396 protein-coding genes, 3 tRNA genes and 3 pseudogenes (2 of these 402 cut by a window edge) are annotated in these 461,373 nt (G+C 37.7%); 189 read left to right on the top strand and 213 right to left on the bottom strand.

What is annotated here, in order from left to right:
• From JM81_RS12375 to JM81_RS12355, 5 genes are all read right to left on the bottom strand, one after another.
• Positions 1 to 728, bottom strand: partial view of an N-acyl homoserine lactonase family protein gene (locus tag JM81_RS12375; RefSeq protein ID WP_144803848.1) — the 5' portion only. The gene continues 145 nt to the left of window position 1, outside the view; only the first 728 of its 873 coding nucleotides appear in the window; it begins with the start codon at positions 726 to 728; its stop codon lies beyond the left edge, outside the window.
• Between the two features lie 13 nt (positions 729 to 741).
• Positions 742 to 2,187, bottom strand: a complete 1,446-nt coding sequence (gene sufB / locus JM81_RS12370) for a Fe-S cluster assembly protein SufB (RefSeq protein WP_089258536.1) — start codon at positions 2,185 to 2,187, stop codon at positions 742 to 744.
• A 334-nt stretch (positions 2,188 to 2,521) separates the two neighbouring features.
• A complete protein-coding gene (locus JM81_RS12365) occupies positions 2,522 to 2,851 on the bottom strand; it encodes a HesB/IscA family protein (RefSeq protein ID WP_089258534.1) in 330 nt (109 codons plus the stop codon).
• Between the two features lie 124 nt (positions 2,852 to 2,975).
• Complete coding sequence (locus tag JM81_RS12360; RefSeq protein ID WP_144803846.1) at positions 2,976 to 4,319, bottom strand: hypothetical protein; 1,344 nt, start codon at positions 4,317 to 4,319, stop codon at positions 2,976 to 2,978.
• A gap of 2 nt (positions 4,320 to 4,321) precedes the next feature.
• Positions 4,322 to 5,542, bottom strand: coding sequence for a choice-of-anchor B family protein (locus JM81_RS12355; protein WP_144803844.1), 1,221 nt, complete (start codon positions 5,540 to 5,542; stop codon positions 4,322 to 4,324).
• A gap of 140 nt (positions 5,543 to 5,682) precedes the next feature.
• On the opposite strand from JM81_RS12355, the gene JM81_RS12350 reads away from it, so the two are divergent.
• Together JM81_RS12350 and thiL are read left to right on the top strand one after the other, a co-directional pair.
• Positions 5,683 to 7,140, top strand: coding sequence for a Gfo/Idh/MocA family protein (locus JM81_RS12350; protein WP_089258528.1), 1,458 nt, complete (start codon positions 5,683 to 5,685; stop codon positions 7,138 to 7,140).
• Positions 7,141 to 7,240: 100 nt separating this feature from the next.
• Positions 7,241 to 8,284, top strand: a complete 1,044-nt coding sequence (gene thiL, locus JM81_RS12345) for a thiamine-phosphate kinase (protein WP_089258526.1) — start codon at positions 7,241 to 7,243, stop codon at positions 8,282 to 8,284.
• Between the two features lie 7 nt (positions 8,285 to 8,291).
• Here the strand turns inward: thiL and JM81_RS12340 are convergent, their stop codons facing one another.
• A complete protein-coding gene (locus JM81_RS12340; RefSeq protein WP_089258524.1) occupies positions 8,292 to 8,510 on the bottom strand; it encodes a hypothetical protein in 219 nt (72 codons plus the stop codon).
• A 251-nt stretch (positions 8,511 to 8,761) separates the two neighbouring features.
• On the opposite strand from JM81_RS12340, the gene JM81_RS12335 reads away from it, so the two are divergent.
• A complete protein-coding gene (locus JM81_RS12335) occupies positions 8,762 to 10,045 on the top strand; it encodes a branched-chain amino acid transport system II carrier protein (protein ID WP_144803842.1) in 1,284 nt (427 codons plus the stop codon).
• Here JM81_RS12335 and JM81_RS12330 read toward each other — a convergent pair whose 3' ends face one another.
• Complete coding sequence (locus tag JM81_RS12330; RefSeq protein WP_186435571.1) at positions 10,046 to 11,425, bottom strand: glycoside hydrolase family 140 protein; 1,380 nt, start codon at positions 11,423 to 11,425, stop codon at positions 10,046 to 10,048. It abuts the gene before it with no gap.
• 198 nt (positions 11,426 to 11,623) lie between these two features.
• On the opposite strand from JM81_RS12330, the gene JM81_RS12325 reads away from it, so the two are divergent.
• Positions 11,624 to 12,247: a fasciclin domain-containing protein gene (locus JM81_RS12325; protein WP_144803838.1), complete on the top strand. Its 624-nt coding sequence runs from the start codon at positions 11,624 to 11,626 to the stop codon at positions 12,245 to 12,247.
• Positions 12,248 to 12,302: 55 nt separating this feature from the next.
• On the opposite strand, the gene JM81_RS12320 is transcribed toward JM81_RS12325, so the two are convergent.
• On the bottom strand, positions 12,303 to 13,073 hold the full coding sequence (locus JM81_RS12320; RefSeq protein ID WP_144803836.1) for an exodeoxyribonuclease III: 771 nt from the start codon (positions 13,071 to 13,073) through the stop codon (positions 12,303 to 12,305).
• Between the two features lie 9 nt (positions 13,074 to 13,082).
• A complete protein-coding gene (locus JM81_RS12315) occupies positions 13,083 to 14,375 on the bottom strand; it encodes an aminopeptidase P family protein (protein ID WP_144803834.1) in 1,293 nt (430 codons plus the stop codon).
• A 147-nt stretch (positions 14,376 to 14,522) separates the two neighbouring features.
• Here JM81_RS12315 and JM81_RS12310 point away from each other — a divergent pair, with 147 nt between their 5' ends.
• The 12 genes from JM81_RS12310 to JM81_RS12255 all read left to right on the top strand — a co-directional run bounded on the left by JM81_RS12310 (position 14,523) and on the right by JM81_RS12255 (position 28,052).
• Positions 14,523 to 15,974: a M20/M25/M40 family metallo-hydrolase gene (locus JM81_RS12310; RefSeq protein WP_089258514.1), complete on the top strand. Its 1,452-nt coding sequence runs from the start codon at positions 14,523 to 14,525 to the stop codon at positions 15,972 to 15,974.
• Between the two features lie 17 nt (positions 15,975 to 15,991).
• The gene (locus JM81_RS12305; protein ID WP_144803832.1) at positions 15,992 to 17,704 is read left to right on the top strand and encodes a M28 family peptidase; all 1,713 of its coding nucleotides are present in this window, start codon (positions 15,992 to 15,994) and stop codon (positions 17,702 to 17,704) included.
• A 79-nt stretch (positions 17,705 to 17,783) separates the two neighbouring features.
• On the top strand, positions 17,784 to 20,630 hold the full coding sequence (locus JM81_RS12300) for a VPS10 domain-containing protein (RefSeq protein WP_144803831.1): 2,847 nt from the start codon (positions 17,784 to 17,786) through the stop codon (positions 20,628 to 20,630).
• A 4-nt stretch (positions 20,631 to 20,634) separates the two neighbouring features.
• On the top strand, positions 20,635 to 20,973 hold the full coding sequence (locus tag JM81_RS12295; RefSeq protein WP_144803829.1) for a cupin domain-containing protein: 339 nt from the start codon (positions 20,635 to 20,637) through the stop codon (positions 20,971 to 20,973).
• Between the two features lie 15 nt (positions 20,974 to 20,988).
• The gene (locus JM81_RS12290; RefSeq protein WP_144803827.1) at positions 20,989 to 21,378 is read left to right on the top strand and encodes a DUF2721 domain-containing protein; all 390 of its coding nucleotides are present in this window, start codon (positions 20,989 to 20,991) and stop codon (positions 21,376 to 21,378) included.
• Positions 21,379 to 21,465: 87 nt separating this feature from the next.
• Entirely contained in the window at positions 21,466 to 21,900 is a 435-nt protein-coding gene (locus JM81_RS12285) for a hypothetical protein (protein WP_144803825.1), read from the top strand.
• Between the two features lie 165 nt (positions 21,901 to 22,065).
• Positions 22,066 to 22,743 carry a succinate dehydrogenase cytochrome b subunit gene (locus JM81_RS12280; protein ID WP_144803823.1) on the top strand — a complete coding sequence of 226 codons (678 nt, stop codon included), beginning with the start codon at positions 22,066 to 22,068 and terminating at the stop codon, positions 22,741 to 22,743.
• 12 nt (positions 22,744 to 22,755) lie between these two features.
• Positions 22,756 to 24,771: a fumarate reductase/succinate dehydrogenase flavoprotein subunit gene (locus JM81_RS12275; protein ID WP_144803821.1), complete on the top strand. Its 2,016-nt coding sequence runs from the start codon at positions 22,756 to 22,758 to the stop codon at positions 24,769 to 24,771.
• Between the two features lie 65 nt (positions 24,772 to 24,836).
• On the top strand, positions 24,837 to 25,583 hold the full coding sequence (locus JM81_RS12270) for a succinate dehydrogenase/fumarate reductase iron-sulfur subunit (RefSeq protein WP_089258500.1): 747 nt from the start codon (positions 24,837 to 24,839) through the stop codon (positions 25,581 to 25,583).
• A 63-nt stretch (positions 25,584 to 25,646) separates the two neighbouring features.
• Complete coding sequence (locus tag JM81_RS12265) at positions 25,647 to 26,129, top strand: very short patch repair endonuclease (protein WP_144803819.1); 483 nt, start codon at positions 25,647 to 25,649, stop codon at positions 26,127 to 26,129.
• Between the two features lie 133 nt (positions 26,130 to 26,262).
• Positions 26,263 to 26,808 (top strand): type 1 glutamine amidotransferase domain-containing protein, encoded by a 546-nt coding sequence (locus JM81_RS12260; protein WP_144803817.1) that lies wholly within the window; start codon positions 26,263 to 26,265, stop codon positions 26,806 to 26,808.
• A gap of 83 nt (positions 26,809 to 26,891) precedes the next feature.
• Complete coding sequence (locus tag JM81_RS12255; RefSeq protein ID WP_144803816.1) at positions 26,892 to 28,052, top strand: methionine aminotransferase; 1,161 nt, start codon at positions 26,892 to 26,894, stop codon at positions 28,050 to 28,052.
• On the opposite strand, the gene JM81_RS12250 is transcribed toward JM81_RS12255, so the two are convergent.
• From JM81_RS12250 to JM81_RS12210, 9 genes are all read right to left on the bottom strand, one after another.
• Positions 28,045 to 29,193: a serine hydrolase domain-containing protein gene (locus tag JM81_RS12250; protein ID WP_144803814.1), complete on the bottom strand. Its 1,149-nt coding sequence runs from the start codon at positions 29,191 to 29,193 to the stop codon at positions 28,045 to 28,047. The two genes, JM81_RS12255 and JM81_RS12250, sit on opposite strands and share 8 nt — an antisense overlap.
• A gap of 11 nt (positions 29,194 to 29,204) precedes the next feature.
• Complete coding sequence (locus JM81_RS12245; RefSeq protein WP_144803812.1) at positions 29,205 to 29,732, bottom strand: GNAT family N-acetyltransferase; 528 nt, start codon at positions 29,730 to 29,732, stop codon at positions 29,205 to 29,207.
• A 115-nt stretch (positions 29,733 to 29,847) separates the two neighbouring features.
• A complete protein-coding gene (locus tag JM81_RS12240; protein WP_144803810.1) occupies positions 29,848 to 30,216 on the bottom strand; it encodes a hypothetical protein in 369 nt (122 codons plus the stop codon).
• Between the two features lie 498 nt (positions 30,217 to 30,714).
• Positions 30,715 to 31,371 (bottom strand): 3-oxoacid CoA-transferase subunit B, encoded by a 657-nt coding sequence (locus JM81_RS12235; protein ID WP_144803808.1) that lies wholly within the window; start codon positions 31,369 to 31,371, stop codon positions 30,715 to 30,717.
• Positions 31,372 to 31,375: 4 nt separating this feature from the next.
• A complete protein-coding gene (locus JM81_RS12230) occupies positions 31,376 to 32,074 on the bottom strand; it encodes a CoA transferase subunit A (protein ID WP_144803806.1) in 699 nt (232 codons plus the stop codon).
• Positions 32,075 to 32,181: 107 nt separating this feature from the next.
• On the bottom strand, positions 32,182 to 34,530 hold the full coding sequence (locus JM81_RS12225) for a transglycosylase domain-containing protein (RefSeq protein WP_144803804.1): 2,349 nt from the start codon (positions 34,528 to 34,530) through the stop codon (positions 32,182 to 32,184).
• Positions 34,531 to 34,532: 2 nt separating this feature from the next.
• On the bottom strand, positions 34,533 to 35,018 hold the full coding sequence (locus tag JM81_RS12220; RefSeq protein WP_144803802.1) for a gliding motility lipoprotein GldH: 486 nt from the start codon (positions 35,016 to 35,018) through the stop codon (positions 34,533 to 34,535).
• Positions 35,011 to 36,192 carry a stage 0 sporulation family protein gene (locus JM81_RS12215; protein WP_144803801.1) on the bottom strand — a complete coding sequence of 394 codons (1,182 nt, stop codon included), beginning with the start codon at positions 36,190 to 36,192 and terminating at the stop codon, positions 35,011 to 35,013. The genes JM81_RS12220 and JM81_RS12215 overlap by 8 nt, the downstream gene beginning before the upstream one ends.
• Before the next feature lie 244 nt (positions 36,193 to 36,436).
• Positions 36,437 to 37,468: a rhodanese-related sulfurtransferase gene (locus JM81_RS12210; RefSeq protein ID WP_144803799.1), complete on the bottom strand. Its 1,032-nt coding sequence runs from the start codon at positions 37,466 to 37,468 to the stop codon at positions 36,437 to 36,439.
• A gap of 352 nt (positions 37,469 to 37,820) precedes the next feature.
• Here JM81_RS12210 and recA point away from each other — a divergent pair, with 352 nt between their 5' ends.
• From recA to JM81_RS12190, 4 genes are all read left to right on the top strand, one after another.
• Positions 37,821 to 38,828, top strand: a complete 1,008-nt coding sequence (recA, locus tag JM81_RS12205) for a recombinase RecA (RefSeq protein ID WP_089258472.1) — start codon at positions 37,821 to 37,823, stop codon at positions 38,826 to 38,828.
• Between the two features lie 78 nt (positions 38,829 to 38,906).
• Positions 38,907 to 39,332: a hypothetical protein gene (locus JM81_RS12200; protein ID WP_261375029.1), complete on the top strand. Its 426-nt coding sequence runs from the start codon at positions 38,907 to 38,909 to the stop codon at positions 39,330 to 39,332.
• Between the two features lie 15 nt (positions 39,333 to 39,347).
• Positions 39,348 to 39,914, top strand: a complete 567-nt coding sequence (locus tag JM81_RS12195) for an RNA polymerase sigma factor (protein WP_144803797.1) — start codon at positions 39,348 to 39,350, stop codon at positions 39,912 to 39,914.
• A gap of 33 nt (positions 39,915 to 39,947) precedes the next feature.
• The gene (locus JM81_RS12190) at positions 39,948 to 41,471 is read left to right on the top strand and encodes a PorT family protein (protein WP_144803795.1); all 1,524 of its coding nucleotides are present in this window, start codon (positions 39,948 to 39,950) and stop codon (positions 41,469 to 41,471) included.
• Here JM81_RS12190 and JM81_RS12185 read toward each other — a convergent pair.
• Positions 41,468 to 42,208: a lysophospholipid acyltransferase family protein gene (locus tag JM81_RS12185; RefSeq protein WP_144803793.1), complete on the bottom strand. Its 741-nt coding sequence runs from the start codon at positions 42,206 to 42,208 to the stop codon at positions 41,468 to 41,470. The genes JM81_RS12190 and JM81_RS12185 overlap by 4 nt on opposite strands.
• Positions 42,209 to 42,278: 70 nt before the next feature.
• Here JM81_RS12185 and trpS point away from each other — a divergent pair, with 70 nt between their 5' ends.
• Entirely contained in the window at positions 42,279 to 43,247 is a 969-nt protein-coding gene (gene trpS / locus JM81_RS12180; RefSeq protein WP_144803791.1) for a tryptophan--tRNA ligase, read from the top strand.
• A 181-nt stretch (positions 43,248 to 43,428) separates the two neighbouring features.
• Here trpS and dprA read toward each other — a convergent pair whose 3' ends face one another.
• Complete coding sequence (gene dprA, locus JM81_RS12175) at positions 43,429 to 44,547, bottom strand: DNA-processing protein DprA (protein WP_144803789.1); 1,119 nt, start codon at positions 44,545 to 44,547, stop codon at positions 43,429 to 43,431.
• Positions 44,548 to 44,639: 92 nt separating this feature from the next.
• On the opposite strand from dprA, the gene JM81_RS12170 reads away from it, so the two are divergent.
• Both JM81_RS12170 and JM81_RS12165 read left to right on the top strand, forming a co-directional pair.
• Complete coding sequence (locus JM81_RS12170; RefSeq protein ID WP_144803787.1) at positions 44,640 to 45,602, top strand: SPOR domain-containing protein; 963 nt, start codon at positions 44,640 to 44,642, stop codon at positions 45,600 to 45,602.
• Between the two features lie 59 nt (positions 45,603 to 45,661).
• Positions 45,662 to 46,177 carry an acyl-CoA thioesterase gene (locus JM81_RS12165; protein ID WP_144803785.1) on the top strand — a complete coding sequence of 172 codons (516 nt, stop codon included), beginning with the start codon at positions 45,662 to 45,664 and terminating at the stop codon, positions 46,175 to 46,177.
• Here JM81_RS12165 and JM81_RS12160 read toward each other — a convergent pair.
• The 21 genes from JM81_RS12160 to JM81_RS12065 form a co-directional block, all read right to left on the bottom strand.
• Positions 46,174 to 47,019, bottom strand: coding sequence for an aldo/keto reductase (locus JM81_RS12160; RefSeq protein WP_144803783.1), 846 nt, complete (start codon positions 47,017 to 47,019; stop codon positions 46,174 to 46,176). The two genes, JM81_RS12165 and JM81_RS12160, sit on opposite strands and share 4 nt — an antisense overlap.
• A 10-nt stretch (positions 47,020 to 47,029) precedes the next feature.
• Positions 47,030 to 48,145, bottom strand: coding sequence for a murein hydrolase activator EnvC family protein (locus tag JM81_RS12155; RefSeq protein WP_315897752.1), 1,116 nt, complete (start codon positions 48,143 to 48,145; stop codon positions 47,030 to 47,032).
• A gap of 111 nt (positions 48,146 to 48,256) precedes the next feature.
• Complete coding sequence (locus JM81_RS12150) at positions 48,257 to 49,042, bottom strand: DUF4292 domain-containing protein (protein WP_144803781.1); 786 nt, start codon at positions 49,040 to 49,042, stop codon at positions 48,257 to 48,259.
• On the bottom strand, positions 49,042 to 49,983 hold the full coding sequence (locus JM81_RS12145; protein ID WP_144803779.1) for a tetratricopeptide repeat protein: 942 nt from the start codon (positions 49,981 to 49,983) through the stop codon (positions 49,042 to 49,044). The genes JM81_RS12150 and JM81_RS12145 overlap by 1 nt, the downstream gene beginning before the upstream one ends.
• A 15-nt stretch (positions 49,984 to 49,998) precedes the next feature.
• Positions 49,999 to 50,433, bottom strand: coding sequence for a dUTP diphosphatase (gene dut, locus JM81_RS12140; RefSeq protein WP_144803777.1), 435 nt, complete (start codon positions 50,431 to 50,433; stop codon positions 49,999 to 50,001).
• The gene (locus JM81_RS12135) at positions 50,430 to 51,890 is read right to left on the bottom strand and encodes a lipopolysaccharide biosynthesis protein (protein ID WP_144803775.1); all 1,461 of its coding nucleotides are present in this window, start codon (positions 51,888 to 51,890) and stop codon (positions 50,430 to 50,432) included. The genes dut and JM81_RS12135 overlap by 4 nt, the downstream gene beginning before the upstream one ends.
• A gap of 678 nt (positions 51,891 to 52,568) precedes the next feature.
• Positions 52,569 to 53,789, bottom strand: a complete 1,221-nt coding sequence (locus JM81_RS12130) for a TCR/Tet family MFS transporter (protein ID WP_089258440.1) — start codon at positions 53,787 to 53,789, stop codon at positions 52,569 to 52,571.
• Positions 53,790 to 53,926: 137 nt separating this feature from the next.
• Complete coding sequence (gene atpG / locus JM81_RS12125) at positions 53,927 to 54,787, bottom strand: ATP synthase F1 subunit gamma (RefSeq protein WP_144803773.1); 861 nt, start codon at positions 54,785 to 54,787, stop codon at positions 53,927 to 53,929.
• An 81-nt stretch (positions 54,788 to 54,868) separates the two neighbouring features.
• Positions 54,869 to 56,449, bottom strand: a complete 1,581-nt coding sequence (gene atpA / locus JM81_RS12120) for a F0F1 ATP synthase subunit alpha (RefSeq protein WP_144803772.1) — start codon at positions 56,447 to 56,449, stop codon at positions 54,869 to 54,871.
• A gap of 58 nt (positions 56,450 to 56,507) precedes the next feature.
• Complete coding sequence (atpH, locus tag JM81_RS12115; RefSeq protein WP_144803770.1) at positions 56,508 to 57,047, bottom strand: ATP synthase F1 subunit delta; 540 nt, start codon at positions 57,045 to 57,047, stop codon at positions 56,508 to 56,510.
• A gap of 9 nt (positions 57,048 to 57,056) precedes the next feature.
• Positions 57,057 to 57,557: a F0F1 ATP synthase subunit B gene (locus JM81_RS12110; protein ID WP_144803768.1), complete on the bottom strand. Its 501-nt coding sequence runs from the start codon at positions 57,555 to 57,557 to the stop codon at positions 57,057 to 57,059.
• A 90-nt stretch (positions 57,558 to 57,647) separates the two neighbouring features.
• A complete protein-coding gene (gene atpE / locus JM81_RS12105; RefSeq protein ID WP_013993139.1) occupies positions 57,648 to 57,836 on the bottom strand; it encodes an ATP synthase F0 subunit C in 189 nt (62 codons plus the stop codon).
• A 38-nt stretch (positions 57,837 to 57,874) separates the two neighbouring features.
• Positions 57,875 to 59,050, bottom strand: a complete 1,176-nt coding sequence (gene atpB, locus JM81_RS12100; protein ID WP_144803766.1) for a F0F1 ATP synthase subunit A — start codon at positions 59,048 to 59,050, stop codon at positions 57,875 to 57,877.
• Positions 59,051 to 59,138: 88 nt separating this feature from the next.
• The gene (locus tag JM81_RS18685) at positions 59,139 to 59,528 is read right to left on the bottom strand and encodes a DUF6168 family protein (protein ID WP_222430302.1); all 390 of its coding nucleotides are present in this window, start codon (positions 59,526 to 59,528) and stop codon (positions 59,139 to 59,141) included.
• Positions 59,529 to 59,533: 5 nt separating this feature from the next.
• Positions 59,534 to 59,758, bottom strand: a complete 225-nt coding sequence (locus tag JM81_RS12095) for an AtpZ/AtpI family protein (protein ID WP_089258414.1) — start codon at positions 59,756 to 59,758, stop codon at positions 59,534 to 59,536.
• Positions 59,736 to 60,155 carry a polymer-forming cytoskeletal protein gene (locus JM81_RS12090; protein ID WP_089258409.1) on the bottom strand — a complete coding sequence of 140 codons (420 nt, stop codon included), beginning with the start codon at positions 60,153 to 60,155 and terminating at the stop codon, positions 59,736 to 59,738. The genes JM81_RS12095 and JM81_RS12090 overlap by 23 nt, the downstream gene beginning before the upstream one ends.
• 3 nt (positions 60,156 to 60,158) lie before the next feature.
• The gene (locus JM81_RS12085; RefSeq protein WP_144803764.1) at positions 60,159 to 62,714 is read right to left on the bottom strand and encodes a tetratricopeptide repeat protein; all 2,556 of its coding nucleotides are present in this window, start codon (positions 62,712 to 62,714) and stop codon (positions 60,159 to 60,161) included.
• A 349-nt stretch (positions 62,715 to 63,063) separates the two neighbouring features.
• Positions 63,064 to 63,783 (bottom strand): ABC transporter ATP-binding protein, encoded by a 720-nt coding sequence (locus JM81_RS12080; RefSeq protein ID WP_144803762.1) that lies wholly within the window; start codon positions 63,781 to 63,783, stop codon positions 63,064 to 63,066.
• A 51-nt stretch (positions 63,784 to 63,834) separates the two neighbouring features.
• Entirely contained in the window at positions 63,835 to 65,304 is a 1,470-nt protein-coding gene (locus JM81_RS12075; RefSeq protein ID WP_144803760.1) for a DUF5687 family protein, read from the bottom strand.
• 174 nt (positions 65,305 to 65,478) lie between these two features.
• On the bottom strand, positions 65,479 to 66,717 hold the full coding sequence (locus JM81_RS12070; RefSeq protein WP_144803758.1) for an RNA polymerase sigma factor: 1,239 nt from the start codon (positions 66,715 to 66,717) through the stop codon (positions 65,479 to 65,481).
• 5 nt (positions 66,718 to 66,722) lie between these two features.
• The gene (locus tag JM81_RS12065) at positions 66,723 to 67,070 is read right to left on the bottom strand and encodes a YciI family protein (protein WP_144803756.1); all 348 of its coding nucleotides are present in this window, start codon (positions 67,068 to 67,070) and stop codon (positions 66,723 to 66,725) included.
• A gap of 242 nt (positions 67,071 to 67,312) precedes the next feature.
• Between JM81_RS12065 and JM81_RS12060 the strand changes: the two genes are divergently transcribed.
• Together JM81_RS12060 and JM81_RS12055 are read left to right on the top strand one after the other, a co-directional pair.
• Positions 67,313 to 68,362, top strand: a complete 1,050-nt coding sequence (locus tag JM81_RS12060) for a ferredoxin--NADP reductase (protein ID WP_144803754.1) — start codon at positions 67,313 to 67,315, stop codon at positions 68,360 to 68,362.
• Between the two features lie 217 nt (positions 68,363 to 68,579).
• Positions 68,580 to 70,430: an SLC13 family permease gene (locus JM81_RS12055; RefSeq protein ID WP_144803752.1), complete on the top strand. Its 1,851-nt coding sequence runs from the start codon at positions 68,580 to 68,582 to the stop codon at positions 70,428 to 70,430.
• Here JM81_RS12055 and JM81_RS12050 read toward each other — a convergent pair.
• Positions 70,427 to 71,200 (bottom strand): patatin-like phospholipase family protein, encoded by a 774-nt coding sequence (locus tag JM81_RS12050; RefSeq protein WP_144803750.1) that lies wholly within the window; start codon positions 71,198 to 71,200, stop codon positions 70,427 to 70,429. The two genes, JM81_RS12055 and JM81_RS12050, sit on opposite strands and share 4 nt — an antisense overlap.
• Before the next feature lie 78 nt (positions 71,201 to 71,278).
• Positions 71,279 to 72,793, bottom strand: a complete 1,515-nt coding sequence (locus JM81_RS12045; protein ID WP_144803748.1) for a Do family serine endopeptidase — start codon at positions 72,791 to 72,793, stop codon at positions 71,279 to 71,281.
• A 375-nt stretch (positions 72,794 to 73,168) separates the two neighbouring features.
• Between JM81_RS12045 and JM81_RS12040 the strand changes: the two genes are divergently transcribed.
• The 7 genes and pseudogenes from JM81_RS12040 (at position 73,169) to arsS (ending at position 82,363) form a co-directional block, all read left to right on the top strand.
• The gene (locus JM81_RS12040; protein WP_144803746.1) at positions 73,169 to 73,885 is read left to right on the top strand and encodes a DUF2064 domain-containing protein; all 717 of its coding nucleotides are present in this window, start codon (positions 73,169 to 73,171) and stop codon (positions 73,883 to 73,885) included.
• 27 nt (positions 73,886 to 73,912) lie between these two features.
• A complete protein-coding gene (locus JM81_RS12035) occupies positions 73,913 to 77,116 on the top strand; it encodes a SusC/RagA family TonB-linked outer membrane protein (protein WP_144803744.1) in 3,204 nt (1,067 codons plus the stop codon).
• A 6-nt stretch (positions 77,117 to 77,122) separates the two neighbouring features.
• Entirely contained in the window at positions 77,123 to 78,547 is a 1,425-nt protein-coding gene (locus JM81_RS12030) for a SusD/RagB family nutrient-binding outer membrane lipoprotein (protein ID WP_144803742.1), read from the top strand.
• A 31-nt stretch (positions 78,548 to 78,578) separates the two neighbouring features.
• Positions 78,579 to 79,919: a sodium:solute symporter gene (locus JM81_RS12025; protein ID WP_144803740.1), complete on the top strand. Its 1,341-nt coding sequence runs from the start codon at positions 78,579 to 78,581 to the stop codon at positions 79,917 to 79,919.
• Positions 79,904 to 80,539, top strand: a pseudogene (locus tag JM81_RS12020) (metallophosphoesterase family protein); the annotation flags it as partial. The gene JM81_RS12025 and the pseudogene JM81_RS12020, both read left to right, overlap by 16 nt.
• Before the next feature lie 234 nt (positions 80,540 to 80,773).
• Positions 80,774 to 81,109 carry an arsenosugar biosynthesis-associated peroxidase-like protein gene (locus tag JM81_RS12015; RefSeq protein ID WP_081819435.1) on the top strand — a complete coding sequence of 112 codons (336 nt, stop codon included), beginning with the start codon at positions 80,774 to 80,776 and terminating at the stop codon, positions 81,107 to 81,109.
• Between the two features lie 198 nt (positions 81,110 to 81,307).
• The gene (gene arsS, locus JM81_RS12010) at positions 81,308 to 82,363 is read left to right on the top strand and encodes an arsenosugar biosynthesis radical SAM (seleno)protein ArsS (RefSeq protein ID WP_089258381.1); all 1,056 of its coding nucleotides are present in this window, start codon (positions 81,308 to 81,310) and stop codon (positions 82,361 to 82,363) included.
• A gap of 116 nt (positions 82,364 to 82,479) precedes the next feature.
• On the opposite strand, the gene JM81_RS12005 is transcribed toward arsS, so the two are convergent.
• On the bottom strand, positions 82,480 to 84,585 hold the full coding sequence (locus tag JM81_RS12005; protein ID WP_144803738.1) for a M48 family metalloprotease: 2,106 nt from the start codon (positions 84,583 to 84,585) through the stop codon (positions 82,480 to 82,482).
• A 467-nt stretch (positions 84,586 to 85,052) separates the two neighbouring features.
• Here JM81_RS12005 and JM81_RS12000 point away from each other — a divergent pair, with 467 nt between their 5' ends.
• Positions 85,053 to 85,670 carry a TetR/AcrR family transcriptional regulator gene (locus JM81_RS12000; RefSeq protein ID WP_144803736.1) on the top strand — a complete coding sequence of 206 codons (618 nt, stop codon included), beginning with the start codon at positions 85,053 to 85,055 and terminating at the stop codon, positions 85,668 to 85,670.
• A 6-nt stretch (positions 85,671 to 85,676) separates the two neighbouring features.
• Here the strand turns inward: JM81_RS12000 and JM81_RS11995 are convergent, their stop codons facing one another.
• From JM81_RS11995 to JM81_RS11985, 3 genes are read right to left on the bottom strand one after another with little or no spacing between them, the layout of a single operon-like run.
• On the bottom strand, positions 85,677 to 86,732 hold the full coding sequence (locus tag JM81_RS11995) for a glycosyltransferase family 9 protein (protein ID WP_261375024.1): 1,056 nt from the start codon (positions 86,730 to 86,732) through the stop codon (positions 85,677 to 85,679).
• Positions 86,719 to 87,321, bottom strand: coding sequence for a DUF4254 domain-containing protein (locus JM81_RS11990; RefSeq protein WP_144803734.1), 603 nt, complete (start codon positions 87,319 to 87,321; stop codon positions 86,719 to 86,721). Before JM81_RS11990 ends, JM81_RS11995 begins: the two co-directional genes overlap by 14 nt.
• A 38-nt stretch (positions 87,322 to 87,359) precedes the next feature.
• Positions 87,360 to 88,289 carry a DUF6427 family protein gene (locus JM81_RS11985; RefSeq protein ID WP_144803732.1) on the bottom strand — a complete coding sequence of 310 codons (930 nt, stop codon included), beginning with the start codon at positions 88,287 to 88,289 and terminating at the stop codon, positions 87,360 to 87,362.
• Between the two features lie 40 nt (positions 88,290 to 88,329).
• On the opposite strand from JM81_RS11985, the gene JM81_RS11980 reads away from it, so the two are divergent.
• Positions 88,330 to 88,554, top strand: coding sequence for a DUF6341 family protein (locus JM81_RS11980; protein ID WP_144803730.1), 225 nt, complete (start codon positions 88,330 to 88,332; stop codon positions 88,552 to 88,554).
• 60 nt (positions 88,555 to 88,614) lie between these two features.
• Here the strand turns inward: JM81_RS11980 and purD are convergent, their stop codons facing one another.
• From purD to JM81_RS11870, 22 genes are read right to left on the bottom strand one after another with little or no spacing between them, the layout of a single operon-like run.
• On the bottom strand, positions 88,615 to 89,886 hold the full coding sequence (gene purD / locus JM81_RS11975) for a phosphoribosylamine--glycine ligase (protein WP_144803728.1): 1,272 nt from the start codon (positions 89,884 to 89,886) through the stop codon (positions 88,615 to 88,617).
• A gap of 25 nt (positions 89,887 to 89,911) precedes the next feature.
• On the bottom strand, positions 89,912 to 90,895 hold the full coding sequence (locus JM81_RS11970; RefSeq protein ID WP_144803726.1) for a UDP-glucuronic acid decarboxylase family protein: 984 nt from the start codon (positions 90,893 to 90,895) through the stop codon (positions 89,912 to 89,914).
• A 5-nt stretch (positions 90,896 to 90,900) separates the two neighbouring features.
• On the bottom strand, positions 90,901 to 92,253 hold the full coding sequence (locus JM81_RS11965; protein WP_144803724.1) for an exopolysaccharide biosynthesis polyprenyl glycosylphosphotransferase: 1,353 nt from the start codon (positions 92,251 to 92,253) through the stop codon (positions 90,901 to 90,903).
• 11 nt (positions 92,254 to 92,264) lie between these two features.
• Complete coding sequence (locus tag JM81_RS11960) at positions 92,265 to 93,083, bottom strand: glycosyltransferase (RefSeq protein WP_144803722.1); 819 nt, start codon at positions 93,081 to 93,083, stop codon at positions 92,265 to 92,267.
• Positions 93,080 to 94,825, bottom strand: coding sequence for an O-antigen ligase family protein (locus JM81_RS11955; protein WP_144803720.1), 1,746 nt, complete (start codon positions 94,823 to 94,825; stop codon positions 93,080 to 93,082). The genes JM81_RS11960 and JM81_RS11955 overlap by 4 nt, the downstream gene beginning before the upstream one ends.
• A complete protein-coding gene (locus tag JM81_RS11950; protein WP_144803718.1) occupies positions 94,822 to 95,517 on the bottom strand; it encodes a glycosyltransferase family 2 protein in 696 nt (231 codons plus the stop codon). The genes JM81_RS11955 and JM81_RS11950 overlap by 4 nt, the downstream gene beginning before the upstream one ends.
• Positions 95,514 to 96,677, bottom strand: a complete 1,164-nt coding sequence (locus tag JM81_RS11945; RefSeq protein WP_144803716.1) for an O-antigen polymerase — start codon at positions 96,675 to 96,677, stop codon at positions 95,514 to 95,516. The genes JM81_RS11950 and JM81_RS11945 overlap by 4 nt, the downstream gene beginning before the upstream one ends.
• An 11-nt stretch (positions 96,678 to 96,688) precedes the next feature.
• On the bottom strand, positions 96,689 to 98,101 hold the full coding sequence (locus JM81_RS11940; RefSeq protein WP_144803714.1) for an oligosaccharide flippase family protein: 1,413 nt from the start codon (positions 98,099 to 98,101) through the stop codon (positions 96,689 to 96,691).
• Between the two features lie 4 nt (positions 98,102 to 98,105).
• Complete coding sequence (locus JM81_RS11935; RefSeq protein ID WP_144803712.1) at positions 98,106 to 99,023, bottom strand: ComEC/Rec2 family competence protein; 918 nt, start codon at positions 99,021 to 99,023, stop codon at positions 98,106 to 98,108.
• Positions 99,023 to 100,219, bottom strand: coding sequence for a CDP-glycerol glycerophosphotransferase family protein (locus tag JM81_RS11930; protein WP_144803711.1), 1,197 nt, complete (start codon positions 100,217 to 100,219; stop codon positions 99,023 to 99,025). The genes JM81_RS11935 and JM81_RS11930 overlap by 1 nt, the downstream gene beginning before the upstream one ends.
• A gap of 3 nt (positions 100,220 to 100,222) precedes the next feature.
• Positions 100,223 to 100,939, bottom strand: coding sequence for an NTP transferase domain-containing protein (locus tag JM81_RS11925; protein WP_144803709.1), 717 nt, complete (start codon positions 100,937 to 100,939; stop codon positions 100,223 to 100,225).
• Positions 100,939 to 102,030, bottom strand: coding sequence for an iron-containing alcohol dehydrogenase family protein (locus JM81_RS11920; protein ID WP_144803707.1), 1,092 nt, complete (start codon positions 102,028 to 102,030; stop codon positions 100,939 to 100,941). The genes JM81_RS11925 and JM81_RS11920 overlap by 1 nt, the downstream gene beginning before the upstream one ends.
• Before the next feature lies 1 nt (position 102,031).
• Positions 102,032 to 103,549 (bottom strand): xylulokinase, encoded by a 1,518-nt coding sequence (locus JM81_RS11915; protein ID WP_144803705.1) that lies wholly within the window; start codon positions 103,547 to 103,549, stop codon positions 102,032 to 102,034.
• A 3-nt stretch (positions 103,550 to 103,552) separates the two neighbouring features.
• Complete coding sequence (locus JM81_RS11910) at positions 103,553 to 104,383, bottom strand: class II fructose-bisphosphate aldolase (RefSeq protein ID WP_144803703.1); 831 nt, start codon at positions 104,381 to 104,383, stop codon at positions 103,553 to 103,555.
• On the bottom strand, positions 104,380 to 105,237 hold the full coding sequence (gene rfbD, locus JM81_RS11905) for a dTDP-4-dehydrorhamnose reductase (protein WP_144803701.1): 858 nt from the start codon (positions 105,235 to 105,237) through the stop codon (positions 104,380 to 104,382). The genes JM81_RS11910 and rfbD overlap by 4 nt, the downstream gene beginning before the upstream one ends.
• Positions 105,234 to 105,779, bottom strand: a complete 546-nt coding sequence (rfbC, locus tag JM81_RS11900; RefSeq protein ID WP_144803700.1) for a dTDP-4-dehydrorhamnose 3,5-epimerase — start codon at positions 105,777 to 105,779, stop codon at positions 105,234 to 105,236. The genes rfbD and rfbC overlap by 4 nt, the downstream gene beginning before the upstream one ends.
• A complete protein-coding gene (gene rfbA, locus JM81_RS11895; protein WP_144803698.1) occupies positions 105,776 to 106,645 on the bottom strand; it encodes a glucose-1-phosphate thymidylyltransferase RfbA in 870 nt (289 codons plus the stop codon). The genes rfbC and rfbA overlap by 4 nt, the downstream gene beginning before the upstream one ends.
• Before the next feature lie 18 nt (positions 106,646 to 106,663).
• Positions 106,664 to 107,707, bottom strand: coding sequence for a dTDP-glucose 4,6-dehydratase (rfbB, locus tag JM81_RS11890; RefSeq protein ID WP_144803696.1), 1,044 nt, complete (start codon positions 107,705 to 107,707; stop codon positions 106,664 to 106,666).
• Positions 107,708 to 107,709: 2 nt separating this feature from the next.
• A complete protein-coding gene (locus JM81_RS11885; RefSeq protein WP_144803694.1) occupies positions 107,710 to 108,708 on the bottom strand; it encodes a hypothetical protein in 999 nt (332 codons plus the stop codon).
• 1 nt (position 108,709) lies between these two features.
• The gene (locus tag JM81_RS11880) at positions 108,710 to 110,392 is read right to left on the bottom strand and encodes a DUF6909 family protein (RefSeq protein WP_144803692.1); all 1,683 of its coding nucleotides are present in this window, start codon (positions 110,390 to 110,392) and stop codon (positions 108,710 to 108,712) included.
• Positions 110,393 to 110,444: 52 nt separating this feature from the next.
• Positions 110,445 to 111,944 carry a GH3 auxin-responsive promoter family protein gene (locus JM81_RS11875; protein WP_144803690.1) on the bottom strand — a complete coding sequence of 500 codons (1,500 nt, stop codon included), beginning with the start codon at positions 111,942 to 111,944 and terminating at the stop codon, positions 110,445 to 110,447.
• Between the two features lie 8 nt (positions 111,945 to 111,952).
• On the bottom strand, positions 111,953 to 112,822 hold the full coding sequence (locus JM81_RS11870; protein ID WP_089258319.1) for a M23 family metallopeptidase: 870 nt from the start codon (positions 112,820 to 112,822) through the stop codon (positions 111,953 to 111,955).
• A gap of 192 nt (positions 112,823 to 113,014) precedes the next feature.
• Between JM81_RS11870 and tatA the strand changes: the two genes are divergently transcribed.
• The 3 genes from tatA (at position 113,015) to JM81_RS18440 (ending at position 116,447) form a co-directional block, all read left to right on the top strand.
• On the top strand, positions 113,015 to 113,200 hold the full coding sequence (gene tatA / locus JM81_RS11865) for a twin-arginine translocase TatA/TatE family subunit (protein WP_079512276.1): 186 nt from the start codon (positions 113,015 to 113,017) through the stop codon (positions 113,198 to 113,200).
• Positions 113,201 to 113,546: 346 nt separating this feature from the next.
• Positions 113,547 to 116,012 carry an OmpA family protein gene (locus JM81_RS11860; RefSeq protein ID WP_144803688.1) on the top strand — a complete coding sequence of 822 codons (2,466 nt, stop codon included), beginning with the start codon at positions 113,547 to 113,549 and terminating at the stop codon, positions 116,010 to 116,012.
• A gap of 258 nt (positions 116,013 to 116,270) precedes the next feature.
• Entirely contained in the window at positions 116,271 to 116,447 is a 177-nt protein-coding gene (locus JM81_RS18440) for a DUF6747 family protein (RefSeq protein WP_179213116.1), read from the top strand.
• A 114-nt stretch (positions 116,448 to 116,561) separates the two neighbouring features.
• On the opposite strand, the gene JM81_RS11855 is transcribed toward JM81_RS18440, so the two are convergent.
• From JM81_RS11855 to JM81_RS11845, 3 genes are all read right to left on the bottom strand, one after another.
• Positions 116,562 to 117,563, bottom strand: coding sequence for a DUF4837 family protein (locus JM81_RS11855; RefSeq protein WP_144803686.1), 1,002 nt, complete (start codon positions 117,561 to 117,563; stop codon positions 116,562 to 116,564).
• 12 nt (positions 117,564 to 117,575) lie between these two features.
• Positions 117,576 to 119,219 carry a LysM peptidoglycan-binding domain-containing protein gene (locus JM81_RS11850; RefSeq protein ID WP_144803684.1) on the bottom strand — a complete coding sequence of 548 codons (1,644 nt, stop codon included), beginning with the start codon at positions 119,217 to 119,219 and terminating at the stop codon, positions 117,576 to 117,578.
• A gap of 118 nt (positions 119,220 to 119,337) precedes the next feature.
• On the bottom strand, positions 119,338 to 120,528 hold the full coding sequence (locus JM81_RS11845; RefSeq protein WP_144803682.1) for a phosphoglycerate kinase: 1,191 nt from the start codon (positions 120,526 to 120,528) through the stop codon (positions 119,338 to 119,340).
• A gap of 125 nt (positions 120,529 to 120,653) precedes the next feature.
• On the opposite strand from JM81_RS11845, the gene JM81_RS11840 reads away from it, so the two are divergent.
• Both JM81_RS11840 and JM81_RS11835 read left to right on the top strand, forming a co-directional pair.
• Positions 120,654 to 121,814, top strand: a complete 1,161-nt coding sequence (locus JM81_RS11840; protein WP_144803680.1) for an ATP-binding protein — start codon at positions 120,654 to 120,656, stop codon at positions 121,812 to 121,814.
• Positions 121,815 to 121,820: 6 nt separating this feature from the next.
• Entirely contained in the window at positions 121,821 to 122,216 is a 396-nt protein-coding gene (locus JM81_RS11835) for a DoxX family membrane protein (protein WP_144803678.1), read from the top strand.
• Between the two features lie 142 nt (positions 122,217 to 122,358).
• On the opposite strand, the gene JM81_RS11830 is transcribed toward JM81_RS11835, so the two are convergent.
• From JM81_RS11830 to JM81_RS11815, 4 genes are all read right to left on the bottom strand, one after another.
• A tRNA-Cys gene (locus tag JM81_RS11830) sits at positions 122,359 to 122,429 on the bottom strand.
• Between the two features lie 100 nt (positions 122,430 to 122,529).
• Positions 122,530 to 122,892, bottom strand: a complete 363-nt coding sequence (gene folB, locus JM81_RS11825; RefSeq protein WP_144803676.1) for a dihydroneopterin aldolase — start codon at positions 122,890 to 122,892, stop codon at positions 122,530 to 122,532.
• Between the two features lie 44 nt (positions 122,893 to 122,936).
• Complete coding sequence (locus JM81_RS11820; RefSeq protein WP_089259722.1) at positions 122,937 to 123,887, bottom strand: type IX secretion system membrane protein PorP/SprF; 951 nt, start codon at positions 123,885 to 123,887, stop codon at positions 122,937 to 122,939.
• Between the two features lie 19 nt (positions 123,888 to 123,906).
• Positions 123,907 to 142,398: a T9SS type B sorting domain-containing protein gene (locus JM81_RS11815; RefSeq protein ID WP_186435570.1), complete on the bottom strand. Its 18,492-nt coding sequence runs from the start codon at positions 142,396 to 142,398 to the stop codon at positions 123,907 to 123,909.
• A gap of 535 nt (positions 142,399 to 142,933) precedes the next feature.
• Between JM81_RS11815 and JM81_RS11810 the strand changes: the two genes are divergently transcribed.
• On the top strand, positions 142,934 to 143,926 hold the full coding sequence (locus tag JM81_RS11810; RefSeq protein ID WP_144803672.1) for a tetratricopeptide repeat protein: 993 nt from the start codon (positions 142,934 to 142,936) through the stop codon (positions 143,924 to 143,926).
• A 1,174-nt stretch (positions 143,927 to 145,100) separates the two neighbouring features.
• Here JM81_RS11810 and JM81_RS11805 read toward each other — a convergent pair.
• Together JM81_RS11805 and JM81_RS11800 are read right to left on the bottom strand one after the other, a co-directional pair.
• Positions 145,101 to 147,296 (bottom strand): type IX secretion system membrane protein PorP/SprF, encoded by a 2,196-nt coding sequence (locus JM81_RS11805; RefSeq protein ID WP_144803670.1) that lies wholly within the window; start codon positions 147,294 to 147,296, stop codon positions 145,101 to 145,103.
• Between the two features lie 7 nt (positions 147,297 to 147,303).
• Positions 147,304 to 149,550, bottom strand: coding sequence for a gliding motility-associated C-terminal domain-containing protein (locus JM81_RS11800; protein ID WP_261375023.1), 2,247 nt, complete (start codon positions 149,548 to 149,550; stop codon positions 147,304 to 147,306).
• Positions 149,551 to 149,775: 225 nt separating this feature from the next.
• Between JM81_RS11800 and JM81_RS11795 the strand changes: the two genes are divergently transcribed.
• Positions 149,776 to 151,461, top strand: coding sequence for a glutamine--tRNA ligase/YqeY domain fusion protein (locus tag JM81_RS11795; RefSeq protein WP_144803668.1), 1,686 nt, complete (start codon positions 149,776 to 149,778; stop codon positions 151,459 to 151,461).
• 144 nt (positions 151,462 to 151,605) lie between these two features.
• On the opposite strand, the gene JM81_RS11790 is transcribed toward JM81_RS11795, so the two are convergent.
• Complete coding sequence (locus JM81_RS11790) at positions 151,606 to 152,535, bottom strand: SPFH domain-containing protein (RefSeq protein WP_089261226.1); 930 nt, start codon at positions 152,533 to 152,535, stop codon at positions 151,606 to 151,608.
• 231 nt (positions 152,536 to 152,766) lie between these two features.
• On the opposite strand from JM81_RS11790, the gene JM81_RS11785 reads away from it, so the two are divergent.
• A complete protein-coding gene (locus JM81_RS11785; protein ID WP_315897751.1) occupies positions 152,767 to 153,096 on the top strand; it encodes a VOC family protein in 330 nt (109 codons plus the stop codon).
• 68 nt (positions 153,097 to 153,164) lie between these two features.
• Here the strand turns inward: JM81_RS11785 and katG are convergent, their stop codons facing one another.
• On the bottom strand, positions 153,165 to 155,408 hold the full coding sequence (katG, locus tag JM81_RS11780) for a catalase/peroxidase HPI (RefSeq protein ID WP_144803665.1): 2,244 nt from the start codon (positions 155,406 to 155,408) through the stop codon (positions 153,165 to 153,167).
• A 252-nt stretch (positions 155,409 to 155,660) separates the two neighbouring features.
• On the opposite strand from katG, the gene JM81_RS11775 reads away from it, so the two are divergent.
• The 3 genes from JM81_RS11775 (at position 155,661) to JM81_RS11765 (ending at position 157,903) form a co-directional block, all read left to right on the top strand.
• Positions 155,661 to 156,227, top strand: coding sequence for a PepSY domain-containing protein (locus JM81_RS11775; protein WP_144803663.1), 567 nt, complete (start codon positions 155,661 to 155,663; stop codon positions 156,225 to 156,227).
• A gap of 47 nt (positions 156,228 to 156,274) precedes the next feature.
• Positions 156,275 to 157,255 carry a 23S rRNA (adenine(1618)-N(6))-methyltransferase RlmF gene (gene rlmF, locus JM81_RS11770; protein WP_144803661.1) on the top strand — a complete coding sequence of 327 codons (981 nt, stop codon included), beginning with the start codon at positions 156,275 to 156,277 and terminating at the stop codon, positions 157,253 to 157,255.
• 249 nt (positions 157,256 to 157,504) lie between these two features.
• A complete protein-coding gene (locus JM81_RS11765) occupies positions 157,505 to 157,903 on the top strand; it encodes an ACT domain-containing protein (RefSeq protein ID WP_144803659.1) in 399 nt (132 codons plus the stop codon).
• 30 nt (positions 157,904 to 157,933) lie between these two features.
• Here the strand turns inward: JM81_RS11765 and gltX are convergent, their stop codons facing one another.
• Complete coding sequence (gltX, locus tag JM81_RS11760; RefSeq protein WP_144803657.1) at positions 157,934 to 159,442, bottom strand: glutamate--tRNA ligase; 1,509 nt, start codon at positions 159,440 to 159,442, stop codon at positions 157,934 to 157,936.
• A gap of 182 nt (positions 159,443 to 159,624) precedes the next feature.
• On the opposite strand from gltX, the gene JM81_RS11755 reads away from it, so the two are divergent.
• From JM81_RS11755 to JM81_RS11735, 5 genes are all read left to right on the top strand, one after another.
• Complete coding sequence (locus tag JM81_RS11755) at positions 159,625 to 163,107, top strand: DUF4175 family protein (protein WP_144803655.1); 3,483 nt, start codon at positions 159,625 to 159,627, stop codon at positions 163,105 to 163,107.
• Positions 163,082 to 163,501 carry an rRNA maturation RNase YbeY gene (gene ybeY / locus JM81_RS11750; RefSeq protein WP_144803653.1) on the top strand — a complete coding sequence of 140 codons (420 nt, stop codon included), beginning with the start codon at positions 163,082 to 163,084 and terminating at the stop codon, positions 163,499 to 163,501. The genes JM81_RS11755 and ybeY overlap by 26 nt, the downstream gene beginning before the upstream one ends.
• 4 nt (positions 163,502 to 163,505) lie before the next feature.
• The gene (gene mnmG / locus JM81_RS11745; protein WP_144803651.1) at positions 163,506 to 165,374 is read left to right on the top strand and encodes a tRNA uridine-5-carboxymethylaminomethyl(34) synthesis enzyme MnmG; all 1,869 of its coding nucleotides are present in this window, start codon (positions 163,506 to 163,508) and stop codon (positions 165,372 to 165,374) included.
• Between the two features lie 58 nt (positions 165,375 to 165,432).
• Positions 165,433 to 166,269: a class I SAM-dependent methyltransferase gene (locus JM81_RS11740; RefSeq protein WP_144803649.1), complete on the top strand. Its 837-nt coding sequence runs from the start codon at positions 165,433 to 165,435 to the stop codon at positions 166,267 to 166,269.
• Positions 166,270 to 166,509: 240 nt separating this feature from the next.
• Positions 166,510 to 167,016 carry an OmpH family outer membrane protein gene (locus JM81_RS11735; protein ID WP_089261277.1) on the top strand — a complete coding sequence of 169 codons (507 nt, stop codon included), beginning with the start codon at positions 166,510 to 166,512 and terminating at the stop codon, positions 167,014 to 167,016.
• 44 nt (positions 167,017 to 167,060) lie between these two features.
• On the opposite strand, the gene JM81_RS11730 is transcribed toward JM81_RS11735, so the two are convergent.
• The 3 genes from JM81_RS11730 to rnr form a co-directional block, all read right to left on the bottom strand.
• Entirely contained in the window at positions 167,061 to 167,741 is a 681-nt protein-coding gene (locus JM81_RS11730) for a LysE family translocator (RefSeq protein WP_144803647.1), read from the bottom strand.
• 6 nt (positions 167,742 to 167,747) lie between these two features.
• Positions 167,748 to 168,425, bottom strand: coding sequence for a head GIN domain-containing protein (locus JM81_RS11725; protein ID WP_144803645.1), 678 nt, complete (start codon positions 168,423 to 168,425; stop codon positions 167,748 to 167,750).
• An 81-nt stretch (positions 168,426 to 168,506) separates the two neighbouring features.
• Entirely contained in the window at positions 168,507 to 170,702 is a 2,196-nt protein-coding gene (gene rnr, locus JM81_RS11720; protein WP_144803643.1) for a ribonuclease R, read from the bottom strand.
• 646 nt (positions 170,703 to 171,348) lie between these two features.
• Here rnr and JM81_RS11715 point away from each other — a divergent pair.
• Together JM81_RS11715 and JM81_RS11710 are read left to right on the top strand one after the other, a co-directional pair.
• Positions 171,349 to 171,777 (top strand): RpiB/LacA/LacB family sugar-phosphate isomerase, encoded by a 429-nt coding sequence (locus tag JM81_RS11715; RefSeq protein ID WP_089261276.1) that lies wholly within the window; start codon positions 171,349 to 171,351, stop codon positions 171,775 to 171,777.
• 101 nt (positions 171,778 to 171,878) lie between these two features.
• Positions 171,879 to 172,322, top strand: a complete 444-nt coding sequence (locus JM81_RS11710) for a GNAT family N-acetyltransferase (protein ID WP_144803641.1) — start codon at positions 171,879 to 171,881, stop codon at positions 172,320 to 172,322.
• A 49-nt stretch (positions 172,323 to 172,371) separates the two neighbouring features.
• On the opposite strand, the gene JM81_RS11705 is transcribed toward JM81_RS11710, so the two are convergent.
• From JM81_RS11705 to dcm, 3 genes are all read right to left on the bottom strand, one after another.
• Positions 172,372 to 172,746 (bottom strand): hypothetical protein, encoded by a 375-nt coding sequence (locus tag JM81_RS11705; protein WP_089261212.1) that lies wholly within the window; start codon positions 172,744 to 172,746, stop codon positions 172,372 to 172,374.
• 78 nt (positions 172,747 to 172,824) lie between these two features.
• Complete coding sequence (locus JM81_RS11700) at positions 172,825 to 173,433, bottom strand: hypothetical protein (protein WP_144803639.1); 609 nt, start codon at positions 173,431 to 173,433, stop codon at positions 172,825 to 172,827.
• Positions 173,430 to 174,659, bottom strand: coding sequence for a DNA (cytosine-5-)-methyltransferase (dcm, locus tag JM81_RS11695; protein ID WP_144803637.1), 1,230 nt, complete (start codon positions 174,657 to 174,659; stop codon positions 173,430 to 173,432). Before dcm ends, JM81_RS11700 begins: the two co-directional genes overlap by 4 nt.
• A gap of 54 nt (positions 174,660 to 174,713) precedes the next feature.
• Here dcm and JM81_RS11690 point away from each other — a divergent pair, with 54 nt between their 5' ends.
• Complete coding sequence (locus tag JM81_RS11690) at positions 174,714 to 175,895, top strand: C40 family peptidase (RefSeq protein ID WP_261375022.1); 1,182 nt, start codon at positions 174,714 to 174,716, stop codon at positions 175,893 to 175,895.
• A 35-nt stretch (positions 175,896 to 175,930) separates the two neighbouring features.
• Positions 175,931 to 176,788 (top strand): DUF1080 domain-containing protein, encoded by an 858-nt coding sequence (locus JM81_RS11685; RefSeq protein WP_144803633.1) that lies wholly within the window; start codon positions 175,931 to 175,933, stop codon positions 176,786 to 176,788.
• A 14-nt stretch (positions 176,789 to 176,802) separates the two neighbouring features.
• Here JM81_RS11685 and JM81_RS11680 read toward each other — a convergent pair whose 3' ends face one another.
• From JM81_RS11680 to JM81_RS11650, 7 genes are all read right to left on the bottom strand, one after another.
• Positions 176,803 to 178,431 carry a S41 family peptidase gene (locus tag JM81_RS11680; protein ID WP_144803631.1) on the bottom strand — a complete coding sequence of 543 codons (1,629 nt, stop codon included), beginning with the start codon at positions 178,429 to 178,431 and terminating at the stop codon, positions 176,803 to 176,805.
• Entirely contained in the window at positions 178,412 to 178,795 is a 384-nt protein-coding gene (gene rnpA, locus JM81_RS11675) for a ribonuclease P protein component (RefSeq protein WP_144803629.1), read from the bottom strand. The genes JM81_RS11680 and rnpA overlap by 20 nt, the downstream gene beginning before the upstream one ends.
• A gap of 61 nt (positions 178,796 to 178,856) precedes the next feature.
• Positions 178,857 to 180,710, bottom strand: a complete 1,854-nt coding sequence (locus JM81_RS11670) for a M1 family metallopeptidase (protein WP_144803627.1) — start codon at positions 180,708 to 180,710, stop codon at positions 178,857 to 178,859.
• Between the two features lie 15 nt (positions 180,711 to 180,725).
• Positions 180,726 to 182,375, bottom strand: coding sequence for a S8 family peptidase (locus JM81_RS11665; protein ID WP_144803625.1), 1,650 nt, complete (start codon positions 182,373 to 182,375; stop codon positions 180,726 to 180,728).
• A 33-nt stretch (positions 182,376 to 182,408) separates the two neighbouring features.
• Positions 182,409 to 183,275 (bottom strand): MBL fold metallo-hydrolase, encoded by an 867-nt coding sequence (locus JM81_RS11660; RefSeq protein WP_144803623.1) that lies wholly within the window; start codon positions 183,273 to 183,275, stop codon positions 182,409 to 182,411.
• 124 nt (positions 183,276 to 183,399) lie between these two features.
• Positions 183,400 to 183,816 (bottom strand): response regulator, encoded by a 417-nt coding sequence (locus JM81_RS11655; protein WP_144803621.1) that lies wholly within the window; start codon positions 183,814 to 183,816, stop codon positions 183,400 to 183,402.
• A complete protein-coding gene (locus tag JM81_RS11650; RefSeq protein WP_144803619.1) occupies positions 183,797 to 187,990 on the bottom strand; it encodes a PAS domain S-box protein in 4,194 nt (1,397 codons plus the stop codon). Before JM81_RS11650 ends, JM81_RS11655 begins: the two co-directional genes overlap by 20 nt.
• 598 nt (positions 187,991 to 188,588) lie before the next feature.
• Here JM81_RS11650 and JM81_RS11645 point away from each other — a divergent pair.
• Complete coding sequence (locus JM81_RS11645) at positions 188,589 to 190,451, top strand: cation:proton antiporter (protein WP_089261275.1); 1,863 nt, start codon at positions 188,589 to 188,591, stop codon at positions 190,449 to 190,451.
• Here the strand turns inward: JM81_RS11645 and lepA are convergent.
• On the bottom strand, positions 190,448 to 192,244 hold the full coding sequence (gene lepA, locus JM81_RS11640; protein ID WP_144803617.1) for a translation elongation factor 4: 1,797 nt from the start codon (positions 192,242 to 192,244) through the stop codon (positions 190,448 to 190,450). The two genes, JM81_RS11645 and lepA, sit on opposite strands and share 4 nt — an antisense overlap.
• Positions 192,245 to 192,448: 204 nt before the next feature.
• Here lepA and JM81_RS11635 point away from each other — a divergent pair, with 204 nt between their 5' ends.
• Positions 192,449 to 194,854 carry an outer membrane beta-barrel family protein gene (locus JM81_RS11635; protein WP_144803616.1) on the top strand — a complete coding sequence of 802 codons (2,406 nt, stop codon included), beginning with the start codon at positions 192,449 to 192,451 and terminating at the stop codon, positions 194,852 to 194,854.
• Between the two features lie 108 nt (positions 194,855 to 194,962).
• Positions 194,963 to 197,362 (top strand): TonB-dependent receptor, encoded by a 2,400-nt coding sequence (locus JM81_RS11630; protein WP_144803613.1) that lies wholly within the window; start codon positions 194,963 to 194,965, stop codon positions 197,360 to 197,362.
• A 4-nt stretch (positions 197,363 to 197,366) separates the two neighbouring features.
• Here JM81_RS11630 and JM81_RS11625 read toward each other — a convergent pair whose 3' ends face one another.
• From JM81_RS11625 to JM81_RS11615, 3 genes are read right to left on the bottom strand one after another with little or no spacing between them, the layout of a single operon-like run.
• Positions 197,367 to 197,567 carry a hypothetical protein gene (locus JM81_RS11625; protein WP_089261198.1) on the bottom strand — a complete coding sequence of 67 codons (201 nt, stop codon included), beginning with the start codon at positions 197,565 to 197,567 and terminating at the stop codon, positions 197,367 to 197,369.
• The gene (locus JM81_RS11620) at positions 197,564 to 198,958 is read right to left on the bottom strand and encodes a radical SAM protein (RefSeq protein WP_144803610.1); all 1,395 of its coding nucleotides are present in this window, start codon (positions 198,956 to 198,958) and stop codon (positions 197,564 to 197,566) included. Before JM81_RS11620 ends, JM81_RS11625 begins: the two co-directional genes overlap by 4 nt.
• On the bottom strand, positions 198,930 to 199,712 hold the full coding sequence (locus tag JM81_RS11615; protein WP_144803607.1) for a prolipoprotein diacylglyceryl transferase: 783 nt from the start codon (positions 199,710 to 199,712) through the stop codon (positions 198,930 to 198,932). Before JM81_RS11615 ends, JM81_RS11620 begins: the two co-directional genes overlap by 29 nt.
• Positions 199,713 to 199,915: 203 nt before the next feature.
• Between JM81_RS11615 and dusB the strand changes: the two genes are divergently transcribed.
• Positions 199,916 to 200,914: a tRNA dihydrouridine synthase DusB gene (gene dusB / locus JM81_RS11610; protein ID WP_144803604.1), complete on the top strand. Its 999-nt coding sequence runs from the start codon at positions 199,916 to 199,918 to the stop codon at positions 200,912 to 200,914.
• On the opposite strand, the gene JM81_RS11605 is transcribed toward dusB, so the two are convergent.
• Positions 200,911 to 202,116, bottom strand: coding sequence for an ABC transporter permease (locus JM81_RS11605; protein WP_144803601.1), 1,206 nt, complete (start codon positions 202,114 to 202,116; stop codon positions 200,911 to 200,913). The genes dusB and JM81_RS11605 overlap by 4 nt on opposite strands.
• Positions 202,117 to 202,120: 4 nt before the next feature.
• Positions 202,121 to 202,513: a 30S ribosome-binding factor RbfA gene (gene rbfA, locus JM81_RS11600; RefSeq protein WP_089261193.1), complete on the bottom strand. Its 393-nt coding sequence runs from the start codon at positions 202,511 to 202,513 to the stop codon at positions 202,121 to 202,123.
• 65 nt (positions 202,514 to 202,578) lie between these two features.
• Here rbfA and mce point away from each other — a divergent pair, with 65 nt between their 5' ends.
• Together mce and JM81_RS11590 are read left to right on the top strand one after the other, a co-directional pair.
• Complete coding sequence (gene mce / locus JM81_RS11595) at positions 202,579 to 202,983, top strand: methylmalonyl-CoA epimerase (RefSeq protein ID WP_144803597.1); 405 nt, start codon at positions 202,579 to 202,581, stop codon at positions 202,981 to 202,983.
• Positions 202,984 to 203,041: 58 nt separating this feature from the next.
• Positions 203,042 to 203,115 (top strand) — tRNA-Ile (locus JM81_RS11590).
• A 125-nt stretch (positions 203,116 to 203,240) separates the two neighbouring features.
• Here JM81_RS11590 and JM81_RS11585 read toward each other — a convergent pair.
• Together JM81_RS11585 and JM81_RS11580 are read right to left on the bottom strand one after the other, a co-directional pair.
• On the bottom strand, positions 203,241 to 204,239 hold the full coding sequence (locus tag JM81_RS11585; RefSeq protein ID WP_186435569.1) for a DUF3500 domain-containing protein: 999 nt from the start codon (positions 204,237 to 204,239) through the stop codon (positions 203,241 to 203,243).
• Positions 204,240 to 204,273: 34 nt separating this feature from the next.
• Complete coding sequence (locus tag JM81_RS11580; RefSeq protein WP_144803592.1) at positions 204,274 to 205,542, bottom strand: PQQ-dependent sugar dehydrogenase; 1,269 nt, start codon at positions 205,540 to 205,542, stop codon at positions 204,274 to 204,276.
• Between the two features lie 348 nt (positions 205,543 to 205,890).
• Here JM81_RS11580 and JM81_RS11575 point away from each other — a divergent pair, with 348 nt between their 5' ends.
• The 5 genes from JM81_RS11575 to JM81_RS11555 all read left to right on the top strand — a co-directional run bounded on the left by JM81_RS11575 (position 205,891) and on the right by JM81_RS11555 (position 212,910).
• A complete protein-coding gene (locus JM81_RS11575) occupies positions 205,891 to 208,506 on the top strand; it encodes a M14 family metallopeptidase (protein WP_144803589.1) in 2,616 nt (871 codons plus the stop codon).
• A gap of 344 nt (positions 208,507 to 208,850) precedes the next feature.
• Positions 208,851 to 209,393: a hypothetical protein gene (locus JM81_RS11570; protein ID WP_144803586.1), complete on the top strand. Its 543-nt coding sequence runs from the start codon at positions 208,851 to 208,853 to the stop codon at positions 209,391 to 209,393.
• 241 nt (positions 209,394 to 209,634) lie between these two features.
• Positions 209,635 to 211,224: a sensor histidine kinase gene (locus JM81_RS11565; RefSeq protein ID WP_186435568.1), complete on the top strand. Its 1,590-nt coding sequence runs from the start codon at positions 209,635 to 209,637 to the stop codon at positions 211,222 to 211,224.
• Entirely contained in the window at positions 211,221 to 211,835 is a 615-nt protein-coding gene (locus JM81_RS11560; RefSeq protein ID WP_144803580.1) for a response regulator, read from the top strand. The genes JM81_RS11565 and JM81_RS11560 overlap by 4 nt, the downstream gene beginning before the upstream one ends.
• Before the next feature lie 37 nt (positions 211,836 to 211,872).
• A complete protein-coding gene (locus JM81_RS11555) occupies positions 211,873 to 212,910 on the top strand; it encodes an Ig-like domain-containing protein (protein WP_144803577.1) in 1,038 nt (345 codons plus the stop codon).
• A 181-nt stretch (positions 212,911 to 213,091) separates the two neighbouring features.
• Here JM81_RS11555 and JM81_RS11550 read toward each other — a convergent pair whose 3' ends face one another.
• The gene (locus JM81_RS11550; RefSeq protein ID WP_144805634.1) at positions 213,092 to 213,382 is read right to left on the bottom strand and encodes a DUF2188 domain-containing protein; all 291 of its coding nucleotides are present in this window, start codon (positions 213,380 to 213,382) and stop codon (positions 213,092 to 213,094) included.
• Between the two features lie 338 nt (positions 213,383 to 213,720).
• Here JM81_RS11550 and JM81_RS11545 point away from each other — a divergent pair, with 338 nt between their 5' ends.
• From JM81_RS11545 to JM81_RS11535, 3 genes are read left to right on the top strand one after another with little or no spacing between them, the layout of a single operon-like run.
• The gene (locus JM81_RS11545) at positions 213,721 to 214,743 is read left to right on the top strand and encodes a hypothetical protein (RefSeq protein WP_144803574.1); all 1,023 of its coding nucleotides are present in this window, start codon (positions 213,721 to 213,723) and stop codon (positions 214,741 to 214,743) included.
• An 11-nt stretch (positions 214,744 to 214,754) separates the two neighbouring features.
• Complete coding sequence (locus JM81_RS11540) at positions 214,755 to 215,108, top strand: hypothetical protein (protein ID WP_144803572.1); 354 nt, start codon at positions 214,755 to 214,757, stop codon at positions 215,106 to 215,108.
• 3 nt (positions 215,109 to 215,111) lie between these two features.
• Positions 215,112 to 215,621, top strand: a complete 510-nt coding sequence (locus tag JM81_RS11535) for a hypothetical protein (protein ID WP_144803568.1) — start codon at positions 215,112 to 215,114, stop codon at positions 215,619 to 215,621.
• A 129-nt stretch (positions 215,622 to 215,750) separates the two neighbouring features.
• Here JM81_RS11535 and JM81_RS11530 read toward each other — a convergent pair whose 3' ends face one another.
• The 3 genes from JM81_RS11530 to JM81_RS11520 form a co-directional block, all read right to left on the bottom strand.
• A complete protein-coding gene (locus tag JM81_RS11530; protein WP_144803565.1) occupies positions 215,751 to 218,036 on the bottom strand; it encodes a DUF2357 domain-containing protein in 2,286 nt (761 codons plus the stop codon).
• A gap of 3 nt (positions 218,037 to 218,039) precedes the next feature.
• Positions 218,040 to 219,602 (bottom strand): McrB family protein, encoded by a 1,563-nt coding sequence (locus JM81_RS11525; protein ID WP_144803562.1) that lies wholly within the window; start codon positions 219,600 to 219,602, stop codon positions 218,040 to 218,042.
• A 161-nt stretch (positions 219,603 to 219,763) separates the two neighbouring features.
• Positions 219,764 to 220,567 carry a phospholipase D family protein gene (locus tag JM81_RS11520; RefSeq protein ID WP_144803560.1) on the bottom strand — a complete coding sequence of 268 codons (804 nt, stop codon included), beginning with the start codon at positions 220,565 to 220,567 and terminating at the stop codon, positions 219,764 to 219,766.
• Positions 220,568 to 220,917: 350 nt separating this feature from the next.
• On the opposite strand from JM81_RS11520, the gene JM81_RS18435 reads away from it, so the two are divergent.
• From JM81_RS18435 to JM81_RS11505, 4 genes are all read left to right on the top strand, one after another.
• Positions 220,918 to 221,076 carry a hypothetical protein gene (locus JM81_RS18435; protein WP_186435567.1) on the top strand — a complete coding sequence of 53 codons (159 nt, stop codon included), beginning with the start codon at positions 220,918 to 220,920 and terminating at the stop codon, positions 221,074 to 221,076.
• Between the two features lie 36 nt (positions 221,077 to 221,112).
• A complete protein-coding gene (locus tag JM81_RS11515; RefSeq protein WP_144803557.1) occupies positions 221,113 to 221,382 on the top strand; it encodes a hypothetical protein in 270 nt (89 codons plus the stop codon).
• 93 nt (positions 221,383 to 221,475) lie between these two features.
• Positions 221,476 to 221,664, top strand: a complete 189-nt coding sequence (locus JM81_RS11510) for a hypothetical protein (RefSeq protein ID WP_144803555.1) — start codon at positions 221,476 to 221,478, stop codon at positions 221,662 to 221,664.
• 192 nt (positions 221,665 to 221,856) lie between these two features.
• Positions 221,857 to 222,432: a TlpA family protein disulfide reductase gene (locus tag JM81_RS11505; RefSeq protein ID WP_144803552.1), complete on the top strand. Its 576-nt coding sequence runs from the start codon at positions 221,857 to 221,859 to the stop codon at positions 222,430 to 222,432.
• Between the two features lie 93 nt (positions 222,433 to 222,525).
• On the opposite strand, the gene JM81_RS11500 is transcribed toward JM81_RS11505, so the two are convergent.
• Complete coding sequence (locus JM81_RS11500; RefSeq protein WP_186435566.1) at positions 222,526 to 222,969, bottom strand: PepSY-like domain-containing protein; 444 nt, start codon at positions 222,967 to 222,969, stop codon at positions 222,526 to 222,528.
• Between the two features lie 158 nt (positions 222,970 to 223,127).
• Between JM81_RS11500 and JM81_RS11495 the strand changes: the two genes are divergently transcribed.
• From JM81_RS11495 to JM81_RS11480, 4 genes are all read left to right on the top strand, one after another.
• The gene (locus tag JM81_RS11495; RefSeq protein WP_144803548.1) at positions 223,128 to 223,805 is read left to right on the top strand and encodes a response regulator transcription factor; all 678 of its coding nucleotides are present in this window, start codon (positions 223,128 to 223,130) and stop codon (positions 223,803 to 223,805) included.
• 58 nt (positions 223,806 to 223,863) lie between these two features.
• Positions 223,864 to 225,129 carry a sensor histidine kinase gene (locus JM81_RS11490; RefSeq protein WP_144803545.1) on the top strand — a complete coding sequence of 422 codons (1,266 nt, stop codon included), beginning with the start codon at positions 223,864 to 223,866 and terminating at the stop codon, positions 225,127 to 225,129.
• 224 nt (positions 225,130 to 225,353) lie between these two features.
• Positions 225,354 to 226,238 carry an SdiA-regulated domain-containing protein gene (locus JM81_RS11485; RefSeq protein ID WP_186435565.1) on the top strand — a complete coding sequence of 295 codons (885 nt, stop codon included), beginning with the start codon at positions 225,354 to 225,356 and terminating at the stop codon, positions 226,236 to 226,238.
• Positions 226,239 to 226,240: 2 nt separating this feature from the next.
• Positions 226,241 to 226,939: a TVP38/TMEM64 family protein gene (locus JM81_RS11480; protein WP_144803539.1), complete on the top strand. Its 699-nt coding sequence runs from the start codon at positions 226,241 to 226,243 to the stop codon at positions 226,937 to 226,939.
• 10 nt (positions 226,940 to 226,949) lie between these two features.
• Here the strand turns inward: JM81_RS11480 and JM81_RS11475 are convergent, their stop codons facing one another.
• Together JM81_RS11475 and JM81_RS11470 are read right to left on the bottom strand one after the other, a co-directional pair.
• Positions 226,950 to 227,999, bottom strand: coding sequence for a phosphotransferase enzyme family protein (locus JM81_RS11475; RefSeq protein WP_144803536.1), 1,050 nt, complete (start codon positions 227,997 to 227,999; stop codon positions 226,950 to 226,952).
• A gap of 60 nt (positions 228,000 to 228,059) precedes the next feature.
• On the bottom strand, positions 228,060 to 228,620 hold the full coding sequence (locus JM81_RS11470) for a hypothetical protein (protein WP_144803534.1): 561 nt from the start codon (positions 228,618 to 228,620) through the stop codon (positions 228,060 to 228,062).
• 147 nt (positions 228,621 to 228,767) lie between these two features.
• Here JM81_RS11470 and JM81_RS11465 point away from each other — a divergent pair, with 147 nt between their 5' ends.
• Positions 228,768 to 229,322 carry a hypothetical protein gene (locus JM81_RS11465; protein ID WP_144803531.1) on the top strand — a complete coding sequence of 185 codons (555 nt, stop codon included), beginning with the start codon at positions 228,768 to 228,770 and terminating at the stop codon, positions 229,320 to 229,322.
• 27 nt (positions 229,323 to 229,349) lie between these two features.
• On the opposite strand, the gene JM81_RS11460 is transcribed toward JM81_RS11465, so the two are convergent.
• From JM81_RS11460 to nirB, 6 genes are all read right to left on the bottom strand, one after another.
• Positions 229,350 to 230,237, bottom strand: coding sequence for a diacylglycerol/lipid kinase family protein (locus JM81_RS11460; RefSeq protein ID WP_144803529.1), 888 nt, complete (start codon positions 230,235 to 230,237; stop codon positions 229,350 to 229,352).
• A 157-nt stretch (positions 230,238 to 230,394) separates the two neighbouring features.
• Complete coding sequence (locus JM81_RS11455) at positions 230,395 to 230,976, bottom strand: bifunctional precorrin-2 dehydrogenase/sirohydrochlorin ferrochelatase (RefSeq protein ID WP_144803526.1); 582 nt, start codon at positions 230,974 to 230,976, stop codon at positions 230,395 to 230,397.
• 10 nt (positions 230,977 to 230,986) lie between these two features.
• Positions 230,987 to 232,813, bottom strand: a complete 1,827-nt coding sequence (locus tag JM81_RS11450) for an ATP-binding protein (protein ID WP_144803524.1) — start codon at positions 232,811 to 232,813, stop codon at positions 230,987 to 230,989.
• Positions 232,814 to 232,829: 16 nt separating this feature from the next.
• Positions 232,830 to 233,420: a DUF4202 domain-containing protein gene (locus JM81_RS11445; protein ID WP_089261158.1), complete on the bottom strand. Its 591-nt coding sequence runs from the start codon at positions 233,418 to 233,420 to the stop codon at positions 232,830 to 232,832.
• 21 nt (positions 233,421 to 233,441) lie between these two features.
• On the bottom strand, positions 233,442 to 233,819 hold the full coding sequence (nirD, locus tag JM81_RS11440) for a nitrite reductase small subunit NirD (RefSeq protein WP_089261157.1): 378 nt from the start codon (positions 233,817 to 233,819) through the stop codon (positions 233,442 to 233,444).
• Between the two features lie 105 nt (positions 233,820 to 233,924).
• Complete coding sequence (nirB, locus tag JM81_RS11435; protein ID WP_144803521.1) at positions 233,925 to 236,441, bottom strand: nitrite reductase large subunit NirB; 2,517 nt, start codon at positions 236,439 to 236,441, stop codon at positions 233,925 to 233,927.
• A 123-nt stretch (positions 236,442 to 236,564) separates the two neighbouring features.
• On the opposite strand from nirB, the gene cobA reads away from it, so the two are divergent.
• The 13 genes from cobA (at position 236,565) to JM81_RS11375 (ending at position 252,377) form a co-directional block, all read left to right on the top strand.
• Positions 236,565 to 237,338 carry a uroporphyrinogen-III C-methyltransferase gene (gene cobA / locus JM81_RS11430; RefSeq protein ID WP_144803518.1) on the top strand — a complete coding sequence of 258 codons (774 nt, stop codon included), beginning with the start codon at positions 236,565 to 236,567 and terminating at the stop codon, positions 237,336 to 237,338.
• A gap of 231 nt (positions 237,339 to 237,569) precedes the next feature.
• Positions 237,570 to 238,997 carry an MFS transporter gene (locus JM81_RS11425; protein WP_144803516.1) on the top strand — a complete coding sequence of 476 codons (1,428 nt, stop codon included), beginning with the start codon at positions 237,570 to 237,572 and terminating at the stop codon, positions 238,995 to 238,997.
• An 11-nt stretch (positions 238,998 to 239,008) separates the two neighbouring features.
• The gene (locus JM81_RS11420) at positions 239,009 to 239,761 is read left to right on the top strand and encodes a Crp/Fnr family transcriptional regulator (protein WP_144803515.1); all 753 of its coding nucleotides are present in this window, start codon (positions 239,009 to 239,011) and stop codon (positions 239,759 to 239,761) included.
• Positions 239,762 to 240,019: 258 nt separating this feature from the next.
• Positions 240,020 to 241,405 carry a CmpA/NrtA family ABC transporter substrate-binding protein gene (locus JM81_RS11415; protein WP_144803513.1) on the top strand — a complete coding sequence of 462 codons (1,386 nt, stop codon included), beginning with the start codon at positions 240,020 to 240,022 and terminating at the stop codon, positions 241,403 to 241,405.
• A 32-nt stretch (positions 241,406 to 241,437) separates the two neighbouring features.
• Complete coding sequence (locus tag JM81_RS11410) at positions 241,438 to 242,538, top strand: ABC transporter permease (protein ID WP_144803510.1); 1,101 nt, start codon at positions 241,438 to 241,440, stop codon at positions 242,536 to 242,538.
• Between the two features lie 19 nt (positions 242,539 to 242,557).
• Positions 242,558 to 243,397 carry an ABC transporter ATP-binding protein gene (locus JM81_RS11405; RefSeq protein ID WP_144803507.1) on the top strand — a complete coding sequence of 280 codons (840 nt, stop codon included), beginning with the start codon at positions 242,558 to 242,560 and terminating at the stop codon, positions 243,395 to 243,397.
• Positions 243,398 to 243,408: 11 nt separating this feature from the next.
• Entirely contained in the window at positions 243,409 to 244,233 is an 825-nt protein-coding gene (locus tag JM81_RS11400) for an ABC transporter ATP-binding protein (RefSeq protein WP_144803504.1), read from the top strand.
• A 35-nt stretch (positions 244,234 to 244,268) separates the two neighbouring features.
• Positions 244,269 to 245,552 carry an alginate export family protein gene (locus JM81_RS11395; protein WP_144803501.1) on the top strand — a complete coding sequence of 428 codons (1,284 nt, stop codon included), beginning with the start codon at positions 244,269 to 244,271 and terminating at the stop codon, positions 245,550 to 245,552.
• A gap of 127 nt (positions 245,553 to 245,679) precedes the next feature.
• The gene (locus JM81_RS11390) at positions 245,680 to 246,342 is read left to right on the top strand and encodes a response regulator transcription factor (RefSeq protein ID WP_089261147.1); all 663 of its coding nucleotides are present in this window, start codon (positions 245,680 to 245,682) and stop codon (positions 246,340 to 246,342) included.
• A 230-nt stretch (positions 246,343 to 246,572) separates the two neighbouring features.
• The gene (locus JM81_RS11385) at positions 246,573 to 250,103 is read left to right on the top strand and encodes a nitrate reductase (RefSeq protein ID WP_144803498.1); all 3,531 of its coding nucleotides are present in this window, start codon (positions 246,573 to 246,575) and stop codon (positions 250,101 to 250,103) included.
• A gap of 11 nt (positions 250,104 to 250,114) precedes the next feature.
• Positions 250,115 to 251,551, top strand: coding sequence for a rubredoxin (locus tag JM81_RS11380; protein ID WP_089261145.1), 1,437 nt, complete (start codon positions 250,115 to 250,117; stop codon positions 251,549 to 251,551).
• Between the two features lie 236 nt (positions 251,552 to 251,787).
• The gene (locus JM81_RS18615) at positions 251,788 to 251,913 is read left to right on the top strand and encodes a hypothetical protein (protein ID WP_261375021.1); all 126 of its coding nucleotides are present in this window, start codon (positions 251,788 to 251,790) and stop codon (positions 251,911 to 251,913) included.
• A gap of 23 nt (positions 251,914 to 251,936) precedes the next feature.
• Positions 251,937 to 252,377, top strand: coding sequence for a nucleoside deaminase (locus JM81_RS11375; protein ID WP_261375020.1), 441 nt, complete (start codon positions 251,937 to 251,939; stop codon positions 252,375 to 252,377).
• A gap of 13 nt (positions 252,378 to 252,390) precedes the next feature.
• Here JM81_RS11375 and JM81_RS11370 read toward each other — a convergent pair whose 3' ends face one another.
• From JM81_RS11370 to JM81_RS11360, 4 genes are read right to left on the bottom strand one after another with little or no spacing between them, the layout of a single operon-like run.
• Positions 252,391 to 253,602, bottom strand: coding sequence for a Pycsar system effector family protein (locus JM81_RS11370; RefSeq protein ID WP_144803494.1), 1,212 nt, complete (start codon positions 253,600 to 253,602; stop codon positions 252,391 to 252,393).
• A gap of 54 nt (positions 253,603 to 253,656) precedes the next feature.
• Positions 253,657 to 257,385, bottom strand: coding sequence for a ShlB/FhaC/HecB family hemolysin secretion/activation protein (locus JM81_RS11365; RefSeq protein ID WP_144803491.1), 3,729 nt, complete (start codon positions 257,383 to 257,385; stop codon positions 253,657 to 253,659).
• 37 nt (positions 257,386 to 257,422) lie between these two features.
• Positions 257,423 to 257,593, bottom strand: a complete 171-nt coding sequence (locus tag JM81_RS18430) for a hypothetical protein (RefSeq protein WP_179213195.1) — start codon at positions 257,591 to 257,593, stop codon at positions 257,423 to 257,425.
• A 5-nt stretch (positions 257,594 to 257,598) separates the two neighbouring features.
• Positions 257,599 to 258,960 (bottom strand): NAD-dependent succinate-semialdehyde dehydrogenase, encoded by a 1,362-nt coding sequence (locus tag JM81_RS11360; RefSeq protein WP_144803488.1) that lies wholly within the window; start codon positions 258,958 to 258,960, stop codon positions 257,599 to 257,601.
• Between the two features lie 200 nt (positions 258,961 to 259,160).
• On the opposite strand from JM81_RS11360, the gene JM81_RS11355 reads away from it, so the two are divergent.
• From JM81_RS11355 to JM81_RS11345, 3 genes are read left to right on the top strand one after another with little or no spacing between them, the layout of a single operon-like run.
• Positions 259,161 to 259,493 (top strand): YtxH domain-containing protein, encoded by a 333-nt coding sequence (locus tag JM81_RS11355; RefSeq protein ID WP_089261141.1) that lies wholly within the window; start codon positions 259,161 to 259,163, stop codon positions 259,491 to 259,493.
• A gap of 3 nt (positions 259,494 to 259,496) precedes the next feature.
• Positions 259,497 to 259,844 (top strand): hypothetical protein, encoded by a 348-nt coding sequence (locus tag JM81_RS11350; protein WP_089261140.1) that lies wholly within the window; start codon positions 259,497 to 259,499, stop codon positions 259,842 to 259,844.
• 9 nt (positions 259,845 to 259,853) lie between these two features.
• On the top strand, positions 259,854 to 260,048 hold the full coding sequence (locus JM81_RS11345) for a hypothetical protein (RefSeq protein WP_089261139.1): 195 nt from the start codon (positions 259,854 to 259,856) through the stop codon (positions 260,046 to 260,048).
• Positions 260,049 to 260,257: 209 nt separating this feature from the next.
• On the opposite strand, the gene JM81_RS11340 is transcribed toward JM81_RS11345, so the two are convergent.
• Together JM81_RS11340 and JM81_RS11335 are read right to left on the bottom strand one after the other, a co-directional pair.
• Positions 260,258 to 260,734, bottom strand: a complete 477-nt coding sequence (locus JM81_RS11340; protein WP_089261138.1) for a Dps family protein — start codon at positions 260,732 to 260,734, stop codon at positions 260,258 to 260,260.
• Between the two features lie 111 nt (positions 260,735 to 260,845).
• The gene (locus tag JM81_RS11335) at positions 260,846 to 261,451 is read right to left on the bottom strand and encodes a DUF2652 domain-containing protein (protein WP_144803485.1); all 606 of its coding nucleotides are present in this window, start codon (positions 261,449 to 261,451) and stop codon (positions 260,846 to 260,848) included.
• 262 nt (positions 261,452 to 261,713) lie between these two features.
• Here JM81_RS11335 and JM81_RS11330 point away from each other — a divergent pair, with 262 nt between their 5' ends.
• Entirely contained in the window at positions 261,714 to 262,790 is a 1,077-nt protein-coding gene (locus JM81_RS11330) for a DNA topoisomerase IB (protein ID WP_144803482.1), read from the top strand.
• A 42-nt stretch (positions 262,791 to 262,832) separates the two neighbouring features.
• Here JM81_RS11330 and JM81_RS11325 read toward each other — a convergent pair whose 3' ends face one another.
• Positions 262,833 to 263,042, bottom strand: a complete 210-nt coding sequence (locus JM81_RS11325; protein ID WP_144803479.1) for a DUF2945 domain-containing protein — start codon at positions 263,040 to 263,042, stop codon at positions 262,833 to 262,835.
• A 276-nt stretch (positions 263,043 to 263,318) separates the two neighbouring features.
• Here JM81_RS11325 and JM81_RS11320 point away from each other — a divergent pair, with 276 nt between their 5' ends.
• From JM81_RS11320 to JM81_RS11310, 3 genes are all read left to right on the top strand, one after another.
• Positions 263,319 to 263,567 (top strand): hypothetical protein, encoded by a 249-nt coding sequence (locus tag JM81_RS11320; protein ID WP_144803476.1) that lies wholly within the window; start codon positions 263,319 to 263,321, stop codon positions 263,565 to 263,567.
• A gap of 50 nt (positions 263,568 to 263,617) precedes the next feature.
• A complete protein-coding gene (locus JM81_RS11315) occupies positions 263,618 to 264,067 on the top strand; it encodes a ferritin-like domain-containing protein (RefSeq protein ID WP_089261133.1) in 450 nt (149 codons plus the stop codon).
• Positions 264,068 to 264,306: 239 nt separating this feature from the next.
• Positions 264,307 to 264,999, top strand: coding sequence for an SOS response-associated peptidase (locus tag JM81_RS11310; protein ID WP_144803473.1), 693 nt, complete (start codon positions 264,307 to 264,309; stop codon positions 264,997 to 264,999).
• Here the strand turns inward: JM81_RS11310 and JM81_RS11305 are convergent.
• A complete protein-coding gene (locus JM81_RS11305) occupies positions 264,996 to 266,024 on the bottom strand; it encodes a helix-turn-helix domain-containing protein (RefSeq protein ID WP_144803470.1) in 1,029 nt (342 codons plus the stop codon). The two genes, JM81_RS11310 and JM81_RS11305, sit on opposite strands and share 4 nt — an antisense overlap.
• A gap of 160 nt (positions 266,025 to 266,184) precedes the next feature.
• Positions 266,185 to 267,231, bottom strand: a complete 1,047-nt coding sequence (locus JM81_RS11300; RefSeq protein WP_089261130.1) for a helix-turn-helix domain-containing protein — start codon at positions 267,229 to 267,231, stop codon at positions 266,185 to 266,187.
• 266 nt (positions 267,232 to 267,497) lie between these two features.
• Here JM81_RS11300 and JM81_RS11295 point away from each other — a divergent pair, with 266 nt between their 5' ends.
• Positions 267,498 to 267,680 carry a hypothetical protein gene (locus tag JM81_RS11295; protein ID WP_089261272.1) on the top strand — a complete coding sequence of 61 codons (183 nt, stop codon included), beginning with the start codon at positions 267,498 to 267,500 and terminating at the stop codon, positions 267,678 to 267,680.
• A gap of 63 nt (positions 267,681 to 267,743) precedes the next feature.
• Here the strand turns inward: JM81_RS11295 and JM81_RS11290 are convergent, their stop codons facing one another.
• Complete coding sequence (locus JM81_RS11290; protein WP_144803467.1) at positions 267,744 to 269,300, bottom strand: hypothetical protein; 1,557 nt, start codon at positions 269,298 to 269,300, stop codon at positions 267,744 to 267,746.
• 85 nt (positions 269,301 to 269,385) lie between these two features.
• Positions 269,386 to 269,802, bottom strand: coding sequence for an arsenate reductase family protein (locus JM81_RS11285; protein WP_144803465.1), 417 nt, complete (start codon positions 269,800 to 269,802; stop codon positions 269,386 to 269,388).
• A 132-nt stretch (positions 269,803 to 269,934) separates the two neighbouring features.
• Between JM81_RS11285 and cls the strand changes: the two genes are divergently transcribed.
• Both cls and JM81_RS11275 read left to right on the top strand, forming a co-directional pair.
• A complete protein-coding gene (gene cls, locus JM81_RS11280) occupies positions 269,935 to 271,359 on the top strand; it encodes a cardiolipin synthase (RefSeq protein WP_089261127.1) in 1,425 nt (474 codons plus the stop codon).
• An 18-nt stretch (positions 271,360 to 271,377) separates the two neighbouring features.
• Positions 271,378 to 271,983, top strand: coding sequence for a hypothetical protein (locus tag JM81_RS11275; RefSeq protein WP_315897750.1), 606 nt, complete (start codon positions 271,378 to 271,380; stop codon positions 271,981 to 271,983).
• Between the two features lie 7 nt (positions 271,984 to 271,990).
• Here JM81_RS11275 and JM81_RS11270 read toward each other — a convergent pair whose 3' ends face one another.
• Together JM81_RS11270 and JM81_RS11265 are read right to left on the bottom strand one after the other, a co-directional pair.
• Positions 271,991 to 273,514, bottom strand: a complete 1,524-nt coding sequence (locus tag JM81_RS11270; protein ID WP_144803462.1) for a GH3 auxin-responsive promoter family protein — start codon at positions 273,512 to 273,514, stop codon at positions 271,991 to 271,993.
• Positions 273,515 to 273,629: 115 nt separating this feature from the next.
• Complete coding sequence (locus JM81_RS11265; RefSeq protein WP_245838925.1) at positions 273,630 to 274,385, bottom strand: sulfite exporter TauE/SafE family protein; 756 nt, start codon at positions 274,383 to 274,385, stop codon at positions 273,630 to 273,632.
• Between the two features lie 75 nt (positions 274,386 to 274,460).
• Here JM81_RS11265 and JM81_RS11260 point away from each other — a divergent pair, with 75 nt between their 5' ends.
• Together JM81_RS11260 and JM81_RS11255 are read left to right on the top strand one after the other, a co-directional pair.
• Positions 274,461 to 276,272 carry a sodium:solute symporter family protein gene (locus JM81_RS11260; RefSeq protein ID WP_089261123.1) on the top strand — a complete coding sequence of 604 codons (1,812 nt, stop codon included), beginning with the start codon at positions 274,461 to 274,463 and terminating at the stop codon, positions 276,270 to 276,272.
• Positions 276,273 to 276,282: 10 nt separating this feature from the next.
• Positions 276,283 to 277,368 (top strand): acyltransferase family protein, encoded by a 1,086-nt coding sequence (locus JM81_RS11255; RefSeq protein ID WP_144803460.1) that lies wholly within the window; start codon positions 276,283 to 276,285, stop codon positions 277,366 to 277,368.
• Here JM81_RS11255 and JM81_RS11250 read toward each other — a convergent pair whose 3' ends face one another.
• A complete protein-coding gene (locus JM81_RS11250) occupies positions 277,369 to 277,953 on the bottom strand; it encodes a riboflavin synthase (protein WP_144803457.1) in 585 nt (194 codons plus the stop codon).
• Between the two features lie 60 nt (positions 277,954 to 278,013).
• Between JM81_RS11250 and pdxA the strand changes: the two genes are divergently transcribed.
• From pdxA to JM81_RS11190, 12 genes are all read left to right on the top strand, one after another.
• Positions 278,014 to 279,066, top strand: a complete 1,053-nt coding sequence (pdxA, locus tag JM81_RS11245) for a 4-hydroxythreonine-4-phosphate dehydrogenase PdxA (protein WP_144805631.1) — start codon at positions 278,014 to 278,016, stop codon at positions 279,064 to 279,066.
• A 118-nt stretch (positions 279,067 to 279,184) separates the two neighbouring features.
• Positions 279,185 to 279,715, top strand: coding sequence for a YceD family protein (locus JM81_RS11240; RefSeq protein ID WP_144803454.1), 531 nt, complete (start codon positions 279,185 to 279,187; stop codon positions 279,713 to 279,715).
• Positions 279,716 to 279,722: 7 nt separating this feature from the next.
• Entirely contained in the window at positions 279,723 to 279,920 is a 198-nt protein-coding gene (rpmF, locus tag JM81_RS11235) for a 50S ribosomal protein L32 (RefSeq protein ID WP_089261118.1), read from the top strand.
• 235 nt (positions 279,921 to 280,155) lie between these two features.
• Complete coding sequence (locus tag JM81_RS11230) at positions 280,156 to 281,151, top strand: beta-ketoacyl-ACP synthase III (protein WP_089261117.1); 996 nt, start codon at positions 280,156 to 280,158, stop codon at positions 281,149 to 281,151.
• A 30-nt stretch (positions 281,152 to 281,181) separates the two neighbouring features.
• Positions 281,182 to 281,679 carry an acetyl-CoA carboxylase biotin carboxyl carrier protein gene (accB, locus tag JM81_RS11225; RefSeq protein ID WP_089261116.1) on the top strand — a complete coding sequence of 166 codons (498 nt, stop codon included), beginning with the start codon at positions 281,182 to 281,184 and terminating at the stop codon, positions 281,677 to 281,679.
• An 86-nt stretch (positions 281,680 to 281,765) separates the two neighbouring features.
• Complete coding sequence (gene accC / locus JM81_RS11220) at positions 281,766 to 283,118, top strand: acetyl-CoA carboxylase biotin carboxylase subunit (RefSeq protein WP_089261115.1); 1,353 nt, start codon at positions 281,766 to 281,768, stop codon at positions 283,116 to 283,118.
• A gap of 82 nt (positions 283,119 to 283,200) precedes the next feature.
• A complete protein-coding gene (locus tag JM81_RS11215; RefSeq protein ID WP_144803451.1) occupies positions 283,201 to 284,316 on the top strand; it encodes an NAD(P)/FAD-dependent oxidoreductase in 1,116 nt (371 codons plus the stop codon).
• A 159-nt stretch (positions 284,317 to 284,475) separates the two neighbouring features.
• Complete coding sequence (locus JM81_RS11210; RefSeq protein ID WP_089261113.1) at positions 284,476 to 285,087, top strand: hypothetical protein; 612 nt, start codon at positions 284,476 to 284,478, stop codon at positions 285,085 to 285,087.
• The gene (locus JM81_RS11205) at positions 285,074 to 285,544 is read left to right on the top strand and encodes a 3-oxoacyl-ACP synthase (RefSeq protein ID WP_144803448.1); all 471 of its coding nucleotides are present in this window, start codon (positions 285,074 to 285,076) and stop codon (positions 285,542 to 285,544) included. The genes JM81_RS11210 and JM81_RS11205 overlap by 14 nt, the downstream gene beginning before the upstream one ends.
• Before the next feature lie 63 nt (positions 285,545 to 285,607).
• Entirely contained in the window at positions 285,608 to 287,329 is a 1,722-nt protein-coding gene (locus JM81_RS11200) for an IlvD/Edd family dehydratase (RefSeq protein ID WP_144803445.1), read from the top strand.
• A gap of 3 nt (positions 287,330 to 287,332) precedes the next feature.
• Positions 287,333 to 288,661, top strand: a complete 1,329-nt coding sequence (locus JM81_RS11195; protein ID WP_144803442.1) for a GntP family permease — start codon at positions 287,333 to 287,335, stop codon at positions 288,659 to 288,661.
• 10 nt (positions 288,662 to 288,671) lie between these two features.
• The gene (locus JM81_RS11190) at positions 288,672 to 289,508 is read left to right on the top strand and encodes a fumarylacetoacetate hydrolase family protein (protein ID WP_144803439.1); all 837 of its coding nucleotides are present in this window, start codon (positions 288,672 to 288,674) and stop codon (positions 289,506 to 289,508) included.
• Here JM81_RS11190 and arfB read toward each other — a convergent pair.
• The 7 genes from arfB to JM81_RS11155 all read right to left on the bottom strand — a co-directional run bounded on the left by arfB (position 289,505) and on the right by JM81_RS11155 (position 296,940).
• Positions 289,505 to 289,906 carry an alternative ribosome rescue aminoacyl-tRNA hydrolase ArfB gene (arfB, locus tag JM81_RS11185; protein ID WP_144803436.1) on the bottom strand — a complete coding sequence of 134 codons (402 nt, stop codon included), beginning with the start codon at positions 289,904 to 289,906 and terminating at the stop codon, positions 289,505 to 289,507. The two genes, JM81_RS11190 and arfB, sit on opposite strands and share 4 nt — an antisense overlap.
• Before the next feature lie 253 nt (positions 289,907 to 290,159).
• Complete coding sequence (locus JM81_RS11180; RefSeq protein WP_144803433.1) at positions 290,160 to 291,149, bottom strand: ABC transporter ATP-binding protein; 990 nt, start codon at positions 291,147 to 291,149, stop codon at positions 290,160 to 290,162.
• 88 nt (positions 291,150 to 291,237) lie between these two features.
• Entirely contained in the window at positions 291,238 to 293,394 is a 2,157-nt protein-coding gene (locus JM81_RS11175; RefSeq protein WP_144803430.1) for a prolyl oligopeptidase family serine peptidase, read from the bottom strand.
• 85 nt (positions 293,395 to 293,479) lie between these two features.
• The gene (locus tag JM81_RS11170; protein WP_144803427.1) at positions 293,480 to 294,469 is read right to left on the bottom strand and encodes an aspartate-semialdehyde dehydrogenase; all 990 of its coding nucleotides are present in this window, start codon (positions 294,467 to 294,469) and stop codon (positions 293,480 to 293,482) included.
• Between the two features lie 237 nt (positions 294,470 to 294,706).
• A complete protein-coding gene (gene mscL / locus JM81_RS11165) occupies positions 294,707 to 295,114 on the bottom strand; it encodes a large conductance mechanosensitive channel protein MscL (RefSeq protein WP_144803424.1) in 408 nt (135 codons plus the stop codon).
• Between the two features lie 79 nt (positions 295,115 to 295,193).
• The gene (alr, locus tag JM81_RS11160; RefSeq protein WP_144803421.1) at positions 295,194 to 296,303 is read right to left on the bottom strand and encodes an alanine racemase; all 1,110 of its coding nucleotides are present in this window, start codon (positions 296,301 to 296,303) and stop codon (positions 295,194 to 295,196) included.
• Positions 296,296 to 296,940, bottom strand: coding sequence for a thymidine kinase (locus JM81_RS11155; protein ID WP_089261102.1), 645 nt, complete (start codon positions 296,938 to 296,940; stop codon positions 296,296 to 296,298). The genes alr and JM81_RS11155 overlap by 8 nt, the downstream gene beginning before the upstream one ends.
• Before the next feature lie 105 nt (positions 296,941 to 297,045).
• On the opposite strand from JM81_RS11155, the gene JM81_RS11150 reads away from it, so the two are divergent.
• The 8 genes from JM81_RS11150 to JM81_RS11115 all read left to right on the top strand — a co-directional run bounded on the left by JM81_RS11150 (position 297,046) and on the right by JM81_RS11115 (position 303,075).
• Positions 297,046 to 297,735: a hypothetical protein gene (locus tag JM81_RS11150; protein WP_089261101.1), complete on the top strand. Its 690-nt coding sequence runs from the start codon at positions 297,046 to 297,048 to the stop codon at positions 297,733 to 297,735.
• 61 nt (positions 297,736 to 297,796) lie between these two features.
• A complete protein-coding gene (gene rsmI, locus JM81_RS11145; RefSeq protein ID WP_144803418.1) occupies positions 297,797 to 298,468 on the top strand; it encodes a 16S rRNA (cytidine(1402)-2'-O)-methyltransferase in 672 nt (223 codons plus the stop codon).
• Between the two features lie 99 nt (positions 298,469 to 298,567).
• A complete protein-coding gene (locus JM81_RS11140; RefSeq protein ID WP_144803416.1) occupies positions 298,568 to 298,939 on the top strand; it encodes a hypothetical protein in 372 nt (123 codons plus the stop codon).
• 207 nt (positions 298,940 to 299,146) lie between these two features.
• Positions 299,147 to 299,950 carry an MbnP family protein gene (locus JM81_RS11135; RefSeq protein WP_144803413.1) on the top strand — a complete coding sequence of 268 codons (804 nt, stop codon included), beginning with the start codon at positions 299,147 to 299,149 and terminating at the stop codon, positions 299,948 to 299,950.
• A 50-nt stretch (positions 299,951 to 300,000) separates the two neighbouring features.
• Positions 300,001 to 301,038, top strand: coding sequence for a cytochrome-c peroxidase (locus JM81_RS11130; protein ID WP_144803410.1), 1,038 nt, complete (start codon positions 300,001 to 300,003; stop codon positions 301,036 to 301,038).
• A gap of 2 nt (positions 301,039 to 301,040) precedes the next feature.
• Positions 301,041 to 302,012 carry a transporter gene (locus JM81_RS11125; RefSeq protein ID WP_144803407.1) on the top strand — a complete coding sequence of 324 codons (972 nt, stop codon included), beginning with the start codon at positions 301,041 to 301,043 and terminating at the stop codon, positions 302,010 to 302,012.
• Between the two features lie 30 nt (positions 302,013 to 302,042).
• Entirely contained in the window at positions 302,043 to 302,387 is a 345-nt protein-coding gene (locus JM81_RS11120; protein ID WP_144803404.1) for a HopJ type III effector protein, read from the top strand.
• 109 nt (positions 302,388 to 302,496) lie between these two features.
• The gene (locus tag JM81_RS11115; protein WP_144803401.1) at positions 302,497 to 303,075 is read left to right on the top strand and encodes a uracil-DNA glycosylase family protein; all 579 of its coding nucleotides are present in this window, start codon (positions 302,497 to 302,499) and stop codon (positions 303,073 to 303,075) included.
• A gap of 301 nt (positions 303,076 to 303,376) precedes the next feature.
• On the opposite strand, the gene JM81_RS11105 is transcribed toward JM81_RS11115, so the two are convergent.
• Complete coding sequence (locus JM81_RS11105) at positions 303,377 to 303,979, bottom strand: carboxymuconolactone decarboxylase family protein (protein ID WP_144803396.1); 603 nt, start codon at positions 303,977 to 303,979, stop codon at positions 303,377 to 303,379.
• A 123-nt stretch (positions 303,980 to 304,102) separates the two neighbouring features.
• On the opposite strand from JM81_RS11105, the gene JM81_RS11100 reads away from it, so the two are divergent.
• From JM81_RS11100 to JM81_RS11080, 5 genes are all read left to right on the top strand, one after another.
• Positions 304,103 to 304,531, top strand: a complete 429-nt coding sequence (locus JM81_RS11100) for an OsmC family protein (protein ID WP_144803393.1) — start codon at positions 304,103 to 304,105, stop codon at positions 304,529 to 304,531.
• A gap of 42 nt (positions 304,532 to 304,573) precedes the next feature.
• Positions 304,574 to 304,921 (top strand): four helix bundle protein, encoded by a 348-nt coding sequence (locus JM81_RS11095; protein ID WP_315897749.1) that lies wholly within the window; start codon positions 304,574 to 304,576, stop codon positions 304,919 to 304,921.
• Between the two features lie 58 nt (positions 304,922 to 304,979).
• Positions 304,980 to 306,668, top strand: coding sequence for a single-stranded-DNA-specific exonuclease RecJ (gene recJ, locus JM81_RS11090; protein WP_144803387.1), 1,689 nt, complete (start codon positions 304,980 to 304,982; stop codon positions 306,666 to 306,668).
• Positions 306,669 to 306,861: 193 nt separating this feature from the next.
• Positions 306,862 to 307,227, top strand: coding sequence for a hypothetical protein (locus JM81_RS11085; protein WP_245838922.1), 366 nt, complete (start codon positions 306,862 to 306,864; stop codon positions 307,225 to 307,227).
• Between the two features lie 106 nt (positions 307,228 to 307,333).
• Positions 307,334 to 308,596 (top strand): MFS transporter, encoded by a 1,263-nt coding sequence (locus JM81_RS11080; protein WP_144803384.1) that lies wholly within the window; start codon positions 307,334 to 307,336, stop codon positions 308,594 to 308,596.
• 638 nt (positions 308,597 to 309,234) lie between these two features.
• On the opposite strand, the gene JM81_RS11075 is transcribed toward JM81_RS11080, so the two are convergent.
• The 7 genes from JM81_RS11075 to JM81_RS11045 all read right to left on the bottom strand — a co-directional run bounded on the left by JM81_RS11075 (position 309,235) and on the right by JM81_RS11045 (position 314,934).
• Positions 309,235 to 310,002, bottom strand: a complete 768-nt coding sequence (locus JM81_RS11075; protein ID WP_144803381.1) for a UDP-2,3-diacylglucosamine diphosphatase — start codon at positions 310,000 to 310,002, stop codon at positions 309,235 to 309,237.
• An 87-nt stretch (positions 310,003 to 310,089) separates the two neighbouring features.
• Positions 310,090 to 311,073: an endonuclease/exonuclease/phosphatase gene (locus tag JM81_RS11070; protein ID WP_144803377.1), complete on the bottom strand. Its 984-nt coding sequence runs from the start codon at positions 311,071 to 311,073 to the stop codon at positions 310,090 to 310,092.
• An 83-nt stretch (positions 311,074 to 311,156) separates the two neighbouring features.
• Positions 311,157 to 311,606, bottom strand: a complete 450-nt coding sequence (locus JM81_RS11065; RefSeq protein WP_089261086.1) for a 6-pyruvoyl trahydropterin synthase family protein — start codon at positions 311,604 to 311,606, stop codon at positions 311,157 to 311,159.
• 56 nt (positions 311,607 to 311,662) lie between these two features.
• Complete coding sequence (locus JM81_RS11060) at positions 311,663 to 312,091, bottom strand: hypothetical protein (RefSeq protein WP_144803374.1); 429 nt, start codon at positions 312,089 to 312,091, stop codon at positions 311,663 to 311,665.
• Between the two features lie 207 nt (positions 312,092 to 312,298).
• Entirely contained in the window at positions 312,299 to 313,066 is a 768-nt protein-coding gene (locus tag JM81_RS11055; protein WP_144803371.1) for an enoyl-CoA hydratase/isomerase family protein, read from the bottom strand.
• 21 nt (positions 313,067 to 313,087) lie between these two features.
• Positions 313,088 to 314,422, bottom strand: a complete 1,335-nt coding sequence (locus JM81_RS11050) for an MATE family efflux transporter (RefSeq protein WP_144803368.1) — start codon at positions 314,420 to 314,422, stop codon at positions 313,088 to 313,090.
• Between the two features lie 11 nt (positions 314,423 to 314,433).
• Complete coding sequence (locus tag JM81_RS11045; protein ID WP_089261082.1) at positions 314,434 to 314,934, bottom strand: GNAT family N-acetyltransferase; 501 nt, start codon at positions 314,932 to 314,934, stop codon at positions 314,434 to 314,436.
• A gap of 53 nt (positions 314,935 to 314,987) precedes the next feature.
• Between JM81_RS11045 and JM81_RS11040 the strand changes: the two genes are divergently transcribed.
• From JM81_RS11040 to JM81_RS11030, 3 genes are all read left to right on the top strand, one after another.
• Positions 314,988 to 315,785, top strand: a complete 798-nt coding sequence (locus JM81_RS11040) for a universal stress protein (protein WP_089261081.1) — start codon at positions 314,988 to 314,990, stop codon at positions 315,783 to 315,785.
• Between the two features lie 54 nt (positions 315,786 to 315,839).
• Positions 315,840 to 315,913, top strand: a tRNA-Ala gene (locus tag JM81_RS11035).
• A gap of 730 nt (positions 315,914 to 316,643) precedes the next feature.
• Positions 316,644 to 317,486, top strand: a complete 843-nt coding sequence (locus tag JM81_RS11030) for an AraC family transcriptional regulator (RefSeq protein WP_144803366.1) — start codon at positions 316,644 to 316,646, stop codon at positions 317,484 to 317,486.
• Between the two features lie 197 nt (positions 317,487 to 317,683).
• On the opposite strand, the gene JM81_RS11025 is transcribed toward JM81_RS11030, so the two are convergent.
• The 11 genes from JM81_RS11025 to JM81_RS10975 form a co-directional block, all read right to left on the bottom strand.
• Positions 317,684 to 318,643 carry a fumarylacetoacetate hydrolase family protein gene (locus JM81_RS11025; protein ID WP_144803364.1) on the bottom strand — a complete coding sequence of 320 codons (960 nt, stop codon included), beginning with the start codon at positions 318,641 to 318,643 and terminating at the stop codon, positions 317,684 to 317,686.
• A gap of 10 nt (positions 318,644 to 318,653) precedes the next feature.
• The gene (locus JM81_RS11020) at positions 318,654 to 319,793 is read right to left on the bottom strand and encodes an FAD-dependent monooxygenase (RefSeq protein WP_144803361.1); all 1,140 of its coding nucleotides are present in this window, start codon (positions 319,791 to 319,793) and stop codon (positions 318,654 to 318,656) included.
• A 34-nt stretch (positions 319,794 to 319,827) separates the two neighbouring features.
• Positions 319,828 to 320,943: an alpha/beta hydrolase family protein gene (locus JM81_RS11015; protein WP_144803358.1), complete on the bottom strand. Its 1,116-nt coding sequence runs from the start codon at positions 320,941 to 320,943 to the stop codon at positions 319,828 to 319,830.
• Between the two features lie 49 nt (positions 320,944 to 320,992).
• Positions 320,993 to 321,985: a VOC family protein gene (locus tag JM81_RS11010; protein ID WP_089261069.1), complete on the bottom strand. Its 993-nt coding sequence runs from the start codon at positions 321,983 to 321,985 to the stop codon at positions 320,993 to 320,995.
• A 193-nt stretch (positions 321,986 to 322,178) separates the two neighbouring features.
• On the bottom strand, positions 322,179 to 322,475 hold the full coding sequence (locus JM81_RS11005; RefSeq protein ID WP_144803356.1) for a DUF3861 domain-containing protein: 297 nt from the start codon (positions 322,473 to 322,475) through the stop codon (positions 322,179 to 322,181).
• Positions 322,476 to 322,534: 59 nt separating this feature from the next.
• Positions 322,535 to 323,578, bottom strand: a complete 1,044-nt coding sequence (locus tag JM81_RS11000) for an aromatic ring-hydroxylating dioxygenase subunit alpha (RefSeq protein ID WP_144803354.1) — start codon at positions 323,576 to 323,578, stop codon at positions 322,535 to 322,537.
• 23 nt (positions 323,579 to 323,601) lie between these two features.
• On the bottom strand, positions 323,602 to 324,801 hold the full coding sequence (locus JM81_RS10995; protein ID WP_144803352.1) for an MFS transporter: 1,200 nt from the start codon (positions 324,799 to 324,801) through the stop codon (positions 323,602 to 323,604).
• Positions 324,802 to 324,813: 12 nt separating this feature from the next.
• Complete coding sequence (locus JM81_RS10990; protein WP_144803349.1) at positions 324,814 to 326,439, bottom strand: arylsulfatase; 1,626 nt, start codon at positions 326,437 to 326,439, stop codon at positions 324,814 to 324,816.
• A gap of 145 nt (positions 326,440 to 326,584) precedes the next feature.
• The gene (locus JM81_RS10985) at positions 326,585 to 329,467 is read right to left on the bottom strand and encodes a TonB-dependent receptor domain-containing protein (protein ID WP_144803346.1); all 2,883 of its coding nucleotides are present in this window, start codon (positions 329,465 to 329,467) and stop codon (positions 326,585 to 326,587) included.
• 290 nt (positions 329,468 to 329,757) lie between these two features.
• Positions 329,758 to 330,663 (bottom strand): helix-turn-helix domain-containing protein, encoded by a 906-nt coding sequence (locus JM81_RS10980; protein ID WP_186435564.1) that lies wholly within the window; start codon positions 330,661 to 330,663, stop codon positions 329,758 to 329,760.
• Between the two features lie 26 nt (positions 330,664 to 330,689).
• The gene (locus JM81_RS10975) at positions 330,690 to 331,448 is read right to left on the bottom strand and encodes a cyclase family protein (protein WP_144803340.1); all 759 of its coding nucleotides are present in this window, start codon (positions 331,446 to 331,448) and stop codon (positions 330,690 to 330,692) included.
• A 218-nt stretch (positions 331,449 to 331,666) separates the two neighbouring features.
• Here JM81_RS10975 and JM81_RS10970 point away from each other — a divergent pair, with 218 nt between their 5' ends.
• The 8 genes from JM81_RS10970 to JM81_RS10935 all read left to right on the top strand — a co-directional run bounded on the left by JM81_RS10970 (position 331,667) and on the right by JM81_RS10935 (position 339,670).
• A complete protein-coding gene (locus JM81_RS10970; RefSeq protein WP_222430301.1) occupies positions 331,667 to 332,728 on the top strand; it encodes an aromatic ring-hydroxylating dioxygenase subunit alpha in 1,062 nt (353 codons plus the stop codon).
• Positions 332,728 to 333,705 (top strand): PDR/VanB family oxidoreductase, encoded by a 978-nt coding sequence (locus tag JM81_RS10965; RefSeq protein WP_144803337.1) that lies wholly within the window; start codon positions 332,728 to 332,730, stop codon positions 333,703 to 333,705. The genes JM81_RS10970 and JM81_RS10965 overlap by 1 nt, the downstream gene beginning before the upstream one ends.
• 24 nt (positions 333,706 to 333,729) lie before the next feature.
• Positions 333,730 to 335,028: an MFS transporter gene (locus JM81_RS10960; RefSeq protein ID WP_144803335.1), complete on the top strand. Its 1,299-nt coding sequence runs from the start codon at positions 333,730 to 333,732 to the stop codon at positions 335,026 to 335,028.
• 41 nt (positions 335,029 to 335,069) lie between these two features.
• Positions 335,070 to 335,663 (top strand): sulfite oxidase heme-binding subunit YedZ, encoded by a 594-nt coding sequence (locus JM81_RS10955; protein ID WP_144803332.1) that lies wholly within the window; start codon positions 335,070 to 335,072, stop codon positions 335,661 to 335,663.
• A 416-nt stretch (positions 335,664 to 336,079) separates the two neighbouring features.
• A complete protein-coding gene (locus tag JM81_RS10950) occupies positions 336,080 to 336,529 on the top strand; it encodes a YcxB family protein (RefSeq protein ID WP_144803329.1) in 450 nt (149 codons plus the stop codon).
• A gap of 224 nt (positions 336,530 to 336,753) precedes the next feature.
• Entirely contained in the window at positions 336,754 to 337,350 is a 597-nt protein-coding gene (locus JM81_RS10945) for a hypothetical protein (RefSeq protein WP_099193481.1), read from the top strand.
• Positions 337,343 to 338,356 carry a DUF262 domain-containing protein gene (locus JM81_RS10940; RefSeq protein ID WP_144803327.1) on the top strand — a complete coding sequence of 338 codons (1,014 nt, stop codon included), beginning with the start codon at positions 337,343 to 337,345 and terminating at the stop codon, positions 338,354 to 338,356. The genes JM81_RS10945 and JM81_RS10940 overlap by 8 nt, the downstream gene beginning before the upstream one ends.
• A gap of 66 nt (positions 338,357 to 338,422) precedes the next feature.
• Positions 338,423 to 339,670: a hypothetical protein gene (locus JM81_RS10935; protein ID WP_144803325.1), complete on the top strand. Its 1,248-nt coding sequence runs from the start codon at positions 338,423 to 338,425 to the stop codon at positions 339,668 to 339,670.
• A 228-nt stretch (positions 339,671 to 339,898) separates the two neighbouring features.
• Here JM81_RS10935 and JM81_RS10930 read toward each other — a convergent pair whose 3' ends face one another.
• Positions 339,899 to 340,768 (bottom strand): helix-turn-helix domain-containing protein, encoded by an 870-nt coding sequence (locus tag JM81_RS10930; RefSeq protein WP_144803322.1) that lies wholly within the window; start codon positions 340,766 to 340,768, stop codon positions 339,899 to 339,901.
• 203 nt (positions 340,769 to 340,971) lie between these two features.
• Here JM81_RS10930 and pcaH point away from each other — a divergent pair, with 203 nt between their 5' ends.
• From pcaH to pcaF, 8 genes and pseudogenes are all read left to right on the top strand, one after another.
• The gene (pcaH, locus tag JM81_RS10925) at positions 340,972 to 341,679 is read left to right on the top strand and encodes a protocatechuate 3,4-dioxygenase subunit beta (protein ID WP_144803319.1); all 708 of its coding nucleotides are present in this window, start codon (positions 340,972 to 340,974) and stop codon (positions 341,677 to 341,679) included.
• Between the two features lie 6 nt (positions 341,680 to 341,685).
• Positions 341,686 to 342,228, top strand: coding sequence for a protocatechuate 3,4-dioxygenase subunit alpha (gene pcaG / locus JM81_RS10920; protein WP_144803317.1), 543 nt, complete (start codon positions 341,686 to 341,688; stop codon positions 342,226 to 342,228).
• A 13-nt stretch (positions 342,229 to 342,241) separates the two neighbouring features.
• Positions 342,242 to 343,552 (top strand): 3-carboxy-cis,cis-muconate cycloisomerase, encoded by a 1,311-nt coding sequence (gene pcaB / locus JM81_RS10915; protein ID WP_144803314.1) that lies wholly within the window; start codon positions 342,242 to 342,244, stop codon positions 343,550 to 343,552.
• 4 nt (positions 343,553 to 343,556) lie between these two features.
• Positions 343,557 to 344,297 (top strand): annotated as a pseudogene (gene pcaD, locus JM81_RS10910) (3-oxoadipate enol-lactonase); the annotation flags it as partial.
• 3 nt (positions 344,298 to 344,300) lie between these two features.
• Entirely contained in the window at positions 344,301 to 344,687 is a 387-nt protein-coding gene (gene pcaC, locus JM81_RS18680; protein ID WP_409994648.1) for a 4-carboxymuconolactone decarboxylase, read from the top strand.
• A 4-nt stretch (positions 344,688 to 344,691) separates the two neighbouring features.
• On the top strand, positions 344,692 to 345,885 hold the full coding sequence (locus tag JM81_RS10905) for a 4-hydroxybenzoate 3-monooxygenase (protein WP_186435563.1): 1,194 nt from the start codon (positions 344,692 to 344,694) through the stop codon (positions 345,883 to 345,885).
• A gap of 6 nt (positions 345,886 to 345,891) precedes the next feature.
• Positions 345,892 to 347,238: a 3-oxoacid CoA-transferase gene (locus JM81_RS10900; RefSeq protein WP_144803308.1), complete on the top strand. Its 1,347-nt coding sequence runs from the start codon at positions 345,892 to 345,894 to the stop codon at positions 347,236 to 347,238.
• Positions 347,239 to 347,335: 97 nt separating this feature from the next.
• Positions 347,336 to 348,541, top strand: coding sequence for a 3-oxoadipyl-CoA thiolase (gene pcaF / locus JM81_RS10895; protein WP_144803306.1), 1,206 nt, complete (start codon positions 347,336 to 347,338; stop codon positions 348,539 to 348,541).
• Positions 348,542 to 348,601: 60 nt separating this feature from the next.
• Here pcaF and JM81_RS10890 read toward each other — a convergent pair whose 3' ends face one another.
• Positions 348,602 to 349,918, bottom strand: coding sequence for a sugar porter family MFS transporter (locus tag JM81_RS10890; RefSeq protein WP_089261047.1), 1,317 nt, complete (start codon positions 349,916 to 349,918; stop codon positions 348,602 to 348,604).
• Positions 349,919 to 350,036: 118 nt separating this feature from the next.
• Here JM81_RS10890 and JM81_RS10885 point away from each other — a divergent pair, with 118 nt between their 5' ends.
• Complete coding sequence (locus tag JM81_RS10885; RefSeq protein WP_144803303.1) at positions 350,037 to 350,747, top strand: SDR family oxidoreductase; 711 nt, start codon at positions 350,037 to 350,039, stop codon at positions 350,745 to 350,747.
• Between the two features lies 1 nt (position 350,748).
• Here the strand turns inward: JM81_RS10885 and JM81_RS10880 are convergent, their stop codons facing one another.
• From JM81_RS10880 to JM81_RS10865, 4 genes are all read right to left on the bottom strand, one after another.
• The gene (locus JM81_RS10880) at positions 350,749 to 353,490 is read right to left on the bottom strand and encodes a PD-(D/E)XK nuclease family protein (RefSeq protein WP_144803300.1); all 2,742 of its coding nucleotides are present in this window, start codon (positions 353,488 to 353,490) and stop codon (positions 350,749 to 350,751) included.
• A gap of 69 nt (positions 353,491 to 353,559) precedes the next feature.
• Positions 353,560 to 354,903 (bottom strand): OmpA family protein, encoded by a 1,344-nt coding sequence (locus tag JM81_RS10875; protein WP_144803297.1) that lies wholly within the window; start codon positions 354,901 to 354,903, stop codon positions 353,560 to 353,562.
• A 113-nt stretch (positions 354,904 to 355,016) separates the two neighbouring features.
• Positions 355,017 to 356,210 (bottom strand): glycine C-acetyltransferase, encoded by a 1,194-nt coding sequence (gene kbl, locus JM81_RS10870; RefSeq protein WP_144803294.1) that lies wholly within the window; start codon positions 356,208 to 356,210, stop codon positions 355,017 to 355,019.
• A gap of 4 nt (positions 356,211 to 356,214) precedes the next feature.
• A complete protein-coding gene (locus JM81_RS10865; RefSeq protein WP_144803291.1) occupies positions 356,215 to 359,310 on the bottom strand; it encodes a UvrD-helicase domain-containing protein in 3,096 nt (1,031 codons plus the stop codon).
• 119 nt (positions 359,311 to 359,429) lie between these two features.
• On the opposite strand from JM81_RS10865, the gene JM81_RS10860 reads away from it, so the two are divergent.
• Positions 359,430 to 360,038 carry a superoxide dismutase gene (locus JM81_RS10860; RefSeq protein WP_089261041.1) on the top strand — a complete coding sequence of 203 codons (609 nt, stop codon included), beginning with the start codon at positions 359,430 to 359,432 and terminating at the stop codon, positions 360,036 to 360,038.
• 859 nt (positions 360,039 to 360,897) lie between these two features.
• Here JM81_RS10860 and JM81_RS10855 read toward each other — a convergent pair.
• The 4 genes from JM81_RS10855 to JM81_RS10840 all read right to left on the bottom strand — a co-directional run bounded on the left by JM81_RS10855 (position 360,898) and on the right by JM81_RS10840 (position 365,090).
• On the bottom strand, positions 360,898 to 362,796 hold the full coding sequence (locus JM81_RS10855; protein ID WP_089261040.1) for an amidophosphoribosyltransferase: 1,899 nt from the start codon (positions 362,794 to 362,796) through the stop codon (positions 360,898 to 360,900).
• 45 nt (positions 362,797 to 362,841) lie between these two features.
• Positions 362,842 to 363,768: a PfkB family carbohydrate kinase gene (locus JM81_RS10850; RefSeq protein ID WP_144803288.1), complete on the bottom strand. Its 927-nt coding sequence runs from the start codon at positions 363,766 to 363,768 to the stop codon at positions 362,842 to 362,844.
• 114 nt (positions 363,769 to 363,882) lie between these two features.
• Positions 363,883 to 364,515, bottom strand: coding sequence for a viroplasmin family protein (locus JM81_RS10845; protein WP_144803286.1), 633 nt, complete (start codon positions 364,513 to 364,515; stop codon positions 363,883 to 363,885).
• Positions 364,515 to 365,090, bottom strand: coding sequence for a phosphoribosylglycinamide formyltransferase (locus JM81_RS10840; RefSeq protein ID WP_144803283.1), 576 nt, complete (start codon positions 365,088 to 365,090; stop codon positions 364,515 to 364,517). The genes JM81_RS10845 and JM81_RS10840 overlap by 1 nt, the downstream gene beginning before the upstream one ends.
• A 291-nt stretch (positions 365,091 to 365,381) precedes the next feature.
• Between JM81_RS10840 and JM81_RS10835 the strand changes: the two genes are divergently transcribed.
• The 5 genes and pseudogenes from JM81_RS10835 (at position 365,382) to pyk (ending at position 369,744) form a co-directional block, all read left to right on the top strand.
• Positions 365,382 to 365,615, top strand: coding sequence for an acyl carrier protein (locus JM81_RS10835; protein ID WP_008269813.1), 234 nt, complete (start codon positions 365,382 to 365,384; stop codon positions 365,613 to 365,615).
• Between the two features lie 107 nt (positions 365,616 to 365,722).
• On the top strand, positions 365,723 to 366,973 hold the full coding sequence (gene fabF, locus JM81_RS10830) for a beta-ketoacyl-ACP synthase II (RefSeq protein WP_089261036.1): 1,251 nt from the start codon (positions 365,723 to 365,725) through the stop codon (positions 366,971 to 366,973).
• Positions 366,974 to 366,983: 10 nt separating this feature from the next.
• Positions 366,984 to 367,718, top strand: coding sequence for a ribonuclease III (gene rnc, locus JM81_RS10825; RefSeq protein WP_089261035.1), 735 nt, complete (start codon positions 366,984 to 366,986; stop codon positions 367,716 to 367,718).
• 119 nt (positions 367,719 to 367,837) lie between these two features.
• A pseudogene (locus JM81_RS10820) lies at positions 367,838 to 368,299 on the top strand (IPExxxVDY family protein); the annotation flags it as partial.
• Between the two features lie 2 nt (positions 368,300 to 368,301).
• Positions 368,302 to 369,744 carry a pyruvate kinase gene (pyk, locus tag JM81_RS10815; protein WP_089261033.1) on the top strand — a complete coding sequence of 481 codons (1,443 nt, stop codon included), beginning with the start codon at positions 368,302 to 368,304 and terminating at the stop codon, positions 369,742 to 369,744.
• A 71-nt stretch (positions 369,745 to 369,815) separates the two neighbouring features.
• Here the strand turns inward: pyk and JM81_RS10810 are convergent, their stop codons facing one another.
• From JM81_RS10810 to dinB, 6 genes are all read right to left on the bottom strand, one after another.
• Entirely contained in the window at positions 369,816 to 370,340 is a 525-nt protein-coding gene (locus JM81_RS10810; protein ID WP_144803278.1) for a PAS domain-containing protein, read from the bottom strand.
• 300 nt (positions 370,341 to 370,640) lie between these two features.
• Positions 370,641 to 372,089: a TolC family protein gene (locus JM81_RS10805; protein ID WP_144803275.1), complete on the bottom strand. Its 1,449-nt coding sequence runs from the start codon at positions 372,087 to 372,089 to the stop codon at positions 370,641 to 370,643.
• On the bottom strand, positions 372,082 to 375,324 hold the full coding sequence (locus JM81_RS10800) for an efflux RND transporter permease subunit (protein ID WP_144803272.1): 3,243 nt from the start codon (positions 375,322 to 375,324) through the stop codon (positions 372,082 to 372,084). Before JM81_RS10800 ends, JM81_RS10805 begins: the two co-directional genes overlap by 8 nt.
• Before the next feature lie 16 nt (positions 375,325 to 375,340).
• Positions 375,341 to 376,426, bottom strand: coding sequence for an efflux RND transporter periplasmic adaptor subunit (locus JM81_RS10795; RefSeq protein WP_144803269.1), 1,086 nt, complete (start codon positions 376,424 to 376,426; stop codon positions 375,341 to 375,343).
• Between the two features lie 153 nt (positions 376,427 to 376,579).
• The gene (locus tag JM81_RS10790) at positions 376,580 to 376,999 is read right to left on the bottom strand and encodes a hypothetical protein (protein WP_144803267.1); all 420 of its coding nucleotides are present in this window, start codon (positions 376,997 to 376,999) and stop codon (positions 376,580 to 376,582) included.
• A 108-nt stretch (positions 377,000 to 377,107) separates the two neighbouring features.
• Entirely contained in the window at positions 377,108 to 378,211 is a 1,104-nt protein-coding gene (gene dinB / locus JM81_RS10785; protein WP_144803264.1) for a DNA polymerase IV, read from the bottom strand.
• A 52-nt stretch (positions 378,212 to 378,263) separates the two neighbouring features.
• On the opposite strand from dinB, the gene JM81_RS10780 reads away from it, so the two are divergent.
• Positions 378,264 to 378,734 (top strand): CYTH domain-containing protein, encoded by a 471-nt coding sequence (locus JM81_RS10780; protein ID WP_144803261.1) that lies wholly within the window; start codon positions 378,264 to 378,266, stop codon positions 378,732 to 378,734.
• A gap of 3 nt (positions 378,735 to 378,737) precedes the next feature.
• Here JM81_RS10780 and JM81_RS10775 read toward each other — a convergent pair whose 3' ends face one another.
• From JM81_RS10775 to JM81_RS10700, 16 genes are all read right to left on the bottom strand, one after another.
• The gene (locus JM81_RS10775) at positions 378,738 to 379,196 is read right to left on the bottom strand and encodes a hypothetical protein (RefSeq protein WP_144803259.1); all 459 of its coding nucleotides are present in this window, start codon (positions 379,194 to 379,196) and stop codon (positions 378,738 to 378,740) included.
• Positions 379,197 to 379,247: 51 nt separating this feature from the next.
• The gene (locus JM81_RS10770; protein ID WP_089261025.1) at positions 379,248 to 379,643 is read right to left on the bottom strand and encodes a hypothetical protein; all 396 of its coding nucleotides are present in this window, start codon (positions 379,641 to 379,643) and stop codon (positions 379,248 to 379,250) included.
• 9 nt (positions 379,644 to 379,652) lie between these two features.
• A complete protein-coding gene (pheS, locus tag JM81_RS10765; RefSeq protein ID WP_144803256.1) occupies positions 379,653 to 380,672 on the bottom strand; it encodes a phenylalanine--tRNA ligase subunit alpha in 1,020 nt (339 codons plus the stop codon).
• Between the two features lie 70 nt (positions 380,673 to 380,742).
• A complete protein-coding gene (locus JM81_RS10760; RefSeq protein WP_089261023.1) occupies positions 380,743 to 382,617 on the bottom strand; it encodes a SulP family inorganic anion transporter in 1,875 nt (624 codons plus the stop codon).
• A gap of 182 nt (positions 382,618 to 382,799) precedes the next feature.
• A complete protein-coding gene (locus JM81_RS10755) occupies positions 382,800 to 383,432 on the bottom strand; it encodes a carbonic anhydrase family protein (protein WP_144803252.1) in 633 nt (210 codons plus the stop codon).
• A 6-nt stretch (positions 383,433 to 383,438) separates the two neighbouring features.
• A complete protein-coding gene (locus tag JM81_RS10750; protein WP_144803249.1) occupies positions 383,439 to 384,266 on the bottom strand; it encodes a universal stress protein in 828 nt (275 codons plus the stop codon).
• Positions 384,267 to 384,305: 39 nt separating this feature from the next.
• Positions 384,306 to 385,898, bottom strand: a complete 1,593-nt coding sequence (locus JM81_RS10745; protein ID WP_089261020.1) for a SulP family inorganic anion transporter — start codon at positions 385,896 to 385,898, stop codon at positions 384,306 to 384,308.
• A 72-nt stretch (positions 385,899 to 385,970) separates the two neighbouring features.
• Positions 385,971 to 386,267, bottom strand: coding sequence for a hypothetical protein (locus tag JM81_RS10740; RefSeq protein WP_144803246.1), 297 nt, complete (start codon positions 386,265 to 386,267; stop codon positions 385,971 to 385,973).
• 57 nt (positions 386,268 to 386,324) lie between these two features.
• Positions 386,325 to 387,086, bottom strand: coding sequence for a tetratricopeptide repeat protein (locus tag JM81_RS10735; RefSeq protein ID WP_089261018.1), 762 nt, complete (start codon positions 387,084 to 387,086; stop codon positions 386,325 to 386,327).
• 2 nt (positions 387,087 to 387,088) lie between these two features.
• Complete coding sequence (locus tag JM81_RS10730) at positions 387,089 to 388,816, bottom strand: BatD family protein (RefSeq protein ID WP_089261017.1); 1,728 nt, start codon at positions 388,814 to 388,816, stop codon at positions 387,089 to 387,091.
• A gap of 56 nt (positions 388,817 to 388,872) precedes the next feature.
• Positions 388,873 to 389,727, bottom strand: a complete 855-nt coding sequence (locus tag JM81_RS10725; protein WP_144803243.1) for a tetratricopeptide repeat protein — start codon at positions 389,725 to 389,727, stop codon at positions 388,873 to 388,875.
• Positions 389,720 to 390,766 (bottom strand): VWA domain-containing protein, encoded by a 1,047-nt coding sequence (locus JM81_RS10720; protein ID WP_144803240.1) that lies wholly within the window; start codon positions 390,764 to 390,766, stop codon positions 389,720 to 389,722. Before JM81_RS10720 ends, JM81_RS10725 begins: the two co-directional genes overlap by 8 nt.
• A 1-nt stretch (position 390,767) precedes the next feature.
• Positions 390,768 to 391,766: a vWA domain-containing protein gene (locus JM81_RS10715; RefSeq protein ID WP_144803236.1), complete on the bottom strand. Its 999-nt coding sequence runs from the start codon at positions 391,764 to 391,766 to the stop codon at positions 390,768 to 390,770.
• Positions 391,767 to 393,428, bottom strand: a complete 1,662-nt coding sequence (locus tag JM81_RS10710; protein ID WP_144803233.1) for a hypothetical protein — start codon at positions 393,426 to 393,428, stop codon at positions 391,767 to 391,769.
• 5 nt (positions 393,429 to 393,433) lie between these two features.
• Positions 393,434 to 394,300, bottom strand: a complete 867-nt coding sequence (locus tag JM81_RS10705) for a DUF58 domain-containing protein (RefSeq protein WP_144803230.1) — start codon at positions 394,298 to 394,300, stop codon at positions 393,434 to 393,436.
• Positions 394,301 to 394,400: 100 nt separating this feature from the next.
• Complete coding sequence (locus tag JM81_RS10700; RefSeq protein WP_089261011.1) at positions 394,401 to 395,402, bottom strand: AAA family ATPase; 1,002 nt, start codon at positions 395,400 to 395,402, stop codon at positions 394,401 to 394,403.
• A gap of 159 nt (positions 395,403 to 395,561) precedes the next feature.
• Here JM81_RS10700 and JM81_RS10695 point away from each other — a divergent pair, with 159 nt between their 5' ends.
• From JM81_RS10695 to JM81_RS10685, 3 genes are read left to right on the top strand one after another with little or no spacing between them, the layout of a single operon-like run.
• Positions 395,562 to 396,437, top strand: coding sequence for an aldo/keto reductase family oxidoreductase (locus JM81_RS10695; protein ID WP_144803227.1), 876 nt, complete (start codon positions 395,562 to 395,564; stop codon positions 396,435 to 396,437).
• A gap of 11 nt (positions 396,438 to 396,448) precedes the next feature.
• On the top strand, positions 396,449 to 397,201 hold the full coding sequence (locus JM81_RS10690; protein ID WP_144803224.1) for an SDR family NAD(P)-dependent oxidoreductase: 753 nt from the start codon (positions 396,449 to 396,451) through the stop codon (positions 397,199 to 397,201).
• A 21-nt stretch (positions 397,202 to 397,222) separates the two neighbouring features.
• Positions 397,223 to 398,359 carry an ATP-binding protein gene (locus JM81_RS10685; protein WP_144803222.1) on the top strand — a complete coding sequence of 379 codons (1,137 nt, stop codon included), beginning with the start codon at positions 397,223 to 397,225 and terminating at the stop codon, positions 398,357 to 398,359.
• A gap of 173 nt (positions 398,360 to 398,532) precedes the next feature.
• On the opposite strand, the gene JM81_RS10680 is transcribed toward JM81_RS10685, so the two are convergent.
• Positions 398,533 to 400,473, bottom strand: a complete 1,941-nt coding sequence (locus JM81_RS10680; protein ID WP_144803219.1) for an alpha-amylase family protein — start codon at positions 400,471 to 400,473, stop codon at positions 398,533 to 398,535.
• Between the two features lies 1 nt (position 400,474).
• Entirely contained in the window at positions 400,475 to 401,419 is a 945-nt protein-coding gene (locus JM81_RS10675) for a carbohydrate kinase family protein (RefSeq protein ID WP_144803216.1), read from the bottom strand.
• A gap of 181 nt (positions 401,420 to 401,600) precedes the next feature.
• Between JM81_RS10675 and JM81_RS10670 the strand changes: the two genes are divergently transcribed.
• From JM81_RS10670 to JM81_RS10655, 4 genes are all read left to right on the top strand, one after another.
• A complete protein-coding gene (locus tag JM81_RS10670) occupies positions 401,601 to 402,734 on the top strand; it encodes an SPFH domain-containing protein (RefSeq protein ID WP_144803213.1) in 1,134 nt (377 codons plus the stop codon).
• Between the two features lie 48 nt (positions 402,735 to 402,782).
• Positions 402,783 to 403,865: a DNA helicase PriA gene (locus tag JM81_RS10665; RefSeq protein ID WP_144803210.1), complete on the top strand. Its 1,083-nt coding sequence runs from the start codon at positions 402,783 to 402,785 to the stop codon at positions 403,863 to 403,865.
• Positions 403,862 to 404,596, top strand: a complete 735-nt coding sequence (locus JM81_RS10660; RefSeq protein WP_144803207.1) for a metallophosphoesterase family protein — start codon at positions 403,862 to 403,864, stop codon at positions 404,594 to 404,596. Before JM81_RS10665 ends, JM81_RS10660 begins: the two co-directional genes overlap by 4 nt.
• Positions 404,597 to 404,660: 64 nt before the next feature.
• Complete coding sequence (locus JM81_RS10655; RefSeq protein ID WP_089261266.1) at positions 404,661 to 405,659, top strand: acyl-ACP desaturase; 999 nt, start codon at positions 404,661 to 404,663, stop codon at positions 405,657 to 405,659.
• 60 nt (positions 405,660 to 405,719) lie between these two features.
• On the opposite strand, the gene JM81_RS10650 is transcribed toward JM81_RS10655, so the two are convergent.
• The 9 genes from JM81_RS10650 to JM81_RS10610 all read right to left on the bottom strand — a co-directional run bounded on the left by JM81_RS10650 (position 405,720) and on the right by JM81_RS10610 (position 412,480).
• Positions 405,720 to 406,319, bottom strand: a complete 600-nt coding sequence (locus JM81_RS10650; protein WP_089261002.1) for a hypothetical protein — start codon at positions 406,317 to 406,319, stop codon at positions 405,720 to 405,722.
• Positions 406,320 to 406,350: 31 nt separating this feature from the next.
• Entirely contained in the window at positions 406,351 to 407,265 is a 915-nt protein-coding gene (locus JM81_RS10645) for an OmpA family protein (RefSeq protein WP_144803204.1), read from the bottom strand.
• A gap of 577 nt (positions 407,266 to 407,842) precedes the next feature.
• On the bottom strand, positions 407,843 to 409,396 hold the full coding sequence (locus JM81_RS10640) for an aldehyde dehydrogenase family protein (RefSeq protein WP_144803202.1): 1,554 nt from the start codon (positions 409,394 to 409,396) through the stop codon (positions 407,843 to 407,845).
• Positions 409,397 to 409,474: 78 nt separating this feature from the next.
• Positions 409,475 to 409,849, bottom strand: a complete 375-nt coding sequence (locus JM81_RS10635) for a DUF1304 domain-containing protein (RefSeq protein WP_144803199.1) — start codon at positions 409,847 to 409,849, stop codon at positions 409,475 to 409,477.
• Positions 409,846 to 410,388 (bottom strand): 3-hydroxyanthranilate 3,4-dioxygenase, encoded by a 543-nt coding sequence (locus JM81_RS10630; RefSeq protein WP_089260998.1) that lies wholly within the window; start codon positions 410,386 to 410,388, stop codon positions 409,846 to 409,848. The genes JM81_RS10635 and JM81_RS10630 overlap by 4 nt, the downstream gene beginning before the upstream one ends.
• A gap of 108 nt (positions 410,389 to 410,496) precedes the next feature.
• The gene (locus JM81_RS10625; protein WP_144803196.1) at positions 410,497 to 411,003 is read right to left on the bottom strand and encodes a CAP domain-containing protein; all 507 of its coding nucleotides are present in this window, start codon (positions 411,001 to 411,003) and stop codon (positions 410,497 to 410,499) included.
• Between the two features lie 22 nt (positions 411,004 to 411,025).
• Positions 411,026 to 411,283, bottom strand: a complete 258-nt coding sequence (locus tag JM81_RS10620; RefSeq protein WP_144803193.1) for a hypothetical protein — start codon at positions 411,281 to 411,283, stop codon at positions 411,026 to 411,028.
• A 5-nt stretch (positions 411,284 to 411,288) separates the two neighbouring features.
• A complete protein-coding gene (locus JM81_RS10615) occupies positions 411,289 to 411,768 on the bottom strand; it encodes a CAP domain-containing protein (RefSeq protein WP_144803190.1) in 480 nt (159 codons plus the stop codon).
• 187 nt (positions 411,769 to 411,955) lie between these two features.
• The gene (locus JM81_RS10610) at positions 411,956 to 412,480 is read right to left on the bottom strand and encodes a CvpA family protein (RefSeq protein WP_144803187.1); all 525 of its coding nucleotides are present in this window, start codon (positions 412,478 to 412,480) and stop codon (positions 411,956 to 411,958) included.
• Positions 412,481 to 412,559: 79 nt separating this feature from the next.
• Here JM81_RS10610 and JM81_RS10605 point away from each other — a divergent pair, with 79 nt between their 5' ends.
• From JM81_RS10605 to JM81_RS10595, 3 genes are all read left to right on the top strand, one after another.
• Positions 412,560 to 412,916 carry a hypothetical protein gene (locus JM81_RS10605; protein WP_089260994.1) on the top strand — a complete coding sequence of 119 codons (357 nt, stop codon included), beginning with the start codon at positions 412,560 to 412,562 and terminating at the stop codon, positions 412,914 to 412,916.
• A gap of 164 nt (positions 412,917 to 413,080) precedes the next feature.
• A complete protein-coding gene (glpK, locus tag JM81_RS10600; RefSeq protein WP_144803183.1) occupies positions 413,081 to 414,571 on the top strand; it encodes a glycerol kinase GlpK in 1,491 nt (496 codons plus the stop codon).
• A gap of 137 nt (positions 414,572 to 414,708) precedes the next feature.
• On the top strand, positions 414,709 to 416,376 hold the full coding sequence (locus JM81_RS10595) for a glycerol-3-phosphate dehydrogenase/oxidase (protein ID WP_144803180.1): 1,668 nt from the start codon (positions 414,709 to 414,711) through the stop codon (positions 416,374 to 416,376).
• Here JM81_RS10595 and JM81_RS10590 read toward each other — a convergent pair.
• On the bottom strand, positions 416,373 to 417,374 hold the full coding sequence (locus tag JM81_RS10590) for an NAD(P)H-dependent glycerol-3-phosphate dehydrogenase (RefSeq protein ID WP_144803177.1): 1,002 nt from the start codon (positions 417,372 to 417,374) through the stop codon (positions 416,373 to 416,375). The two genes, JM81_RS10595 and JM81_RS10590, sit on opposite strands and share 4 nt — an antisense overlap.
• Positions 417,375 to 417,495: 121 nt before the next feature.
• On the opposite strand from JM81_RS10590, the gene JM81_RS10585 reads away from it, so the two are divergent.
• A complete protein-coding gene (locus JM81_RS10585; protein WP_144803174.1) occupies positions 417,496 to 418,410 on the top strand; it encodes a nicotinic acid mononucleotide adenyltransferase in 915 nt (304 codons plus the stop codon).
• A 52-nt stretch (positions 418,411 to 418,462) separates the two neighbouring features.
• On the opposite strand, the gene JM81_RS10580 is transcribed toward JM81_RS10585, so the two are convergent.
• The gene (locus tag JM81_RS10580; RefSeq protein ID WP_144803171.1) at positions 418,463 to 418,990 is read right to left on the bottom strand and encodes a DUF421 domain-containing protein; all 528 of its coding nucleotides are present in this window, start codon (positions 418,988 to 418,990) and stop codon (positions 418,463 to 418,465) included.
• A 107-nt stretch (positions 418,991 to 419,097) separates the two neighbouring features.
• Positions 419,098 to 419,946: a helix-turn-helix domain-containing protein gene (locus JM81_RS10575; protein ID WP_089260988.1), complete on the bottom strand. Its 849-nt coding sequence runs from the start codon at positions 419,944 to 419,946 to the stop codon at positions 419,098 to 419,100.
• Positions 419,947 to 420,093: 147 nt separating this feature from the next.
• Between JM81_RS10575 and JM81_RS10570 the strand changes: the two genes are divergently transcribed.
• Both JM81_RS10570 and JM81_RS10565 read left to right on the top strand, forming a co-directional pair.
• Positions 420,094 to 421,065 (top strand): phytanoyl-CoA dioxygenase family protein, encoded by a 972-nt coding sequence (locus tag JM81_RS10570; RefSeq protein ID WP_144803168.1) that lies wholly within the window; start codon positions 420,094 to 420,096, stop codon positions 421,063 to 421,065.
• Positions 421,066 to 421,148: 83 nt separating this feature from the next.
• Positions 421,149 to 422,774, top strand: coding sequence for a SulP family inorganic anion transporter (locus JM81_RS10565; RefSeq protein WP_089260986.1), 1,626 nt, complete (start codon positions 421,149 to 421,151; stop codon positions 422,772 to 422,774).
• 10 nt (positions 422,775 to 422,784) lie between these two features.
• Here JM81_RS10565 and JM81_RS10560 read toward each other — a convergent pair whose 3' ends face one another.
• The gene (locus JM81_RS10560; protein ID WP_144803165.1) at positions 422,785 to 423,066 is read right to left on the bottom strand and encodes a hypothetical protein; all 282 of its coding nucleotides are present in this window, start codon (positions 423,064 to 423,066) and stop codon (positions 422,785 to 422,787) included.
• Between the two features lie 219 nt (positions 423,067 to 423,285).
• Between JM81_RS10560 and JM81_RS10555 the strand changes: the two genes are divergently transcribed.
• Positions 423,286 to 424,326 (top strand): lactonase family protein, encoded by a 1,041-nt coding sequence (locus JM81_RS10555; protein WP_186435562.1) that lies wholly within the window; start codon positions 423,286 to 423,288, stop codon positions 424,324 to 424,326.
• On the opposite strand, the gene trxA is transcribed toward JM81_RS10555, so the two are convergent.
• The 5 genes from trxA to JM81_RS10530 all read right to left on the bottom strand — a co-directional run bounded on the left by trxA (position 424,323) and on the right by JM81_RS10530 (position 428,114).
• A complete protein-coding gene (gene trxA / locus JM81_RS10550) occupies positions 424,323 to 424,619 on the bottom strand; it encodes a thioredoxin (RefSeq protein WP_089260983.1) in 297 nt (98 codons plus the stop codon). The genes JM81_RS10555 and trxA overlap by 4 nt on opposite strands.
• A gap of 28 nt (positions 424,620 to 424,647) precedes the next feature.
• Positions 424,648 to 425,349 (bottom strand): DsbA family protein, encoded by a 702-nt coding sequence (locus JM81_RS10545; protein WP_144803159.1) that lies wholly within the window; start codon positions 425,347 to 425,349, stop codon positions 424,648 to 424,650.
• Positions 425,350 to 425,500: 151 nt separating this feature from the next.
• Positions 425,501 to 425,980: a c-type cytochrome gene (locus JM81_RS10540; RefSeq protein WP_089260981.1), complete on the bottom strand. Its 480-nt coding sequence runs from the start codon at positions 425,978 to 425,980 to the stop codon at positions 425,501 to 425,503.
• Between the two features lie 169 nt (positions 425,981 to 426,149).
• On the bottom strand, positions 426,150 to 427,112 hold the full coding sequence (locus tag JM81_RS10535) for a YheT family hydrolase (RefSeq protein ID WP_144803156.1): 963 nt from the start codon (positions 427,110 to 427,112) through the stop codon (positions 426,150 to 426,152).
• Positions 427,113 to 427,139: 27 nt separating this feature from the next.
• Complete coding sequence (locus tag JM81_RS10530) at positions 427,140 to 428,114, bottom strand: NAD(P)H-dependent flavin oxidoreductase (protein ID WP_144803153.1); 975 nt, start codon at positions 428,112 to 428,114, stop codon at positions 427,140 to 427,142.
• Positions 428,115 to 428,236: 122 nt separating this feature from the next.
• Here JM81_RS10530 and JM81_RS10525 point away from each other — a divergent pair, with 122 nt between their 5' ends.
• Positions 428,237 to 428,713, top strand: coding sequence for an acyl-CoA thioesterase (locus JM81_RS10525; protein WP_144803150.1), 477 nt, complete (start codon positions 428,237 to 428,239; stop codon positions 428,711 to 428,713).
• Positions 428,714 to 428,811: 98 nt separating this feature from the next.
• Positions 428,812 to 429,432 (top strand): GntR family transcriptional regulator, encoded by a 621-nt coding sequence (locus JM81_RS10520; protein WP_144803147.1) that lies wholly within the window; start codon positions 428,812 to 428,814, stop codon positions 429,430 to 429,432.
• Between the two features lie 12 nt (positions 429,433 to 429,444).
• On the opposite strand, the gene JM81_RS10515 is transcribed toward JM81_RS10520, so the two are convergent.
• On the bottom strand, positions 429,445 to 430,362 hold the full coding sequence (locus JM81_RS10515) for a DMT family transporter (RefSeq protein WP_089260976.1): 918 nt from the start codon (positions 430,360 to 430,362) through the stop codon (positions 429,445 to 429,447).
• Positions 430,359 to 430,712 (bottom strand): arsenate reductase family protein, encoded by a 354-nt coding sequence (locus tag JM81_RS10510; protein WP_144803144.1) that lies wholly within the window; start codon positions 430,710 to 430,712, stop codon positions 430,359 to 430,361. The genes JM81_RS10515 and JM81_RS10510 overlap by 4 nt, the downstream gene beginning before the upstream one ends.
• A gap of 102 nt (positions 430,713 to 430,814) precedes the next feature.
• Between JM81_RS10510 and JM81_RS10505 the strand changes: the two genes are divergently transcribed.
• Positions 430,815 to 431,276, top strand: a complete 462-nt coding sequence (locus tag JM81_RS10505) for a DinB family protein (RefSeq protein WP_144803142.1) — start codon at positions 430,815 to 430,817, stop codon at positions 431,274 to 431,276.
• Here the strand turns inward: JM81_RS10505 and JM81_RS10500 are convergent.
• Positions 431,273 to 432,016, bottom strand: a complete 744-nt coding sequence (locus JM81_RS10500; RefSeq protein ID WP_144803140.1) for a DUF3298 and DUF4163 domain-containing protein — start codon at positions 432,014 to 432,016, stop codon at positions 431,273 to 431,275. The two genes, JM81_RS10505 and JM81_RS10500, sit on opposite strands and share 4 nt — an antisense overlap.
• An 84-nt stretch (positions 432,017 to 432,100) precedes the next feature.
• Here JM81_RS10500 and JM81_RS10495 point away from each other — a divergent pair, with 84 nt between their 5' ends.
• The 4 genes from JM81_RS10495 to JM81_RS10480 all read left to right on the top strand — a co-directional run bounded on the left by JM81_RS10495 (position 432,101) and on the right by JM81_RS10480 (position 438,016).
• Positions 432,101 to 433,255, top strand: a complete 1,155-nt coding sequence (locus tag JM81_RS10495) for a cystathionine gamma-synthase (protein ID WP_144803137.1) — start codon at positions 432,101 to 432,103, stop codon at positions 433,253 to 433,255.
• 161 nt (positions 433,256 to 433,416) lie between these two features.
• Positions 433,417 to 434,760, top strand: coding sequence for an NADP-specific glutamate dehydrogenase (gene gdhA / locus JM81_RS10490; RefSeq protein ID WP_089260972.1), 1,344 nt, complete (start codon positions 433,417 to 433,419; stop codon positions 434,758 to 434,760).
• Positions 434,761 to 434,883: 123 nt separating this feature from the next.
• Complete coding sequence (gene recO / locus JM81_RS10485) at positions 434,884 to 435,612, top strand: DNA repair protein RecO (protein WP_144805628.1); 729 nt, start codon at positions 434,884 to 434,886, stop codon at positions 435,610 to 435,612.
• Positions 435,605 to 438,016 (top strand): TonB-dependent receptor domain-containing protein, encoded by a 2,412-nt coding sequence (locus tag JM81_RS10480; RefSeq protein WP_144803134.1) that lies wholly within the window; start codon positions 435,605 to 435,607, stop codon positions 438,014 to 438,016. The genes recO and JM81_RS10480 overlap by 8 nt, the downstream gene beginning before the upstream one ends.
• Before the next feature lie 54 nt (positions 438,017 to 438,070).
• Here JM81_RS10480 and JM81_RS10475 read toward each other — a convergent pair whose 3' ends face one another.
• The gene (locus tag JM81_RS10475; RefSeq protein WP_089260969.1) at positions 438,071 to 438,442 is read right to left on the bottom strand and encodes a hypothetical protein; all 372 of its coding nucleotides are present in this window, start codon (positions 438,440 to 438,442) and stop codon (positions 438,071 to 438,073) included.
• A gap of 186 nt (positions 438,443 to 438,628) precedes the next feature.
• Between JM81_RS10475 and ileS the strand changes: the two genes are divergently transcribed.
• Genes ileS through JM81_RS10455 form a run of 4 tightly spaced genes read left to right on the top strand, consistent with a single transcriptional unit; the run spans position 438,629 to position 443,766 of the window.
• Positions 438,629 to 442,027: an isoleucine--tRNA ligase gene (gene ileS / locus JM81_RS10470; RefSeq protein WP_144803131.1), complete on the top strand. Its 3,399-nt coding sequence runs from the start codon at positions 438,629 to 438,631 to the stop codon at positions 442,025 to 442,027.
• A gap of 3 nt (positions 442,028 to 442,030) precedes the next feature.
• Positions 442,031 to 442,414, top strand: coding sequence for a TraR/DksA family transcriptional regulator (locus tag JM81_RS10465; protein WP_089260967.1), 384 nt, complete (start codon positions 442,031 to 442,033; stop codon positions 442,412 to 442,414).
• Between the two features lie 38 nt (positions 442,415 to 442,452).
• A complete protein-coding gene (locus JM81_RS10460; protein WP_144803129.1) occupies positions 442,453 to 443,070 on the top strand; it encodes a DUF4097 family beta strand repeat-containing protein in 618 nt (205 codons plus the stop codon).
• Positions 443,071 to 443,103: 33 nt separating this feature from the next.
• Entirely contained in the window at positions 443,104 to 443,766 is a 663-nt protein-coding gene (locus JM81_RS10455) for a lipoprotein signal peptidase (RefSeq protein ID WP_144803126.1), read from the top strand.
• Here the strand turns inward: JM81_RS10455 and JM81_RS10450 are convergent.
• On the bottom strand, positions 443,745 to 444,317 hold the full coding sequence (locus JM81_RS10450) for a 5-formyltetrahydrofolate cyclo-ligase (RefSeq protein WP_144803123.1): 573 nt from the start codon (positions 444,315 to 444,317) through the stop codon (positions 443,745 to 443,747). The genes JM81_RS10455 and JM81_RS10450 overlap by 22 nt on opposite strands.
• A gap of 502 nt (positions 444,318 to 444,819) precedes the next feature.
• Here JM81_RS10450 and uvrC point away from each other — a divergent pair.
• The 9 genes from uvrC to JM81_RS10405 all read left to right on the top strand — a co-directional run bounded on the left by uvrC (position 444,820) and on the right by JM81_RS10405 (position 457,946).
• A complete protein-coding gene (uvrC, locus tag JM81_RS10445) occupies positions 444,820 to 446,613 on the top strand; it encodes an excinuclease ABC subunit UvrC (protein ID WP_144803120.1) in 1,794 nt (597 codons plus the stop codon).
• Entirely contained in the window at positions 446,591 to 448,885 is a 2,295-nt protein-coding gene (locus JM81_RS10440; RefSeq protein WP_144803119.1) for a patatin-like phospholipase family protein, read from the top strand. The genes uvrC and JM81_RS10440 overlap by 23 nt, the downstream gene beginning before the upstream one ends.
• 354 nt (positions 448,886 to 449,239) lie before the next feature.
• The gene (locus tag JM81_RS10435) at positions 449,240 to 450,019 is read left to right on the top strand and encodes a DUF3108 domain-containing protein (RefSeq protein ID WP_089260962.1); all 780 of its coding nucleotides are present in this window, start codon (positions 449,240 to 449,242) and stop codon (positions 450,017 to 450,019) included.
• Between the two features lie 7 nt (positions 450,020 to 450,026).
• The gene (locus JM81_RS10430; protein WP_089260961.1) at positions 450,027 to 450,995 is read left to right on the top strand and encodes a tryptophan 2,3-dioxygenase family protein; all 969 of its coding nucleotides are present in this window, start codon (positions 450,027 to 450,029) and stop codon (positions 450,993 to 450,995) included.
• A 1-nt stretch (position 450,996) separates the two neighbouring features.
• Positions 450,997 to 452,280: a M23 family metallopeptidase gene (locus JM81_RS10425; RefSeq protein WP_144803116.1), complete on the top strand. Its 1,284-nt coding sequence runs from the start codon at positions 450,997 to 450,999 to the stop codon at positions 452,278 to 452,280.
• 1 nt (position 452,281) lies between these two features.
• Positions 452,282 to 453,919: a glucose-6-phosphate isomerase gene (gene pgi, locus JM81_RS10420; protein WP_144803113.1), complete on the top strand. Its 1,638-nt coding sequence runs from the start codon at positions 452,282 to 452,284 to the stop codon at positions 453,917 to 453,919.
• A 171-nt stretch (positions 453,920 to 454,090) separates the two neighbouring features.
• A complete protein-coding gene (locus JM81_RS10415) occupies positions 454,091 to 456,799 on the top strand; it encodes a TonB-dependent receptor (RefSeq protein ID WP_144803110.1) in 2,709 nt (902 codons plus the stop codon).
• Between the two features lie 94 nt (positions 456,800 to 456,893).
• Positions 456,894 to 457,334 carry a hypothetical protein gene (locus JM81_RS10410; RefSeq protein ID WP_144803107.1) on the top strand — a complete coding sequence of 147 codons (441 nt, stop codon included), beginning with the start codon at positions 456,894 to 456,896 and terminating at the stop codon, positions 457,332 to 457,334.
• A gap of 15 nt (positions 457,335 to 457,349) precedes the next feature.
• Positions 457,350 to 457,946 carry a DUF1080 domain-containing protein gene (locus JM81_RS10405; RefSeq protein WP_144803104.1) on the top strand — a complete coding sequence of 199 codons (597 nt, stop codon included), beginning with the start codon at positions 457,350 to 457,352 and terminating at the stop codon, positions 457,944 to 457,946.
• Positions 457,947 to 457,958: 12 nt separating this feature from the next.
• Here the strand turns inward: JM81_RS10405 and JM81_RS10400 are convergent, their stop codons facing one another.
• Positions 457,959 to 458,936 carry an endonuclease/exonuclease/phosphatase family protein gene (locus JM81_RS10400; RefSeq protein WP_222430300.1) on the bottom strand — a complete coding sequence of 326 codons (978 nt, stop codon included), beginning with the start codon at positions 458,934 to 458,936 and terminating at the stop codon, positions 457,959 to 457,961.
• 170 nt (positions 458,937 to 459,106) lie between these two features.
• On the opposite strand from JM81_RS10400, the gene JM81_RS10395 reads away from it, so the two are divergent.
• Positions 459,107 to 461,373, top strand: the 5' portion of a protein-coding gene (locus JM81_RS10395) for a carboxypeptidase-like regulatory domain-containing protein (protein ID WP_144803098.1). It continues 478 nt past the right edge of the window; the window shows 2,267 of its 2,745 coding nt (coding positions 1–2,267); it begins with the start codon at positions 459,107 to 459,109; its stop codon lies beyond the right edge, outside the window.

Here is a 461,373-nt window from a genome sequence, read left to right as displayed (position 1 = left end):
GGTACTCTTCTATGTGTTCTGTTTTCATATAAATGATACAGATCGCCGGTTAATAGTAAAGGGCCGCTTTCAGGAAGGTCCAAATACAAAACCTGATGTCCCGGGGTATGTCCTGGCATAGATTTAATGACAACGGTACCGTCACCAAAAACGTCATAGTCACCAGTAAGCGGTTTTGTCTTGGTCAAATCCTTGATCGCGTTATAAATATCCGCATTGTTCTTTTGGGTTTCCTCACTTGTGATAAAATCATATTCACTTTGTTGCACCAACCATGTAGCCTCTTTAAGAACATTGGCATGCCCACTATGGTCAAAATGGGTATGGGACAAGGCTATAAAATCAATATCCGTTGGCACCATGCCAATACGTTTTAGTTGATTTACTACAGAGTCTTTTCTACTTACCGTAAATGCGCCGCTTGGATCCGTGTACGGTTCATCCATAGCGATTAAACTTTCAGGAAGTCCTGCATCCCACATGAGATTACCTTTAGGATGGCTAATAACATAGAACGGGTCTGCAAATTCCTTGGTCTGACCTTGATAGGTGGTGTCCTGAGAAAATAATTCCAGGTTATTGACCATAACAGTACCGCCATTAAAAGTGTATAATTTGACCTCTGGCTTTACTACTTCTTGTGAAGTGATTTCAGCTTTAGTTTCGTTCTTATTTTCTTTGCAGCTAAATGCAAAAATCAGAACTATGATGATTAAAAAATTTCTCATTAGTGTATTTACTTTATCCAACAGAACCTTCTAAACTAATTTCCAAAAGTTTTTGAGCCTCCACGGCAAATTCCATTGGTAACTTATTCAACACTTCTTTACTGAACCCATTTACGATCAACGCTATTGCTTTTTCCGTATCAATACCTCTTTGATTGCAATAAAATATTTGGTCCTCACCAATCTTACTGGTTGTGGCCTCGTGCTCTATCATTGCCGATTTATTTTTGGCCTCAATGTAAGGGAATGTGTGTGCTCCACATTCATTGCCCATTAAAAGGGAATCGCACTGCGAAAAATTACGCGCACCTTCCGCACGGCTATTCACCTGTACCAACCCACGATAACTGTTTTGAGATTTTCCGGCAGAAATACCTTTAGAGATAATGGTACTTTTGGTGTTCTTTCCAATATGGACCATTTTGGTACCTGTATCTGCCTGTTGGTAATTATTCGTGACCGCAATAGAATAAAATTCGCCTATGGAATTATCTCCTTTTAAGATACAGGAAGGATATTTCCAGGTAACGGCAGATCCTGTTTCTACCTGTGTCCATGAAACTTTGGCGTTTTTCTCACACAATGCTCTTTTGGTCACAAAATTATAGACCCCGCCTTTACCGTCCTTGCCTCCTGGGAACCAGTTTTGAACCGTAGAATATTTTATTTCCGCACCGTCCAAGGCAATTAATTCTACCACGGCAGCATGCAGTTGGTTTTCATCCCTAGATGGTGCAGTACACCCTTCTAGGTAACTTACATAACTATCTTCATCTGCAATGACCAATGTACGTTCAAATTGGCCGGTACCTGCTTGGTTGATTCTAAAATAGGTAGAAAGTTCCATTGGACAGCGAACACCTTTAGGAATGTAACAGAAACTACCATCAGAAAAAACAGCGGAGTTCAAAGCCGCATAAAAGTTATCTCTTTTTGGCACTACAGAACCAATGTATTTTTTTACCAGTTCAGGGTGTTCCTTAATGGCTTCCGATATGGAGCAGAATATAATTCCTTTTTCCGCCAAGGTCTTTTTGAACGTGGTGGCAACCGAAACCGAATCCATAACAATGTCTACCGCAACATTCTGTAGTTTCTTTTGTTCGTCTACAGAAATCCCAAGTTTCTTGTACATCTCCAACAATTCCGGATCAACATCATCCAAAGTTTTGTTGGGGTCTGCCTTTTTAGGGGCGGAATAATATGAAATTGCCTGAAAATCGGGTTTTGTATAATGTACATTTGCCCATTCTGGCTCAACCATTTCCTTCCAATACTTAAAAGCCTCTAAACGCCAAAGCGTCATCCATTCCGGCTCCTCCTTTTTCTTGGATATGGCAATAACGATTTCTTCGCTCAAACCATTTGGAAACGTTTCAGATTCTATATCAGTGTAGAAACCATATTCATACTCTTTGGTTTCCAATTCTTTCTTTAATTCTTCTTCTGTATATGCCATATATTCATAGTTAATAAGTTAAAAGTTGACGAGTTAAAACTAACCACATCTCTTCTTAACATATTTAATATAGTTTGCTAGCTGCTTTGAAATTATCGCAATTTGCTCTCTATATTCTATTAATTCTCTTTTTTCAAAATATCCTGTTTAATCCATTATATAAAAAGGATTCCGCAACCCTTTGGAAAATCCTTAAGCAACATATAAGGCTGACTGTCAAGCAATTTAGAGATATCCCCTGTAAACGCTTTTGATAATTTGTATACTTCTAAATTTTCAAAAGAACAATACATAACAACCTTTGCCTATTTCCTTTTTCTCGTTTTACTTTATGCTATAATGAAAAACTTTCACCACAACCACATGTTCTTTGTGCATTGGGATTGTTAAAGACGAAACCCTTACCGTTAAGTCCACCAGAATATTCCAATACTGTACCTACTAAGTATAAAAAACTTTTTTTATCTACAATGATACGTACATCGTTATCTTCAAAGACCTTATCGGCTTCATCTTTTTTATTATCAAAATTCAATTCATAAGACAATCCACTACATCCGCCGCTCTTAACACCCACACGCACATAATCCTTGGTCGCGTCAAAACCTTCCTCTGTCATAAGGTTGATGACTTTCCTTTTAGCCGTTTCTGATACCTGAATCATAATTAACTGGATTTAATCTAAATAGTTTACAAATATACGTCATAAGTAGGTTTTTTCCATAGAACCTAACATTATTATAACGTATATCAACATAGGAGAATCCTATAAGAATATCTGGTGTGTTTTATTTGATTTTTAAAAGGATCAGGTCTGATTTACCTTTAAGGGTAAGGGGGTTAAAATCGGCACTTGATGATTCCCCAACAACGAAAACGCTCCCATCTGGGTTTTCCATTAGGTCAAAACCAAAATCAAGTCCGGAACCGCCATAAGATTGCTGCCAAACAAGATTACCGGTTTGGTTGGTCTTTACCAACCAAATATCATTTTCCCCCATATTGTTAGAGGCATCATAATCATTGCTTTTAGTGTTTCCGGCAATTAAAAATCCGCCATCCATACTTTCTACGACCGCCTGTGCCAGATCAAACTTGCTGCCACCATAGGTCTGCTCCCATTCCAAATTGCCATTTTCGTCCAATTTGATCATCCACATATCAGATTCACCGTGGTTATTTAAAATATCGCCATTAGTACTAAACGTATTGCCTACGACCACAAAACCACCATCCATAGTTTTGGCAATATCATAGGAAACCTCAATACCTTCCCCCCCAAAAGATTGTTCCCAGACCAGGTTACCAAACGCATCTACCTTTACGACCCAAAAATCATAGCTGCCATTGGTGCTACTAATATCATAATCGTCACTTTCGGTAAAACCGGCCATGACAAAACCACCGTCATTTGCCTGTACCACACTATGCGCACGATCATTGTTGGTTCCTCCAAAATAACCGCGCCATTGCACACTGCCCTCTTCATCTATCTTAGTGCCCCAAAATTCACCTACGCCATGACTCGTTAAAGTATTGCCTTTTTCAGTATTACCATCTGCACGTGCCGATGTAATATCCAAAAATCCTGTGAAAAAATACCCTCCCTGAGATGCCTCAAGAATATCGTAGGAATGGTCATGTCCAGAAAAGCCGTAACTACTTTCCCACTCCAAATTGCCCTGAGCATTTAACTTCACGATCCAATTGTCATGAAATCCTTCATTATTAGAGGCGTCGCCGTCACTGCTCATTGCATAACCGGTTAAAATAAACCCGCCATCACTGGTCTGTGCCAAACTTTGCCCAATATCATCTTTGCTGCCCCCATAGGTTTTGTTCCATTGTAAATTTGCATCGCGGTCAAACTTTAAGAGCCAATAATCATTTTCTTCAACGGTTTTGGTATCAATATCACCATTTATACTGCCTGTATATCCAATAATTGCAAAGCCGCCATCATTTGTCTTTATAATGGCCTGAGCACTTTCAACACTACTACCGCCAAAATTTCTAACCCATTCCAATTCTCCCTTGAACGAAGATTCCAAAGTATTGAACGTTACTTCCGCTTCTTCCTTTGCACAAGAAAAATAGAGCATAATAGAGATTATAAGTGCTGTTTTACGCATATTCACTCAGATTTTTTAATGATAAAAAGTCCGCCATCAATATCACTGACAATAACATTTCCACTTTCAAAATAGGGATAAACACTCCACACACCAGAGAACTGGGTGTTATCATTTGCCGGGTAGGTATCAAAAAAAGCCTCTTCAGTAATTACCTTGTCCCCTATATTGGTTATGTTCAACACACGGACTCCGGCAGTGTAATTAGCTAGAAAAAATTCGTTCCCCAAAACATATCCATTATGGTCTATAGCACTTGTAGGACCTAAATAGGTGTGGTGCAAAACAGGATTTTCCAAGTCCGCCATATCAAAAATCAAAGTTCTGGTGTTAAAACCTTGACGGATTTCATCCAATTCATCTCCTAAAATAAAATACCGCTGGTCATCTGTAAACCACCCTTGGTGGGTATAACCAATATTTGGGTAAGGCAAAGTAGCCAATGTCAAAGGGGAATTTTTATTGCTAATATCTACTATAACAACTTGATCTTCATTAGCCCCAACAAATAGTTCCGCACCTTGATAGTCAGTATCTGGACCACTATACGTAATGACCTGTGCATCATGAGTATACCCGTTAACACCCCACCCACCGGCCGTCAGAGGGGCAATTGGATTTTGAAGATCAAGAAAATGTACGCCACCATTGTAGTCATCGTCCCTATCTGTACCCACAGGAAAGGCAAATCCAGAGGAGGGATTGATTACGATATTATGAGCATTACCAATACCGGTATAATTACCATCTGCAATAAACGTTAAGGGAAGATTATTTACTCCCCTAAGTTTTTTAAGGTCGAACACTTGAACACCATGATTATCGGCCTCGGCAACGATGTAGGCATAATCTCCATAAACCTTTACATCTCTCCAAGAACTTGCACTGGTAGCAGTGGGCAATTTTCCCAGATAAGTTGGGTTTTCGGCATCCGTAATATCTATAAAAGCTGTACCATTATCCAAACCCATAATTGCGTATTCCTTTCCTGTCTCAACATCTGTCCACCCCCAAATATCATTGCCCGAAGCCGCCTGCATCGTTTCCAAACTAATATTGGCCAAAAAATCATACCCATTACAAGGGTATATTCCCGCCATACCGTTTTCACAAGGTATGGATGTAGGTGTAACAACATCGGGTACATTATTCTCAATAGGCTCATTATCAGAAGAGCACCCAAAAAACCCAAAAAATGTTAAAAGATAAAGAACCTTTTTCATGCAATTAATTTAAAATCAATACTTAAAGATACTAATTGCATTTTATGAAAAATCATAAAACTGAATTGAGCTCCATATAATTGCTATAATTAAATTATCTTGATGATCAAATCAACTAACAACAAAAACAAGTTTACCTTATGTCAAACAAAAAGACACACATTAAAAAAAGTTCGCGCAGAAAATTCATGAAAAATACCGGTATGGCCGCAGCCGGATTCATGATCGTACCTAGACATGTATTGGGCGGAACAGGGTTTATTGCGCCAAGCGATAAACTGAATATTGCCGGTATTGGCGCAGGTGGCAAAGGACAAAGTGATATTGCTTCGTTTGCAGAAAGTCCAAATGTCAATATTGTATCATTATGCGATGTAGATGATAGACAGGCCGTTAAATCTAGAGAAGCTTTTCCCAAGGCCAGTTACTATAATGATTTTAGGGAAATGTTAGAGAAGGAAGGCAGTAATATTGATGCCGTTTCCGTTTCTACACCAGACCATAACCATGCGGTGGCAGCATACCAAGCAATGGCAATGGGCAAGCATGTATATGTTCAAAAACCGTTGACCCATGATATTTGGGAAGCCAGAATGCTTACCGAAGCTGCAAAAAAATTCAAGGTGGTAACCCAAATGGGAAACCAGGGCGGTTCCGGAGATGGGGTCCGTAAAATGAAGGAGATTTATGATACAGGTATTATAGGTGATGTCCATACCGTAAAATGTTGGACCAATAGGGCAATTTGGCCCCAAGCGTTGCAGACACCTACCAAAAAAGATAGAATACCTAAAGGTCTAAATTGGGACCTTTGGCTAGGCACTGCAGCAATGCGCGATTATAATGATGCGTATTTACCGTTTGATTGGAGAGGGTGGTCGGATTTTGGTACGGGTGCCTTAGGTGATATGGCATGCCATATCATGGACCCCGTTTATAGAATTTTACCTATTCTTTATCCGGATACCGTAGAGTGTAGTGTATCGGATTCGTTCAAAGGGAATTTTGAATATAAGGATTATCCAAAAAGTTTTCCAAATTCCAGCAAAATCCATCTTAGCTATCCAAGAACCGATGGCAAAGGCAAAATAAAGGTTACTTGGATGGATGGCGGACTTCTTCCTGAGCGCCCAGAGGAACTAGGGGATGATGAAGCCTTAGGTAATTGGGATGGCGGCGTGCTATTTATAGGTACTAAAGGAAAACTAATGGCAGATTGTTATGGTGCCAACCCAAGGTTATTGCCATTAAGTCTCAACGAACAGTTTGAAGTAGAGCAAACCATTGCCCGTGTACCGGAAGGCCATTATTTACAATGGGTAAATGCATGTATGGCAGGGTATGGCAATGCAGAAACCAGCTCCTCCTTTGACTATGCCGGTCCGTTTACGGAAAGTATTTTAATTGGTAATTTAGCATTGAAATCATACTTTGAAGTAGACCCTACCGTGGAAAACCAAAGCTTTTGGGGCGGAGGCAAGCAATATTATGGAAGAAAACGCTTACAGTGGGATGCAGCAAATATGAAGATCACCAATTTTGAACCGGCCAATAAATATGTAAAAAGAACCTATAGGGAAGGGTACTCCTTAGGCTAGACCGTTAATTTGCATCTAATTGATTTTAATAATGAACCGGGGCACAAATGCCCCGGTTTTTTTTGGTTTTTATCTTGTATTTACTTCTTAAATTTGCAGCATGCTAGAAAACAAAGACCAAGAAAGAACATCACTGGAAAAATTAGGGGAATTTGGCTTAATTGAACATCTTACCAAGGATTTCAAGATTTCCCGGAAGTCAACCATTAAGGGTATAGGCGATGATGCTACCGTGTTAGATTTCAAGGACAAAAAAACTGTGATCAGTACCGATCTATTAATTGAAGGTGTGCATTTTGACCTCAGCTATATGCCGTTAAAACATTTAGGGTATAAAGCGGTCATGGTAAATTTATCCGATATCTATGCAATGAACGCAACGGCTACACAAATAACCGTATCCATTGCGGTGTCCAATAGATTTCCTTTAGAAGCCCTGGAAGAATTATATGCCGGTATTGCCACGGCCTGTAAAATGTACAATGTAGATCTAGTGGGCGGGGATACCACGTCTTCAAAGACAGGGTTGCTCATTAGTGTAACGGCCATAGGAGAAGCGGAAGAATCTAGCCTTGCCTACCGCTCCGGTGCCAAACCTAATGACCTTTTGGTCGTAACGGGAGATTTAGGTGCAGCCTATATGGGACTACAGGTCTTAGAACGGGAAAAAGAAGTATTTAAGGTAAACCCCAATAGCCAACCCGATCTAGAGCCCTATTCTTATATTGTTGAACGGCAGTTAAAGCCTGAAGCACGAAAAGACATTCCAGATCTCCTTAAAAAATTAAAGGTTCATCCTACCAGCATGATCGATATTAGCGACGGACTATCATCTGAAATATTGCATTTAAGCAAAAGTAGTGGCCTAGGTATAGATTTATATGAAGATAAGATTCCACTTGACCCAACTGTAATATCTGCCTGTGAGGAATTTAAAATGGATAGTACCTTGGTAGCCTTAAGTGGAGGCGAAGATTATGAATTGCTGTTTACCATAGACCAAAAAGAATTCCCAAAAATAAAGGGCAATCCTAATTTTACCGTTGTGGGGCATACGACGGGAGAAAATGAAGGTGCTTTCTTAATTTCCAGGAATAATACAAAAATTCCATTGACCGCTCAGGGCTGGAACTCTTTTGCGTAAAATAGTGCTATGCTACTTGTTGTGTAGCGGTATGCCTTCTCTGGTAAATACGCTCTAATGTCCTATTGATATCCTGTAATTCTGGAGTTAAACTAGAAAGGTTGCCACTTACATCTGTAGTAACTTGTTTTTGGCAATGAATACACTTGTACTCTTTAATGTGGGAGGTCACTTTTTTAGAAATGGAGTAATGATGGCCGAAAATGTTGCAGAATAATTTTTTCATGCTGTAGGTTTTTTGGTGCAAAGGTTACAATCTGGGTAATCTAAAATATGCGGTTTATAATTAGGTTTACTAGTAAGAAATTGACATAAGTTTAATTTCTTAATGTTAATGTACTGTATATTAAAGAACTGCACCACTATTTGTTGTGAGTCTGACCTATCCTGTTGTCAACCTTCTTTTTTTTGGTGTCTTGAATCATCAAAATCCTTGGCAGGTCTGTTATTTAATAAACTTTCACTTAAATTGCATCTATGTTTAAAAAGAAGGAAACCCTTGTAACCGCCTTTGCCCTATTCTCCCTTTTTTTTGGGGCGGGCAACCTAATTTTACCCCCATTATTGGGCTTTAATTCTGGAAATCAATGGCTCATAGTAACTATAGGTTTTGGATTATCTGCCGTAGTGATACCCGTATTAGGTATTTTGGCACATGCAAAATTACAGGGAACACTTATAGATTTTGGCAATAAGGTGTCACCTTTGTTCAGCTTGATCTATGCATTTTTCATTTATTCAATTGCGATAGCCCTCCCTAGCCCTAGAACAGCTTCCGTTACACACGAAATGGCTATACAGCCCTATTGGGAAATTTCTTCTTGGTATACCAGTAGTATTTATTTTGGCCTGGTCTTACTATTTGCTTTAAACCGTTCCAAAATTTTGAACATACTGGGCAAGATTTTAACCCCTGCAATAATCATTATCTTGCTATTGGTCATTGGAATAACGATTTTTTCATTTCCGTTTGAATTTGGGAGTACAACAATTGAAAGCCCCTTTACCAACGGTATTTTGGAAGGCTACCAAACCTTTGATGCCATTGGCGCCGTAGTCGTGGGTGGGGTCATTATCATATCTATCAATCTAAAATATGTTCATGCAAGGTATGATGAAAAGAAAACATTGATTAGGAACGCTGCCTGGTTTGCCGGTTTATCGCTGTTCTTGATTTATATGGGATTAATTCTTTCCGGGGCATTGTCACATACGGTTTTTAACGCGGAGACCACTAGGACAGAAATCTTATCTGGCCTTGCAAAACAGAGTTTGGGGAATATTGGTAATTTGTTCTTGAGTATATTGGTTGGTTTGGCGTGCTTTACCACAGCGGTCGGTATAGTGACCGGCACGGCAGATTATGTAGCATCAAGGTTTAAGGAATCTAAAACGGCTTATACCCTTATGGCAATTATTGGTAGTGTGTTGGGGGTGCTCATGGGTCAGTTTAACGTTGGGTATATCATTGCGGTTGCCGTACCCTCATTAATGTTCATTTATCCATTAACAATAATCCTGATTCTTTTAAATGTACTCCCTGATAAATATGCTGCACCTTTTGTCTTCAAAATGGTGACGGTTACCACCATACTATTTAGTATACCTGATTTCTTGGGTAGTATAAGTGCATTAGCACCAGCAGCAGATACATTTTCATGGATTCCCCTGCAGCAATATAGTTTGGGCTGGGTGCTACCTGCTTTGGCTGTGTTCGTAGGTTCCAATATTATACTTTCAACAAAAAATAAATCAATCTAGTTATTTCAGTTGTTCCAACACTAATATCCAATCGTTTCCATCTTTACTACTTCCTGGCGGGTCAAAGGTTTTAGTTCCTATATAAGTGAAAGTGCCTATAAAATTATATTCCCCATTTCTAGGATTATACCAAGATGCATTTATCTTTTCCCCAACAATTACCCCCATACGCACCTTGATATCCTTTCCGTTGTAAGTATAGATAAAAGCATAGTCCTTTCCTCTTGTAGCAATTTGATAGTCATATTTTCTACCTTCATTGCCAACCAATAACTGTTGATCAGGGACTCTATCCAGAATAGGTTTTGAAAGCATTAGTTTTTTTAAATATTGCATCTGGTTTGCCCCATCCGCATTAAGTGCTTCTGTCCAAAATTCCCTTGCACCATAAGCAGGGGATTTATCACCTGGTTTATGCATTTGCATTACGGCATTATGGCCATAAGTAAACCCAAATCCACCTGCAAAAACGGACCAGTAGGCATATCTTCTTACATCATCCGCAGTCCAAAAAGGTTCTGAAGGATCGTGTAAACCTTGGGGTATACTTTCGTATGCAGGTTCACCATCTATGGTTGGTTTTAATGGCTTTAATTTAAAATCGTCATTTACATACTTGTAATTATCTTGTCCATATCCAAATTCCGGGTCTTCCTGATCATAACGTCTATGCCCAGATTGAAACATATTGAAATCTAACCAATCTTCATTATGAAACCATGTTGAAGATTTCATTCTGCCAAAAGGGTGAAAAGTAACTAACTTGTCCGGATTGTTCTCTTTATAAATAGTGCCCATTGCATTCCACTTTTCCAAGTTTTCATTACCCTTGGTATCCCCACCATTAAGCCATATTATGTTGGACTTTTCTTTATATCTATCAGAAACCCATTTTGCGTAGAATTTTGCATCTTCTAAACTAATAGCACCATTATTAAAATTAGTCCCCCAAACAGGTACTAAAGCCATATAAAGTCCTTTTTGTTCCGCTAAATCTATTATATAGTCAACATGATCCCAAAAATCATATTCAGCTTCATTTTCAAATTCGGAACCTGCTACGGTTAATGGGAGTGATATATTACTATCAACCAATGCTGCATCTCCATAATAGTTCTTTACATCAAGACTATGTAAAACCATAACCTGTATTACATTATATCCTTTTGCAAGCCTGTCATCTAAATATAGATTTGCCTCTTCCCTACTTAATTTAGAGAAAAGCAACCATGCAGTATCCCCTAACCAAAAGAATGGCTCATTATCTGCACTAACAAGGAATCTATGATTTTCGGATATTGACAATTGGGGCAATTCTGTCGTTTTAGTCTGTGGGAATAACAGAAAAGGCAGGAATAGAAAAAAGTATATACTCTTCATTAGTATAATATTTAAAGATGCAATAGCTGGTTTTTTTGTCATTGAGCTCATAGAAAGCTATAGATATTATGTTCTAAAGTACAACGCTAAATTTCCTTGTCCTAGGCATTAATGATTCAACTATTAAAATTAATAGAAGATAAAACCAAACCTCATGTATAATGGTTGCGTAAGTAGTGTGTACTAAAAAATAAAACTATGAAAATTTCAAAAACTATTACCCTTGCTACTTTAGCTTTAACAGTTGGCCTAAGTGCATCATCCTTTGCTCAAGACGGAACAATGAAAATGAGGAAGGATAAAAAAATGACAAAGATGGAAAATAAAATGATGATGGAAACCAAAATAGTAGGCGGGGCAGAAATGTATCCGGATAAAAACATTATTGAAAATGCAGTGAATTCAAAAGACCATACAACGCTAGTTGCAGCCGTAAAAGCAGCTGGTTTAGTGGAAACATTACAAAGTGAAGGTCCATTTACCGTATTTGCACCTACTAATGCCGCTTTTGATAAGTTACCAAAAGGTACTGTTGAAACATTATTAATGGCTGAAAACAAGACTAAATTACAATCTGTATTGACTTACCATGTTGTTGCTGGAAAAATGAGTGCTATGGATTTAGTTATGATGATTAAAAAAGGTAAAGGAAAAACTGAGTTAACAACCGTAAATGGTGGCACATTAACTGCTATGTTAAAAGGGAAAAATGTAGTATTAAAAGATGAAGCCGGTAACATGTCTATGGTGACTATTGCAGATGTAAATCAATCAAATGGAGTAATTCATGTCGTTGATAGCGTGGTTTTACCGGGAATGTAAGAATAAAAATTCCCCATATGATAAACGGCCCTTAAATATGGGCCGTTTTTTAATTTTAAAACTCTATTTCCAAACTAATAGGGCAATGGTCACTCCCCAAAATATGATCATGTATCTCTGCAGATTTCACTTTGTCCCAAATAGATTCGCTGATTAAAAAATAGTCTAAGCGCCAACCAACATTTCTACCTCGTGCACCACCGCGCATACTCCAAAATGTATACTTATTAAACGTGGTAGGATGCAATTTCCTAAAACTATCCACTAAATTGAGTTCTTTCAACATATGGTCAAATCCGTCTATTTCCACTTGGGTAAACCCAGATGTTTTATTGTAATTGCTTTTTGGGTTTGCCAAATCGTTTGCGGTATGTGCCACATTAAAATCTCCTGTAATGATTAAAGGTTTGGTCGTTGAAAGTCCTTTAAGGTAGTTGGTAAAATCTTTATCCCACTCTGCCCTGTAATTCAATCTTTTTAGGCCGTTTCCACTATTAGGAATATAAACGTTGACCAAATGAAATTCATCAAACTCTGTATGTGAAATTCTTCCTTCCAAATCATGGACCTCAACTCCCATTTTACCAGAAAATGAAACAGGTGTGCTTTTGGTCAAAATACCGGTACCGGAATATCCTTTTCTTTCTGCACTGTTTGTATAAAGTTTGTAGTCCTGAATATTCTTTAAAGCTTCTACTACTTGATCATCTTGAGCCTTAGTTTCTTGGATACAGAAAACATCTGCATCAAATTCTGCTATAACATTCTCAAAGTCTTTTTTAACGGCAGCTCTAATTCCGTTTACATTCCATGATACTAATTTCATTGTATAGTTTTAAGCGTTCATCAACTCCTCAATTTCATCGGCCTTAATTGGAATATTCGCCATTAGATTAAAAGGCTCCCCTTTTTCCTGAATAACCACATCATCCTCCAAACGTATACCCATATTTTCCGCAGGTATGTAAATACCCGGCTCTACCGTAAATACCATATTTGCCTTCATAGGTGTTTTTAAAGCACCATAATCATGTGTATTCAACCCTATATGGTGACTGGTACCGTGCATAAAGTATTTTTTATATGCAGGCCATTCCGGATTTTCGTTTTGTACATCGGCCTTGTCCAAAAGACCTAGACCTAATAACTCAGAAGTCATGATCTTTCCACATTCCTTATGATATTCTGCCCATAACGTACCGGGAACCAGCATTTTTGTCGCCTCATTTTTAACTCGTAATACAGCGTTATAAACCTCCTTTTGGCGTTTCGTGAATTTACCGTTTACCGGTATGGTTCTAGTTAAGTCACTTGAATAATTTGCATATTCCGCGGCTACGTCCATTAAAATTAAATCACCGTCCTTACAGGGCTTATTGTTCTCCAAATAGTGCAGCACATTAGCATTGTTTCCAGAGGCAATAATAGGTGGATAGGCAAAACCTTTAGAGCGGTTACTTATAAATTCATGCACCAATTCCGCTTCAATTTCATATTCCATAACCCCTGGTTTTACAAAGCCAAGTAATCTACGGAAACCCTTTTCTGTTATGTTACAGGCGGTTTGCATAAGTTCTAATTCTTCAGGTTCTTTTATTCCTCTTATTTCCTGAAGGATAGGATTACTCTTTGCAACTTTGTGCGCAGGGTATTCTTGCTTACATTTTTCTATAAAGCGGTCCTCACGCGTTTGTGTTTCTACCGCTTGTCTGTAATGTTCGTTCGTATTAAAATATACTGTTTCCGCCTCGGTCATTAGGTCAAAGAATATCTTGTCAAACTCTTGTAACCAACATATGGTTTCTATGCCTGATACCTCGGTCGCCTTTTCCTTGGTCAATTTTGCACCTTCCCAAATAGCAATATGTTCATTGGTTTCACGAACAAAAAGTATTTCCCGATGCTTTTCGTTGATGGCATCCGGGAACAAAACAAGAATGGTTTCTTCTTGATCGGCACCGGACAGATAAAATATATCCCTATGCTGTTCAAAAGGTAAAACGCTATCCGCTCCTATAGGATAAATATCATTGGAATTAAAAACGGCTAAGCTTTTAGGCTGCATACGGTCCATAAACTTTTTGCGGTTCTTTATAAAAAGGGAATTGGGAATTTGATCGTATTTCATGTATTTAAATTTTGACATAAAATTACACAATATGTGGTGTTTCCTTAGAAAATAGGGCGTATAATTATAAAATTAACAAGATCCTAACCCCACTTTCTTAGCAACAAATTGGCTAACTTGTACACTTCAACCAAATACAAACAACTCATGAAAAAAATTGCTTACCTATTAATTGGTGCGCTATGTCTACAAGCGTGTTCAGAAACCAAAAAAGAAGAATCCCAAGCAGAATTATTTGCACGGATAGATGCTGAAATTAAGTCAAACTCAAAAGGTTACAGCACCTTAAAGGAAGCCTCTGAAACTATAGGACATCGCCTAACAGGTTCTACAAATGGTGCCAAGGCAGAAGAATATACATATAACAAGTTCAAGGAATACGGTTTTGAGGACGTGGTTTATCAAACTTTTGAAGTAGAGGCATGGGCAAGAGGAGAGGTTTCTTTACAAATCAATGATGAGGATGTTAAGGTAGTTACTTTGGGCCATGCACCTATAGAATCCCATGTAACAGGCGATATTGTTGATATGGGCAATGGTTTGGAAGCAGACTACGCCGCAAATCCAGATGCGGTAAAAGGTAAAATTTCCTTGGTCTATATTTCTATTTTACCGGATAGTGAAGAGGGTTTGACCAATTTACACCGAAGTGAAAAAACCGCTTTGGCCATAAAATACGGAGCTATTGGCATAATTATCATTAATCAGGTTGATAATGGTGTTCTTTTGACCGGTACCGCATCGGTTACTGGAGAATTGATACCAATTCCTGCAGTGTGTATTGGCAAGGAGGACGGCATGGCTTTAAAGGAAACCTTGAAATCCAAAAAAGCGACCGCTAAAATAGATATGACCAATACCAGTGATGTCATTAAAGCAAGAAATGTTGTAGCTACCTTACCGGGTACAGAAATTCCGCAGGAAGAAATTGTAATTGGTGGTCATTTGGATTCATGGGATCTGGCTACTGGCGCCATCGATAATGGTATAGGTTCATTTGCAGTATTGGATATTGCAAGGGCATTCAAGGCTAATGATCTCCATCCTAAAAGAACCGTGAAATTTGTAATGTTCATGGGAGAAGAGCAGGGTCTACTTGGATCTAAATATTTAGTGGAACAGGCTATTGAAAACAACACCATTGAGAACATTAAATATATGATGAACTTGGATATGTCCGGTAACCCAATTGGTATGAATGCTGGCGGAAAATTGGATAATGAACAATTTTTTAAAGATCTGGGAACAGCCATTCAACAGCAGGATACCATTTATCAGAACACATTCTCTAACCGTTCCGGTCTTCATAGTGACCACCAACCTTTTATGTTAGAAGGGGTACCCATTTTATCCGTACATAGTAATTTAGACCGTTCCATATATGGTTGTTACCATTCTGATTGTGACGATTTTAATTTGGTCAATGAGGACCATATGCAAAATACCGCCCGTTTTGGAACCATGATGCTTTACGCACTTGCCGATGCAGAACAATTACCCGCTACAAAAATGGATAGTGAAACGACCAAGGAGTTTATGATCAAAAATAATCTTAAGGAGAAATTGATCATTGGCAATGAATGGAAATGGGAAGAATAACATTGCGTAAAATTAGCATGAAACAAGGTTTGCTGTTGCTGGTGCTCTATGGTACCCTTTTAAGCGGATGCGCCCAAGATATTCAAGAAAAATCTATTGATTATTATGGTCTGGTAAGACAACATTTTACCGGAAAGACCGCATTTGCCACAACGGATTATGTAGAAGATTACTGGCGCGTGGTAGGAAACACCGGCTTCAACAATACTATTTATTTGTTAGCGGACAGCTTACAGGCCGCAGGATATGTCTTAGAGGAAAATGCTGAAGAAGGTGACCGATTAACGTACAGAATTGAAAGACGGCCAATGGACCACCAGACTTGGGAACCCATAAGCGCTTCATTACACATTGTAGGAGAGGATACGCCCTTGTTACATGCGGATACAAACCGAAATATGACCTATTTATATTCTGCCTCTACGCCCAAGGAAGGTATAAGTGCAGAAGTGGTCTGGATAAAATCCATGCACGACCTAACATCGGTTTCCCTAAAAAACAAAGTGGTTTTTGCGGAAATGAACGGACGGCAATTGTATAAAGCTGCCATAAAAAAAGGTGCCTTGGGTATGCTAACGTATGACAATCCAAGCTATTTACAACCAGAGAAAAACACTACTTCCATTCAGTTTAGAAGTCTACCTTCTCAAAGTGATCCTGATTTTTGGGGCATTGCTTTATCCTATGAAGCAAAAGAGAAACTGGTTGCCAAACTTACAAAAGGAACTACTAAAGTTGTAGCACATATACAGACCAAAAAATACCCTTCCGAAGAACTAACCATTGTAGCGGATATTAAAGGTGGTACTTTGCCCAACGAACGTTTGGTATATAGTGCACATATTCAAGAACCCGGCGCAAATGATAACGCAACAGGAGTTGGCGCCCAATTAGAAATGGCCATGATAGCCGCAAAATTGGTTTCCGAAGGCAAAATAGAGTTACAAAGAACCATGACCTTTCTATGGGGAGATGAAATTATTTCTACCCGAAGGTATATTGAAGAAAATCCCGATCGTGCAGAAGGCATAAAATGGGGAATAAGCTTGGATATGGTTGGTGAAAACACGACCGTTACGGGAGGCACCTTCTTAATTGAAAAAATGCCCGATCCTAGTGCAATATGGACCCGCGGAAACGATAAACATAGTGAATGGGGCGGCGAAGTATTGAGCATGGAGGAAATGCGGCCCCATTACCTTAATGACTTTATCATAACCACTTTTAAGGAACAGGGGAAATTTGCAAATTGGGTAGTAGAAACCAATCCTTTTGAAGGAGGAAGTGACCATACACCATTTTTAAATGCCAACATTCCTGGGCTATTGCTATGGCACTTTACGGATCAATTTTATCATACGGACAATGATCGTATTGACAAGGTATCCCAAAAAACCTTAAAAAATGTAGGTACGGCAGCCTTGGTCAGTGGTTTAAAATTGGTGAATGCTGAATCTGGTTTTGCTTTGGAGCAAATTGCTACTTTAGAAAAAAAAGCCCTTCTACGTTTACAGGATGAATATGATTTGAGTGTATCCGCAATTGAAAAAGGGGGAAACCCTGCCGAACAACTATCAATTTTAACCGCGTGGAAAGATTGGTATATAGGGGCCCTGCTTTCTACCCAAGATGTTTTAAGCAATACTTCCTTAACTAAAAAACAACTTAACGGTGCTAAAGCAAAAATTGAGAAAAAATATGAAGAGAAGAAAAAACAATTAGTAAAGTAATCAGAATAACCATATTGCACACCAATTGTCAAGCTATAAACAAATTCTTACCTTACCATCACAATAGAACATCTATAACATGAAAAAAGTTTGTTTTCTACTCCTAGCAGGGGTTTCCTTTGCCACAGCCCAAATACAGCCTACAACATCCAGTAACGTTGTAGAGGCACTTTCACAAAAAAAAATAATGGATGAAAATTCCTTGGTGAAACACATTTCCCTAAAAAACATAGGTCCTACAATAATGAGCGGCCGTGTTGTAGATTTAGCCGTGAACGAAGACAACCCAACAGAGTATTATGTAGCCTATGCATCTGGTGGTTTATGGTATACCTACAATAACGGTACTTCGTTTACCCCGGTTATGGACGGCACACAAACCCAAAATTTAGGGGATATTGCCGTGCATTGGGCCAGTGGTACCATTTATGCGGGAACAGGAGAAAACAATGCTTCCCGTTCTTCTTATGCCGGTATTGGTATTCTGAAATCTACGGACCATGGTAAAACCTGGCAGCATATGGGTCTGGAAGATTCCCATCATATTGGTAGAATTTTGGTGAATCCTAATAATGAAAATGAGGTTATTGTTGGCGTTGCCGGGCATCTTTATTCCCCAAACGAAGAACGTGGAATATATAAAACAAGTGACGGAGGCAAAACATGGCAAAAAACCTTATTCATTAATAATGATACAGGTGTCATTGATGTCGCCTACGCGCCAAACAACTTTAATATTCAATATGCAGCTGCTTGGCAGAAAGATAGAAAAGCATGGGATTTCATAGGAAATGGGGATGGTTCCGGTATTTACAAAAGTACGGATGCCGGTGCTACCTGGAAAAAGGTTTCAATACCTGATAGTGGTTTTCCAACAGGTAATGGAGTAGGAAGAATAGGACTGGCCGTATATGATGAAAATACGGTTTATGCCGTCCACGACAATCAATTTAGAAGAAATAGTACCAAAGAGAAAAAAGCAAAGCAGGAAGGATTAACAAAAGAAGATTTCAAAACGCTTTCCAAAGATCAATTCTTGAACTTGAACGATAAAGACTTGAACGAATTTTTAAAAACGAACAACTTTCATGAAAAATATAGGGCGGCCAACGTAAAGCAGATGGTACGCAGTAACGCCGTTAAACCAGCTGACTTGGCATTGTATCTGGAAGATGCGAATGCAATGCTTTTTGATACACCGGTTATAGGTGCAGAAGTTTATAAAAGTAATGATGCCGGAAAAACGTGGAAAAAACAGAACGAGGATTATATAGATGACCTTTTCTATAGTTATGGTTATTATTTTGCCCAAATATCAGTAGACCCAAATAACGTAGATGCTATTTACTTATCCGGAGTTCCTATCATTGCATCTAAGGATGGCGGAAAAACCTACACCTCTATAAATGGGGACAATGTTCATTCTGACCATCATGCACTATGGATAAATCCTAAATTAAAAGGACATTTGATTAATGGAAATGACGGTGGGGTCAATACCACTTATGATGATGGCGCACATTGGATCAAAAATAATACGCCCTCCGTTGGTCAATTTTATGCCATAGCGGTAGACCAAGAAGAACCTTATAACGTGTATGGTGGCTTACAGGATAATGGAGTATGGATGGGCCCTCATAATGCCGAGGAAAACACTTCATGGCACCAAGAAGGTCAGTACCCTTGGAAATCAATTATGGGCGGTGACGGCATGCAGGTAGAAATAGACAATAGAAATGCCAATATTGTTTATACGGGATATCAATTTGGGAATTATTTTAGAATAAACCTAGAAACAAACAAGAACACATATATACAGCCCAAACATGAATTGGGGGAAAGTCCTTACAGGTTCAACTGGCAGTCCCCTATCCTACTTTCTGCACACAACCAGGATATAGTATATCTGGGCGGTAATAAATTACATAGGTCATTAAACCAAGGTGATGATTGGGAAACCATTTCGGGAGATTTGACCAAGGGCGGCAAAAAAGGTAATGTTGCCTTTGGCACTTTAACGACCATTAGTGAATCTCCTTTTAAATTTGGACTTTTATATACCGGTAGTGATGATGGATTAATTCAAAGAAGTGACAATGGTGGTGGTAGTTGGACGGTCGTTTCCAAGTCTTTGCCTCAAAATTTATGGGTTAGTAGAGTTGTAGCATCAAAACATAATCAAAATAGGGTTTACGCTACGTTGAACGGATATCGGTCAGATGATTTTACGGCCTATATCTACGTTAGTGAAGACAAGGGAGCCACTTGGAAAAGCATTGCCAATGGCGTTCCCAATGCCCCCGTAAATGTATTGGTTGAAGATCCCGAGAACGAAAACCTATTGTTTATAGGCACAGATAATGGCCTATATCTTTCATTGGACCAAGGCGCAACGTGGAATTCGTTTCAAAATGGTATGCCCTATGTTGCCGTACATGACCTTGTCATTCAACCCAAGGAGAAACATTTATTGGTGGGCACCCATGGCAGAAGTATCTACAAAGCAGATATTGCGTCCATAGAAAAAATGACCCCGGATGTATTAAACAAAAAATTACACCTTTTTAATGTCGAAAATATTAAACATTCTAGAAGATGGGGTAATTCTTGGAGCACTTGGTCAAAACCGAATACACCTGGTCTGGACATTACCTTCTATTCTGGAACAGAGGATGTTTATCGCGCAACAATTAAATCATCTGATGGGGTAACCGTTAGCGAAACGGAAATTGCCGCGGACAAAGGTTTAAATGTATTGTCCTATGATCTGGCCTTTTCCAAGATCGGAAAATTGAATTATTTGAAAAAACACAAAACCGAACTAAAGCAAGCAGATGATGGCAAAACTTATTTGCCCAAAGGCACTTATACCATTATACTTAAAGGTGACGCAAGCACAGGTGAGGTTAATTTTGATATAGAATAATAACATGAAATTAGTTGATTGGAATACCCTTCCTGATTTGGGTGTTAGCCATAACCCGGACATTAAAAAACGCACCTTGATAGGAAAGGATGAAATTCCACGATTAATGATGTACGGAACGGCAACATTCAAGTCTGGCCAACGTGTAGAACTTCATAAACACGACACTATGTATGAGGTATTCCACATACAATCCGGCAAGGCAATATTTACTGTTTCGGGAAAAGAATATGAATTGGGACCGGGCATGTGCATAACCATAGAACCTGGTGAAATGCATGGGCAAAACAATCCCTTCAATGAAGATGTAAGTTGGGTATATTTTGGAATAGCAACGGATTAATTTGAATATTTACACATGGAACTTACATTAGGAATACCCGCTTTGCTCTTTCCTGCCATCTCATTGACCATGTTGGCCTATAATGCAAGGTATTTGGCTATAGCGGCACTTATAAGACAATTACATAAGAAATACCAAGAAACCGCATCTGCATCCATTGGGCTACAGGTCAAAAAATTACGAAAAAGATTGACCATCATTAAAAATATGCAGGCCACGGCAATATTTAGCTTTCTCCTGGCCGTTATTACCATGGCCCTTATTTTTTTCAATATAGAAATCGCGGCTAATGTGGTCTTTGGAATTAGTCTGCTCTCATTGATCGCATCTTTAGTACTAAGTTTTGTTGAGGTACAATTGTCTACAAAGGCATTGTCCATTCAACTGAAGGATATGGAAAAATAACAAAATTAACTGCGTTCATGTATTTGTAGGCTCTACTATGTACCAATCATAAAATATCAATATATTTAACCCTTTTGCCCTCTGTTTATGAAGCGTGTAAAAGAGCATAATATATATAATTCCATACGGGAAATTAGGGAATTTGATTTTGGTGTTTTCTATTTTTTTACGGGAGGAATCATTATTTCCGAAATGAACGAAGGAGTACTTTTTAAATGGAAAGATGCCTTAAAAATAGTACTTGCGGCAGAAGAAATTTATGGTTTGGAAATTCCTATTATATATGTGGCCAACCGTATCAATAGTTATTATGTTGTACCTTCTAATTGGGTCATGTTCTATAAGAACAGGACCAAGATGGCCCATTATGGGGTAGTGGGCCAAACAAGGGGCAGTTTTGCCAGTATTTTACTTGAAAAGCTGTTTTTTAAAAATTCAATAGCTAAATTTAAAAATTTGGACCAAGCCATAACTTGGGCAAAAAATATTTCTGAAAAGGCATTATGGCCAGATAAGGGATGACCTTTTTTGTTCAACATTTTTTGGTTTGAACGACCCTTAGCACATTCAAATCTTAAACATCGATAAAATTGATTTTAAAATCAATCTAAATAGATATACTAAACCCTTTGAAAACTTGTTAATAACTTGCTTGTGATGTAAATTCGCATATAAAATTAACAACTAATGGGCAGATTTTTTAAATCTTCGATTGGTAGAAAGTACGCAATGGCACTTTCTGCTTTCTTTTTAATGTTTTTTCTACTTCAGCATTTTGCAATTAATATTTTATCGGTTTTCAGTCCAGATGCTTTTAACGAAGCATCACATTTCATGGGTACGTTTTGGGCCGTTCAATATATATTGCAACCAATTCTGATTTTTGGTGTTGTGTATCACTTCGTCATGGGTTTTATACTGGAAGCCAAAAACAGGGGTGCTCGGGTAAAAAAATATGCAAAAAACAACGGTGCGGCCAATTCATCTTGGATGAGCCGAAATATGATCTATAGCGGTTTGGCTATATTGGCGTTTTTGGTATTGCATTTTATTGATTTCTGGATACCTGAGATCAATACTAAGTATATTCAAGGCGATATGTCTGGATTGCTTGGGGATGGTGATGGATTTCGCTATTATGAAGAGCTGGTGCATAAATTTGTCAATCCACTAAGGGTAGGCGCCTATGTAGTGGCATTTATTTTCCTTTCGCTTCATCTTATGCACGGTTTTAGTTCTGCATTTCAATCTGCGGGCGCTACTAGTATGAGAAAAGAAAAACTACAATTGTTTGGGAAAGCTTACGCAATCTTAATTCCGTTAGGATTTATTTTCATTGCACTTTTTCATCATTTTAATCATTAATACCTATTACTTATGTCTGTATTAGACTCAAAAGTACCTAAAGGTCCGTTGAAAACGAAATGGACCGATTATAAGAACAAGATAAATTTGGTGAACCCTGCCAACAAAAGAAACATTGATGTTATTGTTGTAGGTACAGGATTAGCCGGGGGTTCAGCTTCAGCTACTTTAGCGGAATTAGGGTATAACGTAAAAACATTCTGTTACCAAGATTCTCCTAGAAGAGCACATTCCATTGCTGCTCAGGGTGGAATCAACGCGGCTAAAAATTATCAAGGTGATGGTGATTCTACGTACCGCTTATTTTATGACACGGTTAAAGGTGGAGATTACCGATCAAGAGAGGCCAATGTTTATAGATTGGCCGAGGTTTCCGCAAATATTATTGACCAATGTGTTGCACAAGGGGTTCCCTTTGCACGTGATTATGGCGGCCTTTTAGATAACCGCTCATTTGGTGGTGTATTGGTTTCAAGAACTTTTTACGCCAAAGGACAAACCGGACAACAATTGCTATTGGGTGCCTATTCTGCGATGAACAGACAGATTGCCCGAGGTAAAATTACCCCGTTCAACCGTCATGAAATGCTGGATGTTGTAAAGGTAGACGGCAAGGCTCGTGGTATTATTGCCCGTAACCTGGTTACCGGTGAAATTGAGCGCCATTCCGCACATGCGGTCGTTATAGCATCCGGTGGATATGGAAATGTCTATTTCTTATCGACCAATGCCATGGGGTCTAACGCTACGGCTGCTTGGAAAATTCATAAAAAAGGAGCGTTTTTCGCCAACCCTTGCTATACTCAAATTCACCCTACCTGTATTCCACGTTCAGGAGATTATCAGTCCAAACTAACTTTAATGTCTGAATCTTTACGTAACGATGGTCGTATTTGGGTTCCAAAAAGTTTGGACGATGTGAAGGCCATACGCGAGGGCAAGAAAAAACCAACGGATTTATCCGAAGACGAAAGGGATTATTACTTGGAACGTCGTTATCCTGCATTTGGTAACCTAGTTCCCCGTGATGTAGCCTCAAGAGCTGCCAAAGAACGTTGTGATGCCGGTTATGGTGTAAATGCTACAGGAGAGGCGGTATATTTGGATTTTGCTTCAGCGATCGAGCGTTATGGTAAAGAGCAGGCAAAAATCCATAACATTACAAATGCATCCGCAGATAAAATCTATGAATTGGGTGCTGCTATAGTGAAGGCCAAATATGGCAACCTTTTTCAAATGTATGAGAAAATCGTAGATCAAGATCCATACAAGACACCAATGATGATTTATCCTGCGGTACATTATACCATGGGCGGTGTATGGGTAGACTATAATTTAATGACTACAGTAGAAGGCTTATATTGTATAGGAGAGGCAAACTTCTCCGATCATGGAGCAAATAGACTGGGCGCCTCTGCATTAATGCAAGGTTTGGCCGATGGTTATTTTGTATTGCCCTACACAATAGGCGATTATTTATCGCATGAGATAAGAACTGGTAAAATTTCGACGGACAGCCCAGAATTTGATGCTGCGGAAAAAGAAGTAAAGGAAAAAATAAACTTCTTTATCAATAACAAAGGATCGCACTCAGTAGATTACTACCATAAGAAATTAGGTAAGATCATGTGGGATAAATGTGGTATGTCTAGAAATGCGGAAGGATTAAAAGAAGCCATGGCTGAAATTAAGGCACTTCGCGAGGATTTTTATAAAAACGTGAGTGTTCCCGGAAATGCAAATGAATTGAACGCAGAACTTGAAAAGGCCGGCCGTGTTGCAGATTTCCTAGAACTTGGTGAGCTATTTGCCAAGGATGCATTGGTAAGGGAAGAATCATGTGGAGGTCACTTCAGGGAAGAGTCCGTAGAAATTGGTGGCGAACAAGCAGGTGAGGCTAAACGTAACGATGTGGATTTCGCATTCGTTTCCGCTTGGGAATATAAAGGGGAACCTGCTGATGCAGTCCTGCATAAGGAGCAACTGGAATTCAATGAAATTGAATTAAAACAAAGAAGTTATAAATAAATAGTATTGAGCTATTAGATCTGATGTTCATCAGAGATTAATACTCATTACTCAATACTTAAAATATGAATCTGACATTAAAAATTTGGAGACAACCTAATGCCCAAACCAAGGGTAAAATGGTCGATTATAAAGTGACAGAGATTTCAGAACATATGTCGTTTCTAGAAATGATGGATGTTTTAAATGAACAACTTATCAATAAAGGTGAAGAGCCTGTTGCTTTTGACCATGATTGTAGGGAAGGTATCTGTGGAATGTGTTCCATGTTCATAAACGGTGAGGCACATGGCCCGGATAGAGGCGTAACTACTTGCCAGTTACATATGCGTATGTTCAAGGACGGTGATACGATTACAATAGAACCATTTAGGGCAAAGGCATTCCCGGTAATTAAGGATTTGGTGGTAGATAGAAGCTCTTTTGACCGTATACAACATGCAGGCGGTTATATTTCAGTAAATACCTCTGGAAACACCCAAGATGCAAATGCCATACCAATATCCAAACATGCAGCGGATGAAGCAATGGATGCAGCAACCTGTATTGGTTGTGGGGCTTGTGTAGCAAGTTGTAAAAATGCATCGGCAATGTTGTTCGTTGGTGCTAAGGTTTCCCAATATGCATTATTGCCCCAAGGGCGTATAGAGGCAGTTGATCGTGTTAAAAACATGGTGGCACAAATGGATTTGGAAGGCTTTGGAAACTGTAGCAATACGGGAGCTTGCGAAATAGAATGCCCAAAAGGAATTTCATTGGAGAATATTGCCAGGATGAACCGTGAGTACTTAATGGCCAATGTAAAGGACTAATCTTGTAATCATAAAGTTTTATAAATCCCGGCCATTTTGGTTCGGGATTTTTTAATTTTAAAAATGTCCAAAAAGTATCCCGAAAAACGTATTATCGTACCAAGGTTCAATGAAGCATCTGGGTTTTATACTACTCCACAGCGCTCTAAGATTATGAGCAAAATACGTGGAAAGAACACCTTACCTGAACTTGCTTTTAGAAAAGCGCTTTACGCAGCCGGGTACAGATACCGTATTGACTATAAAAGATTAATTGGCAAACCAGATATTGCCATGCCTAAATATAAAACGGTCATTTTCATTGATGGCGAATATTGGCATGGAAAGAATTGGGAGAAACGTAAGCCTAACATTAAAACCAATCGTGAATTTTGGATTGCCAAAATAGAACGAAATATGCAGCGAGATCAAGAAGTAAACCAAGAATTAAAACAATTGGGGTTTACGGTATTCAGGTTTTGGGAAACCGAGATAAAGAAAAATCTCAATTCGTGTCTTACCATTGTCATAGAGCATCTAAATGAGATGCAACGGAGCACAAAATGAATTTTTTAAAGTTCATTTAATATATGTTTAACCCTTCCCAACCCTTATTTAATAAGGCCTTAACGGACCATGGCATTCATAATTTGTAATTTGGTATCAAACAAATTATTAATCTATTAAAACAATATATATTATGAAGAAGATAGCAATTTTAGCTACAAATGGTTTTGAGGAAAGTGAATTAAAATCTCCAAAAGAAGCAATGGAAAAAGAAGGTTTTAAAGTAGACATTGTAAGTTTGGAAAAAGGGGAGATAAAAGGATGGGCAGACGGAAATTGGTCCAATAGCTATACCGTAGACAAAACTTTAAATGAAGTACGGGCCGAAGATTATAAAGCCCTGGTTTTACCGGGTGGAGTAATCAATCCAGATTTGCTAAGAAGGGAAGAAACAGCTTTAAGTTTTGTACGTGACTTCTTTAAATTGAAAAAACCTGTAGCAGCAATCTGTCATGCTCCATGGACTTTAATCAGTGCTGGTGTAGTTGAAGGGCGCAAAATGACCTCTTTTAACTCCATTAAAGATGACTTGGTAAATGCAGGGGCCAATTGGGTAGACCAAGAGGTTGTTGTTGATGAAGGTTTTGTAACAAGTAGAAATCCAGATGATTTGCCGGCTTTTAATTCTAAATTGATAGAGGAGATAAAAGAAGGAAAACATGAAATGCAACATGCATAATTCATGGTATTGGAATAAAAAAGGCCCAACCTTGAGGTTGGGCCTTTTTTATGTGCATTTTTGAATTTCTTACATTTACTACCATGGAATATAGTTCACATATAGGCAACTCTAAATTACCTAAGGTAGAAACCACAATTTTTACGACCGTAGGAAATCTAGCCAGAAAATATAATGCAATCGACCTGTCCCAAGGATTTCCCAATTTTGAAGCGGACCGGACATTGATGTCTTTGGTAAATGATGCCATGCAACATGGTCATAACCAATATGCCCCTATGCAAGGGTATTATGGACTCAGGGAAGTGATCTCAGAAAAAATAGAACAGTTGCACGTTCATTGCTATAGTCCGGAACGTGAGATAACTATTACTGTGGGGGCCACTCAAGCTATCTTTACGGCCATTACGGCATTTATTCATAAAGGTGATGAGGTAATTGTCATAAAGCCGGCTTACGATTGTTACGAGCCTGCTATTAGGTTAAATGGTGGAATACCCGTATATCTTCAATTAAATGCTCCCGATTATAAAATAGATTGGCATCTTTTCCGGCAAAAATTAACCGATAAGACCAAAATGGTCATCATCAACACTCCACATAATCCCAGTGGTACAATTTTGTCAAAAAGGGATATGGAACAATTAGAAGCAATTTTAAAGCCGACCAATGTTATTTTATTAAGTGATGAAGTTTATGAACATATTATTTTTGATGGGGCAGATCATGAAAGTGCTTCCAGATTTCCAGGTTTAGCAAATAGAACCTTTGTATGCGCTTCCTTTGGAAAGACTTTTCATGTTACCGGATGGAAAATGGGGTATTGTGCTGCGCCGGAAAGCCTTATGGCTGAATTTAGAAAAGTACATCAATTTGCTGTTTTTTGTGTTGACCATCCAGTGCAATGCGCAATGGCAACCTATTTAAAAAATGCGTCGCACTATTTAGGATTGAATGATTTTTACCAGAAAAAACGTGATTTCTTTCTAGATGGGATAAAATCGTCTAAATTTAAATATAAACCTTCCCAAGGCACCTATTTTCAACTATTGCAATACACTCCCTTAACTAAGGAAAGAGATGAAGTATTGGCAGAACGCCTTATAATAGAAAACGGATTGGCTTCTATTCCTATATCTTCCTTCAATGTAGCTAATAGAAATGATTATATGCTTAGGTTTTGTTTTGCCAAAAAGAAAGAGACATTGGAAAAAGCGGCAGAAATATTATGCAACCTTAATTAAATGCCGAGTTGATTTTAGTCATGAAATCCCCAATTTTGTTCGGTTCTAACCAACGTGTAACAACGACCATATTATGGGTTTTATCAATCACGATAAAATTTCCTCCAAAACCTGCGGCGTAATAAATATCTTCAGATAGACCTTGCCAATGCCTATCACCTTTTTTGTTAAGCCACCACATAAACCCATAATTTACATTAGGAATAGACGGTGTGGTTGCTTTTTTAATCCAATTGGATGAAACTAATTGTTCATTTTGCCATTTTCCATTATTTAAGAATAGAAGACCGAAACGTGCCATGTCCTCTGCACTTATAAATATACCTGCACCGGAATGCCCACCGCCAGTAACTGATTTCATTTGCAAACCATCAATTTCTGTCCAAGCATTATCATAACCAAACCACCGCCATGTAGAAGAAGCCCCAATTTTATCCATGATATGTTCTTTTAATACAAGTGGCATAGGTTTACGCCAAACATGGGTCAAAGCATAGGCAAGTACGTTAACCCTAACATCGTTATACTCCATGACGGTACCAGGCTCTTTTGGGGTATCCAGTTTCCAATCATCAATACCCCCGTTCCGTGGTGGCCTATCTGCCCAGTCCTTACCTCCCCAAAGTTCACCAGACCAAGCTGAATTTTGCTGCAATAAATGTTTCCAGGTAATCTTAGCATTGTGTGCCCCATCAAAGGTGCCGTCCCAAATATAATCGCCAACCAAATCTTTAGTGTCCCGTATCAACCCTTTATCCTCGGCCAGACCAGCCATTGTACTTAAAAAGCTTTTAGTGACGCTAAAGGTCATATCCACTCTTTTGATATCTCCCCATTGCGCAACTATGTAACCATCTTTAATGATCAATCCGGCCGGGCCTCCCCGTTTTTTGGTAGGTCCCATAATCTGATGGAAGGGCTCGCGCTCAAAACCCTTTAATATAGCAATCCTTAAATCTCTGGATCCAGAATATTCATTGGCTTCTGCGAAAGCAACTGCTGAATTTAACTTTGACTCATCTATATGAAAATCATTTGGTGACCGTTGTTCCCAACTTGAATGGGCATTTGGAAAATAAGGTTGTTGTGCATTGCCTATAAAACTGAACAGTAGGCATATCGTAAAATAACTGATTTTCATTACCGTAAATTTTATAACAAGGTACTTAATTTAAAACCCATTAACCAATCTGTCTGTTGGTCAGATCCAATTAAGTATGGATGTGTCCCAAACTTTACGAAACCGTTATTTTGATAAAAATTTATGGCCTTGGTATTGTATTCCCACACCCCTAACCATAATCGCTCTTTATGTTTAACTAGGGGTAGACGTTTTATAAAGTTCAATATTTCCTTGCCCAGACCCTTACCTTGATATTGTGGTAAAACATATATGCGTTCAAGTTCAATATGATCGGCCTTTTTAATATCTGTTTGCGCACTATTGATATTAAGTTTAAAATAACCGACAATGTTGTCCTTTATTCGTGCGAAATAAAAGAAACTATTTTCATCAAGAAGCTCTTCTTTAATTTTTTCAAGGGCAAAGGCAGAAGAAATATAGTTCTTAAAATCTTGGGGATTGTTATCCTTTTCAAAGGCAGCAATAAATGTTTGCTCTGATATTTCCTTTAATGATTTCAGGTCAGTTAACGTACATAGGGTATAGTTAAGTTCCATAGTACGAATATAAAAAAAGGAGCAAATTTCTTTGCTCCTGGTCGGGGGAAATATAAACTATAGTTTAGATGGGCATTCAACGGTTAATTCATTGTAAATAATTGTAAAACTATTTCTAATTGGTCTTAAGGGCAAAAATATTGCCTTGTGAACGTATGAGCATGGTGCCTTCCTCTGTCTCTTTCATTTCCAGAACATCGTTAGGAAAATCCGTACCGGGATAGCTAACTATATAATGACCGTTTTCATAAGTCCATTTAAAATCGGTCAGAAATACTATTTGACCATCTTTATACCCGTGAAATCTGCCTAGATATACATCATTAAAGATATACTCCTCATTATCTATGACCATTTTGTTGGTATTTGTAGCGGTTTTGACCGTGTGTTTCCAAATACCTATAATTGGATCATTGTTTTCCTCAATTTTGGAACAGGACGTAAAAAATATTGTCAGTAACAGGCAATTCAACAAGAGCTTCATATTAGGTTAAGTTTATAGCGCGATTTGGGATTCACTCTAAATTACATTTCAAATATATGTAGTCTTTTTCTTACATTTCAATTTATGTGGTCAATCGCTTAAAACTTGTTGTGAAATCTAAATATTTAGAATGGCAACGTTCAACAACCTAATATGAGGGCTAGGTACAATTTTGAAAAATCAAAAAAAGAGCAAAAAAAAAGAGCGACTCAAAAAGTCGCTCTTTACATTTTGTTAAAAGTAATTTATATCATAAATAACTTTTTTGTTAGTCTCAAGAAACCGCTGATAAAATCGTTACGGTAAACTTGTACTTTTTCCTCAGAAGCAATGTGGTTAATTTGGGAGTTCATGTGGTTTTACTGTATTAAAAGGTTATCTGGTTATTTTACATCTTAAAGATACAATATAACTCCGTTATTTTTAAAATTATTGTTGTGTAGTCTTTATCTAATGTGGTAAAAAATATAAAAATCAAATTTCATCGACCAATGAACCTTATTGAATACTCATTTCGGGAACATTACCTTTAACGATCAATACACCTTCCGTTGCTTCCCTAATATCATCTACAGAAACTCCTGGAGCACGCTCCAACAATAAAAAACCATCTTCAGTAACTTCTAGCACAGCCAAATTGGTCACTATTTTCTTTACACAACCTACACCGGTTAAAGGTAAGGTACACTGCTTCAATAATTTAGATTCTCCAGCCCTGTTCGTATGCATCATTGCTACGATAATATTTTCTGCAGATGCGACCAAGTCCATAGCGCCGCCCATGCCTTTGACCATTTTACCCGGAATTTTCCAATTGGCGATATCTCCGTTTTGCGCCACCTCCATGGCTCCTAATATCGTAAGTTCTACATGTTTGCCCCTAATCATACCAAAACTAGTTGCAGAATCAAAAAATGATGCTCCTGGTAGGGCGGTAATGGTCTGTTTTCCTGCATTAATCAAATCCGCATCCTCTTCTCCATCAATGGGAAAAGGTCCCATACCCAAAATACCGTTTTCACTTTGAAATTCCACACTTATATTATCACGCACATAATTGGCCACCAATGTTGGGATACCAATGCCAAGGTTAACATAAAAGCCATCCTCTACTTCTTGTGCAATTCTTTTAGCAATGCCGTTTTTATCTAACATGGTTTTATTTTTGACGTACTGTTCGTTGTTCTATTCTTTTTTCGTAATCGGTACCTTGAAAAATGCGTTGTACAAAAATACCGGGAATATGTATTTGATTTGGGTCTAATTCCCCCGCTGGGACCAATTCTTCCACTTCCGCTACGGTAATAGTGGCAGCACCGCACATACAAGGGTTGAAATTTCTTGAAGTTCCCTTAAAAATTAAATTTCCCGCCACATCTCCCTTCCATGCTTTTACAAATGCAAAGTCAGCTTTAAACGCCTTTTCAAGAATATACATTTTACCATTGAACTCCCTGACCTCTTTTCCTTCTGCGACCTCTGTTCCGTAACCCGCGGGTGTATAAAAAGCCGGTATACCCGCTTGTGCGGCCCTGCATTTTTCCGCTAGAGTTCCTTGTGGTGTCAATTCAACTTCTAATTCGCCGCTAAGCATTTGTCGTTCAAACTCATCGTTCTCCCCAACATAGGATGACACCATTTTTTTAATTTGATGTTGATGCAACAATAACCCTAGGCCAAAATCATCAACTCCCGCATTATTGGAAATACAGGTAAGATCTTTTACACCCAATCGTACCAATTCACTAATAGCGTTCTCAGGTATACCACATAAGCCAAAACCACCTAACATAAAGGTCATTCCGTCATGTACACCTGCCAATGCATCACTTACATCTTTTACAGTCTTACGTATCATTTTCTTATTAATTATCTTGTCACTAATTTACCGATTAAAAATGGGATTAAATAAAAAAAGTCTTAGCGAATGCTAAGACTTTCTTCATATTTTATAGTAGAAATTTTTTAAAAATCAAGGTCTTCAAGGTCATCTTCAATATCATCTTCCTCCTTATTGGTAGCCGAAAACTTTTCACAGTCTATCTCAATTGACATATTCTCGGGCTTCTCAAAATCATCCTTGGAAATCCCTAGTTCTTCATCCGCATAATTCTTGGTCATATATAACCCCCAAATAGGTAGAGCCATTGAGGCGCCCTGCCCATAGGTAATACTTTTAAAATGCACAGATCTCTCTTCGCCACCTACCCAAACACCGGTTACCAAGTTGGGTACCATGCCCATAAACCAACCATCACTATTATTTTGTGTAGTACCCGTTTTACCCGCAATAGGGTTCGTTAATTTATAAGGATACCCGGTAATGATCTCATCATACTCTCCTCTCCATTTATTAACTCCCGTTGTTCTCAATCGTGTACCGGAACCCCCTTGGGTTACCCCTTTCATCAAATCTAAAATTGCGTAAGAAACATCCTTGCTCAAAACATCTTTGGTTTCGGGTACATATTCATATAGAACAGTACCATCCTTGTTTTCTATACGTGTAACCATTACCGGTTTTACATAAACACCTTGGTTTGCAAATGCTCCATACGCACCTACCATTTCATATACATTGGCGTCCAATGTACCCAAGGCTATAGCAGGTACTTCCAGAATATCACCGGTAAGCCCTAGATTACGCACCATGCTTACTACAGATTTAGGTCCTACCTCATCAATTAATTGCGCGGTTACGGTATTTACGGAATTTGCCAAGGCCGTTTTTAATGTAAAACTCTTACCTGAATATTTTAAGTCCGAGTTTCTGGGGCACCAAGGTTCAATATTACCATGCTTGCCTGCTTCTATACAATATTGTGTATCTGGTCTAGTTTCGCAGGGAGATAATCTTAATTGATCTATAGCGGCAGCATACACAAAAGGTTTAAAGGTAGAACCGGCCTGCCTAGCTCCTTGGATAACATTATCATATTGAAAATGTTTGTAATTTATGCCCCCTACCCAAGCCTTTACATGGCCTGTCTGAGGTTCCATGGACATCATGGCCGTTCTTAAAAAAGTTTTGTAATAACGAATGGAATCCATTGGGGTAAGTACGGTATCCTTTTCCTTTGTATCACTGTTCCAATCAAAAACAGTCATTTCCGTTTTTTTGTTAAAAGACTCGCGAATCTCCTTTTCAGATTTTCCGGCCTCTTTCATAATACGCCACCTCTCCGATGTTTTCATGGCCCGTTCCATAATCATGGTGGTTTCCTCTGGTGTAATATCCGAAAAAGGTGTGGTCTTATTTCTAGCAGGGGTATTTTGGTTAAAAAATTCTGCTTGAAGTTTGGTCATATGTTCCTCAACGGCCTCTTCCGCATTGGCTTGCATCTTTGAATCTATGGTCGTGTAAATCTTTAGGCCGTCCAAATAAAGATTGTAACGGTCACGCCCCCCATCTATGGCAGGCTTAGGATTCTTTTCTATCCACTCCTTCATAAAACGTTGCAGGTACATTCTAAAATAGGTGGCCAAACCTTCCCTATGGTTTTCAGGATTAAAATTAATATCCATTTTTAGGGCTTGTAGGGAATCTTTCTCTAATGAGGTAATGTAATCGTATTTGGCCATTTGGGCAAGTACTACATCTCTCCTATTCTTGACCATTTCTTCCCTTCGTAGTGGGTTGAACAACGATGAATTCTTGAACATACCCACCAACATGGCAGATTCCTCTGTTTTAAGATCTTTTGGTTCTTTGCCAAAATAGATACGTGCCGCTGATCTAATTCCGTCTGCATTATTACCAAAATCATAAATATTAAAATACATACTTATAATCTCTTCCTTGGTATAACTACGCTCTAACCGGATTGCCAAGACCCATTCCTTTATTTTCTGCTTTATGGCATCGAACTTACTTCTGGAACGCACACCTACAAAAAGTTGTCTTGCCAACTGTTGAGATATGGTACTTGCCCCACCTTTGCTACCTAAATATGCAAAAGCCCTAACCGTACCCCTAGCATCTATTCCAGAATGGTCTCTAAAACGGGCATCTTCGGTTGCGATCAATGCATTGACCAAATTATCTGGCAGATCTTCAAATTTTACATCCGTGCGGTTATCGTCCAAATAAAATTTTCCTAATAGCGTACCATCGGAAGAAATAATCTGCGAAGCCAAATTGGTCTGCGGGTTTTCTAGATATTCATATGGTGGCAATTCTCCGAACAAGCCCCATGAAGCCGATAGAAATATTAGGGCTACCAAGGCAAAGCCTGAAATGAATAAAATCCAAAACCATAAAATGAATTTGGTAAAACTATTGTTCGTTACTTTCTTTTTAACCGCTTTTGCCATAATTACGGATTGTTTTTTGTTACTTCTATTCCTACGTCTGTTATACCTTCAAGGCCAATAATACCAGTAACACTGCCATTTTTACGCATTGCGTGCGAAACCTCTATAGTATATACGCCAGAAGACCCAAAAACGATGTCTTCCTTATACCATAATTTATTTTCCTTGACACTACCGCTTCCTTTTCCTAACCACGTGCCGTCCGGTAAGGCCATAGCATATTCCAACGTATCTTTCGTTACCTCACCTTCCGGAGTTGTCATTGCAGCGATGATAAATAGATTGCTATATGGATATTTAGTATCATTGCGCACATTTATAAATATATTATGCGGTTGTACGGTATCATTGGTCTTAACAGAAAATTCAAGAACATTGTCCTTGTCCCAAACACCGTCCTTTAAAGATTGGTATTCTGACTGTACGATATTGGAATTACAGGAGGAAATAAACATTACCGCCAAAATGCAAAAAGATAGATTACGCATTTTTTTGATTTCTTTTACGATTTCTGTTCTTGTTCTTATTTCGGTTTCTATTCTTGTTCTTATTTCTATTGTTCTTGCCCTTGGGCTTATCAAAACGGGTTAAGCTATCTTGACCAACAACATTTTCAAAAACCACTTTTTCTTCTACATTGACATCAATTGCATACATTTCCAAACTAGCAACTTTTTCCTTCTTTTTATTCTTGGCCAAAATTGTATTCACTTGGTCCTTGGTAAGAACATGCCAGTTGCCCGGGTCTTCTTTATAGGAAAACCACAACATTTCCTTAAAAATGTCTGTCTTCTGACAAAATGCCAATCCCTTATCGGTAAATAATTTGGTGTCTTGGGAAGGAAAATCTTTTAGGGCGTCCAAATATACGTCCAACTCATAGTTAAGGCAACATTTGAGTTTACCACATTGTCCTGCCAATTTCTGTGGATTTAGGGATAATTGTTGGTAACGTGCCGCAGAAGTACTCACCGATCTAAAGTCCGTAAGCCAAGTAGAACAACATAGTTCCCTACCACAAGAACCAATGCCTCCTAAACGTTGTGCTTCTTGACGGTAACCTATTTGGCGCATTTCAATACGTATACCAAAAGCTTTTGCCATATCCTTAATGAGCTGGCGAAAATCTACGCGTTCGTCTGCGGTGTAATAAAATGTGGCCTTGGAACCATCTCCCTGAAATTCCACATCTGAAATTTTCATCTGAAGTTTAAGGATAATGGCAATTTCGCGCGCTCTCTTTTTAATCTCCTCTTCCCTATTACGGCATTTTTGCCAAATATCGATATCTTTTTGGGTGGCCTTACGGTAGATTTTAGAAGCGCTTGTTTCGTCAAAAGATTCCTTCTTTCGCTTCATCTGTACCCTTACCAGTTCTCCCGTTAGGGTAACCATACCGATATCATGCCCGGATTGGGCCTGTGTGGCAACGATATCGCCAATAGAAAGTGAAAGATTTTCCGTATTCCTGAAAAATTCCTTCCTGCTATTCTTAAATCTTACCTCAACAAAATCGAATGGCCGTTCCCCGTTGGGGAGCGACATATTTGAAAGCCAGTCAAAAACTGTCAGTTTATTGCAACCATCTGTACCGCAAGTACCGTTATTCTTGCATCCCTTTGGTTGTCCATCCTTACCGGTAGAACAACTACTACAACCCATATTATATATATTGATTTGGCCGAATTTTTAAAAATTCACCAAAAAAGGTTCATAAAAAACTTATAGGTAAAGATACAGTTTTTTTAATGTGAAATGAAAGCATAGTTTATGACCATCATTTAATAAAGTTACCAGATGCGGGCCTTTAACAACGCAATTACTATTTACTTACTCCACATTTCTTTCCTAATAAAATAAGGCTGATTTAAGCGCAAATCCTGTATTTTACTATATAGTACGCACATTACTTTTTAAACTTAAGCACTTCTGACCTACCTTTTTTAAAAATTTTATTACTGACCACTTTACCTTTTCTTAGAGCCTTTTGTTCTTCATATGGTAATTCATGAATTTCCTTACAAGCGTCTGAACAACAGTTGTTCATCTTTTCTGCACAACTTTTACATTGTATGAACAGTAAATGGCAAGCTTCATTGGCACAATTGACATGATCATCGCAAGGTGCACCACATTGGTGGCAATTGGCAATAATGTCATCACTTATACGCTCGCCCCTTCTATGGTCGAACACAAAATTTTTGCCCCTAAATTTATTTTCAAGTTTCTTTTTTTCAATTTGGCGCGTATACTCTATGATACCTCCTTCCAATTGGTAAACCTTCTCAAATCCTTTATGTTTATAATAAGCACTGGCTTTTTCACAGCGGATTCCGCCTGTACAATACATGACCAGTTTTTTATCCTTTTTATGGTCTGCCAAATCCTGCTCAATAATATCCAATGAATCCCTAAATGTATCTACGTCAGGTGTTATTGCATTTTTAAAGTGGCCTATTTCACTTTCATAATGATTGCGCATATCTACCAATACGGTGTCAGGGTCTTCAATAAGTTCGTTGAACTTTTCTGCATCTACATGAATGCCTTTATTGGTAACATCAAAAGTATGGTCGTTTAGTCCATCTGCTACAATTTTATGCCGCACTTTCACCTTTAATTTTAAAAAAGAAAGATTGTCCTGCTCAATGGCAATGTTCAGGCGAACATTTTCCAAAAAGGAAATGCTATCCAGATGTTGCTTGAATTTATCAAAATTCTCTGCCGGCACGGATAATTGTGCGTTAATTCCTTCATGAGCGACATAGATTCTTCCAAGGACCTCCAGTTCGTTCCAATGAATGAACAGATGATTTCTAAATATTTCCGGATTGCCAATATGTGCATAGGTGTAGAAAGAAATGGTTAGGCGCTCCTTACCCGCTTCTTCAATTAAAGCGGCTCTTTCTTTTGCACTTAATGTATTGTACAGTTGCATGCTATACCAATAGTTTTAAGTTAAAAAAATAAAGTAAGGTGCAAAAGTAAGCATTATTAAGAAATCAAAAGATATAGTGACCGTCCAGCGGTAGGTCATAAAAAGAGCCTAGGTGCATCTAGGCTCTTTTTGACTATTCCATTTTCTTTCTTCTTCATAGCATTCTTTCAGAATATAAAAAAAGGAAATAGCCACCAGTAGTCCGTTGACACTAAAACAACGGATAATATTTTTATTGAACTACGTTCAATTTTAAATAAGATGCCTAAAGATTAAAATGGTTGCGTTATCAGATTCATAATTATACAATTCAAAAAAGAAATGGTAAATTAGCCTTCCAAAAAAACAAAAAATGAGTTCGGAAAAAGAAGCAAAATTAAAAGCATTAAAGTTGACCCTTGACAAAATGGATAAGACCTATGGCAAGGGCGCTGTAATGAAAATGGGCGATAGTGTTGTTGCAGACGTTGAAGTAATACCTTCCGGCTCATTAGGATTGGATATTGCGTTAGGTGTAGGCGGATATCCTAGAGGTCGTGTAATTGAAATTTACGGACCGGAATCTTCGGGTAAGACCACATTAACCTTACACGCCATTGCCGAAGCCCAAAAAAATGGAGGAATCGCGGCATTTATAGATGCTGAACACGCATTTGATCGTTTCTATGCTCAAAAATTGGGTGTAGACATAGATAATTTAATTATTTCACAACCGGATAATGGTGAACAAGGTCTGGAAATAGCGGACAATTTAATTCGCTCGGGGGCTATTGATATTGTCGTTATTGATTCCGTAGCTGCCTTGACCCCAAAAAGTGAGATCGAAGGAGAAATGGGTGATTCTAAAATGGGACTTCATGCCCGTTTAATGTCACAGGCATTGAGAAAACTTACAGGATCGATCAGCAAGACCCATTGTACCGTAATTTTCATTAACCAATTGCGAGAAAAAATTGGGGTTATGTTCGGAAATCCGGAAACCACCACCGGTGGTAACGCCCTTAAGTTCTATGCTTCCGTTCGTCTGGATATAAGAAGGTCTACCCAGATCAAGGATACGGACGGTAATGTACAAGGTAACAAGACCAGGGTCAAAGTTGTGAAGAACAAGGTTGCACCCCCATTTCGTACAACAGAATTCGATATCATGTATGGGGAAGGCATTTCTAAGGTCGGTGAAGTAATTGACCTAGGTGTTGAATATGAAATTATTAAGAAAAGTGGATCGTGGTTTAGCTATGGTGATACCAAGCTAGGTCAAGGTCGTGATGCCGTAAAAGGAATTTTACTGGATAATCCAGAACTATTTGAAGAACTGGACGGTAAAATTAGGGAGGCCATTAAAGCATTGAACGCTTAAAAGCCCATATATTAGAAAATCACAATAGCATCTACGCAACCATTGCCAGCTATTTTCATCTTATGAAAAAATATTTATATGATGAGAACAAAATTTATACTGTTGGCCGCATTGGTAGCTTTTTTAAGCAATGGTTGTTCACTAGATGACGATGCGCCAAACTTCCATTTTACCGCATTGGAGATTGTTGATGCAGAATTACCGGAATCCTTTGATTTTAACAGGACGTATGAAATCAAGGTCAATTATATAAAACCGGACAGTTGCACAAATTATGAGGGTTTTGATGTAATCAAGGATTCATTGACCGTTAGAAGTGTCGTTGCCATTGGTTCTGTAAGATTGGATGTTGATGACTGTACGGAGGAAGCTGTGGAGCAAACCGCTTCGTTCAACTTTACCGTTATATATAATGAACCCTATAAATTCAAATTTTATACAGGTGACAACAGCGAAGGCGAAGCTGAATATTTTGAAGTAATAGTGCCGGTAAACGAACCTTAATCTAATAATCCCTTTGTGAGTCTAGAAGAGCTCATACAAAATTGTAAAAAAAACGATCGTAAAGCACAGGAACTATTGTATAGGGCCTATGCAACGACCTTATATGGCATTTGCCTAAAATATTCCAATTCCAAGTCAGAAGCGGAAGATAGCCTTCATGATAGCTTTATGACCATCTATGATAAAATTGGCCAATATAAGGGAAAAGGCTCTTTTGAAGGGTGGATCAAAAGAATAACCATAAATACGGTACTACAGAAATATAGAAGAGAAGAATATTTAAAAGTAGTTACCGATAATATTGAAGAAGAGGTCACTATAGATGATGCGTATAGTGACATCTGTCTTCAGACCTTGTTAAGGTATATTCAAGAATTACCAAATAAATATCGTACAACGTTCAATTTATATGTTCTGGACGGTTATACCCATAAAGAAATTAGCGAGCTACTTGGGACCTCTATAGGAACCAGCAAGTCCAATCTTGCAAGGGCCCGTACATTATTAAAAGAAAAAATAGAAGCAAAAGCTTCCCAATCAATTATTGGAATATTAATGCTGATAACAACACATGTATTCTAACGACAATTGGTTGAAAACCTGAAATCTTAAAAGATGCAGAAAAAGAAATTAGACGAATTTTTCCAAGAAAAATTCTTGGACTTCAAGGAAACACCGGACAATAAGGTATGGCGTTCCATTGATGCGTCACTTGACAAAAAAAGAAAAAAGCGCGGTATACCCCTTTGGTGGCAAATAGGAGGTATAGCGGCCGCAATTACATTAGGGGTGTTTTTACTTAATCCGTTTACGGAAAAGGAACATTTACAGGAAATAATTGTGGATACCAATAAAAGTATTGACGATAAGGATTCCTTAAAAACTTTGGAAAATGTGTTGGATACTAATATTAAAACCGATGAAATTTTAGTTCAAGAGAACACTGCTGCCCAAGCACATTCACAAGTTGAAAGTAATGGAAGCGAAAGCCATACCAATGGCCAAAAAGCTTTGGTGCGGCAAAATGACGACCCTAATGACCTAGGTAACGAATCTAATGAAAAGTCTCAACTGGCAACCCATGACCAACAAATAAATAACAATACAGAAAAAACCCCTTCCGCATCAAAATTATTTGGTCAAAGAGTATATAGTGAACAAAGTTTGGCTAACACTACCATGAAGGAGAATCAGCAAGAACATTTACACGATCAAAAATTATCATCAGGGGATGTCCTTTTGACAAATAAGGCTCAAGACACCCAAAAAGAAATCGAGAAACAAGTGAAAGGCACTACAGTTCTAAATCCTGATGAAAATGCGGTAGCCGAGAATGAAGGGAAAAAATCCATTTTTGAGGAAATTCAAGAGCAGGATACAGAAGATAAAATTGCCGTAAACAAAGATAAATGGTCTGCCGGACCAAGTGTTGCCCCTGTATACTTTAATGCCGTTGGTAAAGGGTCACCAGTGAATTCAATTTTTGTTCCTAATTCTAAATCTGGTAATATCAATTTAAGTTATGGGGTTTCCGTAGCATATGCCGTTTCCAAAAAATTGACCATACGTTCGGGTATTAATAAGGTAGATTATGGATATAATACAGAGGATGTGGCATTTTCTTCTTCACAAAACGCCTTATCCGCAAACGGACAGCTATCAACAATTGATTATGCCGAAACCTCAAGTTCATTGACCATTTCAAGTAAAAAGGTCACTTCAGATAAATTCAACACTGCCACTACTTCTTTTGACGTAAGTGCAAAAACTGCTGCCAGGGAGGGTTTTATGTCGCAACAACTAGGCTACCTGGAATTGCCTTTGGAAATGAATTATGCACTAATGGACAAAAAATTTGGCATTGACCTTATTGGTGGTGTCAGCTCCTTATTTTTGATTGATAATGCGGTTTCATTGACCGCTGGTGAACTGACTACGGAAATAGGCAAGGCCAACAATATAAACAGTGTCAATTTTAGCGCCAACATGGGTTTTGGCCTTAATTACAAGTTCACCCCCAAGATCAGGTTTAATATTGAGCCTATTTTTAAATACCAACTAAATACTTTTTCTGAAATCAATGGTACGTTTAGACCATATTCCATAGGGGTATATAGCGGGGTTAATTTTAAGTTTTAAACCATCGATGTCAAATCCTTTAAAATTAACGTTCTTACCGTATTGCGTAAATTTACGGTATCGGTTACATTCAAATTTTTTGTAGTGATAAATGAATGGACTTTGGCCCTACATTTTCCAGGACCACCGCTAAAAAATGTAAAAGGGAAACGTTCTTTATTATCATAAAATGTCATAGGTACCACAGGAATTTGGTGCGCAATGGCCATTTTAAAGGCACCGTCCTTAAATTTATCCAAAATGATATGCTCATCCGGAACCCCGCCTTCCGGGAAAATACAAATGCTTAAACCTTGTTGGAGCCTTTTTTGCGCCCTTCTGTAAACACCCGTTCTACTGCGCGAGTCCTCACGGTCTACCATAATGCAAACCCTCTTATAAAAAAACCCAAACAAAGGAATTTCAACCAATTCTTTCTTACCTACAAATACAAACGGATTTTTACTGGTTACAAGCATCAACATAATATCCAACATACTGGTATGATTGGCTACGAGCATATAACTTTTTCCTTTCTTCAATTTTTCTTCATAGGTTATCTTAGGCCAACAAAACATACCGTACAAAATAGGTTTGGCCCAAAAATTACGGGCAAGCCAAAAAAATTGGGGGTACCAACGTTCTTTTGATGCGAATATGAGCAATATGGGAAAAAACAGGATAATAGGTACGGCAACCAAAATATAAAACCAGATCCGGTAGATACTTTGACCGATTTTAGATAACGTTTCAAGCATAAATCAAAAGTAGTTATTTAGGTTAGTTTTTTTGTATTTGTTTTACCTTTGCTTCTTAGAGAAAAAGCACATGGCAAGAATTTTAACAGGTATACAAAGTACGGGAACCCCCCATTTAGGGAATATTTTAGGTGCTATAATACCAGCGATACAAATGGCTCAAAATCCAAAAAATGAATCTTTTTTATTCATTGCGGATATGCATTCCCTAACACAGATTAAAGACGGGGCAACATTAAGGCAAAATACCTATGCTACGGCCGCTACTTGGTTGGCTTTTGGCTTGGATATTGAAAAAACCGTTTTTTATAGACAAAGTGATGTACCTCAGGTAACGGAACTCTCCTGGTATTTAAGTTGTTTTTTCCCTTACCAGCGTTTAACCTTGGCACACTCCTTTAAGGACAAGGCAGATAGGTTGGAAGATGTAAATGCAGGACTATTTACCTACCCGATGTTAATGGCCGCGGATATTTTACTTTATGATGCCAATATAGTTCCTGTTGGAAAAGACCAAATGCAGCATATAGAAATAACTCGCGATGTAGCCTCACGTTTTCATGCACAACTAGGGGAAACATTTGTACTGCCCGAAGGAAAAGTTCAAGAGGAAACCATGTATATACCGGGTACAGATGGCTCAAAAATGAGCAAAAGCAAGGGCAATTTGATAAGTCTTTTTCAGACCGATAAGCAATTGAGAAAGCAGATCATGGGCATACAAACGGACAGCACACCAATGGAAGATCCAAAGGACCCAACCAATGATAACGTTTTTGCACTTTATAAAATATTGGCAACACAGCCCCAAATAGAAGAAATGAGTGCCAATTATCTAGCCGGTAATTATGGATACGGACATGCCAAACAAGCTTTGTATGAAGTAATCTTGAACAAATTTGAAGAACCACGCGAAAAGTTCAACTATTACATGAACCATCTAAACGAAATTGATGATGCTTTGGCACTTGGTGCCGAAAAGGCAGGTAAAATTGCAGATGGGGTGTTAGCTCGAGTGCGTGAAAAATTAGGATATTAAAAACTAACATCACCATATTGTAGAAACCACAAAACCGACTAAAAAGTCGGTTTTGTGGTTTCTTGGTCTGAGTAAGCCATTGAATTTAACGACATAATGCTCATTTTCAATGTTATTACAACAATTTTCAAAATAGGTTTAAGAAAACTGGGATAGTACAGACCAATTGGTTTGTGTACTCTTAAATGGCCTCAAATAATTTCCCGGGCAAAGGCCTAATCACCCCTTTCATTTCCATACCCAACAATGTAGATGAAGCTTTAAAAATAGGTAAGCTACAATCCAAGGCTATACTGTCCAACATCTGTTTACCGTTATTTTGCAAATAAGTATAAATACCTTGTTCGGTTTCATCTAGCTCTATAAAAAGTTGTTTTTGAATCGTCTTTTGTTTTTTTTCTTCAACTTCCCAATTCAATAAATAGACAAGGTCGGCCGCGGAGGTCATAACATGTGCCTTTTGTTGCTTTATTAAATTATTACATCCCAGGCTATATTTATCCGTAGTCCTACCTGGTACCGCAAAAACATCGCGGTTATATCCATTGGCAATATCGGCAGTTACCAAACTACCTCCTTTTTCTGCGGATTCAACTACCACGGTAGCCTCACTTATACCTGCAATAATACGGTTGCGTTTTAAAAAATTTTCCCGTTCAGGGTTGCTTGTACTCCAAAACTCAGTAAAAAAGCCTCCATTCTTAAGTACATCAGATTGGTATTTTGCATGTACTTTAGGATAGATTTGATTTAGTCCATGTGCAAGACATCCTATGGTCTGCAGGCCTTGATTTATGGCTTCCCGTTGAATACAAATATCTACACCATATGCAAAACCACTAACTATTATAGGGTTAAGCGGGGCAATATCAGCTATGAACTGTTCACAGAATGCTGTGCCATAACTGGTAATATTACGGGTTCCAACCACACTAATAATTTTTTGACGTTCTAAATCAATATTTCCTTTTTGAAATAATAGGATAGGGCCATCTATACAATGCTTTAGGTATGCAGGATACGTATCGTCCTTAAAATAGGTACATGAAATTTGTTGCGCTATAATGTATTTGTATTCATCCTCGGCAGCCTCTTGGTGAATGGCATCGAATAAATGCTTGGTGGTATGGGTACCTATACCATCTATTTTTAATAAATTTTGTCGTTTCTCCTCAAATACTGCTGACGGGCTACCACAATGTGCAATTAATTTTTTGGAAAGGGTATCGCCTATATGTGGTACATGTTGCAATCTAAGAATTGCAATGAGTTCATCCGCAGTATGTTGTGTGGTATTCATTAATTGTTCACAAATTAGAGAAAAAAATATGTTAATAAAAACTTACCAAAGGTGTTTTTAAGCCCCTTATTTTTTTTCATATTTGCGCAAGTATGGTACTTGAACACTATATAAGCGATTTACTTTATAGGTACAACTGTGTGGTTGTCCCTGGATTTGGTGCGTTTTTGACACAGAGAACATCTGCAAAGATCAACCAAGATACCAATACATTTTACGCACCCACCAAATTATTGGCATTCAATGGCCAATTGACCTCTAATGATGGATTATTGGCCTCTTATATTTCAGAAACCGACAGGATATCTTTTGAGGTTGCCCACAATTTTATTGAGGAGCAAGTAAAAAAATGGGAAAGGACCTTAGCTAATGAGAGTTCTTTGTTGGTAAAGAATATAGGTGTACTTAGCAGGAACAATGAAGGCTCTTTATTGTTTCAACCCGCTTCGGAAATAAATTACCTTACCTCTTCATTTGGGTTATCCAATTTTAGTTCCTTACCTATAACAAGAGAGGTATTAAAAGAGGAAATAGTAGAGCTTGAAGAAAATATACCACTTGTTATAACTTCGGAAAGAAGGCAAAGTACAGGTTTTAGACCTTATCTTAAATATGCGGCTGTATTATTATTGGCGTTTTCTACCGGTTTAACGGCATATAAAGTATTTGAAAAACAACGGACCAACGAGGAAGTTGCAAGGACAAACGCCAGGGAATATGTTACTAAACAAATACAGGAAGCTACTTTTTTTGACTTAACACCATTGGAACTGCCCACTGTTACGGTAGACGCAACAAATTCAAAGTTGCCTTCCGAAAAAGAAGGTGAAATGCATCATATCATTGCCGGTGCATTTAGAATAAAGGCAAATGCCGAAAGAAAAATAGAAGAATTAAAGGCCAAAGGATACAATTCTACTTATTATGGCACCAATGACTATGGGTTACATGTGGTAACATACGAAAGCTTTTCAGATGCCACGGATGCATTGAACGCATTAAAGGAAATAAAGCGCGTACAGTCCAAGGATGCTTGGTTGCTATCCAAAAAATAACCTTTACAACATTTTCTTACCATCTTACATGACCGTATCTTTGCGGAAAAATTCAGTTGATGGAATCAAAGACACCTGCACAGTCAAGAACTACGATGACCGATATGGTACTACCCAGTGAGACCAATGCACTTGAAAATCTCTTTGGAGGCGAACTATTGGCACGTATGGACCGTGCCGCAAGTATTGCTGCAGGAAGACATAGCCGTAGAATAACCGTAACGGCATCCGTAAATCACGTAGCCTTTAATTTGGCCATACCTTTGGGCAGTGTAGTTACGGTAGAAGCAGCCGTTTCAAGAGCTTATAACACCTCTATGGAGGTTTATATAGATGTGTGGATAGAAGACCGTTACAACGGAAAAAAAACCAAGGCTAATGAGGCTATTTATACCTTTGTTGCCGTTGACGAGACGGGTAAACCAACAGAAGTGCCAGAATTACGTCCAGAAACGGATTTGGAACATATACGTTATGAAGGCGCCCTAAGAAGAAAACAATTGAGTTTGGTCCTTGCGGGTAAGATGAAGCCAGATGATGCTACTGAATTAAAGGCACTGTTCACCAAAAATTAAAAATCAAAATTATCCGGGTCAGGGCCTGTGCGCTTACCATTTTCCAAGCTATCCAAATAGGCAATATCCTCCTTGCTCAGTTCAAAATCGAAAATATCGGCATTAGACCTTATGCGTTCTGCATGAACAGATTTGGGTATGGCCACAATCCCCTTTTGTAAATTATAGCGCAGGATAACCTGTGCTACAGATTTAGCATATTTCTTTGCTAATTCATTACAAATCTCCAGTTTAAAAACTTCACCCTGCATAAATGGCGACCAAGATTCATATTGAATAGCATGGGCACTACAAAAATCAATAAGGTCTTGTTGTACCACATGTGGATGAAATTCCATTTGATTCACCATAGGAACTACGGTACAATCCTCAAGGATATCCTCTAAATGATGTTGTAAAAAGTTACTGACCCCAATGGCCCTTATTCTTTTTTGGTTGTACAAGTATTCCAATGCTTTCCAAGTTTCGGTATACTTGCCCCGTACTGGCCAGTGTATTAGATAGAGGTCTAGGTAGTCCAAGCCTAATCGCTCTAAACTCTGCTCAAACGCTTTAATAGTACTTTCATAACCTTGATCATTGTTCCACACCTTGCTTACTACAAACAACTCGCTACGATCAACCTTACTTTCACGCAGGCCTTTTCCAACACCTTCTTCATTTTGGTAAATGGCTGCTGTATCTATATGGCGATACCCAATCTCTATTGCCTTTTTAACCGCCTCAACTACTTCTTGTTCATTATCGGCCTGGTAGGTACCTAAGCCCAAATAGGGCATTCTTACACCGTTGTGTAAGGTAAACGACCCATTTAAATCCGTAATTGAAAATCTTTTTTCCATAAGCCAACTATTAAAGACGGTATACCCACTCCTCTGGGTTTAACCGTGATGTATCTTGATATAAATAAAATTTTAACCGCGTTTGTCCATTGGACCGATTGGTATAAACAGTGCCCAATTCATCTTTAATGGAAACCCTATCCCCTTTTTTGACCGTTAATTTAGAAAGATTATAGTACGTACTGATAAAATTACCGTGTTTTATTTGAACTCCTTTATTACCCCCCGGAACGGCCAATATTGCAATGACCTCACCTTCAAAAATAGCCCGTGCTTTGGACCCCTCGTCCGTTGCTATGATTACCCCGTTACTTTGGTGTTTTATGCCCGGATATACAGGATCGCTATAAATACCAAAACCCTGACTTTTAATTCCTTTTTCCACCGGCCAAATGAGTTTACCTTTGTTGGCCGAAAAATTATTGGCTACGATAGCTGCTTCTGGTGTCAGCACAAACTTGCTTGTACTCTTGGAAGTACTACCAGATTTTTTGTTGCTGGCGGCTATAGCGTTCCGTATCAAAAGCTCTATTTGCCTATCTATCTTCCTGGCTTCTTTCTTTTTGGCATCTATGGCGCTTGCGTATTTACTTTCATTTTTACGGATCGTTCCCAATAATGCCTTTTGTGCCTGTATTTCTGCAAATAATTGGTTTTTGGCCTTTTTGTTCTGTGCCAGTAATACCTCCTTGACCTTGCGCTCCTCGTTTAAATCCGCATTAAGTCGCGCCAATTCCTCTGTCTTTGCCAATATTTGTGTCCCTTGCTCCTTTCTATAGTCCGTATATTGCTTCATGTACTGTAGACGCTTAAAGGCTTGAAAAAAACTTTCAGAGGACAATAAGAACATAAGTCTATTTTGTTTGGATTTGTTCTGATATGATTTTTGAATCATGGCAGCATACTCGTCCTTAACTTTTTGGAGCTCGGTTTTAAGCTTTCCTATACTCCTGATGTTTGTATTGATCTGCCTATTCAATAAATTGGACTGTTGATTGGTAACACGTATGAGTTGTTGTCTTACGGTAATCTTTTTGTCCAAGGCCTCCATTTGATCCAATACATTGCCTTTTTCCTTTTTTTCCGCAAATAGTAACCGGTTAATATCCCGAATCTCTGATTGCAACCGTTAACGTTTCTCCTCTAAAGCCTTTTGTTCAGTAGTCTGTGCATTACTGGCCATTGACGCTAACAGTACAAAAAAAATGACGTGATGTCTAAGAAGGCTACACATTATTTATAGTTCTATTTCTTTAAAACCTTTTGGTATTGAATAAGGAAAATTTACCGCTCCGTTCAATTCTATATTTCTAAATTCCATCTTAATGGTGTTCTCACTATCCTTGGTCAACGCTTTAATATGGATTTCATTTGGTAAAATTTCATTATCGATTTTCTGATAATTTTGATAAGCAATCTGCAACAACCGTTTTTCTGATGGTTGTGATAGCTGTTGCAAGTTCATTTTAAAATTCTTAGGCTCTATCCTAAAGAGAATTTTATAAAGTGATCCCGGTAATTTAAGGGTAAGCCTATAGGTGTCCTCATCAATATCAATAATATATTTTTCATCTCGCAAATCTAAAATTGCCTGTCCCAATAATAAGTTTTGAAGTATTGGAAAATCTACCTCTGTTCCCAATAAACTACTCAAATAAGAGAAGTCTCCATCAAAATATTCATTTTCAAGTTTGTTATAGAAAGATACGCGGTCTGGTGTAATATATGCTTTTACGATACCCAAAGGTGCGCTTAACCAGATTGCCTCATCCTTCTTCATGCGTAAACTAACCGATACACTTTGAGAGGATTCACCATCCGAATAATTAATCTTTACCCTACCGTTCAATGAGGCAAATTTACTGCCGTTAAGGTAATGCGATTTGATAACCGATTTAGCGGTCAATTTATCGTTTACCCTTCCCTCAGTTACCACTTTAGTGCTTTTGCATGATGTAACAAAGATTAAAAAAGCCATTAGCAATAATGCTTTTGAGCCAAATGTTTTCAATATTTCCATCATTAAGAACCAGATTTAATTTTACTAAGGTACATATTTGCTTTCGTCATATTGTCAAGTGCTTTATAGGCCGCTGCTAACTCCGTATATATTAATCTTTGTAGAGAAACATCCTCAATAATATAATCCAAAGCTGTTTCTAAAGGTTCAAGGGCTTCTTCAAATTTTTGCATACGATTAAGTGCGGTACCATTGGCATAATAAAAATAAGGCTGCGTTGGGTAACTGTCCATAGCCTCTTTGGAAATACGGAGCAAATCAACGGTGCTTGATTCAGCATTGAGTAATTTTTTAAGGTTTTCCCTATAACCCTCAACGGAACGTAATTCTTCATTGGATGTAATGGTTTCCGTACCTTTTACCACCGTACTGGTATTCTCATACTTAGCAATAGAATCCAAAATTCTACTTTGCAGATATGCATACTGACCAGGTTCCTTTAACTTATGCAGTACTTCCAATGCAGTTTTATAGCGGGCTTTTTTAAAATAAATCTCCGCAATATTCTTTCTCAACAAAAGATCGTTCCAAGGGATATCTTGCTTGACATTATCTAATGGGGATTTGCCTGTTTCCAAGACATCAATCAGTGTTTTGGCATACCAATAATTTTCAGGTTCCCCGTTTATAGCTTCAATAGCATATTCTTGGGCAAGCATATATTGACTTTCATAAAGGTGAAATTTTGCCAATTCAAACGAAACCACAGTATTATTGGGCTGCATACGCTTACATTCTAAAAAATAGGCAATTGCCCGGTCATAATTACGAATGCCTTTTTGTTTTAATCCCTCAAAAAAGTTTTCTTGAAACGTATCTGAATATTCTTCCAAAAAAACTTCTGCACTTTCTTCTACCATAATTTGCTGTTCTTCTTGCGCATAGCCTTGCATGGTAGTAAAACCACCTGTAGCTACTATTATCAAAAAGAACCATATTTTCATTAGTAGAAATTGTTATTATTTGATCCCTGTACTACCAAAACCGCCAGTACCCCTCTCGGTTTCTGACAAAGTATCCACTTCATGCCACTGTGCACGTTCATGCTTTGCAATGACCATTTGGGCAATACGTTCCCCATTTTCTACGGTAAACACCTCATTGGATAGATTTACCAAAATCACTCCTATTTCTCCCCTATAATCGGCATCAATAGTACCAGGAGCATTGAGTACCGTAATTCCTTTTTTGGCCGCCAACCCACTTCTTGGTCTAACTTGAGCTTCAATTCCCACAGGCAATTCCATAAATAGACCAGTAGGTATAATTGCTCTTTCCAACGGTTGCAAGGTAACGGGATCCTGTAAGTTGGCCCTTAGGTCCATACCTGCAGAAGCATTGGTTTCGTAATGCGGTAATTCGTGACCGGAAGTATTGATTATATTAATCTTCATCTGTTTAAAAATAATTTTTTAAGGTTTTCAAACTCGAGTTTATATACCAAACCAAGAAACAAAATCAATAATGGAATGCCTACATATAGATTTCTATCAAAAATGTAAAATGATAGGGTAGAAAACAAGACGGACACTCCTAAATAAAAGATAATTTTTCTAAAGTTATATGGAATAGGGTAATACATACGTCCAAAATAAAACGATAACATCATCATACTACCATATGCCAATAGTGTGGCAACTGCAGAGGCCATATATCCAAAATAAGGAATAAACACAATATTGATAATAATGGTCAACACGGCACCGATCATAGATATATAAGCTCCAAATTTTGTCCGATCCGTAACCTTATACCAAACGGAAAGGTTATGATAAATACCTAAAAAGAAACTGGCCAAAAGTATTAAAGGTACAACGGGCATTGCCTCCCAATATGCAGAATCCCTAACGAACATTATTTTAAGCACATCTGAAAAAACAACAACCGCCAATAGGATAATACTCCCCAAGACCACAAAATAATTGGTTATTTGGGCATATGCCTTTTGTGGGTTTTTAGTATCGGAATGACTAAAAAAGAACGGCTCTATACCCATTCTAAATGCCGTAGCAAATAGCGTCATAAACACAGCAAGTTTTATACAAGCACCATATTTACCTACCTCGTCACTTGCTATTTCAACAGGTAGTATCTTTTCCAATAATATTTTGTCAAGAACCTCATTAACGGTAAATGCAATACCAGCTACCATGACCGGCATTGCATATGCAATCATTCTTTTCCAAATATCAGTATCAAATATGTAGGGTCTCCTTAAGTAAACCCGTAACATTAACAGGAGGGTCACTGCGCTTGAAACTAGATTGGATATCAATATATATGAAATTTCAAAATTTTCCCTATACATGGAAGCCAAGATTCCCGTACTTTCCTCGGATACCAAATTTGGCAGCAAGATCAAAAAGAAGGAATTTAAGCCTAAATTCAAAATAACGTTGATCAATTTAATGATGGCATAGCGCATGGGTCTTTCATTGGCCCTTAACCAGGCAAAGGGTATTATGACCAAAGCATCTAGCGCCAATATCCAAAAAACGTACCCAATATATTCAATGGATATCTCTAGAATATGTGATAATGAATTTTTAAAAATAAACCCGATCAATAAAAAAAGTGCAGTAGAACCTAGTATGGATAACAGTGAGGTAGAGACCACCTTTTTCCTATTATCGAGCTCTTTATAGAATCTAAAGAACGCTGTTTCCATACCATATGCCAAAAAAACATTGAATATGGCAAAATAGGCGAATATTACGACCACCTGTCCATAGGAACCGGGCTGCATTACCCCAGTATAGATAGGCACCAATATTACATTGAGCATCCTTGGCAAGACAGTCGCCAAGCCATAGATAGCTGTTTGTTTAAAAAGTTTTTTGAGTGGATTCAATCACTATACAATTCAGACAATAAAAGTACCTATTAAAAGCCTAGATACAAAGCTAGTTTTAACTCTTACCACCATAAATTAGAATACCACTTTAATTTATATCCAAATTTGGATATTTAGATGGCTTATTCCTATAACAATTGTTCCCCCTCAACAATGTTTAAAGAAAAAAGGGTTGAACCAAGCTTATTCCTTCATCTGTAACTGCCTTAGTTTGGATAGCTCTTGTCATATCTGTTTAAATATAAAAAGCCCCAAAACAAATAAAAGTACTACAGAAGAAATCAAAATGTACGCATAAAATCCAGCGGACATAGTTGCCTTGAACAAGGGTAATAATGTCAAGAACCCGATAATATATACTGCTATGGAAAATGGTGTTACCAAGAAATGGATTATTTTCCTGAATATATAATACTTGGTGAGGTCATGTTTGAAAGTGGCTGAATTTTTATAAAACTAAGCTTTCTAGACTGCCGTAAACTATAAAGTTCAAACCCAATCCTTAGTAATAAGCTTAAGATCATTAATCCGATTGCTTTGTGAGTTTCCCAAAAAGGTAATGGCAAATAAGAGTATGAACATTAAATTTTTAATTGTAGTCATCATAAGAGTTTTAAATTATTTACCCTTTAGATTCAAGAATTAAAAAATGTTACGTCAATTATATAAAAAAGTTTATTCTGGCTCTACATCCATACGTTTTATAGCAGTAGAAGCCAAAATAAATGCACCCAATAAAAATAAAGCGGCAAGGGCATATGGAGCGCCCGGAAAATAAATAGCGGTCTGTGGGCGGATAAAATAGTAAAAAACCGGGGCAAAGATAAATTGACCCAAAATTGCAGTAATACTGACCAGACCAGTTATGGAACCTTGCAGAATTCCCTGTTCCTTTTCCGAGACCTGGTTGGAAATTACCCCTTGTACCGTTGGACCTGCAATTCCACCCAAAGCATAGGGAATTAAAAAAGCATAGAGCATCCAAGGCTCCGTGGCAAAGGAAAAGAGAAACATACCAACGGTCCATAACAAAAACCCGAAAATAATAACTTTTCGTTTTCCAAATTTTTTCACCAGTACTCCCACTAAAAAACCTTGTACCACTGCAACCAACAAACCTACGACCATAAGGGAAAGTCCTATTTGTCTTGGGTTCCAATCATACCGTTCTATACCGTAATAAGACCATGTAGACGGTAATGCCTGACCGGCTAGGTTTGCTAGAAAAAAAGCAGATATCAATAATAAGATTCCTTTATAATTTCTAAGTGCTACCAATGAAACACCAGGAATCATTTTCAATAGATTGATCTGCCTTCTATTGGCAGGAGTCAAAGATTCCGGAACAAAGAAATATCCAAATAAAAAATTAGCGAACGTAAGACCTGCAGCAATATAAAACGGTAATCTAATATCTATTTCGCCAAAAAAACCTCCTATACCTGGTCCAATGATAAAACCTATGCCAAAAGCGGCCCCAATCAACCCAAAGTTTTTGGCTTTGTTGTCTTTTGTACTGATATCAGCTATATATGCGGAAGCAACAGTAAAACTTGCACCCGTAATCCCTGCCAAGAATCTTCCTAAGAATAACCAAGTTATTGTAGGTGCCCAAGCGTGAATCATGTAATCTACACTTAGCCCTAATAAAGCCAATAAAAGAATGGGTCGCCTACCATACTTATCTGAAATTTCTCCAAGGACTGGGGAAAATAAAAACTGCATTCCCGCAAAAGCCGTGGTAAGCCACATGCCATAAATTATAGCCATATGATTACCCTCTCCGGTCAATTCCATGATTAAATCGGGAATTATGGGTAGAATTATACCGATACCAATGACATCAACAAGAATGGTTATGAATATAAAAAGTAAGGCGGTTTTATTGGATTTCATTATGAAGACAAAAGTCGGGTAAAAAAAGGAAATTTAAAGCAATAAAAACAAAAACCCCACTGGTGAGTGGGGCTTTTATTTATAGTTTAAAGCGTTAACGATTTAGACAACATGAAGTCATCTGAATTTGAACATTCTTAATTGTTCAAAGCTTCTGCACCACCAACAATTTCTAAAATTTCATTGGTAATTGCTGCTTGTCTTGCTTTGTTATATGTCAATTTCAATTGGTCACGTAGCTCGGTTGCATTATCTGTAGCCTTGTGCATTGCGGTCATACGTGCACCGTGTTCACTAGCAAATGAATCCCTTATGCCCTTATACAATTGTGTTTTTAAAGATTTAGGAATCAATTGCTCTATAATTTCAACTTTAGAAGGCTCAAAAGTGTAATCTGCACTTACATTACCTTCAATCTCCAATGGTACGATCGGCAAGAACTGTTCGGTCATAATAATCTGGGTAGCCGCATTCTTGAATTTATTGTATACAATTTCAATTCGATCGTAGGCCCCTTTTGTAAAAAGGTCCATTAAGTGTTCAGCAATATCGGCAACATTGTCAAAATTCAGGTCGTCATATACCCCGCTATAATTAGCGATTACATTATAACGTTTTCCCAAATAGTCATTTGCTTTTTTACCAACGGCAACAAAATCTACGTCTTTCCCTTGATGAACGTTCTCGGCAAGATGTACGGATTGCTTTAAAATATTGGTGTTGAACGCACCACAAAGCCCTCTGTTGGATGTGATGGAAACAACCAATACCTTCTTGACCAAACGGTTATCTGCATATACGCTACCGGTATCCCCTTCTAAACTGGCACTTAAATTCTGAAGCAGTTCAGTTAGTTTATCGGCATAAGGTCTCATGGCCGTTATAGCATCTTGAGCTTTCTTCAATTTTGCGGCAGATACCATTTTCATGGCACTGGTAATTTGCATTGTTGATGAAACCGATGAAATCCTATTTCGTATTTCCTTTAAATTTGCCATTTTTTTCAGTATTTAGTAAAAAGTACAACGTATTAAGTTGTTTCAACACTTTGTACTTTTTACTCAGTACTCAGTACTTTTTTAGTTCTTATATTTCGCAGAAAGCTCTTTACAAACGGAAGTCAATGTATCTGTTACTTCATCTGTAAGTTTACCAGACTTCAAAGTATCTAGTACATCTCTGTGCTTAGCGTTCAAAAACTCCAAATAATCACGCTCGAATTCCTTTACTTTCTCAACAGGTACATCTCTTAACAGGTTTTTGGAACCTGCATAGATTATAGCTACCTGATCTTCTACAGTAAATGGATCGTTCTGAGCCTGCTTTAAAATTTCAACGTTTCTACGCCCTTTTTCAATTACGTTCAATGTTGCAGCATCTAAATCTGAACCGAACTTAGCAAAGGCTTCCAATTCACGGAACTGCGCTTGATCTAGTTTCAACGTACCTGCAACTTTTTTCATTGATTTAATCTGAGCGTTACCACCAACACGAGATACAGAAATACCTACGTTAATTGCCGGTCTAACACCTTGGTTGAATAAATCTTGTTCTAGGAATATCTGTCCGTCAGTAATAGAAATTACGTTCGTTGGGATATAGGCAGAAACGTCACCTGCCTGAGTTTCAATAATTGGTAAAGCCGTTAAAGAACCACCACCTTTTACCATTGGTTTTAACACCTCTGGCAAATCATTCATTTCTTTTGCGATATCATCATCATTAATAACTTTTGCAGCACGCTCCAATAATCTAGAGTGTAGGTAGAAAACGTCACCTGGGTAAGCCTCACGTCCTGGTGGTCTTCTTAACAAAAGGGACACCTCACGGTAAGCAACCGCTTGTTTGGATAAATCATCATATATAATCAATGCAGGACGACCAGTATCACGGAAATACTCACCAATAGACGCTCCAGTAAACGGTGCATATACTTGCATTGGTGCGGGGTCAGATGCGTTAGCAGCTACAATGGTAGTATATGCCATAGCACCTTTATCTTCCAATACCTGAGCAATACCGGCAACAGTAGATGCTTTCTGACCTATGGCAACATAGATACAATAAACAGGCTCACCGGCATCATAAAATTCTTTTTGGTTCAAAATGGTATCGATACAAACTGTAGTCTTACCAGTTTGACGGTCACCAATAACAAGCTCCCTTTGTCCTCTACCAACTGGGATCATAGCATCAATAGCCTTAATACCCGATTGCATTGGCTCGGTTACAGGCTCTCTATAAATAACCCCTGGAGCTTTACGCTCTAATGGCATTTCATAAGTTTCGCCAGCAATAGTTCCTTTACCGTCAATTGGGTTACCTAAGGTATCCACAACACGACCAACAATACCTTCACCAACTTTAACAGAAGCGATACGTTGGGTACGTTTAACGGTATCCCCTTCACCAACTGACTTTGAAGGTCCTAAAAGAACCACACCAACATTATCTTCTTCCAGGTTAAGAACGATACCTTCAAGACCACCTTCGAACTCAACCAATTCCCCATACTGGGCATTAGCTAGTCCGTAGATTCTTGCGATACCATCACCCACCTGTAATACAGTACCTACTTCATCCAAAGTAGCGGTAGCATCAAATCCTGATAATTGTTTCTTTAAAATTGCTGATACTTCAGCGGCTTTTACTCCTGCCATTTTTAATTAGATATAAGATATTAGGTCATGGATTAAGATCCTGGACCTTATATAGTTATTATAGACTATTTGAAAATTCTCTTGTAATATTACTTAGCTTATTGGAAATGCTAGCATCATACTGCAAATCACCCACCCTTAAAATGAAACCGCCAATAATGCTCTCATCAATTTTATTCTCAATGGTTACCTCGTTACCGGTAATATTGGCCACTTGTTTCAGTACCTTCTTTTCCATTTCGGCACTTAAGGGAACCGCAGTTGTCACGTAAGCTACATCTTTTCCTTTCAATTGCTCGTTAAGAATGATATATTTCAATGCAACTTCATTCAACATTGCCACACGTTTGTTGTCTACCAACATACCTATGGTACCTTCCGTAATTGCATGACTACCTTTAAAAATTTCCGCTAAAGCACTTTTTTTGGATGAACCGGAAACCACTGGGCTTGCAAGTACATCTCTTAACTCCTTACTATCAGAAATGGTAGATGCAATTGATCGCATGTCTTTTTCAACGGCACTCAAGGCTTTTTTTTCCTTGGCCATATCCAATATTGCCTTTGCGTAACGTAATGCAGCTCTAGATTCGCTCATACTATTATCTTAGTTAAGTTTGATGTCGCTCAACATTGAATCTACCAATTTCAATTGTTTATCATTGCTAGACAATTCTTCCTTTAAGACTTTTTCGGCAATGGCAACGGAAAGTTGTGCCACTTGGTTTTTGATATCCGCAACTGCCGCTTTCTTCTCACTTTCAATAGCCACTTGTGCCTGCTTCAACATTTTATCACCTTCTGCCTTTGCTTGTTCCTTGGAATCAGCGATCATTTTCTCCTTGATCTCACGAGCCTCCTTCAACATAGCCTCACGCTCAGCACGTGCCTCTTGTAACATTTTCTCATTGTCAGCCTGTAAATTCTGCATGTCTGTACGCGCTTTGTCTGCAGCAGCCAGAGCTTCGTTAATACCTGCTTCTCTTTCGTTCAAGGAGTTTAAGATAGGCTTCCAGGCAAACTTCACCAATAAAAAAATCAAACCTAATAGTAGAATAGTCTGTACTATAAATAATCCTGGTGAAAAATCGTTCAATAAAGTTTCCATACTTTTTGTTTTATATAATACTAAATCAATAATTAAAAACATTTCCTGCAACCAACCGTTGCAGGAAAATGCTTTTTGGTCTTAACGTTCTTATTTTCCTAAGAACAAGGCACCGAATGCCAAACCTTCCAAAAGTGCAGCGATAATAATCATCGCAGTTTGAATTTTTCCTGTCGCTTCTGGCTGACGAGCAATACCTTCCATTGCCTTACCACCGATTTGACCAAGTCCAATACCTGCTCCGATTACGATTAAACCTGCTCCAATTAAATTGTACATAGTAAACTGATTTATATATTAAATTAAATAAACTCTCGTTAAATGAAATCTCCCCTTACATCTTCTGCATCCGGTAAATCGTGACCATGCGCATCATGTTCGTGCTCATGATCATGCTCTGCAACTGCCATTCCTATAAATAATGCTGACAACATTGTAAATATGTATGCCTGTAAGAACGCAACCAATACTTCGATCAACGTAATAAAAAAGGAAAGCACTAAAGATAATCCGGTAGCACCCACAACGCCTAAACTCTTCTTTAGGGTAAACATAATAGCAATTAAACTCATCACTACAATATGCCCTGCCGATATGTTTGCAAACAAACGCACCAACAATGAGAACGGCTTTATAATAAATGCACCGGCCAATTCTATGATTGCCAATACCGGTCTAATTAAAACAGGTACACCTGGCATCCAAAGCATGTGCATCCAATAATCTTTATTACCGCTAACCGTATATATTATTAAAGTAAAGATGGCCAATGCAGCCGTTACCGCCAATTGCCCAGTAACATTGAATCCAAATGGGGTAAGGCCCAACAAGTTCAATATCCAGATAAAAAAGAATACGGTTAATAAATATCCGGTAAATTTTCTATATTTTTTTTCGCCAATGTTAGGTCTAGCGATTTCATCCCTTACGTATAATACTAATGGCTCTAGCGCCCTTCCAAAACCTGTTGGCACTTTCTTTTTGGCATATTGCCTGGCGAGAGAGCTAAAGACGATCAACATAAATAGCCCTACCAATAAAATCCCCATAACACTTTTGGTAATGGAAAGGTCTAACACTTTATGTGCATTGGTTGCATGGTGTGTTTCATCAAATTCTACTTGAGAGGCACCATCATTTAGTTCATATATCTTACCGTGAAGCTTAACAAATTTTGACCCGTTGCGCTCAACAACTACCTTACCGTCATCATCATGATGAAAAGCTGATGACATAAATGTGGTAAGACCATTACTGGACCAAAGAATTACAGGCAAGGGAAAGCCAACATGTTTACGCTCACCATTAGAGGTATACGAAAACAAATGAAAATCGTGCGCATCTTTAATATGGTGCATAATGTACGCATCTACCTCATCTTTAGTATCTACGGACAGGTCTTGATCCTTATCTGAAGATGCAAATCCTTGTAAGGAAAAACATAGTGTCAAAAGTAATACTGCGGTTTTCAATGTTTCTGAAACTTTCTTCATTATCTCTTTTTCAAAAATTAAGCTCTTGAAATTTTGCGCAAAAGTAGTTATTATTAACCTAATCTACGCAAATTTAGAGCTTTAAAATTTAAGCTTTTTTGCTTCTCATCAATTTTGAAATGAAAATCACTTCCAGCGGCAAAAATACAATAACCGGAATTAATAGGGAAGCCCTGTAAAAACGGGGTAACAAATTGTCCCCTAAAAGTTGTGGATAAAAAAGACTGGTAAAAATTACGATCTTAAAAACTAGCAAACCCATATAAATGAACCCAAGTTGGTCAAAAAATTTTTTAAATTGAGCTAAAATTGTAAAGAGGATAAGCATCCCTAGTGAAAAAAACCCATGAAAAAGATAGGCCTTTTCTAACAGAGGCTTAAAAGACCCTTCATTTACCAATGTATATAAATGAATAAAATAAGAAGTCGTGCCCACAAAAATGAACACGACCAGTAGTATGAGAATATTTTTTAACAATTGACCTATTTATTTAGGGCCATTACTTTTTTAATGACCAAATATATGGACAAAAATACGGCAAGTAATGTAATGGTATCCTCTAAATATGTTTTTTTGAACTTGACATCTAACCACTCTCCCAACAGGTTGCCTAAATAAATGGTAGCCCCCATTTGTATGGCAATACCTGATAAACTTGCTGCCGTTCTTAACAATCCGGATTTATCATGAGGCTTTTGCGGCTTCATGACTGCTATTTTTAAAGTTAGATGATCCTTGGCCTTTTTTTCCGCCCATAGTACATGAAGCATTAAACGTTGCGCCTGGTTCTACAGCCAATTTATTTACGGAAACGGTGCCTTCAATTACCGCAGATGCTTTTAAGGAAAGTAAATCAGAAACCATAAGTTCGCCGTTAAAACTGCCTTCAATATCCGCATTGACACATTCCACTTTACCGTGAATATAGCCATCCTTACCAATAACGACTTTTCCGGATGTTTTAACATTACCATCTAATTTACCATCAATTCTAAAGTCTGCCTCTGAAATGATATCTCCTTTTATCTTAGTGTTCTTCTCAATTCTATTAGGTTGCCCACCTATCTCATTCATACTCTTAGGTTTTTGTCTGTCTGAAAACATTGTTCACGGTTTTGGGGTTAAAAGCGTATTTCTATAATCAACTATATTCTTATGTACTTGTATGATTTTATAGTTCTCTGATAAAACTACGAAATTCTCATCAGCAACGCGGTAATCCTTATTGTTTTTTAAAAGCTCCGCATACCCCAAGGCAAAATCCTTTGACTTAAACCCGTGTACTACTACGAACTGGTCTTCTAGGTTATATATATCCTTTGATACGGTATTTTTGTATCTAAGATCCTTGATGGATTTCTCTAGTAGTTCCATTAATTTTAAAGCCTTTTCGTTATTGCTTCTCTTGAACGGAAAAACCACTTTCCAGTTAGAAGTACCTTTAGAGTCCGTTTCCGGGGAAAATTCCTTAGGTTCTAATTTAGGTAATTGTTCTGCCACCATTTGTTCTGCCTTTTTGCCCTCCGGATTATTGGGGTAGGTCAAGGCCACGTAGTTCAAGGCTTCCTTAAAATACTCGAACCCCTGCAACCTACCAACTGCATTAGCCTTAAGCATTTCAAATTTGGGAACAATAGGATCACCGGTAAATCTATTGATATTTTCCTCAGCACCTGTAATGACCTCTAAAAATCGCTGTTCGTTAAATTTCTTGAACAATGTTTCATATCGTTTTTCAGGACTGTCGGAGTTATCTGTAAGGATTGCCTGTGGGTTCAATAAAATTTCGGCATATCTAGAATCCCTATGGTTTGCGATGATATCCGCTTTCATTTTTTCCTTTAACGGACTATTGACTTCTTCGTATATCTTATACAAATTGTACTTGGACGGTAGTATAAGACGTTCCTCTGCATTGGAGGCCAAAACATCTTCCAGCTTGCCGGCTGCCAAAAGATTTTCATTGAATTTTTCTTTATATATCAAGCCTAATTGATAATTTGCAAAATTGCGTTCTGCCTTTAAACTATCTATTACGACAACATCTGTAGGTAAACGGTCCATGTAATAGTCCAAGGAGAATTTTTCATCTTCACTAACCACACTAGTACTATCAGTGGCGCCTAAAGTAGTCTGCTGAACCACATTTTCCCTAGTACTTATAGTTTTATCTGACCAACGCCAATCATCGGATAACTCCCTATTGCCCCAACGGTTCTTAAAATCATTCTGGCCATACCCTAAACTGGTAATATTATAAAAGTAAAATTTTCCCTTGTTTTCCTTTCCGCCCTTACTTTTGTTAAAAGCGGCAAAACCTTCTGTTATCCTGTCCTTCTCTTTTTTCTGGGCTGCTTCTTCTGCTTTTTGTAACCCCTCTATATGCTTGCCAAAATAGGCCAACTGCTCTTCTTTGGACATATTATACAATGTTAGAACACTGTCCGAATATTGAACAATATCCTCATACTTGATGACATCTTCCAAATTGTCCAACTTTCTTTTTATGGAACGATATTTTTTGGTGTTTTCTGCCAAATTTGTGAGCATACTGTCATAATATGCACCCGCAGCTTTGTAGCTGCTTCTGTCAAAATTGTATTCCGCAAGGTTTTCATAGTTCAGCGCATTGAGCTTAGGTTTGTTTTGCGAAGCCCTGAGCGACTTATTGAAATAAGAAATTGCCAAACTATCTGAAACTTCGGCCAAGTGAAATTCAGCAATCTGCCTATATATTTTGTCTAAAAATGGCCTATTCTCCCTGTTTTCTTCCATATAGGTCAGGAATTCCAACACTTCCTCCCTATTCTCTGGAGTTATCTGGGTATTTTTTAATTTTTCTATCTCTGCATTTATCATATATACCCGGGGAGACTTCCTGTTCAGTTCAATGACCTTATCAAAAGCATAGTTGGCGCTGTCCTTATATCCCAGCTGATTATATAATTGCCCAATAATATAAAAGTATCTACCCTTTTCCGGATTCTTTTTAGTGTAATGTGATGCAATCTTAAGATTTTGCACTGCGGTATCCGGCGCATTTAGATTAATATATGCCTGGGCCATCATTGCACGGGCATCTGCATATTCCTGATCCTTTAATTGCTCATATTTCATTAACCGTTTAAGGTTTTTAATGGCAAGGTCATCGTTTTCCAAACGTATATTGACTTTTTCTCTCCAGATACTGGCCTCGTTCAGTTTGTCACTTTCAGTGTATTTGTTAAGAATGTAATTAAAGGATTCTAGAGCAGGTATGTAACGTTCGTCAAAATAACGTGCCTTTCCCAATAAAAGAAAAGCTTCATCCGTTTGTGGATTTCTTTCCTCGTCCTTAATATCCATACTATGCCGCTGTATGGCTTTTGTGGCTTTTTCTTCTGCCTTTATAAAATTGGGATTATTATCTTCTGAGTCCAATTTAACCTCTCCACTTACCTCTAGGCGTTCAATGGGGAGCAATTCATAATAATCATCTTGGTATGAATCGTTTAGGGTATTACGCCCTTCCTCAAAGGCGATATTACCATTGTACAGCGTGTTGTATTTGGTATTTAAGGCATGCCAATTACGATTGATAAAAGCATCCTTTTTTGTGGAACATGCAGTAAAGAGCACAATTCCCAAAACACCGGATAAAATAAGTTTTTTTCTAAGGTTCAAAATACTAGGTATACGTATGTATGTTTAACTTAAAAACCGTCATATTATTATACAGTTCATCGGTAAAACACATATTTGTCCCAGACCGATCTTAATGATGCAACTATTTTACAATAGAATTTATAGACTGGCGGGTTTGTAAATGGCCCAAAAAGTAAAAATTGAGTTTAAAATCAACGTTTTAACGATCTATTCAAACAAATACCCGATCGTAAATTATTTTTAAGGAGGGCACAAAATCACTAAACAGACCAATTAGTCTTTTAGTATTGGGTACAAATGCTGTTAACAGTAAAAAGAAGCTTTAATAGGTAAAAAGATAATGTCCCTAAAAAAGTATGGTTTCAGCTTATACAATGGCTGTTTTTGAACTCTCCGCTCCAAAAAAGACTTCAAGCTCTTTTAAGGTTTCCGCAGAAGTAACAATATCCTTTACGACTTCTCCTTTATTCAAAACCACTATACGCTCACATACTTCGGTTACATGAATAAGATCATGACTAGATACCAATACGGTTACGTCTTTTTGGGCCGCCAATTCTTTAATAATCTGCTTTAATCGTATTTGGGTGGTTGGGTCCAAATTTGCAAAGGGTTCGTCCAAAATGACCACCTTGGGGTTTCCAATAAAAGAGGCAACGATGCCCGCTTTTTTCTGATTTCCTTTAGACAGGTCCCTTAAGTATTTTTTCTGGCCTAAAATCTCTCCATGAAAAAAATCCTGATATTGTTCCAACAACGTATCCACATCTGCCTTATTCTGCCCTCTGAGGTCTCCAATAAAATAGAAATATTCTTCTGGTGTTAGATACCCTATCAAAAAAGTTTCATCTATAAAGGAAGATGTAAAGGGTTTCCATGCTTCACTAGCATTCACCTGGACTTCATTATTAATAATATGTCCCGTTGTAGGTTGTATTAAATCAAGCAACAAACTAAAAAGGGTTGTTTTACCTGCGCCGTTATTGCCCACCAAACCAAAACTTTGACCAGAAGGAATCTGCAACGATTCAATGTTCAATACTTGCTGTGTTCCGTATTGTTTGGATAAGTTTTCTATTGTTATCATAAGCTTATATTCTATTTTTTATTTGTTTAATCTGCATGATTTTAAAAACCGCTAACTGGCCTTTTCCTTAAAACCGGCAATCATTCCATATTTCTTTTTCTTGTATTCTTCCGTAATGATATTCAACAGATAATTTTTCATTGAAAATCCAATAATACCCAATACAGATAATACAATTACCGCAACTTGCAAATTAAAAATGTAATAAAAGATGGAAAAGATAATGATGGGAGCTACCAATACCGGGAGCATAATTAGAAATTGCGTGGCGCTGGTTCCTTGCATGTTTCCGAACGGACTTTGATCTAATTCTATTCTTTTCTTATTAAAGGAGCCAAAGTATAAAATGACCGGTATATTAACTCCTAAATTATATAGTGCACAACCAAAATTAATGGCCAAGGCATCCCATCCAAAATATACATAAGGAATAGTCAAAAAGAACATGGCTACCACACTAACCGTTATAAGGGAAGCTTTTGAATCCAAATATTTTCGCATAGGTATGTTCTGCGACATCATCATACTATAATAACTGCTATCCCAAGCTGGAATAAACTGTCCAAAATTGCTTAGGAAAATACCTGTCATAAATATGCCAACAAAAGCTTTCATAGGCATCATACTACTATAAATATCCTGGGTGTAGAATACGAGGCCATAGAATACAAAGAGTATGGAAATAAAAACTTGCGACTTGGTACGTTTATTTCGCCAAATCATTTTAAGATCTAATTGGAGAAAGGACCCCATTTCGCCAAATCTTCTAGTCCAGGACATATCTGATGTATTTGCCTGAACGGATTTTGGTTTTAAGGTTGCATCCAAATAAATCTTGTTACGTAAATATCCATAATTGATATAGTATACCAATACGGCCAAGGCAATGGGCACAAATACTGTAATGGGATAAGCATAAAGGGCATGAAAAATAGGGGCAAAAAATGTTTTTACTGAAAATATCCCGAAATAATCCAACCCATAGCCAAGGGCAAGTACACTACCAATACCAATGAGTACTTTTTCGTTTTTATTGACCAGTAAATTGACATAATTAATGCAAAATACAATGGCCATAACGCCTATTGTCCATAATACAACATTAAGCACAGGGTAGTTGTTGAACAATAGCACAATTGCAAAAGGTACAATAAAGAACAAAGTCAATAAATTATAGATAGATGCCGCAGACCTTCCCAAGATATAATGTGCTATGGTACTTTTCTTTACCGGGGTGGTTAAAAAAGGCTTTATATCCATCACCGGAAGTTTTTGCATAAAATACCGCAAGAACAATTCAATCAATATCCAATACACAAAATATTGGCTAATGCTCCACATTGGGCTTTGATCGGGAAATACTTTCTTTAAAATGAAATACATACCCGTACCCATACCAGCAAGGGATAAAAGCATATAGACTCCAAAAAAACCCATTAAGATTTTAATGCCAAGACTTTTGCCAAGGTTGGATGACCTAAAAAAAGATTTCCATTGTAAGGAAGAAAAGCGTTTGAACATTGAGTTGGTTTTTAGCGTACATGCTATAAGTAATAAAAGACTTTGAATTGTTACAAGTTGGATAAATTAAAATTCCCGAAGAACGGAAACAAACACATTAACCAATTTCATTTTACATTTAAATAGTTCCTGGTATAACTATAGAAAGCACTGGACTAAACGAATAGTCCAACATTAATTCAGCAATGTTTGCCTCTTCCAAGCCAAATAGTCCCTTTCTAACCTATTCGTAGTCCCAGCCAATGCTTTGTCCAAAAAAGAGATTGCCAAATCTTTCTCTCCTATTTTCATATAATATTCCGCATAACAGCCGTAATATAAATAGATCCTTTGACCAAGTTCTGCAACATTAATGCTTTTTAATAATTGATGTGTTTTTTCAAATTCAGATAACTGAAGACATACTATTGCATGATTTAATAACGTAAACATATTGGGTTCAAACATATACAATTGTTCGTACCAATAAGAGATGTTTTTCCAATTGGTATCTTTAAAAGTTTTGGCATTTAAATGCTCAGAGGCTATGGCAGCTTCATAATGATACACAGAGGTATCGTCGTATTCCGTAGCTTTAAGCATGGCGCTGTTTCCCATCTTTACCAATGGAAAATACCATTTGGTACGGTCTTGGTGTTGCAAATTAACTATTTGATTGTCAGAGGAAACTTTGCTTTCCAGTCGTGACATATGAAAACAAAGCAATGCAAAAAGTGCATACAAACTGCCACTTCTAAATTGTTCCTTTTTTAAAAGTAATTGACAAAGGCGAATAGCTTCGCCACATAAATCTTCTTTAATTAATTTTTCCTTGTTTGTAGAATGGAAGCCTTCATTGAACGTTAAGTAAATGACTTCCATAACCCGTGCCATTCGTTCTTGAACAGTTTCAGGACTTGGGTATTGAAACTGAATATTCTTATCGCTGATCGTTTTTCTTGCCCGGAATAATCGCTTAGCAATAGTTTCTTCTTTGGTCAACAAGGCAGCGGCAATTTCTTTGATACTAAAGCCGGAAATGGTTTTAAGTGCAAAGGCTATTTGATCGCTGGGGTGTAAACTTGGGTGGCAGGCAACAAAAATCATTCGTAACTGGCTGTCTGCAACCTCATGATCTAAAAACAGTTCGTCTATTTGTAAAGATGATGCTCCAGTTGTAATGCTAAGGTTTCTATTCTTTTCGGCTTGTATACTACGAAGAATATCAATGGTTCTGTTTTTGGCGACTCGGTTCAACCACCCCTCTGGATTGTTGGGTATTTTAGTCCGCCATTGCGAAGTTGCTTTTATAAAGGTATCCTGTACCGCATCTTCAATGGTCTCTATATATGACAACCCGAAAAAACGGGTTAAAATAGCGACCATCTTCCCGTAATGATGTCTAAAAAGATGGTCAACTACTTTTTGTTCCATTTAATTTACTGCTCAAAAACCATTACTTCCCTAATCTCAACAGTACCGTCTAAATCATAATCTGGATAATCTTTAGCGATTTCAACTACAGCATCGGCATTTTCAGCCTGTACAATATAGTAACCACCGATCAATTCTTTACCTTCGATCAAAGGAGCATCTGTAACGGTACGGTTTGGTCCGGATACTCTTTTTACTTGGGGCATTAATGCATCGCCAGATTTAACAATGCCTTGTTTTTGCATTTTTTCGTTCCAAGCAAACCATTTCCCCATACGTTCCTGTAATTGTTCTGGTGATAAACCTAATTCTTGGTAATCTGCACCAATGAAAATCATCATAAAATCTTTCATAATTTAATTGTTTTAGTTGTTCATAGAACTAACCCTAAGTTCTTATTGTTTACTCCATGACGTTACCGAAATCAAATTAGGGACAATTTTTATAGGTTTTTTTCAAAAAAAGATAAGTTAAGAATTATTTAATATGATAAAAACCCTTCAAATACCATTGAACGTTAGACTTTTTTGACAAATGTCATATGATATCGCAAAAGCATGCTTAATTTTGTAAATCGATTTAAAGAAATAAACATATGTCGCAATTTCACCCATTAACGGTAAAACATATTAAGAAATTAACGCCAACATCTGTTGCCGTTACATTTTCAATTCCTAAAGAATTGGCACAGACTTTCACCTTTACGGCGGGTCAGTATATCACCATAAAAAAAGAAATAAAGGGCAAAGAACTTAGAAGAGCATACTCTATTAGTTCATCTACGGACAAGGATGGTATCACCATTGGAATCAAAAAGGTAGACAATGGCGGATTCTCCAATTACGCCAATTCACAATTAAAGGTAGGCGATACTTTAGAGGTTATGGAACCAGAAGGTCGTTTTGTTTTTAAGAGAACAAAAGAGGTACAGAACATTGCCGCATTTGCAGCAGGTAGTGGAATAACCCCTATTATGAGCATTGTAAAGTCCGTTTTAGATAGTAACCCAAAGAATATATTTGTGTTGGTGTACGGTAACAAATCGTACGAGGAGACTATGTTCTATACAGATTTGGTGAAATTGGAGTTAGAATATGCCAATCGGTTTTTTGTATACTTTACCAATAGCCAAACCAGAGAAGACAAGGCTTTATTTGGTAGAATAGATACATCAACGGTAAATTATGCATTATTGAACAAACATAAGGACGTTGATTTTGATGGATACTATTTATGTGGACCAGAGGAGATGATCCGTTTGGTACAGGATACTTTAATTGAGAATGAAGTTGACAAGGATAAAATCCATTTTGAACTTTTTACACCTACTGAAATAAAAGAGGAACTACCTATACAGGCCGATGGTCAAACAGCAGTTACGGTCCTTGTTGATGATGAGGAATTTCAGTTTACGATGGACAAGAAAACCTTAATTCTTGATGCCGTTCTTAAAGAAAACATTGATGCACCATATTCTTGCCAAGGAGGGGTATGCAGCAGTTGTATAGCCAAAGTAACCGAAGGCCATGCAGAAATGGTCATGAACCAGATTCTAACGGACAAGGAAATAGCGGACGGCTTTATTTTAACTTGCCAGGCACACGCCACTACACCTACTATAAAGGTAGATTATGATGATGTATAGATAAGCGCAAAACAAACTTTATTGTAACGCCTTTGTAAGCGTACTGAAGCAATCTGTTGAATAGATGTTCCTATCCATCAAATTGTTTAGCACCATGCAAAGGCGTTTTTTGTTTTTTATTTAATCCTTCCTTATCAAAGCCAAAATTTAAATGGATTGAGTTATTCTTATTGAGCAGTTGAAATACCTTTGATAGAATTTTCAATAATTTAAAGGTATGACCATAGAGATCATTGGTGTTTTTATCATCATTGCGGCAGTTATTTTTTTGTTTGCGTTTGAGATATTTCCAATGGATAAGATTTCCTTTTGTATCATAGCCGCACTTTTACTGACAGGTTTGGTGTCTCCAGAAGAAGCTGTAAGCGGTTTTTCAAACAAAGCGGTCATCACCATTCTTTGTTTGATGATTTTAGCGATCGGACTAGAAGAAAACGGTGCAATATCATATTTGGCCAAAGGACTAAAAATTTTGAAAAACTGGCCCATTGTTTTGGCCATGCTTGCCATTATGCTCATTGCAGGAAGCATTTCCGCTTTTGTAAGTTCTACAGCGGTAGTCATTGTATTCATTAAGATCGTAGCGGAATTACGGGAAAAATACCAACTGCCCCCGGGCAAATTATTGTTGCCTATTTCCTTTGCCAGTATATTGGGCGGTAGTTGCACCTTAATGGGCACCTCTACCAATTTATTGGTCAACAATATTGCAGCAAGGTACACAGGGGAAAAACTTGGTTTCTTTGAATTTTCGTTAATGGGCGTCATTTTTTTAGGCATCTCCATGGGTATCATTGCAGTATTCTATCGCTTTTTGCCAAAGGACACAGGTGAACTATCCGATAACTATGACCTTAATCGCTATTTATTGACCCTTACGGTTGAAGCAGATTCCCCTCTGGTAGGAAAGCCAATTGGCGAAAGTTTTATGTTCAAGGAAACGGATATTACCGTTTTACGACTCACCAGAAATGGCTATGACCAGAATTTATTGAATCATGAACTATTGATTCAACCTAACGATATTATCCTTTTGCATTGCAGTCTGGAAAATCTTCAAAAAATGCGTGGCGAAGGTTATTTTGAGATTGATGTTGAAAAAAATGACAGGTTTCAATCTACAAAAAACACCCAGATCAAAAAGGTTAGTGATTCTGACAAAAAGAGCAAAGAAGTTAAGCAGTCTAAGGATGAAAACTTATTGTTGGAATTATTGCTGTTACCGGGATCTAAATTTTTAGGTAGAAATTTAACCGAGCTTAAAACCATGTTGATTCCAAGGGCAATACCACTAGCGGTCAACAAAAGAAAGAAATTAAGAATATTAAAAAACCGACTTCACCAGAGCAATCACGAATTTACCCAACTTCATGTGGGCGACCGGTTATTGATACAAACCAAACCGGAATATGTTTCAAATTTTGAGAACAGTAACAATTTGGCGGTACTTAACCAATTTGAAGGCCGTACACCTGCCACACCTTTTAAAAGAAACCTATCTATTATAATTCTTGTCGCCACAATTGCAATGGCCGCAACGGGTGTATTTGAGGTTATGACCAGTGTTATTACCGGAACATTGGCCATGCTATTGTTTAAATGTGTTGAATTAAACCGTATCTATGAAAAGATAAATTGGCAGATTATATTTTTATTGGCAGGTATGATTCCATTAGGAATTGCAATGAGCAATGCCAAAGCAGACACTTGGATCACAGAGGAGCTATTATCCTTAATGGCAGGTCAACAACCAACATTTATTATTGGGTTATTGTTTTTGACCACCATGCTGTTTAGTAGTGTCGTTTCCAATAATGCTACGGCAATTATAATGGCACCGATAGGTATTTCATTGGCCAGTGGTTTAAGTTTGGACCCAAGACCTTTTATTTTATGCGTTATGTTCGCGTCTAACTTTAGTTTTTTCACCCCATTAGGCTATCAAACCAACGCATTGATCTATAGTATGGGAATATATAAGTTCAAACATTTTTTGGTAATTGGTGGAGCAATTTCCTTAGTCCTGTGGGGTGTAGGTACCTTATTATTGAGTGCCATGCTTAACTAGTTGGGTAAAATTGCGCTTAATTTACGAACGGCGGTCTCATACCCAATGGCATAGGCCTTTTCAATACCTCTACGGTCCAAAATACCTATATGTTCCAGTTCCTGTGGTTCAATGATCAAGTCGCAATTATTTATTTTTTCTCTATTTATGGCATAAATCATAAGGCCAGTAACTCTTCCGGTCAATTGAAATGAATTGTTTAAATGCTTTTTCTCCAATTTGGCAACCAATGACACATTACTGCCAATGACATAATCTACACGTTTTACCACCGGTTCCGCCGGAAAGTTATTCATAATGCCACCATCTGCATGTAGTGCACCATTATATTCAATGGGACTAAAAACGGGTGGTAAAGCTGCAGACGCCAAGAGAGCACGAATTAATGCCCCTTCATTGATAAACACTTCTTCGCCTTGCTCCAAATTAGTGGCCACAACAAAAAGTTCTCTTTTAAGGGCCTCGAAACTATCTTCAGGAAAATAATGCAGAAACGCATCTATAAACCGTTCGGTATTTAAAAGACCGGGTTTGGCAACAGCAAAATAATTATATTTAAAAAGTGGTGTGTCCTTAAAAAAATAAAGCATATCTACTACGGATTTGTCTGCTGCGTACAAGGCACCTACCAATGCCCCTACACTACTTCCGGCTACGACCTTTGCTTCCAGGCCAAATTCCTGCATGGCCTTGATAACACCTATATGTGCCATACCGCGTACACCACCACCTGAAAGTACCAATCCTATGGATTTTGAACGTATTTGCATCTATCTAGAATTAATTTCAAAAAAAATGCCAAGTGGACAACATTATCCACTTGGCATAAAATTAATCATTAAAGCGGACTATGAATCCAATCCGAAGGCATAATAATATTTAGAACCATCTTCATATACACCTTCTAACATTACCCCGCCTTTTTTATTTTCCAATAATGAGGCTATATCATTAATGTCCTTAATACGCTTACCATCAATATGGGTTATAATGAACCCTTCTCTCATTTGTGTTTCCTTCTTTATTTTTCCGGGATAAAGTTTTGTAACCTGAACTCCACCATCTATATCCAACTTCTTACCAAGGTCTTTGCTTAAGTTTTCAAAATCGGCTCCAAGAAGGTTAAATACCTCTTTCTTTTCTTTTTTAATAATATCTGTACCTCCTTGAGAATTATGAAGCTCTACTTCTAATTCTTTCTCCCTGCCATTTCTATTAATGGTAACCATTACTTTGTCACCAGGTCTTTTGCCAGCAATAATTTCCTGTAATCTAGGGGATGTGGCGGTTTCCTTACCATTGACACTTACAATAATATCACCAGCTTCAATACCGGCCAAATCTGCACCACTGTCCTCACCAACTTGCTCTACCCAAACACCTTTTGTAAAGTCCACATCCTTTTCCTTAGCCAAGTTACTGTCCATGGTACGTATGGTCACCCCTAACATACCACGCTGAACATTGCCATATTTTAAAAGGTCTTCTACCACTTTGGTAACAATATTACTTGGAACGGCAAAACCATAGCCGGTGTAGGTTCCTGTTCTACTTGCTATAGCCGTATTGATACCGACCAGATTGCCATCAAGGTTTACCAAAGCACCTCCACTATTGCCCGGATTAATGGCCGCATCTGTTTGGATAAAACTCTCCACGGCAAATTTGTCCGTATTAATATGTATACTTCTTGCCTTTGCACTAACAATACCAGCGGTAACCGTAGAATTTAATCCTAAAGGATTACCAACGGCCAAGACCCATTCACCCACCTCAACATCATCAGAATTCACTAAGGCCATTGTTTTAAGGTTATCTGCCTTAATCTGTAATAATGCTAAATCTGTAGTTGGGTCTGTCCCTATTACCGTAGCTTTATATGATTCGTTGTTGTACAAAGTAACTTCTACCTCATCTGCATTGTCAATTACATGGTTATTGGTTACGATATACCCTTTATCATTGATGATGACACCAGACCCGGTACCAACACGTGGTCTGGACTGCATACCTTCAGGAGATTGTCCTTTGAACATATCACCAAAAAATTCCTTGAACGGATCGGGCAATTCACGTGCACCTTGATTTCCATAGCTGGTTCCATTTTGGGTAGATTTTATATGCACTACCGCATCCAGCACTTTTTCTGAAGTGTCCGTAAAATCCAATGGTTTAATATTTCCTTCATTGTCCGCGGTATACAGGACACGGCTACCCGGTACTGATTCTACAACGGTGACACCTGAAGTTGATTTGGTCTGTTCCTTGGTCAACTCAATTACCCCATAACTGACCGCAAATGCAATCAACGCTGAAAATAAATATATTTTCCAAGCACTTTTAGTATTTGTATCTGATTTCATATGACATAAATTTAATTAAATTCTTTTATCCTTAAGTTGTCAATAGGTGTGCCATAAGGTCGATTATAAATGCTAAAATATTTTTAAAAATAAATGAAATTTTAAGGGATTTTTTAGACTAACCAGTCTGTAAGTTTAAAAATGACCCTTAATTAATGATCACGATTGACTTTTTATCCGATTTTTTCAAGCCAATTTCGATGATGTACCATATGTAGTCTTATTTTTTGATAGATAAAACCGACTGAATGGTTTACACTGACATTTTGACTTATTCAATCTATTTGATTCATTTATTAAATTCAGAAATTCCAAAAAAAATAAACCATTGCAATATTTTTACGTAAGTTTAATAACAAGAAAGAAGTCTGCCCATTGAATGCATTGAACAGTACGGCTATATTATTATTTGCCAATTCTTCCAGACAGGAATTGGTTTGTAAATCTATTGTACGCAGTGAAAAACTGTTCGATATACTTACGCAAGTAACCCTTGGCAAGGCTAGAAGAACGGGGTTGCCGGTATTCCATTTCACGGAAAAAGAGCAAATTGGCTCAAATTTTGGCGAAAGGTTTACCAATGCAATGACGGCCATATATGATATAGGTTTTCATAATATTATCGTAATAGGAAATGACACTCCGCAGTTAACAACACAACATTTAACATATACCGCAAAACAGTTAGCTATAGGAAAACCCGTAATTGGCGGTTCTATTGACGGAGGTTTCTATTTATTGGGACTGCAAAGAGTAAATTTTGACAGCAACGATCTAAAAAACCTTCCTTGGCAAAGGTTTGGCCTGTTCAACCAAATATCATTGTCCCTAAAGAAAAAGTCTCTAGAGGTAGTTCTATTACCCGTATTACAAGACCTTGATACGGAAAAGGATCTAAAATCCATATTGTCATTTTCTTATAGTTTGTCAACTACACTGTTGTTGCTCATCCTAAGTATATTAAGAAATATTGAACACCTATACTACACCCTCCATAACTATATAGATAGCTATGCTACCCGCTGCTACTTTAATAAAGGCTCTCCAGCAAATTCATTTATCCCAATCCCCCTTTATCCAACAGTTGGATAAATGATAATGTAGTACAAAAAGCCTTTTATGAAACACATTTTATTTGTGTTGACCTTGCTGTTACTATGCAAGGCCAACGCTCAAGATACCATTACTGGTACTGTTAGCGATGTTAATGGTAACCCAATACCTTTTGTCAATATCTTGTCGGTAGGTACGTCTACCGGTACCATTACCAATGACGACGGTTATTTTTCCATCTCCGTACCTTCACGCACCGGAGAATTGGAGTTTTCAGCATTGGGATATACCACCCAAATATTAAAGATTAATAATCAAAAAAACATTTCCATTGCCCTAACCGAAGCGACCGAAATTCTTGAAGAAGTAGTATTGACCGCTTTAGGATTGAAAAGGGAAACCAAAGAGTTGGGTTATGTAGTCCAAAGTTTGGATACCGAAGGAATTACAGAAGTTAAGTCGGTTAACTTTTTAGATAATCTATCGGGTAAACTTGCAGGTGTCACCATTAATCAAGGCGCTACAGGCGTAGGTTCCTCTTCAAAGATTACCATAAGGGGCGAGGCCTCGTTTTCCAATAACAATCCGTTATTTGTGGTGGATGGTGTACCCATCAACAACGCTTCCATTTTCAATTTTACCAATGAGGCAGCTGCAGGTTTTCAGGAGATTGATTTTGGAAATGGTGCAATGGAGGTAAATCCAGATGATATTGCAGAAGTTTCGGTTTTAAAAGGTCCCAGTGCCGCTGCTCTTTACGGTACTAGAGCCTCTAACGGTGTTATAATTATAGAAACTAAAACAGGTAAAAACATAAAGGGTTTGGGAATTAGTTACAATACCAGCTTTTTTATGGATACCGCTTTTCAATTACCGGATTTTCAAAATGAGTACGGACAAGGAAATTCCGGTGCTTTTGCATTTGTGGACGGATTGGGCAGAGGAACCAATGATTTGATAACCTACAGCTGGGGGCCCCGTTTGGATGTGGGCAACCTTGTGCCCCAATTTGATGGTCCGGTTACTTTGGCAGATGGTTCAACAGTACGTGGCGGAGATACTTCTCTATATAATGGCAATACCATTACACCAACTGAATTTAGGTCCCACCCGGATAACCTAAAGGATTTTTATAGAACGGGCACTACTTTTATTAATAACATTTCCATAGCATCAGGGTTTGATAAGGGCAATTACCGACTGTCGTTTACCGACATGCGCAGTGAATCGATAATTCCCGGTGTTAATTTGGACAGACAGACCATTGGCACTCGACTAAATTTTCAACCAATTGACAAATTAGCGATTAATTCATCCATTAGTTATATCAACTCAAAGAGTGATAACCGCCCATCTAACGGTTACGGTTCCGAAAATGTCAATTATTCCCTTGTTGCCTGGGGACCACGTTCGCTTAACATCAATAATCTTAGGGACTACTGGCAACCTGGCCTAGAAGGCGTTCAACAGTATTCCTTTAATTATACTTACTTTGACAATCCCTATTTCATCCTTTATGAAAATAGAAACTCCTTTAATAGGGATCGTATATTTGGTAATATTTCTGCCAGTTATGACATAACGGATCATATAACGGCTTCCATAAGAACGGGTATGGACTATTCTAGTGAATTGCGTCAACTACGAAGGGCATATAGTTCCAATCGTTTTAAAAACGGTGGTTATGCAGAGCATAATGTGTTCTTTAGAGAGATAAACAGTGATTTTCTATTAAATTACACCAATCGGTTCAATGATGTTAGTGTAGATGTATCCATAGGTGGGAACAGGCTGGACCAACAAGCGTTTACCTCACAATCACAGACCACAAGTCTGGCACAACCGGGTATTTTTAGGTTATCCAACGCGGCATCACCAATAGAGGTTTTTGAATATGAATCCAACAAGCGCATTAATAGTTTGTATGGTTTGGCCAAATTTGGTTATAAAAATTACCTTTATTTGGATATAACCGGTCGTAATGATTGGTCCAGTGCATTAGCCACACCGTTTTCCGTGGAAAACACCTCTTTCTTTTATCCTTCGGTTTCCAGCAGTTTTATTTTGTCGGAGGTAATTGATTTGCCTAAAAGTATATCGTTTGCCAAACTAAGGGCAAGTTGGGCGCAAGTAGGTAATGACACCAATCCGTACCAGACCAGTAGTACTTTTATTGCACAGACCCCATTTAATGGCCAACCCACTTTTAGTAACACAGATATCATTGCCAATCCTAATTTACAGCCAGAACGTACCTCTTCTTTTGAAGTTGGAGCTGATATAAGATTGTTCCGTGACCAACTTCATTTTGATATTTCCTATTATAATGCATTGACCAAAGATCAAATCATTGCATTGCCCATAGGTATCTCGTCTGGTTATACCCAACAGGTTGTCAATGGCGGCGAAGTCCGCTCTAAAGGCTTGGAAGTCATATTGGGCATATCGCCCATAGTGAGTGAAAATTTTAACTGGAACAGTACCGTGAACATTAGCACCAACCGTTCAACAGTAGAAAGCCTGCCACAAGAAGATGGCCGTTTAACACTGGCCTATTCACGAATATATGACAGTCAGAACCAAACGGTATTTTTTCAGGTAGAAGAAGGAGGTAGAATTGGTGATATTTATGGAACAGGGTATTTAAGAAATGAAAATGGTGATTTTATCTTGACGGATGAAGGACGATACATCCCCAATAACGATCTACAAAAATTGGGTAATTATAATCCTGATTTTATGGTAGGGTTTAATAATCGGTTCAACTACAAAAATTGGAATTTAGGCTTTCTTTTAGATTGGAGGCAAGGAGGTATTTTGGTTTCAAGGACAAAAGCATTGGGTAACGTGGGTGGTCAGTTGGCAGAAACCGCGTTTAGACCAGAATTCGGTATTGTACCCGAAGGTGTGGTCAATACGGGTACGGAAGAGAGCCCTGTGTATGTTCCTAACACCATAGCAGTTTCCGCAGAGAGCTATTACCGTCAATTTTATGATAGAAACCATGAAGAGAACAATACGTATGACGCCTCATTTTTAAAATTACGGCAATTGGCTATTGGCTACACATTCAATAATCTGAACCTTTTTAATACAGATGCAACATTGAACCTGTCCATAATTGGAAAAAACCTGTTCGCAATAACGGAAAACCCACATTTTGACCCAGAACAATTGGCCGTACAGGGTAATGGTTTTATAAGTGGCGTAGAGGACATGTCCTACGCTACCACTAGAAGTATAGGATGTAAGGCCTCATTTAATTTTTAAAAAAACATGAGAAAATTTTATAACATATTTATTTTGTTGGTTTTTATTGGATGTACTAGAGATTTCGAAGAAATAAATACCAATACCAATGCCCCCGTTACGGTACAACCTAGCCTCTTGTTGAGACAGGTCATTTATGATTATGGTGAGCAAATGTCCTATGAAGGATTTACTGCCGGTAATTTATTGGGTCAATACAGTACCGCTTTGGATTTTAACCTTTTTGATCGTCATGATCTAAAATCACCTCAGTTGGGCGGAAATCCTTGGCCAATATTGTACCAAAATTTAAGGGACAACGAAATACTATTGAACCTATCCCAGGAAAATACTGCATTTGCGGTATATGAAGGCCCTGCAAGAATCCTAAAGGCATATATGGCCGCCGCATTGACGGATTTATATGGGGATGTCCCTTATTCGGAAGCTTTTAAAGGCAATGCTGAAACGGTAACGCCTGCTTATGATAGTCAAGAAGCTATTTATTTGGATAACGGGGGCATATTGAACAACCTTGAATTGGGAATAACTGCATTGGAAAACTATACGGGCACAATTGGTTTAGAAGGTGATATCTTATACGAGGGCGATTTATCAGGATGGATTCGTTTTGCAAATTCGTTGAAGATAAAATACCTAATGCGTATTTCTGCTAAAGTAGATGTAGCTCCCCAATTACAATCCATTTTTAATGAGGATAACTATATAGTCACTAACATGCAAAATGCCATTTTTAATTTTACGGATGGTGAGCCCAATAATTTTAGGTTGGCAAGGCTAAGGATCGGGGATTTCAATAATTATGTGCTATCGGAAACCATGGAAGATATTTTGAAGGCATTGAACGATCCACGAATTGAAAGGTTGTATAGACCTATAGGTAATGCTGGCGACAACAACTTTAAAGGCCTGCTGAACGGTATTGATGCCTCTACCGGGGTTTCTGTTGCGGATTATTCGTTATTGGGAACAATTTTTAGGGAAAATACAGGATTGTTGGATGCCAACTTCATGACCAGTATGGAAACACATTTTTTATTGGCAGAGGCCGCACTAAAAGGATATATATCCGGTAATACTGAAAGTCTATACCAAATGGGTATTTCCCAGGCCTTTGAGTATTGGCAAGTACCCCTTCCCGAAAATTATATAATGAATAATGCAGCCCTTGAAAATGGGGTGGAACTAGAAAATATCATCACTCAAAAATGGATTGCCAATGCGATCAACGGTTATGATGGTTGGATAGAATATAGAAGAACTGGATTTCCCCAATTACGTACAATATCGGCAAGTTTGAACAATAATATTATTCCAGTAAGAATGCCATATCCTGCAGAAGAAGAAGCATTGAACAGTAACAACTATGCAGAGGCTGCAAATAAAACCGATGGCAATAGTATAAATGTTCCGGTGTGGTGGGATGAATAATCAAGTTAGGACTTAGTAGAAAAAACAAAAAATGACTGAAGTAAATATTTGGCAATGGGGTTTAATTATAGCATCAAGTTTGATGCTGTTTTTACTTTCCCCTTTGGCAAAAAATACCAATCAGTTTTTTAAAGCGGTTCAAAATAAGAAAGCCCCAAATACCCTAATGCTTACAGGCAGTCTGATCATTTCATGGATTTTTGCAAAAAGCATAACGAATGCGGCCAATTTAGGGTTGGACTATGGTATTGTGGGAGGTGTGGCCTATGCCGGTTATTATCTGTCATTTGCCATAGCCGGGTGGATAATTTATAAGATGCGGTTGCAAGGAAGGTATACCAGTATTCACCATTTTCTTTCTTCCAAATTTGGGCAATCTGCTATATCGGTATTTTCTATCCTTATTGCCATTCGTTTGTTCAATGAGGTATGGAGCAATACTATGGTCATAGGTTCCTATTTTGGCCCTATGGGTTCTCCCGTATATTATTGGTCGATCTTAATATTCACGGCATTGACATTGGCTTATGTCATTAAAGGAGGAATGAGCAGTTCTATTTTTACCGATGTTGTTCAAATGGGTCTGTTTACCATTCTTTTGGCGGTAATATTGTTCACAATTTTTGGAAATTCGAATGCCGTTACCGTAAAAGAGGTAGTTACATCTGGAACTTGGTCCTTTGGCACGGGCTTAAATTTATTGTTTGCAGCAGTGCTGCAATCATTTAGCTATCCGTTCCATGACCCTGTATTAACGGACCGCGGTTTTATTAGTAGTCCTAAAGTAACCCTTAAAAGTTTTGTTTGGGCCAGTATATTAGGTGGGCTATGTATTATATTGTTCAGTATTATTGGTGTGTATGCCCAATCTCAAGGAATGGAAGGACAGGCTGCCGTAGAGGTCGGCAAGGCCTTTGGTATTGTAATCTTGTTGGTTATTAATTTTATTATGATAACCTCAGCGGCATCTACTCTTGATTCTACATTTTCCTCATTTTCAAAATTATTGGCCGTAGATTTAAAATTAGGGAATACGCTTACCATAGGTAGATGGTCTATGATAATCATTGCTATAGTAGGTACCATACCTGTATTTCTAAATGCAGAAATTTTATCTGCCACCACAATTAGCGGTACTATGGTAATAGGCTTAACACCTATTTTTATTTTTTGGAAGGACAAGGCTACCAGACTGAGCTTTCATTTAAGTGTATTTGGAGGAATATTTTTTGGATGTTTACTCCTTTTAAACTGGTTTCCGGCAGGATTGATATTTACGACCGGCAAGTATGCCGATTTACTTTGGGTTAATTTTTGGGGCATAATTTGTTGCCTTTTTGCTTATCATATACCAACATGGATAAAGAAATAAAACATATAGGCACAAAAAACGGAAAGCTGTTGCTTTTTGGGGGTGTATATAGTAACCTTCAGGCATTGGAGCGTTTGATAACCATTGCCCAGGAAGAAGGTATTGCACCGGAAAATTGTATATGTACCGGTGATATTACAGGTTATTGCGCACAACCAGAAGAAACCGTTCAGCTATTTAGAAAATGGGGTGCTATAAGCATAGCTGGTAATGTTGAGCTACAATTGGCCAATGATAGTGAGGATTGCGGATGCGATTTTAAGGAAGGTAGTAGATGTGATGATTTTTCAAAAATGTGGTTCCCTTATACCAAAGGGCATCTTTCACAAACTTCTTTGGATTGGATGAAGGAAATACCGGAATACATAACTTTTGATTACGGAAACAAAAAAGTAACCGTAGTACATGGTAATTTTGGTAATACCTCTGAATTCATATTTGCTTCCAACGCGGACCAAAGCAAACAACAAGCTTTTAAGGAGACCCAAAGCGATATCATCGTTGCAGGACACTGTGGACTACCCTTTCATCAGTCCATAAAAGAAAAATTGTGGCTAAATCCAGGGCTCATAGGTATGCCAGCAAATGACGGTACGGCCAGGGTTTGGTATATGATTATGGATACGCATGATGATAAAGTTCTCTATTCCCATAAATCATTTGACTATGATGCAGAAACCGCTCAAAAATTAATGTATGCCAACCATTTGCCAGAAGCTTATGGAGATACCCTTACATCCGGTATATGGGATAACATGGAAATTCTGCCCGAAGTGGAAAAAATGGGACAGGGAATTCCAATATACTTTAATCAAGATCAAAAAAATTCAAAACAAATTAAAACACAGAAAAAAATGGCAAATACGTATTATGACCCGGCAGATTTAAGGAAATTTGGAAAGATTACCGAATGGAGCGAAGAACTTGGCACCAAATTTTTTGATTATTATGGCAAGGTTTTCGAAGAAGGTGCACTAAGTGCTAGGGAAAAATCATTAATAGCCTTGGCCGTTTCCCATGTGGTTAAATGCCCATATTGCATAGATGCTTATACCAAAGACGGATTACAAAAGGGGATTACGAAGGAAGAAATGATGGAGGCCGTTCACGTTGGCGCTGCCATTGAAAGTGGGGCAACTCTAGTACATGGCGTGCAAATGATGAACAAGTACAATAAATTATCCATGTAAATTTTGTTTTGGTTGTTGGTTGTTCCAAGCATCCACCTCTAAATGCCAATTCACTTAAATTTAAATAAGATATTGCAAATAGGGTGTTTACCATAAACATCTATTAAAAAGAAAAAGAAATTATATGTTGTAATGTTAGAATTTGAAGCATTTTAAATAATGCCGACCATGAACAACGAACAACGAACAACTAAAAAAATGGCTACAAAATCATTAAAGGCAAAAGGAAACGATTTAGCGGTTTCCAATAAACAACTTGAAATACTTAATGGCGGAATATTTGCTGATGGGGAACTACCTTATTTTAAGGATCAAATTGCAAAAATTGGACATTTTCCACTTCGCCCTAAAAAACTGGAAATCCTGCAAATTAATGTAGGTTATATGTGCAATCAAGTTTGCGAGCACTGCCATGTGGATGCAGGACCGGACCGTAAGGAGATTATGACCAGGGAAACAATGCAATTATGCCTGGAGGTCATTAAAAACACAGGGGCCCACACGTTGGATTTAACGGGTGGAGCACCGGAAATGAATCCGGATTTTAGATGGTTCGTTGAAGAGGCCGCCAAAGCAGGAATCAAGGATTTTATCGTGCGATCAAACTTGACCATCATACGTGCCAATAAAAAATATCATGATCTGCCGGATTTCTTTAAAAAACACAATGTGCACGTCATATCATCCATGCCCCATTACACCAGAGGAAAGACAGATAAGCAACGTGGAGACGGTGTTTTTGACAAATCGATAAAAGCATTGCAAGAACTTAATGAAAGAGGATACGGGCTACCGGGCAGCGATTTAAGGTTAGATTTGGTGTATAATCCATCTGGCGCATATCTACCCGGTGATCAGGCAGCCATGGAAAAAGATTTTAAAAAAGCGCTGAAAGAGGATTTTGGCATTCAGTTTCATAATCTATTTGCGATAACCAATTTACCTATTGCCCGCTTTTTGGATTATTTGATCGCATCTGAAAATTATGAGGACTACATGTATGCACTAGTAGAGGCATATAACCCCAGTGCAGTTGCCAATGTAATGTGTACCAATACCATTTCCATTAGTTGGGACGGTTGGCTTTATGATTGCGATTTTAACCAAATGTTGGATTTAAAAGTGGCCAGTAAAGTAAAACATATAAAAGACTACAATGAGGATATATTAAATGATAGGAATATCATTATTTCCCAACATTGCTATGGCTGTACCGCAGGGGCCGGTAGTAGTTGCCAAGGTACGGTAGCCTAATTTTAAAAATTCAAGGATGATTTATTGTTTGTAAATCATCCTTGAATTTTCCGCATTGACATAAATATATATACAGCACTTAAACTATTTCCCGACTTCATTATTAAGCTACTATATCAATCCGCCAATAATAATTCCAGGTTTTTGTGAAACAATAAAATGCAGCTTATGCTTTTTTGTTCAATTCTCTGACAATTATAGATTGTGGATTCTAACTGGTTCATCATTTTTTGAAAACCTCCATTTTCAAAAATCAGACCGTTTTCAATTTTAAACTCGCTGTTATCAACCAAAGCTTCTTTTAACTCCTCTATGGATTCTACATTGGGCATTTCCACAAAATGTAATTTATCCAAAGCATTAACCTCTTGGTTAAGAGTGCGGAAAAAATCTTTTACACGAGCGGTTAAGCCCTGCAACTGTTCGTTAGTTATTTCCCCCGCATTTTGAAGATCCGTTACCTTGTTTAATATACTGTTCTTAGTAGTGGTTACACTCCTATATAAAAAAGTTATGGCTTGGTGTTGCGCATAGAGTTTTGCCAATTCATTATCTCTTGCTTCCTCTTTTGCAAGTAACGTAAAGAAAGCGCAAAATTTTGTATCCCAATTTTCAAAGCTTAAATTAAAGTGTTCCTCTCGTTTGTTCAATAAAAAATTATAGCCATTTTCAAGGTTCTTTTTTGAATATTCAATGCCATTGAAAGAGAAAGTTTTAACCTTGGTGGTTCCTTGCGCTATTTCCTGGGCTTTAATCATTAAAGCTTCTATTTCATGAATTGGTTGCATTAAATCCTTAACCTCTAATTTTAATTGTTTCAACACTTTCTTAGACGGTTTTAAGCTAGCCATTTGTGCATTGAGTTTTTGCGGATTAGGAATTTGCAAAAATCTATTGGAAAAAGTATTATCGTATTCCTTTGCCAAATGTGCGCCCTGTGTTTCAGATTTAATAAACTCTTCCAACACTTGAGCCTGGACAAAATCTGTTGGTTTTTTTTGTAAGTATATTTCATATAAACGCAAGGTCATTGCTGTTTGTAACCTGCTTTTTTCTCCGAATAATATCCATGGGCTTCGGGTGTCCTGATCACATACAACATAGGGGGTTTTGGCGTTATGTTCACGCTTATCATTAGGTGGGTGGCTAGCATACATTCCCACTTTGGAATGTTCAGAATCCGTAAAATACATTCTACCTCCTCTTTTATCTTCCTGTAAGCTTTCCAACAATTGTGCTTGATGGGGCGCTTCCCTTTCTAATGCCAAAGCGTTATTGATATAAATATTTTCCACATATAGATTTTTTTTGGATGCTAAGATTGCGTGGTTTAATGTATTGTGCCACACAGTAGAACCCCCATTTAGTTTCCATAGAGCAGATATAATGGCCTCACTACCGGAAGTTTTGACCGCAACTTTATCAGCGTTGAACTCCATTTCGCGAGATAAGGACGAATACATGACATTTAAGAATTGATAAAATAAGTTTAGCATTTGTCGAATTAACCAAATGATTGGTGTAATCAACCATGCTGCGGCAGATAGTCTAATATCTGATGCTCTCCATTGATCTAAAGTATCATCCCATTTATCCCGCTCAAAAATCATATTGTGAATAATGGTATTGGCCGATATAATATAACTCCCTATTTTCATACTTCTTTGGGAAAAATGTCCAAATTCATGGCTTATAACTGCCTTGAACTCAGAAAGGTTTAAGCAATCTGTAAGCCCCATACCAATTGTTAGCTCCTTTCTTACGGGTAAAAATAGACTTAGCCACATATTACTATAAGCCACATAAGCATTTACATCTGGGTCTAAATAAATATTTTTGGGTCTTGGCGCCCCTGTCTCCTCACATATTTTCTCAATAAAGTTCCATAAATCAGTATGTTCCTCCTTTTTTAATAGAATTCGATTATTGGGCTTGTGATTTTTTAATTTGAAAATAAATTTAAGGGAGAAAACAAATAGCATAGCAGCACCCGCTATAGCACCAACCTTCATGATAATGGTAAGTTTATTGATATATCCCATATCATAGATAATGGCATAATAGAACAGGTAACCTAGCCCAATTACCATAGAAACATATAGTACAAAGAAAAGTACGATAGCCAAGATAGAGAGTATGGATTTTAATAAATAGGAAAATGGCAGTTTGGTAAGGGACTTGGGTACTGAATTAGGACTAGTTGGATAATAGTGGTTGGTCATTTGACAAAAGATTATATTAAAAAAATATGGATATCAATAAACCCTAAACTTTTTTAATGCATTTTTATTTTAATATATCTAAAAATTAAAGGCCTTAATTGTAGCATACAAATATTAGTTTATAGCATCTTCATCATCATATAATAACGGTGTTTAAAAACGAGAACCATATTCCCCCCTTTAAATATTACACCATTAAATAAACTAACTATTATCCATATAATTTTTTCTGGGTTATCATTGCATAACTTATTATTGAATCTATATCTACTTTGTAACATTCTATAAAACAACACATTATAACAGACTAATGAGTTTGTTTTTGGTAAAAATTTCCTTGTATTTCATCGGTAAAATCAACTTTTACCGAGTTTACTGTGCCATTCAACTAGAAATATACTTCCACAGTACATAAAATCTGTTCTTTGAATAGACCATATGGTCGGTTAGACCCAAATCTACATATTATGAACAAGAGCCTTAAGCGCATGGCCACCATGCACAGAATTCAAGTTACCGGACTACAGTTATTTTATTCCAAGGGATATTATAATACAAGTGTAGATGATATTTTAAAGGAGTTGAACCTTTCTAAAGGGGCTTTCTATTATCATTTTGAATCCAAAGAGGATTTTTTTGTACAGATCATTCAGAATTTAATGGCCCGTAAAGTGTACAGTACATTAATTGAACCATTAGAAGGTCATGAAAATCCTTTAAATTTGATTACTGCCTGTTTTGATAATGCTATGGAAACGGCCGTTCACAATGATATGGATTATGGTTGTATACTTCATAATTTCATTGCCGAGTTTAATGGAAAGAATGATGTTATAATGCAGCATTTAAACGAAATCGTTACGGTTTGGGAAGTCAATTTAATTACCGCGTTACAGAAAGGAAAGTTCAACGGTTTTTTGGATAGACATGTAGATTGCGAAGCTGTAGCCACTTTTTTAATGAGTTCTTATTTTGGCGTGCGGACCTTAATGGTAGGCAGTTCACCCAGTGCCAAAAAATATAGGTTTATGGCACAATTGCGACAATATTTTAAAAGTTTGGAACCCAAAGCCGTTACCACTTAATCCAATTTAGGAAGACTGTTCACTTAAAATTTCATTGATTTTTTGAACAACTGATTCCGGGGTAATGGTTCTCATTACATCTTCGTAACCCTCTGGCACCTTATTTCCATAAATAGAAGTAGGTATTTTTGGATATTGTTCTCGATCGGCCAATAAAGCGTTTGAAATTGGTTGTTGAAAAGGATAAAAACCGGCATAGGGATGTGTAACGCCCCATAATGTTAGTGTAGGTACCGAATACATAGCCGCCAAATGGGCATTACCGCTATCCATGGCAATCATTAAATCTAAATTGGATATCACGGCCAATTCATCTTTAAAATCATACATACCTGCAATATTCTTTACTAGTGTAAATGACTTTTCCCATGCGGTCAATTGCTTTTTTTCCTGTTCCGATCCACCAAAAAGAACAATAGAATACTTTTTGGTATTATCTAATAAAGCAATAACCTTTTCCATTAACTCCGTTGGATATGTTTTACCTGCAAACGCTGCAAAAGGCGCTATACCTATATGAATTTTGGTTTGTGTTACAACAAATTCCTTCTTCTTTAAAGGAATTTGTTTCTTAGGCAAGGAATGCATTTCATTGATACCTATGGGATAACCAAGTTTGTCAAAAACAGCAGCATAGCGCTCAAATGTAGTTTTTAATGGCTTAAAAAACTTCCTGTTTGGATCGGTCAACTGTTTCTTGCCCTTTCTACCCTTATCCATTTGTATAAAGGGAACAGATTGCAACCTAAAGAATTGTTTTAAAATTGAGCTACGCAATACATTGTGCAAATCTGCAACACCATCAATATTCAACACCTTTAGCTCGCTATACAGTTTCCAGAGCCCAAAAAATCCTTTATGTTTTTGCTTGACATTGGCAGGAACAACCTTGACTCTAGGTATTTGTGCTATAATTGGGTTAAAAAAAGATTTGGTAACAACCGTTATATGTAAATCTGGATATTTTTTTATAAGTCCGTACAGTATGGGTACGGTCATGGCAACATCTCCCATGGCAGATAAACGGATAACCAAAATATGGGGTGTTCTATTTTTTTCCACGAAGGATGGGGTTTAGTTCCTCATCGTTATACATTTTCATTTGTTTGTACACTTTCATGTATTTGTTGCCGTTCTCAATATCCACTATCAATTGGTCTATTGCCTGGGAAAGATCTTTCTTTTGCTCCAAAAGAATACCCAATTTGGATTGACATTTGGCCTTATGTTCCTCAGAAGCATCTATACGGCTTGCTTCCTCCTTCATATGATAAATCTTTAAAGCTAAAATAGAAAGACGGTCAATGGCCCAAGCAGGACTTTCCGTATTGATAGTAGCTTCATTTTTTACTTGTACCGAATGGTATTTGTTTAGGAAATAACTATCGATATATTCAACCAAATCCGTTCTATCTTGGTTACTGGCATCAATTTTACGTTTTAAGACCAATGCGTCCTTAGGGTCAATTTCAGGGTTACGTATAATATCTTCATAATGCCATTGGACGGTATCTATCCAGTTTTTTCTATAAAGTAAATGTTCAATACTATCTGCCGGATACGGATTGGTAAAATCCTGATAAACATCATCTTTAAGATGATAATTATCTATACTCTCGTTAAAAATGGTAAAAGCAAAGTTGCTGAACATATTTTATTTTTTACAAAGATAAAGTTTAAAGAACAAACCTAAAGTTTGGTGAAGAATACTATTAAAGGGGCAACAATACTAGTTATAAGTATTAATTCTAGAAATTTTGGTTTTTTTATAGATTCAAGATAATTCACCATAAATATTACTGAAGGAAAAAATGTGATCATGACCGCATTTGTATTTTCAGAAGCTACCAGTAAATTGACCACTAAACCAATAATAAACGAAAGGGCAATGAGCCTCATAACCGTGACCTTACCGGTGCCTGTACTGCCCAACCTAATAAAAATCCAAAACCCAAGACCAATATTCATTAATGCATACAAGGTCAATTTTATACTTGACCACCATTTAATGGGAAACAATGAATTAAAATCAACGGCAAAATCATAGTGATCGGTTAAGAAGGATGTTTTGCCCATAATCACTAGAACACCATATAAAATCATAAAAAAACAAAAACCAACGGATAGGAAGATGAGCCAATTTCTAATATTTTTAGGTTCATAGATGTAAATTGCCGCAAAGACCAATATTAAATATAGCAAGGCCCATTCATAAAAAATGCTAGCAATACATATCCAAAGAGCGGCATCAAATATTTTTAGTTTAATATTCTTAAGAGATTTTATACTCAATAAACGACGCATGGCCAGTAAAAGAAAAAAGGTGGTAAAAATTGCGTTACTATCTCCCAGTGTTTCCGGAAAAACCACGAAAAGAATCGTAAAATATAGGATTGCGAAAGAATTATTCGCCGTTAATTTATTTCTTTTAACAATAAAATCTACCACGAAAACGCTAAACAGCACAGTGCCCAAAATGCCTATGGTTGCCCCTATTTTTAAATCTAAAATAGTGTTGTTCAGCAAGTAAAATTGAACTCCCCAATAAAAAAGAAACAAAAAAACAAGGAGAATTATAAAATTGACTGGTTTTGTTTTCTCAAAAATGCTTGAAATCATCTAAGCTTTTTATATTTTTGCTGGTAAATATAGTAATAAGATGAAATCATTTTTTGAAGGTATTGCCGATTTGTTTGTAAATGTGATATTCAAATACACGATGGACCCTTTTAGATTTGCTGAAAGCTGGACCCTGTCAAACATCGTAAACTGGTTGTTTATGTTAATCGGGACCGCTGCATTTATTTATTGGATGCTCGAGTTAAAAAAGTATAATGATAAAGGGGATGAGGATACCACTAGTACTTCTCACTCTTACCTATAGTTTACAAGAATTCCAGAATGGCCTTATAGAAGTACACGAAACTTTTATAAGGCCATTCTTTTATAGGTCAAAACCTAAATCTTTTCTATAATTCATTCCTTCAAAAGAAAGTTTTTCCACATTTTTATACGAAGTGTTCAAGGCCGACTTAAAGTCATCGCCAAACGATGTAATTGCCATTACCCTACCACCGTTGGTAACTACCTTACCATCAAGTAATGTGGTTCCTGCATGAAAAACCAAAGAATCATCGATTGACGCTATACCGGTAATTTCCTTACCCTTTTCATATGATCCAGGATAACCTCCGGATACGGTCATTACTGTAGTTGCCGTACGACCATCTAATTGAAGATTAATGTTGGACAAGGTCTGGTTGGCAACCGCTTCAAAAACCTCAACCAAATCATTTTTTAATCTTGGCAAGACTACTTCCGTTTCCGGATCGCCCATGCGTACATTATACTCAATCACCTTTGGATCGGCACCAACTTTGATAAGTCCAATAAAAATAAATCCCTTATAGGGCATATTATCCTTTTTAAGTCCTTCTACCGTCGGTTTAACTATTTGGTGCTCTATCTTGTCCATGAACTCCTTACTTGCAAAAGGAACGGGTGAAATTGCCCCCATACCTCCTGTATTAAGTCCGGTGTCACCTTCACCAATTCGTTTATAATCCTTTGCCGTAGGAAGAACTTTATATGAAATACCATCTGTAAGTACAAAAACACTTAATTCTATTCCATCCAAAAATTCTTCTATTACCACAGTGGTACTGGCAGACCCAAACTTTTCATGGACCAACATGGCCTTTAATTCCTTTTTGGCATCATTAAGGTCATTGAGAATTACGACACCCTTACCAGCTGCAAGACCATCGGCCTTTAAAACAAAAGGAGGATTTAATTCCTCTAAAAATTTAAATCCATCTTCAACAGTATTTGCCGTAAAACTTTTATACTGTGCCGTGGGTATATTATGGCGCATCATGAATTCCTTTGCGAATTCCTTACTGCCCTCTAAGGTTGCGGCAAGTTTTTCAGGTCCAATGACCGCAATGTTCTTTAATTCATCATCCTGCAAAAAATAATCATGTACCCCGTTGACCAAAGGGTCCTCCGGACCCACAACTACCATTGCTATCTGTTCTTTGATTACAAAATCCTTAATTGCCTCAAAATCATTTACACCAATTGGTACATTAGTTGCAATTGTGGCTGTACCAGCATTTCCTGGAGCTACAAAAAGTTTTGAAAGTCGTGGACTTTGAGCCAATTTCCATGCAAAAGTATGTTCCCGTCCACCCGATCCAAGTATTAAAATATTCATGTGTAATTTTTTGATGAAATAAGGTTTATTTAGTTTTATCCGTAAAATTTCTATGTTCTTTCTTCTGAAGTTCCTCTGGAGACAACGATTTGAAATAATCGTATACGATTTTAAGTCCTTCTGCCCTGTTTACTTTTGGCTCCCAACCCAATAGTTTTTTTGCTTTGGAAATGTCTGGTTGACGTTGAGTGGGATCATCTTGTGGCAATGGCACGTAAATTACTTTTTGTTTTGTGCCTGTAAGTGCAATAATTTCCTCCGCAAATTCCTTTATGGTAGTTTCGTGTGGATTTCCAATATTTACCGGTTCTACACAATCACTAAATAACAAACGGTATATTCCTTCAACCTGGTCATCAATATAACAGAAAGACCTAGTTTGTGAACCATCACCAAAAACGGTCAAATCCTCGCCTCTTAAAGCCTGCCCCATAAACGCGGGTACCACCCTTCCATCATTTAAGCGCATTCTAGGCCCATAGGTATTAAATATACGTACAATACGGGTATCTAGTCCATGATGTCTATGATACGCCATCGTAATGGACTCCATAAACCTTTTTGCCTCATCATAGACCCCACGTGGACCTATGGGGCTAACATTACCGTAATATTCTTCATTTTGGGGATGCACCAAAGGGTCGCCATAAACTTCTGATGTAGAGGCTACCAAAATTCTTGAATTTTTTTGTTTGGCCAATCCTAAAAGGTTAAGGGTTCCTAATGAACCAACCTTTAATGTTTCAATAGGAATCTTTAAATAGTCTATAGGGCTGGCCGGTGATGCAAAATGCAGAATATAATCCAGTTTACCTTCTAAATGAACAAAGGTAGAAACATCATGGTGGTGAAATTCAAAATGTTCCAGTGGAAAAAGATGGGCAATATTCTTTAAATCTCCCGTAATAAGATTATCCATGCCAATTACATGAAAGCCCTCCGCAATAAACCGATCACATAGATGGGAACCCAAAAATCCCGCAGCTCCCGTTATTAAAATTCTCTTCATATTGTTTAATATGCTTTTTCCTCTCCCCTAATTGCATTGAGAACAGTTTGTACTATAATTTTAAGATCAAGAAAGAAAGACCAGTTTTCCACATAAAATATATCGAATTTAATTCTATTCTGAATGTCACTTTCTTTTTCAATTTCACCCCTATATCCACGTATTTGTGCTAGTCCTGTTATTCCCGGCTTCACAAAATGACGTAACATATACTTATCTACCCTACTTGCGTATTCGTCTGTATGCTTTAACATGTGGGGGCGCGGCCCTACTACGGACATATTTCCAAAAAGTACATTATAGAATTGTGGCAATTCGTCTATACTGGTCTTTCTGATGAACTTACCTATTTTGGTTACCCTCATATCATTTTTACCAGCCTGCATAAGATCAGAAGATTCGTTGACCGCCATAGATCTAAACTTAAAGCATTGAAACTCCCGATTATCAAAACCTGTGCGTTTCTGAATGAAGAATACTGGCCCCCTGGACTCCAATGTTATCAAAAGTGCTAGCAAAGGCCCTAACCAAATTAAAATTCCAAAAATGACAAATAATGAGAAGGCGATGTCAAAAGCTCTTTTAAGAACGGCATTTACCGAATTATGTAAAGGAATATCCCTTAAGGACAAGATTGGCAAATAATCGTAATATTCAAACTTGAGTTTCTTGGAAAAGATATTTTTATTGTCCGGTAAAAACTTAAGGGTTTTTAGATTGTTATCCGCAAAGTTTATAAAGGCATTCAGCTTTTTATTCGACATCTCAGAAACTGAACAGTATATTTCATCAATATTATTATTGACAATAAACATAAAACATGACATGATATCAAAATTTTTGCCTTTCGCATCAAATTGTTTTACAAACTCGTAACCAAACTCTTCGCGTTCATTAAAAACCTGTATCAATTGATCAGTTTTACTGTTTTTACCTATGATTACCACTCTGCGAATATTTCCTTTCCACAATCCCCTATATTGCATTAGCAAAACATAGCTTAAAAACTTAAAAAAAGCGACGCCTACAAATACTAGAACAAAATATTGACCCAAAGCTAAACGACTCATTAATGGCTGTTTAAAAAAACCGATATAAGCATACAGTATGAGAAAGAAAAAAATAAATTGTGTAAAGAGTTTTCTTAATAAAGCAACCACTTTAGAATATCTGTGCACTTCATAGAATTCATTTTTAAATGACAATACAACCCAGGCAATGGTTATATAACTATGGAAGAGTAATGGATTTTGAAAATTTATGGGCAGAAAATTGGTAAAAAGGTTAACCACCAATAAATCCATAATATAGGATAATGGTGTTATAAACCCAGAATATCTACCTTGTTTAAATATCATAAAAACCGCAACTATTTTAGTTGATCTAAAGTTTTATCATTTATCCGCTTTCTTTCACGATCAAATATCCAGCCCCATTTGTTGAAATATTGCACCGATGATTTTAAATGGTATTTTAATAATTTTCTATTCACATATGAACCCTTACCATGTTTATGTATTATAGAGCATAATGGATAATAAACAGTTTTATAATCCCTATATATCCTTCTTACAAGATCAATATCTTCCATATACATAAAATAACGCGGATCGTAACCTCCAGTTTTCTTTAAGACTGATGAGCGTACAAGTAAAAAACAACCTATAAAAAATGGAATTTCAATAGGCCTATCTATTAAGTATGCTTTTAATTCATATTTCTGGTTCAACCTTTCCTTTATAGAATTTAAAGGTATAAATCTTCTGAAAATAAGATAAAATGGGGTTGGTAACAATCTTGCAGTATGCTGCAAGCTTCCATCAGGGTTTAAAACTTTAGGTGCCATTAACCCTACAGATTGGTTAAGTTCCATATAACGCAACATATCTTCCAAAACTGATGAATCAAAATCAACATCTGCATTTAGAATTAAATGGAACTCGGAATTGTCCTTTGCAAAATCAATTGCAATATTGTGTCCTTTTCCAAAACCTAAATTTTCACCTGTATGTATATATTCCACCCCTTCCTTTGAACCTACAATCTTAGAAGCGTTATTATTAGGAGAATTATCAATAAAAAATAATTTGGTGCTAAATTTACATCCAGATATTATTTCAATAATATTTAAAATCTCATCTTCGTCGGTATTGAACAATACCACAGAGATAGTTAATTTATAACTCATGCTTGTTTATCTAATTCGTTAAATGTAATAGAACTGGGCATTTTTGATATAAGGTAGAATAAAAAGCATAAAACAAAGAGAGGTTTTGATGTTTGCAATATTGACTCAGTTAAAAACACATAACATAGACCAAAGATAAATAAAACCATTGTGATGTTTAAGTATTGTGCTTTATGTTTTAAGTAGAGCATAACACAAGATATTATTGCACATGAGCCTATAAAGCCCAGTTCCAATAAAAAAGTTAAATACTGGTTATGAGAATGGTTTAATATTGTTGGAATATTAACCTTGGCTTGGGACATAAGCGTTGTACTATGTAAAACCTTATCTGAACTTCCCAAACCATAGCCAAAGTATGGTTTATTTATAATTGCCTCCCAACTTACTTTCCATAACCCATCTCTATAAACATCTATTTTACCTATCATTAGAAATAATAGTACAGCAGATGAACTAAATACTATCGTATTAATAATTAACCGCTTTTTAGGCTTAAAGTCAAAATACATATTGACTATAAAAACAAGATATATAAGTAAAGAAATACGCGCGCCAATTAAAAAAATTAATCCAATTAATAATAAATGGTATAACAGCAATATTTTTTTGCTTTGTAAAATTTCAGAATGTTTATGTAGAGATAATAGTCCTATCAATCCAAAAAAAGTTAGAAATACGGCATGGTCATAATAAAGCCATTCTCTTACATTGCCGCTAAAAAATTTGATTTCAGAAAAGTAGTTCCATATATCTAAGCCAAAAACAGTAGGAAAGTTTATTAGAAATGCAACACCGGATGTTACCAAAGCTGCATTTAAAAACAATATAAACTGTATATAGAATTTAGTGACTACAGCCCAATTAAATGAGAACGTACTAGAAATAATAAAAAAAAGAATCAAGGCTAAATGATGGTCAATTATCTTAAGGGAAGTAGGCCGACCAATAATTAAGAAAACAATAAAAACACCTATTAATAAAAGACCTTCTTTATTCTTAAAATTATACTCCTTTTTCCGAATTGCGTTCATAATTCCAAAAAGACCAATCAATAAAGCGGCCAAGGTAGTCCAAGCTATTTTTAAAGGAATGCAAACAATGAAAATTATACACAGTACATCCGGTAATTGCAATGTTTTTATAGATACATTTTTAAGATGCCACCCCAATAAAAGTAAAAAAGGTAGTAACAATATTAATCTATTTACAAATGCATCTTCATCTAATACTATTTTTAATAAAGGATCAAAAATGATATAAGGATCAAAAGGATCGCTATTGACATTTAGTTTTAATGCCTTATCATTTTTATTTAAATATATAGAAGCACTATTTCCAATTATATGTTGGAACAAGTCTTCTTTTTGAATCATTTTACTATTCCCCTTATAATTTATGCTTAAACTATCAAGATTAGGCAGAGCACATAAAGGCTCATTTCCAAAATCTAACCTTAGACTTGTAGGTAATTGGTTGGATTTAGGGAAGTTAAATCGTAATTCCTTGTTTGAAACACTCTCGGCCAATAAAACCTGATTATTTTGAAATTTATCCGAAAAGGAATAATACAGCGAAAAATTACAATCTGTTGGCTGTGAAATATAAAATGAAACGCCTTCAAATTTGGTCAATACTTTATTTTTTGAAAACTGAACTAAACAAACTTTTAGTACAATTCCAATCAAGATAGCACCAACTATACCATATTGTAAAGAAAAAGGTGTCCTTGATTGTTTCATAGAAACCTTCTTAAAAGACTTAAGCCCAAATCGTAGCGCATTTTTATTTTTGTAAATAAGGAATTAGAACTTTTCTCCCCTGTTTCTGAAGCATTGTTACCATGTCTTCTGTAATATACCAAAGGTTCTTCTATAAAATGTGTTTTACCTTCAATCTCGGACACCAGACCAATCCAAACATCGTGCATATATATTTTTTTAGGAAAAGGTAATGCTCGCTCTAAAACTTTGCGTTGGAATGCCATAGTAGCACCAATAAAATTGTTTTTTATGAAGTTTTTTAAAAATCCCGTTCGTTGAACATTCTGATCATACAATAAATAGGTGTCTAACATAGACTCCTTAAAAACCGAAGCGTTGGAAAAAACCATTAAGTAATCGTTCAAAAAGGACACCATGATGGAAATTTTATTTGGATACCATATATCATCTTGATCAGATAAAAATATGACATCACCTGTAGCTGTTTTTAAACTGTTTTCAAAATTTTTAATTATGCTCTTTTGACCAGAATAAACAATTTTGATCCTATTGTCAGAAATTGACTTAATTATGGGCAAGGTTTGATCATTAGAACCGTCATCAGATATAATAACCTCATCTTCTGGACCTATTTGTAGTAATATGGAATCTAGTTGATCCTTAATATATTTTTCACCATTAAAAACGGCCATACAAACAGATATTCTCATGTCCTTAAAACAATTTTTTTTCGCTCAAAAAAGGCGAATATTACACAATAGGCCAATTGAAAAGAGATACCTGTCACGACCAACATGTTGGCAAAAATATTTAATAGAATAATTACCGAAAGAATAGATAATGTAGTTATATGATAATTACTTCGTGTAGGTACCATAAACATTAAAATGGCTAAGTAGACCAGTAAATTAAACAGAAATAAAAGATATGGCCCTAACCAACCTAAATAGGAAATAGATTTGGCATAAGTTGTACCAACAGTCAACCATGGTATTAGACGAACCAAATCTTTTTGCGGAATATTTAAAGGACCGCCAAGATTTTTCGAAATTATTTGAGGTAGATTTTCGTAAAATATAAATCCGACAAAATCTTTTTCTACATTTTGTTTATGATTGACCGTGTTTTGAAAATTAGCCAATGGAGAAGCAACATATAAATACGTCCAATAAAACTCTTTTGGTATGGAAGATTCCATAAATTCTTGAGTAGCTTTACTTTGATCATAAATATAATCTCCACCAGACCGTAAATTACCTAAAACACCAAAAAGGTAAAGTGCAATTACTCCTAAGGCAACCAGTTTTATCTGATTTTTTAGTTTTAGCTTTTTTGAATAATGAATGTATATAAAAACCGAAGTTAATAATCCAAGCATTAAAATACTTCTACTGAAAAATAGCAATGCCGGTATATAAAGCACAAAATAAACCTTTAACAATTGCTTATTTTTTGTAGACAAATACGTGGAAAATGTATGGGCAATTAGAAAAGAATTGAACGAAATTAGTATTCCATGTAATAAAGGAACTCCAAACTCCATATAATGAACACCATCTCTTCCTAAAAGTTTAGAAATCAAAGGGATATCGCCTTCAATGATAAATTCAATTAAATAAAAGAATAAAAGAGCGGTAGCGAATACAACGATTTGCTTGGATTTAGTATTTGAATAGGTCTTCTGAATTAATTTCAAATGACTAATAACAAAACCAAAAGCTCCAAAGCAAAAAAAGGTTATACTAAAAAAAACAATCATTGAAGTGCTTATTTCAGGATATAGCTCACTCCAATCTAAAAAGTATACCAGAAAAGACAAAGAAAAGCCTAATAGATAAATATATAATGGATTACGTAAAAGTCTATACATCCTTTCTAATATTATACAACGCCTTTATCTTTTAAAATTTGACTAAGAATACGAACTTTTTCATATTTTTTCATAAAATATACTATAATCATGCCCCAAATAATATATAGAGCAATGCGTATCAGAATAAGTTCTGAATATATCAGTTGCTCAACTACCACAAAAAATGCTGTTGTTAAAAGTATGGCCATATTTGAGCTTGTTAGGATTTTTATATCTGGAAAATCCTTTTTTGAAAACCACAAATAACCCGAAAACAATAGTAAATGAACAAATACACTTATCCAAGCCGAACCTCTGATTCCAAAAAATGGAATAAGAAGAGAATTTAGTAAAATACTTGAAACCATGGTTAAAAATACAACTTTGACCCTATTGATTTGATTATCCGATATTGTAAGTAAGGTTCCATAAATTGAAGAACTAGTGCGAAGCAATATCACAAGACTTAGTGGAAATACAAGAGGATAAGCCTCTTTATATTCTGGCGTGTATAACACATCTATAATTTCCTTATAAAAGAACGTAAAGAACAAAAACAGGGAAGAGCCTAAAATAAACAATAAATATAAAATATTGCTTGAAAGTAAATCAATGGATTGATTTTTGGCGAATTTTGATGAAAGGTATGGTAGTAATACATTGGATGCCACATCCGAAACAATTAAGAAAATATATATAATCCTAAATATTGACTGGTAAAGAGCAACGTCTTTAGCATTTAACAATAGGGCTATAATCTGCGTATCTACCGTGAAATAAAATGTGCCAAAGATAAAATGTGCTCCATAAGACCAGCTATGTTTTATTAAATGCTTCTGAATTTTTGGACTGAACCACTTTTTCTGAAAAATATTTTTGCAGAAAACTACGGTAACAAGCAATTGAATAACGCGCGCTAATATTAAATAACCTATAAACTGTAACATAGAAAGCATCTCGTTATAGATTAAATAAACTAAAATGGTAATAATAACAGAATAGGCTATAATAGATAATGCGGCGTCTTTAAACCTATTTTTAACCCGTAAAACGGCTTGTAAATAAAGAACATATGCACTAACAATTGCAAATAGAATAAACATTTGACCCGTAACCAGCCATTTTCCGGAATAAAATATAATGAGATAGGTAAAAAACAAGCCACAAAAAATTAGAATGAAAATAACTTTTTGGGCCATGGAATTTAATATATAAGGTCCTGGTTGAAACTTCTTTTGAGGGTAATCTTTCATAATCATCAAAGATTGACCAAAATCTAAGCAAGTTGACAATAATGTTGAAAAAGAAAAGCCAAAACTCAAAATCCCAAAATCCTCTATGGACATTATCTTAGCCAAAAGGATAAAAACTATACCGCCTGTATATATTTGCAAAAACGCAGCTATTGACTGCCAAAAAATATTCTTGGATACAGTGGCCATTATATTAATCTATTTGTGATGTGCCTTCGATACCCGCAACAATATGCTGTGAAATACCTATTTCATCCATCCAACTTTTAACAATAATTGTTTTCCATGTGCCCGTATTATATCCCTTTGCATCCAAATTGTTTTCCCATAACCATATAGGTGTAGGCCATAAAGCAATTTTAGCGTTCACCGCACTATAAAACTCCTTGGAAACGCCACCTTGTCCGTGGTGCGACATTTGTACATGTGTTGACCTTAAATTGGATAGCGTGCCGTTTTGAAGTATCTTATTTCCAGCTTCTACTCCAAGGTCTCCAAGAAATAATACTCTTTTTGATTTACTGTTCAACTGAAAGACAAGTGAAGAATTATTGACAAGATTAATTTTAATATCTTCATTGGCCGTACTAAGGACCCTTAAATTTACACCATCGCCAATTTCTATAACATCATTAGTCTTTGGTTCGTGTAATGATATTCCGGAATGTTCTAATTTTTGATAAAAATTTTTAATATAAGAATAACTTTTAGGTTCATGATCGGCAATTAATTCCAAGTCTATTTTGGAATGAACAATTTTTTCAATTACAATATTGTTTCTTTTGGATAAAAACCCATTTAGTACACCTACATGGTCATCATGCGGATGGGTAATGATCCAATAATTGACCGTTCCTCCAAGTTGTTGAATAAAATCATTTAAAAGTTCTGCCGTATCGTTTGATCCTCCATCAATAGCGATTATCTTGTTATCATCTGTTCGTATTAAATATCCCATTTGGGAAATATCCCTAAACTGTTCTATCTGCCATACAGTAAAATCATTGTTCCTATCAGGAAATGAAGTAATGTTCAAAATATTAGGCTCCTCTTTAGTGCAACTAAAAAAGAGAACACATATTAATATTAATGGCATTAATACTTTTTTCATTACTTATTAGACAATCGTAATAAGGCATCGGTTACCCTCTTACTATTAAATGCATCATGATATTTATTATAAATTTTATTTTTTTGAAGAACTACTTTTTTATTCTCTTCATCATTCCAAATAGTGCTCAGCTGAAATAGTATTTCTTCCCAATTATGAACTATTGGACCAGCAACCGCATCTTCATAATTAAAATATAGCTCCCTTGAATGTGACATATATTCCTGAAGATCAAAAGCCGCAAATAATATTGGACGTTCCGTCAATAAAAAATCAAAAAAAGCACTAGAATAATCAGTAATTAATGCATCTGCATCTTTTAGCATATTATTGATATCAGATGTAATATCACTATCTTTTAAATGAACTATTCTAGAATTTTGGCTCGTTCCGGACAATCCGGTTTTAGATTCAACAAAATGTCCTTTATTAACCAAAACAATATTTTCTTTCTGTAAAAAGGCTTCTACTTTCTCCTCAACATAGTCATCTTGGGTAAAAATATTTTTAGGCGTTTCACTATTTCTAAATGTAGGCAAATAATAGACAATTTTTGAGTCCTTGAATCTTTTTGAAAGTTCTATATTAAAAACATCTTTGGATGTAGAATAAAAAATATCATTTCTGGGACAACCCGTCTCTAAAATTTGATCTGTATTTAGTCTATAGGAAGACTGCATAAACGGTGTAAAAATTTGACTATTGGATACCATATAATCATAATTGAATTCATACACCATAGGATAAAACCATCGTACAATCTTACTATAAAAAAAACCGTTTGCTGATGAATAATTGTCATCTAAACCAATTTTTTTTAAAGGATTTCCGTGCCAAAGATGAACTAGCTTTGCCCCATTTACAAAAAGTTTGCTAATATCGTTCTTTCCTGAACTTACGATAACAAATTTTGCCCTTAAGCTTAAATAAATGCCTTTTAGGCTATTGGACATGTAACATTTTTTTCCCTGTTCCCTTATTCTGGACTGGACTTTTTTGTCCTTGGTAATCCAAATTGCCATAATGTCTTTATGGTTTTCAGAAACATAATCAAACAAGTACTTGCTGTTATCAGAGTAACGTTGTCCATTCCATGCCCCAAATATCCAAATATTATCTTTCCTTGGAAAAAGTAATTGTATATACCATAAGGGCAAGAATAACGTCAAGGTAAGATATTTGAATAATCTTGCCATAAATTATGCTCCAAACAATTTTTTTGCTTTTTGATAATCTTCCTCAAAATCAACTTCTACGAATTTGTTGTCCAATATATCCAAAACACTGATTTTAATATCTTTATTGGCTATAGCACTTTGTACTGCGGACTCCATATAAAGATTAAGATTTCCTTCCTTAAAAAAATTTTCGGCCTTTTCTTTAAAATAAGGTACGGTATTTTTACTGAACTTTGCAATACCTAAAAACTCCCCTTGAGATTTTTCTGGGTTTACTTCTTTGGTAATATCCAAAAGCATGTTGTTTTCATCAAGTACTACCTTCATTTCTTCATCACCACATTTTTTACGTTCAAATGGCAATACCATATCTTCTTTGGCCTGCATCAACATTTGCCAAATATCAATTTCTGCCAAGGTATCTGCATGCAAGAACAAGAAATCATCATCAATTTTGTCCAATGCCATATATAGTGAACCTAGTACATTACAATGATTCCAAAAAGGATTGTAAACGATCTTCACTTTTGGGTTTTTGGCCGTGTGATTTTCAATAAGTTTACTGTTAAAACCGGTAACGATTAAAATTTTATCAACATTTAATTGATCAAGAATATCAAGATTATAATCTAAAAGAGTTCTACCCTTGTTATTTAAAGGTAAAAGGCTTTTAGGCAAGTTAGTGGTATAATCACCCAATCTACTTCCTTTGCCTGCTGCCATTATTACTGCTATCATTATATTGCTAATTTTAAAATATTTATTATACTTTCAACATTCTCATATGAAGGATCTGCTTGGACGTTTCCTGAAACCGAGGATGCTATTTCATCAATGTCTTTTAGGTCGATTCCTAATTTTGAAATTCCATAATCTAGATTTAATTCTTTCTTTAGATTATTGACCCTGTTTAAAAATTCTTCCGTAGACATATTTAAATCGGACGCTAGTTGATTTAGCTCATCAACTTGTTCATTATATAAATATTGCAACCATCCTTTATAAATAGCAATTAAGCCCTGAGCATGGCTTGTTCCTGTCATTGGACCTATAACATACTGTATTCTATGTGGCAGACAAGTAGAGCTAAAGGCAAGATTAATCCCCATAAGAGATGAAGCAATAGCCACTTTTTCCATGTCCTCAATAGAATTTTCCTTACATGACTTTGTTAGATGTTGAAATATAACCTGTATACAATTAACAGACTGGTTCCTTACAATAGGATTACTTTTTTTAGAAATATAGGTCTCAATTGCATGCGTTAAACAATCAAAGCCCACCTCTGCCTTTAAATGAATTGGACAGCCATTGTGAAGGTTTGCATCTATAAATACATAGTTAGGCTGTATTATTTCTCCCCGTATACCTCCTTTTTTTCCATTATCCTTATCATAAATTATTGCACCAAATGAAAGTTCGGCGCCTGTACCTGCAGTTGTAGGTATGGCAATAAGTGGAATCTTAGTTGTCGGAACCGGGGTTTTACCGTAAAAAACATCTTTATAGGAGACATCACCAAATGCTATTGATAGCGCTTTTGCAGCATCTATTGTAGACCCCCCACCTATAGCTATAATAGTATCTATGGAAACCTGTTTTAACTCATCCAAAACAAGGTCAAGGTCTTCAAAGGGTGCATCTGGTCTAATATGATTGAATATATGTACTGAACTCTTTTTCCTTAGTTCATCAAAAATATCCGGTAAGCCATAATTTTGACTTACTGTTTTTGATGTTATGATCAATACTTCCTTACCAATTGGAAACTGTTCAAAAGATTTAATATCAACTTTTCCAATTGAAATAACAGGTTTTATATAATACATACTATAGATTACTAATAGTTTCGGAAGAAAAAGATTGTACTTTATCCCTTATTTTTAAATGAGAATTATAAAGGGGTAACAATTGATCGTTCAAGCTTTTATAAAAAGAGAAAAAATCTTTATATATCCTATGGTTCGCTTCAGAGGGGTTGATGACTTTTCGTACACGAATGATCTTAGCTGCGGCCTCTTCTACAGAACTAAACTTTTTTAAACTTAACAGCAATAAAATAAATGCACCAACGGATGTACTTTCAAAATTCTCAATAACCTTTATTCTCTTATTGGTCACATCTGCCTTTATTTGATTTATAAGGTCAAATCTAGCTAGTCCGCCACTAACGGACAATGAGTCTACCTCAACTCCATTTTCAAGGATTAATTGCAGTAAATCGTTTGATACATAGGCTGTAGATTCAAATACTGCCCTGGAAAATTCTTTAATTGTACTTGCCCTATCTATTCCGAAAAAAGTTCCCCGTGCGTTTGGACTTTTAAAAGGAGCCCTTTCACCTAGCATGTACGGCAAAAAGACTATTCCATGGGCTCCCATGGATACTTGATGCGCATTATTCTCCATGATATAATAAACATTCCTGTCATTTTCATCATAAAAAGCTTGCTTTAACCATTCAATGATTCCACCCCCTAAATTATTGGAAGCCCCTATTAAATAATTTTCATGATTCCCTAATTTTTGGGACAAGATGGGACCTTTTTTGGTGATTAAACCTTTTTTGGTTAATACTCGAACAGAAGTTACCGTCCCTGATACATCACACGCTGTTTTTGAATCTCCATCAAAAGAACCAATAACTGCACAAATTGCATCATAGGTCGTAAGCACATACTTACATGTCTTTTTGAACCCATATTTATTGATTAATTTATCGTGCAGCGGCAAAGAAAACCCAATATCTTTTACCTCGGGCAACGTAGATTTATCCAAACTAACAGCCCTAAGGATTTCATCTAGGTATTTACCATTGTGATATAAACCTTTACTTGCATTTAAAGAATCTGTAAATACTTCATGAGTGAAAAAATAGTTTAAAAATTCACCGGCGCCCATCCAAAATTTAACCTTTTCAAATACTTCTGGCTTATTTCGTTTAAACCAAATTGCTTTGGGTATAATTGAGGAAGATGGACATTTTAAATCCGTTAAATCTGTTTTCTCCTTAATAACCTGTTCTACCAACTCCGCTTCCTCATGTGCCCGCTTATCCGATACCATCATAACCTTTGTGGCTGGTGCTCCTTTAGCGTCCATACCATATACGCAAGATGAACTGGTAGTGGAGGTTATGTATTCAATTTTATCTTTTAGATAATCAATAGATGAGATTTCTTCCAAAATCTCCTCTAGTTTTGAACGCCATTCTTTTGCGTCTTGTTCAACTCTATTATGGAATAGTTTTGAGAATACCGGTTTTGAAGTTACAAAAACCTGCATACCATCATCGTTGAAAACAATGCCTCTAATTGATTTTAATCCTAAATTGATTATTAAGTACATATCTTATACAGTGTATTCTAATAAATATTGCTCAAAAAAGTTTGATAGACCTTCAACCATTTTGGTATGGTATGAAATTTCATTATAAAGACTGTTATTGGTGGCAAACTCTTTTAAGATATCTATAGTTTCTTTCTTTAATTGAGTGGATATATTAATCTTAACTACTCCATAGGATATCGCCTCTTTAATGACTTCCTTTGGTAGACCGGTACCGCCATGTAATACAAAAAGTTGTTCTGGATGTAACTTTTTACTTGCTTCTTCTAAAATAGATAAGTCTATCCCTTCTAAATTTTCATAAAATCCATGGGCATTGCCTATGCCTAATGCCATAAGATCAATCTTAGTTTCTTCAACATAACGAATAATTTCTTGAATTTCCGCATAAGAAGAACCCTCTTCTCCAAAACCGTCTTCAACGCCGGATACTTTTCCTAATTCTCCTTCAACCAAACAATTAAATTTTTCAGCATGTTCTTTGACGATTAATGAATTCTTAATGTTTTCGTCTATCAAGAATGCAGATCCATCGTACATTACAGAATCAAAACCTGCTTCTATACAAAATTTAATAAAGTCTATGTCAATGCAATGGTCAAGGTGAAAATAAGTATAATCAGATTTATAGTTTTCCATAATGAACTTTACAGAATACTTATCTTCTAAAAATCTTAAAAATCTTTCTGAAAACTGAATTATGACAGGAAGCTTTAATTTTTCCGCTGTTATTTTACAAGCCTCTAACTGATAAAAATTCTGAACATTAAAGGCAAATGTTGACTTTTGTTTTTGCCTTAGTTCATTTAATGCCGTATGTAGTGGTTTTCTCAAAGTTTATTAGTTTTTATACAATTCTCTAGACTTTTCCTCCAATAAGGAATCGTTAGATTAAAAGTTTCTTTAATTTTAGTTTTATCCATTATACTGTTGGAAGGTCTTTTTGCGGGAGTTGGATATGCTTCTGTTTTAATTGGGGCTACCTTGATTTTTATGTTGGCAATTTCAAAAATAGCAACAGCAAAATCATACCAACTAGCTACTCCTTCATTACTATAATGGTAAAGGCCGTAAGATGTAGCATTTTTTTGAATTAAGTCTAAAATAACATTCGCTAGGTCCCCAGCGTAGGTCGGAGTACCAATTTGGTCCACAACAACACTTAATTCATCCCTTTCAGAACCTAATCTTAACATGGTTTTTAAAAAATTGTTCCCATGTTCAGAATACAGCCAAGATGTTCTAATTATAAAATGTTCATTTAAAATATTTGCTATGGCCCTTTCTCCTTCCAGCTTAGTATTACCATAAACACTTAGGGGTTGTGCCAAGTCCTCCTCTGTATAAAATTTCGTTTGCTTACCATCAAAGACGAAATCTGTTGAAATATGAATTAAGGTTACATTGTAATCCTTACATGTGTATGCAAGATTTTGTGCACCAACATAATTTACCTGTTCGGCCAATTCATGATTAGATTCCGCATTATCTACGGCTGTATATGCAGCACAATTAATACAATAATTAAAATTATTTTGTTTAAAATAACTAGTGACCGCATTTTTATCAGTAATATCCAGTGTATCTATATCTACATAAACAACATGCAATTCATTATTGTTTTTGGTAATGTCGTTTATACAGTTTGCCAATTGTCCTTGGCCACCTGTAACCAATATTTTTTTCATAATCTTGCCGACTTTAATGTAGGTAAAACCAAATCTTTCTCAGATACCTTTATTTTTGAGCTTCCAATTTTCCAATCAATTTGAAGATTCTCATCATTATAAACAATACCCCCTTCAGATTCCTTGTTGTAAAAATTATCACATTTATAAAAGAATTCTGCAGTTTCCGACAAAACGGAAAAACCATGACCAAAACCTCTTGGTATAAACAGTTGTTTTTTATTTTCTGCACTTAATTCTACGGCAATATGTTGACCAAATGTTGCCGAATTCTCTCTAAGATCTACTGCAACATCAAGAACACTACCACTTAAAACTCTTACTAATTTAGCTTGTGCGTTATGCCCCACTTGATAATGTATACCTCTAACGATACCATAAGTTGAAAAGGATTGATTGTCTTGAACAAATTTTACACTTTCACCAACACCCTCAGAAAAAGTTTTTTCGTTAAACGATTCAAAAAAATATCCCCTATTATCTGAAAACACCCTTGGTTGTAAAATAAAGCAGCCTTTTAGCTTTGTTTCGGTAAATGTCATTGATTCTTGTTTAAGATACCTAATAAGTTTTTTCCATAACCACTTTTCATTAAAGGTTCCGCAAGGGCTATAAATTGTTTTTTATCTATATAGCCCATCTCATATGCAGCTCCTTCTATTGCCCCAATCTTTAACCCTTGGCGCTCTTCTATTACCTCTACAAATTGAGACGCTTGCATTAAAGATTGAAAAGTGCCGGTATCTAACCAAGCAGTTCCTCTATCAAGAATACTTACACTTAAATTACCCCTTTTTAAATATTCTTTGTTTACGTCGGTAATTTCAAGTTCTCCCCGTGGGCTAGGAGGAATACTTGAAGCTATTTCTACTACATCGTTATCATAAAAATAAATTCCGGGAACCGCATAATTTGATTTTGGTTCCAAAGGTTTTTCCTCTATACTTATGGCGACACCATCATCATCGAACTCCACAACGCCGTAACGTTCTGGATCATGTACCCTATAAGCATAAATAATACCACCTTCCGGATCATTGTTGGATTGGAGTAATTTAGCAAGACCGGAACCATAGAAAATATTGTCTCCTAGTATAAGTGCTACCTTGTCTTTTCCAATAAAATCAGCTCCAATGATAAAGGCTTCTGCAAGACCGTTTGGAGCTTCTTGAACCGCATATGAAAATGAACATCCATATTTTTTTCCATCTCCCAATAATTCTTCAAACAATGGTAAATCCTTAGGTGTAGAAATAATTAATATTTCTCTAATACCTGCATACATTAACGTTGAAAGCGGATAGTAAATCATTGGTTTATCATAAATAGGCATTAACTGCTTACTTACGGAAAGTGTTAGAGGATGTAATCTTGTTCCTGAACCCCCTGCTAGGATAATTCCTTTCATATTTGGATGTTATAATAGTTACGAATACATTTTAGAATAATATTCCTTGTAGTCACCTGAAGTAACATTTTTTAACCACTCGGAATTATTTAAATACCAATCTACAGTTATTTCCAACCCTTCTTCAAATGTAACCGATGGTTTCCAACCTAGCTCTTTATTTATTTTACTGGCATCAATGGCGTATCTTAAATCATGTCCAGGTCTATCTTTTACATAGGTAATCAATTGTTCTGATTCCCCTTGAGACCTGTTTAACTTCTTATCCATTACACTACATAATAATTTGACCAAATCTATATTTTGCCATTCATTGAAACCTCCAATATTATAGGTTTCACCATTATTTCCTTTATGAAATACCAGGTCGATCGCTTTAGCATGGTCTTCTACAAACAACCAGTCCCTTGTATATTTACCATCCCCATATACCGGAAGGTTTTTTTTCTCGATAATATTATTTATAAATAATGGAATTAATTTTTCAGGAAAATGATACGGGCCATAATTATTGGAGCAATTTGTTACTACATAGGGCAGACCATATGTTTCGCCATATGAACGTACAAAGTGATCTGAACTTGCCTTGGATGCGGAATAGGGAGAATTTGGGTCATAACTGGTTTCTTCGGTAAACAAACCTTCGCTACCAAGAGAACCATAAACCTCATCTGTACTTACATGATAAAAACGTTTGCCTTCAAAATTATCTTTCCAACTATCTTTTGCGGCGTTTAATAGGTTAACTGTTCCTATTATATTGGTTCTTACGAAGGCTAATGGATCTTCAATAGATCGATCTACATGAGATTCTGCAGCCAAATGTATTACACCATCAAAATTTGTGCTTTGAAACAATTCATTGATGTATTGACTATCTACAATATCCCCTTTTAAAAATTTATAATTAGGATATGTATCTATATCGGTCAAATTTTCAAGATTGCCAGCATATGTCAGAGCATCTAGATTGTATATAGTATAATTAGGGTAATTTTTTACAAGTCTTCTTACTACATGGGAACCTATAAAACCAGCTCCACCTGTTACTAATATGTTCATATTTAAAATTTTAACTCTTTAGATTTTAGGTCCAAATATTTTAATATTGAGATTAAAAAGAATAATCCAAGTAAGATTAACGGTATCATTACTATTTTCTTGCCTAAAAAAGATTTGCGCACTTGCTGGGGCTTTCCAAAATTAATAACCCTAACAACTTCTGCACTTTGAATTAACTCTATTTTTTTGGTTTCAATATCTTTTATCAATTCATTCTTTAAATTGAAAAGACCTGTTATATTGAGTGTTTCCTGATTATCTACCACTATTCTATCAGTAGCACTATCCCCTTGTTGTTCCAACATTTTTTTGGAATAATTACTTATAATTTCATCAACCTGTTCCAATAAGACTTTATTTTTCTCTATCCGCTCAGCAGCATTGGATGTATAGGTTTGTCTTAAATCATCAAAATATTTACTTGAATTTATATAAGCTATTACCTTATTGGCAAATTCTTGGCCAATATCAGGGTTTTTATAATAAATAGTGATTCTATGATTAAAAGAGCTTTTGTTTTGAAGTTCTGCCCTAACAATATCCGCAATGGCATCTGTATTTTCAAAACTTTGCAATAATTCTAAATATTGCAGATCGGCTTCTGAAGTTGCTTCCTCGGCTACACGACTTATGGCAACTTCCAAACCTTGAAAATCTATTTCCTCTATGCCAATAGATTTAAAAAACAAGGTGTCCTTAGATTCTACGTTTGCCTGAATTTCATTGACAACATCATAGAGATAATTTTTACTGTCGATTTGGGGCCTAACGATTACTTCTATTTTTAAACGTTTAGAAATAACTTTAGATAGTGCAAATCCAATTACAAAGCCTATGACTACTAAGCCAATCAATAAAAATATATTCTTTTTGAGGTACAGAAATATCCTTAATACAAACCTGAAAATGGAATTAAATCCTTTTTTTACTAATTGTAACAATTGTCCCAAGTCGATTTCGTCAGAACTATGGTTGTTTTCTGGTTTTAGATTCTCGGCCATTTTATGAATTAAATATTTGCTTTAAAATTTTATCCGTAATTAAATAGGTTGGTTTTACACCCGTAGTGCCCAAGCCACCCGATGCTAATGTACTTCCTGTTTCTAATGGGTTATCAGATGCATAATAGGCATACCTTACCTTTACGTCTTCACCTATACTTTTTCTGATTTTTGATGCAGACTGTATAGCTTTTTGATAGTGCACCCCTTCCATTTCCAAGCCAATTACGTTCCAAGTAGATTTATGGAAAAACTTAAGTATATCCTTGTTTTGTAATGAAGTACCTAAAACCGTAACCATGGTTCCTTCAAAAACTTTTAATCCATGGCCTTCAAAATCCTTTGCACAAAGTTCGTTCTTAAACGGGTAATTATCTGCGGTACCTTCAAAAATATGAGCTGAAGGAATCATTAGATCTCCTTTTCCTCCTTCTAAAATACCAGCTTTACCCATAATTGAAACCGAATCTACATTTATTAAGGATTCATCGTTTTTCTTGATATTATAGGGTTTTAAAAGCTCATCTATAGTCTCATATGCTTGTTCCCCAAATGCGTAATCCATTACAAATATAACAGGTTTTTTATGATTGTCTGCCGTTGGTAATTCATATGAACTAGCGCCTTTTCTAATTTTAGCCGTATCAAAAATTTGAACGTCAATATTGGTTCCCGAGGTGTCATCTATGGAAATCATACCATTTTTTTCGGCCAAGGAGGTTACTTTTTTACGTAAATGTCCGTTCTCCTCACTGCTTAAAGCCTCATAAATCTCCAAATCCGTAGCCTTGGGGAATTCCTTGGACAGAGCACTTTTAGCGAACATTGAATTCATTACACTATGCATGTTTGCAGAAATGATATGAATCGGCCTTTGCAACAAATCTTGCTTGGACAGTACACTTTTTATATTATTGGCCCAAATTTCCCCATGAATATGGTGGCCTAAACGCTCACGCAACAATGTACTGAATGTAATGGCTCTTTTTTCACCAGTTATTTCCTCTTCCAGTGCCAATTTTCCAAGCCAATAAATCACCTTTAAAAAACGCTCAGGATTGGCCTTTGTGCTAAATTTTTTATAAACCTCAAGAATCTCCTCAAAGGACCTGCCTAATATATTTGCGGTATGTATTAAGGCTATTTCACGTTCTTCTTGAGTCAGTTCTTTTTTATGTACTGCGGCTTCAAGTTTTGTCCAATCCCTTATCGTTTTTTCCGTATCCGGAATTAGAACACGTTTACAGATTTTTTCGGATTCAATAAACAAAAAGGTTAAATGGGTAAGAATGTCATAAATATCGGAACGACCCCTAGTAATTTCAATATTCATCTGTTCATTGTCGATACGATAGCAGTTACGCCTTCTTTTAGGAGGTATGATAGGATGAATATGAGATATTCCATATCCTTCATCAGACGTAAGGCTTATGAACCTACATTGTTCAATACCTTCTGGCAAACGTTCCAAGACATAGATAAGTCCGCTTAATTCTGCCTTATCCTCCCCAACAGATCCGTAAATTTCAGGCCGTAGTTGTAATAAAGCATTTTTAAGCGCTTCTCCAGAAACACCGTTTGGTTTATAAAATCCGCGATTGAACAAGTGGCGCATAGTAATGTACATGCGCTCGATCGCATTTGTCGATTCTTGTGCTCTTGTGGTTGTGATTGTTTTTCCCATTGATGATTTCAAACAAAACTACAATTTATAATTTGTTAATTATAGACCGGGTTTATGAGATTTTATATTTTGATAGGGCATCGGCAACTTTACGGTCGTTGGATAATCGCTGTACTTTATTCTGTCCACCTAGCTTTCCAATGGATTTCATATACTCCATAAAACCGCCATGTTGTATCGAAGTTATTTTTAATGGTTGTAAAACTTTGCCCACTATTAAGTCATAATAATAACTATTTTGTTGTTGTAGGGCCTCATCTAAATGCGTAATGAATTTACCCATATCATCTGGTGTCTTTTCAAACTCAATGAACCATTCATGATAAGGTAATTGCATATCTTCAGGGGAAATTTGTGGGGCTACGGTAAATTCACTTACGCTGGCATTCGTTTTATTGGTCGCAATTTGCATGGCTTCTTCCACCTCTTTGGCAATGACATGTTCCCCAAATGCGGAAATAAAATGTTTTATACGTCCAGAAACGACAATTTTAAAAGGATTAAGAGAAACAAACCGAATGGTATCTCCTAAATTATAGGCCCATAAACCGGCGTTCGTAGAAATAATCATTACATAATCTACATCTATTTCTACATCCTTTAATGTATGTCTTTTAGGATGTTCCGTAAAAAACGCATCCGTCCTTACAAATTCATAGAATATACCTGCATCTAATAAAAGAAGCATTCCTTTTTCCTTTTGTGAATTTTGATAGGCAAAAAACCCTTCGCTTGCCGGAAAAAGTTCAATGCTGGCAACTTTTCTTCCTATAAGGGTTTCAAACTTCTTTCTATAAGGCTCATAATTTACCCCTCCATAGATAAACAGTTCAAAATTCTTGAACAAATCTCCAATATGCTGATTGGTATTTTCCTTTAACTTTTCAAAATACATTTGAACCCAAGAAGGTATACCGGCAATTACGGTCATATCCTCATTTTTCGTTTCTTCCACTATGGCATTGACCTTTGTTTCCCAATCCTCTATACAATTGGTTTCCCATGATGGCATGCGGTTTTTTTGAAGATAATTAGGTACATAATGGGCGGAAATACCAGATAACCTACCCAATTTTATCCCGTTTTTTTCTTCAAGAACGGGACTACCTTGTAAAAAAATCATTTTACCTGTTACAAAATCTGCCTTTCCAGTTTCGTGTATGTAGTTCAAAATTGCGTTTCTAGAAGCTTTAACTTGTTCCTTTATGGATGCTTCTGTAATAGGAATATATTTTGCGCCAGAGGTTGTTCCGGAGGTTTTTGCAAAATATAAGGGTAAGCCTGGCCAAAGCACATCTTCTTCTCCGTTAACCACTAAGTTTACATACGTTTTCAGTTCCTCATAGTCCCTTATTGGAACATGTTTTACAAAATCTTTGTGATGATGAACAAAACCGAACCCATGATCTTTACCAAACTTGGTGGATTTTGCTTTTTGAATCAATTCCTTGAACACCTTTTCCTGTGTTGCAATAGGATTCTGCACCCATTTTTGGGTTCTTTTATCTATACGGTGAGCAAATATCTTAGCAGCAAAGGTCTTTATAGACATGTAGAATGTTAATTAAAATCTATATAATTCAATGGATCTATGGGAGTACCATTATCCCACAACTCAAAATGTAAATGCGGCCCCGTTGTGAATTCCCCTGTGTTTCCCACTGATGCAATTACCTCACCGCCTCTAACAATGTCCCCTTGAAATTTGGATAAGGAACCATTGTGTTTATATACGCTTAAGAGTCCACCTTCATGTTCTAGGATAATTACATAACCTGTATCCGCTGTCCATTCGGAAAATATTACGGTTCCGTTGGCTATTGCTTTGACGGGGCTGTCCCGGGTAGCGGTAACATCTACGGCGTAATGTTTTTCCTTTGGTTCATATTTCATGGAAATTGCACCTGTTACAGGCGCGAACAACACTAAATTTTTCTTATCGATAACACGTTCAAACAGATTGTATTTGTCTTCCAAGGCAACCTCTGCCCTTAACAAGGAATCCTCCTTTATCGGGTTTAGATCAACGGTGGATGGGTCTAACTTATATTGTTGAAACAAGGAGTCGCGGTTAACCACGGTATTCTCAATATCCCCTTTGAGTACCATTCTAATATTATCCAAATACTTATTGGTATAATTCAAGGTTCGTACCAAAGAATCCGTTTTGTAGGTCAGTTCGGTAGCTTGTTTTTTTAATCTAGTAGAAGAATATCCTGGTATATACTCTCTTAATGGGGTAAATGCAATTAGCAAGGTGGTTAAGCCAATAAGGGCAATCATAAATAATGAGCCTGTTACAAATACGTTCAACCTACTTAGCTTAAAAGAAATTTTTTCTTCAAAAGTATTTTCGTTCAAAATAACCAAACGGTACTTGTGCAGCAGCTTGCGTTTAATTTCCTTACGTTTTTTAACTTTTTTGGCCATCTTAACAAAGATATACTTACAAATATATTATAAAGCGTTTTAGTCAACAATATAGTGGCTATACCCTAATTTTAGACCCCTATAATGCACAATAATAAGTTAAATTCTATAATATTGTCAACCTATCCAATATTACTCAGTTTTCTTTGGTAGATTTTAGTATCTTTGATATCCATTTAAAACAAAAGTCTTATGACAATCTTATCTACTTTTTTGGCCATAGGTGCTCCACAGATTATTCTGGTGGTAGTAGTTGTACTACTATTATTCGGAGGAAAGAAAATTCCTGAACTTATGAGGGGTTTGGGTAGTGGAATCAAAGAATTTAAAGACGCCTCTAAAGAGGATGAACAACTAGAAGAAAAGAAAAAGGATTAGTACTATAATAATCTTATCTCTTATATAGAAGCCCCATTCATTGGGGCTTTTTTATGTTTGTATTCACATCATATTCAAAATCCACTTTTAAAATTTTTACCTAAAAGCTGTTATTCAACTAATTAGGTGTTTCTACTACAATTAATGAATTATTGTTGCTAACCAAAATTAAAAGCAACTGTTACGCCTATGTTCACGACAAAAAACATCTGTTTCACAACAAATAATCGATGAAATACTACTTTACGTCTAATTTCGTAAAGCTTGTAATGGCAACAGCTATTAATTAAACTGTCCTTATTTGCACTTTTACCAATACAACTATGTTGGTCAAGCAATCATACATATGAGAATATTACTGTACATATATTTTTTAAGTTTCGCCATTTTTGGCCAAAGTCAAGATTTTCAGGCAGATACTACATCTGAAGGATATCAAGAACCTATAGTTCATTCACAACCCTCCAAATCACATACGGACAGTAAAGAGTTTGAACTTGCGGCAGAGGCCTATGATATTCCACAAAAGACCTTTAGAAATATTGATGGTGCAAAAAATGGCTATTATGTAGTTGCAGGTATATTCAGAAAAAGTGAAAATCTAGATGCCCAAGTAAAAAAATTCAATAAAAAAGGATTTGAATCCGGATACTTTCAAAACCCTGAAAACAAATTATACTATCTATACCTTAACCATTACAACTCTTGGAAAACAGCTTTTGCGGATTGTAATACCAAATTTGACAACCGTTATAAGAAAGATATCTGGGTATTGAAAATGCAAAACGGTGTTCCTGTTGCTAAATTGGAACCATTGGAAGATGCCACAAATGACATGGTGAAGGAGACCAAACAGAATAACGCATTAAAGAATAACAGAAAAGAAGAAAGATTAAATACATCCCCTTTAAAGGAAACCAAGGACAAACTTATACAAAAGGCAGATGAGTACTTTGACAAAATGTGGTATGCTGAAGCTGCGGCATTATATGAAAAAGCCTTAACAAATTCCAAATCTGCCTATTCAGAAGATGTTTTGAAAAAAGCGGGTGATGCCCATTACTTTAATACAGATATGGAAAAAGCGTACAAATGGTACCATTTACTATATGAAAAGTATGAAAAGGAATTGTCAACGGATTATTTATTTAAATATGCTCACTCCTTAAAGGGTACTGGTAATTATAAAAGATCCAAACGCCTGATGAAACTTTATAACCGAAAATTAGATGGTGATAAGCGGGAACTACAAAATGAACGCAATGAAATTGTGTTGGACGGACTTTTACGAATGAAAGATAGGTTTGACATTAAAAACCTCAATATCAATTCCAGCAATTCTGATTTTTCCCCTATGTATTATGATGAGGACGAAATGGTCTACGCTTCATCCAAAGATTCTACCATTTATAATACCAGACGGTATAAATGGAATAATCAACCGTATCTAGATCTATATGTTGCCAAAGTCAACAAAGAATCCAAGGATCTAAAAGATGCCATAAAATTTTCTAAGGAAATCAATACTAAATATCATGAAGCGTCGGTCACATTTTCCGCGGACAATGAAACCATGTATTTCACCAGGAACAATTATGGAAAAAAGTTAAAAAGGGATAAAAATGGTATTAATCACCTTAAAATATATCGCTCAAAAAAGGTGAACGGAGAATGGACAGAAGCAGAGGAAGTATCTTTTAACAGTGACGATTATTCTACCGGCCACCCTGCACTAAGTACAGATGGCAAACAACTATACTTTGTATCTGATATGCCGGGCAGTATAGGTGAAACGGATATTTTTGTAGTAGATGTACTTGAAGATGGATCGTTTTCCACACCTAGGAACCTAGGTCCTGAAATCAACACGGAGCAAAAAGAAATGTTTCCGTTTATTAATGATAAAAAATTATATTTCTCATCTAACGGACATGTTGGCCTTGGGGGCTTGGATATTTTTGAAGTAGCCTATAACGAAGATGATGGCTTCTTGGAAGCTAGAAATTTGGGGAAACCCGTAAATAGTAAAAAAGACGATTTTTCGTTTATAGTAGATGAAGATTCCCAAGAAGGTTACTTTGCTTCTAACAGAGATGGCGGTAAGGGTGATGATGATATCTATTCCTTTAAAAAATTGGAACTAGAAGAAACACCGTCCAATATAAATGCTATTGCGGGCGTAGTTACAGAATTAATATCTGGAGATGTTATGCCAAATGCAATGGTGGAGTTGTTGGATGAAAACAATATCAAACTCAAAGAAATGGAAACCGATGAAAACGGAAGTTTTGTTTTCGAGGATTTGGATAGTGATACCCGGTATGTCCTTAAGACTACAAAGGATACGTATTATGAAGATATAAGGGAATCTGCCACTGCAGAAAACGATACGGTAAATGTAGCCGTTACCATGCGTAAACTTCATGACGCCATTGCTGTTGAAAATGGTATTAAAAAGCTAAAGACAGAAATGATCCATTTCAATTTCGACAAATCCTTCATACGTAAGGATGCCGCCCTGGAATTGGAAAAACTTGTTGCCGTTATGAAGGATTCACCTACCATGGTCATTAAAATTGAGTCGCACACGGATTCACGTGGTGATGCATCGTATAACAAATATCTTTCTGACAAACGTGCAAAATCAACTAGGGATTATATGATTTCTCAAGGTATTGCACCGGAACGTATAGAAAGCGCAATAGGTTATGGTGAGGAAAGATTACTTAACGAGTGTAATGGTAGAATACCATGTACAGAAGAGCAACACTATCTAAACCGTAGGTCTGAGTTTATCGTTGTAGAAATGTAATCTTGATATTGTTAACGATAAATTTGTAAAAACAGGTATTAACAATTTGCGTCAGGTTCAAAACATCCTATTTATAAGCACTTTACCGAATGCAGGTATATAATCATACACGTTGTTCAACGAGTATTTCTGCCATACAAAGTAACATGTATAATCTGTTTGTTTTTTAAAGGGGAATTCATCCCTTTACCTAATCTTTTCCATAAGGGTTAAATTAATTTGGAACTTTAGATGACAGGAACATCTAAATTATACATTATGGAAAAGATTATACTTGTTAAGGAAATATATACAGAGGCTTTTAGAAACTGGAGAAGCTACTTACTTGAAAACTATTTTAAACTGTTTTCATGGCTATGTTTTATATTGATAGGGCTTGCAATGTATGCATTGATATACAGGGTGTCTACAGGGTTTTCCTTTAGTAACCTATAGTATTGGAATTTAATATTGGTAGTTTACTAAATTCCCAATTGAAGTAAATACAGAGCGGCCCATGTTTAACATGGGCCGCTCTGTATTTTCTTATCTTATTTTTTTACATAAAAACTATTCTTTTGTGCTAACGTCATATGAAACGGATTTTAGAATTGCTTCAAGTTCAAACATATAATCCCTTTTTTTCGTGGCAGGGGCAAATACAAACCCTTCTATGACCAATTTTCTGTTGTTCTCCTTATCGTTGATGATATAGGTTAAAAACGGCCCTGCCATAGGATATGCGGACATTTCCCAAATTCCCCTGACCTCTGCCGCTTTTTTGCCGGAAACTTCGGCAGGAAAGACATATGGCGAAAATGCCTTTTCCGTAATCATATGGTTTTTTTTGCCCGGAATATCTTCTCCGGGTATATAAAGGCTTCCAATAGAATCACGCATTTTAATAATATCCTTCGTAAAAGTAGAGTCTCGTTCAAAACTGTCCCAAGGCATAGTATAGGCAATAATGTTCATGTTCCCTTTTTGAATTTCACGGGATATCCAAACAAAATTGTCCTCTTCCCTTCCTACCCTATACACAGAAGGTATATTCATGGAAATATTGAATTTGTCTTCCAAAGCCCTTTCCTTGTTCAAAGATTTTGTAAACCTTTTCTGTGCCTTGCTGATTTCCAGGGTCCTGAAATCCTCTATAAATTCTTTTGAGGTCTTGTGTATGTTATCAATTAATTCTTCTTTGTTTCTACCTTTTAAAACTCCCACCTTTTGTGGCTTTGCATACATGTTGGACTTCATATGGGCCACATTCAAGGAATCTTCCATAACATATAGAATTGAACTTGAATTTTGAACGGAACCAGAAAACACTTGTGGTGGAATTTGGGTTACACTAAATTGTGCTTCGTCCCAGGTAAGTCCGGGAACAGCTGCCGTATAATTTTCACGTATGGCATCCCCCACGCTACTTTTCCATAATTCATTGTCAATTACTACCGTTAAGGTATTCATTGCGCCAACGGATTCCGGCAGGTAATCTGCCTTACCGTTTTCCTTACAGGCATTTAAAAGTCCTAAAACTGCAAAAAAACAAAGTACTAATCTTTTTTTCATTTGGTATTTTATTTACGATGAACAATCACACAATTTAAGTTTTGTGCCCAACTTTAAATTGTTACCGCTAATACCGTTCCATTTTCGTAAATTTTCTATAGTAACTCCAGGATATTTTCTGGAAATGGTCCACAAAGAATCGCCGCTCTTCACTTCATGAACTTTAGAAGTGCTGGTAACCGCAGTTCTGGTTGGGGTTTCCCTTGGCTTTACAGAGGTCCCGGAATTTTTTCTGGGATAGATAGTTAATCGTTGCCCAATTCTTAAATTATTGCTTCGCAAACCGTTCCACTGTTTAAGCTGGCTTACACGAACACCATACCTCTCGGCAATTTTTCCGAGGAAATCACCGTCCTTAACCCTATACCGAATACTATTCTGTTCAGCTTGTTTTTGTATTTCTGCAACTATTTCCTCTTTTTCTTTAAGTTCATTCTGTACATGGGCATAAATTGCTTCTTCATTAGCTACGAATTTTCCCATTTTTCGTACAGGTAACCTCAATGCGTTCGGTTTTCCTTCTACATAAGGGATAACTTCTAATTTGTAATGTGGGTTAAGAATTTTTAATTCATCCTTATCTATGGCCGCCAATTCAGAGATTTGATCGAATGTGATCAGACTTTTAACATGTACTGTATCTGTTTCAAAATATGCACGGTCTACTTTCTTGGATTTTAAACCATGTTCCTCAGCATATTCAAATATATACATGGTAGCCTGAAAAGCAGGAACGTACCCTGCCGTCTCTCGTGGTAGATTTCTTCTAATGTTCCAGTAATTTTTTTGACCACCACTTCTGCGAATAGCTTTGTTTACATTGCCCGGTCCAGAATTATAGGCAGCCAGTGCCAAATCCCAATCATCATATATTCTATACAATCTGTTAAGGTAATTAGCGGCAGCTGCGGTAGACTTGATAGGATCGCTACGCTCATCTACATAACTATTGATGGTAAGTTTCATTTCTTTACCGGTACCGTACATAAATTGCCATAATCCTGTTGCACCTACCCTTGAGCGCGCTTTAGGGTTCAATGCAGATTCCACAATTGACAAATATTTCATTTCTAAAGGAATATTTTTATTGTCAAATTCCTGTTCAAATAAGGGGAAGTAAAATTGGCTTAGCGTCAACATGCGCTCCATTAGACCTCTTTTTCTGGTCAAAAATGATTTAATGACATTTTCCAAAGATGCATTATATTCAATATTAAATGGTGTTCGTTCGTTCAGACGAGCCAACCTAAGTTTCAAAGTGTCCGTGTGTAAGTCATAGACAACTGTAGAGGTAGTGTCAAGTTCCAACACCTCTTGATACATTTCATTAAATAAAGGGGCTGCATCTACGAGCTCTTTCATCCAAAGGCTATCAAATTTTGCAGCTAAGGCATGATCTTTTAAATCATAAGTAGAAGATTCCGTTGGCTTAAAAAGGCTGAGCTCCTTACCCAATGGGTTGTTCGTAATATTAATAGTGTTCTGTGCGCGGATGGTATCTTTAACAGGTAAAGCCTCGTTTACCCTATTAATCACCGCTTCAGAATTGATTGAATCCACAACTACTTGTGTACTCTCATTGTCCTGGGCCAAGACAAAAAAAGGACAGAACAAGAGTCCTAATAAATAACCAGAAGAAAAAGTAAGTTGTTTCATTTGAGGTGAAATTAATTAACGGAACAAACGAAAATCGTACATTTTTTAAAGAGAATAAAATTAATTCTCTTAAAATGCACAAATTTTCGCTATAAACCGTTTATCGATAACACCTTGGCTACGCTAATATTGCGGCGATACCAGGTAATGTTTTACCTTCTAAGCTTTCTAACATGGCTCCTCCACCTGTTGATACATAGCTAACCTTGTCTTCAAAACCAAATTGTTTTACAGCGGCTACAGAATCTCCGCCTCCTACTAAGGAAAATGCACCATTCTTTGTTGCCTCATCAATGAAGTTACCTACAGCAATAGTTCCTTTGGCAAATTTTTCCATTTCAAATACTCCAATAGGGCCGTTCCATAAAATGGTTTTAGAGGCCAAGATTACGCTCTTAAAGTTTTCAAGGGTTCGTGGACCTGCATCCAACCCTTGCCAGCCTTCCGGTATTTTATCAACATCTACAATTTGGGTATTGGCATCGACATTAAAATCGTCAGCAGCCAAAACATCTACCGGAATATGTACTTTGACACCTTTTTCCTTAGCCATGGCCAAAATTTCCATTGCCAAATCCATTTTATCATCCTCACAAATAGAGTCTCCTACCTTACCGCCTTGGGCTTTAATAAATGTATAGGTCATTCCCCCTCCAATGATAAGGTCGTCTACCTTATCCAATATATTTTCAATAATGGTAATCTTGGATGAAACCTTTGCGCCTCCAAGGATGGCCAAAACAGGTTTTTCTCCAGTTGCCATAACTTTTTCAATAGCATCAATTTCCTTGGCCAATAGATATCCAAAACATTTTGCGTTTGGAAAGAATTTGGCAACGATTGTAGTAGAAGCGTGAGCCCTATGTGCAGTACCAAAAGCATCGTTTACATAAATATCACCCAGTTTTGATAATTTTTCGGCAAATTCCTCGTCCCCTTTTTCCTCTTCATTATAATAACGAAGGTTCTCCAACAACAAAACCTCTCCATTTTTTAATTCTGCAACGGCCTTTTCTGCCTTTTCTCCAACACAATCATCTACAAATTTCACGGACACCCCAATAATGTCAGAAACAGTATCACAAATATGGCTTAACGATAGGTCGGCATTTCGCTGGCCTTTTGGTCTGCCTAAATGGCTCATTAATACGGCGCTACCCCCATCTTCCAATACTTTTATAATAGTGGGTTTCGCTGCTTCGATCCTATTTGTATCCGTTACTTCAAATTTATCATTTAAGGGAACATTAAAGTCCACTCTTATTAACGCTTTCTTATCTTCAAAATTAAAGTCATTCAATACTTTCATTGGTTTTTCCTTTTGTTAGGTCACAAATGTAAAGATTAATAGGCTTGTGTTAAAGTGCATACAGGGTTAATTTATGCGCTATCGCAATAATTTTGTTATGCTTTAAAACAACTATATTTGAATCTATGTTATTTAAAGATATTTTAGGCCTCTCGCATATAAAAAAGCATTTGTCCTCAAGTGCAGATGCCGGTCGTATACCTCATGCACAACTTTTTGTTGGTCCGGAAGGATGTGGTCTTTTACCAATGGCTCTGGCCTATGCCCAATATATAATTTGCGGAAATACTGGTGGCGAGAACAGTGGTCCCAATGAAGCTTGTAATTTAAAGTTCAATTCAATTTCTCACCCTGATGTGCATTTCGCTTTTCCCGTTGCAACCTCGGATAAAGTAAGTTCAAAAGCGGTCAGTGACCATTATATGAAAGAATGGCGGCAATTTATTGTGGAACAGCCCTACGGCAACCTTTTTGACTGGTACAGGTTTATTGAAATTGAAAAAAAACAAGGTCAAATAGGAGTTCACGAAGCTCAGGAAATCGTTAAGAAACTTTCTTTAAAATCTTATGAAGGAGGGTATAAGGTCATGATTATTTGGATGGCCGAAAAATTACACAATGCGGCTTCTAACAAACTACTGAAGTTAATTGAGGAACCGCCCGATAAAACCGTTTTTTTATTGCTGTGCCAAGATGAGGAACAAATTATTCAGACAATACAATCACGTTGTCAAATTGTACATTTTCCTCCTTTGGCAGAAGAAGCGGTCGCAAATGCATTGATTGAAAAGGGAGCGGCCAAACCAGAAGCTATGAGAATTGCGCATGAAGCAAATGGGAATTTCAACAAGGCATTGGACTTGCTGAACAATGATTCTGAAGACTTAGTCTTTGAGAACTGGTTTATACAATGGGTTAGAAGCGCGTTCAAGGCAAAAGGCAATAAGGCGGCCATTCATGAACTATTGTTATGGGGAGAAGAAGTTGCAAAAACGGGAAGGGAAACACAAAAGAATTTTCTTCATTATTGTATAGTGGTAATGAGACAGGCATTAATGATCAATTATGGTGCAGAAGAACTTGCATACCTTAAAATACATAATGATGGATTTCAATTGAAGAAATTTGCGCCTTTTGTACATGAGAACAACATACTGGATATTACCAAAGAATTGGAAGATGCTATTTACCATATAGAAAGGAATGGTAATGCAAAGATTATTTTTACGGACCTATCCATAAAACTTACACGCCTTTTACATAGAAAAAAAGCGGAACTTAATTAATATATCATGAAGACCATCCTTGAACATGCTACCGAAATCTTATTGTTACTTTTTATGTCCATCACCTTTTTACAAAGCGGATTGGACAAAATAACGGATTGGTCTGGAAATATTTCATGGCTTAAAGATCATTTTGCCAAAACACCCCTTAAAAACATAGTGCCATTTATGGTAGGTACTGTGCTGATTACAGAGGTAGTGGCCGGTTTTTTATGCTTGGCCGGAATCTATCTGTTAGTTAGTAAAAACGATGCCACTATTGGTTTTTATGGGGCCGTTTTATCATGTGTAACGCTGTTGATGCTCTTGTTTGGACAACGCGTGGCAAAGGATTATGAAGGGGCCAAAACCATAGCTGTTTATTTTATACCTGCAATTTTCTTGGTTTTCCTACTGCAGTAACCAAGCAATATATTTTAGCCTATTTATTGGCAAATAAAGTATGTGATTAAAGATGCTTTAGGTGGGTAAAGGATATATTATTTTATTAACTGCCGGTAATTCATCATAAACAAAAAACCCTTCCAAGGAAGGGTTTTTTTAGAGGCATCGAGCGGATTCGAACCGCTGTACAAGCTTTTGCAGAGCTGTGCCTAGCCACTCGGCCACGATGCCATTATTTTTAAGAGAGAGCAAAAATAAACAATTATCCTGTTCTAGGACAAATCAAAGTAAAAAATTAAAAATCTTACCATCTTCAAGGCTTCCCCTAAGTTTATAATTTTCTCTTTAATTTCAAGGCTACGGTAACTTTTTCAACATCTCCGTTAATTGGAGGATTGATCTTAGAAACCGAAATTTTAGCTTTCTCAACAGTGGGCAGTTCCAAAAATATTCTATCTGTAATTCTTTTGGCCACATGCTCCAATAATTTGGATGGTATGGCCATTTCCTGTTTTACTATCTTATTGATATGGACATAATCTACCGTGTCAGATAATTGGTCGGAGATAGATGCTTTGGTCAAATTTGTTGTAACAGAAACATTGACCAAATAATCACTGCCAATATTGGTTTCCTCCTTTAAGCAGCCATGGTGGGCATATGCTTTAATATTTTCTAACTGAACTTTACCCATTATCTACAATCTAAATAGCAAACATAATCAATCTGCCCGAAGATTTAATAGGTACATCTACAATTACTGATTCCTTGGAAAAGGTCAACACCTACGGTAATAACATGGGTACCCGTGCTATATCCTAAAATTTCGTTCAAAATAATTTGGTAGGAATATCCAAAATAAAAGTTACTCTTTTTAAGGCCAAAAAACGGAGCAATATATAAAGGATCCCCTATTTGGTCATTTAAGAAACGATAGTTCACCCCAGCATAGTAATAATCCTCAAATTCGTACCATCTAAATTTAACGTTAAGATCTGTTTCTGACCTGCCGTCACTTTCAAAAATCTTGAACAGTACTGAAGGTTCAATTTCTAACTGGCTATTTCTGTTTTTGGTATATCTATATCCGGAATATAAATAATAGTTTCTCAAGGCCGTAGGCTCGTTTAAACTTGAAAATGTAGATAGATCTATTTCCTTGTCCAATAAGTTGGATACGTTTGCACTCAAGAAAAATTTATTGAGTCTATAGAGCATACCAACATCAAAATTATGGTTGTTCGTCAACCTATTATTGATGTTTGGGTCACCGCTGTTCTGTGCATCTTCGTTATCTATTCTAAATCCGTTATAGTTATATGAAATTCCAAAGGACAAAAATTCATCATCATATTTATCCAAGGTCAAATGGTGTGCAAATGACACCCTGGCCCCTTGTTGTTTGGTGTCTCCATTGGCGTCATTATATAAAAAGACCCCAACTCCAGATTTTTCACCTACCCTCATATCTGCCGCTAATGATTGGGTCCTGGGCGCATCTTTGATACCTACCCACTGGGCCAACCCATTTAACCTGATTTTTACATGGTCACCAATACCCGCATAGGTAGGCGACAAGACAAATGGATTGTCTGCCAAGTACTGCGATAATTGAGGCGAATTAAGCTCCTGACCTCTTAAAGCATAGGCACTCAGTAAAAAAACCAACATCAATAGACTGTTCCGCATCATCATTTTAGGTTAAGTTTTAACGATATAGAGTAAAGTGCCCTACAAATTCCCTTTCATCTCTTTCTCCATTCAGTTTGATCACATACCAGTAATCACCAGTAGGTAAAAATTTGCCCGAATATGTACCATCCCAGCCTTCTGAGTCTGCAAATTGTTGGGAAACTACCCTACCATAACGATCAAAAATCTTTATTAGTATTTCTGGAAACTGTTCCATGTTTCTAGGTATCCAAAAATCATTTTGACCGTCCCCGTCAGGAGTAAAGAAATTAGGTAATTCAATGTCTATAAATTCCATATAAATATTGGCAATGGACTCACAGCCGTTTTGATCAACGACGCGCACCTCAAACGTATCGGTTCTATCAATGAAGAACGTATTGCTGTTACCATTATCGATGCCGTCAAAATAATAGGTGTAAGCTTCTCTACCTCCTTCTGCCACAGCAGTAATCTCATTGAGGTTATGTTGTTCCAACGTCAATGACAATGGATCAAAAGCTTCAATTACAAAGTCTATAGTCTGTAAACATCCATTGGCATGCGCTATGGTAATATAATGGTTGCCCGGTGCAGAATCCCTGAAATCTGGATTTAACTGTAAATCTTCCGGATCTACGGAGTCAATGGCATAAAGGACATCTCCTATGACACTATCGTCCTCCAAGGTAATGTTCACATAATTATTAGGCATATCGCTAGAGCATTCGTAAACCGGCTCTACCGTCGCGTTCAAGTTGACTCCTCTTTCTATGTCAACTATCACATTGGTTTCACAACCATTGGCATCCCTAACAAAGATCAAATAATTATCCGCTGCCATATTTATAAACTCAGTCCTTCCAAGAACAAAATCCGCATCGCCATTTGCATTGATGGCCGTACTGTAAGGTGCCGTTCCTCCTAATATCTCAAGGACTATAGAACCATCTTGGCTATCCACGCAGATTTCCGGAGTAACCGTTGGGTTAACGACTAACATATCAGGTTCTGAAATGGTATAGGTCAAATATTCAAAACAGCCGTTCCTGTCCTGGGCAAGTATGGTGTATTCTCCCGGTGCAAGGTCTGTAAATGTATTTGTCGTAAATGCTTGGTTCAAGTTTGGAGAAATAGCATATTGATATCCTCCAGCCCCGCCAGAAAGGGTAACCGTTATTTGTCCGTTGTTCTCTCCAGCACAACTTACGTCAATTATACTCTCTGTATAGGATAAAGGAATAGGGTCTTCTATTATTACCTCTTCTGCTTGGGTGGTACAATCCTCACTTGTTACAGATACATAATAAGTACCCGCGGACAAGTTTCTGAAAACACCCTGAATTTGAGGTCCGGCAATCCTTGATGCTGGGGACAAGGAACTATCGGTGAATAATTCATATTGATAATTTCCTAATCCTCCTTCCGCAGTTGCGTAAATAATGGCGGTGTTTTCACCTGAACAATTTAATACTGCTGCAGTATCATCTACTGTGAGGGTCAACGGCAGAATCTCATTTTCAGTAATGGCATTTGACAATGCGGCCTCACAACCATTTATAGCATCACGTACATAGAATTGATACCTTCCATGTTGGTAAATACCTGCTTCCGGTAATCCTAATGGATTTGTAGTCATTGGTAAATAGGTAATATTGTCAACACTATATTCATACGTACCGCTGCCACCTGTCGCCGTTAATTCAAATTCAGCTCCAGTAGCACAAGTTAATGGGTTGGTTCTCAATAAAGATGCCTGTATTTCAGTTGGTTGTGTAATTTCTACCGTGTTGGTGGTCATATCACAATCCCAACCATCAACAACTGTTATACTATAAATACCAGCACCTAAATCATTGAAATTAGGATTGTTCTGTATACCCGTAGTATTTAAAATGGTTGTACCCGAAGCATCATAATAATTTAATTGATATCCATATGAACCACTTCCTCCTCCGGTGACAATAGCACTTATTACAGCGCCAGTATCCCCATAACAGGCCAAATCCGTAACTAAAGGTGTGGCATTGGCAATAATAGGAGTAGCAGGTATAAGTGTTTCTGTCCTGGTGATAAAACATCCTACGTTATCCGCTATTTGAATGGTATAATCTCCAGCAGCAAGGTTGCCAAATGTCATTTCCTGAACATTTTCAACTGTTATGTTTTCTCCGGTTAAGGTATTCGTCAACGTAATATCATAAGGCTTATAACCTCCACTAGGAGTTACACTGATTTCACCTTTATCATTGGTACACGTAACTTCCGCAATAGGGTTCACTACCGCATCCAAAGGTCTGTCCGGAGATGCTATGGTTACTACATTGGTGTTTTCCGAGCACAATGGCACAGAGGTTTCCGTAATCTGAACATAGTAATTGCCTCCAGAAATATTTCCTACCTGTCTTGGGTTTACACTTGTATCCGTAGAGACCGTACTTCCAATGGCATTACCTGCAGTATCAAAAATTTGATAGTCATACGTTCCGGAATAGCCATCGATATTAATTGACAATCCACCGTTAGTATCCCCATAACAAGTAACTACAGAGGTTGCCGTAGCGGTTGCTGTTATAAAATCAAAAGGTGCAATAGAATATGTGTCCGTTACTACATAACAACCGGTATCCAAATCTGTGACACGGAAATTATAGGATCCTACGGCACTTAAACTAAATTCCGCCGTTGTTGCCGTACTTGTCGTAAGTGTTCCGTTACTATTTCCAATTGGTAAAAGTTCAAAGCTATAAGAGTGCGCCAAACCATTGTCCGTAACTGAAATTGTCACTATCTCATCATTCGTACAAGTGATGGCTAAATCTCTGGTCACTGTAGCGGTAAACGTATTTATAGGTTGCACCGTTACCGAAGTAGTTTCTGTACATCCATTATCGTCTTTTACAAATACATCTATAATTTGTTCACTACCGTTATCCGCAATATTGAATGTATTGGACCTTTGGAAAATTACATTGTCCAAACTATATAGGTATGGTGAAGTACCTGAAGAAACACCAGAAGTGGTTGCTCCATCCAATACATTCACAGTAATCGTGGCAGTGTTCACTGAGTTGTTTGTTGAACAAGTAAACTCCGTTACCGTGGCATCGATCAATAACTGTGTAGGCTCTGAAACCGTCTCGTTCTTAATGCCTTCACATCCTCTGCTCGATACAACGCGCACCTGATAATCACCCGCAGCTAATCCAGTAAATAACGGATTATCCTGTAAGGGGGCAATTGGAGTTACCAAATCACTAGTACTATAAAGTTCATATTGATATGCTGGATTCGAATTAGTCGATGGGTCCATATTAGCTCTAATACTACCGTCACTTCCACCAAAACAGCTTACGTCTACAATTGTAGCATCCAATAGTACTGGAACTACCGGAGCGTCCAGCACCTGTGTGGCCATGGTCTGGCACACCGGGTTGGTGGTGTCAAGGTCCCTGACCGTGAAAGTGTACGTGCCCGCATCGACCAGGCCGGTAAAGACAGGGTCGTTCATCTGGACAACGTTAGGTCCGCTCGGCGGCGTCATCTCGAACTCAAGGTTCGCGGAACCGCCCGTAACGTCAACCGTTATCGTGCCCCCTGGCACCGTTGTGCTACAGTCGATCGGCTTGGTCACGGCCGTGGTGGCGCCCAACTGCTCGTAAAGCTCTACGGGCGGCGTGGTGAAGCTACAGCCCCATTGGTCCGTGATCGTCACCTCGTAGACTCCTGCGCCCAGGCCGGAGAACACCCTGATGTTCTGCGGTGAGCGGAAGTCCGTCCCGCCAAGCACCAGTTGGTACGTATAGCCGCTTCCCTGTCCGCCTGTAGGTGCGCTCACCTCGATCTCGCCCTGTAAATTCGTACAGTTCTCCTGCACCACCTGAAGCGTTGCCGCTATTGGGGCGGGGACGTCGAGTACGATATTGTCCTGGATCAGCCTTTCACAGCCCGCGCCGTCCCTTGCCCATGCCTGGTAGGTGCCAGCCGTAAGTCCGCCGAACGTGGCGTTGGGAACAAAGTCCGTCGGTGCGCTAGGCGCAGCCGTACCCACATAGTAGGTATAGCCTCCCCATCCACCGGCCACGTTGGTGATCGTGATCGAACCGTCGTTGTCCCCAGTGGCACAGGTAATGTCCGTCACTACGGTAGTTCCCGTAATATCGGCACTTGGGCCGCTTATCGTGAACGACTCCCTGTTCGTACAGAACGGGTTGCTGTCCTGGGTCACCGAAACATAATAGTTCCCCGCTCCAAGGTTCACCGTTGGGGCGGCCTCGTCGCCTGTAGCTACGCTAACATCGTCCAGGATATCGTTGGGCGTGCCGTTGGTATCAAACACTTCCCAGTCGAACCCGGCGGCATATGTCGCATCCACAAGTGAGAAGGTCACCTCGCCCGTATCCGTTCCGTAACAGATCACGTCGCTGCTCTTCGCCACATCGATCGTGAACGTATTGGGTTCCTCGATACGTGCAGATGTTGTTACTATACAGCCCGTATCCACATGTCTTACCAAGAAGTTGTACGTACCGGCGGCAAGTCCGCCGAAAACATTGGATACCTGGTAGCTCGCCCCGTTGTCGATACTGTACTCGTACTTCGTAGCATCGCTCGCCGTCGAAGTTGCCGTAACGGTGATCTCGCCGTCCAAGCCGGGCGCACAGGTAACCGTAGTGGTCACCGCAGCGGTTGCTCCGGTCATCTCGTCGAAAGCTAGTACCGTAGCCGTAGTGCTCCCGGAACATCCGTTGTCGTCGTATACGTTTATCGTATAGCTCTCGCCGGTTCTGTCCGTTACCGTCAAAACGTTGGAGGCGCCAGACTGTACCACGTTGGAAGCGCTATCGATGAACTCATAGATCTCATAGTTGCCGCTTCCGCCCGTAATGCCGCCGTTGACCGTTACCGTGGCATTGTTATCGTTGTTGCCGACACTACAGCCGAATTCAACAACACTAGCGCTTACGTTCAATATCTCGTCCGGCTCGGAAATTTCAATATCTATAATTGTACTTGTACAACTATTGGTTCCCGTAGCCGTAATACTATATGTATTAGGTGGTAAGTTTTCAAATGTATTACTGCTCGTATTGAAAGTACCTGCAACAGGAGAAATCGTAAAGGTTAAAGGATTTACGCCATTCTGGGTCTGTGCCAAGGTTATAGAGCCGTTATCTGCTCCAAAACAGGTAATATCAATATGTGTTTCTGTAAATACTGGAACTACCGGAGCGTCCAATATTTGTGTTGCCGTAGTCTCACACCTTGTAGGATTGTTCGTATCCAGGTCCCTTACAATGAACGTATAGGTACCCGCATCGACCAGGCCGGTAAAGACAGGGTCGTTCGTCTGGACAACGTTAGGTCCGCTCGGCGGCGTCATCTCGAACTCAAGGTTCGCGGAACCGCCCGTTACGTTCACCGTTATCGTTCCGCCAGGTGTACCTGTACAATCAATAGCTTTATCCACTGTGGTAGTTGCGCCCAATTGCTCGTAAAGTTCTACCGGTAAAGTGGTGAAATCACAGTTCCATTGGTCCGTGATACGTACCTCGTAGACACCAGCCCCAAGACCCGAGAACACCCTCGTGTTCTGCGGCGCACGGAAATCGCTGCCGTCCAATATCAATTGGTACGTATAGCCGCTTCCCTGTCCGCCGGTGGGTGCGCTCACCTCGATCTCGCCCTGTAAATTCGTACAGTTCTCCTGCACCACCTGAAGCGTTGCCGCTATTGGGGCGGGGACGTCAAGTACGATATTGTCCTGGATCAGCCTTTCACAGCCCGCGCCGTCCCTTGCCCATGCCTGGTAGGTGCCAGCCGTAAGTCCGCCGAACGTGGCGTTGGGAACAAAGTCCGTCGGTGCGCTAGGCGCAGCCGTACCCACATAGTAGGTATAGCCTCCCCATCCACCGGCCACGTTGGTGATCGTGATCGAACCGTCGTTGTCCCCAGTGGCACAGGTAATGTCCGTCACTACGGTAGTTCCCGTAATATCGGCACTTGGGCCGCTTATCGTGAACGACTCCCTGTTCGTACAGAACGGGTTGCTGTCCTGGGTCACCGAAACATAATAGTTCCCCGCTCCAAGGTTCACCGTTGGGGCGGCCTCGTCGCCTGTAGCTACGCTAACATCGTCCAGGATATCGTTGGGCGTGCCGTTGGTATCAAACACTTCCCAGTCGAACCCGGCGGCATATGTCGCATCCACAAGTGAGAAGGTCACCTCGCCCGTATCCGTTCCGTAACAGATCACGTCGCTGCTCTTCGCCACATCGATCGTGAACGTATTGGGTTCCTCGATACGTGCAGATGTTGTTACTATACAGCCCGTATCCACATGTCTTACCAAGAAATTGTACGTACCGGCGGCAAGTCCGCCGAAAACATTGGATACCTGGTAGCTCGCCCCGTTGTCGATACTGTACTCGTACTTCGTAGCATCGCTCGCCGTCGAAGTTGCCGTAACGGTGATCTCGCCGTCCAAGCCGGGCGCACAGGTAACCGTAGTGGTCACCGCAGCGGTTGCTCCGGTCATCTCGTCGAAAGCTAGTACCGTAGCCGTAGTGCTCCCGGAACATCCGTTGTCGTCGTATACGTTTATCGTATAGCTCTCGCCGGTTCTGTCCGTTACCGTCAAAACGTTGGAGGCGCCAGACTGTACCACGTTGGAAGCGCTATCGATGAACTCATAGATCTCATAGTTGCCGCTTCCGCCCGTAATGCCGCCGTTGACCGTTACCGTGGCATTATCGGCATTGTTGCCGACACTACAGCCGAATTCCACAACACTAGCGCTTACGTTTAAAATCTCGTCTGGTTCCGCAATTGGAACAGGTCTGTCCAAGAAACATCCTCTATCTGAGGTTACCCTTACATAATAGTCATCGTTAGCTGAAAGGTTATTGAAAATGTTCGATGACTGAGCCGGCCCTTGAGGTAACATTCGTAAAGCGTCATAAGGCAATACAGGAGTTGGGTCAACCATCAACTGATACGAATATGGTGGGTTGTCCATAGTTGGATCAAGGGAAACAACAATACTGCCGTCATTTCCTCCAAAACAGGTAACATCCGTTATGGAAGTAGTAAAGTCTACAGCCGTTGGGACTTCTAACTCAATATCTACCAATGCGGTACACCCTGTATATCTAGGGTCTAAATCATAAATTGCCGCAGTGTACATTCCTGGATCTAAATTAGAGAATAGCGGGGTTAGTTTACGCCCTTCAACAGATGCTCCGCCAAAGAAGAAAAGCTCATACTCATAGGCTCCTGAACCTCCATATGCCGTTATCAAGATAGCACCATCACGTCCTAAACAAGTAGGCTGTGCCTGAACTTCTGCCGTAATATTAGAAGGTTTGAATATTTCTAAGGAAACTTGGTTTCCACAACCATTAAAATCACGTAAATCAATTGTATAGTTGCCTGAGCTTAAATTTGTAAATTGATGTGTTGTACCTAATGTGGTTAATGTAGAAGACTGATAAGATCCACTATTAACACTTAATGTATAGGGTTGAATTCCTTCGCCGTCCAAAGTAACCTCTACGATAAACTCACCTTCATTTGCCGCACACTGGTTTACAACTACAGCAGATATAAGCGGTGAAGGATCTTCTGCTATTGTAATGTCTAAATGAGAGCTTGCAGCACATCCGTTTCCATCAATGACATAAACATCCCATTCTGTATTTACTGCAGGATCTAATTCTTTATAATTGCTTGTTTCATAATCTGAGGCTGCAGGTGTTACCCCATTTTCCATATAAGCGTAAGTATACGAACCATTACCACCACCTGCAATAACAGTGATATTGGCATTTTCTGAACAATACCCATTATTTTGATCAACTAGGTTGAGGGTAACCGGATTAGGTTCTATAATCCTGAACTCAAATGTATTGGTACAGTCTGGAGCGCTATCTTCTCTAAAAAACAATACATAATCTCCCGGAGGGATACCGGATACGGTTTCCACTGGAGTTGCACTAGGTCCGCTAGACCCTGTAATTGTACCGGAATATGCACCACCCAAAGGAGTATTGGAGATAGATTCCCTTATCTCATAATAAATTGAACTAACACCAGCATCATGACCTTCAATCTGAAAAGCAATGGATCCATTAGTGTCACCAAAACAAGCAACATCATTGACCACCGGATCTGAAACTACATCTATCGAAGAAAGTGTTGGTATATCTACCTCTACATAACTGGAGCAATTGGTATCCGTATCTATAACTTGGAATACATAGGACTGTCCCGGATTTAAACCTAAGTAACTGGCACTTTCTTCTCCCGTTCCAGGTCCTGCTACTTCTGTATTAGGAGCAGTTCCTGAACCGTAAATGGTAAAATCATAATTTCCAGATCCGCCACTTGCCAATAAATCTACCGACCCACCGGTAGCACAGCTAACTGCTGGAACAAGGGCATCAACTGTTAAATATGGATTAGAAAGAACACGAACAGGGTTTTGATAAAATTCACAGCCATTTGCATCCAATACCCTCACATAGTAATCTCCAAATGTAAGTCCCTCAAACGAAGCGGTAGTTGAAGATGTATTTACTATTGGATTAGGACCTGTAGTTACTACAATATTATTCTGATTATCATATAACGTATAGGTAAAATTAGGTACCCCACCACTGGTTATATTAATATCAATTCTTCCGGGAATATCACCAGATCCACCACAACTAACATCCGTAGCTACAACATTGGCATCAAACAATACTGGGTCATTAACAGTAACGGTTTGGGTGTATGTACAACTCTTACTATCCCTAAGGGTATATGTATAAGTACCAGCGGCCAATCCTGGATAAACCCTTTGACTGGTGAAGGGACTGCCGTTAAAACTAATCTCATAAGGAGAAGATCCGTAAGCAGGGTCAATATTAATTTCTACAATACCATTAGAGTCGCCGTTACATGTGGGGTCAGTAACCGTCTCCGTAGCCAAAGGATTAACGACTGCCGTTACAGTTACTTCATTTGATTCTGCAACACATCCTTGGCTATCCGTTACCCTAAATCTATATAAACCGGGAGTATTTGTGGTAAATGGAAAAGTACCTGTATATGAAGTGTAACCGCCGTTATCTATATTTAACTCATATGTAAATGGCGAATAACCTCCGTTTACCTGTAAATCCAAGATAGCATCAGGCGATACGGTACAATCAATATCCTTTGATAAAACAATGTTTGCTGTCAACTGAGGTTCTATGGTAAACATTAAATCATCCGTACATCCATTGGCATCCCTAATTTCAAATGTATAATTGCCAGGTGTTAAGTTCGCAAATGTATTGGAGGTTCTATAAGGGCCCGAATTCATTCTAAATACATAGGGGGCCAATCCTCCAGATCCACCGATAACCACGGTAGCCGAACCTGGGTTGGAAGAATCATAACATAAATCTGAACTAGGGTCAATACTGATAACAGGGTTCACCGGTGTGTTCAAGGTAAAGGTATCCGTAGCAGTACATCCATTAGTATCCGTAACGGTAATGGTATGTATTCCTATTTCATTAAGGCCAGTGAAGATATTTTCACTTTGTGGCCCTACAATATTTCCATTTGGTTCTTCAATTTGATACGTATAACCTGCCGTTCCGCCAGAAGTTGTTATGGTAACCGAACCACCATCTACACAAGTTGGCTGTACAACGGTTTCCGAAAAAGTAACGATGGCCGGCTCCGATATGGTTTGGGATATGGAAACCCTACATCCAGGATTTGTACTTCCGGCTTCCCTTACATATATAGTATAGTTGCCAGCAGCCAAACCTGTTATTGTGTATGGCGAAACGGTATCACTACCATCTATCGTGGCAAAACCGCTATCAAAACTATATTCAAATCCACCTATACCAAAGTTCTCTACCTCAAAAGTAATCGCACCAGAACCGTCCGCGTTACAGTCAAGGTCCTCATAGCCTATTATAGATGCCTCGAAAGCATTTCCGTCCTCTACGATTACGTCAATACTTGTTGTTCCCGGACACCTTGCCGGTGGCTGGGTTGCCAAAAGATCATCTATAGCAATATCATTTCCGTCAAGAACTGCAGAGTTCGTTCTGAAGATTATATCCAAGTTTGTATTTGCGCCAGGGTTTAGTGAGACAGAATAATTATGCCAATCATCCGGGCCATTATTTTTAGGAACACTGCCCGCCGTAGATGAGCTGGCAATAATATTTCCACTACCATCCACTAATTCTATTTGCATGCTAGGATCTCCTCCAGAGGTGCCAGTACGCAATAAGTTCAATGCCCAAAAGGAAATAGTAATATCCTGGTTAGGTAATACCTCAACGTTCCTTTTAGAATATACAATACCACCAACACCAACAACACCACCAACATTGATCGCCAAATATCGCCCATTGGCATTACCGGTATGGTCGTTAGGACTGATCCATGTGGCATGTAAAGGTGCTAACGCACTTGTAACCGTATATTCTCCATCAAATAAACGAGCATCACCAATACTACAGGCGCTAGTACTTCCATCGCCAGGCTCGTAACAATAAGCAGGGTCTATCTGTGGTATACTGGTATTGGGTCCGGAACCAAAATCTTCAGTCAATAAGGTGCTTTCTGCAGGTGCTACCGTACTCAAATAAGTAACGTCTATGGTGTGCGGACCTGCAGGTACGTTGTTGAATATATTGGAGGTAGCCGGACTGTTGGGGTTACCGTCGATACTATAGGTGTAGTCGAAATCGCTGCTGCTCGGGGTCACCGTAACCGTGCCGTCGCCGTCACAAAGGTAATCCACCGTTGCAGACAATGTGGGAGGTGCAGGGGCCGGGTCTACCGTAATGTCCATTGGGAACGTACAGTTGTTGGCGTCACGGACGTATACCGTATGGTTGCCCGCCAACAGGTATCCTATGGGACTGGAAGTATACGTGCCGCCACCGTCAAAGCTATAGCTGTACGGTGCGGTACCTCCCTGCGCGTTCGTGATACGGACCTCAGCGCCCTGTGTAGGGTTGCACTCCACCAATGCGGCTACAGCGGCAGAGGCGGACAGGTTGAAGGGCTCCGTGATCGTATGGATTTCCCCTATCTCGCAAAGGTTGGCGTCCCTGACACGGATGTTGTACGAACCGGCGCCAAGGTTGTTGAACGTGTTCTGCGAAACATAGCTTGCACCGTTGTCTATACTATAGGTATACGGACCTTCCCCGCCACTTGCCATAATCGTCAAGGTGGACTGGCTGTCCCCGCTACAGAGTACCGCGGTGTTCGAGATCGTCAGTGCCAACGGCAGGTCCTGGTCGATCGTGATGGCGTATACGCTCTCGCAGAAACCGGCGCTGCCGCCGTTGTCCCTTACATAGACGTCATAGTCGCCCGTTCCCATAACCGAGATCGTACTGTTGGGCACAAAGTCGCCCGATGTGGGCGTAGTGCCGTTGTCCACTACCGCGTAGACATAGTTGCCGTCACCGCCCGCTCCGGCGATCGCCACATCAGTGGCAGAACCACAGGCGGTAATGTTGCCCGCACTGGCGGTAACCGTTAATTGAGGTTCTATGGTAATGGATTGAGATGCACTATCACAACCATAAGCATCTGTGACCTCTATCGTGTATGTTCCTTGTGATAATCCGTTAAATGTGTATGTAGTTGAATTGACTGGAGATGGTACCACCCATGTTCCTCCATTGATCCTAAATTGATAATCCCCATTACCATCCGTAACATTAACTTGAATAGTTGCATCATTACCACCACTATAGCAAGCTGTTTCATTTAAGGTAAAAACGGGAATAATTGGTGCCGTAATCGTGATAGGGCTATCTATTAGATCCGTACATCCGTTTGCGTCCATAACACGGACCCTATAGGTGCCTGCCGTTAATCCGCCAAAAGTTGTACCGGTTTGGTAAGCGGTCAATATGCTTCCAGCATTATTTTCTAATTGATATGTATAACCAGGTATACCGCCCAATGCGCTAGCGGTTATAATTGCCCCTCCATTATTACAGGTATAGGGTTGTGTCTGAGATGCGTCCGCAACCACCACCGAAGGTTCGTTGATAACTTGACTTATACTTGTACTACAACCAGGGTTTGTACTGCCTGCCTCCCTAACGTAAATGGTATAATTACCGGCAGAAAGTGATGATATCGTCTGTGGAGATACCGTAGTACTTCCAAGAATAGAACTAAAATCACTTGTAAAACTATACTCGAACCCTCCAGGACCAAAGTTGTCCACTTCAAACGTAATAGAACCAGAGCCATCGTTATTACAGCTAAGATCATTATACCCAATTATCGATGCTTCAAAAGCATGACCATCCTCTACGATTACATCTATACTAACTGTTCTTGGACATTGTGCTGGATTTTGAAATGCCTGTAAATCATCAATTGCAATATCATTTCCGTTTAGCACTGCCGAATTGGTTCTAATTACAATATCCAGATTTGTATTAGCACCAGGGTTTAATGTTAACGCGTATGTTTGCCAATCATTAGGACCATTATTCTTAGGTACATTGCCCGTTGCGGTACTTTCAATAACATTACCTGATCCGTCAACTAGTTCAATGACAATAGTTGGGTCACCGCCTCCACTACCAGTCGCCAATAGGTTAAATGCTTCTAAAGAGATTGTAATAGGAATATTTGGAATTACCTCAAGATTTCTTCTTGCATACATTATACCGCCAACACCGGCAACACCCCCAACGTTAATAGCTAAGAATCTGCCATTTGGCAAACCAGTATGGTCAACAGGACTAACCCAACCAGGATGTGTAACAAAATTGGTTACTGAATATTCACCATCATCAATTATAGATGAAGTTTGAGGCTCGTATACATAAAGTGGGTCAATTTCTGGTATACTGGTATTTACCCCGCTTCTAAAATCTTCCGTAAACAAGTAACTAGGAGCAGGAGGAGTTGAGCTAATATAAGATACTTCAAACGTGTGCGTACCCACCGACACATTATTAAACACGTTGTTGGTAGCCGGAGTATTAACAGATCCGTCAATACTATAAGAGTTGTAATTATAAGCCCCTCCGCTCGGTGTAATGGTAACTGTACCTTCTCCGTCACATTCGTAATCAATAGTACTTGACAATGTAGGAGGTGTTGGCTCTGGTTGAACTGTAACATCCATAGGATATATACAATTATTGGCATCTCTGATGTAAACAGTTTGGTTGCCTGCAAATAAATATCCAATAGGATTATTGTCATAACTGCTACCACCCGTAAAACTATACATATAAGGAGAAGTACCGCCCATTGCATTTGTTATTCTAACCTCTGCACCTAATGTTGGGTTACATTCAATTAATGCAGTAATTGCAGCTGATGCAGATAATGGGTATGGTTCCGTAAAACTATATTGTTCTGTAATATCACAATTGTTAACATCCCTTACAATAATAGTATAGTCTCCGGCTGGTTGGTTAGGGAAGATGCTTTCCGTTTGAAAATTAGCACCATTATTAATACTATAGGTGTACGGAGCTTCACCCCCAGTAACATTAATTGATATGGTTGAAGAATCTCCACTACACAATATAGGAGTATTGGAAACGGAAAGTGCCAACGGCAGGTCCTGGTCGATCGTGATGGCGTATACGCTCTCGCAGAAACCGGCGCTGCCGCCGTTGTCCCTTACATAGACGTCGTAGTCGCCCGTACCCGTAACCGAGATCGTACTGTTGGGCACAAAGTCGCCCGATGTGGGCGTAGTGCCGTTGTCCACTACCGCGTAGACATAGTTGCCGTCACCGCCCGCTCCGGCGATCGCCACATCAGTGGCAGAACCACAGGCGGTAATGTTGCCCGCACTGGCGGTAACCGTTAGCTCCGGATTGACAACGATTGTTTCTGTATCCGTACAGTTTTTACCATCCCTTACATCTATTGTATATGTTCCTGAAGATAAATTGGAGAATACATTATTTGTTGTAAAAGGTGCTCCGTTAATGCTATATTCAAAATTTCCGTCACCTCCTGAAGTTACATTTGCCGTCAAGGTCAAAAGTGTAGAGCTATCAAAACAATCTTGGTTTGGAGTAACAACTAGGACAGGTGCTGTTGCGGGATCTAATGTAAATGAGAAAGGTATTGCGCAATTATTGGAATCCGTTAATGTTCCGTTATATGTTCCCGGTTGGGTCAATCCGTTGAAATTACCTGTACTATTTGTACCAAACGATGAACCATCTGGGTTGTTCAATGAAAAGGAGTAACCACCCCATCCACCTGTAGCAGTAATACTAACACTACCATCTGTTAGACAAGTAGGTTGTGTTTCATTAATTGATGTTATAGCCAATGCAGATGCAGGACCTTCCAGTTCATGGGTGGTAGTATACGTACAATTTGTAGCGGTATCCGTAATATTTATTACATAGTCTCCAGCCTCCAAATTATTTAAATTGTTGATTACCGCTTGTGTCCCTCCATTGCTGGTAAAACCGGATGGGCCTGTAATGGAATATGTGAAATTTTGTCCGCTTTGAAATGTTACATTAAAACGAATGCTGCCATCTGTTGCTCCAAAACAAGAAACAGGTTGAACGGTAGTTCCAGAAGCCGATATGGGGTTTATACCGTTTATCGTATAATTTTCTTCATAGAAACAGCCATCAGTATCTGTAACCCTTACCGTATAGGTGTCTGGTGCCAGTCCGTCAAAATTAGCTTCATTGCCTACAGTACTTGTGGGGTTTATTACTGTTGGGGCAACAATGGCATACGTAAAAGGAGCTGAACCATTTGTAGTGGACACCCTAAGATCTACAGTTTGATCAGGACATGTTATCTGCGTTGCCGTGATATTTAAGTCTGTAGGAGGGTTTGGCGCATCAATCATTATCACGTTAGTTATAAAAATACACCCGTTGGCATCCCTGATAGTGATATAATAACTACCATCTACCAAATTCTCAAAACGATTTGCGTTGGCCACCGTATCTGGAATAAAATTGACACCATCAATACTATACTCATAAGGGGCAACACCACCGGTTACGTTCTGTGCTTCAATAATCCCGTCTTGAACACAAGTATAATCTTGAATCAATACAGCATCTCCCTGCACTGCCGAAGCAGGCGAACCAATGGTATAATTTTCCTCATAATCACAAGAAGCACTACCTCTTCTTTGGTTTATCAATACACGATAATCCCCTGCCGGTAAATTTGAAAAATTACCTGTGCCGTTTTCGCCAAGAGGTTGGTCGTCGGCATCAAATAAGGAAAAGGTTAATTGATAACCGTTATTATCAATTAAATTATATTGTAATCTACCGCTAGCATCCCCAAAACAGTTAACATCTACTACTGTAGTGGCGTTAAATTCCGCCGCAGGTTGAAATTCTATTTCAACAGTGTTGGAAACTTGGTAACACCCATTTCTATCTAACACTACAAATGTATAGGCCCCCGGGTCTAAAATGTCAAAAATTTGACTTGTCTGAAAATTGGTTGCAGGTATATCTGCATACGAAGGATATGAAGTTACCGTATTTCCTGATTCATCTACATATGACCAGATTGCATAGGTATGTGGCGTTGTGCCCCCATCAGAATCCATTTGGATATTACCTTCCCTACAGGTAATATGTTGAGAAACCCTTGCACTTAATGTTAGGTCATTGTTATCCACAATAGTAACATTCTCACTATATGAACAACCATCTGCGGTTGAAATTAAAGCAATATAGCCCCCTGCACTTAAATCCGTAAAGGTAAAATTGTTGTCCGTTTGTCCATTTTCACTGTCCAAAAGAGTGCCTAATCCTCCATTACTTCCATCATCTATTCTAATTTCGTAGTTATATACCGCATCCGCATTATTGATCTGTAAATTGATAGACCCTAGTTCATAACAGAATTCTGGAGTTACATTAACATTATAGGTAACGTCTCTATCTAAAATACCTATTACTTCCGTAGTAAAAACACAGGCGTTTGGTATTACATCTCCATTGATGTCCGTAGGTGTAACCTCTACCCTATAAGAACCGTTCTCGCCAGAAGAAAAGTCAAAACTTGGACCATTGTTTGCGCTAAACGGAACAAGAATGTTATTGGTTTCATTATCTATCAACTGGTAACCATATCCACTGCCCAAGTTGGTTATGGTAATATTACCGTCTGTATTACAAACAATATCCCTATTGGTGTAATCTATATCCAAATTGTTCTGGAACCCTTTAAAATAATAGCGGCTGATACATCCATTTCTATTGATAACGGATAATCTATATTCTCCAGGAGCATTTAATAGAAAGTTACTTCCAGTGCCAACTTCCGTCCAATTACAAGTAAGTGCTTTATTGGCACAATCCTCGCCAACCGGAGCACAACTGCCTTCGTCCAACAATTCCCAGCTAACACTTTGGGCATCTACAATATTTACCGCTAATGGTTGAGAATCATTAATGCCGCACAAGAAAATCTTTGGGATGAAAGAATTGTCTATAGTACAATTAACTATTTCTCCAGGTATGTCATTTGAAGGATCACTATCGTTATTAACTTCATTAAAATATTCGGTAACAGGATTGGGTATATTACCAGAACCAAAGGGTTCAACCGTAATGACTTCTTGGTAACCAATACAAGGTGCGGCAACAATTTTATCTACGATATAAACACCAGGAGTAGTAACTACTTGCGTACTTGGGTCATTATCTGGGTCACCATCATTAATTTCAACATCCAAACTGTCCAGTTCCCCATTGCCATTGGTGTCCTGATACCATACGTAAGAGTCGAAACCTTGTCCCGCTGTCAAAATTGTATTTGCACCACATAAGGTAACCGTTCTGTCAAAGCTACAAGCACTAAGGTCGTCCAAAAGGAAATTAGTAGCACCTGGAACCGTAAAACCACATGAGTTAAATTCACTTACACTGGGGTCGTCCGTTACCATTGCAGAATTATTTTCTCCACGATAGGTGCCATAGGCCACATTTTCAATTAAATCAGAACATGCGTTTACGAAGTCAAAACAGTTTTCCGCTACTTGTACACGAAAACGAATGGAATATTCAGAATCCTCATCTTCTACGTATCTGTCCGGGACAGAAAAAATAATCTCGCGAGTTAAGGGGTCATACGTATAGGTAACTCCATCTGGGTATGAAAAATCAGAAGCATTGAAAAAACTACGTCCGTTTGGCGGAGAGACATTAACAGGAAGTACATCTCTTATAGTATAGCCTACCCCATCATCGTTACCAATATTCTCAAAAGTCAGCACATAATCCAAGGTTTGGCCTAAATTAACACCTTCACCCGTTATATCTACACCGCCGGGCGTCTGAACCCTTTTTTCCAACACAATGTTAGGTGCAATGATATCCACATCAAACGAAGCAAAAAAGATATCATATTTGTCTTGAGAGGAAGTGGCTCTAAGCGTAGCACTGGTTGATCCATTAGGAATAATGGTATTGTTGACTCCACCGTTAGGAATTTCAAAATAATCTACATCCCAACCCAAGGTGTTTATACTATTTGGATTTCTGTTGGTGTAAGGAACATCGTCAATAGTGATACTTGAATTGAAGAAGTTGTTGGCAGGGTTCTCACCGTTTGATAAGGTGGTAAAAGACCCATTGGCGTTAATCTGCAATGCATCTCCATCAATTACATTATCTCCTTCCAAAGCGGCCACACCCATATTGGCATACACAGGAAAAGGAGCGGGTAATGTTGTATATCCGCTGATAGGAATATCTACACTTTCGCCAGATTTTATTCCCGCATATCCGTCAAAGGTGGTTATGAATTTATCCCCTGGTAAATTTGGGTTTTCATATACTACAACCATTTTCCAACCACCGGAAATACCACCACTGACCGTACGGCTATTATCTGCCCGTACATTGGCTACAAAATACTCACCATTAGGGTTTGGTAAAGCTGAAACAATGGACGTTATGTCCTTATAATATGCGTAAGGCGCATAATATCCAAAATCTATATCGTTAAAACCATCAAAAAGCTCGTCATCCGCAACGATATCCTGATAGGCACCACCTGGAACCCTAAATTTTATTTCATCAATATTACTACGGTCGGCGTTGGTATAAACCGCTGACCAATAAAGACCGGCATAACGTATCATTGAACATTCATAGTCCGGAATATTAAGTGTAGCGCTACTTGAGCTAAATGTAGAAGAGTCCCCATCTACATCAATATAACGCATATCAAATGAGTCGTTTGCACTAGATGCACCACGAGTATCGTTATATGGTTCGTTAGGTGATACCTCTGGAATAGTAAAGTTTTCCCTTCTCCAACGGCCATTTCTCCATACCCATCTTCTACCTGAGGATTCTGGTATATAGCGGTTGACGATGTTGTTCGCAATAAAAGTTATCTCTCCGCGAATATCAGCTTCATAACGCACCGCAAAATCTCTTTTTACTTGAGAATACGCTGTGTTGAAACCCAACAACAAGAATAAAATGAAAAACAAACCTTTGGAGAAAATTTTTCCCATAAGTGAAGAACGCTTAATAAAATCAAAAAAAACAGTCAGTTTGGTCATGTGCTATTTAATAGTGGGGAAGTTCACGCGCTGGTTTAACCCAAAATCTGTGGAATTCTCCAATAACAAATATTCACTATAGTAATTAGCTAGGAAATTTAATGTTGTGGTATGTTCTGTTTCTGTTGTGAAACCGCAATAAAAATGGGTTTGATTTTTAGTAAATACCCATTTTATGCCCTATTTAGTGCATTTGACCGATCATTAAGATTCTTCTTTTGAGGTAATTTATTTAAACCAACAATGTTCCAATAGCCATGGTAAAAGTTAAATTTAGCGACCTAAATGGATGAAAATTGCTGTGCAAACACCAACTGTACATAAAACGCAATACAGGTAAAATGTACCTTTAAATCAGCAAAAAAAGGGGTTGATTTGATTAAAAAACGCATGAATTATCAATTGTTTATTTTGGGGATTAAACACGAAAGTTTAAAGATTTGATACCTTTATGACCAAATATTCCATAGCATTAAACTCAACTAATTTGAACCAAAAACTTTTTATTGTAATTTTTCTGGTTTCCATTTCAAATCTTTACTGCAAAAATTCTCTTGAAGGCAAGTGGTTTTGTCATAAAGTGATATACCAAGATGGAAAGGATTTAGAGGTTAATCATCCTTTGTTCGCATCTTTTCTATCTTATGAATTTACTTCGGGAAAAGCGTATATATCCATTAATTATGAAGAAAAGGGAGTTTCCAGTAAGTATACTGTTTTGAATTCTGAACTTCATATAGGAATTAGAAAGTTTAGCTTTTCATTTGATAATAAATTTTTAGTGTTAAAGGAGCATGGTGATGAATTAAGTTATTATTTTTTAAGAAAAAGTGATTTTTTGATTGAAAACAATTTGTATCAAGAAACCTATTTTATCAAAGAAAATGATACTATCTTTCATAGGTCGTTTAGCTTAAATCCTGAATTTTATTACGAAACCTCTTTTTCAAACTATCTGCGGAAATCTATATATAGTTACTCAAAGACTAGTGCACAAAGACATCAATTAAAGGGTTCGTTCGTTTTAACCAGAAATAATGAAATTCTGGATATTATGGTAGAGCAGGGGATAAACAAAAGCTTCGACAAATCCTTTAGGAAAGTCGTTCAGGATTCAGAAAAATATTGGAAAAACAGTACGGGAAAAAATATTTTAATTGTACAAAAGTTTAATTTTTTTGAACAAGGCAAATACTTTATAAAAAAAGAAAACTGGGACTTTTATCATCATGTAAAAAAAGCAGATGATTATTATAAAACCCTTGATTTCATTTCGGCAATTGATTTTTATGAACAAGCGTTGGATACAGCGATTTCGGAAAACGAATTTACCCATATAATGCTTAGGGACATGTCAAGAAATTTAGGGATTTCCTATTTGGCAACTGGAAAAATTGAAAAAGCTTGCGAAAGTTTTAGAATTGTTGGTGATGAACATGATTTTAACTTTAGAAATTTCCTGTTAAAGTTCTGCAAGTAACCTACCTAAACTACATCATGTTTTTTTGATTGATTAAAAGAACGATCATATTATACAGGTAGGCGTTTTCCTTTGGAAAAGTATGCAGCTCATTATGCTTTAACCGATAGCTTTCATAAAAAATGGAATTAATTAATGGAACGGAATATTCCATAATTGGTTCAATTGTTATTATAGCCTTAAAAAACTCTTTTCAAAATATTGAAACTTGCTTCAAATTCGGCAATTAAATCAAAGACCATGTGCAAATAGTTAGTTAAACGTATTACTACCAAATGTCCTTTTTATTAGCATCTATTTAAATGTGCAATAATTGAACATTTCTTATCTCTCTGATAAGAATTATGAACCACCAAATGGAGCTCTATGAAGTACTTAAATAGTAAAACTATTGGTGTTGGGGTTGTTGTTATTGGTGTCATTTTATTGAATGAGCGCATTGTCCAATCTCCAAACAGATTTTAAGAACCTATTTCAAAACGTTATAGGAGTAGACCTGCAGGTTTATAAAAATCTTAAATGATTTTAATTCTAAGTTGTGTAACGTTTTGTTGCCCGTTACAATAATTTGGCGGGTTTAAAAGAGCCCTTTTAAGCAACGCAATATACTATGCTCCAACACTATCTTTCTGCTATGATAGAAAAGGTGATACGCTGCCTTTTAGATCGTTAAATCAAAAAGCATGTTAGAGTTATAATTACACCCTTACATTGCCTTTAAAAAAGCTTTTGAGCATCATAGGTCTTTGCACTAAAGTTATATAATTAAAATGCGCAATTAAAGGTTAAATGACACGCTGCTATATAGTGGTGATATGGTAGTATCGTTTGGGATGTAAATCAACCAGCTTAATTATTTATTAAACGGAACAGTACCAATCAAAAAGGTTTAAAAATATAAATATCCTTCTGATCACAACCTTTAACTATCAATAGACAATGATGTATAGGGTTAATCTATAATACTAAAATGCGGTAGGAAATGGACCGTGATACTATACTGAGCATTCGCAATCTTAGTTCCCTGTAACTGAATTTTAGTATAAGGTCCTAAAGGTTGTGAACAGCTTTGAAAAAGAGTGCTGTTTATAATTGGAAAAGAGTTAATTGTTTAGTGATAATGAACATTATGCTTTGGAAGGTGTTGAACGTTCGGTTTAGGTCTTTGTCAGAATCATGCCATTTGTTCCTCGTTTACACGCATAATCCACATCTTTTCATTATACGCATCATTGAGTTTAGAATAGTATGAGATTAACGCATTGGTCCATGAATCATGCTTTTTTAGATAGACATATCTATAATTATTCTCAGGATTGATGAAATAGCTAGCACTAAGACCAAAGGAATTTAAAAGTTGTACAAAACGTTTTGCATTGTTAGGGTTTGCAAAGACATTTGCAATTAGATAATAGCCAGACCCTGCACCTTCAATAACATAAGATTTGGATTTGATATCATTTGCCGCAACGTTATCTTTCACAACTACATTCTTTGAAAGAATAGTATCATCATACTTTGAGGATTTTTGCTGAATCTTTTTAACGTTACTAACATAAGCATCGTTTGTATATCTATTATCTACATTCATTATCCACATTTTACCGTCATACCTTCCGTTTAAATTGGAATCATGGGCCGCCATGGCCTCCTCAAAAGTTTCAAATCGTTGTAGGTAAACATATTTAAGGCCGTTGTTGGGATTATCGATAACATCCGCATCTATACCCTGTTCGTTTAAAGAACCTAAAAACTTATCCATATACTTGCCCCCTTTATATACATTGGCAACTACATAATAGCCATCCTTAACATTGGGCAGGTCCTTGAACCTTCTGCTCTTTACCTTGTCCTGAGCGGTTTCTTGGCGAGAGCCGGTTGTCGTAGTACGATTGTTGATCGCTACGGCATCCTTAGGTTGTGTATGTTGCAACTTGTTTACCTCGTTGGTCTGGGAACTAATTTCCTTTACAGGTTTAAGTACTTTTGGTGATGCTTCATTTTGAGAAAGGGCAGATTCCATACCAGTGCTAGTAGCCTCTTTTTCTTGCTTAGAAGCCGGTTCCTGAACATTATCCTTAGGACTTTCCGCAAAAGCAACTCTATCCTCTTGAGGGGAAATAGGTTTATCAACAGAGGCTATATTGGTATTGTCCGTTTTATTCATAAATAGGTCCTTTGCCTTTTTCTCCAAGTCTGGTCTATTGCCATTGGTTTCGTTTCTTACCATACGCATGACCATTTCAAAACGACGCTCTAGGTCGCTTTGTCTTGCATTTTCAATTGAATCTTGACGAAACATCAATTCCTCTATAATGGCATCATTTTCTGCCAATTTTTGTTTTAGTATAGCTACCTCTTCATTGGTGGCCAGATTCTCGGGCTCCAGGTCATTATTTACCAGTTCATCTTCAAAATCGTCCTCTAACATAACCCTGTCCTCGGTAAGGTTTGGGGTAAAGGAATAGGCAAAGGAAATCTCATGGGTCAATCCAAAATTATCAAAATTATTGGACAGCCCTTTTTCCATGGTATATCCTAAAGATACCCTTCGGTTTAAATTAAAACCTACACCTGCCGCTGCGCCATAGAAGCTATCATAGCCACCTTGAATCCACCCTAATTTTGGTAAATCCAATATTAAACTACCGCCTAATGTAACATCTTCTTCCCCTATCTTTCTAACACGTGCCAAAGGCAACAACCTACCTTCTTGCAAAATACCTGATTGATTTTGAAACTGATGGGTATATTGTAAATGGCCCGAAAAGGTTTTGTCTTTAAACGCTGTTAAGGACTCACTGGTCTTAATATTATAATCAAACAGATTTTCAGCAAACATTCCTACATCAAATTTACCATAGGACAAGTTGAAACCAGGTTGAAAAGAAATGAGATTTTGATCTTGTAAACCGGCCAAGAATGGATCTTCTTCTACCGTGGAAGCCCTACCTTGGTCAAAACCACTATTATAGTAAGAAACATTGGCTCCAAAAGTAAAGTTGCTTTTATCGTTAAGTTTAATACCATAAGCATAGTTGGCCAAGACACCAAAATTACTTAAGGTTCCCATTCTTTGGGAATATAGGCTCAATCCTAAACCAGTTCGATCACTAATACGACCACTATAGCTTAAAAAGTAGTTTTGGTTATTGTCATCAAACTGAACGGATTGATTTCTGTGCAACAGATTAATATAGGATTTATCTTCCCTAACCGTAGAAAACGTAGGGTTGATCAAAAACCTGTTATACTTCAATAAGTTCTGTGCAGGTACATCATAGGCCACAAAAGGACTATCTTCCTGAGCAACCATTTTTACAATGGCGAACAAAAATAACAATAGGTATAAAACACTTTTCTTTAGCATGGTGGGCTTAACGTATTACTGTGATTGTTCCTTGTTTAAGGACATCACTGGCGTTTCTTATTTTATAATAAAACACCATATTTTGTTTGGTGAACGCAGTGGCTGACTGCGGCCAATTATTTTTATAGCCAAATTCATTAATTACTTCTTGGCCTTGTTCGTTATATATGATAACATTGATATCCGGTTTGTTAGAGTAAGAATTAGGAATTATCCATTGATCGTTGATACCATCTCCATTTACGGTAATTACGTTAGGAACCTTAAATGTATCCAATAAGGACACCTCCACCTGTTTTACAACGTCGCAATTATCTATGCTAGCAATTAAGGTATAACTGCCCGGCTCCGTAAGTGACAAGCTGTTGGATGCACTTAGTTCTTCATTGTTGGTGTTCAACCATCTATAACTTGTACCTCCGCTAGCGGTTATTGTTTTTGTTGATCCTTCCGTTAGCACAATATCAGAACCTTCATCAATGGTAATCAAGTTCTCGTCCATTGGTGAGATTGTTATTTCATTGGAGACCAAAGAACATCCATCATGATCTAACACCAGTTGATATATGCCAGTTTCAGTCACGCTCAATGAAGTGTCGCTCGTATTTATGGAAGCGCCGTTCAATTGCCAGTTGAAATTCCCTTCACTCAAATCAGTGTCCGTAGATAACGTAATGGCTTCACCCATAGCACAAAATACTGTTCCCGAACTAGCTATGGACAAGGTTTCGTTGGTCAGTAGTTGTACTGTCAAGGAATTGGATGTAGCATTGAACGTTTCAATACTTGCCGAAAGTCCATAGACTCCGTTCTCACTATTAGAGCCAATACTAACCGTCTGCCCATTAGCTCCGTTAATCGCTACATTATCTTTTTCCCATTGGTAAGTAAATGCATCTATTAATGCTGAGGTTACATCTGTAGTAGAGCCATCCTCCGCAATTGCGTTGATACGCTCAACACCTAAATTAATGGAAGTAGATTCACATGCATTATAGGAATCGTTATAAGTAATTGTTATGCTAAATGATTCTGGACTTACCACGTTTATCATCTCAGAATTCTTGCTAGTGACCGCACAAGAACCACCTGTTTGGGTAACTTCAGCATAATATGAACCTGCTTGTGTTATCGTTAAGTTATCAGAAGTTTGGCCATTAAGTTCAACGCCGTCCTTAAACCATTTAAAGTTTGGAGTATTTGCCGTTGTAGCAACCGTTAAAGTATGTGTTTGTGAAGGTAATAGTACCAGATCCGTATCGTTTTGTATGGTTACGGTGAATGCATCTGCATTGGAAATGGTAATAGGTGCCGATTGTTCGTTACAAATACCGGTTCCGGAAATTTCAACGACATAATCACCCTCAAACCCATTATTGGAAGCGTTTACGGAATAGGTAGATGCAATTGCACCGGTAATGGCCGTACCATCTTTATACCATTGATAATTCCAAGAGGGGTCGGTAGTATTAATACTTAGGGTTTCTATATCTGTACTACATAATGAAGTTTTTGTTGGTGCATTTATAGCAATTCCGTTACCAGATGCCCCAATACTAACATCAACAATGTTAGAATCTGTATTACCAGAACCTGTACAAGAAGGGCCATAATCAACATAGGCATTGTACATACCGGATTGCGTAACGAATAAGGTATGTCCTTTTTCACCACTAATTTCGGTACCACTACGATACCAAATATACTGATAGGTTTCTGGATTGGGAATATTATCAACTTGTAATGTTATGGGTCCCGTACTGCAAACACTTCCGGGAGGAATACCATCGCCTATCTCACTAATGTTAAGACTACTGGTTACATCCATATAGTACATATTGAATGCTTCTGATTCTGCACCAACCTTAACCGGATCAGTACTTCTTACACGTAATTTGTATCCTTGTCCCCTAGTATCGGTAGGGATTGCAAAATTGACGTCAAAGTTTTTAACTGAATTTTTGTCGGTTATGACAAGCAATTCGGTTGCAGACCCAAAATTACCCGAAGCATCTGAAAGCTCCAATATAAATTGGTTGGCGGCATTTGCGGTACCGGCCCATGTGATATTCACATAATAATCATTAAATCCTCCATTTCCCGCACAAACGGATGTCCATGGGGAATTACCGGATAAATTTGGGTTATCCGCAGGTTCCGGTGCATTGATGACTATTGCCTGTGCTGATAGTTGGAGAGCTCCAAACAGCATTAGCAATGCGCTAAACATGTAATTTCTGGTCAAGTTTTTCATAAGTATTTGTAGTTTTGGGGGCCACTACGGTTGAAAAGTCGGTTAATAAATTATTTACTTCACCTACAATTCATAGTCAAATATGTCAATATTACCGACGAAATGGAATTTTATGTTGTCGGAAGGAACATTTCTGTTGTGAAAGTCATTTAAAATAAGGTCAGTTATATTTAAACCTTTAAGTTAAGTCAATTTTGCTACTTTTGTAGACTGAAATTAAACGACATGAACGAGACATCAAAGTCTTTGAATTTTATTGAACAAATAGTAGAGGAAGACCTTGCAAATGGCTATGGAAGAGAGGATCTACGTTTTAGATTTCCCCCAGAACCAAATGGATATTTGCACATTGGTCATGCAAGTTCCATTTGCTTAAATTTTGGTTTAGGCTTACGGTATAATGCACCTGTAAATCTGAGGTTTGACGATACCAATCCGGCAAAAGAAGAACAAGAGTATGTTGATGCCATTAAAAAAGATGTGGAATGGCTGGGCTTCTCGTGGGATACCGAACGGTATGCGTCAGATTATTTCCAACAATTATATGATTGGGCCATTATTTTAATCAAGGAAGGAAAAGCTTATGTAGATGATCAATCATCTGAAGAAATGGCCGCCCAAAAAGGTACACCAACAGAGCCTGGCACCAATAGTCCAAATAGAAATCGGTCCATTGAAGAAAATTTAGACCTTTTTGATCAAATGAAACGCGGTGAATTTGGTGAGGGCACTCATGTACTTAGAGCTAAAATAGATATGTCCTCATCAAATATGTTAATGAGGGACCCTATCATGTACCGGGTCTTACATAAGGCGCACCATAGAACAAATACCGATTGGTGTATTTACCCTATGTATGATTGGACACATGGCGAAAGCGATTATATTGAGCAAGTATCCCATTCATTTTGTACGCTAGAGTTTGCAATGCACCGTGAATTATACAATTGGTTTTTGGACCAGGTTTATGAGCCTGGTAAGATACGGCCTAAACAGCGTGAATTTGCGCGTAGAAACCTTAGTCATACGGTTGTTAGCAAACGAAAGTTGTTACAATTGGTAGAGCAAGGTTTTGTAAACGGATGGGACGATCCAAGAATGCCAACGATTTCTGGATTGCGCAGAAGAGGTTATACTCCTGAATCCATTCGCAACTTTGTGGACACTATCGGAATCGCCAAAAGAGACAATCTTATTGACGTTTCCTTGTTGGAATTTACAATAAGGGAACATTTAAATAAGACCACCCATAGGGTAATGGGAGTTTTAAATCCATTAAAATTGGTTATTACCAATTATCCTGAAGGACAAACGGAATGGTTAGAGGCCGAAAACTCACCAGAAGACGAGCATGCCGGATCAAGGCAAGTACCTTTTTCAAGGGAATTATATATTGAGCAGGAAGATTTTAAAGAAGAAGCTAATAAAAAATTCTTCCGTTTAAAGTTGGGAGGAGAAGTTCGACTAAAAAACGGATATATTATTAAGGCGGAGAGCTGTACTAAAGATACCGACGGGAATATTGTAGAGGTACAATGTACTTACGACCCTAAAAGTAAAAGTGGAAGTGGTACCGAAGAAAGTTTAAGAAGGGTAAAGGGTACTTTGCACTGGGTGTCAATAGCACATGCAATTAAGACCGAAGTAAGGTTATATGACCGTTTATTTACCGATGAAAGTCCGGATACCCACAAGGATAAGGATTTTTTGGAATTTATTAATCCAGATTCCTTGAGCATTATTACAGGTTATGTAGAACCCGCTCTAAAAAGTGCTGCTATAGGCGACCGTTTTCAGTTTCAACGTTTAGGTTATTTCTGTGTTGACCCAGATAGTAACGACAACCTATTGGTTTTTAATAGAACAGTAGGGCTTAGGGATTCATGGGCTAAAATACAGGATAAAAAATAGGTAGATTTCAAAACGTTTGCACTATAATAAAATGAAATGCAAGAGGCCATTAAACATTATGCTTAATGGCCTCTTTCTATATACGTACTTGTACGATTAATAAACTCTTTGAGTCTTTCTATTGTACAGGTATAATACTAATCCTTATTCCTTAGGCTTTGGCTTGTTCGTTTTTTTCATGCTTTCCCCTATCATATTACTTGCGGTAAAACTTGCCACCATATTGTTCAGCATATCACTTCCCGCTTGTGGGGAATTGGGCAATAAAATCAGGTTGGTATTTGTTTCTTCCCCAATACTCTGTAGCGTGTCATAATGTTGTGTTACCACGATCAGGGCAGAGGCTTCCTGTGAGTTTATACCCACTTTGTTCAATACTTCTACGGATTCTTCAAGTCCCCTTGCTATTTCCCTTCTTTGATCGGCTATACCTTGCCCTTGTAACCGCTTACTTTCCGCTTCTGCCTTTGCTTTTTCTACAATTAAGATACGTGCGGCATCCCCTTCAAATTGCGCTGCTGTTTTTTGACGTTCAGAAGCATTTATGCGGTTCATTGCTTCTTTAACCTGCGCATCCGGGTCAATATCCGTCACCAAGGTCTTTATAATGTCATAACCATAATCTAGCATGGCATCCTGTAATTCTGATTTTACCGCTATGGCGATATCATCTTTGCGTACAAAAACATCATCCAACTTCATTTTAGGAACCTCGGCCCTTACTACATCAAATACATAGGAAGTAATTTGTTCATGAGGATATTCAAGCTTATAAAATGCATCGTAAACCTTTTCCCTGATAACCACATACTGCACGGAAACCTTAAGTTTCACAAAAACATCGTCCAAGGTTTTTGTTTCTATAATCACATCAAGCTGCTGAATTTTTAGACCTATTCTTGCCGCTATCCTTTGTACGAATGGAATCTTAAACTGGATTCCGGAATGACGAACACTGGTAAACCTACCAAATGTCTCAATTAATACCGCTGTCTGCTGTTTTACAATAAATACACCGGATAGCACGGTGAAAATGACAAGAAACGCTATCGGAATCCAAATAAATGAGCCCATAATTATTAATTTTATTGTTAATACTGGAAGATACAGAAACCCTTCTTAATATAAGTAGCTAAATGTCCGTATTTGTTACATCCCTGTATTTCTTTAAGTTATATACATGACATCTTAATTTACCGGTTATATTAAAACATCAAGCTTAACCACATTAAACTATATTTAAAGTATCTTCTATCACTCACAATACCTGTACTTATGTTAATAACGGTTCATCCAAAGTTGCCCATGCGAAATAAGACAATGACCAAATCATACTATATAAAATCTCTTGGTTTTGAAGAAATAGGCACCCAAGAATATCATGATTATCTCATGCTTAAGAAAGATGCGGTCGAATTACATTTTTTTCTATTTAAAGATTTAAATCCTAAAGATAATTATGGCCAAATCTATATCAGAACCAATGCAATAGACGAAATATACCGTTTGCTATTAGAGCGGCGAGTATCAATACATCCTAATGGAAAACTAGGGATAAGACCTTGGGGACAAAAGGAGTTTTCCCTTTTAGATCCGGATAATAATTTGTTGACATTTGGTCAAAGCAATATTTAACACCACTTAGTATAATTAAAAAGGCAGCTGTTACAGCTGCCTTTTCCTACGGGGTTAAGTTTATTGTATTAAATATCAAAACGATCCAAGTTCATAATCTTGGTCCAAGTTCTTGTGAAATCTCGTACAAATTTTTGTTTTGCATCTTCTGTTCCATAAACCTCTGCCAGAGCACGTAATTCGGAATTTGAACCGAAAATAAGATCTGCCCTTGTGGCGGTCCATTTTACGTTACCGGTCTTGCGGTCACTTCCTTCAAATACCGTGTCATCCTCTGTAGTGGCTTTCCATGTAGTGCCCATATCCAATAAATTAACAAAGAAATCATTGGTCAATACACCTGGATTATTAGTAAACACACCATGGTTAGAACCGTCATAATTAGTTCCCAACACACGCAGTCCACCAACAAGAACGGTCATCTCTGGAGCGGTCAATGTTAGTAAGTTGGCTCTATCTACCAAAAGTTCTTCGGCATTAACAGAATATTTTTGTTTCGTAAAGTTTCTGAATCCGTCGGCAATTGGCTCTAGCGCTTCAAAAGCTTCTACGTCGGTCATTTCCTGTGTCGCATCGGTACGGCCCGGAGCGAATTCCACTTCTGTTTCAAAACCTGCCAAACGGGCGGCATTTTCAACTGCTGCAGTACCTGCCAAAACAACTAAATCAGCAAATGATACTTTTTTGTTGCCAGACTGCTTATCGTTGAATTCTTTTTGTATTCTCTCCAAAGTTTGAACAACTTTTGTCAATTGCGCGGGATTGTTAACTTTCCAATCCTTTTGCGGTGCCAAACGGATTCTACCTCCATTGGCCCCTCCACGTTTATCAGAATCCCTGTAAGTAGAAGCGGACGCCCAAGCAGTAGCTACCAATTCTGAAGTTGAAAGTCCAGAAGATAAAATACTTTTTTTCAATTCTGCGATATCGCTATCATTTATCAATTCAAAATCAACAGATGGCACTGGGTCTTGCCATAATAGTTCCTCTTGTGGCACTTCAGGTCCTAAATACCTTTCCTTAGGTCCCATATCACGGTGGGTCAACTTAAACCAAGCACGAGCATAAGCATCTTCAAATTCTTTTGGATTTTCCAAAAAGTGTCTGGATATTTTTTCATATTCCGGATCCATTCTTAGAGACATATCCGTCACCAACATAAACGGCTGGTGTGTTTTCCCTTCAATATGGGCATCTGGCACCGTTCCTGCGCCTGCATCACCAACAGGCTTAAACTGCCAAGCCCCTGCAGGACTTTTAGTAAGTTCCCATTCAAATCCAAATAAGTTTTCAAAATACTTATGGCTCCATTTAGTGGGTGTTTGTGTCCATGCCCCTTCTAATCCACTTGTAATTGTATCTGCACCTACACCAGAATTATAGTTGTTTTTCCATCCTAAGCCTTGGGCGGTTATATCTGCAGCTGCTGGTTCAACCTCAATATAGTCGTCCGGACTGGCAGCACCATGTGTTTTACCAAAAGAGTGCCCTCCTGCAATCAAGGCAACGGTCTCATAATCGTTCATTGCCATTCTTTTGAACGTTTGTCTTATATAGTGCGCTGCCTCCAAAGGATCAGGGTTTGCATTGTGCCCTTCTGGATTAACATAAATTAAACCCATATGTGCAGCACCAAGCGGATTTTCCAATTCGTTTCCGCCCTCGTCGTATCGAGATTTATTTCCTAACCATTCCGTTTCAGAGCCCCAGTAAATATCTTCTTCCGGCTGCCAGATATCCTCACGTCCTCCTGCAAAACCGAACATTGGTAGTCCCATACTTTCATGAGCCACATTTCCGGTCAATATCATAAGATCTGCCCAAGATAATTTTCTGCCATATTTCTGTTTAATAGGCCATAACAAAAGTCTTGCCTTATCTAAATTAGCGTTGTCCGGCCAGCTGTTCAATGGTGCAAATCGTTGATTTCCAGAACTAGCGCCGCCCCTACCATCTGCAATACGGTAAGTACCAGCACTGTGCCAGGCCATACGGATAAAGAATGGTCCATAATGGCCATAATCCGCAGGCCACCAATCTTGGGTCTTGGTCATTAAATCAGCAATGTCCTTTTTAACCTCTGCAAGATCTAATGTCTTAAACTCTTCAGCATAATTAAAGTCATCATCCATTGGATCTGCCTTTTTAGAATGCAGTCTTAGGATGTTTAAATTCAGCATATTTGGCCACCAGTCTCTATTGCTGGTGCCGCCACCTGCAGCTTGGTTCAATTGGCCGTTCAAAAACGGGCAATCGGCAGCAGATGATTCATTCGTGTCCCAGGCTTCGCCTTTTCCATTAGTACTACTCATGATATAATTGATTTTTAAAGTTGTCCATATCTATCGAAAGTAAATTTATCAATATTTTATTTATGAAGTTTAGTATTTCAATAGATAAAAACTATGCAATATTTTTTATCTCAATACAATCCTTACTTTAATTCCAATATCATTCATTTTATCTGGCATCCATCTTTTAACAATATCTTATATAGTGTCCTTTTACAAAACTAGCTAACTTGCGCAACAAGGCGTAGACACCTAGTTAAGTTGAAAAATTGAATGGCAGTAAAAAAGAGGCAAAAGCAGGCCAAATGGTTACGTAGGTTTAGAAAGATACATAGGGCTACAGGGGCGGCACTTTTTATTTTTTTCTTTTTTATATCGGTTACCGGTCTTTTATTGGGTTGGAAAAAACATAGCGGTGGGCTAATACTTTCAAAGTCTTACCAAGGAACATCCACAGATTTAGCAGATTGGTTGCCACTTGATAGTCTTCAGCTTTTAGCAAACACCTATTTAATGGACAATGTATCGCCTAATTTATCTACTGAAATTGATAGAATAGATATTAGAAAAGACAAGGGAATGGTCAAATTCACGTATACCGATCATATTTGGGGCCTTCAACTAGATGGCACTACAGGTAAGCTCTTACATACGGAAAAACGTTATTCTGATCTTATTGAAAGAATCCATGATGGATCTATAATGGACCAATATCTAGGAACTAGTAACAACCCCTTGAAAGTACTGTATACATCTATTATGGGCGTTGCTTTATTGATTTTTACAATTACCGGATTTTGGTTATGGTACGGCCCCAAACGAATGCGCCGAAACAATTAATTATCTTAAAACATTGGCTTTGTATGTAATTACCCAGCCTAATACCTATGCAAAAATCCACTAAAAAGAACGAGGAGAAACCACCTGTATTACACCCGCGCAATAAACACAAGGGTAGGTATGACCTAAAGGCACTTTGTGGTTCGTCCCCAAACCTCAAAGAATTTATAATAAAAAACAAATACGGAAAGCAGTCTATAGACTTTTTTAATTCTACGGCAGTAAAAGCCCTGAACACGGCATTGGTCAAAGTTCATTATGGAATAGAATATTGGGATATACCAAATGGTTTTCTTTGTCCGCCCATTCCCGGTAGGGCCGATTATATACATCATTTAGCCGATTTATTGGCTTCCACAAACAAAGGGGTCATTCCTGTAGGTAAACACATAAAAGGCCTAGACATAGGAGTTGGGGCCAATTGTATATATCCAATAATTGGAAATGCCGTTTACGGATGGTCCTTTGCTGGAACGGATATTGACCAAAAGAAGATAGATTCGGCGGTGCTTATCGTCACGAAAAACCCAACTTTACAAGATAAAGTAGAACTTAGGCTCCAAACTCATCCTGGGCAAATTTTTAAAGAAGTAGTGGATGCAAATGAGAAAATTGATTTTTCCATCTGTAATCCCCCTTTTCATGCGAACCAAAAAGAGGCAGAAGCCGGCACATTGCGAAAATTGAGCAATCTTAAAAAGAAGCGAATAAAAAAACCGGAACTAAATTTTGGAGGTCAAGGTGGTGAGTTGTGGACGGACGGCGGAGAAAGGAAATTTATTCTTAATATGATCAATGAAAGTAAATACTTTGCAAAACAATGTGCTTGGTTCACTACATTGGTGTCAAAGCAATCCAATCTTAGAACATTTTATAACCGTTTAGAGGAAATTGGGGCTGTTGAACACCGTACAATACCAATGGGACAAGGAAACAAACAAAGTAGAATAGTGGCTTGGACCTTTTTAACTGCACAAGAACAGCAATCTTGGGTAGCGAACCGATGGATAAATAAGACGGATAATTAATTTAGCATTCTTGTTATTAATTTTTATAGATTGCCGAAAGACTTTGAATACCCGAAAGTTTAAAAAATAATTTTATCATATAAGGCCATGCTACTTATTCTAAAAAAGGGAAATGATGTGCAAACCCATATGATTTATCTATAGACTTTTTAAGGCTTATTTGACCCGTACATATTGTTTTGGGCGATTTTATTTTCCTTAAGGGTTAGGGCGGGCAAATTCTTTAAACACCCTCTTAAAAGCGTTCGTATGGCCGGAGAAAAAGATTTAAATTCCTTATTAAAAGGTTTACATCCAAAATTAAATCCTGGAACCTATGTTTTCATCACTACTAAAGCACCTCTTGATGTAGACCGATCACATATTATATTTGAATTTAAGGAGTATGAAGGGGTAACCCATATCATTTCTAAAGAAAAAGCTGAAGAACTCGAATTGGAATATGCCTTTGTATCTTCTTGGATAACTTTAAACGTACATTCCTCATTAGAGGCTATTGGCTTAACCGCCGCGATAGCTGGGGCTTTGACCAAAAATAATATTAGCTGTAACGTTGTTGCGGCCTTCTATCATGATCATCTTTTTGTTCCGGAAAACAAAACACGTTTGGCGATGGATGTTTTGGAAAAAATTACCAAACATTTATAACCACTATACCAGATGGTTCTTAAGAACGGATTAACCCAATTGACTTAACGCCATTTGAATTCTAGAAATACTTTCTTGTTTTCCTAGTAGTTCCATAATGTCAAAAATATGGGGGCCCTTCATGTCACCCACTAAAAAAAGGCGTAAGGGGGGCATAACCTTACCAAAAGAAAGCTCGGTTTCCGTAATCCAATCCTTGACCAACTGTTCCGTATTTTCCGAATTAAAATTGGAAATGGGTTCGAGAACCGTAATCAATTGATTCATGATGTCGGCGGTATCTTCTTTCCATTGTTTCTTTACGGCCTTTTCATTGTAGGTCGATGGTGCAATAAAGAAGTAATCGCTCAGCTCCCAAAAATCCGATACAAATACGGCCCTTTCCTTGATTAAGGAAATTACTTTGTTGATATAGCCCAATTCTTTTCTGTTGGCGTCATCCGCATATTTATCTACCGTAGGAAAATACAGTTTAGCCAAATCCTCATTATTGCTCTTTTGTAAATAATGTTGATTATACCACTTGGTTTTTTCTGGATCAAAACGAGCACCACTTTTGTTAACGCGTTCTAAACTAAATGTTTCCACCAGGTCCGATAAAGTAAAAATCTCTTGTTCCGTTCCTGGATTCCAACCTAATAAAGCCAAGAAATTAATTACGGCTTCTGGAAAATACCCGGCTTCCTTATACCCTTCTGACTCTAGCCATGATAATGGAAAGATAGGGAAACCCATTTTTTCACCATCCCTTTTACTCAATTTACCTTTGCCAACCGGTTTCATAATTAAAGGCAGGTGCGCAAAATTAGGAGCTTGCCACCCAAATGCATCATATAGTTGTTGGTGCAAGGCCAAGGATGGCAACCATTCCTCACCACGTATAACATGGCTTATTTCCATTAAATGGTCATCAACTATGTTGGCCAGATGATAGGTTGGCATTCCATCACTTTTAAACAAAACTTTATCATCAAGAATATTCGTATCAATTTCAATATCACCACGAATAATGTCCTTTAAGTGTAATTTTTCATCGGGTGGCGTTAAAAATCTTATAACATAATCCTCTCCATTATCCAAACGCTGCTGAACCTCCTCTGGCATTAATGAAAGGGAGTTGTCCAGTTTTAAACGGTTATGCCAATTATAGATAAAAGTTTTTCCTTTTTGTTCATGGTCCTTTCTGTGGAAATCCAATTTTTCGGCCGTATCAAAAGCATAATATGCCTTACCGTTATCTATCAGTTTTTGTGCGTATTCCTTATAAAGTGATTTACGTTCACTTTGTCTATAAGGTCCAAAACCTCCATCTTTTCCTATTCCTTCATCAAAAGGAATACCACACCAATTAAGGGCGTCAATAATATATTGTTCCGCACCTTCTACGTATCTATTCTGGTCCGTATCCTCTATTCGTAAAATAAATGTGCCACCATGTTTTTTGGCAAAAAGGTAATTGAACAAGGCCGTACGAACACCACCTATATGCAAGGGGCCAGTAGGGCTGGGAGCAAAACGAACGCGAACTTTAGAAGACATAATTTGATATTAAGGGTGCAAAGATACATAACCCCTTGTATTTTATTTGCTAAACAAAATCATATTCCCAATTTTGGACAAAACCTAAAATAAATATTCAAAACTGTTTGTCTCATGGGTTTTAACAATTTATTCCAAACAAACATAGGGTATAACCGTTATCTTGGTATAAAAAAGAACCATTGCAAGATTATAAATACATATTAGATAAGCTAAACCAGTTTATAAAAAAACATTATTCAAAGATTCTACTCAAAGGTTTGTTGCTGTTCATTGCCTTTGGATTACTGTTTTTTATACTCATTATAAGTATAGAATATTTCTTTTGGCTCAATACCACAGGAAGGTTTATTCTGTTCGGTATTTTTTTGTTGGTAGAATCATTTTTACTGTTCAAATATATCTTAACCCCCATATTTTACCTTTTTCGAATTAAAAAAGGAATAGGACCAAAAGATGCTGCGGTTCTTATTGGAAAGCACTTTCCTGAAGTTGGCGACAAACTAACCAATTTGATAGAACTTGCAGATGACAAACAACAATCAGAATTATTATTAGCCAGCATTGCCCAACGCTCCAAACAATTGAACCCGGTTCCCTTTACAAATGCTATAGACTATAAAGAAGCTTTTGGTTATAGTAAATATGCCATTATACCGCTTTGTATTTTGGCAGTAGTCTACATATCCGGAAATTGGAATTCATTTTTTGGTACTTATGATAGGGTAGTGAATTATCAGTTAGCGTTTGAAAAGCCTGCTCCATTTCATTTTGAATTAATGAACAAAAATCTAAATGTATTGGAGGACCGCTCATTAACTGTTCATGTAACGACCAAAGGATCTATTAAACCAGAAAATGTATTTATAAATATTGAAGGGAAAGAGGTTTTGTTACCATATGAAAACGGATTTTACACGCATACCTTTAAACCTCCCTTAAAAAACACATCGTTTCATTTTACGGCGAACAATGTTACATCAGCTACCTACAACTTAACTTCTTTGGACACACCGTATATATTGGATTTTAGTTTACAGTTGAATTACCCTACATACTTAGGTAAAAAAAATGAAACAATAAAAGGAACGGGAAACGCTGTAATTCCAGAAGGTACCGAGGTTTCATGGAAAATTAACACAAAAAATACCGAGAAGATTAATTTGATTACTAGTGATACATCATTAGTCTTACAAAATAATGAAGAACTATTTAATATCAATAAAAGAATTTATAACAATCTAAAATATCAATTAACTACCAGTAATGAAAATGTAAGTGATTATGAAGAGTTGTCCTATGCACTAACCGTTATAAAAGATGGTTATCCTACAATAGAGGTAACCCAAATCCTTGACTCCTTAAACCTGAACGTGTCCTATTTTACAGGAAATGCATCAGATGATTATGGATTGGACAATATTACTTTGGTCTACTACGAAACTGCAAATGAAAAAGAATTACAAACACTGGAATTGAGTAGACCCAAAAACAATTTTGAACAATTTTATTATACGTTTCCCTCCGGTTTAAACCTTGATGCGGGTAAAGATTATAGTTACTATTTTCAAGTTACGGACAATGATGCCATACATGCAGGTAAATCTGCTAAAACACAGGTTTTTCAACAAACTTTATTAGATGATGATGAATTAAGAAATAAGGATTTGGAATCACAACAAACACTGATCAAGGACTTGGATAAAACCTTACAACGCGCAAAAGAGCAAAAAGAATCTTTGGAAGAACTCAACCAAAACCAAAAAGAAAAAAACAGTCTCAATTTTGGTGATCAAAACGAAATAAAGGATTTTCTGAAAAAGCAAGAAAGACAAGAACAACAAATGCAAAAGTTCAGCAAAGAGTTGAAGGAAAATCTTAAAAAAAGTAACCAAGATGACAAATTAAACCAATTGTTACAAGAACGTTTGGAACGGCAAGAACTAGAAGCAAAAAAGAACGAAAAATTATTGGAGGAACTAAATAAGATAGCTGATAAAATCAACAAGGAGGAGTTAAAAAAGAAGTTGGAGGAACTAGCTAAAAATCAACAAAACAGTGAGCGCAGTCTGGAACAATTATTAGAACTGACAAAGAGGTATTATGTAACCGAAAAAGCAGCGCAATTAGCTAAAGACCTTGAGGAATTGGCCAAAGAACAAGAAAAACTATCCACGGAAGGAAACGACAAAAACAAGGCTGAATCACAAGATAAATTGAACAAAAAATTTGATGCCATCGAAGCAGAGTTAGATGATTTGGAAAAGGACAATGAGGCATTAAAAAAACCAATAGATTTAAAAATTGAAAAAAGCAAAAAAGATGGTATTCAAAAAGATCAAGATGATGCTTTAAAAGAACTACAAAAAGAACAAGATATAAACCAATCTGAGAAAAATCCAGCAGCGGAAAAACAAAAATCCGCATCAGATAAAATGAAAGAAATGAGTGAAGATTTGTCGTCTTCATCTGCAGGTGGTGGGGGTGGTTCTTCCTTATCCGAAGATGCAGAAATGTTACGTCAGATATTGGATAATTTAATTGTTTTTTCTTTTAAGCAAGAAAACCTTTATGATCGGTTAAGTGCCCAAAAAGATTATGATGCCAATCAATACTCTAAAACCGTAAAGGACCAAAATGAATTAAAAGGACTATTTGAACATGTAGACGATAGTCTTTTTGCGCTTTCCTTAAGACAGGCAGAATTATCTGAATTTGTAAATGAACAGATTACAGAAGTATATTATAATATTGACAAATCTCTACAAACATTGGCAGATGGTCAGGTTTACCAAGGTATTTCACATCAAAAATATGTTCTTACAGCCGCAAACAGTCTAGCAGATTTTCTTGCAGAAGTAATGGACAATATGCAGCAAAACATGCAAATGGGAAAAGGGACCGGAAATAGTGAAAATGAATTTCAACTACCCGATATTATAGAAGGTCAAGAAAATATTGGTCAGAAAATGAATGGTCAAAAAGGAGCTGAAGGAGAGGGTAAAAATGGAAAGAGCGGTGAAGGGAACAAAGGAAAATCCGGAGAAAAAGGTAAAGATGGACAAGGAGGGGAACAGGGTGATAAAGGTGAAGAAGGATCCGGAAAAAATGGTAAACAAGGAAAAGGCAAAGATGGACAAGGGGGACAAAATGGCCAGGGGGGACAAAATGGTCAAAATGGTAATGGAAATTCCACTTCTGGAAACGGTCAAGATCAAATGAGCGAGGAAGAGATGAAAGAACTTTTTGAAATCTATCAAAGTCAGCAAAAAATAAGGCAAGCTTTAGAAGATCAACTTAAAAACATGATTAACGGTGGTGACCAGAAATTAGGAGAAAAATTAGTACGCCAAATGGAAGATTTTGAGAATGATTTATTAGAAAACGGAATTACACAACGCACTATCAACAAAGCAAATAACATTCAATATGAGTTACTTAAGTTAGAAAATGCTGCGTTAAAACAAGGAAAAAAATCTGAACGGGAAAGTAATACAAACCTAAAAAACTTCACGAATCCTATTACTACTAAACCCTCATTATTAGATAATTATCGCAATGAAGTAGAAATTTTAAATAGGCAAAGCTTACCTTTGCGCCAAAATTTTAGAACAAAGGTAAAAGAGTACTTCAAAGCCCATGATAAACTTCAATTATCTAACTGATTTTCATTTAAACACAGAAGAATTATTTTCTAATTGGTTGTCTAACGTTTGTATTAGCGAAGGATTTTCAATAGGAGAGCTGAACTATATTTTTTGTGATGATGATTATCTTTTAAAAATTAATCAAGACTACCTTCAGCACGATTACCTTACGGATATAATTACGTTTGATTATGTGGAAGGAAAAACCTTATTTGGCGACCTATATATTTCCATAGATCGTATAAAGGATAATGCGAACGAGTTTAATTTTACTTTTGATAATGAATTAAAGCGTGTAATGGTACATGGTGTTTTACACTTAATGGGTTATTCAGATAAAACGCATTCGGCAATAACAGAGATGCGTTTTAAAGAAGATGAAAAAATAAAGCTGTTCCACGTGGAACAATAAAGATATGTTTGGAGAAAAATATGATGTAATCGTAGTAGGAGGTGGTCATGCCGGCGCAGAAGCTGCGGCCGCAGCCGCCAACATGGGGTCAAAAACTCTTTTGGTCACCATGAATTTGCAAAATATTGGACAAATGTCCTGTAACCCCGCTATGGGTGGTATTGCAAAAGGTCAAATTGTTAGGGAAATTGACGCATTAGGTGGATATAGCGGAATTGTTTCCGATAAATCTGCCATACAATTTAAAATGCTTAACAAATCCAAGGGTCCGGCAATGTGGAGTCCAAGAACCCAAAATGATAGAATGTTATTTGCAGAAGAGTGGAGACTAATGCTAGAAGGGACACCAAATGTTGATTTTTATCAAGAAATGGTATCCGGACTATTAGTTGAAAACGGTAAGATAGCCGGAGTCAAAACTTCTTTAGGTATTGAAATAAAATCTAAATCTGTTATTTTAACGAACGGTACTTTTTTAAACGGATTAATACATATTGGTGAAAAGCAATTTGGTGGAGGTAGGGCTGGAGAAAAAGCCGCTACAGGTATAACAGAGCAATTGGTAGAATTAGGATTTGAAAGTGGTAGGATGAAAACTGGTACACCACCACGAGTAGATGGCAGGTCGTTAGATTATTCAAAAATGTCTGTTCAACCAGGTGATGCGCAACCAGAAAAATTTTCGTACACAAATACACAAGTACTACAACACCAAAGAGATTGCCACATGACACATACAAGTGCTTTGGTACATGATTTGTTACGGGAAGGATTTGACCGCTCCCCAATGTTCAATGGTAGAATAAAAAGTTTAGGACCTAGATATTGTCCTTCCATAGAAGATAAAATAAATCGATTTGCAGATAAGGATAGCCATCAAATGTTTGTTGAACCCGAAGGATGGAAAACGGTAGAAGTTTATGTAAATGGATTTTCAACTTCACTGCCGGAAGACGTACAATTTAAAGCATTGCGTTCTGTGGTAGGGTTTGAAAATGTGAAATTTTTTAGACCTGGTTATGCTATTGAATATGATTATTTTCCACCAACTCAACTAAGACATACGTTAGAAACTAAATTGGTAGAAAATCTTTATTTCGCAGGACAGATAAACGGAACAACAGGATATGAGGAAGCTGCATCCCAAGGATTAATGGCCGGTATAAATGCACATCTAAAAAATAATGAACAATCCCCATTAATATTAAAAAGAGATGAGGCCTACATTGGAGTTTTGATCGATGACCTAATTACAAAAGGGACTGAAGAGCCATATAGAATGTTTACATCTAGAGCAGAATATAGAACATTATTAAGACAGGACAATGCAGACTTACGTCTTACCCCATTAAGTTATGCAATTGGATTAGCTGATGAAGATAGGATGAAACGAATGGAAGAAAAACTTAATAAATCCGAAGCTTTAGTAAATTTCTTTAAGGAAACCAGTGTATTGCCAAAGGATATTAATCCCATTTTAAAAGAAGTAGATTCAGCTCCTGTAAAACAATCCGATAAAATGTACAAACCTTTTTCCAGACCAAATGTTACTATGAATCACATGAAAACATTACCCATAGTATCTGACTACATTACCACTCATAATTTAGATAACGAGGTGCTAGAACAAGCAGAAATACAAATAAAATACTCTGGATATATAGCAAAGGAAAAAGTTAATGCTGATAAATTGCATAGACTGGAAGCAGTTAAAATTCCAGATAATTTTGACTACACCAAATTAAAATCATTATCCTTTGAAGCGCGCGAAAAATTATCCAAAATTAAACCGGTAACAATATCACAAGCATCAAGAATTAGTGGAGTTACTCCAAGTGACATCAGCGTACTTTTGGTTTTCTTAGGCCGGTAGGGGAAATTGTTCCACGTGGAACATTGATTAAAATTTCAAAATAAACAACAGCAATTTTATGTCCAAAAAAAAGGTATATATTAAAACGAAGGACTATTCTATAAGTAAAGAATCGTTTATATTAGAATACGAACCCTCTCTAGATATGCTTATAACAACGCCTCAACCTAAAGATATTTCAAAATATTATAAAGAAGAATCTTACATTTCACATAAAGATGAATCAAAACAATTTTTAGATAAAATCTATTTTATTGTAAAAAAATACACACTAAATAATAAAGTTAAATTCATCTCACAATACCAACATGAATCACAAACGTTATTGGATATTGGTACAGGAACAGGAGATTTTCTAAATGAAGCCAAAAGAAAAAACTGGACAACGACCGGAATTGAAATTAACCCTATTGCTAGAGAAAAAGCTCAAAGTAAAGAACTAGAAATTTTAAAATCCATAGAACATTTAGGTGATAAAAAATACAACGTTATTACCTTATGGCATGTACTAGAACATCTTCCTAATTTAGAGGAACAGATAGAAAAGCTAGATAATTTGCTTGAAGTAGGAGGTACCTTAATCATAGCTGTACCAAATTATAAATCCTATGATGCAAAGTATTACAAACATCATTGGGCCGCTTTTGATGTTCCCAGACATCTATGGCATTTTTCCAAAAACTCCATAAAAATACTTTTTAAGAAAAAAGGGTTGAACATTAAAAAAATTACCCCTATGTATTTTGACTCCTATTACGTATCCATTTTATCCGAAAAATATAAAAATGGAAAAATTAATTATTTTAATGCTATATACAGAGGATGGCAATCAAATTTAGAAGCTAGACGCACTGGAGAGTATTCTTCGTTAATTTATACCCTACAAAGAGGATAAAATCCATTTTAAAGCTATTTAAACGAATATTTATTAATAAAGTAGGTGTTTATATAGCAAATTATAAAAAACCCATTAGAATATATTATATAACGTAAAATATTATCAGTAATACTTATATTAAAATTATTTATAATAACTAATATCAATAATTACCAAATTTCTAGTAGATATCTATTTAATATACAATTAACAATCTAAAAAGCTTTACTACTTTTGCAACATCTAAAAATGAAAAAAATGAAAAACGTAATTGTATTATTGGCAATTGTATTATTGGCATCTTGCCAGCAAGAAAAAATAGGATATGTCGATAATGTTAAATTGATGGACGAGTATCAACAAAAAATCGATGTAGAAGCTAAATTTAAAGAAAGGGCAGATGTACTTGCTAAAAGAAGAGATAGTATTTCACAGGCTTTCCAAATGGAAGCACAAGCCTTTCAAACTAAGGCTCAATCTATGTCTCAAAGCAAAGCCCAAGAAGAATATGCAGCAATGCAGCAAAAAGGCCAAATGATAGGTCAACAATTACAGCAACAAGATCAACAACTTCAAATAGAAGGACAAACTGAAATGGACAGTATTGTATCTTCCGTAAAAAAAGAAATAAAGGCTTATGGTAAAGCCAATGGTTATTCCTATATATTAGGTGGCGGAGATGGTGGAAGTGTTCTTTATGGTACGGAAGCTAATGATTTAACAGATGAAATTGTCAAAATATTAAACGACAAATACAAGAAGTAATCTTTCAAAATAGTTAAGAAAGCCGGTAGAATTACCGGCTTTTTTTATTCTACTATACTATATTCCAGATTTTCCAACCTCTTTTCTATATCAAACTGGTTTTTAGGTAAAAATCCTTTAACAATCAAAACTATACCACATATTATCAATATTATCCCAATTATCTTCTTTATCCATTTAATACGATTTACCGTAAGTTTTCTCTTTAACTGCTTGGCAAGTAATATTTTAAAAATATCCGTTACAAAATAAGACAATAATACGGTAGCAAAAAAAGTTATGAACCTATTAGGTTGGTTATCCAAACTAGGCCCAACTATTATGATGATACCTAGCCAAAATACCAGAACACCTATATTGATAAAATTTAAAAGAAAACCTTTAATAAACAATCCGAGAAAATCAGATTTTCTAATACGTTTAGATTCATCCGGTAAGGTAATATTACCCACTTTAAAAAAAGTAAATACACCATATATCAATAAAATAACACCGCCAAAAACGTATAGACCCGGTTGGTTACTTAAATTTTCAAGAAGCTGAAAACTACTAAAGTAAGCAAGTATTATAAATAAAACATCGGCCAAAAGAACACCTAAATCAAAGGTTATTGCAGCCCTAAATCCTTTTACCGCACTAGTCTGTAATAAAACAAAGAAAACAGGGCCTACCATAAAGCTTAGAAAAAAGCCTAAAGGAATTGCAGCCTGGATATCTTCTAACATGTAAGTTTACATTCTTTTTATAGTTCCACCAAAAACTGTTTTTTCCTCCAATTTCTTAGGATTGCCAAATACAAGTACCTCACCACCGGCCTTAACGGTAGCCTTTACATAGTCCCTTGCATTAATTTCTGCCCTAGAACCTGCATTTACATTAATGGTAGAAAAATTGGTTTCAAAATTTTTTCCTTCATAAACACCACCTGTATTTATTTGCACATCTTGTAGATTGGCATTTCCTGATGTTTTTATAATACCACCAGAAACGGACTTTATCAACATTTGTTCTACCTCTGCCTGAACAATAAGTTCACCGCCCTCTTGGGCCTTGAGTTCAAGAACATCTTGCTGTATGATATCTTCAGTAATAATTCTAGCATCCTCATTAACATCAATTACTACCAAAGGGTTGGAATAATAAACATCTATGAACGTTTTATAACCACTAAAAATTTTACCTATTTGCATTCTAATCTTTAGAATACCATTATTATTAACAATAGCCACACTGGATGTATTCTCACCAGTAATAACCGCTTTGTTTTCATTTGATTTTATCAGATTGATAGATAACCCATCAAAACCCTTAATTTCCTTAAAAGCATCAAGATTCTGGGTTATTTTATTATCCTGGCCATTTACCAAAATACAACCAAAGAGAAACACTATAATTGCTATTTGTTTCATTCTTTACGTATAAACTTGTTTAATAGGGATTTGTAAAAAAATTCCCTTATTCAGCGACCTTATACCAAAATTCGTTCCAAATTATTTCTGTTCATCGGGAATCAAAGCAAAATCAAGGTGCCTTTTAATTAAATCGGTACTTTTTACCATTACAGTAACTTCATCACCTAATTGATATTTTCTTTTAGTTCTTTCTCCAATAATGGCATATTGCTTTTCATCAAAGATAAAATAATCTCCTTTTATGTCCCTGATTCTTATCATGCCTTCACATTTATTTGCAATGATTTCCACATAGATACCCCATTCGGTAACACCACTGATGACGCCCCTAAATTCTTCATCCTTATGATCTTGCATAAATTTGATCTGCATGTACTTTATAGAATCTCGCTCTGCACTAGAAGCTAAGTATTCCATATCTGAAGAATGTTTACATTTCTTTTGATATTCCTCATCCTTAACAGATTTACCACCATCTAGATAATGTTGTAACAATCTATGCACCATAACATCTGGATACCTACGTATTGGTGAAGTAAAATGGGTATAATAATCAAAAGCCAAACCATAATGACCAATATTATCTATGGTATATATAGCTTTGCTCATACTACGTATAGTCAAGGTATCTACCATATTTTGTTCCTTTTTACCCTTTACATCCTGTAAAAGTTGATTTAATGAAGAACTAATGGATTTTTTATCCTTAAAATCCAGTTTATGGCCAAATTTAGATACAATACCGTTTAGAGCCATTAATTTATCCGGATCCGGATCATCATGAACCCTATATACAAAAGTCTTTTTAGGTTTTTGTTTACCTATAAATTCTGCCACTTTTCTATTGGCCAACAGCATAAACTCTTCTATTAGTTTGTTGGCATCTTTAGATTCCTTGAAATATACCCCAACCGGATTGCTATTTTCGTCTAGGTTAAAACGAACTTCTACCTTATCAAAGGACAGAGCCCCTTTATCCATACGCTTTTCACGCATTATTTTAGCTAAACGGTCCATGGTCAATGTAGCCTCTACAACCTCATCAGACACTTTGTAGGCACCATTATCCCTTATAGAAACCTCTTTTGGAATGGCACCATTTCCATTTTCTATGATATACTGTGCCTCTTCATAAGCAAAACGTTCATTGGAATTGATTACCGTTCTACCAAACCACTGATTACTTAAAACAGCCTTATCATCCAATTCAAAAATTGCCGAAAAAGTATACTTTTCTTCATTTGGCCGCAGCGAGCACGCATTATTGGATAATACTTCAGGTAACATAGGAACAACACGGTCTACTAAATATACAGAGGTAGCCCTATTATATGCTTCTTCATCCAGTATGGTATCTTTTTCAAGATAATGGGACACATCTGCTATATGTATTCCTATTTCAAAATTACCATTTTCCAATTTTTTAAAGGAAAGCGCATCATCAAAATCCTTGGCATCCTTGGGATCAATCGTAAATGTCAAAACATCCCTTAAATCCTTACGTTTTAAAATTTCCTCTCTTTTAATGGAAGTATCCAGTTGATCTGCAAAATGCTGAACTTCTGGAGGAAAAGAATAGGGAAGACCATATTCTGCAAGTATGGAATGAATTTCAGTATCATGTTCTCCAGGTACACCTAAAACTTCCGTTACCTTGCCAAAAGGTGAATCTACATCATCTGGCCAATCCGTAATTTCAACTAATACTTTCTCACCATCACTGGCACCACCCAATTTATCTTTGGATACAAATATATCCGTATACATTCTAAAATCAGAAGGTCTTACAAAAGCAAAGGTCTTTTGCATATCCACTATACCAACAAAGGTTGTTTTAAAACGTTCTAAAATCTTAACAACCTCTCCTTCAAGTTTTTTACTTTTCTTTTTAGGATAGATATATACTTCAACCTTATCCTTATGAAAGGCTTTGTTTAATTTATGAGCAGGTATGAAAATATCATCGTCCATACCTTCTACAATAATATATGCATTACCCTTTCCGGTAACATCTACGGTACCTTCATGTACACTTTTTGAATTTTCCAATACTTTATATTGCCCACGATCAACCTCTTGTATACGCTTTTTTTCCTTTAATTGGGTTAATCTTTTTATAAGGGTATTTCTATCTTGGGCATCGGTTACATTTATCTTTGCAGCTATTTGCTTGTAATTAAAGCTTTTGTTCGGTTCATTTTCAAGAACAGTAAAAATACCTTTGGTAATTTCATTGGTTCTATGGTTCTTCGCCTTCTTATTTCTTTTCGACATTCATCTTTTTATTTGTTGGAAAATTACGAATTATAATCCACTACCAATAAACCAACTCTTATTGAAAGGATAAAGAACTTTACTGTTATCAACAATTATAATATAATAGACAGTTTTTCCTTTAAATTAAATTAAATATTAATGGTTATTATAGCTTGTTCATAACTGGTATAACTTATCTATAATTTTCTTGATTTTATGACATACCAAAAGTTGTTGACATGCTATCCATTTTAAATATAATTGGAAATCAGAATTTTGGGAAGTTATGAGTAAACGTTTATAACTACTATTAACATGAATTTTTTAATAACTAAATGTAAATTTTATGTTAACGTGAAGCTTATTTTTGGTGAAAATCCACTAACACTTTCTAAAAATTTATTTCGTCTTATTTATAATTAAAGTGTAAGCAGCTATCAAATCTTAAATGCAAGTTTTTGAGCATTTTTTTTTAAACAATTTATGCATGTACTAATCTTGCTTATAACGAAGTAATTAACAACGATTAAATTTAAGTTAGCAATAAATGTTGTGTAGTACTTAAATTTTGTTGTCAATAGCTGATTATCGTACCTTTAGCAAGGTTTTATCTTTCCCCCGAGGATATTATCTATGAACTTATTAACCTATAATGAATACGCTTATGAAAGTAGCTATTGGTAATGACCACGCGGGAACGGAATACAAATTAGCTATAATTGGTTTATTGAAATCAATGCAGATTGAAGTTATTAACCACGGTACGGACGGTACGGACAGTGTGGATTACCCTGATCATGCACATCCTGTAGCCTATGATGTGGAAAAAGGTAATGTAGATATGGGAATCATTATTTGTGGAAGCGGCAATGGGGCCTGTATGACAGCAAATAAACAGCAAAATGTAAGAGCTGCCCTATGTTGGAACAAAGAGATTACCCAATTGGCCAGGGAACATAACGATGCCAATATATTAAGTTTACCGGCCCGCTATATTTCCTTGCCCCAAGCTCTGGAAATGGTGAGGACTTTTTTAGCTACTTCTTTTAGTGGGGGTAGACATGAACGTAGGGTTGAAAAGATACCGGTATAGAAATTATTATGTTCATAACCTTGTTTGTTATTATATAAATAACTGAAATATAAACAGTTAATCTCTAAAGATATAAACACAACCCGTTAGTAGTCCTATATATGCTTCATATCCACATTAAAAAGTTCAATGAACTGAACACAACTGAACTTTATGAATTTTTGAAATTAAGGAGTGAGATATTTGTAGTGGAACAAAACTGTGTATATCAAGATTTGGATGATAAAGATAAAAAAGCACTACATGTTATTGGTATTCGCGACAACATTATAGTGGCCTATACTAGAATATTTGGACCTGGAGATTATTTTAAGGAAGCTAGTATTGGCAGGGTAGCTGTAGATAAAAGATATAGACGTTTTGGTTATGGAAAGGAAATAATGGAAAGTTCTATAAAGGGGGTACAGGAACATTTTAATATAGATACCATTCAATTATCTGCGCAGACCTATCTGATAAAGTTCTATTCTTCTTTAGGATTTAAAAAGGTAGGCGAGGAATATTTAGAAGATGATATACCTCATATTAAAATGATTATGAATTAAAAAAAAATGCCGCAACATTGCGGCATTTTAGTTGATATAAATTTTATTATTAAATTTTAATGGGTGTTTTATTGCTTAGGTTAATATCTTCAAGCATTGTATCCGTAAACTTGTAATGCCCCCTGGTAGTTATTATTCTGAATCTATTGGAATTCATTCTACTTAATGTATCCAAAAAAAGCCATTTAGATTTTAATAATCTTGTACTGTGCGATTTTAGACTAATATCAAAATAATATTTTCTACCATTTTTAACAGCTACGATATCAGGTGTAATATTATCATCTTTTCCTTTTCTCGAATATGATTTAGGAGTTTCATAACCCTCTATATCTGCCTTGATATTTTCAAAACCTGTGGCTTCTAAATGTTGTATAGATTTTTCTAAAAATTCCGTGTTTTCTGACTTTTCTACTTTTACCATACCTTATAAGATATCATAATTTAGGAGAATTACAAATTTTAAATACTGATTAACAATATGTTAAGATATATTTATGGCTTACACCAATCGTTTTGCCAAACCATTTTCAATAAGAAAGTCTAATCTTAGAATAAGGTTTATTGGTTTTTCAACTTTGGTGTTCGTAGAAAAATAAAGGTAACCTTCCGTACGGTGGTCAAGTTCATTAATTATTAGTTTACCCTGAGTAACGTTGCTATTATTAAAATAGGATGCTAAAGAAGTCTTGGTAATTTTCCGTGCTTCTAAAAAGGAGCAAAGTTTTTTACGATTTACCAATGTTATTTTACATGTTGTGTAAATAGAAGGTTCATCCTCATATATTGCAGTGACCAAGGCATAAAAATCCGTCTTTTTTCTTGTATCAAAAAGCCATCCTTCTTTATGGTAATTATTTTTGAAATAAGATAATTCAAAAGCAAATGTAGGCAGGTCATCATTAACGTAATCTAACTGGGCTTTCTCATCTATATAATAGACAGCCTTGGTTTTTTTATGGGTAAAGATAACATCTATACCGGCCAATTGTTGTTTATAATCAACTATACGTTTAGTGTTGTATTGGGTCAAATATTTAGTATAGTACACATCCAATAGAACTGAAAGTTTTCTTTCTTTGTTCAAATCAGATGTAAAAGTACTTTTCACGACAAATGAATTTTTTCTATAAGTGATTCTCCAATTTTTTCGACCACACCAACTACCAAGGCATTTCCCATGAAAAACACACGTTTGGTATTGGATATACCATCTAGTGCAGTATGGTTTTCAGGAAACATGTTTAAACGTTCAATTTCTTTTGGAGTTAATCTACGCAAACCGTTATTGGTCTGTATGACATGTTTAAATCTAGACGGACTTTTACCTCCTTCACCCGTAATTATTGTGCGTGATGCATTGTCCAATGCATCGGGAAAAACCATACTACCTTCGCTATAGTTATAGATAAAACCAGATTTGGCGGTACGCACTTCTTTTTTTGCACCTTTCAGGTATTCCCATTTTGCATAATCATTTTTAGGTATATAGAATTCTTCCGCTACGGGTTCTTCATCTAGAACATCGCCTAATACTGTTCGTTTACCTTCATAAGTAGGAGTTGTCTTTGTCGTATAAACTGTTCCGTTTACAAAGTAACCAGTATTTTTAAAGGGCGATAATTTTTCTCCTGTATTAAAATTTTCTGAAAGTGAAACAAGGTCATCCGTAATTTCAAAGGAATTTATTTTAGAGGTAGTACTTGTAATAGGAAAAGCATTTACTATGGTACTAGATTTAAATATCCAATCCCATGCGCTTGCTTTTGTGAGCGTTTTATAACGCAATGTAGATTTATGATATCCTAAAAAGAAAATACGCCTGCGCCTTTGGGGCATTCCATAATCTGCAGCGTTGATAACTCTCCATTCCACGGCGTAACCTAGATCATCCAGACTTTTGAGCATTATGGCAAAATCTCTTCCACGTTGTGTAGATGGCGATTTTAATAAACGATCTACATTTTCAAGAAAAAGATATTTTGGGGGATTCTTTTTCTCCGATAATATTTTATGGATGCTCCACCATAACACACCTTTTTTACCTATTAGACCTTTGGAATTCTGTAATGTGGTCGCAACGGAATAATCCTGACAAGGAAAACCGCCTACCAAAATATCCGCATCTGGAATTTTATGTGTTGGTACCTCTGATATATCTGTATTACTATGATTTTTTTTACCGAATCTAGCTTCATAGACCAAGGACGCATGCTGTGTCTTGGTACTCGGTTCCCATTGATTGCTCCACACCACCTCAAATTTACCGGTCGCTTCCAGTCCTAATCTAAAACCGCCTACACCGGCAAAAAGTTCTATAACCTTAAGTTTCTTCATTTGCGATAAAATTACATAAATTCACGAGGGAAATACTACCAAAATATAATGGGTATGAAGAAAATACAATTCCTTAAAGCATTTATACTGATTTTGATTACGGTACAAATGTCCTGTAATACAGGTAATGAAAAGGAAATGATTGAACAGGAGATTGCTGTTCTTAAAAAATATGTGGCACCTGATAAAAGAACCGCTCTTTTTGATATTGATGTCTTGGAGGGTTCACAAACGATAGTTTTAAAAGGGGAGAGCAACCAACCACAGGCAATAGATTCTTTAAGATCTATCCTCCAATCCAAAGGAATAGATTTTAAGGATGAGATAATACATTTACCTTCTATAGATTTAGAGGGTTACAACCATGCCGTGGTCAATATTTCTGCAGCTAATTTAAGGAGTAGTCCCAAACATTCAGCAGAGCTTGCTACCCAAGCAATTATGGGTACAACGGTAAAGGTTTTGAAAAAAGAAGGAAGTTGGTATTTGGTACAGACACCAGACCAGTATTTGGCCTGGGTAGATGCCGGTGGTATCGTTCTAATGAATGAAGCTGATTTAAACCAATGGACCAATAGTAATAAGATTATAGTTACCAACACTTATGCACATGCTATTGATACGGCAAACGGAACAAACCGGATATCTGATTTAGTTGCCGGTAGTTTACTTAAATTATTGGAAATGGATTCAGGGAATTACAAAGTTCAATTTCCTGATGGCAGAACGGCTTTTGTACCTATGACCGAAGCCCAGGAATATAATGTTTGGTTACGAAATTTAAATGTAGGGGAAGAAGCTCTGGTAGAAACTTCCAAAACACTAATGGGGGTCCCTTATTTATGGGGAGGTACATCTACTAAAGGATTAGATTGCAGCGGTTTTACAAAAACAATTTATTTTTTGAACGGGATGGTTATTCCAAGAGATGCTTCTCAACAAGTGCATACAGGTAGTTCTGTAGATTCTTTGGCAAATTTTAATACATTAAGGAAAGGTGATTTATTGTTCTTTGGAAAAAAGGCAACGGATTCCACTGCAGAAAAAGTGGTTCACGTGGGAATGTGGATAGGAGACCAACAATTCATACATTCATCGGATATGGTACGGGTAAGCAGTGTAGATGAAAATGCCCAAAATTATGATGCCTATAATGTTGGTAGATACCTAAGATCAAAAAGATTGCTTAAGGAAAAAGACCCCTTAATAATGAATTTAAAAGAGTTTAAAGATTAGTAGAGTATAAAGCAAATGCACAAATGAAAATATAAATGGCAAAGAAAGATTTTTTATGTTCCGTATTGATGTTGGCTATAGGATGTGCCACCTTACAATCTCAAATCCAAGATGATTGGGAAAACATGTTTAATGGAGAAAATTTAAAAGGATGGACCACAAAAATTCACCACTACGAGGTAGGGGATAATTATGGGGATACTTTTCGTGCAGAAGATGGAATGATAAAAGTGCGTTACGATCAATATGAAGGAGAATTCAACGACCGGTTTTCTCACCTGTATTACGATAAGCCTTTTTCAGATTTTCATTTGACCTTGCAGTATAGATTTGTAGGCGATTTGTACCCAGGCGCTCCGGATTACACGTTGCTTAACAGTGGTATTATGTTTCATTCCCAGGACCCAAGAACAATGCTTAAAGAGCAAGATTGGCCAATATCCGTAGAAATGCAGTTTTTAGCGGGTATAGAAAAAGGAAAAGACCGCCCTACCGGTAACATGTGCTCTCCGGGCACAGATGTGGTCTTTGAAGGTAAAATAGACCCTAGGCACTGTATTAATTCCACTTCTGATACGTATTATGGGAATCAATGGGTTACAGCTGAACTGATCGTACTACATGATTCTTTGATTACCCATATCATTAATGGCAAGACGGTATTACAATATACCAAACCACAAATAGGTGGCGGGGTGGTCAATGGGTTTGATGCCAATTTAAAACAAGATGGGAAACCTTTAAAAGAAGGATTGATTGCTTTGCAGAGCGAAGGTCAACCAATAGATTTTAGGTCGATCAAGATCAAGAATCTAAAGGGGTGTACAGACCCTAAAGCAAAAAACTATAGGGACTATTATGTAATTGACGATGCGGCATCTTGCGCCTATTAGAATTAAATAGGCATTTATTTTAATATACTGGTATACTTGGAGGTATTTTGCAATAATTCCGTAGCGGCCAATATGGCATCATCGTTTTTAAGGTAATATTGATATAATCCATCCCTATAAAAATAGCGCTTAACGATTTCGTCTTCCAGGTTTTTTTGAATTTCGCTTTGGTATTTATCCAATGCGTTGATTTTCCCCTTTTCAATATTGGCCAGTAGTGTCTTGTAACTATCCTTGACATCAGCACCTAAAAAATCGTTTTCATCACCTGAGAGTGCTTTTTTGATGGCTATTTCCGCTTTTGTTTCAAAAGAAAAGTTACTTTGTTGTACATAGTTCTTGAACGCGTTAAAATCAGCATCGGTAAATTTAAAGTCGGTTACCTTATCAAACGTGTTCTGATAATGAAAATTAGTGGCATAATCAAAAATTACATTGTTTTGAAGCAAGGCCATGGTAAGGTCATTGGTTTTGACCGTAGCTATTTCAATATCAGGTAAGATACCTCCACCATCCTGTACTTTTCTACCGTTTCTGGTAAAGAAATCATTAAACTGTGTATTTCTAACTGCATTTCCGCCCTCGTCCCTGTTCCAATAGTCAAGTGCCTGTATACAACGGCCGGATGCGGTATAGTATCTAGAGATGGTAACCTTAAGTTGCGTACCGTATGTTAATTTTAATGGGCGCTGAACCAAGCCTTTTCCAAAACTACGTGCTCCCATGACCACGGCCCTATCCAAATCTTGGAGACTTCCAGATACAATTTCGCTTGCAGATGCACTACTGCCGTTTACCAAAACCACCAATGGTATATTTTCGTCAACAGGTTGGTTTTTGGTATGGTACTCCCTGTTGAATTTTTTGACCTTGGATTTTGTGGTCACGACCAGTTCCCCTTTAGGAACAAATAAATTGGTTACGTTTATAGCTTCGGAAAGTAAACCGCCTGGATTGTCCCTTAGGTCCAAAATAATTTTTTTTGCCCCTTTTTCCTTTAAGTCCAACAAAGCGGCCTTGGTCTGTTCACTTGCTTTTGCATTAAATTTTGATAGAACAATATAACCGGTCTCGTCATTGATAAGTTTAAAGAAGGGAACGGCATCTACTTCTATTCCCTCTCGTGTAATGGTGGTCGTTTTTATAGCTCCTTGTCTTTTATATGTAACGTCAATAGAAGACCCGTTAGCCCCTTTTAAAAGCTCACTTGCATTATCTTCAAAATCCGCCACTTTGATATCTCCGATCTGTATTATCTCGTCACCGGCCTTTAAACCGGCTTTATCCGCAGGATAACCTTCATGTGGCTCTATGATCAACAATTTATCTTTGTAGGTACGTACCAAGGCACCAATACCGGAATATTCCCCCGCATTGTTTATTCTATAAGTTTCAACATCCTGTTCATTTAGGAATTTGGTATAGGGGTCCAACTCTTCCAGCATATTTTTAATGGCGGTATCCATTAATTCTGCAGGGTTGGTCTCATCTACATAGTTCATGTTCAATTCTTTGAACAGTGTGGTAAAAATTTCTATTTGCTTGGCTATTTCAAAAAAATCACTTTTATAACTACTACCTATAAAAAGAAAGGCAACAGCAATAATGGGAACAAGTATTTTTTTACTGAGTATTTTTTTCATTGATCTGTAGCTTAAACTTATTTAAAACGAGCTTCATTTTATGATCTAATTGCTCAAAGGATGGCATTTCCTTACCAAGGTATAAAAATAGAAACGCATAGTTACCCTCCGTATTGTTAAAAACCAGCGCTTTATTACGCCTATAGGCCTCTCTAAGCAAACGCTTAATCCTATTTCTATCTACCGCACTTTTAAAGTTTCGTTTAGAAACGGTAACGCCAGTTTTAAAGGAAACGGTGTGGTTGGTAACGGGCAAATAAATCAACTTTAACGGAAAACTGGAAATACCCTTGCCCTTATCAAACAGTTTGGTGATAAGCACTTTACTTTTAAGTTTTTCCTTTTTACCGAAAGTTTGGTCCATTTATATAAATTAAAATCAAAGAATCGCCCCTAAATTCAGGGGCGTTCTTTATCTATGCTTATTATTCTGCTTGCCAAACGTTGTTTTCAAGGTCAACATCTGCCATGAGCTGAGAAGGATCTATAACAATGGCTTTAATGGACGACATTGGTTTCTCAATAACAAAGGTATAAGTAGGATATGCCCAAGGCCAATCTTCCAGCACTGTTCGTTCAATACCGGAATAAGGATTGTCTTTTTCCCCACGCATCATTCTTAAAGGAGCATAGAATGTTTCTTTCGTATTATCCTCATATACCACTAGAATATCTAAAGGCATTGGCATAAGTCCTATTCTCTCTAAAGTAATTTGGGTACTCTTTTCCTTGTCCGCTACATTTTTGATACTATAATCTATAGTATTCGTTGTCTGGGTCCAATCTGTTAAATACCAGTCCAGTTCCATGTTGGATATTTTTTCTGCAACTCTTTTAAAATCATTTGGGACCGGATGTTTAAATTTAAAAGTGGTATAATATTTACGAATGGTTTCCATTAATTTATCCTGACCAATGATATAACCCAATTGGGACAGAAATATGGAACCTTTACTATAGGCAGAAATACCATAGGCAAAATTAAGTGCATAGCGATCAGCATAGGTACTTTGGGGTTGTTCCTTACCTGAAAGCGCTAAGTTCCTGTATCCTTTGTACGTGCCCTCAAAAGGATTTTCCTTGTCAAGGTCCATTATCTCACCCATACAAAGTTTAGAGATAAAAGAGGTAAAGCCTTCATCCATCCATTCATGTTTGGCCTCATTAGTGGCAAGAATGTGCTGAAACCAGGAATGGGCCAATTCATGGGCCATAACGCCTACAAGACTACCAAATTTACGGTCACCGGTAATTAATGTGGACATGGCATATTCCATACCACCGTCACCACCTTGAATCACGGAATATTGGTCATACGGGTACTCACCTATGTTTTTACTAAAAAACTCCATAGCCTCAACCGTTTTGGGTTGAAGTTTTTTCCAGTTTTCCAATAATTTTGGATCGTCCTTATATAAAAAATGTAATGTTGGCCCATTAGGTACTTGTTGCACATCATGTATATATTCTGGATCGGCAGCCCACATAAAATCATGTACCATTGGGGCTTTAAAATGCCAAGTAAGTGTTTTCCCTTTTTGCTTTTTTATTTTTGTGCCCGGAGATTCATAACCATGACCGATCTCATCTGCATTTTGAAGATAACCGGTACCGCCAACAGTGTAATTTTTATCTAAAGTCAATTTTACGTCATAATCTCCCCAGACACCATGAAATTCCCTTGCAATATATGGGTCAGCGTGCCACCCCTCAAAATCGTATTCCGCAAGTTTTGGATACCATTGGCTCATGGATAGGGCAATGTTTTCTTCACTATTTCTACCTGACCTTCTGATCTGTAAAGGCACCTGGCCTTTAAATTCCATATTAAAGGTAGTTTGTTTCCCCGGCGCAATAGGAGTAGCAAGGTTAACGACCAATACGGTACCTTCTTCTGAATAGTTTAATTGTTTGCCATCTTGGGTCAAAGACGTGGCATGAAGATATCCCATTTCGGAATCTGTAAGTGTGGATATTCTACTAACCTTTTCCTCGGTGATCATTCTACTATCTGGATCTGGAATGGTCTGTAACCTAATATCCATTTCACTACCGGGTTGAAAGGCATTGAAATACAAATGAAAATATACCCGGTTCAATTCATCTGGAGAATTATTGGTGTAGACCAATTTTTGGGTTCCGTTATATTGAAAGGTGTCTACGTCCATATTGACATCCATAGTATAATCTACATGTTGTTGCCAATAGTCGGTCTTGTTTTGAGCTGTTGCAAAAGCGAAACCAAAAACGGTCAATAAGGTAAAAAGTGATTTTATCATAACGTTGTATTCGTATTATAATTTAAGCTTTCCAGAAGCAACTTGTCCTGCCATTACCAATGCATTATAGGCATTGGCAATTTTTCCAGAAGTTGATATTTCCTTTAGAGAAGCATTTTTACTATTGTCTCCACCTAAAATTACTTTTGATTTTATAGGCAGGCCAGACTCTAATATAATTTGTTTTACCTGTGCCGCTGTCAATGACGGATATTGAGACATAACAAGAGCTGCGATACCTGCCACTGCCGGAGCTGCCATAGAGGTACCTGGTGAAAACTCGTATGAATTGTTGGGATAGGTTGAATAGATATCAGTGCCCGGAGCAAAAACATCTACATTGATAGCGCCATAATTAGAGTATGAGGCTACCAGCTCGGAACCGTATTTTGGATTTAGGGCACCAACTGTCAATACATTATCCGCAATTTCTGGACCGTTGTTTATTTGGTCATTAGGATAATTTCCATTGTTTGGATCATCTAAATTAGCGCCATCATTACCTGCCGCATGTACGAAAAGCACATTGTTTTTCGCCGCATATTTGATAGCCTCATATACCCATTCTGCCTTGGGCGAAAATGATTTACCAAAACTACCGTTAATGATTCTGGCACCGTTGTCTACCGCATAGCGTATTCCACGTGCAATATCCTTATCATATTCATCCCCATTGGGAACCGCCCTAATACTCATAATAGCCACATTGTTGGCCACACCGTTGACACCAATGCCGTTGTTTCGTTCTGCAGCGATTATACCAGCAACATGCGTTCCATGGCTCTCGTCATCTACCCTATTTTGTGGGTTGCCGTTGCCATAATCTGTATCTGTAATATCATAAGCATCATCACCAACGACGGCTCTACCGTCAAAATCTTTGTTTAAATTATAATTAAGTTGTTCCGTATAATGCTTTATACCATTTTGCAATTCCTTTAATACCTCTGGTATGGAATCCTTAATACTGAACATTTGGTTTAGGATAGCCAAATTTCTTTGCATTGATTCGCTGTTTGCTTCAATACCCGCAAGGTCTTCCTTGGTATAGACATCTTTTTTTAAATATGCCCTGACCTCAGCATCCGCATTTTTTACGGCCTGATAGATTTGCTCATATTGTTGCTTGCCCTGTAGGGCTTCGTTATATTTTTTATCCAATTCTGCTTTTGCCTTGGACAAGGTTGCGGCGTCTCCAATATTTAAGCGGAGCATACGTACATACTCCAATTGTTCATTGTAAGATTCGCCCAGAAAATTATATCCATGAATATCATCTATATAACCATTACCGTCATCATCAATGTTATTTCCTGCCTTTTCTTTGGTATTGGTCCATAAAACACCATCCAAATCCTCATGGTTTAAATCAATTCCAGAATCAAGCACCGCAACAATTGTCTTGGTCCCTTTTCTATTTTTAATGATTTCATCGTAAGCCTTGTTGACGCTCATACCCGGTATGGTATCGGTTACAAGGTCTAAGTGTCCCCAATTTTTCTTTTCATCATCGGTTAGATCAGAAATTTTTAGAGGTGTAGCATCAATGTTTTCAACAGGGGTAAGAATTAATCCGCCACTGGAAGCAGGGCTGGTACTGCCACAACTTGTTAATAGGGCAACCAAGGAAGTAATTATCAAGGGTTTTAAATATGTATTTGTCATATATGGGTATTGAATTAGTTTTAAGATTTACAGTTAATTTTGACCAAATACTTCATTAAAAGTAAAAAGCTGGTCTAGGCGTATACCTCTTTCGGTATGTTTTAAAGTACATAATTGGTTGTGGGCATCGTGTTCAAAGAAAAGGTAATAATGATTTTCCGCAGCTTCGTTTAAAAAACGTTCTTTTTCTTGCATGGTTAACAGCGGCCTGGTGTCATAACCCATTACATAAGGCAATGGAATATGTCCTACGGTGGGTATAAGATCAGCCATGAAGACCATGGTCTTTTCCTTATACGTAAATTGTGGCAACATTTGTTTTTCCGTATGCCCATTTACAAAGCGAATATCAAAATCCAACGAGTTGTTAGATGAAAAAGCGGTTTCCGTTTCTTTTATAAAATGTAATTGACCACTTTCTTGCAAAGGCATAAGATTTTCCGTTAAAAAAGAAGCTTTTTCCCTAGGGTTTGGCTGTGTTGCCCACTTCCAATGCTTTTCATTGGACCAAAACCTTGCATTTTTAAAGGCGGGCTCATAACCTGTTCTATCTTTGTTCCATTGTATGGCTCCTCCACAATGATCAAAATGCAAGTGGGTCAAAAAGACATCCGTAATATCATCTCTGTGAAAACCAAGGTTGTTAAGTGACTTGTCCAGGGTAAAATCTCCCCAACGGTTATAATAGCTAAAAAATTTATCGGACTGCTTGTTTCCCATACCTGTATCTACCAAAATCAGTTGGCCGCCATTTTCTATCAAAAGGCTTCGGGCGGCAATATCGATAAGGTTATTGGCATCGGCAGGATTTGTTTTCTGCCAAATAGTCTTGGGAACAACTCCGAACATGGCCCCTCCGTCCAATTTAAAGTTGCCGGTTTCTACAGGATAAATTTTCATAAAGGGCAAAATAATAAAAGCACATGAAATGATAGGATTATTAAGAATATATTATCATTTATGTATTTGGGCCAAAATTAAATTTGACATTGAAATGGCCGGGTTTATAAGTCCAAAATGTTTGCTATGCCTCCTTTAGTAAAAGTTCGGTAAGGTTATGATGTGCCAATGGTTTGGATAGATGGCCTTTTATAAAATCATATTTTTCCGCGTTTTCACTATCTACGGGATCCAATGAAGAACTTAAAATAAATATTTGTGGATGTTTTTTTAATTCTTCGGGCAGTTTTATATACTCGTCCAAGAATTCAAAGCCGTTCATTCTAGGCATTCTAATATCTAAAAATATAACATCCGGATGCGTATCTGGATTATCGGCAACACTGTTCAAATAAGCTAGGGCATCCATTCCAGAAGATTTGATTATTATAGAGTCCACACATTTTTCTTTTGAAATGATCGCCTTATTGATGAAGTTGTCGACATCAGAGTCATCAATTAACAATACCGAAAGTGCTTTGTTAGATTGTTCTTGATTCATTTGGTAATTTTAAAGTAAAAGTTGATCCTTCTCCCAAGGATGATGTAACATTGATCGTACCGTTTAGTTTCGTCATAATTTCCTTTACGATAAATAAGCCTATACCCGTACCCATGATTTGGGATGATATTCTATAGAACATATCAAAAATACGTTCTATTTGTGCTTCTTCCATTCCAAGGCCATTATCCTTGATCACGATCACCGCTTCTTTTTTAGAGGTGGTGATATCTATCCATATCATTGGATGCTTTTTGGATAGGTCATGGTATTTAATGGCATTAGAAATAAAATTGTTCAATAAGATTGAAATTCTCTTTGTATCCGACACAAATGGGATTTCATCTTTAACACTAACGTTTATTTTTATGTTTTTCGTGTTTTCAAGGTACCAAAAAGTATCTATGGCACTTTCAATTAGTTGCTGGAAAGATATAGGTTCCTTGCTGATCTGTAAGTGTTTGTTTCTTGAGTATTCAATGATATCCCTTATGAAATCGTCCAATCTTTTAATTGATTTTTCCATCATTTGAAGATTGATCATCAAATCTTGATCAATATTTTCGGACATGCTAAGGTCAATTAGCCCTAAAACGGAAGTTAATGGAGCCCTTAGTTCATGAGAGGCACTGTACACGAAACTATCCAGTTCAGAATTCGTTTTTTTTAGTTGTACGTTTTGCAGGGCCAAAGCGTCTTCTGCATCTTTTCGTTTGGTATCGTCTATTAGTGTAACCAGATAATTTTCCTTGTGGTTATAAAATAGTGGTTCTATGGAAACAAGCAAGGTTATTCGTTGACCGTTGGCCAAGCTTACTTTAAACTCATAGTTCTTTAATCTACCCTCTTCTGTAAACTTTGACCATAATTTTGCTCTTTTATTATCGTCATAATCGTTCATAACAACAGCGCCGCTCTCCAATATAGTATTACCTAAAAGATCATTTTTATTAAGGTTTAAGAGTGTAAGCACTGTTGAGTTTACCTCTAGAACCCTTCTGTTGGAATCTATGATGAGCATACCCATTAGGTTTGTCTGAAAGGCCTTTTCAAACTTCTCTTGGCTTTCCTTTAATGCTCTTTCGGCCAAGACACTATTTGTTATATCCATAGCAGTACCATGGTACCGTATTGGTTTACCGTTTTTATCATAAATTAATTCAGAAAATGCCAGAATGTACTTAAACGTTTTATCCTCTAGTAAAATTCTATAAACACTTGGTGAATCTGTTTTTTCACCCATTTTTACATTTAACCTATTTTCTAGAATAGACCTATCATCTTCATATATGACGTTTTTGACCATATCAACAGTCATAGGGGTGTTGGGTTCAATATGATGAATGCTGTACATTTCTTGTGACCATTCTACAATATCACAGTCCATATTCCAATTCCAGTACCCAAATTTTCCTATTCTAATGGCGGCGTTCATTTTTGCCTGTAGGTCAATTATCTTATTATCTGATTCTTTCTGTTTTGTGATATCTATTACAGTTCCCCTATATCGTATGGGGTTGTTGTTTTCATCCTCTTCCACTTCCATCTCTACCAGCACATATTTAATTTTTCCGGCAGCATTTATGGTTTTGTAGGTAAAAGAACTACCTTCATTTTTTGGGCTTAACTGCTCCAAGATATTTTTATGGAGGTCAAGGTCATCTGGGTGAACTAATTTTTCAACCATGTCTGCCGTAATTAAGGTTCCGGGGGTAACGTCATAAATTTCATACATCCTTGGCGACCAATCAATGATCCCGGTATCAAGGTTCCAATCCCAATAACCTATTTTGGCAATACGTATTGCCGTGTCCATTTTACTTTTAAGGTCAAGTATTTCATTTTGTGCTTTTTTATGCTCTGTAAGATCAAATGCAATACAGCCTATTGCTATAGGATTATTGGCGCTATCATGGATTAAAAAACTGGATAGTTCTAAGGGTATAGGTTCATTGGTTTTAAAATTTCTAAAATCAATCTCACCGGTCCAAATACCGTTTTCAAGAACAGAGGGTAAATGACTGGAAGCAACAATATCCCTATATTCTATAGGAAAATAATCTAAAATATTTATTTGGGAAAGATCATCATCGGGGGAAATACTCACTAATTGTTTGCCGGCCTTGTTCACATAGATAGATTTCCCTTCTAAGGTTGCCAATCCAATAAAACCGGGACTGTTCTCAACCAAGGCTATTAATTGCTGTTTTTCAAGTTCTGCCTGTTTCTTTTTGGTGATATCCCTAAAATATATGGATAGCCCATCTTCTGATGGATACAAATGGTTTTCGATCCAACTATCATGTGTGGCATGATATTGTATAAAATGGGTGTACTCTTGAGTTTCCATTGCGCCTGTAAAAACGGCATAGGCTTCTGAGTTCTTAAAAGTAGGATAGACCTCCCATAAATTTTTACCAACCATTTTTTCGACATTCATACCTACAATTTTTGCCGCCTTGGCATTGATGCTCTTAAACTTCCATTCCCTATCAAAAGAAACAAAGGCATCGGATATTCGCTCGGTCAACTGTCTATACTCCTTTTCCCGTTGACGCAGGTTTATATGTGCTTTTTTGGTCTCTGTCCGATCTATAAAGGTAGAAAGACATAAGTTTCTGCCTTCAAACTCAAAAGGTTCCACAGAAGCCAGCACATGCAAAGTTTTGCCTGATTTATCTATAATATCGACCTCCATTTTGTCGATTTTATCTGCACTGGTCAAGGAATGGGCAGCAGAATTTTCCCTGTTCAAGTCTCTAGTGTTGACCAGTCCCAGTTCAGATATGGATTTCCCTTTGATTTCATCTAGGCTATACCCTGTTAGTGTTAAAAAGCACGTATTGGCGTCCACTAAAAGATTGTTTTCGTCCCTTATGGTCATACCAATGGTACTATTGTTAAACGCCTTGCTGAAAATTTTTAGGTTGTTCTGCGCAATCTTTTCCAAGTTTTTTCTTTCCGTAACGTCCCTTACTATGCCTTGTACGGTGTTGTCCGGTAAAACCTTGGAACTTATTTCGCCAGAAAATGTACTGCCATCTTTACGGATCATGTTCCGCTCGGACACAAAGGGCTTTTCCTTTATAATTTTATGATAGCGTAGCGGTAGTTTCGCCAAATCTTCAGGGGACACCAGTTCATTAAAGTTTTTTTCTAATATTTCTTTTTTGGTATACCCGAACATTGCGGTACCAGTTTCATTGATATCCAAAATTTCTCCCGCTTTGTTAGAAACAATAATACCGTCTGAAGCTTGTTCCACCAAGGTTTCATATTTGTGTTGGTTTTCTTTTAACAAGAGCACCTTTTCTTGGACCATTTGGTTCAATTTTATAGGTTGGCGGGTAATAAACAAGATAAAAGCGCCACAGATAAAAGAAAAAACAAAACCAAGCATTGATATGGGCCAAAAAGCAGCAAAGGAATGGGGGTCGGTAGATATTACATATAACTTCCATTCTCCCTGTTGGGTAGTTATGGGAACATTAACTGCATTGTCCAGAGCAATATTTTTTGAAGAATAGAAGACCTCTTCTGTTTGATCTTCGTTTATTTTTGCTAGTTGGTACGAAAAAGCGGTTAGGTCTTCTGAAGCGGACTCCACTAGTTCCACTATAGTGGATAACCGTATAATAGCTGCGGCAAAACCTGCAAATTGGTTTTCTTTATATAACGGTTTTCTAGATAAAAAACCTACTCCGCCTTGTTTTAATTTAATTGGTCCAATGGTAAAGTGGTCATTTTTTTCCTTACTGTACAGGGCCCCTTTTTTGGCAACGGAATCCTTAAAGATATTGAACCCTAAAATTTCATTTCCCGCTAAAGGATAAATATGGGTTATGGTCCCCTCGCCATTAACCAATTCCAGTGCATCTACATAGGCATTGTTGTTGAGCAATAGTTTGGAAATACTATCAAAGTTTTGGGGTATTCCATAATTTTCTACGATATAGGACAACGTTTGGGTGGTCAAATAACTTTGTCCCATGGCAAAATAAAGGTCGTCCTTTAATTTCAATGCCCTATTATGAACCCTTTGCTGCTCTTCTTTTAGTTGTAACTGAACCCTTTGATATATAAATGCTTGAATAATAATGAAGGAAAGCAGAAATACCAAGAACCCAATTAAGAGGGGTTTTTTAAATATGGAAAAAATTTTTTTTTCAAACATTTAAGAATGTTTTGAAATATAATTTGGGTTCTGCCAACATATTAGTTCATAAATATTAATTTTTATTATGTTGGGGAGAACATAAGTAAAGTTAAAAAATGATTTTTAACTACAGGTAATTTCTGCGATAATTGTAAGACAAAGCGTATTATAAAATTAAAAACGAGTTGGGTGTTTTATCGGTGGTCTATAGGGGTTTAAATATTATTGTTAAGGAATAATTGTATTAAAATCTACGGGTAATTAGCTGAATATCCCTTTTAATTAACGCTATTTTGAAAATCAAGTATTACGGTTGTAAGCTCGGGTATTGCCTCTAACAAATACGGTTTCTGGCTTCGTTATCTTCAATAGCCAATATTCTAATCGCAGTTTCCAAAAAAGTTGACCTTATGTGAAGGTGAAGAGAAAAACCCGAATGGAAATGAATTATAAAGTTTTGTAAGTAAGGAGAGAAATGATTTAGCGTCCTGTGATTCTTTTAAATTAGCAGACAAAATTGCTCCATTTTTTCAAAGCGTCAAAAATGCTAGGTTTAGGATAAGACTTTATGGTGTTTAATACCGTTAAATTGTTATTTTTAACCAAAATACAGAATATGCTAGAACTGGCAGGAATCATTATTTTGGGAATACTTGCACAATGGGTGGCATGGCGTTTAAAGCTTCCTGCAATTTTACCGCTCATTCTTATAGGTCTTCTGGTAGGGCCTTTATCTACACTATATACGGAAGATGGTTCAAAAATCATAGCACCTATTTGGAATGGGGAAAAAGGATTGTTTCCCGGAGAAAGTCTGTATTATTTTGTCTCTTTGGCCATAAGTATAATATTATTTGAGGGTGGACTCACCTTAAAGCGCTCAGAAATTAGAAGCATAGGTCCTGTAATTACGAAACTGATAACACTGGGTAGTGTAACAACCTTTTTTGGTGCAGCTTTGGCCGCCTATTTTCTTTTTGGCCTTTCATGGCAATTATGTTTTTTGTTCTCCGCCTTGATTATCGTGACCGGCCCAACGGTAATTACTCCCATATTAAGGAATATACCCCTTAAAAAGGATGTTTCCGCTATATTAAAATGGGAAGGTATTCTTATAGACCCAATAGGCGCTTTGGCCGCGGTACTGGTGTATGAATTCATAAGTGTTGGCGAAGGGCAGGCCTATACTATGACGGCGTTAATAGAATTTGGTAAAATACTGTTGTTCGGTTTTACGTTTGGTTTCACTTTTGCACATGCGTTGACTTTTTTAATCAAGAAGAATGCTATTCCTCATTACCTGTTAAACGTTGCCACCCTATCCGTTGTTCTTGGGGTATTTGTCATGTCAGATTTATTTGCCCATGAATCCGGTTTATTGGCCGTTGTGGTCATGGGTATGGTTATGGGCAATACGGAACTGCCCAATATAAAGGAATTGCTTTACTTTAAGGAATCGTTGAGCATCCTGTTGATTTCCATACTTTTTATATTACTATCAGCCAATATAAATATTACGGACCTTCAATTAATATTTACATGGAAGACCATTGCCCTGTTCCTAAGTATTGTGTTGATTATTAGGCCGCTAGGGGTATTTTTAAGTTCCATAGGCTCTAACTTAAAGTTCAATGAAAAAATGTTCATTAGTTGGGTAGGACCGCGTGGTATCGTTGCAGCAGGTATTGCTTCTTTGTTCGGCTCCAAACTTTTGTCCAGAGGAGAGCCCGGTGCCGAGTACATTACCCCTCTGGTATTTATGATTGTTTTGGGAACGGTGCTTTTAAATGCAACCACTGCCCGTATTTTTGCCAAAATGGTTGGAGTGTTCTTAAACAAATCAGAAGGGATTTTGATATTAGGAGCTTCTAAGGCATCAAGGTTAATTGGGGAATATTTACACAAGAACGATAGGCACGTAGTGTTGATCGACAATAACCAGACAAACATTGACAAGGCCAGCAAGCTCGGTCTAGAAGCCTTTTCTGCAAACGTATATTCCGATAATTTGACGGACAATATTGAACTGAACGATATTGGATATTTAATGGCATTGACTGGAAATTCAGACATTAACAAATATGCCATCAATAAATTTCAGGATGCTTTTGGGGAAAATGGTTCTTTTAGACTGGTAGATGCAGATGAAATGAACGATCCCGAGAAAAACCCTAAGGAAGGATTGTTCTCCCATACAGATGATTTTATAAAACTTGCCGAGGCGGCCAGGAAATTTCCTGCCATTCATGAGATAGAGCTTCATGATACGGAACACTATGAAGGCTTGATCGAGATTACCAAGGCGGATAACGACATTATTCCATTGTTCCTAAAGGATTTAGAGGGAGATATACAAATCATTACGGCTTTCAGCAAGGATTTTACCGATATTCAAAAAGGGTACAAATTGGCCTATTTAGGCAAAATGTTCCCTACAGATGATTCGGAAAAAAAGGACGATAACAAAGAAAAGCCTTAATCGTTAAGTTTTAAAACGGCCATAAAAGCTTCTTGTGGAATTTCCACATTACCCACTTGGCGCATACGTTTTTTACCTTTTTTCTGTTTTTCCAAAAGCTTTCTCTTACGTGAAATATCACCACCATAACATTTGGCGGTAACATCTTTACGAAGGGCCTTAATGGTTTCCCTGGAAATGATTTTAGATCCTATAGCCGCCTGTATAGGAATATCAAACTGCTGTCTTGGTATCAATTCTTTCAACTTTTCACACATCTTTTTACCAATAGTGGTAGCACTATCAAAATGAATCAGCGCAGAGAGGGCATCCACGGTCTGGGCATTTAACAGGATATCCACACGTACCAATTTAGATTGGCGCATACCTATAGGGGTATAATCAAATGAGGCGTAACCTTTGGAAACCGTTTTTAGACGATCATAGAAATCAAAAACAATTTCGGCCAAGGGCATATCAAAATTAAGTTCCACCCGTTCTGTGGTCAAATAGGTCTGATTGGTAATTTGCCCACGCTTTTCAATACAAAGGGACATGACGTTGCCCACAAAATCAGACTTTGTTATTATGGTTGCCTTTATATAAGGCTCCTCTACACGATCAATGGTTGAAGGGTCTGGCAGGTCGCTGGGGTTGTTTACGATCAAAGGCACCGTAGGGTCTTTGCGGGTAAACGCATGATAACTTACGTTGGGTACCGTTGTAATAACGGTCATATCAAATTCACGCTCCAAGCGCTCCTGTATAATTTCCATGTGCAGCATTCCCAAGAATCCGCAACGAAATCCAAAACCTAGGGCAGCACTACTTTCTGCAGTAAATACCAAAGAGGCATCGTTCAGCTGTAGTTTTTCCATGGAGGACCTCAATTCTTCAAAATCTTCGGTATCCACTGGGTATATACCTGCAAATACCATAGGTTTTACATCTTCAAAACCACCAATGGGATTTTTTGTAGGATTGGCGGAATCCGTAATCGTATCACCCACCTTTACCTCCCTGGCATCCTTGATACCGGTAATCAAATAACCTACGTCACCAGCTTTAATTTCTTTTTTAGGGTGTTGTGTTAATTTTAGGGTACCTACCTCATCGGCAAAGTAGCTTTTATCCGTAGCTACGAATTTTATCTTTTGCCCTTTTTTAATAGAACCGTTTACTACCCTAAAGTAAGTTTCCACTCCCCTGAACGGATTGTAAACACTATCGAACACCAACGCTTGTAGTGCTTCGTCAGGATTGCCTTTTGGAGCGGGAATACGTTCAATAATAGCGCTCAAAATTTCCTCTATACCTATACCGGTCTTGGCGCTGGCAGGTATGACCTCCTCTGCCTTACAACCTAACAGGTCAACGATATCGTCCGTAACTTCTTCTGGGTTGGCACTGGGTAAATCAACCTTGTTCAAAACCGGTATGATCTCCAGGTCGTTCTCCAACGCCAGATATAGGTTAGAAATGGTCTGTGCTTGTATACTCTGTGCCGCATCTACCACCAACAAAGCCCCTTCACAGGCAGCAATGGAGCGCGAAACTTCATAGGAAAAATCCACATGGCCCGGGGTATCTATCAGGTTCAATACGTATTGTTCACCTTTAAAGATATAGTCCATTTGTATGGCATGGCTCTTAATGGTAATACCACGTTCCCTTTCAAGATCCATACTATCCAATAATTGCTCTTTCTTTTCACGGTCCGTAACAGAACCGGTAAACTCCAAAAGACGATCGGCCAAGGTGCTTTTACCATGGTCAATATGGGCAATTATGCAGAAATTTCTAATGTTTTTCATAGCGATTACGATAATAAAAAGGCCAAAACAACAACGGTACGATCGCTGTTGATATTGAGCGACTGCAAATATAATCTAAATTAAAGCGCTAAACTTTGCCGTATTGGTCTATTTAATGTATTTAAGTTTCTTTTTGGATTACAGTATTTGTAATTGAAAACATCAATTTTTTAATTAGATTTGATATATAACCCCAAGTTAGCATTGAAAATACTATTGACCACCTTGTTGTTTGTATTGGGTATAACCCAAAGTATTCTTGCACAAACCTATGAATTAAAGGGTAGTATCAAGGATCAAAACCAAGAACCCATTCCTTTTGCTTCAGTATTTCTATTACAAGTTTCTGACTCTACTATGGTCAAGGGAACTTCTGCAGATGAAGATGGAGCTTTTATAATGGACCATATCAATGAAGGCCTTTACTTTTTACAGGCCTCTTATATTGGTCAAACTTCAGAATATTTGGCATTGGAGATTTTTATGGACACCAGAATAGGTGCCATCCTTATACACCAGCGTGCAGAAGAGTTAAATGAAGTTACGGTGGTAGGCAATAGACCAGCCGTTGAACGTAAGGTAGACCGTATAGTTTTTAACGTGGAAAACACGGCGTTGTCCCAAAACAGTTCTTGGGATATATTGCGCCAGACTCCAGGTGTAATCGTGAACAATGATGAATTAAAGGTTCGTAACCAAGCCACTACTGTATATATTAACAATAGAAAAGTACAACTATCGGCAGAAGAAGTACGTAGTCTCTTGGAAAACTATCAAGGGGAGCATATAAAATCGGTAGAGGTCATTCATAATCCGCCCGCAAGTTATGATGCGGAAGGGGGCTCAGTGCTGAACATCATTACCAGTAAAAATGTTTCCTTGGGGTATAAAGGCAATGTTAGTGCAGGGTATACCCAAGGAGTATTTCCAAAGTATAATTTTGGCACATCGCACTTTTATAAGACCAATAAACTGAATGTTAATGCCAATTATAATTATGTACCAAAAAAGGAATATAAGGGTTTGTTGAATACCATTAATTTTAAGGATGAGAGGGGTGTTTTTTCCATTTGGGACACTGATTTTGACCAAATAATACGTACCCAGGCACATATTGCCGCACTGAACATTGATTATGAGATAGATGACAGAAATGTCTTAAGCCTTACGACCAATACCCAATTAGAGCCCAAGCGGGATGCCGAGTATTTTCAAGAAACCATAATAAGGAACGGTGCCGGTATTATAGATTCCACATTTACCACAAACAGTTATTTGGACGAGAAAAAAACTAACCTTTCCGGTGATTTAACCTTTAAGCACACCTTTAAAGACCAGGGCAGTTTAAACGCAAATGCCCATTACACGTATTTTGATTTTAACCGTGGCCAGGATGTGGGTTCGGACTATTTTTTACCTGACGGGTCGTTTGTACGCGAGTATAATTTTTTTACGATTGCGGACCAGCAAATAGATATAAAAACCGCACAATTGGATTATAGCAATTATTTTGGCAGTATTTCATTTGAAACCGGGGTCAAGGGATCGTTTATAGATTCAAAAAGTACCCTTGATTATTTTTTACAGAATAATGGCTCCCAGTTCATAGCCAATCTGTCAGATGATTACACGTATGATGAAAATGTGTATTCCGCTTATGTTAGTCTGTCCAAGGATTGGGAGAAATGGAGTATTAAATCTGGGTTTCGTGCAGAGCAAACTAAAAGTACTGGGGTATCTGCAAGTGTTACCACAATTAATGATCTGGAATACCTGGAGTTTTTCCCTTCCGTGTTCGTATTACATACCATAAATGATGACCATAGTATTTCATTGGACTATTCCAGGAAGTTGAAACGGCCAAGATATGATGATTTAAACCCGTTCAGAACATATATTAACGAACGTACTTTTGAGGAGGGCAATCCTAACCTGACTCCAAATTTTAGCCATAATTTTAATCTTAACTATACCTTACAACAAGAATACTTTTTTGATTTTTATTACCGGGATAATGGTAGGTACATTTCAACATTGACCTTTCAGGACAATACCAATTTGGTGGTACGGGACGTAACCCAGAATGTGTTGAAAAGCACCTCTTACGGCATTGACTTCACCTATGGAAAGTCTATCAGCAACAATTGGTACTTGTACAGTTACATATCTCTCTTTCATGAGGACGAAACATTCTTGGCCGTACAGAGCAATGAAAATTCGTTCGCTCTTGATTATCAAGGAGCTTATGTAGACCTGACCAATTACCTAACGCTGTCCAAGGACGGCACCTTTAAGGGAGAATTGGGCTTTGTGTACTTATCGGGCTATTTGCAAGGGTCCTATATTCAAGATGAATTAATGAATTTGACCTTGGGACTTAGAAAATCCTTTAACAAAAATAGAATGGTTTTAAGTCTAAGCGCCAATGATCTTTTAAACAAGTACAATACCTACTTTACTTCCACTTACCTCAACCAGGACAATAGGTTTCTGTCTACCCCGGAAACCCAGTACGTTAAATTTGGGTTCACTTATAATTTTGGTAATTTCCGTTTAGAGGATAATCAAAGGGATATCGATAAAATAGAGCGTGATCGCCTGGATAATTGAGTACAGATTCAATTTTAAGAATTTAGTAATTTTTCCTGTTAATTTTTTAACATTTCTGTCAGACATTTCCGATTTACTTTCCTATTTTAGTGGTAAGAACCAACATAAATGAGGAGGGATTTAATTACCACACTATTACTACTTTTTACAACATCCCTAGCCTTTTCGCAAGATTTTACGATTACCGGTTTGGTCATGGATTCCGAGGAGCAACCGGTTGTCTTGGCCAATATTATTCTATTGACCAATGATGGTGATTTCATTAAGGGTACCGTAACCGATGATAAGGGGTTTTACATGTTTAAATCTGTAACCGAAGGCGAGTATAGCATAGCGGCCAGTTACATAGAAAATACGGTTGAAAGCCCTGTGTTTAAATTGACCAAAGACATGAAAATGCTTACGCTGAGGTTGAACAATGCCCAATTGTTGGATGAGGTAGTGGTAACCCATCAAAAACCTAAGATTGAACATTTGGCTGACCGGCATATTTTTAATATTGAAAACACCGCTTTGGCAGAGGGAGATATTTGGGACGTTTTAAAACGTACTCCCGGTGTAATGGTCATGAACAACAAACTGTATATTAACGGTAGTTCCAAAGTAAACATCATGATCAATGGCAAAAGGATCAATTTGCCGGAAGAGGATATTATTAATCTACTGACGGGCAATTCTGCAAGTAACGTAGAATCCATAGAGGTAATTACGAGTCCACCCGCCAAGTACAGTGCAGAAGGCGGATTGGTGCTTGATATTAAAATGAAAAAGAATTTGGTCTCGGGATATAACGGTGCCGTTTTTAATAGGTACACCCAAGGAGTCCTGCCAAAACATACAATAGGTATGGACCATTTCTTTAAGGGCAGAAAAATAGATTTTTCTACGAATTATAGTTTTAGTCATAACCGCAATTGGGCACGATATACGGATATCACCAATTTTTTTGAAGATGGGCAGGAAAGTGAACAATGGACCGCCGAGCAAAAATCGGTCACTAAAGAAAAGAAACATAACCTTAATGTATTTTTAGATATTCAGCTAGATGAAAAAAACACCCTCAGCGTTACTTCAAATGGCAGCTTTACCCCCAATAGGGCAAGGCGTTTTTTTTCCCAGACCGCTATTGAGAACCTTGATGGGGAGTTGACCGCGCAATTGCAAGGATTGAATACATTGGACAATGATATGTTCAATAGTGCTAATTATATAGATTGGGTTCATAAAATAAACGATAAAGGAGCCACACTATCCACCAATGCACACTTTACGTACTATGATAATAAAAGGGAGCAGGTTATAACGAATGACATTGTTCAGGGCGCATCAGTCTATACTTCAGAAAACACCTTAGAAGTGTCATCTGACCAGATCATTAATCTATACAGTTTGCAGACAGATTTAACGTACCCTTTTAACGACCACACAACCTTAGAGACAGGTTTAAGGCTGGCCACCATAAATTCTGAAGCAGGTATTGAACAAATAGGGTTTGATACTGCAGTAGAGGGTGTACAGCCAACGGAGTTTGGGGTTTTCAATTACGACGAACAGATTTATGCCGGTTATATAAGCCTAAATAACAACTGGGAAAATTGGAAAATGAACGTAGGTCTTAGAGGGGAATATACAGATTCTAAAGGTGAGTTGAATACTGGGGTCAATACAACTACAAGGTCATACTTTAACGTTTTCCCTTCATTGTCCGTGTCATACACAATAGATAAAAATGCCTTTTACCTAAAATCTTTTAGGCGCATTACCAGACCAAGATATGGGGATATAAACCCCTTTCAATTTTATTATTCGGCCAATTCCATTGAAGAGGGCAACCCAGAACTTAAACCGGCATATAGTGATTATCTCCAGTTAGATTATGTGTATGACAAAACCTATAAGCTAGTGTTGTTTGCCAGTAAAAAATCAAATGAGCAATCCCAACAAGTGTTTCAGGATAATACCGCCAATATATTACGTACCCAATACATTAATCTGGAAACCAATTATTATTATGGCCTGGATGCCAGTATTTCCAAAAACCTGACTTCTTATTGGAACTTGTTCTTCCTCATTAGTCATTATTATGACAAGGATAGTTTCAAAGATCCGGAAACGGGTCTCATCGTTGAAAATGATATATGGACCACCCATACCCGTGCAACGAACAGTTTTACCTTGTTGAGTGATAAATCATTGTATGCAGATTTAACGTTTACCCATTTTACGCCTCGTATTAGTGGTAACGCCAAATTTGAGTCCTTTAGTAAATTGGGGCTTGCCTTTAGAAAGACATTATGGAACAAGGCGGCCAGTTTATCTCTGGCCGTGGAGGATATATTTAACAACGGTAATTATAATTCAACCAGAAATTATCTCGACCAACGAAACAGTATCAGTACCAGGTGGGAAAACAGGCTATTTGTATTTGGTTTTAGATATAAATTTGGCAATACCAAGATTCGTGATAATTACAAGCGCAAGAATACTGATGAGGGAAAACGATTATAAAGATCTAGGAGGACATCAATATACCACAGTATCCAATACTGATCAACAGATAGACCCCTGCTAAGATCATAAAAACCTTGCCGGCCTTTTTCTTTTTTTTGGCAAATAATATACTTCCAATGAGTATGAATAATAGGGCAGGACCAAACATGATCAAGAAGATCAGTATAAAGATGCCATCAAGGTTACCAACTTCCAATATCATAACACTTCTGTTTGTAGTTCTTTTAAACGCGCCACCTTTTCATCCCTGTAAAAAAGGTTCATGGTTTCAAAAGGAATGATTTTGTAATCTTTGTTTACAATGTGCACGCATGACTTTTTAATGGCCCTAACGTCAAAGTTATGGGCATCTATAAATTGCATAATGATAATTCTGAACAGGTTGTCATATCCCAGTTCTGGGGCATCGATTTCCGGCAGGCAGCACATAATGCTTTTTAGGTTTTCAGATGCTGTTTCTACGGAATTGCCGGTACTGAACAGTTCGATCATTTTTCCGTGCAATTGTTCGTCCTGTTCATATATAATGGTGTTTTTTCCTTCGTTCAACAAATCATCTGGATTAATATAACGTGTTAGCGGACTAATTTCATTTCCCAGCTTTAAAGCATAGGCCATGACCAAGGCATCTGGATTACAGGGTACCGGGATAAGATCGTCTGCACTAAATAAAGGGGACTGTTCTAAAATTTTTCTTCGAACCTCGGTTAGGGTTATCCTATTTTCATCCACTTCAAAATTTTCCAACCTACCTGCAATCTGTGTGGGTTGAAAAGTGACCCCCCGAACACATTGTTGTTTTAAGGCGAAGTCTATGGTGCTGCCCATTTCATGGTCGTTAAGGCCTTTCTGCAGGGTAACCACCAAAGTAGTGGAAAGGTTTAACCGGTTTAAATGTTCCAGGGCCTGTAACCTTATATTCGCCAAATCTGCACCCCTTAAGGTTTGTAAAATAGTATCGTTCAAGGAATCGAACTGAAGGTAAACCTCAAAGTCAGGGGCATAGGTTGCCAATTTTTTGGCAAATTCAAAATCCTTGGAAATCTTTATTCCGTTGGTGTTCAACATTAAATGACGAATGGGCAATGTTTTTGCATAGTCCATGATTTCAAAGAAATGGGGATGCATTGTAGGTTCGCCACCACTTAATTGAACCACATCCGGTTCGCCTTCATTTTTCACGATAACGTCAAGCATTTGTTTTACCTCCTCCACGGTCCTGTGACGGCCATAGGTGGGAGACGAACCTGCATAACACGTAGGGCAGGTTAAATTACAACGATCTGTAAGTTCAACGACCGTTAGGCATGAATGCTGTTCATGGTCAGGGCAGAGCCCGCAGTCATACGGACAACCAAAGTGGGTTTGGGTATTAAACGTTTTTGGGTATTCAGAAGCTTTGTTATAGTTTCTTATGTTCTTATAATATTCAATATCATCAGCAATTAAAACTTTGGACCTGCCGTGTTCTTTGCAGTGTTTAAACATATATACCTTCTCGTTTTCAAAAACGATTTTGGCATCTACCCTTCTAAGACATTCTGGGCATAGGCTTATAGTAAAATCATAATACGTGTAACTTTTTTCGGGCATAGACAATTCCTTGAACAATGAACTTGTGGTAGTACAGGAAACAAATTAAACATAATATTTGAATGCTGCTTAGGCCAAGGATATAAAACTGGTTGGGTTTTAAGAATTCCACGGCAAAACGAAATACAAAATAGCTAACCATAAATAGTTTAAAATAGTCGCCGTTAGTAGGTAATGCGTTGTTTTTTTGTAGTTTTTTGATGACTATCAGAAGGACGGACAAAAAAAGAATTTCGTACAATGCTATAGGGTGCCTTGTAACCCCGTCACCCAAATCCATCCCCATAAAAAAAGACGTTTCTTTACCATAGGTAAACTCTTTTACACCGGCCAGAAAACATCCTAACCGACCTATGATAATTCCAAGAAGTATAGGCAAGGTAAAAAGGTCCCCAGAAGAACGTTGTTCTCCAATTATCTTTTTAGCCAGTTCTACCCCCAACAATCCACCAAAAAGGCCGCCCATAATGGTTTTGTTGTTCAGGTTAAAAAGTAGACCTTGCTCAAAATGTAAGGTAGGGTTTTCTAAAAAGGCTACCAGTCTTGATAGGAGCAAGGCCCCAAACACAGCACCGATTATTATGGAAAGCCTGTTTTCCGAAGAAATGGCATCACCCTTTTTTTTGCGTAAGATGATATAATACCTAAAGGCGATAAAAAAGGCCAAATATTCCAAAATCAAATGCATGTTCAACGTAACGCCAAAAACGGTAGGCTCAAAAGGGATAGGGACAACAAGCAAGGAATTATTCATAGGGGAATTGTCCAATAAAAGTGGATTCTAATAGTTGTACGCCCGGTTATGAGCAATTTGGAGTACTAATTTACACGCTTTCTTTTAAATTGAGCGTGCATGCTGCTCAAGTAGGGTTCTAGCAATTAGGGTAGTGTACAAATCCTTTCTAAGGTGCATCTCGTAATTTTATATAACTTTGCATCCTTAAAATATAAGGTACCGTGCCAAAGATTGGAGACATACAATTACCAGAGTTCCCGTTGCTTTTAGCTCCTATGGAAGATGTAAGCGACCCCCCGTTTCGTGCCCTTTGCAAGGAGCAGGGAGCAGATGTCGTATATACGGAGTTCATATCGTCAGAAGGGTTGATACGTGATGCGGCAAAGAGCGTTATGAAGCTTGATATTTATGAAAAGGAACGTCCGGTAGGTATTCAAATTTTTGGCGCCAATTTGGATAGTATGCTACAGTCCGTGGAAATTGTTGAAAAATCCAACCCGGACATTATAGACATTAATTTTGGTTGTCCTGTAAAGAAAGTAGTAAGTAGGGGCGCAGGAGCAGGTATTCTAAAGGATATTGATTTAATGGTATCCTTGACAAAGGCCATGGTAGAGCATAGCAATTTACCCATTACCGTGAAGACACGTTTGGGCTGGGACGATGATTCTATAAAAATCGTTGAGGTTGCAGAACGATTACAAGATGTAGGTTGTGCGGCAATTTCAATACATGGTAGAACCCGTGCGCAGATGTATAAGGGTAATGCGGATTGGAACCCCATTAGAGAGGTGAAGAACAACCCAAGAATGCATATTCCCGTTTTTGGCAATGGTGATGTAGATTCTCCGGAAGCGGCAATGAAAATGCGTGATGAATTTGGTCTGGACGGCGCTATGATTGGTCGCGCTAGTATTGGATATCCTTGGATATTTAGGGAAATTAAGCACTTTTTTGAAACGGGCACACATTTGGCCCCGCCAACCATGGAAGAACGTGTAGATGCCGCGCGCCGTCATTTACAGATGTCCATTGATTGGAAAGGAGAGACATTGGGTGTGTTCGAGACCAGAAGGCATTATACCAATTATTTCAAAGGAATTCCCAATTTTAAGGAGTATCGTATGAAAATGGTCACTAGTGATGATTCTGCTTCGGTATTTGAGGCCTTTGATGAGGTATTGGAAAAATTTGGAGACCACGAATTTACCCTTTCCTAGCTTTCAATTAGTTTTTTGTTGATGCGACTACTTGCCACCTTGGATGCAATGATGCCTAATACCACTATTGTAGTCAGTACAATGACGATGTTAATAAACTCAAATTTAACCGGGTAGGCAAGAGAAGGTGTAATCATAAGCCAGCTAAAGGTTAGTTGGGACCATATTAGGAGCACTCCAATTAAAACTCCTATCAACCCTCCAAAACAGGTTACCAATATTCCCTGGACAAAATAAATGTGTCGCAATTCCTTTATCGTTGTTCCTAGACTGTATAATGTTTTAGAATTCTGTTGTTTGTCCAAGATCATCATGATAATGGCACCCACCACATTGAACAGGGCAATGATCAGCACAAGGGTGAAAATAAGGTAGGTGGCAACATTTTCGGTATTCAGCATTTTATACAGCGTACTATTAAGTTCCTGTCTATCCTTCAATACCACATTTGGGCCTAAAACGGCACGTAACGCAGGGCGCACGGTATTGGGGTCAATACCCTCGTCCATTTTAAAATTTACCCCAGATACCTGTAGCGAATCTTTCTCCAATAAGGCCTGTGTAAGGCGTAAATCGGCAAAAACATATTTATTGTCCAGATCTGCCTCCACCGCATATACCCCACCAATTACCATTGGTAGTTGATTATAGAGCGATGAAATGCGTTGTTGAGAAATAGAGCCCTTACCCGGTTTAAAGGCATAAATCTGTAATGGGCTTCTAAACTGGTTTATGGTTACCCCCAGGATATTGGCGATACCCAACCCAGATACCACTTGGGTGTCGTTAATTGTCCAGTCACCAATGTACAAGGTACTATCTACGCCCGTTACTTTGGTATAATTGCTGTCTATTCCTTTTATGTACGCAATATGGTTCTTCCCTTTATGTTCCAAGGAAACTTTTTCCTCCAGTTCTTTGGAATAGTGTGCCAGGCCATCTATTGCCAGCAATTTTTGTTCCTGTTCCGGGGTCAATGAAAATGTCTTTCCCGTTATTGGTAAGGCTTTTAGTTGTGGGTCAAAGGATTCCGTAAATGAAAGGCTAAAAGTTTTTAATCCGGCAAATGCGGACAGTACAATGAACAGTGCGGCAGAACCGATAACGATTACCAAAAAAGTAATAAAATTAATAATGTTGACCGCGTTCTGTGAGCTTTTGGAACGCACATATCGTTTGGCGATATATAAGGGAAAATTCAAACGATCAGGACTTTTTTCGCTTGGGCAATAAATCCCTGTTTTCAATAGGGTTTTCCTCGCGTTTCAACGATTTTTCAATATTTTCTATATAGTCCAAAGAATCATCAAGGTAGAACAATAGTTCTGGAACCCTGCGTAATTGATTTCGGGTACGCTGTGATAGTTCGTGCTTAATTAAAGGCTGGTTAGATTTTATGCCCTCCATAAGTTCACCGGCCTTATCATTGGGAAAAATGCTCAGGTAAATTTTTGCGATGGACAAATCTGTCGTAACGGAAACCTTGGAAACCGAAATAAGCGTATTTCGTAGTCCCCCATCTATGGCGGCCTTCTGTAGAATATCGACAATATCCTTTTGAATGACCCCAGCTATTTTACGTTGTCTTTGCGTCTCCATACTGCAAAAGTACATAGAAAAATGTATCTTAAGCCCTATAGAATGTACTCTGAAGCAATTTAGGCATGAAAAAGATTGAACATTTGGGAATTGCAGTGAACAATATGGACGATTCCAATGCACTTTTTGAGAAATTGTTGGGTGTAGCCCCTTATAAACAAGAAGAAGTAGCATCAGAAGGTGTATTGACCTCTTTTTTTAAAACCGGACCCAATAAAATAGAATTATTAGCCGCCACTGCACCAGACGGGCCAATTGCTAAATTCTTAGAAAAGAAAGGAGAAGGCATACACCACGTAGCGTTTGAGGTAGAGGATATCGTTGCGGAAATGGAACGCTTAAAAAAAGAAGGTTTTACATTACTTAGTGAAAAACCGAAAAAAGGAGCAGATAACAAACTCGTTGCCTTTGTTCATCCTAAGAGTGCCAATGGGGTGCTGGTAGAGTTGTGCCAAGAAATTAAAGAGTAACCCTTATTTTGTTTGTGACAGTTAAAAATAAGTAGTAATATTGCATCCGCATTTCGCGGGTCCTATAGCTCAGCTGGTTAGAGCACCTGACTCATAATCAGGGGGTCCCTGGTTCGAGCCCAGGTGGGACCACTTCCTTCGAGGACAGCCCTTCAAGCAATTGAAGGGTTTTTTTGTTTTACATCCAGGCTTTTATATATCATCAACCCTATAAATTTAATGTGTTATTTAAGGGGTTTTTAAAATGTAGTAGTGGTTTAGTGGGTATGGCTCTTATAATGTTCCTTTAGCATATCCCTCCCAAAATCACCATCAAAATCGCGCCATACGGTATGTATGTGGTTGGCATTGTTTTGACTATTATCAAACTCGATCATAAAGGTATTTCCCTGAATACGGTAATAATGTGCCTTACCAAGTTCGGTGGCACCAGCCCATGCAAACCGTAGGTTTTCAAGCTCCTCTTTGCGGATACTGCCCATTCGTTGCATGGCCTGATCTGCAGGTATGGTAGAGGCATATTCGTAAATAATATCCATCAATAATTTTTTCTGTTTCTCTGTCATGTCTTGGACCAACATACCTTCTAAATCCGGTTTTTTGGCCACAGGGGCGTTAAAGCTAATAATGTCATTATAGGTCTTGTCGCTCACAATAGCTACCTTTTGCTGTTCATCGGTAAGCATATGTATCAGTTGCAGGCCCATATCCTCTTCATTGATCAACGGACTAAAACCTTTGCGATCACCTTCCATGATCCTACCGGGGTTTGAACCAAAAAACCTTGGGGTATAGGAAACGGTATCACCAACGGTAGTGAATTGTAGCGCTACATGGTGGCCTTCAAAACTCCACATCCAAACATCTTCTTGGGCTGGATCTCCATAAATGGCAATATAGTACTGCTCGGGGTCCCTATAAACAGGGTCACCGGAACTTGCGGCCAATACATGCTCCAACGCAATAATTTCCGTTGTCTGTTGATAGCCGGTATCGCTAAGCGAAGATTGTAAAAGCTGATGCACCAAATCCTTCTGCGCCGTATTCAGTTCTTTTAGGGGGATGCCCTGGCGTTTATAGGAACTCCACGGTAAAAAATGCCAATCATCCCGATCTTCGGCCTTGAAATGATATACGGTTTGTTCTTTTTGAGAATGGGTCAAGGTGGATATAAACCTACTGGCGATGGATGCATCTTGGCCAACCACCAAACTGGGGACCATGGCCAATACGATCCATACTAGGGTTTTGTTCATTAATTGATTCATGTTTTTGTTTTTTAGTTGGTGCTTAATAAGTGATTTTAAATATGCTACCGCCAAAATCGTCACAGACATAAAGGGCGCCGTCGGGACCTTGAGCCAGTCCACAAGGTCTATGTAGCAAAGTTCCTCCCTCAGGGTTTTTTAGGTCATATCCTGCAAAATTATCCAGGAATATTTCCCATTTTCCGCTGGGTTTACCGTCTTTAAAGGGCACAAAAGCAACCAAAAAACCAATTTTAAGCTCTGGAGATTGGTTGTGGAAGGCTATAAAGGCGCCGTTCCTGTATTTTTCCGGAAACATGTTCCCGGTGTAGAACAGCAAATCATTGGGACCTAGGTGAGCTGGAAAGGCCATTAAGGGTTCAATTGCGTCAATTTCTCCCTCTTTATCACCGTCCCCGCCATATTCCGGTGCCAGTACGCGTTTATTTTTTATTGGATCAAAGTAGGTAGAAGGCCATCCGGCATTATCACCTTCCTTTATTTCGTACAAAGTTTCCGCCGGTAGTTCCCCATCTTGTTTTTTGGAATAGAGGTCCGGATAAAAATTGTGCAGGCCACCACGGCCGTGATCAGTGGCGAACAAAGAATTTGTGCTTTGGTTCCATGTAATACCCACCGCATTTTTTAGTCCCGTTGCATACCGTTCCCCATCTGTAAAGGTTTGGTCAGGAACATTGGCCTGAAATTTCCAAATACCTCCGGCGGTTTCTAAAATGGGGCAAGGGATCATTCCCTCCTGTGTTTCGTTATCCCTACAGGCATCGTTCCAAGAACCAATGGTCACATAAAGGGTATTGTCCTTGTCTATGGTAAAAGGCTTAGCATTGTCCGCGCCCATATCAATAAGGCCGTCCACTATCTTTTCAGGATTATCGGTATCCATTAATTCTTGATCATCATTGAACGCATATCGGAATATGGCAGCATTTGAAGAAGCGTAGAGATATTGATCCGTAGCCAGTATTCCGGTACCGGGCAGGTCTGCGAATTCATGCTGTGTGTCCACGGTACCATCATCATCGGTATCCTTAAGAACAATAATGGCCTTGCCCTCGTTGAGCACGGATCTATTGGCATAGATATCCCCGTTGCTGGCCACGGTCAAGTGGCGTACCGCTCCCAAATCTTTCCCTATCTCTTCTACTGAAAATCCGCTCGGAGCTTTAAGAATTGTGTTATTGGTTGCCTTTTTTTCAGGGGTTTTGGTTTCGTCCTTGCATCCTGTAAAGAATACCAGTATTGCAAAAGCACCAACATGAAGCAGGCTTTTGGTTTTGGTCTTTGTTGTCATTGGTTGGTTTTATGGTTGATGGTACCGTTAAAAGTAAGATTTTATTTTAGGGTTGGTATAGGTTTTAACAATCTAGGACATATTAAAAGCTCAGGTATATGCAGTGGCAAGTCCTCTATTACCAGTTTTATTAGGCCTTTAAAAAGATAAAATTACGTCTAAAGGGTGTATGGGCTTTGGTTGACAAAATGTTAATGAGGGGGGTTGACCTTTCAAATCGGCAATTAAACGCCCTTCAAATTACGCAGATGGAAATTAACAGTTCTTTTAACATTTTCTTGCTGAGTAATATTTAATTTCCTCTGTGGTAATGCTTAATTTACTAGTCCAAACAAACTACTCAAAGAAATGATTTCAAAAATTACAAGTTGCAAAGTCGAACTGTTGGCTGTTGTAATGGCCTTGTTTTGTGTATCCTTAGCGGTGGCGCAAAATGTCCCTGCTCCAAAAGATGTGTATGGTTTTAACGTAGGCGATGATTATAAGCTTGCGGATTATTCACAGATCGAAGATTATTTGACCCAGCTCGATGCGGCATCCAATAGGGTGCAAAAGATAGAGATCGGCACAACCGTTTTGGGCAGAAAAATGTACGTTCTTTTTATATCTAGCGAAGAGAATCTCCAACAGTTGGATAAATGGAAGGATATCAGCACCAAACTGGCACGGGTACAGGTAGATGAACAGGAAGCCTTACGTTTGTCCGAAGAGGGCAAGGCCATTGTCTGGATAGATGGTGGTATGCATTCTACCGAGTTGGCACACGGGCAAATGACCTCGGAACTGGCCTATACTTTGGCCACTTCGGAGTCTACCGAAATGAAAAAAATCAGGGAAAATGTCATTACTTTGCTAATGCCGGTCATGAACCCAGATGGGTTGGATATTGTGGTGGACTGGTACAAAAAGAATCTGGGTACCGCCTATGAAACCTCTCGTCCACCCATTTTGTACCATTATTATATGGGCCATGACAATAATAGGGATTGGTTCATGAACACCATGCCGGAAACCTATAATGTAACCAAGATATTGTACAATGAATGGTATCCACAAATAGTATACAACCACCACCAGTCCTCGCCATCGTGGACCAAGATTTCCTTACCGCCCTATGCAGATCCCGTAAACCCAAAGATCCACCCGGCCATAACCGCTGCGGTAAGTGAGGTGGGTTCTGCCATGACCAAGCGTTTTTCATTGGTAAACATGCCGGGTGCCATAGCGGATAATTTCTATACCATGTTCTGGAACGGCGGTGGGCGTACCGTGCCTTACTACCATAATATGATCGGTATTTTGACCGAAACCGGACACACTACCCCAACCCCACGGTTCTACGACCCAAAGAAATTGCCTAAGACCGTAGCGGGGGGTACACCTACGGACGGTACGGATATCATGTATCCCGACCCATGGAAAGGTGGCGAATCTCATTTTAGGGATGCGGTAGATTATATGTTGACCGCCACCTGGGCCACATTGGACCTGGCTGCGGACCGCAAGAGCAATTATCTACATAATATTTACAAAATGGGAGCTTCGGCCATTGAAAAGGCAAAGACGGAAGGTCCCTATGCCTATGTCATCGGTAAGGACCAATGGGATGCTTTTGAGTCCGTTAATTTGGTGAACGTATTGTTGCGGGGCGGTATAGAGATTGAAAAAGCTACCAAACCTTTTGAAGTGGACGGCACCAAATATGAGGCAGAGTCCTATGTAATCTATGGCGGACAGGCATTTAGACCCTATTTAATGGATCTGTTGGAAAAACAGAATTACCCTACCCGTTTTCAATATCCCGGTGGCCCACCGGATACCCCTTATGATTTGGCAGGGTGGACATTGCCCTTACAAATGGGCGTGTCTGTAGATAGAATTGCTACGGCCATGGATATTGCTACGGAGAAAGTGGACGGGTTGGTACCGTATTATGCACCTGACGGTCCTAAAAAGGCTGATTTTGGATATCTATTGAGCGCCAATTCCAATGCATCGGTCATTGCTACCAACAAAATTTTAAAAGGAGGAGGAACGGCATATAGGACCAAGGCAGCATTAAAGCTGGGCAAGACCACTCATCCGGCAGGTTCCTATGTAGTTTCTGGAGGTACGGCCTCTGTAGATGAATTGGCAAATACATACGGATTGGAGTTTACGGCCCTGTCATCGAAACCTAAGGTAGATATGGTCAAGATACACACCCCTAAAGTGGGACTGTATAAATCTTGGGTGTCCAATATGGATGAAGGGTGGACCCGCTTTGTAATGGATGAATATGCCTTTGAGACGGATACCCTACATGACCGGGATATACAAACGGCGGACCTATCCAAATATGATGTGCTGATATTACCGTCACAACGTGTAAAATCATTGCTACATGGGCATACGACCCTTTCCATGCCAGAAAAGTTTACCGGAGGCTTGGGTCTTGAAGGTTCCTTGGCACTGAGCAATTATGTAAAAAATGGCGGTACCCTTATGGCGTTCGATGAGGCCAGTAATTTTGTGATTGAGCAATTTGGACTGCCTTTAAAGGATGCTACGGAAGGCGCCGGCAGTAAGCAATTCTTTATACCGGGATCGTTGATCAAGACAGGTTTTGATACTTCGCACCCCTTGGCATTTGGTATGCAGGATACCGTTGCGGTATCGTTCAATAAAAGCCGTGCCTTTGAGATTATCAAGCAAAGGAAAAAGGGAGAAGGCGGCACCGAAGAAATAGCCGATGCTCCTGCTCCGGAAATTGAAGTAATTGCCAATTATGCGGAAAAAGACCTGCTTATGAGCGGTTGGGCCATGGGCGAAAAGAAATATATTGCCAAGAAACCGGCTATGGTAAAGGCAAAATATGGCAAGGGCTCTGTAGTATTGTTTGCCTTCAGGCCCCAGTTTAGGGCACAACCACGCGGTACGTATAAATTGATCTTCAACACCATTTACGAAGGAGCAGCGGAATAAATGTTGATACGAATAATACAAAGCCCTATCAGTTAATGATAGGGCTTTTTTTGTGTTTATAGTCGGCTCTTTTGGGGGTAATACCCTTTGCAAACACAAATGGTTGCAAATCAATGGAATACTTTATGTGCTGTTGTGATATTTCCCCAGAAAACATTAAATTGTTAAAGCGTATTAGAGCATTGGTCGTTCATCCTTCCCCCTGCTTGATAGCCACCTTGTAGTGATGCCGTCTTTTTCATATTGATGAATAATAAGTACCGCGGTTTTAAAATACCCACTTATAGGGATGCTATACCATCCTAATTTATTTCAATTTTAACCAAACCAAAAAACTAAAAATTATGAGTTCAAACGAAATTAATACTGAAGGTTTAATAAACATTACTTGTAACATTAACAAACAGGATATTGAGAATAATCAATTAATATATTGTAGTCAATTGTACGGTACTTTTTTTGCAGTTTCTGCAAAACTAAATGTAAAAAAGGGCTTACTAAAAAGTATGACATTGACTTTATTGAACTACAAAGGACTATTTAATATAGGAATGCTTAAGGAAACTAAAAATACTTTTAAATTAACAGGAGACAAAGCCGAATTGACATTGTATTTAAAAGCAAACGCGGGAAGTCATGGTAACAATAAACAGTTAGTTGTAAAATGCTCTAATGTCCCAATAATTAATTTAAAAGGTTTAATAGTAACTAGAGAGCTACAAAAGATGTCGAATAAAATCAAATCTGATCATTTAAATGAAGGCGTTTTTGATTCAGAATTTTATCAGCGAGATGGGGCTTTAGTTGTAGACTTGGAGAGACTTGATGAAATGCCACCATTGACAAGGCAAGATAGATGTAAAACCACATATTCAAATTTTGTATAAGCTTGCGCCATTTATTTTATTAATTGTAATGAATGTTTCATATACAATGGAAATTTCTTTTTCAAAATCAATTAATTCAATTTTGAATTTAAAATTTGAAGAGGCTAAGATTCACGCAATAAATATTAATAATCCTAAACTACAAGAGTATTCGCTTGCATTAATTAAAATAATGATTAATAAAAATACTAATTCCGATATATTATTTAAATCTGAATCAGATACAAAAGAATTGGAAATAATGAAATCAATTATTAATGGTTATTTATATCAATATCAAAAAAGTCCAAAAATTCTTCAGGCATATAATAGTTTTTCAAAAGCGAAAAGTATTGCTGACGAAACAGGTAATAAATTGTTGGTAAAGTTGGCCTTAACTTCTATTTTAAATTTAATAAAAGCTGAAATATTTATAGGAAGTAAGCAATATGAGCCATATTTAAATCATTTAAAAGAGATTAATGATGATAATGTCGATGCTTTTAGAATTCTATTATTAGAAACAATTTTTAAGTCTAAAGCTAATGATCAATTAGAAATTGATTTTAACTATGGAAAAACTGTTAAGAAAATGGATTCTATGGTTTCATTATTGCCAATTAAACATCCATTTTTGAATTACTACCATTTTGAGAAAGGAATTCAATTTAAACTTTCAGGAGAATTTACTAAAGCTGAGCTTTATTTTAAAAAAGTCGATTCGGCAACAAAGGGTAAACTATTTTGGCAGGATTATAATAGTACAAATCTTTGGCAATTGGCCAGTTTAAAGTTGGATCAAAAAAATTTTGTTCAAGCAAAAAATTATTTACAACGTTATAATAAGACAGCAAAAACATTAAAGGATAAATTTTTTTATAATCGATTGAATTCTTGGATCTTAGAAGAAGAAGGCAGATATGATTCCGCATACTATTATTTAAATCTTTCAATTGAAAATGAGTATAAAATTGGTGCTAAAAATAATTCCTTGGAAACGGCATTACTTTCAATTGAAAATCAAACAGATAAATTAAAACTTGATAAGGTTGTTAGTGAAAATAAGCAAAAAACCACACAGAACTGGCTTATAGCGGCTAGTTTTACTTTGCTATTTGGTTTAGGATTTGCCATATTACTTCAGAAGAACACCACCAAAAAACGGTTATTGGCAGAACAGGAAACCCAACTAAAACAAGAACGCGTAGACAACCTATTAAAGCAGCAGGAACTCGTTAGTATAGATGCCATGATAGAGGGGCAGGAAAAGGAACGGCAACGTGTGGCCAATGAACTACATGATGATTTGGGTAGTCTAATGGCAACGATAAAACTGCATTTCAATACGGTAAACAATAAATACGAAGACCCGGCCTTGCACAAGGCGGAAACCTTACTGGAAGAGGCCTACCAAAAAGTAAGGGGTATGGCCCATAGTAAAAACTCCGGCGTAATGAGTGATCAAGGGCTTTTGCCCGCCATAAGGAAAATGGCACAGGTAATTTCGGAAACCAATGCGTTACAGGTTAGCGTAGAGGATTTTGGCATGGGTGACCGACTTGAAAATTCATTGGAGCTAAGTCTTTTTAGAACGGTACAGGAATTGGTGGCCAATGCCATTAAACATGCCGAAGCCACAACGTTAAATATACAATTGACCCAACATGAGGACACCTTGAACATCATTGTGGAAGACAATGGCAAAGGTTTTGACCGTACCAACGCCGTAAAGGGCAAAAACGGTATGGGATTGACCAATATTGAAAAACGAATAGAACATTTAGAGGGCCATTTTACCATAGATAGTGTATTGGGCAAAGGCACATCCATTTTAATAGACATACCCATATGATTACCGTAGCCATAGCCGAAGATCACCAAGCCCTTATAGACGGCATTACATCCTTTGTAAAATATGAGGATGATATAACCATCATTGGCCATGCCAATAACGGGGAGGCATTATTAAAACTGGTACGGGCAAGACGCCCAAAGCTGGTGCTGTGCGATATTCGTATGCCCAAACTAGACGGTATTGAAGCCACCAAGATTATCTTGGAGGAGCACCCCAATACCAAGGTAGTGGCCTTTACCATGTTTGACCAAGATGATGCTGTTAAACAAATGCTGGCGGCAGGGGCGCAAGGCTATATTTTAAAGAACAGTAGTTTAGAGGTGGTATTGGAAGCCATACGGACCGTTGCCGATGGCAGAACCTATTACGACAAAAAGATTCACTTGCCGGATGCGGAAAGGAACAGCTCTAAAAGTGTGCTTTCCTCCCGTGAGCGCGAAATTTTACAATTGGTTGCCAAAGGCCATACCAGCCATCAAATTGCGGACGAACTCTTTATTGGCAAAAGTACCGTAGACACCCACCGTAAGAACATGATCCGTAAATTGGGTTTGAGTGGCGCAGGGGAATTGTTGAGGTATGCAGTAGAGAAGAAGTATGAGTTTTAAAAAGTTAGCGTAAATAGTAATCGTAATTAAACAGTTTATGAGAATCAATAAGCAAGTGTATAACGTTCTTAGTGTAGTGGGTCTTTTGTTCATGTTCTCTTGTGCCAAAGATGAAGTAGCGGATATTGAAGAGCCTGTTCCGGTTAATGCTAGTCCTATAATGGCGGATCAACAGTTTACTATTTATGAAAACCCTTTTGAGTTAACTTCCATTGGAAGCATTACTGCGCAGGATCCTGAAGGGGATAAAATTACATATGCATTGGAATCGGATATTGAACTGACCGTCAGTGCAAACACAGGTGAGATTTGGACAAAAAGAACGCCCATTTTTGATTATGAAACCACACAATCCATATCGTTTGATGTAAGCGCTAAGGACATAAAAGGCAATAAGACTATTGCGACTGTTACCATAGACATATTGGACAAAGATGACGGACCATTGACCAACTTTCAAAAAAGTTTTGTAAACGAATATATTTATTTAACGTATAAATTATCACCCACGGCAAGTGGTGGCAATCTCAGTGAAAAATGGCAAGGAGCGGTACAATTATATATTGAAGGAGATTTGCCAAGTGATTATGCCGCTACTGTTGAGAACTATTTGGATGAATTTAGAGCATTGATGACAGATGGCACTACAATTGAACTGGTGGCTACACCAGAAGAATCCAATGTACATCTAATTATGGGTCCAACTAGCGCTGTTGTGACCATTTGGCCCGATATGTACGACTTGATCAGTGATGGAAATTTTGGAGGCTACGCACTTTATAACACGGATAGTGATTACCAAATTTATAAAGGTAGAATATGGATGCGTGGTCCAGATGAAGGCCTCTTTAAACATGAGTTTGGCCATATAATTGGTTTGGGACATACCTCGGACCAATACTGCGACACTGAGGCAACCAGTGTCATGTGTTCCGGGCCGGCGGATCAATTTAGCACCTTTGACCAAGAGATCATTAAGACCCTCTATCGGTCCGAAACTCCGGTAGGCTTGGACCAGAACGCCATGCGCTCCTTGCTGACCGACTACCTGATACAAGGGGACATTGTTTTTTAATAAGCGGACAACCTAAAATAAGGACAGAACGTCATTTTATTAAACACATCCGTTTTTTACCCAGAGGGAGTTTCAGCGGCCTCTTTACAAAGACATTGTCCTTTGGTTGTGCTCAGCAGGACTAAGTATAAAATTTGGAATTGTAAAATACTTCCCACCTTCCTTTTAATTCTATGATCAATTACTCAAAATTGATACGGTCGCGTATAGTACCATCCTCTCTATGGATAATGACATCTGCCTTGTATTTACGGGCCAATCGCTTGGCTTTGTTGATAGCTGTAAGCTGTAGCCTGTGCTTGGAGGTAATACGTTTGTTCCCTTCGCGCCGTACGGCCCAAGCATTTTTATAAGGCACTACATGTTGGTGCCACGTTCTACCGCTTTTACTTTGGCGAAAACTGGTAAAAAAGACTTCCACCAGTTCAATTAACGTAGCAACCCAAGATTGCTGTGTAGGGTTTTTGGGCATAATGTATTTGGTCTTGCTCCCGAAGATAGCATTTTCAAGGGAAAGGGGTGGTGGTGGCATTTGGGTAGGTACGCAAGTGGATGTGACTTAGGAAAATTGTGTTAGTGCTTTCAACACTGTGCTAGAGGTCTTTATTAAGAAGAAATTTAAAATAGAAAAACAGCTTGTTGATTTGGTGTTCAAAGTATAGAATATATTGTAATCATCTTGTTTACAGTGTTTTATTCTGAAAATACCCATTTGTAGGGATGGTAATTAAATAGAACCTAGAGTACATTGGAGGAACTATAAAAACAAAAATCATGAATAAAGGACGTACACAAATTATAACATTTGTATTGTTGATTTTTATACCCGGAATAATCAATGCACAGGAAGCTTATTTAATTGATTTAGGAAAGAATCAAAATGATATTATTAAGAACACCATAAACTATTCGGAAGATATCGAAATTATTATTTCCAATAAATTAATTTCTGCTGGTATAAGTTATAATATTACGATTACAAGGGAGTTTCAAATGAATGAAATTTTAGAAATACCGGCCCATAAAGAGGGTGAAATTGTTAATATCAAAACTATTGGTTGTAGTGTTTTAAATAATAATATTGAAAACATAAAGGAAGCCACGCGAGAGGAAAAAGTAGCAGAGTATGTTAAAGAACTTGAAACCGATTTACAAAAAGCTCAGCAGACTGATCCAAACGAAGAATTTAAAAGTTGCCAGTATGAACAAATTCAATTAGCAAAAAAGATTATTGGTGATACCAGAGAAAGTAGAAAAATAAATCAACTTAAGCCTAATGAACAAATTATCATTACCATAAGCCGAGTTGAGGATGGTAAAAAGAAAGAATGGAAACATATTTTACAGACACAGAAAAAAGGAAAATGGTTAACCACTTACGGCTTCACATATGTAGCTAATGTGCTTAAAAAAGGTGAGCCATATTTTGCCAAACAAAGTGATACCGCTTTTTCAATTACTCCTCTAGAACAACGTTCAAGGTTAAGTTTTATTCCTTCCGTATTTTTTACTTGGTTTCCTTATAAGGATATCAACAGATCTTGGTCACCAAGTGTTACTGCAGGGGTAGGCTATGACTTGGAAGCTCCAACGGCTTTTTTGGGCGGTTCTTTTTTGTACCATCAAAATATAGCAATATCTATAGGCTTTGCTGCCCATCAGCAAGATTTTTTAAATGGACGCTATAACTCTGGGGATATTATAAATGACAATTTAACAGAAGCCCAATTGAATGAACAACGTTATGTAATAAATCCATATATCTCGATTAATTTTAGATTAGGGACGTCGCCTTTCAAAGGCCCAAAACAAGAAACGGATACAGAAGAATAAAATATATAAATATGACAAATTCAGCTAAATTCATGTTCACATTTGGAGTTATTACTTTTTTTATAGTTTCCATTTTTGCTTATAAATTAAACCTAGGTATGAATACCGGGGAAGCGACCGATACCTTTATGTCATGGTTGTTTCGATTAATAGCAGCCATAGCAGCTTCTGCAATTAGCATTTCCTTGCCGGGCCTTTTAGAAATACGGTTTAATAAAAAGAAGGATGGTACCATGGAAATTATTCAAAACAATGCCACGAAAAAAGAAGATCCATCAACATTAGCAGATAAGGAACCAACGATTACCGCATCTGGTGCAATTGCGGTTTTTATTCTTGTATATCTTTTTAATCCAATAGTATAAATAATGAAACAGCAGTATATAGAGGAAGCGGCAAAAAACAAGAGGATAAGGGTTAAATATAGTTGGGTAATGCAATTTTTGTTGGTTTTAGACCAGTTTGGCAATGTTTTAGCCGGAGGTAACTCAGATGTAACTATTTCGGGGCGTGTTGGTTATAATGTTCATATTGAAAAGACCCGCGGATTATTCTGGAAAAAAATGGAAAGTGTTATCAACTTCACATTTTATCCGTTAGATGGTCCAAATCATTGTCTTTTGGCTTATTGTAGCGATAGACATGAAGAATATAGAGGAGCTAAAATGTTTTTTAAAATCATTTTGGCGGTTTTGATAGTCTTATTTTGTATTTTATTAATAATTCCAATTCGTCTAATTGCATTGATTAAAGCGGCTAGAACACATTACATCATGCCGTCAGGTGAAAATATTCCGTATAAAGATTTAATGATAACTACTGAATATGCTGCTAGTCAGGGAGACCCTTGTGAAATATTATCAGGGTTAACAAAATAATTACTATCTAGTTGGGATGAAATTTTTACCCCAACAATGGCCATTCGCCATATTGGCCGTATTAATTGATGCTATTTGCTAAAAAGTTTGATAAGTAAGAATATTTAATCACATCATTTAAGAGATAAATTACCTCAAGATATTTCTCATAAGTTCTGAAAGACTTGCTGTGAAAGGAATTGCAGACTGTCTACCAGATTTGTAATTTTTCAAATCTTTAAAAAACCATTTTACATCTTTAAATTCTGTGGAATTTACCTTTTCAATTTCTAAAATAAGATAGTTTTCTTGAGATGGTGAGGGATAACCTTTTCTAATTAAATCTTCTTTAGAAAACACTTTTGGACCATCACTAGTGATTTTCCATAAATCTCCCGAATACAAATCACCTGTAGTATGTAGAAGCAAATATTTAGCACTAACTGTGCCGGTATTTAAAACAATTGAACCTCTGCCGGAGCCTATTCTAAAATTATATAGTTGGTTTTTTGAAATCCAATTATATTGCTCTTTAGAACTATAAAACCCAACCAAAACGAAGGTTTCATCTGGAATTAAACCTCTGTTTAGGTTATATGTTTCAGGCAAAGCCTCTTTTAATTCATCACTAGAATTAGGTGGCTTTTTATAAATGTCAAATGTTCTAAAAGCTAGCTTTTCTCTTTGTGAAGCTCTATTGATAAAATGCTCAACGGTATCTAAAATAAAAGATTTTAATTCACCTATACCGCTATCCATTTTGGATGGACGCACTGGGAACGCTCCAAGACCCGGAATTATTTCGTGAAAACCTCTTCGTTCAATTGACATATCTCCAGGATATAAAACGTAGGCACCGCCAGTTCTTCTAATGGCATCTTTATAAGCATGCATTTTTAGAAGATCGGCATTTTTATAAACCCCTTTTCGGTTTTCGGTTTTTTCTAGTTTTAAATCTTTGTCTGAATCTTTTTCAAGAAAATCCGTAAAATTTGCAACCTTGTATTTAGCATCAAAATGGATATGAACAATTAGTTCTTGAATTTCTGCTTCTTCCTCCTTAATACCAAAAGGCCAAAAAGACAGCGTATAATCTGGACGCAAAGTTGTTGTCCAACTACCCGATTCTGGATAATTCTTTTTACCACTAAATGAACGATTATAGTTGAAACGGACATTCAATTTTCTCGTCCCTGAATTATATACCCCACTAAGCGCAGTAACTTTTCCCTGTTTTAAGGAAAGGTTCAGACCATCAGGGGTTTTTTTTATCAGGTTTGAAATATCCTTTGGTTCAATATCAAAAATAGACTGTATTAAATCTAATAATTTAAAAAAGAGCCAGTATTCATAGAGTGTTGCAATATCTTTTTTTCCTCCACTATATACATCGTCACCTCCCTTCCAGATAAGTTTAGCAGCTAAGTCAAACATTAGCCAAACTCGAAGAACTTCTCGGTATCCTTCTTTCCTTTGTAAAACAGGGCTATTCAATTTTAAGGTAGTTGGTCTAGAAATATCTTTGAATAAAGAATGATGAAGCTGTGATTCTAGTTCTCGAATGAGAACCAACGATTCTTTATCTAGTTTACTTTTCTTAGTAGCAAAACCATTGATAACGGTGCAAAATTTTAAAAATGTTTCTAACGCATGTTTTATAAAGCGATTTTCAGGCGTGTCAACAGAATCAATTTTACGAATCGATGTCATTCTTTCCGGAAGAGAACTTAGCCCATATTCTCGTAGGTAATGATGTTTTGGAAAATTAGCACGGTTTCCACTTTTTTGAAACTCTTTTATATTGGCATTAGTGAACCTTCTTGTTTTACGTATATCTTTACTTTCTGTGATTTCCGACCATTTTGTAACTGGTGCCAAAACTATGCGATGCACTGATTCAGCAAATTCATCTGTACCGATTACCGATTTAATAAATGCAAATTTTTGATATAGTGTTGTCTCACTATTTTTTGAGTAATCAATATCAAAAAAATGTGAAACAGGCGAATTGGCCTGAAGCAATAGTGCAGTACATTTTTCAGTTATAAGGGCCAACATATCCCGATAGTCGTCTCGATAGCCTGACTTAATAGATTGAACTTCAAGCTCTATAGTTGTTAAATGTTCCTCTTTATCTTTATGAACTATAGGTAGTGATAACGTTCCTACGAAAATATTTGGACACAATGTCCCAATATGTTTGTGCCTAGTATGAGGTTGTATAATGTTTTCAAAATTTGCATCGAACAAAAAATCACTATCGCTAAAAGTGTAGTCATAATAACAACCCTCTACTAGCTGAAACCGTGCCTCGTTATTTTCAATAGCACTTTCTTTTTTATCAAAAAGAGTGTCCGCCCTACGCGCATCAATAATGAGTTGGAGTTTTTCTTGAACAAAATCAAGATTAATTGTTATGCTATTTTTAGAACTCATGGATTAGGCTTCGGCAAAACTTGTAAACCCATTATCAATTGCACCCTTATACATTCGCTTTATTTTTTCTAATGATAAGGGATATAAAACCTTGTCATCCTCTAAATTGAAGTCTTCTTTTTCAAAAACATCTTTTTCGATTTTCACATTACCCTCGATACAGAATGAGCCAAGGGTTATTAAAACGGGGCAAAGTTTTCTGCGGGAACCGTGCAGTTTTGGCAATAGTTTTTGCATAATAGCAATATCTATTTTTTCATTAGTTGAAAAGGTATCGTCTATTATAGAAAGTTGACCAATTAACCTAAGAATTTCTGTGGCACTTCGGTAACCGAATTCTGCTCCAGTTTTTTTCAATTCACTAAAAAATTGGAGCAAAGTCTTATTGATGTTATCAATGTCTTTGGTTACAAAGGATTTATTAGCTGCCAAGTTTAGAAAGCTTTTAGCCATACCAGCACCTTTGGTGTCTAAAGCTTTCATATCAACTTTTTTGATGTTGTTAAGGAAGCCTTTCATTTCTTTAGCCGTAACCCTAAATTCAATGGTATTGGCCCTATCCAAAACCTTTGGGCTGAACATATTGGTAGTCTCATCAATATTTACGGTTCCTATAATAAATAAATTCGAAGGAATTTCAAGTACTGCTGGGGCACCAATTCTTTCAGAACCTTCGTCGTATAATAAAATTCCTTCTTTTGACTCCATTACACTTAAGAAGTCGGCAAAATAGCGCTCAACATGACTCAAGTTCATTTCATCCAGAATCAAAAAATAGGGTAATTCAGGATGATTCTTAGCCTGTACTATTAAATCTAAGGCGTTATTATCTGGCAAAACATATTCTTCAGGATTAAGCGCATTCGGATAACCTAGTAAAGGCTCTCTATTGGTCCAATCTGCTCCTACGGGTATAATACTATATTGGCTTTCATCTTGACAAACCCATTGCGCAAAGGCTTGGGATAATTTAGTTTTTCCGGAGCCAGAAAGACCAGTAAGTATTACAAATGGTTTTGTTACTAGAGAAGCAATAAATCTTGTAATTAATTTATCACTATATGTTAAACCTGCGCCTTTACAGCCCTCTTTAAATTCTGATTTTATTGAAGACATAGGTTTCGAAGTTTGAAACTTTTTATTTTTTCTAATGGAGCTTTCTTTAAATTTATTTGAAAGGAAGTTTATAAAGTTTTTCTCTCCTAAAAATGATTTATAAAGACCATTTCCGTTATCAGGAAATCCAACCAAATCATTTAGCTCATCATGTCGTTTTAGTAAATCTTCATTATTTTTTTTTAGATGAGATCTGGATGCACTCCATATGTTAAAATCATTATATTTTCCAGATTTTATTTTATGAATTGAATTTATTGTTGAAATTACATCTTGATAATTATCAGGCCCAATCATTTGAAGTTTGTTCTTAAAGAACATTTTATCAAGAACTTTAAGATTGTTCTCAAAATTATCTTTTTCAATTAATTTGTTAATGGAATTGGCCGCTTTTATATCACCTAATCTTAATTTTGAAATATATTCTGTAATCACTTTATAATTATCCATCAAACTCACTTTGCTTATTTATATTCTTTACCGTTCATCAAATTTTGATATTTCTTGGTACTCTTATAATTCAAACGTTATTTTAATTTATATGCTCATTATAAAAAACCGATGAATCCAATTTTCACTTTTTTAATAAAAATCAGAAAAAAGATATTAGCTTAAGGGAGAATAGGGTTTTTCATACTTGTTTTCCCTTCTGAAGATTTCCCTGTTTTATGGCAAAATTTCTCAGGGAAAGTATCATTTGCATATTCCTTCCAAATTTTCCATGCTTTTTTTGACATTGGTTGTTTTGGGTTAAAAGGTATTTTCTCACCCGTTCTTATACAATAGCCATATTTAGAAGGATTGTCAACCAACTTTTTTGAAGAATTTTTAGTTTTAAATATATCTGTCAGCGAATCTATTTCTGTTTCTGAACCAATAAATTTTTTTGTTAATCCTAAATTTTTGTTTTCAAACATTGGTGTTCGAAGAAACTTTAAGGGACTTTGTTCTAAAACATTGTTAAAATATTGAAAAGCGTCTTCATCTATTGAATTCCCGATTCCTAGAAGTGATTGAGCAAAATCACCAATCAATGTAGATGTTTCTGTAAGTATGCCAAATTCTATATTGTTATTTTGAGAATAATCATATAGATTCATGGAGCTAAGTAAGGCATGCTCTTGGTTTGCATAATACTTAGCATGCAATCTTTCATTATATCTAATTTCAATATTAGGAAATGTTTTTAGATAATTGAATTCTTCTTCCCCTAAGCTTTTGTATTCTTTACCCTCATTTTTGCCAAAAACAATCTGAATTTTTAAGTTGTAATCTTCTTTCCTTAAATTAAGTATATCTTTAAATCTTGGGTGTAGTTTTATAAACGGGGAGATTAGAATTAAATTTTTTTCTGCATTTTCAAAAATATCTTCTAAAACACTATTTAATTTAGTTCCCTGAAAGAATTCTGCCATTGGTATTATAAGTTTTGTTAGGAAGGTTATTAATCTAACCACCAAATTAATCAATCCATCTGTAAAAAGCAGGGAAACCAGCCATGCACCCCCCTTTTTTAACCTTTGAAAAATACCATTATTTTTAAACAATACGTTACGGAAAGCCGTAACGTTTTCCAGGAAAAGATGCTTAAAGACTAATTAATGTTTTCTTAGGGGATAAATTTCACCTTACGGCCGTATTATTAGGCTAGGGTAGTGCAAAAAAACCAGTAACTTTGGCGATCAAAAAAAAGAGGCCTTAGCGCCCTATGAAAGACTATTGAGAGAAAATTACATTTTTAGCGTAAAAACACGAGTACGTACCCATGGCAAAAATTGAAATTAAAGGTTCCCCCGAAGAGTTGGAAAGAGTAGCTACGTTCTTGGCCAACAACAATGTAAAATTTAACGTGGTCAAGGATTATGGCAACCACTCCCTGGAAGATATTGACAAGTATGCCCTGCTTATGAGCAAATATGCATAGATTATTTTGTAACTTTCTTGTTTACACATTTAACGTATGAAAGGGCTACAGGAAATAAAAACAGCTATTGACCACTATGTGGAAACGAACAACAAGACGGCATTGGAGGTGGTTGCCGCACTTGAAAAACACTATTTTAACAAGGCGGTAACGGCAGAGATAAAACTGTACAAGAAGAAAAAGAAAAAGGTAGCACAGATCACCAAGGACCTTAAAATAAGTCACCGTCGTTTTTACAGGATTCTAGAAGAAAAAAAGGTGGAGTTTACCAAGTATAACAAGTCCAAGGAAGACGCTGGTGAATAGTAAAGGCGTACTGTATCACTATGCATTGCAACCCCAGAAAAGAAGGTTTAGAACCAAATGCTACGTATTCCGTGGTAGTGTAATTAAAATAATATGAGGAAGATAACATCTATAATAGGTATGGGTATTGCATTGGTTGAAATTGGCTACAGTTTTTATACCATGAACGATACAGGGAGGTTTTTTGGTTTTGAACTGAATATTTGGGTCTTCCGCTTAATTTGGGCGGCCCTCTTTGGCATCATGTTAAACAGCTACCTTAAAGCACGAAAAACAGTTTAAATAGCTCATTATTTGAACAATATTGATGGTAGTGTAATTATTTTAGGTACAAAAAGGGGAATAAGGTACTATGTTGAGTTTTGTGGTTTTTAAACCTCCAGTGCGAATTACCTTCCATAATGTACAGAAACTGTAAAGGCTGAAATATATTTTCCCAGTAATTTTCCCCGAACTTTCCGACCAAGACCGTATATGAAAAAGCGAAAATTCAAGATCAGTGATATCATATTTGCGGTGTTCATTGTTCTACTGCTAATACCCCAGACCAGAACACCTATTCAAGTGGCCGTAAACAAGCTAAAGGTCGTCATTTGGTCGCCCAGTATTGAGGACCAAGAGGATCAGCAACAGATTGCGGCGTTTGACTATGCCGTTACGGATCTGCAAGGAGCATCCCAACACATTCCGGTTGCTCGGGACAAAGTGGTTTTTTTGAGTTATTGGGCCACTTGGTGTCCGCCCTGTATTGCAGAACTGCCCGGCATTCAAGAATTGTACAAGGACTATGGGGACAAGATAACGTTTGTATTGCTGACCCAGGAGGAACCAGCTAAGGTGTTAAACTTTGTAGCCAGAAAGGAATACCAACTTCCCATTTATTTTCCGCAAATGCAGGCCCCGGAAATACTTAACGAAAACAGTTTGCCCACTAATTATGTCATAGATGCCCAAGGAAGGATCATGGTTAAGGAAACAGGTGCGGCTGATTGGAACAGTACAAAAATACGTTCCCTGTTAGATGAATTGATCGCAGAACCTATGAAATAGTTTGTATAGCATCGGGCATTGAAAATAGGTACAAAAAAAGCCGGAAACATAGTTCCCGGCCTCTTCCACATTTCCCAATCAAAGAAACATCAATCATTCTTTTTCACGAAGTACGGTTCCATCGGCATTAAAAATCACATCCTTTTCATTCATCCACCCTTTTTGTAATTCAACTTCATAGGTGGTACTACCGTTTTCCGTGGTCTTTTCGACCTCATCGACCTTAAAACCGGAATAGGAATCCGTAATGGTGTTGCGTATGGCCTGTGGTAAATCTGCTTCGCTAAGTTCTTGTTCCGTTTTTGTGGTGTTACCATCTGGGGCATACCAAATTTCATGCTCTTGGGCATTCATTTCAAATTCAACCTTATAGGTATTATCTTCCATTTCCCACTCCACATCACTGGCGGCAGGGTAACGTTGTTCAAAATTGTTCTTTAAGTTTACCGGCACCGTATTGGGATCCATATCTTGGGCAGTACCAATTAAGATTCCCAAAGTGGCCAAGGCTCCTGTAAGTATATATTTATTTTTCATCGTGTTATGTTTTTTTAAGTTCACTACAAATAAAAGGGACAATTCTAGAAGGAATTGGGAATGGGATCTTATTGATGTTAACGGCGGTAACTTCCCTCCCCTTTTTATTCCCATTTCTTTCTAGAATGTTGCTATATTGTTGTAAGAAACCATAGCTCATGAAGATTCTGATTATAGAGGATGAACCGCAAATGTTGGAGAATATGCGCCAAACCTTAGAGCGCCAAGAGTATATTGTAGAAACGGCAACGGACTATTTGGCGGCAAACGATAAGATCGGGGCCTATGATTATGATTGTATTTTGTTGGATATTACCCTGCCCGGGGGTAACGGCCTGGAGCTGTTAAAAGAGATCAAGGCCATGGGTAAGGAAGATGGCGTAATCATTGTATCTGCCAAGGATTCATTGGATGACCGTATAAAGGGGTTAAACCTAGGTGCGGACGATTATTTGCCCAAACCTTTTCATATGGCAGAACTGCATGCACGGGTAAAGGCCATTGTGCGTAGGCGTAATTTTGAGGGCAACAACCAAATAGACATTGGCAATGTAAGCATAGACCCTGAAAGCAGAAGCGTAATCATTGATGGTAAGGAAGTGGTTTTCAACAGAAAGGAGTTTGATGTGCTAACCTATATGATTTCCAATAAGACCCGTTTGGTCACCAAGACCGCCTTGGCAGAACATGTATGGGGCGATCATATTGATCAGGCCGATAGTTTTGATTTTATTTATTCCCAAATTAAGAATGTGCGCAAAAAATTGGCAGATGCCAAAGCAAGCATAGAAATAGAGGCGGTTTATGGGGTAGGCTATAAATTGCAGACCATTTAAGGAAACACAAGGTGCCAAGTCCTCTCCGTTATATGTATTTTTAGTTTTAAATCGATGTATGAAACTACTTAACCATACCACAAAATATTTTGCCATATTACTGATCGTACTCATATCGGTCTGGGCGGTGATATTCTATGTGGCCATGATCGATGAGGTCTATGACAGTTTGGACGACGGATTGGAAAACCAAAAAGAAATTATCATACAAGCCGTTAATGATAACCCTGAGTTATTGAACGATACTGAATTTGGGGTCAATAATTATACCATTAAAAAGACGCAAGTCCATAAGGAAACCAAGTTCAAGGACAGCTATAGAGATACCTTGATGTACATGCAAAACGAGGAAGATTATGAACCCGTGCGTATTCTTGAAAGCGTTTTTGAACAGGATGGTTCCCATTATAAACTAAAGTTGATTACCTCCATGGTAGAGGAAGATGACCAAATACAAAATCTCTTCATCTATTTGGTGGGCCTTTACCTGGCATTGATCTTAAGCATTTTGGTCTTGAACAATTTTGTGATGAAAAGGATATGGAAACCTTTTTATAAATTGATCGGCAGGCTAAAAACGTTCCGTATTGAAAAAGACGACCCCATTACCTCTGAACCCACCAACATAGACGAGTTTAACTTGCTTAATTTAAGCGTAGAGCGATTGACAGAAAAATCTAGGGACAGTTATCTTGCCCAAAAAGAGTTTATAGAAAATGCGGCCCATGAACTACAGACCCCTTTGGCCATAGCCATTAACAAATTGGAGCTGTTATTGGAAAAGAACGGGTTGACCATAGCACAATCTCAAGAAGTGGGGAGCGTTTTGGATAACCTTACGCGACTTACCCGTTTAAACAAATCCTTACTGCTGCTCTCCAAAATTGATAACAAGCAGTATATAGAAGAAGAACGGATAGATTTCAGTGCCTTGATGCAAACCCTGGTACAGGATTTTACTGATTTTGCCACCCATAAGGACATTGATCTTAAGGTAGATGCCCATCAAAAACTGACCTATGCCATGAACCCGGACCTGGCCGTGGTGCTCATGACCAATCTAATTAAAAATGCCATTGTACATGGGCAAGGTGGAAAACCCATACATATTGAGATTGTGGAGAACCAAATCCGTATTCAGAACTATGGGGAGAATTCCGCATTGCAGTCCGGCGGACTCTTTGAACGCTTTCGTAAAGCTTCTGCAGATAGTCGCTCTACAGGATTGGGTCTTTCCATTGCCAAGGCCATTGCAGATAAGTATGATGTTGCGTTGACCTATTCCTTTACGGACAGGCATGAGTTTACGCTTACCTTTCCTTAAGCGTTAAGGTTCTCCTAAAGTTGTTAAACACAAGCAAATTCCTGTTTCTTTCCAGTTTTGGAGCTTATTTTTATAAGTGCTTTCAAAAAGGAATTGAGGATATGATATTATTTTGAGCGAAAAAACAAAGGTTTGGGCAAATTTGTTCAACTAATATAAGATTAGCATCCGGTTCATATTCCTTTTGGATTGCCGGTTAATAACCCTTTAAAAGTATGGGAACAATGAAAACAAATACGAACACTTTCAGCATGGCAAGAATAAAATTCTGGACCGTGGCGGCATTGATCATCAGTATAGGGTTTCTATTTATGAACTTTAGGGACTGGTTACCGTATGATAGTGCCAAAAAAGTAACATATGAAATTGCAGGGCGTTGGGAGCTGCCAATTGAATTGCGTGAAGTTTCTGGAATTGCGTGGTTAAGGGATAATACCATAGCCGCTGTTCAAGATGAGGACGGAATTATTTTTCTATACGATCTTCAACGGCAAAAGGTAACCCAAGAAATTAAATTTGGCCATGCCGGTGATTATGAAGGATTGGCCGTACATGATAAGGATGCCTATGTGTTGGAAAGTAACGGAACCATAACGATCGTTAAGAATTTTCAAGACCATGATAGAACCGTTACTTCTTTTGATACCGGTTTTGATATTGAAAATAATATGGAAAGTTTGGAGTATGATGCCCAAAACAACCGCTTGCTTATTATTCCAAAGGATAAGGATGCAGCTACGGATAAGGTAAAAAGTATATATGCCTTTTCTTTAAGGACGAATACCCTTGACCCAAAGCCTATTTATACGATTGATATGGGCGATGAGGTGTTAAAGAATTTTAGGGAAAAAAAACTGTACAAAACCTTTAGGCCTTCTGATATGGCCATACATCCACAAACCGGGGAAATGTATGTGTTGGAAGGCTCCAAGCCTAAATTATTGATTTTGGACAAGCAGGGTACCGCACAACACGCCTATAAATTTGATAAACAAATATTTCCACAACCAGAAGGAATTACCTTTGATCCCGATGGAACACTTTATATTGCGAGTGAAGGTAAAAAGGACGGAATAGGTACCATCACCGAATTAAAATTATTACCCTAACGATGTCAGACGATTCCCCTAGCAAAAAGAGCAGGTTGCCCCTCTATAGTTCCATTGCTCTGTTGGTGGCAATTATAGCCGCCTATTTTTTGGTTCCTTCCGTACAGGAGTTTTTAGATGAAGCTTGGCGGGTACTTACCAGTGACGATGAGGAACAGATCAAGAATTGGGTTGCCGGCTTTGGTTGGTTTGGGCCCATTGTATTGGTCTTGGCCATGATCGTGCAAATGTTCCTTTTGGTAATCCCATCCATTCTGCTCATGGTGGTATCCATATTGGCCTATGGTCCTATTTGGGGGAGTGTCATTATTTTTGCTTCGGTATTTGCGGCGTCATCCGTAGGATATTTTATAGGGAATTATTTTGGGGACAGTATCGTAACCAAGATTATTGGCAAAAAATCTGAGGATAAGGTGGAATCTTTTTTAGAGGACTACGGATTTTGGGCCGTTATCATTACCCGTTTTAATCCGTTTTTGTCCAATGACGCCATTAGCTTTGTGGGCGGACTGTTGCATATGGGCTATTGGAAATTTATAGGTGCAACCATGGTGGGGATAGCTCCCTTAACCCTGTTCATTGCCATATTCGGCAAAAGTACAGATGACCTTAAAATGGGTTTGCTATGGGGGTCTCTGATCAGTTTATTAGCCTTTGGCGGATATGTTTGGTATGATAAGCGACATAAAAACAAAACGTAATCTGCGTGTATTATAGTTTATTAAGAATATAGTCGGTCATTTTGTTTTTGTGCTCTAATGCTTTTTCCGCAAAGCTGAACAAGCTTAGGCAGCGGTCCAGATTTTGGTTTTCATAGGTTACTTTATAATATATATTGTTGTTCAGATAATCGGTCAATGCGCGTAAGCCATGTAAAAAGGGCATAAAAACCGCTCCAAGCGCTAAACTTTCCTTTTCCGCCTTGGTCAACAAATGTGGTTGGGTTGCCAGTCCGTCTATAAATGCGGTGAACAAATTTTCATTGAAAACGATGTTGTCATGTTCTTTCTCATCTTCTGGAGCGGTATTGACCACCGTTCTTATAGCATCACCAAAGTCATAATAAAAATAGCCTTTCATTATGGTATCCAGGTCAATGAGGCACAGCGCCTTGTCCGAAGTTTTTGAAAATAGAATGTTGTTCAATTTGGTGTCGTTATGACAGATACGCACAGGTAACTCCTGGTCGTTGAGATGATTTAGCTCCTTTAATAAAATAGTTGCTTGCTGAATGGCATATTTGGCTATAGCCACTTTGCCGGGTTCAGCGGCATCAAGGGCTTGTTTAAACGCTTTGGTCCTATGGTCAAGGTTGTGGAATTTAGGTAAGGTGTCCTTGAACAAATTTTTGGGGACAGGGGCCAATAGGCTGTGAAATTTTCCTATGATGCGCCCCGCTTCAAAAGCAATGGTGGTATGGGTGGTAGTGTTATAGGTGGTACTATTGGGGATAAAGGTCATCATCCGCCAAAAAGCACCATTATGTTTAATATAATTTTCCCCGTTATTATTGTTTATAAAAGTAATCGTTGCATAGTCCGGAGCAGATAAATGGGGCAGGGCAAGACCAATATTGCGCATGAGGACATCAACGTTCTTAAATACCTTTTCATTTATTTTCTGAAGGATGAATTGACGGTTTTCCACATCCGTTACTAAAAAGGTATCATTGATTAGTCCCGCGGTTAAAGGAGTGTACTGAAACTCGTCACCGGTAAGGTCAAAGGCTTTAAGAATAGAGGTAATTTGATGTTGGGTCATAGGTTGTGTGGTGCGTACATGATCAATAAAGAATCTATGATGTTAACCTGTAAATGGTGGTTATAGATACTGTTCTAGGTGGCTAGTCACTAAGTTTTGGGTAATTTTTTCCTTAAAGTTAAATCGTTTCGCTTCTTCTATCAACGCTTTTATCTCGCCCCTATACTTCGCATTTCCTACTATTACGGTGTTGTTTTCCTGGGCCTTATAGATTAAGATCATCACTTTGGAAAAGTAATAAAAAGCAGCATATTGGTCATCCATGGACATTAACGGCTTAACATGGTCGCCTATCTCACCGAACAACCTATATATCGTGGAGAATTTTTTTTCGTTTGCATGAATTCCAGCCTCTGCAGCCACAACGGAATAGTAAACAGAGAAATCATCGATATTTTCATAACTGCCTTTATCATAAAAATGTTGTTTTAACCCTCTTAACAGACTAAGGCCTCTTCTGGGATTCTCCGGGCCAACTTTGGAGGCTTCTGTAATAATGGTATAGGAATCATCGGGCATATTGTTTTGCGCCCAAAGAAAAGAGGTCGTAAAGAACATAAGGCTTAGAGAAAGCAACAGGACCAATTTTACTGTTCCGGGATTCTTGCGGTACAAAGTCATATACGTGGTGTTTGGTTGTGAAACACTAAAATAAGCAATTAGCATTACTGGGCAGTATTGAATCTTTTTAGTGCAGTACATCCAAAAAATATACTTTTTGCGAATTTTAACAGTTAGTAGCATAGTTAAAATAAAGTTTCCCCAAATATGAAGCATAACAAAACCTACTTGGCTACAGCCCTGTTCATGGGTATGGCCTTTTTTTCCCAAGCACAATGTGAAGTTTTTAAAAGTGAGATTTCCGATGTACAGAAGTATATGGTACAGTTTGGTAAATTGTCGGACTCCCTAAAGACTTCCGCGGAAATAGCAGCATTTGATGCGCGTTATGGCACCGCAAAAAACCATAGTAAAACGGTCATGTTGTTATTGGGTCAGGCGGTAACCGCTGCCGATGAAGCTGTAATATTGGCTTCTGACGCACAGTACGACTCGGAAAGTTGCGGTCTGGACGAGGCAATGAGCTACACGATCGATGCGGAAAGCCATGCAATAGATGCACGGGACTATGCCGCAGAGGCTTTTGAAAATGCCAAGAGTGCCGCAAAGGCCAATAATTTGGGCAACTTACAATTTCATATAAGAAAGGCACAGCGTTTAATGCGTGATGCACAAGAGGCTGCGGATGCTTCTGCGTATGCTGCGGAAATTGCGCATTATAGTTGTAGTCATGATAAAGACCATGCTAGTAAAGACAGGTAACGGCAACCGTTTCCTATTTTAGGAATGCTATTTTGCGGTGAGCACGCACAGCGATTTTTCCAAAATGGCGATGTCCAGGATATTGGTTGCCAATTCGTGGTGTTCCCCGTCTATTTGGGTATCAAAATAGGACTCGTGATTACGGGTAAGTTGTAGTTTGGTGGTCTGGAAACTGGTAGACTCCTTGAGCCAGTGCACTTTTCTGATAATAATCAAAAAACCTAGCCAAAGCATTTTTAAACGGTTGATTTTTTTAATGACCAAAACATCCAACTTACCATCCTGTAATGATGCTTTTGGGGTTAAACTTAGTTTGTAGCCCATTTCATTGGAGTTGGAAATAAGAATGATAAACGGATTGATCATGGGGTGTTCCCCATTTACCGTAATGGACAATGGTTGGTTCTTTTTAATATCCCTGAAAGTAGTTACACATGCACTAATATAACCAAGGATGGTCCTTTTTTCGGAAGACTCATAATTCTTGATCAAACTGGCATCAAAGCCAACTCCCGTATTGCTGAAAAAATAACGACCGTTTATGGTGCCTACATCCATGCATTCCTCATGCCTTTCGCGTATGATCGTGAGTGCCTTTCTACGATTTTTCGGAATCTTTAAATTAGAGGCCAATCCGTTGCCGGACCCCATGGGTAAAATACCTAAGGCAACGTTGGTGCCTATAAGGCAAGCGGCAACTTCATTGATCGTACCATCTCCTCCGCAGGCCACAATAATATCTGCCTGTTCCGCAATAGACTCCTGTGCCAATTGGGTAGCATGGGCCTTATATTCCGATATTTTGACCGTAAGGTCATGGACATTGGTAATGAAATAAGGCTGTAATTCCTCTTTCGTCAATGGAGCGTTACCATGACCGGCAATAGGGTTTACTATAAAATGAATACGGATCACCTAATACATTGTGTTTATTATTAAGCCCGACCGATAGACGGCTTGGCTTTCGCATAAAGCTATACAGTTAAACGATGTAAAAAAACAATACGTATACTTAAAACAGGTTTACATCAAAAATTTAACGCATTTTGACATTTGATTTCGTGGAAGATCATTACTCCTTTTTGTTGACCAATCCTTTGGTAAACTCGTTCAAGGTCTCCACTTTTTCTTCAAAATCACCTTTGATCGTTTTTCTGAATTCGTTGAGGTTCTTAACAAGGTCGTCTATATTTTCCGGGATAACATCTTCAAAAAATTGGCGCAATCTTTTGGCCGTTGTCGGAGATTTGCCATTGGTGGAAATAGCCACTTTTACATTGCCCTTGGTTACGATGCCACCCATATAAAAATCGCAAAACGGCGGATTGTCCGCTACGTTAACCAGTATTTGCCGTTCTCTACAATCATGATAAACCTGTTCGTTTACAGGCACATTGTCCGTTGTGGCAATGGCAATATGCTTCCCCTTCAAATAGGAAGGGTCGTAGGGCGCAACATGCATTTTAATATTAAACTCATTGGCCAAGGCAATGGTTTCTTCCCTGAACATGGGCGACACCATTTCCACTTGTGCATTAGGGCTGGATTTTAACAAAAAAGTCAATTTCTCCAAGGCCACATTACCACCGCCTACGATAAGGATGTGTAGGTTGGATACCTTTAAGAAAACCGGGTAAAGTTCATTGCGTTCCATGTGTAATATATTATTCCGTTTTGTAGTTTATGGTGACCCTTGTACCTTTTCCCGGCTCGGAATTGATAAAGAGTCGGCCATTGATATAGTCAATACGTTCTTTCATAAAGAAAAGGCCCATACCCCCTTCACTGTTATTTTTGGGCAATTGGCCAAGAATACTATCATCAAAGCCGTTACCATCATCATCGATAACAACGCTTAGAACGGGGTGGGTATAGTTCAAGGTAACCAAAATGTAATTGGCATCGGCATATTTTATGGCATTGTTGACCGCTTCTTGGGTTACCCTGTAAATATTGGTCTCTGCCAATGAATCAAACCGGATATTACTATCGGTCTTGTTCTTAAAGAGGATATTCTTACCCGTAAGCTTGGATAATTCGGCAGTCATTTTATGAAGGGCCGGAAATATGCCATGATCACTTAGCTCAGGGGGTGTAAGGTTAAATGTAGCCGTTCTTACCCCTTTAATAAGGTCTGATGCTAGTGCCTTTAAATATGCGATTTTCTCCCCTGTTTTTTCCTTGTTTTCCAAGTCTATGGATTCAATATTGAACTTTAGGGCAGTCAACATTTGTCCTATACCATCATGAATATCCTTGGCAATACGCTTGCGTTCCTCTTCTTGCCCTTCTACAATTTGGCTGGCCTGCGCTTTTTTCTGTTTTATGCGCTCCTCAAAGTTTTGCTTGGTCAGTTCGGCTACCTTTAACTGGTTTTCCTTACGTTCCGTAATATCCGAACATAAGATCAAAATGTCCTGCTCTAACGATGAGTGGTGCATGGGTACAATGGACATGTCTAACCATACCGTAGATCCGTTAACGGTACGCACCTGTAGCTCTTCTTTACGGATTATATTTTTTCGGTTTACCTTCAGCACCTCTTTAAGATAGGCTTGTTGGCCCTCATCTATGGTAAGAATCTCTGAAAATGGCTTGTTGAGGGTAGAGCGGGTATGGCCAAGCAATGCCAGGAATTTTTTACTGATGAACACTACGCTGCCATCTTTGCGTATACTTGCAAACAAGGCCGCATTGTCTATAACAAAATTAAGTTCTTGCAATTCCTTTAGCGAACGCTCCTTTTCATCATATAGGCTTTGAATTTTAGCAAGTTGATTTTTGGATTCTTCTTGGCTGCCAACAAGGTGCCCAATGGTCTTTTTAATCTGGATGGACAGCGGTCTAAAAATAAAATAGATTTCCAACAGCAGAATCAAGAGCGAAAAAGCAAGCAACCAATATTCCTTTTGTTTTAATTTCTGTAATTGCTCATTGCTTCTATAGTCGTATTCATTGACAATTTGATCCATTAAATTCAAAAAAGTCCGCTCATTGTGCAGTAAAATTTCCACATTGGATTTAAACAATTGGGTATTGTCCCCATGTAAATCGTATCGGTCTAGGATTTCTTGCAGGGCCTTTACCATTTTAGTATGGTGTGGATCTAGCTTGGAAAAAAGTTCCTGTACCTTTTCATCGTCCTCATAGGGTAGATTAAAGGATTTGTCACCTAAATGAAGTCCGGAATGTGAAGTTTTCCAAACGGTTAGGGTCTTGTCAATTTCGGCCAACAGCATTTGTTTGTCATCAATATCTGTAGCCCTGTTCAAAAGCAAGACCTCCTTGACCAGTTTTTGGCTAAAAGCACGTTGTCTACCGGCAACATTGATAACTTCAGAATCCCCGGATTGTGCCTTTAGGTGCAACTGAATTAATATTTGGGCGATTATAATTGTCAATGCAATTGCGGCAAAAGCCAAGAGGTACCATTTTCTTATGCGTAAAAATGTAGCAGTGTCTAATGGTATCTCGTGTCCTGCATTGGCCATAAAATTAAATTTAGTATTAGGCGCTCAAGGCCTTGGTAATCAAATTGGTGGAATATGATGATAAAGGCAGGGCCAATGCCGCCTCATGTCCCTTTGCGGACATTTTACGCCATGTTTTCTGAAGAATATCGATAGTTTTGTCCTCAGGATGTTTTAAGGCGAACGGTTCAAAATAATATTCCAGGAATACCAGGCATATTACATCTTCCAAACATTGGGTTTCCTCATTTTTCTTTAGTTGCTTTTTTTCCAGAAGAAACCGTACCTTATCTATGGTTTCTTGGTCATATCCCACTTCATGTAATAGGGTTGCCGCTTTATTGGCATGGAATTTTTTTAACTCTTGCCTCCATCTTAAATAACCTTCACGGTTCATTTCATAGGATTCTCTTGGAATTTCCCACCTGCAAATATGTTGGCAGCGGGCCGTTAGGCGCAACGCTTCAGATGCGTTAGGATTAAATTCATTTAAGCGTTTGGTCATCCTTTGGCCATAAAGTACTTCTTTTGGGTAAGTAGTGCCTTCAAAAACTTCTGTATTGGGATCTTGTTCATTGGCGGTGTCAAAAAGCTGAAAGGCAAGTTCTAATTTATTGGTGGTCGCCATACGTTTTGTGTTTCCTCAAAGCTATTCAGAAAAGCCAACATACACAAAGCCATTTTCGGTTTTTACCGGGTAGGTGGCAATAGCGTCCAAACTGCCGTTTAAATTCTCTCCGGTTTTCAAGGAGAACGTATTCTTGTGCAATGGACAAGCAACCTTTGGTTCCATATGCTCTTCTCCTATCATCCCTCTGGACAGGACCATTTCCATCTTATGGGGGCATAGGTTTTGACACGCATACCAAGAACCTTCACGGGTAAAATTAAAGACCGCTATCTGTTTGTCCTTGTATTTGATGCATGCGCCTCCATTTTTGGGAAATTTGGAAATAGGAGCAGCTTTGAACCAAACCTTTACTTCATTTGGGGAAACTGTTTCGTAAACATTAAGGTGAGCTATCATAATTTTATATGTTATTTAGGTCATTTTACCTTAGACCTATATTATACGTTAACCAAATACCAGCATTTTATACTTAGTACTTCATATTTTTAGCCTTGCATTATTTTATACCCATTCCTTAGGCATCTTCTGGTCTCTAAGTGCTACAAACTCTATAGTATTGTCCGTATCATCAGAATTGACAAAATGGGTGTATCGTTCCCTAATCTCAGGAGTTTCTACGGCTTCTTTCCATTCACACACGTAAGAATCTACCAGTGCTTGCATGGCCTCGTCCAACTCTTTGACAATACCTAATGAATCATTAATGACTACATTTTGCAAGTAGGTAATGCCACCTTCCAATTTTTCCAACCATGGAGCGGTCCTCTGTAGGGGTTGTGCCGTTTTTATATAGAACATGATAAAGCGATCTACGTATTTAATGGCAGTTTCCTTGTCTACTTTTTCAGCCAGTAGTAGGGCATGTTTTGGATTTGCACCACCATTACCGCCAACATACACGTTCCACCCCCCTTCAACGGCTATAAAGCCAAAATCTTTCCCCCGTGCCTCTGCACATTCGCGAATACATCCAGATACGCCACCTTTAAATTTATGTGGGGAGCGTATGCCCTTATATCTATTTTCTATCTCAATGGCAAAGCTTACACTTTCATCCATACCGTACCGGCACCATGTAGAGCCCACACAGCTTTTTACGGTACGTAACGATTTGCCGTATGCTTGTCCGGTTTCAAAACCTTCCTTTATAAGTTCTTCCCAGATCAAGGGCAGTTCGTACAATTGTGCCCCGAACATATCTATACGTTGCCCACCGGTAATTTTGGTATACAGGTCATATTTTTGGGCAATACGGCCTATAGCCATAAGTTGTTTAGGGGTTATTTCACCACCGGCGACCCTTGGTACTACGGAGTACGTACCATTTCTTTGAATATTGGCAAGAAACCGGTCATTGCTATCCTGAATGGACTCTTGCCTGTTGGCCGTTTCATTATATAGACTTGCAAAAATAGAGGCTACAGCAGGTTTACAGACCTCACAACCGTTACCGTTACCTACTTCGTCCAATAAGCGGTCATAATCCGTAATGCCTTTTAATTTGATAAGGTCATACAGTTCCTGTCTAGAATAATTGAAATGTTCACAGATGCGCTCTTTAACTGTTTTGCCCAAGGTTTTGAGGCTTTCCTTAATAAGGTCGGTTACCATAGGTTTGCATCCTCCGCAACCTGTAGTCGCTTTTGTGGCCTTGGCCACATCCTTTACGGATTCAAGTCCGTCTTCAAGTACCGATCTACATACCGCACCTTTCGTCACTGCCTCACAGGAACAGATTACGGCGGTATCGGGCAAATCCATTGCGCTTCCAAATGCAGAACCGCCCTCTCCCCTAGAGCCTACGATAAGTTCTTCCGCATTATCGGGAAGGGGCATGTTATTGAGGTACATTTGATGAAGTATACTGTAATCTTCGGCATCGCCCACCATAATACCGCCAAGTAGGGTTTTACCATCATGGCTAACGTTAATCCTTTTGTAAATACCTTTTGTTTTGTTTTCATAGATGATGGACAAGCCTTTATCTGCAGGCATGTAAGGAGTTCCAAAACTGGCTACATCCACACCAATAAGCTTTAATTTGGTAGACATATCTATTTCCTGTTTCATGACGACATCAGATGCCCGTAATATTTGATTTACCGCTACTTCTGCCATTTCATACCCAGGAGCTACCAATCCATATATCATTTGGTTGTACAGGGCCACTTCCCCAATAGCATAGATGTAGGGGTCAGAGGTCTGCATTTTATCATTAACGACGATACCGCCCCTAATCCCCAACTCTAGGTTACATGTTTTGGCCAACTCATCCCTTGGACGTATACCGGCCGAAATAACCAACATATCTACTTCCAGTGTGTCATCTTCACCAAAGTCCATACCTGTAATGGCGCCATTTCCAAGAATGCTATTGGTGGCTTTGCCCGTATGAATGGAAATACCCATAGATTCCAAGGTAAGTTGTAGCACATTACTACTTCTTGCATCTAACTGCCTAGGCATTAATTTTGGCGCAAATTCTACTACATGGGGTTCCAAGCCCATGTCCATGACCGCTTTACCGGCTTCCAGGCCTAATAACCCACCTCCTAGCACGGCCGCTTTGCCATTGGGTTTTCTTTGTTTTATTTCTTCTGCATAATCCAGCATGGCTTCCAAGTCCTCAATGGTCCTATATACAAAAACCCCTTTTTTTTCGACCCCTTTAATGGGCGGTACAAAGGGAGCGGAACCTGTAGCCAACACCAAGTAATCATAAGCAAATTCCTTATCGTTGGCGGTAGTTATGGTTTTTTTTGTTTTATGAATATCCGTAACCCTTTCGTTAATAATAAGCTCAATGCCATTTTGTGCATACCATTCCATAGGAGCCATTTCCAATGCTTTGGCATCCCTATTGCCAAAAAAAGCACTTAAATGAACGCGATCATAGGCGGCACGGGGTTCTTCCCCAAAAACAAGGACCTTAAACGCTTTGCCTTTAATACGGTCCGCGATTTTTTCACAGAATTTATATCCGACCATTCCATTACCCACAACAATTATAGTTTTCATAGGATTATAATTTAGCTACGTAACAATATTACGTATAAATACGTATAAATATATTAATTTTATCGAAATAATTACGTACTATTGTTAGTAAATTGATAATTATTAATACTTAAAACTAAGGGAATGGAGGTTGAAAAAGAAGCAAAAATAAGTTTGGTAGGTGCCGGACCGGGAGCAAAAGACTTGATAACATTAAGGGGAATGAAGGTTTTGAAATCAGCCGATGTAATTTTATACGATGCATTGGTAAGTAATGACCTGTTGCAAGAACTACGTAGTGATATCCCTAAAATATACATAGGTAAACGTTGTGGAAAACATTCCCACACCCAAGAAGAGATCAATGAACTTTTGGTGGCATATGCATTACAATATGGTCATGTTGTGCGTTTAAAAGGGGGAGATCCCTTTGTTTTTGGACGGGCAAATGAAGAAATAGCCTATGCGGAAGCATTTGGTATTTCTATTCATGTGGTACCCGGTATTTCAAGTTCGCTTGCGGTGCCTACCGGGCAAGGTATACCTATGACCAAAAGAGGTGTAAGTAGTAGCTTTTGGGTGATGACGGCTACAATGAAAGATGGTTCGTTTTCCCAAGATCTTGAATATGCTTCCCGGTCATCTACCACAATGGTCGTCTTAATGGGCATTAGGAAATTAGTTCAAATAGTAGATGAGGTCAATCAATACAGGGGGTCGTTAACGCCAATAGCAGTTATTCAAAATGGCACCCTGGGCAACGAGCAATGTATAGTGGCAACCTTGGGTACCATTAAGGATTATGTAGGCCGTATATCGATAGACAAGCCGGGTATTATTGTAATTGGGGATGTGGTAGCGGAACATCCAGCTTTTTTTGAGGAAGAGGTGCAACGGGTATTATATTCTGGGTATTAGGTTATTTTCCCTGAATTATCTTTTGTGTTTACAAGGATTTTTATGAAAAACATTGGCATGTATTAACAGAGCACAGGAAAATTGATATCACTATTGATAAAACCATAATATGTGCCTACGTGAATTTTGAAATACACAAAAGTACGTAGTATTTAGTAAAATTAACAAAAAACTACGTATAATTACGTATAAATAATTGTAGGTTTGCGTATAACGTAAAATTAGCATCTTATGGACAACAATTCTAACAAATCAACAACCATGGATTTATCCAATATAAAAAGTATGCCAATACGTACGTTTTGGATAACATCAATTGCATTTTTTATATGTTTTTTTGCTTGGTTTGGCATTGTACCTTTTATGCCAGACGTGGTCAGGGATTTGGGATTGACTCCAAATCAGAAATGGAATTCCATAATTCTGGCCGTATCGGGAACGGTATTTGCCAGATTGCTAATCGGAAAATTATGTGATAAGTATGGTCCAAGAATATGCTATACCTATTTATTGATTTTAGGGGCCATACCTGTAATACTTATTGGCTTTGTACAAACGCCAGCACAGTTTTTGATCTGTAGATTGTTTATAGGTTTTATAGGAGCATCCTTTGTAATCACTCAATTTCATACATCAATTATGTTTGCCTCTAATATTGTAGGCACGGCAAATGCTACTTCTGCAGGCTGGGGAAATCTTGGCGGAGGTGCCAACCGGTTGGGAATGCCTTTGATTGCTGCGGCCGTAGTTAGCTTTGGGGTTGCAGATGAGGTCGCTTGGCGTTATGCCATGGTCATCGCAGGAATCATTGCCATGGCTATGGGGGTCATATATTATTATTTTACCCAAGATACTCCCGAAGGGAATTTTAGTGAATTGAAAAAATTGGGCAAAATGCCTACCCTAAAGAAAGATGAGGAATCCTTTAAAAATGTGTTGAAGGATTACAGGGTCTGGATTCTTTTTATTGTATATGCAGCATCTTTTGGTATGGAACTGACCGTCTACGGTACTATGGACGATTATTTGCAGAATACATTTGGCCTCACTAGAAGTATGGCAGGTAATTTGGTTTTATCATTTGCCTTGATGAATATTTTTGCTCGTACTCTAGGAGGCTTTTTTGGCGACCGATTTGGCCGACTAAAAGGGTTACGGGGCAGGGTTGTTTTTTTGACCATAATACTAGCATTGGAAGGACTTATGTTATCCATTTTTTCATTGACCACCAGTTTTACTATGGGTATCATCTTTCTTATAGCCTTTAGCCTCTCCGTTCAAATGGCAGAAGGGGCAACGTTTTCAGTAGTACCGTTTATCAACAAAAAGGCCATTGGCTCTATATCCGGAATTGTTGGTGCGGGTGGAAATGTAGGAGCCTTTCTTGCAGCGTTATTGTTAAAATCAAAATCTGCCATGGCAGAAACAAAAGCATTGGCCTCAAGCACAGGTCTTGGAGAAGAAGCCATGCGCGCAGCCCAAGCCGCTGCGGCATCCAATGCGGTTTCCAGCGGATATTTCATGATCGGGGGCTTTGTTGTTGTAGCCGCATTGGCTAGCCTGGCCATAAAATTTTCAACCATAGATGAAAAAAGCGTACAGACAGAGACGGCCACTTCAGCATCTGCCCCCTACAAATTTTTGGGCACTAAGGTTTAAAAGGATACGTCATGCATTTACCTGTTCACCACATACATAATAAAAGAAGTAGCCCTATAGCGGGTAACTTGTGTACAAGATGCACAAATACTAATTGTCTTGTACAGAAACATGTATCTAATCCGGCAATAAGTGAGCTGATAAAATCGCGAAAAGAGATAAAATGTAAAAAAGGTCAACAGTTTATAATGGAAGGCGCTTCAGTAACCGGTCTGTTTTTTCTTTTGAACGGCAAGGTAAAAGTAGTAAGAACGGGTTTGTTGGGCAGGGAACAGATTGTTCGTTTTGCCACACCGGGAGAAATTATAGGGCACCGCGGTTTTGGTACTGAAGAGACATATCCAATAAGCGCCATGGCATTGGTAGATAGTTCTTTGTGTTATTTTTCTAAAGACTTATTGCAAGAGATATTGAAGATTAGTCCGGAGCTTACCTATGATCTTATGTTGTTTTATGCCAATGAGCTTAATAGAAGTGAGATAAGGGTAAAATCGCTCTCACAGATGACCGTAAGGGAGCGGGTCATAGATACCTTATTATATATCAACAGAAAGTTTGGTCAAAACAATGGGTATACCGCTATAGTATTAAGTAGGAGGGAATATGCCAATTATGCCGGAACTACGGAAGAGCAGGTTATTAGAACCTTGTCCGCCCTTAAGAAAGAAGGGTTGGTGGCCACTAAAGGAAAAAGAATCGGCTTATTCGACATTCCTATGCTACAAAATGAAATTTCTGAGCACAACTTCTATTTGGATAGTTAGTACTACGTATTAATTTTTAGTCCATCACATTTCCTAAGTAATTATTCTTAATTCCAAATCAAGACACATAAATCGTTATAAATTAATGATTTGTAATAATAACCTGTGAATTATCAGTTTTGTTCATGGTTATTTGCCATGCAAAAGTATGGTGTAAAAAGAGGTTCAAACCTAAGTAATCCCATAGGCTACAATTAGCGATACGTATATATTTGTCATGTATAAGTATAAATACGTAGAATTAAATTTTTGTACACTATGAGGAACATTGTAAAAAGAGCATCATTACTGGCAAGTGCGGCATTAGTGCTAATGGCTTGCGGAGGGAAGGAAGCAAAGAAGAATGCTGTAGAAGCCAAGGAAGTTTCACCAGTATCAAAGACCAAAATGCTGGATATTGAAAAACCACAATTGACCTTTGGATTTATAAAATTGACAGACATGGCACCTTTGGCCATTGCCAAGGAAAAAGGGTTTTTTGAGGATGAAGGATTATTTGTATCGGTAGAGGCGCAGTCCAACTGGAAAAATGTATTGGACCGTGTCATAGATGGTCAGTTAGATGGTTCCCATATGTTGGCAGGGCAACCTATTGCTGCCGGTGCTGGTTTTGGGAGACAGGCGGAGTTGGTAACACCATTTTCAATGGACCTGAACGGAAACGGCATTACGGTATCCAATGATGTCTGGTCCAAAATGAAACCAAATGTTCCTGCGGATAATGAAGGAAAGCCTATTCATCCTATTAAGGCAGATGCACTCAAACCCGTTATTGCCGAATATAAAAATAGTGGTAAACCCTTTAAAATGGGTATGGTATTCCCGGTTTCTACCCATAACTATGAAATCCGTTATTGGTTGGCTGCAGCAGGCATTCACCCAGGTATGTATACCGCGGACAATGTCCAGGGACAAATAGATGCAGAGGTATTGCTATCCGTTACACCACCGCCACAAATGCCCGCAACCTTAGAGTCTGGAACCATTTATGGATACTGTGTAGGCGAACCTTGGAACCAGCAAGCGGTCTTTAAAGGTATAGGGGTGCCGGTTACTACCAATTATGATATCTGGAAGAACAATCCTGAAAAGGTATTTGTAATGACCAAGCAATTTGTTGAGCAAAACCCCAATACCGCCATTGCGGTTACCAAAGCATTGATCAGGGCGGGAAAATGGTTAGATGAACCTTCTAATAGGGCAGAAGCGGTAAAAATCCTTGCTATGTCGCAATATGTGGGTGCACCGGAAGAGGTTCTTGCGAATTCAATGACCGGTACATTTGAATTTGAAAAAGGAGATAAAAGGGAAATGCCGGATTTCAATGTATTCTATAAATACAATGCCACATATCCTTTCTATTCAGATGGTATTTGGTTCTTGACACAAATGCGTAGATGGGGTCAAATTCCGGAAACCAAACCAGCAGATTGGTACGGTGAAACCATCAAGGACATCTATCGTCCGGATATATGGAAAAAAGCGGCGGATTTATTGGTTGCGGAAGGGCAAATACCGGCTAGCGATATCCCTAACACCGATGGGTATAAGCCTGCTACAACAGATTTTATAGATGGCACATCTTACGATGCAAAAGACCCAATAGGGTATATCAATAGTTTTTCCATTGGTAACAAAGATTAAAAGCACACAAATAGAATTAAAATTATAGTAATATGGAGCAGGAAATCGTATTAAAAAAAGAAGGACAGGGAGTTGCGTTTTTACGATCCTTCATTGCAAAAATAACCCCGAGTTTTAATAAGACCAAGGTGCTTTCATCATTGAAACAAACGGGGATTACCATAGTTTCCATACTATTGTTCTTGGCGCTTTGGCAATTAGGGTCAAAAGCGCTCTACAATAAAGAGGCCAATTATAAAATTGAAAAGGCCCTGAAGGAAAGAGGTGAGGAAGCGGCCGCTGCAGAACGTGCCTGTATAGAATCTGGGGACAGTAGTTGCCAGCCCAATACGCTGCCTTCGCCATTACAGGTATGGGGCTCCTTGCAATCGTTGATCGCCGATCACAAAGTAATTACGGCAGATAAGGCAGCTTTTGTGGAGAAAATGGCAGATACCAATGCAAAGTTGATTGCCCAAGGCAAAGATGCTATAGTATATACAGGTAGGGCATCATTTATTGATATTGTCCTTACAAGTATAAAAACGGTTTTTGCAGGATTTTTATTAGCACTACTTATTGCCGTACCTATTGGCATTATCATTGGTTTAAGTCCATCGTTGCGTAGTGCGTTCAATTGGTTTATTCAAGTGTTCAAACCGGTATCACCCGTAGTATGGTACCTATTGGTTTTCATGATCGTTAAGACACTATATATTGGGGATAGTTCTGACAATGCCTTTGTCATTTCCTTTATCAGTGTAGGGTTATGTGCCATGTGGGCCACATTGGTCAATACGGCCATGGGGGTATCGTCAGTGGACAAGGATTATATCAATGTGGCCAAAGTACTGAAATTGGGTACGTTTCAAAAAGTCTTTAAAGTAATCTTGCCGTCTTCCCTCCCATTAATATTTACCGGTTTGCGTATTACCCTATCGGTAGCTTGGATGGTATTGATAGCTATTGAGCTTTTGGCACAGAGTCAAGGATTGGGTCTTTTTGTATGGGAGGAGTTTCAAAATGGCGCCAATGATTCCAATGCTAAGATTATCGTGGCCATGTTCGTCATAGGTATCATTGGTTTTCTGTTGGATAGAATAATGTTATCGGTACAAAATATAGTGTCGTTCAACAAGAATGAAATGGCCTAACCAAAAAAATTCAAAGCAAATGGCATATTTAGAATTAAATAATATCTATAAGAGTTACGGTTATGGCGACAATGTTACGAACGTACTTTCTAACATTAACCTTACTATAGAAGAGGGTGAGTTCGTTGCTATAGTAGGTTTTACCGGTAGTGGCAAAACAACATTGGTAAATCTTATCAATGGGCTTTTAAAGCCAACTAGCGGTGAGGTACTTTTTAAGGGGGCCCCTGTTGTAGGCACCAGCCATGAGCGAGGTGTAATTTTTCAGAACTACTCGCTTTTGCCTTGGCTGACCGTGGGCCAAAATATTTATATGGCCGTGAAGGAAGCATTTCCTCAGGAGAATAAGATGGCTTTGAGGCAACGGGTAAAAGATTATGTCGCCATGGTAAGTCTAAGTCCGGCGATCAATAAAAGGCCCAAAGAGTTATCAGGGGGTATGAGGCAACGTGTTGCCGTGGCCAGGGCCTTGGCCATGAAACCGGAGATGATTATCATGGACGAACCATTAGGGGCGCTGGATGCTTTGACCCGTGGAAACCTACAGGATGAAATCCTGAACATTTGGAGTCAGGACAAACGTACCGCACTATTGATTACCAATGATGTGGATGAGGGTATTTATATGGCAGATCGTATAATTCCGCTTAAGCCGGGTCCAAATGCAACACTTGGTCCGGAATTTAAGATAGACATTGAGCGGCCACGCGATAAAACAGCGATGAACGACAATCCCAATTACAAGAAAACCAGGAATGAAATCATAGCATATCTTATGGATATTGGAAATCAAAGGAAAACGGTTTCACAAGAGGAATATGTATTACCGGATATACTTCCCAAAAGCTTTGTAGCCTAAAAATCAAAAAAATGAATACACTAATAGAACAAAATAAAACCTATACTGAAAACGGTATTGTGTATCCGTCCAAGGTTATGTTGGACCTATCTGAGCTTAAAAAGGTATATCCTACGCCAAAAGGCGATTATGTGGTTTTAGAGGATTTGAACCTTCAGATATTAAAGGAGGAATTTGTCACTATAATTGGGCATTCCGGCTGCGGAAAAACTACAATGTTGTCCATGATAGCTGGGTTGAACCCTATTTCCGGAGGAAATATATCCGTGCTGGGAAAACCTGTTACCGGACCGGGGCCTGACCGTGGGGTAATATTTCAGGCACCAAGTTTAATGCCATGGATGACCGCATTGCAAAATGTGCTTTTGGGCGTTGATCAGGTATTTCCACACGCCACAAAAAATCAACGACATGATATTGCAAAATACTATTTGCAAAAGGTAGGCCTTGAAAAGGATTTTCACAAAAAGGCATCTGAACTCTCTCAAGGTATGCAGCAAAGGGTAGGTATTGCCCGCGCATTTGCCATAAAACCAAAAGTATTGTTATTGGACGAACCCTTTGGAATGCTAGATTCCTTGACCCGCGGAGAACTTCAGGATATCCTCATTGAAATCTGGAATAAAGAAAAAATTACTGCCGTTATGATCACACATGATGTTGACGAAGCCATATTTCTTGCGGACCGTGTCGTTATGATGACCAGTGGGCCAAGGGCCAAAATTGGCGACATACTCGCTATAGATTTTGATAGGCCACGAACAAGGAAATCTGTTTTGGATCATGAGGATTACTACACCTATCGTAAACATTTAATAGACTTTTTAGAACACTAACCAGCAACACTTTTTATTATTTAAAGAATTAGAATATGAAAAAACAATACGTAATTATTGCCTTTTTGGTTATAGCCATCAATACAATTAATGCACAATTTACATTAGATGGGCAGTTTAGGCCAAGAACGGAATACAGACATGGTTTCGGCACATTAATAGCAGATGAGGCAGATGCCGGGTTTGCCATTTCTACACGCGCTAGGTTAAACGCCGCTTATGCACTTGATGCCTACCAGTTTTATTTGAGTATACAAGATGTAATGGTATGGGGGGAGAACAGGCAAATTTTACCAGATGACCAAAATGATTCCTTTGCGGTTTTTGAAGCTTGGGCCAATATTAACTTGGGAAAAGGCTGGTCCACTAAACTGGGAAGGCAAATCATTTCATATGATGACCAACGCATATTTGGCGGGTTAGATTGGGCACAGCAAGGTAGAAACCATGATGCCGCATTGTTGAAATATAAGAAAGATAAATTTTTACTTGATGTAGGTTTGGCATTTAGTCAGGATTTTGATAACCCTACAGGCTTTCAATCGGTTGGTACGGCATATAATACAGCAGGGTTCTTTACGTATAAAACCATGCAATATCTTTATGCCAAACAACAATGGACAGGTTTTTCGGCTAGTTTTCTGGCGCTCAATAACGGGTTTCAAAATTTTGATGGCCAAGGTGTGGCAGACGGGATAAGTAGCCTACAGACCTTAGGCACTCATTTGGCCTTTAAGGAAGGGAAGTTCAATGCCAGTGCCAATTTGTTTTTACAGACCGGGGAAAGGCAGAACAGTGTAAAAGTAGGCGGAGCTTATTTACTGGGGCTGGAACTGGGCTACAAAGCCAGTGACAAGATTATGTTAGGATTGGGAACTGAAATAATCAGTGGTAACAAAACCGATACTACTGATAAGACCGAAGCTTTTTTCCCCCTTTATGGCACGAATCATAAATTTAATGGATTTATGGATTACTTCTATGTGGGCAACCATGCAAATAGTGTAGGTTTAACCGATATCCACGCCAGTGCCAAGTTTAATTTAGGGAACAAATCTAGTTTATTGGTAAAGGCATTGAATTTTAGTGGGCAACAGGATTTGCCCAGCGGCGAAAAATCTTTGGGAACGGAAATAGATGTGGTATTCTCAAAAGGATTCAACGGCTATGGTTTGGCCATAGGATATTCACAGCTTTTTGCAGCGGACGGTATGTATGAACTTAAGGGCATTTCTGAAGACCTTGCGGCAAGTAGTCAAAATTGGGCATGGGTACAATTGACGATAAAGCCACAATTTTTGAACACCTCTAAGGAATAGTATTTTCAATACAGAATGAATAAAAAGCAAATGGTCCATGCAACAAAGAGTGTATGGACCATATTTTCATATGTAAAAATATATGTAATTTAGCGTATTACGTATAATTACCTATATTTTAAGTGAAATGACGAGAATTGTTTTGGTTGATGATCATGCTTTGGTGAGAGATGGTATACGCTCTTTATTGGAGTCTGAAAGTGATTTAAAGGTTATAGGAGAGGCATCAAACGGTAAGGAAGCCATAGAAATGGTTGGTCAACTAACCCCAGATTTATTGATTATAGATATACGAATGCCTGTTATGAACGGTATAGATGCGGTAGAGGAACTCACAAAAACCAATACCGATGTAAAATGCATTATATTGAGCATGCATGATTCTGAAGAATATATTTTAAAGTCCATCAGTGCCGGGGCCAATGGCTATTTGCTTAAGGATACGGACAAAACGGAATTTATAAAAGCCATACATACGGTAAGGGATGGCGGAAAGTATTTTAGTGGAGATATAAGTAATGTACTGGTCAATAATTTATTGGGAGCCAACAAGCCGTTGGTCAAAGAGGAATCGCCAAAGTCCAAAGGGGAAAATGTGTTTGATCTTACCAATAAAGAGCTTAAAGTTCTAGAACTTGTTCTCTCAGGTCTGACCAATCAACAGATTTCGGAAAAACTTCAAAATAGCAAGCGAACCATTGAAACCCACCGTTTTAATTTAATGCGTAAAATGGATGTGAAAAACCTGATAGACCTTTCTAAAAAATCACAGAAATATAATTTGATCTAATAAAGCTGTTACCAACATATTGTCTTACTATACCATTTGCATAGTAGTGCAACAATAAAAGTTCAACGAGCCATTTTATGGACAGCGAATTGTTTAAATCTCAACAATTGATCATTTTAATTGCGAAATAAACGATTTAATGCCGAACAATTATGATAAAAAAGTACGTATTTATACGTACTTTTTTTAATTTGCATAAGAATTATCTACTGCATCTCATTTCATGTACCATGAGTATAAAAAAGACACATAAGACAATTTGTTCCTATTGCGGGGTTGGCTGCGGTATGTTGGTCAATGTGGACAATAAGGGTACAATTTCCGTAGACGGAAATCCGGACTATCCTTCAAATAAGGGTATGCTTTGTACAAAAGGGCGTAACCTTAATTATGTAGCTCAGGATACGACAGATCGTATTATGTATCCAGAAATGAAATGGAGTCGCAATCATCCTTTACAACGAATAAATTGGGACACGGCTTTTGAGCGTGCTGCTGCGGTATTTAAAAGTATCATTGCCAAACATGGTCCGGATAGTGTTGGGTTTTATGTCTCCGGGCAATGCCTTACAGAGGAATATTATCTAGTGAATAAGTTAACGAAAGGGTTTATAGGTACCAATAATATCGACACCAATTCCAGGCTGTGCATGAGTTCGGCCGTGGTGGGCTATAAAAAGACCTTAGGGGAGGATTCTGTACCTATTTCATATGAGGATATAGAATTGGCGGACTGTTTTTTAATTGCCGGTGCAAATCCTGCCTGGTGCCATCCCATCTTGTATCGAAGGCTTGAAAAGCATAAGGAAGAAAATCCAAATGTAAAGATCATTGTAGTGGATCCCAGAAAAACGCAAACTTGCGCGGGCGCCGATCTTCATTTACAAATTTTACCCGGTACGGATGTAATATTATTCAATGCCATTGCACGGAGGCTAATAGAAAAGCGTAAAATAGATACGGCATTTATTAAAAAGCATACCGTTAACTATAACGCGGTGAAGGAGATGGCATTTGCGCTTAGTATTAAAGAGGCCGCAAAAAAGTGTGGCATTGGCGCATCAGATATCCGTAAGGCTGCCGAATATATAGGCAATGCCAAAAAGTTCATTAGTATGTGGACCATGGGACTAAACCAAAGTGTGATCGGTGTGGCAAAAAATGTATCGTTATTGAACCTATCGCTATTGACCGGACAAATTGGAAAACCCGGTTGTGGTCCTTTTTCCCTAACGGGACAGCCAAATGCAATGGGTGGCAGGGAAGTGGGCGGTATGGCCAGTTTATTGGCCGCACACAAGGATTTGGCGAATGCGGCACACAGAAAGGAAGTTGCGGAGTTTTGGGGTGGTGGAGAGATACAACCAGAGCCAGGCTATACCGCTACGGAAATGTTCGATGCCCTTGAGAGTGGAAAAATGAAGGCCGTATGGATTATTTGTACCAATCCTGTTGTTAGTATGCCCAACGTAAAAAAGGTAGAAAAGGCTCTTAAAAAAGCAAAATTTGTAGTGGTACAGGATATTTCGCATAATTCCGAGACCACTAAATATGCAGATCTATTGCTACCGGCCGCTGGATGGTTGGAAAAAGAAGGTACCATGACCAATTCGGAAAGAAGAATCAGTTATTTGCCTAAAGTAATAGATGCCCCGGGCGAAGCCCTTCCGGACGCGGAAATTTTATGGCGATTTGCACAGGCAATGGGTTACCATGGTTTTGATTATAAAAACAGTAGTGAAGTCTATGATGAACATTGCCTGTTGACAAAAGGAACGGAAATAGATATTTCTGGATTATCATATGAACGCCTGATCAACGAAGGAAGCTTTCAATGGCCTGTTCCGCACAAAACACACAAGGGTACACCAAGACTATTTACGGACCTTAAGTTTTTTACAAACGATAAAAAGGCCCATTTCAACGCGCCTTCAACACTATATAATAAATCTGAAGAGACCAATGGGGACTACCCATTGATATTAAATTCCGGCAGGGTAAGGGATCAATGGCATACCAGGACAAAAACGGGCAAGGTAAAACGTCTGTTGACCCATATTCCCCACCCTTATTTGGAAATGAACGCGGTAGATGCTTACCTAAGAAAGATCAAGGAAGGAGACATTGCAGTGGTTAGGAGCAGAAGGGGCAGTGTACAGGTAAAGGTTCAATTAAACTATGATATAAAGGAATCGGTGGTATTCTTGCCCATGCACTGGGGCAAAGTATTGAACAATGATTTTGGCAGGGCCAACAACCTTACCAATGATTTGGTAGATCCGGTTTCCAAGGAGCCAGATTTTAAGTATTGTGCAGTAGAGGTCACCAAATTTGAAAAAGTAAGACAGAACATCATCGTCATTGGTGCAGGAGCCGCTGCGTATAGATTTATACAATCCTATAGGGAAAAGAACTCAATTGATTCCCTTCATGTCTTTTCCAAGGAAAAAGACCCATTCTATAACCGGGTACTATTGCCGGAATATGTAAGTGATGAACTGTCTTGGGAGGCTTTGGAAAAATTAAAGGAAGGAGAATTGCAAAAACTTGATGTGGAACTGCACCCGGGTATAGGTATAGATAGTATCGATAGTACCAATAAGAAGGTTACGGATAGTATGGGAGTTCAGCATTCCTATGACCTATTGATCATGGCAACGGGTAGTAGGGCGTTTATACCAAGTGATGTGCAGATACAGCTACCAGGTCGTTTTACGATGCGCGAACGGGGAGATGCGGATAAATTGAGAAAATACCTTTTAGAAACTGGCTTGCCTGCAAAAGAACAAAATGTGGTGATCGTGGGCGGTGGACTATTGGGCCTGGAACTTGCCGCGGCACTCAAAAAAATAGACATCAACATCAGTATCATTCAGCGTGCACCAAGATTAATGGAACGGCAATTGGATAGTGTGGCAAGTCGGTTATTGGCAGAAGATGTTTCTGAAAGGGGCATCAATCTATATTTTGATAATGAGGTTAGTACCGTTTTTGAGGATAAAGGGCTAAAGCATACCCTTTTGGTAAACTTAAAGACAGGGCGTACCATTCAATGCAATGCCATTGTTTATGCCATTGGTACCCGGCCAAATATAGAATTGGCCAAACAGACCGGTATAAAAACACGTAGAGGTGTGGTGGTAAATTCGTATTTACAGAGCACAGACCCATCTATCTTTGCCTTGGGGGAAATTGCGGAATACAACAATTCTCTTTTTGGGATAACATCCGCTGCAGAGCAACAGGCAGATATAGCCGCCAATTTTATCCTAGGGGATTTTAGCAGTATATACAATGGGTCGGTATTAATGAATATTTTAAAATTTGAAAACCTTGATCTCTGTAGTATAGGTATGGTAAATGCTCCCATAGGAGATACCACTTATGAGGAAATTATATTGATGGATGTAAGCAAACGTTTTTATAAAAAATGCATCGTTAAGGACGATACCTTGAAAGGGGCTATTTTAATGGGGGACAAAAATGAATTTGCGGAGTTCAAGAGACTTATAGAAGAAGAAATTGAACTATCCGAAAAAAGGGGCGAATTATTAAGGGGAGCCTCTACGTCCACTCCTTTAAAAGGTAAACTGGTCTGCTCTTGTAGTCAGGTAGGAGAAGGTAATATTAACGACGCCATTCACGGCGGCTGTACCGATTTCAACAAATTATGTTCAGAAACGGGCGCCGGTCTTGGGTGCGGTAGTTGTAAACCTGAAATAAAGGAATTATTAAAGGGTCAACTTGTACTGGCAAATTAAGCAATAATGTTATGAACGATGATCTTCATAGAATATTGATCAAAGGTGGCGTAACCTCACCGGGAGAATTAAAGGACATTATTACCATGCTGGAGTCCGCTGGGCTGACCCATGTTAATTTTGGTTCAAGACAGGATATTTTATTTCCGTTAAAGGACGCCAAGGAAGAGCAACTGGAAAGCATTTCAAAATTCAATACGGATATTATTGGGGAGCGGTCATTTCAAAACATTGTAAGTTCTTATGTTTCTGCAGATATTTTTGATATGACCCACTGGTTAAAAGGCTCTACCTACCTGTATATTTTGGAAGGTTTTGATTTTCAGCCCAAACTCAAGATCAACATCACGGATCCCAAACAGCGCTTGGTTCCCATATTCAATGGCAATCTTAATTTTATTGCTTCGGAAAGTGAAGATTATTGGTATTTAAATATAAAGCTTCCCCATTGGAAGTCCGCCGCCTTTTATCCTGTATTGATCTATAGTTGGGATATTAATTCGGTTTCAAGGCAAATAGAGGAGTTTCAGGAAGATATAGCAGATGTGGACGAGTTGTTTTATATCATGAACAAAAATCTTGAAACCAATAACAAAACCATGGAGAAAGAGCTTAAGGTGCCTTTTCAAACTTTTCCATATTACGAGGGAATGAACAGAATGGGGCTGGACTCTTATTGGCTAGGGCTTTATTGGCGAAACAACAAATATGACCTCTCCTTTCTAAAAGAGTTCTGTGGGTTTTGCTTGGACAACAGCATTGGTAAAATATGCATTACCCCTTGGAAGTCCTTTGTTGTAAAAGGAATCAAAAAATCCAGTAGACCGGAACTGGAACGGTTTTTAGGTAAAAGGGGAATCAATGTAAGGCATTCACAGCTAGAGATGAACTGGCATGTTCCTATAGATGATGGGGAGGCGCTGGAGCTGAAGAAATATTTGGTACGTAGTTTTGACCAAAATGACATTAGTACTTATGGTCTTACCTTTGGTATTAGTAATGAAGTTGGTAAACGATCTCATTTTGCATCGGTAATTATAGAAAAGAATAATTTGCCGACATTGGTACAGGAATTTGAGGTAAGACCAACCTACAATGTGCTACATTTTGAGCATTTTGATCCCAATAGCCAGCATTATCTTACCTACGCCCAGGATATTGATAAAATTGAGCTCCCCGGTCTTTTAATGGAGTTGAGTAAAATGTATTTTGAACAATTGGGTACGGTGGTCAATGAAGAAGAAACTGCCCAAGTTGAAGTACAGGATAAGGAACGGAGCATTTTTCAATGTACGGACTGTTTTACCGTATATGATGAAACATTGGGTGATGAAATTAATGGAATACCGGCAGGAACACAATTTTTGGATATTAAGGAAACTTATTCTTGCCCGGTGTGCGATGCTCCTAAAAGTAGATTCAAGGAATCCATGATACAGTTTATATAAGCGAAAAAGGCTTTAATAGTGTTTTATATAGCCTAACTATATACCATTGATAGGAGGTATCCAAAGAATCTAGAAGTACAATATTCACAACCATTCTTACAATAAATAGGATTTATCTTACATTATGTCAATAAGTTAACGTATATTTAATACAGGCAACAATTTACTTTGTACAGTCAAAAAGTCTAAATGGTTGACTATAATTTTGTTACATATCAACCGTAAAATAACCACCTATGACCAGAGTAAATATAGACGAATCCAAGAAAGTTACCGCTCTTGAAAAAGCCATAAAATTCACCATAGTTATTGCTGCTATAGGCATTATCTTATGTTTTGTGTTTTTGGCACTTGATAAATAGATTTGCATACTACAGTATAAAAAATGAACGATAACGCGAACCGTTTTATGCAAAGGGCCATTGAACTGGCCAAACTTGGCAAGGAAAACGGAGGTAGTTCTTTTGGTGCGGTCATTGTAAGGAATGGTACCGTTGTGGCCGAAGGGTTCAATAAGGTCAAAGCATTATCCGACTGTACTCAGCATGCGGAGCTTTTAGTGATTCAAGAAGCATGTAGAAAATTGAATTCAACAACACTTAAGGATTGTAGGTTGTATACCAGCTGTGAACCTTGCATGATGTGCCTTGGAGCAATCTATTGGGCCAAATTCAAAAAAGTATATTATGGCAGTTCTGCACAAGATGCCAAAGAACATGGATTCATATACTCCAATATGTTTTATGACTCCAATACAGAAGCACGGCACAAAGAATTTAATCTGGAACAATTGATGGCGGAAGAGGCTGTTAAAGTATGGCAATAACCATAATGGATGGTTACGGTTGCATGACCGGTAGCTCCAATACCCTTTCTGGACCGTAGAATTTTAGTGCAATTCCAAAAACGATTACTGACAGTACCATGCCGATCATGAATACGGTATATGTCCACCGTAAAATTCTATACTTACGTTCTAAGACAATACCTAGAAAATAGAGGTCCTTGGTCAGGGAACTATAAATATAATCCTTGTCCTTTATCAGTTGGGACATTGCCCAATCATACTGTTCCAACTTCATTTTATGAAAATTCCCAAAGAATAAAAGGTTGACCTTTTTTAGGTTAACCTCTTCTTCTGTAAACTGACCTGAAGTAACATTTGGTTTAGTGGCCAAGATGGACATGACCATAGATACGATACTGAACGTTATGAATACGCATGTTGGATAAATGAGATAATCATTGGACGGGTTATCCAGTTTAGGTATTAGGTTGGATAATGCCATAGAAATGATAATTGCGTTGACGGATAATAGGATATTGGCCTTGGTATCTGCAATATCACTTAATTTTAAATGATTTCTTAAGGTTACCCTATACAATGTTTGTATGCCCCTATCGGGTAATTCTCCTTTATATTTAGCTTTTAATCGCTCTTTCTTGGCTAGTTTACTGTTCTTTTTTTTGTCCTTTATCAGTTTCTTGATATTCTTATCCTTGCCCTGTTGCCAGTTTTCCAAGGCATAATCTGTATAAAACCTATGCTTGGTACGTAATAGCCTAATATTCTCCTCTCGCCAATCTACCAAGGAATATTGGGCAATACCTAAAGACTCAAGCTCTTCGCGCAAAAGTTCTGAGGTAGCCAAAAAATCTTTCTCGGCAAAATGGGAAGAATCTGCGTCGCGCATTATCTGCTCAAGTATTGTTTTAGGCTCGTATTCCTTTTCCGTGGCCATGATCAGGCTACAAACCTGGGATAGTATTTCTTTTCTACACCCATGTTCGGTTAAGAAATCCCTGGCCATATCACAACTGTTTTCCTCATGGTTACTGTATGAAATAGTATACCCCAAATCGTGAAACCACGCTGCCAATAATAGAACTTCCTCTTCCACTTCGCCAATATGCTCCCCTTCAATTAGCTCTTTGGTACTATTGACTACACGTTGGGTATGGCGTAAATTATGGTACAGGTAATTAGGATTGGTGTCCGACGCCAATTTATCGCTAACAAAACGTGCTGCCTTTGAAACTATTGAGGACATGGATAGGTTTTTATCATAATGAGGTTTTTAAGGTATGAATTTAAAATCTATTTGTTAGAATGATAGACCAAATCCTACTTGAATCAAATTACTTTCCTTTGAATTAAAGTAACCCAAATTGAATGTCAATGCCTTTAAGCTACTGACCCAAAGCCCACCACCTTGAGAGGTATGCCAAACATTGGAATCTTCATCCGGTTGCCATACCCTACCATAATCAAAACCTCCATAAACACCGATTGTTACCGGGGAAACAGCCGTAACATATCGTTTAACCTTTAGCTTAAGGTCAGAGGATTGATAAAAATAGGATTTGCCGGTAAACCGTTCGTCCCTAAATCCTCGTAAGCCGTTACGGCCTCCTAGGGAAGGGGTGTGGTAGAAAAATACCGTATCATAATCAAACAATCCTTTATATTCTGCCATGGTACTGTAAACCAAATGACCGGAGGGTTCCAATTTCTGGTCAAAACCTACTTTTAAAGAAGCATATCCAAATTTATTGGCACTAAGATCAAGGTTCATTTTATAACCTGCGGCAAAGCCAAAATAAATGGCCTTGGTAGGAAAATCTCCAGCATCATCACGATCATACTCACCTGTAAGTTCCACACCACCATATTTTTGGCTATCAAAGAGCGCATTGTTCAAATTGGCGGGATTAAACAATCTGTTTTCATTGTCCGCTACTTTAAACGATTCATATAATGCCTTAAACCGTAAACTGTAATAGGCCAAACCTGCACTGGCCTTAAACTGTTGTATCCTGGCCCTGTAGAAGTCCCTACCTAGATTGTCCTCGTCGTTTAAGGTTTCATTACCATAACCAAAAAAGTTGCTTACGTAGCGATCATTGGTAAAATAGGCATCCACTTCCAAGTTCCAACCAGGAAAGATACTGCCATATGTACCGGAATATGCAACTTCCGCTGCTTGGAAATTAAAGAAATAATTGGCGCTTACCCTATGTTTTTGTCTAAAGGAATTTCCATTGATGCCATTCTTGGTATACGTGTTCGCAATACCTACAAAAGCACCATCATCCGTTCTAAATCCTGCATTGGGTACTAAAATATTGGAATTAGGTTCAAAGAATCTAAAATGAAAGGTATTGGTCTTGTAATTATCCGAAAGTAAATTTTTTGGAGTTTCTTCTTCAAAGGATATTTTTTCATGTTCCCAATCGTACACATGAACTTGCTTTTTGTTTTTTATATTATATATATCCTCACCATAACCACCAATTATTTTTAACTTGATACGGGTTTTTTCCGTACCCTCAACAACAAAGATATCATCGTCCCCAAGGCCGTATATCCATAATTCCTTGGTAATGTCCGGGTCAAAGGTCCTAGAATACATTAATTCATTCTTTTCATCGGATAGAAGTCGTTTTACCACAACTTTGGTTTCTCCGTTCTGCATTCTGGTTATGGTAAAAATATCATCTTTCTCGGTACCCCTAACCGCAACGATTTTGTTGAGGTAGGTGGCATATTCCCTTGCAACTTCCGGCAAGGTTTGTAAACGTTTTAGCAAACTCTTTTTGATATATTCAGAAGTCTCGTCCCGTACCTCTACAGGAAGACGTTTAAATGCATTTTCAACGACCTCTGCCGTCATACCTTTTTGAATGGCCTTGGCCTCCTCTACCCATGCCTCTGGACCATAAGAAGTAAGTAAGGTTCTATCTAGCCTATTTCCAGATAGGTTTAGCCATTTTACGTTGTCCACATCCTCATCATAGGTTTCCCAGTTTCTTGAATTGGGCAAGAACCAATTTATAAATGGTATGACCTTGCCATCAAATCTTGGAAATACATTGTCTCGATCACGGGGTACGGGCATAAATTCCTTTTCTCCGTCCGGACTTTCATATTCGATCCAACGCCATTGATCTTGGTGCCTGTCCCAATCACCAATGAGCATATCAAAAATTCGTGCACGGATCAAGTTTTTTTCATCGACCGTATAGGATTCGTCACTTTTTATTTTTTCGAGCATATCCGTAGTACTTTCATAATCGGTCACCTTGCCCGATTCATCAATAGTCCTTCTATACCCTTTATAATTGGCCTGTTCTTCTGATGGACGCCTTTCTATATAATAAAGTTCATCTCCAAAATCCTCATTGTACTCTTTGAGCGCCTCTTGTTTGGGCACATAGAACAGATCGGTGTCCGAGTGGTTGATGGCTATGGAATTGGCCAAAGGATCTACCACTAATTGCATATATGGATGTGCAGTGGTAAAAAAATCCGAGATCGCTTTTTCTGCCCAAGTATCTTGATAATCTGCGGTATTGTATGAAATACCGGGTAGCTTAAATTTTAAAAATTTGAGCGCACTTTTACGTAGGGAGCGCATAGCGTATTGTTTGCCGTTGGAGTCTTCCAAGCGTAAGGAGAAAGACTGGTGGCCGCCACCTTCCTTAACTACTTTTAACCCTCCGTACAATGTGTCTAGTTCAACTACCGGGGCATTGACCGGTTGACCGTAATAGGAACGATAACGCTTGCCCCATAAAAATTCATAAAATCCACTTTTGGAATAATCCGCTGGGTCCTCCAGTATGTTGGTAGAAACATTGGTATCCGATGGTTCTGCAAAATCCGTAAACTGTTTTTTGGTTTTAAATTGTGGTAGAACGGCAAATGTTTTTTTCTCCTTTAGGTTATTTTCGGATATAAAAGTAACCTTGGAACTGCCATCCTCAAAATAATCCAAACGGGCAAAACCACGGTCTCCATACGCATATTTGCCATTGAAATCTATGGACCCGCCTATTGCGGTAATTTTACCAGGACCTAATTTTGTAGCACTTTTGGAACCTAGGGAACCACTAATAATTTGATGTAAACCACCTCCTTCAAGCAATTGAAGGCTTTCCTCATGGCCTGAAACCAAGGTTATACGATTATTGGCCTGTGCCAAAGCACTTACTGCAATCCTTAGATAATTATACCTTCTGGAATTCACATGTTCAGGATTAAAAGCCCCAAGGTCCATAACCGCATTTTTAACCGTACCTACCAGAGGTAGTGGTTTCATATGGTCCTTAATGGTAGTTTTGCCGGCATAGATACCATTGGTAAAAACCGGATGGTGCATGGCAATTACGATATTTTTGCCCTGTCCGTCACCAATATACCCTTCAAGCTCTTCCATAAAGCGTCTACGGGTAATAATGTCCGTACATTTACTATTAATATCCTCTATCCTGGACCAATTGGAAACAAACCATTTGGAATCTATGAGGATAAGGTCTAAATCATCATTAATGACCTTGTGTTCTATAGGACAACCATTGTTGGGGTCTACCTTTGTGCCTTCCCTATTGACTTCTTTCAGTAAGTTTTCAACTTTTTCAATTTTATCCAACTCATAACTCTTCCATTCATTATTTCCCGGCAAGAAAACCGTTTCTCCCTTAAAGCTGGCGGACAATAGCAATTGTTGTTGAATAAGAAGACTATCAGTATTCCAATTCTCAATTTCTGGACTAATATTATCCCCCGTAAAAATTAGCGTACTGTTTTTTGGGGCATTAGTTAGCTCCTCATTAAATTGCTTTAAAAGATTGTCATTTGGGGTAGCGGAAAAATTGCCCAACCCACCAGCAATATAGAACGAATGCGTAATCTTTTTATCCGCTCGGATATCGTCCAAATCAGCGACCTGATGCTCTTTAAAAGTTGCACATGATGCAAGCAATAGCAAGGAGCCAAGAACAAAAGAGAATTTATAATTTTGCCACTGAATTGAATATGGTCGTTTGGTCATAAAATGATTTTAGTGAATACTTTGGTCGTAGGTATATTTAATTCGTAAAAAATACATTGGATACAATAATCCCGATTATAAGAAGAACAAGGAATGCAATGACAATAGTTGCCCCTAGTTTAGTTTTTTTATTTTTCTGTAAGATGAATTCCCTTGTTTCCTCTTCCGGTTCTTTTACAAATTTTGTTTCTTCAGTTTCTTTTTTCATAGCTTTTATTTGTTAATGTATACTGTTTTTTTATTGACGAACTCCAATATTCCTTCTCTTGATAACTCCCTACCATAACCCGATGCCTTTGTGCCCCCAAAAGGTAATCTAGGGTCAGATTTTACCATATCGTTTACAAAGAATGCACCGTCCGGAATATTGGAAATAACGGAATATGCAGCATCTATATCTTGTGTAAACAACATGCTGCCCAAACCAAATCTTGAATCTGTAGCCAACGCCAATGTTTCTGCTCTATCCTTGGCTTTTATAATGGCGGCAACGGGTCCAAAGGTCTCTTCTTTGAAAACGGGCATGTCTGGCGTAACTTCGGTAATGATGGTAGGTGAAAAATATGCCCCGCTCCTTTCGTTGCCAAGTACGATCTTTGCTCCCATGGCAATGGAGTCATTTATTTGTTGTTGTAATGTTTCTGCGAGATCCTCACGGGCCATGACCCCTATATAGGTATCGTCCTTCATGGGGTCACCAGATTTTAAATCCTTTACTTTTGCGATAAATTGCTCCATGAATGTATCGTAGATGTCTTCACATACGATGAATCGTTTTGCGGCGATGCAACTTTGACCCGTATTTTGCATACGTGCCATTACCATGGTGTCTAAATGAGTTTCTAAGTCGGCATCTTCCCATATAATACAGGCATTGTTGCCACCCAATTCCAAAACTGATTTTTTAAGGTGCTCACCTGCCAGTTTAGCTATGGATTTACCCGCTTTTTCGCTCCCGGTCAAGGTAACCGCCTTAACGTGATCATTGGTGATTAATCGTTCAATTTCCTCATGACCTGCGATAATACTTTGAAAGCATCCTTCAGGATAACCTGCATCAAGAAACAATTGTTCAATAGCCTTGGAACAGCCGGAAACATTGGCCGCATGTTTTAAGAGTGCGGTGTTGCCTGCCGTAAGTGTAGGTGCCGCAAAACGTATTACTTGCCAAAAAGGATAATTCCATGGCATAACGGCCAAAATACATCCTAAAGGGTCATAGCTTATGAAGCTTTCACTTGCATCGGTTTCAATAAGTTCATCTGCCAATAGATCCTCTGCATTGGTAGCATAGAAATCACAGGCCCAAGCACATTTTTCTATCTCTGATATACTTTGGGCAATAGGCTTTCCCATTTCTTGTGTAATAAGTTTGCCATAGACCTCCTTGCGTTCAACCAATAACGAAGAAACTTTGGAAAGTAATTTAGACCTTGATTTAATGGAAGTTTCTTGCCATTGGTTTTCAACGGATAAGGAACTTTGCAGCTTTATGTCCAAACTCTCCTGGGTATCCCTATTATAGGAATTAATTGATTCACCGTTATATGGGTTTGTTGAAGTATTCTTTTTCATGGTTACAAAATTAGATGTTCCAGTAAAAAGGGTTTAATGCGTTTCATTTAAATGTTAACCCTTTTAACCCTTTTAATCATTTGGTTACCGTTAATATTTAAAGGTTTTGAGTCAAGGTTATCTCCCTGATTTAATGACCTTTGTAAGGAACGATGTCGATTGTTCAAAATCAAAAAAATAGATAAATAAAAAACAATATCATGAATAACAGCGGAAATACATTATTGGCCATTATTGCAGGATCTGCCATAGGGGCCGCATTAGGAATTCTTTATGCGCCGGACAAAGGTGAGAACACCAGAAAAATGATTGCGGACCAAGCTGCCGCAACCAAAAATAATTTGACCGAAAGTGCAGTGGAACTTAAAAATAGGGTAGCCTCCAAAGTTTTGGATGAGAAACAATCCTTGGACACACGAGTAGAATCTCTGGTAACGGATTTAAGTTATAAGACGGAAGACGTTATATCTACGCTAGAAAAGAAATTGGCAGAGCTAAAGTCAAAGAATAAGAAACTGCAGAAAACATCATAACTAATGGGAATTATTGAATCACTTAACGATACATCTAATAAAGCAATTGATGTAGGCGAAATTTACTATAAGAAAACTCAAGAGTATTATAGACTTAAAGTGTTTCAACAATTGACCATGACCACTGGTATGCTGCTTAAAATGGCTGTGATCGGTGGTCTTGGCTTTTTGGCTCTTATTTTTTTGAGCGTAGCCGGCATTATCTATTTAGGAAATGTATTGGGCAGCATGGTAATTTCATGTTTGATCGCTACCGCGATATTTATAATCTTGGTAATTCTTGCATATATGTTGCGAAGAAAATTGGATAACCTGCTCGTAAGAAAACTTTCGGTCAAATTTTTTAATTAGAATAGACTTATGTACAAAAATTTTGATGAGATAGAATATAACCTTAAACGACTTAAACTGGAGCGACAAATTGCTTTGGAGGAAATAAAAGGCTTAAAACATGACGTTCAGGAAGATTTAAGTCCCTACAACTGGATTTCTACGATTTTGTCCGGGGTAAAAAAGTTTGGGTTTTTATATTTAATGAAGAAGATCGTAAAGTAGGTTGTTTAAAGCGTTGGTGTTTTTGTCTTAAGTAACTTGCAACTGACGCTCATTTATACATTATATTGTTGTAATGTTCAAAATGCAAGTTTGTAGAGTGTAATACATATTTAAAACATTTTGTAGCTAGAAAACAAATAGGATAACACTATAATAAAACATAAAAAAACACCCCATTTAGGGGTGTTTTTAATTTGGTATATATTGTTTTAGTCTCTAGAATCTTTGGTCCAGGCATCTAGCATCCAACTTACTTTTTCTATTTCACCAATATACCCGCCGATCATATCAATGGTCCCTTCATCACCGGCAGCTTCCGCTTTTTTGACCACTTTGCTCATTTGTTTTAAAATGGCTTCATGTTGTACAAGTATATTTTGGACCATTTCATGATCAGGGATCAATGAGGAGGTCTCTTTAATGGAAGACATTTTAAAGTATTTTGAAAATTCACTGGTAGGATGATGCCTTAAGGTTAGAATACGTTCCGCAATCTCATCAATTTTAATTCTGGCATCAGTGTATAATTCCTCAAATTTTATATGAAGATCAAAGAAGTTTTTGCCCAAAACGTTCCAATGATATCCTCTTAAATTTTGATAATATATGTTGTAATCTGCAAGTAAGGTGTTCAATTCCTCTACTATAGGTTCTATATCCTTAGATTTTATGTCTAAATAGCTCATGATTTTTGTTTAAAGTTTAACGGTACAAAGTTAACTATAGGCGGTGTTGCAACTTAACTCATTACCACTATTGATCAACGCAATTAAAACCTTATAAACTATCAATGGCGCCTATGGGTTTACCAAAGGTTTTAAATCAATATAGTAGTAATTTACTTCTCCAACATGATCGTAAAATGTTGACTTTTGTTTTAATGAAGCCCAATCAAAATGATCATCTAAGTTGTTTTCTTTATAGTGGTTCGCCAAGCCTTCCGTCAGTAGTAAATAATCGTTTATCTTAACCTTGTTCTTTAAAAGTTTATGGGCAACTATAAGGTCTTCGCCAAAAAGTTTAATACTGTTGCCAACTTTGGTAAGGGCAATTTCCTTACCATAATGTAAAATGATCTTAAGTCCTAAAATATCTGGAATAGAGGCCGCATCCGCGTTATCGTTGTGCTTCTTTCTTAAGGCGTCCAATTCCTTGTAAAACTCCGTATAGAATACCCTACATTGATGAATTAGCTTTTCTAGGGAAGGCATTTTGCCGGTTTTAAAAAAGAGAACGGCATCGCCCTCAATTTCTGAAACCTTTAAGCCAATTTCGTTGGTATAAATTATCTGATTTAAAAGTGCGGGAATAATTTTGGAACTAAGTTCAAAATCCGTCTCGCTCATAAATTCGGTAAAACCGCTTATATCCGGTATACAAATCAACATTGGGGACCCTTTCATAAATAGGTTTGTTTTAGGAGGTTAAGGTATGATAATGAAATTTTTAAAATAGGTCCGTTCCACTAAAATTGTACTCCTATAAAAATAAATGGGTATTGCTTAATTATTAAGGAGTCAATGGGGTTAGTTTTCCATTGGATTGAAGTATTCTTGAAAAGACGATGTTGTTATTTTTGTTTATATTTTATTCTTAAATATTAAACATAAATTGATTTTTTAAATCAATTTTTTTAGAACAATGGTGTAACTAAGGATTGAGCAAATGGACTATACACAACTTATAGAAGGTGACCCCCAAGAAATTGCGGAACACATGCAACTAAAATATATAGAGCGTAATAAATTGTCCATTTTAAGAATTAAGGAAAAAGAAAAATTTCAGTACATATACAAGAATAAGCCTCTAAAGAAAAAGAAGGAAATTAACCGAATAGAAAAACTGGTAATACCGCCAGCGTGGCAGGAGGTCAGAATAGCATCAATTTCCAACGCACATTTGCAGGCGGTGGGCTATGACCTTAAAAAAAGATTACAATACAGGTATCATGATTTATGGTTAAAGGTCAGAAACAGGACAAAATTCTCCAGGATGGCCCAATTTGGTGAAGCGCTACCCGCCATAAGAAAGAAAGTGGACGAAGATTTACAATTAACTGGCTGGCCCAAGGATAAGGTATTGGCGTTGATCATACGATTAATGGAAGAAACCCATATACGCATTGGAAATGAGCAATATGCCAAAAGAAACAAGACGTATGGCCTTTCTACGCTAAGGACACGACATTTAAAGACGACCAAGAACAAGCTTAAATTTGAGTTTACGGGCAAAAAAGGTAAAAAACACAGCATAACCTTAAATAACAAAAGGTTACGAAGGTTGGTGTTACAATGTGAAGAGATACCTGGCTGGGAGCTATTTCAATTTTATGATGAAGATGGAATAAAAACCGGTGTGGAAAGTGGAATGGTCAATGAATATCTACAGCGAATAAGTGGGCAAATGTTCACAGCAAAAGATTTTAGGACTTGGGCCGGTACCATTATTTTCTTTGAATCCTTGGCAGAAAACGAACCTACAGATGATGAGGCTATTCTCAAAAAAAATATAATTAGTGCGTTTGACAGAACTGCGGATGCATTGGGCAATACCAGAAACGTTTGTAGAAAATATTACGTACATCCTTTTATTGTTAAGGAGTATGAGGAAAAACGGCTGTTTAAGACCTTGAGGACAATTGATTCTGAAGTACAAAAAGAATACCAAACAGCAGCGGAGCAGGTATTATTGGGTTGTATTCAACGTTATGATCCGTTCACGGATTTAAAGAAGACGTTCTAATTACAGAACTATATTTAGGAAGACATTTTAAAAAAGGTGGTTTTACGAACGTTCAACCTCATCTTCCAACTTCAATACGTGGTCCCCATCGTTTTGTTTAATATATAAGGCCTTGTTGCCGTCTTCTCCGTTTCGGGTGACTTTATTACCTTTTATGGTCTTCGTAATTTTAGATGTATAGGTTTCCTGGACCTTGCCTTCTGCAGTACCATTTCCCCATGACCATTTAACTGTTGTACCTTTTCGTATCATTGGTTTATATTATAAGGTTTGCGCATTCCATCACCGCTATAGTTTGGAGAACCGGTGATGGAATTTTATCCTGTTTAAGGAGCACAAACTAGAGAACTATTCTGTGGTATAAAGATCTTTAATTTGTTAAAAAACATCACGCTAAACCACGTTGTTTTTTTGATCCATTTACAAGAAAACTTAACCCAATTGAAAGGAGTTAAGCCTTGAATGAATCAAGGCAATAATTCATTTAAAAGAGAGGTAGTTTAGCTATGAAAATATGACATATATACCATGGTAGAATTAATTTCAGGTGTTTCTATATTATTAGCTTCAGGATGTATAGCCGTAGTAGTCAAGGATTATTACATGGCGGACAAACAAGAAGTTACACGAGTGCAAGAAAGGGATGATGAGGGTTTTTGCGATATTGATATGGAATATATAATGATGCAATCCAATAAAGGAGATGCAAAAAATATCAATGAATTAAAGAAGAAGTTACAGGATTTTAAGGACAGGAATAGATTTTACAGGATGTAATTGTGATTGACATCTTTAAACAAATAATCACGTCATTTAAAAATAAAACAATGAGTACATATACAGAAGAAGTAGGAGAAAAATTAAATGCATTATTAGAAAAAACATATGATGCGGAAAAAGGATTTAAAAAAGCGGCCGAGAATACTGAGCACATGCAATTGAAGTCATTCTTTCAAAGCAAGGCCCAACAACGCTATGATTTTGGACATGAGCTAAAATCTGAAATTAAATCTTTTGGTCAGGAAATTGACAAAGGAGATAGTTTTACCGGAAAGGCCCATAGGGCTTGGATGGACGTAAAGGCATTGTTTTCATTAGATGATGAGGAGTCTATGCTTGAAGAGGCCATTAGAGGAGAAAAGGCTGCATTGGAGGAATATGAGGAAGTTTTGAAGGATACTTCATTACCTTCTACCACTTCCACAGTGCTTAGAAGTCAAAAGCAGGCCATTGAAAATGGTTTGGCCAATATAAGGATGTTGGAAGATTTGAAATAAGAGGATGGTTAGGAGTTGAAAAGGAGGCACTTTGCCTCCTTTTTTTTTGCTCATTTTCAAGAAGACCCGCTAATTGTCAATAGGAATATCATTCTATAATAGGGGGTGGTCAAACACACGGATTTTATTGTAAAAAGTTAAATTAACCAACTTATTTTTAATGGATTAGCTTTTAGTTCTTATGAACAAAGAGTCAAGTATTTTCTTATCTACCTTGCCCATAAAAAAAAGCTATTTCCATGTATTATAAACTTTCCAATACAGCTAAAATAGAGCAATTGGAACACGAGGCCGGTGCGCTGTTCAAATATCCAATTCTTTATGAACCACAAGTCGTTGTCAGCGGTTTGTCCGAAGTTTCCATACCTATAATTACAATGGAGCAACGAACTACCATTTCCCTGGCCATTTGGGGAATGTTACCCGGTGATTTTCAAGAAGATTGGGAGCTGTTTCAAAAATTGACCAATACCCTTAATGTTCATATAAATACACTACAATCAAATTTGTGGTTTAAGGATTCATTACTAGAGAAAAGATGTTTAATACCGGTAACAGGTTATTTTACATCATTATTAAGAGACGGAGAAATATATCCTTATTTTATCAAGACAGAGGATGATAGTATTTTATTTCTTGCTGGGATTTATACGGTATTGGAAGATGGGTTTAAAACCTGTGCAATCATTACAGGCCCCAGTAATGATTATGTAAAGAAATATCAAAATCTGGTAGATTTTATGCCGTTGACCATAGATAAAATGGAGAAAGATAGTTGGTTGGATCCAGAAATATCAAAGGAACAGGTTTTGGACTTATTAAAAACAGATGATGTTAAGAAATTAACTGCAAACCCTATTGCAAAAGGGTTGTTTGATCAAGATATATCCTATGACAGTATGCTTATGCCCAACGAACATCCGGATATCTAATTGAGTGAGGTATTTTTATTTTTTAATTGTTTTCTATACTCGGTAGGAAGAATTTCATAAGCTTCAAAGAAAATTTTTGAAAAATAGCTTCTACTCTTAATACCAATGGCGTAAACAATTTCGGAAACGGACAAATCCGTGTTTTTAAGATAGTCCCTAGATATTTCCAATTTAAGCTGCCTTATGTATTCATTTACGGTCTTGGAATAAAGTATCTTAAAACCTAACTGTAATTTTTTAGGGCTTAGGCCAGACACTGAACTTAAGGTTGTAATTGTAGTATTGTCCGCTAAGTGTTCTATGATATAATCTGTTAAGCGATGTATTTTAATGATCTCATTTTTAGAGATGGCTTCGGGCATATTCATGTTTTCTATAAAATTATGATGTTCAACTAATTGCATGGACAATATCATGTACAGCCTACCCTCCAATGCCAAGGTTCTAAGAATGCCGTAATCCGGTATGTTGGACAACTGTTTTATTTCGTCCGCCAATTGCAAACTAAAGTTCCCAAGGTGTAGATAGGGCTGTGTTTCTTTGCAGCAAGTAAACAATGGCATTAAGGATTCATTGAGATAGGTGAGGTTGTTGTGTTTCTTCTTTTGATATTCTGCAGGCAAAACCTTTATTAAATTGATTTTTAATTTTTGGTCCTTAGGGTAGATAAATGCGGGTTGAGAGCTGCCAATAGGCGAAAAGATGATATTTTGAAACTGTTCTAATGAGATAAGCTCCCCAGAATTGTCCTTGCTATATTTTAAACAACCTTGGGAAATAAAGATAAAATCAATAAAAGGGGTATGGCATTGATTAAAAACAATTTTAATGTCTTTATGCAATGTTATATCAAGGTCCAATAGGGTAATTCCCCAATCAAACCCTATGGTTCTAACAGCTCCATGGCCCAAATCATTGCTAAAATCAAATTGACGTTCTCCCCAAGCTTCGGTCAGGTCACCATTAAAAAAATAAAGCAGTTGGGAGAAAAAATCATTTGAACTACATATGGTTAACTCGTTCATGATGAAAATTTATAACACGGTACGGGGGTGTTACAAATGAACGGGAATCTCTATAATTACCTTAACAATTATGAAATGTTAATTAACAATATAGGGCGCATTTGGATAAATGATAAGTTGTTATTAGGGTAGTATTACAACAAGATATTGGCAGAACGTTTTAAATGGTCTTCTTGTTCTCCAGGTTCATTGTACGAAGTTTTTGCATATACTGTTTGGGTGTCATGGCATAGCGCTGTTTAAATAATTTAGAAAAGTAACTTCTAGAGTTTATGCCGATCCTATATGTTATTTCAGTGCAATTTAATGTTGTGGTTTCCATTAAATGTTGAGCCATTTCCAAACGTTTGTTTTGGGCGTACTCTTTTACGGAAAGTTTAAAAAGACTTTGAAATCCATTTTGCAAGGTATTCTGATTAAGACCTACCTTTTTGGCCAGTGCTATAATACTTATGGTATGTTCCAAGTTCTGGCTTATAATATTGGCAGCTTCTTCAATCTTCACCACTGTAGATTGCCTTAAAATGGTACGTTTTTGATCTGGGGAGGTATCATCTACATATTGTCTTAAATGGTGGGCAAGTATTTCGTAGCATTTACCTTCTATGAACACACTTTTTGTAAAACCAGTATCTTCCGTTTCGTTGATTTCCTCTATGCATTTTGCTATATCCAAAGAAAAATGGCCTTTGTGAAAAAATAGATTAATTCCATTTACATCCCTAAAAAGTCCTTCTAGGTCCTCGTTCATTTCCGGTAAGAATGATTCAATTTTCTCCTCGAACAATTTTCTGTTGATTTCCAGATTAATAAAGCATACCGGTTCGTTTGCCTTTATGGTCAATACATTTCCATATTTGCTATTGCAGGAAAAAATAGCGCTTTCCAACCGCATGATTTCCGTCTGTTTATCCTGGCCGTTAAATTCATGAAAAATTGAACTTTCCCTGTTAAAAATAATCTCTAAGGGTTGTACCAAGGATTTGTTGAGGTCAAACCTTACCTCTTTTTTTAACCGTATATCAACTTCCATTAAACCTACACCGTGAGAAAAGCTAATGGCCCTTATGTGTCCTGTGCCGGCTTCATCTGGTATATCCAGGCAAATTTCATTGTTCTCTTCTTGATACTCTATGCGCAACCTAGCGGCAATATCCTTAACGACATCAACAATATTCAGTTCCTTAAGTTCTTTTTTACTGCTCATGAATTGTCCCCTGATTTTATGCGCACAATATAAGATTAAAAAACATAGCTTTTAAGGCATAGTGTTTCGTTCGGCCAATTGGAATAAAGTATAGTTTATTGTAAATCAATCTAATAACCTTAAAATTCAGATGAGTCAATATTTGTTTTTTTACCATTAAGCTATGCTTGTCAATTGTTGCAACTTTGCTGGGAGCGATAGCTATATTGATAATTGTTTTTATTGATGTATCGTTTAAGAGTATTAACCTAATTAAAATCACTATTATGAGAAAATCGATATTAATGTTTGTCTTTGCACTTATGACTATTAGCGTTGCAATGAGTTGTAGGGAAGAAAAAACAGCAGGAGAAAAAATGGAAGAAGGAATAGAGGATGTTGGTGATGGCATTGAAGAAGGTGCGGAAGAAGTTGAAGATGCTGTTGAGGATGCAACTGATGACAACTAATACGTAGTATAGCGCATATAAGAGCCAGGCAAGTTAATTGTCTGGCTTTTTTAATTATGATAGTTACTCTTTTTTACCACTTCCGGTAAGAACGTCCAACAATCCGTCCTGTAGGCTTATCCACAAATAATTGAAGAATGATTTATGTTGTATGCGTTCTGTAGAAATTGTGCCATAACGAAAACCATCTTCATCTGCTTTGGAGCCATCGTTGATAAATAGGTTGCCAATAAAGGAAAGAATTTTTTTGACCCCTTTACGCTCCTTGTCCAATACCTGGAACTTAAAATCCTCATAGTTCATTTTAATATCTCCATTGGCCGTATAATCATCACCGGATATTGTAAAATACATTTGATCTATGGTTCCTGTTGTTTGGGTTCTAAGGTTTGGGGTAAGAAATTCATTTAATCTTTCGGTCTTAAAATTGGACAAGCCTCCACTAATTACAAATCTGTTGTGTTCGTCATGTACATTGAATTTCCAATTTAAGTTAAACTTGCCTGCGCCCATTAGGTCAGATTCAATTTTTATATCCACGTTATCTCCAGAATTCTTTATGTTGGATAGGTGGTCTATAGATGCATTTAATTGTTCAAAGCTCAAGGCACCGGCTTTTACTTCGTTGGGAATGTTTTCTTCATAAATAATGGTAGCCTCGGTAATGGTCGTTGCATCTATATTAATATGAAAGGGTAAATTGCGCAGCATTTCCGCGTATAAAGGTTTTCTGGTAAAATCCTCTAATTTGGATTTATCACGGTATACTTCTAAAATGGGGGTATTTAAGGACATGGTGGCAAAATTTACCTGTAGGGTATCATTTTGCCGTTTATAGGTATGATCGGTAATTTTAATACCAGGAATCTGTAAATCAATATGGTCCCGTTGAACTCTTATTTTTTGGCTCAAGGCTTTTTTTGACAAGGTGGTATTCAATACAATATCAGCAACCTCTATGGTTGAACTGTTCAGAGTTATTGAGCCCATATGCAACTGTTCAAAGTTACCCAAAGGTGCATTTAGCTCATTTACGGTTATATGGTAATCCGAAAATCTAAAAGGTATATATTCCGTAATTATTTCTGGATTCGTAGTAATTTCATTTAGCTGAACGTCTATGGCCGCTACGGATAACAGTTCTTTGTCCTCTTTGGCATTTAGAATGGATACCTTGCCAGATTTAAGAACTACCTCGTCAATATATATTTCCTTCAACAGTTTTATAGGATTGGCTTGGTTAGTATTACCATCGCCATTATCCTTGGAACATGTTTTGAACTTCAGGTCGGGTTGTAATAGATGTAAGGATTTTACGTGTATTGATTTATTTATAAATAGGTTCCAATAGCTAAACCCGCTAATGGATAATTGTTGGGCGCTAACCATTATTTCACAAGATGAAGTCTGTTTACCAAGGCTTACCACTTCAATTTCATTGAAATGTAGATTTCCTTTGAGTAGGTTGACCGTTAGGTTGTCATAAGCAAAATCTATATGGTTTGGAATTTTTTTATTGAGAAAGTCAATGACCTGCACTTTCATTTGCCATTGAGCGATCAAGTATCCCCCAATAATCAAAAAGCCTAACGCTATGGACCATTTTAAAAATTTGTTCATGCAAATTGCCAGTTATTTTAACGTTAGGAATTTTTGGGCACTATAGGTTAAAATTAGCAATGCAATTTACGCCTAGGTAAGATGTCTACTCTTTTTTATATGGTTTCTCTAACCCGGCACTATCAGGTTTCATGTATTGCTTAAAGTCCGATGCACTTTCTAATTCAATAAACTTTTTGCCTTGTATCACTATAGGATATTTTAAAAGACTTGGATTCTTGTCCAGTACTTTTAACCATCCGTCATTGTCGAGATTGACCTCTTTCTCACCGTATATTTTTTTAAAGTCGGCATGATCTTGGTCTATCAATTCGGAAATATTCTTGTTCAGTCCATCGGCCAGTTCGGCCCATTGGGTGCCGGTAACGTTGGTTTTGGCAATATCTATGGTCAAATGTTCCATTTCAGAAGATTCAACATATGCATTTACCTGTTTCCCTAAAGAATTCAATGAGCTATAATATAGCGTTATCTGTTTTTTGTCCATAGCAATTGTTCCCATCACTTTTTTATAAAATTAGTCACAACTAAGTTTTATAATTAACTCGTATCAAATGAAAAGTATCTTAAACGATTATAGAGGTTTAGCTACACCTTAAAATACACTATCTTGTTGTAGAACAAAATTGTACTGATGACGACTCTTTTTTGGCTTGCATATATTACGGTTACTTTATGGAGTATTATCAATATCATTTTTAATGGTTCTAGGGCCACCAAGATGATCAGTTGGTCATTATCGGTCATAATATTACCATTCTTGGGACCTCTTTTCTATTATCTTTTTGGTATCAATCGCCGAAAATTTAAACTGTTCAAATTAAAACAGACTGAAAAACGAAGGCTATATTCAGAAACTTACAAAGAATTAAAAGGGGGAAAGCAAAGTGTTCATGAATTTAAGGATTACAAGCAGAATAAACTTGCCTCGCTTATTAGGAAGAACAGCTATTTTGCACCTTATGAGGGCAATAAAATTACCTTGTTGAACAGTGGGGAAGAAACTTTTGGCGCCATATTTAAGGCCATAGAAGAAGCCAAGGAGTTTATACATATGCAGTATTATATTTTAGAGGACGGCATGCTCCTTGACCGGTTTTATGAACTTTTTCAACAAAAGGTAAAGGAAGGCGTGGAAATAAGAATGTTGTACGATTCATTAGGCAGTAATTCCATGCGGGGCAAGGTCGTTAAACGGTTTAGGAAGATAGGTGTTAAGGCGCATTCTACCCTGCCCATAAGATTTGGGAACCTGTTGTTTACCCTAAATTATAGAAACCACAGAAAGATTGTCATTGTGGACGGCAAAATTGGGTTCACCGGAGGGTTCAATGTATCCGATAAATATATGAAGCCGGTTTCTGAACTAGGTATATGGCAGGATTTGCATATACAGATTAACGGTCCGGCAGTAAACAGTTTACAACGCATATTTGTAAAGGATTATCATTTTGCAGGTAAGGAAGAACTGTTGCTACAGGATAAATATTTTCCAAAGATAGCACCCCAAGGAGAGACAGTTGCACAGGTAATCTCAAGCGGTCCTGATTCAAGATACCCCGCAATAATGCAACAATATTTGGCCATGATCAATATTGCCAAGGAAAGTATTTGTATAGCCAACCCTTATTTTATACCAGGTGAACCTGTCTTGGAGGCGTTAAGGATTGCAGCACTTAGTGGGGTTAAGGTAACATTGCTTACCCCAAGAAAATCTGATTCGCTTTTGGCACAATACAGCATGTTTTCAACCTTTGAAAATTTATTGGAAGTAGGAACGCATATTTATTTAAGACCTGATTTCTCTCATAGTAAAGTTATTATTATAGATAGTGAAATCGTATCCGTGGGGTCAGGAAATTTTGACTATAGAAGTTTTGAGCATAATTTTGAGACCAACGCCATTTTATATGATGATAAAAAGGCAGGGGAGATAGAAAAATTTTTTATGTCTCATTGCAAGGCAGAGGTAAAATTGGAATTGGATTCCTTTAAAAAAAGATCTGCATTCAGTAAATTTTTGGAAGGTCTTGCCAAATTCTTCAGTCCCTTATTATAACAAAGCAAATTATACAACTTGAAAATTTTATTCCTTTTAATATTAAGCATACCTATGGCGGCAAACGCACAGCACAAAATACCCAATGAAATACTAGAAGAAGCAAAAATTGCCTTGGCACATTATCCGGAATTGGAAGATACAGCAATAGAATTCAAGTTCAAGAAGAACATTAAAAAATCTACCATGCAGGCGCAACCTAAATTCTCCAGCATTTTCAAATCAAAAAAAAATAGGTCCTATAAAATATTGATCAGCGAAAAAATAAACATTGCCGATTCTGTGTATTATACCAAAGACATGCCGGCCAAGATAATGATCGGTTGGCTAGGCCATGAATTAGGACATATCATGGATTTTCAAAAGCGTAGTGGATTTAATTTAATAGGTTTTGGATTTAGTTACCTCACCTCAAAAAAGTACATTAGGGAAGCGGAACGTAGGGCAGATTCGTTTGCGGTAAACCACGGTATGGAAACCTATATATTGGCCACTAAGGAGTTTATTCTTGAAAAAGCAGGGTTAGCACCAAAATATGTAGAGCGTATTAAAAACTTTTATCTTTCGCCAGAAGAGATAATGCTCTTGGTGGAAGAGCGCGATAAGGATGAAATAGATGAATAAGGTTTAATTAGCTTTGCTTGTCCACAAAATCTTCCCATGCGGCAAATTTCTCCTCATTCATTACTCGCTCCATTTTTACCTGTCCGCCCTTCTTTTTATTAGCATCGTTCCATTCATAGAAAATTTCTGGTTCTACCATAAATACTTTCACTCCTTTCAATGCCTTTGATCGGGCTACTGTATAGTTTTTATTCGCTTCTTTTAAGGAGTCATCCAGTTTTTTGGCCACTTTCTTGGGGTCTATGGTTGCGGTTGTCCCCAGATACCATGTATGATAAAAACCATCCTTATATTTTTTTGCGCATAACGTATATTCTGGTATTTCAATATCAAAGGTATGCATAACCTCCTGTAGGGCGTCATCCAATTTATTGACGGATAGTTGGGAACCTACGGTATTAAGAAAAAACTTGGTACGGCCGGTAATTTTGATTTCTGCACGTTCCACATCTGTAAATTCAATGGTATCACCAATTAAGTAGCGCCATGCGCCGCTTACGGTACTAATGATCAGTACATAGTTTTGTCCAGTGCGTACTTCTGAAAGGGATAATGACGGGGCATCTTGTGCCAACGAACCATCTTCCAAAATATAATCGGGATCAAAAGGAACAAATTCAAAATAAATTCCATTGTCCGTCACCAATTTCATGGCATCAGTTTCGGGTCTGGCTTGAAAAGCAATAAAACCTTCAGAAGCCAAATAGGTATCAATTACGGTAACAGGTTTGCCCATTAAAGCATTAAAACTCTTTTCGTAAGGTCCAAATGCAACTCCGCCAGAGGTGTATACCTTTAGGTTGGGCCATATTTCATGAATGTTATTAAGCTTGTGTTTTTTTATGACTTCTTTCAACATCAATTCTATCCAGGAAGGAATTCCGCTTAACGCTCCTATATCCCAATCGGCAGCCTTTTCCGCAATCTTTGCAACACGTTCGTCCCAATCGTCTATTTGTGCAATTTCCTTTCCCGGCTTATAATATCCGCTGAACCAAGAGGGAATATTGCTTGCGCTGATACCGCTAATTTCACCTTCTAAATGGTCATTGTGCTCAACCAGATCAGTGGAACTGCCCAACATTAAGATACCTGTTTCAAAAAAATCTGCCGGAAGGTCAAAGTTGGATAATGCCAACACCTGTTTTATTCCTGCCTGTCTAATAGCATCGATCATTTCATTGGTTACCGGTATTCGTTTGCTGCTTTTGCCAGTGGTGCCTGAACTTAGCGCAAAATAATCTGGGCTACCGGGCCATGTAACATCGGTCTGGCCTTCGTGTAGTTTTTGCCACCATTGGTCATTAATTTGGTTGTAATCAAAATAAGGAACGCGATTTTTAAAGGTTTGCTGCATGTGCTCATCGTTCAGCATTTCATCGAACTTATATGCTTTGCCAAATGCGGTATCCTTAGCCGTTTCCAGTAATGTTTTCAGGATTTCCTGTTGATCTTGTACCGGGTTATCCTCACCGGTAATCTTGTCGGTTACGTTAATGACCCCCTTAATAAAATTACCTATAATATTCATAGCATATATATGGCTGGATTATGCTATAAAATTAAGGGTTCTATAGGGTAGGGAATGACTCGTTTCTCAAATAAACAGACGTTATTCAATTTTGTTTGTAATAAAAAAGGAAAGTTTAGCTCAACATTATTAAAATAGCCCCAACAGCGGTCAGGACCAAGATCATTTTTCTAAAGAATGCTTCTTTAATAACCTTAATAAATCGCACTCCCGCAAAAAAACCAAAAAGTATTCCGGGCAAGAGCATGAGGTTCAAGGAAAGGGATTGGAACGAAATTGTTTCCCACACGAAAAAATGAAAGGGCAATTTCATAATATTAATAATAAGGAACAACCAGGCCGCTGTGCCTATAAAATGGTTTTTGGGTAAGCGCATGGCCAAAAAATAAATGTTGGAGAATGCCCCGGCCAGATTGCCAACCATGGTGGTTATACCAGCAACGGTACCTATAGAGCTGGCAAATGCCCAGTGTGTAGGTACGGATTTTGTTTTTTTACGGTCCCACCAATACATCATGAAAACGGTAATGATAATAATAATGGACATGCCTATCTTAAAGAATTTCTCGGGAAGGTCCTTGCCGATGAACACACCGATCAAAAGGCCCAGTACCATCCAAGGAAGCACTTTAAAAACATAGTTCCATTGGGTATATCTATTATAATAAATGACTGCGAAAATATCTGCCAATATCAATAGCGGAACTACCATACCGGTAGATTCCTTGGCTCCAAAAGCCAAAGCCATAAAAGTTACGTTCAATACTGCAATTCCCTTTATGCCAGCTTTGGATAATCCTATGATAAATGTAGCCCCATAAGCAAGAATCCATGCGGTTGGGGTAATTTCAGAAGTCATTGATAGTAGCACGTAGTACGTTTAGCGTATTAGCGACAAAAATATCCTAAAAAAACATATCTTTAACAATCAACCAAAAACCATTTTATGGAACTCAGTACCTTGGACTATGCCTTTATCATAGTTTTTTTCTCACTTGTCTTGGGCATAGGCGTTTACGTATCTAAAAAATCAGGCAAAAATTCCTCTGAATTTTTTCTTTCCGGACGTACAATGCCATGGTGGTTATTGGGGCTATCCATGGTAGCAACGACATTTTCTACGGATACACCCAATTTGGTAACGGATATTGTCCGTACCAATGGTGTTTCTGGAAATTGGGTATGGTGGTGTTTTTTGATTACCGGAATGTTAACCGTATTCGTATATGCCAAACTTTGGCGTAAGTCCAATGTAAATACTGATTTAGAATTTTATGAAATGCGATATGGTGGTAAACCTGCAAGTTTCTTAAGAAAATTCAGGGCGGTATACCTTGGAGTAATCTTTAATGTCATTACCATGTCTGCAGTTACCTTGGCAGCAATTAAGATCGGGAGTATTATGTTAGGGCTTGAGCCGTGGCAGACGGTCGTAAGTGCAGGGTTGATTACGGTAACTTTTAGTGCCCTTGGGGGGTTTAAAGGAGTGGTATATACGGATTTTCTGTTGTTCTTTGTGGCTATGGCAGGAGCAATAGGAGCTGCTTATTATTTGGTTAATATTCCGGAAGTAGGCGGTATAGAAGCTTTGATGGCAAATGAAAATGTTACCGAGAAATTGAACATACTCCCCGATTTTAGTAACAAAAAAGCATTGATTACCTTATTTATCATCCCATTGGCGGTGCAGTGGTGGAGTTCCTGGTATCCTGGGGCAGAACCAGGTGGCGGGGGTTACATAGCCCAGCGTATGTTAGCTGCAAAAGATGAGAACCATGCTATTGGGGCAACATTCTTTTTTAATATTATGCATTATGCGTTAAGGCCATGGCCTTGGATTTTAGTTGCATTGGCCTCCATAGTCGTGTATCCGGATTTGGCGAGTATACAGGAAGCTTTTCCAAATGTAACTGCAGATAAATTAGGTCATGATTTAGCCTATTCGGCTATGTTGACAAAACTACCAAGCGGATTATTGGGAGTAGTTTTGGCTTCTTTGGTGGCAGCGTACATGAGTACCATTAGTACCCAGTTGAACTGGGGCTCTTCATACATTGTATATGATTTTTATAAACAACAGATCAATCCCAACGCTTCGGAAAAAAGGTTGGTAGCCGTAGGTAGAATTTCTACTGTGGTCTTAATGATATTTAGTGCGGTATTGGCCTTGTTGTTGCAAAATGCACTTCAATTATTTGATGTATTGTTGGCTTTTGGTGCGGGAACCGGATTAATTTTCATCCTTAGATGGTTTTGGTGGCGTATAAACGCTTGGAGTGAAATTACAGCGATGTTTGCATCAGGTATAATTTCCATTATATTGAAACTTACACCGGTAGGGGCTTTTCTATTTGCTGCGGACACCGGGGTATTGCCAGATTGGTCAGAATATATCTTTATTGTAGTAGTGACCACTATTATTTGGCTAATAGCCACGTTTATGACACAACCGGAATCAAATGAAACCTTACGTGGATTTTATAAAAAGATTCAGCCGGGCGGACCAGGTTGGGCCAAAGTGGTAACCGAAGCCAATGATGCATCTGTAGAAATCGTAAGAACAAAGGAAAAATGGAGTGTGCCAGCAGGCATCTCTGCTATGCTTCTGGGAGTGGTCCTTATTTATGCCATAATGTTTGCTACGGGGTATTGGATTTACGGTAGAACAACACAGGCAATGGTATTGACCGTAATATCAATTGTTGCCGGTCTGTTATTGGTCAAGGCATGGAACAAACTAAAAGGAAACATACTATAATGGAGGTATAATGCGCAATAGAATTTTATCGGTAGATATATTTAGGGGCGCAACCATTTTGCTCATGGTGTTGGTAAATACCCCGGGTACATGGTCAAATGTATATGCCCCCCTCCTTCATGCAGATTGGCATGGGTATACCCCTACAGATTTGGTATTTCCTTTCTTTCTCTTCATTGTAGGAACATCTACTGCCTTTTCTTATAAAAACAGAACCGTTGATGCCAAAGCTTACAGAAAAATTGCGATAAGGGCCTTTAAGTTAATAGCGTTGGGGCTTTTCTTGGGAGCATTTTTAATTCACTATCCATTTTTTAAAAATTTTAGTGACATTAGGTTTCCCGGCGTGTTGCAGCGTATAGGTGTGGTATTCTTCTTTACCGCGATTTTGTTCATTAACTTAAATTGGAAAAAGTTAATTTGGGTTACCGGAATATTGCTGATCGGGTATTGGTTATTAATGACCTTTGTTCCCGTAGAAGGTATTGCTTCAACTTTAGATAGAGCACCCAATAATTTGGCAAATTGGATAGATGTAAAAGTATTTGGTTCCCATAACTATAAGGCGGATTATGACCCGGAAGGTTTTCTAAGTACCATACCTGCTATGGCCAGTGCATTATTAGGAGTATTTACGGGATTGATCCTTACCTCCGATCAAGAAAAGAAGGCTACAATATTAATGGGTCTAGGGGGCAGTTTTTTGATATTAGGTCATTTGTGGGATATTGTATTTCCAATAAACAAGGCTTTATGGACCAGTAGCTTTGTATTGGTCACCGCAGGTTGGGCTAACCTTATTCTTGCTCTTATTTACTATTTGACCGATGTAAAAAAATTAGAATTTGGGTCTATTTTTAGATATGGAGGTGCCAATGCCATCGTAATTTATTTTCTTTCTAGCTTTATCAGTAAGGTAATGGGCCAAATAAAAATAGGAGAGACCTCATTGCATGGTTGGTTGTTCCAGAATATTTTTGTCCATGATTTCCTTGCCCTAAAAACCTCCTCGTTATTATATGGGTTAAGTGTGGTCCTATTCTATAGTTTAATAGGGTATATTCTATATCAAAGAAAAATTTTCATCAAGGTGTAATTACTTGAGCATCAATTTTACCACATATTTTCCAATTACGTCAAACTCCAAATTAACGATAGTTCCTTCTTTATAGGTATTGAATCGGGTATGTTCATAGGTATACGGTATTATAGCAACATCAAAAGTATTTGTTCCTGAATTAACGACCGTTAAACTTGTTCCGTCTATAGTGATGGATCCTTTTTCTATGGTAGGGTTGCCGGTTGCGGCATCATAGCTAAAGGAAAATATCCAACTACCGTTTTCTTCCTTAACACCGGTACATTTACCGGTTTGGTCCACATGGCCTTGTACTATATGGCCATCTAATCTTGACCCCAGGATCATAGCGCGTTCCAGATTAACGAGGTCGTTTACCTTAAGAAATTCTAAATTTGTTTTTTTAAGGGTCTCCGCAATTGCGGTAACCGTATAGGTAGTATCCGTTAGGCTTACCACCGTAAGGCATACGCCGTTATGAGCAACACTTTGGTCAATTTTTAAGTCTTGGGCAAGGGTAGATTCTATGGTGATATCTAAATTGCCGCCTTTGGGATCAAGAGCGGTAACCTTACCTAATGTTTCAATAATACCAGTAAACATGTGTCGTTTAATTTAAGTAATTTTGGATATTCAAAATTCAGTACAAAGGTACAGATTATCATGGAGGAAAATAGTAAAATCAAGTTAGGGATTTCAATAGGAGACTTAAATGGAATAGGCTGTGAAGTGGCTTTGAAAACCTTTGAGGATAATAGAATGTTAGACTTCTGCACCCCGGTTATTTTTGCATCGAACAAAACCGTTTCCCATCAGATGAAGGTGTTGGGGCTTAACATTGTATTTAATGGGGTGCCCTCCGCATCCAAGGCAATTGATAATAAGTTGAATATTGTAAATGTATGGAAAGAAGTACCGAGAATTAATTTTGGACAAGCCACCGAAGACGGGGGCAAATATGCCTTAAAATCGTTGTTCGCTGCCGTAGATGCGCTGAAAAAAGGTGAAATAGATGTGCTGGTCACTGCCCCCATCAACAAGAACAATATACAATCAGATGATTTCAAATTTCCCGGTCATACAGATTATCTGGCTCAGGAGCTTGAAGGGGAAAGTTTAATGTTCATGGTTACCGATACTTTAAAAATTGGGCTACTTACAGACCACGTAGCGGTCAAGGATGTCTCCTCCGCGATTATACCAAGATTGATAAGGGATAAGGTGAACACCATTGAAAAATCGCTCATGGTAGATTTTGGTGTTCGCAAACCTAAAATTGCATTGCTGGGCATAAATCCGCATAGTGGGGATAATGGGGTAATTGGCAAGGAAGATGATGAGGTGTTGAAACCGGTAATTAAGGAAATGGCCAATATGGGGCATCTGGTTTACGGGCCTTATTCTGCAGATAGCTTTTTTGGTTCTGACGGATATAAAAAATTTGATGCTATATTAGCTGCTTACCATGATCAAGGATTAATACCTTTTAAGACCATATCTTTTGGACAGGGGGTTAATTTTACGGCAGGACTAAATAAGGTTAGGACGTCTCCGGATCATGGTACCGCTTATGAAATTGCCGGTAAAGGCGTGGCAGATGCCAGTTCCTTCAAAGAAGCGGTATTTATGGCGTTAAAGATTTTCAAGAACAGGACGGAATATCAAGAGCTTACCAAGGATGTATTAAAAAAACAACGATTAAAGAGAGAGCGGTAATTTTGAGGGTAAAAAGTTATAAAGATAAATAGTTGATAACTATTGCCTTTTATTAAAATAATAGTATCTTTGCACCCGCCTTTTATGGGCCAATATTGTTAAATTAAGTGTGTACGTGATGAAGCAAAAGGAGTTTAATATTCCTTTCTCAGGATTGAAGCAGGGAAAACACCACTTTAATTACCAGATTGATAATACGTTCTTTGATTCTTTTGGATACGATGAGTTCAATGCTGCAAATGTCAATTTAGACGTTGTACTTTATAAATCTAGTACAATGTTAGAGCTTGATTTAGAGGCATCTGGAACGGTAAATGTAAATTGTGATATTACTAGTGAGCCTTATGAGCAACCTATAGATGGAGAGTTACATCTGGTTGTAAAATTTGGGGAGGAGTTCAATGATGAGGATGATGAAATTTTGATACTTCCCCATGGGGAACACCAATTGAACATTGCGCAGTATGTGTATGAAATGCTAGTATTGGCAGTTCCGCAGAAAAGAATTCATCCTGGTATAGAAGATGGCACGTTACAGTCAGGGGTTTTAGACAGGTTAAATGAGCTTCGGCCAAAAGAGAAAAGAACAGATAAAGAAGAGAACGATCCCCGGTGGGATGAATTAAAAAAACTATTAACGGATAAATAAGGTTTAAATGGCACATCCTAAAAGAAAAATTTCCAAAACAAGGAGAGACAAGAGAAGAACACATTATAAGGCGGTAGCCCCAACATTGGCGCAAGACTCCACAACAGGAGAAATGCACTTGTATCATAGAGCTCACTGGCATGAAGGTAAACTTCACTACAGAGGTCAGGTTTTGGTAGATAAAACTGAAGAAGCAGAGGCTTAAGACCTTTTATAAAAATATAAAGCTCCCATTTCGTATGAAGTAGGGAGCTTTTTTTATCCTTTATTTGTTCTTTTGTGCTTTGTATTTCAAATGTTTAAGGTTTTAAGGCCAATTTCAATTAAGGGTGTAAATTTTCAAAAACAAGACAACTTTGGGCAAAAAGTCGTTGAAAATCATTAATTTTCATGACTTTTGTTTCGTTTTTTAAGTTTTTTTATAAGAAAGAAAATTAAGTATGACCAAAATAACAGCAGCTATTACCGCTGTAGGAGGCTATGTTCCCCAATTTGTAATGACAAACCAAAAACTCGAAGAGTTGGTAGATACCAATGACGAGTGGATTACCACGCGTACAGGTATTAAGGAGAGACGGGTTTTAAAGAAGGAAGAAGGAGAAGGCACATCATATTTAGCGATCAAGGCGGCAGAGGACCTAATAAGAAAAAAGAATATTGACCCTGCAGAGATAGATTTGGTAATCGTAGGAACGGCAACTCCAGATAGTTTGGTATCGTCAACAGCGGCGTTCGTTGCCTCTGAAATAGGTGCCGTAAATGCATTTGCCTATGATCTATTAGCGGCTTGTTCCAGTTTTTTGTTCGGGATGTCAACCGCTGCGGGCCACATTGAAACGGGGCGATATAAAAAGGTATTGTTGATCGGTGCGGATAAAATGTCCTCGATCATAGATTATACGGACCGTACCACATGTATTATTTTTGGGGATGGGGCCGGTGCGGCACTTTTTGAACCCAACATGGAAGGTTTGGGCCTACAGGACGAGTATTTGCGTGCAGACGGAAAAGGAAGAAAGTTCTTGGGAATGGAAGGCGGAGGTTCACTAATGCCTGCTACCATAGAAAGTGTAAAGAATAGAAAGCATTATATTTTTCAGGACGGAAAAACCGTATTCAAGTTTGCAGTATCCAATATGGCAGATGTTGCCGCCAAGATAATGGAGCGAAATAATTTGACCGAAACAGATGTAAAATGGTTGGTACCGCACCAAGCTAATAAACGAATTATTGATGCAACGGCCAAAAGAATGGGCTTGGACGACTCTAAGGTCATGATGAACATTCAACATTACGGCAACACTACATCGGCTACGTTGCCTTTATTGCTAAACGATTACGAAAGTCAGATTAAAAAAGGAGATAATTTAGTGTTCGCCGCCTTTGGAGGAGGCTTCACTTGGGGATCTATTTATTTAAAATGGGCTTACAACTAACATATAACTACCAATATAACTTAATTTACTATGGATATTAAAGAAATTCAAAGCCTTATCAAGTTCGTGGCCAAATCTGGTGCAAGCGAGGTAAAATTGGAAACGGACGATATTAAGATTACCATACGTACCGGTAGCCTTGGCAATGGCAGCTCAGAGCCTACTTACGTTCATACTATGCCTATGGCCCAGCCTGCCATGCAGGCAGCACCTGTACAGGCAGAACAGCCAAAACCGGTTGCAGATAGTACTGCGGAAGCCGATAAGAAGAAGGCAGAAGATGATAAATATATTACAATAAAATCGCCAATTATTGGAACCTTCTATAGGAAACCATCTCCGGACAAACCAGTTTTTGTTGAAGTTGGTGATACTATTGGGGCCGGTGATGTGCTTTGTGTTATAGAGGCTATGAAATTGTTCAACGATATCGAATCAGAGGTATCGGGAACCATTGTCAAGATTTTGGTTGATGATTCATCACCAGTTGAGTTTGATCAGCCATTGTTTTTGGTAGACCCTTCTTAACTAAATTTTGAGTAATAATTGTTAGATATCATTGTATTTAATGGTATGTAAGAATCATGTGGAACCTAGAACTTAAAATTTAAAAGATGTTTAAAAAAATACTGATTGCAAATAGGGGAGAAATTGCATTACGTGTTATACGTACCTGTAAGGAAATGGGTATAAAGACGGTAGCGGTGTATAGTAAGGCAGATGAAGAAAGCTTACACGTGCGTTTTGCTGATGAAGCCGTTTGTATAGGACCTGCCGCAAGTAGCGAATCTTATTTGAAAATACCCAATATAATTGCTGCAGCGGAAATTACCAATGCAGATGCCATACACCCTGGATATGGTTTTCTTTCTGAAAACTCAAAATTTTCCCGTATTTGTGCCGAGCATGATATAAAATTTATTGGAGCTTCCGGCGATCAAATCGATAAAATGGGAGACAAGGCTACGGCCAAGGAAACCATGAAACAAGCCGGTGTACCATGTGTTCCCGGATCGGACGGACTATTAAAGGATGTTGCGCACGCAAAGAAGGTAGCCAAAAAAATGGGTTACCCGGTAATGATAAAAGCTACTGCCGGTGGTGGTGGTAAAGGAATGCGTGCCGTCTTGTCAGAGGACAAAATGGAAGAGCTGTTCAACAGTGCCGTAACAGAGGCTACAGCGGCCTTTGGTAACGGGGGTATGTATATGGAAAAGCTTATTGAGGAGCCAAGACATATTGAAATTCAAATCGTAGGTGACCAATTCGGCAAGGCATGTCATTTATCTGAAAGGGATTGTTCCATACAACGTCGTCATCAGAAATTAACGGAAGAAACTCCATCACCCTTCATGACCGATAAGCTACGGGAAGCAATGGGCGAAGCTGCGGTTAGAGCTGCTGAATATATTAAATACGAAGGTGCAGGTACTATAGAATTTTTGGTGGACAAACACCGTAAGTTTTATTTTATGGAGATGAACACACGTATTCAAGTAGAGCACCCTATTACAGAACAGGTCATAGATTATGATTTAATTCGTGAGCAAATTTTGGTTGCGGCAGGAGTGCCAATTTCCGGAAAAAACTATCTTCCAAAATTACATTCTATTGAATGTAGGATCAATGCGGAAGATCCATATAATAACTTTAGGCCATCGCCAGGTAAGATTACCACATTGCATACACCGGGAGGTCATGGGGTGCGTATGGATACCCATGTCTATAGTGGGTATAGCATTCCGCCAAACTATGATTCTATGATCGCAAAACTAATTACAACGGCCCAGACAAGGGAAGAAGCGATCAATAAAATGAAACGTGCCTTGGATGAATTTGTAATTGAGGGTATTAAGACCACTATTCCTTTTCATAGGCAGTTGATGGATCACCCGGATTATTTGGCCGGGAATTATACAACGGCATTTATGAACGACTGGAAAATGAATCCGCCAAAAGAAGATTAACAAAAAACTCCAACAGCAATGTTGGAGTTTTTTTATGGTTTATTTTACTGATCTTTGGTTGCATCAATAAAATACAGAGAATATGAACCTTAGTTACTGGGAGCGTAAATCTTGGTTTTCAAATATAGATTTTACCATTATTGGAAGTGGTATTGTAGGGTTAAATTGTGCCTTGGCCTTAAAAAATCGCTATCCCAAGGCTCGGATTCTGGTTTTGGAGAAAGGAAGTCTGCCACAAGGTGCCAGTACAAAAAATGCTGGTTTCGCCTGCTTTGGCAGTATTTCGGAAATTCTATCGGATTTAAAAAACCATACAGAACAAGAGGTGCAGGAATTGGTGTTCAATAGATGGCAAGGAATACAACTTTTACGCAGCCTTTTGGGAGATACCGCATTAGGATTCCAGAATTATGGCGGTCATGAACTTTTCTTGGAAGATAGGGATGACTTGTTCCAAACTTGTAAGGAGCAGATAAAACGGGTCAATGAGTTGTTACATCCTGTATTTCAAGATAGTGCATTCAAAATTACTTCCAATCTTTTTAATTTTGGGGGAGTAAAGGACCATTATATCACTCATGCGCATGAAGGGCAAATAGATACGGGGGGCATGATGAAATCCTTGGTGCATTTGGTATTAAAAAAGAATATAACGATAATCAATTCGGTTACTGTGCGCTCTTTTGAGGATCTAGGCACTAACGTGTTGGTACGTACAAGTGATATAGAATTCAACACTAAAAAACTTATTATAGCTACCAACGGATTCGCAAAACAATTGATACAAGAAGAGGTGCAACCTGCCCGTGCCCAAATAGTATTAACAAAACCTATACCCGGACTAACAATAAAAGGTACTTTTCATTTAGACGAAGGGTTTTACTATTTTAGAAATATTGAAAATAGAATTCTTTTGGGCGGCGGTAGAAATTTAGATTTTAAAGCTGAGGAAACTACCAATTTTGGAATGACTAATTTGGTTGAACGTAAATTAATTCACTTATTGAAAACGGTCATATTGCCCAATACTTCTGTTGAAATTGATATGAAATGGAGCGGTATTATGGGCGTTGGTGCGCAAAAGAAACCAATTGTTAAAAAAATGACCGATAATGTAGCCTGTGGAGTACGTTTGGGAGGTATGGGAATTGCCATTGGAACAAGTATTGGGCATCAATTGGCAGACTTGTTTAAATAGGCGTTTATCCGTTCATCCCGTTTTTTTTGATCTTGTCCAAAAGAGCGTTGTACTCTATAAATTATATCTAAATTGTAGCGCTCCACAGCTTATCCAAGCGGATTATGATAGTTTATATGGAACAATAGGCTATGTATTGTGGAAAGCACAGGAAACTATATGAAAAAATTACTTGTAAGGTTTAATCTTGGTGTATTGTTGGCTGCCATTTTAAGTAGTGGTCTTTGGGGCTGTGGAGCGTCCAAGACACACTATCAAAGAGAATATGCCAAAGTCTGGAAAGAATTGATAAAATCACAGGCATGGAAAGAATCATTGATGACCAACGCTAGCAATGGTGCTACTGATTTTTATACTAGCGCGGAGGAAACTATTTCTTTGGCAGAAGATAATAGAGCTGCCCTTGATTTTGATAATAGATATCAAGAACTGGTTTCAAAAGCCTATTTTAAGATTATAACAGAGGCGGAAAAAGCTGATGCAATTATTACTGCCGAATATAAATTAATACAGTCAGAAGATTTGGCCAATGGCCATGATAAAAAAAGGGCACAGGAAATTACCAAGAAATATAATGCCCATAAAGCCATGTTGAGCGGATTAAAATCTTGGAATATCTTTAGTGAAGATCGCTCTGGAGATTTGAAGTATTTTAAGGCGGAGAACGAAAGGGCAATTCTTAAAATGATGCGTTCAGGTGAGCAGGACCACCAAATGGTCAATTATCTGATTTATAAATTGGCAGATTTATACCACGTTGAAGAAAACTAACGATTTCCAGGAACTAAAAGACAATGCATATCAATTTTGTGGTCAATTTGTGGCTGATAAATTTGATAAAATTCATTTGCAGATAACAGAATTAGAAACGGCTTTAACTACAGAGACCAAGAGTAGTGCGGGAGATAAACATGAAACGGGTAGGGCCATGATTCAATTGGAACGCGAAAAATTGGGCCAACGCTTGGCAGAATTGGAAAAAACAAAACAGGTACTTTCTAAAATTCCAAGAGACTCGGGGATCACAAATATTGGTCTAGGTAATTTGGTGGTTACCGATGCGGCCCTGTATTATATAGGAATTTCTGCCGGAGTGTATAAGCAAGGTACATCGTTGGTCTATTGTATCTCTGCCGGAACACCTATTGGACAATTACTTTTTGGGAAATCTGTTGGTGAACACTTCAGTTTTAACGGTAAAACCATTACGATACTAACAATTCACTAATTTTTCGTATAAATTATTTCGCTATCTTAATCCCGGCATTCGTTTCATTGCCTAAATGATAATATGGATAAGAAGCAGAAATTACGTAGTAGCGAGTGGTTTGGTGGTAATGATAAAATGGGTTTTGTGCATAGATCTTGGTTAAGAAACCAAGGCTACCCAGATGATTATTTTGAAGGAAAACCCGTAATAGGTATCTGTAATACCTGGTCAGAATTGACACCGTGCAATGGTCATCTACGTGATTTTGCTGAAGTTGTAAAAAGGGGGGTGTTAGAAGCAGGGGGCTTTCCTTTGGAGTTTCCGGTGATGTCTTTGGGCGAAACCATAATGAAACCCACCACCATGTTATTTCGCAATTTGGCAAGTATGGATACGGAAGAGTCCATACGTGCCAATCCTTTGGATGGTATCGTCTTATTGACGGGATGTGACAAAACAACTCCTTCTACAATCATGGGTGCCTGTAGCGTTGACCTGCCTACCATTGTGGTTCCAGGAGGGCCAATGTTGAGCGGTAGGTTTAGAGGGGAAAAAATAGGTTCCGGTTCCATGAACTGGATGATAAAGGAACGCCAGGAAATTGGGGGTTATACCACCAAGGATATACGCGAAGCCGAGGTTTGTGTTGCCAGAAGTATTGGGCATTGCAATACTATGGGCACTGCCTCTACCATGGCTACAATGTGTGAAGCCCTTGGACTGACCTTGCCAGGGTTTTCATCGATACCCGCTGTAGATTCCAGAAAAAAGCTACACGCACAATTATCCGGAAGAAGAATTGTGGAAATGGTTAAGGAAGACCTCACACTTTCTAAAATATTGACAAGAGAGGCATTTGAAAATGCTATTATTACCAATGCAGCGGTAGGGGGTTCTACCAACCTTATCATTCATCTTATAGCCATAGCGGGTAGAATTGGGGTACAATTAAACTTAGAAGATTTTGATCAAGTGGGCAGTAAGGTTCCTTTGTTGGTGAACTTAAAACCTTCGGGAACATATTTAATGGAAGATTTTTTCTACGCGGGAGGATTGCCGGTTGTTATGAAAGAATTACGTCCCTTATTACATCAAAGGGCCATTACGGTGAACGGAAAGAAAATTTCTGATAATTACGATGATGTAACTTGTTATGAGAGAGATGTAATTGCCACCTTGGACAAACCTTTTCAAGAAAAGGCCGGTATAGCTGTATTAAAAGGAAATCTTTGTGAAAACGGGGCCGTTATAAAACCATCTGCGGCTACGCCAAGGTTAATGCAACATCGTGGAGAAGCGGTAGTTTTTGAAAGCATGGAAGATTACCATGAGCGAATAGACGACCCTAATCTAGAAATAGATGAGAACAGTGTTATTGTTCTAAAAGGAGTTGGACCAAAAGGATATCCGGGAATGCCGGAAGTAGGTAATGTGGACCTTCCCAAAAAATTATTGGCAAAGGGAATAACGGATCTTGTTCGTATATCAGATGGCAGAATGAGCGGAACTGCTGCAGGCACGGTCATTTTACATGTTTCACCGGAATCTACCATAGGGGGTACCTTGGCATTGGTTAAAAATGGCGATATGATAGAGCTGAACGTTGCCAACCGTACCTTACATCTAGATGTAGAATTGGAAGAGCTGATCAAACGTAAAAAGGACTGGGTGGCTACGGAACCTTTGGCAAAAAGAGGATACGTTAAAATGTATATAGACCACGTGGAACAAGCGGATAAAGGAGCAGATTTGGATTTTCTTGTGGGTGGTTCTGGGTCTAAAGTAGAACGAGATTTACACTAGACTATGGAAATATTTTATCTCATTATTGCTGTCGTTGCCATTATTATACTAACGACCAAATTAAAGATTCATGCTTTTTTGGCCTTGTTCGTCATTTCTATATTATACGGGGTTTTTGCCGGTATGCCGTATGCAGATATCATAGTTTCCATAAATGACGGATTTGGGGGAACGTTAGGTAAAATAGGCTTGATCATAGTCCTTGGCGTTATTATAGGTGCATTTTTGGAAAATACGGGTGGAGCATATGCCATTGCAGAAAAAGTACTAAAGGTTATTGGTAGTAAAAGAGTACCAACCGCCATGGGCATAATTGGGTATATCGTTTCTATACCGGTATTTGCTGATAGTGGTTTTATGTTGTTACATCCATTGAACAAAAGCCTTTCTAAAAAAGCAAAAATTTCAATAGCCGGACCGGCAATTGCCTTGGGCTTAGGTCTTATGGCCTCACATACTATGGTGCCCCCAACTCCAGGTCCTATTGCAGCAGCTGGTATTTTGGAAGCAGATTTAGGATTGGTAATTGCCTTTGGTTTTCCAACAAGTATAATTGCATTGGTCGTAGGAATTATTTTTGCCAGGAAGTATGCCTCCAAAACCTATATAGAACCAGGAGTAGAAATCGCAGAGGAAACCATAGCGGCATCAAAGGACACCCCAAGCGCATTTAAGGCCTCTATTCCTATTTTGGTCCCCATTGCACTAATTGTATTGAAGTCTGTCCTAAATCCTGTAAAAACTGGATTAAACAACGGTTTTGTTGAACTAATAAATTTTGTGGGAGAACCGGTAATTTCCCTATTGATCGGAATCCTGTTATGCCTGCTATTGCCTAAAAAATTAAATCAGGATATGTTGTCTTCTTCGGGTTGGGTAGGTAAGGCCATCAAAGATGCTGCATCTATTATTCTCATTACGGGCGCGGGAGGAATTTTTGGTAAAATTTTACAGAATTCCGGCATAGCGGATATTTTGGGACAGACCTTGACAGATTATAATATGGGTATTTTTCTGCCATTTGTTTTGGCAGCGGCCATAAAAACCGCCCAGGGTTCCTCAACGGTTGCTTTGGTAACAACAGCATCTATTATTATGCCTATGATGGGTTCGCTTGGTTTTGATTCTGAAATACAAAAGGCCCTAGTGGTTATTGTAATTGGTGCGGGATCGGCGGTCGTGTCCCACGCCAATGATAGTTTTTTTTGGGTAGTGACCCAAATGAGCGGCATGAATGTAAACACCGGGTATAGGCTATTTAGTTTAGGTAGTGGTCTACTTGGACTTACAGGAGCGATTGCCGTATTTATTTTCTATACAATTTTTGCATAATCTTAGTTAAATGAAGGTATATCATACACAAAAAGGAATATTGGTCGAGGAAAATGCCATATTTCATTTACTTGAACAAGAAAATTGGGATTCGTTTATAAACGATGATCATATAGTTGCCAATACCCGTTCAAAACTGAACGAAGGCAATAAGATTAACGAGGTGGATGCTATCCTGCTCAACCAATTGAAAGCACCGGTTAAAAGTCAAGAAATATGGGCAAGTGGAGTAACCTATTATAACAGTAAACTAGGTAGGGAAGAAGAATCCAAGGAGTCTGGTGGAAGTAGTTTTTATGCCCGGGTATATGAAGCGGACCGGCCAGAATTGTTCTTTAAGGCAACGGCCCACCGTACCGTAGGTAATGGGGGTACTGTGAGAATAAGGAAAGATTCAACTTGGAATGTGCCAGAACCGGAATTGAGTTTGGTCATTACATCCACAGGCAAAGTAATTGGATATACTATAGGTAATGATATGAGCTCTAGAAGTATTGAGGGCGAAAATCCTTTGTACCTGCCCCAAGCAAAAACGTATGATGGGTGTGCTGCATTAGGTCCTTGTGTATTGTTAAGCTATGACCCGCTACCTAAAAACACCCAAATTGGATTAATAATCAAAAGGGCAGGTACAATCGTATTCAAAAAGGAAATTGGAATAGATCAGATAAAGCGAGAATTAGGTGATATCGTAGCATATCTATATAGGGAATGTTCATTTCCAAACGGAAGTATATTGATGACCGGTACGGGTATTATTCCCCCAAACGAATTTACGCTGGCTATCGGTGATGAGGTAATTATTTCAATTGATGGTATAGGAAGTTTGGTAAATACGGTAGGTTAATATGTGGGCTTGCTCCTTTGTTCTTTTTTGAGCGAAGCTATTTTTTTGCTTTTTAGTCTTTTTTCAATTGAAGATCTTGTGGGTTTACTTTTTTTCCGGGGTTTTGGAATGGTTAAAGTACTGTTCATCAATTTAAAAAAACGCTTTAAAACCAATTCCTTGTTCTTATGCTGACTTCTAGTTTCATCGCATTGTAAAATTAACAAGCCATCATTGGTTAATCTACTCTTTAGTTTAAGTAAAATTCTTTTTTTCTCCTTATCCGTTAATCCGGCGGAAGCGTTTAAATTAAATGTAAGTTCAATTTTTGAAGAAACTTTGTTGGCATGTTGTCCACCCGGACCACCACTTCTTATAGCCTTGTATTGTATTTCGGTAAGAATTTGATTTTGGTCCACAATTTAATTTTCACAAAAGTACATAAAAACAAATGTTCCTAAATTCATTGAAAAATAGGAACAGTAGTATATCTCAAAGACTTTTTATGGTCTATAACAGTGGTAAAAGCAGCATTGCAAAAACAACCAAGGCCAATACAAAGTGTAATTTTTTCATGGGATAAATTTAATATTCAGGACACTAACGCATTGCATTGAAAAATAGTGCATTACAACAACAAAAAGTATTAAATAGTAGATGTGGTCTTAAATATTATATCGTTGTGGCTTCTTGAATTCGCTGGTTTATGGTTTCAATGGCAACATTTAAATAGACCACTTTGCCTTTGGGTAGTAATTGTTCTGCATTGAAGAAAACGGTTTCTCCATCTTCGTTCTTGCTTTCGGTTAAATAATGGCTTCCCATGGGGTATGCTTTTTCTACGGTAACCTGTAACCCTGAAGATGGTGATACCCTAAATTCATGGGCATATACAATAATTTTTCTTTTTGTGTTTGCATAGGTTTTCAGCACGTCTATAGCGATCATACTGGCCTCACCAAATAAAGAAGCTACATAGAGAGACTTTGGATTGCGGTAAAGTTCCATAGGTCTGGACCTAGCTATAATTTCTTTATTACGAAGTACAACGGCGCGGTCTGCAAACGGCAAAACGTCGTGTACATCATGGGTAGCAACGATAGTTGTAATCCTATTTTCCTTTAAGTAATTGAAAATATTCCGTCGTAAGCTGTTTTTTAGAAAATTGTCAATATGTCCAAAAGGTTCATCCAATAACAAAACTTCTGGCTTTTGTGCCAATACCCTTGCCAAGGCTACACGTTGTTGTTGCCCACCGCTTAAGGTCTTTACTTTTTTATTCGCAAAATCCGTAAGCTCTATCAATTCCAAAAGTTCCTGTGTTCTTTGTTTAAGCTCATAAGGATAAAAAACGGATAAATATTGACTAATATTTTCTGCCACAGTAATGAAGGGCATCAGATCAAAGTCCTGGGAAAGATATTTCATAAAAGGTGCGCCTGGCACCAAATTATAGGCAGGTCCAAGAATCTGCTCATCTTCCCAAAATATTTCACCATGTTCCAGATCCATTAGACCATATATAAGTTTGAGCAATGTGCTCTTACCACAACCACTCTCCCCAATAATGGCAACATGTTCTCCACGTTGTATACGGATATCTATGGATGAAAGGACCTCTAATTCATCATAGGAAAAGGAAAGATTTTCTACTCGTAGCATGTATTTGATCTTTGATGTGCAAAATTGAAAAATCCGCTTCTATTTGAAACGGATTTTTCAATATTTTATTGATTCCTAGAAAAAAAACTTACTCTTTAAAATCTTTAAGTACACTTTTGTTCGGCAGTTCGGTGTATCCCATATTGAACAAGGTAAAGCCATAAATATCGGCATATTGTTCAATGGTTTTGCTAACCGGAGTGCCTGCTCCGTGACCAGCATTGGTTTCAATACGGATCAAGGTAGGGTTTGTGCCTGTTTGTTTTTCCTGTAATTCTGCCGCAAATTTAAAACTATGGGCGGGTACTACCCTATCATCATGATCACCTGTGGTTACCAATGTAGCAGGATATTCAGTACCGGCGTTTACATTGTGTACGGGTGAATATCCCTTTAGATATTCAAACATTTCTTTATTGTCTTCTGCCGTACCATAGTCATAGGCCCAGCCTGCCCCAGCGGTAAATGTGTGGTAGCGTAACATATCCATAACACCAACAGCAGGCAATGCCACTTGCATTAAATCCGGTCTTTGTGTCATGGTTGCACCGACCAACAAACCACCATTGGATCCGCCCCTTATGGCCAAGTAATCCTTTGATGTATACTTGTTGGCAATAAGGTATTCCGCTGCGGCAATGAAGTCGTTGAATACATTCTGTTTTTTAGTCTTGATACCCGCATTATGCCATTTTTTACCGTATTCTCCACCGCCTCGTAAATTAGGAACCGCATAAACACCTCCTTGCTCCATCCAGACGGCATTTGTAATGCTGAAAGAGGGGGTTAAACTTACATTGAATCCGCCATAACCATATAATATCGTTGGGTTTTTACCATTAAGTTCCAGACCTTTTTTATAGGTGATCATCATAGGAATCTTGGTGCCGTCCTTAGAATCATAGAACACTTGTTTAGACTCATAGTCCTCTGGATTAAAATCTATTTCAGGTTTCCAATAAAGTTCATAGGAACCGCTTTCAACATCATACTTATAGGTTGATCCGGGCGTATTGTAGTTCGTAAACGAAAAATAGAACTCCTTATCTTCTTTTTCTCCGCCAAAACCACTTGCGGAACCTAATCCCGGCAACTTTACCTCCCGTATAAGTTTACCGTCATAATCATATTGAAAAACTTTAGAAATTGCATCTACCATATATTCTGCAAAGAAGTAGCCACCTCCCGTACTGGGACTAAGTACGTTTTCTGTTTCAGGGATAAAATCTTCCCAATGCTCCTCCTGTGGATTATTGGCATCTACGGTGACAATTTTTTTATTGGGTGCATTTCTATCGGTTACGATATAAAGCTTTGAGCCCACATTGTCAATAACATAGTTGTCAGAAGAGGTATCCTCTACAATAGGAATCAATAGTGCATTAGGGTCTTCCAAGTCTTGGATGAACAGCTTGTTGCCAGAAGTGGATACAGATGCGCTAATAATCAAATATTTATTGTCATCTGTAACGCTTGCCCCTATATATCTGTGTTTTTCCAAAGGTGTTCCACCAAATATTAATTTATCCGTCTGTTGTGAAGTGCCTAGTTTATGGTAATAAACCTTGTGCTGGTCAGTTTTTGCGGAAAGTTCACTTCCTTTGGGCTTATCATAGCTGGAATAATAGAAACCGTCGTTACCACTCCAGGAAATACCGCTGAATTTGATATCTACAAGAGTATCCTCAATAATTTCCTTAGTTATGGCATTCATAACGATTGCCTTGCGCCAATCGCTTCCTCCTTCTGAAATTAAATAGGTTGCCAAAGTGCCATCCTTTGTAAAGGTCAACCCTGCCAGTGAAGTGGTCCCATCTTCTGAAAATGTATTGGGATCAAGAAAAACTTCTGGCTCCTCGTCATCTTTTTCCCTGTAGACTACATATTGGTTCTGCAATCCGTCATTTTTATAAAAATAGGTATAATCTCCCCTTTTTCTAGGAGAACCTAACTTCTCATAGTTCCATAATTTTTCCAGTCTTTTTTTTAAATCTTCCCTAAATGGAATTTGTTCCAAATAACCAAAAGTTGTTTTGTTCTGGTCTTTTACCCAAGACTCTGTCTCTGGGCTTCTATCATCTTCTAACCAACGATAAGGGTCTTTTACTTCAGTTCCAAAATAGGTGTCCGTAGTATCTACTTTTGCAGTGGTGGGATAATTCACGATAATAGGTTGTGGTTTGGCTTCATTTTTACATGAAGAAATTAAAATAAGGGTCAAAAGACCGGGTAGTATTATTTTCATTAGTAGTTGAGTTTCTACTAAATTAAGATAAAAAAACCTCCAAAACATATATGTTTTGAAGGTTTTAACGTTCTGTTAATAAGGTTTAGACCAAATCTTTTTCTACTAAATATTCTGAAATTTGTACGGCATTTGTTGCGGCACCTTTTCTTAGGTTGTCTGCAACTATCCACATATTCAATGTATTACGTTGTGTCTCATCTCTACGTATGCGTCCTACGAACACCTCGTCCTTATCATGCGCATAGATAGGCATTGGGTAGGTGTTTGTGTCTGGATTATCCTGTACCGTTACACCGGGCATATCATTTAAAAGTTGACGTACTTCATTTAGGTCAAAATCATTTTCAAACTCTACGTTGACAGACTCTGAATGTCCTCCTGCGGTAGGAATACGTACTGCAGTTGCACTTACTGAAAACGTGCGGTCATCTAATATCTTTTGCGGTTCCCTGGCCAATTTCATTTCTTCTTTTGTATAACCGTTCTCTAAAAAGACATCGCAATGAGGGAGGGCATTTCTTCCAATAGGATAAGGATAGGCCATTTCCCCTTGTACACCGGCAACCTCATTTTCTAACTGTTTTACGGCTTTGACACCCGTACCGGAAACGGATTGGTATGTGGAAACGATTACACGCTTCATATGGTATTTTTGGTGTAATGGATGAAGGCACATAACCAATTGAATGGTAGAGCAATTAGGATTGGCTATAATCTTATCTTGTGCCGTTAATTCATGAGCATTGATTTCTGGTACGATCAACTTTTTTGTAGGGTCCATTCTCCAGGCAGAAGAATTGTCTACCACTGTTGTACCTACTTCCGCAAATTTTGGAGCCCATTCTAAAGAGGTGTCTCCACCTGCTGAAAATATGGCGATATTTGGTTTTTCAGCTACTGCATCCGCTAGCCCGATAACGGTATATTCCTTACCTTGAAAGTTCATTTTTTTACCTACGGAACGTTCAGACGCTACCAACAACAATTCGGTCAACGGAAAATTACGTTCTGCCAAGACTTTAAGCATTACTTCGCCAACCATACCTGTGGCACCGATTACAGCTACTTTCATTTTTTATACATTATAAATTATGCGGCAAAAATAACTAATACTTCTACCTCTACAAGCAAAAACACAAAGATTAATCAAAATATAACAAAATGTTTATTTTATAACATTTTCATTATATTGTAAATATGGTATTGATTTAAAAAAAGAACCGTCAACGTTATTAGCGAAACAGCGTTGACGGTTTAAGTTAAAATTTGTTGCAGTGCAACGGTTCCCTTAGAAAGGGTATGTTTTAAATTACTTTTTTAAAGCATCTCTAATCTCTGCCAATAATTCTTCGGCAGTAGGACCAGCTGGAGCCTCTTCTACTGGAGCAGGAGGAGTTTTAGTCTTGTTGTAAGCTTTTACAATTATGAACAATACAAAACCAACGATAACCAAGTTGATGATCGCATTGATCCATTTTCCGTAAAGAATGGCATTTTCTGGTTTAGTAACCGTACCATCGGCAGCAACAACTGCTTCGTCCAATACAACTTTCATATCGGCAAAATCAAGACCACCGCTAAAATGACCAACAATTGGCATCATAACGTCGCTAACGAACCCGCTAACAACTAATCCCATAGCGCCGGCAAGTAATACGGCTACGGCTAAATCTATGACGTTACCCGTCATAATAAACTCCTTAAATTCTTTTAACATGTTTCTAGTGTTTTATTAATGGTTAATATTAAACTACGGCAAGGTACTAAAAATTTTCAATCCTTAAAATAATGTTAAATTAATTCTTGTATATAACGCGTGGTATACGTTGGGATATACCGGTCAATAGTTCATAGGAAATAGTATCCGCGGTACCAGAAAATTCCGTGGCCGGCAGTTGCTTCCCAAAAATTATAACTTCATCGCCTTCCTCACATTCAATTTCCGTAACATCTACCATAATCATGTCCATACAAACATTTCCCACTATTGGCGCTAATTGGCCATTAATACGAACAAAAGTATTGCCTTGGCCGTATTGCCTACCTATACCATCCGCATGGCCTAGGGGCAAGGTGGCGGTGACAGTTGGTTTTTTGGATACATACTTTCGATTATAACCTACGGACTCTCCTGCCGGAATAGTATGTTTCTGGGCTATTATGGTCTTTAATGTTACCACGGGTATTAAATCCGCATCTATAGTTGCATCGTTTCCGTATCCGTAAAGGCCAATACCGCTACGTACCATATCCAATTGCGCGTTTGGGTAATTGATAATGCCAGAGGTATTTAGTACATGTTTGATAAGTTTATAGCCGAATAATGTTTCGGCCTTATTGCAAATGGCTTCAAATCGATTTAATTGTAATTGGGTAAACTCGGTTTCATTACGGTCTTCCGTTGCGGCCAAATGAGATAAAATAGCCTTGACCTTTATAGCATGTTGTGCCTCTGTAGCGGTATAAATTTTTGGTAAATCCGCATAAGTAAAACCTAACCTGTTTAAACCGGTATTAAATTTCAAATGAATTGGATAAGCTAATTTGCCCAGTTCTTGTGCCGTTCTAATAAATTGTTCTAAAATGGCGTGGGAGTAAATGCTGGGTTCCATATTATGTTCGATCAGCGTTTTAAAGTGTACTTTTTGGGGGTGAAGCACCAAAATAGGAATGGTTATACCTGCTTTTCTAAGTGCTATACCTTCATTTACATAAGCTACTGCAAAATAGTCCACTTGAGCCTGTTGTAGGCACATGGCTATTTCTTGGGCATCGCTCCCATAACCGTAGGCCTTGACGACAGCCATGAATTTGGTTTCTGGCCTTATGCGTGAGCTTAGATAACGGTAATTGTGCACTAATGCGTTCAAATCGATCTCTAAAACCGTTTCTGTTGCTTTAGCCATTTTTATGCTGTTTTGGGACTTTGATTTCTTGCGATTTGACCTCTAACGACTTTACACTTTCCTTAAGTTTTGCCTTATAGAATGCCCCACGGCTTAAAGGTTCATATTCATCTACTTCACCCAGCATAACCAAGTTGTCATTGCTGGATTTTCTAAAACTATAATTGGCCAAATTACCGGTACGCGTGCATATGGCATGTACTTTGGTAACATATTCTGCAGTTGCCATTAAAGCGGGCATTGGACCAAAAGGTTTTCCTTTAAAGTCCATATCCAGTCCGGCCACGATAACTCTGACCCCTTTATTGGCCAGGTCATTGCAAACCGTAACGATTTCGTCATCGAAGAACTGAGCCTCATCTATTCCGATAACATCACAGGTATCTGCAAGAATCCTAATATTTGCGGCAGCTGGTACCGGTGTAGAACGAATTTCGTTTGCATCATGGGAGACAACCATTTCGTCATCATAACGTGTATCTACCATAGGCTTAAAGATTTCAACCTTTAACTTGGCAAATTGGGCACGCTTTAGCCTTCTGATCAATTCTTCTGTCTTTCCAGAAAACATGGACCCGGCAATGACTTCTATCCATCCGAATTGTTCTTTCGGATTCACTGTGTTTTCAAGAAACATTTTGTAATTTTAGACGAAAATAAGGGGTTTTTCGTTTATTAGTTAAACGAGGATAAAGTTATTAAAAAAAGCCGCCTTCTTGGTCTTGACATAAAAAATTGTGAGATGAAAAATAAGTTGAAAAAGGAGTTAAGGAAATTATCTACCGATATTCTTACGGCAGATGATCTCGATGATATTGCAGGGCTTTATGAAAAGTCCCGATCACTTTATGAAAAATTGGCCGTCCTTAAGTTTATAGAAGTGGAACTTAATGACATGGAAGTAAATGTCTCCAAAAACGCCATTGCCGCCAAGTTTGAAGAATTGGCCAATGCCGTATTGGATTCCAACAAATCGGTTCCTGAAAACAATCCACATGAGGAAGATATCATGATTCCCGGCATGGATACCATAAAGGATATGGTGTCAGAAATGCCCAGTAATGGGGAGTTAGAGGATGTTTTGGCAGATTTTATGTCAAAGCCCAATTATATGAAAAACGATAAGGAGCTTTTTATGCCTTCAAATGAAGACTTGCAGAAAAAAGAGTTAGCACCTAAGTCACTGAACGATCGTTTGGGAAAAAGCAATGTCAAGGTAGATCTTAATGACCGTTTGGCATTTGTAAAACATTTGTTCAATAATAATATGGAAGACTACAACCGTGTACTATCCCAATTAAATACCATAGATACTGAAGAGCGATCTATTGCTTTTATACAAAATATGGTAAAACCCGATTATAACAATTGGGAGGGCAAGGAACCTTTTGAAGAGCGATTTTTAGAATTGGTATCACGTAGATTTGCTTAAAAATATTTTTGAATCACTGTACACACCCGGCACTTGTGTTGGGTGTTTTACTTTAAAGTAGATGGGAAAACTGTATTTAGTGCCTACACCAATAGGCAATTTGGAAGATATGACCCTAAGGGCCATACGTGTTCTTAAGGAGGTGGATCTTATTCTTGCAGAAGATACCCGTACCAGTGGAAAGCTCTTGCAACATTTTGAAATTGCTACACCAATGAAAAGTCACCATATGCACAATGAGCATAAAATGGTCGATTATTTAGTGGGAAAATTGAAAGGTGGTGAGCATATTGCATTGATTTCCGATGCTGGCACGCCGGCAATTTCAGACCCCGGATTCTTATTGACCCGTGCCTGTGTTGAAGCAGGTGTTGAGGTAGAATGCTTGCCAGGAGCCACGGCTTTTGTACCCGCATTGGTCAACAGTGGTTTGCCAAATGATAAATTTGTTTTTGAAGGATTTCTTCCGGTAAAGAAGGGAAGGCAAACACGTTTAAAGTTATTGGCAGATGAACCGCGCACTATTATCTTTTATGAATCTCCACATAAACTTTTAAAGACATTAGGAAATTTTGTTGAATTTTTTGGGGCGGAAAGACCGGTTTCCGTATCAAGGGAATTAACTAAGTTGTACGAAGAAACCGTTCGCGGTACTGCGGAAGAAGTTTTAAAACATTTTACGGAAAAACCGCCAAAAGGTGAAATTGTTATTATTGTTGGGGGGAATAAATAGGAATGATTCAGATCATTCAAAATCAATAGCCCTAAGTGTTAATTTGGAGAAATAAATAAGAAATTTTCAAAATGAGAATTACCTTTACTCCAGTTTAGCATGAAAAAAATTCTCACATATACCTTTATCCTTCTTTACCTCACTGCAATGGTAAAGCCGGTATTGCCTGTGTTAGAGTATGTGTTAAATCAAGATTATATTGCTGAAGTACTGTGTATCAATAAAGACAAGCCCATGCTTAATTGTGATGGTAAATGTTACTTGGCACAAATGATCAAAGAACAACAAGAAAAAGATCAACAAGATATACCATCTGCCGATCTTCGCGAATATCCTATTGGCTTTGTAAATATTCTTGATGTTGATTTTGAAAGTGTATTGATCAAAACAGCTTTGGTTTCAATGCATCCTAACTTGAACGAACAACAGTTTATATCACCTGTTTTTCGTCCACCCAATTTCATCTCCTAAATAGCATTGTAGATTAGGCAAGCTTATTTGAAGTGATGCCCAGCTATGTGCTTTTACCACGGCTCAAATTCGGAAGTCGGGGGTAACTGATCAATTATTTTATTTAAAAACAACTTATGCCTGTGCATAAGGTGAAACCATTACAATGACAAGAATGTAACAAGCCAATTTTATATGGCTTCTGCATTCATAATAATATATCAACAGATGAAATCTATATATAAAATTTTAGCACTAACCTTAGTATTAACCGTATTTGTTAGTTGTAGCAGCGATGATGATACTGCTACGGAGTTAATTGGCGAGAACAGTGTAACACTTGAGTTTGATAACAGTGTGGGATCGGACGATCTTTTACTGGCGACATCTAGCTATACCAATTCCCAAAATGAAACATTGACAATTACAAGGCTCAATTATATTGTCAGTAATTTTCGTTTAACCAATGATCAAGGTGAAACCTTTACTTATGAAAAAGATGACAGCTACTTTGTTACCAGTGAAGAAACCGGTAATACAGAGGTAGTGTTAGAGAATATACCTGCGGGAACCTATGTATCTATCACTTTTGGTGTGGGTGTAGATCAAGAAAAGTACCTTCAAGGTGCTGAAGGCCAGGGCGATTTTTTAACCGAAGCCGAAGAGACCAATATGATGTGGTCATGGCAGGCAGGCTATAAGTTTTTGAATTTCGAAGGAACGTTTACTTCGGAAACCGTGACCGAAACAACAGATTTTAAGGTGCATATGGGTAGTCATGGTTCAAGCTTGGATAATTATAAGGAAGTTACCCTAAGCCTGGGTACAGATGCTTTGGTAAGTGATGAAATGTCTCCCATTGTTCACCTAGTGGCAGATGCCAATGCTATTTTAGACGGAGCGCATAAATTATCACTTTCTGAACAGTCGGTAATTATGGTTAGCGAAGAAAAGTCGCCATTGGTGGCCTTAAATACGGCAAGTATGTTTACGGTAGACCACGTTCATAACGGTACAGGACATTCACATTAAACACATAGGGGTCGCTTAATTTTAGCGGCCCTGTTTAAAAATTAAAAAAGATGAAATATCTATTTTGGGTATTACTGTCGGTGTGTTTGGTGTCCTGTAATAATGAGGAATATCTACCATTGGAGAATACCTTGTTGACCGTAGAAGTTCCTGAGAATTTTCCTGATTTGGTATATGATATAGAAGCCAACCCGCCAACACAATTAGGTTTTGAGTTGGGCAAGAAATTATTCTATGATGGTAATCTATCTTCTAACGGGTTTATCTCGTGCGGGTTCTGCCATGAGCAAAATTTTGCATTTACCCACCACGGTCATCAATTCAGTCACGGTGTAGATGATTTGGAAGGCACAAGAAATACGCCTACCATTTCTAACATGGCATTTTTTAATGAATTTGCTTGGGATGGCGCTACATCGCATTTAGACCTTTTTCCAATCATACCTATAACCAATGAGGTAGAAATGGGGGAGACCATGACGGGAGTCATCAATAAACTCATAGCGGACAGTGAATATCAGCAACAGTTTGAAAATGCTTTTGAAGAAGGTGGTGTAAACGCCGAGAATTTTTTAAAGGCCTTATCCCAGTTTATGGTCATGATGATTTCCTCAAATTCTAAGTATGACAAATTTGTACGGAATGAAGAGGGCGGCGAATTAACCGAAGTTGAAGCATATGGTTTATCGGTTTTTCAACAAAAGTGTGCCACTTGCCATGCCACTGATCTATTTACCGATGGTAGTTTTAGAAACAATGGCTTGCCACCCAATCCTCAATTGAATGATGTTGGTAGGGCTGAGGTTAGCGGTAGTGTTAATGATAATTACCAGTTTAAAGTGCCCAGTTTACGTAATGTAGCGCTAACGGCTCCTTACATGCACGATGGTAGGTTCGGTAGCCTAGAATCCGTACTGAATTTTTATGCCAATGGCGTGGTAGATTCAGAAACATTGGATGATTCTTTAAGAACTGATAACGGACTTGGAATAGCATTAAGCGATGCGGAAAAAGAAGGGCTATTGGCTTTCTTTGAACTATTGACAGATGAGACTTTTATAAATGACGAACGATTTTCAGAATATTAAAAATGAACAAGATTATAATATATATGTGTTTGCTTGGCGGACTATTTAGTGCCAAAGCAAATGATTTGCTAGAAGTAGAATCTGATTGTATTTGGAAAAATACCGAATTTGAATATTTCTGCGACACTTGTGGCTGCGGGGGTAACGGTGGTAGCATGGGTTTTGGCACAGGGTTGAACAATAATTTCGTAGGGTTGAGATATATAGGTCAGAAGTATCGTTCAAGAGATGGTATTTTTGATAATTCGCCTTGGGTCAACGAAAACTTCAATACGGTACAGGCCTGGGGTAAATTCCCGGTGAGTAAACGGGTATTGTTAAATGCTCTTTTACCTTATCATTTTCATAATAGGACCTTTGCGGATAATACCGAACAACGTATTGAAGGTGTTGGTGATGCTACGGTATTGGCGTATTATCTATTACTTAGCCAAACTCCGGATAGTTTGGTCTCCATAGGAGCGGAACACACTTTACAGATTGGTGGCGGAGTTAAGGTGCCCACGGGAAGTTTTGATGCTGCAAATATTGAAGGCACCGTAAACCCAAGTTTTCAATTAGGCACGGGTAGTTGGGATTATCTTTTTGCCACAAATTATGGGGTGGTACATAGAAATTGGGGTCTGTCCGCATCAGTAAATTATACGCTCAAGACAGAAAATAGTACAAATTATCAATTTGGAAATCAATGGAATTTAACACTAAACACCTATAAGACCTACTATGTGTCCAATACAATTTCACTTACACCGCAAGTAGGACTGGGAAGCGAAATTTTTTCCGAGAACAAGGAATTTGGTTTAAAGGTATCAGATACAGGTGGCGAAGTTTATTTTGCCCGATTGGGTTTTGAAACGAATTACAAGAGGTATTCATTTGGTATCTCAAGCATGTTGCCAATATCCCAAAACTTAAATAACGGAAAGGTGGAAGTAAAAAATAGGGTTTCCTTATATTTAAACATTAATATATGAAAAAGCATAATTAGATTAAATATAGAATTAATGACAATAGAAGAGTACAAGATAAAATTGGCAATACGGCCCAAGGAGATATCTTTTTCGGAAACCATGGATGTAATTGATGCCAATTATCAATTTACTTCAACATCATTTACCAATGGGGAATTAGATAACGAGGCCGGCCAAAATTCCGGTTCGTGCAAGGTTTTTGCTTTTGCCAAGAAAGCGGGGTTGTCCAAAGACGAAACTTTAGCCTGTTTCGGCTCTTATTATTTCGATAAAGTTTTAAAGGAACCTAATGGTGAGGGGCATCAAAATATTAGAAATTTCATGAAAACAGGATTTGAAGGATTGCATTTTAATGGTGAGCCTTTAAGGCCACTTTAGAAGTCAAGCGTAATTGTGACCCAATTAGTATCAAGGTTTTAAATCCGTATGACTTCAGTAATTAAAAGTCAGGTTCTTGGGGTTTTGGTACGAATTACAAGAGAACGATATGCAAGATTTATTAACTGAAATAAGAGGATGTCAAGTGTGTAAGGCCCATTTGCCTTTAGAACCACGACCAATTGTTGCAGGATCTATAAATTCTAAGATTATATTGGTAAGTCAGGCACCAGGTAGAAAAGCCCATGTCGAAAATAAAGCTTGGGATGACCCTAGTGGTAGAAAGTTACGGGAATGGCTAGGTGTTACGGACGATGAGTTCTATAATCCAGGTAATTTCGGAATATTACCAATGGGATTTTGTTATCCTGGAAAAGGAAAAACAGGCGATTTACCACCAAGAAAAGAATGTGCACCCTTGTGGCATTCTAAAGTGTGGGAACAATTTGAGAATGTAAAATTGATTTTGTTGATAGGTAAATATGCTCAAGACCAGTATTTAGGTAAACAATCAAAAAAGAACCTGACAGATAATGTACTTCATTATGAAGAATATTTACCCAAGTTTTTTCTTTTACCGCATCCTTCGCCCGTAAATCGTTTTTGGCGCAGTAAAAATCCTTGGTTTGAAGATGAGGTGGTTGGAGAATTGCAGAAATTGGTTGCTGGTATTTTGCAGAAAAGGTGACGTAACTGCTTTTCTATAAAAAATATCAAGAACCTTACATATTCCAAAAGGTTCTAGATACATTTTTTCTTTTTGTTCTACTGTAAGCAAAACCACTCGAACTAACCTTAGTAAAAGTTAAGGGTTTTTACTCAGAATTAAACACATTGCGTCGTGCCTTGCAATGACGAATTTTTTAATTTCCATCAACCATCAACCATCAACCATCAACCATCAACCATCAACCATCAACCATCAACCATCAACCATCAACCATCAACCATCAACCATCAACCATCAACCATCAACCATCAACCATCAACTAATAAACCGACCCATCATGCTTTCCTTTTTCCCAGCCATGTTTACCTAGGTATTGGTCGGCACTTTCAACAGCTCCTGTTTCAATAGATGTCCCCATAGAGTCGTTCCAGCGGTTAAGATATCCAAAGAGGGAGATTACGCCTAGCATTTCAACAATTTCACCTTCGTTCCAGTGTTGGTATAAACGTTCTTTTATTTCCGCATCAACACCGTTGGGTACTTGTGAGGCCTGTAAGGAGAAATCTAAAGCGGCACGTTCCGCTTCGGAAAACGAAGGGTGTGTTCTGTATTCCCAAATATTATTTAGCTGTTCTTGTTCCGCACCATAGCGTTCTGCAGCACGTATAGCATGAGCTTGGCAATATCTACAACCCGTAGCGTTGCTACTTACCCACGCAATCATTCTTTTTAGAGCAGAGGTAACCCTACCTTCATTGGCCATAACGGCTTTGTTAAGATTAATGAAAGCTTTGGATATTGCGGGTCTGTGCTGCATGGTCAAGACTGAATTAGGGCAAAACCCAAGTGTTTCGTTGAAAAATGCAGCCAGTTCTTTGGTCTCGGGATCATGATTTGGGTCAAGTGGTGTTACTAATGCCATAGTTGAATTTTAAGGAATTGTTTTTTAGTGATATCTCTAAATTGATGGGGCAACCCATATTTTGGTGCTCAGAATAACCGCTTAGATTATCGTATTTTTGTATTCTACAAGAAACAAAAAATTATGAGCACAACAAATCATATTACCACGAAATGGTTAGGCAATATGGCCTTTGAAAGTAATAATCCGTCCGGACATTCTTTAAAAATTGATATCGCCAAAAAAGATGGTGGTGACAGTAGTGGGTTAAGACCAAAAGCACTCATGCTTTCTTCATTGGCCGGTTGTTCAGGACTGGATGTTGCGGCTATGTTTAAAAAGATGAAGTTAGAGGTAGATGAGTTTCATATTGAAACCATTGCAAATTTAACAGATGAGCATCCAAAGTTTTATGATAAGGTCGTGATAGAATATCATTTTCATGGAAGTAATTTAAATGAGAAAAAACTTCAAAGAGCGGTAGATTTATCCATTGAGAAGTATTGCGGAGTAATGGAAATGTTCAGACAATTTGCTGAACTGGAGATTAAGACTGTATTTCATAAGAAGTAAAGTTCAAATACAAGTTTCAAGCTCAAGCTCAAAGATTAACTGATGGATAAAAAATTTGATTTAGAAGATAGATTAGTCGAATTTGCTGCCACTGTTGTTATTTTCTGTAAAGACTTACCTTCAGATTTAACGGGTCAATATTACGGAAATCAATTATTACGTTCTGCCGGTAGCTCAGCTCTAAATTTTGGCGAAGCACAAGGAACAAATACAGATAGGGATTATATCAATAAGGCTTCCATCTCTTTAAAAGAGTTGAAGGAGTCGAGAGTCAATCTTAAGATACTATCCAAAGTTAATTATGGTAATGCTGTAAGAAGGGGTGAACTCCTAGATGAATTGGAACAATTAATTAGAATTATAGCAACAATTATTAAAAACAAAAAGTAAAGGTTTAAGTTGATATTTTTTGAACTTGAACTTGATTTTTGAATTTGAACTTTAAAGAATGCGCTGGACAATTAAACCGAAACCAAAACAAGAAGATATCGACGCTTTAGCCGATGCGTTAAAGGTCGATGATTTGGTGGCGCAATTGTTGTTGCAAAGAGGTATATCTACCTATGATGAGGCAAAGCATTTTTTTCGACCACAGTTAAGTGATCTTCATGATCCTTTTTTAATGAAGGATATGGATATTGCCGTTCATAGAATTGAAGAAGCCATTGCCAATGGTGAGAATATTTTAGTGTATGGAGATTATGATGTTGATGGTACCACGGCCGTGGCTTTAATGTCATCCTATCTGTTAAGTTATTACCCAAATGTGGCAACCTATATTCCCGATCGCTATGATGAAGGGTATGGGGTTTCCTTTAAAGGTATCGACTTTGCCGAGGACAACGGTTTTTCACTGATCATTGCATTGGATTGTGGGGTAAAGGCAATAGATAAAGTAGCCTATGCTCAAAAAAAAGGAATTGATTTTATTATTTGTGACCATCATAGACCTGGTACGATATTACCAAGTGCTGTAGCTGTCTTAGACCCTAAAAGAGAAGATTGTTCATATCCGTATGATGAATTATGTGGTTGTGGTGTTGGTTTTAAGCTGATTCAGGCATTGGGTACCCGTAGAGGTGAAACTATAGATGATGTTATCTATTACCTTGATTTAGTGGCAACTGCAATTGGAGCGGACATTGTACCGATAACCGGGGAGAATCGAATATTGGCTTTTTATGGTCTACAGGTTATCAACCAGCAGCCTAGAATTGGTTTTAAAGCTATAATTGACCAAATTAATAAAAAGGAACTTACTATTACAGATGTTGTGTTCATTATTGCTCCTAGAATAAATGCTGCCGGCAGAATGAAACATGGGCAACATGCCGTAAATCTGTTGACAGAAACCGATATGGGACAGGCCTTAAAATTTGCTGCGGAAATAGAGAAATTCAATGCGGATAGAAAAGGTCTGGATAAATCCATAACTGAAGAAGCATTGGTCCAGATCAAGGAAAACGGAGAAATAGAGGGTTTTACATCTGTGGTATATCATGATTCGTGGCATAAGGGCGTAATTGGCATTGTTGCTTCGCGCTTAATAGAAACCTATTACAGGCCTACATTGGTATTTACAAAAAGCGGGGACAAATTGGCGGCTTCCGCAAGATCTGTAAAAGGGTTTGATGTGTACAACGCGTTGGAGGGGTGTGCAGATTATATAGAACAATTTGGAGGACATAAATACGCAGCGGGTCTCACTTTATTGGAAGAGCAGTACCATAATTTTAAACATCAGTTTGAGAAGGTGGTCAAGGAAACTATAGAGCCGCATTTACTTACCCCGGAAATAACTATTGATTCCAAAATTACCCTTAAGCAGATAACACCAAAATTAATGCGCATATTAAAGCAATTTGCTCCTTTTGGCCCGGGGAATATGTCACCTGTATTTATGGCGGAAAATGTGGCCGATACGGGTTATGCAAAAGGAGTGGGGGCCAATGGTGCACATTTAAAGGTAGCGGTAGTACAGCAGGACAGTTATAAAATTGACGGTATTGGTTTTAATTTAGGAGATAAATTACCGCTGGTTACGGGCAGAAAACCTTTTGATGTTGTTTTCTCCATTGATGAAAATGAGTGGCAAGGTACGGTAAGTCTACAATTAAAAATAAGGGATATTAAATAAGTCTGGCGCATTATAATTTTAAGAATACGCATAGTTTTACCATTAGCTATGGGTTATTTGCTGTTATTAATTCAAAAATTCATCAATAAATTGCTGTTTATAGTCTATTAAGTAGGTCGATTATGGGAAATAAATCCCACTATTTATATTGAGTCTAAATAAATTTAATATATTTATATGAAATATGTAGAAAATGATGAACGATATAACGCCCATTTACCAAAATGAATACGGTATTGCTTTTAAATGGAAACCGGAAAAACCCAGCAAAACCAATAAGGTCCAAATAATCTTTAGGGATACGGGTTTATTGCTAACCAAAAAGGAAATACACTATTTTTCAAAATGTATACATGATACGTTGCAGAGCGGTAACGGTAATTTGTGTAATGACTGCCAAATTAAAGGCGAATGCAGGTCGTTATTGCTGAACTCGCCGGCACATCAAGTGTCGTTTGCCGTAAGTTATACCGAAGCATTAAAAATAAAGGATTTAATAGACGGCACATTGTTCAAAATACAACTAGATGCCTACTTCAACGATATAGGAATAAGCTAATTTCATTTGTATTTTTAGAAAGCAAAATTGCATTAAATAAGTTTTAACTTCCTTAAACTGCACATTATTTATTAAATATCTTTGATGTTTAATTAGCGCTTACTTTATGAATGTAAATGACCCGTATGCTGCCTTAAGGTTTAGGGAATTCAATATTTTTCTTCTGGTTCGTTTTGCAATGGTTTTTGCATGGTCTATGCAATTCATTGTTATAGAATGGCAGGTCTATACCATTACCAAAGACCCCTTGTCCTTGGGGATTATAGGTTTAATGGAGGTAATACCTGCGGTGGGTATGGCACTTTTTGCAGGTCATATAGTAGATCAAAAAGAAAAGCGAAATCTACTGATGAAATGTATATTTGGTTTCTCCGTAATTAGTTTTGGGTTATTTATATTAAGCCTGCCTTCCGTCTTGGAAACTTATGAAACCAAGACCATTTTATATGGCATTTATACTTTAGTTTTTTTTGGTGGTTTGGTACGTGCTTTTTTAGGTCCCACCATATTTTCATTGATTGCCTTAATTGTTCCCAAAAAGATATATCCCAATGCCGCTACCTGGAGTAGTACCACATGGCAAATGGCTGCGGTATTAGGCCCGGCCTTGGCAGGTTTTTCAATAAGTTTAATAGGTGTACATTGGTCTATGTGTGTCATATTCGGGTTTTCACTTTTGGCATTGACCGCATTGTTCAATATATCCAGGAAACCAATTTTAAATCCTAAAATTGGTGAGCCCGTCCTTGAAAGTTTAAAGGAAGGGTTGAGCTTTGTTTTTAAGACCAGGGCGGTATTGGGAGCTTTGACCTTGGATATGATCGCGGTTTTATTTGGTGGCGCGGTAGCCTTGTTACCAATTTTCGCCCAAGATATATTGCATGTAGGTTCAGAAGGTTTTGGGGTATTGAGGGCGGCACCTGCCGTAGGGGCGGCCATTACTATGCTTGGTTCCACACGTTTTCCTTTACACAAAAATGCGGGTAAAAAATTGCTATTGGCCGTATTTGGTTTTGGGGTATGTATGATCGTTTTTGGCTTATCTACCTATTTTTGGTTATCCGTTATTGCCTTGTTCATTAGTGGAGCGGTAGATGGGGTTTCCATGATTATTAGGCAAACGATCTTACAATTAAAAACACCTGACAATATGCGCGGTCGTGTAGCATCTGTAAATTCAATGTTTGTGGGTTCGTCCAATGAATTAGGTGCGTTTGAAAGTGGTGTTACAGCTAAATTAATGGGTACGGTTACCGCAGTTGTATTTGGAGGAACCATGACACTTTTGACCGTTGGTCTTACGGCAATTGTATCTCCAGGTTTTCGTAAACTGGACCTTCAAAAAGATATAGATGAGCATGAAAAATAAAAACTGAATTGTTAGTTATAAAAAAAGCCCTTTTTTACAGGGCTTTTTTTATTGTAGGTAGTGCTCAAGATTTGGGTACTTAAGCGGGGGAACTTGTAGGTAATTGAAGATTTGGGAATCAACCATTAAACTAACAACAAAGTAAAGATATAGGGTTGTGCCAATTTTATAAAACTATTGTTGTGAACACCTTAAATTATGTTGTAAGAAAAGGATTACACATTGTTTAGTGCTTTTGAAATGGACAGTAGGTTATTTTTTGTAAGAATACATATTTAAATAACTGTTGTATTTTATATAGTTTTCATATCGCTAGTTTGGGGTAAATATTTATAGGCATACCCGCAGGTTAACAATTCTGTGCCTCCTTTTTTTTGTAGTATTTGTCAAATTATTGAACAAAGAAAAGCCCCTATTTTAGGGACTTTTCTTTACTGTAGGTAATTTTTAAGATTTGGAATCTTAAACGGGGGAATTTGTAGGTAATAATTAGATTTGGAACATAAATATTTAAATAACAACACTGTAAATTTATGGAATGGATGTTTTTTTATAAAACTATTGTTGTAAACACGTAAGAATAAGTTATAAGAAAAGTATTACATGTTGTATGAACAAATTTTCTGTGGGCAATATACTTATTCCGTAAACTTTTTTAAAGACAGGTGTATACCGTCAAACTCGGCATACGTATAAAAATTGACCCAATCACCAAGGTTGGTGTATGTAGCATTTTCATTTAAAGGTATCTCTAAAGGAAGGTGCCTGTGACCAAATATAAAATGATCAAAATGTTGGTTCTCCAGTTTTCTGTGGGCGTATTGTACCAGCCATTCTTTATCATCGCCCAAATACGTGGCATCATCATCACCGGAAATCAATTTATTCTTTACGGAAAAATATTGGGCCAATCGCACACCAATATCAGGATGTAGCCATTTAAAGAACCATTTTGCCAAGGGGTTGGTAAAAAGTTTTTTCATTCTTTTATAGCCTTTATCGTGTGGTCCCAGACCATCTCCATGCCCTATAAAAAATGAAGTATTATTGATTAGATATTGTTGGGGTGAATGATAGACCGGTATATTTAGTTCCTCCTCAAAATACCCGTTCATCCATAAATCATGGTTGCCAACAAAATAATGAATGGCTATGCCTGCATCGGATAATTCTGCCAATTTGCCCAAGGTTCTCGTAAAGCCTTTAGGGATAACGGTATTGTACTCAAACCAAAAATCGAATAAATCTCCCATTAGGAAAATTACTCCGGCATCAGCTTTAATGGTCTCCAGCCAATGAACAAATTTCAACTCCCTAACCTTGCTCTGCTCCATAGTAGGGGCACCAAGGTGGTTGTCACTGGCAAAATATACTTTTTTCCCTTTTGGAAGTTCAATGTTCGTCATGCGGATGTAAATATATAAAAACTGTTTTGCGTATAAATCAGGTATTTGTTTTTATATGCTACCAAGTTGACCAAAGCTGTCTTGCTACTAGGTTAAAGCTTTTTCACTGAGAACGATTTTTATGGGCAAGTGATCGCTATATCCATTTAGATTAAATTTTGAGGCATTGGGTCTGCCAAACTTAACGGGTTTATTGTAAGAGCCGGATGTAAGTTCCGGAAAATCTACTATAGCTGCGGAACTTAATTTAAATGGTAACGTCGGTTTTTCGGAAAGGATACTTTTTGAAACCATAAATTGGTCCAAAAGGTTATATTCATTACCAAAAACAAAAGTGCCTATTTGGTCATCCATAAACCTATGCATTACGTTATAAAAGTATTTAAGTCGCACACGGTTACTTTTGACCAAGGCCTTATTGTTAATTGCCATTAAGTAATTGGTAATAGATTTGTTAAAAGGATTATCGTTAAAGTCTCCCATTAAGAGAATTGCGGCATCATCTCCTTGTTCCTCATAGATGCGCTCTATCCAATAGGATAAATTTTCTGCAACCATGATCCTAAAGGGCTCACTGGTAAGTTCACCACCGGACCGTGATGGCCAATGGTTCAAAATACAGATTAACTTATTTCCGTTAGCAGTATTTATATGCACCTGAAATAAATCCCTGGTACTATTTCTTTTAATAATGCGTAGGCTGAAAGTAAGTTGTTCAGGACCGTATTTTTCGGTATCATAGATCAGGGCCGTATCTATTCCACGCTTGTCCTCACTTTCCGAAATAACAAAAGCGTATTGCCTGTTAAGGGCAACGTTCATTGCGGTGATCAACAATTCAATTACAAATTCGTTCTCTACCTCGCAGACACCCAAAATATCAGGGCCTTGGTTATCATTAAACTGGGAAATAATAGAGGTGAGATTAGTAATTTTTTTGTTTAGGATATTGGTATTCCACCCATGGAGCTCAGACCCTAAATGATCGTTTAAAAATTGGCTTCTACGGGGTGAATTTTCAATGTCGAACAAATTTTCAAGATTCCACCAGTAAATATGATGTTTGACCATGTTATTGTAAATTAAGGGATTACCCTTAAAATAACACATTATTGAAAGATGAAAACAGTGTTTTGGATTAAATTTTGATAAATTTAATTATCACTGGCAAACCATTCTGCGAATGAAGAATCGGTTTCCTGTAATTTCAATGAGAACAATGTGATGTTTTCTGGAAGTCTTGATTTAATTTTTGCGGCAAAATCAATGACCATATTCTCACTGGTAGGTTGATAGTCTGCCAAGATAACGTTGTGCCCGCGATCCGTTAATTCCTTGGCCAACTCTACATGGGGTGTATTCTTATTGAAAACGGTTGCATGGTCAAATTTATCCACAATTTCCTCCTTTACGATTTTTTTCAGGTCGCCAAAATCAATGACCATTCCTAATTTAACGTGCGAAGTATCCGTAATTGGCGTACCTATAACGGTTACGGATAGTTTATAACTATGGCCATGTACATTTCTGCATTTACCATCATAACCAAAAAGCGCATGACCTGTTTCAAAATTAAACTGTTTGGTAATACGTATGTTGCTCATAGCCTATAATTAAATGGCAAAGGTAGGGAATCTTTAAAAGCAATTATAGTTTGGGATCAGTCAATGATAATATCCGTATTGCCCGAAATTAGAAGTACATGGCAGCAGTCCGCGCCTACTGTAAATTCTTCGTTTACAATTTCTTTATCAGCGTTATACCCTATAAAGGCAATGGTAGTGGTCTGGTTTTGGTAATCAAGTCTGTAGGCATCATTGAAAATAGGGTAATACCCGTCTTTGGCATAATTCTCAAATTCTTCTTGGTTTTGCACCAGGGTAATATCTTCATCTGTCTTTGTATCCACAACCTTAAAACGATTAAGCGGTACGTTTACGCCAGACGCACCTTTTACGGTAACCCCTATCGTAACAAAATTTTGGGTACAAACTGTATTTTCACTACAATCCTCTTTTACAGTATCATCGGTATTGGAGCATGATGCAATGAAAATGAAAAAAGCAAAACTTAAGAATTTATAAACCATTGTCAAATTTTTATAAAAGATGCAATTTCTTATAAACGTTGCGTGTCGTTATCTTTTAAATTTTCTATTGGCACGTATTTTATTCACAAAATAGATAACCACTACTAGAAGTGCCAAAATTGGAAAAACTAGATTTCCGTTTAATAATTGAAAAATTTCCATAAGAACTATTTTAGGGAAAGAACGAATGCGCGTGGCGCTTATTGTTTATTTTTTAAATTTTGATAATGCGTTTCTGGTAAATTCCGAAAGTGCCAACTTACCGGTTATAGCAGCTCTCTCCTTCAATAGAACGTCCCAATGGTCCGTTCCTTCCCATAACACGGTCTTCCACTCCGTTAATGCATCAGGATGATAGCTGGCCAATTTATGGATGTAAAATTCTAGTTCCTTATCCATTTCCTGTGCCGTTTCATATACTTTGGAAAACAATCCTTTTTCTTGGGCCCAATAAGCATTTTTCCAATCTGTAGGAGCCAAGGACAATTCTGCCAAGGCTGCTTTGCCTATTTTTCGTTCTACTGCTGGGGCAATTACCAAGGGCGCAATACCAATACTTAATTCCGATAGTTTTATGGATGAATCTACATTGGCAAAAACATAATCGCACGCTGCGGCCAGACCTACACCGCCGCCTACGGTCTTACCGTGAACACGGCCTATAATAATCTTTTTGCACTTGCGCATGGCGTTTATAACATGGGCAAAACCGCTAAAAAAAGCCTTTCCTTCCTCTAGGGTGGTCACTTCCAATAATTCATCAAAAGACGCACCTGCACAGAACGCTTTCTCACCTTCGGACTTTAAAAGAATTACGGAAATACCATCATTTTCAGATAGTTCGTCGATAGTATTCGTAAGTCGTTCCAACAACTCGGATACAAATGAATTACTAGCCGGATGACCAAATTCCACTTCGGCGACCTTACCGTTTATACGCGTATATAAGCTTCCATTCTTTCGTGTAGTGACCATAGCATTTTCTTTGTGATAAAATTACGGATTTTGCAATAAAGGTTTAAACTTGTTTCTAAACTTCCATACCAAGGCGCCGCCCCTTATCAGCATCCAAACGGTGAATGCAAGCCATATTCCGGTAAGTCCCCAATTAAGATACTTTCCTAAGAAGAGCATAGGTAAAAAACCTAAAAAGGTTGCCACCAATAGGGTATTTCGTAAATATTTCATTTCACCCAATCCTTTAAAAACGCCATCCAATACAAAGGCAACGGTATTAATGGGCAATCCTAAAATAATGATATAAAATATACTATAGAACGTAGTGAGCACTAAGGTTTCATTTGTAAACAAACTTCCCAAGGGCCTATAAAACATACTGGCAAGCCCCATAATCAATACACTGACCCAAAGTCCGTACTTAATGATTTTTTTTGCCAAGGTCCAAAGTCCATCATAGTTTCGTTCCCCTAGAAGCCTACCGCCCATAATATTTCCTGCAGCACCATAACCATCTATAAAGAATGCCGAAAACAGCCATAGGTTTATGGCAATGGTGTGCGCACCTATAAACTGACCTCCAAGTGCCGTAGCCTCACGTGCTGCAAGAACAATGGCCGTGTTCAAAGCAATTGCACGTACAAATAAATTTAGGCTCATGACCACCAACCTCCCCAGTTCAGGATGTATGGGCAACCTTAATTTTAGGCTGATATCTGTCTTTGTCCATAGTAGGTAAAATGCCAATATGGCCATAACGGCCTGTGCCAATAAACTAGCCCAAGCGGCACCTTCCAGAAACATAGGATCAATGAAACCCTCTATGCCGTACACAAAGGCAAAATCAAAAATTACGTTCAACACGGCACCTGTAATGGCAATTACCATGGGCCAATATGTATTTTGAAGACCCCTAAAGATTCCCATAACGGCAAATACAAAAAGAGTCAACGGAAAACCCCATACACGTATGGCGTAATAGCTAATACAGTATTCCAATATTTTGCCCGATGCATTTAATAGTTCAAAAATATCCCTGATAACAAAAACGGTGGATAACAATATGAGGACACTTAAACCAATGTTCAAGAAAATGGCCTGTGCCGGTAAGGTTTTGACTTCCGCTAATTTTCCAGCTCCCAAATATTGAGAAATTATGGCCGATATGGCGCTACGGGTCTGTCCCAAAATCCAGATAAGTGCAGAAAGAAAGGATCCCACAATTCCTGCCGCTGCCAAGGATTCAAGTCCATCTACGGGAATATTGCCTACAATTGCGGTATCCGTAATAGACAAAAGGGGCTCTGCTATACCTGCAATGGTAGCGGGTATGGCCAATTTATTGATTGCTTTGAAATTAACTGAAGTTTTCAAAAAAAGGGATTCTATAAGACGAGTTCATAGCAATGAAAAGGGTATGGGCTTTGTTGGGGAAAAAAGATATCTTCTAACCTTTTATAGCCACGCTGTTCGTAAAATTTCTGGTTACGTTTATTTTGGCTAAAGGTATCCAACCTAATGGAAAGGGCCTTGTTTTTTTTGGCAAAATCCTCTCCAAAATCCATAAGGCGCTGGGCAAAACCCTTACCTTGAAAGTTAGGATGTACCGCTAATCTGTGGATGTAGTAATTTAATCCATTAGGGGTCAACCATGACACGGGTGAATATTCGGTATCCATGTAGGTTGATATTACAATGCATCCTATAATGGTTTGTTGGTTTTTTAGAGTAAAAAGTTCATTACGGTCTAGATCGTTCAAAAAAGCTTTTCGTGAGGGGTAATCAGTGGTCCATTGATAAATGCCTTTGTTTTCCATTGCAATTCTACAGGCATCCGTTAAATGTAAAATTTCATTTAATTCCGATATCTTTGCCAGCTCAATCATAAAACCGATTTATATAAATCGTAAATTTAGGGTAATAAACAACAATTCTTAATATGATGAACATTCTTGTGCCAATTGGAACCTCTACGGACGCCCACGAAACATTGCAATATGCAGTAGATTTTGCAGCTGATTTTAACGCCCAGATTTATGTAATGGAGGTTTTTAACGTTACTGGAAAGACAGGCACCTTAACCAACATAACCCAAAAAATTGCGGAAAATAGCAGGGAGCGACTTAAGGATATTGTGGGGCAAGTCAAAGTTGACGGTAATGAAATCAAGATCGTTAATTTCAATGGCGAATTGGCGGACGGGTTAAGGGAATTGGACAAAGAATTGGGAATAGACCTTATTATCTTGGCCCCAAGAAGTAATGACGTACAGGAAGAATTTTATTTGGGCCAGACCTCAGGAGCTATTATTAAAAGAACCAATATACCTACCCTTATCGTGCCAAAGGGAACAACCTATAAAAAATTCAAGACCATTCTTGTGGCATTTAAATCTGGCATACTAAAAAGAAAACGTATTCTTGATCCTTTGATCGACATCAAGAAAAAACATAGTTCTGAGGTAAATCTATTATTGGTAAAAACCCCCGGTTATTCTGATGATGACCTCAAGGTCAATACCGCATTAATGGACATTAGTTCTCAAATGACGTTTACCCAGAACCAAACCACTTATTTAGGTGTGTTGGAACATTTTCAAGCTCAACATCCAGATTTGTTATGCGTTTTTAGAAGAAAAAGGGGATTCTTTAAAAAGTTATGGGAGAAAAGTACGATTTCCAAGGCCGAGTTTTATGCTCCGGTACCGGTATTGGTCCTTAGCGTAAAGAAAGATTAGATAGTATTTTGATACTTTGCCAAAAAGTATTTCCTTTGAGCCGTTCTAAAAATTGGGGGATTAGCTCAGTTGGCTAGAGCGCTTGCCTGGCAGGCAAGAGGTCACCGGTTCGAATCCGGTATTCTCCACAAAAAAGGCTTCCAAATTTGGAAGCCTTTTTTTATGCGTAGAGGTTTGGACTTTAACCTTATGGTATAATAATAGATGATTTTATCTTGGACAAAAGTGCACAATTGCTTCTTACAACGAAATTTCTTTTACAGTATCATTTTGGTTGCTGTCCAGTGTTGAAGATAAAAAGAGATCAATAAGAGGCTATACTTAAAAAATGGGTATATATCATTTTGTCAATTTCAATTTTCATGATAGCCTTGCCTTAAGGTTTTATAATATCTAATAGCTTGTAAAATTGACCTGAACGAGATTCATACAAGCGGTAAATTTGGTTTTATATACAGCTAGATTATTTCTTTGGCGTAGCCATAACAAGTACAGGTTGTATGAAGCATAATAAATAAATGTATAAAATGCACTTATTTGTTTTTTATAAAGCCACCAAGAATAATCTAGAATAAAACTATTGATATTCTTGCGCCTTTTAATAATCCATATTAACAGATACTGATACTATATTATCCTTAAACTGGAAATGTCAAATAAAAAAGTGAATTTTGAATAGAATTCAATTTTATGGATCCATATTTGATCTGTGTAGGGGAGTATTATGGATTATGAGGGTATTGGTATGATAACATATCTAAAATATACCTGTAGCGTATACCATTGGTAGTGTTTACATGATGATGTTGACGATAAGATTGGAATCTATCTAGAGTTGATTAACTTAAAATTTAAATCTTGAAAGTTTTACCGTTTAAAATTCCTAAACCTAGAAATGAAGCCCTTGTTTACCAAGTGGATAGGGAGGAGGCATTTTATGACCAACTGCATCAACATGGAGAAATACAGATAAGTTATATTCCCCAAGGCGAAGGTACGTTGATAGTCGGAGATTCAATAAATGAATACAAAGCACACGATATTCTAGTCATTGGGGGCTTTGTACCCCACGTTTTTAAGAGCGATACGGTTGCTTCTCCCAGATCGGAAATGCATACGCTCTTTTTTGACTTACATTCCTTTGGGAAGGATTTTTTTGAAATTGCGGACCTTTCGCTGACCAAAGAATTTTTTAAAAAATCTGAGTTGGGCATGAGGGTGCTTAGCAATACACAACAGATTATAGGAGAATTCCATAAACTAGCTTCCCAGAACAAAGTGGAACAGATAGCTACGTTGCTAACGATTATCAGTCTTGTAACAAAATCGAAAACGGCCCCCTTATCATCTTTTGTCTATAAAAAATCTTTTTCCGATGATGAGGGAAAACGAATGAACAATGTGTACAAATATGCAATGGAACAGTATAGCGAGCCTATTAGTCTGGAAGAAATTTCAAGTGTGGCCAACATGAGTCGCAATGCATTTTGTCGCTATTTTAAGAAGCGAACCAATAAAACATTTTTTCAATTTTTAATTGAAATACGGATAGAGAATGCTTGTAAGCTAATTGTAAACAAACCAGAACTATCCATCTCATTGGTTTCCGAAGAATGCGGTTTCAATAATATTACCAATTTCAACAGAAAGTTCAAGGAACTAAAGGGGTGTTCCCCAACACAGTACCGGTCACGGTTTTAAGAGCACAACCTTGGTATGAATCATATCTTTTATCTTAAGGGTGCAAAGTTCTTTTTTTAGGATGAATTAGGTAATAGTATATAATCTTTGCGTTATTGCTAGGGTATTATTATATAAAGCAAAAGCCTGTTAACTTATGTTTACAGGCTTTTTATAAAATAATGTGTAATGGAAAAGACAAAACTGGTCCTTGCAGTTTAAACTACGGAATTTTTTAATACTCCAATACCTTCAATTTCTAATTCAACGACATCTCCGGGTTGTAGAGGTCTGTGAACTGAAAAGTTATTTTCTATTAAACTTCCCCAACCTACAGTACCACTGCCTAATATATCACCAGGCATAAGATTTACATTGTTTTCAGAAGCACGCTCTATCATTTGTGGAAAAGTCCAATGCACGGTTTTATAATTACCCTCACACATAGTTTCTCCATTAATGCGCGCAGTCATTTTTAAGTCAAATCGCCCATTTGTGGTTAAAGGCATTGTTAAATGTTCCGGATGGGTATCCCTGGAAATGGTGCAACGATATTTTTCGAACTCGTCTTTGGTTACTATACAGGGGCCAATTGCATTGGCAAAATCCTTTCCTTTATGCGGTCCTAGTGGCACGGTCATCTCTTGTCTTTGTATTGCCCTCGCGGTCCAATCATTAAATACGGTATAACCAAAAATATGGTCATCGGCATTTTCGGCTTTAATATCCGCGCCTTTTTTACCCATGACGACGGCCATTTCTAGTTCAATGTCAAATTTGGTTTCTTTTTCAGGTCTCTTTATCTCATCTTCTGGGCCGTAAATGGCTTGGTGATTGGTGAAATAGAAAATGGGAATGTTATACCATTCTGGACTAACGGTATGTCCGAAAGAATTGGATGCATTCAACATATGCTGTTCAAAGGCAACATAGTCTCTAAAGCTCCTCGGGTTGGGTAGTGGCGCTAATAATTTTATTTCGTCTAAATTATAGTGTGGGTCAACTTCCTCTAGATTATTATCCTTTATTATTTTGAAACAGTTTTCATGGTCATCTATAAAACTAAGCATATCATTAGGAAGGCGGTCATCTGCCTTTTGCATACCGACAACGCCATCTGCTTTTAACCATCCGGTCTGTATAGACCCTTCTTTATTTTGGAATGTTACTAATTTCATTTGTGATTTATTAAAATGGAGCCATTAAAGTACCTACTGCTTGGCCTATTACTTTACCTAAATTAGCTCCTTCTGGTAACGGTTTTCCTTCAAATTCCATTAACTCCCATTCGGCCAATGTCTCAGAAGCATTTACAATGGCCATACAACGGTCGTAGCGTCTTTTCATAAAGGCTCTAAAAGCTTCGTCAACTGTAGAAGCTTGTTCTAATTCTTCTGCTAAAACAACCCCATCTTCAAGAGCCAAAGCGGCACCTGAACCTAGTTGTGGAACAGTTGCATGTGCACCATCGCCTATAACAATCGCCCTATTTTTAAACCAAGGGTCTGGTAAGTGGCTTGCTTCGATTGGGCGATAATTTACCAGGTTTGGATCTGTAATCTGTTCTCTTGCATCTTGGGCAATTTTAACCGGGAACTCAGCTAAATAATCTTTCAACATAGGTATATAGGCCGATTTTTCTATCCAAGGATTGTCGGCACCTTCTGCTGAAACCAAGAACATATACATAGTTTTTTCGCACATAGGGACAAACCCAATTTTACTGCGCTTTCCGTAATACATGTAAGAGGTGTCCAAGTCCGCATGTTTAATAAAAGGATATCTCCACACCGATACACCCATATAACGAGGTTTAAATTCACCAAAAATTAAAGCACGCATATCAGAGTTTATTCCATCCGATGCTACTAAAATATCATAGGAACCTTGTGTATTGTCTGTAAAGGTTACCGTTACATCATTTTCATTGTTATCTATTTTTGTAACTGTAGTTCCCATTTTGTAAGTCACTCCGATTTTTATGGCCTCTTCATACATGATTTCATGAAGTGTTCTACGAGAAATACCATTATGGCTAGGATATTTTTCTACAGGAGGTGCACCGGCAAGTCCTAAAAAATGTCCACCTGCAGTGAACATTTTCAACTGTCCGTATGGGTAGCCTTCTTCCATGGTCTTATCAGCAAGACCAATTCTATCTAATGCCCTAAGGGCATTAGATTGTTGGATAATACCAACACCATACACATTAAATGCATCCAAGCGTTCTGCAATTTCAACCTCTACACCTTTTTTTGCCAATGCTATCGCTACAGATTGACCTCCTATTCCTCCACCGACTACAAGTACCTTTTTAACTGCTGACATATTGAGAATTTTATGAATTAAACAAAAATGAACGTTAGGCGTGAATTTTCTCTGCAATCCAATCGTACATGTCCAATGTAGGCATCATATTATCTACCTGACAGTGCTGTGAACCACTCTCACCTTCTGGTACGATTTTCATTTTGTGTTCGCATGTTAAATGTTTTTCCAAAGTAATAGCGTGCTCTACAAAGTTCTGTTTATCACCACCGCCATGCATTATAAATGTGGGCATTGAAATTTTCTCGGCAACACCATTTTCTAAAGTAAAACCTTCTAATTTTTTAAGTACACCTTCATAGGTGTCCTCATCCATAATATGTTGTACAATTTCTGCTAAAGGATGTTTTTCGTTTCTACCGGCCCAAACCGAATAGTAAGACCAAACCGCACCATAAATCATACAAACTTTAAAACGTGGCTCAAACGCCGCACAACGAGCGGCCATGTAACCTCCCATGGATACCCCTGCAATACCAACGCTAGTGGTATCAACTTCGTCTTTCAGGTTTTCTAAGACCCAATCCAAAACTGCGGTACCAGCAACATTATAATCATGTCTAGAGTGAATATGGTTTAACCGTAAAGCGGCTCCTTGGCCTGGACCGTCCATAGCTAACAAGGCAACACCCCTTTCCATTAAGTGGTCACCAATTCCAAAATAAAGTTCTTCAGCCAAACTATCCAATCCGCCAAACATCACCATTACTGGTGGATTTTTCACACCTTTTGGCTTAAATAGATATCCCGGTAAAAAGGAACCTTCAAAAGGAACTTCTACCTGAATTGGCTTTTCTTCAAAATATTTGGTCGCCTTTATAAAAGCCTCTCTTGCTTTAAGGTAAGTTGGTATTTTTCGATCATCTTGTAGATTCATGAAAAATTCCGCCGTGCGTAAATAATTGAATGCTCTTAAATAGGTTCGTCTAGCAGATACAAAAGCATTTTTGTTTTCATAATCTTCTGCCCAACCATAAACCTCATTTCCTTTATTTAGCCAAGCTATATTAAAGGTTTCTCGATTGTCTGGGTCAATATTACCCGCTGCTTCTAATATTTCTGCAAATTCGCCACCACCGTAATGGGCTTGACTTAATGCTCGATTAACTTGATAAGAAGGCATGTATTTGCCTGGAAAAAAATGCCACATAATATGTGTGTGTTTTAAAAATTTGTTATCTCTACTTAAATAAAGTAGCTTAAATATCTACAGGTTTCACTGTACCATCATCAGATAGTCCAAGTTTTTTACCTTTTGCCATTTCTGCAAACGGATTTACAGAACCCCATGCATCATTTGGATTATCTTTTAAATAATGAACGTCTAAATGATCTGGTGCAAAAACTAATCTTGCACAAGCATAGTATTCAAATAAGATTCCACTTCCTGGGTCAACAATGTAGATAAAGAAACCTTCATCTGCTTTGTGTCTTGTTGGTGCCCCCATAACACTTTTATACCCCTTTTCAATGAAATAGTCCAAAGCTAAAAGTACTTCTTCACGGCTGTCAACGTTCCAGCAAATATGGTTTAAAACTGCTTGGTTAGGTTCTATATTCGGGTCTGTAAAGATGGCTATGTCATGAGATAGGTTCGCAAGGGTATGTAAACCTCCAATTGGGGGTATTTCATCTGAAATACGAATCTCATCTGGATTTTTAAACCCTAAAGCTTTCCAAAATGCTTTTTCAGCAGGGTAAGCGCCTTTTGATACCATATATGTTACGTGGTCAAATCTTCTTGGATTTGCCCCTTGTAGTCGGTTGCTGGAATAGCGGTCTGCATACACGCTACCACGTTCCCCTTCTTCTCGAAGCCATTGCACATCCCAAAAAACTTCATGCATATGCCCTTCAGGAGATTGAAATTTAAAAGCTTTACCATGGCCTTGGTCACCATCATACCAACCCCTACCGGCACCAATACTTTCCAAATATTCAACGGCTTCTTCTAAAGCCTCTGGACTATCCGCTCTCCACCCAATATGTCCAAGTCCAGACTTGTCGCTTTGTGTCAATTTTAAGGTATGATGAAAATAATCTCCCCAAGCTCTTAAATAAACAGAACCTTCTTCTCTTCCTGTAATATCCATTCCAACAATATCACCAAAAAAATGTACCGATTTTTCAAGGTCTTTAGTTAAGACCTCAACATGGGCCATTTGTGAAAAATAATGTGGGTTTTTTGCCATTTCTATAAATATTTATATTCTTTATTACGAATCTATAATTACAAATTTAATTTTATTCTTTCTGTGCAATGAATCATATGGAAGACATTGATATTCAAAATCAATACTTTTAAAAATATCAATGAATTAAAATCCTTATTTACTATTCATTATTATTAAACATTTTAATTTTTATAGGTTAGAATAGTTACTTTTATTCCTTTGATTTTAATTTTTTCATCATAGCACCAAAAGCTGGTCTAAAGTCTTCAAATAGTGGATTGTCTTTATTCCTTAACATTACCTCGCTAAACAGTTTTAAGCCGATAGCAAATTCAATCGAATCTTGTTCCGTTTTAAATCGGTCTCGTTGTTTCATGCGTTCGATAATTGCGAATATGTTGTCGTGATTGACAAACTCAAATTCAATAGGCTCATAAACTTTGTCATCTGGTCTCAGTAATTCCAAAAGCTCTAGTTTTAATTTATATTTATTGGCTTTTTTATCCATATTCTTGAGCATTAAAAATTATTTTGATCGAAGTCAAAATTGATGAATCTTTAATTGTATTATTTATTACTTGCTCTTACCAATTTTTTTAGTAGTCTGCGCGCTCTATTTGGTCCTACATCAACATGTATATCAACAGTAGGTTGTTCACCAAATTTTTTCATGTTTCTGAACTGTTCCTCAACAACTACCTTATCTTCATCAAAAGTAAACCTTGTTTGTTCTACTACCTTTTTCTTGACTTCTTCAACATTATTTTCTGGATTTGTAGCAATTGTCCAAAAATAATGAGCGGTTTCTGTAGTTTCTGGAGTTAAACCATGCAAACCGCGCATATGAAATCCTTTTCTATTTGGGTCATCTAAAGAATCTGTATTTACATCAACAGCACCCGTCCAAATACGTATATGTGAAGGATAAAATTCTAGCTCTTGCCATCTGTCTACTTTTCCTTCAAAAGGGTATGCGGCAATATAGGTTGGGGGTGGAGTAGAATTTGGTAAATAACGTTTTATAAAAACACTTTCACCTCTGGTTTCCGAAACCAATTTTGCATTCATATGGGTATGCGCATCGCCACCAATCGTATGTACATGTACATAGCCTAAATGACTTAGATCTAATAAATTATCGTGAATTAATTGATATGGAGCTTGGTATTGGTATACATCACCATCAAAAACATAATTGGGGTCTGTATGAAATTTATATTTCGGAGGCTCTACCGTGGGTGTCTCATTATCCTTCGTGCCAAACCATATCCATACTATTGCATCTTGTTCTACTACATGATACTTTTTAACACATGCATTTGGAGGAAGATGGTCTTGCCCTGGTACATCAATAACCTTTCCTTCCTCATCAAATAAAAGACCATGATAACCACACCGTAATCCTTTATCTTCTATCAGCCCCATTGACAAGGGTAAGTGTCTATGGCAACAACGGTCTTCTAATGCATTTACTTTACCATCTTTTGTTCTATAAAGTACTATAGGGTTATTTAATAATGTTCTTGCTAAAGGTTTGTCTGTTAGTTCTTTTCCTAAAGCAGCTATATACCATATATTTAGTGGGAACTCAACTTTATTTTCTTCTTCCATTTTATTTATAATCTAATTGCTAGTTATTCAATAATTTCTTTTCCTTTCGTTTCTTCCAATTTGGATAAGAAAAATAAGGATAGGACAGCCAATACTGTGGCTACCCATAAAAACGCAGATTCGTTTATAACGTCTGATAATCCACCCGCAATTGCAGGTATTAAAACGCCTCCGACAATTTCCGCTACTGCAGTAACAAAACCAACGGCCTTGGCCTTTAAACGATTTGGCACTGCTTCTGAAGGTACTATGGCTGCAACGAGGGGAATAGTCCCCACCATAGCATAGGTAATAAACATGGCTGGTAAATGAATACCTGTGCCGTTTAAGAAGTAGACTGCAAAGGGATAAACAATTCCTAAGCATAAAGCGATTAATAAAGCTTTTTTTCTGCCTATTTTATCTGAGATCCCTGGAAAAAACAAAGATGATAAGAGCATAGAAAGTCCTAGTAATCCCATGGTTTTCTGCATAGTACCAGCATCCATTCCCTGAACATCGGTAAAGTATTTGGTGATAAAAGGTATTGTAGCAAACCACCAACCAAAAACACAGCAAGCAAGTGGAGTACCCCATTTAATATTATTATATTGCCATAATTCCTTTATGTTAAACCCATTTTTTTCTTTGATGCCTCTACTTTCTGTTGTAGAATTTTTAAGATAAATAGCAGCTAACACCCCCATGAAAAGTCCTGGTACACCGGCAATATAAAATGCCGTTCGCCAACCCATATTTTCGGCTATCTGTATCAGTATGACCGGAGCCAGTATAGAACCGAACAGAGCACCGCCCACAGCCTGTACAATACCAACATTAATACCTAGCCTGCTTGGAGAAGATTCCCGTTCTACAAATATCTGAGCCAAAGGAATAACCGGGCCTTCCGCCAAACCCATCACTAAGCGGGCCACCAATAAGGTGCCAAAACCAATCGCCATACCTGAACCAAAGGAGCATACCGAAAAAATTACGATAGATAAAATAAAGGTAATCTTGTTCTTGTTTTTAGCCTCTGACCAAGCTGTAGTAAAATAACTGGAAAAGGCCCAGGCCAATGACAAACCTGCAGCTAACAAGCCAATTTGGGTGTTGTTTAAGTTGAGGTCTTTTGCGACGTAGGGCACCAAATAGTTAAGTGCTAACCGGTCAAAAAACAGGACGCCAAACGTCAAGGCCATAAGGCCAACGATACCATTCTCGTAGGAGAAGAATTTTTTCATAGCTCTAATTATTTAATGTGGAGATTTTCTAAACTGTGTTTTTTTACCCATCTCATCTGACCATTCGACAACTCCATTTGTATTTGCCCAAACGTTATAAATCGAATCCATTTCAGCAATGACTTCTGGTTTGGAAGCAGCAATATCATTAGATTCTGTTCTATCGGTAGAAAGGTCATACAGTTCCCACTCTTTTTGGTACTGATGAACACCCTTTAAATCGCCCAACCAAACTGCACGGTCTCCAAACCATTCAAAACAAATGGGTTGTTCCCTGTTCCAATCTTCACCTTGTAATAAAGGCAGAAAACTTTCACCGGCTAGGGCGTTAGCTTTAATGCCATTGTAGGTTTCAGGATATTCAATACCGGCGATATCTAATAAAGTGGGCATGATATCTACCACGTGGCTACCACCTTTCATTACCTTTCCCGTTTCTTTTTGATTTGGATAACGTATAATAAAGGGTGTTGCTAGGCCCCCTTCATAAGGAGATGATTTATAACTTCTTAATGGACTGTTAGATACCTGAGCCCATTTTTTGGAATACGATTCCATTGAACCCGCAGTACCCACAGGGCCTTCATTTCGTTTAACCGTAAAAGGCATTTTACCAACATCCATATTTTCAGCGCCATTGTCAGAAAGAAAAACAACTACCGTATTATCCAATTGACCAGTTGTACCTAAATAATTCAGTAGTTTTCCTATATTTTGGTCCAAATTGTCTACCATAGCGGCATAAACTTCCATTTTCAAAGTCCATTCGCTTTTTTCTTTTTCAGTTAAACTGTCCCAAGGTGGTAACAATTTATCTTTAAAGAGATTCCAGTCTTCATTAGCAAGTCCTAGTTTTTTGATGTTCTCAAAACGGAGTTTACGTAGTTCATCCCAACCTGCATCATATTTTCCTTTATACTTGGCAATATCTTCCGGTTTTGCATGTAAAGGCCAATGCGGAGAATTATAGGCCATATAAAGTAGAAATGGTTTTTCTGCTGGATTGTTCTTTACAAAATCAATGGCTCTTGTAGTGAGTTCATCGGTTAAGTAAAAATCGTCCTTTTCTATAGTATAAACCTCATTGCCTTCATACAAGAATGCTGTTGATGGTGGGCCTTTTAGCAAAGGCTTAGTATCAAAATAACTGGCGCCACCATCCAAAAACCCAAAGAAATTATCAAAACCACGCTGTAATGGCCAATGTGGTCTCTCATTACCTACGTGCCATTTACCGGCCATATAGGTGGAATAGCCACCTTCTTTAAATACCTCGCCCAGGGTCAATGATTCTTTATTAATATAACCTTCATAACCTTTTACCCCAAAATCTTCATTAAAGAAACCCATACCTGCTTTGTGTGGATATTGTCCAGTAAGTAAACTAGTACGTGAAGGCGCGCAAATGGTATTGGTGTAAAAGCGCGTTAACCGTGTTCCTTCAGAGGCAAGACGGTCAAGACTTGGCGTATTTATTTCTGATCCATAGTTTCCCAAATCAGAAAAGCCCATATCATCTGCCAAGATTAAAACAATGTTCGGTTTTTTTTCTGGCTGGTGATCCTCTTTTTTGTTTATAGCGGCGTCTTTGCAACTAAGACAGAAAAGGGTAAAAACTCCTAAAATCAGTATTCTCATAAAACAATTTTTAAAATTATAAAGCACTCATTTTTAGTTAGTAAAATATAAAATGGGGTTTGTCTTTTGAAAGAAACTAAGGATATAGAATTTGAAATTCAATATCCTTAGCGTTAAACACTTATTCAATAAACAAAAACAAAAATTAGAATCTATAAGTGGCCGTTAAGAAATAAGCTCTTGGCATGCTACCCTGTGTTGAGAATGTGGCATTGGGATTGTTGGCAATAAAGTCTTGCGAAAAACCATCACGATTTAAGGCTTGCGGAAAACCACCTGGTCCTTGCCATCCTAAAATTCCGTATTTATCTAACACATTATTAATGTTCAGCTGTAGACCGAAGCTTTTTGAAAAATCATAACCGAAGGCTAAATCTACAGTGCCAAAAGCAGGTAATACAAAGGCATTGGGCACATTTGCCTGTCTTTCGCCCATATAGCTGTAATTTAATGATCCGTAAAATTTTTCGGCATTGTAAATGGGGTTAATATTAAATATGAGGTTAGCACTATTATCTGCCTCATTTCCTGAAAAATCAATAATAGTGTCATCACCAGCTCCATCCTCACCCTCTGCCCAAGCGGTATACTTGTCCGCTTTAGCATTTTGTATTACGGCATTACTTCTGATCATCCATTTATCTGTAAGATTAATGGTGGTTTCCAATTCAAAACCTATTGTAGAATACTCGTTAAACTGATATGGCGGAGAGTAATTGGTTCTTGTTTCCGTAGAAAATGTTTGAATGTTAGGCACATTTTTCATGTTGCTATAAAAGGGTGTAGCCACTAATTTCAATTTTTCCGTATTTACTTTATAACCGATTTCAAATTGGGTGATTTCTTCCAAAAGGGTTTCACTTTCATTTAGTGTGTTTACCAAATCATTATTGTTCAAGTCTAAGTAGAATGAGGTTGCCGGTGCCTTATTACCACGTGCAAAACGTGTGTATATAGCTTGTTGATCACTGAATTTGTAGTTAAGTCCAGCCGTGTATGAAAAGCTACTTAAGTCATAATCATAGTTAATTGGAGGACCTTCGGTTCCACCACCATTATCCCAAATCGTTAAAGGGTTGCCATCTCGTCCACCAAAAGATGGGTCGTTATATCGTGGATTTGCAACCCCAATGGTATTAAACCCTTCAGAGCTAATATTTTCGTAACGCATACCATAGTCCAAGGTAAGCTCTGGCGTTATTTTCCAATTGTGACCAAAGAAAAGTGCAAACACCCCTTGAGTGGTTTCACTATCGTTAGAACCAGTCCATCCTACATTCATAAATCCTTCAGGGCTTGTTATTTCATAGGTATTGCCATCATTGGCATCTAAAGTAATCTGTGCTGGCACAGGACGATCTTGGATTAATCCACCACTTAGACCCATACCTTTATTGTAATTGGTAATATCTAGCGTGGAACGACTATAAAAGCTACCTAAGTTGAACGTACTTTTTTCAGTTTTCTTAGTAAGTGTGAATTGATTTGCAATTTCATTTCTATCAATGTCTGTATAGAAAAATGGCATGAACAATAGTGAATTTGGTTGTATATTGGATCCAGGGAAATTATTATTTTCGCCTGGCACAAGAAATACCGGCGGTCCAGGTACGGATCCAGGTCCTACATTAGGTATCATTTCTACGGTACCAAACTCTTGACCTGTTCTTGGGTCTGCAAAACGATATGTTCCAGTTCTATGTGGTGCACCTGGGGCAAAGTGGCCGGGGATGGCATAAAACAAAATTTCAGTGGTGCTAATAGGCGTAACTACAGCAGTTGCATTTCGTTCATCATCTTTTCTGGAATATTTAAAATCATTTTTGAAAGAAAAACCATTACCTAAATCTTGAACCCAGTTAAAACCAATAGAGGCGTCTCTATTATGTAATAAATCTGTTGAATTAAGGGTTCTTGTACCTTCTTCATTGAATGGAATGTCCATAGAGAAGTCATAAAGCCCATAGGAATCATATTTAGAAAACCCATTTGCTATTTGTGGATCTTCCCAATTTGTAGAAGGTATAAATGCCATTCTATCATTTTTATCATTTAGATATTTAAGGTTTAATTTAAAAGAGCCTGTATTATATTTTTTTACAAGATTTGCTCTAATCTGGCCACCTTTATTAATAGGGTAACCACGGTCTCTAGCTCCGTCCGACTGGCGGAAGAAACCACCCACATTATACGTCCACCCATTACTCATGGGTCCGCCAATATTAAAATCCGCTCTGTAATATGGGTTTTTTCCATTGCCTTCAAGACCATATTTGGCACGTACTTCACCAGCAAATTCATTACCTCCTGTTTTAGATACGTAATTAAAAATGCCACCTGGAGCATTAGCGCCCAAAATAGATGCGGTACCACCTCTAACAGCCTCTACACGTGCCGTCATTGCATCAGCCCTTAAAAATAAATCAGGGTATAATTCAACATTTGTTACGGGTAAACCATCTTCTTGTAAGGACACATATCTATACCCATTAATATTATCTATAGAATTTGCAGAAAGACCTCTGGAGTATACCGAGTTCCAAATTTCTCCCCTTGCTTGGTTTACAAATACCCCCGGTATATTTTTCAATAAATCCGCTGAACTTGTAGGTGCAACTCTTGCCAATTGTTTGGCACCGATAGTTGTAATCGCCACAGAGGCTTCCATCTTGCTTCGGGCATCAAAAACCCCAGTAACGACCACATCATCCAATTGCGTGGCATCTTCACTTAACGTAACGGACAATGGTTGGGATTGAGGTACGGATACCGTAATTTTTTGTCTTGAAAATCCAACGTAGGAAACAATTAATTGATATTCTCCAGAATCCAAACCACTAAGGGTGAATTTTCCGTCAAAATCTGTCATTGTGCCATTTTTTGTGCCTTCAATCAAAACAGAGGCGCCGGGTAAAACGGCACCAGCTTCGTCCTGTACTTGACCAGAAATTTCACCCGTTTGTGCTTGGGTAAAACCAATCAATAAGAATCCTAAACAAGTTAAAAATAGTCTAGCGTGATTTTTCATTTAAGTTAGTTTAAGTTGGATAAAAAATGATATTTATCATTTTAATATTTATATTTTATTAATATATCAAAAATGATGTCTCCAAATTTCCAATATAATAATGGTAATTGTGAATCAAAAAAAGAACTATACTATTCAAAATCAATTCTTTTTGATGTTTTTTTAATTTAGGGCTTAATTAAACACAATCCAAATAGATATAATTTTTCTACAAAATCATTTAGCAGAATCGATACCGGAAAGTGGCAAAAATTAAAATGGGAATAAAGGGCAATTTAAAATGGAATACACTAGTTGGTTTGTGCGTATTCTTTTGGTGAAAGGCCGGTTTGTTTTTTAAAAAAACGGGCGAAGTTACTTGGGGTTTGATTACAAAGTTTTACAGCAATTTCCGAAACATTAAGCTCCGAATGCTTGATTAATGTTTTTGCTTCTAGAATAAGCATTTCTTTTAGTAGGTCTTGTGCCGTTTTGTCAATTGCGGTTTTAACACACTTATTAAGGTAGTTTGGTGTAACATTCAATAAATCTGCATAGTCGGTTATATTTTGATAATCATAAATATGTTTTGCAAGTGCATGTTTGTACCGTTTTGTAATTTCAAAATTAGATTTTCTATTTTTGGTTCTTACCTCTGGCATTTCAGATTTAAGTTCCTCAAAAATTGTCATTAAGTATAAGGAAATCAAGTTTTTACTAGAACTCTCTCCTCTATAAATAGTGAATAACCGCTCTAAAATAGTGGCAATAATTTCCTGTGTTCTTGTATTTAATTGGACTATAGGATTAGACTGGTATTGAAAAAACACAAAGCGTTCGGTCAAAATTCCTTTTGGGAATATATCAAGGATACGTTCATGAAAATGGCAGTAAAAACCTTGGGCATCTTCACTGATCATATCATGCTCCGTAATTTGGTATGCGGGTAAAAAGAAAATAGCAGGAGCCTTAATTTCATAACTATTTAAACCCTTACTTCTTCTAGAGGTTCCTTTGGTTAAAAAAAAGAAATCGTGAAAAGTTTTACGATGCGGTAGTACATGAAAACGTTTCTTGTCACTTATATCATCAATCCTATTAATATGGAAATCATCATGTCTTGTGTTGGAAATTATGGGCAACCAATCAATAGAATGCATATGAAAATTAGATATTTCATATGAACTTAACGTTGGTATGTTCTTTTCGTTTCCCATGAATACTAACAAATAAATACTACAGATTACTCTTCTAAAATAGCAACAGCTCTGGTCCATCCTGCGCTGGCTTTTTCAATTTTTGCCGGAAAACAGGCCACTTTAAATCCAAAAGGGGGAAGTTTATCCAAGTTAGCCAATTTTTCTATTTGGCAGTATTCTTTTTCAATACCTACGTAATGTGCTTGCCAAATGATTCCTGGTCTAGGATTTGATCTGTAATCCTTAGCTTGTAGGTGTAGAGGAATGTCCCAACTCCATCCGTCTGTACCCATTACCTTAATACCTTGGTCTATTAGCCAATGGGTTGCTTTTGCAGAAGCACCAACATGCCTGCTGGTAAAATCTTCTTCATGTAAATGTTTAGAAGCATCACAACGTATTAAAACAATATCGTAAGGTTTTAAGGTGTATTTAATGGCGGCTAATTTCTCTTTTAAATCGTTTGGTTCAAACATATAACCGGCGGGCTTATCCGTAAAGTCCAACACAACTCCATCTCTAAAAAACCAATCCAGGGGCATTTCATCAATTGTTCTTGATGGTTCGCCATTACAGGTTGGGTAATAATGGTAGGGAGCATCAACATGAGTCCCCGCATGACTATTTACCGTTAAAAATTCTCCGGCAGGGCCATTTCCATCTGGGAATACATTACCTAAACCGTCGAATAAAATTTTACCCATGGTTTTGGCCCCTTCTTTGTGGTCTTCATAATTAATGGCGGTAGGGAAAGGCTCTTTTACTTTGTCTGAAATGGTTACGGATAAGTCAATTATCTTCATATTCTATTGGTAATAATACATTTTTAGTATGAGCTTTATAAATAAATCCTATTTTTTGTAGGATACTTTTGTAAAGTTGATAAAAAGAATTAATAAAATTGAATCATTTGTACGCTAAATATATTCAATATCAATCCTTTATTGTGAAATTTATTTAAAATGTGTCAAATTGTATTCTAAATCATAAGGTTTAGCTGATAATCCTATAAAATAACATCATGTCTACACATACTTTTACCATGAACGAATCTTTCCCCATGAACGCTTGGTATGCCGTTGCTTGGGATGTAGAACTAAAGTATAAATTACTACCACGTACAATTTGTAATAAGCCTTTGGTATTATATCGAAAAAAAGATGGAACGCCAATAGCTTTGGAGGATGCTTGCTGGCATAGACTATTGCCCTTGTCCAAAGGTAGTTTAAGGGATGATACGGTTGTTTGTGGCTATCACGGTTTGGAATATAACAGTGATGGGCGTTGTTCGTATATGCCATCGCAAGAAACCATAAACCCATCTGCCTGTGTACGCTCATATCCTGTAATTCAGAAATATCGTTTTATTTGGGTATGGATGGGCAACCCGGCATTGGCCGATGAATCAAAAATTCCGGATATGCACTGGAACGATGATCCGGACTGGGCAGGTGACGGACAAATGATCAAAGTGTACTGTAATTACAGGTTGGTGGTAGATAATTTGATGGATCTAACCCATGAAACCTTTGTACATTCAGAAACTATTGGCGATCGTAATGTAGCCGAAGCACCGTTTGATGTGCACTATGATGAGAAAACAGCGACCGTTACCCGTTGGATGAAAGATATACAGCCACCACCATTTTGGAAAGGGCAATTGAATAAAGTATTTGACCATGATGGTACCGTAGATCGCTGGCAGATCATAAAATTTGAAGCTCCCTGTACCGTAAATATAGATGTTGGCGTAGCTATAGCCAATACAGGTGCTCAAGAAGGTGATAGGTCTAAAGGGGTCAATGGCTACGTATTAAATACCATAACACCATCTACGAACCAGACCTGTCTTTATTTCTGGGCCTTTAGCAGAAATTATAACTTAAAGGATCAAAGTAATACCACAGAACTTAAAAATGGGGTCGCCCATATTTTTTCTCAGGATGAGGATATTTTAGAGGCACAACAAAAGGCAATCAACGAAAACCCGGATCGTGAATTTTATAATTTGAATATTGATGCAGGTGCTATGTGGGCAAGAAGAATTACGGATAATATGGTAGCAAAAGAAAAGAAGGACTAATGAGATATAGGAATACTTGGGAAGATGCCGTGGTGGGTAAAGTGGAAAAAGTTGCGGAAAATGTAATGCAAATTCAAATTATCCCTGCAGGTGATACAGCGGCCTTTACAGTGGGCTCACATTTAGATATTGCTGTTTTGATCAATGACTTGCCAGAAATCAGGAGCTACTCTTTGGTTGGGCGGTACGTTCCAAATAAACCCTATACCATAGCGGTAAAACGTTTGACCGCAAGCCGTGGCGGGTCCAAATATATGTGGGGATTAAAAGAAGGTAGCAAGTTGCGCATTTCACAACCCACCAATCATTTTGAACTTGGTTTTAATACGTCAAATTATCTACTTATTGCAGGAGGTATTGGAATTACGCCCATTCTAGGGATGGCAGAAGAGTTGATAGCAAAAACTGACAAGAATGTACGCATGTTGTATTTGGGCAGGTCTGCCCAAGAAATGCCTTATATAGAAGTATTACAAAAGGTATTGGGACAACGGTTAACGGTGCATTATAGTGATATTGATGGTTTTTTTGATACGTCAAAAATTTTAAATCTTTGCGATATTGAAACGCAAGTATACTTATGTGGACCCATTGGCTTAATGAATGCAGTTCGAAAGACGTGGGAAAATGGACCGTTCAACTATCAAAATTTACGGTTCGAGACTTTTGGGGCTTCGGGTTTGTTTGCTCCCCAGGCATACACCGTAAAGATACCGAGGTTTAATAGAGAAGTACAGGTAAATGAAAATCAAACCTTATTGTCTGCTTTGCTTGATGCAAAAATTGATGTTATGTATGATTGTAAAAAAGGGGAGTGCGGACTTTGTCAATTAGATATTCTCGATTATTCTGGCGATATTGATCATCGCGATTTCTTTTTCAGCGACGAAGAAAAAGGTGAAAATAAAAAAATGTGTGCCTGTGTAAGCAGGGTTGCCAATGGTAATATTACCATAGACACTGCTTATAGGGGATAGTTACAACGTCTAATACCTAATAAAATGTCTAAACCAATTTCCCTGCAGTTAGATGAGCGTGCCATTTCTAAGTTACAATACGCTACTATTTTCATATGTTTTTTAATGAACATTTTAGATGGTATGGATGTGCTGGTCATTTCATATTGTGCCCCTGCAATTGCTAAATCTTGGGCCATTGGTCCAGAAGCCTTAGGTATGGTATTTAGTGCGGGTCTTGCAGGAATGGCATTGGGGGCATTGCTATTGGCGCCATATGCGGATAAAATAGGCCGCAAGAAAATGATTTTAATCAGTGCTTTTTTAATAAGCATAAGTATCTATTTAACTAGCTTTACGAATACGGTTCCACAATTAATTTTTCTTCGTTTTGTTAGTGGTTTAGGTATTGGAAGTATGCTTGCCAGTACTGCAGCATTAACGGCAGAGTATACGCCTAACAGGTCAAAGGACTTTTGGGTGAGTTTCGTATTGGCCGGTTATCCTATTGGAGCGGTAATAGCTGGATATGTTGCTGCATCCGTTGTGCCATCAAGTGGGTGGCAAATGATGTTTAAACTTGCCGGTTTTGCTTCGTTCATAACCATTCCCTTAATATTTTTATTTCTGTCGGAATCCATTGAATATTATCTTAAAAAACAACCTAAGCGGGCACTTGAAAAAGTAAATCGTATTTTAAGGAAATTAGCTATCCAAGAAATTTCAACTCTTCCGGAAAAACGTATAAAATCTTTAGGTATTCCGGTAAATCAATTATTATCAAAACACTATAAACTATCTACGATTCAACTATGGATAGCCTTGTTTTTTGCATTTGGTTGTCTCTATTTTCTCATCAGTTGGATTCCCAAATTGGCCTCTAACGCGGGTCTTTCAATGGAATTAGCCATCTATTCTGGCACGGTATTTAATGTAGGTGCGTTTTTTGGTTGTGTTATTCAAGGGTACATTTCATCTAAAATTGGACTAAAAAAAACCATTGCCATATTCTTGGTCGTTACTGCTGTCTTGATGGCTATATTCAGTGTGTTTATAGGGTCAGATTTTGTGCTTATAGTTTTTGGTTTGCTAGGTTTTGCCCTTCAAGGTGGTTTTGTTGGGCTGTATGCCGTAGCTGCCCGTATGTATCCCACAGAATTTAGAACTACAGGAGTGGGTTGGGCCATTGGTGCCGGTAGGTTAGGTGGTGTATTAGGTCCTGCACTAGGTGGTGTACTCGTAGGTATGGGGCTTTCTATGTCCGCCAATTTTATGATTTTTGCCGTTCCTGCGCTTTTGGCAGGGGTAGTTACTTATTTTATTTCATCAAAGGAAATTTCTTAGAAAAACAGAGCATAAACAAGTATTACTCAAAACGATCAACAATGAACAATTTGAAATCACTTCTCACAGGAAAATATATGCTTTGGCTTCTATTGGCCATACCGGGTGTTATGATGACCTTGAATTACGCAAAAGGACAATTTAAGTATGAAGACATCATGCATATTACCGGAGAATTTGCTGCGCGTATGTTGATTATAAGTCTTATTGCAACGCCAATACGTTTAATGTTCCCTAAAACGAAAGTAGCGCAATGGTTATTAAGAAATAGACGCTTTTTTGGTGTTGCGGCATTTGCCTATACCTTACTCCATACCATTCTTTATGTACTTGAATTTCCAATTTCTAAAATAGTAAATGAATCAATAGAGCTATCAATACTTACGGGGTGGATTGCTTTTTTCGTGTTTATTCCTTTAGCTATGACGAGTACCAATGCAGCAGTCAAACGAATGGGGCACAATTGGAAAAAATTACAACAATGGGTGTATTTGGCTGCTGTTATGGCTTTCGCTCATTGGGCACTTCTTGGGCTACAAGGAGAAGAAGGTAGTATGGCCGGAGCTTTGGCTCATTTTGTACCTGTAATGCTTTTACAGTTGTACAGGGTTTATAAGCAGAAGTTTTCAAAGTAATCAGCAAACTTTTTAGGTTTCTGTCTCTGTTGAATTATGCTTTAATTTTCATTTTAAAATCTGTAAAATTGAACTTCCAAATTTTGCTAGTCAAGGGGAATACTCTTATCCTTGAATTAAAACTCCAGTGAATGGTAAACCTGATGACTGAATACTCTCTTTGGTGTATTGTATTTACACTGCCCTAAATACCAATTCCGGAACAATAATTTTAGCTGTAGTAAACCCACCACGACAGCAATCATTTCTTTACATAATTTCAATAGCCTTTTCTATGCGCTGGGTTTTAATGCAGAAAACAACATTATATAAATCGTATCGTTACTTTTTAGTAGCGGTATGTAACCAAAAGTGCTACATAGGGTTATAACATTATGTGGCGTATATAGAAAAAACTAAAAAAGGACAGGTGTAATATGGTAACGAAGAGTGTAGTATCCAATTTTAAGCATATCATGAGTGGAAAAATGTATTTCTTCTTTAAAAAAAGTGTGTGGAGCTACCTTTTGGCAACCCTAATGATTGCTGTTGTGGTACCCATAAAACAGTATAATTTCATCACCTCATTTCTGATCTATTTTTTTGGTTTGATGCTGATCGTATTTCCAATAATGATTATGGCCGCTAAAGTTCAAGGGGAAAAAATGGAATTTGATGCAGAGGTAACATTTTCTGAAGAAAAGATAGCAATTAGGCATAGGAATAAAGACTTGGTAGAAACCAAGGATTGGAATTGGATCAAGAAAATAAGTGCTACAAAAGATAGGTTTGTTTTGGTGGTAAACCAACGACAGCAATTTGTAATTGCTTTAGCAAAAGATGAGCTAACACAAGAGGAAATAGCGTTTTTTGAAACCAAAATATAAAAGACTCCCAATTACCCCATAGAATCTAACAACAAACAACAAACAACAAACAACCAACAACCAACTTTTACGGAAAACCGTACTACTCTTCTTGTAAGAATTTTTATCTTTCGAGGGAATACTAATGCGTAACCACTGCTACTGCTTTAAAATTGGAATTGCCTGTAACGTGGTTTATGTATTATTACATATATCCGTACGTTAGCAACAACCAAAAAATTGAAATGAAAGAAATTATTGAAAATAGAAAATCTGCATTTAAAGCAGAACTCAATAATGACCTCATATCAGATACTGTTATAATAAGAAAGAACCTTCTTCACGGAAATCCAATAATTTATCATGAAGACGAAGAGAAGTATTTTTTTCTGAAGCAAAAGGTCGCGAATTTCTTTAATGTCAGTACCACAAAAGTGGTTATGGTTGGTTCTGCAAAACTTGGATTTAGCATTGCACCAAAAAAAATATGGAATGACTTTAACGAAGAGTCCGACATTGATATCGTAGTTATCAGTGAAACCGTATTTGATGAATACTGGCAAGAGCTACTCAACTTCAATATTAATGTTAAAGCAAGAAGTCAGCAGGAAGATAAGAACTATAGGGAATTCTTAGAATACTTTTTAAAAGGTTGGATTAGACCAGATTTATTTCCTTTCAACTATACTAAGAAAAATGAATGGTTCGAATTCTTCAAAAGCATTTCATACGGCAAGTATGGTAATTATAAAATTGCAGGTGCTATTTTTCGAAATGAGTACTTTTTCGAACAATATCATTCACGTAATATCAGCAGACTAAGACTAGAAAATTATGAATAATATAGGAACAGCAGACAACGAGAAATTACTCGACTTATACAACGATTTAAAGAATGGAACTCTCGTTTTACGTCCATCTTTTCAGCGTAATTTAGTTTGGAATAACTCTCATAAACAAAAGTTTATTGACACGATACTAAGAGGGTTTCCTTTTCCTGAAATTTACCTTGCAGACGGGGATATAGACTTAGAATCGCAAACTTCCACTCGGCTTGTAGTTGATGGTCAACAAAGGTTGGACACCATTTTTTCCTATATCAACGGAGAAATTCCAACACGAGAAATTCCACTTTTCAAAGACTTATCGGCCAAGCAGCAAACAGATTTTTATGATTATAAAATAGTTGTGCGTGATTTAGGAAGGTTAGATGAAAATCAAATAATTGAGATTTTCCAAAGAATCAATTCTGTGAGTTACGCATTGAATGCAATGGAAATAAATAACGCTTTGTATGAGGGAGTTTTTATATCTACAGCCCAAGCTATTCAAGATTCAGATGAATTCGAAGCATTAGATATTTTTAGCCAAAATCAATATGCAAGGATGAAAGACACTGAATATATTCTCTTAATAATGGCAACAATAGAAGAAAGCGGATATTTTACCGGTAATTCAGAAATCGAAAGGTATATTAAACTCTATAATGATGAGTACCCTGCCTCAGAAAAGATTAAATCAGATATCACTGAGACCTGTAAGATGATTATGGATTTACATTTAGAACCTGATTCACTTTGGTTTAGAAAAACTAGCTTGTTCACGTTGCTCGTTGAATTAGTTAAATTAAAAAGAGTTGGGACTGACTTCGATAAGATTAATTTAAAGACTGTATTGACCGATTTAGAAAATCAGATCTTAGAAAACAAATCGACTGACCCAGAAACTAATGGGTACGCAAAATTCTATAAGTATGTATTCCAAGGTACTAGTGGTCGTGCAGGACGAATTGCTAGAGGGACATTAGTCGAAAATGAAATAAAAAAGGCAGTTGCTAACAATGGCTAAAAAATCATAGCTGCCCTGCGGGACAGCAAAGCTTTTTAGCCGGAACGTCAGGAATAATTATGAAGAATGGTAACAAGCAATAAATATTTATTGAGATTTTTAGTCCTATTCGTGGGACTGATAACAATACCATTTCCTTTCAATGTTATCCCGAAACTAGAATTCATTGAAAAAGCTATATTCGGAATTTACCAGAAACTGGTTCCGTGGGTTGGGCAAAAGATTTTAAACCTTGAGAAACCTATCACAATTTTTCAAAACGGTAGCGGGGATAAAACATACGACTACGTATTACTATTTTTATTTTTAGTAATTGCAGTTTTTGGAACTATTATTTGGTCTATTCTAGACAAAAAAAATAGAAACTATGAAAAATTAAATTATTGGTTTTTAGCTATTTCAAGATACTATTTGGGCTACTTTATGATTTATTATGGCCTTTTTAAAATAATGCCACTACAGTTCGGAGAAATTGCTTTTTGGAGAATGTTGCAACCATATGGAGAATCTTCACCAATGGGTTTGGCTTGGACTTTTCTTGGATACTCCAAGGGTTACAATTTGTTTATTGGGTTATCAGAATTTCTTGGTGGAATTTTCCTTTTTCATAAAAGAACAAGATTATTAGGTGGTCTACTATTAATTCCTGTTACGGCAAACATAGTTGCTATAAATTTCTTTTACGACGTACCTGTAAAACTGTTTTCCTCCCAATTACTATTAATCGCAATTATAATCATTGCGCCTGATTTAAAAAGACTTCTAAACCTTATAATTCATAACAAACCGACGAATAAATTAGACTCTATTGCCCCATTTTCATCAAAGAAATGGAAAGTAGGAGCCAATATTTTAAAATGGGCTTTTGTAGCTTTAGTTTTATACAATTCCATAGCTTATACAACTAATCTTTACAAGACTAGACAAAATAAACCCGCATTGTATGGTCTTTATGAAGTCATAAATTTTGTAATCAATCAAGATACTGTTCCAGCACTTTTATCAGACAAAACAAGGTGGAGAAATATTTTCATTGAACGCCCTAATGACATTCAAATCTCAAGAATGGACAGATCAAGGTATGGTTTATATTCTAAAATAGATACCGTAAATAATAAGATTAGATTAACAGAATTTAATGATTCGACATTGGTGTACACTTTAGACTTTAAGAAAACGTATTCAACGCTAATTTTCAGCGGTATTTTCCGAAAGGACACGATAATTTGTGAAACAAAGCGACTGGACAAAAAGGACTTTAGACTTACCTCCAGAGGGTTTCATTGGATAAACGAATACCCCTATAACCGATAGAATAACTATGACTATCATAGCCTAAACGTAATGCGGACTTTAGGGCTAAAATGAATGGTCTGTATATATTTATGAAGTCGCTAAATCTTATGGATTTAGCTTTGGACAAAAAATAAAAAAGCAAAACCAAAAGCTTTAGCTTCGTACGCAGACGGAAACGAAAAGTTTCCTTACAACCGCACTACGTTTAGCCGAGACCGTCATCCAAAACCAAACACCAACCAAAATTCACCCCTTCCTAAACTCCCCAGGTGCTACGCCCACTCGCTTTTTAAACAAGCGACTAAAATAGGCAGGGTCGTTAAAATTTAAGAAGTAGGCTACTTCTGCAATGGAGTATGAGGTATTAAGCAGGTACTTTTTAGCCTCGTTCATGGTAAAATCTTGTACCACTTTAAGGGCAGATTTTCCGGTTACGGTATGGCAAACACGGTTAAGGTGAGTTTGGGTTATCCCCAAGGCATCGGCAAATTTCTTTATGCTCATCAGGTTCTGTGCATGTAGTCGTATCAATTCTTGAAATTGCTGATAATACGCCAAGTTTTTATTGTTGGAAAGTAAGGCATCTGCCGTATTTCTGAATTTTTCACGAAAAAGCGCTAGGTACACCAATTCAAAATACCTTCTTAAAGCTAAAAGTTTTTCTGGAGCATCATCAAAAATTTCGGTTTGTATTTTGTCTTTAAGGTACCGCACATCAGAAAAGGTAGTGGTGTTCTCTAAAAAGGAAAAACAGTTCAATTGGTTGCTCTGCTTTTTAATACTGGCTTTATCCTGTAAAAGTGTGTCATAAAAAGATATGGAGAGGGTAATGACCTCCCCGATAATAGAAGGCTCAAAATGAAACCCATGTAATACGTTGGCAGGTACCGTAACCACGCAGGGAGCAGCAAGTTCAATACGGTTACCTTCAGAAAGTAAAACACCGCTACCTACCTCTATGACAAACAACTGCACCAAATCTGTATGAATATGCTCGGCAATCTCCCACTCATAAATTTTACTACGATCCTCTAAGGGTTCAATATGTATAAAGTCGGTCACCAAAGGCTGTTGATGCTCGCCATACAATCCCTTATAACGTAATAAATCGTTCATTATGTTTATTTATAACTAATGTTATTATGTTTTAAATATAGTATAAAGTAATGTATTACAGTATTTTAATTAAAAAAATTGCCTTATTTGAACATTTTAAGGTATTGATTATGTTTATTTTGTCCTACTATTATTCAAAATTGTCCTAAGGATTAAAAATTGCTTGTACTAGCTTTGGAAGACAGTAGTTTAATACATTGAACATGAGCATTACAACGGACTCCAAATTTGATATCGAAGTACAACCGCCCTATTTAGACGAAGCCTATAAATCGACTATTTTAAGAGCGCCATTGCAACCTTTGGTCGTCCCTAAAAAGAAGGACATTACCTTATCAGGTCCGCTTTTTAAAGATTTTAAATTAGGGGCTTTAGACCATGATCTTACCAAGAATTCTGTAAAAGATGGAGAACCTATTGGCGAGCGTATTGTAGTGCATGGCAAAGTCACCAATGAATATGGGCACCCTTTGCCACATACGTTAATTGAGTTGTGGCAGGCAAATGCTGCTGGGCGCTATGTACATAAGGTAGATCAACATGACGCTCCCTTGGACCCTAATTTTTTAGGTACGGGACGTTGTATGACAGATGCACATGGCTATTATAAATTCTACACCATAAAACCGGGTGCTTACCCTTGGGGAAACCACCCCAATGCATGGCGGCCAAATCATATACATTTTTCGTTGTTTGGCGGTGATATTGCCAGTAGGTTGATTACCCAAATGTACTTTCCTGGCGATCCACTCTTTGAGCATGACCCTATTTTTAAGGCTGTTCCCCCAAAAGGCAGGGAGCTGTTAGTATCAGCTTTTGACCTATCGGTTACCGAGGCCAATTTTGCATTGGGCTATCGGTTCGATATTGTTTTACGTGGCAAAAATGCAACCCCATTTGAAAATTTGTAAATAAGTATGAAGACATCAGCAGTTAAAAAACAAACTCCTTCACAAACTATAGGGCCTTATTTTGCCTACGGGTTAACGCCACAACAATATGGCTATGATTTTGATAGTTGGGTAGACCATGATATGGTAAAAGGGTTGAATGATGTGGAAACCATTACCATAACGGGTACCGTTTACGATGGCAATGCACAGCCCGTAGATGATGCCATGATAGAACTTTGGCAAGATGATGGAGTACACAAATTGTTTGGACGCTACGGCTCGGGTACGGATGAAGGAAATACATTTACCTTTAAGACAATAAAACCAAAATCGGTTAATGGTGAGGCACCATTTATTCATGTAATACTGTTTATGCGTGGTCAATTATTGCATTCATATACACGTATTTATTTTGCCGATGAACAGCAACTTAATGAAACTGATGCTAATTTAAATGCTGTTGACGCCGATAGAAAGTACACGTTGATCGCGGAGAAGAAAGGCGATTCTTATGTATTCAATATTCACATGCAGGGCCCCAATGAAACCGTTTTTTTTGAAATTTAATACATAGCAGTACATGTCGCTCTACACTGAGACTTTTTACGCCAATGAACTCACTGAACTTTTTTCCGATCGCGAGTCCGTCACCAAACTTTTAAACGTAGAAGCTGCCTTGGCACAGGCACAAGCTGAGGTAGGGTTGATCCCAACAACCGCATCAAAAATAATTTCAGAATGTTGTGTGGTAGATGCTATTGATATTAATGCTTTAAAATCTGATATTGTTTTAGGGGGTAATGTTGCCATTCCTTTAGTAAAGCAATTAACAAAGGCCATTAAAAATCGTGATTTTGAAGCTTCTAAATATGTGCATTTAGGAGCTACCAGTCAAGATATTATAGACACTGCAACGATACTAACGATTAAGGAATACGTTGTTTGGTTAGAGGGTAAATTAGAAGTTTTACAGCATGCATTGGTACAACTTACCAAAGACCATGTGCACACGATAATGATGGGTCGAACCTTGTTACAGCAAGCAAAACCCATGACGTTCGGTATGAAATCTGCCGGATGGCTAGAAGGTATTTCGCGCACTAGAACAAGATTGAACGAACTAAAAAGTCGTTTGTTTTGCATTCAGTTAGGTGGCGCCGTAGGTACTGGTAATGCCAATATCACAACCGAGGTTCAAATGGCCTTCGCTAAAAACCTAGACTTGAATGCATCTTTTCCATGGCAGTCACAGCGAGATTCCTTAGTAGAATTTGCTTCTGTTTTAGGAGTTCTGTCAGGGTCTTTGGGTAAAATAGCAAAGGATATTTCCTTACTCATGCAAACAGAAGTTGGGGAGGTTTTTGAAGGTGCTGAAGAAGGCAAAGGTGGTTCCAGTACCATGCCACATAAACGCAATCCTGTTGGATGCACGCTTATTTTGAGCAACGCCACCCGCACACCCGGTTTAGTGGCTACAATGCTTACCGCTATGCCCCAAGAACATGAACGTTCTGCTGGATTATGGCATGCGGAATGGGAAACATTAACGCAACTCATGAATTTAACTGGTGGTTCTTTAGAAAAGTCCGTCGATTTAATAACGCATCTAGAGGTAGATAAAGACCGGATGCTCCAGAATATAGAGCTTACGAACGGACTCATTTATGCCGAAAAGGTGTCATTGTATTTATCCAAATCCTTAGGAAAGATGCAAGCGCACGAATCGGTAAAAAAGGCGTGTACCTTGGCATTGCAACAACAAAAGCATTTAAAAGAGGTAGTGCAAGAAATGCACCCTCAAATAGAGTCTATAGAAGATTTGTTCAAACCTGATAATGCCATAGGCAATAGTGTGGTCTGGACAGAAAACATATTAAAAAAGTATTCATAAGGTTATGAAAACAAACTATAAATTACAGGGAACACCCAACAGTCCCGTACTGATGTTCTCCAATTCCTTAGGGGCAGATTTAACCATGTGGGATGAATTGGTGCCGTATTTACTACCTTATTTTAGGGTTTTACAATATGATACAAGGGGGCATGGGCAAAGCGAACTTACGGACGGACCCTACACTATAGAACTATTGGGCCAAGATGTAATTGACCTATTGGATACATTAAAAATAGATAAAGTGTATTTCTGCGGCTTGTCCATGGGTGGGTTGATCGGCCAGTACTTGGGCATCAACCATCCAGACCGTTTGTACAAACTCATTATCAGTAATACAGATGCTAAGATTGGTACTGTGGAACGATGGAACGACCGTATTGAAACCATCAATGAACAAGGCATGCAAGCTATCGTAGATGCCACAATGGAAAAATGGTTTACCGAAAGCTATCACCAAACGCATCCATCCCGCGTAGCGGAAATGAAAAAAATATTCTTGGCGAACAGACCAGAAGGATATACCGCCTGTTGTGCTGCAATAGGTAATGCCGATTTTAGGGCGGATATTAAACAAATTCAGCTAGAGACTTTAATCATTACAGGTGATGAAGATGCCGTTACCAATGTGGCGCAAGCCGAAAACATGCAAAAAGAAATAGCAGGTGCTGAGCTAAAGGTGTTTCATGCCAGACATTTACCAAGCACCGAATTACCGGCATATTACGCTGAAACACTTATCAATTTTATAGTCGGCGAAGATACTTTTGACAGGGGCATGCATGTGCGTAGAACCGTTTTAGGTGATGTCCATGTAGATAGAGCCAACGGAAACAAGAATGAATTCAACACCGATTTTCAAGAATTTATTTCGCACTATGCATGGGGAGAAATTTGGACCCGACCGGGTTTGCCCAAACACAGCAGAAGCTTAATTACACTGGCTATGTTGATACCGCTCAATAAAAAAGCGGAGTTTAAAATGCATGTAAAAGCGGCATTCAACAATGGTGTAACCATAGATGAAATAAAAGAAGTGATTCTACAATCAGGAATTTATTGTGGTTTACCAGCCGCAAACGATGCCATGCATTCGGCAGAAGAAGTATTTACAGATTTAGGAATAGAATACTAGCCGGATGATACATATTAAAACACAAGTAGGAATTATAGGTGCCGGACCTTCGGGGATGGTCTTGGCAAATTGGTTAAAAAAACACGATATAGATGCCGTAGTCATAGAACTGCGTTCACGGGAATATGTTGAAGGTAGGGTTCGTGCCGGTTTGGTAGAACAGAACACCAAAGATATCTTGAAGCAATTGGGGCTTGATGCCCGAATGAAAAAAGAAGGAATTGTTCATGATGGCGTATACCTTAGCTTTGATGAGGAACGTGTTCATATCCCTTTTGGCGAATTGACCGGCGGCAGAACCATAACTATTTACGGTCAGCAGGAAATTACCAAAGACCTTACGGATGCTTGGTTGCAAGAGGGCGGAGAACTGCATTTTGAAACCAAGGCGACCAAAATAGTAGATTTTGATACGAAGCGTCCTAAAATACATTTTGAAAAAGACGGCGAAGAAGGAATTCTGGAATGCGATTTTGTGGCGGCCTGTGATGGTTTTCATGGCATTGGAAGAAAGACCTTGCCAAAGAAAAGTTTCCAGTCCTATGATATTACCTATCCGTTCAGCTGGTTGGGAATATTGGCAAATGTAGCACCTTCAACAGATGAATTAATATATGCATATCACCAGAATGGTTTTGCATTACACAGTTTACGTTCAGAGACCGTAAGTAGATTATATGTTCAGGTAGACAATGATGAATCTGTTGATAATTGGTCAGACGACCATATTTGGAGCGAACTTTCCCAACGTCTTGCGGCCCCTGGTTTTGACTTGGAAGAAGGTCCTATTTTTGAAAAAGGAATAACGCCAATGCGCAGCCATATGATTGATAGTTTACGAAGTGGCAGATTATTATTGGCTGGCGATGCTGCACATATAGTTCCACCAACAGGGGGTAAAGGCATGAACTTGGCCATTGCCGATGTTAAGCATATGGTTGACGCCTTTGTGACCTATTATAAAACGAATTCTGAAACGTTACTGGACACTTATACCAATGATGCCCTTCGTAGAATATGGAGAGCGCAGGACTTCTCTAATTTTATGACCAAATTATTTCACAAACAAGACGCTCATGGGTCATTTACCTATCGCTTACAAAAAGCAAAATTTGATTATCTAAAAGTATCTAGAGCATATAAAACCACCATAGCAGAGAACTATGTAGGGCTACCGTTTGAATCGTTTAAAAATTAAATTCCAATGAAAACAGTTCCAATAATAAGTGCTGAAAAAGCAGCAAGTTTAGTAAAAGATGGCGACATCATTTTAGGGGGTGGCTTTGGTATGACGGGTAACCCCGTGAATATCATTCATGAATTGGCAAAGACCAAGACCAAAGACCTCACCTTTATTGCAAACAATGTAGGCGAACCTAATATGGGCGGTGGTCGCTTGTTGAACAATGGTCAATTAAAGAAAATGATCGGCTCTTTTTTCACTTCGAATAGAGAAGCCGTTTTAGCGGCACAAGAAGGTCGTGTGGAATATGAATTATTGCCTCAAGGAACTTTGGCAGAAGCCATACGGGCAGGTGGTGCAGGTATTGGCGGATTTTATACGCCCACATCAGCAGGAACCTTAATCGCTGAAGGACGAGAAACAAAAATGCTTAATGGAAAAGAGCAAGTTTTTATAGAAGGTATTAGAGGAAATGTAGCCATCATAAGAGCTTGGAAAGCAGATACGGCAGGAAATCTGCAATACCGAATGACCGAACAAAATTTCAATAGAGCAATGGCAACAGCTGCTGATATTGTAATTGCCGAAGTGCAAGAAATTGTTCCTAATGGGGATATTGACCCCAATGAAATTCATACTCCAGGTTGTTTTGTGGACTATTTGGTGGAGCGTAAACTAACAGAAGAAGATTTGGGTTCATCAGCATCGGTAGGTTCGTCAAAAGTAATTGATGAAAAACGGATGAATATGGCCAAACGAGCGTTTGCGGAATTAGAAAAAGGCGATGTGGTGAATCTTGGAATTGGCATCCCAACTTTAGTAGCCGATTTGATAAAACCAGAAGACGGCATCATTCTACATACCGAAAACGGAATGCTAGGTGTAGGCCCCGAACCAAAAGATGGTGGCGGCGCTATGAATTATCCTGTAAATGCAGGTAAAGTACCCGTTACGGCGTTGCCTGGAAGCAGTTATTTTGATAGTGCCGATAGTTTTGCCATGATTCGTGGCGGGCATATTGATGTGGCCATTATGGGCGGATTGGAAGTAGATGCGCAAGGAAATCTGGCCAACTGGTCCGTACCCGGAAAACCTTTATTAGGTGTAGGCGGTGCGATGGATTTAGCATCAGGCGCTAAGAAATTAATTATTACATTACGTCATACGGATAGAGACGGCGGTTCAAAAGTAGTTGAAAATTGCACGTTGCCCATTACCGATTTTAACTGTGTAGATATGTTAATTACGGAATTGGCCGTGTTCAAATTTATTGAAGGACAGTTGACCCTTATAGAGATTTTACCAGGTAGCACCTTGGAAGAAGTCCGTGAAAAAACCGAAGCCAAATTTGTAGAACAGTTACTGTAGAAAAATCAAGTTCAAGTTCTCTGGGCTTACGGTAAGGAACTAAAAGAAAAAATTAATCTAAAAAATCCAACAACGAACAACTAACAACGACTTAAGAATGAAAGAAGCATATATAGTTGACGCGATAAGAACCCCAATAGGAAGTTTTAGAGGTGCTTTGGCACAAGTGAGAGCAGATGATTTGGCGGCAATTCCCATCAAGGCCTTACTCGAAAAATATTCGAATCTACCCAAAGATGCGATTGATGATGTTATACTAGGATGCCATAATCAAGCCGGGGAAGACAATAGAAATGTGGCTCGTATGGCGCTACTCTTGGCAGGATTACCCTATACCGTTCCCGGTGAAACGATCAATAGATTATGCTCATCAGGTATGTCTGCCGTGGTGCAAGCAAATCGTGCTATTAAAGCTGGAGATGGCGATGTATTTATTGCCGGAGGAATGGAACACATGTCTAGAGGGCCTTTGGTGATTTCAAAACCATCAACGGCGTTTGGTAACGATTCCAAAATGGAAGACTCTAGCTTTGGATGGCGTTTTGTGAATAAAAAGTTACACGAAATGTATGGTACGGATGCCATGGGAATTACCGCAGAGAATCTAGCTGAGATGTTTAGCATAAGTAGGGAAGACCAAGATTTATTCGCGTATAATTCTCAAATGAAAGCTGCAAAAGCACAGCAAAACGGAATTTTAGGGGAAGAGATTTGTCCGGTTGAAATTCCGCAACGAAAAGGAGACCCCATTATCGTGAGTCAAGATGAATTCATAAGACCGAGTACAACGGTAGAAAAATTAGCCACTTTAAGAACCGTCTTCAAAAAAGATGGAACGGTAACCGCAGGTAATGCATCAGGATTAAATGACGGTGCGGCAGCCATGTTAGTTGTTTCAGAAGATGCCTTGAAAAAATACAATCTCACGCCAAAAGCTAGAATAGTAGCTTCAGCTGTAGTGGGTGTAGAACCAAAAATAATGGGTATTGGTCCTGTCTACGCCACTAGAAAAGTCTTGGCAAAAGCAGGCTTGGAATTAAAGGACATGGATGTACTGGAATTCAACGAAGCCTTTTCCGCTCAAGCGTTAGCCTGTACACGCGAGTTAGGATTAAAAGATGATGACCCAAGAATAAACCCTAACGGCGGAGCGATTGCTATTGGTCATCCTTTAGGAATGTCCGGTACACGAATACTTCAAGCGGCAACGAACGAATTAGTTCGGTCCGGAGGAAAATATGGTTTGGCTACCATGTGTGTTGGTGTAGGCATGGGGTATGCTACTATTATTGAACGTATATAATACAGCATATAAAAGCGCATATTCATTACTTTTTTTAACTGAATATGCGCTTTTTTTGAATTACTTTTCGGTAAGTTTTTTACTCAGTTCTTCTAAAGATACCCCTTTTGTCTCCGGCATCATAAAATGTACCCAAAGCAATTGTAAAACCATCATAAAGGCAAAGAAAAGGAATACGGTACCTGCGCCAATGGTTGAGAACAGGAACGGTACTGCCGCCGGAATGGCCGCAGCCAATATCCAGTGTACGGAACTACCGAACGCTTGTCCGCTACCCCGTAAGTGGTTAGGGAATATTTCGGAAATAAAGACCCAAATAACACTTCCCTGGCCAATAGCGTGCGAGGCTATGAACACGAACAAAAATATAGGAACGGCCATACCCTGCCATTCAAAGAAAAATGCACAGGCTACAAGGGATAACGAAACAATATAGCCAAGAGAACCAATATACATTAACTGTTTACGTCCTAACCTATCTATTAAATTGATGCCCAATAAGGTAAAAAGCATGTTGGTTACCCCAATACCCACACTGCTTAATAAAGCTGTACTTGCACCAAGACCGGCCTCCTCAAATATTCTTGGGGCGTAGTATAAAAACGCGTTTATACCGGACACCTGGTTGAAAAATGCAATAAGAAAAGCCAATATCAACGGAAAACGATATTTCTTCATAAAAATGGATTCCCCAACTTCCGTATCATTGTCATCTTGCTGTATTAGGTTGATTGCTTCATCAACATCTTGATCTGGATTGATCATTTTCAATACCTTACGTGCCTCATCAATTCGTCCTTGGGTAATCAACCAACGGGGACTCTTGGGTACGGTCAAAACAAACAAGGTATAGATTATGGCCGGAATGCCTTCTACACCAACCATCCATCTCCAAGAATTTTCGCCCAAGCCGCTAAGCATATAATTGGAAAGAAAGGCAATAAGAATACCGAATACCAAACTGAATTGATAAAACCCTACTAGTTTACCACGGCTATTGGCAGGAGAAATTTCAGAAATATAAGCAGGTGCTGCAATGGTTGAAACCCCAACACCAATACCTCCAATAAACCTAAAAATGGCAAATGTTATGGGGTCATTGGCCAAGGCAGAGCCAATGGCGGAAACACTGAATAAGACACCTATCCAAATCAATGTATTTTTTCTTCCAAATTTGTTGGTAGGTATTCCTGCAAACAATGCACCAAGAACAGTACCCCATAATGCACCAGAAATGACTACCCAACCATGAAATGAATCAGAACTGTCCCATAACGCTTGTAATTGTTTATCTGCACCTGAAATAACAACGGTATCAAATCCAAATAAAAAACCTGCTAAAGCTACGGTAATAGACCAAACGAGTATCCTGTTCATTTTAATGTTTTTTTAAGATTTGCTAAATATAATAAATCAAAATCGTTAATTCTTGTTCTTTATCAGCTACATTAATTTCATATAAGCAGTAACTTGTTATAATTTTTAAAATGATATAATGAAAGATTTGAAAAATAAGGTAGTGTATATTACCGGTGGAACAAAAGGAATAGGGTTGGGTGTAGCCAAGTCGCTTTTGGCAGAAGGCATGAAGGTGGCAATTAGTGGCAGAACGCAACAAAGTGTGGACCAAGCGTTAAAAGAGTTTAATAACGATGCGGTATTGGGTGTGGTATCTAATGTTGCAAAAATGGAAGATGAAAAAAATGCCGTTTCCAAGATTTTGGATAAATGGGGACAATTAGATGCAGTTTTGGCCAATGCAGGTGTAGGTAATTTTGCACCCATAGATGAAATTACGGACGAAGCGTGGCACCAAATGATAGATACCAATTTAAATGGGGTTTTTCATACCCTTAAGTCTTCTGTAGAGGCATTGAAAAAATCCAAGGGTTATTATATTACATTGGCAAGTTTGGCGGGAACCAATTTCTTTGCTCAAGGTGCGGGTTACAATGCGTCTAAATTTGGGGTAGTTGGTTTTACCCAGGCCGCAATGCTTGATCTACGTAAATATGATATAAAGGTATCTACAATAATGCCGGGATCGGTAGCTTCACAGTTTAACAATAACGAACCAAGTGAAAAAGATGCATGGAAAATTCAACCAGAGGATATTGGGGAACTGGTGTTGGATCTATTAAAAATGAATCCAAGGACCCTACCAAGTAAAATAGAGGTTAGACCAACCAGACCTGATAAAAAATAGGTTATACTTCTTTTTCTGTGAACGGAATTTCAGGATTACATATTTCTGTAATTAATTGACCAAGAATCTGCTCGAAATCTGAAATTACATCATTGGTAATGATGTGGTTTTTTGCTCCTCTAGCAGATTCTTTTTGTGCAAAAAGCAAGGTGCCATCGGTAAAGTTTTTTAATGAAATGATTCCTGCTTGTACCGCTAAATTTGGTGTAGGGTTGGTCTTAAAATACATAAGGCCATAACAAAGTAACTGAAATGCTTTGCTGTACTGATAATCTTGTGTCAGTACATCCCAATCCATTAGTTCAACATTTCTGCGGTCCACCCGGCCTGTTTTGTAATCTATAATTCTTGTTACCCCATCAAATTCATCAATACGATCTAATTTTCCCTTTAAGATAATAGGGAAGTCCAAACCATCTATATGAAGGGGAACCTGTAAATCTTGCTCCAAACCTATAATCTTAATGGTATGATGGGCTAGTTGGTCAATTTCAACATCAATAAATGTTTGAATATATTTAAGGATGACGTGAAAGGTAATGTAGTTTTTCCCTGATTCTATATTACCTTCCTTAAAGGTCTTTTTAAAATTAAAGAGCACCGTTTTATGGATATCTTTTTTTATAGCGGTTAATCCCTCCTTGGTAAGGTTGGTGTTGATCAAAGGGGTGTATAGCGCTTCTAAGGAATCATGTACAATAGTTCCAAAAGTATTAGGGGCCAAAGTCTCTTCTACCTCTAGAACATCGTTAATGTTCAATAGGTTTTGTTTATAAAAATCTATGGGGTTCCTAATATAATTACTAAGTGAACTTGGCGAAAATCCTTTTGCTGCTTTAGAATGTATAAGCGTCAGTAGACTTTCGGTTTTAGGAATGGTCTCTTTGGTATTAGGATACGACTGTATCTGGGGAGTAGCAATATATTCGGTAATACCGGTTCTTTGTTCATCCGTTAATAACTGGGTTATCAACCTACTTTTTTCTCCCCCTTTCAAAGCGTCCGGTTCCGTATTATATAGGATATACACATTTTTGGCTCGTTGCAACAATCTATAAAAGTGATAGGTATATACCGCATCTTTTTCTTTATAGGTTGGTAGATCGTTTTTGGTTTTAAGGTCAAAGGGGATAAAGGAATTATTTGATTTACCTGAAGGTAAAATTCCTTCGTTCACTGAAGTAAGTATAACGGTCTCAAAATCTAACAACCTACTTTCCAGCATTCCCATAATTTGAATACCTTCTGTAGGATTACCTTGAAAATCCAACGTTTCCGTGCTTAATAATTGTCTAAATAGTTGTTTTAAACTCTTAAGGCTATTTATATAGGTAAACGTATTGCATAGGTCCTTAAGTTGGTTAAAGAGCGTATAAAACTTATATAATTGCTCAAGTATTAGAACATCATTGCTCAAGGAATCTATAGCTCTTAAGGCTTGCACCAGGGATAAAAAATGATCAATTAAAATTTTTGGGTCGTTCTGTACATCCTTAAAAAGTAAATCTATGGTATTATGTTGGCCAATAAGGGATGCAATTTGGGCCATGGTAATATAGGACCAGTTATTGGTCTTAATTTTGGTGATAAGCTCCTGTGCGGAGATGTTTTCTGCATTTAATAGTGTAACGGTATAGGAATGGGTTAGTAGGTTTAAGAGGTGTTTGTAAAACCATCCTTTTTCTGTTCGTTGCTCATGAAATTCAATTACATGTAAAAAGAAACTAGCCAATGTGGTCAATTCCAATTTTTGACCCATGGTAATATTGGTAGCCGTTATTTCTTTGGGTATAAAATGTAATAACGGATTCAATAATTCTTCATTGCCCAGAACTATAGCTGCATTTTTAAGTTGTTCCGGATTTTTAGTCTTGATGCTTTTCAGTAAATGACCCACATAATTTACCTGTGATATATTTTTGGGAACACCTATAATTTCAATGTTCTTTTGGGATAGATAATTATTGGAAACGCCCTGCAAATCCTTGTTTTTTAATACGGGCCATGTGTTTTGATAAGTTCTAATAAAGTATCCTGCATCGTGAATGGGATCCTTTAAAAAATAGGTATCAATATCCCAATATGCAGATGCATTGGTTTGCTGCAGAATGGACTGTATTAGCAGGCTTTCTGCTTTATTTAAGGCGTTGAATCCTAAAAAGACATGTTTTTTGGTATTGTTTTCTAAATACTGTGGTAGTTTTTCAACAGATGTCTTGTAGATTAGTCCTTGGTGGCCTAAACCTTGTTGAATTAAATTTTTATTAAAGTGTTGGTATATATCCTCTAAATGTCTCCAGAAATGTAGGTAATTTTCTATCATTTCAGACTTATCCGCATTTAATGACCAATGATTTACTTCTTGAATGGCGGCTACATTTTGGTATAATGTTTTGGCATTGACAAGGTAACGGTCAATTTCATTAAAATCCTGTAGTAGTATCTGACCCCATTTTAAAAAAGAATCAAAGGATTCCTTTTCATATTCCCCAACTTGTAGATAGGCTTTATAAAGTTCAAAAAGTTGTGTCGTGGCATTTGCGGTTACCAGACCAGAAATATGCGCTATGAAATCTTCTATGCTATAAATTTCCGGAGCTAAAACGGTTTGGTTAATGTTCTTGCTTAATTCCCTTTTTAGAAAAACTCCAGCACGTTTACTGGGTAAAACAAATATGATTTCCTGAATACGTTGTTCCGTATTCAATACCTCTTTGACCACATCCTTTATGAAACTTTGCATAGGGTAAAAATAAAAAAGCTCCGCATTATATGCGGAGCTTTTATTAAAACACTTAAGGTTTGTGTAAACTTATTTTACTAAGTTAATTTCTACCCTTCTGTTTTGAGTTCTACCAGCTCTTGTGTTGTTAGTAGCGATAGGCTTAGACTCACCGTAACCAACTGCAGATAATCTGAACTCTTCAATTCCTTTGTCAACTAAGAATTCTTTTACAGAAAGAGCTCTTGACTCAGAAAGACTCTGATTTAATTTTTCACTACCTACGCTATCAGTATGACCTTCAACGGTAAACTTAGCGTTAGGATATTCTTTAAGGATTGTAATAATATCAACCATTACAGAAGTAGACTCAGCTTTGATAGAAGATTTACCAGTATCGAACAAGATAGTTCTAGCGTAATCGTTCAATTGCTTTTGTACTTCAGCAGTTACTTCAGGACAACCAGCGTTAGCTACTGTACCGGCAACATCTGGACATTGATCATCTTTGTCAAGAACACCGTCACCATCAGTATCTGGCCATGGGCAACCTTTGTTTTCAGCAGGACCAGCTTCAGAAGGACAAGAATCATCCTTATCTGCAACACCATCGCTATCAGCATCAGGACAACCAGCTAAAGCAGGAAGACCAGCTTCGTTAGGACAAGCATCATCTTTATCTGCAACACCGTCACCGTCAGCATCTGGACATCCGTTCATTTCTTTAGAACCAGCTTCGTTAGGACAGCTATCTTTGCTATCTTCTATACCGTCACCGTCAGCATCTGGACAACCGTTGAAAGCTTCAAGACCAGCAACTTCTGGACAAGCATCATCTTTGTCATAGATACCATCACCATCAGTATCAGTACCACCAAATTTAACTGAAATACCAGCTAAGTGTTGGAAATGCTTAACACCGTAATCTTCAAAAGCATGCTTGTAATTAGATTGTAATGTAAGACCTAAGTTGTCAGAGAACCAAATGTTCAAACCAAGACCACCATTTACAGTACCAGCACCAATTTCATCAACCCAGGTATAACCACCACCTATCTCTACGAAAGGATCAATTACGGTTTCTCTTTTGATGAAATCATATTTTATTGTACCATCTATAGCATAGTGAGAAAGATCGTCAACACTAACGTCACCTAATTTGCTAATTTTATTAAGAGAACCTCTTGCTCCAATAGAGAAGCCGTCACCAACGTGCTTAGATACGCCTACGTAAGAAATAGAAGGTAAAATGTTCCAGTGGTCGTTCACATTAAAGAATTCGTTACCAAAAGAACTTACATCCCCTGTAGGATATACGTCAATGGCATTAACCCCGAACTGTACTTGCCAAGGATTATTCTCGTCTTGCGCTTGTATGCTGTTAATACCTACAACAAGTAGGGCAGCAACCAATAATTTGCTAAGATGTTTCATGTATTAATTTTTAAGTTTAAGTGTTTATTAGCTGCAAATGTAACTTGTTAAATATTATTAACAAAATCAATTTCCTATTTTTTTTAACGCATTTAATAGATTAAAAGGCGCATTTAAACGATTTTTAGCTCTTTTCCGACTTCGGTAAATGCGTTAATGGCAGCATCTAGATGTTCCTTTGAATGTGCTGCCGATAGTTGAACCCGTATACGTGCTTTTCCTTTTGGTACTACCGGATAGAAAAAACCAATGACGTAAATACCTTTTTCCAAAAGTTTGTTCGCCATATCTTGGGAGAGCTTTGCATCATATAGCATAACGGGTACAATGGCGGAATCTCCATCTACGATATCAAAACCAGCCTGTTTGATGCCTTTTTTAAAGTATGCCGTATTTTCCTGCAATTTATCCCTTAGGGAGGTATCGTTCTTCAACATATCGAACACCTTAATGGAAGCCCCCACAATGGCCGGTGCCAACGAGTTAGAAAAAAGGTAAGGTCTGGACCGTTGTCTAAGCAAGGTGATAATTTCTTTTTTTCCTGTAGTATAACCACCCATTGCACCGCCCAAGGCTTTACCCAATGTTCCTGTTATGATGTCTATTCTGCCCATAACACCTTTTTCCTCTAACGTACCCTTTCCTTTTTCACCTATAAATCCGGTGGCATGGCATTCATCTATCATCACTAGGGCATCATATTTATCGGCCAGGTCACATATTTTATCCAGGGGAGCAACCAGTCCATCCATGGAGAACACACCGTCCGTAACAATTATTTTAAACCGGGCCTTGTCTTCATTGGCCTTGATCAACTGAGCCTCTAAGTCTGCCATATCGCTGTTGGCATACCGATAGCGCTTTGCTTTGCACAACCGTACGCCATCGATGATAGAGGCATGGTTCAATGAATCTGATATAATGGCATCTTCGGCAGTGAACAAAGGCTCAAACACACCACCATTGGCATCAAATGCCGCGGCATACAGTATGGTGTCTTCGGTTTCATAGAAATCGGCTATTTTTTTTTCCAGCTCTTTATGGATGTCCTGCGTACCACAGATAAACCTTACCGATGACATTCCAAAGCCATGGGTGTCCATTGCATCTTTGGCAGCTTGTATGACATCTGGGTGGGAAGAAAGACCTAAATAATTATTGGCACAAAAATTTATTACCTCTTGACCTGTATCTATCTTGATAACGGCATCTTGCGGAGAAACGATTATCCGTTCTTCTTTAAAAAGTCCGTCATTCTTAATGGATTGAATTTCCTGTTCTAAATATTCCTTTATTTTTCCGTACATATGATTAGATATATTCTAGTTCTATTTTGGTATTAATATACACAATGATTTTTTGTTCAATGGTATAGCCCATGCTTGCAAATCCTTGTCCGTAGCTAGTTATTTGGTTGTGGTATGCAGTACTGCGCTCACCGGTTTTGTAATCTATTATAACAGCACCTTTATTTTTGATGACAACACGATCGGGCCTTAGTGCCGTACCATCAGGTAATAGGAGGTCTCTTTCGTTAAGTACTTCCCAGTCCTCCTCATAAAAATGTTTGAGGTCCTTATGAAAAATTACTTGTTGTACCTTTTTTTTATAATCGTCCCGCTCTATTTCTTTGATCAATCCTTTTTGTACGGCCAGTTGCATGGCACGGTCAAGATCAGAGGCTTTGTGAATCATGCTTAAAATAAAATGAACAACATTTCCTTGGTCAATAGCCGTATTCATACCCTCGTTCCAAAGAATTCCGGATGTGGCTAAAATTTTAAATTCTGGTCGGTCTTTAAACGTATATATATAAGGTATGGTTTTTTGCCCAGGATTTACGGTGTCAATTTTAGTACAATCTTGCAATGAGCCAAAGGCATAGGTAAATTGATTTGGTTGCCAAATTCCGGCATTCTTAAGAAAATGCATGAATAATCCTGAATAATAATTGACGTTATGGTCCCCTTTCCTGTCGATCATATGGGCACTTATAACAAATAAGGCATTAACCGCTCTGGTCAATACCACATATAAAAGATTGTACGCATCTAATTGTAGTTTTTGGTGGTCGGTATCATATAGCATGGATTCTAACAGACCATAATGCCTTACTTCCTGTTTTTTATTGATCAATAGTTCATTGAAACCTAAAAATTCATTGCTATCTACCGGAAGCCATAATTTAGGGTCAATTTCCTCATAAATGTTGGAATTGGCATAGGGAAAAATGACTACGGGAAACTCCAAACCTTTTGATTTGTGAATGGTCATGATCTGAACTGATTCCAGATTTTCCGGAGTACTAATGCTCGTAGAGTTTCCTTTCTTGTCCCAATAATCTAAAAAGGATTGCATATCTGACCCATATTTTTGTTCAATATCAAAAACCAGGTCCATGAATGCGGAAAGATGCGCATCTGAATCAGCATTTAAATTAAACACCTTAATGGCATAGGCCAGCCCGTCAAAAACCGAAACTTGGCGTAGTTTTCCACTATCAAAACCGTAGGCCTCCAATAAGTGGGCATCTAAATGGTTAAGGTTTTGATAGATGTAGGTATGTTTGTCCTGTTTGCCTTGTGACAGAAAATCTAAGAGTCCATATTGGATATCCAATTCTGCAGGTTGAACCATATAGCGTACCAGTTGGACCAAAAATATGGTTTTGGGGCTACCGCTCAATAATAGGGAGTCTGATGAAACAACGGGAATGTTATGTTCCATGAGGTAATTGGCAAGTATTAACCCATGTTTCTTTTTTCTGATAATGATACAAATATCACTATAGGTATAGCCCTTAGATAGAGACGTGGCAATGGTTTGCAAGGTTTGCTCTGCATACGCCTCGTCCTCTTCTTCTTCTAGAAAGGAAATGTTTACATATCCGCCATCTTTGCCTGAAGTTTCCTGTTGGTTTCCTAGCTTAAAAAAATCTTGATAAAGTGTATTTTCCAAGAACGGGCTAATACTTTGAAAGAATGTATTGTTGAAATTGATGATTTCTGCGCAACTTCTATAATTTTTAGGAAGGGTGACCAAGGTTGATGCTATGGTAAAGGGGTGTGTTTGCTGTGTTGCCAAATCTAAAAATTGCTCCGCCTTTCCACCTCTCCACCTATATATGGCCTGTTTTGGGTCACCGACCAAAAATAGGGAACCGGTACCTCCCAGTTCATCTTGGCCTTCCATGGCATTTCCTATTAAAGGGATTAGGTTTTCCCATTGCATTTGGGAAGTGTCCTGAAATTCATCTATAAAATAATGACGGTATTTTTCACCAAGACGCTCATATATAAATGGTGCCGGCTGATCTTTTACCTCATTGGCAATTAAAGTATTGAATTCAGAAATTGATAATTGATCCTTTTCTTCCTGTATTATTTTTAGTTCTTTTTGTATGGCATTCAATAGGGCAAAAGGTATAATGTTTCTGTTGACATTACTATATAGGCCCATTTTATAAATACTGTCCTTTATTTGAAGATAGTCTTGAAGTATTTGGGCGGACAGCTCTTGCGGAACATTTTTAATGGATGCTTTTAAAATCTTACCCTCCACTAAGTTCTCTTCAAGCTTATTGTTATATAATTGGCTTGGCTTAAAATTACCATCTATAATTTTTTTGAAATGATTGGGCAATGTCTCTCTTGGAAAATCCTTATGATCCAAACCTTGGTTTATGATATAATCCAAAACTTTGGCCGCAATCTCTTTTACTTGTTTTTCAAGTGTATTGACTTTGGTTTTTAATAAGTCTTGTAGCTTAAGAAAATCACCAATGTCATGGTCTTTCAGGTTTTTAAGATGTTCGGCATTATTTTCGTCAAAAAGAAGTTTGCCAATTTTTAATAGGTCAAACGCAATATCCCAGCTGCGGTCATCGTCTATTTTTTCCAGGGCAAAGTCCAACAACACTTTGGTAAACTCGGCATTTTCACCAGCTTTGTCTATTACGCGTTCAACCGCTTCTTGTAAGAGCAGGTCCACATCCAGCACAACTTCAAAGTTTTGGGGAATTTTCAAATCCTTGGCAAATGTTCTAATAAGCCTGTGCGTAAATTTATCTATGGTAGAGATGTCGAAAAAAGCATAATTGTGCAATATTTGCTTTAGACGCAGAGAACTTAATTTTGTAAGTTCTTCAAAGGTATAGTCCGTTTCATTCAGAATATCCTTTAATAACGGATTGGCCTGATCAATAGAGGACGTTCTGGAAAATTCATAAAGGCTGTTTAATATACGATGCTTCATTTCATTTACCGCTTTGTTGGTAAATGTTATGGCCAATATTTTTCTGAAGTTTTGAGGAGATGCCAGAATAATTTTCAAATATACTTTAGCAAGGGCATAGGTTTTGCCGGAACCTGCTGAAGCATTATATATGGTAAAAGAATTACTGGGCACGGATTTTTACCGCAAATTAAGGATTCCTGTACAGTTCTTAACAAATTATTTAGTGAATATAAATGTTAAAATTCGTAGCTTTGATAGACAATTAATATTAACATAAAAATAAATAAATTATGGCTTTTCAATTACCGAAATTGCCTTACGCCTATGATGCTTTAGAGCCTCATATAGATGCTAGGACAATGGAAATACATCATACAAAACATCATAATGGATATACTTCTAAATTAAACGCTGCCATAGAAGGTACTGATTTGGAAAAAAAATCTATTGAGGATATTTTAACTGGGTTGGACATGGATAACGGTGCTGTTAGAAATAACGGTGGTGGTTTTTACAACCATTCTTTGTTCTGGACCATTTTATCTCCTAACGGAGGAGGTAAACCAAGTGGGGAACTTGCAGGGGCCATAGATAGTGCTTTTGGCTCTTTTGATGCGTTTAAGGATAAATTTTCAAGTGCCGCTGGTACCAGATTTGGTTCAGGTTGGGCGTGGCTATGTGTTCATAAAGGGGGTAAATTAGAAATTTGCTCAACTCCTAATCAAGACAATCCAATTATGCCAGGCGTAGGTTGTGGCGGTTTTCCAATCTTGGGCTTAGATGTTTGGGAACACGCTTATTACCTAAATTATCAAAATAAAAGACCGGAATATATTGAGGCCTTTTTTAACCTGATCAACTGGGAAGAAGTTTCTAACTTATATGCGGCAAATAAATAAATGCTGTAAAAGTTTATTGTAATACTTTAAAGACCACCTAAAAATTACTTAGGTGGTTTTTTTGTGGATGTAAAATAGAAAAGGGCGGAGAAATCTCCACCCTTTTCGTCCCAAATCTTACCATAAACTTAACCTACTTATGCTATGGCAATACTAAATTACTGGTATTGAGTAAATAAAAAAAGAAAATTTAAGAAAAATAATTGCATTTATTGCTTTGCACTTTTTCAATAAATGCCGTTCATCTAAGGTAATATAAGGGTTTAGCGCAAAAATAGGTGCAAAATAAAAAGACGGAGCATAGCCCCGCCTTTTCCCCAAATCTTACCATGAACTTAACCTACTTATGCTATGGTCCTCCAAATATATTGTTGGTTTGGTTTGTTATAAAAGTTTTGCGTTGAACTCCCCAAACATTGGTCAAACGGTAAGTTTACTTTATAATTCGTGCTATAATCGTCCAGTGGAAATACAAAAGGGTGTAAAATAAAAAGACGGAGCATAGCCCCGTCTTTTCCCCAAATCTTACCATGAACTTAACCTACTTATGCTATGGTCCTTCAAAGATATAATCCTTGACCAAACTGGTAAAAGGTATTTGTTAAACGCCCCTTAAAGACGTTAAAAGGTCATCTTTAATAAAAATAGTAGTTGAACGTTATTTTAAAATAGAGCAGAAAATAAAAAAGGCGGAGAGTTCTCCACCTTTTTTGCCCCAAATCTTACCATGAACTTAACCTACTTATGCTATGGTAAGTTTAAATGTAAAGCCATGGAGTTCATTCTGACTATTCAGTCGATGAAATACACTTTTTGTCGATGAAATACACAATTAGAGTGCATTTCATCGAAAATTTTATTAATACGCCCTTTCGTTATTTCCTTCGTAAAAATTAATAAAGGCTCTATTTACAACTCTATTTCCACCAGGGGTAGGATAATTGCCGGTAAAATACCAATCCCCAAGATTTTTAGGGCAGGCTTGGTGTAAACTAGAAATGGTTTGGTATATAATAGAGACTTCTGCATTAATACCTTCCGGACTTAATAACTCTCCAATTTTAGCGGATATTTGATTAGCGCTAAAGGGTTTGTAAAAATCTTTTACATAATTGATGACATCCTTATCCTTGCTTTTAACCTGAGTTAAACATTTTTGATAAATTTCCTCTACAATATGTAGGGTATTGTGTTCTTCATGGAGGGCCAAAGCAGCTTTAAATGCGATAAAATCTTCCAATTTGGCCATATCTATACCATAACAATCAGGATATCTAATCTGGGGTGCAGATGAAACAACAATTATTTTTTTGGGTGAAAGACGATCTAAAATCCTTAAAATACTCTTCTTTAAAGTGGTACCCCTAACAATACTATCATCTATGATCACAAGATTATCTCCTTTTTTAACTGAACCGTAGGAAATATCGTAGACGTGCGCCACTAAATCGTCCCTACTACTATCTTGGGTTATAAACGTACGCAGTTTGGCATCTTTAATGGCCACTTTTTCAATCCTTGGCCTTACTTCCAGTATTTCGTGTAATTGTTCACCTGTAATTTTAGGTCCTAAGGCTAAGATCTGTTCTTCTTTTTTCTTGTTCAGATAGTTTTGGGCCTCTTTGACCATGCCGTAGAAAGAGGTTTCTGCCGTGTTTGGTATATAAGAAAAAACAGTGTTCTTGATATCTTCTTGAATGGCATCCAGAATTTGGGGAAACACAAGCTTGCCCAATGCTTTACGTTCTTGATAAATTTCCTTATCGCTTCCTCTTGAAAAATAGATACGTTCAAAAGAACAAGCTTTACGCTCTTTGGGTTCCTGTATTTGTTTTATGGCACTTGTACCGTTCTTTTTAATGATTATAGCGGCACCGGGATCTAATTCTTTTACCTCATCATAAGGTACGTTGAATACAGTCTGTATTGCCGGTCGTTCAGACGCGACCACCACGACCTCATCATCTTTGTAATAATAAGCAGGTCTTATTCCGCTTGGATCCCTAAGAACAAAAGCATCTCCATGGCCCAGTAAACCGGCCATAGCATAACCGCCATCAAAATTTTTAGCGGCCCTTTTAAGTATTTTGGAAATTTTTAAGCGTTCTGCAATTATAGGTGAAGCCTGCTGTTTGGTATAGCCTTCTTTTTTGATTTGTTTATAGAGTTTGGCAACGGCATCATCAAGAAAATGGCCTATTTTCTCCATAACGGTAACGGTATCTGCCATTTCCTTGGGGTGTTGGCCTAACTGCACCAAATTGTCAAAAAGTTCATGGACATTGGTCATGTTGAAGTTACCTGCAACAATAAGGTTACGGTGCATCCAGTTATTCTGTCTTAAAAATGGATGAACACTTTCTATACTGTTCTTGCCAAAAGTACCATAGCGAACATGGCCCAATAACAATTCACCTATATAGGGAATATTCTTTTTCTGCAATGCAACATCATGTTCATACTCAGGATGTTCTTTCAGCTCAGAATTGATACGATCGTTTATTTGGGCAAAAATATCCTGTATTGGCTGTTGCTGGCATGACCTTACACGGCTCATATAACGTTCCCCGGCTTTTACATCTAATTTAATACTGGCAAAACCTGCACCATCTTGTCCACGATTGTGCTGCTTTTCCATCATCAGGTACATTTTGTTTACACCGTAGAAAGCCGTTCCGTATTTTTCCTTGTAATATTCCAAGGGTTTTAACAACCGTATTACGGAAATACCACATTCATGCTTAATTGCGTCACTCATTGCGTATTGGTATTAAAAAAACCCCAAAAAATTGGGGCTAGGGGTTTATTGTAATTCTATATCAAACTGCGTTAATTTTTTAAATTGATGCAGTCTTTCTCTTATTTCCTTTCGATCAAGTTTCAGCATTCTTTCTGCGCCAAACTTTTCAACACTAAATGATGCTAGATTAGACCCATGGATAACAGCCTTCTTCATATTTTCAAAAGAACTATCGTTGCTAGCTGCCAAGTATCCTGCAAAACCACCGGCAAAAGTATCACCTGCACCAGTTGGATCAAAAACTTCCTCTAGGGGCAAAGCAGGGGCAAAAAATATTTGACTTTCATTGAACAGCAAGGCACCATGTTCGCCTTTTTTGATTACCACAAATTTAGGGCCCATAGTAAATATTTTCTGTGCTGCCCTTACCAATGAATATTCTCCTGTAAGCTGTCTTGCCTCTTCATCATTAATGGTAAGTACATCAATGTGTTTGATCACTTCCATTAAATCCTCCAAAGCATTGTCCATCCAAAAGTTCATGGTATCCAATATGATCAACTTTGGTCGTTTTTTCATTTGGTTAATTACACCTAATTGAACTATAGGGTGAAGATTTCCTAGCATAACAACATCTGCATCATTATAATCTTGGTGCACTACCGGGTTAAAATCCTCTAATGTATTTAATTCGGTCACCAGTGTATCCCTTGTATTCAGGTCATTATGATATTTTCCTTTCCAATAAAAGGTCTTGCCACCTTTTACGATCTCTAGGGCAGAGATATCAATATCCCTATCGGTCAAAAGATCTAAATATTCTTGGGGCAAATCATCACCTACAATAGAAACAATGGCAGAATCTACTTCAAATTGAGATGCAGCAAGTGCAATATAGGTAGCTGCGCCGCCCAAAATTTTATCCGTTTTGCCGAACGGAGTTTCTATAGCATCAAAAGCGACAGTACCAACAATTAAAAGTTTGCCCATAAAGTTTAAAAAATTTAAGCTGCAAATATACGGTTTTGGTAAGCTAATTAAAATGGTTTTACGATTACTCCTTACATTAATTATCAAACAAAGGTTGATAAAATTTTTTGCAAATTATTTCCTACCAAAATCAGCAGGAATTTCACCCCACGCCTTTGTTTCCCATTTTACGATTACGGTAGTGTACTGATTGTTCTTCAACCACTCCTCAGCTCTTTTGATCAGATTAAATAGCGATGCGTTTTTAGCGGATGCGGCCAGTTTTGTATTGCATTTTTTTTTGCGGACCCAGCTCATGGCCGTTCTGGAATCGGTATAAATCATCCGGTCACTTTTGCGTTCTTTTAAGAATGCTAGTCCGTGGACAATGGCCAAAAACTCCCCAATATTGTTAGTGCCTTGGGGAAAAGGGCCTTGTTTGAACAATTTTTTGCCGGTTTTGGTATCTACGCCTTGGTATTCCATAACCCCGGGATTTCCACTAGATGCGGCATCTACGGAAATAGAATTGTAATTTGGCTGTCCTATTCTAAGCAATTCTTCTTTAGACAAGGTAGTTGTTGCCTTCTTTTTTCCTTTAAAATCTGCATAAGTGCTATTATACGCTTTTTTGGCGACCTCAAAAGATTCAAATGATTTGTATTCGGCACCTGCATAACCATCAATAGATTTTTTACAATCTTTCCATGACTCGTATATACCTGGCTTTTTTCCTTTCCAGACCACATAAAACTTTTTCTTTGCCATTATAACGATGATAGTAAATTATCGATGACTTTTGGAAAATATTCGTATTCCAATTGGTGAACTTTAGCGGCAATGTCTTCTGGGCTATCATTGGGCAAAAGTTCAACGTTTACCTGCTTTATGATTGCACCTTCATCATAGTTGGCATTGACATAATGTATGGTAATACCGGTTTCCTGTTCGTTGTGTTCCTTTACGGCATTATGAACGTTCATGCCATACATTCCCTTACCGCCGTATTTGGGTAATAGGGCAGGGTGAATATTAATGATCTTATTGGGAAATGATTGGGTAATAGCTTCCGGTATTTTCCATAGAAATCCGGCCAATACAATTAAATCAGGTTCTAACGAACGTAACATATTAAGAATGAAATCGCTTTTAGAAAAGGCTTGTCGGTTAAAATAAAGGGCGTTTAATCCTAATCTATTGCAACGGTCAATGACTTTGGCATCGCTTTTGTTAGTAAGTACACAGCATATAGTAACATCATTGCGGAGTTTAAAATAATTGGCAATGTTCTCTACATTAGATCCGGAACCGGAGGCAAAAAGAATAATTTTTTTGGTTTTCAATAGTTGTGGTCTTTATAAGGGGGCTAACGGTTAAATTAAATTCGGCAAAAAAAAGCAAATAAAAAGCTTGTCAGCGATTAGAAAAAAACGATTATCAATTTATAGTTCTATTACCTCACTACTTTTCACTACCTTTTTTAATGGTTACCGAAACAAAATATTAATATGGTAAAATTACAGCACATGTCCTTAATTTTATTAAATTACAATACATTTTAACGACAATTAGTGGTTTTAATCCAAAGTTTTTTATTTTTGCCTTCAATTTAAATTTTTAAAACAAATATTATTATGTCAGACATTGCATCAAGAGTTAAAGCTATCATCGTTGATAAATTAGGAGTTGATGAGAACGAAGTGGTAACCGAAGCTAGCTTTACTAACGATTTAGGCGCAGATTCATTGGACACGGTAGAGTTGATAATGGAGTTCGAAAAAGAATTTGATATTCAGATTCCAGACGACCAAGCCGAAAATATCGCAACTGTTGGTCAAGCCATCAGCTATATAGAAGAAGCGAAGTAAAACATGTTTTCTTAAATAGAATCCAAATTATCCATGTGGTAAATGCTCCGCATGGATAATTTTTTTTAATTTACGCTTGGTTTAGATTTAAACAAATAAGAAGTTAAATGCAGTTAAAGCGAGTTGTAGTTACAGGTTTGGGGGCACTTACCCCAATTGGTAATAATATAGAGGAGTATTGGGATGCATTGGTTAGCGGTAAAAGCGGCTCTGCACCAATAACTTATTACGATACGGAAAAATTTAAGGTAAAGTTCGCTTGCGAGCTCAAGAATTATAACACAGAAGATCATTTCGATAGAAAGGAAGGGCGTAAGCTGGATAGATTTGCACAATATGCATTGGTATCTTCAGATGAGGCTATTCGCGATTCTAAATTAGATTTGGACAAACTGGATAAGTTTCGAGTAGGTGTTATTTGGGGAGCAGGTATTGGCGGGTTGGAAACTTTCCAGAACGAAGTGATGAATTTTGCCAATGGTGATGGTACTCCCAGGTTCAATCCATTCTTTATTCCAAAGATGATCGCTGATATTGCACCGGGCAATATTTCCATAAAGCATGGTTTTATGGGTCCAAATTATACTACGGTTTCCGCTTGTGCATCATCTGCCAATGCAATGATAGATGCCCTGAACTATATTAGGTTGGGACATTGTGATGTCATTGTCACAGGAGGTAGCGAGGCAGCCGTAACCATAGCAGGTATGGGCGGTTTTGGAGCAATGCATGCATTATCTACAAGAAATGAAAGTCCGGAAACGGCATCTAGACCATTTGATGCGACCAGGGACGGTTTTGTGCTTGGAGAAGGAGCAGGTGCCTTGGTTCTAGAGGAATATGAACATGCAGTTGCAAGAGGAGCAAAGATTTATGCAGAAGTTGCTGGTGGCGGTATGTCAAGTGATGCATACCATATGACCGCACCACATCCAGACGGAATTGGGGTGGTAAGGGTAATGGAGAATTGTCTTAGGGATGCCCAAATGTCCATAGAGGATGTAGATACCATAAATACACATGGTACATCTACACCTTTAGGAGATGTGGCAGAGCTAAAGGCAATTACCAAGGTATTTGGAGAACATGCCAAAACAATAAACATCAATTCTACAAAATCCATGACCGGTCATTTACTGGGTGCTGCCGGGGCTATTGAGGCCATTGCATCCATTTTATCAATGGAGCATGGTATAGTACCCCCTACGATTAATCATACCACTGTAGATGAAAATATAGACCCAAGCCTCAACCTTACGTTGAACAAGGCTCAAAAACGGGATGTAAAGGTTGCCATGAGCAATACGTTCGGTTTTGGAGGTCACAATGCTTGTGTGGTTTTTAAAAAATTAGATTAATTTAATTTTTATGACCTTTCCAAAAAATTTATTTAATTCCCATTCTAAAGAGGATGGGGATTTTTTTTTGGGAATAACCAAAATACTGGGGTTTAAGCCTAAAACATTGTCCGTATATAAAAAGGCATTCTTACATAGGTCCATGAACAAGAAGGACGCTAATGGTAATGCAATGAATTATGAGCGGTTAGAGTTTTTGGGAGATTCTATGCTGGGAACCATTATATCCAAACATCTTTACAGTGAAGTCCCGGATGGGGATGAAGGGTATCTTACTAAAATGCGATCAAAGATCGTAAGCAGGGAACATCTTAATGAATTGGGGAAAGACCTTGGACTTATTAATTTTGTGGAAAGCAGAATTCCTAAATCGCATTTTGGACAAAATATTCATGGTAATGTCTTTGAGGCATTGGTAGGTGCCATTTATTTGGACAGGGGGTATAAGTATTGCGAAAAGTTCATTCAACATAGGGTTATTGGACCTTATGTGGATATTGAACAATTGGAAGGTAGGGTTATCAGCTATAAAAGTTTGGTCATTGAATGGTGTCAAAAAAAGAAAAAATCGTTTGATTTTGATGTTTACGAGGACACGGGCAATGACCCATTGAAACATTTTGCGGTAAAACTTTCAATAGGGGACAGCGTGGTGGCCAAAGCAAGGGCAACATCAAAAAAAAAGGCAGAGGAAAGAGCCGCAAAAAGAGCATTTTTTGCGCTACAGGATAAGATGGAAAATTAAAATGGTTACAGCGGTAACAAATGCTAACATTTTAATAACTTTTATACTATTTATATCAAAAAGGTACGCTAGGCTTTAAAGCTTTTAAGTTCTATATTTACCCCTTTTCCAAAAGTATGGCAGCTATTTATAAAATAAACGATGATTTCTATGATGAATCCTTTATTTTAATAGCTTTGCATACTACATTAGATGATTATGCCTTGGTATACGATTTAAATCAAAGTATAAAATCAAAATTTAAAAGAGCTAAAAAAAATTTTAACCTTGCTGAAAACAAATCGTTTCCAATTTTTGAATGGGAAGATGAATTTCATGACATGTATTGGGTGCTTGTTGCAAACCACAGTAGTGAACAAGAGGTAATTAGCAACAACGATTTATTTCAGAACGAATCAACATTTACAAAGCCAAGGCTAATACCGGAATATAAGGATGTGGATTATCTATTAAAGATAGAGACAGAGAAAGATTTCGATACCAATTCGTTGATTAAGAATATACTTATGCTGCCTAGGGTTATGGCCGCATATGAAATAAGTACAGAAAAACTAAAGTCAAAGAACAATTTAATATTTTAAAAATGCCAACTGTAAAAAAGACGAAAATTGTAGCCACATTAGGGCCTGCAACTAGCAAGAAAGAGGTACTCAGGAGCATGATCAATGCAGGAGTAGATGTCTTTAGAATAAATTTTTCCCATGCGGATTATGAAGATGTAAAGGAACGTGTAAAGATGATTCGTGAACTGAATGCGGAATTGGATACAAATACATCGATTTTGGCCGATTTACAAGGTCCAAAATTGCGTGTAGGAGTAATGGCCGGTGATGTAGTGGTAAGCCCAGGTGATGAAATTACCTTTGTTACGGGAACACCTTTTGAAGGTACTGCCAAACGTGTTTACATGAACTATAAGGAATTTCCTAGGGATGTTAAGGCTGGGGAGCGTATTCTTTTGGATGATGGTAAATTAATGTTTGAAGTGGTAAACACCAATGGTGAGGACGAAGTTTTGGCCAAAGTTATCCAAGGTGGCCCCCTAAAATCCAAAAAAGGTGTAAATCTACCTAACACCAATATTTCCTTACCGGCACTTACCAAAAAGGATATTAAGGATGCAGAATTTGCTATTGGTCTTGAAGTAGATTGGTTGGCTTTATCATTTGTACGTTTTAGTCAGGATTTAATTGATCTTCAGAATATCATTAACAAACATTCCGATCATAAAATTCCTATTATTGCCAAAATAGAAAAGCCAGAAGCCGTAGAAAATATAGACAAGATTGTTGCCTATTGTGACGGCTTAATGGTGGCCCGTGGAGATTTAGGTGTTGAGGTACCTGCACATGAAGTACCGCTAATTCAAAAGCAGTTGGTATTACGTGCCAAAAAAGCTAGAATACCGGTTATCATTGCCACGCAAATGATGGAAACCATGATTACCAGTCTAACACCTACTAGGGCAGAGGTCAATGATGTTGCCAATTCCGTTATGGATGGTGCAGATGCCGTTATGCTATCCGGGGAAACTTCCGTAGGTAATTATCCGGTACAGGTAATTGAGAAAATGTCAAGTATTTTACAGAGTGTAGAGGGATCGGAACTTATACATGTACCGCATGACCCACCGCACATTCGCACCAAAAGATTTATTACAAAATCCATTTGTTACCATGCGGCCTTAATGGCCAATGAAATTAAGGCAAAGGCTATTTCTACCTTGACCAATAGTGGGTATACCGCATTTCAAATTTCGGCATGGAGGCCAAGTGCGCACATTTTGGTGTTTACATCAAATAAAAGAATACTTTCCCAATTAAACTTACTTTGGGGGGTTAAAGCGTTTTACTATGATCGCTTTGTTTCTACGGATGATACTATTGATGACGTAAACAGAATTGCATTCAATAAAGGATTTTTGGAAGTAGGAGATATGTTGGTTAGTTTAGCTGCAATGCCAATAAAGGATAAGGGCATGGTAAATACCTTAAGGGTTACGGAAATAGAATCTGAAGATATTTAGTATTTAGAATATTGTATAAAAAAAAAGGGACCGTTGAAGAACGGTCCCTTTTTTATGTAGCTTACCCCTTGTTAAGCTACTTCTTTTTCAAAAGCAATAAAATTAACGACCTTTCCTTTGATGTTGAATATAGGAGCACCCTTAATACAACAATTATAGATAGAACCGTCTTTTCTGTAATTGACCACCGTAACCTCAAATGGTTGTTGCTCCTTAACAGCCTTTGATATTACCTTAAGAGGTGCCGTAGTGGTCAGTTTACCTTGAAACATTTTAGGAGATTTTCCAATAATTTCATCAGGATGATATTGGCTCATATCCCACATATTCCTAGTGGCAAAAACGATATTTAAATTAGTATCGGTAATAACAATTATATTCTTGTCCGTTTTTAGCTTTTTGTCAAGTACCTTGGTGTCAATAGACCAGGAATTTATTGAACTTAAGGACAATAGGGAATTCATGTCATCTTCAGCATTATTAATGGCTTCATAGTTTTTGCCATAAAAATCCCAAGAGATTACCGGCAAAATAGATTGTCTTAAACTTTTTCTGAATTTGACAATGGCATCATCATAATCTTTCAACTCGTTCATAAATGATATTTATGGTGATACATTAAATTTCTTTTCATAGCAATTTTTGTTAAAACTATAAAAACCGAAGGGCGATTAAAAATTTTGCCAATGGATTAACAAAAGTGTTTAACAATTGGAGTGTATTTTAGTTGCTTAACTGTTAAAAGTATCAACATAAAATTGTGTAAAGTGCTGAAAAATAGGTGTGTTTGCCGGTCTTAAATATACTTATCACCAAAGTTTTTTCTTTTTAGTATATATAAATAACGAAACAACTCCTTTAAAAAAAGGAGTTGTAATGTTCTTTTAATGTATGGACTAAAACCAACCACCTCCCAAAGCTTGGTACATTTGAACCCTTGCCATAAGTTGTTCTTTCTTGGTCTCAACAAGCTCCATTCTAGATTCCAATGCCTCACGTTGAGTAAACAATACTTCCGTATATTCAATTCTAGCAGATTGAAACAGCCGTGTAGACAAATCGATTGAAGCGGTTAAAGCTTCTACTTGGTTCTCTTTCAACATATAACGCTGCTTAAGATTTTCAATTTTTGAAAGCATATTTACAACTTCAATATATCCGCCTAAAACAGCTTTTTCATATTCATAGACTGCTTGTATTTGTTTAGAATTTGCGGTATTGTAATTTGCTTTAATGGCATTTCTATTGATCAATGGTCCTACAATATCTCCAACGGCGCTATAAATCAAAGATTCTGGGGTATGTGTCAGATATTTTGGTTTAAATGCCTGTAGCCCAACGCCGGCCTTTAATGTTATTGAAGGATAAAAATTTGCTCTAGCAACCTTTATATTCAATTTTGCCGCTTCCAGTTCAAATTCCGCTTGCCTAATATCCGGCCTATTTAAAAGCAACTGTGATGGTATACCGGCATCAATAGTATTTATTACTGTTGCTGTAAAATCATCGGAATTACGGGTAATATGCTGTGGTTGTCTACCTACCAAAAAATTCAGCTTATTTTCCATTTCAACAATTTCTTGTTGAACTTCAAATTTGTGACTTTTATTCTTGGCTACCTCGGCCTCAAATCTTTTTACCGCTAATTCGGTAGCTCTAGCTGCTTGCTTTTGTAGCCGGACCATAGTTAGGGCATTACCTTGTAATTCTAGATTTTGCTCAATGATTGCCAATTGATTATCCAATGCGATCAATTCGTAATAGGATTGGGCTATTTCCGCAATTAACCTGGTAACCATAAAGTTTTTGCCTTCAATAGTAGATAGGTATTCTAAGGTGGCGGCCTTTTTGGAATTGCGTAGTTTTTTCCAAACATCCAATTCCCAGGTAGCAAATAGACCGGCGGAGTAATCTGTTAAAGGCTCAGGAAATTCTTCGCCTTCCCTGATATCCAGGTTTTTTTCAACAGCACCGTTACGGGTATATTCGCCAACTTTTTCTACTTCAGCTCCGGCACCATAATTTATAAAAGGCAAATATTCTCCTTTTCTTGCTTTCACTTCGTTCTGGGCAACATCAATTTGTTGCATCATAATGCGCAACTCTTGGTTATTTGCCAAGGCGGTATCTATCAATGCAATAAGATGCTCATCTTCAAAGAAATGGCTCCATTTTAATTGAGCACTATTTAATGTATCTACGGGCAAACCATCAAAACTTGCAGGTAAATTTGTATTTGCCGATTTTAATTGCTTTGTGGGCGCACAAGAATAGAAGAGACCCATTAGTATTAAAAATAGCAATAGGATCTTACCATGCTTCATGGTATTGTTTATCTTAATCATTATCTTCTTTTTTGGTTAGTTTTTTAATCATTTGCTTTAGTTCGCGAAGCTTTTGGCGTGTTTTACTTTCACCTTCGCTTAGTCTCATAAACTCTTCCGATACGGGTTCGTCCGACTCCCCTTTAATAAGTCCACGACCATCTGCCATTTTTGCGAAAATGTAATACAGGCCAGGGATAATAAGTACACCTATTAATGTACCCATAAGCATACCGCCCATTGCCGACCCACCAATGGTTCTATTACCTATTGCCCCTGCGCCATGTGCAATAACCAAGGGAATTAGTCCAGCTATAAAAGCAAAGGAAGTCATTAGAATAGGTCTAAAACGCACCTTTGCACCTTCAATGGCGGCTTCTAGAATAGTGCTCCCCTGTCTTCTTTTTTGAACTGCGAATTCAACGATAAGCACGGCATTTTTGCCCAATAGGCCAACAAGCATAATGAGTCCGATTTGTGCATAAACATCATTTGCGAGTCCCATTGCCTTTAGCATAAAGAAAGACCCAAGAACACCTACCGGTAGTGATAGAATGATGGCGAACGGAAGTAGGAAGCTTTCATACTGGGCCGCCAAAACAAAGTATACGAAGATCAATACCACCATAAAAATGTAGAGCGATTCATTTCCTCTTTGCGCCTCATCATATGACAGACCTTCCCAAGCCACATCAAAGCCTCTAGGTAAGGTTTGCTCTGCAACTTCGTTAATAGCTTGTATAGCATCACCACTGGTATAACCGCTAGCAGGAAGCCCTCTTATAGAAGCGGAATTGTATAAATTATATCTGGTGATCTCATTTGGTCCCAGTCTCTTTTCCATGGACATAAAGGCGGAATATGGAACCATTTCTCCCTCTTCGTTCTTTACGAACAGTTTTTCTAGGTCAGATGGTAACGCCCTGTATTCAGGAGCAGCTTGGGTATACACCTTAAAAAATCTACCAAAACGAATAAAACCTTGTTCATAGGTACTACCAATTAATATATTCAGGTTTTCCATAGCTTTATCAATGGAAACCCCTTTTTGCATGGCAATCTTATTGTTGATTTTTAATTCATATTGGGGGTAATTGGCAGAGTAAAACGTAAAGAGTCCGGTAAGCTCATCCCGTTTAGACAACGCTTCCATAAAATCATTATTGATTTTTTCAAATTCGTGATAATCGGTTCCGTCCGTTTTATCTAAAAGACGCATGGAGAATCCGCCAGAAGATCCAAAACCGGGTACCGCAGGTGGTTCAAAGTATTCAATAACTGCACCTAGATCTTTGGTTTCTTCCTCTAGCTCTTCCATGATTTCATGAACGGAATGATGACGCTGGCTCCAGGGTTTAAGGTTGATCAATACCGTACCGGCATTTGATCCACGCCCTTCGGTCATGATTTCATAACCAGCCAATGAAGAGGCGGACTCCACACCTTCGGTCTCTTCGCAGATTTGCTGTAATTTATGGGCTACATCATTGGTACGTTCTAAGGTAGAACCCGGTGGTGTTTGTATAATGGCATAGATCATACCTTGATCCTCGTTTGGTATAAAACCAGCAGGTAAACTTTTGTTGGTGAAAAATATGGCGACACAAAAAGCACCCAGAATACCAAAGGTCAATACTCTTCTTGCAACAATTTTACTTAGGATGTTACCATACCTACCCGTAAGTTTTTCAAAACCTCTATTAAACCAATCAATGAATTTATCTACAATTGTTTTTTTACGTTGTTTGCCATGGTTGTTTTTAAGAATCATGGCACAGAGCACAGGTGTTAAGGTTAGGGCTACAATAGCCGATAGAATTATTGAGCCGGCCATGGTTATAGAAAACTGACGGTAGAAAACCCCAACAGGTCCCGTCATAAAAGCAATAGGAATGAACACCGAAACCATTACCAAAGTAATGGCTATTATGGCACCCCCTATTTCGTTAACTACTAATTTTACGGCTTCATAAGGTCCCACATGGGTTTCTTCCATTTTAGCATGTACGGCTTCAACCACTACTATAGCATCATCAACCACAATACCAATGGCCAGTACCAATGCAAAAAGGGTAATTAGGTTAATGGAGAGTCCAAATAACTGCATAATAAAAAATGCCCCGATCAAGGAAACGGGTACGGCAATAATGGGAATTAAGGTAGAGCGCCAATCGCCCAAAAAGAGAAATACAACTATGGCCACCAGAATAAAGGCATCTCGTAGTGTGTGTATTACTTGTTCTACGGATGCATTTAAAAAGTTGGAAACGTCATAACTAATTTTGTAATCCAGACCTGTGGGAAGGTCTTTTTTAAGCTCGTTCAACTTGGATTTTACTTCATCGATAACATCACTGGCATTACTACCAAAAGTTTGTTTCAATACTATAGATGCTGATGGTTTTCCATCTAGGTTAGAGTAGATATCAAAAAATTCGCTACCAAGCTCCACGTCTGCTACATCACCAAGCGTTAAGATTTCGCCTTCGGCATTTGCCTTAAGAATAATGTCTTTGTATTGTTGAGGTTCATCATACCTATCTTGGTACATGAGAACATATTCCAGGGACTGTGAGGTTTTGCCGGAACTTTGCCCAATTCTACCGGGGCGTGCCAAAATACTTTGCTCTTCCATAGCCTCAAGAATTTCTTCGGCAGAAATATTATAGGCACGCATACGATCAGGCTTTAACCATACGCGCATGGCAAACTTACGGCTACCTAAGATCTGTGCACTTGCAATACCATCTATTCGTTGAATTTCAGGAATCATTTTGGTGTATGCATAGTTGTATAGAAACAGCTCATGATCATCTGCATTGTCACTATACAGGTTTACGTACATAAGCATACTTGGCTGTACAGGAGTAATGATAACACCTTCACGTTGTACCAGTTCTGGTAATAATGGCATTACTTGATCCACCCTTGTTTTGACCCTCACAACTGCTTGGTCAGGGTCTGTGCCAGGCTCAAAGATGATACGGATGGTGCCTTCACCGGCACTTGTAGCATCAGAAGCAATATAGCGCATATCTTGTACACCATTAATTGCGGTTTCTAATGGAATAAGCGTTGATTTTACCAGTACGTCTGCACTAGAGCCCGGGTAGGCTATAAAGATATTGACCGTGGTGGGCGCAATATCCGGGAACTGTGAAATAGGTAATTGCTTTATGGAGAGCAACCCTACGAATACTATGATTACCGATATGACAATAGCCAATACCGGTCTTTTTATAAACTTACTGAACATGTTCTTTGTTTTTTGGTTATTCGGCGTAAACGGCCAATTTTGACATTACCTCGGTAGGTTCGGCAAATAGGGTTTCAATCTTTTCATTGTTTTTAACCATTCTGATACCGTCTACCAAAATTCTGTCTTTAAGTTGAAGACCTTTGTTGACTACAAATAGGTGAGGCAATTCAGCGGCAACCGAAATTTCGGTTTGGTGAACAACATTATCATTATCAAGAACAAAAACATAGCGTTTGTCCAATATCTCAAAAGTTGCTTTTTGTGGTATGATCAAAGCGTCATTGAAAGGAATGGTCATGAGTACGCTACCGGTTTCACCGTGTCTTAGAATCTGATCTGGGTTAGGGAAGGTGGCCCTAAAGGCAATGTTACCGGTTTCATTATTGAATTCACCTTCAATAGTTTCAACAATTCCCTTTTGGTTGAACCTTTTATTGTTGGCCATTAACAGTTGAACCTCTTTTTTAGAGTCTTTGTCCGTACTCATGATATAGTCTAGATACTCCGCCTCGGGTACATTGAAATAGACCCACATTTTAGAATTATCGGATAAGGTGGTAAGTAGTTCGCCCTCGTCTAAAAGGCTACCTTCCCTAACATGTAAATGGTCCATGATACCATCAAAAGGAGCTCGAATATTGGTAAAGCCTAAATGGGTCTGTGCAAGCGAAACTTCTGCGTTGGCCTTATCAAAATTAGCTTTTGCCATGGATAATTCGTTTTCAGAAACCACATTTCCATCAGCTAAAAGTTGGGTATTTTGTAGTTCTATTTCGGCAACTTTAGCCTCTGCCTTTGCTTTTTGTAAATCTGCTTCATAAATGTTGGGCATTATATTGAACATTTTTTGCCCTTTTTTCACTAACTGTCCTTCGTCTACATGAATTTCGTTCAAATATCCTTTTTCAAGGGCCCTAAGTTCAATGTGTTTAAATGAATGTATTTGACATACATAATCTTTGGTAATAGAAGTGTCTTTTTTAATTGGACTGGTTATTAAGAATTTGGTGTGCTCTTCTTTTTTTTCTTTTTTAGAATTACAGCTTGCCACAATGAACAAAGTGCATGCGGTAGCGATCAGGAGTACGCTCTTGGTCATAAGTATAATATTTAATTGATTGGAAAATAAAATGTGAATATGTGGAGACACGCACAATTCTTAAAGCAGAAGATGATTACATCTTAAAATTGGCTGCTGCTAAAAAAATGTAGACGTGTTTTGTGTCAAATAGAGATTTGACCTGGAGAAATTTTAAATACGAAATACCTGATATAGGACAAAGCGCCTATTTGCTATGGGTAGAAAAGTAAATAGCTTTTTTTGTGTGCTGCTATTTGTAAAATAGCTGAATAAGAATAAAACAGCTAATAAATAAAATGACGCAGAAGCTTGTTGGTGCGCTACATCTTTTTGATAGTGAGATTGTTTGCTCTCTTCTTCTTCAATTTCTATAGCCTCAATAGCCATTGCCTTATCTAGGTCGCCAAATGAGTTTTTAAGAACATTTTTGTGTAAAGCAACCGTTTCTTGGGTATTGGCTATCGCATTTTGAAATTGCTGAATGTGATGAAAAGAGGTATGCTCTATATTGTAGTTACCGTATAGAGGGCTGTATATACCGGTTAGTAGTATACAGATGGAAAGAAGGAATTTTAATAAACTCTTTTTCATTTAAGGAGCCAAAATTATTCTAGCCATAATTGCTGCACAACTAAAAGCCGTTAATTTTTGTTAACATTTACAATTATTGATCAAAAGGCTAAAAACGGGTGTAAATAATTAAAAATCAAACTTTAATTGCACTAAAATTGATTTATCGTCAGTTTTTTTCACCTTTTTATCATCTGTATTTAAGTTAGATAAAGAAATACCCAACAGTCTAACCGAATTCTGAAGCTCTTCTTGATAAAGTAACTCTTTGGCAGTCTCCAGGATCAAGGCTTTATCAGAAATAAAATAAGGTATGGTCTTGCTTCTGGTATTCAGGGTAAAATCACTGTATTTTATTTTGAGTGTTATGGTTTTTCCGGCAATGGTAGATTTTTTTAATCTTCGCTCCAATTCTTGCGCAATATGCTCTAACCTTTCCAGCATAAAAATTTCACTGCTGAGGTTTTCGTTGAATGTACGTTCCGCTCCAACAGATTTTGGTATGCGGTGCGGTTTAACTTCACTATTATGAATACCACGAACTACATGATAATAGTATGGTCCGCTTTTGCCAAAATTTTCGGCAAGAAATTCAATGGATTTTGATTTTAAGTCCTTGCCAATAAAAATGCCCAGCTTATACATTTTTTCTGCAGTAACCTTACCAACGCCATAAAACTTACGGATATCTAAATTTTCTAAAAACGGAATTACCTCTTCTGGATTAACCGTTTTTTGTCCGTTAGGTTTATTGATATCACTTGCTACTTTGGCTATAAATTTATTGATCGAAATTCCTGCGGATGCATTTAAACCTGTTTTTTCTAGAATACGTTGCCGAATTTCTGTGGCAAGCATAGTGGCAGAAGGGTTTCCTTTTTTATTTACGGTTACATCTAGGTATGCTTCATCAAGCGACAATGGTTCTACCAAATCTGTGTATTCAAAGAAAATGGCCCGTATTTGTTTTGAGATTTCCTTATAACGGTCAAACCGTGGTTTTACAAAAGTAAGGTGAGGGCAGTTTTTTCTAGCTTGAAATCCGCTCATCGCACTACGCACACCAAACTTACGGGCTTCATAATTAGCTGCCGATACCACGCCTCTTTTCTCACTGCCACCAACGGCCAAGGGTTTGCCCTTTAATTCTGGGTTGTCCAACTCTTCTACGGACGCATAAAATGCATCCATATCCACATGGATAATTTTTCGAAGAGGCATTTCATTGGGCATAAGCAAATTTAAGACTTATCTTAGTTTATGAATAGAAGAATTACCCATTCATATGATAGAAATAGAACGTAAGTTTTTGGTCAGTTCAGAAGATTATAAATCTGAAGCAAGATCTAAAACTAGAATAGTACAAGGCTTTTTAAATACAGACCCCAGCAGAACGGTTAGAATTAGAATAAAGGGAGATTTAGGCTTTATTACCGTAAAGGGGAAATCCAATGCTTCGGGCACATCCAGATTTGAATGGGAAAAGGAAATTTCTGTAGTAGATGCTGAAGAGTTATTGAAATTGTGTGAAAAAGGAGTACTTGAAAAATGCCGATATGACGTTCCTTTAGGTAATCATATATTTGAAGTGGATGAGTTTTTTGGGGATAATGAGGGTTTAACCATTGCAGAGGTAGAACTGGAATCGGAAAACGAATCATTTAAAAAACCCAGTTGGTTGGGTGAAGAGGTAACGGGCATGATTAAATATTATAATTCCCAATTGAGTAAAAACCCTTTTAAGAAATGGGATTAAAGGTTATTTAACAACACTTATCTTTTCAAAACCATTGTCCATTTGTATTATGTTTTTCTGTTTTTGATTATAACTAACCTTCTCTATAATAGGAAGGGCGGTACAACATTGATTTATGTTTGTTGTAGGTTCAACCGTTGTCAAGACCAAGGTATCGGTTTCGTTTGGGTGTAGCTTTATGGAATAGCTGGTTTCCCCAATAGCACCAACGATTATGAAAGTTACTAGTTTGGTAGAATCCAGCGGAATTAACTCTAAACGAGTTCCATCAGTTGTAATTTCAATTGTATCTAGTTTATAGGTTTCGTTGGTAATTAAATTAGTTCCTTCTTCATCCAGAAATTCAATGGAAAATAATTGTTCGGTAGCACAATCAATTACGGTACAATCTAATCCGTCATCAATTTTACAGTTATATAGGAAAGCTAAAAGAAATAGGGAAACGAATAATTTAAAGCTCATATTCTTTTTCTCTAAGACGTGTAAACAAAAAATGGTTGCTTTGGAAAAGTACTATTTTGCAAGAACTCCCTCTTTTTCAATAAGGGGTATGGTTACCAAATTTTGAATGTTTACGGTATTCTTCTCAAAAATGAACTTTCTTTCAAATAATTTTTGGTCAGCAAAATAGGTTACATAAAACTCGTTGTGCAAGCCTAGTACGTCTTCCTGCACTACTTCTATTTTTTTATAGGATTTGGCATGGACCACATCTACGGCATGTCTCATGATAGAAGTTTTACGATCACCATCATATCCTTTAGAAACGACCATTGTCATTTCTATGGCATTGGGGCGGTCATTAATAATGTAGGCATTCCAATCCTTATCCAAAAATTCATCGTTCCATTCATGGACAATGGCTATATATACATCTTTGGAAATAGGTATTTCAATATCTTTTTTCACCAAGGAATTTTATAGGGTACTTTTAAACTGCTCTAGAAAACGAAGGTCGTTCTCGCTCAATAAACGTATATCTGAAATTTGATGCAGTAAAAGTGCAATACGGTCAATACCCATCCCAAAGGCAAATCCGGAATATATATCTGGGTCTATACCACAGTTCTTAAGCACGTTGGGGTCTACCATACCACAGCCCATAATCTCTAACCAACCGGTACCTTTTGTCATTTTATAATCCGTTTCAGTTTCCAGTCCCCAATAAACATCTACTTCTGCACTTGGTTCGGTAAAAGGAAAATAAGAAGGTCTAAGTCTAATTTTGGATTTCCCAAAAAGTTCTGTCGTAAAATATTGTAGTGTTTGTTTTAAATCTGCAAAAGAAACATCCTTGTCAATATAAAGCCCTTCTACTTGATGAAAGAAACAGTGAGATCTAGCGGAAATAGCCTCGTTCCTATAAACTCTACCAGGTGATATGGTTCTTATGGGAGGTTGGTTGTTTTCCATGTAGCGTACTTGTACCGATGAGGTATGGGTACGCAACAATATATCTGGATCTGTTTGAACAAAGAAAGTATCCTGCATATCTCTTGCCGGATGGTATTCTGGTAGGTTTAATGCGGTAAAATTATGCCAGTCGTCCTCTATTTCCGGACCTTCTGATACATTGAAACCTATTCTGGAAAAAACATCTATGATTTTATTTTTTACAATAGAAATAGGGTGGCGAGAACCAAGTTCAATAGGATTACCCGGTCTGGTTAAATCCCCATACACTTGCTCGTTAATAGTTACACTTTCTAAAACCTCTTTTAAAGATTCAAATTTTTCTGTAGCAGCTTGCTTTAATTCGTTTATCGTTTGGCCAAATTCTTTTTTTTGTTCGTTCGGCACATTTTTGAACTCAGCAAAGAAGTCATTTAAAATTCCTTTTTTACCTAAATATTTAATTCTAAACGTTTCTACAGCTTCTAAATTATCGGCTGTAAACGAGTTAACTTCAGCAATCTGTTCCTTTATCTTATCAATCATACATGTTGATTAAAGACGCAAATTTAAAACTTTTAAAAAAGGTAGAATATGTTTTTCTGCCTTTTGATGGTTACATTGACGGTATTTTGTCCTTAACGTTCTCTTTGACCCAAACCAGACATTCCTTAAAATTATCAAATATATGTTCCTCTGGAATTAAATCAGGAATGACGCCAACACGTTCCATCATATACCTTGGTTGTTTTAGGACATCAACAAATAATATGGTAATCCCAGACTTTTTAAGGCTGATAAGTACATCTTCCAAAGTATAAAGCCCGGATTGATCCATATATTGCATTCTTCCCATCCTAATGATTACTGTAGATGCCGTTCGTGGAATTTGATCTGCCATTTGCTGGAAATCACTGGTAGACCCAAAGAATAGTGGTCCTTTTAAATGTTTAATAAAAACCTCTTCCTGTAAATTTTTGGGAAACCCTGCTTCGTCTGGCCAATTCACTTCCTTTTCCAACGTTTTGACATCTGACCGTTCCGCGGTCAAATCTCCCATTTTTTTCATGAACATTAAAGATGCGATCACTAAACCAATACCGACTGCATAAACCAAGTTCCATACTGATGAAAGTACCAATACCACTAACATGATCACCACTTCTGAACTAAATTTAAAAGGACCCAAACTCATATCTTTGGGAAGGCTGGGTATGGCCTTTAAGCCTTTATAATCCATTACACCTATACCAACTGTTACCAATATTCCCGCTAGTACGGCCGCAGGAATCTGTGAAGCAACCGGACCTAAAGCTAGAAGAATTATCAACAGTAGAACTCCGGCTACCATTCCGGATAATTTGGTTTTTCCGCCTGCATTGATATTGACTACGGTTCTAATGGTTGCACCGGCACCTGGTATACCACCAAAAACTGCGGCAATACTGTTCCCTATACCTTGACCCACAAGTTCTTTGTTTGGTTGGTGCTTTGTCTTTGTCATATTATCCGCAACTACAGAAGTTAAAAGGGAATCTATGGCACCTAAAAGTGCTAGGGTCAATGCCGTAAATATGTATGGTGTAACAGATGAAAGTTCAAATTGGGTAAATATACCAAGGTTTGGAATCGGGAAACCACTGGGTATCTGCTCTATGGGCCTATAGTCCAGGCCCAAACCATAGGCCACCCCAGAAACTACCACCAAAGCCACTAGTGCACTTGGTATAGTTGTCGTAATGCGTTTAAATCCATAAATGATGATAATGGTAGAAAGTGCCAAGATCAATTCTAACCAATTTATATTTTTCAAGGCCCTTGGCATTACTTTAATTGCACCGATTACTCCAGAAGCTTCGGATTTTGCCAAAGTTTGGGCTTCTTTGAGCATGTCCTCATCGGTAATATGCTCGGCACGTGCTATGGTTTCCTTAAAATTTTCAAGAACCAAAATACCTTCGCCCGCTTCTTCCTTTAAAATATTGTCAAGGATGATTTCTTCGGCAATGGGTTTGTATTGTGCTACAAATTCGGAATCTTCCTTAGGGTAGTACCCTATGGCAGGTAAAATTTGGGTAACCAAGATTATGACACCAATTGCCGTCATAAAGCCGGATACTACAGGATAGGGTATGTAACGTATATATTTACCAATTCCCAATAGTCCCAGACCTATTTGCATAAGTCCGGCAAGTAGAAAGACAATTAATATGGCGGGCAGGGCTTTTTCTAAGCTACCATCGTTAATGGCAACGATACCGGCAATGACGACCATACTAACTGCTGTCATGGGAGCGGTAGGTCCTGAAATTTGGGTATTGGTACCTCCAAATAGTGCAGCAAAAAAGCTAATGAAAATTGCTCCGTACAGACCGGCACTGGGACCCATTCCGGAACTTACACCAAATGCCAATGCCAATGGCAATGCTACGATTCCAGCGGTGATACCGCCAAATAAATCTCCCTTAAAATTTGAAAACAGATTCTTCATATATTTTAATTACATTTTAATGAAATAGCATCAAATTTGTTAGAAGTGATTCTTGCTTCTTAGTGAAAGTTAAATTACAAAATTCCAGTAGTAAACAGTGGTGTATTGGTTCTTTAACATACTGGTTTAAAAAAACCGATGAAGTATTCATCGGTTTTCACAATCGATTAAACCAAGGATTATTACTGTTCGAAAAATTCCACGGCACCTGTAGAAATATCATACATGGCGCCCACGATCAAAACTTCTCCGTTTTTCTCCATTTCTGCCAATACCGGACTGTACTTTTTTATATTGGCAATGGTCATTTCTACATTTTTAGCGGCAACTTTATCAACGAAATCAAGATTCTTAGAATTTCTAAGGCTTTCGTCCTTTGGTTCTGTAACGGCATCTACTGCAGGTTCTATCTTGTTGATCAATGCAGTTAGGTTACCCAACCTTGCGTGATCACACGCCCCTTTTATTGCGCCACAACTTGTATGTCCCAAAACTACTACAAGTTTGGTGCCTGCAAGTTTACAGCCAAATTCCATACTGCCCAAGATATCCTCGTTCACAAAGTTACCTGCAATCCTTACACTGAAAATATCTCCCAAGCCTTGGTCAAACACCAACTCAGCAGAGACCCTAGAGTCTATACAGCTCAATATCGTAGCAAAAGGAAATTGTCCTTCACTAGTATCATTTACTTGTTCTAAAAGATTTCTATTGGCCTTAAGGTTATTTTGAAACCTTAAATTTCCTTCCTTAAGAAAGTCCAATGACTTTTGCGGGGTCATTGTGGCTTGTGTTTCCTTAGTATGTGCTTTCATATGTTTTTAATTTTTAGTTATTTGTCCTGTTAATAATAAAGGAATATTAAGGTTATCTAAAATATCGGTAATATTGGTGGTCGTTGAAAAAGATTTTCCCTTTTTATCGGTGTTTAATTCACCTCTATCCACACATAGTAGATTTACCTTGTTGAAGGTTATATAGTTGGAAATGGTTTTTGAGGTATTGTCGTTTTTATCAAATACAAATTCAATATTTTTAGTGCCAATTTCCTCTTTTTCACTACTTTTTGGTTTACTGTTTTTGGAAATTTTAAACGATTTCAATGGTTTTTGAGTATGTGTTACCAACCGTGTTACCAATTCTGTCAATGAATTTTCCTCAGAATCGCTTAACATACCCAAAGAAAGGTCTCCATTTAATTCCAGAACATTTTTTTGATCGGTGAAAAATACCGGTCCATGATGTTTTTTCAGGACAAAAGGTATGATGTGGTCACCTAATAGATTAAATAGTTTAGGCTTTCTTTTGCCCAGGACTATAAAATCCGGTTTCTCATTATCTATATAATGTTCAATTTCATGTTTTACGTTACCTATGGCACAGGAATAGGATAATGGAACACCAAATTTTTTAGAATAGGTGTTTACTATGGCATTTATTTGCTTTTCCATTTCCATATACCCTGCATTTAGATTGCGCATGGCAGATAACTGACTTTCTTTTTTTACAACATCGGTTGCTTTTTTTACATGAAACAAGGCAATTTCACCTTTAAATACCTTTGCCAAGCTTAATGTGCTTTTAAGGGTATTTTCCAAGGAATCCTTTAATTCTGTAAAAATGACAATTTTATATTTTTTAGTTTTCATAATTACAAGTTTATAGACCGTAAGAAACGGTCATTTTAATTAACTGAGGCTCAATTTTGACTTGGGCCTTTCTTCAAAGAATCCTATGTAGCTTGGAGGGTTTTCTACCACCCCACGTTTAGAAACCAATTTTATATCTATGTTTCTTTCCTTAGCCTTTAGGCTAAAGTCTTCTAGAATTTCAACGATATCATGATCTAAATATCTCGTTTTCATAATATCTATTTCTAAATAGGTATCTCGTGGTAAACTATCCAATTCGTTCAAAATAGCACCTTTGTTAAAAAAGGTCACTTCTTCTGCCAAGGTCATCTTAATCTTGTGTTTACCATTACTATTGTCCTCAATATGTAAGAAATGCGAGTTTTGGTAACTCTTTAAAAGAATAACTACAATACCAACCGCTAATCCTAAACTTATACCTATTAGAAGATCGGTAAATACAATACCAAGTACAGTTACGAAAAATGGCACGGATTGTTTCCACCCTAGTTTGTACATCTTTTTGAAAAGGGCAGGTTTTGCCAATTTGTACCCTACTATGAACAGAATTGCTGCCAAGACCGATAATGGAATCATGTTCAACAATCTTGGAATAAGAATTACCGAAATCAATAAAAGGAAACCATGTATTATGGCAGATAATTTAGTTCTACCCCCAGACTGTATATTGGCAGAACTCCTAACGATTACCTGTGTAATTGGTAAACCACCGATCAAACCAGATATAATGTTACCTGTACCTTGCGCCAAAAGTTCCCTATTGGTTGGGGTGACATTTTTGTGGGGATCCAATTTATCCGTAGCCTCAACACAAAGCAAGGTTTCAAGACTGGCCACCAAAGCTATAGTAAACGCAGTAACCCATACTTGTGGGTTAGTTATGGCGCTGAAATTAGGAAAGCTAAATTGTCCCAAAAACGATGCGGCATCTTCTGGCACAGGTACACTTACTAAATGGTCAGAGGATATTGCCAGTACATCACTGTCCTTGGTCAGCAAATAAAACAAAATACCTACGGCCACGGCCACCAATGGTCCTTGGATCAGTTGAAATATTTTGCCTTTTTTAGATAAAACCTTGTCCCATAATAGCAAAATTGAGAACCCTATAATTGCAATTAGTGTAGCTCCTGGACTTATATTGTTAACGGTATTAATTATTTCTGAAAAAGTGTTTTCACCATCAACCTGGAAAAAGGCCCAATCTCCTTCCGGATCAGGGTCATAACCAAAAAAATGAGGTATTTGTTTCAAAATAATGATAATACCAATACCGGTAAGCATTCCTTTAATAACGGAAGAAGGAAAATAATATCCAATGACACCGGCCTTTAAAACACCAAAAATAATTTGGATTATACCACCTAAAACAACGGCAACCAAAAAATTCTGGTAACCGCCCAAGGCTCCAATTGCTGTTAAAACAATTGCCGCCAAACCTGCTGCTGGTCCACTGACCCCAATTTTAGAGCCACTTAAACCTCCTACTACTATACCGCCAATAATACCGGCGATTAATCCTGAAAACAATGGGGCCCCACTGGCCAATGCAATACCTAAACATAAAGGTAGTGCTACGAAAAATACTACGATACTCGATGGAATATCGCTCTTAATATGCTTAAACATACAATAATGAAATTATATCCTAGCGCTCTGCTTAGGATTGATTAGTTACTTAAAAAAAATTAAAATGGTAAACTAACCTAGGTATTCCGGTGGGGGAGAGATAACTTCTAAAGCAAAATCAAAACAGCCTAGTAAATAATGCTTACGGCTGTTGGTGTTTTGGGTAAGCGCAATTAAGGAAAAATCAATAGCATTTTCCTTTACATATTTTTCTTCGCCCATTGACTTTTTACCGGTCTCTTGTTGTTCCTCTTCATTAAGATTGGTAACCACAATAGGGTTTTCAGTATCGCACAAGGTTATTATGCTAGGTGCAGTAATTGCAAAAAGCCATAATAATAACAAAGTAATGCGCGCTATATGTTTCATTTTTTTGAATCGATGACAAAGATAAGCCCGAGTCTTTAAATATCTGTTAAATTATATCTAAAAATCTTTCAACAGCCTTAAATCTTCCTTATTGGCCCACCCTGTCTTACCATCGGTCAATTGTATTTTGTTCCATTGCTCCAATTCATCCAACACATTCACTTTGGTTCCCGAATGGAGAATAAATAATTGTTGGCCGGCAGTATTGGGTTCGGACTTTATGACGCTTTCTTCAGCAAAAATGATGGCAGGTTGCCAAGCATTGAAATCGCTTTGTTGAATATAGGCGAATACAATGGCCACCAAACTAACGAACAATGCTAAAAGGCTACCAATAAAGGTCCACCTTTTTCGTGTGGAATAATTTGAAAAATAAAATAGGATGTACAGAATTACAAATGCCAACATAGCGGCAATTGCTAGGTATGCCCATTGATCAAAGGTTAGCTTGCCGGTTATATTCTTATATAATTTGGATAGTCCGGTTTCTGGCAGGGTATCTATAGCGTCCAAGGTCATATTTTGGGCATAACTGAGATTGGTCTTTATTTCTTGGTCATTTGGCGCCAGCAACAAAGCTTTTTCGTAGTAATATATGCTTTCGGCAATTTTATTAAGTTTATAATAGGCGTTGCCCATATTAAAATAAACCGCGGCAGAATGCTTGCCGTTATCCAATATTTGGGTATAATACTCTATGGCACTATCATATTCACCGGCATTATAGGCTGTGGTAGCTTGATCGAACAATTTATTGTTCTGGGCGCTACAGCAAATAACCGTAAAAAGACCAATGATGAATGCTATCTTTTTAAACATGATTATAATTGTTTATCCATTAATGAAATTACCTCACTGGCCTTTTCATAATCGGCCTGCATTTGAACATCGGAAAATGGACTATATCTTGCGGCTTCGCAACTTTGCAATAAGGATATGAAATTGGTAATGGTGCTTTCTTCAATGCCTTTTTTGTCCAATAACACGGCAATTTTATCTTTACTGAATTCTGAGGTCTCAATTTTAAGCTTGGCCTTTAAATAATTATGCAATGCCCTTTCCAATGCCACATAAAAGGAATCTTTGTTACCCAATTCCTTTTTAGCCGCCGACAAATATTTACGAGCCAATTTATTGGCCTTTCTGACCTTGTTTCCGGCAACGTCTCCTGCTATGGCGTCTCTCTTTTTCCTAAAAATGATTGCCAAGGGTATTAATAACAAAGGTAGTAGCAACCAAAGATAAAATTTGGTGGACCTAAAAAAGTATGAAACTGTTTTGTCGGATAGGTTTGGGGTCAGTTTTATAAAATTGAACTTTGTACCACTGGCGATCACGGCCTGTTTGCTATTCGCTACATTTGGAGATGGGGTATTCAATCCATTTAAAGGACCTTCTATGACATTGATGATAATTTCATCAGAGGTTAAGGTAGTGTACTTTTCTGTTGAAGGGTTGAAATAGCTAAAACTCATTGGGGCAATTGGGTATTTTCCCCTAAAGGCCGGTACAATGGTATATTGGTTACTGATTTTTCCCTGCATGCCGCTCAACGTAGTTCTTACCCCTTCCGTAAATTCAGGTTCGTATACTTCTAAAGCACTAGGTAATTCAGGTTCTGGAAGTTTAAAAAGTTTAAGGTTTCCCTTACCGCTGACCTCTACGGTAGCCTGTAATGATTCCGTAGCGTTTAAACTTGTTTTACTGGTAGACACGTTAAAATTGAATTCCCCTACGGCACCGTTAAAATTTGCCGGTTGGTTTTCAACCGGTAACGGCTTTACATTTATGGTCCTACTGCCTGCGGAAACCGTTTTATTAGTTTGGGCATACATACGGCTACCAAAAAAATCGCGTCTTCCTGTGGGAACGTCCACGGTTACATCCAAGGATAAGGGTTCAATGTCTAGCTTACCGGATTTTTGGGGATACAGCACTACACGTTTTAAAGTTACGTATCTGTAAGGTTTGCCCTTATAAGTTCCATTTTGGGCACTTAACGCGGATACCTTAATATCTTGGCTCCAGAAATTATTATAGGTAGGATTGTCCAAGGGTTGATAATTGGATACACTAATATTTGGACTTACATATAATTTGTAGACCACTGTAATGGCCTCGTTCAAATAGGGGTTAGTTTTGGAAATCTCAGCAACTAAATGTAAGTTTTCATCGGCAATGTCATCTGCCGTCATTTGATCACTTGGTTTATCCACCGCAGCGGTCACTTCAACTTCTTTTGCCAAGGATTTGTAGGTTTCTCCCCCAATTGATATGGATGCCTGCTTAATGGTAAATTTTCCCTTTGCTGTAGGGGCCAATGTGTAGGAATAGGATTTGGAGTAACTCCTTACCCCATTGATCCATGAAGAACTTATGGATTGTGACGGACCCATGATGACCCTAAATCCTTCAAAATCAGGGGGATTAAAATTATCGCCGTCACGGTTCATGACAAAATCTACCCGCAAACGTTCATTTAAGCCTAATTTGGGTTTGCTTAATTTCATTTCAAACGTTACTCCACTATTGTCCTGTGCCATCACCATAGAGGACGATAGCAAAAACAATAGTGCCAATGAGTATTTTAAAATGCCCTTAATCTTTACCAATCTTTTTCGTTTTTAATCTTAACACCTTTAACTTTTTTGGCGTCAATTTTATCTTGAACTTTTTTCTCAGCGTTTTGCATTGCCCTTAATAAATTTTCAACTTGCTGTTTGGAAAGTTGATTTGGCCTAGGTTGCTGTTGTTGCTCCTTATCCCCTTGTTCAGGTTGTTTCTTTTGATTTTTTTTATCGCGTTCACCATCTTTGTTCTCGTCTTTTTGCTCTTCATTTTTATCGCCTTCCTCACCTTTGTCCCCTTCATCTCCTTGGTCTTTCTTGTCCTCGTTTTCCCCTTCGTCTTTTTTGTCCTGGTCCTTGTTTTCGTCCTTGTCCTTTTTGTCCTCGTCCTTATCGTCTTGGTTCTGTTGTTTGTTTTCCTCGTCTTTTTTAAGTAGTTCTTTTGCTAGAGCAAGGTTGTACCTTGTCTCTTCGTCCGTAGGATCATTTCTTAAAGCTTCCTTATAAGCTTCAACAGCTTTTTCATATTCTTTACGTTTCATAAAAACGTTGCCCATATTATGGTAAGCGCTGTGCTTGTCTTTTTTGGAGGTCGATGTTTCTCCTGCTTCCTTAAATCTACTGAAAGCTTCGTTATAGGTCTCGTTCAAATAATAGGCATTGCCCAAATTATAAGGAGCGGCACTATTTTCCGGGCTTTCTGATATGGCTTTTCTATAATTGACCTCTGCGGCAATAAAATCATCTTCGGATAAGGATTTATTGCCTTCCCATGTAAGATTGGTAGAGGTTTTCAATGCCTTTTCCTTTTCTTGCTCGTTCATTTCCTGAGCAATACAATTAGCAGACAAAGAAACAAAAACCGATAGGGTGATAATTCTGATTTTATTCATGTCTTTTTTCGTTGAACAGGTTTAATTTCTTTAACCAGCTTGTTTTACGGTCCAATATAAAAATATCTAAAAAGAGAAGCAAAAGGGCCGCCCCAATGAACCATTGAAACTGATCTTTGTATTCTGCAAATTGTTTGGCCTCAAACTCTTTTTTGTCCATTTTCAACAATTCCTCCTTAATGAATTCCACAGCTGCATCTGTGTTGGAACCATCTATATATTGTCCTTTACCTTCATTGGCAATATCAACCAATACAGCTTCATTTAACCTGGTTATTACGGTTTCCCCTTGATTATCTTTCTTTAAGCTCTCTAAAATTCCGTTTCTTTTGATAGGAATTGGTGCACCTTTTGCTTTTCCGACACCAATGGTATAAATGGTTATGCCCTCATCTACGGCGTCCTCTACGGCATCTATAGTAGAACCCTCGGAATGGTCTTCTCCATCAGAAATAATGAACAGTACCCTGTTTGTTTGCTCCGCATCATCGTAATACGTGCTGGCAAGTTCAATGGCTTGGTCTATAGCAGTACCTTGTGAGGTCAACATATCTGTGTTCATACCTTGCAAGAACATTTTTGCCGCTCCGTAATCCGTAGTTATGGGCAGTTGTGGATATGCTTGTCCGGCATATGCAATAATCCCTATACGATCACTGGCCAATTGATTGATTATTTCCGAAACCAGTCTTTTTGCTTTTTCCAATCGGTTAGGGGCAATATCTTCGGCCAACATACTTTTAGAAACATCAACAGCAAATACAATATCTACCCCTTCACGTTTAACGGTCTCTAATTTTGTACCAATTTTGGGATTGACCAAACCTACGACCAATAATCCTAAGCTTAAGATGAAGAGTATTAGCTTTAAAGCACTTTTATTTGTGGAGTAGCTTGGGGTAAGTCTTTTAAGCAGTGCGGTATCCGCAAATTTTCTTTGGGTTCTTTTTTTCCAAATCAAGACCATTAGGTACAGTACCACAATTACCGGAATGATAATGAGCAAGTAGAAATATATTTTTTCGTCTAACTGTACCATATTATACAAAACTTCTAAAAAGAGTGTTCCTTAAAATCCATTCAAATAATAGAAGCGCCCCCGCAATTAAGATCCAAGGTCTAAATTTCTCTTCATAACGGTAATATTTGAATTCTTCAACTTCTGTTTTTTCCAATTTGTTGATCTCATCATAGATTTCTTCTAGAGACTCATTATCCGTAGCCCTAAAATATCTTCCGCCTGTGGCCTGTGCAATTTCCTTTAAAAGAGCTTCATCTATTTCTACTTGTCTCATACCGTATCTAAACGAACCGTCTGCGTTATAGGATACCGGGGACAATGCATTGCCATTGGTGCCAAGGCCAATTGTATACGTCTTAATTCCGAATTCAATGGCCAAATCCGCTGCGGTCTGTGGTTCTATGAACCCAGAGTTGTTTACACCGTCCGTAAGTAAAATGATTATTTTACTCTTTGCCTTGCTTTCCTTTAGTCTATTGACAGAAGTTGCCAGTCCCATACCAATAGCCGTACCATCTTCCAATTGACCATAACTAATTTCTGAAAGTGCATTGATGACAATAGCTTTATCCGTAGTAATTGGCGTCTTGGTATATCCTTCACCAGCATAGGCTACCAGTCCTATACGGTCATTTGGTCTTTTCTTTATAAAATCTGCGGCTACTTCTTTTAAAGCTGATAATCTGTTTGGCTTAAGATCACGGGCCAACATACTTGAAGACACATCTATTGCCATAACGATATCTATACCCTTGGTCGTTTTGGTACGTGTTGATATGTCTTCTGTCTGGGGTCTTGCCATTGCTACGATAATAGCACTCAAAGCCATAAGACGCAAGAAGAACAACAAGGGTTTAAGTTTTGGCAATAAGCTAATTTGATCGAACCCTTTTAAACTTGATATACGAAGAGACGCAGTCTGTTCTTTTTGCTTAAAGATATACCATGCAATGGCTAATGGCAGTAGTAGAAACAGCCAAAAGAATCCTGGATTTGCAAAAGATATATTTTCTAACATTTATACTTCTGTTTTAACTTCTACCGATGCTAAAATTCGGTCAACTATTTCTTGTGCGTAATCATCATCTTCTAACCAAGTTAAGATTACATACTGTTGAAAACCCTTGCCGCCAAATAATAAAACAGTGTATTTGCCGTCTAGCGATTCGGTTACTTTTGGCGTAGAAAATTTGCCGCTACCAAAAACCTTAACACCCGTGACACCACTTATCGTAGAGAATTCTTCTTGTTTGGTAATAATGTTTTTTGCCCCTTGGGCCTCAAAATTGGATAAAATCTGCTCAATGGTCTTATCAAAATCGGGCTCTGCATTGGGATCGTTCAATGTAATGGAAGTAGCGGCAACACTAAACAGACCAATTTGGCTTGAGTAGGTAAAAGCTTGTATGTCCGCTATGGCAGCTTTGGCTTCTGGCGGTAATTTTACCTCTTGCCTGACCATTACTTCAGGCGTTTCCAGTTCAATAGGTGGAAAACCATATGAACTACGTACCCAATCCCCTTCAAGCAATTCCATGGTAGGATGTCCAAGAACGGTATCCTTTACATATCCAAATCCAAACTTTATACCGGCAATTGTAGTAGCAACGAGTAATAATGCCACTAGCGATGCAATACCAAGGATGATTTTTTTCTTTTTCTGTTTTCTTTCCAGCTCTTCTTGGTATTCCGCTTGCTCCAGTAATTCCTCTTCAGTAGGTTCAGGTAGGGCTTCATGTGTTTTCTCCACAATTTGCTCTACTAATTTGCGATCTTGTTCCGCTACTTGGGTAGATGGTTTGTTTCTTGCAAATTTCACCAAATCTGCCGTTTGCAATATCTGTTGAAACTGTTTTATGGTATCGTCATCCAAATTTAGCTCACCGGCATCCTTTAAAAGTTCCAGTTTTTCAATCAGTTGGCCAGTTGTACTTTCCAGTGCCGTAACATGGACATCTTCTTCTAAATAAGAACGTACTATAGTCGTTAGTTCAGAGTAATATTCCTTGTATTCATCCTGTATTAAGTATTTGGAATTCTCCAATCGCTTAAGTTCCAAAATAGCTCTATCATATGGGGGCAAAAGCGCTACTTTTTCTTCCTCTGTCAATGGTTTTTTTCTAAGAACGAACCAATAAAACATACCGCCCAAAAGAAGTAAAATCAGTATACCGTAAAGTATAAATTTTAAAATTTCCGTATTGCTCTTTTCGACATTAATAATGGGTTTAATGTCGTACATTTTTTGATTTAAGGTGTCTACGGGCACAGTTGCAACATTGATCAACATTGAATCCGTCATATAGCCGGTACCATTAATTTCAATTCGTTGTGAAGGCAATTTATATGCACCGGAATCAAACTGGGTAAGGGCATAAATTTTTTGCAAGGTCAGGCGGTCTTTTTTTCTAGTAGTATCGGTAGCAAATGCCTCAACGGTCTCTAGTGGTGAAAATGTTTGTCCTTCAGGAAAAATGACTTGTGCAGTGGTATCCACCTCAACGGTAACGGTCCATTGAACCTGCTCGCCAATTTTTATGGAAGTCGTATCTACTGAAGTTTGTAAAATTGGTTTTTCCTGTGCGGACAGCTGAAGTAAACAGCTTAAAAAAACTAATACCGGCACATATCGTTTATAGAACGAAAAGCTTATTTTAAGTAAGTACTTATCATTAATCATTCGAATCAACCTCTTCTTTTAAAATAGCCCAATAATTTCTTTACATAACTTTCATCTACCCTACAGTCCAATGTGCCACAACCGGCCTTTGTAAAAGCCTCTTTGAAGTAGGCAACACGTTCCTTGTTGAATTGGGCGTACGCATTACGTACTTTTTTAGACTGTGTATTAACCAATTGTAATTTACCTGTTTCTACATCTTCTAGTTGAACCATTCCCAAATTAGGAATAGTCTGCTCCCTTTCATCATAAATCCTTATTCCGGTAACGTCGTGCTTGTTTCCGGTAATTTTTAATGTTTTTTCGTAATCATCGCCAATAAAATCAGAAAGGACGAAGACAATGGCCTTTTTTTTCATGACACTGCTCAAAAATTTTAGTGCCTGGCCAATATCCGTTTTGTTACTTTTTGGTTTAAATTCCAACAGTTCCCTAATTATGCGTAGTGCATGGGTCTTTCCTTTTTTTGGAGGTATGAACAGTTCAACTTGGTCAGAGAACAGGATCAAACCTACCTTATCGTTGTTTTGTAATGCACTGAATGCCAATGTTGCCGTAATTTCAGTTATGATCTCATTTTTGAACTGGTTGGTGGTACCGAACAGTTCAGAACCGCTTATATCTACAAGAAGCATCATGGTCAGTTCCCGTTCTTCCTCAAACACCTTTATGAACGGTTCATTGTACCGGGCCGTTACGTTCCAATCTATATTTCTGACATCATCCCCAAATTGGTACTGGCGTACTTCACTAAACGTCATGCCCCTACCTTTAAAGGTAGAGTGGTATTCCCCACCAAATATATGGTCGGAAAGACGCCTGGTCTTTATCTCTATCTTTCGTACTTTTTTGAGTAGTTCTTTGGTATCCATTTTGTTATTGAAACAGCCGTTATTTCTAAAATTGTCAGCATAAAATAAATGCAATTGGGTTTACATACGCCAATTGTACGCTGAACGCCAACGAATAACGTTATGGTACTTCTATCTCGTTTACGATTTTATTGATAATATCTACAGAAGTGATATTTTCTGCTTCCGCTTCATAGGTAATACCAATTCTATGCCTTAATACATCGTGTACAACGGCCCTTACATCCTCGGGTACCACATAGCCTCTTCTTTTAATGAACGCATAACACTTGGCGGCAACACCTAAGTTTATACTACCCCTTGGAGAAGCACCAAAACTTATCAACGGTTTTAAACTTTCAAGGTTGTATTTTTCTGGATACCTGGTAGCAAATACGATATCTAGAATATACTTTTCTATTTTTTCGTCCATATATACTTCTCTAACTGCTTTTTGGGCACTAAGAATCTGATCTATGGATACTACGGCGTTGACCGCTTCATAATTACCAAGTAAATTTTGGCGCATTATGAGTTGCTCCTCATTGATTTTTGGATAATCAATAACCGTTTTCAACATAAAACGATCTACCTGTGCTTCAGGTAAAGGGTAAGTACCTTCCTGTTCTACCGGGTTTTGGGTAGCCATTACCAAAAAAGGCTTGTCCAAGGTAAACGTTTCATCACCAATGGTTACCTGTTTTTCCTGCATGGCCTCCAAAAGGGCGGACTGTACTTTTGCCGGGGCACGGTTAATTTCATCTGCCAAAACAAAATTGGCGAAAATGGGACCTTTCTTAATAGAAAAATCGTTCACTTTCATATTGTATATCATAGTACCTACAACATCCGCTGGAAGCAGGTCTGGGGTAAACTGTATTCTGCTAAAACTTCCTTTAACGGCTTTGGAGAGGGTGTTTATTGCTAATGTTTTTGCCAGCCCGGGTACACCTTCCAATAAAATATGTCCCTGGCCCAGAAGACCTATCAATAACCGTTCTACCATATATTTTTGGCCCACGATTACCTTGTTCATTTCAAGCATCAATAAATCGATAAAAGCACTTTCACGAGTAATTTTCTCATTTACGGCACTAATGTCAACTGAAGTATTTTCTTCCATTTAAATCGTTATATAATTGGTTATTAGCCTTCTGAATTTTAACAGTCATGCAAATTGAAAATTAAATCACTCAGTAGCTGTTAATGATAGGTTAAAAATAACGAAAACCCTATATTTTTATGAAGCCTTTAAGGGATTTCTTTTTAAATTCATCGACCTATGAACAACACGACCACGTATTCTAGAATTATAGCAGGTACCATGACATGGGGTAATTGGGGCAAACAACTTTCTATTACGGAAATGGTTTCTTTAATGAACCAATGTATGGAGAATAAAATTACCTCTTTTGACCATGCCGATATTTATGGGGATTATACGAACGAGGACCAATTTGGTAAAGCCTTTGCACAAAGCGGTATTGCCAGGGAGAATGTACAATTGATCAGCAAGTGTGGTATACAGTTTAATGTAAAGGATAGAACCAATAGGGTAAAACACTATGAGTATGGAAAGGATTATATCATAGCATCTGTGGAAAGGTCCTTAAAACTCTTACGAACAGATTTTTTGGACCTATTGTTATTGCACAGGCCAAGTCCGCTCATGGATCCGTTTGAGATTGCAGAGGCTATTGGTCATTTAAAGCAGCAAGGAAAGATCAAACAATTTGGGGTCTCAAATTTTACACCGTCCCAAATAAAGCTTATTGAAAAGAAGGTTCCGGTAGAGGCCAATCAGATAGAGTATTCATTGACTTCCAATGAAGCAATGAACAATGGTGTTTTAGATGATTGTATCGTTCATGATAGGCTTGCCATGTCATGGAGTCCCTTAGGTTCTTATTTTAGAAATGATACCCCTGTAAACCAAAGAATTGGTAAATTGTTAAAAGAATTTACCAAGAAATATAATGCTACTGAAGATCAGTTGTTATTGGCATGGATACTTAAACACCCTTCTAAAATACATCCTGTGGTAGGTACGGCAACTCCGGAGCGATTAAAATTAGCTATGGAAGCAGTACGCATAGAGATGGATTTACAAGATTGGTTTATCTTACTTGAAGCCAACGAAGGTCATGAAGTCGCATAAAAAAGTTGAAGATGAAAAAAACAGCATTTATAACGGGAGCTACCAGTGGTATAGGTAAAGCAACCGCCGTACTTTTTGCCAAAAATGGAATAAACTTGGTAATCTGCGGTAGGCGTCAAGAGCGGTTGGACCAACTTAAAAATGAATTGGAAAAAGAAGTTGATATCCATACCTTAAATTTTGATATAAGGGATAAAACCATGGTTAACAAGGCAATAGATGGCTTGCCGGAAGAATTTTCCCAAATAGATATTCTTATCAATAATGCGGGAAATGCGCATGGGTTAGACCCCGTTCATGAAGGGAATCTAGAAGATTGGGACGCCATGTTGGATATAAACGTAAAAGGCTTATTGTATGTTTCCAAGGCACTTATACCACAGATGGTACAGAGAAAATCCGGGCACATTATCAACATAGGGTCCACCGCCGGAAAGGAAGTATACCCTAAAGGAAATGTTTATTGTGCAAGCAAACATGCCGTAGACGCCATAAACCAAGGCATGAGAATAGACCTTAACCCATTTGGAATTAGGGTTGGGGCCATAAACCCTGGTTTGGTGCAAACGGAGTTCAGTAATGTGCGCTTTAAGGGAGATGATGATCGTGCGGATAATGTATATAAAGGTTTTCAGCCACTAAATCCTGAAGATATTGCGGACATTATCCATTTTGTGGTAACAAGACCCTATCATGTAAATATTGCAGATTTAATTGTCATGCCCACGGCACAGGCATCCAGTACCATTGTAAATAAATCTTAGGTATTGAAAACATTATAACAAATGATTAATAAACGCCTACTGGTTAAAAACTTGCTCGCCCATAACGACGAGAATAGTTTTTACGATAAAAAGCGTTTTATATCCATTGGGGAAAAAGAGGGAAAGGCAAAATTTTTAAAGCATGTCTGTGCTTTGGCCAATAGCAATCCTTCCAATAATTCCTTTATAGTAATAGGTGTAGAGGATGAGGACAATAAAATTGTTGGGGTAGATTTTTTTGATGATAGTAAAATCCAAAATCTGGTCAATGCATATTTAAACAACCCTCCCTTGATCTCATATGAGAATATACCGTTTCCGCATTTGCCTGACGGCAAGGTTGTAGGGTTGGTCACCATAAAATCCATAGGTAAGGTATGTTCCCTAAGAAAGACCATCTGGAAATATTACGCAGGTTCTGTATTTTTTAGGGAAGGGAGCATAAGTTTGCCAAAAGCGTATGATATAGAACTTAAGGAAATAAATAATGAGGCTGTCGCTACCATAGAGCAGCATGCAAAGAACAATATAAAATTAACCTTAGACGGAGTAATTGATTTTTTAAACAATAGGCATAAAGATTTAGAAAGTGATTATAAGGTTTTTAAAGAGCAATTTGTAGTTTGTTGGGCCGGCAATAAAAAAGTAGTGAACGGGGAAACCTTTTATTATAGGGTAGATATTGAATTGATTAACGAACAGGTGAAATTGTTCTACTCTAATTTAGATGAGGTAAAAATCAGTATTGATGAAAATTCATTTACAACAATAGAATTTGTGCAATTGGGACTAGGGGCCAAACAAAAATATTATCCATTAGAAAAAGTGGTAATTAATTTTAATGAAAATGGCATTTATCAAATTAACAGTGATTTGCTTTTTAATCCGCCTAAATACAACCAAAAGAAACTGGGGGAAATTTATAAAAACAATAATTTAATTATAGAGAAGGCCAAAGCTAACATTGCATTTAGTCCTATGGAGGTCAAAAGTTTAAAATATTTGGCAGATACTTATCTTATTTGTTATTTAAATGGATTTGAACAGGCCAAGGAACAGATGGAAATAGCAAGGGGGCTTTTAAAACATGCCTACCCCAAGGTAAATACCTCAATAAAAGAGGCACTGAGAATACTTAGGAAGGTTAGGTACAATTAAAGTTCCATGATATAAAAACCACGTTTTGGTCTATAGGTTAGAATTTTATTTGTGGTATACTGATGTTTTAATATGGCTTCATCAAAACCATAGTTACCAAACAATTTACAAATAGTAAGGTTACCCAAATGCATTTTTTTAATGAATAGGTATTCGTTATTATTTAACGACCATTAACTATTTTTAATCCACAGTTGTTGAAAAGGTTTTAAGGGCAGCTCGTTATTTATAAGCTCAAGAGGATGATCGGTTAGAAGATCAATAGTCGTCTTACCGGTTTGAATGCCAATGGAATGCAGCCAGCCAATATCTAATTTTTCCGTTACCTCGTTAAAATTTGAAAGGATATAGATGTTGCGTTCACCCTCTGTACGTTTGTAAACGAATATATGCGGATTGGGACATCCATATATTTTAAGGTTATTGGTGTCTTTGAAGACAGTATGATCTTTTCTTATACGGATCATATTTTTTAATCCTTTAAATATAATTGTTGGGGGGCTATCTGGTGTTTTGTTCAATTTGGAAATAGTATTCCAATCTTGAAGTGGCCTATTCACCCAACGGTTATCGTTTACATGATCGGCATCTTGCTCAAAAGTATAGTCGTTCAAGGTACCTATTTCATCTCCGGCGTAGATCATAGGTATGCCGCCAATCGTTAAGATGATACCGTGCATCATTAATATTTTGGCAATGGCGTATTCGATTATGTTTTTGTTATTTTGTGCCAATGCGGTTTCTAGGCCCAAAAGGGATGCGGCACTACCGGTAATTCTTCCGTCTCCATTTTTAGGATTGTACATAAACATTAATCCTTTGGCCGGTGACCATGCCAATTTACCACAATAGTAATTTAATAAAAACTCTTTGTGTGCCCTTGGGTCCCAACCCATAGAGGCTATAAAATTATCGTCATATCCAAGACCGATATCATCATGGCACCTAATATAATTTATCCAAGTAGCGTCTTTGGGTTTGGTTGGTATCTCGGTTAAGCTCTTTAGCATGAGAGATGCCTGTTTGGTTGCAATGGAGTTCCACAGTAACGCCATCAAAGAAGCATTATAGGCAATTTCACATTCATTGCCCTCTAACATTCCTTCGCCAAAATACTTGAGAATGTTTCTTGGGGCTACAATGGCCTCGGCCAAAAGTATTACTCCTGGCGCAATAACCTGAAGGCACATTCTAAAAAGGGAGATTAAGGCGTGGGCCTCCGGTAAGTTCTGTGATTGGGTGCCGAGCTTTTTCCATAGAAAGGCCAAGGCATCAAAACGGATTACGTCAACGCCCAAATTGGCCAAGGACATTAAGTTGGCCAACATTTCTATAAAAACTTCGGGGTTTCTATAGTTTAGATCCCATTGGTAATGATTAAAACAGGTCATCACCCATTTTTCCATTTCTTTGTTATAGGTAAAATTGCCCGGTGCGGACTGTGGAAAGATTTCGGGGAGCGTTTTTTCAAATTCATCTGGTATATGGCGTGTTGGGTATGTGTAATAATACCCTTGATACTTAGCATTGCCCGCTTTTGCTTTTTTGGCCCATTCAAACTCATCGCTCGTATGGTTGACCACAAAATCCAGCATTAGGAAAATTCCTTTTTTACGGGCATTTTTGGTCAAGGCAACAAACTCGTCCTTAGTGCCATATCTGGGGTCTATTTCATGATAGCTGTTTACTGCATACCCACCGTCATTTTCCCCGGCTGGCCTGTTGGTTACAGGCATTAGGTGTAAAAAATTGATTCCTAAATCTTTGAAATAGGGCAATTTTTCATTTAGACCGCTAATGTTTTTGTTAAAACGGTCCACATAAAGTTGCATACCGACCATTTGTTCGCTCTGATACCAGTTACCCGCCCTTAAGCGTTCAATATCTTGTTGTTGTAACGCCAAGGAACGTTGACCGTAAAGAGTTTCAATCTGATCAATGAGTACATAGAACTGATCTACATATTCCTTTTCATTATAAAGTGAAAAAAACAAAGATTTTATTAATGAGAGATTGGTTGCCAGCCTCAGGTCAAAATAGGTTTTGAGCTGTTGTGCATCATCTATCTTTGGTTCTTTGGATACCAAATAACGATGTAGTTCCGCTTGGTTCATATTAAGCGTCTAGTTGTTGCATAGTTGGCAAAGATTCTATGGCTCCAAAATTGGTCGTGGTAATAGCACCCGCTTTATTGGCTTTGGTTACCATATTGGTAAGTACCTCTTCATTATCCAATAATGCTTCAATAGTAGGATATTTGGCTATTTGATACAATAGGCAGCCAATGAAGGCATCACCTGCGCCCGTAGTATCTTTAGGGGTTACAGGAATACTCGCTATATTTTTTTGAAATTTTTTAGTACTTAACCAGGTCCCTTCACTTCCTAAGGTCACTACTATGATTTCCGTTCCCATTTCATGTAAAACTTCACAGGCTTCCTCTACGTTCTCTTTACCGGAAAGCAATAGTGCTTCTTCCAAACTAAATTTACATAATTGTGATTTTTCTATGAAAGTTTTGCACTTACGTTTGAATACATCCACCTTGTTTTTCCATAGGTCAACCCTATAATTGGGGTCAAAACTTATAAATGCGTTTTTGGTAAGGCCGTCAAATAAATATCTGCTATATGCTTCTTCTAAAGGGCCGCCCAATAATGCGGTAGCGGCTCCAAAATGTACAATGTTGTGTTCAAAATAAGTTTTATGGGAGGAGTCATAAACCAATTCCCTGTCTGCCCCTCTACTGAATACAAAATCCCTTTCACCATCCTCGTCCAATGAAACAAAGGCCAAGGTCGTAAAGATGTCAGATTCTTGGGCCATGGATATATCTACCTTTTCATCCTCTAATATCCTTAACAGAAATTTTCCAAAAGGGTCGTTTCCTACACAGCCTATAAAGAAGCTGTCCCCTCCTAATTTACTGATGGCACAAGCCACATTTGCCGGTGCTCCCCCTGCTTTTTTGGAGAATTCATTTGCTTTAGATAAATCGTTCCCCTGATTTTCGGCAACAAAATCAATCAATAATTCCCCAATACAAAATATCTTTTTCATAAATCTAAACCGTAATTAGAAATTCTAAGTTAATTAGAAAATATACCTATTTCCTAAAAATTCTTAATGAAATATTAAAATACCACTATGGGCCGCATTATTAACGATTATTATTCCGTGATATTTTGGCTCTGCTCTTGAAATGCATATCTTGAATTGCACAAAACAAAATTAGCTGACCATGAGCATATTCGATGAAATTAAAAAGAAACTTAGCCACGAATTTATAGATATAATAGAGTGGCTAGATGTTAACAATGAAACAATAGTCCATCGTTTTGAGCGCTATCAGAACGAAATTAAAAATAACGCACAATTAATTGTTCGTGAAGGGCAAGTGGCGGTATTTATTAATGAGGGGCAATTGGCAGATGTGTTTAAACCTGGCACCTATACATTGAACACTAAAAACCTGCCTATTCTTACCACACTAAAAGGTTGGAAATATGGTTTTGATAGTCCGTTCAAGGCTGAGGTATACTTTGTAAATACAAGACTTTTTACTGATGAGAAGTGGGGAACCAAAAACCCTTTCATGCTAAGCGATGACAGGTTTGGGTTGGTAGAGATCCGGGCTTTTGGTACCTATAGCTTTAGAATAAATGACCCAGGAAAATTTGTGATCGATGTGGTAGGTACAGATGGTAATTTTACCAACTATGAAGTCAATGAGCACTTAAAAAGTTTGATCGTAACCCGTTTTACCGATACCGTAGGCGAGGCAAACCTTCCTATAGAACTATATGCTGCAAATACTAGTGAATTGTCTGAAACTTGCCAAGAGGTCATGCAACCGGAATTTAATAGGGTAGGTATAGAATTGGAAAAATTCTATATTGAAAATGTTTCCATGCCGGAAGAACTTAAAAAGGAAATATTTGAATATAGTAGGTTAGATAAGTTGGATATGGGCAAGTTGGCTCAGTTCAAGGCGGCCAAAGCAATGGAGCTCGCTGCAAAGAATGAAGGTGGTACCGCCGGTGCGGGTATGGGCATGGGTATGGGTTTTGTGTTGGCGCAACAGATGGGCGGTATGATGGGGCAACCTAGTGGACAACCTTTTGGTGGGCAACAGGTCCAACCGCCAAGTCCACCACCAATACCGGTTGCCGTAGGATATTTTTATGCCGTTGGTGGGCAGCAATCCGGTCCGGTACCTATAGATAAATTAAAGGAATTGTTTGCTAGCAGGAGTATCAATAGAGATTCTCTTATTTGGAAACAGGGAATGGAACAATGGGCACCATTAAAGGAAATAGAGGAGCTTAAATCATTTTTAGGAGGAAATACCCCGCCACCTTTACCCTCCGCCTAAACAAGATTATAAGTAGGTCACTACCCTTTAACCACAAGGGAATTTACTATGGACGAAATTCAAAAGTCAGAATACAAAAAGGCATGTGCCAATTGTGGGGCAGAGTTAAAGTTTAAACCTGGTTCGCATCAGTTAACTTGTGATTATTGTGGGTACGAGGAGTTTATAGAACAATCCAAAAGCAGTTTTGAGGAGCTTGAACTGGAACACTATTTACGGATAGTTGGGGAAAATGCATATACCCAGACGATTGAACTGCTACATTGTAAAAATTGTGGTGCAAATCAACATGTAGAAGAAAATTACAAATCGTTACAATGTGTGTATTGTAGTGAACCTTTAATACGTGAAGATGTAGAAAAAGAAGGATGGATATTGCCCGGAGCACTGGTACCTTTTCAATTAGATGCAAGAAAAGCCCAGGCAGTGTTCAGGAATTGGGTAGCAAAACTTTGGTTTGCCCCCAATAAATTAAAAAGGGCCGCTCTGGATCCAGAAGGGTTACATGGCCTTTATGTGCCCTATTGGACTTTTGATGCCAATTTAAAAGCATCCTATCAAGGGCAGCGTGGAGATTATTATTATGAAACGCAAACCTATAACAGTAATAAAGGTAAAAGGACAAGGCAGGTAAGAAAAACCAAATGGACATATGTTTCCGGAAATATCAGTGGCTTTGTAGATGATATTCTTATAAACGCATCAGAAAAAAAACAAAGGGAAATTCCACCAAAAATAGGCCATTGGAATTTAAAGGAATTAGTTGCATTCAATTCAAAATATTTATCTGGATTTATAACTGAAAAATATTCCGTTTCATTAAAGGAAGGTCATCATCGTTCTTTTCAAGAAGCCAAAAACAGGGCTTATAACTGGATTAGAAGGGATATAGGTGGAGATACCCAAAGAATTTCCAATGCGGACATTAAATTGTTCAACGAAACCTTTAAACATATTTTGGTACCGGTGTATATAAGCTCTTATAGATATGACGGTAAGGAGTATAGTTTTTATATAAACGGGCAAACCGGTGTGTTAAGTGGTAGAAGGCCATATTCTTTCTGGAAAATTTTCTTTTTAGTGGTTTTTATCATTGTTGTAATTGCGGTATTTGCGATTTTTGCTAAATGAGTACAAAACGAACATTGGTTGTAGGGGATATCCACTCAGGATTAAAAGGTTTAGAGCAGGTATTAGATAGGGCCGCTGTAACAACAAACGATACCCTTGTATTTTTAGGGGATTATATTGACGGATGGAGCCAGGCGGTAGAAACCATTAATTTCCTTTTGTCGTTAAGGGAACAGTACCACTGCATATTTTTACGGGGAAATCATGACGAGCTTTGTTACGAATGGCTAAGGGGTGCCGCAGACAATCCTACTTGGTTTATGCACGGTGGTGAAGCAACCGTTAATTCATATAACAAGATAACGGAGACCGCTAAGGAAATTCATATGAATTTCTATGAAGGGCTAAACAATTATCATTTGGATAATAACAACAGGTTGTTCCTGCATGCAGGTTTTACCAATTTAAAAGGTATTGAGCATGAGTATTTCCAAAAAACATTTTATTGGGACCGTACCCTATGGGAACTTGCCCTGTCCTTGGACCGTAAATTGGATGAGGAACATATTCATTATCCAAAAAGGCTTAAGAACTATAATGAGATTTATATAGGCCATACCCCAGTTACAAGAATTGGTAAGACTACACCACAAAATGCGGCCAATGTTTGGAACATAGATACTGGGGCCGCCTTTAAGGGGCCGTTGACCATTATGGATATAGATACCAAGGAATATTGGCAAAGTGAGCCGGTTTATACGTTTTATCCCAATGAAATGGGTAGGAATTGATAAAACCTGTAACTTTACCTTAAAAGAGAGGGTTTTATTGACGAACTTTGAAAAAAAAGATACTATGCCGATTAAAAATATAAGATTGGAAGTGATGCAGGCATTGGAGCCTAAGGTTGAGGGATTTATGGATTCTTTCCTTATAAAACCTGAAGATATATGGCAGCCAACGGATTTTCTTCCAAATTCAGAAAAAGATACGTTTTTGCAAGAAGTAAAGGAATTGCGTGAGGAGTCCAAGGATTTGGGATATGACTTTTGGGTGACCATGGTTGCAGATACAATTACTGAAGAAGCTTTACCAACCTATGAATCTTGGTTAATGGATGTTGTAGGTATTGACCAACATGGTGATTATAAGACCAATGGTTGGGCCAAGTGGGTACGTGCATGGACTGCAGAGGAAAACAGGCATGGTGATGTATTGAACAAATATTTATACCTGTCCGGTAGGGTAAATATGAGAGAGGTTGAACTTACGACCCAACACTTAATTTCAGATGGTTTTGATATTGGAACCGATCGCGATCCCTATAAGAACTTTGTATATACTTCTTTTCAGGAATTGGCTACCAATATTTCGCACAAACGTGTTGGTCAATTGGCCAAGAAAAAAGGAAATGCACTATTAGGAAAAATGTGTACTATTATTGCAGGTGATGAAATGAGGCATCATTTGGCCTATAGGGAATTTGTGAAAACTATTTTTGGTGAAGACCCATCAGGTATGATGATCGCATTTGCCGATATGATGAAGAAAAAAATTGTAATGCCCGCCCATTTCTTAAGGGAGTCTGGCGGTACCATTGGTTCTGCATTTGAGAATTTTTCAAATTGTGCCCAACGTTTAGGAGTATATACGGCACAGGATTATGTAGATATTTTGGCTAAGCTAAATGCATTTTGGGAGCTGGAAAGCATGCGTTCCTTGAACGAGGAAGCAGAAAAGGCCAGGGATTATCTATTGAAGTTGCCAGCAAGGTTGGAACGAATTGCGGAACGCATGAAGTTTCCGGAAGACCAATACCATTTTAAATGGGTAGAGGCCAATGGTGCACTATAGGATATAAAAAATCCCGATTCAATGAATCGGGATTTTTTTATTATCGCTATTGAACATTGGTTACAGTTTGCCATGTTTATGTTCTTCTTGCCATTTGGCAAGTTCTTTCCATTTACCTTCATAACACATTTTTGCCTGCATAGGCCAAGAGGCAGGGTCATGAATTTTATATCTTTTACCGCCGGTGTCCAATACTTTCTGGCAGTCCGCTACGGTAGATTCAGATAGTGCTTTCCATGTTTTAATACCATGGTCCTTGAACATGCCTTCAATTTTAGGACCAATACCCTCAACAATTTTTAAATCGTCCTGTTTAATGGTTTTTCCATATACAGCCTTGGCCGCAGCAGCATCAAAAGCAATGGAACTTGTTGCTGCCCCAGCTGCAAAAGAAGCTGCAGTGGCACCTAAATTGGTGCTTGGAGCACTTTTGGCCACCGGTGACGGTTCTACTGTTTTACTGGCGGCAATGACTTTTTTGTTGCACGCATCCAAGTCTGCTTGTAATTTGCTGTTACTTGCTTTTAGCGTTGAGATTTCTGCAGAATTATCAATTTCGTTGTTTGAACCTTTGCCGATCAAATAGCCCAGGATACCACAGATGATTCCAACTAAAGCTGGAATGATCCAGCACCAAATATTCATAGTTTCAAAATTCATTTTTAATTTAATTTAGGAGATTAGTGTATGTTTATTTTAAAGTAATAACGGTTCTTCTGTTTTTGTCCCTGCCCTCTTCAGTGGCATTATCGGCAATTGGATCAGTTTGACCTTTTGAGGATGTTATGATCTTATCTTCAGATATACCATTTTTTAATAGGTAGTCTTTGGCAAAATTTGCGCGGTCCAAACCTAATCTCATATTGGTGCTGGCTTTTCCGGTGTTATCGGTATGGCCTACAATGTCAACTTGTGCTCCCTTTACTCTATCAAGATATTTAGAGATATCGGCAATTTTTTGACGCTGTGCCGCATCTAGCGTAATTGATGCTTGAGCGGTGTTGAAATATAGGATAAGGGGATCGGCCTGGATAGCATCATAAAGAGCTTTAAGTTCATCATCCGCCGTTTCTGATTTAGTGTCAAGACCAAATGAAACCGGACCATAATATATACCGTCTTTAGCGACCATATCATCCATAAGTTTGCCCAAAGTATTGATTTGGCTTGTTGAGACGCCTTTAGAAGCCAAGTCATTTTTAACGGAATTGGCCCTTGCAAGTCCTAAATTTGGAAAAGCTGTATTGTTTTCTTCATCACTGGTATAATACCCGGTGATATTAAGAATTTGATTTTCGTTACCGTCCAAATATGATTTTAGTTCTGAAATTCCCGTGTTAACTTCAGCACTTAAAGGTTGAACAAAATCATTGGATGAAAGGTTGAAGTTATAATTATCGTTCGAGGAAAAATTGAGACCTTCTCCCTGAATGGCAAAGGGAAAAGAAGTGGCTTTAGGAGTTACCACAGTTGCCGGTGTTTCCGTAACGGTTTTGGCTGGCTCTTTGGTAAATGAACCACATTCGCTGCAAAAATAAATATACAGGAACGTACCGGCTACAATGGTAATCAACATCAATAATAAATTGGTGGTTGTTTTAGACATTATATATAGTGTTTAGTGTTTGATGTACAATGTATTAAAAAAAACTTAACAATGTTAAAATTTTAAAAGCTAATTGCCTTATAGTCAATCTGTAGGTTATTTTCCAGATATACTTAAAAGATGACTATTTGTACAATCTTGGGGTTTATACATGAAAAGTTGAAATGTATACACCTTTAATTATTGCATTTTTGCAATATAGTTTTCAGGTATATATCTCCCCACAAAGATTGGGCATTGATATGACCTTTAAAGTTTTGAGTTAGTTGGTTAAAAAATCTTGTCTTCTATCATGTCGACAAGATTTTTTTATGCTAAATATTCAGGTAGCAAAAATCCAATTATACAATTTTTACGGTGAGTTGTACAGATTTTATAACACTATAAAATATAAAATGCTAGCTTTCTAAAGCACTATAAATGAAGGAGTGGAATGAAAAAAAGGATAAGAAATATATTTAATTTCCTCTGCATGTTCTTCCTACTTGGGCTTCAAACCCTGCTACAAGGAAGCTGGTCCAATGAGCCAGCAAACGGTAAGACCGCTTAAAACATTCAAAGGAATTAATCTACTATTTTAAAGGTCGAACTTTATACCTTGGGCCAATGGCAGTTCCGTGGTATAATTAATGGTATTGGTTTGTCTTCTCATATACACTTTCCATGCATCTGAGCCACTTTCCCTACCGCCACCTGTTTCTTTTTCTCCACCAAAAGCACCACCAATTTCAGCACCTGAAGTACCTATATTTACATTGGCAATTCCACAATCACTTCCCCAAGCGGAAAGAAATTGTTCCGCTTCACGAAGGTTATTGGTCATTATTGCTGAAGATAGTCCCTGTACCACACCATTTTGTATGGCAATGGCATTTTCCACATCACCGGAATATTTTATTAGATATAGAACTGGAGCAAATGTTTCATGCTGCACAATTTTAAAATGGTTTTCTGCCTCTGCTATGGCCGGACGTACATAGCAACCGCTTTCATACCCTTGTCCTTCCAATACTCCACCTTCTACAATGAGGTTGCCGCCCTCGTTGACCACTTGTTGCAATGCTTTATTATATTGTAATACGGCATCCGTATCAATCAATGGCCCCACATGATTATTTTCATCTAAGGGATTTCCTATTCTTAATTGGTTATAGGCAGCGACTATGGCATTCTTTACTTTATCATACATAGATTCATGTATAATCAATCTTCTGGTAGATGTACAACGTTGCCCCGCTGTTCCTACTGCACCAAAAACTGCTCCGATTACCGTCATTTTAATATCGGCATCTGGAGTTACTATAATGGCATTGTTGCCACCTAACTCCAATAACGATTTGCCTAACCGCGCCGCGACGGCCTGGGCAACAATTTTGCCCATTCGTATAGATCCCGTTGCTGATACCAATGGAATACGGGCATCACCGGTCATTAATTCACCTACGGTATAATCCCCGTTGATCAAACATGAAATTCCTTCCGGTAAATTATTCTCTTTGAAGACAGTCGCCGCTATATGTTGACAAGCAATGCCGCACAGGGGTGTTTTTTCTGAAGGTTTCCAAATACAAACATCTCCACAGATCCATGCCAAAGCAGTATTCCAGGCCCAAACGGCTACTGGAAAATTAAATGCGGATATTATGCCCACCACACCTAGGGGGTGATATTGTTCATACATTCTATGTCCCGGTCTTTCCGAATGCATGGTCAAACCATGCAATTGCCTGGATAGACCAACCGCAAAATCGCAGATGTCTATCATTTCCTGTACTTCTCCCAAACCTTCTTGGTAGCTTTTACCCATTTCATAAGAGACCAATTTCCCTAGCGGTTCCTTGAGTTCACGAAGTTTATCGCCAAATTGCCTAACAATTTCACCTCTTTGTGGTGCAGGTTTGGTCCTCCATTCCTTAAAAGCGGCAGTTGCGGTGCCCATTACTTGTTCATAATCTTCTTTAGTAGTGGTTTTAACCTTGGCGATCAAGGAACCGTCTACGGGTGAAAATGACGCTATAGTTTCACCGGATGAAAAATTGTTGGTACCTGTAGAGGAACCTTCGTTGATCTCCTTTATTCCTAAAACTTTTAGGGCATCGTAAATACCGAAATCTGAGGCTGTTTTTGACATTTTATAACTTTTAAAGCAATTAATGTTAGATATATTACAAAAATACAAAGAATATCATGTAATATAGGCGGGCAGAATTTATAAAAAATATTTTATGACTGCCCATAGAACAAAACCTATCAATGCGGGCATACCTTGAACAATAAATATTTTTTTAGCAACGGAATATGCCCCATATACCCCTGCAACAACTACACAGCCCAAAAAGAACAACGCTATATTTGCCGACCATTTTGGGTCGTTAATTATTAAGGACCATAGTAGGCCGGCCGCCAAAAATCCATTATAGAGGCCTTGATTTGCGGCCATTTGTTTAGTGGGTTCAAAAAGGTCACTAGGAAAATTTCTAAAAACCTTTTTGCCTTTTGTTGTCCAAGCAAACATTTCCAGATATAAAAAATAGATATGCATAGTGGCTACCACAAGCGTTATGACCTTAGCTAGGAAAATCATTCTTCTTTTGCAATAAAACGTTCATCTACAGGCATTACCGTACCACAATTATCACATGTTCGCAATGCTTTAGAGCTATAGAAGTGTTTAAAATGGGATAAAAAATCCTTTTCAATATCGGTCAGGGTAAAGTACGCTTCATATAATTTGTGGTTGCAATTATCACAGAACCAGAGCAAGCCGTCATCAACATTCATATCTGCTCTTTTTCGTTCTATCACTAAGCCAATGGATCCTTCCTTACGCACCGGGGAATGAGGTATTTTTGCAGGATGTAGATACATATCTCCCGGCCCTAGGTGCATGGTTCTTTTTTTACCATCTTCTTGAATATGCACTTCAATATTTCCTTCTAATTGATAAAAAAGCTCTTCCGTTTCGTTATAGTGGTAATCTTTTCTTGCGTTGGGTCCCGCTACGATCATGACAATATAATCTCCGGCATCTTTGTAAAGGTTTTTATTGCCTACGGGAGGTTTTAAGGAAGCTCTATTTTCTTCAATCCATTTATTAAGATTAAAGGGTGCTCTGATACTCATAGTTATAATTTTAATTGAAAGTTATAAAAACGGATGGCGCTTACCTAAAACTTGGACATAAAAAAAGCCTTTGTTCAACAAAGGCTTTTTAAAAACTATATTATTTGACTATCTAAAGAACAATTGGGTAAAATATAGGTCTCCATTGTTGTTTTCCTTAATACTTATGGCAGAGTAATCATAATCTCCTTCTATATTGACTCTATGTCCCGGGCTATCGATCCAAGCTTCAAAAGCTTCTTGTACCGTATCATAATTTCTTGCTACATTCTCCGCAACGTATACGGCTCCTGTTCTTTTTGAGATTTTTTCTGCACGTTCCCCAAATTTAGCATGGCTTGTGTTTCCTTTTTGTATCATATAGTCTGTATGAAGGCCCGCATAATAATAGGTAGTACCTTCAAAAGTCATCTCGTTTAGGCCAATACTTACTCTATAGGTATTGATTATATCAAACAGTTCAGCTTCCAAAGCATTGTGTTTATCAGAACTGACTAAGGTAACCTTTGTTGCCGGCTCTTCGTTTACTTCTTCATAACCTGCAAAATTTTCATATTTGGAACATGAGGACATTAAGATGATGAACAATGCTAAAGTAGATAAGGATAATTTCATTTTTGGGAAACTTTAATTTTAATTACAATTCAAAAGTACTCCCAAGAATCATGTTAGGAAGAAATATATCCATAGAGGTGCCAAAAAACTCGATAAGCTGTAAATTTAGCATTAATGGGCGCTTATCGACCAAGTGCATGGGTGTTTCATCGTAAAAAAGTGTATTTTGTATGGTTTTTCGCACTTCATCCGCTAAATAAAACGGATGAACGGAAATATCTATATGTAAGAAATCTCTTAAGGTACATTTTATCCCAAAAAGTGTATAAATTATCTGCAATTAGGTTATTGCTTATAAAAAAGCTGCGTAAAATAATAATTCCCTAAATCATCCTTTTTGACGCTAACACCGGTATGGGTAAAATCTCCTTCCATTGTTTTTTTGTGATTACTGCTTAAATACCACCCTTCAAAGGCCTCTATGGCAGACTTATAATCCTTGGCCACGTTCTCTGCCACCATTTTCACTTCTATCTCAGAATTGATCTTAGCGGCCCTGGAACTAAAATTATCATGGCTTATGCTGCCTTTTGCAATCATATAGTCAGTGTGAACATTGGCGTATTTATAGGCCACTTCACTAAATTCAAGCGCATTGATGTTTAAACCAATTCTGTGCTTGTTTACAATTTCCAATAGGTCGAGTTCTATATCAAGTACATTCTCTGTTTCTACATAGGGCAAACCTTCTACAGGGTCACTGGTGCAAGAACCAAGAATTACTACAAATAGGACAGCGACCGCATAATGCAATCTCATTTTCATATAGTGTCATTTTGTAATAAAGCCTTTTTGGCGTAGCGAAGTAGGTTTGTAAGATGAGAATGTTCTAAGTTCTCTATCGATAGGGGATATCGATAAGTAATATTAAAGAAATCTTGGCATTGTAGGGTATACTTGGTTCTTTATTCGTTAAAAGGTCAGAATTAAGGGAATAAGTGCTTTAATTACACTAAATGACAACAGGCTCGTTAGTAGATTCTTTGGGATGTTCGTTATTGTTGAGGACTTGATCGAACAATAAGGCGCCAATTTCCTTTATGGGCTGGTACAGTATGGAATTTTTTTTTGTTTGTTCATCAAGTAGGTTAAGGGTGTTGTCCACACGGTCAAAAAAAATGAATGCAGCACCTAATATGATGGCTATTTTTAAGGAGCCAAAAATAGCTCCTGCTATTTTATTCAAAAGGCCCAACATGGCCAAGTTGGCCACTTTGGTCAGTAATTTACCCGCTAGGTTTACTAAAATGATGATTAGGATAAATGTAATGATGAACGCCAAAATACTCATGTTGCGTTCATTCCATTCTAAATGGGTAGATAAATAGTTTCCGGTAATATATGAAAAGTGTATGGCCCCAAATATGCCTGCTACTAGTGCTACTATGGAAGCCAATTCCATAAAAAGTCCATTTTTAAAGCCTTTGTAAAGACCCCAGACCAATGGTAATAGTAGTAAAATATCTAAAAGGCCCATTTGCAATGTGTTTTCACAAATATAGAACTTTGAGTTGTACCTTTGAAATGTCCAAAAAGTACGATAGAAATTAAATATTATGGCCAGGGATATACAATTAAAGGAACGTTGGGAGAATTTGGTAGAAAAGCTTTCCGTAAAATTTTCTGATGGGGACCCATTGGAACTGGATGCCATTATTTATTTAGTTGGTGTCCAAGAGTTGGGCCAATACCATAGAAAGTATAAGAAAGATGATAAATTAGATTTAATGCATATTGCCATCTGTAGGCTGTTGGAACCTTATGGATTTTATGAATTTAGTTTTTTTGATGAGGATGGTTGGCCCCATTATACCATTAATGAAGAGTTGCCCCCTCTAAAAGCAGGTGAACAAACCGTATTGATGAAGGAGGCGATTGTAAATTATTTTTTGGAAAAAGAGTTTATTAAGTAAGGGACTTCAAAAACTTTTTAAAGTTAAAAGTATAGAAAATTGTACGCTAATTTGGTATTATATAGGTGTAGAATATTTACTGTAGCATAGAATAGCATAAGTTACTTTTTATCTTCTTTGAAATCGATATTAAATCTGCTATATTTAAAAAAATATCGTAAAAAATGTCAAGGAAATTTATTATATCATTAGATCAAGGTACCACAAGCTCTAGAGCTTTATTGGTTGACCATGCAGGTACCATTAAGGGAATGGTCCAAAAAGAGTTCAAGCAAATATTTCCACATTCTGGTTGGGTAGAACATGATGCAGAGGAAATTTTGACCACGCAAATGGGTGTGTTAAAGGAACTTTTGGACAATGAAAATGTATTGCCATCTGAAATAGTGGGTATAGGTATTACCAATCAGCGTGAAACTACGGTGGTTTGGGACAAAAATACCGGCAAACCTGTATATAATGCCATTGTTTGGCAAGACAAGCGTACAGCGGATATCTGTGAACATTTAAAGAAGACAGGCTTAACGGAACATGTAAGGAAAACTACCGGTCTGGTAATAGATTCTTATTTTTCAGGTACTAAGGTAAAATGGATATTGGACAATGTTGAGGGAGCCAAGAAAAAAGCAGAAGCAGGGGACCTGTTAATGGGGACCATAGATACGTGGCTGGTGTGGAATATGACCAAGGACCATAAGCATTGTACCGATTATACAAATGCATCACGTACCATGATATATGATATCGTAAATTTAAAATGGGACGATAAAATGTTGAAAGCTCTGGGTATTCCAAAAAGTATGTTGCCAGAAGTAAAGCCTTCTTCTGCCCATTTTGGAGACTATGAAATGGATGGTGTTAAGATACCTATAGCCGGTATAGCCGGTGATCAGCAGGCGGCTTTGTTCGGTCAGGCTTGTTTTAAGAAAGGTTCGGCAAAAAACACCTATGGGACAGGGTGCTTTATGCTAATGAACACAGGCGAAGAACCGCAATTCTCAAAAAATGGATTATTGACTACAATTGCCTATGGTTTAAACGGTAAGGTAAATTATGCCTTGGAAGGTAGTATTTTCATTGCCGGGGCAGCGGTACAATGGTTAAGAGATGGCTTAGAGCTTATAGCGCATGCTAAGGAGACAGAGGAATTGGCCAATTCAATTGAAGGTGAAAATTCTGTGTATGTAGTACCGGCTTTTGCAGGTTTAGGTGCCCCTTATTGGGATATGTATGCCAGAGGTGCCATATTTGGATTAACACGTGATACCGGTAAGGCACATATAGCCAAGGCCACTTTAGAGGCCCTTGCCTATCAGACCAAGGATATTCTAAAGGCCATGGAAGATGATTCCGGTATTCAACTTAAAAATCTTAGGGTAGACGGCGGCGCATGTGCCAATAACCATTTAATGCAATTTCAGGCCGATATTTTGGATTCGGAGGTGCATAGGCCGGAAATTATTGAATCTACCGCAATGGGAGCCGCTTTTTTGGCGGGCATACAAGTTGGCTTTTGGGAGCAATCTGATATTGATGAGAACAGACCCATGGACCGTATTTTTAAACCCACATTTGATCGCGTAAAGAGAAAGCGTCTCTATAAGAAATGGCAGAAGGCGGTTGAACGTACAAAAGGTTGGGAAGACGAAGAATAGTTTTAAAACATCAATTTTACAATTAAATAATTTTATCGAGCATATTTAAAAGTGGTCCTAACCATATCTTTGGGCTGCTTAGGGTTGTAACAGTACAAAATTGGAAATCAACTTTTTAATAGCAAAAAACATCTTTGATGAAAAATATAAAATTTACCAATTTAGAACGTCAAAAAACAATAGCATCACTGCAGGGAGAAGAATTTGATCTTGTGGTCATAGGTGGCGGTATAACAGGCGGTGGTATTGCATTGGATGCGGCATCACGTGGACTAAAGGTTGCCCTTTTGGAAAAAGGTGATTTTGCCTCGGGCACCAGCAGTAAATCGACCAAATTGATACATGGCGGATTACGATACTTGAAACAATTTGATTTTTGGTTGGTAAAGGAAGTAGGCTCGGAAAGGGCCATTGTGCATAAATTGGCTCCACATTTGGTCCTACCGGAAAAGATGTTGCTTCCGTTAATAGAAAATGGATCGTATGGTAAGTGGCTAACTTCTATTGGACTTAAAGTCTATGATATACTTGCACAGGTAACGGGTGATGATAAACGAAAAATGCTTGAAAAGAAGGAAGCCCTTAAATTGGAACCTTTATTACCTAAAAAGATATTGAACGGGGCGGGCTACTATGCGGAATATAGAACGGATGATGCAAGGCTTACCATTGAAAATATAAAGACCAGTCTCCTTTTTGGTGCTCAAGCCTTGAACTATGCCAAGGTGAACGACTTTCTATATGAAAATGATAAAGTTGCGGGGGTAAAGGCTGTAGATATGATTTCAGGCAGTGAATTTACCATTAATTCTAAATATGTAATCAGTGCTGCGGGACCTTGGGTAGATGAGTTAAGGAGCCTGAACAATTCCAAGAAGGGAAAACAATTACATTTGACCAAAGGTGTCCATTTAGTTTTTCCATATGAGAAACTTCCCGTAAAGCAATCAGTATATTTTGATATACCCGATGGGCGAATGATGTTCGCTATTCCAAGAGGTAAAATTACTTATGTAGGCACTACGGATACCAATTATAATGATAGTAAAGATGAGGTAAGGACAGATATTGCCGATGCGATCTATTTAATATCGGCCGTAAATAATATGTTTCCTGATATTAATTTGGAACTGGAGGATATAGTTTCTTCTTGGGCAGGTCTACGCCCACTGATACATGAGGAAGGTAAGTCCGCTTCTGAACTTTCCAGGAAAGATGAAATCTTTGTTTCCGCAACGGGGTTGATCAGTATCGCCGGCGGTAAGTTGACGGGTTATCGCAAAATGGCCGAAAGGGTAGTTGATCGTATTGCAAAAAAAATGGATGAGGAATATAATATTGAACTCAAGGAATGTTATACGGAAAAAATATATCTGTGCGGAAATGATGATTTTAAAAAATTCAAGCATGTAAAAAAATATATTGCCCAAGTGTATGATAAGATAAAAGACGACGGTTTTACACAGCATGACGCTTGGTTTTTGGTAACCAACTATGGCAAACAGACAGAAGTTATTTTAGATACCTACACAAAATTGGTAGAAGAAGATAAATATATTAGGTTGGCCAAAGCGGAACTTACCTTTGGTATTGATTATGAAATGGTACAAAACCCAATGGATTTCTTTATAAGAAGAACCGGTAGGTTATATTTTGATATTGACAGCATCAGAACGCTTATGGAGCCCATCTTAAAGGAATTCCAGAACAAATTTGGGGTGTCAGATGAGGTCGTTCAAGAATGGAGAACAACCTTAGAGGCAGAATTAAAGGAACATTCAGATTTTTCCCTTACCAGAAACTAGTCCAGCTTATCCGTTAGGGCAAGAAACACCTTTTTAGGGTTTTTATTTTCGTAAAGAACTTGGTAAACGGCGTCTATGATCGGCGTCTTTACTTTTTTCTTGAATTTTTCTTTTATGACATATGCACTTTTGGCGGCATAATATCCTTCTGCCACCATGTTCATTTCCATTTGGGCACTCTTTACCGTATAACCTTTACCGATCATATTGCCGAACATGCGGTTACGGCTAAAAATGGAATATCCTGTGACCAACAGGTCACCTAAATAAGCAGATTTGTTAATGTTGCGGTCAATGTTGTGTATTCTTTTGGTATAGCGTTTCATTTCCCTTATGGCATTGCTCATCAAAACACTTTGAAAATTATCCCCATAGCCCAGTCCGTGAGCAATACCCGCTGCAATGGCATAAATATTTTTTAACATTGCCGCATATTCCGTACCTATAATATCCTTGCTGATATTCGTTTTTATATAATTGCCGGACAGGTTTTTGGCTACGTACTCCGCTTTTTGCTTATCGGCACAGGCAATGGTCAAATAGGATAAACGTTCCATGGCAACTTCCTCTGCATGGCATGGTCCGGTAATTACACCAATATGGTCAAAAGGTATGTTGTATACCTCATGAAAATGCTCACCTACGATTAATCCGGATTCTGGTACAATCCCTTTTATGGCAGAAAAAATAATTTTATCCTTAATGGATTCATTTAATTTTTCCAACTCGGATACCAAAAAGGCAGAGGGTATGGCAAAAATTAATATATCGGCATTATTTACCGCATCGTTAATATCGTTAGTTAACAGTAATTCTTCTGTTTTAAATTCAACTGAAGTGAGGTAATTGGGATTATGCTTTTGTATTTTAATATAACCAATAGCATCGGAATTTCGCATATACCATCCTACTCGTTCTTGGTTTTCGGTCAACATCTTCACTATGGCGGTAGCCCAGCTACCACCTCCCAATACTGCAAATTTAGCGTCCTTTTTCATGCCTTTGTTTATGGTACAAATTTACTATTTATTTAGATGGTTGTAATACGTTGGTTTATAGGGTTATGATGATTTTGGCATAGAGATTGTTTATCAGTACATAACCTTTAAATAAAATTGTATGAAAACATTAAAACTACTTACAGGATATGTTCTTTTGGCCACGCTTATGGTTTCTTGTTATGCAGATGTAATCATAGAAGATAATTTTATTGAGGAATCTGCCTATAATACCGATCAAGTATTGCAAGACTATGATTTGTGGTATGTAGATATCAATGAAACGCGTGGATATGGGGAAGTGCCATTTTTGCAACGTGCCTTTACCATTTCCTTTGACCGTGGCATCGTTTATGCCAACAATAACATTGTAGGCATTGGTAAAACCGGTGGCGGCTACGGTATTGATGTAGGTACGTATAGTACGTTAAGGGGCATAGTAGAAATTGATCATGATATCGATGGGCGTTGGGCCTTGGAAGTCTATGCGGTTAATAGAAATACTATTGAGCTTTATGATGCAAGTACGGATACATCCTATTTTTTAAAAGGATACCAGACCAATTCATTTGATTATGATATGGTATTCTATGACAACATCAATTATTTTATACAGGAATATGATGCTTGGGAGAAAATTTATACAAGTCAGGCAGGTGCTATAAATGATTTTGACAATGAAAATTATATACAGTTTCTACCCGATTTTTTCAGGTCTTCCTTAGATGCTCCTAATACAAGAGTTTCAAATCTGCAATGGGATTATGAAGGAAATTATGTGGTATATGATGTACAGGGAGATAATACCTTAAAGGCCTTGACGCTGGATTATGATTTTTTTGGTGATGATTATTTTGAGTTATATGTCATTAACGATAGCACTATTGAGCTTTATCACCCTAGTAGTGGAACTACTTATGAATTTAGTGGCAGAGGATATCAGCAATATTTAAAAACCGGTAAGGATATCCAAACCAAGAAAAGAATAAAGACTTCTAACCCTATCATGAAAGTGGAGAGAAAGAAGGTAAAATAGTTTTTAGGTTGATTGTCTTAAGAATGCCCTGGTCTTTTAGAACGGGGTATTTTTATATAGTGGCAGCTACATCGGTCATTATAATATCATCAATTTCTATAGGAGAATCTGTATGTAATACGGAAATATCTCCAGTGGTTTCAAAAACTACCGCTTTTACTTGGGAAAGCTGCAATACGTTCGCCTCTCTTAATTTACCCATAAGGTCGGCTTGGCTTACCAGAGCCTTATTTAGGTTCTCCTTGAAAATTTCTCCGTCTTTCATCAATAAAATAGGTGTGTTCGTGACTATTTTTTGAGTTTTGTCAGAAGAAGATAGTATTTTGGCGAACAGCGCTTGTAACCCTGCAAGCAAGGCCAGGGAAACAATTGCGGGCATAAGGCTTGACACTGGTTTGTTTACCGCATCCGCTAAAATGGAGCCCATTGCAATAGTTACGGCAAAATCAAAGCTGGTCATTTTTGCAAAGGTTCGTTTGCCTGTAACCCGGGTAATGAGCATGATATAAAGATAAATACAAATTGCGGCAATGCACATTTGCAATACGGTCTGTAGTGTTAATGGTTCAAAAATTTCCATGTGTTCTAGGTTATGAGGTATGTTTTACAATGCCTGTATCTTGGCATAATAAAGGTAATCCGTTAGTACACAATTACTTTCCTCTATTACCTATAATACTACTTCATTTAAACGGTAAGCAATCTTTTTTTAAATGCCGAAGGATTTTCTCCCGTAACTTTTTTAAACGTTCTATTAAAGTATGATAGGCTTTCAAAGCCACATTCAAAACAGGTTTCACTAACGTTCTTACCGCTTAAGAGCAAACGTTTAGACTGGCTTATGCGGTACTGGTTCAGGAATTCTATAAAAGTACTACCTGTAGCTTTTTTGAAGTATCGGCAAAATGCAGGTTTGGTCAAATTACAAAATTGTGCCACTTCATCTACAGAAATCTTACCTTGGTAGCGTTCATCGATCAAGGCATAAATTTCACGAATTCTACTTTGTTCTTTTTTACTGTACCTGTTTTTGTACGGCTTTTTATGCAGTAATTGAAATTCATTACTTTGAGAAAGTCTTTTTAGAATATTCATTATAGCCATAAAATATTCAAAAGGTTTTAAGGTATGAAGTTCCTTAAGCAATTTACCTACCGTTTTTTTTGTCTCGCCATGAAATGCTATGCCATAACGGGACAAATCAAGTAACCTGTTAAGGCTCTGTAATTCTGGCATTGGTTCAACAAAGGTATTTTTGAACGAAGGTTTAATATGTAATACTTCTTCCCTATAGGTCGTCTTTACGCCATAGTCAAAATTTAAGTGGGGTATATTAGAGCCAATTAGCACCAAATCTGTCTCTTCATATTCAGAAATATGATCACCAACATGTCTTGTTCCATTGGCACCTTCAATGTAGACCAATTCATATTCTGGATGAAAGTGCCAATAAAAAAGATGACTTAATTTTGGGTCATGTAGCAATCTAAAAAGACTTTTAGATTCAGGTTCTATAGTTTCCAGTTCAATTTTCATAGGGATAAATGTAACAAAATTGCACATATATTTAAATGTAGCAGGCTTAAAAATCAATATTGTTCAAATTGTGGTTAATATCAAGGTGGTGTAAGGGCTTAAAGGTCAGTAGATTTATATCATAGATTCAACTTAAATTTTAAGAACATGAAACATCTAAACAAGGTAGAGCTTGGAAATAAAGGCCATAAGGATATACCGGGAAATCCGTCTACGGCAACTAGTAGCAAACAGCAATTAAATGATCGATCTAACGGTGTTCCACTTCGTGTACTCAGCGAAGATGATTGGCAATTTTGGATAGAGAACGGGTATATTGTAATTAAGAATGCCGTGCCTTTGGAGCAGGCAAAAGCAACCGCTGATTTTCTTTGGGAGTTCGATGAAAAAGACCCAAATGATAAATCATCTTGGTATGCTGCACCGAGAGCGGAAATGAAAATGAAAGAACTTACAGGAACTGGAATGGTTGAGGTATATAATCATCAGCACTTATGGAATAACAGACAAACACAAAAAGTCTATGATGCCTTTGTAGATGTGTGGGGAACTGAAAAATTATGGGTAACCATTGACCGTGCCAATTTAAATTTTCCATTGCCGGAAGGAGTGGATAAGAAAGGATTTATTCATTGGGATTATGATCCGGAAACTAAGCCACAGAATGTTCAAGGTGTACTGGCCCTTGCAGATCAAGATGATGAGCAAATGGGCGGTTTTCAATGTATTCCATGGTTATATAGAAATTATGATTCTTGGAAATTGACCCAACCTAATGACCGTGACCGTTTTCAACCAAGCTTAAAAGGTTTAGAAGATAAAATTGTTAAGGTAAAAATGAAAGCGGGTGATCTTTTAATTTTTAATAGTACAGAACCCCATGGTATAAGACCTAATAAATCTAAGGACAAAGTAAGAATTGCACAATATATTTCCATGATGCCTGCAGAGCCTGAGAATACTCCGTTAAAAAAATGGAGAATCAATTCTTGGAAAAATAGGATTGCACCGGAAGGCTATGCTTTTCCTGGTGATCCCCGTAATTGGGAACAAACCAAATACGATACTGCCAAATTATCTCCATTGGGAGAGAAGTTATTGGGATTAAAGGACTGGTAAACAGATAATTTGGTAATAATCTACATGTTTGTGGCAGGGCCGGTAAATATTACTATTTTTGCGCCCTTTAAAGGTTTTGATACATGGCGAAGATTTTCAATTTATTTGATTTTAAGCAAAAGGTAGATTATAAGACAGAAATTTTATCTGGACTTACCGTAGCGTTGGCCTTGGTGCCAGAAGCAATAGCATTTGCATTAATACCAGGGTTTTCTCCCTTAACCGGTTTATATGCCGCTTTTGTTCTGGCATTGATTACCTCAATTTTTGGTGGTAGGCCGGGTATGATTTCGGGTGCAACGGGAGCAGTTGCTGTCGTATTCATTGGTTTAATACTTGAATTAAAGAGAAACTTTCCGGGTATAGCGCCAGAAACTATTTTAAACTATGTGTTCGCAACCGTAATTATTGCGGGGATATTACAAATACTGGCCGGAGTTTTAAAATTAGGAAAGTTTATCAGATTGGTGCCTCACCCGGTTATGTTCGGCTTTGTCAATGGTTTGGCAATCATCATTTTTATGGCGCAGTTCCCAAATTTTTATCAGAAAGGGACCGATCAGTTGTTGACGGGAACAAATATGGCAATGATGTTGGGACTTACCTTATTGACCATGTTGATCATATGGGGCTTACCCAAATTGACCAAAGCGGTGCCTTCATCATTGGTGGCCATTGTAGTGGTTTCTGCAATTGTATTGGGTTTTGGAATAGATACTCTTACCGTTGCGGATACAATGCGTGAAGGTGAATCTATTAAAGGAGGTTTTCCACCATTGTCCATACCACAGATACCCCTAACTTTTGAATCTTTTAAAATAATTTTTCCATATGCAGCCATTGTTGCCGGTGTAGGACTTATAGAAAGTTTGCTTACCCTAAATATTATTGATGAAATAACTGAAACCAGGGGTAACAGTAATAGGGAATGTGTTGCGCAAGGTTCGGCGAACATACTTTCTGGATTTTTATCGGGCATGGGGGGTTGTGCAATGATCGGTCAGAGTTTAATTAATACCTCTTCTGGTGCAAGGGCTAGGTTATCCGGTATTACTGCGGCCGTAATGTTATTGGTATTTATTATGTTTGGATCTAGTGTTATAGAGCGTTTGCCTATGGCGGCTTTGGTAGGACTTATGTTCATGGTTGCAATTGGGACTTTTGAATGGGCAAGTTTTAAGACCTTTCGGAAAATGCCAAATTCAGATGTTGTGGTTATGATTTTGGTGACATTGATTACCGCTATTACCCATAATTTGGCCATTGCTGTGCTTTTAGGAGTTGTCATTTCTGCATTGGCCTATTCATGGGAAAATGCCAAAAGAATCCGTGCAAGAAAGCATATAGATGAAAACGGAGTTAAGCATTATGAAATCTATGGTCCGTTATTTTTTGGTTCTACTACGTTATTTAGTGAAAAATTTGATGTACCTGGAGATCCAGAACAAGTTATTATAGACTTTAAAGAGAGTAGGGTAGCAGATATGAGTGGTATTGAAGCTTTGAACAAAATTACGGAACGGTATGCCAAGCTTGGTAAAAAAGTTCATTTGCGCCATTTAAGTAAAGACTGTATTCGCTTATTGGAAAATGCCGAGGAAATAATAGATGTGAACGTAATGGAAGATCCCACATACAAGGTTATGATAGACAAGCCCATAAAAAATAACGATTCAGCAAACAACCCTTTTAAACTCTGGGGCTTATAAGGCTAGATAGTTAGGACCGGGCAAAATAGTAAATGGCATATAGTAAACAGATGGTCCCTATCAGTGCCATGATATAATAAATTATTTCTTGAGTACGGTTTTTTCTTGCCTGTGAAATAATAGCTGCCCTTATTTTTTTACGTTCACCCTCAGTAAGCTCCTTGAATTGAAGTTTTGTTTTATGGGTATGGTCCATATAGTCTTTGCGTAGATCCCTAAAGCTTCTACTTTTTTTAAGTAACGCCCTATTGGCCTTGATTACCTTCATTGGTTGTCCACCATAACCGCCCATATCATCACTTTATATATTAGTACCATAAAAGTGTAAATGTTACATTCCTGTGCAAATTCATACGAATAGACGAATACTTTCCTATTTTTAATAGAAGTAATTATATAGGTATATGAACCATGTTTAATTATAGTATTCTGATAAATTTATTTCAACATGAAAAGTAAAATATTTTTGTTACCAATGTTTTTTGGTTTCATTTTTTTGATTGGCTGTGATATGGATAAAAATACAAATGATGCAATACTTTTTGTAGGCACGTACACAAAGAATGGAAGTGAGGGAATTTATAGGTTTAACTTTAATGTGGATACGGGAAGGCTTAGTGACCAAACTTTGGCTGCCCAAATAGAAAATCCTTCCTTTATAACGTTTTCACCGGATAAAAAAACGTTGTATGCAGTTGGTGAGGTAGATAATTATAAGGATGGTAGTGGAGTAATTACCACTTTTGATGTCAAGGATACGGTACTTACCAAATTGGATATGATGTCCACATTTGGGGCAAATCCTTGCTATGTTGGTGTTAGTAGCAATGGTCGTCATGTTGCAGTGGCAAATTATACAGGAGGTAATTTTACAATTTATAATGCCCAAGAAAATGGAGCTTTGCTTCTATCTCCACAAGTAATTGACCATAAAGTATTAGATACAAGTAAGACGGCCCATGCCCATATGGCCAAGTTTTTGGACGATGAACTGTTCGTTGCCGATCTAGGTTTGGACCGTATTAAAAAATATTGTAAACAGGAGAATGTTTTTGTTCCCAGCGAACAGAAAGAACTTGTATTGGCAAGCGGTGCAGGCCCAAGGCATTTTGTGGCTTCTGCCAATGGAATTTTTTTATATGTCATTAATGAGCTGAACTCTACGATTACCTTGTTTAAAAAAATAGGGGGGAGTTATGAAACCGTAGCGGTTTATAATACCCTGTCTGATAATTTTAAAGGCGAGAGTTTCTGTGCCGATATTCATTTGTCCCCAGACGGTAAATATCTTTATGGGACTAATCGTGGAGAAAATACCATAGTAATTTTCAAGGTAAATGAAACTAGTGGAAAATTAGCTTTGGTGGGAAGAGAACCTGTAAAGGGTGATTGGCCTAGGAATTTTACTATTGATCCCAGTGGGTCATACGTACTTGTGGCAAATCAACGCAGTAATAATATTGTGGTTTTCAAAAGGGATATTGAAAAAGGCACCTTAAGTTTTATCAACGAGGTTGATTTGCCAAGTCCTGTATGTTTAAAATTTTATTAATGGGATTTTATGATTTCAACCAAATCCCGTTTCTGTATTACACCAGATTGTCTCCAAACTTGTTTTCCGTTCTTGTACAATATCATGGTAGGCACCCCTCTTACCTGATAGGTAGTGGCAAGGGATTGATTTTTATCGACATCGATTTTTACTATTTTTATTGCATCGCCCAGTTCATCCTTGACATCTTTAAGGATAGGGGCCAATGTTTTACAAGGGCCGCACCAGTCGGCAAAAAAGTCTACCAGTACCGGAGTATCACCGGCTATAATGTTTGAAAATGATGTTTTCATAATAGCTTACTTTTTATAGGTTTATAGCTTAACAAATACCTGTTGTGGAATCACAATGGTCACCTTCGCTCAAAATGGTTAATGGTGCCACTTGCTCAAATGCCTCTAAAAAAGCAGTGGCAGGTTGTGCTCCGCTAATTCCATATTTATCATTTATAATAAAAAATGGTACACTGTTTACGCCACGTTGCTGATAATGTGCAATTTCTTGTTTTACACTATAGGCAATGTCTTCGTTATTTAAAATTTCTTTTGTTTTTTCCTCTGGCCAGCCGTATTCTTCCATAATGGTAGTGAGTACTTCCGGTTTGTTCAAATGGAGATTTTCATCAAAATATGCCTTCATCAATCGCTCTTTCAATACATCCTTGAATCCATCTTCACCGGCAACATGCAGTAATTGGTGAAGCGGTAGCGTATTTACTGCGCGCCATTCTGGTCCAAAGTTAAAGGTAATTCCTTCCTCTTTGCCGTTTTCTACCAAACGCTTGGTCATTTCCAAAGGGCCTTCCAAATTGCCGAACTTATTTATAAGATAGGTGTCTCTGTCCAAGCCTTCCTTAGGCATATTGGCATCTAATTGAAAAGGGTGCCATTCTATATCTATTGGAGCTCCTTTCCATTGTGCAATGGCTTTTTCCAATCTTTTTTTTCCGACATAGCACCAAGGGCAGGCGACATCAGAAACTATATCTATTTTTATTTTATCATTTTGCATAGTAATGTTCATTATCTTAGGTTACATTGGTCGTAGGGCAATACCCTTTCATTACATTTTTCTCTTATACTTGACCCAATTGGGGGAGTACTAGATTACAAAAAAAGCATAAAAAAACCCTTTCAAGACTGTTGAAAGGGTTTGCGTATAATTTCAATGGAAGTTATAGAGTACGTAAATACTCCGCTAGGTTGCGAGCTTCTTCCTCATTTAGGTTTTGATTCAGCATAATGGCATTGTTGTATTCTTTCAACAAAGCTTTGGCAATTGGGTCTTCTTTCAACATTTTGTCTGGATTAATGATCATGTTCATTACCCATTCTGGACTTCTTCTTTCATAAACACCTTTTAACGCAGGTCCTATCATACGTTGTTCTGCCATATGGCAAGCGGTACAAATAGCTTGGAATTTTTCTTTTCCTGCAGCGGCCATTTCCTCGTTTATAGTATCATCGAACTTTACACTGGTTATTGGACCAACACCTTTATTGTCCAAATCAACCGGAACACCTTCAGTTGCAGTTTCTGTTTTAGCTTCCTTCTTGGTTCTGTTCATTTCAAAACCTTCCTTCTTCTCTTCCTTTTTCTCACCACAACCTATAATCATTGTGCCAAGAGCTAATAAGGTTAATAATTTGCGCATACGTTTACGATATTTTAAAAGTTGTCTCTCAATTTAGGGTCTAAGATATGAATTTTTAATGGTGACCCTAGCTTTTAAACGCAATGTACGTATAGATTTAGGGAATATATTTAGACGGTTAACATTTTTGTAAAAATTTATGAAAAATTGCACTTATAAATGTTCATGTTCAGGAAAGATTCTCGAAAAATTCTAATGTGCGTCTTTCGGCATACGTTTGGTTTTTTGCACCATGAAAACCAACATGACCACCATATTTTGGAGTCTCCAAAAACAAGTGTGTATGGTTTTTTGCAATTTCTATAGGGTAACATTCAGGACCTAAAAAGGAATCGTTCAAGGCATTGATGATTAAAGTAGGAACATTAATATGTTTTAAAAATTGTAGACTGCTGCTCTTTGCATAATAGTCCATAGCATCTTTGAAACCATGGGCCCTACTGGTATAGATATCATCAAAATCCTTAAGATTTTTTATGTTTTTAATGTCATCATTAGAGATCAGGTCAGGAAATACTTGTTGCTTTTGTTTTAATTTTTCTAAAAGGTTTCCTTTAAACCTTCTTGCATAAAGTACGTTCTTATATTGCAATAGTTGATAAAGGGAGTCTGCTAGTTGACAGGGTACAGAAATGGCGGATGCTCCTTTTATTTGGGCCGGAACGCTTCTTTTTTCTCCTAAATATTTTAGTAAAAGATTGCCTCCAAGGCTAAAACCATGGAGGAATATTTGCTGGTATACTTTTAAGTTCAGGATATGGTCCATTACATATTGTAAGTCCTCCGTAGCACCAGAATGGTAGGATCTAAAAAGATTGTTGGCCGTTCCGCTACAGCCTCTTAGATTTATGGCGCAGACATCAAAACCTTTTTGTGAGAGTAATTTGGCACTGCCTTTTACATAGGCCCTTTGGGAGCTTCCTTCCAGTCCATGGATGATAATGACCAATTTTTTGGAGGTTTCAGCGGCATAGCTCCAATCCGTATCCAAAAAATCTTCATCGGGCAGGTTAATTCTAATACGTTTCTGTTCTAAATCATCAACCTTTCTAAATAGACCGTTATATATGGTAGAGAAATGTCCGTTCCTAAATATTGGGGAAGGATGGTATGATGAATCTATTATGGGCATTTATGAGGTAAACTTTTAAATACAAATTTATTTAGGATAGGTTTCCAAAACTTTTATTTGTTCCTGGATAGCCTCCTTAAATTCCGTTTTTAAATTTGATACTAAGGTGGTAACAGGTACGGTATCATTTATAAGAGCGGAACCTTGTCCTGCAGACCAAATGGTTTTCCATGCCTTTGCTTCGGTATCCAATTCTTTTCCAAAATCTATCTTTACATCTTTTTTTAAATCCTCCTCGGTAATACCTGCGGCTTTAAGGCTTGCTCCTAGAAAGTTGGCGTGAACTCCAGAGATTGCTGCGGTATATACAACATCGCTAGCTCCAGCTTCAATAATCATTTTTCTATACTCCGGTGTAGCCTTACTTTCGTCCGTATTTATAAATCGGGTTCCCATGTAGGCAAGGTCGGCTCCCATTTGAAGTGCAGATGCAACATCTCTACCGGTACTGATACAGCCGGAAAGTAAGATGGTCTTGTGAAAGAACTTTTTTATTTCTGCTACCAATGGCATGGGATTAATAGTACCCGCATGACCCCCTGCACCCGCAGCAACAAGAATTAATCCGTCAACCCCGGCCTCTGCCGCTTTTTCCGCATGTCTTTTCTTAATGATATCATGGAATACGAGTCCGCCATAACTATGAATGGCATCTACTACTTGCGACACTGCCCCTAAAGAAGTAATTATCAATGGTACTTGATGTTTTACGCACAGTTTAATATCCGCCTCTAATCTAGGATTGGTAGGATGTACTATTAAATTTACGCCGAAGGGTGCTGCTTTTTTGCCGGTTTCCGCTTCATATTTCTTCAATGCGGTCTTTATTTCTATCAGCCATTCTTCAAAACCTTCGCTAGTTCGTTGGTTTAGCGCAGGAAAAGTACCTACGATACCATTTTTACAACATTCTATGACCAATTTAGGCCCCGATATTAAAAACATGGGTGCAGCAACGATCGGTAATGCCAATTCATTAATGAAAGCAGGTTTGTTAGACATAATATGTAATTTTTTAACTAGAATTAAAATTAAGGATAAAAAACCGTGTTCTTTATTCCATACGAATCAAAACTATGTTATTTTTAGGGAGTATTATGCATGCATAGCAAAAAAATAATTTTATGCACTTAAAAGAATTTGAAGTTAGGTGGAGTGATGTTGATGCAAACCGGCATTTGGCTAATTCGGCCTATGTGAATTTTATGAGTCATACCAGAATGGCATTTTTAATGGAATTGGGGTTTGACCATAGGGCAATGGCAATTCATGAAATAGGGCCAGTGGTATTCTATGAGCATATTTATTATTTCAAGGAAGTGTTTCCTGGAAAGCCAGTGAAGGTTTCGTTGGAAATTGTTGGGATGAGCGAAGATGCCAAGTTTTTTGAATTTGAACATAATTTTTATAATCATAAAGGAGAAAATGTAGCCCGTTGTGAAATGATGGGCGCTTGGATGGATTTGAAAACTAGAAAATTGACCGGCTTGACCAATGATTTGTTGAAAACATTCAGCGAAGTAGAAAAAGGGGCCAATTTTAAAGTGCTTACCAAAGAGGATTCAAGAAAGTTTGCACGTGTACCCAATAAAGGGTTATAAAATTACAGAAAGGATATTTTTTTAAACAAATTATGCAACCCATTGATTTGTATTGTGTTCTATTATATTTGATAACCCTATTTTAGTATATTTACTTTATGGCCAACCTCCCAGAAGATATTTTTCAAGACACATATGGAAAGGTGAAAAAATTGATCGTAACCAAGAAATTATCTCCTGGACAGTTAATAACCGATCAACGTTTGACCCATACCTTGAATATTAACGATGGCTCCATTGCTATTGTGTTGCAACAATTAAGGGAAGAGTCCTTATTGGTTGGTGAACCGGATAGTGGTCTTACCGTGAGGGAGTTGAGTGAAATAGAAATTTCTGATTTGTTTGATTGTAGAATGGCCATTGAAACCATGACGGTACAACTTTTTACCAAAAATGCGCCGCAATCTAAAATAGATGATTTAAGGCAATTGCTGGTACCTTTTGAAAAAGGTCCTCAAAGCCTCTATGTATTTCATAAGATAGATTGTTATTTCCATGAATTTATTGCTAAAAATTGTGGAAATAGTATGTTATACAACCTTTTTAAAACTGCTAAGATTACATCACTTATGGATCTTGTTGGTATTTCAAGGCCTTTGAATATGGTCATGCAGGAACATTTGAATATAATATCTGCCATGCACCATAGAGATGAGGACGTGGCCGTGAATGCCATAAAGGTGCACCTGGAAAACACCAGGAAATCTCATTTAAGTTAATACATCATTTCCTTAGTTGTCTCCATTGCTGACCCTGGTACCGGATAATTTGGGTTTTCTGCTAGCCAAATAAACCCCAATTAGAACAAGACATGCTGCTATAATTTTAATAAAAGTAAGATGGTCTTGTCCGCTGATAATGGCGTAGGCAATACCAACTAGAGGTTGTACATATACAAATGCACTTAAGGTAGATGCCTTTAGTTGGGAAAGGGCAAATATGTTAAATAGATAGGTACAAAAAGTTGTGCCCAATATTACAAAAGCAATAGCTCCATATGCATTTATTGGAAGAGTGGACCATGATATGTCCATAAATTCTTCATATCCAAAGGGTAGACATATAAGTACCCCTAAACTAAAAAGCCATTTCATAAAGGTAAAGGGGTGATATTTTGTAATAAGTACTTTTACTACAACTAGGTATGAGCCGTAGAACATGGAATTCATAAAGATTAAAAAATTTCCCAACGGTATATTTGGAGCATCCATACGTATCTCGGTTCCAAAGAGTATAAGGCCCAGTGCACCAATTAAACCAATACTTATACCAAGAATTTTTCTACCGGAAATCTTTTCCTTGAGAATAACTGCGGATAAAATCAATACAATGATCGGCGTGGTTGTAATCAATACCGCACTGTTGATCGGAGTAGATAAGGATAAGCCTTTAAAAAAGACCAACATATTAAGGGCCATGCCCAAAAGGGCACAAACAAGCATTCTAAGGTAATCTCTTGGGTCTATACGTTCTTTGGGTCCAAGGAAGGAAATGGCCCAAAACAAAATGGCCGCACCCAACACCCTTAAGATAATAAAACCAAAGGGCTGCACATAATGGGGCATAACGCCTTTGGCTATAGTGTGGTTAATACCATAGATAGTAGTTGCCCCTACGGCCGCAAGTATTGCAAGTAGTCTTTTGCTCAATGGTGTATAGCCTTTTTTGCGGCTTCTACCACTTTTTTGCTATTGCCAATAAAAATATCATTCTCATTAATGATTACAGGTCTTTTTAAGAAGGTATATTGTTCCAAGATGAAATTTTTAAAATCTTCCTCTGTAAGGTTCTGTTCCTTTAAATTGCGTTCCCTATATAGTATGGCCCTTTTGCTGAACAATGTTTCATAACTATTGGATAAGGTATGCATGTGTTCTAATTGCTTTTTGGTAATAGGAGTTGCTTTAATATCCTGTAGTTCAAAATTGGCAAGTGGTTGCAGTTCTTTGATAATTCGCTGGCACGTAGAGCAAGAACTTAGATGGTATATTTTTTTCATGATAGGTTAAACGTTTGTTTTGCTTTTCTTTGCTTAATCGTTTGCAAAGAAACCCATTTCCCTTTAATTGTACTATTTTTACACCCTATTAAACAGGAAATAATGGTCGAGAATTTATTGGAAATCACACTTCAAAATCGAAAAAATCTACATAAAGTTTTAACGAATACCCCCAAAGAAAAACTATTGGCAATACCAGAAGGGTTCAACAATAATATTTTTTGGAATATTGCGCATACGGTAGTGACCCAACAGCTTTTATGTTATAAATTCAGTGGGCTTCAAATGAGAGTGCCAAAAGAATTAGTGGATAAATTTATGAAGGGCACCGTTCCTGATGGAACTGCTTCGGATGAGGAAATAATAATGGTTGCGGATTTTTTGATTTCTACCGTAGAATGGATCAAAGAGGATTATGATACCCAACTTTTTAAAGAGTACAAAGAGTATACTACCAGCGCAAAATTTACCTTAAGAAAAGTAGAGGACGCCATAGGGTTTAATTTATTTCATGAAGGCTTGCATGCTAATACCATAACCTTGCTTTTAAAACATTTAGGTTAAGGAGTTACGGCAAGTTTTAAATAGCTGTTTACTTCTTTATAGGGTAGTAACAAGGTAATGGGCCCATCAGCATAGGATGCAATTTCATATGGTTCATAATAAAGTAGGAGCCCGTCATCAGTGTATCCAATATTTTCAGGTAAATAAAAAGTTTCTGTTTCAAACATAAAACCAGTACTATTAATATTCGCTTCTGCAGGTATATGTTCCTGTGTTCTAAAAACTTCTTCGGCATGGGAGGTAATAGTTTCTATGGATGTAAATAATTCTTCTCTATAGAGTTCCGTTGCGTTTAACTTGTCAAAATTCAAAAATCGTACAGAATTAATGCCGTGTGCCCCTCCTGTAAAAAGGTAAGATTCTAATTGTATGGTCAATATCTGCCCATTGTCAAATACAATATCTCCATTTATAGTAGCCTCCCATGGCATGGATTCCTCTGGATATTTATTTTTAAGTTCGTTATAGTCCGTTATAAATGCATCTATACCTTCTTTGATATTATTGGCTTTCCCGGTCTCGTTAAAGCTTAACCATGAAATAATTTCCTCACTAATGGCAATGTTAATTGCGTTTGCCAATTTAGAATTTCCTATGGCCTTAGGAACGTTAATGGTTACAAAGGAACAATCTTGGCACTCTTTTCTTGAAATGGATAAAGGTTCAAAGGTCAGTTCTTCTTTGGTTTCACAACTAAAGATAAAGAATAGTGTAAGTAGGCAAAAGAATCTATTGTTCATGTAAGGTCAAGTTTTATGTAAAAATACACCTTCATTGTATTCGTCAGAAGATAACGATACATTTGTGTAAAATATTTGTTAGCTATGGGTGGTAAGGATTTAAAGTTCAACACAAAGGCAATTCATGGAGGTCAAATACCGGAAAAGGCATATGGTGCTGTAATGCCTCCTATCTATCAAACCTCTACCTATGCGCAAACTACACCTGGAGGGCATAAGGGATATGAATATTCTAGAAGTGCAAATCCTACTAGGACAGCTTTGGAAAATGCTTTGGCCAGTATTGAGAACGGCACCCATGGTTTGGCTTTTGGAAGTGGTTTGGCAGCCATAGATGCCGTAATAAAATTATTGGAACCGGGAGACGAGGTAATTTCTACGCATGATCTTTATGGGGGTACCTATAGAATTTTCAAGAAAATTTTTGAAAAGTATGGTATTGTTTTTCATTTTGTGGGGATGAGAAGTACAGCTGCCATACAGTCCAAAATCAATAAAAATACCAAACTTATCTGGGTAGAAACACCTACCAATCCTATGATGGGTATCATTGATATTAAGGCTGTAGCAACTTTGGCACAAGGAAAAAATATACTTTTGGGCGTTGATAATACCTTTGCAACCCCCTATTTACAAACTCCATTAGATTTGGGTGCTGATATCGTAATGCATTCCGCTACCAAATATTTAGGGGGACATAGTGATACGGTCGTGGGGGCATTGGTTGTTAAGGATAAGGTTTTGGCAGATAGGTTGTATTTTATCCAGAATGCCAGCGGCGCCGTATGTGGTCCAATGGATAGTTTTTTGGTATTGCGGGGTATCAAGACCCTTCATGTAAGAATGCAGCGCCATTGTGAAAACGGTAAGGCCATAGCCCATTTTTTACGGAACAGTCCAAACGTTGAAAAAGTATATTGGCCAGGTTTTGATGATCATCCCAACCACGACATTGCCAAGACACAAATGAAGGATTTTGGAGGTATGATATCATTTATACCAAAAGGCGGCAGTTATGAAGATGCCATAAAAATTGTAGAAAGCTTGCGAGTATTTACGTTGGCGGAATCATTGGGAGGGGTAGAAAGTCTTGCTGGGCACCCTGCAAGTATGACCCATGCCAGTATTCCTAAAGAAGAGCGGGAAAAAAGTGGTGTAGTAGATGCACTGATTCGCTTAAGTGTTGGTATTGAGGATTCTGAGGATTTAATTGCGGATTTAAAGCAAGCGTTAACTTAAATTGTAATTTTATTGAACTTTAGAATCTAAAATCGATTATTTGTTGTTAAAACAACAAAAATTATCAACTTTTAAAAAAAGTACGCAATAAATTACATGAATAACATAATTTTGCCGTTATATTTTGAAATCAATAAATTAATACAATTGTAAATAGCTTTATGGAAGATAAAATAAAAGCATTTATGGATGAGGTTATTGCCAGGAATGGGCACGAACCAGAATTCATACAGGCGGTGCAAGAAGTTGCAGAAACTGTTATACCATATATTGCAAAGCATGAAATATATAATGGCAAGAACATTCTTTTGAGAATGGTTGAGCCAGAGCGTTTAGTGTCGTTTAGGGTAGCATGGGTAGATGATGATGGGGAAATTCATGTAAACCGCGGATATAGAATTCAGATGAACTCAGCCATTGGGCCTTATAAGGGAGGGTTGCGTTTTCACCCAACCGTAAATGCAAGTATCTTAAAGTTTTTGGCTTTTGAGCAAGTATTTAAGAACAGTCTAACTACCCTACCTATGGGTGGTGGTAAAGGGGGGTCTGATTTTGACCCAAAAGGTAAGTCAGATGATGAGGTCATGCGTTTTTGCCATGCCTTTATGTTGGAGCTTAATAGACACATAGGGCCCAATACAGATGTCCCTGCCGGAGATATTGGAGTGGGTGCGCGTGAAATAGGATTCCTTTTTGGCATGTACAAAAAAATTAGAAATGAGTTTACGGGTGTATTGACCGGTAAGGGACTTTCTTGGGGAGGGTCTAAGATTAGACCAGAGGCTACTGGCTATGGTACCGTATATTTTGCTGAGAGTATGTTAAAGACCAGAAACGAAAGTTTTAATGGTAAAACCGTGGTGATTTCCGGTTCTGGAAATGTTGCCCAGTATGCAGCAGAAAAGGCCATTGTCCTAGGTGCCAAAGTGGTAACTCTTTCGGATTCTAGTGGATTTATTTATGACAAAGACGGATTAAATGATGAAAAACTTGCCTTTGTGATGGATTTGAAAAATAACAAACGCGGTAGAATATCAGAATACGTCAACAAATATCCAACGGCAGAATTCCATGGAGGCCAGACGCCTTGGAACGTAAAGTGTGATATTGCCTTGCCCTGTGCCACCCAAAACGAACTAGACCAGAATGATGCCAAAAATTTATTAAGTAATGGCTGTATGTGTGTTGCGGAAGGAGCTAATATGCCTTGTAATGCGGATGCCGTTCATGAGTTCAATAACGCAAAAATTTTGTTTGCTCCCGGGAAGGCATCAAATGCCGGTGGTGTGGCCACATCAGGACTTGAAATGTCCCAAAATTCCCTTCGTATTAGTTGGACTAGGGAAGAAGTAGATGAAAGATTAAGGGATATCATGGAAGATATACATGATTCTTGTATTCAATATGGTAAGGAAGAAGATGGGTTCTGTAACTACGTAAAAGGTGCTAATATTGCAGGTTTTGTGAAAGTTGCCGATGCTATGTTGGCCCAAGGGGTGATTTAAAATTCTGGTCCATAACCAAAAGGTTAAAGTGTTTATTTGCGAGGTCTTTCTAAAGACCTCGCTTTTTTTTGTACAAAGGCCAATATACAAACCGCTATCTTTGTGGTCTTACAGCACGTTCCAATGCAAGTTACGACCAAGGCAATAGTTTTTACGGCACTTAAATATGGCGATACCAGTCTCATCGTTAAGGCATTTACAGCTACGGACGGAGTTAAGTCCTATTTATTGCGCGGGGTACTAGCTTCTAAAAAAGGAAAATTAAAGTCGGCCTATTTTCAACCCCTTACCCAATTGGAAATTGTGGCCAACCATAAGAACAAGGGTTCATTGGAATCTATAAGGGAGGCCAAGGTATATTACCACTACCAAACGTTATACGCCAATATGGCCAAGAATGCCATGGCCCTATTTCTGGCGGAATTATTGGGTAACAGTATTCGTGAAGAAGAAAGAAACGAAGAGTTGTTTCAGTTTTTAGAGGCTTCGCTACAATGGTTGGACGTACATGATGATATTGCAAATTTTCATCTGTATTTTATGCTGTCCCTTACAAAGTTCCTTGGTTTCTATCCAGATGTCTATCAACAAGATAGACCGTATTTTGACCTTTTGGAAGGTGAATTTGTGGGCAAGGAAACCTTGAATCCAATGTTGAGGGGAGAAAATTTTTATTATTTCAAGACGTTCTTAGGCACAAATTTTGATGCAATTCACACCATAAAGATGAAAAAAACTAATAGACAAGAGTTGCTTAAATCTTTGGTGTTATATTTTGAATTGCATTTACAGGGATTTAGAAAACCAAAATCTCTTGCCGTATTAAACGAAGTCTTTAACACTTATGTATAAATTTTTTTTAGGCATATGGTTTTTCATGGCCTTTATTGGCAATGCGCAGTATATATCTGTTCTAGATGAGGACAGTGGCGAGGCCATATCCAATGTGGCCATATTTAACAAGGATAAATCCAAGATAGCCCTTTCAGATTTTGATGGCAGGTTCAATGCATCCCTATTTTTGGATAGGGAACGCATTACCTTGCGGCATATTGGTTATGAAGAATATAAGACCACCAAACAGCAATTGCTACGACAAGGAAATAAGGTGTACTTATTTATGAAGGCCCAACAATTGGATGAAGTGGTAATGTCGGTTTCCAAATGGGAGCAACAGAAAAAGGATATACCCAATAAAATTATATCCATAGATGCCAAGTCTATTTCATTTACTGCCCCCCAGACTTCCGCAGATTTACTTGAAAGCAGTGGAAAGGTCTTTGTGCAAAAAAGTCAATTAGGTGGTGGTAGTCCTATGATAAGGGGCTTTGCCACTAATAGGTTGCTATTGTCCGTAGACGGTGTACGTATGAATAATGCTATTTTTAGGGGCGGTAATATTCAAAACATAATTTCAATAGATCCGTATACAATTAAGAATACTGAAATAATATTTGGTCCGGGTTCGGTAATTTATGGGAGTGATGCCATTGGGGGCGTTATGAACTTTTACACGAAAAAACCAGTACTCGCAGAAAATGATAGCCTGTTGGTAGCGGGAAATACCAATTATAGGTTTTCATCGGCCAACAATGAAAATACGGTGCATGCAAATATAAATATCGGTAAAAAAAAGTGGGCATCGCTAACAAGTGTGACCTACAACGATTTTCAAGATCTAAAAATGGGTTCCCATGGACCGGATTCTTATTTAAGGAATTCATACGTAACGCGTAATAACGGTGAGGATGTATTAATGGAAAATGGGTCACCTAGAACACAGGTTACAACAGGGTATGATCAAATAAATCTAATGCAAAAAGTATTGTTCAGGCCCAATGCAAAATGGAATTTAAATCTGGGAGCATATTTTTCAGAAACATCGGATTATTCTAGATATGATAGATTAATACGTCCTTCAAGTGATGGGCAAGGGTTGAGATCGGCAGAATGGTATTATGGTCCTCAAAAATGGTTTATGGCCAATGCCCAGGTTTTAAAAAAAGGTGATGGTAAAGTATATGATGGGTTAAAGCTTGGTTTGGCATATCAACATTTTGAAGAAAGTAGGCATAATAGGGATTTTCAGGATGATGTGTTGAATTCCACCAAGGAACAGATCAATGCATTGAATGTAAATATAGATTTGGAGAATAAGAAAATAGGTAATTTTAAAACTTATTACGGTGGGGAGTATATTTTTAATACGGTTGGTTCTTTAGGTATAGATAGAAATATCGTGACCAATGAGGAATATCCGTCGGCATCACGTTATCCAGATGGATCTACTTGGCAGAGTTTGGCGGGTTATATCAATGGTGAGTATAGGGCCAAACCTAATTTAACATTAATGTCCGGCCTTCGTTATAGTCATGTATGGGTAAATGCGGATTTTGATGATACGTTTTACGACTTTCCATTTCAAAAGGCAGATTTAAGTACAGGGGCGTTGACGGGTAGTTTAGGTTTAAGTTGGTTTCCCAAGGCTAATTTACAAATAACCTTGAACGGTTCAACAGGATTTAGGGCGCCCAATATTGATGATGTAGGTAAAATATTCGATTCTGAACCAGGATCCGTAGTAGTTCCCAACCCAGACCTGGAGCCTGAATATGCGTATAATGTAGAATTTGGTATACATCGTAATATTAAGGACAAGGTAATTATAAAGGGTACGGCCTATTATACGTATTTGGTTGATGCATTGGTGCGCAGGGATTTTAGTTATAATGGGGTTTCTGAAATAGAATATGGCGGTGAGCTAAGTAACGTACAAGCAATACAAAATGCGGCCAAGGCTTTCGTTTACGGATTTGAATTTGGTTTGGAAGCCTATTTGACCGAGCAATGGTCCATGAGATCCAACCTTACTTTTACCCAAGGTGTGGAAGAGGAAGAAGATGGTACGGAGACTCCTGCAAGACATGCCGCACCTACATTTGGGGATTTCCATATTATGTGGAAAAACCAAAGGTTTAAGACAGATCTTTATGTCAACTATAATGGAGAGATAGTTTATGATGATCTTTCAATGTCTGAGCGATCAAAGGAGTATATCTATGCTGTTGATGAAAATGGAAATCCGTTTGCACCGTCATGGTATACGTTGAATTTTCGTTCGCAGTTTGATATTTCGCAGAGTTTAAAGGCATCCGCTAGTATGGAAAATATAACGGACCAACGTTACAAGACTTATTCCTCAGGTATTGTTGCACCAGGGCGTAATGTCATCTTAGGACTTGGCTACTATTTTTAAACAAAAAAAAGACCCGCAATAACGGGTCTTTAAGAATTTAAAAGAGAGGTTAATTTAGTTTTTAACCGCTTTTTCTATTTCATTGGCTTTTTTTGCAGCCTTGTCAGCAGCTTCATTGGCCGCATCCTTAACGTCGTTACCTGCTTCTTTTGCGGCATCCATGGTTTTTTCACCGGCTTCCTTTACGGTTTCGGCCGCATCTTCAGCAGCTTTCATAGCATCCTCACTGGCTTCCTTGGCGGCATCCATAGCACCTTCACCAGCTTCTTCAAGCTCTTCACCAGCTTCTTTCAAGCTTTCTCCAGCTTCCTCTAAAGCGGCACCAGCTTCTTCTGTAGCGGATTTTGCCTTGTCTGCAGTTTCTCTACAGGAAATAGACATACTTAATGCTAAAATTGCTAATGATCCTAAAATTACTTTTTTCATTGTGTTATGTTAAATGGTTATTGTTTAGAGTTATATACGGGTCATTTTACATTTTGGACGTAAAACATGTTAATATTTTTCACATTAGCATATAACCTACTATTTCAGTGAGGACAAAACCCATAATTTAAATCTAAATTTTATAATTTTGCAGCCTTTAAATTCCAGTGCCATAAGCATTTTCGTATGAAGTTCGCAGAATACCAAGGATTAGATTTACCAAAGGTTGCAGAAGAAATTTTGGACTATTGGGCCACCCATGCCATTTTTGAGAAAAGTATCTCTACCCGTGAGGGAAAGGAGAGCTATGTGTTTTACGAAGGTCCTCCATCGGCCAATGGTATGCCCGGTATCCATCACGTAATGGCACGTACCATTAAGGATATTTTTCCTAGGTATAAGACCATGAAAGGATTTCAGGTAAAAAGAAAAGCGGGTTGGGATACCCATGGACTACCAATAGAATTGGGAGTGGAAAAAGAGCTGGGCATTACCAAAGAGGATATTGGGGTAAAGATATCCGTTGAGGAATACAATGCGGCTTGTAAGAAAGCGGTAATGCGCTATACGGATGTATGGAACGCCATGACCCAACAGGTTGGTTATTGGGTTGATATGGATGACCCGTATATTACCTACAAGTCCAAATACATGGAGACCGTATGGTGGTTGTTAAAACAAATATATTCCAAGGACCTTATTTACAAGGGGTACACCATTCAACCATACTCGCCAAAAGCCGGTACGGGATTAAGCTCACATGAACTAAATCAGCCGGGTACCTATCAAGATGTGACGGATACTACGGTTACCGCACAATTTAAAGCGGTAGAAGAAACCTTACCGGATTTTTTACAAAACGAAGGTACTGTCTACTTTTTAGCTTGGACGACGACACCTTGGACATTGCCGTCTAACACTGCGTTAACTGTAGGGCCAAAAATTGATTACGTGTTAGTAGAAACGTATAACCAATATACGTTTGAACCCATGAACGTTATACTTGCCAAGAATTTGGTAGGAAAACAATTCTCGGGTAAATACAATCAGGTGTCGGAGAAATCGGATTTGTTGTCTTATGCGTCTGGTGATAAAAAAATTCCTTTTTATGTCGTAAAAGAATTTAAGGGTAAAGACTTGTTGAACATTAAATATGAGCAACTGTTAGATTATGTATTGCCTTATGAAAATGCAGAAAATGCATTTAGGATAATTGCTGGTGATTTTGTTACAACAGAAGATGGTACAGGTATAGTGCATACAGCTCCAACTTTTGGGGCAGATGATGCTATGGTGGCCAAACAGGCCGTACCGGAAATTCCGCCAATGTTGGTATTGGACGAGAATGGAAACTTGGTGCCTTTGGTAGATCTACAGGGTAAATTTAGACCGGAATTAAAGGAGCTAGGCGGTAAATATGTGAAAAACGAGTATTACGAAGATGGTAAGGCTCCGGAACGATCGGTAGATGTAGAGATTGCCATAAAGCTCAAGGAAGAGAACAAAGCCTTTAAGGTTGAAAAATACGTACATAGTTATCCTAATTGTTGGCGTACGGATAAGCCTATTTTGTATTATCCATTGGATTCATGGTTCATAAAAGTGGCAGATGTCAAGGAACGAATGTTTGAATTGAACCAGACCATAAATTGGAAACCAAAAGCCACAGGTGAAGGCAGGTTTGGAAACTGGTTGGCAAATGCCAATGATTGGAATTTATCAAGATCACGTTACTGGGGTATTCCTTTACCTATTTGGAGAACCGAGGATGGTAAGGAAGAATTAATTGTTGGTTCCGTTGCCGAACTGAAATCTGAAATGGCAAAAGCCATTGAGGCCGGTGTATTGCAAGAAGATATCTATGCAGATTTCGTTGTGGGAGACATGTCAGAGGAAAATTATGATAAAATAGATTTACATAAGAATATCGTAGATCAAATTACATTGGTATCGGCTTCTGGAAAGCCTATGAAGCGTGAGAGCGATCTTATAGATGTTTGGTTTGATAGTGGGTCTATGCCTTACGCACAATGGCATTATCCATTTGAGAATAAGGATTTGATAGATGAAGGAAAAACGTTTCCTGCAGATTTTATCGCCGAAGGTGTTGACCAAACACGTGGTTGGTTCTACACCCTACATGCAATAGCTACTATGGTTTTTGATTCCGTTGCCTATAAGAATGTGGTATCCAACGGTTTAGTGTTGGATAAGGAAGGCAAAAAAATGTCAAAACGTTTGGGCAATGCCGTTGATCCCTTTGAAACCATGAACGAACATGGTGCAGATGCAACCAGGTGGTATATGATCAGTAATGCAAATCCATGGGATAATTTAAAGTTTGACACGGAAGGCATCATTGAAGTCAAAAGAAAGTTCTTTGGTACCATTTATAATACGTATTCTTTCTTTGGGTTATATGCCAATCTAGATGCGTTCTCTTATAAAGAGCCAGATGTACCGGTGCAAGAACGTCCAGAGATAGACCGTTGGATTTTGTCAGAATTAAATTCCCTGATCAAGCTAGTAGATACGTCGTATGGCGAATATGAACCCACAAGGGCGGCAAGGTCAATTTCTGACTTTGTTCAAGAAAATTTAAGCAACTGGTATGTACGATTGTGCAGGAGACGTTTTTGGAAAGGTGAATACGCACAGGATAAAATTGCGGCCTATCAGACATTATATACATGTTTGGATGTAGTGGCAAGATTATCTGCTCCTATAGCACCATTTTTTATGGATCGTTTGTATTTGGACCTGAACAAGGCAACCATAAAGGGCGGTTTTGAAAGTGTACATTTATCGGATTTTCCGGTAGCCGATGAATCTTTGATAGATAAAGGTTTGGAAGTTAGAATGCAAAAAGCGCAGACCATATCCTCTTTGGTACTCTCCATACGTCAAAAAGAAAAGATCAAGGTACGCCAGCCATTGCAGAAAATTATGATTCCCGTACTGGATGAGCAGGACAAGAAAGATATCAAGGCGGTTTCAGAATTAATTAAGTCAGAAGTTAACGTTAAGGATATTCAGTTGCTAGATGATGCCTCGGGTATATTGGTAAAGCGTATAAAGCCTAATTTCAAGACGTTAGGGCCAAAATTCGGAAAGGATATGAAAGCCATTGCACAAGTGGTCAATGCATTTTCGCAGACTGATATCCAGAAAATTGAACAGAATGGCGAATTAACAATTAAATTAGAGAATAAAAGTATTAATTTACAGTTACAAGATGTAGAAATTAGTTCTCAGGATATAGAAGGTTGGATGGTGGCCACTTCAGGAAAATTAACTGTTGCCTTAGATGTTACCATAAATGAGGATTTGCGCAATGAGGGCATAGCTAGGGAATTGGTTAACAGGATTCAGAATATTAGAAAAGATTCCGGTTATGAAGTAACTGATAAAATTGCAATTAAAATCTTGAAAGATGGTTTTGTCGAGAAGGCGGTTGAGAAAAATATTGACTATATTAAAACCGAGACATTAACGGCAGTATTTAATTTTGAGGATAAATTGGAAAAAGGTACGGATATTGCATTTGATGAAGTAAACACAAAATTATTTATTGAAAAATATTAAAAGATGGCAGAAGATTTAAAAGTAAGGTATTCTGACAAGGACTTGGCAGAATTCAAAGATTTAATAGAAGACAAGATAGAAAAGGCTAAAAGTCATTTAGAGCTATTAAAAAGTGCCTACATGAACGATGGTAATAATGGTACGGATGATACTTCTCCAACTTTTAAGGCCTTTGAGGAAGGATCGGAAACAATGAGTAAGGAAGCCAACACCCAATTGGCCATTAGGCAAGAGAAATTTATTCGAGACCTTAAGAACGCTTTGTTGCGTATAGAGAACAAGACTTACGGTATTTGCCGTGTAACCGGTAAACTTATTAATAAGGAGCGTTTAAAACTTGTACCGCACGCCACTCTTAGTATAGAGGCTAAAAATATGCAGTCTTAAATAAAACGCCTTAAGGGGCGTTTTTTAATACCATTATTTTGGGTAGATTTTTATTTTTACTGGTCCTATGTCCTTTGGGTCTTTTTGCCCAAAAACATGTTCAGAGAATTCTGCTTACGGAAGATATAGATTTGATTCTAGTCAATACGGCAAACTGTTTTGAGGTTCAAGTTAATACTGTAGATGAGCAGGTGGTCAATGCCGAGGCAAATATTGAAGGTGAATATGTTGATAATTTAAATCTACAAGTAGTTTCCAGAGGTTCAACTATATTCATTGACGCCGGTTTTTCACCTAATTTCAGTAACCCTAATGATAAATTAAGCGCCCATAAAGTGGTTTCCATCGTATTGAATTTATCACTACCAAAAAACAGAAATGTTGAAGTTTACGGTACCAGTTCAAGAGTAGTTGTAAATGGCGCCTATAAGAAATTGAACATTATCTTGTCCGATGGGGTATGCGAGGTAAACAATGCAGTTGGAGTTATAAAGGTCAAAACACAAAGTGGTGCAATTAAGGTATTGTCCAATGCCGCAAATATATCTGCAACGACCAAATATGGTGAGGTCAGTCCAAATATAATCCCAAATGGTTTCTCCACATATGACCTGCAAACCGTTACAGGTAATATTGAACTCATTAAAACCGAATAATATTTATATTTTTGCCCACATTGATTTGAACCCATGAATATTAAAAAATCCATTTTATTTATTGTATTGATCCTAGTAATAGATCAATGGAGTAAAATATATATTAAGACCCACTTTGTACTGGGTGAATCCGTTGAGGTGTTTAGTTGGTTTAAGATTCTCTTTATAGAAAATGAAGGTGCGGCATGGGGAGCTAAATTAAGCGACATTTTACCCATTTCAGATGAAATAGGTAAATTGGTATTGACCATTTTTAGGTTATTTGCCATTTTTGGAATTGGGTATTGGCTTTTTGACGTAATTAGAAAGAAAGCGTCTAATACACTTATTTGGGCGGTATCCTTAATTTTTGCCGGTGCATTGGGTAACATTTTAGATTCTGTTTTTTATGGAATAATTTTTAATGATAGCTATAATGAAGTAGCTACTCTCTTTTCAAATGAGCCCTATGGAAAGTTATTTTATGGCAAGGTGGTAGACATGTTGTATTTTCCAATGGTAGACACTACCTGGCCTAATTGGGTGCCTGGTTTTGGTGGAAAGAATTTTAGGTTTTTTGAGCCTGTATTCAATATAGCGGATACCGCAATTAGCACCGGAGTGGGTATTTTATTAGTATTCAACAAAAAAGCATTTGGTAAGGATCTGGATAGAAAAAATCTGGACAATGAAGATTATAGCACATTGAACGAGTAGGTTTTGTTGGGTGTAATACAATAATCCAATGGTATATCGGTAGGTAGAACATCATCAAATGGTTCTTTTTCAGCTTCAAAAAAGGAAAGGCCTATTTTTACGACATCTCTTCTGCATTCCTTTAAAAAGCGATCATAATAACCTTTACCATAGCCAATTCTATTTCCTTTAATGTCAAAAGCAAGGAGAGGTATAAATACTACTTCTAATTTTAATGGATCTATGGTTATACCATCTACGGGTTCAGGTATATGTAAGGAATTATATGAAAATTTGGTACTGTCTGTAAGAAGGTAATGTTCTAACTGGTTGTTGGAAACTATTTTGGGCACCACTACATGTTTATCGTAACCTAATAATATGGAAATTAGGCCTTCTGTATCTATTTCTAATTTATTTTTAATGGATAAAAAAATATGGAAATAATGGTAGTTCCATATAGGTAGACTTAATGCGGAATTCGCAATAGCAATACTATTATCGGTAATCTGTGATTGAGATAGGGAACTTCTAAGTTTGGAATATTTATAGCGTATATCTTTCTTCAGCATCGTGAAGTGATTAGTATGCTGAAAATTCTTAGGTTATTCTTTACCTGCAACAGCAAAAAATACCTTAAAAAATAACATTAATATAAGATATGTTCCAAGAGTGATGATATAGCTTTCCATAATTATAATGTTCTTATAGTGGTAAAATGATTCGTAATTACGTTAAAAATAGGTAAAATAATTAATAAGATATCTATGAACTGCACTTTTTTATCGTTAAACAGCGCTTTTTTATTAAAAAATTAACGTTGTGGTAAATACTTAAAAGAAGTTGATATTGTAAATAATTGAAAATCAAAAGATTACAAAAGTACAAAATTTTTATATTACGCACTATGTAATTTAGCTATTGTTTTTTTAAACACTTGATAATTAAATTCATTCTAATTATCAAATACGCAATTAGAAGCGTTAGCGAGTTAAACTACTTTTTTGTATCATTATATATAAGGTATAGTGTTATTTAAATTAGTATTATAGACTAAATTCGTAGTGTAGAACTATGTCAGGGATTCCATTAAATATACAATTAAGCGCATTGCCCTCCAGTCCTGGGGTATATCAATTTTATGATGCAAATGGAGGTATTCTATATGTAGGTAAGGCAAAAAATCTAAAAAAAAGGGTTTCCTCATATTTTAATAAAAACCATGAATATGGTAAAACCCGTGTTCTGGTCAAAAAGATAAAGGAGATAAGACATATAGTAGTACCTACAGAATCAGATGCCCTATTATTGGAAAATAACCTGATCAAGGAACTTAGACCGCGGTATAACGTATTGCTAAAAGATGACAAATCCTACCCATGGTTATGCTTAAAAAATGAACGTTTTCCAAGGTTGTTTCCTACAAGAAGGGTTATTAAGGATGGTTCAGAATATTACGGTCCTTATACCAGTATGAAAACGGTACGTACATTGTTGGACTTGATTAAGAGTGTTTATCCGTTGAGGACATGCAATTATGACCTTTCTGCGGAGAAGATCAACGCGGGTAAATATAAGGTTTGTTTAGAATATCATTTGGGCAATTGTAAAGGACCATGTGAAGGGTATCAATCTATAGTGGAATATGACCGTCAAATAGATGATATAAGGGAAATAGTAAAGGGGAATTTTAAATCGTCTATTACTTACTTTAAAGGTCAGATGAAGGCGCTGGCCGCTGAAATGAAGTTTGAAGAAGCGCAGGTTATTAAGGACAAGATAGATGTATTGGAAAATTATCAGGTAAAATCTACCATTGTAAATCCTAAAATCAGTAATGTTGATGTATTTAGTATAATTTCTGACAATGCTTTTGCATATGTTAATTTTTTACAATTATCCCATGGGTCTATTATTAGGTCGCACACTATGGAAATCAAGAAAAAGCTTGAGGAGAAGGACGAAGAATTACTGGAATTGGCAATAGTGGAAATAAGGGAAAGGTTCCAGTCAAATTCCAAGGAACTGTATGTGCCATTTAAGGTTGCCCTTACTCCCGATTTAAAGATTACCGTACCCAAATTAGGAGATAAAAAACGCATACTTGACCTTTCTGAACGTAATGCTAAATTTTTTAGACAGGAACGTTTTAACCAAATTAAGATAATTGACCCGGACCGCCATACCAATAGGATCATGGCGCAAATGAAAAAAGATTTGCATTTGTCCGTAGAACCTAGGCATATAGAGTGTTTTGATAATAGTAACATACAGGGGAGCAATCCGGTAGCTGCGTGTGTAGTATTCAAGGACGGCAAACCATCCAAAAAAGATTACCGGCATTACAATATTAAAACAGTCGTTGGTCCAGATGATTTTGCCTCTATGGAAGAAGTTGTCTTTAGACGGTATAAACGATTATTGGAGGAAATGGAACCTTTGCCCCAACTTATTGTAATAGATGGTGGTAAGGGTCAGTTGTCTTCAGCGCTTAAAAGTATAGATGCATTAGGATTAAGGGGTAAAATTGCCATAGTAGGTATAGCCAAACGGCTAGAGGAAATTTATTTTCCCGAGGACCCTGTACCGTTATATTTGGATAAAAAGAGCGAAAGTTTAAAAATCATTCAAAATGCAAGAAATGAAGCGCACAGGTTTGGCATTACCCTACATAGAAATAAAAGGAGTAAGGGTGCTATAAATTCGGAATTAATAGGTATTGAAGGTGTGGGTGAAAAAACCGCGCAACAATTGTTAAAGCAATTTAAATCCGTTAAACGTATTAAAGAGGCGTCTAAAGAAAGTTTGGCAGAAATAGTTGGTGCATCAAAAGCAAATAAAATTTATGAATCATTTCATACCACATAGCGCCGGTCTTAAAAGCATTTTATTTGGCCTAGCATTTAGTTTGCTCAACGTATCATTGTTGATCGGACAAGAAGGTCAAGAGAATGAAAGGCCTAAGATAGGTCTGGTACTCAGTGGTGGAGGGGCAAAGGGCATGGCACATATTGGGGCCTTAAAGGTGATTGAGCAGGCAGGTATCAAGATAGATTATATTGGCGGTTCTAGTATGGGTGCTATCGTTGGTGCGTTATATGCCTCTGGATATACGGCCATGGAACTTGACTCAATGTTCAATGCAACAAATTTTGGATCGTTGATTCAAGATAATCTTCCAAGAAGTGCAAAAACGTTTTATGAGAAGGAAGATTCTGAAAGGTATGCTTTGTCATTACCGTTTGATAATTTTAAGGTGTCCGTTCCACCTGCATATTCTGGAGGTCAGAATATCTATAATGAACTGGTAAAATTATTATATCATGTAAAAGATGTCAAGGATTTCAATAAGCTACCTACGCCGTTTGTTTGTGTGGCCACTGATATTGAAACCGGCAAACAGGTAATCTTGAACAAAGGATATCTGCCAGAGGCCGTTTTGGCAAGTGGAACCTTGCCATCGTTATTTGAGCCAACGATTATAGATGATAAGGTTTTAATAGATGGTGGTGTGGTGAACAATTATCCCATAGATGAAGTTTTGGCAATGGGCGCTGATATTATTATTGGCGTTGATGTGCAGCATGACCTGTCAGACAGGGAATCGCTCTTGTCCGCAACAGAAATTTTACTACAGATCAATAATTATAGAACGGTAGCGGATATGAAACAAAAATCCGCAAAGACGGACATTTATATTAAACCTCAAATAGAACAGTATTCGGTTATAGAATTCAATAAGCTAAAGGCTATAATCAAGACCGGGGAAGATGCCGCATTTTTAAAATTCGAAGAATTAAAAGCGCTGTCCAACGGCTCTGGAAAGGAAAAGACGGTTAATTATAAAACCGATGAAAATATTGTTTTGAATAGATTGATGATCGAGGGCAATACAAGTCATACCCGCGGATATGTAAAAGGTAAATTAAGATTTAATCTAAACGAACCTATAACCTTTCATAAACTACAACAAGGTATAGGCAACCTTGCTGCAACCGGAAATTTTAAGACAATTAGATACAAATTATTGACCAATGTTGATGATGGTGAGGATTTGGTTTTACCGCTAGATGAAACACCTACCACTTCTTTTTTGAGACTTGGGGCCCATTATGATGACTTGTACAAAAGTGGGGCAATTATCAACTTGACCAAGCGTAAAGTTTTGTCAAGGGACGATGTGGCTTCTTTTGATCTTATTCTAGGGGATAATATTCGGTATAACTTTGAATATTATATGGATAAAGGCACCTATTGGAGTTTTGGTATTAACTCTAGGTTCAATGATTTTGAACAGGAAATAGATTTTGACCTTATTGGCGATAATTTTGATGTTACACAAAATACCAGGATTAATTCCATTAATCTATCGGTATCGGATTTTACCAATCAAATATATGTGCAAACCGTGGTCAAAGAGGAATTTGCTTTTACTTTAGGTGCAGAATATAAGGATCTAAAGTACAGTACCAGGACCTTTGGGGAAATAACCGATCCCAATGTGCCAATAAATACCCAAACTGAAAATGGTAGGACCTATTTTGAAAAGAGTAATTATATAAGTGTCTTTGGTGCATTAAAACTAGATACCTATGATGATAAATATTTTCCTAAACGCGGACTATTTTTTAATGGGGACATGCATTATTACCTTTTGTCATCTGATTTCAATGATAATTTCAAGGATTTCTCGGTTTCAAAGGCAAGAATGGGTATGGCATTTCCCTTGTTTAAAAACCTGTCCTTAAATTTGGAAACAGAAGGTGGGTTTAAGTTGGGTACCTCCAAGGTTACCAGTTTTGATTTTTTATTAGGGGGGTTCGGTACGGACTATATTAACAATTTTGCCCCATTTATAGGATATGATTTTATTAGTTTGTTCGGAAATAGTTATGTGAAGGCCTATGGAAGGTTAGATTATGAATTCGCACAAAAGCACCATGCACTTTTCTCGGCCAATTTTGCCAATGTAGATGATGATTTATTTAGGACAGGAGATTGGTTCAAGGCCCCTATGTATTCCGGTTTTGGTGTAGGCTATGGCTGGCAATCTTTTTTAGGTCCGATCAATCTGTTGTATTCTTGGTCACCAGAAACGGATAATTCCCAATTTTTTGTCAGCTTAGGGTATTGGTTTTAGGCTTTATCGAGTAAGAATTTAACGCAATAAATTTACCTCTTGCGCCTTTGTTCTTAATACTTTCATAAATATTAACCTTAAGTGTGAATAACTGTTAAGTTTATCGTTAAAGTAAGTTAAACCGTATTACAGGAAGAAAATAGTGCTGTAAATTTACACCAGCTAAGGGGTGGTTCCCTTACAACTTTAAGTAGTGGTTTTTCATAATTTAAAGTTTGGTTGGTTATTTAGGAAAAGCCCAGTTTTAAGACTGGGCTTTTTTTGTGCAATACTTTGGAACAAATTTTGTTTAAGTTATTGTAACGATAGCAATCGAGAAACTTCAATTGCTACTTTTGCCTTAAAGTAAGGACTATGAGAAAATTAATATTGCTTTCCCTTCTAAGTATAAGTTTAGGTGTTTTTGGTCAAAATGAGCAAACTGCATTTAGTACGGGCGAGTGGTTAAAATTTAGGTTGCACTATGGGTTTTTAAACGCCAGTTATGCAACGTTACAAGTCAAAAATGCCACTATTGATGATAAATCCGTATACCATGTTGTAGGTCATGGTGAGACCACGGGTGTTGCCAGTTGGTTTTTTAAGGTAGATGACACATATGAAAGTTACTTTGATAAGGAGGATGGTAAGCCCTATAGGTTTATTAGAAAAATCAACGAGGGCGGATATACTAAAGATGTTGAAATAAACTTTGATTATGAGGAAGCGAAAGCTGAGTTAAATGATAAGAAAAACAAGAAAAAGCTTAATTTTACACTACAAGAGAATATCCAAGATCTTATTTCTGCTTTTTATTATTTAAGAAACAATTATAAGACAGATGATCTTGAGGAAGGTAAGGCCATTACCTTAAAAATGCTTTATGATGATGATGGGGTTTTCAATTTTAAGCTTAAATATTTAGGTTTGGAAGTAGTTAATACCAAATACGGTAAGGTAGAATGTTTAAAGTTTAGGCCCTTGGTACAATCTGGACGTGTTTTTAAAGAGCAGGAAAGTTTGTCCTTATGGGTTTCAAATGATCAAAATAGAATACCTATACGTATAAAGGCAGATTTGGCGGTAGGTGCCATTAAAGCAGATTTGGATGGATACAATGGTCTTAAACATCAGTTTAAAATTATAATGGATTAACATTTAAATGAAAGATAGAGAGCAGATCAATTCCCAAATTTCTAAACTTGAAGAAAAATATAAGGATTCAGGCCAAGATCTCAGCTCATATTTGGACGGTTTGCTTCATCAGCGTTACCTAACGTATTGGGATTATATTCATTTAGACACCTTATTAAGTTTACAGGTTCCAAGAACCCATTTCCCAGATGAAGAGATTTTCATCATGTACCACCAGATTACGGAATTATATTTTAAGCTTATTCTCCACGAGCAAAAACAGTTGGTAGATGACAAAAGTGACGATGTTAATTTTTTTGTAGAAAAATTAAGACGAATCAATAGTTATTATACGGTGCTCATTTCTTCTTTTGGCATTATGATTAAAGGAATGGAAAGGGAGCAATTTCTTCAATACCGTATGGCTTTACTGCCTGCCAGTGGATTTCAGTCCGCACAGTTTAGAATGATCGAGATTTACGCCACCGGTCTGGAGAATTTGGTACATGTAAGTGAAAGAAACCAATTTTCCCAAGCAGATTCCATTGAACAGCTGTATGAGCATATCTATTGGAAAAAAGGGGCCACTGATTTAAGTACCGGGGAAAAAACATTGACCTTGAAACAGTTTGAATATAGGTATACGCCAAGGTTGATCAGGATTGCTAAGCAAGTAAAGGAGGCTACCATTTATCATAAATATTTAGGATTGTCCAAATCTCAAAAGAAGGACACGGATCTTATAGAGGCGCTAAAGGCACTTGATGTAAATGCAAATGTAAACTGGCAATTGATGCATATGGGCTCAGCTCATAGATATTTGCGCAGGGAAACGGGAGATATAGATGCTACCGGTGGAACCAATTGGAAAGAATACCTTCCGCCCAGTTTTCAGAAAATAGTTTTTTTTCCAGAGATTTACACAGAAGATGAATTAAATAATTGGGGGAAACAATGGGTAGACCATATGTTTAATCCAGATAAATCAAAACATTAGAATGCATAGATATTGGGGCATAATATTGGCATTGACGATTGCGGTCTCCTGTAAGGACGATAATGGGCAAGCAAAAGAATTGGCACAACAGGTGCAACAGGTAAATGAACTGCCAAAGATAAATGAGCAGTACGGTTTTAATCTAGATGAATTTGCGGTACATCTAGATACGGTCAGAAATGGCGACAGTTTTGGTGAGTTAATGCAAAAGAATAAGGTTGCATACCCAAAGGTTGCAGCTATTTCAGAACGATATAGAGATACCTTCGATGTGAGAAAAATTAGGGTCGGCAAACCTTATGTAATCCTAAAATCCAAAGATACGGTTGGGCAGGCGCAGGTGTTTATTTATCAAAATGACCCTATAAATTATACGGTGGTAGATTTGCGGGATAGCGCACACGCATATAGAAGTAAAAGAAAGGTTAAATACGTGCAGCGAGAAGTATCCGGGGTTATTGAAACCAGTTTATCAGAAGCAATTTTGGACCAGGGCATAGATTATAATGTTACCCATAATCTGGCAAATGTGTATGCTTGGACCATAGATTTTTCAAGGCTTCAGAAAAAAGATAAATTTAAGGTCATCTATAAGGAAAAATACATCAATGATACTATTTACGCTGGAGCAGAACCGGTAGAAGCTGCATATTTTGAACATAATGGCAAACCGATCTATGCTTTTGCCTATGAAAATGATTCCTTGAAAAATATTGTAGATTATTTTGATCAAGATGCCAATAATCTTCGCAGGACATTTTTAAGAATGCCGGTTGAATTTGGCAGGTTATCATCAAGGTATAATCTAAATAGACGAATAAAATATTACGGGTATAAAGTACGGCCACATAAAGGTACGGACTATGCAGCGCCAATAGGCACACCAATTATGGCAACGGCAGATGGTACAGTTATAGAATCTACCAGAAGGGGCGGTAATGGTAAATACGTAAAAATCAGGCACAATGGTACTTTTGCAACCCAATACTTACATATGAAAGCCCAAAAAGTGAAAAAAGGCCAATTTGTTCGCCAAGGTGATGTTATCGGTTGGGTAGGTATGACAGGTAATACAGGTGGCCCACATGTGTGTTATCGTTTTTGGAAGAATGGTAAACAGGTAGATCCTCTAAAGGAGGAACTGCCCCAGGCAGAACCTTTGAACGATTCGTTAAAACCGGACTATTTCGCTTATATAACACCAATTAAGGAACAATTGGATTGTATTATTTATCCAAAGGTTTTATTGGAAGATGAAGATGATTTAATAACGCTTAATCAATAATATGTCATTAAATAGAATTAACCCAACGCAAACTCCTGCTTGGATCAAGCTTAATAACCATTACAATAATATTAAAAATGAGCATTTAAGAAGTATGTTCGCTTCAGATGCCAAAAGAGCGGAAAAGTTTACGCTGCAATGGAACGATTTCTTATTTGATTATTCCAAAAATAGAATAGATGAATCTACTATGGAATTGTTAATGCAATTGGCCAATGAAGTAAGTTTGGAAGATTCAATCAAGAAATACTTTAACGGTGATGCAATAAATGAGACTGAAGGTAGAGCGGTATTGCACACTGCGTTGAGGTCAAAAGAAACCGATAATGTACGCGTAGATGGTGTTAATGTAATGCCAGAGGTCTATGAGGTCAAAGCGCATATAAAAGAATTTACGAACGCGGTAATAAATGGGGAATTAAAAGGGTATACCGGCAAACCTTTTACCGATGTTGTCAATATAGGAATTGGAGGTTCTGATTTGGGTCCGGCTATGGTTACGGAAGCCCTTAAATATTATAAAAATCATCTTTCCGTTCATTTTGTAAGTAATGTGGATGGGGATCATGTGAACGAAGTATTAAAGACATTGGATCCTGAAACTACATTGTTTGTGGTAGTGTCCAAAACGTTTACGACCCAAGAGACCTTAAGTAATGCCACGACGATAAAGAAGTGGTTCTTACGTCATGCCACCCAACAGGATATTGCAAAACATTTTGCTGCGGTATCTACAAATTCGGAAAAAATAGCGGAATTTGGTATTGATGCTGCCAATGTTTTTCCAATGTGGGATTGGGTAGGAGGCCGGTTTTCATTATGGAGTGCAGTTGGGCTAACCATTGCACTGGCGGTTGGTTATGACAATTTCAATGATATGTTGAAAGGAGCCAATGAAGCCGATATTCATTTCAAGGAAACGGATTTTTCAGAAAACATCCCGGTGATTATGGCATTGTTAAGTATTTGGTACAACAACTTTTATGGTGCCGAGACAGAAGCAATTATACCGTATACCCAATATTTGAGCAGATTTTCTGCTTACCTGCAACAGGGTATTATGGAAAGTAATGGAAAAAGTGTTGACCGTAGCGGTCATGTCGTCGGTTATGAAACGGGAACGATTATTTGGGGAGAACCAGGAACAAACTCGCAACATGCATTCTTTCAATTAATACACCAGGGTACAAAATTGATTCCAACGGATTTTATTGGTTATAAACATTCGTTACATGGGGATAAAGGGCACCATAATAAACTTATGGCCAATTTTTTTGCCCAAACCGAGGCATTGATGAACGGAAAAACCAAGGAAGAGGTTGTTTTTGAACTACAGGCTAAAAACACTGACCAAGAAGAAATAGATGCTTTAACTCCTTTTAAGGTTTTTGCAGGAAACAAACCAACAAATACAATATTAATAGACAAATTAACTCCAAAAAGTTTGGGTGCCCTTATTGCACTTTATGAACACAAAATTTTTGTCCAGGGGGTTATTTGGAATATATATAGTTACGATCAATGGGGAGTAGAACTAGGTAAACAATTGGCAGGTACCATATTGAAGGATATAGAAAGTTCGGAATTGTCAAATCATGATAGCTCTACATTGCGACTTTTGCAATATTTTAAGAAATAATCTAGAATTCCATTAAGTTCTTCAAAAAAGTATAACTTATTCATTTACAGTTCATTTTTATCATTATTTCCGGTATTTTTGCATGGCTGATTTAACGTTACCTTAACGTTAGAGGACAAAAATTAAAAGACTTTTGCAGCGAGTTAAAAACTAACAAAAAACTTGAAAAAAATGAAAAAAATGTATTTTGCATTAGCGGCATTTTTAATGACCGTAACTGCTTTTTCACAAGGAACTATTACAGGTACCGTACTAGATGGGGACACCAATTCTCCATTGCCGGGAGCTACGGTAATGGTTAAAGGTACCTCCAATGGTACATCAACGGATTTTGACGGTAACTTTACGATCAATGTAAATGCTGCTACCGGTACACTTGTAGTTTCGTACATTGGCTTTGATTCCAAGCAAGTAGCTTTTACTGCTACAGGAAGTATAGGTTCTATTGTATTGGTACCAAATGCACAGGAATTGGAAGGTGTTGTCGTAGTAGGTGTCCAAGATATTGCTAAGGACCGTAAAACACCTGTTGCCGTTTCTACAATTAAGGCGGAAGAAATTCAATTGAAATTAGGTTCTCAGGAATTTCCGGAGTTGTTAAACACTACTCCTTCTATATATGCTACCAAGTCTGGTGGTGGTTTTGGTGATGCACGTGTTAACATTCGTGGTTTTGATACCAATAATTCTGCTGTGATGATTAATGGTGTTCCTGTAAATGATATGGAAAATGGTCAAGTATACTGGAGTAACTGGGCAGGTCTTTCAGATGTTACATCTGCAATTCAGGTACAAAGAGGTCTTGGTTCTTCAAAACTTGCGGTATCTTCTGTTGGTGGAACAATTAATGTAGTCACTAAAACTTCTTTAAATGCGGAAGGCGGGGCAATTGGTGCAACAGTAGGTAATGACGGTTATGTTAAAACATTGGCGTCATATTCTTCAGGTCTTTTGGACAATGGTTTTTCTGCTTCTATGTTAATTAGTAGAACCGGTGGTAATATGTATGCTGACGGAACAAATTTTGAAGGTTATAATTTCTTTATGGGATTAGGATATACCGCAGGTGATCATAATCTAGAGTTCATGGTTACCGGAGCACCACAATGGCACCACCAGAGAAGTAGGGCTACATCAATAGAAACTCAAATTCTTTATGGTGATGGCGATGGTGAGCCAAATAGAAAATATAATGAAGATTGGGGATATAGAAACGGTGAAGAGTATAGCTTTCGTCGTAATTTCTACCATAAACCGGTTATTAGTTTAAACTGGAGCTGGAATTTAAGTGATAAAACTACATTGGAGACTTCTACTTATGCTTCTTTTGGCCGTGGTGGTGGTACTGGTGAAATTGGTGAGATTAATGGAAGAAGACAATTTGCGCTACCTAGAACTGCTGACGGTTTAATTAGGGTTGATGACATTGTTGCATATAATAGTGGTCAATTAGTTCCGGATTTCAGTGATACACCAAGAGAACAGATTAACGGTCAATATGTAAACAACAGTGACCAAAATCCAAATGAGAATAATACAAATGGTATCACTAGAAGGGCATCTGTAAATTCTCATAACTGGTATGGAATTTTGGCAAATTTCAATAATCGAATTTCCAACGATTTAACCATTGATTTTGGTGTTGATTTAAGAAAATACACAGGGTATCATTATAGAAGGGTAGATGACCGTTTAGGAGGTGATGTTTACCAAGAGACGGATAATAGGAATGACCCTAACCAATTATTTTCTGAAACATATAAGTCAAACCAACCATGGTGGGTATTTGGTAATATTGATGATGAAGAAAAAATTGATTACTACAATACTGGTTTAGTAAACTGGTTAGGAGTATTTGGTCAAGTTGAATATAACTTTACTGAAGATATAACAGGATTTGTCCAAGGTGCATTGTCTAATCAAGGTTTTGCTAGGGAAGAATTCTTTAATGAAGTACCTGCAGAAAAGACAGACTATGAAAATATTCTTGGCGGAAACGTTAAAGGTGGTTTAAACTGGAATGTTGATGCTAAAAATAACTTCTTCGCGAATGCAGGATATTATTCTAAGCAGCCTTTATTTGATGCAGTTTATATCAATTTTGGCAATAATTTAAATCCAAATTTAACTAATGAAAAAATCACAGGTTTTGAATTAGGATATGGTTACAGAAGTTCTAAGTTTAGAGGAAATGTAAATTTATATTACACAAGTTGGAAAGATAGGTTTGAATCTGTTGGAGCAACTTTTAATGCAGGTCAACCTGATGAAATTCGTGGAACTGCTAACATTTTAGGAATTACTCAGGTTCATACCGGTATTGAGCTTGACGGTAGATATCTTGTTAATGACAAATTTACATTAACAGGTATGATGTCCATTGGTAATTGGGAGTATAAGGATGATGTTACCGCAACGTATTTTGACAACGACCAAGCACCAATTGTTATAGGAGGTGTTGAGCAAGTTGAGACATTGGAATTAGGTGGTGTTAAAGTTGGTGATGCTGCACAGTTTACAGCATTTATTGGCGCAGATTACAACGTAGTTGAGAATTTAAATGTTGATTTTGGTTACCGTTTTGCTGGTAATCTATATGCTCAATTTGATGCTACAAGTGTTGGTCCTGACGGAGCTTTAAAATTACCTTCTTTTGGTCTTGCTGATGCAGGTGCTACTTACAACATTCCATTCGATGATAAAATGTTAAGTTTTAGATTGAACGTGAACAACCTTTTTGATACTACGTATATAGCGGAGTCAGATACTAATATATTTGCACAGCCAGGTGATGATACTTATGATGGTATAAATACTAGTAACCGTGTATTCTTTGGTTTTGGTACAACTTGGAACTTAAGTGCAAGATTTAATTTCTAAAATAATTCTTAGAAAAAATATAGACCCTGGCTGCAAAGTCAGGGTTTTTTTATGCTTAAATTTCAGTACTTTTAAATTTGAAAACTAAACAACTATGTACGAAACTATTCAAATGCTTCATTCTTATTTGGCCTATGTTGCATTGGCGGTGTTAATTTTGGCGGTTGCCAATGCCATAACCGGTCTTATTGGAAAACGGATCTTTAACATGAACAAAGATTTAAGGCTCAGTCTTTTTGCCCTAATTCTTTGTCATATACAACTATTGGTAGGCCTTGTGCTATACTTTGTGTCACCAAGTGGGCTTAGTGCCTTACAGGAATTTGGCATGGGCGGTTTGTCTTCCGCTGCACGTTTACTGGCCGTAGAGCACCCATTTATCAATATTGCTGCAATTGTGTTTATAACCATAGGATGGTCCAGGCACAAGAAATTTGTGGAAGGTGATAAAAAATTTAAGAGTATTGCTATTTTCTATGGTATTGGCCTACTACTTATATTAAGTAGAATTCCTTGGGGACAATGGTTCAATTAACCCAATAAGAGTTATATGGGTAAAATTACATCGTTATTATTGATGGTGCTTTGTACTGTTGCCATGAATGCACAAAGTAGAGCGCTGTTTAATGGTGTGGACTTGGAAGGCTGGTCCGTTTTTGGAACCGAAAAATGGTATGTAGAAAATGGAGAACTGGTTTGCGAAAGCGGCAAGGATAAAGGTTATGGATATTTATCTACAGACCAACATTATAAAAATTTCGTGTTGACCCTAGATTTTAAACAAGAGGCCAATGGAAATAGTGGAGTCTTTATAAGGTCTACCGTAGAAGGTACAACGGTAAGTGGTTGGCAAATAGAAGTTGCACCACCAGGTTATTTCACTGGGGGCATTTATGAATCTTATGGTAGAAAATGGTTGGTAAAACCAGAACTTGAAAAGGACAATGCCTTAAAATTCGGTGAATGGAACCATATGAAAATTAAAGTAGACGACAATACTGTGACCTCTTGGGTCAATGGTATTGAGATGGTATCGTTACAGGATGAGATAATCGGTGCTGGGGAAGGTTCTATTTTATTGCAAATACACGATGGTGGCGGTATTAAAGTACGGTGGAAGAATATAGAGATCCAGGAGTTGGATTGATTTTTTGCGGACCTAAGGAGCGGCCTTTTTTATCAAATAAAGGAAAACGGGAAAATGGTCGCTGTATCCACCAATATATGTTCCGCCTGCATAGGTGCGTAAAGGGTATCCTTTATATTTTCCCTTCTGGTCTATTAGATAGTCTGGGGTATGAATACCTGCTTTCCAAAAGCTATACGTTTTTTTGGATTTATCGATTAGGTTAGCGGTCATATAAAGTTGGTCAAATAAATTCCATTTATCCCTATAGGCCAACGAGCCATTTCCTTTCCTATACAATTTTTCCATAGGACCGTATAAGTCTAGACTATCCAATTTTTTGGCATTTTTTCGTACCTCAAGAACTTTTTTGAAACTAGGGTCTATTGGGTCGTCGTTAAAGTCTCCCATACTAATTATTTTGGCATTGATATCCTCTCTTCTAACCGAGTCTATTATGCGTTTGTTCAATTTGGCCGCTTCTAATCGGTAAGGCCTACTTCTGGCTTCACCACCACTTCTGGAGGGCCAATGGTTAACCATAAAATATATGGTTTCATTATCCAGTAAGCCCTCTACGATCAACTGATCGCGGGTATAATTACGGTTTCCGTCGTCTGTGAACAATAATAATCTATGGCTATTAAAATTAACAGGAATAAATGCATCTCTTTTGTATAATAGGGCTACATCTATACCACGCTCATCTGGGGAATCAAAATGAATAATACCAAAATTATAAGGTTTTAGATTTTGGTGGTCAACTAGGTCTTGTAAAACATCTAAATTCTCTACTTCGCAAACTCCAATAATGTCAGGAACCGATGTATGGGCAGAAGAGCCTATTTCCGAAAGTACCTTAGACATGTTCTCAATCTTTCCAAGATAACGCTCCTTGGTCCATTGGTCTTTGCCGGAAGGTGTGCGGTCATCATCAAATATTAAGCTATCATTCTCTGTGTCAAATAGATTTTCCAAGTTGTAAAAAGCTATAGTTCTAATTTGATACATATTGGAATCTTGACTAAAAACTCCTGAATAAAGAAAAATTAATAACAAAAAATGATAATGCCTCACGAATGGTATTTTGACTTAAAAATATACTAGTATACGGAAAATTTATGGTAATTATTTAGTAATTGATATCTTAATGACCTGATGGTAAGGTCTTAAGCTGTAGCATGAATAGAAAAATAATAGTCTTTTTAATTTTCATTTTTGGTATCTCATGGTCTCAGGCACAAACCAATTTATATATAAAGGGAGTTATAAAAGATGCACAAAATGAGAAGGTCCTACAGAATGCTGAAATTTTTTTAGAAGGAAATTCTAATAAAGTTCTTTCTAATCATAAAGGAGAATTTTATTTAACTGATAATGGTAGTGGGTCCTACATTCTTCAAATATCTATTAAGGATTATGTTAGTAAACGTATACCAGTTTTTTTAGAGGGCAAAGATTTGGAACTGGGAGTTATTTTAATAGAGAAGGATATAACGTTAGAGAAGAGTTTACATTTAATCAATATTTCTGAAGATGAGTTGTTGGATGACGAAATGAATTCCAATTCCTTGGCCTTGCTCCAGGCCACAAAAGATGTTTTTTTAAATAGGGCCGCGTTTGATTTTGGCCAGGCATTTTTCAGGGTTAGGGGATATGATTCTCAATATGGTGAAGTTCGGTTAAATGGGTTGCCCATGAATAAATTGTTAGACGGTAGGCCGCAATGGAATAACTGGGGAGGTCTTAATGATGTAATAAGAAACCAGTTATATGCCAATGGACTGGAAGTTTCGGATTTTACTTTTGGGAGTATTTTGGGCAACACCAATATAGATTTACGCCCATCTAGATTAAGACCGGGTACTAGGCTGTCTTCCTCTATATCTAACAGGACTTATTCCGGTAGATTAATGGCGACTTATAATTCCGGATTGAAAAATGAAAAGTTTGCCTTCATGTTATCGGCGTCTAGAAGATGGGCAAAAGAGGGTTATATTGATGGAACTTTATATGACGCTTATTCTTTATACGGTAATTTGGAATATCAGTTTAATAAAAAACATACCTTAAATTTTGCAGGAATTTTAGGTTCCAATAGAAGAGGTCGCTCTTCGGCATTAACTGAGGAGGTATTTGAAATTCAAGGCAGAAAATATAATCCGTATTGGGGCAAACAGAATGGTAAAATCAGAAATTCCAGGGAAAGACATATTAAGGAACCATTGTTCTTATTGAATTACATTTTTGAATCCAATAGGGTAAAGGTAGATGCCGGGTTAAGTTATCAAACCGGATTTTATAAAAGAAGTAGATTAGGATATTACAATGCGCCTAATCCAGACCCAACATATTATAGGTATCTGCCAAGTTTTTATATCAATAGTCCAATAGGTGCTAATTTTGAAAGTGCCATAATCGCTAAGGATGGCTTTTTAAAAAACCCAGAATTAAATTGGGGTTCTTTTTATAAGGCCAATACTAGTTTAGGTCAAAATGGAAAAGCTGCGTATGTTCTCTATGACGACACTATTGCTGATGATCAATTAACCTTGAACCTAAATTCAAATATAAATTTAAGCGATAGTATAAGGATAGATTTTGGAACAACCTTTCAAGAATTGCACTCTAAAAACTATGCACTGATCAACGATTTATTGGGTGCTGAATATCATAATGATATTGATATATTTTCAGAAACGCGCAATGATTTAGCAACGGATGTAAATAAGAAGAAAGGAGACATATTCAATTATCATTATAAATTGTTAGGTAATAGTAATAGTGCATATACCCAATTGAACTTACGTCTTCATAAATTATCTTGGTTTATATCTGGAAAATATGAACTAGTAAAATATCAACGTAGCGGTTTGTACCAAAATGAGAGATTTTTGAACAACTCCTTAGGGAAAAGTGAAAGGGTCAAATTTTCCAATTGGTCTCTAAAATCTGGGGTAAATTATAAGGTAACGGGTAGGCATTGGGTTTCTGGAAATATTGGCTTAATCCAAAAAGCACCTATACTCCAAAATGTTTTTGTAAATCCCAGGGAATCCAATACCGTTGTGCCAAATATAAATAATGAAAAAATTACCACTGTAGATGCAACCTATTTTTTAAGATTGCCTAAGCTTACCGGTAGGTTAACAGGCTATTACACCCGTTTTCAAAATACCACCGATATAAATTTTTTCTTTGTGGATTCAGGAATTGGGTCAGATTTCGTACAAGAGGTGTTAACGGATATGGATAAGTTACATATGGGTACGGAACTAGGATTGGAATACCAATTGTCAAGTGCCGTTAAATTATCCTTTGTATCATCCATTGCCAAACATATATATGCCAGTGATCCTTCCGTAACCATAAATTTTGATACGGCCGGTTCCAACGAGGATGTCATTGACGTTACCGGTTCAAAATCTCTAGGTATTGCGGCCATAAA

It is taken from the genome of Maribacter sp. MAR_2009_72 (assembly GCF_007827235.1).
GTDB classification, from domain to species: Bacteria; Bacteroidota; Bacteroidia; order Flavobacteriales; family Flavobacteriaceae; genus Maribacter; species Maribacter sedimenticola.
The sequence above is the reverse complement of the archived record's forward strand: the minus strand, read 5'-3'. Positions and strand labels throughout refer to the sequence as shown.

Excerpts from the sequence above, each read along its gene's own strand:
- JM81_RS11840 (WP_144803680.1), top strand. The coding sequence starts at position 120,654 with ATGTTATTTAAAGATATTTTAGGCCTCTCGCATATAAAAAAGCATTTG.
- JM81_RS12280 (WP_144803823.1), top strand. The coding sequence starts at position 22,066 with ATGGGCAGATTTTTTAAATCTTCGATTGGTAGAAAGTACGCAATGGCA.
- JM81_RS11520 (WP_144803560.1), bottom strand. The coding sequence starts at position 220,567 with ATGGCAGAATTCTTTCAGGGAACTAAATTAAATAGTGTTTTAGAAGAT.
- JM81_RS11445 (WP_089261158.1), bottom strand. The coding sequence starts at position 233,420 with ATGGCGACCACCAATAAATTAGAACTTGCCTTTCAGCTTTTTGACACC.
- JM81_RS18615 (WP_261375021.1), top strand. The coding sequence starts at position 251,788 with ATGACCAGAGTAAATATAGACGAATCCAAGAAAGTTACCGCTCTTGAA.
- pcaF (WP_144803306.1), top strand. The coding sequence starts at position 347,336 with ATGAAAGAAGCATATATAGTTGACGCGATAAGAACCCCAATAGGAAGT.
- JM81_RS11955 (WP_144803720.1), bottom strand. The coding sequence starts at position 94,825 with ATGAAACAATCAAGGACACCTTTTTCTTTACAATATGGTATAGTTGGT.
- JM81_RS11875 (WP_144803690.1), bottom strand. The coding sequence starts at position 111,944 with ATGTCTATAAAGACCTTTGCTGCTAAGATATTTGCTCACCGTATAGAT.
- JM81_RS11310 (WP_144803473.1), top strand. The coding sequence starts at position 264,307 with ATGTATTATAAACTTTCCAATACAGCTAAAATAGAGCAATTGGAACAC.
- gltX (WP_144803657.1), bottom strand. The coding sequence starts at position 159,442 with ATGTCTTCTAAAGTTCGCGTTCGTTTTGCTCCCAGCCCTACTGGCCCC.
- JM81_RS11450 (WP_144803524.1), bottom strand. The coding sequence starts at position 232,813 with ATGGCCAATGCAGGACACGAGATACCATTAGACACTGCTACATTTTTA.
- JM81_RS10835 (WP_008269813.1), top strand. The coding sequence starts at position 365,382 with ATGTCAGACATTGCATCAAGAGTTAAAGCTATCATCGTTGATAAATTA.
- cls (WP_089261127.1), top strand. The coding sequence starts at position 269,935 with ATGACGACTCTTTTTTGGCTTGCATATATTACGGTTACTTTATGGAGT.
- JM81_RS11195 (WP_144803442.1), top strand. The coding sequence starts at position 287,333 with ATGGAAATATTTTATCTCATTATTGCTGTCGTTGCCATTATTATACTA.
- JM81_RS12240 (WP_144803810.1), bottom strand. The coding sequence starts at position 30,216 with ATGAAGCTCTTGTTGAATTGCCTGTTACTGACAATATTTTTTACGTCC.
- JM81_RS11240 (WP_144803454.1), top strand. The coding sequence starts at position 279,185 with ATGAAGCAAAAGGAGTTTAATATTCCTTTCTCAGGATTGAAGCAGGGA.
- JM81_RS11850 (WP_144803684.1), bottom strand. The coding sequence starts at position 119,219 with ATGAAACAACTTACTTTTTCTTCTGGTTATTTATTAGGACTCTTGTTC.
- JM81_RS11615 (WP_144803607.1), bottom strand. The coding sequence starts at position 199,712 with ATGAATAATTCCTTGCTTGTTGTCCCTATCCCTTTTGAGCCTACCGTT.
- JM81_RS12200 (WP_261375029.1), top strand. The coding sequence starts at position 38,907 with ATGATGAGAACAAAATTTATACTGTTGGCCGCATTGGTAGCTTTTTTA.
- JM81_RS10530 (WP_144803153.1), bottom strand. The coding sequence starts at position 428,114 with ATGTCTAACAAACCTGCTTTCATTAATGAATTGGCATTACCGATCGTT.
- JM81_RS11375 (WP_261375020.1), top strand. The coding sequence starts at position 251,937 with ATGAACGATAACGCGAACCGTTTTATGCAAAGGGCCATTGAACTGGCC.
- JM81_RS10630 (WP_089260998.1), bottom strand. The coding sequence starts at position 410,388 with ATGAGTATCAGAGCACCCTTTAATCTTAATAAATGGATTGAAGAAAAT.
- rfbD (WP_144803701.1), bottom strand. The coding sequence starts at position 105,237 with ATGAAAAAAATATTGGTTACAGGTGGCCAAGGACAATTGGCAAACTGT.
- JM81_RS12260 (WP_144803817.1), top strand. The coding sequence starts at position 26,263 with ATGAAGAAGATAGCAATTTTAGCTACAAATGGTTTTGAGGAAAGTGAA.
- JM81_RS12325 (WP_144803838.1), top strand. The coding sequence starts at position 11,624 with ATGAAAATTTCAAAAACTATTACCCTTGCTACTTTAGCTTTAACAGTT.
- JM81_RS10465 (WP_089260967.1), top strand. The coding sequence starts at position 442,031 with ATGGCAGAAGATTTAAAAGTAAGGTATTCTGACAAGGACTTGGCAGAA.
- JM81_RS11315 (WP_089261133.1), top strand. The coding sequence starts at position 263,618 with ATGAGTACATATACAGAAGAAGTAGGAGAAAAATTAAATGCATTATTA.
- JM81_RS10725 (WP_144803243.1), bottom strand. The coding sequence starts at position 389,727 with ATGAATAAAATCAGAATTATCACCCTATCGGTTTTTGTTTCTTTGTCT.
- JM81_RS11950 (WP_144803718.1), bottom strand. The coding sequence starts at position 95,517 with ATGAGAATATCTGTTTGTATGGCCGTTTTTAATGGTGAAAAATATATT.
- JM81_RS11040 (WP_089261081.1), top strand. The coding sequence starts at position 314,988 with ATGATGAACATTCTTGTGCCAATTGGAACCTCTACGGACGCCCACGAA.
- JM81_RS10410 (WP_144803107.1), top strand. The coding sequence starts at position 456,894 with ATGTACGAAACTATTCAAATGCTTCATTCTTATTTGGCCTATGTTGCA.
- JM81_RS11250 (WP_144803457.1), bottom strand. The coding sequence starts at position 277,953 with ATGTTTACTGGTATTATTGAAACATTAGGTAAGGTTACCGCTCTTGAT.
- JM81_RS11740 (WP_144803649.1), top strand. The coding sequence starts at position 165,433 with ATGTCCAAAAAAAAGGTATATATTAAAACGAAGGACTATTCTATAAGT.
- JM81_RS11005 (WP_144803356.1), bottom strand. The coding sequence starts at position 322,475 with ATGGATAAAAAAGCCAATAAATATAAATTAAAACTAGAGCTTTTGGAA.
- JM81_RS11295 (WP_089261272.1), top strand. The coding sequence starts at position 267,498 with ATGAGAAAATCGATATTAATGTTTGTCTTTGCACTTATGACTATTAGC.
- JM81_RS11155 (WP_089261102.1), bottom strand. The coding sequence starts at position 296,940 with ATGTTTCTTGAAAACACAGTGAATCCGAAAGAACAATTCGGATGGATA.
- JM81_RS12335 (WP_144803842.1), top strand. The coding sequence starts at position 8,762 with ATGTTTAAAAAGAAGGAAACCCTTGTAACCGCCTTTGCCCTATTCTCC.
- JM81_RS11080 (WP_144803384.1), top strand. The coding sequence starts at position 307,334 with ATGAATGTAAATGACCCGTATGCTGCCTTAAGGTTTAGGGAATTCAAT.
- JM81_RS10715 (WP_144803236.1), bottom strand. The coding sequence starts at position 391,766 with ATGTTAGAAAATATATCTTTTGCAAATCCAGGATTCTTTTGGCTGTTT.
- JM81_RS11625 (WP_089261198.1), bottom strand. The coding sequence starts at position 197,567 with ATGATATTGGAAGTTGGTAACCTTGATGGCATCTTTATACTGATCTTC.
- JM81_RS11355 (WP_089261141.1), top strand. The coding sequence starts at position 259,161 with ATGAATAACAGCGGAAATACATTATTGGCCATTATTGCAGGATCTGCC.
- JM81_RS11130 (WP_144803410.1), top strand. The coding sequence starts at position 300,001 with ATGAAATATCTATTTTGGGTATTACTGTCGGTGTGTTTGGTGTCCTGT.
- pheS (WP_144803256.1), bottom strand. The coding sequence starts at position 380,672 with ATGATTGATAAGATAAAGGAACAGATTGCTGAAGTTAACTCGTTTACA.
- JM81_RS11790 (WP_089261226.1), bottom strand. The coding sequence starts at position 152,535 with ATGGGCTCATTTATTTGGATTCCGATAGCGTTTCTTGTCATTTTCACC.
- glpK (WP_144803183.1), top strand. The coding sequence starts at position 413,081 with ATGTCAAGGAAATTTATTATATCATTAGATCAAGGTACCACAAGCTCT.
- JM81_RS10625 (WP_144803196.1), bottom strand. The coding sequence starts at position 411,003 with ATGAAATTATCCTTATCTACTTTAGCATTGTTCATCATCTTAATGTCC.
- JM81_RS12035 (WP_144803744.1), top strand. The coding sequence starts at position 73,913 with ATGAAACACATTTTATTTGTGTTGACCTTGCTGTTACTATGCAAGGCC.
- JM81_RS12060 (WP_144803754.1), top strand. The coding sequence starts at position 67,313 with ATGTCGCAATTTCACCCATTAACGGTAAAACATATTAAGAAATTAACG.
- JM81_RS11685 (WP_144803633.1), top strand. The coding sequence starts at position 175,931 with ATGGCAAAGAAAGATTTTTTATGTTCCGTATTGATGTTGGCTATAGGA.
- JM81_RS11690 (WP_261375022.1), top strand. The coding sequence starts at position 174,714 with ATGAAGAAAATACAATTCCTTAAAGCATTTATACTGATTTTGATTACG.
- recA (WP_089258472.1), top strand. The coding sequence starts at position 37,821 with ATGAGTTCGGAAAAAGAAGCAAAATTAAAAGCATTAAAGTTGACCCTT.
- JM81_RS11350 (WP_089261140.1), top strand. The coding sequence starts at position 259,497 with ATGGGAATTATTGAATCACTTAACGATACATCTAATAAAGCAATTGAT.
- JM81_RS12050 (WP_144803750.1), bottom strand. The coding sequence starts at position 71,200 with ATGCAAATACGTTCAAAATCCATAGGATTGGTACTTTCAGGTGGTGGT.
- JM81_RS11725 (WP_144803645.1), bottom strand. The coding sequence starts at position 168,425 with ATGAAACAAATAGCAATTATAGTGTTTCTCTTTGGTTGTATTTTGGTA.
- JM81_RS11405 (WP_144803507.1), top strand. The coding sequence starts at position 242,558 with ATGGCATATTTAGAATTAAATAATATCTATAAGAGTTACGGTTATGGC.
- JM81_RS10655 (WP_089261266.1), top strand. The coding sequence starts at position 404,661 with ATGCCGATTAAAAATATAAGATTGGAAGTGATGCAGGCATTGGAGCCT.
- JM81_RS10995 (WP_144803352.1), bottom strand. The coding sequence starts at position 324,801 with ATGAAAAAATTCTTCTCCTACGAGAATGGTATCGTTGGCCTTATGGCC.
- JM81_RS12150 (WP_144803781.1), bottom strand. The coding sequence starts at position 49,042 with ATGATGGAAATATTGAAAACATTTGGCTCAAAAGCATTATTGCTAATG.
- JM81_RS11710 (WP_144803641.1), top strand. The coding sequence starts at position 171,879 with ATGCTTCATATCCACATTAAAAAGTTCAATGAACTGAACACAACTGAA.
- JM81_RS11515 (WP_144803557.1), top strand. The coding sequence starts at position 221,113 with ATGAAAGGGCTACAGGAAATAAAAACAGCTATTGACCACTATGTGGAA.
- JM81_RS12245 (WP_144803812.1), bottom strand. The coding sequence starts at position 29,732 with ATGGAACTTAACTATACCCTATGTACGTTAACTGACCTGAAATCATTA.
- JM81_RS11670 (WP_144803627.1), bottom strand. The coding sequence starts at position 180,710 with ATGATAAAATCACTTTTTACCTTATTGACCGTTTTTGGTTTCGCTTTT.
- nirD (WP_089261157.1), bottom strand. The coding sequence starts at position 233,819 with ATGATAGCTCACCTTAATGTTTACGAAACAGTTTCCCCAAATGAAGTA.
- JM81_RS10685 (WP_144803222.1), top strand. The coding sequence starts at position 397,223 with ATGATTAATAAACGCCTACTGGTTAAAAACTTGCTCGCCCATAACGAC.
- JM81_RS11855 (WP_144803686.1), bottom strand. The coding sequence starts at position 117,563 with ATGAAAAAAAGATTAGTACTTTGTTTTTTTGCAGTTTTAGGACTTTTA.
- JM81_RS10985 (WP_144803346.1), bottom strand. The coding sequence starts at position 329,467 with ATGAAAAATCACGCTAGACTATTTTTAACTTGTTTAGGATTCTTATTG.
- JM81_RS11120 (WP_144803404.1), top strand. The coding sequence starts at position 302,043 with ATGACAATAGAAGAGTACAAGATAAAATTGGCAATACGGCCCAAGGAG.
- JM81_RS11985 (WP_144803732.1), bottom strand. The coding sequence starts at position 88,289 with ATGATTTCAAGCATTTTTGAGAAAACAAAACCAGTCAATTTTATAATT.
- JM81_RS12210 (WP_144803799.1), bottom strand. The coding sequence starts at position 37,468 with ATGCAACTGTACAATACATTAAGTGCAAAAGAAAGAGCCGCTTTAATT.
- JM81_RS11540 (WP_144803572.1), top strand. The coding sequence starts at position 214,755 with ATGACAAATTCAGCTAAATTCATGTTCACATTTGGAGTTATTACTTTT.
- rfbA (WP_144803698.1), bottom strand. The coding sequence starts at position 106,645 with ATGAAAGGAATTATCCTAGCAGGGGGTTCAGGAACAAGATTACATCCT.
- JM81_RS11400 (WP_144803504.1), top strand. The coding sequence starts at position 243,409 with ATGAATACACTAATAGAACAAAATAAAACCTATACTGAAAACGGTATT.
- recJ (WP_144803387.1), top strand. The coding sequence starts at position 304,980 with ATGCGCTGGACAATTAAACCGAAACCAAAACAAGAAGATATCGACGCT.
- tatA (WP_079512276.1), top strand. The coding sequence starts at position 113,015 with ATGACAATCTTATCTACTTTTTTGGCCATAGGTGCTCCACAGATTATT.
- JM81_RS10565 (WP_089260986.1), top strand. The coding sequence starts at position 421,149 with ATGGCGAAGATTTTCAATTTATTTGATTTTAAGCAAAAGGTAGATTAT.
- JM81_RS12090 (WP_089258409.1), bottom strand. The coding sequence starts at position 60,155 with ATGTTTTCAGACAGACAAAAACCTAAGAGTATGAATGAGATAGGTGGG.
- JM81_RS11100 (WP_144803393.1), top strand. The coding sequence starts at position 304,103 with ATGAGCACAACAAATCATATTACCACGAAATGGTTAGGCAATATGGCC.
- accC (WP_089261115.1), top strand. The coding sequence starts at position 281,766 with ATGTTTAAAAAAATACTGATTGCAAATAGGGGAGAAATTGCATTACGT.
- JM81_RS10650 (WP_089261002.1), bottom strand. The coding sequence starts at position 406,319 with ATGAATTTTGAAACTATGAATATTTGGTGCTGGATCATTCCAGCTTTA.
- JM81_RS12215 (WP_144803801.1), bottom strand. The coding sequence starts at position 36,192 with ATGGGTTGTAGTAGTTGTTCTACCGGTAAGGATGGACAACCAAAGGGA.
- JM81_RS11535 (WP_144803568.1), top strand. The coding sequence starts at position 215,112 with ATGAAACAGCAGTATATAGAGGAAGCGGCAAAAAACAAGAGGATAAGG.
- JM81_RS11010 (WP_089261069.1), bottom strand. The coding sequence starts at position 321,985 with ATGGCAAAAAACCCACATTATTTTTCACAAATGGCCCATGTTGAGGTC.
- JM81_RS11880 (WP_144803692.1), bottom strand. The coding sequence starts at position 110,392 with ATGGGAAAAACAATCACAACCACAAGAGCACAAGAATCGACAAATGCG.
- JM81_RS10850 (WP_144803288.1), bottom strand. The coding sequence starts at position 363,768 with ATGGGCAAACTTTTAATTGTTGGTACTGTCGCTTTTGATGCTATAGAA.
- JM81_RS10645 (WP_144803204.1), bottom strand. The coding sequence starts at position 407,265 with ATGTCTAAAACAACCACCAATTTATTATTGATGTTGATTACCATTGTA.
- JM81_RS11585 (WP_186435569.1), bottom strand. The coding sequence starts at position 204,239 with ATGAACAAAACCCTAGTATGGATCGTATTGGCCATGGTCCCCAGTTTG.
- JM81_RS12070 (WP_144803758.1), bottom strand. The coding sequence starts at position 66,717 with ATGGAACAAAAAGTAGTTGACCATCTTTTTAGACATCATTACGGGAAG.
- JM81_RS10545 (WP_144803159.1), bottom strand. The coding sequence starts at position 425,349 with ATGAACATTACTATGCAAAATGATAAAATAAAAATAGATATAGTTTCT.
- JM81_RS11965 (WP_144803724.1), bottom strand. The coding sequence starts at position 92,253 with ATGATATTTAAACAAGGTAGATATTCTGGGTTTATAACACCATTATCC.
- JM81_RS10905 (WP_186435563.1), top strand. The coding sequence starts at position 344,692 with ATGATACATATTAAAACACAAGTAGGAATTATAGGTGCCGGACCTTCG.
- JM81_RS11555 (WP_144803577.1), top strand. The coding sequence starts at position 211,873 with ATGAGAATCAATAAGCAAGTGTATAACGTTCTTAGTGTAGTGGGTCTT.
- JM81_RS10845 (WP_144803286.1), bottom strand. The coding sequence starts at position 364,515 with ATGGCAAAGAAAAAGTTTTATGTGGTCTGGAAAGGAAAAAAGCCAGGT.
- JM81_RS11025 (WP_144803364.1), bottom strand. The coding sequence starts at position 318,643 with ATGAAATTAGTAACATTCCAAAATAAAGAAGGGTCTATACAGACCGGA.
- JM81_RS11305 (WP_144803470.1), bottom strand. The coding sequence starts at position 266,024 with ATGAACGAGTTAACCATATGTAGTTCAAATGATTTTTTCTCCCAACTG.
- JM81_RS12055 (WP_144803752.1), top strand. The coding sequence starts at position 68,580 with ATGACCATAGAGATCATTGGTGTTTTTATCATCATTGCGGCAGTTATT.
- JM81_RS11325 (WP_144803479.1), bottom strand. The coding sequence starts at position 263,042 with ATGATACGAAAAGGTACAACAGTTAAATGGTCATGGGGAAATGGTACT.
- JM81_RS10950 (WP_144803329.1), top strand. The coding sequence starts at position 336,080 with ATGGTAACGAAGAGTGTAGTATCCAATTTTAAGCATATCATGAGTGGA.
- JM81_RS12185 (WP_144803793.1), bottom strand. The coding sequence starts at position 42,208 with ATGCTTGAAACGTTATCTAAAATCGGTCAAAGTATCTACCGGATCTGG.
- JM81_RS10400 (WP_222430300.1), bottom strand. The coding sequence starts at position 458,936 with ATGTATCAAATTAGAACTATAGCTTTTTACAACTTGGAAAATCTATTT.
- JM81_RS10690 (WP_144803224.1), top strand. The coding sequence starts at position 396,449 with ATGAAAAAAACAGCATTTATAACGGGAGCTACCAGTGGTATAGGTAAA.
- JM81_RS11730 (WP_144803647.1), bottom strand. The coding sequence starts at position 167,741 with ATGTTAGAAGATATCCAGGCTGCAATTCCTTTAGGCTTTTTTCTAAGC.
- JM81_RS10450 (WP_144803123.1), bottom strand. The coding sequence starts at position 444,317 with ATGCTGAAGAAAGATATACGCTATAAATATTCCAAACTTAGAAGTTCC.
- JM81_RS11920 (WP_144803707.1), bottom strand. The coding sequence starts at position 102,030 with ATGTATTATATAAAACCTGTTATTTCAATTGGAAAAGTTGATATTAAA.
- JM81_RS11190 (WP_144803439.1), top strand. The coding sequence starts at position 288,672 with ATGAAGGTATATCATACACAAAAAGGAATATTGGTCGAGGAAAATGCC.
- JM81_RS11775 (WP_144803663.1), top strand. The coding sequence starts at position 155,661 with ATGGCAGTAAAAAAGAGGCAAAAGCAGGCCAAATGGTTACGTAGGTTT.
- dcm (WP_144803637.1), bottom strand. The coding sequence starts at position 174,659 with ATGAAGAAACTTAAGGTTATAGAACTTTTTGCCGGTGTAGGCGGTTTT.
- JM81_RS11425 (WP_144803516.1), top strand. The coding sequence starts at position 237,570 with ATGGACAACAATTCTAACAAATCAACAACCATGGATTTATCCAATATA.
- JM81_RS10670 (WP_144803213.1), top strand. The coding sequence starts at position 401,601 with ATGAGCATATTCGATGAAATTAAAAAGAAACTTAGCCACGAATTTATA.
- JM81_RS10955 (WP_144803332.1), top strand. The coding sequence starts at position 335,070 with ATGAACAATTTGAAATCACTTCTCACAGGAAAATATATGCTTTGGCTT.
- trpS (WP_144803791.1), top strand. The coding sequence starts at position 42,279 with ATGGCAAGAATTTTAACAGGTATACAAAGTACGGGAACCCCCCATTTA.
- JM81_RS11525 (WP_144803562.1), bottom strand. The coding sequence starts at position 219,602 with ATGGATAATTATAAAGTGATTACAGAATATATTTCAAAATTAAGATTA.
- dprA (WP_144803789.1), bottom strand. The coding sequence starts at position 44,547 with ATGAATACCACACAACATACTGCGGATGAACTCATTGCAATTCTTAGA.
- JM81_RS11660 (WP_144803623.1), bottom strand. The coding sequence starts at position 183,275 with ATGAAAATTTATCCTGTAGAAACCGGCAACTTTAAATTGGACGGAGGG.
- JM81_RS11395 (WP_144803501.1), top strand. The coding sequence starts at position 244,269 with ATGAAAAAACAATACGTAATTATTGCCTTTTTGGTTATAGCCATCAAT.
- JM81_RS11370 (WP_144803494.1), bottom strand. The coding sequence starts at position 253,602 with ATGTCCTCAATAGTTTCAAAGGCAGCACGTTTTGTTAGCGATAAATTG.
- atpH (WP_144803770.1), bottom strand. The coding sequence starts at position 57,047 with ATGAGCGAATCTAGAGCTGCATTACGTTACGCAAAGGCAATATTGGAT.
- JM81_RS10730 (WP_089261017.1), bottom strand. The coding sequence starts at position 388,816 with ATGGTGATGGCACAGGACAATAGTGGAGTAACGTTTGAAATGAAATTA.
- JM81_RS11180 (WP_144803433.1), bottom strand. The coding sequence starts at position 291,149 with ATGCTACGAGTAGAAAATCTTTCCTTTTCCTATGATGAATTAGAGGTC.
- JM81_RS10940 (WP_144803327.1), top strand. The coding sequence starts at position 337,343 with ATGAATAATATAGGAACAGCAGACAACGAGAAATTACTCGACTTATAC.
- JM81_RS10860 (WP_089261041.1), top strand. The coding sequence starts at position 359,430 with ATGGCTTTTCAATTACCGAAATTGCCTTACGCCTATGATGCTTTAGAG.
- JM81_RS11505 (WP_144803552.1), top strand. The coding sequence starts at position 221,857 with ATGAAAAAGCGAAAATTCAAGATCAGTGATATCATATTTGCGGTGTTC.
- JM81_RS11135 (WP_144803413.1), top strand. The coding sequence starts at position 299,147 with ATGAAATCTATATATAAAATTTTAGCACTAACCTTAGTATTAACCGTA.
- katG (WP_144803665.1), bottom strand. The coding sequence starts at position 155,408 with ATGAGTAGTACTAATGGAAAAGGCGAAGCCTGGGACACGAATGAATCA.
- JM81_RS12065 (WP_144803756.1), bottom strand. The coding sequence starts at position 67,070 with ATGAAAGATTTTATGATGATTTTCATTGGTGCAGATTACCAAGAATTA.
- rpmF (WP_089261118.1), top strand. The coding sequence starts at position 279,723 with ATGGCACATCCTAAAAGAAAAATTTCCAAAACAAGGAGAGACAAGAGA.
- JM81_RS11015 (WP_144803358.1), bottom strand. The coding sequence starts at position 320,943 with ATGTGGCATTTTTTTCCAGGCAAATACATGCCTTCTTATCAAGTTAAT.
- JM81_RS11785 (WP_315897751.1), top strand. The coding sequence starts at position 152,767 with ATGCGAAATAAGACAATGACCAAATCATACTATATAAAATCTCTTGGT.
- JM81_RS12190 (WP_144803795.1), top strand. The coding sequence starts at position 39,948 with ATGCAGAAAAAGAAATTAGACGAATTTTTCCAAGAAAAATTCTTGGAC.
- JM81_RS10680 (WP_144803219.1), bottom strand. The coding sequence starts at position 400,473 with ATGAACCAAGCGGAACTACATCGTTATTTGGTATCCAAAGAACCAAAG.
- JM81_RS10760 (WP_089261023.1), bottom strand. The coding sequence starts at position 382,617 with ATGAAGAATCTGTTTTCAAATTTTAAGGGAGATTTATTTGGCGGTATC.
- JM81_RS11345 (WP_089261139.1), top strand. The coding sequence starts at position 259,854 with ATGTACAAAAATTTTGATGAGATAGAATATAACCTTAAACGACTTAAA.
- JM81_RS11115 (WP_144803401.1), top strand. The coding sequence starts at position 302,497 with ATGCAAGATTTATTAACTGAAATAAGAGGATGTCAAGTGTGTAAGGCC.
- JM81_RS11815 (WP_186435570.1), bottom strand. The coding sequence starts at position 142,398 with ATGGGAAAAATTTTCTCCAAAGGTTTGTTTTTCATTTTATTCTTGTTG.
- cobA (WP_144803518.1), top strand. The coding sequence starts at position 236,565 with ATGGAGGTTGAAAAAGAAGCAAAAATAAGTTTGGTAGGTGCCGGACCG.
- JM81_RS11885 (WP_144803694.1), bottom strand. The coding sequence starts at position 108,708 with ATGGCCGAGAATCTAAAACCAGAAAACAACCATAGTTCTGACGAAATC.
- JM81_RS10750 (WP_144803249.1), bottom strand. The coding sequence starts at position 384,266 with ATGAAAACTAAAAAATATAAAATTGTCATTTTTACAGAATTAAAGGAT.
- rbfA (WP_089261193.1), bottom strand. The coding sequence starts at position 202,513 with ATGGAGACGCAAAGACAACGTAAAATAGCTGGGGTCATTCAAAAGGAT.
- JM81_RS11765 (WP_144803659.1), top strand. The coding sequence starts at position 157,505 with ATGGCCGGAGAAAAAGATTTAAATTCCTTATTAAAAGGTTTACATCCA.
- lepA (WP_144803617.1), bottom strand. The coding sequence starts at position 192,244 with ATGAAAAACATTAGAAATTTCTGCATAATTGCCCATATTGACCATGGT.
- JM81_RS12095 (WP_089258414.1), bottom strand. The coding sequence starts at position 59,758 with ATGAAGCCGCAAAAGCCTCATGATAAATCCGGATTGTTAAGAACGGCA.
- JM81_RS11095 (WP_315897749.1), top strand. The coding sequence starts at position 304,574 with ATGGATAAAAAATTTGATTTAGAAGATAGATTAGTCGAATTTGCTGCC.
- JM81_RS12295 (WP_144803829.1), top strand. The coding sequence starts at position 20,635 with ATGAAATTAGTTGATTGGAATACCCTTCCTGATTTGGGTGTTAGCCAT.
- JM81_RS11565 (WP_186435568.1), top strand. The coding sequence starts at position 209,635 with ATGAAATCAATTATTAATGGTTATTTATATCAATATCAAAAAAGTCCA.
- JM81_RS12275 (WP_144803821.1), top strand. The coding sequence starts at position 22,756 with ATGTCTGTATTAGACTCAAAAGTACCTAAAGGTCCGTTGAAAACGAAA.
- JM81_RS11335 (WP_144803485.1), bottom strand. The coding sequence starts at position 261,451 with ATGAAAGGGTCCCCAATGTTGATTTGTATACCGGATATAAGCGGTTTT.
- pdxA (WP_144805631.1), top strand. The coding sequence starts at position 278,014 with ATGGAGGAAAATAGTAAAATCAAGTTAGGGATTTCAATAGGAGACTTA.
- thiL (WP_089258526.1), top strand. The coding sequence starts at position 7,241 with ATGCTAGAAAACAAAGACCAAGAAAGAACATCACTGGAAAAATTAGGG.
- JM81_RS11490 (WP_144803545.1), top strand. The coding sequence starts at position 223,864 with ATGAAACTACTTAACCATACCACAAAATATTTTGCCATATTACTGATC.
- JM81_RS10665 (WP_144803210.1), top strand. The coding sequence starts at position 402,783 with ATGGACGAAATTCAAAAGTCAGAATACAAAAAGGCATGTGCCAATTGT.
- JM81_RS11935 (WP_144803712.1), bottom strand. The coding sequence starts at position 99,023 with ATGAAAAAAGTATTAATGCCATTAATATTAATATGTGTTCTCTTTTTT.
- dinB (WP_144803264.1), bottom strand. The coding sequence starts at position 378,211 with ATGCCCAATGAAATGCCTCTTCGAAAAATTATCCATGTGGATATGGAT.
- JM81_RS11860 (WP_144803688.1), top strand. The coding sequence starts at position 113,547 with ATGAGAATATTACTGTACATATATTTTTTAAGTTTCGCCATTTTTGGC.
- JM81_RS11480 (WP_144803539.1), top strand. The coding sequence starts at position 226,241 with ATGTCAGACGATTCCCCTAGCAAAAAGAGCAGGTTGCCCCTCTATAGT.
- JM81_RS10500 (WP_144803140.1), bottom strand. The coding sequence starts at position 432,016 with ATGAACAATAGATTCTTTTGCCTACTTACACTATTCTTTATCTTTAGT.
- rnpA (WP_144803629.1), bottom strand. The coding sequence starts at position 178,795 with ATGGACCAAACTTTCGGTAAAAAGGAAAAACTTAAAAGTAAAGTGCTT.
- folB (WP_144803676.1), bottom strand. The coding sequence starts at position 122,892 with ATGGGTAAAGTTCAGTTAGAAAATATTAAAGCATATGCCCACCATGGC.
- pcaB (WP_144803314.1), top strand. The coding sequence starts at position 342,242 with ATGTCGCTCTACACTGAGACTTTTTACGCCAATGAACTCACTGAACTT.
- JM81_RS11980 (WP_144803730.1), top strand. The coding sequence starts at position 88,330 with ATGAAATCATTTTTTGAAGGTATTGCCGATTTGTTTGTAAATGTGATA.
- rlmF (WP_144803661.1), top strand. The coding sequence starts at position 156,275 with ATGCAAAAATCCACTAAAAAGAACGAGGAGAAACCACCTGTATTACAC.
- atpB (WP_144803766.1), bottom strand. The coding sequence starts at position 59,050 with ATGAAGAAAGTTTCAGAAACATTGAAAACCGCAGTATTACTTTTGACA.
- JM81_RS10745 (WP_089261020.1), bottom strand. The coding sequence starts at position 385,898 with ATGTTTAAGCATATTAAGAGCGATATTCCATCGAGTATCGTAGTATTT.
- JM81_RS12360 (WP_144803846.1), bottom strand. The coding sequence starts at position 4,319 with ATGCGTAAAACAGCACTTATAATCTCTATTATGCTCTATTTTTCTTGT.
- JM81_RS10570 (WP_144803168.1), top strand. The coding sequence starts at position 420,094 with ATGAAACATCTAAACAAGGTAGAGCTTGGAAATAAAGGCCATAAGGAT.
- JM81_RS10875 (WP_144803297.1), bottom strand. The coding sequence starts at position 354,903 with ATGAAACATCTTAGCAAATTATTGGTTGCTGCCCTACTTGTTGTAGGT.
- JM81_RS10590 (WP_144803177.1), bottom strand. The coding sequence starts at position 417,374 with ATGAAAAAGGACGCTAAATTTGCAGTATTGGGAGGTGGTAGCTGGGCT.
- JM81_RS10405 (WP_144803104.1), top strand. The coding sequence starts at position 457,350 with ATGGGTAAAATTACATCGTTATTATTGATGGTGCTTTGTACTGTTGCC.
- JM81_RS11210 (WP_089261113.1), top strand. The coding sequence starts at position 284,476 with ATGAAAAAATTACTTGTAAGGTTTAATCTTGGTGTATTGTTGGCTGCC.
- JM81_RS11255 (WP_144803460.1), top strand. The coding sequence starts at position 276,283 with ATGCGCAATAGAATTTTATCGGTAGATATATTTAGGGGCGCAACCATT.
- JM81_RS11105 (WP_144803396.1), bottom strand. The coding sequence starts at position 303,979 with ATGGCATTAGTAACACCACTTGACCCAAATCATGATCCCGAGACCAAA.
- JM81_RS10540 (WP_089260981.1), bottom strand. The coding sequence starts at position 425,980 with ATGCGCAAATTATTAACCTTATTAGCTCTTGGCACAATGATTATAGGT.
- JM81_RS12305 (WP_144803832.1), top strand. The coding sequence starts at position 15,992 with ATGAAACAAGGTTTGCTGTTGCTGGTGCTCTATGGTACCCTTTTAAGC.
- JM81_RS11420 (WP_144803515.1), top strand. The coding sequence starts at position 239,009 with ATGCATTTACCTGTTCACCACATACATAATAAAAGAAGTAGCCCTATA.
- JM81_RS10615 (WP_144803190.1), bottom strand. The coding sequence starts at position 411,768 with ATGAAAATGAGATTGCATTATGCGGTCGCTGTCCTATTTGTAGTAATT.
- JM81_RS11945 (WP_144803716.1), bottom strand. The coding sequence starts at position 96,677 with ATGTATAGACTTTTACGTAATCCATTATATATTTATCTATTAGGCTTT.
- JM81_RS11500 (WP_186435566.1), bottom strand. The coding sequence starts at position 222,969 with ATGAAAAATAAATATATACTTACAGGAGCCTTGGCCACTTTGGGAATC.
- rsmI (WP_144803418.1), top strand. The coding sequence starts at position 297,797 with ATGGGAAAACTGTATTTAGTGCCTACACCAATAGGCAATTTGGAAGAT.
- ybeY (WP_144803653.1), top strand. The coding sequence starts at position 163,082 with ATGATAAACTTCAATTATCTAACTGATTTTCATTTAAACACAGAAGAA.
- JM81_RS10520 (WP_144803147.1), top strand. The coding sequence starts at position 428,812 with ATGGCCAACCTCCCAGAAGATATTTTTCAAGACACATATGGAAAGGTG.
- JM81_RS10440 (WP_144803119.1), top strand. The coding sequence starts at position 446,591 with ATGAATCATTTCATACCACATAGCGCCGGTCTTAAAAGCATTTTATTT.
- JM81_RS11665 (WP_144803625.1), bottom strand. The coding sequence starts at position 182,375 with ATGACAAATACATATTTAAAACCCTTGATAATTACTTCCTTGGTTGCC.
- JM81_RS10800 (WP_144803272.1), bottom strand. The coding sequence starts at position 375,324 with ATGTTCAGTAAGTTTATAAAAAGACCGGTATTGGCTATTGTCATATCG.
- JM81_RS10855 (WP_089261040.1), bottom strand. The coding sequence starts at position 362,796 with ATGAGTGACGCAATTAAGCATGAATGTGGTATTTCCGTAATACGGTTG.
- JM81_RS11045 (WP_089261082.1), bottom strand. The coding sequence starts at position 314,934 with ATGATTGAGCTGGCAAAGATATCGGAATTAAATGAAATTTTACATTTA.
- JM81_RS10635 (WP_144803199.1), bottom strand. The coding sequence starts at position 409,849 with ATGATTTTCCTAGCTAAGGTCATAACGCTTGTGGTAGCCACTATGCAT.
- JM81_RS12160 (WP_144803783.1), bottom strand. The coding sequence starts at position 47,019 with ATGGAAAAAAGATTTTCAATTACGGATTTAAATGGGTCGTTTACCTTA.
- JM81_RS11680 (WP_144803631.1), bottom strand. The coding sequence starts at position 178,431 with ATGAAAAAAATACTCAGTAAAAAAATACTTGTTCCCATTATTGCTGTT.
- JM81_RS11645 (WP_089261275.1), top strand. The coding sequence starts at position 188,589 with ATGCTAGAACTGGCAGGAATCATTATTTTGGGAATACTTGCACAATGG.
- JM81_RS11650 (WP_144803619.1), bottom strand. The coding sequence starts at position 187,990 with ATGTTTGAAAAAAAAATTTTTTCCATATTTAAAAAACCCCTCTTAATT.
- fabF (WP_089261036.1), top strand. The coding sequence starts at position 365,723 with ATGCAGTTAAAGCGAGTTGTAGTTACAGGTTTGGGGGCACTTACCCCA.
- JM81_RS12265 (WP_144803819.1), top strand. The coding sequence starts at position 25,647 with ATGTCCAAAAAGTATCCCGAAAAACGTATTATCGTACCAAGGTTCAAT.
- rfbC (WP_144803700.1), bottom strand. The coding sequence starts at position 105,779 with ATGACATTTACCGAAACAAAGCTAAAAGGCTGCTTTATTTTACAACCA.
- JM81_RS11940 (WP_144803714.1), bottom strand. The coding sequence starts at position 98,101 with ATGGCCACTGTATCCAAGAATATTTTTTGGCAGTCAATAGCTGCGTTT.
- JM81_RS10740 (WP_144803246.1), bottom strand. The coding sequence starts at position 386,267 with ATGAAACATATAGCGCGCATTACTTTGTTATTATTATGGCTTTTTGCA.
- JM81_RS10525 (WP_144803150.1), top strand. The coding sequence starts at position 428,237 with ATGCACTTAAAAGAATTTGAAGTTAGGTGGAGTGATGTTGATGCAAAC.
- JM81_RS12350 (WP_089258528.1), top strand. The coding sequence starts at position 5,683 with ATGTCAAACAAAAAGACACACATTAAAAAAAGTTCGCGCAGAAAATTC.
- mce (WP_144803597.1), top strand. The coding sequence starts at position 202,579 with ATGAAAAAGATTGAACATTTGGGAATTGCAGTGAACAATATGGACGAT.
- JM81_RS11170 (WP_144803427.1), bottom strand. The coding sequence starts at position 294,469 with ATGAAAGTAGCTGTAATCGGTGCCACAGGTATGGTTGGCGAAGTAATG.
- JM81_RS10675 (WP_144803216.1), bottom strand. The coding sequence starts at position 401,419 with ATGAAAAAGATATTTTGTATTGGGGAATTATTGATTGATTTTGTTGCC.
- JM81_RS10885 (WP_144803303.1), top strand. The coding sequence starts at position 350,037 with ATGAAAGATTTGAAAAATAAGGTAGTGTATATTACCGGTGGAACAAAA.
- arsS (WP_089258381.1), top strand. The coding sequence starts at position 81,308 with ATGGCTACAAAATCATTAAAGGCAAAAGGAAACGATTTAGCGGTTTCC.
- JM81_RS11055 (WP_144803371.1), bottom strand. The coding sequence starts at position 313,066 with ATGGTCACTACACGAAAGAATGGAAGCTTATATACGCGTATAAACGGT.
- JM81_RS10790 (WP_144803267.1), bottom strand. The coding sequence starts at position 376,999 with ATGAAAAAGAGTTTATTAAAATTCCTTCTTTCCATCTGTATACTACTA.
- kbl (WP_144803294.1), bottom strand. The coding sequence starts at position 356,210 with ATGTACGGAAAAATAAAGGAATATTTAGAACAGGAAATTCAATCCATT.
- JM81_RS10795 (WP_144803269.1), bottom strand. The coding sequence starts at position 376,426 with ATGACCAAGAGCGTACTCCTGATCGCTACCGCATGCACTTTGTTCATT.
- JM81_RS11805 (WP_144803670.1), bottom strand. The coding sequence starts at position 147,296 with ATGCTAAAGAAAAGTGTTTTATACCTATTGTTATTTTTGTTCGCCATT.
- JM81_RS10435 (WP_089260962.1), top strand. The coding sequence starts at position 449,240 with ATGAGAAAATTAATATTGCTTTCCCTTCTAAGTATAAGTTTAGGTGTT.
- JM81_RS11415 (WP_144803513.1), top strand. The coding sequence starts at position 240,020 with ATGAGGAACATTGTAAAAAGAGCATCATTACTGGCAAGTGCGGCATTA.
- trxA (WP_089260983.1), bottom strand. The coding sequence starts at position 424,619 with ATGAAAACATCATTTTCAAACATTATAGCCGGTGATACTCCGGTACTG.
- uvrC (WP_144803120.1), top strand. The coding sequence starts at position 444,820 with ATGTCAGGGATTCCATTAAATATACAATTAAGCGCATTGCCCTCCAGT.
- JM81_RS12255 (WP_144803816.1), top strand. The coding sequence starts at position 26,892 with ATGGAATATAGTTCACATATAGGCAACTCTAAATTACCTAAGGTAGAA.
- JM81_RS11320 (WP_144803476.1), top strand. The coding sequence starts at position 263,319 with ATGGTAGAATTAATTTCAGGTGTTTCTATATTATTAGCTTCAGGATGT.
- JM81_RS11915 (WP_144803705.1), bottom strand. The coding sequence starts at position 103,549 with ATGTACTTAATAATCAATTTAGGATTAAAATCAATTAGAGGCATTGTT.
- JM81_RS11870 (WP_089258319.1), bottom strand. The coding sequence starts at position 112,822 with ATGGCCAAAAAAGTTAAAAAACGTAAGGAAATTAAACGCAAGCTGCTG.
- JM81_RS11560 (WP_144803580.1), top strand. The coding sequence starts at position 211,221 with ATGATTACCGTAGCCATAGCCGAAGATCACCAAGCCCTTATAGACGGC.
- JM81_RS12290 (WP_144803827.1), top strand. The coding sequence starts at position 20,989 with ATGGAACTTACATTAGGAATACCCGCTTTGCTCTTTCCTGCCATCTCA.
- pgi (WP_144803113.1), top strand. The coding sequence starts at position 452,282 with ATGTCATTAAATAGAATTAACCCAACGCAAACTCCTGCTTGGATCAAG.
- JM81_RS10430 (WP_089260961.1), top strand. The coding sequence starts at position 450,027 with ATGAAAGATAGAGAGCAGATCAATTCCCAAATTTCTAAACTTGAAGAA.
- JM81_RS18440 (WP_179213116.1), top strand. The coding sequence starts at position 116,271 with ATGGAAAAGATTATACTTGTTAAGGAAATATATACAGAGGCTTTTAGA.
- rfbB (WP_144803696.1), bottom strand. The coding sequence starts at position 107,707 with ATGAACATATTAGTAACAGGTGGAGCTGGTTTTATAGGTTCCCATGTA.
- JM81_RS10705 (WP_144803230.1), bottom strand. The coding sequence starts at position 394,300 with ATGGATACCAAAGAACTACTCAAAAAAGTACGAAAGATAGAGATAAAG.
- JM81_RS11510 (WP_144803555.1), top strand. The coding sequence starts at position 221,476 with ATGAGGAAGATAACATCTATAATAGGTATGGGTATTGCATTGGTTGAA.
- JM81_RS11260 (WP_089261123.1), top strand. The coding sequence starts at position 274,461 with ATGGAACTCAGTACCTTGGACTATGCCTTTATCATAGTTTTTTTCTCA.
- JM81_RS12075 (WP_144803760.1), bottom strand. The coding sequence starts at position 65,304 with ATGTTCAAACGCTTTTCTTCCTTACAATGGAAATCTTTTTTTAGGTCA.
- JM81_RS11290 (WP_144803467.1), bottom strand. The coding sequence starts at position 269,300 with ATGAACAAATTTTTAAAATGGTCCATAGCGTTAGGCTTTTTGATTATT.
- JM81_RS10580 (WP_144803171.1), bottom strand. The coding sequence starts at position 418,990 with ATGGAAATTTTTGAACCATTAACACTACAGACCGTATTGCAAATGTGC.
- JM81_RS11835 (WP_144803678.1), top strand. The coding sequence starts at position 121,821 with ATGAAGACCATCCTTGAACATGCTACCGAAATCTTATTGTTACTTTTT.
- nirB (WP_144803521.1), bottom strand. The coding sequence starts at position 236,441 with ATGAAAACTATAATTGTTGTGGGTAATGGAATGGTCGGATATAAATTC.
- JM81_RS11000 (WP_144803354.1), bottom strand. The coding sequence starts at position 323,578 with ATGGAAGAAGAAAATAAAGTTGAGTTCCCACTAAATATATGGTATATA.
- JM81_RS11340 (WP_089261138.1), bottom strand. The coding sequence starts at position 260,734 with ATGAGCTATTTAGACATAAAATCTAAGGATATAGAACCTATAGTAGAG.
- JM81_RS11575 (WP_144803589.1), top strand. The coding sequence starts at position 205,891 with ATGATTTCAAAAATTACAAGTTGCAAAGTCGAACTGTTGGCTGTTGTA.
- JM81_RS12320 (WP_144803836.1), bottom strand. The coding sequence starts at position 13,073 with ATGAAATTAGTATCATGGAATGTAAACGGAATTAGAGCTGCCGTTAAA.
- JM81_RS10605 (WP_089260994.1), top strand. The coding sequence starts at position 412,560 with ATGGCCAGGGATATACAATTAAAGGAACGTTGGGAGAATTTGGTAGAA.
- JM81_RS12165 (WP_144803785.1), top strand. The coding sequence starts at position 45,662 with ATGGAATCAAAGACACCTGCACAGTCAAGAACTACGATGACCGATATG.
- JM81_RS11925 (WP_144803709.1), bottom strand. The coding sequence starts at position 100,939 with ATGATAGCAGTAATAATGGCAGCAGGCAAAGGAAGTAGATTGGGTGAT.
- JM81_RS12285 (WP_144803825.1), top strand. The coding sequence starts at position 21,466 with ATGAAGCGTGTAAAAGAGCATAATATATATAATTCCATACGGGAAATT.
- atpG (WP_144803773.1), bottom strand. The coding sequence starts at position 54,787 with ATGGCAAATTTAAAGGAAATACGAAATAGGATTTCATCGGTTTCATCA.
- JM81_RS11230 (WP_089261117.1), top strand. The coding sequence starts at position 280,156 with ATGACCAAAATAACAGCAGCTATTACCGCTGTAGGAGGCTATGTTCCC.
- JM81_RS10980 (WP_186435564.1), bottom strand. The coding sequence starts at position 330,663 with ATGGGAAACGAAAAGAACATACCAACGTTAAGTTCATATGAAATATCT.
- JM81_RS10535 (WP_144803156.1), bottom strand. The coding sequence starts at position 427,112 with ATGCCCATAATAGATTCATCATACCATCCTTCCCCAATATTTAGGAAC.
- JM81_RS10610 (WP_144803187.1), bottom strand. The coding sequence starts at position 412,480 with ATGGGCCTTTTAGATATTTTACTACTATTACCATTGGTCTGGGGTCTT.
- JM81_RS11070 (WP_144803377.1), bottom strand. The coding sequence starts at position 311,073 with ATGGTCAAACATCATATTTACTGGTGGAATCTTGAAAATTTGTTCGAC.
- JM81_RS10960 (WP_144803335.1), top strand. The coding sequence starts at position 333,730 with ATGTCTAAACCAATTTCCCTGCAGTTAGATGAGCGTGCCATTTCTAAG.
- JM81_RS11380 (WP_089261145.1), top strand. The coding sequence starts at position 250,115 with ATGAACGATGATCTTCATAGAATATTGATCAAAGGTGGCGTAACCTCA.
- JM81_RS11270 (WP_144803462.1), bottom strand. The coding sequence starts at position 273,514 with ATGAATATTATAGGTAATTTTATTAAGGGGGTCATTAACGTAACCGAC.
- JM81_RS12340 (WP_089258524.1), bottom strand. The coding sequence starts at position 8,510 with ATGAAAAAATTATTCTGCAACATTTTCGGCCATCATTACTCCATTTCT.
- JM81_RS11140 (WP_144803416.1), top strand. The coding sequence starts at position 298,568 with ATGAAAAAAATTCTCACATATACCTTTATCCTTCTTTACCTCACTGCA.
- JM81_RS18435 (WP_186435567.1), top strand. The coding sequence starts at position 220,918 with ATGGCAAAAATTGAAATTAAAGGTTCCCCCGAAGAGTTGGAAAGAGTA.
- JM81_RS11150 (WP_089261101.1), top strand. The coding sequence starts at position 297,046 with ATGAAAAATAAGTTGAAAAAGGAGTTAAGGAAATTATCTACCGATATT.
- JM81_RS11455 (WP_144803526.1), bottom strand. The coding sequence starts at position 230,976 with ATGGAACGCAATGAACTTTACCCGGTTTTCTTAAAGGTATCCAACCTA.
- JM81_RS11630 (WP_144803613.1), top strand. The coding sequence starts at position 194,963 with ATGAGGAGGGATTTAATTACCACACTATTACTACTTTTTACAACATCC.
- JM81_RS12270 (WP_089258500.1), top strand. The coding sequence starts at position 24,837 with ATGAATCTGACATTAAAAATTTGGAGACAACCTAATGCCCAAACCAAG.
- gdhA (WP_089260972.1), top strand. The coding sequence starts at position 433,417 with ATGGAAGATAAAATAAAAGCATTTATGGATGAGGTTATTGCCAGGAAT.
- JM81_RS10505 (WP_144803142.1), top strand. The coding sequence starts at position 430,815 with ATGGTCGAGAATTTATTGGAAATCACACTTCAAAATCGAAAAAATCTA.
- JM81_RS12220 (WP_144803802.1), bottom strand. The coding sequence starts at position 35,018 with ATGCGTAATCTATCTTTTTGCATTTTGGCGGTAATGTTTATTTCCTCC.
- accB (WP_089261116.1), top strand. The coding sequence starts at position 281,182 with ATGGATATTAAAGAAATTCAAAGCCTTATCAAGTTCGTGGCCAAATCT.
- JM81_RS10735 (WP_089261018.1), bottom strand. The coding sequence starts at position 387,086 with ATGTTTAAAAAGATAGCATTCATCATTGGTCTTTTTACGGTTATTTGC.
- JM81_RS11800 (WP_261375023.1), bottom strand. The coding sequence starts at position 149,550 with ATGAAAAACTTGACCAGAAATTACATGTTTAGCGCATTGCTAATGCTG.
- JM81_RS18430 (WP_179213195.1), bottom strand. The coding sequence starts at position 257,593 with ATGAAAAAAGAAACTGAAGAAACAAAATTTGTAAAAGAACCGGAAGAG.
- JM81_RS11845 (WP_144803682.1), bottom strand. The coding sequence starts at position 120,528 with ATGAAAGTATTGAATGACTTTAATTTTGAAGATAAGAAAGCGTTAATA.
- JM81_RS10810 (WP_144803278.1), bottom strand. The coding sequence starts at position 370,340 with ATGAACGAGTTGAAAGATTATGATGATGCCATTGTCAAATTCAGAAAA.
- JM81_RS11175 (WP_144803430.1), bottom strand. The coding sequence starts at position 293,394 with ATGAAAATAATACTACCCGGTCTTTTGACCCTTATTTTAATTTCTTCA.
- JM81_RS10710 (WP_144803233.1), bottom strand. The coding sequence starts at position 393,428 with ATGATTAATGATAAGTACTTACTTAAAATAAGCTTTTCGTTCTATAAA.
- rnc (WP_089261035.1), top strand. The coding sequence starts at position 366,984 with ATGACCTTTCCAAAAAATTTATTTAATTCCCATTCTAAAGAGGATGGG.
- JM81_RS12315 (WP_144803834.1), bottom strand. The coding sequence starts at position 14,375 with ATGAAATACGATCAAATTCCCAATTCCCTTTTTATAAAGAACCGCAAA.
- JM81_RS11300 (WP_089261130.1), bottom strand. The coding sequence starts at position 267,231 with ATGAGCAGTAAAAAAGAACTTAAGGAACTGAATATTGTTGATGTCGTT.
- JM81_RS10805 (WP_144803275.1), bottom strand. The coding sequence starts at position 372,089 with ATGATTAAGATAAACAATACCATGAAGCATGGTAAGATCCTATTGCTA.
- JM81_RS11530 (WP_144803565.1), bottom strand. The coding sequence starts at position 218,036 with ATGAGTTCTAAAAATAGCATAACAATTAATCTTGATTTTGTTCAAGAA.
- JM81_RS12005 (WP_144803738.1), bottom strand. The coding sequence starts at position 84,585 with ATGACCAACCACTATTATCCAACTAGTCCTAATTCAGTACCCAAGTCC.
- JM81_RS11485 (WP_186435565.1), top strand. The coding sequence starts at position 225,354 with ATGAAAACAAATACGAACACTTTCAGCATGGCAAGAATAAAATTCTGG.
- JM81_RS10585 (WP_144803174.1), top strand. The coding sequence starts at position 417,496 with ATGAAAACATTAAAACTACTTACAGGATATGTTCTTTTGGCCACGCTT.
- JM81_RS12110 (WP_144803768.1), bottom strand. The coding sequence starts at position 57,557 with ATGGAAACTTTATTGAACGATTTTTCACCAGGATTATTTATAGTACAG.
- JM81_RS10720 (WP_144803240.1), bottom strand. The coding sequence starts at position 390,766 with ATGGTACAGTTAGACGAAAAAATATATTTCTACTTGCTCATTATCATT.
- JM81_RS12230 (WP_144803806.1), bottom strand. The coding sequence starts at position 32,074 with ATGATACGTAAGACTGTAAAAGATGTAAGTGATGCATTGGCAGGTGTA.
- JM81_RS11705 (WP_089261212.1), bottom strand. The coding sequence starts at position 172,746 with ATGGTAAAAGTAGAAAAGTCAGAAAACACGGAATTTTTAGAAAAATCT.
- JM81_RS11065 (WP_089261086.1), bottom strand. The coding sequence starts at position 311,606 with ATGAGCAACATACGTATTACCAAACAGTTTAATTTTGAAACAGGTCAT.
- JM81_RS11550 (WP_144805634.1), bottom strand. The coding sequence starts at position 213,382 with ATGCCCAAAAACCCTACACAGCAATCTTGGGTTGCTACGTTAATTGAA.
- JM81_RS11330 (WP_144803482.1), top strand. The coding sequence starts at position 261,714 with ATGGACTATACACAACTTATAGAAGGTGACCCCCAAGAAATTGCGGAA.
- JM81_RS12250 (WP_144803814.1), bottom strand. The coding sequence starts at position 29,193 with ATGAAAATCAGTTATTTTACGATATGCCTACTGTTCAGTTTTATAGGC.
- JM81_RS11930 (WP_144803711.1), bottom strand. The coding sequence starts at position 100,219 with ATGGCAAGATTATTCAAATATCTTACCTTGACGTTATTCTTGCCCTTA.
- atpE (WP_013993139.1), bottom strand. The coding sequence starts at position 57,836 with ATGTACAATTTAATTGGAGCAGGTTTAATCGTAATCGGAGCAGGTATT.
- JM81_RS11970 (WP_144803726.1), bottom strand. The coding sequence starts at position 90,895 with ATGAAGAGAATTTTAATAACGGGAGCTGCGGGATTTTTGGGTTCCCAT.
- JM81_RS11125 (WP_144803407.1), top strand. The coding sequence starts at position 301,041 with ATGAACAAGATTATAATATATATGTGTTTGCTTGGCGGACTATTTAGT.
- JM81_RS11470 (WP_144803534.1), bottom strand. The coding sequence starts at position 228,620 with ATGACTTTGTACCGCAAGAATCCCGGAACAGTAAAATTGGTCCTGTTG.
- JM81_RS10890 (WP_089261047.1), bottom strand. The coding sequence starts at position 349,918 with ATGAACAGGATACTCGTTTGGTCTATTACCGTAGCTTTAGCAGGTTTT.
- JM81_RS10970 (WP_222430301.1), top strand. The coding sequence starts at position 331,667 with ATGTCTACACATACTTTTACCATGAACGAATCTTTCCCCATGAACGCT.
- JM81_RS12300 (WP_144803831.1), top strand. The coding sequence starts at position 17,784 with ATGAAAAAAGTTTGTTTTCTACTCCTAGCAGGGGTTTCCTTTGCCACA.
- JM81_RS11360 (WP_144803488.1), bottom strand. The coding sequence starts at position 258,960 with ATGAAAAAGAATACTTCAACAAACCCATATAACGGTGAATCAATTAAT.
- JM81_RS12225 (WP_144803804.1), bottom strand. The coding sequence starts at position 34,530 with ATGGCAAAAGCGGTTAAAAAGAAAGTAACGAACAATAGTTTTACCAAA.
- JM81_RS11465 (WP_144803531.1), top strand. The coding sequence starts at position 228,768 with ATGAAGCATAACAAAACCTACTTGGCTACAGCCCTGTTCATGGGTATG.
- JM81_RS10880 (WP_144803300.1), bottom strand. The coding sequence starts at position 353,490 with ATGCAAAGTTTCATAAAGGATGTGGTCAAAGAGGTATTGAATACGGAA.
- JM81_RS11410 (WP_144803510.1), top strand. The coding sequence starts at position 241,438 with ATGGAGCAGGAAATCGTATTAAAAAAAGAAGGACAGGGAGTTGCGTTT.
- JM81_RS10975 (WP_144803340.1), bottom strand. The coding sequence starts at position 331,448 with ATGAAGATAATTGACTTATCCGTAACCATTTCAGACAAAGTAAAAGAG.
- JM81_RS10755 (WP_144803252.1), bottom strand. The coding sequence starts at position 383,432 with ATGAAAGCACATACTAAGGAAACACAAGCCACAATGACCCCGCAAAAG.
- JM81_RS12045 (WP_144803748.1), bottom strand. The coding sequence starts at position 72,793 with ATGAAATCAGATACAAATACTAAAAGTGCTTGGAAAATATATTTATTT.
- JM81_RS12310 (WP_089258514.1), top strand. The coding sequence starts at position 14,523 with ATGAAAAAAATTGCTTACCTATTAATTGGTGCGCTATGTCTACAAGCG.
- JM81_RS11200 (WP_144803445.1), top strand. The coding sequence starts at position 285,608 with ATGGATAAGAAGCAGAAATTACGTAGTAGCGAGTGGTTTGGTGGTAAT.
- recO (WP_144805628.1), top strand. The coding sequence starts at position 434,884 with ATGCAAGTTACGACCAAGGCAATAGTTTTTACGGCACTTAAATATGGC.
- JM81_RS11365 (WP_144803491.1), bottom strand. The coding sequence starts at position 257,385 with ATGACCAAACGACCATATTCAATTCAGTGGCAAAATTATAAATTCTCT.
- mnmG (WP_144803651.1), top strand. The coding sequence starts at position 163,506 with ATGTTTGGAGAAAAATATGATGTAATCGTAGTAGGAGGTGGTCATGCC.
- dut (WP_144803777.1), bottom strand. The coding sequence starts at position 50,433 with ATGAAGATTAATATAATCAATACTTCCGGTCACGAATTACCGCATTAC.
- JM81_RS12080 (WP_144803762.1), bottom strand. The coding sequence starts at position 63,783 with ATGATAACAATAGAAAACTTATCCAAACAATACGGAACACAGCAAGTA.
- JM81_RS10900 (WP_144803308.1), top strand. The coding sequence starts at position 345,892 with ATGAAAACAGTTCCAATAATAAGTGCTGAAAAAGCAGCAAGTTTAGTA.
- JM81_RS11020 (WP_144803361.1), bottom strand. The coding sequence starts at position 319,793 with ATGTCAGCAGTTAAAAAGGTACTTGTAGTCGGTGGAGGAATAGGAGGT.
- JM81_RS12330 (WP_186435571.1), bottom strand. The coding sequence starts at position 11,425 with ATGAAGAGTATATACTTTTTTCTATTCCTGCCTTTTCTGTTATTCCCA.
- JM81_RS10510 (WP_144803144.1), bottom strand. The coding sequence starts at position 430,712 with ATGAAAAAAATATACCATCTAAGTTCTTGCTCTACGTGCCAGCGAATT.
- JM81_RS12365 (WP_089258534.1), bottom strand. The coding sequence starts at position 2,851 with ATGATTCAGGTATCAGAAACGGCTAAAAGGAAAGTCATCAACCTTATG.
- JM81_RS12130 (WP_089258440.1), bottom strand. The coding sequence starts at position 53,789 with ATGAAATCCAATAAAACCGCCTTACTTTTTATATTCATAACCATTCTT.
- JM81_RS10930 (WP_144803322.1), bottom strand. The coding sequence starts at position 340,768 with ATGAACGATTTATTACGTTATAAGGGATTGTATGGCGAGCATCAACAG.
- JM81_RS12000 (WP_144803736.1), top strand. The coding sequence starts at position 85,053 with ATGAACAAGAGCCTTAAGCGCATGGCCACCATGCACAGAATTCAAGTT.
- JM81_RS11620 (WP_144803610.1), bottom strand. The coding sequence starts at position 198,958 with ATGCCCGAAAAAAGTTACACGTATTATGATTTTACTATAAGCCTATGC.
- JM81_RS12170 (WP_144803787.1), top strand. The coding sequence starts at position 44,640 with ATGGTACTTGAACACTATATAAGCGATTTACTTTATAGGTACAACTGT.
- JM81_RS11215 (WP_144803451.1), top strand. The coding sequence starts at position 283,201 with ATGAACCTTAGTTACTGGGAGCGTAAATCTTGGTTTTCAAATATAGAT.
- JM81_RS10425 (WP_144803116.1), top strand. The coding sequence starts at position 450,997 with ATGCATAGATATTGGGGCATAATATTGGCATTGACGATTGCGGTCTCC.
- JM81_RS12145 (WP_144803779.1), bottom strand. The coding sequence starts at position 49,983 with ATGAAAATATGGTTCTTTTTGATAATAGTAGCTACAGGTGGTTTTACT.
- rnr (WP_144803643.1), bottom strand. The coding sequence starts at position 170,702 with ATGTCGAAAAGAAATAAGAAGGCGAAGAACCATAGAACCAATGAAATT.
- JM81_RS10480 (WP_144803134.1), top strand. The coding sequence starts at position 435,605 with ATGTATAAATTTTTTTTAGGCATATGGTTTTTCATGGCCTTTATTGGC.
- atpA (WP_144803772.1), bottom strand. The coding sequence starts at position 56,449 with ATGGCAGGAGTAAAAGCCGCTGAAGTATCAGCAATTTTAAAGAAACAA.
- alr (WP_144803421.1), bottom strand. The coding sequence starts at position 296,303 with ATGGCTAAAGCAACAGAAACGGTTTTAGAGATCGATTTGAACGCATTA.
- JM81_RS10775 (WP_144803259.1), bottom strand. The coding sequence starts at position 379,196 with ATGAGCTTTAAATTATTCGTTTCCCTATTTCTTTTAGCTTTCCTATAT.
- JM81_RS10555 (WP_186435562.1), top strand. The coding sequence starts at position 423,286 with ATGGATAAAAATACAAATGATGCAATACTTTTTGTAGGCACGTACACA.
- JM81_RS11390 (WP_089261147.1), top strand. The coding sequence starts at position 245,680 with ATGACGAGAATTGTTTTGGTTGATGATCATGCTTTGGTGAGAGATGGT.
- JM81_RS12235 (WP_144803808.1), bottom strand. The coding sequence starts at position 31,371 with ATGTTAGATAAAAACGGCATTGCTAAAAGAATTGCACAAGAAGTAGAG.
- JM81_RS11385 (WP_144803498.1), top strand. The coding sequence starts at position 246,573 with ATGAGTATAAAAAAGACACATAAGACAATTTGTTCCTATTGCGGGGTT.
- JM81_RS10695 (WP_144803227.1), top strand. The coding sequence starts at position 395,562 with ATGAACAACACGACCACGTATTCTAGAATTATAGCAGGTACCATGACA.
- JM81_RS11795 (WP_144803668.1), top strand. The coding sequence starts at position 149,776 with ATGAACGAGACATCAAAGTCTTTGAATTTTATTGAACAAATAGTAGAG.
- pyk (WP_089261033.1), top strand. The coding sequence starts at position 368,302 with ATGCCAACTGTAAAAAAGACGAAAATTGTAGCCACATTAGGGCCTGCA.
- sufB (WP_089258536.1), bottom strand. The coding sequence starts at position 2,187 with ATGGCATATACAGAAGAAGAATTAAAGAAAGAATTGGAAACCAAAGAG.
- JM81_RS11475 (WP_144803536.1), bottom strand. The coding sequence starts at position 227,999 with ATGACCCAACATCAAATTACCTCTATTCTTAAAGCCTTTGACCTTACC.
- JM81_RS11655 (WP_144803621.1), bottom strand. The coding sequence starts at position 183,816 with ATGAATCAAGAACAATCTAACAAAGCACTTTCGGTATTGTTAATTGAT.
- JM81_RS11580 (WP_144803592.1), bottom strand. The coding sequence starts at position 205,542 with ATGACAACAAAGACCAAAACCAAAAGCCTGCTTCATGTTGGTGCTTTT.
- JM81_RS11820 (WP_089259722.1), bottom strand. The coding sequence starts at position 123,887 with ATGCGGAACAGTCTATTGATGTTGGTTTTTTTACTGAGTGCCTATGCT.
- JM81_RS10575 (WP_089260988.1), bottom strand. The coding sequence starts at position 419,946 with ATGAAAATTGAACTGGAAACTATAGAACCTGAATCTAAAAGTCTTTTT.
- purD (WP_144803728.1), bottom strand. The coding sequence starts at position 89,886 with ATGAATATTTTAATACTTGGATCGGGTGGACGGGAACATACTTTTGCA.
- JM81_RS11075 (WP_144803381.1), bottom strand. The coding sequence starts at position 310,002 with ATGACGAACATTGAACTTCCAAAAGGGAAAAAAGTATATTTTGCCAGT.
- JM81_RS11495 (WP_144803548.1), top strand. The coding sequence starts at position 223,128 with ATGAAGATTCTGATTATAGAGGATGAACCGCAAATGTTGGAGAATATG.
- JM81_RS11570 (WP_144803586.1), top strand. The coding sequence starts at position 208,851 with ATGAGTTCAAACGAAATTAATACTGAAGGTTTAATAAACATTACTTGT.
- JM81_RS11085 (WP_245838922.1), top strand. The coding sequence starts at position 306,862 with ATGATGAACGATATAACGCCCATTTACCAAAATGAATACGGTATTGCT.
- JM81_RS10495 (WP_144803137.1), top strand. The coding sequence starts at position 432,101 with ATGGGTGGTAAGGATTTAAAGTTCAACACAAAGGCAATTCATGGAGGT.
- pcaH (WP_144803319.1), top strand. The coding sequence starts at position 340,972 with ATGAGCATTACAACGGACTCCAAATTTGATATCGAAGTACAACCGCCC.
- JM81_RS11285 (WP_144803465.1), bottom strand. The coding sequence starts at position 269,802 with ATGGGAACAATTGCTATGGACAAAAAACAGATAACGCTATATTATAGC.
- JM81_RS10700 (WP_089261011.1), bottom strand. The coding sequence starts at position 395,402 with ATGGAAGAAAATACTTCAGTTGACATTAGTGCCGTAAATGAGAAAATT.
- ileS (WP_144803131.1), top strand. The coding sequence starts at position 438,629 with ATGAAGTTCGCAGAATACCAAGGATTAGATTTACCAAAGGTTGCAGAA.
- JM81_RS12030 (WP_144803742.1), top strand. The coding sequence starts at position 77,123 with ATGAGAAAATTTTATAACATATTTATTTTGTTGGTTTTTATTGGATGT.
- JM81_RS11715 (WP_089261276.1), top strand. The coding sequence starts at position 171,349 with ATGAAAGTAGCTATTGGTAATGACCACGCGGGAACGGAATACAAATTA.
- JM81_RS10455 (WP_144803126.1), top strand. The coding sequence starts at position 443,104 with ATGAATATTAAAAAATCCATTTTATTTATTGTATTGATCCTAGTAATA.
- JM81_RS10595 (WP_144803180.1), top strand. The coding sequence starts at position 414,709 with ATGAAAAATATAAAATTTACCAATTTAGAACGTCAAAAAACAATAGCA.
- JM81_RS12015 (WP_081819435.1), top strand. The coding sequence starts at position 80,774 with ATGGCAAATACGTATTATGACCCGGCAGATTTAAGGAAATTTGGAAAG.
- JM81_RS12355 (WP_144803844.1), bottom strand. The coding sequence starts at position 5,542 with ATGAAAAAGGTTCTTTATCTTTTAACATTTTTTGGGTTTTTTGGGTGC.
- JM81_RS10780 (WP_144803261.1), top strand. The coding sequence starts at position 378,264 with ATGATAGAAATAGAACGTAAGTTTTTGGTCAGTTCAGAAGATTATAAA.
- JM81_RS10945 (WP_099193481.1), top strand. The coding sequence starts at position 336,754 with ATGAAAGAAATTATTGAAAATAGAAAATCTGCATTTAAAGCAGAACTC.
- JM81_RS11990 (WP_144803734.1), bottom strand. The coding sequence starts at position 87,321 with ATGTTCAGCAACTTTGCTTTTACCATTTTTAACGAGAGTATAGATAAT.
- JM81_RS10965 (WP_144803337.1), top strand. The coding sequence starts at position 332,728 with ATGAGATATAGGAATACTTGGGAAGATGCCGTGGTGGGTAAAGTGGAA.
- pcaG (WP_144803317.1), top strand. The coding sequence starts at position 341,686 with ATGAAGACATCAGCAGTTAAAAAACAAACTCCTTCACAAACTATAGGG.
- JM81_RS10475 (WP_089260969.1), bottom strand. The coding sequence starts at position 438,442 with ATGAAAAAAGTAATTTTAGGATCATTAGCAATTTTAGCATTAAGTATG.
- JM81_RS10560 (WP_144803165.1), bottom strand. The coding sequence starts at position 423,066 with ATGGGCGGTTATGGTGGACAACCAATGAAGGTAATCAAGGCCAATAGG.
- JM81_RS10935 (WP_144803325.1), top strand. The coding sequence starts at position 338,423 with ATGGTAACAAGCAATAAATATTTATTGAGATTTTTAGTCCTATTCGTG.
- JM81_RS10415 (WP_144803110.1), top strand. The coding sequence starts at position 454,091 with ATGAAAAAAATGTATTTTGCATTAGCGGCATTTTTAATGACCGTAACT.
- JM81_RS11735 (WP_089261277.1), top strand. The coding sequence starts at position 166,510 with ATGAAAAACGTAATTGTATTATTGGCAATTGTATTATTGGCATCTTGC.
- JM81_RS11060 (WP_144803374.1), bottom strand. The coding sequence starts at position 312,091 with ATGGTTTATAAATTCTTAAGTTTTGCTTTTTTCATTTTCATTGCATCA.
- mscL (WP_144803424.1), bottom strand. The coding sequence starts at position 295,114 with ATGTTAAAAGAATTTAAGGAGTTTATTATGACGGGTAACGTCATAGAT.
- JM81_RS10660 (WP_144803207.1), top strand. The coding sequence starts at position 403,862 with ATGAGTACAAAACGAACATTGGTTGTAGGGGATATCCACTCAGGATTA.
- JM81_RS10640 (WP_144803202.1), bottom strand. The coding sequence starts at position 409,396 with ATGTCAAAAACAGCCTCAGATTTCGGTATTTACGATGCCCTAAAAGTT.
- JM81_RS10990 (WP_144803349.1), bottom strand. The coding sequence starts at position 326,439 with ATGAGAATACTGATTTTAGGAGTTTTTACCCTTTTCTGTCTTAGTTGC.
- JM81_RS12025 (WP_144803740.1), top strand. The coding sequence starts at position 78,579 with ATGACTGAAGTAAATATTTGGCAATGGGGTTTAATTATAGCATCAAGT.
- JM81_RS11960 (WP_144803722.1), bottom strand. The coding sequence starts at position 93,083 with ATGAGTTATAAATTAACTATCTCTGTGGTATTGTTCAATACCGACGAA.